Origin of the sequence: Sporosarcina sp. E16_3, assembly GCF_017347125.1 — a bacterium.
Taxonomy (GTDB): Bacteria; Bacillota; Bacilli; order Bacillales_A; family Planococcaceae; genus Sporosarcina.
On sequence record NZ_JADPRX010000001.1, the window covers coordinates 1 to 461,373 of the forward strand.

Annotated in this window: 448 protein-coding genes, 1 other RNA gene, 11 pseudogenes, 2 riboswitches and 2 other annotated features; of the genes and pseudogenes, 175 read left to right on the forward strand and 285 right to left on the reverse strand. The window is 40.6% G+C overall.

Translation table 11 applies throughout. The annotated features are described in order from the left end of the window. Window positions 1–128: 128 nt before the first annotated feature. Window positions 129–848, forward strand: coding sequence for an alpha/beta fold hydrolase (locus I2483_RS00005; RefSeq protein WP_207173076.1), 720 nt, complete (start codon window positions 129–131; stop codon window positions 846–848). 466 nt (window positions 849–1,314) lie between these two features. Here I2483_RS00005 and I2483_RS00010 read toward each other — a convergent pair whose 3' ends face one another. After that, window positions 1,315–2,529 (reverse strand): ISL3 family transposase, encoded by a 1,215-nt coding sequence (locus I2483_RS00010; RefSeq protein ID WP_207173077.1) that lies wholly within the window; start codon window positions 2,527–2,529, stop codon window positions 1,315–1,317. Window positions 2,530–2,818: 289 nt separating this feature from the next. Here I2483_RS00010 and I2483_RS19560 point away from each other — a divergent pair, with 289 nt between their 5' ends. Then, window positions 2,819–3,586: a LysM peptidoglycan-binding and 3D domain-containing protein gene (locus tag I2483_RS19560; RefSeq protein ID WP_207173679.1), complete on the forward strand. Its 768-nt coding sequence runs from the start codon at window positions 2,819–2,821 to the stop codon at window positions 3,584–3,586. A 53-nt stretch (window positions 3,587–3,639) separates the two neighbouring features. On the opposite strand, the gene nspC is transcribed toward I2483_RS19560, so the two are convergent. The 7 genes and pseudogenes from nspC to I2483_RS19290 all read right to left on the reverse strand — a co-directional run. After that, a complete protein-coding gene (nspC, locus tag I2483_RS00020; protein WP_186670783.1) occupies window positions 3,640–4,776 on the reverse strand; it encodes a carboxynorspermidine decarboxylase in 1,137 nt (378 codons plus the stop codon). Window positions 4,777–4,789: 13 nt separating this feature from the next. Continuing rightward, window positions 4,790–5,989, reverse strand: a complete 1,200-nt coding sequence (locus I2483_RS00025) for a saccharopine dehydrogenase family protein (protein WP_186670782.1) — start codon at window positions 5,987–5,989, stop codon at window positions 4,790–4,792. Window positions 5,990–6,204: 215 nt separating this feature from the next. After that, window positions 6,205–7,050 carry an agmatinase gene (gene speB / locus I2483_RS00030; RefSeq protein ID WP_207173078.1) on the reverse strand — a complete coding sequence of 282 codons (846 nt, stop codon included), beginning with the start codon at window positions 7,048–7,050 and terminating at the stop codon, window positions 6,205–6,207. Continuing rightward, entirely contained in the window at window positions 7,040–7,891 is an 852-nt protein-coding gene (gene speE / locus I2483_RS00035) for a polyamine aminopropyltransferase (protein WP_186670780.1), read from the reverse strand. The genes speB and speE overlap by 11 nt, the downstream gene beginning before the upstream one ends. Then, complete coding sequence (locus tag I2483_RS00040; protein ID WP_255550229.1) at window positions 7,888–9,315, reverse strand: aminotransferase class I/II-fold pyridoxal phosphate-dependent enzyme; 1,428 nt, start codon at window positions 9,313–9,315, stop codon at window positions 7,888–7,890. Before I2483_RS00040 ends, speE begins: the two co-directional genes overlap by 4 nt. Before the next feature lie 44 nt (window positions 9,316–9,359). Next, window positions 9,360–10,190: an adenosylmethionine decarboxylase gene (gene speD, locus I2483_RS00045; RefSeq protein ID WP_255549994.1), complete on the reverse strand. Its 831-nt coding sequence runs from the start codon at window positions 10,188–10,190 to the stop codon at window positions 9,360–9,362. Between the two features lie 295 nt (window positions 10,191–10,485). Then, window positions 10,486–10,677, reverse strand: a pseudogene (locus tag I2483_RS19290) (RNA-guided endonuclease InsQ/TnpB family protein); the annotation flags it as partial. 519 nt (window positions 10,678–11,196) lie between these two features. Here I2483_RS19290 and I2483_RS00050 point away from each other — a divergent pair. The 16 genes from I2483_RS00050 (at window position 11,197) to hslO (ending at window position 25,070) form a co-directional block, all read left to right on the forward strand. Next, window positions 11,197–11,334 (forward strand): hypothetical protein, encoded by a 138-nt coding sequence (locus I2483_RS00050; RefSeq protein WP_207173080.1) that lies wholly within the window; start codon window positions 11,197–11,199, stop codon window positions 11,332–11,334. A 216-nt stretch (window positions 11,335–11,550) separates the two neighbouring features. Further along, window positions 11,551–12,540, forward strand: coding sequence for an SEC-C metal-binding domain-containing protein (locus I2483_RS00055; RefSeq protein ID WP_207173081.1), 990 nt, complete (start codon window positions 11,551–11,553; stop codon window positions 12,538–12,540). Window positions 12,541–13,126: 586 nt separating this feature from the next. Continuing rightward, on the forward strand, window positions 13,127–13,594 hold the full coding sequence (locus tag I2483_RS00060; protein WP_207173082.1) for a GNAT family N-acetyltransferase: 468 nt from the start codon (window positions 13,127–13,129) through the stop codon (window positions 13,592–13,594). Window positions 13,595–13,615: 21 nt separating this feature from the next. Then, window positions 13,616–14,311, forward strand: a complete 696-nt coding sequence (locus tag I2483_RS00065; RefSeq protein WP_207173083.1) for a copper homeostasis protein CutC — start codon at window positions 13,616–13,618, stop codon at window positions 14,309–14,311. Between the two features lie 14 nt (window positions 14,312–14,325). Then, window positions 14,326–14,832: a GNAT family N-acetyltransferase gene (locus I2483_RS00070; protein ID WP_207173084.1), complete on the forward strand. Its 507-nt coding sequence runs from the start codon at window positions 14,326–14,328 to the stop codon at window positions 14,830–14,832. 82 nt (window positions 14,833–14,914) lie between these two features. Continuing rightward, window positions 14,915–15,463, forward strand: a complete 549-nt coding sequence (locus I2483_RS00075) for a TVP38/TMEM64 family protein (protein WP_207173085.1) — start codon at window positions 14,915–14,917, stop codon at window positions 15,461–15,463. Window positions 15,464–16,026: 563 nt separating this feature from the next. Further along, on the forward strand, window positions 16,027–17,829 hold the full coding sequence (gene glmS, locus I2483_RS00080) for a glutamine--fructose-6-phosphate transaminase (isomerizing) (RefSeq protein ID WP_207173086.1): 1,803 nt from the start codon (window positions 16,027–16,029) through the stop codon (window positions 17,827–17,829). Window positions 17,830–18,141: 312 nt separating this feature from the next. Next, a complete protein-coding gene (locus I2483_RS00085; RefSeq protein WP_207173087.1) occupies window positions 18,142–18,774 on the forward strand; it encodes an FMN-binding negative transcriptional regulator in 633 nt (210 codons plus the stop codon). Between the two features lie 259 nt (window positions 18,775–19,033). Next, window positions 19,034–19,381, forward strand: a complete 348-nt coding sequence (locus I2483_RS00090) for an ArsR/SmtB family transcription factor (RefSeq protein ID WP_207173088.1) — start codon at window positions 19,034–19,036, stop codon at window positions 19,379–19,381. A gap of 15 nt (window positions 19,382–19,396) precedes the next feature. Next, the gene (locus I2483_RS00095; RefSeq protein ID WP_207173089.1) at window positions 19,397–20,695 is read left to right on the forward strand and encodes an arsenic transporter; all 1,299 of its coding nucleotides are present in this window, start codon (window positions 19,397–19,399) and stop codon (window positions 20,693–20,695) included. A gap of 18 nt (window positions 20,696–20,713) precedes the next feature. Then, a complete protein-coding gene (gene arsC / locus I2483_RS00100; protein ID WP_207173090.1) occupies window positions 20,714–21,133 on the forward strand; it encodes an arsenate reductase (thioredoxin) in 420 nt (139 codons plus the stop codon). Window positions 21,134–21,478: 345 nt separating this feature from the next. Continuing rightward, window positions 21,479–21,958: an RrF2 family transcriptional regulator gene (locus tag I2483_RS00105; protein ID WP_207173091.1), complete on the forward strand. Its 480-nt coding sequence runs from the start codon at window positions 21,479–21,481 to the stop codon at window positions 21,956–21,958. Window positions 21,959–21,989: 31 nt separating this feature from the next. After that, window positions 21,990–22,937 carry an LLM class oxidoreductase gene (locus I2483_RS00110; protein ID WP_207173092.1) on the forward strand — a complete coding sequence of 316 codons (948 nt, stop codon included), beginning with the start codon at window positions 21,990–21,992 and terminating at the stop codon, window positions 22,935–22,937. A 16-nt stretch (window positions 22,938–22,953) separates the two neighbouring features. Beyond that, window positions 22,954–23,175: a DUF896 domain-containing protein gene (locus I2483_RS00115; RefSeq protein ID WP_207173093.1), complete on the forward strand. Its 222-nt coding sequence runs from the start codon at window positions 22,954–22,956 to the stop codon at window positions 23,173–23,175. After that, the gene (locus I2483_RS00120) at window positions 23,172–24,164 is read left to right on the forward strand and encodes an MsnO8 family LLM class oxidoreductase (RefSeq protein WP_207173094.1); all 993 of its coding nucleotides are present in this window, start codon (window positions 23,172–23,174) and stop codon (window positions 24,162–24,164) included. Before I2483_RS00115 ends, I2483_RS00120 begins: the two co-directional genes overlap by 4 nt. Window positions 24,165–24,191: 27 nt before the next feature. Beyond that, window positions 24,192–25,070 carry an Hsp33 family molecular chaperone HslO gene (gene hslO, locus I2483_RS00125; protein ID WP_346267677.1) on the forward strand — a complete coding sequence of 293 codons (879 nt, stop codon included), beginning with the start codon at window positions 24,192–24,194 and terminating at the stop codon, window positions 25,068–25,070. 128 nt (window positions 25,071–25,198) lie between these two features. Here hslO and I2483_RS00130 read toward each other — a convergent pair whose 3' ends face one another. From I2483_RS00130 to I2483_RS00140, 3 genes are all read right to left on the reverse strand, one after another. Further along, window positions 25,199–26,458, reverse strand: coding sequence for a TolB-like translocation protein (locus I2483_RS00130; RefSeq protein ID WP_207173095.1), 1,260 nt, complete (start codon window positions 26,456–26,458; stop codon window positions 25,199–25,201). A gap of 111 nt (window positions 26,459–26,569) precedes the next feature. After that, window positions 26,570–26,842: a DUF2277 domain-containing protein gene (locus I2483_RS00135; RefSeq protein ID WP_207173096.1), complete on the reverse strand. Its 273-nt coding sequence runs from the start codon at window positions 26,840–26,842 to the stop codon at window positions 26,570–26,572. A gap of 312 nt (window positions 26,843–27,154) precedes the next feature. Beyond that, window positions 27,155–27,709, reverse strand: coding sequence for a helix-turn-helix domain-containing protein (locus I2483_RS00140; RefSeq protein WP_207173097.1), 555 nt, complete (start codon window positions 27,707–27,709; stop codon window positions 27,155–27,157). Window positions 27,710–27,823: 114 nt separating this feature from the next. Here I2483_RS00140 and I2483_RS00145 point away from each other — a divergent pair, with 114 nt between their 5' ends. After that, window positions 27,824–28,408, forward strand: a complete 585-nt coding sequence (locus I2483_RS00145; RefSeq protein ID WP_207173098.1) for a LysE family transporter — start codon at window positions 27,824–27,826, stop codon at window positions 28,406–28,408. 441 nt (window positions 28,409–28,849) lie between these two features. Here I2483_RS00145 and glnA read toward each other — a convergent pair whose 3' ends face one another. Next, a complete protein-coding gene (gene glnA / locus I2483_RS00150) occupies window positions 28,850–30,184 on the reverse strand; it encodes a type I glutamate--ammonia ligase (protein WP_207173099.1) in 1,335 nt (444 codons plus the stop codon). Between the two features lie 915 nt (window positions 30,185–31,099). Between glnA and I2483_RS00155 the strand changes: the two genes are divergently transcribed. Beyond that, the gene (locus I2483_RS00155; RefSeq protein ID WP_207173100.1) at window positions 31,100–31,303 is read left to right on the forward strand and encodes a hypothetical protein; all 204 of its coding nucleotides are present in this window, start codon (window positions 31,100–31,102) and stop codon (window positions 31,301–31,303) included. A 535-nt stretch (window positions 31,304–31,838) separates the two neighbouring features. Here I2483_RS00155 and I2483_RS00160 read toward each other — a convergent pair. Further along, window positions 31,839–32,516 (reverse strand): ABC transporter ATP-binding protein, encoded by a 678-nt coding sequence (locus I2483_RS00160; protein ID WP_207173101.1) that lies wholly within the window; start codon window positions 32,514–32,516, stop codon window positions 31,839–31,841. Between the two features lies 1 nt (window position 32,517). Beyond that, window positions 32,518–33,552 (reverse strand): ABC transporter permease, encoded by a 1,035-nt coding sequence (locus I2483_RS00165; protein ID WP_207173102.1) that lies wholly within the window; start codon window positions 33,550–33,552, stop codon window positions 32,518–32,520. A 240-nt stretch (window positions 33,553–33,792) separates the two neighbouring features. On the opposite strand from I2483_RS00165, the gene I2483_RS00170 reads away from it, so the two are divergent. From I2483_RS00170 to cyoE, 22 genes are all read left to right on the forward strand, one after another. Next, window positions 33,793–34,209 (forward strand): HEAT repeat domain-containing protein, encoded by a 417-nt coding sequence (locus I2483_RS00170; protein WP_207173689.1) that lies wholly within the window; start codon window positions 33,793–33,795, stop codon window positions 34,207–34,209. Between the two features lie 129 nt (window positions 34,210–34,338). Beyond that, entirely contained in the window at window positions 34,339–34,980 is a 642-nt protein-coding gene (locus I2483_RS00175; protein ID WP_207173103.1) for a GGDEF domain-containing protein, read from the forward strand. Window positions 34,981–35,205: 225 nt separating this feature from the next. Further along, complete coding sequence (locus I2483_RS00180; protein WP_207173104.1) at window positions 35,206–36,381, forward strand: acyl-CoA dehydrogenase family protein; 1,176 nt, start codon at window positions 35,206–35,208, stop codon at window positions 36,379–36,381. A 36-nt stretch (window positions 36,382–36,417) separates the two neighbouring features. Next, window positions 36,418–37,272: a transporter substrate-binding domain-containing protein gene (locus I2483_RS00185; RefSeq protein ID WP_207173105.1), complete on the forward strand. Its 855-nt coding sequence runs from the start codon at window positions 36,418–36,420 to the stop codon at window positions 37,270–37,272. A 94-nt stretch (window positions 37,273–37,366) separates the two neighbouring features. Beyond that, window positions 37,367–38,074, forward strand: a complete 708-nt coding sequence (locus I2483_RS00190; RefSeq protein WP_207173106.1) for an amino acid ABC transporter permease — start codon at window positions 37,367–37,369, stop codon at window positions 38,072–38,074. Window positions 38,075–38,086: 12 nt separating this feature from the next. Next, window positions 38,087–38,800: an amino acid ABC transporter permease gene (locus tag I2483_RS00195; protein WP_207173107.1), complete on the forward strand. Its 714-nt coding sequence runs from the start codon at window positions 38,087–38,089 to the stop codon at window positions 38,798–38,800. A 24-nt stretch (window positions 38,801–38,824) separates the two neighbouring features. Continuing rightward, window positions 38,825–39,580 carry an amino acid ABC transporter ATP-binding protein gene (locus I2483_RS00200; RefSeq protein ID WP_207173108.1) on the forward strand — a complete coding sequence of 252 codons (756 nt, stop codon included), beginning with the start codon at window positions 38,825–38,827 and terminating at the stop codon, window positions 39,578–39,580. Window positions 39,581–39,954: 374 nt separating this feature from the next. Further along, the gene (cysC, locus tag I2483_RS00205; protein ID WP_207173109.1) at window positions 39,955–40,557 is read left to right on the forward strand and encodes an adenylyl-sulfate kinase; all 603 of its coding nucleotides are present in this window, start codon (window positions 39,955–39,957) and stop codon (window positions 40,555–40,557) included. Between the two features lie 351 nt (window positions 40,558–40,908). Beyond that, a complete protein-coding gene (locus tag I2483_RS00210) occupies window positions 40,909–41,634 on the forward strand; it encodes a phosphoadenylyl-sulfate reductase (RefSeq protein WP_207173110.1) in 726 nt (241 codons plus the stop codon). After that, window positions 41,635–42,783: a sulfate adenylyltransferase gene (gene sat, locus I2483_RS00215; protein ID WP_207173111.1), complete on the forward strand. Its 1,149-nt coding sequence runs from the start codon at window positions 41,635–41,637 to the stop codon at window positions 42,781–42,783. It begins immediately after the preceding gene. A 44-nt stretch (window positions 42,784–42,827) separates the two neighbouring features. Further along, entirely contained in the window at window positions 42,828–43,610 is a 783-nt protein-coding gene (gene cobA / locus I2483_RS00220) for a uroporphyrinogen-III C-methyltransferase (protein ID WP_186670744.1), read from the forward strand. Window positions 43,611–43,630: 20 nt separating this feature from the next. Beyond that, window positions 43,631–44,386, forward strand: a complete 756-nt coding sequence (locus tag I2483_RS00225; protein WP_207173112.1) for a CbiX/SirB N-terminal domain-containing protein — start codon at window positions 43,631–43,633, stop codon at window positions 44,384–44,386. 35 nt (window positions 44,387–44,421) lie between these two features. Continuing rightward, window positions 44,422–44,568: a YezD family protein gene (locus I2483_RS00230; RefSeq protein ID WP_082786557.1), complete on the forward strand. Its 147-nt coding sequence runs from the start codon at window positions 44,422–44,424 to the stop codon at window positions 44,566–44,568. A 205-nt stretch (window positions 44,569–44,773) separates the two neighbouring features. Further along, the gene (locus I2483_RS00235; protein WP_207173113.1) at window positions 44,774–46,600 is read left to right on the forward strand and encodes an assimilatory sulfite reductase (NADPH) flavoprotein subunit; all 1,827 of its coding nucleotides are present in this window, start codon (window positions 44,774–44,776) and stop codon (window positions 46,598–46,600) included. Between the two features lie 25 nt (window positions 46,601–46,625). Continuing rightward, window positions 46,626–48,350, forward strand: a complete 1,725-nt coding sequence (cysI, locus tag I2483_RS00240) for an assimilatory sulfite reductase (NADPH) hemoprotein subunit (protein ID WP_207173114.1) — start codon at window positions 46,626–46,628, stop codon at window positions 48,348–48,350. Between the two features lie 232 nt (window positions 48,351–48,582). Next, window positions 48,583–49,206, forward strand: a complete 624-nt coding sequence (locus I2483_RS00245) for an NAD(P)-binding protein (protein ID WP_207173115.1) — start codon at window positions 48,583–48,585, stop codon at window positions 49,204–49,206. A gap of 23 nt (window positions 49,207–49,229) precedes the next feature. Next, complete coding sequence (gene cysK, locus I2483_RS00250; RefSeq protein WP_207173116.1) at window positions 49,230–50,159, forward strand: cysteine synthase A; 930 nt, start codon at window positions 49,230–49,232, stop codon at window positions 50,157–50,159. Between the two features lie 98 nt (window positions 50,160–50,257). Further along, window positions 50,258–51,100: an ABC transporter ATP-binding protein gene (locus I2483_RS00255; RefSeq protein WP_207173117.1), complete on the forward strand. Its 843-nt coding sequence runs from the start codon at window positions 50,258–50,260 to the stop codon at window positions 51,098–51,100. Beyond that, a complete protein-coding gene (locus I2483_RS00260; protein WP_186670737.1) occupies window positions 51,033–51,785 on the forward strand; it encodes an ABC transporter permease in 753 nt (250 codons plus the stop codon). Before I2483_RS00255 ends, I2483_RS00260 begins: the two co-directional genes overlap by 68 nt. Window positions 51,786–51,821: 36 nt before the next feature. Beyond that, window positions 51,822–52,826: an ABC transporter substrate-binding protein gene (locus tag I2483_RS00265; protein ID WP_207173118.1), complete on the forward strand. Its 1,005-nt coding sequence runs from the start codon at window positions 51,822–51,824 to the stop codon at window positions 52,824–52,826. Window positions 52,827–52,937: 111 nt separating this feature from the next. Continuing rightward, on the forward strand, window positions 52,938–53,942 hold the full coding sequence (locus I2483_RS00270) for an aliphatic sulfonate ABC transporter substrate-binding protein (RefSeq protein ID WP_207173119.1): 1,005 nt from the start codon (window positions 52,938–52,940) through the stop codon (window positions 53,940–53,942). 207 nt (window positions 53,943–54,149) lie between these two features. Continuing rightward, on the forward strand, window positions 54,150–55,091 hold the full coding sequence (gene cyoE, locus I2483_RS00275; protein ID WP_255549997.1) for a heme o synthase: 942 nt from the start codon (window positions 54,150–54,152) through the stop codon (window positions 55,089–55,091). Between the two features lie 362 nt (window positions 55,092–55,453). On the opposite strand, the gene I2483_RS00280 is transcribed toward cyoE, so the two are convergent. From I2483_RS00280 to selD, 4 genes are all read right to left on the reverse strand, one after another. Continuing rightward, window positions 55,454–56,479 carry a hypothetical protein gene (locus I2483_RS00280; protein WP_207173120.1) on the reverse strand — a complete coding sequence of 342 codons (1,026 nt, stop codon included), beginning with the start codon at window positions 56,477–56,479 and terminating at the stop codon, window positions 55,454–55,456. A 175-nt stretch (window positions 56,480–56,654) separates the two neighbouring features. Then, complete coding sequence (locus I2483_RS00285; RefSeq protein WP_207173121.1) at window positions 56,655–58,142, reverse strand: catalase; 1,488 nt, start codon at window positions 58,140–58,142, stop codon at window positions 56,655–56,657. Between the two features lie 409 nt (window positions 58,143–58,551). Then, window positions 58,552–59,601, reverse strand: coding sequence for a tRNA 2-selenouridine(34) synthase MnmH (mnmH, locus tag I2483_RS00290; RefSeq protein WP_207173122.1), 1,050 nt, complete (start codon window positions 59,599–59,601; stop codon window positions 58,552–58,554). A gap of 33 nt (window positions 59,602–59,634) precedes the next feature. Beyond that, entirely contained in the window at window positions 59,635–60,684 is a 1,050-nt protein-coding gene (gene selD / locus I2483_RS00295) for a selenide, water dikinase SelD (protein WP_207173123.1), read from the reverse strand. Between the two features lie 202 nt (window positions 60,685–60,886). Between selD and dacB the strand changes: the two are divergent. Next, window positions 60,887–62,305, forward strand: a pseudogene (dacB, locus tag I2483_RS00305) (D-alanyl-D-alanine carboxypeptidase/D-alanyl-D-alanine endopeptidase). A 203-nt stretch (window positions 62,306–62,508) separates the two neighbouring features. Then, window positions 62,509–63,375: a mechanosensitive ion channel family protein gene (locus I2483_RS00310; RefSeq protein ID WP_207173126.1), complete on the forward strand. Its 867-nt coding sequence runs from the start codon at window positions 62,509–62,511 to the stop codon at window positions 63,373–63,375. Between the two features lie 148 nt (window positions 63,376–63,523). On the opposite strand, the gene ilvA is transcribed toward I2483_RS00310, so the two are convergent. Beyond that, on the reverse strand, window positions 63,524–64,792 hold the full coding sequence (ilvA, locus tag I2483_RS00315) for a threonine ammonia-lyase IlvA (protein ID WP_207173127.1): 1,269 nt from the start codon (window positions 64,790–64,792) through the stop codon (window positions 63,524–63,526). A gap of 340 nt (window positions 64,793–65,132) precedes the next feature. Here ilvA and I2483_RS00320 point away from each other — a divergent pair, with 340 nt between their 5' ends. Both I2483_RS00320 and I2483_RS00325 read left to right on the forward strand, forming a co-directional pair. Beyond that, a complete protein-coding gene (locus tag I2483_RS00320) occupies window positions 65,133–65,939 on the forward strand; it encodes a glucose 1-dehydrogenase (protein ID WP_207173128.1) in 807 nt (268 codons plus the stop codon). Between the two features lie 63 nt (window positions 65,940–66,002). After that, window positions 66,003–66,758: an SDR family oxidoreductase gene (locus I2483_RS00325; protein ID WP_207173692.1), complete on the forward strand. Its 756-nt coding sequence runs from the start codon at window positions 66,003–66,005 to the stop codon at window positions 66,756–66,758. 55 nt (window positions 66,759–66,813) lie between these two features. On the opposite strand, the gene I2483_RS00330 is transcribed toward I2483_RS00325, so the two are convergent. Further along, a complete protein-coding gene (locus tag I2483_RS00330; protein ID WP_207173129.1) occupies window positions 66,814–67,236 on the reverse strand; it encodes a MarR family winged helix-turn-helix transcriptional regulator in 423 nt (140 codons plus the stop codon). Window positions 67,237–67,379: 143 nt separating this feature from the next. Here I2483_RS00330 and I2483_RS00335 point away from each other — a divergent pair, with 143 nt between their 5' ends. The 3 genes from I2483_RS00335 to I2483_RS00345 all read left to right on the forward strand — a co-directional run bounded on the left by I2483_RS00335 (window position 67,380) and on the right by I2483_RS00345 (window position 71,074). Beyond that, a complete protein-coding gene (locus tag I2483_RS00335; protein ID WP_207173130.1) occupies window positions 67,380–68,150 on the forward strand; it encodes a DUF2161 domain-containing phosphodiesterase in 771 nt (256 codons plus the stop codon). 84 nt (window positions 68,151–68,234) lie between these two features. Next, window positions 68,235–69,062, forward strand: coding sequence for a GNAT family N-acetyltransferase (locus tag I2483_RS00340; RefSeq protein WP_207173131.1), 828 nt, complete (start codon window positions 68,235–68,237; stop codon window positions 69,060–69,062). Between the two features lie 308 nt (window positions 69,063–69,370). Further along, a complete protein-coding gene (locus I2483_RS00345) occupies window positions 69,371–71,074 on the forward strand; it encodes a methyl-accepting chemotaxis protein (RefSeq protein ID WP_207173132.1) in 1,704 nt (567 codons plus the stop codon). Between the two features lie 134 nt (window positions 71,075–71,208). Here I2483_RS00345 and I2483_RS00350 read toward each other — a convergent pair whose 3' ends face one another. Continuing rightward, window positions 71,209–72,162 (reverse strand): urea transporter, encoded by a 954-nt coding sequence (locus I2483_RS00350; protein WP_255549998.1) that lies wholly within the window; start codon window positions 72,160–72,162, stop codon window positions 71,209–71,211. Between the two features lie 277 nt (window positions 72,163–72,439). Between I2483_RS00350 and I2483_RS00355 the strand changes: the two genes are divergently transcribed. The 3 genes from I2483_RS00355 (at window position 72,440) to I2483_RS00365 (ending at window position 74,997) form a co-directional block, all read left to right on the forward strand. Then, entirely contained in the window at window positions 72,440–73,246 is an 807-nt protein-coding gene (locus I2483_RS00355) for a transporter substrate-binding domain-containing protein (RefSeq protein WP_255550230.1), read from the forward strand. Between the two features lie 21 nt (window positions 73,247–73,267). Further along, window positions 73,268–73,942 (forward strand): ABC transporter permease subunit, encoded by a 675-nt coding sequence (locus I2483_RS00360; RefSeq protein ID WP_207173135.1) that lies wholly within the window; start codon window positions 73,268–73,270, stop codon window positions 73,940–73,942. Between the two features lie 86 nt (window positions 73,943–74,028). Then, window positions 74,029–74,997 carry a proline dehydrogenase family protein gene (locus I2483_RS00365; protein WP_207173136.1) on the forward strand — a complete coding sequence of 323 codons (969 nt, stop codon included), beginning with the start codon at window positions 74,029–74,031 and terminating at the stop codon, window positions 74,995–74,997. 56 nt (window positions 74,998–75,053) lie between these two features. Here the strand turns inward: I2483_RS00365 and I2483_RS00370 are convergent, their stop codons facing one another. From I2483_RS00370 to I2483_RS00380, 3 genes are all read right to left on the reverse strand, one after another. Then, window positions 75,054–76,070, reverse strand: a complete 1,017-nt coding sequence (locus tag I2483_RS00370; protein WP_207173137.1) for a DUF1646 family protein — start codon at window positions 76,068–76,070, stop codon at window positions 75,054–75,056. Window positions 76,071–76,449: 379 nt separating this feature from the next. Then, window positions 76,450–76,779 carry a hypothetical protein gene (locus I2483_RS00375; RefSeq protein WP_207173138.1) on the reverse strand — a complete coding sequence of 110 codons (330 nt, stop codon included), beginning with the start codon at window positions 76,777–76,779 and terminating at the stop codon, window positions 76,450–76,452. Between the two features lie 201 nt (window positions 76,780–76,980). Further along, entirely contained in the window at window positions 76,981–78,471 is a 1,491-nt protein-coding gene (locus tag I2483_RS00380) for a peptide MFS transporter (protein WP_207173139.1), read from the reverse strand. 268 nt (window positions 78,472–78,739) lie between these two features. Here I2483_RS00380 and I2483_RS00385 point away from each other — a divergent pair. After that, window positions 78,740–79,087 (forward strand): annotated as a pseudogene (locus I2483_RS00385) (DUF1259 domain-containing protein). A 20-nt stretch (window positions 79,088–79,107) separates the two neighbouring features. Further along, window positions 79,108–79,347 (forward strand): hypothetical protein, encoded by a 240-nt coding sequence (locus tag I2483_RS00390; protein WP_207173140.1) that lies wholly within the window; start codon window positions 79,108–79,110, stop codon window positions 79,345–79,347. 64 nt (window positions 79,348–79,411) lie between these two features. On the opposite strand, the gene I2483_RS00395 is transcribed toward I2483_RS00390, so the two are convergent. After that, entirely contained in the window at window positions 79,412–80,494 is a 1,083-nt protein-coding gene (locus tag I2483_RS00395) for a CdaR family transcriptional regulator (RefSeq protein WP_207173141.1), read from the reverse strand. A gap of 124 nt (window positions 80,495–80,618) precedes the next feature. On the opposite strand from I2483_RS00395, the gene I2483_RS00400 reads away from it, so the two are divergent. The 3 genes and pseudogenes from I2483_RS00400 (at window position 80,619) to I2483_RS00410 (ending at window position 84,952) form a co-directional block, all read left to right on the forward strand. After that, window positions 80,619–81,752 carry a glycerate kinase gene (locus I2483_RS00400; RefSeq protein WP_207173142.1) on the forward strand — a complete coding sequence of 378 codons (1,134 nt, stop codon included), beginning with the start codon at window positions 80,619–80,621 and terminating at the stop codon, window positions 81,750–81,752. A 13-nt stretch (window positions 81,753–81,765) separates the two neighbouring features. After that, window positions 81,766–83,112 (forward strand): GntP family permease, encoded by a 1,347-nt coding sequence (locus I2483_RS00405; protein ID WP_207173143.1) that lies wholly within the window; start codon window positions 81,766–81,768, stop codon window positions 83,110–83,112. A 246-nt stretch (window positions 83,113–83,358) separates the two neighbouring features. Further along, a pseudogene (locus tag I2483_RS00410) lies at window positions 83,359–84,952 on the forward strand (long-chain-fatty-acid--CoA ligase). A gap of 61 nt (window positions 84,953–85,013) precedes the next feature. Here I2483_RS00410 and I2483_RS00415 read toward each other — a convergent pair. Together I2483_RS00415 and I2483_RS00420 are read right to left on the reverse strand one after the other, a co-directional pair. Further along, entirely contained in the window at window positions 85,014–85,871 is an 858-nt protein-coding gene (locus I2483_RS00415) for an ABC transporter permease (RefSeq protein ID WP_255549999.1), read from the reverse strand. Continuing rightward, window positions 85,852–86,781, reverse strand: coding sequence for an ABC transporter ATP-binding protein (locus tag I2483_RS00420; protein WP_207173144.1), 930 nt, complete (start codon window positions 86,779–86,781; stop codon window positions 85,852–85,854). Before I2483_RS00420 ends, I2483_RS00415 begins: the two co-directional genes overlap by 20 nt. Before the next feature lie 344 nt (window positions 86,782–87,125). Here I2483_RS00420 and I2483_RS00425 point away from each other — a divergent pair, with 344 nt between their 5' ends. The 13 genes from I2483_RS00425 (at window position 87,126) to I2483_RS00485 (ending at window position 98,573) form a co-directional block, all read left to right on the forward strand. Next, a complete protein-coding gene (locus I2483_RS00425; RefSeq protein ID WP_207173145.1) occupies window positions 87,126–89,006 on the forward strand; it encodes an ABC-F family ATP-binding cassette domain-containing protein in 1,881 nt (626 codons plus the stop codon). An 18-nt stretch (window positions 89,007–89,024) separates the two neighbouring features. Continuing rightward, the gene (locus tag I2483_RS00430) at window positions 89,025–90,155 is read left to right on the forward strand and encodes a conserved virulence factor C family protein (RefSeq protein WP_207173146.1); all 1,131 of its coding nucleotides are present in this window, start codon (window positions 89,025–89,027) and stop codon (window positions 90,153–90,155) included. Window positions 90,156–90,252: 97 nt separating this feature from the next. Then, entirely contained in the window at window positions 90,253–90,678 is a 426-nt protein-coding gene (locus I2483_RS00435; protein WP_207173147.1) for a hypothetical protein, read from the forward strand. A gap of 162 nt (window positions 90,679–90,840) precedes the next feature. Next, window positions 90,841–92,040, forward strand: a complete 1,200-nt coding sequence (locus tag I2483_RS00440; protein WP_207173148.1) for a Bcr/CflA family multidrug efflux MFS transporter — start codon at window positions 90,841–90,843, stop codon at window positions 92,038–92,040. A gap of 127 nt (window positions 92,041–92,167) precedes the next feature. Beyond that, complete coding sequence (locus tag I2483_RS00445; protein ID WP_207173149.1) at window positions 92,168–92,608, forward strand: hypothetical protein; 441 nt, start codon at window positions 92,168–92,170, stop codon at window positions 92,606–92,608. Between the two features lie 193 nt (window positions 92,609–92,801). Next, window positions 92,802–93,611 carry an N-acetylmuramoyl-L-alanine amidase family protein gene (locus I2483_RS00450; protein WP_207173150.1) on the forward strand — a complete coding sequence of 270 codons (810 nt, stop codon included), beginning with the start codon at window positions 92,802–92,804 and terminating at the stop codon, window positions 93,609–93,611. Between the two features lie 339 nt (window positions 93,612–93,950). After that, window positions 93,951–94,424 carry a helix-turn-helix transcriptional regulator gene (locus tag I2483_RS00455; RefSeq protein WP_207173151.1) on the forward strand — a complete coding sequence of 158 codons (474 nt, stop codon included), beginning with the start codon at window positions 93,951–93,953 and terminating at the stop codon, window positions 94,422–94,424. Continuing rightward, entirely contained in the window at window positions 94,414–94,806 is a 393-nt protein-coding gene (locus I2483_RS00460; RefSeq protein ID WP_207173152.1) for a hypothetical protein, read from the forward strand. Before I2483_RS00455 ends, I2483_RS00460 begins: the two co-directional genes overlap by 11 nt. A 238-nt stretch (window positions 94,807–95,044) precedes the next feature. Continuing rightward, complete coding sequence (locus I2483_RS00465; RefSeq protein ID WP_207173153.1) at window positions 95,045–95,347, forward strand: hypothetical protein; 303 nt, start codon at window positions 95,045–95,047, stop codon at window positions 95,345–95,347. Between the two features lie 441 nt (window positions 95,348–95,788). Next, window positions 95,789–96,223 (forward strand): BrxA/BrxB family bacilliredoxin, encoded by a 435-nt coding sequence (locus I2483_RS00470; protein WP_186670698.1) that lies wholly within the window; start codon window positions 95,789–95,791, stop codon window positions 96,221–96,223. Further along, window positions 96,223–97,002: a class I SAM-dependent methyltransferase gene (locus I2483_RS00475; RefSeq protein ID WP_207173154.1), complete on the forward strand. Its 780-nt coding sequence runs from the start codon at window positions 96,223–96,225 to the stop codon at window positions 97,000–97,002. Before I2483_RS00470 ends, I2483_RS00475 begins: the two co-directional genes overlap by 1 nt. Before the next feature lie 268 nt (window positions 97,003–97,270). Beyond that, the gene (locus I2483_RS00480; protein WP_207173155.1) at window positions 97,271–97,870 is read left to right on the forward strand and encodes a YpjP family protein; all 600 of its coding nucleotides are present in this window, start codon (window positions 97,271–97,273) and stop codon (window positions 97,868–97,870) included. Window positions 97,871–98,132: 262 nt separating this feature from the next. After that, window positions 98,133–98,573: a BrxA/BrxB family bacilliredoxin gene (locus I2483_RS00485; protein WP_186670695.1), complete on the forward strand. Its 441-nt coding sequence runs from the start codon at window positions 98,133–98,135 to the stop codon at window positions 98,571–98,573. A 175-nt stretch (window positions 98,574–98,748) separates the two neighbouring features. On the opposite strand, the gene prli42 is transcribed toward I2483_RS00485, so the two are convergent. Beyond that, window positions 98,749–98,844, reverse strand: coding sequence for a stressosome-associated protein Prli42 (prli42, locus tag I2483_RS00490; RefSeq protein WP_207150210.1), 96 nt, complete (start codon window positions 98,842–98,844; stop codon window positions 98,749–98,751). 110 nt (window positions 98,845–98,954) lie between these two features. On the opposite strand from prli42, the gene mce reads away from it, so the two are divergent. The 6 genes from mce (at window position 98,955) to rnz (ending at window position 104,969) form a co-directional block, all read left to right on the forward strand. Next, window positions 98,955–99,365, forward strand: coding sequence for a methylmalonyl-CoA epimerase (gene mce / locus I2483_RS00495; RefSeq protein ID WP_207173156.1), 411 nt, complete (start codon window positions 98,955–98,957; stop codon window positions 99,363–99,365). 4 nt (window positions 99,366–99,369) lie between these two features. Next, window positions 99,370–100,917: an acyl-CoA carboxylase subunit beta gene (locus I2483_RS00500; protein WP_207173157.1), complete on the forward strand. Its 1,548-nt coding sequence runs from the start codon at window positions 99,370–99,372 to the stop codon at window positions 100,915–100,917. An 18-nt stretch (window positions 100,918–100,935) separates the two neighbouring features. Next, window positions 100,936–102,057 (forward strand): M20/M25/M40 family metallo-hydrolase, encoded by a 1,122-nt coding sequence (locus I2483_RS00505; protein WP_207173158.1) that lies wholly within the window; start codon window positions 100,936–100,938, stop codon window positions 102,055–102,057. Window positions 102,058–102,072: 15 nt separating this feature from the next. Further along, a complete protein-coding gene (locus tag I2483_RS00510) occupies window positions 102,073–102,549 on the forward strand; it encodes a chemotaxis protein CheW (RefSeq protein WP_207173159.1) in 477 nt (158 codons plus the stop codon). A gap of 280 nt (window positions 102,550–102,829) precedes the next feature. After that, a complete protein-coding gene (locus I2483_RS00515; RefSeq protein ID WP_346267673.1) occupies window positions 102,830–104,014 on the forward strand; it encodes a DNA polymerase IV in 1,185 nt (394 codons plus the stop codon). A gap of 16 nt (window positions 104,015–104,030) precedes the next feature. Next, on the forward strand, window positions 104,031–104,969 hold the full coding sequence (gene rnz / locus I2483_RS00520) for a ribonuclease Z (RefSeq protein ID WP_207173160.1): 939 nt from the start codon (window positions 104,031–104,033) through the stop codon (window positions 104,967–104,969). 138 nt (window positions 104,970–105,107) lie between these two features. Here rnz and I2483_RS00525 read toward each other — a convergent pair whose 3' ends face one another. Then, entirely contained in the window at window positions 105,108–105,641 is a 534-nt protein-coding gene (locus tag I2483_RS00525; RefSeq protein ID WP_255550000.1) for a YbaK/EbsC family protein, read from the reverse strand. Window positions 105,642–105,774: 133 nt separating this feature from the next. Here I2483_RS00525 and I2483_RS00530 point away from each other — a divergent pair, with 133 nt between their 5' ends. Beyond that, a complete protein-coding gene (locus I2483_RS00530; RefSeq protein WP_255550231.1) occupies window positions 105,775–106,848 on the forward strand; it encodes an alpha/beta fold hydrolase in 1,074 nt (357 codons plus the stop codon). A 165-nt stretch (window positions 106,849–107,013) separates the two neighbouring features. Here I2483_RS00530 and namA read toward each other — a convergent pair whose 3' ends face one another. After that, complete coding sequence (namA, locus tag I2483_RS00535; protein WP_207173162.1) at window positions 107,014–108,033, reverse strand: NADPH dehydrogenase NamA; 1,020 nt, start codon at window positions 108,031–108,033, stop codon at window positions 107,014–107,016. Window positions 108,034–108,401: 368 nt separating this feature from the next. Here namA and I2483_RS00540 point away from each other — a divergent pair, with 368 nt between their 5' ends. The 13 genes and pseudogenes from I2483_RS00540 to I2483_RS00600 all read left to right on the forward strand — a co-directional run bounded on the left by I2483_RS00540 (window position 108,402) and on the right by I2483_RS00600 (window position 120,531). Beyond that, the gene (locus tag I2483_RS00540) at window positions 108,402–108,848 is read left to right on the forward strand and encodes a GatB/YqeY domain-containing protein (protein ID WP_207173163.1); all 447 of its coding nucleotides are present in this window, start codon (window positions 108,402–108,404) and stop codon (window positions 108,846–108,848) included. Between the two features lie 213 nt (window positions 108,849–109,061). Continuing rightward, window positions 109,062–109,330 (forward strand) — a binding site (T-box leader). A 52-nt stretch (window positions 109,331–109,382) separates the two neighbouring features. Next, complete coding sequence (gene metG, locus I2483_RS00545; RefSeq protein WP_207173164.1) at window positions 109,383–111,014, forward strand: methionine--tRNA ligase; 1,632 nt, start codon at window positions 109,383–109,385, stop codon at window positions 111,012–111,014. A gap of 284 nt (window positions 111,015–111,298) precedes the next feature. Continuing rightward, window positions 111,299–111,478 (forward strand): annotated as a pseudogene (locus I2483_RS00550) (HAD hydrolase family protein); the annotation flags it as partial. A gap of 9 nt (window positions 111,479–111,487) precedes the next feature. Then, window positions 111,488–111,949 (forward strand): DinB family protein, encoded by a 462-nt coding sequence (locus I2483_RS00555; protein WP_255550232.1) that lies wholly within the window; start codon window positions 111,488–111,490, stop codon window positions 111,947–111,949. Window positions 111,950–112,482: 533 nt separating this feature from the next. Continuing rightward, window positions 112,483–112,770: a metal-sensitive transcriptional regulator gene (locus I2483_RS00560; protein ID WP_207173166.1), complete on the forward strand. Its 288-nt coding sequence runs from the start codon at window positions 112,483–112,485 to the stop codon at window positions 112,768–112,770. A 76-nt stretch (window positions 112,771–112,846) separates the two neighbouring features. Then, window positions 112,847–113,047: a copper chaperone CopZ gene (copZ, locus tag I2483_RS00565; RefSeq protein WP_207173167.1), complete on the forward strand. Its 201-nt coding sequence runs from the start codon at window positions 112,847–112,849 to the stop codon at window positions 113,045–113,047. Window positions 113,048–113,167: 120 nt separating this feature from the next. Further along, window positions 113,168–115,579 (forward strand): heavy metal translocating P-type ATPase, encoded by a 2,412-nt coding sequence (locus tag I2483_RS00570; protein WP_207173168.1) that lies wholly within the window; start codon window positions 113,168–113,170, stop codon window positions 115,577–115,579. 129 nt (window positions 115,580–115,708) lie between these two features. Next, entirely contained in the window at window positions 115,709–116,740 is a 1,032-nt protein-coding gene (locus tag I2483_RS00575; protein WP_207173169.1) for a S66 family peptidase, read from the forward strand. A 359-nt stretch (window positions 116,741–117,099) separates the two neighbouring features. After that, entirely contained in the window at window positions 117,100–117,756 is a 657-nt protein-coding gene (locus tag I2483_RS00580) for an HAD-IA family hydrolase (protein WP_207173697.1), read from the forward strand. Next, window positions 117,746–118,363, forward strand: a pseudogene (locus tag I2483_RS00585) (NUDIX hydrolase). Before I2483_RS00580 ends, I2483_RS00585 begins: the two are co-directional and overlap by 11 nt. 360 nt (window positions 118,364–118,723) lie before the next feature. Continuing rightward, complete coding sequence (locus I2483_RS00590) at window positions 118,724–119,233, forward strand: GrpB family protein (protein ID WP_207173170.1); 510 nt, start codon at window positions 118,724–118,726, stop codon at window positions 119,231–119,233. A 51-nt stretch (window positions 119,234–119,284) separates the two neighbouring features. After that, the gene (locus I2483_RS00595) at window positions 119,285–119,728 is read left to right on the forward strand and encodes a hypothetical protein (protein WP_207173171.1); all 444 of its coding nucleotides are present in this window, start codon (window positions 119,285–119,287) and stop codon (window positions 119,726–119,728) included. A 269-nt stretch (window positions 119,729–119,997) separates the two neighbouring features. Continuing rightward, window positions 119,998–120,531, forward strand: a complete 534-nt coding sequence (locus I2483_RS00600; RefSeq protein ID WP_207173172.1) for a hypothetical protein — start codon at window positions 119,998–120,000, stop codon at window positions 120,529–120,531. Window positions 120,532–120,603: 72 nt separating this feature from the next. On the opposite strand, the gene proC is transcribed toward I2483_RS00600, so the two are convergent. From proC to I2483_RS00615, 3 genes are all read right to left on the reverse strand, one after another. After that, window positions 120,604–121,413: a pyrroline-5-carboxylate reductase gene (proC, locus tag I2483_RS00605; RefSeq protein WP_207173173.1), complete on the reverse strand. Its 810-nt coding sequence runs from the start codon at window positions 121,411–121,413 to the stop codon at window positions 120,604–120,606. A gap of 88 nt (window positions 121,414–121,501) precedes the next feature. After that, window positions 121,502–121,715: a binding site (T-box leader), on the reverse strand. Window positions 121,716–121,787: 72 nt separating this feature from the next. Continuing rightward, window positions 121,788–122,909 (reverse strand): Lar family restriction alleviation protein, encoded by a 1,122-nt coding sequence (locus I2483_RS00610; protein WP_207173174.1) that lies wholly within the window; start codon window positions 122,907–122,909, stop codon window positions 121,788–121,790. A 20-nt stretch (window positions 122,910–122,929) separates the two neighbouring features. Next, a complete protein-coding gene (locus I2483_RS00615) occupies window positions 122,930–124,078 on the reverse strand; it encodes an SPFH domain-containing protein (RefSeq protein ID WP_207173175.1) in 1,149 nt (382 codons plus the stop codon). A gap of 173 nt (window positions 124,079–124,251) precedes the next feature. Between I2483_RS00615 and I2483_RS00620 the strand changes: the two genes are divergently transcribed. The 6 genes from I2483_RS00620 to I2483_RS00645 all read left to right on the forward strand — a co-directional run bounded on the left by I2483_RS00620 (window position 124,252) and on the right by I2483_RS00645 (window position 131,475). Continuing rightward, window positions 124,252–125,196 carry an MBL fold metallo-hydrolase gene (locus I2483_RS00620; protein WP_207173176.1) on the forward strand — a complete coding sequence of 315 codons (945 nt, stop codon included), beginning with the start codon at window positions 124,252–124,254 and terminating at the stop codon, window positions 125,194–125,196. Further along, the gene (locus I2483_RS00625) at window positions 125,183–125,935 is read left to right on the forward strand and encodes an SDR family NAD(P)-dependent oxidoreductase (RefSeq protein ID WP_207173177.1); all 753 of its coding nucleotides are present in this window, start codon (window positions 125,183–125,185) and stop codon (window positions 125,933–125,935) included. Before I2483_RS00620 ends, I2483_RS00625 begins: the two co-directional genes overlap by 14 nt. A 356-nt stretch (window positions 125,936–126,291) precedes the next feature. Beyond that, window positions 126,292–127,023 (forward strand): helix-turn-helix transcriptional regulator, encoded by a 732-nt coding sequence (locus tag I2483_RS00630; protein ID WP_207173178.1) that lies wholly within the window; start codon window positions 126,292–126,294, stop codon window positions 127,021–127,023. A gap of 183 nt (window positions 127,024–127,206) precedes the next feature. Continuing rightward, window positions 127,207–127,533 (forward strand): ArsR/SmtB family transcription factor, encoded by a 327-nt coding sequence (locus I2483_RS00635; protein WP_207173179.1) that lies wholly within the window; start codon window positions 127,207–127,209, stop codon window positions 127,531–127,533. Next, on the forward strand, window positions 127,530–127,946 hold the full coding sequence (locus I2483_RS00640; RefSeq protein ID WP_207173180.1) for an SRPBCC family protein: 417 nt from the start codon (window positions 127,530–127,532) through the stop codon (window positions 127,944–127,946). Before I2483_RS00635 ends, I2483_RS00640 begins: the two co-directional genes overlap by 4 nt. Window positions 127,947–128,304: 358 nt before the next feature. After that, window positions 128,305–131,475 (forward strand): ATP-binding cassette domain-containing protein, encoded by a 3,171-nt coding sequence (locus tag I2483_RS00645; RefSeq protein ID WP_207173181.1) that lies wholly within the window; start codon window positions 128,305–128,307, stop codon window positions 131,473–131,475. A gap of 164 nt (window positions 131,476–131,639) precedes the next feature. On the opposite strand, the gene I2483_RS00650 is transcribed toward I2483_RS00645, so the two are convergent. Beyond that, entirely contained in the window at window positions 131,640–132,788 is a 1,149-nt protein-coding gene (locus tag I2483_RS00650; RefSeq protein WP_207173182.1) for a tyrosine-type recombinase/integrase, read from the reverse strand. Window positions 132,789–133,490: 702 nt separating this feature from the next. Between I2483_RS00650 and I2483_RS00655 the strand changes: the two genes are divergently transcribed. The 3 genes from I2483_RS00655 (at window position 133,491) to I2483_RS00665 (ending at window position 136,012) form a co-directional block, all read left to right on the forward strand. Next, on the forward strand, window positions 133,491–134,474 hold the full coding sequence (locus tag I2483_RS00655; protein ID WP_207173183.1) for a helix-turn-helix domain-containing protein: 984 nt from the start codon (window positions 133,491–133,493) through the stop codon (window positions 134,472–134,474). 518 nt (window positions 134,475–134,992) lie between these two features. Next, window positions 134,993–135,226, forward strand: a complete 234-nt coding sequence (locus tag I2483_RS00660; protein WP_207173184.1) for a GNAT family N-acetyltransferase — start codon at window positions 134,993–134,995, stop codon at window positions 135,224–135,226. A gap of 609 nt (window positions 135,227–135,835) precedes the next feature. Further along, window positions 135,836–136,012 (forward strand): hypothetical protein, encoded by a 177-nt coding sequence (locus I2483_RS00665; RefSeq protein WP_207173185.1) that lies wholly within the window; start codon window positions 135,836–135,838, stop codon window positions 136,010–136,012. Window positions 136,013–136,047: 35 nt separating this feature from the next. On the opposite strand, the gene I2483_RS00670 is transcribed toward I2483_RS00665, so the two are convergent. Together I2483_RS00670 and I2483_RS00675 are read right to left on the reverse strand one after the other, a co-directional pair. Beyond that, on the reverse strand, window positions 136,048–136,233 hold the full coding sequence (locus I2483_RS00670) for a hypothetical protein (RefSeq protein WP_207173186.1): 186 nt from the start codon (window positions 136,231–136,233) through the stop codon (window positions 136,048–136,050). Window positions 136,234–136,300: 67 nt separating this feature from the next. After that, window positions 136,301–137,230, reverse strand: a complete 930-nt coding sequence (locus I2483_RS00675) for a hypothetical protein (RefSeq protein ID WP_207173187.1) — start codon at window positions 137,228–137,230, stop codon at window positions 136,301–136,303. A 248-nt stretch (window positions 137,231–137,478) separates the two neighbouring features. On the opposite strand from I2483_RS00675, the pseudogene I2483_RS00680 reads away from it, so the two are divergent. After that, a pseudogene (locus I2483_RS00680) lies at window positions 137,479–137,915 on the forward strand (GNAT family N-acetyltransferase). Between the two features lie 31 nt (window positions 137,916–137,946). Continuing rightward, on the forward strand, window positions 137,947–138,435 hold the full coding sequence (locus I2483_RS00685; protein WP_207173188.1) for a methylated-DNA--[protein]-cysteine S-methyltransferase: 489 nt from the start codon (window positions 137,947–137,949) through the stop codon (window positions 138,433–138,435). Between the two features lie 149 nt (window positions 138,436–138,584). Here I2483_RS00685 and I2483_RS00690 read toward each other — a convergent pair whose 3' ends face one another. Continuing rightward, on the reverse strand, window positions 138,585–139,034 hold the full coding sequence (locus I2483_RS00690; protein WP_207173189.1) for a DUF4362 domain-containing protein: 450 nt from the start codon (window positions 139,032–139,034) through the stop codon (window positions 138,585–138,587). Between the two features lie 189 nt (window positions 139,035–139,223). Here I2483_RS00690 and I2483_RS00695 point away from each other — a divergent pair, with 189 nt between their 5' ends. From I2483_RS00695 to I2483_RS00715, 5 genes are all read left to right on the forward strand, one after another. Next, the gene (locus I2483_RS00695; protein ID WP_207173190.1) at window positions 139,224–140,978 is read left to right on the forward strand and encodes an ABC transporter transmembrane domain-containing protein; all 1,755 of its coding nucleotides are present in this window, start codon (window positions 139,224–139,226) and stop codon (window positions 140,976–140,978) included. Then, window positions 140,978–142,765 carry an ABC transporter ATP-binding protein gene (locus tag I2483_RS00700; protein ID WP_207173191.1) on the forward strand — a complete coding sequence of 596 codons (1,788 nt, stop codon included), beginning with the start codon at window positions 140,978–140,980 and terminating at the stop codon, window positions 142,763–142,765. Before I2483_RS00695 ends, I2483_RS00700 begins: the two co-directional genes overlap by 1 nt. A 163-nt stretch (window positions 142,766–142,928) precedes the next feature. Beyond that, entirely contained in the window at window positions 142,929–143,639 is a 711-nt protein-coding gene (locus tag I2483_RS00705; protein WP_207173192.1) for a cytochrome c biogenesis CcdA family protein, read from the forward strand. A gap of 20 nt (window positions 143,640–143,659) precedes the next feature. Further along, entirely contained in the window at window positions 143,660–143,968 is a 309-nt protein-coding gene (locus I2483_RS00710; RefSeq protein ID WP_207173193.1) for a thioredoxin family protein, read from the forward strand. Continuing rightward, window positions 143,965–144,489, forward strand: coding sequence for a CcdC family protein (locus tag I2483_RS00715; RefSeq protein ID WP_218624816.1), 525 nt, complete (start codon window positions 143,965–143,967; stop codon window positions 144,487–144,489). The genes I2483_RS00710 and I2483_RS00715 overlap by 4 nt, the downstream gene beginning before the upstream one ends. 15 nt (window positions 144,490–144,504) lie before the next feature. Here I2483_RS00715 and I2483_RS00720 read toward each other — a convergent pair whose 3' ends face one another. Then, window positions 144,505–144,912 carry a DUF2621 domain-containing protein gene (locus I2483_RS00720; RefSeq protein WP_207173699.1) on the reverse strand — a complete coding sequence of 136 codons (408 nt, stop codon included), beginning with the start codon at window positions 144,910–144,912 and terminating at the stop codon, window positions 144,505–144,507. A gap of 526 nt (window positions 144,913–145,438) precedes the next feature. On the opposite strand from I2483_RS00720, the gene I2483_RS00725 reads away from it, so the two are divergent. After that, complete coding sequence (locus tag I2483_RS00725) at window positions 145,439–146,032, forward strand: SCO family protein (RefSeq protein ID WP_207173194.1); 594 nt, start codon at window positions 145,439–145,441, stop codon at window positions 146,030–146,032. Between the two features lie 37 nt (window positions 146,033–146,069). Next, window positions 146,070–146,744, forward strand: coding sequence for a lytic transglycosylase domain-containing protein (locus I2483_RS00730; RefSeq protein ID WP_207173195.1), 675 nt, complete (start codon window positions 146,070–146,072; stop codon window positions 146,742–146,744). A 218-nt stretch (window positions 146,745–146,962) separates the two neighbouring features. Here I2483_RS00730 and I2483_RS00735 read toward each other — a convergent pair whose 3' ends face one another. Together I2483_RS00735 and I2483_RS00740 are read right to left on the reverse strand one after the other, a co-directional pair. Beyond that, window positions 146,963–147,217, reverse strand: a complete 255-nt coding sequence (locus I2483_RS00735; protein ID WP_207173196.1) for a GlsB/YeaQ/YmgE family stress response membrane protein — start codon at window positions 147,215–147,217, stop codon at window positions 146,963–146,965. Between the two features lie 113 nt (window positions 147,218–147,330). Continuing rightward, window positions 147,331–147,876, reverse strand: a complete 546-nt coding sequence (locus I2483_RS00740; protein ID WP_207173197.1) for a cysteine hydrolase family protein — start codon at window positions 147,874–147,876, stop codon at window positions 147,331–147,333. Between the two features lie 186 nt (window positions 147,877–148,062). On the opposite strand from I2483_RS00740, the gene I2483_RS00745 reads away from it, so the two are divergent. The 8 genes from I2483_RS00745 to I2483_RS00780 all read left to right on the forward strand — a co-directional run bounded on the left by I2483_RS00745 (window position 148,063) and on the right by I2483_RS00780 (window position 158,529). Continuing rightward, entirely contained in the window at window positions 148,063–149,235 is a 1,173-nt protein-coding gene (locus I2483_RS00745; RefSeq protein ID WP_207173198.1) for a type III PLP-dependent enzyme domain-containing protein, read from the forward strand. Next, window positions 149,232–150,545: a D-arabinono-1,4-lactone oxidase gene (locus I2483_RS00750; protein ID WP_255550001.1), complete on the forward strand. Its 1,314-nt coding sequence runs from the start codon at window positions 149,232–149,234 to the stop codon at window positions 150,543–150,545. Before I2483_RS00745 ends, I2483_RS00750 begins: the two co-directional genes overlap by 4 nt. Before the next feature lie 165 nt (window positions 150,546–150,710). Then, window positions 150,711–153,425 (forward strand): aconitate hydratase AcnA, encoded by a 2,715-nt coding sequence (gene acnA, locus I2483_RS00755; RefSeq protein ID WP_207173200.1) that lies wholly within the window; start codon window positions 150,711–150,713, stop codon window positions 153,423–153,425. Between the two features lie 122 nt (window positions 153,426–153,547). Then, the gene (locus I2483_RS00760) at window positions 153,548–153,973 is read left to right on the forward strand and encodes a YbgC/FadM family acyl-CoA thioesterase (RefSeq protein WP_186670637.1); all 426 of its coding nucleotides are present in this window, start codon (window positions 153,548–153,550) and stop codon (window positions 153,971–153,973) included. After that, the gene (locus tag I2483_RS00765) at window positions 153,973–154,284 is read left to right on the forward strand and encodes a hypothetical protein (RefSeq protein ID WP_207173201.1); all 312 of its coding nucleotides are present in this window, start codon (window positions 153,973–153,975) and stop codon (window positions 154,282–154,284) included. The genes I2483_RS00760 and I2483_RS00765 overlap by 1 nt, the downstream gene beginning before the upstream one ends. 117 nt (window positions 154,285–154,401) lie before the next feature. Next, window positions 154,402–155,619, forward strand: a complete 1,218-nt coding sequence (locus tag I2483_RS00770; RefSeq protein ID WP_207173202.1) for an ATP-grasp domain-containing protein — start codon at window positions 154,402–154,404, stop codon at window positions 155,617–155,619. 102 nt (window positions 155,620–155,721) lie between these two features. Beyond that, entirely contained in the window at window positions 155,722–156,135 is a 414-nt protein-coding gene (locus I2483_RS00775) for a CotY/CotZ family spore coat protein (protein WP_207173203.1), read from the forward strand. A gap of 228 nt (window positions 156,136–156,363) precedes the next feature. Then, entirely contained in the window at window positions 156,364–158,529 is a 2,166-nt protein-coding gene (locus I2483_RS00780) for a YheC/YheD family protein (RefSeq protein WP_207173204.1), read from the forward strand. A 163-nt stretch (window positions 158,530–158,692) separates the two neighbouring features. Here the strand turns inward: I2483_RS00780 and I2483_RS00785 are convergent, their stop codons facing one another. Next, window positions 158,693–159,916 (reverse strand): ATP-grasp domain-containing protein, encoded by a 1,224-nt coding sequence (locus tag I2483_RS00785; RefSeq protein WP_255550004.1) that lies wholly within the window; start codon window positions 159,914–159,916, stop codon window positions 158,693–158,695. Between the two features lie 266 nt (window positions 159,917–160,182). Between I2483_RS00785 and I2483_RS00790 the strand changes: the two genes are divergently transcribed. The 4 genes from I2483_RS00790 to I2483_RS00805 all read left to right on the forward strand — a co-directional run bounded on the left by I2483_RS00790 (window position 160,183) and on the right by I2483_RS00805 (window position 165,118). Beyond that, window positions 160,183–161,562: a Mur ligase family protein gene (locus tag I2483_RS00790; protein WP_207173206.1), complete on the forward strand. Its 1,380-nt coding sequence runs from the start codon at window positions 160,183–160,185 to the stop codon at window positions 161,560–161,562. 210 nt (window positions 161,563–161,772) lie between these two features. After that, window positions 161,773–162,222, forward strand: a complete 450-nt coding sequence (locus tag I2483_RS00795) for a hypothetical protein (protein WP_207173207.1) — start codon at window positions 161,773–161,775, stop codon at window positions 162,220–162,222. 30 nt (window positions 162,223–162,252) lie between these two features. After that, window positions 162,253–163,566, forward strand: a complete 1,314-nt coding sequence (locus tag I2483_RS19585; protein ID WP_207173208.1) for a YheC/YheD family protein — start codon at window positions 162,253–162,255, stop codon at window positions 163,564–163,566. A gap of 163 nt (window positions 163,567–163,729) precedes the next feature. Then, a complete protein-coding gene (locus I2483_RS00805; RefSeq protein WP_207173209.1) occupies window positions 163,730–165,118 on the forward strand; it encodes a Mur ligase family protein in 1,389 nt (462 codons plus the stop codon). Between the two features lie 64 nt (window positions 165,119–165,182). Here I2483_RS00805 and I2483_RS00810 read toward each other — a convergent pair whose 3' ends face one another. The 3 genes from I2483_RS00810 to plsY all read right to left on the reverse strand — a co-directional run bounded on the left by I2483_RS00810 (window position 165,183) and on the right by plsY (window position 167,683). Beyond that, window positions 165,183–166,532 carry an NlpC/P60 family protein gene (locus I2483_RS00810; protein ID WP_207173210.1) on the reverse strand — a complete coding sequence of 450 codons (1,350 nt, stop codon included), beginning with the start codon at window positions 166,530–166,532 and terminating at the stop codon, window positions 165,183–165,185. A 217-nt stretch (window positions 166,533–166,749) separates the two neighbouring features. Then, on the reverse strand, window positions 166,750–167,043 hold the full coding sequence (locus tag I2483_RS00815; RefSeq protein ID WP_186670638.1) for a HesB/YadR/YfhF family protein: 294 nt from the start codon (window positions 167,041–167,043) through the stop codon (window positions 166,750–166,752). A 37-nt stretch (window positions 167,044–167,080) separates the two neighbouring features. Beyond that, window positions 167,081–167,683, reverse strand: coding sequence for a glycerol-3-phosphate 1-O-acyltransferase PlsY (gene plsY / locus I2483_RS00820; protein WP_186670346.1), 603 nt, complete (start codon window positions 167,681–167,683; stop codon window positions 167,081–167,083). A 300-nt stretch (window positions 167,684–167,983) separates the two neighbouring features. Between plsY and parE the strand changes: the two genes are divergently transcribed. The 5 genes from parE (at window position 167,984) to I2483_RS00845 (ending at window position 176,368) form a co-directional block, all read left to right on the forward strand. Then, the gene (gene parE / locus I2483_RS00825; RefSeq protein ID WP_186670348.1) at window positions 167,984–169,960 is read left to right on the forward strand and encodes a DNA topoisomerase IV subunit B; all 1,977 of its coding nucleotides are present in this window, start codon (window positions 167,984–167,986) and stop codon (window positions 169,958–169,960) included. After that, complete coding sequence (gene parC / locus I2483_RS00830; protein ID WP_207173211.1) at window positions 169,957–172,386, forward strand: DNA topoisomerase IV subunit A; 2,430 nt, start codon at window positions 169,957–169,959, stop codon at window positions 172,384–172,386. Before parE ends, parC begins: the two co-directional genes overlap by 4 nt. 267 nt (window positions 172,387–172,653) lie before the next feature. Beyond that, window positions 172,654–173,874 carry an MFS transporter gene (locus I2483_RS00835; protein WP_186670352.1) on the forward strand — a complete coding sequence of 407 codons (1,221 nt, stop codon included), beginning with the start codon at window positions 172,654–172,656 and terminating at the stop codon, window positions 173,872–173,874. Window positions 173,875–174,247: 373 nt separating this feature from the next. Next, window positions 174,248–175,660, forward strand: a complete 1,413-nt coding sequence (locus tag I2483_RS00840) for an MDR family MFS transporter (protein WP_207173212.1) — start codon at window positions 174,248–174,250, stop codon at window positions 175,658–175,660. A gap of 498 nt (window positions 175,661–176,158) precedes the next feature. Beyond that, window positions 176,159–176,368, forward strand: coding sequence for a hypothetical protein (locus I2483_RS00845; RefSeq protein ID WP_207150150.1), 210 nt, complete (start codon window positions 176,159–176,161; stop codon window positions 176,366–176,368). Between the two features lie 429 nt (window positions 176,369–176,797). Here I2483_RS00845 and I2483_RS00850 read toward each other — a convergent pair whose 3' ends face one another. From I2483_RS00850 to I2483_RS00905, 12 genes are all read right to left on the reverse strand, one after another. After that, window positions 176,798–177,169, reverse strand: coding sequence for an rRNA methyltransferase (locus tag I2483_RS00850; RefSeq protein WP_186670358.1), 372 nt, complete (start codon window positions 177,167–177,169; stop codon window positions 176,798–176,800). A gap of 31 nt (window positions 177,170–177,200) precedes the next feature. After that, window positions 177,201–177,989, reverse strand: a complete 789-nt coding sequence (locus I2483_RS00855) for an LAGLIDADG family homing endonuclease (protein ID WP_207173213.1) — start codon at window positions 177,987–177,989, stop codon at window positions 177,201–177,203. A 989-nt stretch (window positions 177,990–178,978) separates the two neighbouring features. Beyond that, entirely contained in the window at window positions 178,979–179,545 is a 567-nt protein-coding gene (locus I2483_RS00860) for a GNAT family N-acetyltransferase (protein ID WP_207173214.1), read from the reverse strand. 126 nt (window positions 179,546–179,671) lie between these two features. Then, on the reverse strand, window positions 179,672–180,220 hold the full coding sequence (locus I2483_RS00865) for a DOMON domain-containing protein (RefSeq protein WP_207173215.1): 549 nt from the start codon (window positions 180,218–180,220) through the stop codon (window positions 179,672–179,674). A gap of 62 nt (window positions 180,221–180,282) precedes the next feature. Further along, a complete protein-coding gene (locus tag I2483_RS19590) occupies window positions 180,283–180,840 on the reverse strand; it encodes a VOC family protein (RefSeq protein ID WP_207173216.1) in 558 nt (185 codons plus the stop codon). A gap of 179 nt (window positions 180,841–181,019) precedes the next feature. Continuing rightward, the gene (locus I2483_RS00875) at window positions 181,020–181,307 is read right to left on the reverse strand and encodes a hypothetical protein (protein ID WP_207173217.1); all 288 of its coding nucleotides are present in this window, start codon (window positions 181,305–181,307) and stop codon (window positions 181,020–181,022) included. Window positions 181,308–181,453: 146 nt separating this feature from the next. Then, a complete protein-coding gene (gene fni, locus I2483_RS00880; protein WP_207173218.1) occupies window positions 181,454–182,494 on the reverse strand; it encodes a type 2 isopentenyl-diphosphate Delta-isomerase in 1,041 nt (346 codons plus the stop codon). 55 nt (window positions 182,495–182,549) lie between these two features. After that, on the reverse strand, window positions 182,550–183,881 hold the full coding sequence (locus tag I2483_RS00885; protein WP_255550008.1) for a plasmid pRiA4b ORF-3 family protein: 1,332 nt from the start codon (window positions 183,879–183,881) through the stop codon (window positions 182,550–182,552). Between the two features lie 613 nt (window positions 183,882–184,494). Then, on the reverse strand, window positions 184,495–184,908 hold the full coding sequence (locus I2483_RS00890; RefSeq protein WP_207173220.1) for a hypothetical protein: 414 nt from the start codon (window positions 184,906–184,908) through the stop codon (window positions 184,495–184,497). Between the two features lie 146 nt (window positions 184,909–185,054). Then, complete coding sequence (locus I2483_RS00895; protein WP_186670382.1) at window positions 185,055–185,312, reverse strand: hypothetical protein; 258 nt, start codon at window positions 185,310–185,312, stop codon at window positions 185,055–185,057. Beyond that, complete coding sequence (locus I2483_RS00900; protein WP_207173221.1) at window positions 185,273–185,494, reverse strand: ATP-binding cassette domain-containing protein; 222 nt, start codon at window positions 185,492–185,494, stop codon at window positions 185,273–185,275. Before I2483_RS00900 ends, I2483_RS00895 begins: the two co-directional genes overlap by 40 nt. A 32-nt stretch (window positions 185,495–185,526) precedes the next feature. Further along, on the reverse strand, window positions 185,527–185,724 hold the full coding sequence (locus tag I2483_RS00905) for a sigma factor-like helix-turn-helix DNA-binding protein (RefSeq protein WP_255550249.1): 198 nt from the start codon (window positions 185,722–185,724) through the stop codon (window positions 185,527–185,529). A 463-nt stretch (window positions 185,725–186,187) separates the two neighbouring features. Here I2483_RS00905 and I2483_RS00910 point away from each other — a divergent pair, with 463 nt between their 5' ends. Further along, entirely contained in the window at window positions 186,188–186,625 is a 438-nt protein-coding gene (locus tag I2483_RS00910; protein WP_207173222.1) for a hypothetical protein, read from the forward strand. A 101-nt stretch (window positions 186,626–186,726) separates the two neighbouring features. On the opposite strand, the pseudogene I2483_RS00915 reads toward I2483_RS00910, so the two are convergent. The 3 genes and pseudogenes from I2483_RS00915 to I2483_RS00925 form a co-directional block, all read right to left on the reverse strand. Beyond that, a pseudogene (locus I2483_RS00915) lies at window positions 186,727–186,875 on the reverse strand (IS1595 family transposase); the annotation flags it as partial. Between the two features lie 46 nt (window positions 186,876–186,921). After that, window positions 186,922–187,356 (reverse strand): GNAT family N-acetyltransferase, encoded by a 435-nt coding sequence (locus I2483_RS00920; RefSeq protein ID WP_207173223.1) that lies wholly within the window; start codon window positions 187,354–187,356, stop codon window positions 186,922–186,924. Window positions 187,357–187,957: 601 nt separating this feature from the next. Beyond that, the gene (locus I2483_RS00925) at window positions 187,958–188,671 is read right to left on the reverse strand and encodes an HAD family hydrolase (RefSeq protein WP_207173224.1); all 714 of its coding nucleotides are present in this window, start codon (window positions 188,669–188,671) and stop codon (window positions 187,958–187,960) included. Between the two features lie 135 nt (window positions 188,672–188,806). Here I2483_RS00925 and I2483_RS00930 point away from each other — a divergent pair, with 135 nt between their 5' ends. The 4 genes from I2483_RS00930 to I2483_RS00945 all read left to right on the forward strand — a co-directional run bounded on the left by I2483_RS00930 (window position 188,807) and on the right by I2483_RS00945 (window position 193,745). Beyond that, window positions 188,807–191,134, forward strand: a complete 2,328-nt coding sequence (locus tag I2483_RS00930) for a TOTE conflict system archaeo-eukaryotic primase domain-containing protein (RefSeq protein ID WP_207173225.1) — start codon at window positions 188,807–188,809, stop codon at window positions 191,132–191,134. Between the two features lie 209 nt (window positions 191,135–191,343). Beyond that, window positions 191,344–192,615 (forward strand): glycoside hydrolase family 18 protein, encoded by a 1,272-nt coding sequence (locus I2483_RS00935; RefSeq protein ID WP_207173226.1) that lies wholly within the window; start codon window positions 191,344–191,346, stop codon window positions 192,613–192,615. 91 nt (window positions 192,616–192,706) lie between these two features. Further along, window positions 192,707–193,102: a YuzC family spore coat inner layer protein gene (locus tag I2483_RS19305; RefSeq protein ID WP_255550011.1), complete on the forward strand. Its 396-nt coding sequence runs from the start codon at window positions 192,707–192,709 to the stop codon at window positions 193,100–193,102. Between the two features lie 256 nt (window positions 193,103–193,358). Beyond that, window positions 193,359–193,745, forward strand: coding sequence for a hypothetical protein (locus tag I2483_RS00945; RefSeq protein ID WP_346267674.1), 387 nt, complete (start codon window positions 193,359–193,361; stop codon window positions 193,743–193,745). 141 nt (window positions 193,746–193,886) lie between these two features. On the opposite strand, the gene I2483_RS00950 is transcribed toward I2483_RS00945, so the two are convergent. Genes I2483_RS00950 through I2483_RS00975 form a run of 6 tightly spaced genes read right to left on the reverse strand, consistent with a single transcriptional unit; the run spans window position 193,887 to window position 200,269 of the window. Continuing rightward, window positions 193,887–195,464 carry an FAD-dependent oxidoreductase gene (locus I2483_RS00950; RefSeq protein WP_481886306.1) on the reverse strand — a complete coding sequence of 526 codons (1,578 nt, stop codon included), beginning with the start codon at window positions 195,462–195,464 and terminating at the stop codon, window positions 193,887–193,889. Then, the gene (locus tag I2483_RS00955; RefSeq protein WP_207173227.1) at window positions 195,461–195,949 is read right to left on the reverse strand and encodes a (2Fe-2S)-binding protein; all 489 of its coding nucleotides are present in this window, start codon (window positions 195,947–195,949) and stop codon (window positions 195,461–195,463) included. Before I2483_RS00955 ends, I2483_RS00950 begins: the two co-directional genes overlap by 4 nt. Further along, window positions 195,946–196,782 carry an FAD binding domain-containing protein gene (locus tag I2483_RS00960; RefSeq protein ID WP_207173228.1) on the reverse strand — a complete coding sequence of 279 codons (837 nt, stop codon included), beginning with the start codon at window positions 196,780–196,782 and terminating at the stop codon, window positions 195,946–195,948. Before I2483_RS00960 ends, I2483_RS00955 begins: the two co-directional genes overlap by 4 nt. After that, window positions 196,779–199,124, reverse strand: a complete 2,346-nt coding sequence (locus I2483_RS00965; RefSeq protein WP_207173229.1) for a xanthine dehydrogenase family protein molybdopterin-binding subunit — start codon at window positions 199,122–199,124, stop codon at window positions 196,779–196,781. The genes I2483_RS00960 and I2483_RS00965 overlap by 4 nt, the downstream gene beginning before the upstream one ends. Before the next feature lie 24 nt (window positions 199,125–199,148). Then, complete coding sequence (locus I2483_RS00970) at window positions 199,149–199,340, reverse strand: capping complex subunit for YIEGIA (RefSeq protein WP_207173744.1); 192 nt, start codon at window positions 199,338–199,340, stop codon at window positions 199,149–199,151. 53 nt (window positions 199,341–199,393) lie between these two features. After that, window positions 199,394–200,269: a YIEGIA family protein gene (locus tag I2483_RS00975; RefSeq protein ID WP_207173230.1), complete on the reverse strand. Its 876-nt coding sequence runs from the start codon at window positions 200,267–200,269 to the stop codon at window positions 199,394–199,396. A 141-nt stretch (window positions 200,270–200,410) separates the two neighbouring features. On the opposite strand from I2483_RS00975, the gene I2483_RS00980 reads away from it, so the two are divergent. Both I2483_RS00980 and I2483_RS00985 read left to right on the forward strand, forming a co-directional pair. Continuing rightward, window positions 200,411–201,409 (forward strand): XdhC family protein, encoded by a 999-nt coding sequence (locus I2483_RS00980; protein WP_207173231.1) that lies wholly within the window; start codon window positions 200,411–200,413, stop codon window positions 201,407–201,409. Beyond that, window positions 201,406–202,020, forward strand: a complete 615-nt coding sequence (locus tag I2483_RS00985) for a nucleotidyltransferase family protein (protein WP_207173232.1) — start codon at window positions 201,406–201,408, stop codon at window positions 202,018–202,020. Before I2483_RS00980 ends, I2483_RS00985 begins: the two co-directional genes overlap by 4 nt. Before the next feature lie 14 nt (window positions 202,021–202,034). On the opposite strand, the gene I2483_RS00990 is transcribed toward I2483_RS00985, so the two are convergent. From I2483_RS00990 to I2483_RS01010, 5 genes are all read right to left on the reverse strand, one after another. Further along, a complete protein-coding gene (locus I2483_RS00990; protein ID WP_207173233.1) occupies window positions 202,035–202,835 on the reverse strand; it encodes a DUF4097 family beta strand repeat-containing protein in 801 nt (266 codons plus the stop codon). A gap of 210 nt (window positions 202,836–203,045) precedes the next feature. Then, window positions 203,046–203,747, reverse strand: a complete 702-nt coding sequence (locus I2483_RS00995; RefSeq protein ID WP_207173234.1) for a YwaF family protein — start codon at window positions 203,745–203,747, stop codon at window positions 203,046–203,048. Between the two features lie 321 nt (window positions 203,748–204,068). Beyond that, the gene (locus I2483_RS01000; protein WP_207173235.1) at window positions 204,069–204,512 is read right to left on the reverse strand and encodes a hypothetical protein; all 444 of its coding nucleotides are present in this window, start codon (window positions 204,510–204,512) and stop codon (window positions 204,069–204,071) included. Between the two features lie 228 nt (window positions 204,513–204,740). After that, the gene (locus tag I2483_RS01005) at window positions 204,741–206,051 is read right to left on the reverse strand and encodes a DUF4179 domain-containing protein (RefSeq protein ID WP_207173236.1); all 1,311 of its coding nucleotides are present in this window, start codon (window positions 206,049–206,051) and stop codon (window positions 204,741–204,743) included. After that, window positions 206,052–206,549, reverse strand: coding sequence for a sigma factor-like helix-turn-helix DNA-binding protein (locus I2483_RS01010; RefSeq protein ID WP_255550017.1), 498 nt, complete (start codon window positions 206,547–206,549; stop codon window positions 206,052–206,054). Window positions 206,550–206,888: 339 nt separating this feature from the next. Between I2483_RS01010 and I2483_RS01015 the strand changes: the two genes are divergently transcribed. Continuing rightward, window positions 206,889–207,254: a hypothetical protein gene (locus I2483_RS01015; RefSeq protein WP_207173237.1), complete on the forward strand. Its 366-nt coding sequence runs from the start codon at window positions 206,889–206,891 to the stop codon at window positions 207,252–207,254. An 81-nt stretch (window positions 207,255–207,335) separates the two neighbouring features. On the opposite strand, the gene yfkAB is transcribed toward I2483_RS01015, so the two are convergent. The 5 genes from yfkAB to I2483_RS01040 all read right to left on the reverse strand — a co-directional run bounded on the left by yfkAB (window position 207,336) and on the right by I2483_RS01040 (window position 214,191). After that, the gene (gene yfkAB / locus I2483_RS01020) at window positions 207,336–208,466 is read right to left on the reverse strand and encodes a radical SAM/CxCxxxxC motif protein YfkAB (RefSeq protein WP_207173238.1); all 1,131 of its coding nucleotides are present in this window, start codon (window positions 208,464–208,466) and stop codon (window positions 207,336–207,338) included. Between the two features lie 381 nt (window positions 208,467–208,847). Then, a complete protein-coding gene (locus tag I2483_RS01025) occupies window positions 208,848–210,710 on the reverse strand; it encodes an ABC transporter ATP-binding protein (RefSeq protein ID WP_207173239.1) in 1,863 nt (620 codons plus the stop codon). Then, a complete protein-coding gene (locus tag I2483_RS01030) occupies window positions 210,707–212,431 on the reverse strand; it encodes an ABC transporter ATP-binding protein (protein ID WP_207173240.1) in 1,725 nt (574 codons plus the stop codon). Before I2483_RS01030 ends, I2483_RS01025 begins: the two co-directional genes overlap by 4 nt. Before the next feature lie 45 nt (window positions 212,432–212,476). Continuing rightward, window positions 212,477–213,520, reverse strand: coding sequence for a sensor histidine kinase (locus I2483_RS01035; protein ID WP_207173241.1), 1,044 nt, complete (start codon window positions 213,518–213,520; stop codon window positions 212,477–212,479). Beyond that, window positions 213,517–214,191, reverse strand: coding sequence for a response regulator transcription factor (locus I2483_RS01040; RefSeq protein ID WP_207173242.1), 675 nt, complete (start codon window positions 214,189–214,191; stop codon window positions 213,517–213,519). The genes I2483_RS01035 and I2483_RS01040 overlap by 4 nt, the downstream gene beginning before the upstream one ends. 455 nt (window positions 214,192–214,646) lie before the next feature. On the opposite strand from I2483_RS01040, the gene I2483_RS01045 reads away from it, so the two are divergent. Further along, window positions 214,647–214,946: a DUF3243 domain-containing protein gene (locus I2483_RS01045; protein WP_186670642.1), complete on the forward strand. Its 300-nt coding sequence runs from the start codon at window positions 214,647–214,649 to the stop codon at window positions 214,944–214,946. A gap of 236 nt (window positions 214,947–215,182) precedes the next feature. Here the strand turns inward: I2483_RS01045 and I2483_RS01050 are convergent, their stop codons facing one another. From I2483_RS01050 to I2483_RS01070, 5 genes are all read right to left on the reverse strand, one after another. Further along, a complete protein-coding gene (locus tag I2483_RS01050) occupies window positions 215,183–215,428 on the reverse strand; it encodes a hypothetical protein (RefSeq protein WP_186670443.1) in 246 nt (81 codons plus the stop codon). Window positions 215,429–215,814: 386 nt separating this feature from the next. Next, complete coding sequence (locus I2483_RS01055) at window positions 215,815–216,225, reverse strand: MarR family winged helix-turn-helix transcriptional regulator (RefSeq protein ID WP_207173243.1); 411 nt, start codon at window positions 216,223–216,225, stop codon at window positions 215,815–215,817. Between the two features lie 147 nt (window positions 216,226–216,372). After that, window positions 216,373–216,756 (reverse strand): sporulation protein, encoded by a 384-nt coding sequence (locus I2483_RS01060; protein WP_207173244.1) that lies wholly within the window; start codon window positions 216,754–216,756, stop codon window positions 216,373–216,375. A gap of 3 nt (window positions 216,757–216,759) precedes the next feature. Beyond that, a complete protein-coding gene (locus tag I2483_RS01065) occupies window positions 216,760–217,962 on the reverse strand; it encodes an AI-2E family transporter (protein WP_207173245.1) in 1,203 nt (400 codons plus the stop codon). 32 nt (window positions 217,963–217,994) lie between these two features. Further along, entirely contained in the window at window positions 217,995–218,954 is a 960-nt protein-coding gene (locus tag I2483_RS01070; protein ID WP_207173246.1) for an LCP family protein, read from the reverse strand. A 256-nt stretch (window positions 218,955–219,210) separates the two neighbouring features. On the opposite strand from I2483_RS01070, the gene I2483_RS01075 reads away from it, so the two are divergent. Both I2483_RS01075 and msrA (I2483_RS01080) read left to right on the forward strand, forming a co-directional pair. After that, window positions 219,211–219,309, forward strand: coding sequence for a YjcZ family sporulation protein (locus I2483_RS01075; protein ID WP_186670458.1), 99 nt, complete (start codon window positions 219,211–219,213; stop codon window positions 219,307–219,309). Between the two features lie 163 nt (window positions 219,310–219,472). Continuing rightward, window positions 219,473–220,000 carry a peptide-methionine (S)-S-oxide reductase MsrA gene (gene msrA / locus I2483_RS01080; RefSeq protein ID WP_207173247.1) on the forward strand — a complete coding sequence of 176 codons (528 nt, stop codon included), beginning with the start codon at window positions 219,473–219,475 and terminating at the stop codon, window positions 219,998–220,000. An 834-nt stretch (window positions 220,001–220,834) separates the two neighbouring features. On the opposite strand, the gene I2483_RS01085 is transcribed toward msrA (I2483_RS01080), so the two are convergent. Continuing rightward, the gene (locus tag I2483_RS01085; RefSeq protein ID WP_207173248.1) at window positions 220,835–222,034 is read right to left on the reverse strand and encodes an MFS transporter; all 1,200 of its coding nucleotides are present in this window, start codon (window positions 222,032–222,034) and stop codon (window positions 220,835–220,837) included. A 519-nt stretch (window positions 222,035–222,553) separates the two neighbouring features. Beyond that, window positions 222,554–222,796, reverse strand: a complete 243-nt coding sequence (locus I2483_RS01090) for a hypothetical protein (RefSeq protein WP_207173249.1) — start codon at window positions 222,794–222,796, stop codon at window positions 222,554–222,556. A gap of 291 nt (window positions 222,797–223,087) precedes the next feature. On the opposite strand from I2483_RS01090, the gene I2483_RS01095 reads away from it, so the two are divergent. Further along, on the forward strand, window positions 223,088–223,333 hold the full coding sequence (locus I2483_RS01095; RefSeq protein ID WP_207173250.1) for a hypothetical protein: 246 nt from the start codon (window positions 223,088–223,090) through the stop codon (window positions 223,331–223,333). Here I2483_RS01095 and I2483_RS01100 read toward each other — a convergent pair. Together I2483_RS01100 and I2483_RS01105 are read right to left on the reverse strand one after the other, a co-directional pair. Continuing rightward, window positions 223,330–223,512 (reverse strand): hypothetical protein, encoded by a 183-nt coding sequence (locus tag I2483_RS01100; protein ID WP_207173251.1) that lies wholly within the window; start codon window positions 223,510–223,512, stop codon window positions 223,330–223,332. The two genes, I2483_RS01095 and I2483_RS01100, sit on opposite strands and share 4 nt — an antisense overlap. Window positions 223,513–224,028: 516 nt before the next feature. Further along, window positions 224,029–224,232, reverse strand: coding sequence for a hypothetical protein (locus tag I2483_RS01105; protein ID WP_207173252.1), 204 nt, complete (start codon window positions 224,230–224,232; stop codon window positions 224,029–224,031). Window positions 224,233–224,555: 323 nt separating this feature from the next. On the opposite strand from I2483_RS01105, the gene I2483_RS01110 reads away from it, so the two are divergent. Next, entirely contained in the window at window positions 224,556–224,990 is a 435-nt protein-coding gene (locus tag I2483_RS01110; RefSeq protein ID WP_218624821.1) for a ferritin-like domain-containing protein, read from the forward strand. 534 nt (window positions 224,991–225,524) lie between these two features. Continuing rightward, on the forward strand, window positions 225,525–225,749 hold the full coding sequence (locus I2483_RS01115; RefSeq protein ID WP_207173253.1) for a hypothetical protein: 225 nt from the start codon (window positions 225,525–225,527) through the stop codon (window positions 225,747–225,749). Between the two features lie 760 nt (window positions 225,750–226,509). Here the strand turns inward: I2483_RS01115 and I2483_RS01120 are convergent. Next, complete coding sequence (locus I2483_RS01120; protein WP_207173254.1) at window positions 226,510–226,884, reverse strand: hypothetical protein; 375 nt, start codon at window positions 226,882–226,884, stop codon at window positions 226,510–226,512. A 607-nt stretch (window positions 226,885–227,491) separates the two neighbouring features. Here I2483_RS01120 and I2483_RS01125 point away from each other — a divergent pair. After that, a complete protein-coding gene (locus I2483_RS01125; RefSeq protein WP_207173255.1) occupies window positions 227,492–229,108 on the forward strand; it encodes an ABC-F family ATP-binding cassette domain-containing protein in 1,617 nt (538 codons plus the stop codon). Window positions 229,109–229,240: 132 nt separating this feature from the next. Next, window positions 229,241–229,909 (forward strand): hypothetical protein, encoded by a 669-nt coding sequence (locus I2483_RS01130; protein WP_207173256.1) that lies wholly within the window; start codon window positions 229,241–229,243, stop codon window positions 229,907–229,909. Between the two features lie 132 nt (window positions 229,910–230,041). Here the strand turns inward: I2483_RS01130 and I2483_RS01135 are convergent, their stop codons facing one another. Next, entirely contained in the window at window positions 230,042–230,338 is a 297-nt protein-coding gene (locus tag I2483_RS01135; protein WP_186670497.1) for a DUF1033 family protein, read from the reverse strand. Window positions 230,339–230,539: 201 nt separating this feature from the next. On the opposite strand from I2483_RS01135, the gene I2483_RS01140 reads away from it, so the two are divergent. Together I2483_RS01140 and I2483_RS01145 are read left to right on the forward strand one after the other, a co-directional pair. Next, a complete protein-coding gene (locus tag I2483_RS01140) occupies window positions 230,540–231,196 on the forward strand; it encodes a 5-bromo-4-chloroindolyl phosphate hydrolysis family protein (protein WP_207173257.1) in 657 nt (218 codons plus the stop codon). After that, window positions 231,189–232,373, forward strand: coding sequence for a toxic anion resistance protein (locus tag I2483_RS01145; RefSeq protein WP_207173258.1), 1,185 nt, complete (start codon window positions 231,189–231,191; stop codon window positions 232,371–232,373). Before I2483_RS01140 ends, I2483_RS01145 begins: the two co-directional genes overlap by 8 nt. Window positions 232,374–232,430: 57 nt before the next feature. Here the strand turns inward: I2483_RS01145 and I2483_RS01150 are convergent, their stop codons facing one another. From I2483_RS01150 to I2483_RS01175, 6 genes are all read right to left on the reverse strand, one after another. After that, entirely contained in the window at window positions 232,431–234,338 is a 1,908-nt protein-coding gene (locus tag I2483_RS01150; RefSeq protein ID WP_207173259.1) for a hypothetical protein, read from the reverse strand. 10 nt (window positions 234,339–234,348) lie between these two features. Next, the gene (locus I2483_RS01155; protein WP_207173260.1) at window positions 234,349–235,212 is read right to left on the reverse strand and encodes an ATP-binding protein; all 864 of its coding nucleotides are present in this window, start codon (window positions 235,210–235,212) and stop codon (window positions 234,349–234,351) included. Window positions 235,213–235,450: 238 nt separating this feature from the next. Beyond that, the gene (locus tag I2483_RS01160) at window positions 235,451–235,648 is read right to left on the reverse strand and encodes a DUF6501 family protein (RefSeq protein ID WP_186670502.1); all 198 of its coding nucleotides are present in this window, start codon (window positions 235,646–235,648) and stop codon (window positions 235,451–235,453) included. 117 nt (window positions 235,649–235,765) lie between these two features. Then, the gene (gene odhB / locus I2483_RS01165; RefSeq protein ID WP_207173261.1) at window positions 235,766–236,989 is read right to left on the reverse strand and encodes a 2-oxoglutarate dehydrogenase complex dihydrolipoyllysine-residue succinyltransferase; all 1,224 of its coding nucleotides are present in this window, start codon (window positions 236,987–236,989) and stop codon (window positions 235,766–235,768) included. 78 nt (window positions 236,990–237,067) lie between these two features. Further along, on the reverse strand, window positions 237,068–239,878 hold the full coding sequence (locus tag I2483_RS01170) for a 2-oxoglutarate dehydrogenase E1 component (protein WP_207173262.1): 2,811 nt from the start codon (window positions 239,876–239,878) through the stop codon (window positions 237,068–237,070). Window positions 239,879–240,078: 200 nt separating this feature from the next. After that, complete coding sequence (locus I2483_RS01175) at window positions 240,079–241,155, reverse strand: undecaprenyldiphospho-muramoylpentapeptide beta-N-acetylglucosaminyltransferase (RefSeq protein WP_207173263.1); 1,077 nt, start codon at window positions 241,153–241,155, stop codon at window positions 240,079–240,081. 117 nt (window positions 241,156–241,272) lie between these two features. Here I2483_RS01175 and I2483_RS01180 point away from each other — a divergent pair, with 117 nt between their 5' ends. Then, on the forward strand, window positions 241,273–242,619 hold the full coding sequence (locus tag I2483_RS01180) for an MATE family efflux transporter (RefSeq protein WP_207173264.1): 1,347 nt from the start codon (window positions 241,273–241,275) through the stop codon (window positions 242,617–242,619). Window positions 242,620–242,668: 49 nt separating this feature from the next. Here the strand turns inward: I2483_RS01180 and I2483_RS01185 are convergent, their stop codons facing one another. The 16 genes from I2483_RS01185 to I2483_RS01260 all read right to left on the reverse strand — a co-directional run bounded on the left by I2483_RS01185 (window position 242,669) and on the right by I2483_RS01260 (window position 258,290). After that, on the reverse strand, window positions 242,669–243,748 hold the full coding sequence (locus I2483_RS01185) for a Ger(x)C family spore germination protein (RefSeq protein ID WP_207173265.1): 1,080 nt from the start codon (window positions 243,746–243,748) through the stop codon (window positions 242,669–242,671). Continuing rightward, entirely contained in the window at window positions 243,745–244,764 is a 1,020-nt protein-coding gene (locus I2483_RS01190) for a GerAB/ArcD/ProY family transporter (protein WP_207173266.1), read from the reverse strand. The genes I2483_RS01185 and I2483_RS01190 overlap by 4 nt, the downstream gene beginning before the upstream one ends. Further along, window positions 244,761–246,182 (reverse strand): spore germination protein, encoded by a 1,422-nt coding sequence (locus tag I2483_RS01195; RefSeq protein ID WP_207173708.1) that lies wholly within the window; start codon window positions 246,180–246,182, stop codon window positions 244,761–244,763. Before I2483_RS01195 ends, I2483_RS01190 begins: the two co-directional genes overlap by 4 nt. 193 nt (window positions 246,183–246,375) lie before the next feature. Next, window positions 246,376–247,203, reverse strand: coding sequence for a CAP domain-containing protein (locus tag I2483_RS01200; protein WP_255550059.1), 828 nt, complete (start codon window positions 247,201–247,203; stop codon window positions 246,376–246,378). A gap of 146 nt (window positions 247,204–247,349) precedes the next feature. Further along, complete coding sequence (locus I2483_RS01205; RefSeq protein ID WP_207173267.1) at window positions 247,350–248,273, reverse strand: CobW family GTP-binding protein; 924 nt, start codon at window positions 248,271–248,273, stop codon at window positions 247,350–247,352. Window positions 248,274–248,347: 74 nt separating this feature from the next. Beyond that, window positions 248,348–249,847, reverse strand: a complete 1,500-nt coding sequence (locus tag I2483_RS01210; protein ID WP_207173268.1) for a lmo1851 family serine protease — start codon at window positions 249,845–249,847, stop codon at window positions 248,348–248,350. Window positions 249,848–249,966: 119 nt separating this feature from the next. Beyond that, window positions 249,967–250,671, reverse strand: a complete 705-nt coding sequence (gene deoD / locus I2483_RS01215; protein ID WP_186670647.1) for a purine-nucleoside phosphorylase — start codon at window positions 250,669–250,671, stop codon at window positions 249,967–249,969. 81 nt (window positions 250,672–250,752) lie between these two features. After that, the gene (locus I2483_RS01220) at window positions 250,753–250,974 is read right to left on the reverse strand and encodes a YozE family protein (RefSeq protein ID WP_207173269.1); all 222 of its coding nucleotides are present in this window, start codon (window positions 250,972–250,974) and stop codon (window positions 250,753–250,755) included. 30 nt (window positions 250,975–251,004) lie between these two features. Continuing rightward, the gene (msrB, locus tag I2483_RS01225; RefSeq protein ID WP_207173270.1) at window positions 251,005–251,424 is read right to left on the reverse strand and encodes a peptide-methionine (R)-S-oxide reductase MsrB; all 420 of its coding nucleotides are present in this window, start codon (window positions 251,422–251,424) and stop codon (window positions 251,005–251,007) included. Further along, window positions 251,421–251,951, reverse strand: coding sequence for a peptide-methionine (S)-S-oxide reductase MsrA (msrA, locus tag I2483_RS01230; protein ID WP_207173271.1), 531 nt, complete (start codon window positions 251,949–251,951; stop codon window positions 251,421–251,423). Before msrA (I2483_RS01230) ends, msrB begins: the two co-directional genes overlap by 4 nt. Window positions 251,952–251,963: 12 nt before the next feature. Further along, the gene (locus I2483_RS01235; protein ID WP_207173272.1) at window positions 251,964–252,539 is read right to left on the reverse strand and encodes a DUF2140 family protein; all 576 of its coding nucleotides are present in this window, start codon (window positions 252,537–252,539) and stop codon (window positions 251,964–251,966) included. An 11-nt stretch (window positions 252,540–252,550) separates the two neighbouring features. Further along, a complete protein-coding gene (locus tag I2483_RS01240) occupies window positions 252,551–253,366 on the reverse strand; it encodes a GDSL-type esterase/lipase family protein (protein ID WP_207173273.1) in 816 nt (271 codons plus the stop codon). A gap of 38 nt (window positions 253,367–253,404) precedes the next feature. Next, window positions 253,405–254,244: a DegV family protein gene (locus I2483_RS01245; protein ID WP_207173274.1), complete on the reverse strand. Its 840-nt coding sequence runs from the start codon at window positions 254,242–254,244 to the stop codon at window positions 253,405–253,407. Window positions 254,245–254,340: 96 nt separating this feature from the next. After that, window positions 254,341–254,820 carry a dihydrofolate reductase gene (locus I2483_RS01250; protein ID WP_207173275.1) on the reverse strand — a complete coding sequence of 160 codons (480 nt, stop codon included), beginning with the start codon at window positions 254,818–254,820 and terminating at the stop codon, window positions 254,341–254,343. 16 nt (window positions 254,821–254,836) lie between these two features. Then, window positions 254,837–255,778: a thymidylate synthase gene (locus I2483_RS01255; RefSeq protein ID WP_207173276.1), complete on the reverse strand. Its 942-nt coding sequence runs from the start codon at window positions 255,776–255,778 to the stop codon at window positions 254,837–254,839. A 277-nt stretch (window positions 255,779–256,055) separates the two neighbouring features. Beyond that, window positions 256,056–258,290, reverse strand: coding sequence for a PepSY1/2 domain-containing protein (locus I2483_RS01260; RefSeq protein ID WP_207173277.1), 2,235 nt, complete (start codon window positions 258,288–258,290; stop codon window positions 256,056–256,058). Between the two features lie 571 nt (window positions 258,291–258,861). On the opposite strand from I2483_RS01260, the gene I2483_RS01265 reads away from it, so the two are divergent. Beyond that, window positions 258,862–259,692, forward strand: a complete 831-nt coding sequence (locus I2483_RS01265) for a squalene/phytoene synthase family protein (RefSeq protein ID WP_255550061.1) — start codon at window positions 258,862–258,864, stop codon at window positions 259,690–259,692. A gap of 170 nt (window positions 259,693–259,862) precedes the next feature. Here I2483_RS01265 and I2483_RS01270 read toward each other — a convergent pair whose 3' ends face one another. The 4 genes from I2483_RS01270 to I2483_RS01285 all read right to left on the reverse strand — a co-directional run bounded on the left by I2483_RS01270 (window position 259,863) and on the right by I2483_RS01285 (window position 264,123). Then, window positions 259,863–261,044, reverse strand: a complete 1,182-nt coding sequence (locus I2483_RS01270; RefSeq protein ID WP_207173278.1) for a NupC/NupG family nucleoside CNT transporter — start codon at window positions 261,042–261,044, stop codon at window positions 259,863–259,865. 137 nt (window positions 261,045–261,181) lie between these two features. Beyond that, a complete protein-coding gene (locus tag I2483_RS01275) occupies window positions 261,182–262,105 on the reverse strand; it encodes a pseudouridine-5'-phosphate glycosidase (protein WP_186670530.1) in 924 nt (307 codons plus the stop codon). A gap of 1 nt (window position 262,106) precedes the next feature. Continuing rightward, on the reverse strand, window positions 262,107–263,045 hold the full coding sequence (locus I2483_RS01280; protein WP_207173279.1) for a carbohydrate kinase family protein: 939 nt from the start codon (window positions 263,043–263,045) through the stop codon (window positions 262,107–262,109). A gap of 208 nt (window positions 263,046–263,253) precedes the next feature. Then, window positions 263,254–264,123 (reverse strand): EamA family transporter, encoded by an 870-nt coding sequence (locus I2483_RS01285; protein ID WP_207173711.1) that lies wholly within the window; start codon window positions 264,121–264,123, stop codon window positions 263,254–263,256. Window positions 264,124–264,409: 286 nt separating this feature from the next. Between I2483_RS01285 and I2483_RS01290 the strand changes: the two genes are divergently transcribed. Beyond that, complete coding sequence (locus I2483_RS01290; RefSeq protein WP_207173280.1) at window positions 264,410–265,504, forward strand: PfkB family carbohydrate kinase; 1,095 nt, start codon at window positions 264,410–264,412, stop codon at window positions 265,502–265,504. A 185-nt stretch (window positions 265,505–265,689) separates the two neighbouring features. On the opposite strand, the gene meaB is transcribed toward I2483_RS01290, so the two are convergent. From meaB to I2483_RS01345, 11 genes are all read right to left on the reverse strand, one after another. Further along, window positions 265,690–266,724 (reverse strand): methylmalonyl Co-A mutase-associated GTPase MeaB, encoded by a 1,035-nt coding sequence (gene meaB, locus I2483_RS01295; protein WP_207173712.1) that lies wholly within the window; start codon window positions 266,722–266,724, stop codon window positions 265,690–265,692. Between the two features lie 41 nt (window positions 266,725–266,765). After that, complete coding sequence (gene scpA / locus I2483_RS01300; protein ID WP_207173281.1) at window positions 266,766–268,925, reverse strand: methylmalonyl-CoA mutase; 2,160 nt, start codon at window positions 268,923–268,925, stop codon at window positions 266,766–266,768. Then, the gene (locus tag I2483_RS01305; RefSeq protein ID WP_207173282.1) at window positions 268,912–270,594 is read right to left on the reverse strand and encodes a methylmalonyl-CoA mutase family protein; all 1,683 of its coding nucleotides are present in this window, start codon (window positions 270,592–270,594) and stop codon (window positions 268,912–268,914) included. The genes scpA and I2483_RS01305 overlap by 14 nt, the downstream gene beginning before the upstream one ends. A 121-nt stretch (window positions 270,595–270,715) precedes the next feature. Continuing rightward, on the reverse strand, window positions 270,716–272,023 hold the full coding sequence (locus I2483_RS01310) for a dihydrolipoamide acetyltransferase family protein (RefSeq protein WP_207173283.1): 1,308 nt from the start codon (window positions 272,021–272,023) through the stop codon (window positions 270,716–270,718). A 32-nt stretch (window positions 272,024–272,055) separates the two neighbouring features. Beyond that, window positions 272,056–273,039: an alpha-ketoacid dehydrogenase subunit beta gene (locus I2483_RS01315; RefSeq protein ID WP_207173284.1), complete on the reverse strand. Its 984-nt coding sequence runs from the start codon at window positions 273,037–273,039 to the stop codon at window positions 272,056–272,058. After that, a complete protein-coding gene (locus I2483_RS01320; protein WP_207173285.1) occupies window positions 273,039–274,046 on the reverse strand; it encodes a thiamine pyrophosphate-dependent dehydrogenase E1 component subunit alpha in 1,008 nt (335 codons plus the stop codon). Before I2483_RS01320 ends, I2483_RS01315 begins: the two co-directional genes overlap by 1 nt. A 60-nt stretch (window positions 274,047–274,106) precedes the next feature. After that, window positions 274,107–275,534, reverse strand: a complete 1,428-nt coding sequence (gene lpdA, locus I2483_RS01325; RefSeq protein WP_207173286.1) for a dihydrolipoyl dehydrogenase — start codon at window positions 275,532–275,534, stop codon at window positions 274,107–274,109. 28 nt (window positions 275,535–275,562) lie between these two features. Then, the gene (buk, locus tag I2483_RS01330) at window positions 275,563–276,645 is read right to left on the reverse strand and encodes a butyrate kinase (RefSeq protein WP_481886307.1); all 1,083 of its coding nucleotides are present in this window, start codon (window positions 276,643–276,645) and stop codon (window positions 275,563–275,565) included. Between the two features lie 94 nt (window positions 276,646–276,739). Next, window positions 276,740–277,834, reverse strand: a complete 1,095-nt coding sequence (locus tag I2483_RS01335) for a Leu/Phe/Val dehydrogenase (protein WP_186670540.1) — start codon at window positions 277,832–277,834, stop codon at window positions 276,740–276,742. 39 nt (window positions 277,835–277,873) lie between these two features. Continuing rightward, complete coding sequence (gene yqiS / locus I2483_RS01340; RefSeq protein ID WP_207173713.1) at window positions 277,874–278,776, reverse strand: phosphate butyryltransferase; 903 nt, start codon at window positions 278,774–278,776, stop codon at window positions 277,874–277,876. 31 nt (window positions 278,777–278,807) lie between these two features. Next, window positions 278,808–280,850, reverse strand: a complete 2,043-nt coding sequence (locus I2483_RS01345; protein ID WP_207173289.1) for a sigma 54-interacting transcriptional regulator — start codon at window positions 280,848–280,850, stop codon at window positions 278,808–278,810. A gap of 127 nt (window positions 280,851–280,977) precedes the next feature. Between I2483_RS01345 and I2483_RS01350 the strand changes: the two genes are divergently transcribed. After that, window positions 280,978–281,214, forward strand: coding sequence for a DUF2627 domain-containing protein (locus I2483_RS01350; RefSeq protein ID WP_207173291.1), 237 nt, complete (start codon window positions 280,978–280,980; stop codon window positions 281,212–281,214). 95 nt (window positions 281,215–281,309) lie between these two features. Here I2483_RS01350 and I2483_RS01355 read toward each other — a convergent pair whose 3' ends face one another. From I2483_RS01355 to I2483_RS01475, 25 genes are all read right to left on the reverse strand, one after another. Continuing rightward, window positions 281,310–282,017, reverse strand: a complete 708-nt coding sequence (locus tag I2483_RS01355) for a glycerophosphodiester phosphodiesterase (protein ID WP_207173293.1) — start codon at window positions 282,015–282,017, stop codon at window positions 281,310–281,312. Further along, a complete protein-coding gene (locus I2483_RS01360; protein WP_207173295.1) occupies window positions 282,010–283,572 on the reverse strand; it encodes a FapA family protein in 1,563 nt (520 codons plus the stop codon). The genes I2483_RS01355 and I2483_RS01360 overlap by 8 nt, the downstream gene beginning before the upstream one ends. Before the next feature lie 1,235 nt (window positions 283,573–284,807). Next, entirely contained in the window at window positions 284,808–285,599 is a 792-nt protein-coding gene (gene spo0A, locus I2483_RS01365; protein WP_207173297.1) for a sporulation transcription factor Spo0A, read from the reverse strand. 253 nt (window positions 285,600–285,852) lie between these two features. Next, window positions 285,853–286,821: a SpoIVB peptidase S55 domain-containing protein gene (locus tag I2483_RS01370; protein WP_207173300.1), complete on the reverse strand. Its 969-nt coding sequence runs from the start codon at window positions 286,819–286,821 to the stop codon at window positions 285,853–285,855. 163 nt (window positions 286,822–286,984) lie between these two features. Beyond that, window positions 286,985–288,682, reverse strand: a complete 1,698-nt coding sequence (gene recN / locus I2483_RS01375; protein WP_207173304.1) for a DNA repair protein RecN — start codon at window positions 288,680–288,682, stop codon at window positions 286,985–286,987. Between the two features lie 15 nt (window positions 288,683–288,697). Then, window positions 288,698–289,147 (reverse strand): transcriptional regulator AhrC/ArgR, encoded by a 450-nt coding sequence (gene ahrC, locus I2483_RS01380; RefSeq protein WP_186670548.1) that lies wholly within the window; start codon window positions 289,145–289,147, stop codon window positions 288,698–288,700. Between the two features lie 91 nt (window positions 289,148–289,238). Next, a complete protein-coding gene (locus I2483_RS01385; protein ID WP_207173306.1) occupies window positions 289,239–290,060 on the reverse strand; it encodes a TlyA family RNA methyltransferase in 822 nt (273 codons plus the stop codon). Further along, entirely contained in the window at window positions 290,057–291,958 is a 1,902-nt protein-coding gene (gene dxs / locus I2483_RS01390) for a 1-deoxy-D-xylulose-5-phosphate synthase (protein ID WP_207173715.1), read from the reverse strand. Before dxs ends, I2483_RS01385 begins: the two co-directional genes overlap by 4 nt. A gap of 96 nt (window positions 291,959–292,054) precedes the next feature. Further along, a complete protein-coding gene (locus tag I2483_RS01395; RefSeq protein WP_207173308.1) occupies window positions 292,055–292,939 on the reverse strand; it encodes a polyprenyl synthetase family protein in 885 nt (294 codons plus the stop codon). Next, window positions 292,932–293,174 (reverse strand): exodeoxyribonuclease VII small subunit, encoded by a 243-nt coding sequence (locus I2483_RS01400; RefSeq protein WP_186670551.1) that lies wholly within the window; start codon window positions 293,172–293,174, stop codon window positions 292,932–292,934. The genes I2483_RS01395 and I2483_RS01400 overlap by 8 nt, the downstream gene beginning before the upstream one ends. Then, a complete protein-coding gene (gene xseA, locus I2483_RS01405; protein ID WP_207173310.1) occupies window positions 293,175–294,530 on the reverse strand; it encodes an exodeoxyribonuclease VII large subunit in 1,356 nt (451 codons plus the stop codon). It lies immediately after the preceding gene. A 72-nt stretch (window positions 294,531–294,602) separates the two neighbouring features. After that, entirely contained in the window at window positions 294,603–295,478 is an 876-nt protein-coding gene (gene folD, locus I2483_RS01410; protein ID WP_207173313.1) for a bifunctional methylenetetrahydrofolate dehydrogenase/methenyltetrahydrofolate cyclohydrolase FolD, read from the reverse strand. A 25-nt stretch (window positions 295,479–295,503) separates the two neighbouring features. Further along, on the reverse strand, window positions 295,504–295,884 hold the full coding sequence (gene nusB, locus I2483_RS01415) for a transcription antitermination factor NusB (RefSeq protein ID WP_207173315.1): 381 nt from the start codon (window positions 295,882–295,884) through the stop codon (window positions 295,504–295,506). Between the two features lie 114 nt (window positions 295,885–295,998). Beyond that, window positions 295,999–296,400 carry an Asp23/Gls24 family envelope stress response protein gene (locus tag I2483_RS01420; RefSeq protein ID WP_207173317.1) on the reverse strand — a complete coding sequence of 134 codons (402 nt, stop codon included), beginning with the start codon at window positions 296,398–296,400 and terminating at the stop codon, window positions 295,999–296,001. A gap of 17 nt (window positions 296,401–296,417) precedes the next feature. Continuing rightward, window positions 296,418–297,764 carry an acetyl-CoA carboxylase biotin carboxylase subunit gene (gene accC, locus I2483_RS01425; protein ID WP_207173319.1) on the reverse strand — a complete coding sequence of 449 codons (1,347 nt, stop codon included), beginning with the start codon at window positions 297,762–297,764 and terminating at the stop codon, window positions 296,418–296,420. Window positions 297,765–297,778: 14 nt separating this feature from the next. Then, complete coding sequence (gene accB, locus I2483_RS01430) at window positions 297,779–298,288, reverse strand: acetyl-CoA carboxylase biotin carboxyl carrier protein (RefSeq protein ID WP_207173321.1); 510 nt, start codon at window positions 298,286–298,288, stop codon at window positions 297,779–297,781. Between the two features lie 375 nt (window positions 298,289–298,663). Then, entirely contained in the window at window positions 298,664–299,212 is a 549-nt protein-coding gene (locus I2483_RS01435; protein WP_207173323.1) for a SpoIIIAH-like family protein, read from the reverse strand. Beyond that, complete coding sequence (locus I2483_RS01440; RefSeq protein WP_207173325.1) at window positions 299,199–299,669, reverse strand: hypothetical protein; 471 nt, start codon at window positions 299,667–299,669, stop codon at window positions 299,199–299,201. Before I2483_RS01440 ends, I2483_RS01435 begins: the two co-directional genes overlap by 14 nt. 197 nt (window positions 299,670–299,866) lie before the next feature. After that, complete coding sequence (locus I2483_RS01445) at window positions 299,867–300,766, reverse strand: stage III sporulation protein AE (protein ID WP_207173327.1); 900 nt, start codon at window positions 300,764–300,766, stop codon at window positions 299,867–299,869. A 15-nt stretch (window positions 300,767–300,781) separates the two neighbouring features. Further along, entirely contained in the window at window positions 300,782–301,180 is a 399-nt protein-coding gene (locus I2483_RS01450; RefSeq protein WP_207173329.1) for a hypothetical protein, read from the reverse strand. Continuing rightward, window positions 301,159–301,368 (reverse strand): SpoIIIAC/SpoIIIAD family protein, encoded by a 210-nt coding sequence (locus tag I2483_RS01455; RefSeq protein WP_149579799.1) that lies wholly within the window; start codon window positions 301,366–301,368, stop codon window positions 301,159–301,161. Before I2483_RS01455 ends, I2483_RS01450 begins: the two co-directional genes overlap by 22 nt. A 368-nt stretch (window positions 301,369–301,736) precedes the next feature. After that, on the reverse strand, window positions 301,737–302,294 hold the full coding sequence (gene efp / locus I2483_RS01460; RefSeq protein WP_186670562.1) for an elongation factor P: 558 nt from the start codon (window positions 302,292–302,294) through the stop codon (window positions 301,737–301,739). A gap of 25 nt (window positions 302,295–302,319) precedes the next feature. Beyond that, entirely contained in the window at window positions 302,320–303,429 is a 1,110-nt protein-coding gene (locus I2483_RS01465; protein ID WP_207173331.1) for a M24 family metallopeptidase, read from the reverse strand. Next, a complete protein-coding gene (aroQ, locus tag I2483_RS01470; protein WP_207173333.1) occupies window positions 303,383–303,823 on the reverse strand; it encodes a type II 3-dehydroquinate dehydratase in 441 nt (146 codons plus the stop codon). Before aroQ ends, I2483_RS01465 begins: the two co-directional genes overlap by 47 nt. Before the next feature lie 62 nt (window positions 303,824–303,885). Next, window positions 303,886–304,314, reverse strand: coding sequence for a hypothetical protein (locus tag I2483_RS01475; RefSeq protein ID WP_207173335.1), 429 nt, complete (start codon window positions 304,312–304,314; stop codon window positions 303,886–303,888). Window positions 304,315–304,443: 129 nt separating this feature from the next. On the opposite strand from I2483_RS01475, the gene I2483_RS01480 reads away from it, so the two are divergent. Continuing rightward, on the forward strand, window positions 304,444–305,418 hold the full coding sequence (locus I2483_RS01480; protein WP_207173337.1) for a DUF1385 domain-containing protein: 975 nt from the start codon (window positions 304,444–304,446) through the stop codon (window positions 305,416–305,418). Window positions 305,419–305,719: 301 nt separating this feature from the next. Here the strand turns inward: I2483_RS01480 and I2483_RS01485 are convergent. The 5 genes and pseudogenes from I2483_RS01485 to I2483_RS01505 form a co-directional block, all read right to left on the reverse strand. Beyond that, window positions 305,720–307,459 (reverse strand): annotated as a pseudogene (locus I2483_RS01485) (vitamin B12-dependent ribonucleotide reductase); the annotation flags it as partial. Window positions 307,460–307,903: 444 nt separating this feature from the next. Next, complete coding sequence (locus tag I2483_RS01490) at window positions 307,904–308,560, reverse strand: LAGLIDADG family homing endonuclease (RefSeq protein WP_207173340.1); 657 nt, start codon at window positions 308,558–308,560, stop codon at window positions 307,904–307,906. Between the two features lie 21 nt (window positions 308,561–308,581). Beyond that, window positions 308,582–308,776 (reverse strand): helix-turn-helix domain-containing protein, encoded by a 195-nt coding sequence (locus I2483_RS01495; protein WP_207173342.1) that lies wholly within the window; start codon window positions 308,774–308,776, stop codon window positions 308,582–308,584. A 219-nt stretch (window positions 308,777–308,995) separates the two neighbouring features. Beyond that, window positions 308,996–309,787, reverse strand: a pseudogene (locus I2483_RS01500) (ribonucleotide reductase N-terminal alpha domain-containing protein); the annotation flags it as partial. A 182-nt stretch (window positions 309,788–309,969) separates the two neighbouring features. Next, a complete protein-coding gene (locus I2483_RS01505) occupies window positions 309,970–310,806 on the reverse strand; it encodes a lipoate--protein ligase family protein (protein ID WP_207173346.1) in 837 nt (278 codons plus the stop codon). A 368-nt stretch (window positions 310,807–311,174) separates the two neighbouring features. Between I2483_RS01505 and I2483_RS01510 the strand changes: the two genes are divergently transcribed. Continuing rightward, complete coding sequence (locus I2483_RS01510) at window positions 311,175–311,492, forward strand: rhodanese-like domain-containing protein (RefSeq protein ID WP_207173718.1); 318 nt, start codon at window positions 311,175–311,177, stop codon at window positions 311,490–311,492. Between the two features lie 121 nt (window positions 311,493–311,613). Here I2483_RS01510 and I2483_RS01515 read toward each other — a convergent pair whose 3' ends face one another. From I2483_RS01515 to comGA, 12 genes are all read right to left on the reverse strand, one after another. Continuing rightward, window positions 311,614–312,024 (reverse strand): hypothetical protein, encoded by a 411-nt coding sequence (locus I2483_RS01515; protein ID WP_207173348.1) that lies wholly within the window; start codon window positions 312,022–312,024, stop codon window positions 311,614–311,616. A gap of 132 nt (window positions 312,025–312,156) precedes the next feature. Next, window positions 312,157–313,617, reverse strand: a complete 1,461-nt coding sequence (gene gcvPB / locus I2483_RS01520) for an aminomethyl-transferring glycine dehydrogenase subunit GcvPB (RefSeq protein ID WP_207149718.1) — start codon at window positions 313,615–313,617, stop codon at window positions 312,157–312,159. Continuing rightward, window positions 313,610–314,956, reverse strand: a complete 1,347-nt coding sequence (gene gcvPA / locus I2483_RS01525) for an aminomethyl-transferring glycine dehydrogenase subunit GcvPA (RefSeq protein WP_186670575.1) — start codon at window positions 314,954–314,956, stop codon at window positions 313,610–313,612. The genes gcvPB and gcvPA overlap by 8 nt, the downstream gene beginning before the upstream one ends. Window positions 314,957–314,989: 33 nt before the next feature. Beyond that, window positions 314,990–316,087 (reverse strand): glycine cleavage system aminomethyltransferase GcvT, encoded by a 1,098-nt coding sequence (gene gcvT / locus I2483_RS01530; RefSeq protein ID WP_207173350.1) that lies wholly within the window; start codon window positions 316,085–316,087, stop codon window positions 314,990–314,992. A gap of 136 nt (window positions 316,088–316,223) precedes the next feature. Next, window positions 316,224–316,315: riboswitch (glycine riboswitch) on the reverse strand. Window positions 316,316–316,547: 232 nt separating this feature from the next. Further along, window positions 316,548–317,063 carry a shikimate kinase gene (locus I2483_RS01535; protein WP_207173352.1) on the reverse strand — a complete coding sequence of 172 codons (516 nt, stop codon included), beginning with the start codon at window positions 317,061–317,063 and terminating at the stop codon, window positions 316,548–316,550. A gap of 29 nt (window positions 317,064–317,092) precedes the next feature. After that, on the reverse strand, window positions 317,093–317,272 hold the full coding sequence (locus I2483_RS01540) for a hypothetical protein (protein ID WP_207173354.1): 180 nt from the start codon (window positions 317,270–317,272) through the stop codon (window positions 317,093–317,095). Then, window positions 317,253–317,702: a ComGF family competence protein gene (locus I2483_RS01545; RefSeq protein WP_207173356.1), complete on the reverse strand. Its 450-nt coding sequence runs from the start codon at window positions 317,700–317,702 to the stop codon at window positions 317,253–317,255. The genes I2483_RS01540 and I2483_RS01545 overlap by 20 nt, the downstream gene beginning before the upstream one ends. Next, entirely contained in the window at window positions 317,687–317,986 is a 300-nt protein-coding gene (locus tag I2483_RS01550; protein WP_207173358.1) for a hypothetical protein, read from the reverse strand. Before I2483_RS01550 ends, I2483_RS01545 begins: the two co-directional genes overlap by 16 nt. Continuing rightward, complete coding sequence (locus I2483_RS01555; RefSeq protein WP_207173360.1) at window positions 317,979–318,428, reverse strand: prepilin-type N-terminal cleavage/methylation domain-containing protein; 450 nt, start codon at window positions 318,426–318,428, stop codon at window positions 317,979–317,981. The genes I2483_RS01550 and I2483_RS01555 overlap by 8 nt, the downstream gene beginning before the upstream one ends. A gap of 3 nt (window positions 318,429–318,431) precedes the next feature. Next, a complete protein-coding gene (gene comGC / locus I2483_RS01560) occupies window positions 318,432–318,761 on the reverse strand; it encodes a competence type IV pilus major pilin ComGC (protein WP_207173361.1) in 330 nt (109 codons plus the stop codon). A 13-nt stretch (window positions 318,762–318,774) separates the two neighbouring features. Beyond that, entirely contained in the window at window positions 318,775–319,830 is a 1,056-nt protein-coding gene (gene comGB / locus I2483_RS01565; protein ID WP_207173363.1) for a competence type IV pilus assembly protein ComGB, read from the reverse strand. After that, window positions 319,823–320,827, reverse strand: a complete 1,005-nt coding sequence (comGA, locus tag I2483_RS01570) for a competence type IV pilus ATPase ComGA (protein ID WP_207173365.1) — start codon at window positions 320,825–320,827, stop codon at window positions 319,823–319,825. The genes comGB and comGA overlap by 8 nt, the downstream gene beginning before the upstream one ends. 324 nt (window positions 320,828–321,151) lie before the next feature. On the opposite strand from comGA, the gene I2483_RS01575 reads away from it, so the two are divergent. Then, window positions 321,152–321,394 carry a DUF2626 domain-containing protein gene (locus tag I2483_RS01575; RefSeq protein WP_067210178.1) on the forward strand — a complete coding sequence of 81 codons (243 nt, stop codon included), beginning with the start codon at window positions 321,152–321,154 and terminating at the stop codon, window positions 321,392–321,394. 67 nt (window positions 321,395–321,461) lie between these two features. On the opposite strand, the gene I2483_RS01580 is transcribed toward I2483_RS01575, so the two are convergent. Further along, window positions 321,462–322,100 carry an MBL fold metallo-hydrolase gene (locus I2483_RS01580; protein WP_207173367.1) on the reverse strand — a complete coding sequence of 213 codons (639 nt, stop codon included), beginning with the start codon at window positions 322,098–322,100 and terminating at the stop codon, window positions 321,462–321,464. Window positions 322,101–322,310: 210 nt separating this feature from the next. Here I2483_RS01580 and I2483_RS01585 point away from each other — a divergent pair, with 210 nt between their 5' ends. After that, the gene (locus I2483_RS01585; RefSeq protein ID WP_186670586.1) at window positions 322,311–322,490 is read left to right on the forward strand and encodes a DUF2759 family protein; all 180 of its coding nucleotides are present in this window, start codon (window positions 322,311–322,313) and stop codon (window positions 322,488–322,490) included. A 54-nt stretch (window positions 322,491–322,544) separates the two neighbouring features. Here the strand turns inward: I2483_RS01585 and I2483_RS01590 are convergent, their stop codons facing one another. From I2483_RS01590 to rpmG, 5 genes are all read right to left on the reverse strand, one after another. After that, on the reverse strand, window positions 322,545–323,642 hold the full coding sequence (locus I2483_RS01590) for a YqgU-like beta propeller domain-containing protein (RefSeq protein WP_207173369.1): 1,098 nt from the start codon (window positions 323,640–323,642) through the stop codon (window positions 322,545–322,547). Window positions 323,643–323,709: 67 nt separating this feature from the next. Beyond that, on the reverse strand, window positions 323,710–325,608 hold the full coding sequence (locus I2483_RS01595; RefSeq protein ID WP_207173371.1) for an LTA synthase family protein: 1,899 nt from the start codon (window positions 325,606–325,608) through the stop codon (window positions 323,710–323,712). Between the two features lie 141 nt (window positions 325,609–325,749). Further along, the gene (locus tag I2483_RS01600) at window positions 325,750–325,938 is read right to left on the reverse strand and encodes a YqgQ family protein (protein ID WP_186670589.1); all 189 of its coding nucleotides are present in this window, start codon (window positions 325,936–325,938) and stop codon (window positions 325,750–325,752) included. Next, complete coding sequence (locus I2483_RS01605; protein ID WP_207173373.1) at window positions 325,935–326,498, reverse strand: 5-formyltetrahydrofolate cyclo-ligase; 564 nt, start codon at window positions 326,496–326,498, stop codon at window positions 325,935–325,937. Before I2483_RS01605 ends, I2483_RS01600 begins: the two co-directional genes overlap by 4 nt. A 61-nt stretch (window positions 326,499–326,559) precedes the next feature. Next, window positions 326,560–326,709: a 50S ribosomal protein L33 gene (gene rpmG, locus I2483_RS01610; protein WP_067210194.1), complete on the reverse strand. Its 150-nt coding sequence runs from the start codon at window positions 326,707–326,709 to the stop codon at window positions 326,560–326,562. Window positions 326,710–326,879: 170 nt separating this feature from the next. Between rpmG and I2483_RS01615 the strand changes: the two genes are divergently transcribed. Further along, entirely contained in the window at window positions 326,880–327,242 is a 363-nt protein-coding gene (locus tag I2483_RS01615; RefSeq protein ID WP_207173374.1) for a hypothetical protein, read from the forward strand. Further along, entirely contained in the window at window positions 327,239–327,730 is a 492-nt protein-coding gene (locus I2483_RS01620; RefSeq protein WP_207173376.1) for a hypothetical protein, read from the forward strand. The genes I2483_RS01615 and I2483_RS01620 overlap by 4 nt, the downstream gene beginning before the upstream one ends. A gap of 26 nt (window positions 327,731–327,756) precedes the next feature. Here I2483_RS01620 and I2483_RS01625 read toward each other — a convergent pair whose 3' ends face one another. The 4 genes from I2483_RS01625 to I2483_RS01640 all read right to left on the reverse strand — a co-directional run bounded on the left by I2483_RS01625 (window position 327,757) and on the right by I2483_RS01640 (window position 332,856). Continuing rightward, window positions 327,757–329,904: a peptidoglycan D,D-transpeptidase FtsI family protein gene (locus I2483_RS01625; RefSeq protein ID WP_207173378.1), complete on the reverse strand. Its 2,148-nt coding sequence runs from the start codon at window positions 329,902–329,904 to the stop codon at window positions 327,757–327,759. Between the two features lie 112 nt (window positions 329,905–330,016). Further along, window positions 330,017–330,619 carry a superoxide dismutase gene (locus I2483_RS01630; protein ID WP_207173380.1) on the reverse strand — a complete coding sequence of 201 codons (603 nt, stop codon included), beginning with the start codon at window positions 330,617–330,619 and terminating at the stop codon, window positions 330,017–330,019. A 98-nt stretch (window positions 330,620–330,717) separates the two neighbouring features. Then, a complete protein-coding gene (locus tag I2483_RS01635) occupies window positions 330,718–331,200 on the reverse strand; it encodes a DUF456 domain-containing protein (RefSeq protein WP_207173382.1) in 483 nt (160 codons plus the stop codon). A 24-nt stretch (window positions 331,201–331,224) separates the two neighbouring features. Further along, window positions 331,225–332,856, reverse strand: a complete 1,632-nt coding sequence (locus tag I2483_RS01640) for a Na/Pi cotransporter family protein (protein WP_207173384.1) — start codon at window positions 332,854–332,856, stop codon at window positions 331,225–331,227. 198 nt (window positions 332,857–333,054) lie between these two features. Between I2483_RS01640 and I2483_RS01645 the strand changes: the two genes are divergently transcribed. The 6 genes and pseudogenes from I2483_RS01645 to I2483_RS01670 all read left to right on the forward strand — a co-directional run bounded on the left by I2483_RS01645 (window position 333,055) and on the right by I2483_RS01670 (window position 337,969). Continuing rightward, the gene (locus tag I2483_RS01645) at window positions 333,055–333,558 is read left to right on the forward strand and encodes a DUF1189 family protein (RefSeq protein WP_207173386.1); all 504 of its coding nucleotides are present in this window, start codon (window positions 333,055–333,057) and stop codon (window positions 333,556–333,558) included. Between the two features lie 45 nt (window positions 333,559–333,603). Continuing rightward, window positions 333,604–333,945, forward strand: coding sequence for a hypothetical protein (locus I2483_RS01650; RefSeq protein WP_207173388.1), 342 nt, complete (start codon window positions 333,604–333,606; stop codon window positions 333,943–333,945). Between the two features lie 82 nt (window positions 333,946–334,027). Beyond that, window positions 334,028–335,152 (forward strand): flavodoxin-dependent (E)-4-hydroxy-3-methylbut-2-enyl-diphosphate synthase, encoded by a 1,125-nt coding sequence (ispG, locus tag I2483_RS01655; protein ID WP_275955952.1) that lies wholly within the window; start codon window positions 334,028–334,030, stop codon window positions 335,150–335,152. Beyond that, the gene (locus tag I2483_RS01660; protein ID WP_207173389.1) at window positions 335,149–335,736 is read left to right on the forward strand and encodes a hypothetical protein; all 588 of its coding nucleotides are present in this window, start codon (window positions 335,149–335,151) and stop codon (window positions 335,734–335,736) included. The genes ispG and I2483_RS01660 overlap by 4 nt, the downstream gene beginning before the upstream one ends. A gap of 132 nt (window positions 335,737–335,868) precedes the next feature. Further along, window positions 335,869–336,294: a ferritin family protein gene (locus tag I2483_RS01665; protein WP_207173391.1), complete on the forward strand. Its 426-nt coding sequence runs from the start codon at window positions 335,869–335,871 to the stop codon at window positions 336,292–336,294. Between the two features lie 325 nt (window positions 336,295–336,619). Beyond that, window positions 336,620–337,969: pseudogene (locus I2483_RS01670) on the forward strand (IS3 family transposase). A gap of 55 nt (window positions 337,970–338,024) precedes the next feature. Here I2483_RS01670 and I2483_RS01675 read toward each other — a convergent pair. Genes I2483_RS01675 through I2483_RS01685 form a run of 3 tightly spaced genes read right to left on the reverse strand, consistent with a single transcriptional unit; the run spans window position 338,025 to window position 340,065 of the window. Beyond that, window positions 338,025–338,435 (reverse strand): Fur family transcriptional regulator, encoded by a 411-nt coding sequence (locus I2483_RS01675; protein WP_207173393.1) that lies wholly within the window; start codon window positions 338,433–338,435, stop codon window positions 338,025–338,027. Continuing rightward, a complete protein-coding gene (locus tag I2483_RS01680) occupies window positions 338,432–339,298 on the reverse strand; it encodes a metal ABC transporter permease (RefSeq protein ID WP_207173395.1) in 867 nt (288 codons plus the stop codon). The genes I2483_RS01675 and I2483_RS01680 overlap by 4 nt, the downstream gene beginning before the upstream one ends. After that, window positions 339,295–340,065, reverse strand: a complete 771-nt coding sequence (locus I2483_RS01685; RefSeq protein WP_186670602.1) for a metal ABC transporter ATP-binding protein — start codon at window positions 340,063–340,065, stop codon at window positions 339,295–339,297. Before I2483_RS01685 ends, I2483_RS01680 begins: the two co-directional genes overlap by 4 nt. A gap of 102 nt (window positions 340,066–340,167) precedes the next feature. Between I2483_RS01685 and I2483_RS01690 the strand changes: the two genes are divergently transcribed. Beyond that, window positions 340,168–340,416, forward strand: coding sequence for a hypothetical protein (locus I2483_RS01690; protein WP_186670603.1), 249 nt, complete (start codon window positions 340,168–340,170; stop codon window positions 340,414–340,416). Window positions 340,417–340,479: 63 nt separating this feature from the next. Here I2483_RS01690 and I2483_RS01695 read toward each other — a convergent pair whose 3' ends face one another. Together I2483_RS01695 and I2483_RS01700 are read right to left on the reverse strand one after the other, a co-directional pair. Beyond that, complete coding sequence (locus tag I2483_RS01695) at window positions 340,480–341,385, reverse strand: deoxyribonuclease IV (RefSeq protein WP_207173397.1); 906 nt, start codon at window positions 341,383–341,385, stop codon at window positions 340,480–340,482. Continuing rightward, window positions 341,382–342,677 carry a DEAD/DEAH box helicase gene (locus I2483_RS01700; RefSeq protein WP_186670605.1) on the reverse strand — a complete coding sequence of 432 codons (1,296 nt, stop codon included), beginning with the start codon at window positions 342,675–342,677 and terminating at the stop codon, window positions 341,382–341,384. The genes I2483_RS01695 and I2483_RS01700 overlap by 4 nt, the downstream gene beginning before the upstream one ends. A 112-nt stretch (window positions 342,678–342,789) precedes the next feature. Here I2483_RS01700 and vrrA point away from each other — a divergent pair, with 112 nt between their 5' ends. Then, window positions 342,790–343,311: a VrrA/YqfQ family protein gene (gene vrrA, locus I2483_RS01705; RefSeq protein WP_207173399.1), complete on the forward strand. Its 522-nt coding sequence runs from the start codon at window positions 342,790–342,792 to the stop codon at window positions 343,309–343,311. 64 nt (window positions 343,312–343,375) lie between these two features. Continuing rightward, a complete protein-coding gene (locus I2483_RS01710) occupies window positions 343,376–344,353 on the forward strand; it encodes a 4-hydroxy-3-methylbut-2-enyl diphosphate reductase (RefSeq protein WP_207173401.1) in 978 nt (325 codons plus the stop codon). 45 nt (window positions 344,354–344,398) lie between these two features. On the opposite strand, the gene I2483_RS01715 is transcribed toward I2483_RS01710, so the two are convergent. The 9 genes from I2483_RS01715 to ccpN all read right to left on the reverse strand — a co-directional run bounded on the left by I2483_RS01715 (window position 344,399) and on the right by ccpN (window position 353,648). Continuing rightward, complete coding sequence (locus I2483_RS01715; RefSeq protein WP_207173403.1) at window positions 344,399–345,517, reverse strand: Nif3-like dinuclear metal center hexameric protein; 1,119 nt, start codon at window positions 345,515–345,517, stop codon at window positions 344,399–344,401. Continuing rightward, window positions 345,514–346,212, reverse strand: coding sequence for a tRNA (adenine(22)-N(1))-methyltransferase (locus I2483_RS01720; protein WP_207173405.1), 699 nt, complete (start codon window positions 346,210–346,212; stop codon window positions 345,514–345,516). Before I2483_RS01720 ends, I2483_RS01715 begins: the two co-directional genes overlap by 4 nt. Window positions 346,213–346,517: 305 nt before the next feature. Next, window positions 346,518–346,883 carry a cytochrome c550 gene (gene cccA, locus I2483_RS01725; RefSeq protein WP_186670610.1) on the reverse strand — a complete coding sequence of 122 codons (366 nt, stop codon included), beginning with the start codon at window positions 346,881–346,883 and terminating at the stop codon, window positions 346,518–346,520. A gap of 172 nt (window positions 346,884–347,055) precedes the next feature. Then, entirely contained in the window at window positions 347,056–348,195 is a 1,140-nt protein-coding gene (locus I2483_RS01730) for an acyl-CoA dehydrogenase family protein (RefSeq protein WP_207173724.1), read from the reverse strand. A 92-nt stretch (window positions 348,196–348,287) separates the two neighbouring features. Next, entirely contained in the window at window positions 348,288–348,839 is a 552-nt protein-coding gene (locus tag I2483_RS01735; RefSeq protein WP_207173406.1) for a hypothetical protein, read from the reverse strand. Window positions 348,840–348,948: 109 nt separating this feature from the next. Further along, entirely contained in the window at window positions 348,949–350,067 is a 1,119-nt protein-coding gene (gene rpoD / locus I2483_RS01740) for an RNA polymerase sigma factor RpoD (RefSeq protein ID WP_207149805.1), read from the reverse strand. Window positions 350,068–350,101: 34 nt separating this feature from the next. After that, window positions 350,102–351,922, reverse strand: a complete 1,821-nt coding sequence (gene dnaG / locus I2483_RS01745) for a DNA primase (protein WP_207173408.1) — start codon at window positions 351,920–351,922, stop codon at window positions 350,102–350,104. A gap of 270 nt (window positions 351,923–352,192) precedes the next feature. Continuing rightward, window positions 352,193–353,008 carry a pyruvate, water dikinase regulatory protein gene (locus I2483_RS01750; protein WP_207173410.1) on the reverse strand — a complete coding sequence of 272 codons (816 nt, stop codon included), beginning with the start codon at window positions 353,006–353,008 and terminating at the stop codon, window positions 352,193–352,195. A gap of 10 nt (window positions 353,009–353,018) precedes the next feature. After that, entirely contained in the window at window positions 353,019–353,648 is a 630-nt protein-coding gene (gene ccpN, locus I2483_RS01755; protein WP_218624824.1) for a transcriptional regulator CcpN, read from the reverse strand. Window positions 353,649–354,147: 499 nt separating this feature from the next. On the opposite strand from ccpN, the gene I2483_RS01760 reads away from it, so the two are divergent. Then, window positions 354,148–355,527, forward strand: a complete 1,380-nt coding sequence (locus tag I2483_RS01760) for a glycine--tRNA ligase (RefSeq protein WP_207173726.1) — start codon at window positions 354,148–354,150, stop codon at window positions 355,525–355,527. 92 nt (window positions 355,528–355,619) lie between these two features. Here the strand turns inward: I2483_RS01760 and I2483_RS01765 are convergent, their stop codons facing one another. From I2483_RS01765 to I2483_RS01775, 3 genes are all read right to left on the reverse strand, one after another. After that, window positions 355,620–355,898 (reverse strand): spore coat protein, encoded by a 279-nt coding sequence (locus tag I2483_RS01765; protein ID WP_218624825.1) that lies wholly within the window; start codon window positions 355,896–355,898, stop codon window positions 355,620–355,622. A gap of 102 nt (window positions 355,899–356,000) precedes the next feature. Beyond that, window positions 356,001–358,529 carry a bifunctional lysylphosphatidylglycerol flippase/synthetase MprF gene (gene mprF / locus I2483_RS01770; protein WP_207173412.1) on the reverse strand — a complete coding sequence of 843 codons (2,529 nt, stop codon included), beginning with the start codon at window positions 358,527–358,529 and terminating at the stop codon, window positions 356,001–356,003. Window positions 358,530–358,923: 394 nt separating this feature from the next. Beyond that, complete coding sequence (locus I2483_RS01775; RefSeq protein WP_207173414.1) at window positions 358,924–359,553, reverse strand: HD domain-containing protein; 630 nt, start codon at window positions 359,551–359,553, stop codon at window positions 358,924–358,926. A 146-nt stretch (window positions 359,554–359,699) separates the two neighbouring features. Here I2483_RS01775 and I2483_RS01780 point away from each other — a divergent pair, with 146 nt between their 5' ends. Beyond that, window positions 359,700–359,909, forward strand: coding sequence for a cold-shock protein (locus I2483_RS01780; RefSeq protein WP_067210265.1), 210 nt, complete (start codon window positions 359,700–359,702; stop codon window positions 359,907–359,909). 220 nt (window positions 359,910–360,129) lie between these two features. On the opposite strand, the gene I2483_RS01785 is transcribed toward I2483_RS01780, so the two are convergent. Further along, entirely contained in the window at window positions 360,130–360,318 is a 189-nt protein-coding gene (locus I2483_RS01785) for a zinc-finger domain-containing protein (RefSeq protein WP_207173416.1), read from the reverse strand. Window positions 360,319–360,407: 89 nt separating this feature from the next. Here I2483_RS01785 and I2483_RS01790 point away from each other — a divergent pair, with 89 nt between their 5' ends. Next, window positions 360,408–360,797, forward strand: coding sequence for a ribonuclease HI family protein (locus I2483_RS01790; RefSeq protein WP_207173418.1), 390 nt, complete (start codon window positions 360,408–360,410; stop codon window positions 360,795–360,797). A gap of 29 nt (window positions 360,798–360,826) precedes the next feature. Here I2483_RS01790 and I2483_RS01795 read toward each other — a convergent pair whose 3' ends face one another. From I2483_RS01795 to I2483_RS01805, 3 genes are read right to left on the reverse strand one after another with little or no spacing between them, the layout of a single operon-like run. Further along, complete coding sequence (locus I2483_RS01795; protein WP_207173420.1) at window positions 360,827–361,417, reverse strand: metallophosphoesterase family protein; 591 nt, start codon at window positions 361,415–361,417, stop codon at window positions 360,827–360,829. 36 nt (window positions 361,418–361,453) lie between these two features. After that, window positions 361,454–362,275: a sulfurtransferase gene (locus I2483_RS01800; RefSeq protein WP_207173422.1), complete on the reverse strand. Its 822-nt coding sequence runs from the start codon at window positions 362,273–362,275 to the stop codon at window positions 361,454–361,456. Next, window positions 362,276–365,866 carry a dynamin family protein gene (locus I2483_RS01805; protein WP_207173424.1) on the reverse strand — a complete coding sequence of 1,197 codons (3,591 nt, stop codon included), beginning with the start codon at window positions 365,864–365,866 and terminating at the stop codon, window positions 362,276–362,278. Window positions 365,867–366,030: 164 nt separating this feature from the next. Between I2483_RS01805 and I2483_RS01810 the strand changes: the two genes are divergently transcribed. Continuing rightward, the gene (locus tag I2483_RS01810) at window positions 366,031–366,486 is read left to right on the forward strand and encodes a chemotaxis protein CheX (protein WP_207173426.1); all 456 of its coding nucleotides are present in this window, start codon (window positions 366,031–366,033) and stop codon (window positions 366,484–366,486) included. A 62-nt stretch (window positions 366,487–366,548) separates the two neighbouring features. On the opposite strand, the gene I2483_RS01815 is transcribed toward I2483_RS01810, so the two are convergent. Then, the gene (locus I2483_RS01815) at window positions 366,549–368,048 is read right to left on the reverse strand and encodes a carboxypeptidase M32 (RefSeq protein WP_255550100.1); all 1,500 of its coding nucleotides are present in this window, start codon (window positions 368,046–368,048) and stop codon (window positions 366,549–366,551) included. A 255-nt stretch (window positions 368,049–368,303) separates the two neighbouring features. Here I2483_RS01815 and I2483_RS01820 point away from each other — a divergent pair, with 255 nt between their 5' ends. After that, window positions 368,304–369,005, forward strand: a complete 702-nt coding sequence (locus I2483_RS01820) for a DUF421 domain-containing protein (protein WP_207173427.1) — start codon at window positions 368,304–368,306, stop codon at window positions 369,003–369,005. Between the two features lie 215 nt (window positions 369,006–369,220). Here I2483_RS01820 and I2483_RS01825 read toward each other — a convergent pair whose 3' ends face one another. The 7 genes from I2483_RS01825 to I2483_RS01855 all read right to left on the reverse strand — a co-directional run bounded on the left by I2483_RS01825 (window position 369,221) and on the right by I2483_RS01855 (window position 377,230). After that, window positions 369,221–371,131 carry an ATP-dependent DNA helicase gene (locus I2483_RS01825; RefSeq protein ID WP_207173428.1) on the reverse strand — a complete coding sequence of 637 codons (1,911 nt, stop codon included), beginning with the start codon at window positions 371,129–371,131 and terminating at the stop codon, window positions 369,221–369,223. 63 nt (window positions 371,132–371,194) lie between these two features. After that, a complete protein-coding gene (locus tag I2483_RS01830; protein WP_207173430.1) occupies window positions 371,195–372,322 on the reverse strand; it encodes a THUMP domain-containing class I SAM-dependent RNA methyltransferase in 1,128 nt (375 codons plus the stop codon). A 170-nt stretch (window positions 372,323–372,492) separates the two neighbouring features. Beyond that, window positions 372,493–372,877: RNase P RNA component class B (gene rnpB / locus I2483_RS01835), an RNA gene on the reverse strand. Window positions 372,878–372,925: 48 nt separating this feature from the next. Beyond that, a complete protein-coding gene (gene gpsB / locus I2483_RS01840) occupies window positions 372,926–373,222 on the reverse strand; it encodes a cell division regulator GpsB (protein ID WP_207173432.1) in 297 nt (98 codons plus the stop codon). Between the two features lie 81 nt (window positions 373,223–373,303). Next, window positions 373,304–374,590: a ribonuclease H-like domain-containing protein gene (locus tag I2483_RS01845; RefSeq protein ID WP_207173434.1), complete on the reverse strand. Its 1,287-nt coding sequence runs from the start codon at window positions 374,588–374,590 to the stop codon at window positions 373,304–373,306. Further along, on the reverse strand, window positions 374,580–376,862 hold the full coding sequence (locus tag I2483_RS01850; protein ID WP_207173436.1) for a DEAD/DEAH box helicase: 2,283 nt from the start codon (window positions 376,860–376,862) through the stop codon (window positions 374,580–374,582). The genes I2483_RS01845 and I2483_RS01850 overlap by 11 nt, the downstream gene beginning before the upstream one ends. Continuing rightward, a complete protein-coding gene (locus I2483_RS01855; RefSeq protein ID WP_207173438.1) occupies window positions 376,859–377,230 on the reverse strand; it encodes a YppE family protein in 372 nt (123 codons plus the stop codon). The genes I2483_RS01850 and I2483_RS01855 overlap by 4 nt, the downstream gene beginning before the upstream one ends. Window positions 377,231–377,511: 281 nt before the next feature. On the opposite strand from I2483_RS01855, the gene I2483_RS01860 reads away from it, so the two are divergent. The 3 genes from I2483_RS01860 (at window position 377,512) to I2483_RS01870 (ending at window position 381,790) form a co-directional block, all read left to right on the forward strand. Continuing rightward, entirely contained in the window at window positions 377,512–378,360 is an 849-nt protein-coding gene (locus I2483_RS01860) for a DegV family protein (protein WP_207173440.1), read from the forward strand. A 173-nt stretch (window positions 378,361–378,533) separates the two neighbouring features. After that, a complete protein-coding gene (gene recU / locus I2483_RS01865) occupies window positions 378,534–379,169 on the forward strand; it encodes a Holliday junction resolvase RecU (RefSeq protein ID WP_207173442.1) in 636 nt (211 codons plus the stop codon). Beyond that, entirely contained in the window at window positions 379,166–381,790 is a 2,625-nt protein-coding gene (locus tag I2483_RS01870) for a penicillin-binding protein 1A (protein WP_207173444.1), read from the forward strand. The genes recU and I2483_RS01870 overlap by 4 nt, the downstream gene beginning before the upstream one ends. A gap of 280 nt (window positions 381,791–382,070) precedes the next feature. Here I2483_RS01870 and I2483_RS01875 read toward each other — a convergent pair whose 3' ends face one another. The 7 genes from I2483_RS01875 to dinG all read right to left on the reverse strand — a co-directional run bounded on the left by I2483_RS01875 (window position 382,071) and on the right by dinG (window position 389,744). Continuing rightward, window positions 382,071–382,418, reverse strand: coding sequence for a YpoC family protein (locus tag I2483_RS01875; RefSeq protein ID WP_207173446.1), 348 nt, complete (start codon window positions 382,416–382,418; stop codon window positions 382,071–382,073). Further along, the gene (gene nth, locus I2483_RS01880; RefSeq protein WP_207173448.1) at window positions 382,408–383,061 is read right to left on the reverse strand and encodes an endonuclease III; all 654 of its coding nucleotides are present in this window, start codon (window positions 383,059–383,061) and stop codon (window positions 382,408–382,410) included. The genes I2483_RS01875 and nth overlap by 11 nt, the downstream gene beginning before the upstream one ends. A gap of 10 nt (window positions 383,062–383,071) precedes the next feature. After that, window positions 383,072–383,785 (reverse strand): DnaD domain-containing protein, encoded by a 714-nt coding sequence (locus tag I2483_RS01885; RefSeq protein ID WP_207173450.1) that lies wholly within the window; start codon window positions 383,783–383,785, stop codon window positions 383,072–383,074. A gap of 28 nt (window positions 383,786–383,813) precedes the next feature. Further along, window positions 383,814–385,109, reverse strand: coding sequence for an asparagine--tRNA ligase (gene asnS / locus I2483_RS01890; protein WP_207173452.1), 1,296 nt, complete (start codon window positions 385,107–385,109; stop codon window positions 383,814–383,816). A gap of 100 nt (window positions 385,110–385,209) precedes the next feature. Next, the gene (locus tag I2483_RS01895; RefSeq protein WP_255550107.1) at window positions 385,210–386,403 is read right to left on the reverse strand and encodes a pyridoxal phosphate-dependent aminotransferase; all 1,194 of its coding nucleotides are present in this window, start codon (window positions 386,401–386,403) and stop codon (window positions 385,210–385,212) included. A 13-nt stretch (window positions 386,404–386,416) separates the two neighbouring features. Further along, window positions 386,417–386,896 (reverse strand): cell wall elongation regulator TseB-like domain-containing protein, encoded by a 480-nt coding sequence (locus I2483_RS01900; RefSeq protein WP_207173454.1) that lies wholly within the window; start codon window positions 386,894–386,896, stop codon window positions 386,417–386,419. Between the two features lie 70 nt (window positions 386,897–386,966). Further along, a complete protein-coding gene (gene dinG, locus I2483_RS01905; RefSeq protein WP_207173456.1) occupies window positions 386,967–389,744 on the reverse strand; it encodes an ATP-dependent DNA helicase DinG in 2,778 nt (925 codons plus the stop codon). Window positions 389,745–389,837: 93 nt separating this feature from the next. Between dinG and I2483_RS01910 the strand changes: the two genes are divergently transcribed. Then, window positions 389,838–389,978, forward strand: coding sequence for a hypothetical protein (locus I2483_RS01910; protein WP_207173458.1), 141 nt, complete (start codon window positions 389,838–389,840; stop codon window positions 389,976–389,978). 136 nt (window positions 389,979–390,114) lie between these two features. On the opposite strand, the gene panD is transcribed toward I2483_RS01910, so the two are convergent. From panD to I2483_RS01950, 8 genes are all read right to left on the reverse strand, one after another. Continuing rightward, window positions 390,115–390,495, reverse strand: a complete 381-nt coding sequence (gene panD / locus I2483_RS01915) for an aspartate 1-decarboxylase (protein WP_207173460.1) — start codon at window positions 390,493–390,495, stop codon at window positions 390,115–390,117. Then, the gene (panC, locus tag I2483_RS01920) at window positions 390,483–391,361 is read right to left on the reverse strand and encodes a pantoate--beta-alanine ligase (RefSeq protein WP_346267675.1); all 879 of its coding nucleotides are present in this window, start codon (window positions 391,359–391,361) and stop codon (window positions 390,483–390,485) included. Before panC ends, panD begins: the two co-directional genes overlap by 13 nt. Next, window positions 391,351–392,196 (reverse strand): 3-methyl-2-oxobutanoate hydroxymethyltransferase, encoded by an 846-nt coding sequence (panB, locus tag I2483_RS01925; protein ID WP_207173462.1) that lies wholly within the window; start codon window positions 392,194–392,196, stop codon window positions 391,351–391,353. The genes panC and panB overlap by 11 nt, the downstream gene beginning before the upstream one ends. A 234-nt stretch (window positions 392,197–392,430) precedes the next feature. Continuing rightward, a complete protein-coding gene (locus tag I2483_RS01930) occupies window positions 392,431–393,414 on the reverse strand; it encodes a biotin--[acetyl-CoA-carboxylase] ligase (RefSeq protein ID WP_207173465.1) in 984 nt (327 codons plus the stop codon). Then, window positions 393,392–394,582, reverse strand: coding sequence for a CCA tRNA nucleotidyltransferase (locus I2483_RS01935; RefSeq protein WP_207173467.1), 1,191 nt, complete (start codon window positions 394,580–394,582; stop codon window positions 393,392–393,394). Before I2483_RS01935 ends, I2483_RS01930 begins: the two co-directional genes overlap by 23 nt. After that, window positions 394,579–395,712: an N-acetyl-alpha-D-glucosaminyl L-malate synthase BshA gene (gene bshA, locus I2483_RS01940; protein WP_207173469.1), complete on the reverse strand. Its 1,134-nt coding sequence runs from the start codon at window positions 395,710–395,712 to the stop codon at window positions 394,579–394,581. The genes I2483_RS01935 and bshA overlap by 4 nt, the downstream gene beginning before the upstream one ends. Before the next feature lie 41 nt (window positions 395,713–395,753). Next, window positions 395,754–396,554 carry a 4-hydroxy-tetrahydrodipicolinate reductase gene (dapB, locus tag I2483_RS01945; RefSeq protein WP_207173471.1) on the reverse strand — a complete coding sequence of 267 codons (801 nt, stop codon included), beginning with the start codon at window positions 396,552–396,554 and terminating at the stop codon, window positions 395,754–395,756. Beyond that, the gene (locus I2483_RS01950) at window positions 396,551–396,889 is read right to left on the reverse strand and encodes a nucleotide pyrophosphohydrolase (RefSeq protein WP_207173473.1); all 339 of its coding nucleotides are present in this window, start codon (window positions 396,887–396,889) and stop codon (window positions 396,551–396,553) included. Before I2483_RS01950 ends, dapB begins: the two co-directional genes overlap by 4 nt. Window positions 396,890–396,995: 106 nt before the next feature. Between I2483_RS01950 and I2483_RS01955 the strand changes: the two genes are divergently transcribed. Next, complete coding sequence (locus I2483_RS01955) at window positions 396,996–397,868, forward strand: YitT family protein (RefSeq protein WP_207173475.1); 873 nt, start codon at window positions 396,996–396,998, stop codon at window positions 397,866–397,868. 369 nt (window positions 397,869–398,237) lie between these two features. Here the strand turns inward: I2483_RS01955 and I2483_RS01960 are convergent, their stop codons facing one another. The 36 genes from I2483_RS01960 to prsW form a co-directional block, all read right to left on the reverse strand. Beyond that, on the reverse strand, window positions 398,238–398,906 hold the full coding sequence (locus I2483_RS01960) for a zinc metallopeptidase (RefSeq protein WP_207173476.1): 669 nt from the start codon (window positions 398,904–398,906) through the stop codon (window positions 398,238–398,240). Between the two features lie 71 nt (window positions 398,907–398,977). Next, a complete protein-coding gene (gene lhaT, locus I2483_RS01965; RefSeq protein WP_207173478.1) occupies window positions 398,978–399,577 on the reverse strand; it encodes a lipoprotein heptaprenylglyceryl N-acetyltransferase LhaT in 600 nt (199 codons plus the stop codon). A 69-nt stretch (window positions 399,578–399,646) separates the two neighbouring features. Beyond that, window positions 399,647–400,411: a menaquinol-cytochrome c reductase cytochrome b/c subunit gene (locus tag I2483_RS01970; RefSeq protein WP_207173480.1), complete on the reverse strand. Its 765-nt coding sequence runs from the start codon at window positions 400,409–400,411 to the stop codon at window positions 399,647–399,649. A 41-nt stretch (window positions 400,412–400,452) separates the two neighbouring features. Further along, on the reverse strand, window positions 400,453–401,127 hold the full coding sequence (qcrB, locus tag I2483_RS01975) for a menaquinol-cytochrome c reductase cytochrome b subunit (RefSeq protein WP_186671094.1): 675 nt from the start codon (window positions 401,125–401,127) through the stop codon (window positions 400,453–400,455). Between the two features lie 23 nt (window positions 401,128–401,150). Next, window positions 401,151–401,654 (reverse strand): QcrA and Rieske domain-containing protein, encoded by a 504-nt coding sequence (locus I2483_RS01980; protein ID WP_186671093.1) that lies wholly within the window; start codon window positions 401,652–401,654, stop codon window positions 401,151–401,153. Between the two features lie 147 nt (window positions 401,655–401,801). Beyond that, on the reverse strand, window positions 401,802–402,251 hold the full coding sequence (locus I2483_RS01985) for a YpiF family protein (protein ID WP_207173482.1): 450 nt from the start codon (window positions 402,249–402,251) through the stop codon (window positions 401,802–401,804). A gap of 57 nt (window positions 402,252–402,308) precedes the next feature. Further along, window positions 402,309–402,860 carry a ReoY family proteolytic degradation factor gene (locus tag I2483_RS01990; RefSeq protein WP_207173484.1) on the reverse strand — a complete coding sequence of 184 codons (552 nt, stop codon included), beginning with the start codon at window positions 402,858–402,860 and terminating at the stop codon, window positions 402,309–402,311. A 1-nt stretch (window position 402,861) separates the two neighbouring features. Further along, window positions 402,862–404,127, reverse strand: coding sequence for a tetratricopeptide repeat protein (locus I2483_RS01995; protein WP_207173486.1), 1,266 nt, complete (start codon window positions 404,125–404,127; stop codon window positions 402,862–402,864). Between the two features lie 38 nt (window positions 404,128–404,165). Next, a complete protein-coding gene (gene aroA, locus I2483_RS02000; RefSeq protein WP_207173488.1) occupies window positions 404,166–405,473 on the reverse strand; it encodes a 3-phosphoshikimate 1-carboxyvinyltransferase in 1,308 nt (435 codons plus the stop codon). 17 nt (window positions 405,474–405,490) lie between these two features. Further along, entirely contained in the window at window positions 405,491–406,591 is a 1,101-nt protein-coding gene (locus I2483_RS02005; RefSeq protein ID WP_207173490.1) for a prephenate dehydrogenase, read from the reverse strand. Further along, a complete protein-coding gene (gene hisC / locus I2483_RS02010; RefSeq protein ID WP_207173492.1) occupies window positions 406,588–407,688 on the reverse strand; it encodes a histidinol-phosphate transaminase in 1,101 nt (366 codons plus the stop codon). The genes I2483_RS02005 and hisC overlap by 4 nt, the downstream gene beginning before the upstream one ends. Before the next feature lie 28 nt (window positions 407,689–407,716). Next, complete coding sequence (gene aroH, locus I2483_RS02015) at window positions 407,717–408,079, reverse strand: chorismate mutase (protein WP_207173736.1); 363 nt, start codon at window positions 408,077–408,079, stop codon at window positions 407,717–407,719. Continuing rightward, window positions 408,079–409,185 carry a 3-dehydroquinate synthase gene (aroB, locus tag I2483_RS02020; protein ID WP_207173494.1) on the reverse strand — a complete coding sequence of 369 codons (1,107 nt, stop codon included), beginning with the start codon at window positions 409,183–409,185 and terminating at the stop codon, window positions 408,079–408,081. Before aroB ends, aroH begins: the two co-directional genes overlap by 1 nt. A 1-nt stretch (window position 409,186) precedes the next feature. Then, window positions 409,187–410,368 carry a chorismate synthase gene (aroC, locus tag I2483_RS02025; protein ID WP_207173496.1) on the reverse strand — a complete coding sequence of 394 codons (1,182 nt, stop codon included), beginning with the start codon at window positions 410,366–410,368 and terminating at the stop codon, window positions 409,187–409,189. 114 nt (window positions 410,369–410,482) lie between these two features. After that, window positions 410,483–411,253 (reverse strand): CheR family methyltransferase, encoded by a 771-nt coding sequence (locus I2483_RS02030; RefSeq protein WP_207173498.1) that lies wholly within the window; start codon window positions 411,251–411,253, stop codon window positions 410,483–410,485. Window positions 411,254–411,356: 103 nt separating this feature from the next. Continuing rightward, window positions 411,357–411,803, reverse strand: coding sequence for a nucleoside-diphosphate kinase (gene ndk / locus I2483_RS02035; protein ID WP_186671083.1), 447 nt, complete (start codon window positions 411,801–411,803; stop codon window positions 411,357–411,359). An 85-nt stretch (window positions 411,804–411,888) separates the two neighbouring features. Then, window positions 411,889–412,869: a polyprenyl synthetase family protein gene (locus I2483_RS02040; protein WP_207173500.1), complete on the reverse strand. Its 981-nt coding sequence runs from the start codon at window positions 412,867–412,869 to the stop codon at window positions 411,889–411,891. Between the two features lie 24 nt (window positions 412,870–412,893). Then, a complete protein-coding gene (locus I2483_RS02045) occupies window positions 412,894–413,592 on the reverse strand; it encodes a demethylmenaquinone methyltransferase (RefSeq protein ID WP_186671081.1) in 699 nt (232 codons plus the stop codon). A gap of 18 nt (window positions 413,593–413,610) precedes the next feature. After that, window positions 413,611–414,345, reverse strand: a complete 735-nt coding sequence (locus I2483_RS02050) for a heptaprenyl diphosphate synthase component 1 (RefSeq protein WP_207173502.1) — start codon at window positions 414,343–414,345, stop codon at window positions 413,611–413,613. A 50-nt stretch (window positions 414,346–414,395) separates the two neighbouring features. Then, window positions 414,396–414,617 (reverse strand): trp RNA-binding attenuation protein MtrB, encoded by a 222-nt coding sequence (gene mtrB / locus I2483_RS02055; RefSeq protein ID WP_067210381.1) that lies wholly within the window; start codon window positions 414,615–414,617, stop codon window positions 414,396–414,398. Between the two features lie 68 nt (window positions 414,618–414,685). Further along, window positions 414,686–415,255, reverse strand: a complete 570-nt coding sequence (gene folE, locus I2483_RS02060) for a GTP cyclohydrolase I FolE (RefSeq protein ID WP_207173737.1) — start codon at window positions 415,253–415,255, stop codon at window positions 414,686–414,688. Window positions 415,256–415,440: 185 nt separating this feature from the next. Further along, window positions 415,441–415,713 carry an HU family DNA-binding protein gene (locus I2483_RS02065; RefSeq protein ID WP_067210384.1) on the reverse strand — a complete coding sequence of 91 codons (273 nt, stop codon included), beginning with the start codon at window positions 415,711–415,713 and terminating at the stop codon, window positions 415,441–415,443. 162 nt (window positions 415,714–415,875) lie between these two features. Next, on the reverse strand, window positions 415,876–417,354 hold the full coding sequence (gene spoIVA / locus I2483_RS02070; protein ID WP_207173504.1) for a stage IV sporulation protein A: 1,479 nt from the start codon (window positions 417,352–417,354) through the stop codon (window positions 415,876–415,878). 77 nt (window positions 417,355–417,431) lie between these two features. Continuing rightward, entirely contained in the window at window positions 417,432–418,154 is a 723-nt protein-coding gene (locus I2483_RS02075) for a hypothetical protein (protein WP_346267676.1), read from the reverse strand. Beyond that, window positions 418,154–418,348: a DUF2768 domain-containing protein gene (locus tag I2483_RS02080; protein WP_255485644.1), complete on the reverse strand. Its 195-nt coding sequence runs from the start codon at window positions 418,346–418,348 to the stop codon at window positions 418,154–418,156. The genes I2483_RS02075 and I2483_RS02080 overlap by 1 nt, the downstream gene beginning before the upstream one ends. A 199-nt stretch (window positions 418,349–418,547) precedes the next feature. Further along, complete coding sequence (locus I2483_RS02085; protein WP_207173506.1) at window positions 418,548–419,570, reverse strand: NAD(P)H-dependent glycerol-3-phosphate dehydrogenase; 1,023 nt, start codon at window positions 419,568–419,570, stop codon at window positions 418,548–418,550. 33 nt (window positions 419,571–419,603) lie between these two features. Continuing rightward, complete coding sequence (der, locus tag I2483_RS02090; protein WP_186671077.1) at window positions 419,604–420,914, reverse strand: ribosome biogenesis GTPase Der; 1,311 nt, start codon at window positions 420,912–420,914, stop codon at window positions 419,604–419,606. A 312-nt stretch (window positions 420,915–421,226) separates the two neighbouring features. After that, entirely contained in the window at window positions 421,227–421,448 is a 222-nt protein-coding gene (locus tag I2483_RS02095; RefSeq protein ID WP_207173508.1) for a transcriptional regulator, read from the reverse strand. A gap of 116 nt (window positions 421,449–421,564) precedes the next feature. After that, the gene (locus tag I2483_RS02100; protein ID WP_207173510.1) at window positions 421,565–422,254 is read right to left on the reverse strand and encodes a peptidoglycan recognition protein family protein; all 690 of its coding nucleotides are present in this window, start codon (window positions 422,252–422,254) and stop codon (window positions 421,565–421,567) included. Window positions 422,255–422,548: 294 nt separating this feature from the next. Next, window positions 422,549–423,697 carry a 30S ribosomal protein S1 gene (gene rpsA / locus I2483_RS02105; protein ID WP_207173511.1) on the reverse strand — a complete coding sequence of 383 codons (1,149 nt, stop codon included), beginning with the start codon at window positions 423,695–423,697 and terminating at the stop codon, window positions 422,549–422,551. Window positions 423,698–423,775: 78 nt separating this feature from the next. Next, window positions 423,776–424,360, reverse strand: a complete 585-nt coding sequence (locus I2483_RS02110; protein ID WP_207173513.1) for a lysophospholipid acyltransferase family protein — start codon at window positions 424,358–424,360, stop codon at window positions 423,776–423,778. After that, complete coding sequence (gene cmk, locus I2483_RS02115; protein WP_207173515.1) at window positions 424,357–425,034, reverse strand: (d)CMP kinase; 678 nt, start codon at window positions 425,032–425,034, stop codon at window positions 424,357–424,359. The genes I2483_RS02110 and cmk overlap by 4 nt, the downstream gene beginning before the upstream one ends. 278 nt (window positions 425,035–425,312) lie before the next feature. Then, the gene (locus I2483_RS02120) at window positions 425,313–425,960 is read right to left on the reverse strand and encodes a flagellar brake protein (RefSeq protein ID WP_207173518.1); all 648 of its coding nucleotides are present in this window, start codon (window positions 425,958–425,960) and stop codon (window positions 425,313–425,315) included. A 125-nt stretch (window positions 425,961–426,085) separates the two neighbouring features. Beyond that, window positions 426,086–427,372 carry a PepSY1/2 domain-containing protein gene (locus I2483_RS02125; protein ID WP_207173519.1) on the reverse strand — a complete coding sequence of 429 codons (1,287 nt, stop codon included), beginning with the start codon at window positions 427,370–427,372 and terminating at the stop codon, window positions 426,086–426,088. Between the two features lie 93 nt (window positions 427,373–427,465). Next, a complete protein-coding gene (gene sleB, locus I2483_RS02130) occupies window positions 427,466–428,257 on the reverse strand; it encodes a spore cortex-lytic enzyme (protein WP_207173520.1) in 792 nt (263 codons plus the stop codon). A gap of 75 nt (window positions 428,258–428,332) precedes the next feature. Then, on the reverse strand, window positions 428,333–429,016 hold the full coding sequence (gene prsW / locus I2483_RS02135) for a glutamic-type intramembrane protease PrsW (protein ID WP_207173522.1): 684 nt from the start codon (window positions 429,014–429,016) through the stop codon (window positions 428,333–428,335). A gap of 60 nt (window positions 429,017–429,076) precedes the next feature. Between prsW and I2483_RS02140 the strand changes: the two genes are divergently transcribed. After that, entirely contained in the window at window positions 429,077–430,015 is a 939-nt protein-coding gene (locus I2483_RS02140; protein ID WP_207173524.1) for an asparaginase, read from the forward strand. Between the two features lie 260 nt (window positions 430,016–430,275). Here the strand turns inward: I2483_RS02140 and I2483_RS02145 are convergent, their stop codons facing one another. The 6 genes from I2483_RS02145 to I2483_RS02170 all read right to left on the reverse strand — a co-directional run bounded on the left by I2483_RS02145 (window position 430,276) and on the right by I2483_RS02170 (window position 436,091). Next, window positions 430,276–430,497, reverse strand: a complete 222-nt coding sequence (locus I2483_RS02145) for a hypothetical protein (protein WP_207173526.1) — start codon at window positions 430,495–430,497, stop codon at window positions 430,276–430,278. 317 nt (window positions 430,498–430,814) lie between these two features. Next, window positions 430,815–431,789, reverse strand: coding sequence for a YpdA family putative bacillithiol disulfide reductase (locus tag I2483_RS02150; protein ID WP_207173528.1), 975 nt, complete (start codon window positions 431,787–431,789; stop codon window positions 430,815–430,817). Window position 431,790: 1 nt separating this feature from the next. Then, on the reverse strand, window positions 431,791–432,594 hold the full coding sequence (locus tag I2483_RS02155) for a metallophosphoesterase (protein WP_207173530.1): 804 nt from the start codon (window positions 432,592–432,594) through the stop codon (window positions 431,791–431,793). 224 nt (window positions 432,595–432,818) lie between these two features. Beyond that, a complete protein-coding gene (locus tag I2483_RS02160) occupies window positions 432,819–433,475 on the reverse strand; it encodes a LysM peptidoglycan-binding domain-containing protein (RefSeq protein WP_207173532.1) in 657 nt (218 codons plus the stop codon). 139 nt (window positions 433,476–433,614) lie between these two features. Next, on the reverse strand, window positions 433,615–435,051 hold the full coding sequence (locus tag I2483_RS02165) for a RecQ family ATP-dependent DNA helicase (protein ID WP_207173534.1): 1,437 nt from the start codon (window positions 435,049–435,051) through the stop codon (window positions 433,615–433,617). Then, entirely contained in the window at window positions 435,051–436,091 is a 1,041-nt protein-coding gene (locus I2483_RS02170) for a YpbB family protein (RefSeq protein WP_207173536.1), read from the reverse strand. Before I2483_RS02170 ends, I2483_RS02165 begins: the two co-directional genes overlap by 1 nt. A gap of 109 nt (window positions 436,092–436,200) precedes the next feature. On the opposite strand from I2483_RS02170, the gene I2483_RS02175 reads away from it, so the two are divergent. Next, complete coding sequence (locus I2483_RS02175) at window positions 436,201–436,452, forward strand: ferredoxin (protein WP_067210431.1); 252 nt, start codon at window positions 436,201–436,203, stop codon at window positions 436,450–436,452. 66 nt (window positions 436,453–436,518) lie between these two features. Here the strand turns inward: I2483_RS02175 and I2483_RS02180 are convergent, their stop codons facing one another. From I2483_RS02180 to I2483_RS02235, 12 genes are all read right to left on the reverse strand, one after another. After that, complete coding sequence (locus I2483_RS02180; protein ID WP_207173539.1) at window positions 436,519–437,100, reverse strand: ECF transporter S component; 582 nt, start codon at window positions 437,098–437,100, stop codon at window positions 436,519–436,521. 209 nt (window positions 437,101–437,309) lie between these two features. Then, a riboswitch (FMN riboswitch) is annotated at window positions 437,310–437,441 on the reverse strand. Window positions 437,442–438,248: 807 nt separating this feature from the next. After that, on the reverse strand, window positions 438,249–439,478 hold the full coding sequence (locus I2483_RS02185) for a hypothetical protein (RefSeq protein ID WP_207173541.1): 1,230 nt from the start codon (window positions 439,476–439,478) through the stop codon (window positions 438,249–438,251). Next, window positions 439,444–440,007 (reverse strand): RNA polymerase sigma factor SigX, encoded by a 564-nt coding sequence (gene sigX / locus I2483_RS02190; protein ID WP_207173543.1) that lies wholly within the window; start codon window positions 440,005–440,007, stop codon window positions 439,444–439,446. The genes I2483_RS02185 and sigX overlap by 35 nt, the downstream gene beginning before the upstream one ends. Window positions 440,008–440,052: 45 nt before the next feature. Then, entirely contained in the window at window positions 440,053–441,837 is a 1,785-nt protein-coding gene (locus I2483_RS02195; RefSeq protein ID WP_207173545.1) for an ATP-binding protein, read from the reverse strand. Next, window positions 441,830–442,549 (reverse strand): response regulator transcription factor, encoded by a 720-nt coding sequence (locus I2483_RS02200; RefSeq protein ID WP_207173547.1) that lies wholly within the window; start codon window positions 442,547–442,549, stop codon window positions 441,830–441,832. The genes I2483_RS02195 and I2483_RS02200 overlap by 8 nt, the downstream gene beginning before the upstream one ends. 475 nt (window positions 442,550–443,024) lie before the next feature. Continuing rightward, a complete protein-coding gene (gene ccsB, locus I2483_RS02205; protein ID WP_207173549.1) occupies window positions 443,025–444,209 on the reverse strand; it encodes a c-type cytochrome biogenesis protein CcsB in 1,185 nt (394 codons plus the stop codon). After that, window positions 444,209–445,858: a cytochrome c biogenesis protein ResB gene (gene resB / locus I2483_RS02210; RefSeq protein ID WP_207173551.1), complete on the reverse strand. Its 1,650-nt coding sequence runs from the start codon at window positions 445,856–445,858 to the stop codon at window positions 444,209–444,211. The genes ccsB and resB overlap by 1 nt, the downstream gene beginning before the upstream one ends. 16 nt (window positions 445,859–445,874) lie before the next feature. Then, a complete protein-coding gene (resA, locus tag I2483_RS02215) occupies window positions 445,875–446,405 on the reverse strand; it encodes a thiol-disulfide oxidoreductase ResA (RefSeq protein ID WP_207173553.1) in 531 nt (176 codons plus the stop codon). Between the two features lie 94 nt (window positions 446,406–446,499). Beyond that, window positions 446,500–447,231, reverse strand: a complete 732-nt coding sequence (locus tag I2483_RS02220; protein ID WP_207173555.1) for a pseudouridine synthase — start codon at window positions 447,229–447,231, stop codon at window positions 446,500–446,502. A 321-nt stretch (window positions 447,232–447,552) separates the two neighbouring features. Further along, window positions 447,553–448,554: a D-alanyl-D-alanine carboxypeptidase family protein gene (locus I2483_RS02225; protein ID WP_207173557.1), complete on the reverse strand. Its 1,002-nt coding sequence runs from the start codon at window positions 448,552–448,554 to the stop codon at window positions 447,553–447,555. Further along, window positions 448,551–449,162, reverse strand: a complete 612-nt coding sequence (gene scpB / locus I2483_RS02230) for an SMC-Scp complex subunit ScpB (RefSeq protein WP_255550178.1) — start codon at window positions 449,160–449,162, stop codon at window positions 448,551–448,553. The genes I2483_RS02225 and scpB overlap by 4 nt, the downstream gene beginning before the upstream one ends. Window position 449,163: 1 nt before the next feature. Continuing rightward, on the reverse strand, window positions 449,164–449,913 hold the full coding sequence (locus I2483_RS02235; protein WP_186671048.1) for a segregation/condensation protein A: 750 nt from the start codon (window positions 449,911–449,913) through the stop codon (window positions 449,164–449,166). 46 nt (window positions 449,914–449,959) lie between these two features. Here I2483_RS02235 and I2483_RS02240 point away from each other — a divergent pair, with 46 nt between their 5' ends. Next, window positions 449,960–450,472 (forward strand): DUF309 domain-containing protein, encoded by a 513-nt coding sequence (locus tag I2483_RS02240; RefSeq protein ID WP_207173561.1) that lies wholly within the window; start codon window positions 449,960–449,962, stop codon window positions 450,470–450,472. On the opposite strand, the gene I2483_RS02245 is transcribed toward I2483_RS02240, so the two are convergent. From I2483_RS02245 to I2483_RS02300, 12 genes are all read right to left on the reverse strand, one after another. After that, a complete protein-coding gene (locus I2483_RS02245; protein WP_186671046.1) occupies window positions 450,473–450,835 on the reverse strand; it encodes a GNAT family N-acetyltransferase in 363 nt (120 codons plus the stop codon). A 289-nt stretch (window positions 450,836–451,124) separates the two neighbouring features. Beyond that, the gene (gene lysA, locus I2483_RS02250; RefSeq protein ID WP_207173563.1) at window positions 451,125–452,453 is read right to left on the reverse strand and encodes a diaminopimelate decarboxylase; all 1,329 of its coding nucleotides are present in this window, start codon (window positions 452,451–452,453) and stop codon (window positions 451,125–451,127) included. A gap of 66 nt (window positions 452,454–452,519) precedes the next feature. Further along, entirely contained in the window at window positions 452,520–453,971 is a 1,452-nt protein-coding gene (locus I2483_RS02255; protein ID WP_186671044.1) for a spore germination protein, read from the reverse strand. 4 nt (window positions 453,972–453,975) lie between these two features. After that, on the reverse strand, window positions 453,976–454,764 hold the full coding sequence (locus I2483_RS02260) for a SigF/SigG family RNA polymerase sporulation sigma factor (protein ID WP_186671043.1): 789 nt from the start codon (window positions 454,762–454,764) through the stop codon (window positions 453,976–453,978). A gap of 3 nt (window positions 454,765–454,767) precedes the next feature. Then, entirely contained in the window at window positions 454,768–455,214 is a 447-nt protein-coding gene (spoIIAB, locus tag I2483_RS02265) for an anti-sigma F factor (protein ID WP_186671042.1), read from the reverse strand. Next, on the reverse strand, window positions 455,204–455,557 hold the full coding sequence (locus tag I2483_RS02270; protein WP_186671041.1) for an anti-sigma factor antagonist: 354 nt from the start codon (window positions 455,555–455,557) through the stop codon (window positions 455,204–455,206). Before I2483_RS02270 ends, spoIIAB begins: the two co-directional genes overlap by 11 nt. 323 nt (window positions 455,558–455,880) lie before the next feature. Continuing rightward, entirely contained in the window at window positions 455,881–457,188 is a 1,308-nt protein-coding gene (locus I2483_RS02275) for a pyrimidine-nucleoside phosphorylase (RefSeq protein WP_207173565.1), read from the reverse strand. Window positions 457,189–457,193: 5 nt separating this feature from the next. Continuing rightward, window positions 457,194–458,387: a phosphopentomutase gene (gene deoB / locus I2483_RS02280; protein WP_207173567.1), complete on the reverse strand. Its 1,194-nt coding sequence runs from the start codon at window positions 458,385–458,387 to the stop codon at window positions 457,194–457,196. Window positions 458,388–458,425: 38 nt separating this feature from the next. Continuing rightward, window positions 458,426–459,325 (reverse strand): site-specific tyrosine recombinase XerD, encoded by a 900-nt coding sequence (xerD, locus tag I2483_RS02285; RefSeq protein WP_207173571.1) that lies wholly within the window; start codon window positions 459,323–459,325, stop codon window positions 458,426–458,428. A gap of 123 nt (window positions 459,326–459,448) precedes the next feature. Beyond that, on the reverse strand, window positions 459,449–459,907 hold the full coding sequence (fur, locus tag I2483_RS02290) for a ferric iron uptake transcriptional regulator (protein ID WP_186671038.1): 459 nt from the start codon (window positions 459,905–459,907) through the stop codon (window positions 459,449–459,451). 94 nt (window positions 459,908–460,001) lie between these two features. After that, complete coding sequence (locus I2483_RS02295) at window positions 460,002–460,517, reverse strand: hypothetical protein (RefSeq protein WP_186671037.1); 516 nt, start codon at window positions 460,515–460,517, stop codon at window positions 460,002–460,004. Window positions 460,518–460,691: 174 nt separating this feature from the next. Continuing rightward, entirely contained in the window at window positions 460,692–461,237 is a 546-nt protein-coding gene (locus tag I2483_RS02300; RefSeq protein ID WP_207173572.1) for an NUDIX domain-containing protein, read from the reverse strand. Window positions 461,238–461,373 lie beyond the last annotated feature (136 nt).

Sequence of the window (461,373 nt, forward strand, 5' to 3'; positions counted from 1 at the left end):
TCGCTAGATGGAGCGCGGAATGCTTGGAAACTGGCACGTTCCGTGCGGAGCAGGGGAAAAGCTGGAGATAACATCAAATGCTTACCTATTGCTACGATTATATGTTAAAAGTGAGGTAGTGAAAAAGTATGGAAAGTAGTTTAATCGGTAATAAAGAGACAACTATTGAATTTATCGATAGTGAATCGGGAGCTACAAATAATAGATTACCTTTTGTTATAATTCCTGGACTTTCTGAATCAGCCGAGGATTATATACCGTTAATGAAATTGCTTTCTAGTCGATGCATTGCAATCTCATTGCGGGGAAGAGGTAAAAGTGATGCTCCGAAAATGGGATATTCTCTAGAAGATCATATTAGTGATATTAAATCAGTAATAAAACATCTAAAGTTAGATGAATTTATTCTAATGGGTTTCTCAAGAGGCGTATCTTATGCACTTGGTTATGCTTTTACCAATCTAAATTCAGTAAAAGGTATAGTTTTAGGAGATTATCCCGCGCACCATACACAACTGCCACCTGAATGGGTAGATTATTTTTTAGCTTCGCCTCCCTGGAGAGGAAAGTCTGTGTCGGAAAGAATGAAACCACATGCGATAGATGGTATCCAAAGGGACTCCAAGCAGGTATCATTTTGGGATAAATTAAATCTTATACAAAGTCCTATCCTTATTATTCAAGGTGGGAAAGAAGGTTCTGCATTATCTGTTGAAGATAGTGTCCAATATTTAGAGAAAATTTCAAAGGCTGACCTAATTGTATTTGAAGAATCTAACCATAATATTTTTGAGCCTGATCTTGATAAGTTTGTAAATGTAGTTGAAGAATTCATAGAGAATTTATAAAATCATTCGTGTTTAGTGATGCTTACTATTATTAAAAAGAAGTTCTAATTAAATCAACTATCGAGTTAATTTGACCACTGAATTAGCCACGGTTTTAACACGATAATTTCACCTTACAAGAATTATTGTAGGTTAAAGACCGCAAATTCATATGCGAATTAGCGGTCTATTTCGTGCTTTATTTTGTATTTTGTACCACTTAACTGAACGGTTTACCATTTTTTTGCTAAAGGTGTTTCTTTTCGATATATATATGTTCAATGTATGAATACCTATACAAACTTAGCAAAGGCGCCTTAAAAGGGGTAGCCGAAGCACTAAGACTGGCGGCGAAGCTGCTTGGCTTAGGGCGAGAGGCATCCCCTAGCGTCGCAGCGAATTCAATGGCGTTCTTTATTTCAGTAAATATAGTTATTAGTTTGGTTCTAAGTCAAATGTTGGGGTGATGTGATTTGCACGTCACCCTTTATCCTAAATGAACCCCGATTTCTTTATACTTAATGTTCAATAATATCTTTGCTTTAAAGTGATCGATGCGCCTAAAACCATACGCGTTACGCTTCATCACTTTTGTTTTGTTATTGATTCCTTCTAAGAAACCATTTGAATACTTGAAGATAAAACTATTTAATATCTCAACTTGCCAATTCTTAAACGTTCTAATCGCCTTTAAAAATGCGGGAATATTAGCTTTTTCTACCTTACGGTAAAAGGCTTCTAATCGTCTTTTCACTTCTGCCACATCTTCTGTTGTTTTGGCCCAGTCAAACCATTCACAATAAGCCTCTTTCAATTCATGCGCCTTCTCCAACTCTTCAGACATCCCTAGATATCGATCTAAATACCATCGGTTTTTCTCTGTTAATTTCTCACTTCGCTTATACAACACATGGCGCATTCGTTTGCATTTCTTGCGGTCATACGCATGCCATTCTTTTTGTACTTTCCGCCGTACTTCATCAATTGCCCAGTAAATATAACGACAATAATGGAAGCGATCCGCGATAATCATAGGACGTCCTAATGCCTGTTTTACCGCTGCTTTAAAGCTTGGGTTCATGTGTATCACGACTATTTCAACATCTGCCCCATGCTGGTAGAGATATTCTTTAATCGTATCTTTTCTACGATTTGGTAAGATATCTATGGGTTCATGCGTTTCAGCGTTTGCGATAATCAGTTGATACATTCCAGCGTCCGTGTCGCCTTTATATTCGTCAATGGCAATGACTTTTGGTAACCGAACACCGCTTGCAATATGGTCTTTCGCTACCTCTTTGAAACGACGAATCACGGTCGAACTAGATGTACCTAGTACTTCACCTGCTTCTTTAAAGGTTTTCGCTTTAACTGAACGAATACGTACCACTTGATTCCATTCTTTTGTGTAGCGCTGATATTTTTCCACGAAAGGGGATTTCTCTGAAAATCGTTTTCCGCATGGGCAAGCATAACGACGACGTTTATAGAAGAGAACGGTTAAGCGCTCGAACCATTTCAAATGCTTAATCTTTTGCATACGATAGTCATGGACTTTGGTTGTCATTTCACCACAGTTTGGGCATTTATGCGGTTTTTTCGGGAGTGAAACATGAAGTGCAGTTCGTTCCCCAACTTCCTCTATCTTTTCAATCACTACTTCTTTTAATCCTGGAATATTCATGTTAAAATTCATATGCATGTATCACCTTTCTTTTACTTGTTTCTCGACAATTCAAGTATAAAAGAATCGGTGATTACGTGCATTTTTTTCGCTTAAATTGTATGGATACCCCAACAAATATTATAGAACCATAATAAAGAGACCATATTGTAAAAACAAATAGTAATTGTTTTACAATATGGTCTCTTTATTTAATTAGAATGTTTGTTTTTCAGAGATTCGGGGCAATACTTGTGGAAACAAACTATCGATTGCTGTTTAGGATAAGCTATCGTATTTGATATGAAGGAGGAGACTTTTGTTGAAAATGAAGATTTTTCTGTTAGCCGTACTTTTTGCGTTTTCCACTTATTCAATAACTGATGCAGCGATTCTTTCAGATGCCCAAGTGAGTGATGAAGAACTGACCTATTTACAAACCCTTTCAAATGAAGTTGACATGATTTTGGCTGAACCAGAAGAAAGTAATATACCAGATCAGAAAATAGTAGACCAGAAAATAATAGTTCAGAAAAAAGTAGATCAGAAATTAGTTGCGCCAGTGGAATCAGCACAGAAGCCGAAAAGCTATACAGTGGCCGCAGGCGATAATTTATATCGAATTGCACTTAATCATAATATTTCTTTAGATTCTCTCACGAGTTTGAACGACCTGACGGGAGAGCTGATCCATCCTGGTGATGTATTAATCGTCAGTGGACATGCAGCAGACTCAGTAACTCCCAAGTCTGAGAACGATACAATTGCAGCTGCATTTGTTCCAACGCCACCACCTGCAAGCGATGGGAAAGAGATGCTAGTTACAGCAACAGCCTACACAGCGTACTGTACGGGATGTTCAGGAACTACCGCTTACGGCATTGACTTACGTGCTAATCCAAATCAGAAAGTGATTGCAGTGGATCCGAAATTGATTCCGCTTGGTACAAAAGTTTGGGTGGAAGGTTATGGAGAAGCGATTGCCGGAGATATAGGAGGAGCCATTAAAGGACATAAAATCGATGTCTTCATTCCTTCTTATAATAATGCCATGGAGTGGGGAGTCAAAAAAGTTAAACTTAAAGTACTCAACTAATAAAGAAAGCCTGTACAAAAAACAGTGTTTTTTGCACGGGCTCTTCATTCAGATTAAGATAAACGACTTCTAAAATCGTCATAGCCAAATTGTTTAATCACTTTAACACCATCATTAACAGTATTCAAAACGATAGAAGGTAAGTTAACGCCATTAAATGTATTGTTTTTCACCATCGAGTAGTGCCCCATATCACAAAAGACAAGTTTATCGCCAGGCTTTAATGGCTCATCAAACGAATAATCGCCAATTACGTCGCCGGCTAGACAAGTCGGTCCACCAAATCGATAGGTGTAAGCCTTTTCGTTCGGCATTCCTGCGCCAATGATTTCAGGTCGATAAGGCATCTCTAGTACATCAGGCATATGACATGCTGCTGAGGTGTCTAAAATAGCAATCGGCATACCGTTGTGGAGGGTGTCCAAAACAGTCGCAACAAGATAGCCAGTATTCAATGCGACAGCCTCACCAGGCTCTAAATACACTTGAACACCGTATTTATTCTTCATAAACATGATCGAACGAATAAGTGTCTCGATATCATAGTCAGGTCTTGTGATATGATGCCCACCACCGAAGTTAATCCACTTCATATTTTTGATGTATTCCCCGAACTTTTCATCGACAACTTGCACGGTACGCTCCAGCGTATCAGAGTTTTGTTCGCACATTGTGTGGAAGTGTAAGCCATCTATACCTTCAAGCTGGTCCGCTTCAAAATTCTCAAGCGTAACACCAAATCTTGAATGTGAAAAACAAGGATTGTACATATCGACTTCGATTTCAGAGTACTCAGGATTAATGCGAAGTCCAACTTCTATTTGCTTTGGATTGCTTTTAATTTTTTCTTTGAATTGATTATATTGTTGAAACGAATTAAAGACGATATGGTCTGAATAAGAAAGAATCTCATCAAACTCAGTTTCAGAAAAGGCGGGGGCATAGGTATGAACCTCCTTGCCCATTTCTTCATAGCCCAGTCTCGCTTCGTGTACGGAACTGGACGTTACGCCATTCAAGTATTCACCGATTAACGGATAAACAGAGAACATCGAAAATCCTTTTTGAGCAAGGAGAATCTTACAGCCCGTCCGCTCAATAACAGACTTCATTTTCTCCAAGTTTTTAATAAGCAATCCTTCATCCACTACATAACAGGGAGAGGGGAGTGCATTTAAGTCAATATTCAATTTCAAGCCCTCCTCAGTCAATTAATTCAGGATTGAAGCTTTCCTGCCATGGTAGACCGTATTTGTTGAGTGCTTCCATGAACGGATCTGGATTGAACTCTTCGATATTGTGTACGCCAGGATTCTTCCATTTACCAGTCATCACAAGCATAGCACCGATCATTGCAGGTACACCCGTTGTATAAGAAATTGCTTGTGAACCAACTTCTTTGTAGCATTCTTGATGGTCACAAATATTGTAAATATAATACGTTTTCTCTTCGCCGTCTTTAATACCTTGGAAAATACAGCCGATATTCGTTTTCCCTATTGTTCTTGGTCCTAGTGAAGCTGGATCTGGTAGAACTGCTTTTAAAAATTGTAGGGGAGCGATTTCTTTTCCTTCGAATAGTATTGGTTCAATAGAAGTCATGCCAACGTTTTCAAGCACTTTTAAGTGGTTCAAATAGTTCTCCGAGAATGTCATCCAGAAGCGAATCTTTTTGATTCCTGTAATATTGAGTGCAAGTGATTCCAATTCCTCATGGTGTAATAAGTAAACGTCTTTTGGACCGATTTCAGGAAGATTATAGACACGTTTAATTGATAATGGTTCAGTTTCGATGAACTCACCATTTTCAAAGTAGCTTCCATTAGCCGTGATTTCGCGGATGTTTATTTCAGGATTAAAGTTAGTAGCGAACGGATAGCCATGATCGCCAGCGTTTGCATCCACAATGTCAATCGTATGAATTTCATCAAAATGATGTTTTAGTGCATGCGCAGAGAAGACACCTGTAACGCCCGGATCAAAGCCGCTTCCTAGTAGGGCAGTGATGCCTGCTTTTTCAAAACGTTCTCTGTAGGCCCATTGCCAGCTGTATTCAAACTTAGCTTCGTCAAGGGGTTCGTAGTTTGCTGTATCGACATAGTCAACGCCAGTAGCAAGACATGCATCCATAATCGTTAAATCTTGGTATGGCAATGCGACGTTTATAACGATATCCGGTTGGAATTTGTTAATTAGTTCAACCAGTTCTTCCACATTATCAGCATCTACTTGAGCCGTTTGGATTTTAGTGCGACCGCCATCTAACTTTTCTTTTAAAGCATCACATTTGGATACTGTACGGCTAGCGATACAAATTTCTTCGAAGACGTCAGGAACCTGACAACATTTATGAACAACTACTCCTGCAACTCCACCAGCACCAATAATTAAAGCTTTTCCCATAATGAACACCCGCCTATAATATAGTTTTTTTAGTAATATAAGTTGAAATAAAGAATTCCATTGAATCCGCTTTGGCGCTTGGGGATGCCTTCCGCCATAAGCCGGACAGCTTCGCCGTCAGTCTTATGGCTTCGGCTACCCCTATAAGGCGCCTTCGCTTAGTTTGTACCAGAATCGAAACACCACACCTAGGTGCACAGATACTGACACGGAATTCAAATGGCTAATAACAATTCACGAAGTACTTTGCATGCAACGGCTGTCGAAACACCGCTTTGATCATAAATAGGAGACAACTCATTTACGTCACAAGCTACAATGTTGAGGCCACTAACTGCTAACATGGCATTCAGCAATTCCATGAAGCTGACACCGCCGGCTTCAGGTGTACCTGTTCCAGGAAATACAGAAGGGTCCAGTACATCCAAATCAATGGTTAAATAAACTGGTTTATCTTTAAGCTTTTCAACGATTTCTTCTAATCCGTCGAAGTTAAACTTGTTCGTAAACACATGGTCTTTACCCCATTGGAATTCACTGCGGTCTCCAGAGCGAATACCGAATTGGAAGATCTTGTCGTCTCCGAGCAAGTCCCATACTCTGTGAATAACAGTGGCATGAGAAAGGGTTTCCCCAAGATAGTCCTCACGTAAATCTGCATGTGCGTCAAATTGTATGACGTGGAGATCTGGATGTTTTTTGGCAACAGCACGCATTGCGCCGAGTGTCACCAGATGTTCCCCTCCAATCATGCAGGGGATCTTGCCGTCTTCCAAAATTTGAGTTGTAAAATCTTCAATCTGTCCTAATGCTCTTGCCGTGTTCCCAAAACTTAATTCTAAATCGCCACCATCAAATACAGCGATATCCTCCAAGTCTTTATCCTGATAGGGGCTATACGTCTCAATTCCAAACGATTCACCGCGCATTGCTTTGCTAGCGAAGCGTGTACCAGGACGAAAAGAAGTTGTAGAGTCAAAGGGAGCACCGAAAATAACGATTTTCGATTCTTCGTACTCATTGTCACAACCAATAAACGTTTCAATATTTCTATTCAACATCTTTTAATTGCTCCTTTACATAGTTTGGAAGTGCAAATGAACCAACATGAATGTCTGTATTGTAATACCTTGTTTTCAACTCAAGGTCATTCCATGCTGCTGCATCCAAATCTTGAATAGGGTCAAATTTCTTCGACGCAAAACCAAACAACCAGTGACCGGATGGGTAAGTGGGCATATGAAATTGATAAACTTTACAAACCGGGAAGAAGCCTACAATTTTTTGATGTGCTTTCCTCATACCAAGCGCATCTTCAGCGTAAAAGGGACTTTCATGTTGATTCACAAGAATTCCATCTTCTTTCAGCGCTTTATAGCAGTTGCCGTAAAATTCTTTTGTGAAAAGCCCTTCACCTGGACCGAATGGATCTGTCGAGTCCACAATGATCAAATCATAGTCATTTTCGATTCTACGAACAAATTTCAGCCCGTCTTCAAAGTACAGATTAACCCTGGGATCATCTAGTTTTGAAGCTGTCTGGGGTAAATATTCCCTGCAGACATCGACAACCATTTTGTCAATTTCAACCATGTCGATTTGTTCTATAGTTGGATAAGCAGTCAATTCACGGATTGTTCCACCATCACCAGCCCCAATAACTAACACTTTTTTTATGTTTGGATTGGTAGCCATTGCTACATGCGTAATCATCTCGTGATAAATAAATTCATCTTTCTCAGTGCACATTACAAGTCCATCAAGAGTAAGAACACGACCAAATTCCGACGTTTGTAAAATATCGATTTTTTGAAAATCACTTTTACCCGTGTAAAGATGTTCTTCCACTTCCAATGAAAAACGGACATTAGGCGAATGATTTTCTGTATACCATAAATTCATTCCACCAACTCCTTCAGCACATTAATATTTGCAATATCGCTGTCCTCAGTACCTGTTAAGAAACAGCCCTTATCCTTGGAGTATTGAATGAAATCCAAGATTTCCTTAGTAATTCGTTCACCAGGTGCAAGAATTGGGATGCCTGGGGGGTAACACATAACGAATTCGCTGGAAATATAACCTGCGCTCTCCGAAATGGGCAACTTTTGCTTAGGTGCATAAAAGGCTTCTTGCGGCGTGAAAGCAACTTGCGGACGAATGTATTCATGGATGAAAACGCTATTTTTATCCTTAGAGTAGCGTCGTTTGATTTCGGCAAGTGCTGCAACTAATCGTTCCAGATCTAGATGTCTGTCACCGACAGAAATGTAGGCCAAGATATTACCGATATCACCAAATTCAATTTGAATATCATACTCATCTCGAAGAATGTCATAGACTTCAATTCCAGCTAAGCCAACATCACGGGTATCTACCGAAAGTTTTGTGACATCAAAGTCAAAAATCGTATCTCCATTAATCAATTCTCTCGAATAGGCGTAATAGCCACCAATTTTATTGATTTCAGTTCTTGTATAATGTGCCATTTCGGCGACTTTTTTAAAAATCTCCTTACCATTTAGTGCTAAACTTCTTCTCGATATATCTAAAGAGGAAAGCAGTAAATAGGAGCCACTTGTCGTTTGAGTCAAATTAATAATCTGCCTCGTATAACCTTCGCTGACATCATTGTTTATCAACAAAAAAGAGCTTTGTGTCAATGAACCGCCGGATTTATGCATACTAACGGATGCCATATCAGCACCCACTGACATAGCAGAAGCGGGAAGATTATCACCAAAGTAAAAATGTGTACCATGTGCTTCGTCGACAAGGACGAGCATATCGTGTTGATGTGCAAGATCGGTAAGAGCCTGCAGGTTTGAACAAATTCCATAATAGGTAGGATTGTTGATGAGAATGGCTTTAGCATCCGTATTTTCCAAAATGGCTTGTTCTACATCCTTTACAGCCATCCCTAAAGCAATACCAAGTTCACTGTGCACGCCTGGATTGACATAGACGGGAACAGCACCGCTTAAAATGAGAGCGTTAATCGCACTTCGATGTACATTGCGAGGCATAATGATTTTATCCCCAGCTTTGCACGCTGTCATGATCATTGCCTGTACCGCAGATGTGGTCCCATTGACCATGAAAAAGGCATGCTTGGCATTAAATGCTTGAGCTGCTAATTCTTCTGCCTCTTTTATAACCGAAACAGGGTGGCAGAGATTATCAAGTGGTTTCATGGAATTGACATCCATGGATAGGCATTGTTCACCTAAAAATGCGGCTAATTCAGGATTTCCTCTCCCACGTTTATGGCCAGGAACGTCAAAAGGGACGACGCGCATTGATTTGTATTGATTAAGCGCCTCCATAATGGGGGCTTTCTGTTGCAGAAGATGTGTCACGTAATCACCCCTCATTCATCTATATTAGAACCATTAAAAATTTCAGTCATCTCTTTGCGCAACATGGTTGTGATTTCGAGCCTTTCATTAAGAGGCAGCTCGGAGACCTCCGTATTGAACAAATAGTTCTGCAGGTTTATGTCTTTAATCAGAAGTTTTGTATGAAAAATATTGGATTGGTGTACATTGATATCTTTCCAATCGTATTTCAGCAATGTATCACTGTTGATATAATCACGAATGGACTCAATCGAATGATCTATATAAAGTTTTTCACCTTCCATATTGCGTGTAAATCCACGTACTCGATAATCAGTCGTGATAATGTCTGAATCGAAACTTCCGATCAAATAATCAAGTGCATTCAACGGGGAAATTGTGCCACACGTTGAAACATCAATATCGACTCGAAAAGTAGCGATAGAGTTATCAGGATGATATTCCGGATATGTGTGGACGGTAACGTGACTTTTATCCAAGTGTCCTACGACCGTTTTACGAGTTCCCAAAATAGTACGTTCACCTTGATTACATGATTCATCAATCAAAGCGACAGGAAAAGCTTCCTCCGAAATAAGAATCGTAACACTTGCACCTTGTGGATCGTAATCCTGTTTACTGACATTCAAGACGTGTGCCCCGATAATTTCTGTCACTTCATACAGAATACTGGTTAATCTATCAGAATTATATTGCTCATCGATATAAGCAATATATTCACTTTGCTCCCGCTCACTTTTCGCATAGCAAACATCATAGATGTTGAAGCTAAGGGTCTTTGTGAGGTTGTTAAAGCCATAAAGCTTCAGCTTATTTTCCAACCCTACCATCACGCCTTTCATGTAAAACAAATCTTATTATAAAGTATAACATTCCTTAGTCAATGAATGCTCCCCCACCTAAAAGGCTAACGCATTTTTGAGGAAGGGGTATCTGTCGTGTCGATGAATTCTCTTAATATCTAAGCGAACCTGAACGATTAACGAGCAGTGGGGCTGTCACATTGGCGGTCTACTAACGCTCATACCCTCTATCCCATAGGTCTTGCCGTTGGGACTTCTTTTATATAACAATTAATTTTGGGTTCCAAACATTCACTGTTTTAATATTGAGATCAGTTTCTTTTGTTAACCTATACAATGCTTTCTTCAAAATATTTGCTGCACCATTCACATCAGCGTTGATTAACAAATTTCGACCTGAGCAATACAGACCACTTTTAATACGCTTACCAGAGAACGGTTTCTTCGTATCATTTTCGCCATAAGTGGGAATATCGTCGCCATCAAGATAACTAGCTTTTGAGGTGTAGTATTCCTCGGTTAATATAGGTATTCATTTCTTCAACATATGCAGATAAATTAATCAGTAGATATTCACTTGAATTGCATTAGTGTTGGAGTAAGAAATAGTGGAGCTGCTTTAAGAATTGATTAATTACTCGCAAAAAAATGCCCTAATTAGTAGCAAGGAAACGACAACTAAATCAGTTACCTATACTAGTAAAAGGAGCTTCATGAAAAGTGTAAACTAAAGTTTAATCTTTCGTCAATAGTTTTTATATTTAGTGTTAGTGTGCAGTGAAAAGCACAGGCGATAAAATTAGTAGAAGTAGTGTGGATTAAAACGAAAATTTATTATTTTTATGTCGTAAATTCTTTATTAAACTATTACTTATTGATCAAATCATTTTCAGGGTAAAATAGGTTGGATCCAAAACGCACACGAATTATTTCCTGGGAAACTAATGCGGGAGTATTCGGAAGAGTGCGACATATTGATACGGTGTATCCATTCCGTTTTTTGTACATACGCTATTGAGTGAGTAGGAAACGGAGGTAATAGTTCATGATAGATGTTGTGAATTTACAGGCGATTGTTGAGGATCATCGAAGACAAATAAAGCCTAAGAGAATGACGAGCGGTGAGAAGCGAGTTCTATCACTGCAAAAAGAGGACAGACGACTAAACGGGCAAAAGCCCTGAAGGTCGTTTTTTTCACTATTTTAAAATGGCGGATGTAGTATAGATTTATATGTTCAGAACTGGTTCTAATCAGGGATTGATTTCTAAAATAGTACCGTAAATACTCACGTTGTTGACGAGTAAACCAAACTAGCAAACTAGAAATGGGCACTTATTATTTTTGCATAGGCATGTTACACTTAAATGTATTCTTAATTAATAAAAGGACGTGTTAATGTGGTTGGACGTAATGATCCATGTCTCTGTGGCAGTGGAAAAAAGTATAAAAAATGTTGTGAATCGAAAGCGACATTTTCAATAGAAGAAGTGCAATCGGAAGAACTAGAAAGAATTTTGCAAGCTTTTTACGAAGAGTACCCTGAAAAACGTGACCTAAATGAATTCTTGGGCTTGGTAAAAAAATGGAGTGAGCCCCTTAAGAAGTATTTAGTCGAGGAAATGATTGAAGCGATTGTCATGGATGAATTCTTTTTCCATCACAAACCGGACATTTGGAAGAACTATATGAAGAAGCAGCAAAAGAAAATCATCCGTCCATCTGTAGTGAATGTGTTAGAAACATGGTCTGATCCACGTGTTTTCATTGGAGAAGTAGTAGCTGTTGACGAGACTTATATGTCGGTTAAAAATATCTTGAAAGATGAAACGATACATTTACGACGCGAAAGTGAAAAGCCTGTTCCAGTAGGAGTCCATGTGTATTGCTTCATTTTACCGGACGGCTCATCGAAAGATAATCACTATTTAGCGGTTTCAAGCTTGATTTTCTTCCCAACCGACCATACAAAAGCATTCGTGAAATTCGTGAGGCAATTTGAATCACAAGAAGAACATTCTGTTTCCATATTTTTGAAAGAGAATGGAATTGCATTTTGGAAGTTGCTTGGTGAGGATGGCTATGACGGCGGAGAATTTACCAACTTTGAAGCGGGTGTCCTCCAAAAAGCAATCGAGTTTTTAGAGGAAAATGATCGAGAATCTGATCAGCTAATAGAAATTATAGAAGATTATTTGGTGGAACAGCAGCCGAATGCACGAAAAGAAGTAGCGATTGCGGCTGGAGCGATTCGATTTGGCCAGGAAAATGCCTTATTTGAACCACTAACGATAACTGTAAAAGAGATTGCCGAATGGTTTGAAATCTCTACCTCTTCATTGAATAAATATTATAATGATTTAAATGCGTATTATACTAGCAAGGACTGATCCATAACTTTAGTAAAGAACATCTCACTCATTGGGGAAAAATGGGGTGGGGTGTTTTTTATTTGTTATAGTTCATAAGTTTAGCGATAACTCCGATAATTGCTGATATAATAAAATAAACTCTTTTGAATAATCATTGTAGGGTGCTTGCATGATGCATAAACAAGGTTTTATTCAATTGACGGCAGAATCTATTTAATAGATGGATGTGATTTTGTTATATTTAAACGGATTAGAACACATGCTTGGTTAGGAGCGGAAGCTGTTGTTGCTGAACAAAAAGGTCATGAAGTACTTGCGTAACGACTTCTGGTCGAGTAAGGGGATACCTTATGGAGATTGAAGTTCCTGATGATAATGGGGTGTACGGTTTAATTGAACTAGATATGCAAGTCAGTTCAATGGGAATGCTTTATTATTATTCGAATTGAATACATAGAACCATCTAAATATAATGGGCAAATGACTATAAGTGGAAATTCAGCGAAGGCGCCTAACAGGGGTAGCCGAAGCGGAATTGAAGGGAATCTTTATCATAACTTATTATCAAATAAAATTAACACTATTTTGGAAAGGGATAGAATATATGAAACTACATTTTTATAATCATCAGTTTGATAAGCTTATTGAAAACTACATATTAACCGACGAACAGCTACGATTTACGGGAACGCCCAAAGACGCTATTGACCTTTCGAATGCAGAACCAGATCGATATTCGATTTTAGCAGTAGAAAACGAGCAATTGGTAACGTTCTTTAGCTTACATAAAGGAGAAGGAGTCAAGTCTTTTTCCCCTAATGACAATGCTATATTAATTAGAAGTTTTTCTACCGATTTTCATCAGCAAGGTAAAGGCTATGGGAAGAATGCATTGATGCTTACACCGGAATTTGTAAGAAGTCATTTTAGTGGCATCGATGAAATCGTACTTGCTGTAAATGTTAAAAATGAGATAGCCCAAGCTTTGTATAAAAACTGTGGCTATATTGATAAAGGCGTTCGAGAGATGGGGAGGAGTGGCGAACTCATTGTGATGAGTTACCAACTGTAGGGATAGGGGGAGTTAATCATAATGATGTTAGAAATTATAGCTACAAGTTTGGCAGATGCAATTGCTGCAGAACGAAGTGGTGCCAATCGATTGGAACTTTGTACAGCTTTGTCTGAAGGTGGGCTTACGCCAAGTATGGGATTGGTGGAAGCAGTAGTTGAGGGAGTAAATATTCCTGTTCATGTAATCGTTCGGCCCCATAGTCGAACTTTTCACTATGATGACAATGACTTAGCTGTAATGATAGCTGATATTCGCCATATTAAACGTGCAGGAGCTTCGGGAGTCGTTATTGGAGTACTAACAGAGGAGCGCAAAGTAAATAAGAAAGCTCTATCACGTTTATTGGAGGAAGCTGGGGAGATGAAAGTTACTTTCCACCGTGCATTTGATGAGATTGAAGATCAGTTGGAAGCGTTAGAAGTCATTGCTAGTTTCCCACAGATTCAGCGGATTTTGACTTCGGGAGGCCAAGCACCGGCACCAGAAGCTGCCGAACAGCTTAAAAAATTGGTGGACAAGTCTAAAAATACATCTGTTCGAATTTTAGCAGGGAATGGTATGAACCTTGAAACACTGTCTTCATTGGTTTCTGCAACTGGACTAGAAGAAGTTCATTTTGGGTCGGCTGTTCGTGTTAATCGAAGTTTCATGTATCCGATTGATCCAACGGTTATTATGGCGATAAAAAGCGAACTGAAGAAATTGAGCGAATAGAGGGGGAAATATTTATGGAAATAAGATTGCTCAAACCATCAGATGCAAAAAGGTACTGGGATTTAAGGTTGGAGGCGTTAAAGCTTAATCCAGAGGCTTTTGCAACAAACTATGAAGAAGCTGTAAGAAGAGAAAACCCAGTACAGAGCGTTGCAAAGAATTTATCGAATAAAGGAAACTTTACATATGGGGCATTTAACAATGGAGAACTTATGGGAGTAGTTACATTACTTCAAGAAACACAGTTAAATCTTAGACACAAGGCAAATATATTGGCAATGTACGTAAATCCTGACATACGTGGTTTAGGTGTAGGGAAAGAACTACTTACTGAAGCGATTAACAAAGCAAAAACAATTGAAACGATAGAAAAACTTAATTTAACTGTAGTTACTACTAATGAAAAAGCAAAAAAACTATATACAAAATTAGGATTTAAAGTCATTGGATTGGAAGAGAAAGCACTTAAAATTAGTGGGAAATATTATAACGAGGAATTCTTATCACTAATGATAAAATAAGTTAAGTTCTTACTGAAGAAACGAGTTTAGTTGGATGTGTAAAATAAACGGTTATTACAACTTATGAAACTCGGTGGTGCATATGGTAGAAGAGGTTTTGCAATGGTTTGAAAATAGCGGTCTACTCGCTGTTTTGATAAGTATCATTTTAAATATTAGTATTAGTGTCTTGGGTTTTATACCAAGCGTATTTGTAACGGCAGCAAATATTAGTTTCTTTGGATTTTGGTATGGTTTAATTCTTTCTATTATAGGAGAGGCTTTGGGAGCGATGGTTAGCTTTTACCTATATCGAAAAGGTATAAACAAAGTCAGGTATAAGGTCACTATTAACAATAAGTATTTGATTAGATTACATAGAACAAAGGGAATGGAAGCTTTTTTACTAATTTTAGCATCCAGGGTATTCCCGTTTATGCCGTCAGGTTTAGTTACTTTGGCGAGTGCGAGTAGCAATGTTGGCATGATGAATTTTTCGATAGCCAGTACACTTGGGAAAATACCTGCACTTGTTATTGAAGCATACTCTGCTTTGCAAGTTCTCAACTGGAGTGGGCAAGGCAAAGTGATCTTAGGAATTTCATCCCTTATCATTATTGGCGTATTAGTAAGAAGGAGTTCCTTTAAATAAAGAACAGATTCTCTTCACTAAAAGTAATCAGCCGTTTCGTACAACGGGCTGATTTTTTTGTTTTTTGAAAAAACATCACAGTTTAACTAGCAATCCGCATACTTTAGTTAGTAGGATTAGATTTTAAATCATTTCGATACTACCAGAGAATCAATTACCAATCTAGTCTTATACTCGTTATTTATTGACAAGAAAACAGCAACTTCTGTAAGATAATAAAGTTGATTCATAGCCACTTCTAAATAGAGAGGCTATTGGTCACCGCGTGTAAAAGGAGTGAAAACCACACGTTAAACATAAATCGGAAAACAGTTTAAGCGCCAGTGCTGAAGAAATCAGACGTCACTAATTTTCAGCAGACGAGGTGGAGGAGTATCGAATTTTCGGCGGAAGCCTCCCGATCGCAATTGCCCGGTTGTAATTTTGCTAGTAAATCATTTGAGCAATCGAATGGACAAAGGAGCAAAAAGGCAAATACTTCAAGTGATATGCAAGTACACTTCGCTAATACAGCTGTGGTGTAGTTAAATGTTGCTTATTTTGCAAACATCGGAGGAATAAATATGTGTGGAATAGTAGGTTATATTGGTGAGTTAGATGCTAAAGAAATTCTGGTAAAGGGACTTGAAAAGTTAGAATATCGAGGCTATGATTCAGCAGGAATCGCACTTGCTAATGAAGTAGGGCTTACTGTTGTGAAAGAAAAAGGCCGTGTTGCGGACCTTCGTTCAGCAGTAGATTGGACTATCCACTCTTCTACTGGAATTGGCCATACGCGCTGGGCGACACATGGAGTTCCGAACCAAACGAATGCACACCCTCATCAGAGTGTATCCAATCGTTTTTCACTTGTGCATAATGGCGTAATAGAGAACTATTTACAACTACAAAAAGAACATTTACGTGATGTTCAGATGAGTTCTGACACGGATACAGAAGTTATCGTGCAGCTTGTTGAAAAGTTCGTAAAAGGCGGCATGAAAACTGAAATTGCTTTCCGTCATACTTTATCTCTTCTTCAAGGATCTTATGCGATTGCTATGTTAGATGCAGATGAAACGGACACAATCTTCATTGCAAAAAATAAAAGTCCACTTCTTGTAGGAATTGGCGAACACTTCAATGTCGTTGCTTCTGATGCTATGGCAATGTTGCAAGTCACAGATCAATATGTAGAACTGCATGATAAAGAAGTTGTCATTCTCCGCAAGGAAGCAATTGAGATTAGTACATTGGATGGCGTAAATATTGAACGTACCCCTTATAGGGCTGAGTTAGATATGAGCGATATCGAGAAGGGCACATATCCTCACTTTATGTTGAAAGAAATCGAGGAACAACCAAGTGTTGTTCGTAAGATTATTCAAAAGTATGAAAATAGGTATGGTGAGCTAACGATAAACGGTGATGTCTTAACTGCAATAAATGAAGCAGACCGTCTTTATATTATTGCAGCAGGAACAAGTTATCACGCCGGTCTTATCGGCAAGCATTATTTTGAGAACATAGCAGGTATTCCAGTAGAAGTTCATATCTCAAGCGAATTCGGCTATAACATGCCACTTTTATCAGATAAACCATTATTCATTTTCATTACACAATCAGGCGAAACTGCTGACAGCCGTCAAGTACTGGTGAAAATAAAAGCGTTAGGGCATACTGCTATTGCAATTACCAATGTTCCCGGCTCAACTATGTCTCGAGAGGCAGATTACACATTACCGCTATACGCTGGGCCAGAAATTGCAGTAGCCTCAACGAAAGCCTATACGGCACAAATAGCGGTTCTTGCCATCTCAGCCTATGTTACAGCTAAAGAACGTGGCATACTCGTAGATTTTGATTTAAAGAAAGAGCTTGCCATTGCTGCAAATGCAATCCAAATACTTGTGGATTCAAAAGTAGTGACGGAAAAAGTCGCACTAGACTTCTTGGGAAACTCACGTAATGCATTCTTCATCGGGCGCAATGTGGACTACTTCGTCAGTTTAGAAGGAGCACTAAAGTTAAAGGAAATCTCTTATATTCAAGCAGAAGGCTTCGCCGCTGGGGAATTAAAACACGGTACTATAGCGTTGATTGAAGAATTAACGCCTGTCTTTGCACTTGTTACACAAAAAGCTGTAAGCCTAAATATTCGTGGAAATGTAAAAGAAGTCGTCGCGAGAGGAGCTAATTCTTGCATTATTTCAATGGAAGGATTAGAAGAGGAGGGTGATTGTTTAGTCTTGCCGAAAGTGCATGCATTACTCACCCCACTTGCAGCTGTGATTCCAATGCAGTTAATCAGCTATTATGCCGCTCTTTACAGAGGCTGTGACGTTGATAAACCAAGAAATTTAGCGAAATCGGTTACGGTGGAATAACGGAATTAAATAATGAACACAATTTTGTGAAGAGACATTAAATATGTATATCAAAATGGATTCACCTTTTTTACCGTAAAAAGTATATTTTCTAACAAACTTTATTTCAAAGCTACAGTTTGTCTGGTTTAAAATGAAAGTAGAATGTTAAAAAAAGATGCAACTATTTACCCCTTTAGATATAATTGTCTAAAGGGCTTTTTCGTATTTAAGAGAGAAATATCATCTAACCTAGAAAAATACAACAATGAATTTTAGCCTTAATTAATCGTACAATATCTACTAATTTAGTAATCAAAAAGGAGCTAAATCATGTATATTCCCAAGTATTTTAAAGTCACAGTCGTAGATGAAATTAAAGAATTTGTTCAAGACAATTCATTTGGAACTATTGTTACAACAAAACATAGTAAACCAATTGCTAGTCATTTACCTTTGGCGTTAAATAAAAAGGGAGATGATTATTATATTACTGGACACATGGCTTATGGGAATCCACAATGGAGAACATTCGAAAGTTGTGATGATGTACTAGTTATGTTCCAGGGACCACATGCTTATATTTCTTCTTCTTGGTACGGTCATGAAAATGTTCCAACATGGAATTATCAAGCAGTGCATGTATATGGCACAGCTAGCATTCTAGATAAGGAGGAGTTAAAACAAGACCTTATCATGATGCTACAAAAATACGAGAAACATCGTGAGAATTCGGTTTTATGGGACAAGCTTTCTCCTCAGTTAGTGGAAAGAGAACTAAAAGGGATTGTTGGATTTAAGATTAAAGTACATGAAATTCAAGCTGCCTATAAATTAAGTCAGAATCGTAATGAGGAAGATTACCTTAACATCGTTGACAAACTGTATAAGGAAGAAAATCCGAGTTCCCAACAAATGGCGAATGTCATGAAGAAGAGAGTGAAGAATGACGGGGATTCTGATTAATGTGTCGAGAACTCCGATAACGGTGTGAAAATGTTCTTTTACTAAGCGTTGAATAATGCCACTTGAAAAACAGAATGGCATTATTCAACGCTTATCTAGCAAGTTCTGCAAAATACAAACAACAAACCGGAATAATATCTTTTGGTGATGTCCTCACTAATTATTTTCAAAGTATAGCCCAATTTAATTAAGTAAAGGAGAATAATCCACTTGTGCATATAAGCATATTCTTATATGATGATTTCGGGAGGGATAGTAGATGAATGAAACAGTAACTATTGATATTCAGAGAGCATCACAACTCTTAAAATTACTCGGAGATCCAACTCGTTTGACAATGATGCGGCTACTTAAGACGCATGAATGCTGTGTGTGTGAATTTGTTGAAATCTTTAGGATGAGTCAGCCGGCAATCAGCCAGCACTTACGTAAGCTTAAGGATATAAAGGTAGTGAAAGAAGAACGTAAAGGACAATGGATTTTTTTCTCTATTAACAAAAATCATGAAGACTATTCGTTTATTCAAAGCATTCTTGAACAGCTTCCCGAACAAAATGAGTCTATAGCCAGACTGGAAGCGCAAGGGCTTAGAGTTTGCTGCAAGTAGGAAGGGGAAAGAGCGTTGGTTTCAGTAATAACGGCATCATTGATATTCATCAGTACACTTATTTTTGTTATTTGGCAGCCTAGAAATTTATCAATTGGATGGTCCGCGTGTATTGGGGCAATAATTGCTTTGTTAGTAGGAGTAGTTACTTTTCAAGACGTTATTGATGTAACTGGGATTGTATGGAATGCTACACTGGCTTTCATTGCCATCATAATCATTTCATTAATCTTAGATGAGATTGGATTCTTCGAGTGGTCGGCTCTGCATATGGCTAGATTAGCCAAAGGCAGCGGGATTCGCATGTTTATTTATGTCAGTCTGCTAGGTGCAGTCGTTGCTGCTTTGTTCGCAAACGATGGGGCTGCCCTTATACTAACGCCAATTGTACTTGCAATGGTACGAAATTTGAATTTTAATGAAAAAATGATTTTCCCATTCATCATTGCCAGTGGTTTTATTGCAGACACCACTTCGTTACCATTAGTTGTGAGTAACTTAGTCAATATTGTTTCGGCAGACTTTTTCGGTATTGGCTTTGTCGAATATGCATCCCGAATGATTGTACCCAATTTATTTGCTTTAATTACTAGTATTTTAGTGTTGCTGCTATTCTTCCGTAAAAGTATCCCTAAAAATTATAAAGTAGCAGAACTAAAACAACCGAAGGATGCTATCAAAGATATTAAGATGTTTCGACTGGCTTGGGTGATATTAAGCATGTTACTTATCGGGTATTTCTCAAGTGGATTTACAGGGCTTCCTGTTTCGATTATAGCTGGAATTACGGCAATATTCTTTATGATAATGGCACAAAGAAGTCCTGCTGTTCACACGAAACAAGTACTGAAAGGCGCACCTTGGGCAATCGTGTTCTTCTCGGTTGGGATGTACGTCGTCGTCTACGGATTGCGTAATGTCGGTCTGACTGGTGTATTGGCCGATGTCATTCAAATGGCTGCCAACCAAGGACTATTTGTAGCGACGATTTCGATGGGCTTTATTGCAGCGATCTTATCATCCATTATGAATAATATGCCTACCGTCATGATTAACGCGTTAGCCATATCAGAAACGACGGCAACGGAGTCGATTCGCGAGGCTTTGATATATGCGAATATCATCGGATCCGATTTAGGTCCAAAAATCACACCAATCGGTTCTTTGGCCACTTTATTGTGGTTGCATGTACTGTCTCAAAAAGGAGTGAAAATCTCTTGGGGTAGCTATTTTAAAATCGGTATACTCCTAACTGTTCCTACACTCCTAATAACATTAATCGGACTGTATCTATGGCTGTCGTTCATCCAGTAAAAAAAGGAGGTTTTCGTTATGTCAAAAAAAACACTTTACTTCCTATGTACGGGTAATTCATGCCGTAGCCAAATGGCTGAAGGTTGGGGTAAAAAAGTTCTTGGTGAAGAATGGCAAGTTCTTAGTGCTGGAATTGAAGCTCATGGAGTAAACCAAAATGCTGTGAAAGCCATGAATGAGGTTGGAATCGATATTTCAAATCAAACCTCGGATATCATTGATCCGCAGATCTTACATAATGCAGATTTTGTCGTCACTCTTTGTGGGGATGCTGCTGACAAGTGTCCAATGACACCATCTCATGTCAAGCGAAATCATTGGGGATTTGATGATCCTGCTAAAGCAAAAGGAACTGATGAAGAAAAATGGGTATTCTTCCAGCGTGTTCGTGATGAAATTGGTATTCGTATTCAGCATTTTGCTGAAACTGGGAAATAACAAACAAATCAAAGTCGAGAGTATCTTTCCTTAGACTTTGATCCTATATATGTTGAACAAATGATTGACGTATATAAACTGAGCGAAGGCGCCTTACAAGGGGAAATAGTCAAAGACAGGAATTTCACTATGGTCATGAAGAACAATCATCTCGTTTTTCAATGGTTCATGTGTCCACTCAATATCATAAATTACCAAAACTCATGGATTGTAATTTAATTCATGAGTTTTATTATTTGACCTTGATCTAGCAGTAGTTTAATATTTCTAATATGGATAATGCTTATCTGTATTAGTCTCATTGATGAACGTTCAAAAAATACAAAAGATACAGAGGTGATTTTCATGCAAATGAAAACAGGGGTTGAGCAATCTGTATACGCCATTCTTTTACTGAATATGTTACCGGATAAAGCGGTATTGCCTGGAGAAGCCATCAGTCAACAATTAGGGACTTCACCGACTTATTTTCAAAAGTTGTTAAGAAAGTTAGTTAGTGCAGACCTGATTACTTCCGTTGCAGGGGTGAAGGGCGGCTTTAAATTAAAGAAAAAACCGGAAGAGATTCGGATATACGATGTTTATCTTGCAGTAGAAGGCCAACAATCACTTTATTCCCCGAGTGGTATTCTCGATGACATGCTTGAATTGAAAAAAGAAGATAGATGCTGCTTGTTAACGGATTTAATGAATGAGGCTGAATCAACTTGGAGAACGATATTGAAGCGAGAAACAATTGCCTCTTTAGATGAAGAAACAGCTAATCGTTTTCCTGGAAAAGTAGAAGATTTAAAAGAATGGATAAACGGAAAAATGGTCTTATAAGAGAATACATGTAAGTAGGTGAACAACTATTATGAATGATTTCCAATCTCATCAAGGCTTTGCACGAACATTTAAAGAGAATAAATTAACGCTGGGACTAACATTTCCTTTGGAGTCGTATACAGGAAGTTTTCCAACGATGGATTTAGATGAGCAAATGATACTGGCGAAAAAGGCGGAAGGTCTAGGATTTGCCTCTTTATTTGTCAGAGATTCTCCCCTTTACGATTCGGATTTTGGTGATGTTGGAGCTCTATACGATCCGTGGGTGTTTCTTTCTTACGTTGCAGCACATACGGATCGAATTGCTCTTGGTACTTCAAGCATTGTGACGACATTGCGCCACCCACTTCACGTAGCAAAATCAGCTGCCTCGCTAGATAAAATATCGAATCAGCGGCTGTTATTAGGTGTTGCCACTGGTGATAGGCCCATTGAATTCCCGGTATTTAAAGTGGATGTTAACGAAAAAGAAGCGTTATTTAGAGAATCTATAGTGGTAATGAAAAAAGTCTGGAAAGAAGCATTCCCGCAAATACAGACAGAGCGAGTTGACATGCTTCAAGGTGATATCGTTCCCAAACCAATTTTATCTGCTATTCCAATTTTGGGAACGGGGTATTCTGGCCAGACAATTGAGTGGCTAGCGGAGCATACAGATGGTTGGTTATTTTATTCTCAAGGTGTCAATGAACAGCGCGAACTTGTGAAAAAATGGCGGCAAGCAGCTGGCGGATTCAAACCATTTGCTCAAGCTTTGGCAATTGATTTATCAGAGAATCCAAATGAAGCACCCAAACCAATAAAGGGTGGGTTTAGATCGGGTTATCGATTTTTAATTGATTATTTACATGCTTACGAGGATGCCGGAGTTAATCATGTAATGTTTGGGCTGAAGAATGGAACACGCCCTGCAGCAGAAGTGATTCAAGAATTGGGCGAATATGTGCTTCCTCATTTTACTGCAAATAAATTATGAAAGAAGTGGAATATAGATGATTAAAGGTCTAGATCGTATTAATGAATTAGCAAAAAAGCAGAGGGAAGAGGGGTTGACCAATGCCGAAATGGTAGAACAAACCGTCTTGCAACAAGATTACTTACGCGAAATTCGCGGACAGGTTCTTAATACCGTCTCAGGAATAACCGTTCTGGATCCACTTGGCAATGATGTGACACCTGACAAAGTACAAGAGGAAAGGAAGTTAACTACATGAGGTTAAGTGTACTGGATCAAGCACCCGTTACGAAAGGAAATAGTGCGCCGGATGCTTTAAAAAAAGCAGAAGAACTGGCCGTTTTGGCAGATGAATTGGGCTACCATCGCATGTGGATGGCTGAACATCATGGAACAAACGTTTTTGCAAGCTCGGCTCCTGAGGTGACAGCGGCTCATTTAGCGGCTAAAACGCAACAAATTCGTATTGGTACTGGCGGCACAATGATGATGCATTATTCTCCGCTAAAACTAGCTGAAGTATTTAAAACACTGAGCGCATTCTCACCAGGTCGAATTGATTTTGGTGTGGGTCGAGCTCCGGGAGGGGATAATGATTCCATCTATGCTTTATCCGAAGGACGCCCTCCGATGTTGAACAATATGTATGAAAAATTTGAACTAGCTCTGCAATTGATCAACGATGATGTACCAGAAGATAACCTATACAATAAAACGATCGCCACGCCATCCCATATTGTTTTGCCCGAAGCTTGGTTATTGGGTTCGAGTGGCAATAGTGCCATTCAAGCAGGGCGTATGGGCGTTGGCTATTCTTTTGCACAGTTTTTTAATGGTCAGCTATCCAAATCGACTTTAGATACGTATAAGAAGAATTTTCAACCGTCAGCGTTTATGGAGAAACCGGAAATCAATGTTTCCTATATGGTGACAACAGCTGAAACAGCAGAAGAAGCTGAGTTTGAGGCTGCACCTCAAGATATTTGGCGTTTACTGTTTATGAAAGGCAAAGTCGGGCAAGTTTTGACACCTCAAGAAGCCGGTGATTATCCACTGACGGAAATGGATCGTATGATGATCAAAGAGAGTCGTAAAATTCACTTTGTGGGATCTTCGAAAGAAATTGCAGCGCGATTACAAGAAGAGCAAGAACGATATGGATTTGATGAAGCGATGATTTGTAGCATTCCTCATTCGCAAGAGAAACGTTTGAATGGCTATCGCTTATTGGCAAAAGAGCTTTTTTAACTGTGAATGAAGAAAGGAATGTATGAAGTGAAGGATTATTTAGTAAAGGCAACTGCTTACAATAACCAAGTACGTGCTTATGCGGTGAGAACAACAGAAAGTGTTGGCGAAGCTCAACGTCGCCATAAGACATGGCCAACTGCTTCCGCTGCACTTGGACGTTCTATGACAGCCAGCGTGATACTCGGTGCAATGCTCAAAGGTGAGGAGAAAATAACGGTCAAAATAAATGGCGGTGGTCCACTTGGAACCATTCTGGTAGATGCAAATACCAAAGGGGAAGTCAGGGGCTATGTCACAAATCCTCAAACTCATTTTGAGTTAAATGAACAAGGTAAATTAGATGTGAAAAGAGCAGTTGGAACGGATGGAATGCTAACTGTATCAAAAGATATCGGATTACTGCAGCCCTTTGTTGGGCATGTCCCCCTTGTATCGGGTGAGCTAGATGAGGACTTTACTTCCTATATTGTTCTTTCAGAGCAAGTAGCTTCCTCAGTAGGAGTGGGTGTTTTGGTAAATCCTGATCATACAATCCAAGCAGCAGGGGGGTTCATCATTCAACTTATGCCTGGTACAGATGAGGAGACAGTCAATGCCATAGAGGAACGTTTGAAAGGAATGACTCCTATTTCTTCGATGGTTGAGCAAGGTATGACGCCGGAACAGATACTAGAACACCTACTGGGTACTGGAAATGTGAAATTTTTAGAAGAAATTCCTGTTCATTTCCAGTGTCAATGCTCCGTGGAGAGAATTTCCAATGCCATCTTCAGTTTAGGAAGTGACGAGATACAAGATATGATTCAGACGGACGGGCAAGCTGAAGCACACTGCCATCTTTGTAATGAACACTATCATTTCTCTAAAGAGGATTTACTATTATTATTGGAAGCTGCGGTTTAAAGGGCTTCTTGAAACAAATTGCTAGAGCTACTACATTTCACTTTTCCAGATAAGTTGTTGCATACACAAATAAGCCACTCCACTAAAGAGATGGCTTATTTATATTCTCTTTCACATACTACGCTCAATCACCGTGATGGAAAAAAGTCATACGACTCTAGCCCTATATCATGGACCCACACTTTTGCATGGTCACCATTTGGATCAGCCACCCATAAATCACCTTTTAAAGTTACTAAATCACTTTGTCTTGTCCAAGTGATTTTATTTATGGAAGGTAAAAAAATGGGTGTAAAATCCCCTTGGCCTTTTGGAGGCTTCGTTATTTGTATTTGTTTTGGATCGGTTAGTGATAATAGATACAATACCGGTTTAGGGCGCTTGTTAGCCTCATCGGACCATTCGGTTTCCGGTACTCTGGAAACGATTAATGAAGCATTATCTACCCATGAAAAACCCATTTCAGCATAGTTTTTTGGTGTAAGCGTTACTGTTTGATCGGCAGGGAGTTCGGTTACTTTTAGATCCTTATTTTTAAAACCAAAGACAATCCTTCCGCCCCCTGCAATATAACCGAGCAAGTTTTTGGTGTAAGCCCATTTCGGCTTGGATTCCTGGTTGAGCTCATCAATCACTTCAAAGTTTTTGCCGTCTACAGAAATCACGCAAAGCATATCGCTGTCCATCGACCATGAAGCAGTAGGGGATACGACAAAAGCTATCCATTGTTTGTTTGGAGAATACGTAAACGAACCCGCGCCGATCGAGATGATTTTCACGTCATCTTTTCCTAGCTCTTTGGGTATTACAAATAATTTTTTGGCGTTATTTGTTAAGGTATTTCTGTTTTGATAGCTCTCAATCGAAATGGTGTAAAGAATTGGATGGGTCCAGCCATCTGGGCGGGGAGTAGCACTTGATGACGCGATAAAACCTTTCCCATCTGGCTGCCATGCATAATCGTCAACACCTAAAGCAATATTATAGAAGTGTTCCAAATCAGCTATATTCAATACACCTACAGCACTAAAGGCAACAATGTTCTCTGTTGGAGACCATTTTGGATTAGAGCCGTCATAAAAAATTTTGCGATGCTTTTTTGTTGTGACATCATAAATCCATAATTCATTTGAAGTTCTTTTTGTATCGATTATATTGCCAGCCACTTCTTTTTGATAAAGAAGCATTTTTCCGTCGAAAGACCATTGAGGAGGATAATTATACGTCGCTTTTTCTTTAGTCAGTTTAACTTCTTTGTCATCGACCTTGAGCCATAAATAGCCGTCGCGAATAAAAGCAATTTTCACATCGGATGTGTTCGTTTGCGCATGGATAAGGGACGGAGCCATTAAACATAAGACCATCAGGAGTTGTACGATCTTTTTCATAACTTCACCTCATGTCTTGTATGTTGTCCTGGAAACGTAAACTTAATCATTTCTAATTTTCACAGTTACTAATGGGCTATTCCGGCCATAAATCTTAACCTTTCATGAAATCTATTCAATTCCAAATCTCTTTACAGTTCTAGCACGAGCACGTTCTGCTTCAATTTCTCTATCACGAGGCTCGGCATTCGTTACTAGTGTGTTTAGTAGATTTTGCGTAGCCATAGCCACGTCCTCAATAGCCCGATTAATAGCATCCTCGTTTGCTTTCGATGGTTTGTTGAAACCAGAAACCTTGCGAACATATTGAAGTGACGCTGCATAAATTTCATCGTCGGTAGCTGGAGGGGCAAAGTTAAATAGTGTTTTAATGTTTCGGCACATATCGTTCACCTCTTTTGTTTGTCTTATTTTCTAGATTGTATCATATTCCTCTGAAACCTCTTATAGACTAGATAGATTCGAAGAGTAAAACTGGAAAAAAGTGATTTTATGTTAATTCTAAGCCATCGAGACAATTTCGATGGCTTGTTTTTAGATGACTACATTTCGAAGGAAAACGATTTTTTGAATAATTACAAGTAGGGTAATGGGTGTAGGAGAGGTATTTGATAAAAAGCTTTCCAAATAAACTTCTCCCCCTGGAAATAAAAAATACGGTTTGTTGAATCAATTACTACCTAAGAACGGATTTTTTTAAGTAGGGTAATATAAAACCATACTTAAGCGAGTTAATGTTTCCCCCGAATTATGATAGCTATGAGGTCTGTCAGCTTTGAATCGGATGGAATCACCACTTTTCACGGTGTGTTCATCATTATTTACACGGACAGTGAGTTCCCCATCAAAAATTGTTAATAGCTCCTCAGTGCCCTCCAAGTGCGAATCAGCGCTAAGGAACCCTCCTTTTTCTATCTCTACTGAATACACTTCAAAGCGTTTGTCATCTCCGAAGGGAAAATGGGGATAGACCCGATATTTTCCGTTGTCTTCAGATAATGGTTGAATGTCACTTCCCAACACGATTTTTGTGTCTGGCTGCGGATTATTGACTAGGGCAGTAAAGGAAATCTTTAAGCCATTTGCTATTTTCCAGATTGTTGTAATGGTTGGGGCCGATTCACCTCTTTCAATTTGTCCGACCATCGTTTTGCTGACGCCTGTCAATTCTGCTACCTTTTCCAAACTTAATTTCTTAGTTTCCCGTAAAGCTTTTAGGTTTTTGGCAATGATTAGATGAATTTCTTGCATAAAGACACCCCAATTTCATCTGTACAATATAACGCCTGAATTGTACAATAAAAAGAATGCGTTATACCGCCCGTTTTGGACAGTATAACATATACGTTGAAGGAGAGGTCTAATATGTCAGTAGTATCATTCTTGTTATATGTTTTTGTCACAAGTTTTACGCCAGGCCCCAATAATATCATGGCCATGTTATTTGCGAATAAATATGGGTTTAAGAAGACACTCCGGTTTTGTTTTGGAGTAGGTGCAGGCTTCTTTGTTATTATGTTATTAGCTAGTTATTTTAATCTATTGCTTCATAACTTCATTCCGAAAATTGAACTTCCCATGATGATCCTGGGAGCGGGCTATATGTTGTATCTAGCTGTAAAAATAGTAACCAGTAAAAATAGTGAGAACGACGATGAAACAGGCAAGTATAATAGTTTTTTGGCGGGCATGCTTTTGCAATTTGTAAATCCAAAAGGTGTTCTATATGGAATAACGGTAATGGGAACGTTCATCCTGCCGTACCATACATCCAATGTTAGCTTACTATTTTTTTCATTATTTTTGGCTGTTGTTGGTTTTATGAGTACTAGCAGTTGGAGTCTGTTTGGTTCAATGTTTCAAACGTTTTTATCAAAATATAGAAATCAGTTTAATATAGTGATGGCCTTGCTGTTAGTGTATAGTGCAGTTTCGATTTTTATGGGGTGAACTATTCACAGAGAAAATTGCTCCTTAACATCTGGGAATAGCAGAGGGGAAAGTAAAAGTTGGGGATATCTTTATTGCTTAATTTTCGGGTGACTTTCCAAATATAGGGAAGGTCCTAATTTACAGGTAAGTGTATGGATAAGGACTTTGAATTTTATATGGAAGGATTTGAAGATACCAAGAACCGGGGGAGAAAATTCATTGGATCGGTGCTCTAAAAGGCAAGGCTTATAAATGCGGTGAACTTGGGTGAACGCTACTGTGAAATATCCCAGAGTCAATACTTCATAGAACCCTTGGAACCACCTAATGGTGATTCCAAGGGACCAAAAGTATGTTATTTGGTTTCGAAACCTTGCTTCGTTCATGTTAATTGTGCCAGTGTATACCGAAGGCTGTGTGGGAGGTTGAGAGTTAATTGCTCCCTTTTACTCGATTATATCAGTACCTCTTCATATACTGTTCAACTTCCCATGGGTGAACGTTAATTCGGTAATTCTCCCATTCCAATTTTTTCTCTGCCATAAAGTTCGTGAAAATGTGCTTGCCGAGGGCTTCTTGGATAATTTCATCTTTATCAAGTGAAATGAGAGCGTGGTCAAGGTCCGTAGGTAAAGTACCGATACCTAATTCCTTAAGATCGGAAGGATTCATTTCGTAAATATTACGGTCAACTGGCATTGGTGGTTCGAGTTCACGTTTAATGCCGTCTAAACCTGCTTTTAAGATTACAGCCATTGCGAGATAGGGATTTGCGGCCGAGTCAACTGAACGAACTTCGATTCGAGTACTTATGCCTCGAGATGCTGGGATTCGGATAAGTGGGCTGCGGTTTTGGGCAGACCAGGCAATGTAGCATGGCGCTTCGTAGCCAGGAACAAGACGTTTATAGGAGTTAACTGTAGGATTTGTCACTGCTGTAAAACCAGGTACATGTTCAAGAACGCCAGCCATGAACTGATAAGCTGTTGTGCTCAATTGTAATTTACCATTTTCGTCAACGAAAGCATTTTCGCCATCTTTGAATAGTGAAACATTGCAATGCATACCTGACCCGCTGACACCGAAAAGAGGTTTTGGCATGAAGGTAGCATGCAGGCCGTGTTTACGTGCGATTGTTTTAACCACAAGTTTGAATGTTTGGATGTTGTCACAGGCGGTGAGTACATCCGCATATTTAAAGTCGATTTCGTGTTGTCCTGGTGCGCACTCATGGTGGGATGCTTCAACTTCGAATCCCATTTCCTCTAGTTCCAAGACGATATCACGTCGACAGTTTTCTCCAAGGTCCATTGGGGCGAGGTCGAAATAGCCGCCGTTGTCGTTTAATTCCATTGTCGGTTGCATGTTCTCATCGAGCTTGAATAAAAAGAATTCTGGTTCTGGTCCAAGATTGAAGTCCGTAAATCCAAGCTCCTTCATTTCTGTCAATACACGTTTTAAATTGCCACGAGGATCACCTGTAAACGGCGAACCATTGGCAAGAGAAATATCACAGATAAGGCGTGCAACTCTTCCTTTTCCTGAGGGCCACGGGAATACCATCCATGTGTTAAGATCTGGTATGAGGTACATATCGGATTCCTCGATACGTACAAATCCTTCGATTGAAGATCCGTCAAACATCATCTTATTGTCTAGTGCTTTTTCGAGCTGGCTGATGGGAATTTCCACGTTTTTGATCATTCCTAAAATATCGGTGAACTGAAGTCGAACGAAATTCACATTTTCTTCTCCTACAAATTTGCGAATGTCTTCTTTTGTATAATTCCTCATCATGCCACTCTCCTTAAGTATCGTTAATTACGGATTACTCCATAACATTTTTCTATAATAAAGCAAAAAGTTACCATTAACAAGATTTTTTTTAACTAACTCTTCATTTGTTCTAACTCAAAAACCAGAATACTTAATAAGTATTTTTCGATTATAAGATGATTTTGAGTAATTTCACCTTAGGTTTGTTGACGTAAGAACTCCAAAACCGCTTCTCCATCCAAAGGTCTGCAATAACGATACCCTTAAATACAATCGACATTCATTTGAAGCTGGATTTCATGCTCCGCTTCTTCTTCAACGCCTTCAGCGACGATAGTAAAGCCAAGCCTAAGTAAACATAAAATAGGTGGTCGCTAGTTTACGCTTACTTTCGAATGTATGACACAAGATAAGCTCATTACGACAACTCATATAAATGAGATATATTAAACCTTATCATTAGCTTCAAATCTGGCACTAAATCCTTCTGTTATCCACTTACATAACGCATCGTTATCAGTGGTGTTTAAAGGAGATGACGCCGCTACAATACCGTCGTCATCTCCTAGTAAGGTTAACTATATTTGTTGAAAGTATTCTCCAGTTCGGGGAGGCATCCCCAAGCGTCGAGCATTGTAAGTGAGGCCCTTTCGTTCAATTTATATAATGGTTCTTCTTATAAGTGTCCGTATTACAGGGAGCAGTTCAATAGGGATGATTTATGTGTTTTAATCATTATAATTGAACGCATTATGGTCTAGTGGAAGATCCTACCCTGATAGCAGGGAAATTCGGCATATGGATTGACTGATAAACTAGAAAGAGCATAGGTTTTTTAAAATTAATTTCAGAAACCCCCCAGTAGTCGCCGAATTTCGGTTATACTAAAGAGAAGCAAAATTAATCATTATTCGTTAGTAAGGAGGATTTTAAATGACTGAAAACAATGAAGCAAATGAACAAGAAACGGCAAAGAAAAAAATAAGCTTAAAAGAAGTGATACAAAAACAGTTAGAAGCAAAGAAAAACCAAACTTCTGATAACAATGCAAAAGGCAATCCAGCACAATCTGCTAAAAAAATGCAAAGCCAACAAGCAAAACAAGTTAGCAGTGCTCGTAGAAAAATGGGTTCATAATGAAAAGGCACAAACCAATTATCCTATTGGTTTGTGTTTTTTTACGGAGAAATTGGATTCTATATGAGGGGTATGTTTATACTTGGGCAAACAAAGGCTTATTTGGGTATCCATCTTGTACAGTTTGAAAAAGAGGATTTACAGTTAATGCAGGGGATAATCCATTGTTTTATCTGTTCTATCAATTAGAACTCTAAGTTCAAAAGTTGGCTAAATTGAAGTAGAAACAAGCCCTTTTCGAATGATATACTAGCAATATTGGAGATGATGGGCTTTGTGTAATCAGACTGAAAAAGATATATTACTTCTAGAAGCGGAGCAATTCATACATAGATGTTATGCAGAACTTGGGATGACAACTGAGCAACAATAGGAGATGAAAATAAAAAAACAGCCATTTTAAGGAATGGCTGTTTCGGGTTAAAGTTATTCAGCTATAGTAATACAAACTATATGTTCATAGAATACACATCGTAAAAAGATGCTTAAAGTGATTCTATATCTATTATTTTACCAGTGCTAAGATGGTCTATTCTCAAGATAACACCAATCCATCTTTCATTGTGATAATATGATCTGCATACGTAAGCATTTCTTCATCGTGTGTCACCATTAACGTTGTAATATTCAACGTTTTTGTCAATTCACGAATCAATGTCATGACGTCTTTTGATCTCTTTGAGTCAAGGCTTGCTGTCGGCTCATCTGCGAACAACATTTTCGGTTTGTGGATGATTGCGCGAGCAATTGCCACACGTTGCTTTTCTCCTCCTGATAAAGAAGCAGGGTAGGCATCTTTCCGATGATCCATATCCACCAATTTGAGAATCTTTTCAACTTCCACTTGTTGTTCTCGTTTTTTTAACTTGGTTTCAGAAACGTCAAGCATCAGCAATAATTGTTCTTCTACTGTCAGAAAAGGGACAAGATGCGATGATTGAAAGACAAAACCGAACTCACTTGCTCTGATTTTTCTAATCTGATCCTGATTCATGTCAGTCATGTTTTTCCCTTCAAATAGCACTTTTCCGTCCGTTGCACGTTGAAGTCCTGCTGCTATTGTAAGAATCGTACTTTTACCAGAACCAGAAGCGCCTACTAACGCTGTTATTTCACCTTCTCGAAGTGAAATATTAATCCCTTTTAATACTTGTTCATCCACTTCACCGTTCGTAAATGTTTTTGTAACTTCATCAATTGTGAAAATCGTCATATTAAACCTCTCCTTGTTGGATAGCTTGCAATGGTTCTACTTTTTTAATTTGCAGACCGGACAATGTCGCTCCTATAAATCCAATAATTAGGAATACAACCGATAATTGAACAGTTGTATCAAGTGTTAAACTAAATGGCATTCCTTTAGGTGCAATCAATGCAAAGCCCTGGCTCAAAGCGACTGACAGTCCAAGCGCTATCACAGTGATAAAAATCATCTGGTACCACATCATGCCGAACAATCTACTTGTTTTAACTCCTAGTGCTTTTAAGATCCCATATAATCCAATCTTTTGAACGTTCATCATGTAGAAGAATATTGCGAACAACATTCCGCTAATGGCAACCAAAAACCAAATGATCATATTGAGTGACATCTGTTCGGCACTGTAACTTGGAATCGTATTGAGGAATTCTTTATTTGAAAATGATTGTAAACTCGTTACCACTTGTTCTTTTTCTGTACCTGGTACAAAAATCAATTGCATTTCATTGACACGGTAAATTTCTTTATAGTTTTCCATGTTAATAAATGCGACAGGCTCATGGCTGTATTTCTTTTGATCGACAAAACCTTTCACTTTAAATTCGCCACTGAATTGATTATTTGTTAATATATCGCCAAGCTTAATCCCCTCATCTTCCAATGAACGATCTAAGATTACTTCTCCTTTACCGACAGACTCAAACGACTTTGAATCTGTTGAAGTAACGAAAGCGATACTATGCTGCTTATCGTCCATATCGTTTACAAACCCCATCTGAATGGAGAGTGCTGCTGCGTCTTTTTGTTCATTTAATACAGTGGTTTGTACACTTTCATCTATTCTTGAAAGATTGTACGTTTCGTTTGCATCTGCATTCATGTAAAATTGACCATCTGGTAAATCTTTAATTAATGCTGCATTATCTTGAGATAAACCGTTCGCTAACCCAGAGATGATAAATGTTAAAAAGCTGACGAGAAAAATGATTGATCCTAAAATGATAAACTTCGTTTTATTCTTCTTAATTTCTTTCCATGCAATATTCATCTTTGCGCCTCCCGTATTTCTTAATAACTTAACTATAATCTGACAAGGTGAACGGAATATGAACAGATGATTATATTTAAAAAAGTGGCGGATTATATGAAAAAAGGTATGTAGTTCAGCAGATAATGGTACAATACATATTGAAGGGTATTGTATGTAACATGTAGAGTTACCCTTAACTAAACAGGATATTGAAATAGAAGGAGATTGGATCACTTGACTAATGAAATTAAAAATGAAATGCCGCCAAATTACGATGAATTACGGAAGGCAGTTAACCGGGCATCGAATTGGAGACTACGTTTAGATACGATTGATGAATTAGGACAATGGAAACATAAACGGACTATCGATATACTTTTACACAGAATGAACAACGATGCCGTATATAAAGTAGTAGAAGCCGCTCACCGCAATCTTGTGAAATTTGGTGAGGATGTTGAATTACCACCAAGAAATCGATTTGAATTGATTAAAGATGCCAACAAAGTTTTCCTCAGAATTAAGAAAAGTTTGCCAAGAGATCACACGTTCGAAGAATATAAAGAAAAGTTGAAGAACATGAGACTTGATTTGTACGACACGTATGAAGGTGACAAAGGCGAAGAGTTTGAAGCATGGCTTGAAAACGTATGGGAAACGGCAAATAAAAAGTAAAACGCTTCAAAGTTCTTGTGTTATTTAAATAGGATAAAAAACGATTGCAGTTAGTTTGCAATCGTTTTTTTGCGAATAAACCTAAGGTAGTGTATTATGCCCATAAGAATAGGGAAATGAGTGAATTTCATGGAGTATAATGGCAGGATTGTGGCGATTGGTATAGTCGGATTGTTTAACCTTCTACGGTATTTTTACTATCATCAGTATTTGGAACTTCCATTTAGGGCGAACTTTTTTATTTTAACAACAATTTTTTTAGCAATTGCTTATTGGTGCGGAAAACAATTTGATAACGTAAAATATTATTCTGAAAAAGACTATTTAACAGATACCTACAATCGACGAACGATAGAACAGTCGTTTCAAAAAATCGCAAAAATGTATAGAAGAGAAAATCTCAAGTTAGGTGTCATCATGATGGACCTTAACAGATTTAAAGAAATAAATGATACATATGGACATCATAAAGGTGACGAATTGTTAATCCATCTTGCTGTGATCATAAAAAAATTCGTTAAGAAAAATGATATCGTAGCACGATGGGGTGGGGATGAGTTTTTGATTCTAGTACCTGATTGTAAAAATAATTTCGAACGAGTTTATATACAGGGTCTTCAAAAGGTATTAGCGAATGAAAGATTTGACGAATTCCCTTCCGTGGGAGCCTCCGTTGGTTTTGCAATTTATCCTGATGACGGGCAAAATTTTCAAGAGTTAATCCAAATAGCTGATGGAGCGATGTATAGGGAGAAGAAATCTAGATCATGAACTTGGATGTCTTAAATATCGAATAATTTATAACCGTAAGAACGTGTTCAACTAAACGTTCTTACGGATTTTTCTGTTATTTATTTGAAGGGTATCTTGACATTTTATCAATATGGCTTATTATTAATTGAATCCCGATGAAACCAATCGGAGTTGTTAGCATAAGATAATCTATTAATGAAAAACGACTTAAATTCTAGTAAAAGTATAGTTGGAGGGGAACTTGTGATTAACCTATTTGTAAAAACGGAAAGTCAAAAGAGATGGCTTGAAAAGGTAAATGGGGTAGAAACAAAATTTAAAAATACATCTGCTCAAACTGATGAAGAGGCAATTTTTCCGGCAGAAAATATTCAAGATTTAATTGAAATGGGCTATACGAGCAGTACACTCCCACTTGAGTACGGCGGAGAAGGGCTAAAAGTCTATGATATGGTACTCCTTCAAGAAACACTAGCTAGTTTTGACGGCAATACAGCTCTATCTATCGGATGGAATCTTGGGGTTGTCGGAGAACTTTTTGACAAAAGCTTATGGAATGATCAAAATCTCGATTTCTTTGCCAAAGAAGTTCTGAACGGTGCCTTAGTAAATCGCTCTGTGAGTGAAGCACAAACAGGTAGCCCAACTAGGGGTGGACGCCCAGGAACAAATGCGGAGAAACAAGATGGTTCATGGGTATTGTCGGGGCGCAAAACCTTTACAACGGCTTCTCCAGTATTAACCTATTTTCTAACATCTGCCTGGATTGAAGAACAACAACAAGTAGGATTCTTCCTGCTGCACAAAGATTTAGAAGGTCTGACGATTGATCAGACATGGGACGTCATTTCAATGAGGGGAACTGGAAGCCATGATCTAGTTCTCAATCAAGTAAAAGTCGAAGAGTCAAAACTTGTTGAACTACCTGACAAACCAAGTGGTGCTCCGTTTAGTGGCTGGCTTCTTCATATTCCTGCATGTTATCTTGGAATTGCACAAGCTGCGCGTGATTATGCTGTTCATTTTGCAACTACTTATTCTCCTAACAGCCTGAATGGGCCAATTAGTCAATTGCCGAATGTTCAACAATTGCTAGGAGAAATTGATTTGGAATTAATACAGGCGAGGCATCTGATTTACAGTGTGGCGGAGGCTTATGATGATGAATCACGAAGGGGCTATCTTACAAATGAGGTTGCAGTTGTCAAGCATACCATTACGAATTCAGCCATTACGATTGTGGATAAAGCAATGAGAATTGTAGGTGCAAAAAGTCTTCAACGCACTAATCCATTACAGCGCTATTATCGGGATGTCAGGGCAGGTTTGCACAATCCCCCTATGGACGACATGACAATTAAGAAATTGGCATTAACTGCAATTGATGGAGTTAAAACTAAAAACGCTATCCATAGTTAAAATACATGGATTGAGGCGATCAAAGGGGATTTCATGATGAGAAGAAGAAGCGTATTTCAACTTGCGGCGATTGGTTTAGCAGTAACTACTATTTTAGCAGGATGTAACTCAAGTAAAGCGGCTGATGAGAATGAGTCAGACATACGAAAAGTAAAAGTCGCCTATGATCAGGCTTCAAAACCAATGTCCTGGTTGGATGAGAAAGGAAATGCAACTGGATATGATGTTGAAGTGATGAAATTAGTTGATGAATTACTTCCACAATACGAATTCGTGTACGTCGGAACGACAAGCGATGACCTATTGGTAGGTGTCGAACAAGGGAAATACCAGGTAGGGGTTAAAAATGCATTTTGGACACAGGAAAGAACAGAAAAATTTATCTTCCCGAAAGAATTTATCGGCTTAAGCAGTGCGGGTCTTGTACTTAAAAAAGAAAATGAACATATCAAGTCCCTGTCAGACTTCGCTTCTGCTGGCTTTTCGTTAGCACCAATTGCAGCTAATAACGCTCAATATACTGTAATTGATGAATACAATAAAGAAAATTCGGATAATAAAGTGCAGTTGAAAGCTGGAGATGCTTTCACAGTAGACGTTGTCCAGTGGGTGAATGAAGGACGCGTAGATGGAGGCGTTATCATAGAAGGGCCATTTGAAAAGCAAGTGACGGCTAAAGATGGTCCTTATCATAATCTGGTAGACGAGGTTGTTTACAATGAATTCGCGGTCATAAAAACATGGCCTTTGTTCAATAAAAAAGAACAGGAATTTGCGAATGCCTATGATCAAGTAGTTAAAAAATTGAAAGAAGAAAAGAAGACAAGTGAATTGAGCTCACAGTATTACGGCAGAGATTTGTTTGAAGTGTTGGATGCTGTAGAAAGATAACGCTTAGGATATCGAGGCTGTTGGGTGTGCGATATGCTCAACAGCCTTTATCAATCAAATCGTTTCAAATGGAATATGAAAGTGGGGCGAGTACATGGAAAAATATTTTGACGCATCATATATATGGGAGTCCATCCCACTACTAATTCCTTTTTTAAAAATGACATTTATGGTTGCAGGTCTTTCCGTACTATTCGGCACGCTCCTGGGTTTTATCTTAACGGCGGCGAAAATAGGGAAGAGTAAGTTTGCAAGGAAACTAGCGACTGGTTATACAACAATAATAAGGTGTACACCTTCTATCGTACTCCTTTTTTTAGTCTATTATGGACTTCCTGCAATCGGTGATCGTTTCGGTCTGAATTTAAACAATATAGACACAGCCGTATTTGTCATAATCACTTTTACCCTTCAATTTGCGGCAGCTATGTCTGAGGTCATGCGTTCAGCTTTTCAATCAATTGACAATGGACAATTTGAGGCCGCAGTAAGTGTTGGGCTAAGCAATTCACAAGCTTATAGAAGAATTGTATTTCCGCAAGCAATTGTAGTCGCATTACCGAACTTCGGGAACAGCCTGCTGGCTGTACTACAAGAAGGATCGTTAGCCTATACAATCGGCTTAATAGATGTTGTGGGAAAAGCAAATCTAATTATTGCTGGTAACTACAATGCACATGCTTTGGAAATATTTCTTGCATTAGCAATTATATACTGGATACTTTCAATAGCAATTGAACAGTTTTTCTTGAAATTAGAGCAAGTATTTAGTAAAGGGAAACGAGGATTAAAAACTGCGTAAAGAGGTGAGAAGATGTCTGAAGGATTAAATTACAAGTTTTTAATAGATACATTTTTTATCGCGTTATCAGGAGTACCTATAACGCTATTCATCACAATTGTAGCTTTACTCTTTGCGTTACCGTTAGGTTTTTTACTGGCATTAACAAGAATAAATCGAATTCCAGTGTTACACCGTTTTGCACAAGTATATGTTTCTTTTGTCAGAGGGACCCCAATTATCATTCAGATTTTCATCGTCTACAGCAGTGTCCCCTTATTACTAAGTTCGCTATTTACTAAGTTTAATATAGAAATGAATGTGTATGATGTGAATCCAATTTGGTACGCATTCATTGTTTTCTCTTTTAACACAACAGCAGTTCTGATTGAAGTTTTTCGTTCTGCACTAAGCACAGTGAGCAGGGGGCAATTGGAAGCAGCCCAGTCAGTGGGGCTAACTGATGTGCAAGCATATAGAAGAATTATAATTCCGCAGGCTTTGGTCGTTGCAATGCCAAATATTTGTACAGCGACAGTCAACCTGATCAAAGCAACATCTCTCGGGTATGCCATGTCATTACAGGAAATTACGCTGAAAGCAAAAGTGGCGGCGAACGTGGGCTATAATTACGTTGAGGCCTATATCGATATCTTTCTTGTCTATTTACTATTATGCAGTGCAGTCGAATATGCATTTAAACTGTACGAAAAACGTTTGAGTAAATATAAACCATCAGTCGTTTAAGCATGAAAAGGAGGGACACACAGCATGTTAGAAATTAAAGATGTCTATAAGTCATTCGGTAAAACTGAAATATTAAAAGGTGTTGACGTCACAATAGATAAAGGGGATGTTGTTGTTATACTAGGGCCAAGTGGATCCGGTAAGACGACATTACTCAGATGCATCAATTTTTTAGAAAAAGCTGATCAAGGTCGTGCTGTTTTTGGGGATATAGATGTAAATTTGGGAACTGCGACCAAAAAACAAATTCATCAAATTAGACAGAAAATCGCTTTTGTATTTCAAAGCAATAATTTATTCAATAATAAAACAGCTTTAGAGAACGTAACGGAAGGGCTTATTATTGGGAGAAAAGTTCCGAAAGCAGAAGCGGTTGAGATAGGGAAAAAAGCGTTGGATAAAGTGGGTTTGTCAGATAAATACGATGCCTATCCAAGTGAATTATCAGGTGGACAGCAACAAAGGGTAGGCATTGCAAGAGCCGTTGCTTTGAATCCAGACATAATTTTATTTGACGAACCAACTTCTGCACTGGATCCGGAATTAGTAGGAGAAGTGTTAACTGTTATGAAGAATATTGCAAGGGAAGGAACAACCATGTTAGTTGTCACGCATGAAATGGATTTTGCGAAGGATGTGGCAAATAAAGTGATTTTTATGGATGGCGGAGTCATAGTGGAGGAAGGAACACCCCATGAAATATTTGTGAATCCAAAAGAAGAACGAACACAGAAGTTTTTAAAAAGGGTGTTACCGGAAGATTTTACGTATCATATTTAACTGTGGACATGAGTACTTGGTACTAGTTGCGCGCATGACTTAGACACAATGCTACTGACAAATTATAGTTAACCCTTTTATATAGTAGGCAGAGCCTAGCAGGATATACACGAACCTCGTACGACAAGTAAGTAGACTACAGTTTATACAAATTGAATCTTATTTAAATTCAAACTAAACTAATAAGAATTATATTATATTCTGATAAATCGTTGACTTTGAATTTTTGATAATGTAATATTGGTCTCAACTTCATATATGCTAATTAGACAACTAAAGGCATCTTTCTACTCGGTTATTTGGATCGGATAAAAAGGTGTCTTTTTTGTATATAACAATCAACAGCGAAACAAATGATCTTAGGGGGGCAAACAATGACGGAGTCTACAAATATCGTTTGGCATGAATCAGAGGTAACAAAAGAAAATCGTCAAGAAGTAAAGGGCCATAAAAGTGCTATTCTTTGGTTCACAGGCCTATCAGGTTCAGGGAAGTCAACAGTTTCAGTAGCGCTAGAAACGGCGTTACATTCTGAGAGCATTCACACATATCGATTGGATGGGGATAATGTCCGGCATGGTTTAAATAAGAATTTAGGGTTTAGTCCAGATGATCGGACGGAAAATATTCGCAGAATCGGTGAAGTGTCCAAACTTATGGTCGATGCAGGTTTGTTGACATTAACGGCATTCATTTCCCCTTACCTGGAAGATCGAGATCGAGTACGCGAAATTGTCGAAGCTGATGAATTTATCGAAATATACGTCAAAGCCAGTTTAGCAACATGCGAAGAACGAGATCCAAAGGGATTTTATAAAAAAGCAAGATTGGGTGAAATTAAAGGCTTTACAGGGATCGATGCTCCTTATGAAGAACCTATTAATCCAGAAATAATCATTGATACTAATCAGTTAAGCATTGAAGAATCCGTTGAACGCATCGTTTCTTATTTAAAAGAAAATAACTATATCTGTTGAATATATGAATATCTGCCTAATTGAGCAAAGTCTATCCTATGCGGAGCAACGGATTTGAAGGGACATTGTCTAGCAATTTATAAATACTTTTAAACAACTACTAAACAGGTAACATATTAGTTGTTTAGGAATATAATGTCTTTAAACCTACTTGACACATAGGAATAATAAAGTTAGTATAACGCTAATCGCTAGCTGACTGGAAACCCAGAAGCTACTAGAAAATCGAGTACAAATGAAAAATTCGCTGACTAAAAAGTAGAGGCGACTTTAATCACTAATCGATTAAAGTCGTCTTTTTAAAAAGGAAAGAGTAATAGAATCATTATGTTTAGGGGGGAGAGAATTAGCATGGCGAAGTTGACGTACAAATCTTGGTCTGAGACTAGTGAAGTTTTTGCGATTGATGACGAGTCAAAAGGTGCGTTAAACGTATTGCGATGGGCTTACACGGAATACGATGATCTTGTATATGCGTGTAGTTTTGGGGTTGAGGGTATCGTAATGATAGATTTAATCTCGCAAATAAAACCAACTGCTAAAGTTGTCTTTCTCGAAACTGAATTTCATTTTCAAGAAACGCATACGCTAATTGATGAAGTGAAAAAACGTTATCCAAAGCTGGAAATTGAAATGAAAAAGCCTAGCTTAACGGCTGAGGAACAAGCTGACAAGTATGGCGATCGACTGTGGGAAAGACAGCCGGATCGTTGTTGTCATATGAGGAAAGTAATTCCGCTCCGAGAAGCGATGAGCGATACGACCGCTTGGTTATCCGGACTTAGGCGCGAACAATCACCATCAAGGAGTCAGACAAACTTTGTGAACAAGGATGAAACCTTTCAATCGATAAAAATTTGCCCGCTGATTCATTGGACGTGGACAGATATTTGGGATTATGTAAAAAAACATAACTTGCCCTATAATCCACTCCACGACCAAGGCTATCCAAGTATCGGTTGCACACACTGTACATTTAAAGGGGATACAACGACGGGGTCGAGGTCAGGGCGCTGGGCAAATCAAACAAAGACAGAATGTGGCTTGCATCAACCTAAAGAAAATGGGGGAATTTAAATGAGTTTGAGTCAACCGCATGGCGGTACATTAATTAATCGCTGGAATCCTGATTTTCAGTTCGAAGGGATAACTGAAACAGTTGAATTAGATGAAATTGCAAGCAGTGACTTGGATTTGATTGGTACGGGTGCTTATAGCCCGTTAAGTGGATTTCTTACAGAAGTGGACTACAATTCTGTTGTTGCAACAATGAGATTATCTACTGGAGTACCGTGGACAATTCCGATTACATTGCCAACAACAGAGGTGAATGCACGAGGTATTGCTGTTGGGAACTTTGTGAAATTGGAGAGAGATGGAGTTATCTATGGTGTTCTTGAAGTATCGGATATTTTCACACCAGATAAGGAAAAAGAAGCTGAACTGGTTTATCAAACGACAGACCGTGAGCATCCTGGCGTGAAGAAGTTGTTTGAACGTCCGAATGTCTATCTTGGCGGAACGATCACGCTGATTCAGAGAAGACCACTGGATGAGTTTTCGGAGTACCTATATGACCCCATTGAAACAAGGCAAAAGTTCCAAGAGCTCGGTTGGAAAACAGTCGTTGGTTTCCAAACAAGAAACCCGGTTCATAGAGCACATGAGTATATTCAAAAGACTGCATTGGAAATTGTAGATGGATTATTTTTGAATCCACTTGTGGGTGAAACGAAATCGGATGATATTCCAGCAGATGTACGCATGGAAAGCTATGAAGTATTACTAGCAAACTATTATGCGAAAGAGCATGTGTTTTTAGGTGTATTTACAGCGGCAATGCGTTATGCGGGACCAAGAGAAGCTGTTTTTCATGCGATGGTCAGAAAGAATTTTGGTTGTACACACTTTATCGTCGGTCGTGATCATGCGGGTGTTGGTAATTATTACGGGACGTATGATGCTCAGAAAATATTTAGCAACTTTACGCTTGAAGAACTTGGGATTACGTTATTATTTTTCGAGCATAGCTTTTACTGCAATAAATGCGGCAACATGGCAACACCTAAAACATGTCCGCATGATGTCAGCCACCATGTAATCTTGTCGGGCACAAAGGTGAGAGAAATGCTTCGTAACGGAGAACAACTGCCATCGACATTTAGTCGACCCGAAGTGATCGACGTATTAATTGCAGGAATGCAAAAAGAAGAGATCCATTCATAACGATGAATCTATTATAGAACTGCGCGGTGAGAGGAGAGATGAAAATGGGGAAAGTATTTATAGTTGGAGCTGGACCTGGAGATGTTGATTTAATCACCGTTAAAGGGATGAAATGTATTCAACAAGCGGATGTCATCTTGTATGATCGTTTAATTAATAAAGAGCTACTTACCTATGCAAAGCCGGGAGCGGACTTGATTTATTGCGGAAAACTCCCAAACTATCATGCAATGATTCAGGAGACGATTAACCACTTTTTAGTGAAATATGCGAAGCAAGGAAAAATCGTCACACGCTTAAAAGGTGGAGATCCATTCGTTTTTGGAAGAGGTGCTGAAGAGGCAGAAGTTCTTGCGGATAATGGAATTCCCTTTGAGGTGGTTCCAGGAATTACAGCTGGGATTGCAGCTCCTGCTTATGCGGGTATCCCAGTCACACATCGCGATCTCAGTTCGAGTTTTGCGATTGTAACGGGCCATATGCGTGCTGGAAAAAGCGATTCCATCCATTGGGAGAGTCTTGCGGTCGGGATTGATACCTTAGCGATTTATATGGGTGTCGGAAACTTACCTTATATTTGCGAGCAACTGACGAAGCACGGCCGACCTGAGAGCACGCCAGTAGCACTGGTTCATTGGGGAACGACAGAAGCGCAGTATACAATTACAGGTACACTTTCTACAATTGTGGAGATTGCGAGAGAATCCGAAATTAAAAACCCAAGTATGATCATTGTCGGTGAAGTTGTGAAGTTGCGGGAGAAGATTCAGTGGTTCGAACAAACGGGATTGAACCAAAATAGCATTAAAGAAGTATCTGCATACTAACAGCTAAAGGGGGAATCAGCGTGCAGGCTGTCTTATATGTGGGCCACGGTAGTCGGATTAAAGCAGGTGTCGAAGAAGCCATTCAGTTTATCAAGAGTAGTCAATCAATGATCGATGTTCCGATTCAAGAGATTTGTTTTTTAGAACTGGCGGCACCAAGCGTGGATGAAGGGATTACGAAGTGCGTGGAACGCGGTGCTACTAAGATTGCCGTTGTTCCTATACTTTTATTAACTGCGGCGCATGCAAATGAAGATATTCCATTTGAAATCGAAGTGGGAAAAATCATGTATCCCGATATCGAATTTACATACGGCAAAGCATTTGGCATTCATCCAAAAATTGTTGATAGTTTATATGAGCGTGTTGTTGAACGACAAGTAGCGATTGCAGAAGATGCTCAGGTGTTAATCGTAGGTAGGGGGAGTAGTGATCCCGCAGTCAAGCATGATTTAAATGAAATTGCACTGCTTCTTGCTGACAAGTATTCCTTCAACAAAGTAACTGTTTGTTTTCTTTACGGAGCGGAGCCTCATTTCGATGAAGCATTGCTGCAACTACAGCAAGCACCTCAAAAGCAAATTTTCATTATACCGTACTTGTTATTTACAGGTATTTTAATGAATGGTATTGAGAAAAAAATTATGAAACAGTCTACTCCTGGTAAGCATCTAATTCTTTGTGAAAATCTTGGTTATCACAAATATGTTCAGGATGTACTTGTTGAACGGGTGAATGAGTTACTTGAAAAAGAACAAATCAGTCTGCCCTTTTAATGAAGAGACTTTGTCTGAAAGGATGAAAAGGGATTATGGAAAAACGTGAACAAAATCTTGAACTTACCATTGAAAATGTTAAAAAAATGCTGAGTACGATGAATTATGGATCTATCACATTGGTTATTCAAGACAATGTTGTAGTTCAAATAGAGAGAAATGAGAAAATTAGATTAAAATAATTGTTTACTCTTTTGATAAAGTTAATCTTCAATCAGTGGGGGTTTTCTTCATCCCTACTGATTGTTAGTTTAACCATTCGGGCTTTTACGGGCAGTTGATCCCCCACTGATTCTAATCTTGTCCTCGAAAACTTGAAGTGGGGGTCTTACTGCCCGTTAATGCGGGATAACTGTGTAAAATACTATTTTTGTGGGGTGGAAAACTTTGGCGCTTCAAGTGATAAACAGTCCTTTTAATCAGCAACAGGTAGAACTACTTAATCAACTTTTGCCGATACTGACAGAGACGCAACAAATCTGGTTGGGCGGCTACCTGAGTGCAAGTCAATTAGTTACGCAATCAAATGCGTCAGGCAGTGTGGCCGTACTGGAAGAACCAGCAGCGCAAGTAGACGTCAGCTCAAAAGAGGTGACAATTCTCTACGGATCTCAGACTGGCAATGGGCAAGCTTTGGCGGAAAAACTGACGAAGAATTTAAAAGCAGTAGAGTATCAAGTAAGTCTTGCTTCTATGAATGAATTCAAACCGAATGCACTCAAGAAAATCGAGAATTTACTACTTATTGTAAGTACACATGGCGAAGGTGATCCACCAGATAATGCATTGCCATTCCATGAATTTCTTCATAGTAAAAGAGCGCCAAGATTGGAGAATCTGCAATTTTCGGTCCTGTCATTGGGAGATAGTTCTTATGAATTTTTCTGCCAGACAGGTAAACAATTTGATGAACGATTACTTGAGTTAGGTGCAAAACAGCTTAGTCCACGAGTCGATTGCGACTTGGATTATGATGAATCTGCCGCGGAATGGTTTACGAATGTTTTAGCTACATTAAATGAACTACAAGAAAGCAGTTCTACAACTGTTCAACAAACGGTCAACAAGGTAATTGAGGGACAACTGGAGTATTCTCGAACAAATCCATTTAAAGCTGAGATTCTAGAAAACTTTAATTTAAATGGCCGTGGATCAAACAAAGAAACGCGTCATCTTGAGTTATCACTTGAAGGATCGAACCTTGAGTTTGAACCAGGAGACAGTTTGGGCATTTATCCAGAAAATGATTTTGGATTAGTAGATACCTTGATTGAGGAGATGGGCTGGAATGCTAGCCAAGAAGTTAAGGTCAATAAACAGGGTGAGCTTAAGCCATTGCGCGAGGCTTTGATTTCTAATTTTGAAATCACTGTATTGACGAAACCATTGTTACAAAAAGCAGCACAATTTACCGCAAACAATGAATTAAAGGAGCTCTTGGAACCAGAAAGAGAGCAAGAATGCAGGGATTATCTTTATGGTCGAGATCTATTGGATCTAGTGCGTGATTTTACACCATGGGAAGTCTCTCTAAGTGGTTTTGTCGCAATATTACGTAAAATACCGGCGCGACTATATTCAATCGCTAGTAGTTCAAAAGCGAATCCAGATGAGGTACATCTCACGATTGGAACTGTTCGTTATGAGGCACACGGTCGTAATCGGGTAGGTGTCTGTTCAGATGTATGTGCTGTACGTGCGATACCAGGAGATCATTTACCTGTATATGTTCAGCGTAACTCGAACTTTAAATTACCAGCAGATCCTAACACGCCTTTGATCATGATTGGACCTGGTACTGGAATAGCACCGTTCAGATCTTTCTTGGAAGAACGCGAGGAGATTGGCGCTGAAGGGAAAACATGGTTGTTCTTTGGTGATCAACACTTCGTTACTGACTTCCTGTATCAGGTTGAATGGCAGCAATGGCTCAAAGAGGGCGTATTGACGCGAATGGATGTTGCATTTTCCCGTGATACGAAAGATAAAGTCTATGTTCAACACCGAATGATAGAGAACAGTCAAGCTATTTTCAAGTGGTTAGAAGAGGGGGCAGTACTCTACATTTGTGGTGATGAAAAGCATATGGCAACTGACGTCCATGCTACTCTGGAAAAAATCATTGAAGAAGAGGGTGCCATGAGTTCTAAAGAAGCATCTGACTATTTAGCAGACATGCAACAGCAGAAACGTTATCAACGTGATGTCTATTGAAACAACTGTGAGAGGAGCTAGTTAAATGACGAAAAAAATAATTCTACCGCCACAATCAGGAACACCAAGTGATGTTGAGCGGATTAAAAGTGAGAGTAATTATTTACGAGGATCGCTTGTGGAGACGCTTGAATATCCAATCAGTTCGGGGATACCCGACGACGATAATCGATTGATGAAATTCCATGGCAGCTATTTGCAAGATGATCGGGATTTACGTAATGAACGACAACGCCAAAAATTAGAACCGGCATACCAGTTCATGGTTCGAGTTCGTGCTCCGGGCGGCGTTGCAACTTCAGCACAATGGCTGATGATGGACGATGTTGCTAATAAATTTGGCAATGGAACGTTGAAATTGACAACCCGCCAGTCATTCCAAATGCATGGGATTTTAAAGTGGAATATGAAGGAAAACATTCAGGAAATTAACGCAGCGTTGATGGATACACTAGCGGCTTGTGGTGATGTGAACCGGAATGTGATGTGTAACCCAAACCCTTACCAATCGGATATTCATGCTGAGGTTTATGGCTGGGCTCAGAAACTCAGTGATTATCTTTCACCTCGGACCAATGCGTACCATGAAATCTGGCTCGATGGTGAAAAAGTAATCGACAGTCAAGAAACAGAGGAAGAAATCGAACCATTGTATGGCGCACTCTATTTACCAAGGAAATTTAAAATTGGTGTGGCAGTTCCTCCTAATAATGATGTTGACGTCTTTTCACAGGATCTTGGTCTAATTGCCATTTTAGAAGAAGGTAAATTAGTAGGATTCAACATTGCAGTTGGGGGCGGCATGGGGATGACACATGGGGATACAGACACCTATCCTCAGTTGGCACGAGTGATTGGATTCTGTACAACAGATCAGATTATCGAAGTAGCCGAAAAAATCATTACGATTCAACGTGATTACGGAAATCGTTCTGTTCGAAAGTATGCCCGTTTTAAATACACAATTGATGCTCGTGGACTTGATTGGGTCACCAAAGAACTCAATGAGCGATTAGGCTGGGAACTTGGAACCGCGCGTGATTACTTTTTTGAACATAATGGTGATCGTTATGGTTGGGTAGAAGGAAGCGATGGCAATTGGCATTTCACGCTCTTTATCCAAAACGGTCGAATCCAAGACTTGGATGATTATCCAATGATGACAGGGTTGCGCGAAATTGCCAAGATTCACACAGGAGATTTCCGCCTTAGCCCAAACCAAAACCTAATTATCAGCAATGTTACGATTCAAAATAAGAACCAAATTGTCGAACTGATAGAACAGCATGGATTGACCGATGGGCAGCATCATTCCGCATTGCGTCGGAGTTCAATGGCTTGTGTTGCTTTTCCAACTTGCGGGCTAGCAATGGCTGAAGCTGAACGTTATCTGCCTTCCCTACTAGATAAGATGGAACTGATTTTGGATGAAGCGGGATTGCGTGAAAAAGAGATTATCATACGTATTTCAGGTTGCCCGAATGGTTGCTCTCGTCCCTCTTTAGGAGAAATCGCCTTTATCGGTAAAGCCCCCGGAAAATACAATATGTATCTAGGTGCTGGCTTTGTCGGAGATCGGCTGAACAAATTGTACCGAGAAAACATTGGAGAAGAAGAAATTCTAGACCTGCTTAAACCACTATTTTTCCAATATGCGAAGGAAAGACATGAAGGTGAGCATTTCGGTGATTTTGTTATCCGTGCAGGACATGTAAAAGCTGTTCAATCTGGATTGGACTTTCACGATTAATAAGAAAAGCGCAAGCGCCTTGGTAGTCCCGAAAAGCGCTGGAGGGCCTTAAGTTAAAGGCGCTCTTTGCCTTTACCTTAAGGACTGAAGCGACTTGAGGGGCTAGGCGCTGGAGTCTAGACACTGCTCCAAGTGGAAAACTTATACTTTCTTATCTTTTAAAAAAGCTAAGAAGGACCGCTAATTTTATGGTCTTTTTCAGAATAACTAAACAGTGGCAGGTGAAAAAACCATGAAATTCTACCCAATTATGTTGAACGTCGAAGACAAAGCTGTAGTAGTAGTTGGTGGTGGTCTGATCGCCTACAGAAAAATTGTCGGCTTGCTACAAGCAGGTGCTAATGTAACTGTGATTAGTCCAGTGATTCATTCGAAAATAGAACAACTCTTTATCGAGAATAAGATTGCTTGGAAAGCTAAATTGTTCGAACCGAATGATCTTGATTGCGCATTGGTTATTATTGCAGCAACAAATAATGAGATGGTGAATACATTCGTTGCATCGTCTGCTGGTAAGGATCAACTGGTCAATATCGTTGATAATCCAGGGTTAAGCACTTTTCATGTCCCTGCAAAGTTGACCAGAGGGGACTTAACGATAAGTATTGCAACTGGAGGAGCGAGCCCGACACTAGCTAAAAGCATACGTGATGAACTCTCTGAAATTTACGAAGATTCTTATGGAGATTATCTTGAATTTCTAACACTGTCGAGAGAAAAAGTGAAACACTCTATGTTAGATCAAACAATAAAAACCAAATTACTTAAAACAATCACCAGTGACACGTACAGGCAATCTATCAACATGCAACATGCTTTTTTAGAATTGATTGGCGGATACCAAGACAAATCCTGAATGTAGTTGGGAGGACGACCAGCATGGGAGTCGTAAACAATATAGCTGAATTAATAGGGAATACACCGCTTGTTAGATTAAATAGACTTCCAGATCCACAAGGTGCAGCTGTCTATGTGAAACTTGAATATTTTAATCCAAGCGGAAGCGTAAAAGACCGGGCTGCTTACAATATGATTGTCGAAGCAGAAAGAAGCGGGAAATTAGTGGCGGGTGCAACGATTATTGAACCGACATCAGGCAATACAGGAATTGGTTTGGCGATGAATGCTGCAGCAAGAGGTTATGGCGCAATTTTCGTCATGCCGGATAACGCAACGATTGAACGCATTAATTTAATGAAAGCATACGGTGCTAAAGTCGTTCTGACACCAAGTGAAGATAGAATGCCAGGTGCGATTGCAAAAGCGAATGAATTAGCAGCACAAATTGTAGGCAGTTTTATCCCCATGCAATTTGAAAACGCCGCAAATCCTGATATTCATCGGACAACAACGGCTGTTGAAATTAGCGAAGCGATGAAATCGATTGGAAGAACGCTTAATGCTTTCGTTTGTACGTCAGGAACGGGAGGGACGGTAACGGGTACCGGAGAAGCACTTAAAGAACTTAATGATAGAATCTCAGTTCATGTTGTTGAGCCCGCCGGATCACCTGTGCTATCGGGAGGAAAGCCAGGAAAGCATAAGCTTGTCGGAACGAGTCCAGGTTTTATTCCTTCCGTTTTGAATACGAACGTCTACGATGAAATCTTTATGATACAAGATGATGAAGCTTACGAGACAGTACGTGCTGTAGCGGCGAATGAAGGGATTCTCCTAGGCCCTTCAGGAGGCGCGGCCATATATGCCGCGTTAGCCGTTGCTAGGCGATTGACTCCGAATGATACGGTCGTCTGTATTGCACCTGATTCTGGTGAACGCTATTTATCAAGCGATTTGTTCGAATTTTAATACCTATATAAACTTAGCGCAGCAGCGAATTCAGTGGAGTTCATTATCTCAACCATTATAGAATTACTTGTGGGAAATTTCAGGAGAGGGGTATTTGAATGTATTTAACAATAGATGGCATTGTCAAAAGTTTTCCACATAAAGAAAAAGGGCATGTCAAAGTGCTGGATAATATCTCGTTAGACGTGGAAAAAGGACAGTTTGTTTCGATTGTCGGTCCTTCTGGTTGCGGGAAGTCTACATTGCTCTATCTGATTGCTGGTCTTGAGAAGGCTGATCAAGGGGAAATTCGGATTGCTGGTAAAGTAGTGACGGATCCTGGACCAGATCGTGTCGTCGTTTTCCAGCAGGATGGATTGTTTCCGTGGTTAACGGTTCTTGATAATGTCACATATGGCTTACGTTTAAAGGGTTTGCCCAAAAAACAGGCAGAGGACAAAGCGAGAGAAATGTTGAAAATGGTTCATTTAAGCAACTTTATTGATTCCTATCCTCATCAGCTGTCCGGGGGTATGAAACAACGTGTTGCTATCGCACGCGCCCTTGTTATGGAACCCGCAATTTTACTGATGGATGAGCCGTTTGCGGCACTGGATGAGCAAACCAGAATGGTGTTACATAATGAGCTGCTTGAAATATGGCAAAAAACGAAGGTGACAATCTTTTTCGTTACGCATAACATTCGGGAAGCAGTCCTTTTATCCGAAAAGATTGTCGTTTTTGAAACACGCCCTGGAAGAATCAAAGAGATTCATTCTTCAACGACAATGAAAGATGGTATTATGCCAAACGATGTAACGTTTCATTTGGAAAAACAGATATTGGCATCACTGCAAGGTGAAATTGAGAAAGTGTTAAAGGAGGAAATGGGGGATGACTACATTTTTAAGACGAACCCTCTTCATCGGGATTCTAGCGGCGATATGGGAAGTCACATCTAGATTATCAAGTTTGCCCGATTTCATGTTTCCAAGTCTCAGCCAAGTATTGCATACTCTTTACACAGGTATTGTAAGTGGGCAAATAATGACTGCAATCCTAACGAGCATGAGCCGTCTATTAATAGGGTTTACAATTGCGACAGTCCTCGGTCTCTTTTTAGGCTATCTTATATGGCGTTCTAAGTTAGTGGAAGACACACTTGGATTTCTTGTCACAGCATTGCAATCGATTCCGAGTATTGTCTGGTTCCCACTTGCAATCATATGGTTCGGTTTGAACGATTTTTCCATTCTATTTATTGTCACAATCGGCGCCACATGGACAATGACAATCAATGCGACGAGTGGTTTTAAAACTGTGCCAAGGCTTTATCAACAAGTTGCTAAAACATTAGGGTCTAGCGGTTTTCACTTTTTACGAACAGTTATTATGCCAGCATCTGTCCCACAGCTCATAGCCGGATTACGAATCGCCTGGGCATTTTCCTGGCGCGCGTTAATGGCAGGGGAACTTCTTGGTGGCGGTGGTGGGCTTGGATATCTCTTGGAAATGGGCAGATCACTTGGACAAATGGATTTGGTTATCTCGGTAATGATCATCATTGGTGTTATCGGTACAATTATGGATAATCTGGTCTTTTTACGTCTGGAGCGCAGTGTGCAGAAAAAATGGGGAATCAGTTAAGGAATGATAAATAATGACAGATGGGGAGAGAACGGAATGAAACGTAATTTGTTCTTACTTGGGCTTATTTCTTTAGCTTTATTGGCAATTGTTGCTGGCTGTGGAAATACAGAAAAAGGAGCACAAGACAGTAAAGAAGTGAACATTGGTTATTTCCCGAATTTAACACATATCGCTACAATCGTTGCGCTAGAGAAAGGTTATTTCACTGAAGCGTTTGGAGAAGATATAAAAATCAACACAAAAACCGTCAGTAACGGTGGCTTGTTTATGGAGGCAATGGTGACTAAATCAATTGATGTGGGAACAGTAGGGCCTGGTCCATTACTGAACTTCTACGTAAAAGATCCCAGCTACCATATAATTTCAGGTGCTGTAAACGGGGGAGCAGTACTGGTTGCGAGTGAACATAGTAATATTAAAGAACTTGCAGATTTAGACGGGAAGAAAGTTGCGATTCCTGTAATCGGAAGTACCCAAGACGTCATGTTGCGTAAGGCACTGAAAGATGTTGGTCTGAAGCCGACGTCAAATGGCGGCACAGTCGAAATGTTTGCCGCAGCACCAGCTGATACAGCAACGCTCTTTGTCCAAAAGTCAGTGGATGCTGCAGCAACACAAGAACCATGGGGTTATATTTTGGAAACACAGGCGAACGGTCAATTGTTGTTAGACTGGGAATCATTCGCTTGGGGTAAAGAATCGACGAATACAGTGGTTGCGGCAAGTAAGAGGTTTTTGGAAGATGAAGAACTTGTGAATGCTTATCTAACAGCCCATGTAAAAGCAGTAGCGTTTATTGAGCAGAATCCTGAAGAAAGTCAAAATCTTGTTAGTAAGCATATCAAAGAATTAACAGGAAAAGAGATTGACCAAACTGAACTCGAAGCCGCGTTTAAGCGTCTGAAAGTAACAACATCCGTCAATGAAGAAGTGATTCAGGAGATGGCTGATATCAGTAAGGAAGCAGGGTATGTCACTAGTAATGATATTGATGGCTTAATTCAATTGGAACAGTTGAAGTCAATAGAAGCGAAATAATAAACGTAAAGCGCTACTGATTTAGAAGGATTAGAAACATCATTATGATGTTTCTAATTTCATGGCGTGCGTTAAGGGGTTATTTATAGATACAGATGGGGAGAGAAAAGGATGAAACGTAAATTTTTCCTACTTGCGATTATTTCCTTAGTTGTATTGAGTACTTGTTCTGCATGCGCTATAGCAGAACAAGGAGAAAAAGGCAGTAAAGTAGTAAACATTGGTTATTTCCCGAACTTAACGCATATCGCTACAATCGTTGCGCTGGAGAAAGGTTATTTCACTGATGCGTTTGGAAAAGATATTAAAATTAACAAAAAGACCCTCAGTAACGGAGGCTTGTTCATGGAAGCGATGGCCACTAAATCCATTGATGTGGGAACAGTTGGCCCAGGTCCTGTACTGAATTTTTACGTAAAAGAACCAAACTACCATATAATATCAGGTGCTGTGAATGGCGGAGCAGTCCTAGTTGCAAGTGAGCATAGTGCTATTAAACAGCTTGCTGATTTGGACGGGAAGAAAGTTGCGATACCGGGAATTGGGGGTACTCAAGACATTATGTTGCGTAAAGCGCTAAAAGATGTTGGTCTTAAACCTGCAGCAAATGGAGGGACAGTAGAAATGTTTGTCGTGGCACCAGCTGATACAGCAACGCTATTTATTCAAAAGTCTCTAGATGCTGTAGCAATACCGGAACCGTGGGGCTATATTCTGGAAACACAGACGAATGGTAAGTTGTTATTGGACTGGGAATCATTCGCATGGGGGAAGGAATCGACCAATACCGTAGTCGCAGCAAGTAAGATGTTTATGGAAGATGAAAAATTGGTGAATGCCTACTTAACAGGTCATGTAAAAGCAGTTGAGTTTATTGAGCAAAATCCAGAAGAAAGTCAAATTCTTTTTATTAAACACATCAAAGAATTAACTGGAAAAGAGATCGACAAAGATGAACTCGAGGTCGCATTTAAGCGTCTAAAAGTAACTACTTCTGTCAATGAAGAAGTTATTCAGGAAATGGCTGATATTAGTAAGGAAGCAGGATATATCCCTAGCAGCGACATTGAAGGCTTAATTCAATTGGATCAGTTGAAGTCAATAGCAGGAAAATAATGAAATGCTTCTTAATTTAGGAGGATTGGAAACATCAGTATGATGTTTCCAATCCTTTTTTCTTGCAGTTTTGAAAATGTCACAAAGCTTTCCTTTGTCTTACTTGAAGACTAAGAGTAAAATGGAGTTAAGTATGCCAGTAACTGAACGAAATGCGAATCCACCAAATTGGAAAAGCACCTGGCTTTTTTGAGGAGAGACGAATTTATGACTAAAGTAATGGATCCTTCTTGGGAGAAGGTTGATGAAAAAACTGTTTCGAAAGAACAAAATATCACCACGCTATTCGCTGATCTTAAATCTCTATTTAAGGCGATAGTCTTAATCTCTAATGTGCTACCCGTCCTAACAGGATTTTGGTTAGCGCTCTATTTTACGAATGGAACTTTTTTAGCAAACTGGGATGTATTTTTATTAACGATTTCAGGCAGTACACTCGTTATGGCTGGGGCGCTTATCTTGAATAATTGGTACGACGTCGATATCGATACAGTAATGGAGCGGACCAAAAACCGTCCTACAGTTACTGGGAACTTTTCTCTTAAATTTGTCTTTAGATTAGGAATCACATTATCTCTAGGAGGTTTAGTACTTCTAGCTTTTACAACAATTGAAGCGGCTATCTACGCATTTATTGGATGGTTTACGTATGTTATATTGTACACAATGTGGTCAAAACGTCGCTATACGTTGAATACAGTCATTGGCAGTGTGTCAGGTGCTGTGACTCCTTTAATCGGATGGGCTGCAATTGCACCAGGTTATCATATCGTCCCAATCGTACTGACGCTTATCCTGTTCATTTGGCAAATGCCGCATACGTTCGCTATTGCCATGAAGAAAGTGGAAGAATATAGTTTGGCAAAAGTGGCGATGCTTCCAGTCGTTCACGGATTTAATTTTACAAAGCGGCAAATGGTTATCTATGTTGCATGCTTACTACCATTACCATTCTTTTTAGGGTCGCTTGGTACAGTATTTGTAGTTATCGCCACTTTGATGAACCTTGGCTGGTTGACTGCAACTATCGCCGGATTTTTCACTAAAAACGATATGAAGTGGGCACATCTGATGTTCATGTGTTCCGTGAATTATGTGGCTATCTTGTTTACACTGATGATTCTTGTTACTTTGCCCGTTTTTAGTTAAACTTACGAATTGATGCAGCAACTCGTTTCAATTAAATAAGGGAGAGTCCTACCAGTAGATAATTTACTGATAGGACTCTCCTTTTCGAGTATGTAATTAATATTCATTACCCTAAATAATTATTCGTTCAACTTTCTGTGCTTTATTTATACTTATCAGTAGGATTAAATGGGTATTTAACTCGTTTAAGGATAAATATGTATGCATTTTAATGAGTTGTTTAATTTTGCAGATATAAAACTGTACGAAGCAAAACAAAACGGTGAGAATCGAATTTGTGCACTTAATTAAGGGATACTTTACATCTAGAAATCCTCTCGTGTCAGCATAGACACGAGAGGATTTTATAAGTTTTACTCCTATTATTTGCTGAAATACACAGCAACTTCTTTTGTTATTTCTTCAGGTACTTTCAAACATAGCGGTTCTCCATGCAAGAAATTGAAAACGTTCATATCACTTGTTTGAAGTGTTCCCATCGTTAGTCGAGGAACAATTCGCACGTGAACGCGTTCAGATGAATTCTTGCTTACAGGAATAAACAGGCCGAGGTTAAAGCTTGCGATGCCGATAGATTCGAAGTAACGGAAAAAGTGTGTAAGACTTTCTGCGAGATCCTGCCAGTTGTTGTCGTTTAATTCATCCAACGAAGAAACATCTAAAACCCCGATAAAATCGGTATGGCTTTTCGGTGCAAAAGCATGAACCCAGTCGATGGAACCCACCGTCGCGATAAAGCGCTCATCGATTTTACGCTCAGTTTCTATTAATGAATCATAATAGTTATTATCTGTTTCTGTGTGAAACTGTTCGCTGCTTGCCAATGCTATTAATTGATAGTTGGTTGGCATTTCAGAAGCTAATACATGAATATGTGGGTGCAAAATACTACCGCCTGAAGGGGGTAAGTAGTTCCAGTTGATGGATGCGTATGCGGTTTCTCGATCCTGGGTAATAACTTTAGTCAAATAGTTATGCGCGGCAGAAAAGGAATTGGCAATCATGGGTGCTGTGAATTCATCTAATTTGACGTAATGTTGATCACACATGCTGACCACCGCATTATGCTTGCTGTAAGGAAAGAGGTTTGGAAAAACGACAGCTTCGCCTTGAATGATTCTACCATTTTCGATTAAATCATTCGGGAATTTAGGTGTGAAAGTGTGCACGTTTTCGGGGCAGAATGGACATTTAGTGCCCTCTGTTTGTTTTGCCTGCTCGGAATAGTCTGTTGACGTAAATGGCGCACCTGGATCGAAAATAATCCGGGATGTTTCGCCTGTTAGCGGATCCATTCGAATTTCAGTTTTGCGGTCAATCAATTTACCATCTAGCATTGGATCATGAAACGTGAAAAACTCTTCTTTTGCTATAAAAGTAATCGACATTTATAGTTCCCCCTACTGTATATTCTAAATACACTTTCTATTCTACCTTTGATTCACATAAAAGTCAGTAGTATCATAGTGAATGTCTAAAAAGGGTAAGGGGAAGGGATTGTCTATAAAAAAAGGGATGTCCTTCGCATTATTATGCGAGGAACATTCCTTTTTGTTTCACTAATTAATCTTCTGATCCAACTGCTGCTTCCACTTCGTTCCAAGAAACACCTAGTGCGTCTGCTACACCTTGACCATAAGCAGGGTCTGCTTTGTAACAGTGAACAATATGACGAAGCTGAATATGTTTGTCAACGCCGTTCATATTGCGCCCAGTATTTTCGAATAAAACTTGTTGTTGTTCTTTGCTCATTAAGTTGAAAAGTTTACCTGGTTGTTCAAAGTAATTATCGTCATCTTCTCTGAAATTCCATTGGTCAGCGGCACCAAAAATATCAAGAGCAGGTTCTTTAAACTTCGGTTGTTCTTGCCATTCGCCATAGCTGTTTGGCTCATAATGAACCGTGCTACCCATGTTGCCATCAGTTCTCATTGCGCCGTCACGGTGGAAACTATGAACTGGGCATTTCGGTTGGTTGACCGGAATTTGGTGATGGTTCACGCCTAAACGGTAGCGTTGTGCATCTCCATATGAAAAGAGGCGACCTTGTAACATTTTGTCTGGAGAGAAACTGATACCTGGTACAACGTTTGCAGGTGTAAAAGCAGCTTGCTCTACTTCTGCAAAATAGTTTTCAGGATTTCGGTTTAATTCCCATTCTCCTACTTCAATAAGAGGGAAGTCTTTTTTATACCATACTTTTGTCAAATCAAACGGGTTGTAAGGCATATTGTTCGCTTGTTCTTCTGTCATTACTTGTATGAACATTTTCCATTTCGGGAAGTTACCATTTTCGATATTGTCATAGAGATCACGTTGATGGCTTTCACGGTCTTTCCCAACAACTGCCTCGGCTTCTTGGTCAGTCAAGTTGTCAATCCCTTGCTGTGAATGCATGTGGAATTTCACCCAAACGCGTTCGTTTTCAGCATTGATCATACTAAAAGTATGGCTTCCGAAACCATGCATACTTCTGTATGAACTTGGAAGTCCACGATCACTCATAACGATAGTTACTTGGTGAAGAGCTTCAGGTAGAGATGTCCAGAAGTCCCAGTTGTTATTTGCGCTACGCATGTTTGTACGTGGATCGCGTTTAACAGCATGGTTCAAATCCGGGAATTGCATTGGATCTCTAAAGAAAAACACAGGTGTGTTATTACCGACAAGGTCCCAGTTTCCCTCTTCTGTATAAAATCTCATTGAAAATCCGCGGATATCACGTTCTGCGTCAGCTCCGCCACGTTCACCGGCAACTGTTGAGAAACGAACGAACATATCTGTTTTCTTCCCGATTTCAGAGAAGACTTTTGCTTTTGTATATTTTGAAATATCATGTGTTACAGTAAATGAACCATACGCAGCAGAACCTTTTGCATGCATACGACGTTCAGGAATAACCTCGCGATCAAAATGCGCAAGCTTCTCCAAAAGCCAAACATCTTGTAATAGTATTGGCCCTCTAGGCCCAGCAGTCATTGAGTTTTGGTTATCCACAACTGGAGCACCAGCGGCAGTTGTTAATTTTTTATTAGTGTCTTTTTCTGTCATAGATTCTCACTCCCTAGATTGTTTTAATTCCTACATGATAATCATACTAAAAAGGAAACAATATATCTACTAATAACATCTAACTAAAATTTAATCATGTATAAAGGCTGTAGATTATTAAGTTATAAGTAGCATCCGTTTGCACTATTTCTAAATGAAGAGGGAAGAGTCATATCTATGCATTCTCAATTAGAAAGAATATGAATTTCTTAGTAATGAGGGTCATGCCATTTAAAAAATACCATTCTCCTTCTATATTAACTTCTAATAACGGAAAAGTCAGTAAAATGGTGTTGGTATTTTATAAATCAAGTAAACTTTAATGGGGATTCTTTAATACCAAATCCATCTGCAGCAAAAAACTGTCCAAACAATCGACAGACAAGTCGATTGTTTGGACAGTTGGTTTTCATGATAAAGAGGGAGTTTTAATTCGCTCAATCGTTTGAAGAACTTTTTGGAAGGCGTCATCTACATTTATTGCTTCGATGTCTACTTTCTGTAATTCAGTATTTTGATCGCCAGAATGTCTATATCTTGGATCGTAATAGTGCTCAAGTAGCAATTCGACTGCCAATCCAAACTCACCATTTTCCAAATACGTTTCAATCAATTTGGCAACGGGGGTATGTAATCGTTTTTCAATTAATTGAAAGGCCTCTATAAAACGTTCCGGGTTGTTCCACGGTTCATAGTCAGCTAAAACAATTTTGACCCGCTCGGCAAGGGGAAGATGTATGACGATCTGCATCCCACTTTCTTTTTTCTCATAAATAAATTGCGGTAAACTTACTTTTCCGATCCGTCTACTTTCACCTTCTATGAAAACATGCGGCTCCGTTTTAAATCGTTCTAATTCATGGATGAGTAATGAGTCAAATTTCTTTTGATTGCTTGGCTCAAGTCCAATTTGTCCAAAAATAGAGCCTCGATGACCTGCAATGTTCTCGAAATCAATGACAGGATAGCCATTGTCAGCTAAACGCTTCAAAAGTTCAGTTTTTCCTGTTCCTGTATAGCCATTCAATACAATAAAGTTTGGAGAAAAGTCCTCTTTTTCCAATTCATGAACGACCCATTGCCGATAAGAACGGACTCCGCCATTTAATCGAGTAGTATGAATGCCCATCAAATCGAGGACGGTCGCCGCGGTCTTACTTCGCATGCCGCCACGCCAGCAGAATACCGTCATAGGCGTTTCAATATTTTTGAATGCGCGAATAAAATCCGGCAACTTCTTCGCAAAGATTGCAAGTCCTCTTTCTTTAGCAACTTCTTGTCCAACTTGTTTATAAAGTGTTCCAATTTCCGCACGTTCCTCATCATTGAAAACAGGAATGTTTATACTTCCTGGAATCGTCGCTTCTTTAAACTCTTTAGGGGATCGGACATCAATGAATGTATGTGGCCCTTTTTCTTGCAATTCAAATATATCTTCCAACATTAAATCTCGAAACATCCAATTCACCTTCTACCCAAAATTCACACACGATTACTCGACAGTGATACGTCCACTATTTTCTTCTGTTACTTCGCCGATGATCCTAGCGTCAACGCCTTTTTGTTGAAGTTCATCTAACAGTCTATCCGCCTGATCTTCAGGTAATGCGATGAGCAGACCACCCGATGTAACGGCATCACATAGAATCCAACGATCGGATTGGTCCATAGTTTCAGGGTACGAGACTACATCTGCGACGTGAGCGAAATTATTTTTTGTTCCGCCTGGTACTTTTCCAGCATCTGCAAGTTCCTTTGTGCGGGGGAGTGTCGGTACTTGGTTGGCAATGATGCGAATGCCCACGCCACTTGCTTTTGCTATTTCAGATGCATGTCCAAGCAATCCAAAGCCGGTTACGTCTGTTGCGGCATGGACATCGTATGTAGACATTGTTTCTGCTGCTGTTTTATTAAGTGTTGTCATAACTTTCGTAACGTAGACAATTTCATCTTCAGATAATAAACCATTTTTCAATGATGTTGTGTAAATCCCGACACCAATCGGTTTTGTTAATAGGATTTTATCGCCTGGTTGTGCACCGGCATTTGTTCGTACTTTATCGGGATGGACGGTTCCAGTAACTGCAAGACCGAATTTGGGTTCTTGATCATCTATTGAATGCCCACCCACAAGTGTAACGCCTGCTTCTTTTAATTTATCACCAGAACCCCGAAGTATTTCTGAAAGGATTTTTTTATCTAGTGTAGCTATTGGAAAAGCAACAATGTTAAGCGCTGTAATCGGTGTTCCGCCCATTGCGTAAATGTCACTTATTGCATTTGTTGCAGCAATTTGACCGAAGTCGTAAGGATCGTCTACAATTGGTGTGAAAAAGTCGAGCGTCTGCACCATTGCAATTTCATCTGTCAGTTTATAAACACCCGCGTCATCGCTCGTATCGAGGCCAACTAGCAAATTAGGATTGGGATCGGCAAGTGGCAGGTTGCGTAATACCTCCGCCAAATCTGCAGGGCCGATTTTACAGCCACAGCCGCCTTTTGTTGTAAGGGAAGTCAATTTTACTTGTTCAGTTTTCTCCATTATAGTTCCGCCTTTCGATTGCAAGTCTGCTTATAATCTTAACACATTGGTGAAATAGACTTGGCATACCAAGTCCTCATAATCTATTCCTTATGGTAGAATATTTATAGTCTATCCAATTTTAAAGGGGGAATAGGTTTGATACAAAAAAATAGCATTATCATTATTGTCGATTGTAGTGTTTGTTGGGACTCTTTTAACAATGGTTCCCGAACAGTCAACTGCGTCAGCAGCTGCTTCATACGAGAACTTGGGAAATACCATTAATACAATTATGGCTGATAGTAGAATGCAAGCCGCTTCTAGTAGCGTAACCGTGCGCAAAGCTTCAACTGGGGAAGTGGTCTATCAAAAACTGGGTCATCAAGGGATTACACCTGCATCCACGTTGAAAATACTCACAGCAGCGGCAGCACTGGAGACGCTGGGCGAAAATTATCGTTTCAAGACAGAAGTATTAACAAACGGGAAAGTAACAAATGGAACACTAGACGGTAATCTGTAACTTCGCGGGACTGGCGATCCTACGTTGTTGAAAAAAGACTTTGATGAATTTGCTTCGAAATTGTCTATTCTTGGGATTAAACGAATTTCAGGTAATCTGGTAGGGGATGACACTTGGTTCGATACGATTCGTCTATCGCTAGGTATTGATAAAAATGATGAATCGTATTATTATGCTGCTCAGATCTCAGCATTAACTGTATCACCGAATACGGATTACGATGCCGGCACAGTCATTGTAGACGCAAAACCACCTACAAGTGGGAAAGCAGCGAAAGTAACATTAACTCCAGAAACAGGCGTTGTTCGAGTTGTCAATCGTTCTAAAACAGTTCCTAAAGGCACTAAAAACACATTGAAGATTGAACGTCAATACGGAACAAATAACATTATTATTACTGGTAATGCCCCGATTGGGTCCGCTGGCAGGAAGGAGTGGATCACTGTGTCTAATCCTACGGCCTATGCACTTGATATTTTTAAAAAGTCGTTACTAGCTAAAGGTATAAAATTTGTTCCTTCATCTAAACTGTTGCGCGGAAGAACATTAGCAGAATCCGAAATTCTCGTAACTAAAAGTTCCATGCCCTTAAGAAGCTTGATGAGGCCATTTATGAAATTAAGTAATAACTCACACGCTGAAGTATTGGCGAAGGCTATGGGGAAAATGGAGTACGGGGATGGTAGCTGGAATGCCGGGTTACAAGTGATGCTCGACTATGCCGAGTCTGTCGGTTTAGATGTGGATGAATGGTTGTTTGAAGATGCATCTGGTATGTCCCATGCGAATAAAGTGACATCTGCCCAACTCACTGAGTTATTGTATCAAGTGAGAATGGCACCATGGTACGGATCGTTTGCACAAGGACTACCTGTTGCTGGGGCACCGGATCGATTTATCGGAGGTACATTGAGAAACCGCATGAAAACAGGAACCGCTAAAGGCAATGTCATTGCGAAAACGGGAAGTTTGACTAATGTCAGTGCTTTAGCAGGATATGCGCAAATAAGAGATGGGGAAACACTCATTTTCAGTGTCCTAACGCAGGATCATAAATCCAGTACGATTCCTGTCCTAGACCGTATTGCAACTGCTATAACAAATGCAACAAAATAAAAATGAAAAAACAAGTATTAGGTTTATCCAGATGTTTGTTTTTTGCACTAAAAATTGTGTTGTCTGAGGCGGATTTGACTAATCTACATGTTGAATCGCTTCGTGAGGTATGTTCTGAAATAATGAAGGTTATAGAGATTGTATTGTATAATAAACGCAGAGAGTGAAAAATCTAGTAGGTGAGGAAAAGGAACTTGATTATTATGAATATATTTTTAGATTCAATACAACATTTTATTGACAATGATTTTTCTGGTGTTCGAACGTATTTTGTTTCATTGACAGTAACAATCATTGTTACCTATTTACTGATAGTCGTATTCAGGAAAATCATGCAACAACTATTCAAGCGGACAACTCTATTAGAAGAAAAGAAGAAAGAAACAATTGAAAGTGTTGTAAAAAACACATCCAGGTACATATTCGCCATCATTATACTAATCGCAGCGATAAAGCCATTCGTGGGTGATCTGAAAGAAGTCATTGTAGCTGGAGGAATCATCGCCGCTGTTATTGGGTTCGGTGCCCAAAAACTGATTAATGATCTAATAAGCGGTGTTTTTATTATTTTTGAAGGAACCATTAAAAGAGGAGATTTTATAAATGTCAACGGAGAACTGGAAGGTGGAACGGTTGAGGAATTAGGGTTTAGGATTGTTAAGATTCGTTTGATAAACGGGAAACTATTGACCATTTCCAATGGGGAAATTAGAAAAATGGTTAACGGTTCCGTTGAAAAAAGACGGATTTTTGAGAGCCTAATCGTTTCATTCAATCAAGATCCTGGAATCGTTCGCGTGTTGCTGCAAGAAGTGTGCGACGAGCTAAACACAAAACAATTAGCTTTATTGCAAGTGGATAAATTGACCGGAGATTACGTTGAAAAGTATGAAATATATGGCTTACATTCCCTTGATACAAGTCCATTCGGATATAAGTTCTCCATCGTTGCCACCGTTAATGATACGGATTATTTAGTAGCCTCTTTGGAAGCAAAAAAAGTATTGGCTCAAAAACTTTATGATAATAAGGTCAAAATGGCGGAGCAATTGATTAATAAGGGGTACTAATGGAAATAAAAAAAATCTTGCTTAGGGCTTAATCGCCATAAGTAAGATTTTTTCAATATATAGGTTGAAATAAAGTACCTCATTGAACTCGCTACCCCTTATAAGTCGCCTTAGCTAAGTTGTATATAGGTATCCAAAATAGTGGACATTAGATAAGTAAATCAAATAACGTACTATCATTGTTAACTTCTTTAAAGGAGAAACCGCATTGATGCATGCGTTGAATAAGTCCTTCGTAATCTGATATTCTCTTTATTTCAATACCAACTAGGCCAGGACCACTTTCCTTGTTGTTTTTCTTTGTGTATTCAAATGTAGTGATATCGTCGTCAGGTCCAAGTACTTCATCTAAAAACTGACGTAATGCACCTGAACGCTGTGGGAAATTAACAATGAAATAATATAGTAGTCCTTCATAAATCAATGATTTTTCTTTGATTTCCTGCATTCGACCGATATCATTATTCCCACCACTAATGACACATACGACGGACTTACCTTTGATTTCTTCTTTATAAAAATCCAATGCGGCGATAGATAACGCGCCTGCTGGCTCTACGATTATTGCATGTTGGTTATATAATTCCAAGATGGATGTACACACTTTTCCTTCTGGAACTAGAACAATATCTTCAAGGTACTTACGGCAAATTTCAAACGTGTGCTGACCAGCACTTTGCACGGCTGCTCCATCAACAAATTTATCGATTGTATCCAAGGTAGTCACTTCATTATTCTCCAATGCAGCTTTCATACTAGCCGCACCTGCGGGCTCTACACCGATCATACGCGTATGTGGTGACAGGTTCTTAATGTATGTGCTTAAACCAGACATCAGGCCGCCACCGCCAATACTGGCGAAGACAAAATCAACGGGTTCCTCAATATCATTCATGATTTCAACCGCAACAGTTCCTTGTCCGGCAATGACATCGTAATCGTCAAAAGGATGGATGAAGATTCTGTCTTCAGCAGTCGCGCATTTGACCGCTGAAGCAGATGAATCATCAAATGTATCGCCCACTAAAATAATTTCTACAAAGTCCCGTCCAAACATTTTCACTTGATTAATTTTTTGTTTCGGAGTTGTCAGTGGCATGAATATCTTTGCATCAATACCTAGATGCGCACAGGCGAAAGCGACTCCTTGCGCATGATTACCTGCACTGGCACATACGACGCCTTTTTCAAGTGCAGCTGCTTCCATGGTTTTAATTTTATAATATGCACCCCGTAATTTAAAGGAACGAACATGTTGTAAATCTTCCCTTTTTACATAGACTCGACAGTCATATTTTTCCGACAGTCGTTCATTTTTTTGCAGAGGAGTATGTGCGACTACATCTTTTAGTAATTGATTGGCAATCAATATATCCTCGACTTGAATTCCAGTTGGTTCCGTCTTTATTAGATTCATAGTAATCTCAGCACCCTCCATATAAGTAGTTTATTTTTCTATATTAACATGATAGCAGGAGAATAAACACATGAACGTTTGTAATTGTGAGTTAATTAAGGAGGGAATGATGCTGAACTAACTTTTGTAGTCAAAATAAGATTCAATGCCTTTCATGAATTGCGACATGGAGTTGACATCAAAAATTTCTATTTTTGCTTCTTTTATAGGAGCAATTTTATATCAGGGATTTGTCTTCCTTATATCTAACGGCTTACGGAGTTAATGCTTCCACTCAATATACTTTAATGTTAAAGTATATTGAGTAGCAGAAAAAATGAAAATTGAGAGGGGTAATTTCGTGGGAAGAGTACAGGATAAAGTTGCCTTAGTAACTGGTGGGGCATCAGGTATCGGATTATCTACCGCTACACTCCTTGCAAAAGAGGGCGCAAAAGTTGTTGTTGCAGACTTTAATCTGGAAGGTGCGAATCAAGTTGCCCAAAACATCTTAAACGACGGCGGCGAAGCCGTTGCCGTATTTTTAGATGCTGGGAGTGAACAATCCATTAAAGATGCGATTGATTTCACGGTTGAACAGTTTGGTACCATTACAATCCTCTATAACAATGTAGGGACGACAAATCTACAAAAAGATTTAGATATCGTGAATATTGATTTAGATGAGTGGGACCGTTTAATGAATGTGAATGCAAAAAGTGTTTTACTGGGAAGCCGATATGCAATTCCACATATGCAAAAAGCGGGTGGCGGCTCGATTATCAATACTACATCCATGGCTGCCTTTGCGGGGGATTCTGTCCGTTCGGCCTATGGCGCATCGAAGGCAGCAGTCGTTAATTTAACGAAATATATCGCAACGCAATATGGAAAAGACAATATACGTTGTAATGCAGTCGCTCCTGGGTTGATTTTAACACCTGCAGCGAAACAGAATATGTCCCAAGAACTACTTGACATTTTCGGGAAATACAACGCATTACCTTACCACGGAGAAGCGGATGATATAGGAAATACCGTATTGTTTTTAGCTTCTGATGAATCCAAGTTTATCACAGGTCAAACGATTCAAGTTGAGGGGGGTCACTACTTAAGTAACCCGACTATCGCTGACTTTCAAGAGTTAATGTCGCAAGCAAAATCATAAGAATTTAGTAGGTAACCCGAGTGAAATAGTGGGTAATAGACGAAGTAAGAAAGGAAATGATCAATTATGAAGCTTCAGGACAAAGTTGCAATTATTACTGGAGGAGCAGGAGGTATTGGCAAAGGGATGGCAACTTCATTCGTAAAAGAGGGTGCTAAAGTTGTCATTGTAGATTTGAATGGGGAATTAGGGGAACAGGCAATTAAGGAATTGCAAGTTTATCAACCAGAATCAATTTTCATCCAAGCGAATTTAGCTGAGCATGATAAATTGTCGGAAATAGTGAAACAAACCGTCGAGAAATTCGGTAAATTGGATATTTTAGTGAATAATGCACACGCATCGACAAATAAACCATTTGAAGAGATTACGCAAGCAGATCTTGACTTATCGTTTAACACAGGATTTTATCCGACATTCTATCTTATGCAGGCTGCACTGCCTTATTTGAAGGAAACAAAGGGTAAAATCATTAATTTCGCTTCTGGAGCAGGTATAAATGGAGACGCTAACCAGGCTTCATATGCTGCGGCAAAAGAAGCAATTCGAGCGATTACACGTGTTACTGCCAATGAATTTGGTCAATTCGGTATTAATGTAAACTTAATTGCACCACTTGCGGACTCTCCTGGGATTCGGAATTGGGCGAAAGAACAACCTGAAGCTTTCGAAACAATGGTTTCGAAGATTCCGTTAAGACGACTTGGTGACCTGGAAAATGATATTGGTCGAGCAGCTGTATTCTTGGCGAGTGCCGATTCTGATTACATTACTGGACAAACACTAATGGTAGATGGCGGAATTACCAAACTTAGGTAAACCAATTAAATGAACATATCAAAAGAGCATCTTTATTGAGAAGATGCTCTTTTTTTCATATTAACGACTTATTCAACTTTGTGTAAATGGAAAGTAACGATTGTTGTTCAGCTTCTGTTAAATGTGAAAACACTTTCATGCGGAGATCTTGACCGTCCTTTTGTGCTTCAGCAAGTAAGTCTTCGCCTTTTTTCGTGATTTTCCAATAGATTATTCGGCGGTCAGTTTCGTCCTGCCGGCGCGTGATCAGTTCTTTGTTTGATAGTTTAGTGGAAAGATGCGTCAGCGATGCAGGGGTAAAGTTGAGTAGACGCGCAAGTTCGGAAGGCCGACTTTCCCCGTTCATCTGTAATTCATGCAAGGCAACGATGTGTGATACTCCAAGATCATAATCTACTTGCTGCCGCCACCTCACGTGCATTTTATGTGTCACTTGTTCAATTGTATGTAGTAGTTCAAAAATTGTCTGAGTAGACATGATTTACCCATCCTTTTCTCATAATACGTCCCGAAGAACTTTTTAGCATTCCGCACATTACTAGTGTACCATTATTAAGCGGGATTTTGGGGTGGTAGTTACGGTCGATTATGTATACCATAATGAATGAGGTGAAAATTGACATGCAAGACAAAGAATCCAAGCGATATGAAGTCGATTTATATAAACCGGTAAAAGAATATTTTACTCAACAAGGTTATGATGTCCATGGTGAAGTAAATGAGTGTGACGTTGCGGCTGTAAAAGAGCAAGAACTGGTCCTTATTGAATTGAAACTATCGCTATCAATTGATCTATTAATCCAAGCGACAAAAAGACAGCGACTGACAAATGAGGTCTATGTCGCAATTCCTAAACCGAAACTTAATTTTCGTTCGAAAAAGTGGAAAGATAGTTGTCATTTGGTTAGAAGGTTGGAGTTAGGTCTTATCCTCGTTTCATTTACAGAAGACGACGCGCGGGCAGAAATAGTGTTTCATCCCGCGCCCTTTGACCGGAAGAAAAGCATGCAGCGCAGCAAGAAAAAAAGGAATGCTATGCTTACTGAAGTAGAAGGCAGGCTAGGGGATTATAATGTCGGTGGTAGCAGACAGACCCAAATAATGACAGCCTATAAAGAAAACTGCATTCATATAGCCTGTTGCCTTTTGCAATTGGGACCATTATCGCCAAAGTCTCTACGTAAGATGGGGACTGGGGAAAAAACGTTAACAATTTTAAATAAAAACTATTATGGATGGTTTGATAGAATTCAAAGAGGGACATATATGATTAGTGACGCAGGAAAAGGTGAGCTACACGCATTTTCGGATCTCTTTAGCCATTATAGTGAGGTAGTAAGAGAAACTGCCAGCGCTTACTTGGATGTTGATGATGCTGGGGATAATAGTTAAAGGAGTGATCTTGCAATACATGTTAATATTGAACTAGGCAAATACATAACAAAAGCAAGAAGACTTTGAATTGGAGGATTTTATATGTTAGAAGAAAGTCAATTAATTGCGATTAAACAACTTCAAAAAGAATGTGAAAAAGCGGATGGTATTCAATTGAAGTTAAATTGGGAGATGCTCCGTGAAAGAGAAGGACGTCAAATGGATTTCTTTTATGAAGAGAATGGGGAACTTATCGCCTATTTAGCTTTATTTGGTTTTGGATCTACCGTTGAAGTATGTGGAATGGTTAGACCTAGGGATAGAAGGAAAGGGCATTTCACCGAACTTTGGCAACAAGCGCAGGTGCTAATCGAACAGTATGGATTTCAAATAATTTTGTTGAATACACCATCTTTATCCGTCACTGCCAAGGAATGGTTAGTTGGGCAGCCCTATTCCTATGCGTTTTCTGAATATCAGATGCGCTGGGCGGAACAGCCAATTGAAGCAAGCGATGAGGTCCTGATTCGTTTGGCTAAAAAAAGTGATGCGAAACTTGAAGTGAAGCTTGACGTATTGGCATTCGGAATGGACGAAGATGATGCACGTTCCCATCTTGAACGCATAAAAGAAAGAACGGATGAGCAATTTTTGATGATTGAGGCGGATAACGAAGCGGTCGGTAAGGTTCGCATCAACAGGATGGATGGCGAAGCATGGATTTACGGATTCGCCATTTTACCTGAATACCAAGGGAGAGGGTACGGCAGAAAAGTGCTCCGGAATATTGTGAAAAGCGAGCATGATGCTGGCAATCAAATCTGGCTTGAAGTGGAAGCTAAAAATAGTCGAGCACTTGGCCTATATGAATCAGTTGGTTTCAAAAAAATACAAGGCCAGGATTATTATAAAAAGAATAGGGACAACTAAAAAAGTTAACCGGAATGGTCGGAAGCATTGATTCCGGTTAACTTTTTTTGTGCATGTCATTTTTAAAACATGAGTACCAAAAAAATCTTCCAATAAGTGTGCTTTCTATATTTTAACATATATTCTAATTAAGCTTTCCAACTCTAAGAAATACATAAAACAAATTCTTTTACAGAACAAAAAACGTCACAAATAGTAGAAACTTATCTGATTCGACATAAAGTTGACGGATAACCCGTGTCTTTTGGACTTTGTTTCCACTAAAGTATAGAGTATTATAGACTAGGAGAATGGTAGGGGGAAAAATAATGAAAAATACACTAACAGTACAATTGGGAACAATTATTGTTGGTATCATGGTTGCAATGTTAGCGATTACGTCCATCGCGACATATAAAACAGCCTATGATAAATTATATGATGCCGCGGGTGTTGAAGCGTATGGTTGCGCAAGTATTACGACAGGTTTAATTCGACCGGAAGACGTGGAAAAAATGCTCGAAGGTGACCGTGAAACAATGGATGAGGTTGGTCAACAGCTTAACTGGACACTCAATCATAAAGCTATTTTCGAGACTCAATATATCATTGATTTAGATGGTAAAATTCTGGCACTTGATGACCATTTAAGTGCAAAAGGATTTGAACCGGGAGATTCGGTACCAGTCGACGAAAAAGCGCTTGAAATGCTCTTGAATATGAAGCATTCGGCTTACACGGAGCTCTATGAATTTGCAGGTCTGAAACGTCTATCAGGCTATGCGCCTATATTTGAAAATCACGATACAAATGGAGAAATCATTGCAATCAGCGTTATTGATTTCGACGGGACAATTGTGGCTGGAAGAACATGGGATGTCGTTCGGAATGGGATTTTAATCAGCCTAATTCCGATGATCATCGCATCTATCTTTACAATTATGCTAATCAGACGTAAAACTAAGTCGATTTCCGCTTTAATCGCACATGCGAAGGAAATTGCGGATGGCAATCTAGGTATTAAAGATATAGTTGTAACAAGTAAAGATGAAGTCGGTGATCTAGGACATACGTTGAACATGATGACAGCGAACTTGCGTAATACGATTGGTACAGTCAAAACAACATCTGTTCAATTAACGCAAAACTCGCTTGATACAGCTGCTTCATTAAATGAAATGCAAATGGCCATTCAACAAGTGGCACACAATATGAGTGAAACGGCAGCCTCTATCTCCGATGGGACAATCAATGCAGAACATGCATCAAAAATCTTGTCATCACTGGCGAATGATCTTCAGGATTCAAAAGAGAAAGCTGAACTAAGTGTGGGGAACTCGGAGCGGACAATGAAAATTGCAGAAGAAGGTCAGTATAGTGTAAATGACATTAGTAATGATATGGAGAAAATCAGGGTCTCTTCAAATGAAGCAGGCGGTACGATTCGAAATCTGATTGAATCCACAACGAAAATTCAAAATATCACCAGTTCAATTGCAGGTATTGCTGCCCAAACGAATTTACTTGCGCTAAATGCATCGATTGAAGCTGCACGTGCAGGTGAGCATGGTAAAGGATTTGCGGTTGTTGCCGAGGAAGTGCGGAAACTTGCGGAACAGTCCAATAAAGAAGTGCTTGAAGTAGAAAAGCTTGTGCAAGATATTACTGAAAGTATCGGCCGAGTTGTTGCGTCTACAACAGAGAGCACAAAACTTATCGAATCCGGAACGGAAACGGTTCGTTTGACTGCGACTTCCTTGAGTAACATTTCAAGTGCTGTCTCAGAGACTGTTAAGGAAATTAATTTAATTTCAGAATTAACGACAGCTGAAGCGGAAAATTCCAATCGTGTAGTAGAACTCATCAATCACTTGACGCAATCGATTCATTCAATTGAAGATATGACAAACAATATTTCGGCAGCAACGGAACAAACATCAGCTTCAATTGAAGAAGTGGCTACACGATCCAACGAAATGAGTTATATGGCGCAAGATCTCGAAAAAATTGTTGGGCAGTTCAAATTGGAATGATTTTTTGAAAAGCAAAAGCGGCTCTGGACGTCGAAAACTCCTTTCGAAGGTTATCCTAGTCCGAAAATATAATAATTACCTTAAAACAAAACCCGCAAAGCTACTTGCGGGTTTTGTTTTAATTATGAATGCACTTACTGCTTTTCTATAATTTGTGACTCAAACCTGGGTATCGTTTTCCTCATCGCTAAAAACAGCAATGTACTAATGATAAAAGGAGATGTTAATACAGGAAGTCCATTCGGATTTAGTATTAAATCCATACCTGCAGCTATCGGGACCGTCATTGCCGCGGCAAATATACCCATAAGGGGGAAGTAATTATTATTTTTATCGAACATTAGACCCACAGCAATCATTGTTAGCACGGCATTGTAATTATAGAGACCTAGATCTAGCAATTCTACATCTACTCCTAGCGAGTATGCTGTTAGCCAAGACACGAATGTCCCAATGGTCGCATAGACACCAAATCTCCAGCCAGCTACGAAGAGAGCAATTAGAATAAGCGATCCCGCCCATAAAGAGTCAATGATGAATACTTCACCGACACCTTTTATTAAACCGAGTAAGAAATTTGGTTTACCTTCAACGGGCAGATTCCAGTTAGCGGGAGATGATGTGACAAATGACGGGTTTATATGCAAAGCGTCAAACCGGTATGCCGCAAAAAGGCTAATCCACGTGACAATAATAAATGGAAAAGTGAGCAAGGGAATATTCCGTTTGGCTAAAAATTCCGATAAGAAAACCATGAGCAATGCAGCCGCTACTGCGGCAAATAGTGCAATGAGCCAGTTCCAATCATTTTGTAAAAATAACATTACTGCAATACCGGAAAGAATGGAGTTAAATCCGTAGATTCCTTGGCTAACTGCGATTTTGTCACCACCACAATATTTTCCTGTCAACGTACCGACCATAGAAGACAGAAGCGCCATTAAACCAAGAAAGGGAGAGTGTAATATTATCCCTAGTAGGATGAGCCCACCTGAGATTGCATTGTTCATCAACATTACCTGAGAAAACCCTTTGAGTGAATTACGGATCAGATTTTTAGTGCTATCAAACTTGAAAAAGCCCCGCAATTGGGAACATCTCCTTTCACTCTATGAATATGAATGTAATTGTTTATAAATATACCACAATCCCACAACTATTTTTTCATTATTCCCACTAAATAAACGACCAATTCTAAACTATCTGCATACAAAAATCGGAACCATAAGGCTTACATCTTTTCTTGGAATGTATTATAATTTTCAGTGGACAATTAGTTGTAAAAATACTATTTTCAAAAGGAGAATTTCAATGACAAAAGAAAAACATCTTAGTAAAATCATCCTGTCTTTATTACTACTTTCAATGATGGTCGTTTTAGCTGCTTGTGGTGCTGATAGCAACACAAAAAAAGACGACGGATCTAAAACTTCCACTTGGGAGAGCATTCAAGAAAAAGGTGAAATCGTTGTTGCAACATCAGGTACTCTTTATCCAGCATCATATCATGACAGTGAAAGCGAAGAACTGACGGGTTATGAAGTTGAAATTATGAACGAGCTAGGAAAGCGTCTGAACCTAGAAATCAAATACGTTGAAATGGGTTTAGACGGAATGCTTACTTCTTTAAACAGTGGGCAAGCTGATCTAGCAGTGAATGATATTGAAATTACAGAGGAACGGGAAAAGAAGTTCACTTTTTCTGAGCCTTATAAATATTCATTTGGGACAGCTATCGTTCGGAAATCGGATCATTCAGGTATTGAATCACTTGAAGATTTGAAAGGGAAAAAAGCGGCTGGGGCTGCAACTTCCGTTTATATGCAAGTTGGGCGAGACCACGGTGCAGAAGAGGTGATATATGATAATGTCACGAATGACGTGTATTTGCGTGACGTTTCAATAGGACGTACGGACGTCATCTTGAATGATTACTACTTACAGAAATTAGCGCTTGCTGCATTTCCAGAGTTCGAAATCATGATTCATCCGGATATCAAGTATCATCCGAATGTCCAAGCTATCATCATGAAAAAGGACAATGACGAACTACTAAAGCAAGTCAACACTGTACTAGCCGACATGCATGCGGATGGAACAATTTCCGAATTGTCAAAGAATTTCTTTGGTGGGGAAGATGTATCAGTTGAACAAGTCTATGATTTCGAATAAAACGAAAAGGCGGCTTTTACTGTGAGTGGAATTGAATGGCAACACATTTTCGATTTACAGCTTGCCATCGAATCATTTCCGTATATTTTGCAAGGGATTGGCTATACCATATTCATTTCTTTTGGCGGTATGCTGTTCGGGCTGATACTTGGCTTTTTCCTAGCATTAGGTAGAACGTCTAAATTAGTACTATTCAGGTGGCCAACACGTATCTTTATATCCTATATGCGGGGTACGCCGATGCTTGTATTCCTATTTTTACTGTATTTTGGCTTACCGAACATTGGAATTCAATTCTCAGCCGTCACAGCTGCTTTAATAGGCTTCAGCCTTCACTCTTCGGCTTATATGGCCGAGATTATCCGGTCGTCGCTTAACTCGATTGATAAGGGGCAATGGGAAGCTGCCACTGCTTTAGGGATGTCCTACTGGCAGTCATTGTTTTTTGTGATTTTACCACAAGCAACACGAATTGCTATTCCACCGTTGTCGAACGTTTTGCTAGACCTGATCAAAGCCTCTTCATTGGCTGCGATGATTACTGTGCCCGATTTGTTTCAACGCGCAAAAATCGTTGGGGGCAGGGAGTTCGACTATATGACTGTTTATATTTTGGTGGGCCTAATCTATTGGGGCATTTGTCTACTTGTAGAAGTGTGGCAAAATCATTTGGAAAAACGTTCTACGTACAACTAATAATTCTGTATCCAGCTATCATTTCTGCAAAGCATAGCCATGTGATATAATTAAAAAATAAAAAACAATATTGAGGAGCAACTAACATGTTAAAAGACTTCTTTATCGGATTATCCCAAAACCAGCTTTTAAATAGCGCAGCAAAAAAATACGGTTTGAAAATGGGTGCCCAAAACGTTGTAGCAGGAACTAATGTAGCTGAAACAATCCAAAGTATCAAAGAACTTAATGCCCATGGGATCTCTTGTACAGTAGATAATCTTGGAGAGTTTGTCTTTGAAAAAGAGGAAGCAGTAGCGGCAAAAAAACAAATTCTTGAAGTAATCGAAGCCATTCATGAACATGGAGTGGATGCTCACATTTCATTAAAACCATCTCAATTGGGGTTAGATATAGATATTGATTTCTGTTTGGAAAACCTAAAAGAAATCGTTGCTAAAGCGAAGAGTTACGAGATTTTCATCAATTTCGATATGGAAGACCATGCTCGTTTGCAACCTTCATTTGATCTTCTTGATGAGTTATCTGTGGACTATGACAATATTGGAACGGTTATTCAAGCTTATTTCTTCCGCGCTGTAGAAGATATTCAAAAGTATAAAAATTTCCGTTTGCGTATTGTGAAAGGTGCTTATAAAGAGACTGAAGCAAACGCTTATCAAGATAAAAAAGAAATTGATGAAAACTATATTCAGTTGATTGAATGGCATTTATTAAATGGTAAATTCACATCAATCGCAACACATGATCATCATGTCATTAACCATGTAAAACAATTTGTTAAAGACAATGACATTCCGAATGATAAATTCGAGTTCCAAATGCTATACGGTTTCAGAAAGGATATGCAATTGCAATTGGCTAGCGAAAGGTATAATTTCTGTACATACGTTCCTTTCGGAAATGACTGGTACGGCTATTTCATGCGTCGCCTTGCTGAAAGACCACAAAACTTGAATCTTGTTGTTAAACAAGTGTTCAATAAAAAAACAAATACAATTCTTGGATTGGCTGTCGGAGCTTTCGCTCTTGGAAGAGTTACCAAGAAGAAATAAATAAAATTGAAAAGGATGTAAAATGGGGAACTCCTCATTTTACATCCTTTTTCAATTTACCCGACAGTTACGATCACTACGAAGTAAATAACCATTGCAATCAAGCCAATCGGAACACCAAAACGAGCCCATTCGCTGCTTTTAATATGTAGTTTTCCAGCAGCGATGATATTTGGGATATTTCCCGGTATTAACATGCCACCACTAATTAATAGTCCAAGTAAAAGAGCTTTAATTGTTGAATCATTCATAACGGGGCTGATTTCTGCCGCAGCTAATGTAGCGTTATCGAGCACTGCTGAAATCATATTAATCCAATATAATACAAGAGGATTTAAATCTAAGAGGTATCTTTCGATAAATGGTTCGAAACCTGCACCAAGCAGCGTCAGTGCCATTACGAACAAATACACTTTAATCCCACGAATAATGATATCCATATACGATTCAGTTCCTTGATTAACTTTCAAGCTACTTAACTTATTCGAAGGCTTAATAATAATTGCCGCCAGTATTCCAAAAGCAATGACGCCCGGAATGATATCAGGACCAAGTAAACGTAACAAATAGAAAAAGTCAGCATCCAATTTACTAGTTGCAATTGTTGACAGGGGTTCCCCTATTGGTGTTAGAACAGCACCAAGCCCAATTGAATAACAAGCGATTATGACAAGGCGGATTTCCGATTTACGGTCAAGACGCAAAACGCCTACAATTGCGACCAGTACAATTGCGGCAATAATTGCTGTTATAACACTCGAAAGGATTCCTAAAACGATAACGATAAGTGCTAAGAATAAGCGGAATGGAATTGCTTTGCGCATGCCTCGTATGCTTTTTTCAAAAGGTTTCTGAAGCCATCGGAACAATAATCCTGCAATAAATACGGCTAGGGTTATATGTATTGGATCCTCCAGCGCTTTAACAATCAAAGCTGAGTCAAGTACTTGACTGACAAGTACCGCGGAAATCCCCATAATGAATAAAAAAACTTCCAAGTTCCTTTCAACTATTTTTACTGTGAACGGCAAAAATAATACCAGTATTAAAATAATTGATAAGCCAAGTAACATAATTAGCCTCCTTTTCATTCTAATCTAAAAGTAGAGTCAAGTTCATCTTATCATTGAAACGGAAATAGAAAAACAGTTTATCTGTTAAATAAATCAGAAGGAATAGTAGTGTCGTCTACTCTGAAATCAAAAAGCATGAACGGTATGAGGTAACGGATTCTCTATTCTGATGAGCAAGTGAAAAACAGTAGAAATCAAATTTTTTCAGATGTTTAATACACAAAAAAACCGCTTGGGTTATCTAAGCGGTTTGGTTTCTTACTACACTCAATTGAATAAAAATTTCATCTCCAAAAACTTCGTGTATTGCGCAATTAGCTCCGCTTTTTTCATTAGCAATTAGAATAGTTAAAATAATGACCCACTCAATTTAGCTCGTTTATTTATATTTTGCATCGTCCTCCTTTTCTAACCGTTTAACAATTCTTTCTAATAACTTATTGAGTGTCTCTACATCAGTATTCTGCGAGTTATTCTGTACTTGTTCCTTTTTTAAGTCGTCAATTTGACTCTGTAATTTATCAAGTTCTTGTTGCTGCTGAATGTCAGAAATCCTACTTTCTTCGATTGAAATAGCGCCACCAAGAGTTTGGAGGGCATCCCCAAATGTAGAGATTGCTGAACCCCATAATGCAATTTTAGCACCAGTATCCGATGAACTATCATTTTTTTGTGATCCGCCATTGAATAATGAGTCGTATCTACTCAAAATCATCGCCCCTCAACCATATTAACTAACGAATATTTTCATTCTATTAGATAGTTTATGTTCATACTATTGAACAGGGAACTTACTGCTAAATAGCCATTGTTTAATTGACCGCATGTTGTTGTTTTCTAGATTAAAAACGTATGATGAAAAAAACAGCCCCGTATACTCACGGGACTGCTTGTTATATTTCAAGCGTGTTTAGCGTACGCCTTTCATAAACCGCTGGATAACCGGTGACACTGCAAATAAGAGGATACTTATGATAATCGCAGTCCCGCCAATGATTCCGAAATACATCATTTCGGATTCTGGTGTGTATAATTTTACAAGCTGTGCGTTAAGCGCTTGCGCAGCTGCGTTCGACAGGAACCATAGACTCATCGTCTGTGCAGAGAACGCTGCAGGCGCGAGTTTCGTCGTTGCAGACAATCCGACTGGTGATAAACACAGTTCGCCTAAGACGACCATAAAGATACTTAGAATCAACCACATCGGGTTCACAAGTGTATCTGTCCCGCCAAAGTAACCGGGAAGTAAGATGACAATGAATGATAAACCGGCAAACAGAAGACCTAGGGAGAACTTCTGAGGAATATTCGGTTGCCGATCACCAAGTTTCATCCATAGCCATGCAAAAACCGGTGCCATTGTAATGATGAACAATGGGTTAAATGATTGGAAAAAGGCAGGTGAAATTTGATAGCCTAAAATATTAAGATTTGTTCGTGTATCTGCATAGACAGCAAGAATTGTTGAGCCTTGCTCAGCAATTGCCCAAAATACGACAGCTGACAGGAAGAGCGGAATGAACGCAATAATTCGTGACCGTTCCACATCATTCGTTTTTGGACTTCTATACATAACAACAAAATAAACCGTTGGAATAAGGAAGCCGAGGATCCCGACAATTACAATGAATGATTCAAAAGTCAACCAGCCACGAGGGATGGCAATCGCAACTAGAATCCCAATTGTTACAGCGGCAATTGTGAAAATTGAGAATACTTTTTTCTTCTCTGTCGGTTGCAATGGATTTTGAACTTGTGTACCTGCAAGACCAAGATTTTTCTTTTTTGTTAAGACGAAAACTAATAATCCGAAAAACATCCCGACTGCAGCAACTCCGAATCCTAAATGGAAACTTGTTTTCATTAAACTGCCGACGATTAGTGGAGAGATGAATGCACCCAAGTTAATACCCATATAGAAGATGCTGAATCCTGCATCACGACGGTTGTCGTTTTCAGGGTAAATGTCACCAACGACACTTGAAACGTTTGGTTTAAGTAATCCTGTCCCAATTACGATTAGAATCATCGAAACAAAGAACAGTGAGATGTTACCGGGAATCGCAAGTGCAATATGACCAAGCATAATGAATATTCCACCATAAAATATTGCTTTCGATGTACCGAAAACTCGGTCAGCCAACCAACCGCCAATAATTCCCGACATGTAGACCAAGGAACCGTAAATTGACACGATGGACAAAGCGACTGTTTTATCTAATCCAAGTCCACCATTCGATACCTCGTAGTACATATAGTACACAAGGATTGCTCTCATACCGTAATACGAGAAACGTTCCCAGAATTCTGTGAAGAATAATGTGAACAAACCTTTAGGGTGCCCGAAGAATCCTTTTTGCGGGACACTCTCCACGATCTGTTTCTTAGTTATCTGTGACATCATGCTACCTCCTTCATATTTTACTATAATACAATCAATCGTTTTCAATTGTCAAAAATAATTATTGGAAACGCTTTTATTTCTAATAACGCCTTTATTTAGACGTTTCTATATACTGGAAACCTTCTAATAATAATAAATAGATATTTTATAATAACGAATTAATTATTTAATAAAAGTTTAAAATTTTAGCACACATGTATAACTGTTGTTTTTCATAGAGTGAAGGGATGATAGAAACTAAATCCGAAGGGAATTCTGTAATTAAGTGGAGAAAGGAGTTTGTTCGGTAACCTTTCGTAGAAATATAATGGTGACTGTTTAAGGACGTCCAAGTACACCAGTCGTCCTAGCGAGCGACTTGTTTGAATCACCGGATGAAAAGGGTGTCGCATTAAATATGGCTGAAATTGCAATTTTGGAAAGTGAGATTCCAGTATTCCTGCACTCCATTACTCAGCAAGGGATGATTGTCAGTGTATTACATAACCAGTGGCTTAATATACAACCAACAATCATGTACATTGATATCCAATCCGTTGATCCCACACTTGATTTCGCAAGCAAATTAGCTTATTCATTTACTTTATTGAGCAGTTATCCGGTTGCAGACTAATTATTCGAGGAGGAGAAACGTTGGAAATCTATGATGTCGTTTTAATTCCGCTTATCATTGGAATCGTATCTTTGTTGAAGATGTATGGAATGCCGAGGAAGTTATTGCCGGTCATGGCTCTTATCTTCGGTGTTGTAGGGGGCATAATATACATTTATCCTGAAGATATTAAAGCGGGTATACTCGTCGGTTTGATGATGGGTTTATCTGCAAGCGGATTGTATTCTGGTGGGAGAACGGTGATTGAGAAAACGGAATAGAGATAACGTGAAAATCCCCTTAGGAAATGAAGACTTAAGGGGGGGGGTGCATATGTATATATAGTTATTTTTCATCTAATAAAAGAGCAATTTTCAATAACACTGCTTCGTGAAAATTTGAAGGGTTATAGCCACTTATTTCTTCTATCTTCCGTAGCCGGTACGTCAATGTATGACGGTGAATTTCTAAGGTTGAGGCCGCTATCGTGTTGTTCTGATTGCTAGAGAAGTAGACGGATAGTGAATGCTTCAATTGTTCATTCAACCCATTCAAAACCCTATTGGAAAACCGGGTCGTTTCAGTAGATGAAGTGTTCCTTTTCAGTAGAGCCAACAATTCGACGTCCTCAAAGTAGATAAGATGTTGTGTTGGTTGTGCAAATTGTAGTGCATTTTTAGCGGTGGTATAGGAATAGTGAATTTCATCCAAAGATCTGGCGGAATAGCCAATGCCGATTCTCACAAAGGAGTCTTTCTTCAAAGTAGGTAGTAATGTAGAAAGCTTCTTTTTTAAATTAGCTTCCGTCATTCCGCTTATTAAAATGAATACTTCATTTAGCTGTGAATGACCAATTAGAACGGTGTTTTTTTCAAATTGATCTTCCAACTTTTCAATGATTCTTTGTGAGGAAGGTAGGAAATTTTCAAATTCAATTAATAGCGTTGAGAACGGACTAATTGTGCTGAATTCCAAGAGGGAAAGCCTTTCCTTAACAATCAGAGAAAGTGGTTCGCCACTCACTAATTCTTCGAAAATCAGCTCCTTCAGCTTTCGTTTCCATTCTGCACGTGAGGAGATGAGTGATTGGTGAACCATCATTTCAGTTGTTAATTGTACAAGTGTTGCAATCTCTCGGAGGTCTGTAGGATTACCGGTTATCCCAATGACACCAACTAATTGCTGCTGGAAATGAATGGGCATATTCACACCTGGTTTTGTGCCATGCCATTCCGCTATGTTTTCTTCCGTTATCCACAAAACTTCCTCCGTTTTCGCTACATATGCCGCGCCTTCATGTATTTTATTGATTCGTATTTCTTCTCCAGAAGCTAAAATCATTCCATTTGTATCCATGACATTCAAATTATGGTTTAATCGAATCATGGTTTGCTCAACAATTTCATCAGCAAGTTGTTTTGTTAACATATTCTATCCCCCTTGTATAAATTCTCTGAAAGTATTCTGAATGATTCTATACACTTAGTATAATGTTTTTTTGGAATTTTTCCACTATACTCTATGTAAGCGCTTTAGTTGAGGAGAGATATTTATGATAGTTGTCGTAGCACCAGATTCATTTAAAGGTAGTTTGACAGCCGTTCAAGCGGCGCAATCGATGGCAGCAGGCATTCGTGATGCTGACCCCTCTATCGAGATAGTAATGCTTCCTGCGGCTGATGGCGGGGAGGGGACAATGGATAGCTTAGTTAGAGCTACTGGTGGGGAGACCGTATCTGTCATTGTACAAGACCCGCTCGGCAGAAAAGTTGAGGCAAGTTATGGCATTTTAGGGGATGGAGAAGTATGTGTTATTGAAATCGCAGAAGCCTCTGGGTTAATGCTTTTACAGGAAAATGAACGAAATCCACTAGTTACATCGACATATGGCACCGGTAAGTTAATTGTTCATGCCCTTGACGCGGGTTTGCGTAATTTTATTATCGGACTTGGTGGCAGCGCAACGAACGACGGCGGTGTAGGCATGTTGCAGGCTTTGGGAATGAGCTTTGTTGATGAAAATGGAGTGGAATTAGCGAGGGGTGGGGGCGCACTTGGAGACCTCCATACAATTGACATGCTTCACTTTGATAAACGAATTTCAGAAAGCAACTTCCTCATCGCTTGTGATGTGGAAAATCCATACGTTGGGACTGATGGCGCTTCCGCTGTTTTTGGTCCTCAAAAAGGGGCTTCCCCAGATGTGGTAGATATCCTCGACAGGAATTTAACAAAGTTAGCCAATGTAGTAGAACAACTAACTGGTATTTCTCTCCATGGAAAAAAAGGCTCTGGTGCGGCTGGAGGCGCAGGGGGTGCTTTTCAAGCTTTCTTTCCCGGCGAAATGAAACAAGGTATTCACGTCGTGTTAGATGCAATTTCGTTTGATGAATATGTAACGGATGCCGATCTAGTTATTACAGGTGAAGGCAAAACGGATAGTCAGACGTTATCGGGAAAAACACCATTTGGCGTTGCTAAAGTAGCGCAGAAAAAAGGAAAGCCTGTCATTCTTATTTCAGGTGCTTTGGATGAAGAAAGCAGAGATCTATTGACACCGATGTATAGAGAACTTCATGCGATTGCGGACGGTACAGTTTCATCAAAAGAGTCTATTGAACATGCAAGTCATTATTTAAGAGCAAAAACGAAGAAGGTAATGGAAGATTACTTGACTAGAAAATAAAAGGGGTGTAGGGATGTTATTTGCGGTTATTACTCTTGGTGTTGTCCTCATTGTTTTATTGACAGCGGTTTTCAAAGTTCATCCATTCTTGTCTTTGTTACTTGGCGCATTCTTTGTCGGAATCGCTTCTGGCATGCCGTTATTAACAGTCGTTGAAAGCGTTAATGACGGGTTTGGCGGATTAATGAAATCAATTGGAATTGTCATTGTTGCCGGAACAATCATTGGTGTTATTTTAGAGAAATCTGGCGCGGCATATCGTATGGCGGAAGTCGTTTTACGGTTGATCGGTGAAAAGCGCCCTCAACTGGCTATGTCACTTATCGGGTTTATTGTATCAATTCCAGTTTTCTGTGATTCAGGATTCATTATATTATCAAGTTTAAAAAAAGCACTTGCGAAACGGGCGAAAGTTGGGATTGCATCAATGTCAGTTGCACTTGCAACCGGTTTGTATGCAACACATACATTAGTGCCACCAACACCGGGACCAATTGCTGCAGCGGGTAATATCGGTGCGGAAAATTATTTAGGGACCATTATTCTAATCGGACTTTTAGTTGCGATTCCAGCGGTTATCGTTGGTTATTTATGGGCAGTTAAATTCGCCTCTAAAATAGAAGTGCCAGAAGATACAGAGGAAGGCGGGCTGAATTACGAAGAGATTGTTAAGTCATTCGGAGAAATGCCTTCTACTTTTAAGTCGTTCCTTCCGATTGTCCTGCCTATTCTTTTGATTGGAACCGGATCAATAGCAGCTCTTACTGGTGAAGATACAGGTATGATCAACTTTCTACGATTTTTAGGAGCACCATCTGTTGCGCTGTTATTCGGGGTATTAGCAGCATTTCTTTTACTCCATAAATTTAATGAAGAAACGTTATCAGGCTGGATTGGTGAAGCACTGAAACAAGCAGCTCCTATACTACTCATTACGGGAGCGGGAGGAGCATTCGGGAAAGTTATTTCAAATTCAGGTGTTGCAGATCTAATCGCAAACATGAATATGGACGCGTTAGCTGGTGGTGCATTGTTCTTGCTAATTCCTTTTATCATCGCAGCGGCATTGAAAACAGCCCAAGGTTCTTCAACTGCTTCACTTGTCATCACGTCAACATTAATTGCACCACTGTTGCCTTCATTAGGAATTGAAGGAGCTATTCCACTGGCGCTTGTTGTAATGGCGATAGGGGCCGGAGCAATGACTGTCAGCCATGTAAACGACAGTTTCTTCTGGGTTGTCACCGAATTCAGTGGTATGACAGTGACAGATGCGTATAAGGCGCAAACGATGGCAACACTGTTACAAGGCGTAACAACAATTGTAGTTACGATGTTACTATGGATTGTTCTTGTATAACTATATAGGTTGAATTTTTGAATTTCGTATGTGAACTCAGGTAAGCATCGCCTAAGCGCTTTTCAATGGAATCATTATCTAGTAAGGTGAAAAAAGTCTGTTTTGATAGCCTGCATCAGGCAATCAAGACAGACTTTTTTTGCATGTTTAATTACATAAAAACTTATTATTCATAAAAGTGTATACTTTGTGGTGACAGAAGATTCCGGACGGTATATACTATATTAAAATGATGAGGTGATTTGGATGAATACACCATTGGTATTGCCGCAATTCCTCGATCGGGCAGTTGCTTTATATGGGGGGGAAAGATGCTGTACATTGTGAAGGTCGTGTTTTTACATACGCTCAACTGAATGAAAGAGTCAATCAGCTGTCTCGTGGTCTGCGTGATTTAGGCATTCAAAAAGAAGACCATGTCGCCTATTTAGCAGGGAATTCGCTAGAAATGCTGGAAGGATTCTATGGTGTTTTTCAAGTAGGTGCCGTCATGGTACCGCTAAATATTCGATTGAAGCCTGAAGACTATGTATTTATCTTGAATCATAGTGAATCTAAGGTGCTTTTTGTAGATCAAGATCTTTATGAATTAATTAAACCTGTGATAGATCAATTTAAAACAGTTAAACATATTATTGTTCATTATAAAGATACTGAAACACTAGAAACGGGCTATGACGACTGGCTGGCTAGTTATTCGTCTGCTTCATTTGATCGCGCTGAACTGGGTGAAAATGATGTGTGCAGCTTGCTTTATACGAGTGGAACAACGGGAGATCCAAAAGGGGTCATGTTGACGCATCGTAATAATTATCTACATGCGCTTAGTACGATGCATCATTTGAGGGTCACTGACTCGGATGTCTATTTGCATGTGCTCCCAATGTTCCATGTCAATGGCTGGGGCTCTCCTTTTTACTACACTGCAAATGGTGCTACACATATTTGCTCAAGAAAATCGACACCTGAATCCATTTTTAAAGCATTACAAGAACATAAAGTATCCATTTTGCATATGGCACCAACCGTATTAAATGCATTGCTAATTTATCATGATCAGCATCATCCGGTCATCAATCAAGACATTCGCGTGGTGATTGCAGGATCTGCACCGCCTCCTGCTTTCATCACACGCGTCGAAGAAGAGTTAGGCTGGGAATTCATCCAAGTATATGGCATGACGGAATCAGCACCACTTAGCCTAATTTCGACGATTCGCTCGCATTTGACTGATTTGTCAAAACAACAACAGACCGAATTGAAAGCGAAAGCAGGTTACTCGATGATTGGGAGCGATGTTCGAATCCTCAGTGAATTCGGAGAAGAAGTAGCGCGTGATGGAGTACAAGTCGGGGAAGTGGCAGTGCGTAGTCATGGTGTTATGAAAGGCTACTGGAAGAATGACCAAGCCACGGAACAAGCGTTGCAAAACGGCTGGCTTCTGACAGGAGACATGGGGACCATTGATGAAAATGGCTACATCAATATCGTTGACCGCAAGAAAGATGTAATAATTAGTGGCGGAGAGAATATATCATCGATTGAAGTAGAAGGTGTCCTATATGGACATCCTGCGGTACTGGAAGCTGCTGTCATTGCGGTTCCACATGAGAAGTGGGGAGAGACACCGCACGCATATATTGTATTACGCGAACATAAAACCGCAACAGAACAGGAAATCATTACATTCTGCAAAGAAAAGTTAGCCCACTTCAAAGCCGTGACAGGCATCACTATTGTCGATGAACTACCAAAAACAGCATCCGGTAAAATTCAAAAAGTCCAAATCCGAGATGCTTACTGGGAAGCAAAAGGAATAACGGGGCGCTTGGTGAATTAATGAATGTCATAAAAGCTTGCGCGTGCACAAGAGGAATCCCCCTCTTTATGCACGCGCAAGCTTATTTACTTTTCCTTCTCATAACAAGCAGGGATAATCCGAAAAACAGCAAAGTTGTACCAATGAGGTACATAATACTAAATAACTGAGTAGTTTTTTTACCGTTGATGTCGTACAACATGCCCATATCGATTTCGAATGCTTGTTTCATAGCGACTGGAGCTGTAGAAAAGGCCTCTCGAAGTGGCGCCTCCATTATTAATTGCCGAAACAGCGCAGCTGAATGGGAAACAGGGAAAAGCTTGACAACTGCTTGGATGTAATCAGGCAGGCCTCCAATAGGAATATAGATGCCAGCTAAAAAACCAAGAAGTGTTCCAATGACCGTGCTTGCTGCGGCAAATGCATTTGACGATTTGAAAAAGGAAACCAAAAGAAGCACCATCGATCCGCTTGCCAATACGGATAAGATAATTACGCCGCCTGCCGCTATCATTTTTCCGAACGACAGTACCACTTCTCCAGAAACGAAGAGAAACACATTTGATGCAATGAGTGTGATCATACACATGATGAATCCTACAACCAACGCACTGATGATATAGCCACCCACCAACCTCGTTCTTGAAATAGGAGAAGAGTAAAAATCCATGTATGTTTTATTTGCGCGATCTTCAACCAGGATGCCAAATGAGCCGAGTGTTGTCGTCATTGAGGTTACCGCTAGGATTCCAGCGATGAACCACGTAGTGAGGACTGCCTTTTTTGCGGGGAAATCCGGAAGGCCTTTGGCGGTCATATCACCTAAGAATAAAACGTACAGTGCGATTAAAATAATGACGGCTAGAAGCGAGAAGAAGACAGTGGCTTTATCCCGAAAGTACAATAAGATATTCCGTTTAGCGAACGCTATCATCATGATTCACAGCCTTTCCATTGATGGCAATAAAGACATCATCCAAACTGGATTTCTTCACTTCAAAAGAAGAGATGAAAGAAGTGAATTTCTCTAAAATCGGTATCGCATCCCTCGTATGGCTAAGTCGGAAGTGAAAAAGCGACTTTTCTTCATTGAAATTCAATCCATCCAACTTGAGCAAGCTACGCAGTTCGTCTGCTTGATCCGTAGAAATCGTCAGTAAATCCGTTGAATAGTTATTTTTCAACTGTTCGGGCGTTCCTTTTGCAACGATGCTGCCTTCTTTCATAACAACTACATAATCCGAATTGGCTGCTTCTTCAATGTAATGTGTCGTTAGAAAAACAGTCATGCCTGTTTCTTTTTGAAGTTGCAGTATGGTTGCCCATATGTTTTTTCGACTTTCCGGATCAAGACCTGTTGTCGGTTCATCCAATATTAAAATGTTCGGTTTATGAATAAGGGCGCGCGCAATATCAACTCGCCGTCGTTGTCCACCCGACAATTTCCCATAAGGTCGATTCGAAATAGATTGTATATCCACAACATCCATAACCCGAGTAATCGCAACGTTACGCTCTTGTCGTGTCATCCCATAAAAAGATCCCCTAATCGCTAAATTCTCTTTGACAGTCAATAAAGGATCAAGCAGGCTCTCTTGAAATACAACGCCAATTTCCCGGCGAATGGCTTGGTCCTGTTTTCCAACAGTGTAGCCATTAACAACCACAGCCCCTTGGTCTTGCTTTAGGAGTGTCAATAAAATTGAAATGGTCGTCGACTTACCAGCACCATTTGTTCCTAAAAAAGAGAATAACGCTCCTTCGTCTACGTAAAAACTAATATCGTTTACAGCCTTCAATTTTCCAAAAGATTTCGATAATCGCTCTACTTCAATGATCTTTTTCATTGGATCCCCCCCACTTTTAGCACTAAATGATAATTGAATTATATCATTTATCTGTCAGTTTAGTGGCGCTATATTTGTTGAAATCTTGAATACTGTATATAAACTAGCGTAGGCGCCTCACAGGGGTAGCCGAAGGGGTAAGACTGGCGTAAGGATGGCAGTGTAAGTTCGCGACGTCGTGTCGCAACGACTGCATGACCTGCATCCCGTAGGCCCAACCGTTATGGAGTGGAATCATTCCTTCAACTCACTCTATAAATGTATAAGCAGTGCTTAGTCATTTATTAATCCACTAAAATCGGCTATGATAGGACAAGGTACATATTAGAAATGGAAGTGTTGTCATGAGTCAATTAATTATAGAAAACCTCACAAAGACTGTTGGGGAGAAAACATTGTTTAAAGATATAGCGTTTACGGTCATTAGCGGAGAAAAAGTCGGTCTGCTCGGTATCAATGGAACAGGCAAATCGACGTTACTGTCAATCATTGCAGGAGTCGAACAAGCAGATTCGATTTCGGCCGAACATCCGAATAGATACCGCATCGTTTATTTACCACAAGAGCCAGAAATTGACCCGGAACTTACAGTGATGGAAACGGTGTTCAAGAGCGATGCACCAATTATCAAGGTCAACTTGGAGTATGAGTACGCACTTCAAGCACTTTCGGCAGATCCTGAATCTACACTAAACCAAGAACAATATTCTAAGTTCCAAATCGAGATGGACGATCTATCTGGTTGGGATATAAACTCAAAAGCACGTACGATTTTATCGAAACTAGGTATTGAAACCTTCGATAAGAAGATGGGCGAGCTTTCTGGCGGACAGAAAAAACGGGTAACACTTGCAAAAGTACTGATTGAACCTGCTGATCTCTTGCTGCTTGATGAACCGACTAACCATCTCGACGTCGATTCAATTATGTGGCTGTCAGATTACTTGAAAAATGAACAAGGAGCAGTCATCTTTGTTACCCATGACCGCTACTTCTTGGACGAGTTATCTACTAATATCTATGAACTTGCAGATAAAACTTTATATGCACATACAGGTAACTACGGGAATTATCTTGAATCGAAAGCCATCCGCGCGGAGATGGCTGCATCGACGGACGATAAACTTCGAAATCGTTACCGTTCAGAACTGAAATGGATTAGACGAGGTGCGAAAGCTAGATCAACGAAGCAAAAAGCACGGATTGACCGCTTCGATGACCTATCGGAGAAAGTCAAAAAAGAAGACAATGGTGGAGAAATGGAAGTAGCGCTTAAGTCGACACGTCTTGGTAAAAAAGTGATTGAAGCGGTCGGCATCTCGAAGTCGTTCGGCGGAAGAAAAATCATTGATAATTTCTCAAGTATCCTACAATCAGGTGATCGTATCGCGGTTGTCGGGCCTAACGGGGCAGGGAAAACGACATTATTAAATATGTTTTCTGGAGAAAGTGAGCCGGACAGCGGAATCATTGACAAAGGAACGACAGTAAAAATTGCTCATTTCCAACAACACACGCCAATAATGGATGAGAAAAAACGAATTATCGAATATATTCGTGATACGTCGAATGATATCGAAGGTGCTGATGGGGCACGAATTTCAGCTTCACAGATGTTAGAGCGGTTTTTATTTCCTACAAAAGCACACGGTACGCCTATCGGTAAATTATCAGGTGGCGAGCGAAAACGACTTTATTTATTGAAACTGCTAATGGAACAACCAAACGTCATGTTGTTGGATGAACCAACTAATGACCTCGACCTTGAGACGCTTTCTGTTCTGGAAACGTTCATCGATACATTCCCTGGCGTTGTCATCACAATCTCACATGACCGGTTCTTCTTGGATCGTACGTCAACAAAACTATGGGTAATGGATGGATCAGGGGATATCGACACATGGTTTGGTATTTACTCTGATTTCCTTGAAACTTATGTGCCTAAAGAAAAAGTGGTACACGAGCTAATCGTTGAGGTAGAAAAGCCGGCCCAACAGGAACAAAAAAAGAAAATGTCGTACGCCGAAAAGAAAGAGTACGAAACAATTGAATCGGATATCGAAAATGTCGAGAAGTTGATCGAATCGACAGAGGCGGAAATGGCATCCACCGGCTCCGATTACGATAAACTCAGAGAACTGACAGCTACACTTGATGAACTGAACGGCAAATACGACACACTCATTGAACGTTGGTCTTTTTTGCAAGAATTGAATAAATCCTAACGAAAGGGGCAAATACACTTGAAAATTGTAACGATTGAACCAACGCCAAGTCCCAACTCCATGAAAATCGTGCTCGACACGGAGTTACCAAATGGGACGAGTCATAATTATAAAAAAAGTGATGCGGAAACAGCATCATTTCCAGCTTCAGCATTATTGAACATTAATGGTGTAAAAGGCATCTATCACGTCATGAACTTCATGGCGGTCGAACGAATTAGTAATGTCACATGGGAATCGATTCTTGCAGACGTTGAAGCCGTTTTCAATGAGGAACAAAGTGAGCAGACGGAAGCAACAGTAGAGATTGACGACAGCTACGGGGAAGTATACGTACACGTTCAGACCTACAAAGATATCCCTCTTCAAGTGAAAGTGTTCGATAGTGAATCCGAAGAACGATTTGGACTAAGTGAACGCTTTGTGCAAGCGATGGAAAAGGTTCATGGACGTGAAGTGGAAAACTATATTTTGCTGCGTAAATGGGCAGATTATGGAATCCGTTACGGAGAAAAAGCCGAAATCGGTGAAACTGTCAGTCAGGAAATAGAGGCGGCGTATTCAGAAGAACGCTTGCTAGCTATTATACAGCAGGCAAATGAAGGACATAGTGAAGGCGTGCAACGTGGACGGAAAATTTCATTGGAGGAGTTCTCGGTCGACCAATGGGAAACTAGATTCCAGCTACTTGATCAAATTCCTGACCCTGACATGTCGGATGCACCACTCCTTGAACGGGCACTGGACGATGAGAAGATGTCAATTAGACGTCTAGCAACGGTCTATCTTGGTATGATTGAAGACGACGCGGTCATTCCGTATGTTGAAAAAGCACTTAAAGATAAAAGTTGGGCAGTGCGTCGGACGGCGGGAGACTGCATGAGCGACCTTGGTTTCGAAGGGTTCGAACAGGCAGCAATCGAAACATTGAATGATAAAAATAAACTGGTTCGCTGGCGTGCGGCTATGTTTTTATACGAAACTGGAACTGACAAGGCTTTGCCTGCTTTGAAAGAGGCTGAAAACGATCAAGAGTTTGAGGTTAAACTCCAAATCCGTATGGCAATTGCCCGAATTGCTGAAGGCGAAGATGCTAAAGGTTCTGTGTGGAAACAAATGACAGAGGCGCGTACGGCTTCAAAAGAGTAATGTGATGACTACATTTTTCAATATGTTAAACGTTAGTGGATGTGAAAACTTGCATTCTGCTAACGTTTTTTCTAAATGATTAATGGGAGGAAGACATATGAAACTGTTGAAGAACCTTTTCTTTATCGTATTAATTATTGGTGGAGCTGGGTATGGAATCTATTATGTCGGAACCAATATTGCATCTGACAAAATAATGAACGTTGTAACTGCTGAATTAGAAAATAGCGGACAGATAAATGATATTGAGAAAATGGTAGCCGATGACCCTTCATTAATGCGTTTCATTAATGAAGGTGCAAATATTGAAGAAAGTAATCTTCCCTTTACGACAAAAGAGCAGGCAACCAGATTATTAATCAAAAGAATTGGGTTCAGTGAACTCCAAGCGATTCAATCTAACGCCCAAAAGGGTATGACGAATGACGAAATAATGGAGCTATTAAAAGATATTGAAGGAAAACTAACAGAGGAAGAGATTCTAGCATTAAAGGTTATCGCTTATAAAGAATTCCTTAAATAATGCTGATTCCATTCATTAAGTAGTGGGGTTGATTTGAAGCCAAATTATCCCACTATTATGTATGCCATTTTGGTGATATAGTAGACTACTTGTGATTCTTTTTTGGGATTTCATCACAATACATACGCACTATTTTCAATCATAGAAAGGTCGTTAGTGAACATGGGACCACTTAAAGGAAATAAACGAATACGGTTTGCATTACTTCTTGGAACATTAGCAGCGATGGGTCCGTTAACAATTGATATGTATTTACCTTCATTCCCTACAATCGTAAGTGCTTTTGGCACCACTGCCACCTATGTACAGGTCAGTTTAACTGCCTGCTTACTAGGTATCGGGTTAGGTCAACTAATTCTTGGCCCAATGAGTGATGTCCACGGACGGAAAAAGCCGTTGCTCATAGCACTTATTTCCTATTTCGTCGCATCAATTTTATGTGTATTTTCCCCGAATATCGGGTTCTTCATTGCAGCACGTTTTTTACAAGGCTTTGCCGCGGCTGCGGGTATCGTTATTTCAAGGGCTGTCGTCCGAGATTTATATAGCGGACGAGAATTGACGAAGTTTTTCGCTTTACTAATGCTGATTAATAACTTGGCGCCAATCCTCGCACCAGTTCTTGGAGGAGGCATCCTCGCGTTTACTGAGTGGACTGGTGTATTTGCTGTTTTAAGCGCAATCGGCTTTTTGCTATTTGTCATTGTCCTATGGAGAATGGATGAAACATTGCCCGAACAAATGCGCGTTCCAAGTAACCTATCTCATACATTAAAAAACTTTCTGTCACTGCTGAAAAACAAACAGTTCATGGGGTATGCACTTGCACAAGGTTTCATCATGGCCGGCATTTTTGCTTATGTCGCCGGGACACCCTTCGTTTATCAAAATATATATGGAGTCTCACCACAGAAATTCAGCTTATTATTTGGTATGAATGGATTTGGACTAATTATCGGCACCCAGGTAGTAGGACGCTTAACAGGAGTTGTCTCAGAAAAACGTTTTTTGGAATCAGGTTTGTTCATCTCTATCACTTCAGGTACATTGCTACTGATTGCTGTGTTACTGAATGGACCACTTATTACAATCGTTGTACCTATCTTCTTTTTTGTCGCTTCGATTGGTATAATTTCGACATCCTCCTTTTCACTCGCGATGGAAAAGCAAGGGCATATTGCGGGTAGTGCATCGGCATTACTTGGATTACTGCCATTCATTTTAGGCGCAATCACGGCACCACTTGTCGGAATAGCAGGGGAAGAAACAGCAATTCCAATGGGAGCTATTATCTTCGCTTCAAGTTTAATTGCAGTCCTTGCGTATTTTGGACTTTCAAGAGTCAAAGTCGAACAAAACTAACAGACAGCCGCCAGCTCAAATGAGAGTAGGCGGCTGTTTTCTATTATGCGGTGATTGTACACACCGTCACAAATTGCCTGAATATAATGGCAATACCGGTCGAATAGAGGCGTTAGGAGAGAGAGCAGTGAAAGAAGTCATCATCGCGTTAGTCAGTTCTTCAATTACAATCATTATCACAAGTTTTTTTAATTATCATTTTCAGCTTATGAAAGAGATTCGAAACGAAGCGGTTAAATATAAAACAGAAATCTTGAAAAATGTTTATACCCCTTTATTAAAATTACTCGGAGAGGCTATTGTGCCAGGTGACGGATATGACGGGATTACAAAAGAGTCTTTTTTTGAAATTGAAGACATTATTAAAAGAAACTATGAGTTAGTAGATCCTGATTTAGATACGATTATTTGGTCCATTAAAAAGGAAATCAGATGGGAACACTACGAAGATAGTTTAACGTTATTTGATAAAGATAAGCGTTTATTGCAACATGTCGAACTAAATTTCAATTTTTATAGGAAACAATTAGGTTTGCCGTTTAACAAAAATAAACTCAAAAAGTCTTGAAAATTAACTAAATCGGACATATTGGAACGTTAAGTTTTGACATGTCCTATACATATTTATTCTAAAACGGACAAGTGCCGCCATCACAAAACACATAATGAATAGTATAAATAGAAAAGTACTTTTAGATTGCCGTGGGAATTTAAAAAAGACAAATACTTTTTAATAGGACACAAAAAGGAGGTGTCACAAAATGGTTAAAATCGTAATCGATGCTGGGCACGGATTCAATACACCTGGTAAACGTTCTCCGGATGACGAGCGGGAGTGGTCGTTTAACAATAAAGTAGCCAAATACGCTATTGCTAAACTAAAGACATACAAAAACGTGGAAATTCTACGTGTGGATGACCCAACAGGTAAGACGGATGTTCCACTTACTACACGCACAACTCTAGCGAACGAGTGGCAAGCCGATGTATATGCTTCTATCCATCATAATACCCTAGCGGATAAATGGGGCAGCCATAGCGGTATTGAAACATATACAATGGACAACCCAACGGCGAACCAAAAATCAATTGAAATTGCTGGCGCTATTCATCCGAGGATTGTAATGGCTATGGGGATAAGTGATCGAGGGATGAAGCGTGCCAACTTCCACGTTCTTCGGGAATCTGCTATGCCGGCATTCTTAAGCGAGGGAGGCTTTATGGATTCAACAGTTGACATTCTAAAGTTACGGGATAATCACTATTTGCAAGCCCAAGGTGAGGCAATCGCAGAAGGATTGGCTATCTACTTTAAATTGCAGCTGCAAACTTCTTCGGTAGGCAGTCCGATACTATCACCAAAGGAAGGGGCGAATAAATTGTATAAACCATCATCGCAATCACTTATCAATTCGACAAGCGCCGTTTTAAAACGACTTGAAAAGATGCCAGATGGCCCGTTATCTCCAACTTGGCATGACAAGCTATTGAAGGGAACATTGACGGATTCGGATGCAATTGGGCTCTTGTATGTAGCGATTGAACGTGGCCTTTTGGTAGATGAGAAGTAAGTACTTGTCATTTGTTCGTAAGAAGGTGAAATGAAAAAGGTTAGCTGCAACTAGAACCATAGTGAAAACGAAACAAGCCATCTTTTCATGATTGAGAAGATGGCTTGTTTTAATTAACACCTGATTACTGCGATGGTAAAAATGTTAAGGATTCAAGATAGAATACTAATTGAATTAGCGAATGTACAAAGAACCGATTTAGTGGCTTTTATTATAAATTCAAAGTAGTAGTCTGACAAAACCTTAAATAATGGAAAAGTAAATCTTGATACCTATTCCCTATTAGTGTAATATTACACTAATAGGTGTCGTAAGTAACCTTTGGGAAGGAAGTAACATATGAATAAAGAGCAAATGATTGAACTTATTTCCAGTAAAATTAGACTTATTCGGTTAGAAAAAAATTATTCGCAAGAAAAAATGGCAGACATTATGGGTATATCCAAAAAAACACTTATCCAAATTGAAAAAGGAAGAACGTTATCGGGCTGGACAAATGTAATTGCGGTCTGTGCGTTATTCAGAGATAGTGAAATTTTGCGGTCAGTTTTAGGGGATGAACCTTTAGAAATCATTGAAACTATTGCACACAATGGAATAGATAGACCAAGAGATAGGTCGATGGGGGGAAGAGTTTGGTGGCAAGAAATTGATAATCAAGGGAGTTTTCGATTGCAACAAAATGTAATTAGCCAACATTATCGAATTTTAGACGACAAAAATTATAGATGGTATAGCTCGTTTGAAGAGCAAGAAGCCTTAACTCGTTTAAGTGAGTTATTCAAAGGGGAGTCACCTGACGATGGCGAATAGTAAATTTGTTTGGTTGGATCTTATGAAAGTACTATGGTTGATTGTGTCTTTAATTCCAGCTCCGTTCCTTTTCCATTACTATGAATATGGACAGCATATGAAACATGAAGAAGCTACTTTTCTACTCGCGAGTTCTATATTGTACGTGGTAGTATCAGGTCTTTTATCAGGAGCAGTAAAACTGCGTTTCATTTTTTGTGTGAATATAATAACTGGCGTATTATCAGTGTTTTTGGCTACTAATTTTATTGTGGATGAGGGTGGCTGGTTTAAACCTGTTGGCAGAGATGGCGCGGTTATATTTGTTACGTTCGTTTTTTTCACAGGACAATTATTGGTAAGGTTGTTTTTGAGGGCATTTTTCGTGAAAAATAATGCTTGAAATATACCTATATATCAACAAATGACGTAACATAAGCACAATTGTTTACGTAGTTTGAATTTAAAATGTGGTTTTCTTTTATGAAAAGAATAGTTAAAAGTGTTCTTATCTTTTCAGCTTATATAGCTTACGACAAGAATCATACTGTTGGAAAAATAGAAATCTATTTGGAACAAAAGGAAGTTCGTTACGATTTTTAAATAGCAGAATAATGATTTCAAAAGAGGGGATTGAGGATATGAAGGTGATGATTTATAGTTCTTTTGTAATCATAGGTCTTATATTGGCAACCATTTTAGGCACGCTTGGTCAAGATATATCTTATACTTTAAATGAACGTTTCCCTGCAATTGAGTTAACAACAGCTATAACTATCGTAACTTTCATTAGTATTGGATTATATATAATTATCCCTATTTCATTATTTATTTTCAATAAAACTGAGAAAGTATTCCTTATTGTGAGTGTTACTGCATGTGTCTTAATAGGCCTCCCGATTTCTATATGGTCATTTTTTGTTTGGGGGATGTGGATGGGTTAATTTAACAAAATATTTTGCATTAACGGTCATGATTGTTGAAAATCATTAGCCTAATTCCTTGTTCAAGATACGGAGGAGTTAGGCTTTTTATCTTTCAAAATCCATATTGAACACCTTATCAAATAGGACTAAGCCACAGATAGCGGGCAAGGGTCGGATAATCAAGTATTAGCAATAACAACGCAAGGTATGGACAATTTAAAAAACAAATAACTGCATGTATTAAGCGATTAATAGTAGAATGTCCATCCGGTCGTTTTTTTTGTTCACTCAAAAATAAGCAGTGATTGAATGGAATAACTCAAATAAACCATAACAACTAACACAAAACTAACATTTAAAGTGAAGAACCGTGAAAAGATATGAAAGACAAGGTAGAATGGAACTCGTGGAACTTGATTTACTAAGCGATTTTGAACACATATGAAAAGGGGCGAATACATGAATGCTTACGACGAGTACATGAAGGGCATTGTGAAACCGATGCGTGAAGAGCTTGCACAAAATGGATTTACGGAACTAACGACGGCTGAGGACGTTGAAGCAACAATGAAATCACTTGAGGGGACAGCGCTTGTCGTTATCAACTCGGTTTGTGGATGTGCAGCGGGTCTTGCACGTCCAGCAGTTAGAGAAGCATTACAGGAAGCTGAACATAAACCAAATCACTTGTTCACAGTATTTGCAGGACAAGATAAAGAAGCGACAGCTATGATGCGGGATTATTTCCCGGAAGTACCGCCTAGCTCACCTTCTATCGCACTTTGGAAAGATGGGGCACTCGCGTACTTTATTCCAAGAGAACAAATCGAGAATTTTGAGATGGGGCAAATTAAAGACCATCTATCGGAAGTACTCGATCAAGTTTGTAAATAATGAGTACAGTCATCACGACCGCTGGCAGGCCTGATGATCAATCGCTACAACTTGCGTTAGAAGCGTCTGAAATCCTAGGCTATCCGATTGTCGAACGCAAAAAACAAGCGGTTTCCCGAATACAAAACACAAACGGTTCGGATGTTATTGTTGCGGGGAAAAATCGATATGATTTATATCGTATCGGAATGGAAGAACCGTTTTTCTTTCATCCTAATTCTGCAGCATTCAGATTGAAACGGTTATTGAAGGGTGAAACAGATCCGCTAATCGAGATAACTCAATTGAAAAAAGATGATTCGTTTCTCGATTGTACACTTGGGCTTGGCTCTGACAGTATCATCGCTTCTTTCGTAACAGGTGAAGGCGGCAAAGTGTTGGGCGTAGAAGCAGATCCCGCAGTCGCGTTCATAACTGGACGGGGTCTGCGCTCGTTTCCATCTGAGTCAGAGCAACTTGCTCAGGCTATGACTCGGATCGAAGTCATCCAGTCTGAAGCAGTTGAGTTTTTGAGCCAACAAGCGGATTCAGCGTGGGATATTGTCTATATCGATCCGATGTTTCATGCACCTATTTCGGAATCGACCAATTTCACGCCACTGCGTCAAGCTGGCGTGCATAGTACGCTGACAGATGAATGGATAAAACAAGCCCAACGTGTATGTAAGCGGCGGGTTGTTGTGAAAGATCGGTTTGATTCACCCGTATTCGAGCAATTTGATATGGAACGAAAAATCAGACCCAATACGAAGTTCCATTTCGCTTGTATCGAAAAATGAAAAACGCCGTCCTCCTCAAAAATGAGGGCGACGGCGTTTATTGATATTAGTGGGTGAAATTCAATGAGCTAAGATACACGAGCAATGCCAGCATTCCGATACCGATAAACAGATTCACATCCATCAGTGATACCCTCCTTCAAAAAAACATACAATTATCTTCATTTTTATTGTACAATGAAAATAAGAAAGAAGAAACCTTTTCAATACTTTTTCGTCAAATAAACTATAAGTAAACAAAAATTTAATCAATTGCGGGTGAGATGTTATGAAAAAGTGGTTACAAAAGACGCTCATTGTTGCCGTAGCACTCTTGACATTCGGTGCCATTTCACCGAATCATGAAATTTGGACAAACTTACAAGACAAAGACGTTTCGAAACATTCTGCAAGTCCTTTGCAAAGTGACAATTATCCAATTGAATTAGCAGATGCGTACTATGACGATAGTTTAGAAGATAATTCGGACTCCGTAGAAGATTTATTTATCACGTCTGCGAAGAAGCTATCGTACATGAAATTTGGAACAAAAGTTGGTCCAGTAATCGCTGATGAATTTGACAGCATTATTTTCCCGAAAATTGAGGAAGCTATTCAAATGACGCTTGCTAGTTCTGATGATCTACATAAGCGCCGTCTTGCTATCAGCGAAAAGCCTGCCGGGGATTATTCAGAGAAAATTTTTAATGTATATGATCTTGAAGACAGAAAAGACCTTATCCGTTTCCATGTTCGTACTGAAAAAAGGCCGAAAGACGGCTACTACTATAACTTCCACTATCATATTGCCGCAGATGAATTTACAGCTCATCATTCAATCGGTGACATCTATTGGGCAAAAGACACACCTCCTAAGTGGTTATCTTAATCATGGACGGGGGTGTTTTTTTATTAATATTGCGTAAGAACAGACAATTTATAGAATAAGCATGCAGTGAAAAGTCAGCCGACGAACCAAAATCCAATCACTTCATTGCCTTTCCTTTTAAATAATTAGGCTTTAGTATTTTAACGAAAGAAACAGTAAAAGGCTTCGTTTCAAGTTATTATGTATTTCGAAATCGAATTTTTGCAGGAAACTCGCTGTCCTGCTATGATAAAGAAGTAAATAGAGAGGGGTTTGATTATACATGAATATGAATTTTGATCTTTATATGAATGATATCCTTAAAACAGCACGTGCGGAGATGGAAGCTGGTGGATATGAGCAGCTGACAACGCCTGAGCTTGTGGAAGATGCTTTTAAACGCCCGGGCACGACACTTGTTATGGTGAATTCAGTTTGTGGTTGTGCAGGCGGTATTGCACGTCCAGCGGCTGCACATGCAGTACATTATGACAAACGTCCGGATCACTTAGTAACTGTATTTGCAGGACAAGACAAAGAAGCAACAGCACAAGCACGTATGCTATTCGGAGAAGATCACTTGCCTTCTTCACCATCATTCGTACTGATGAAAGATGGCAAGATGGTAGCTGAAGTTGGACGTTATGAAATCGAAGGACATGATCCAATGTCCGTTGTAACAAACCTACAAAGCCAGTTCGAGGACTATTGCGAAGAACTGTAAGAAAAGTGTAGTGCGCCTGCAAGTGGACACAGCCTAAGTTCGCCACGTCGTGTGGCAACGGCTACGTAACTCACATCCTGTGAGTCTCCAAATGTCTGGCGCACGGAAGCTAGACATAATAAGTGAAAAACAGTCCGTACGTGCTAGTTGCACATACGGACTGTTTTTTGTTTTTTTACATAATCATACTAAGGCCAAACATAACACTTGATGCAAGCATTGCGCCAACCATTACTAAAACGATAACTTTTTGTACTTTAGGGTTGCTCATTAGTCAAAACTCCTTAAGCTTAATAGTTCTATTTTAACAGAATTTATGAATATCACAACATATAGTCGTTTTAATGAGGTAAAATGTACAATAGGGGGAGGGGAATTGGTATGCAAAAAGTAGACCATGTTGGAATTGCTGTGAATAGTATCGATGTATCACTAGACTATTACATACATACGCTCGGGCTTACGCTTTTAGCAGTTGAAGAAGTCGTCAGTCAGAACGTGCGCGTCGCATTCATTGACGCCGGGAATATTAAGCTTGAATTATTGGAACCACTGGGGGAAGATGGGCCAATTGCCAAATTTATCAATAAACGCGGCGAAGGTGTTCATCATATCGCATTTGGCGTGACGGATATTCGTTCAAGAATGGCTGAACTGCGAGAAAAAGGCGTACAATTACTTCAAGAAGAACCCAAACTGGGTGCTGGAGGGGCCGAAGTTGCGTTCCTTCATCCTAAATCATCATTCGGTGTTTTGTATGAGCTATGTGATAAAAGCGGTAAAGGGGACTGACAAAATGGATATCTATGATAAAATTAATGAATTGTATGATAAAAAAAGAGTGATTGAACTTGGTGGCGGAGACGAGCGAATTGCTAAACAGCATGAAAAAGGAAAATTGACAGCAAGAGAACGAATTGACCTGCTCCTAGATCCGAATTCATTTGTTGAATTAAACCCGTTCGTTGTCCACCGTACGCGTGATTTCGGTATGGACAAGCAAGTAGGTCCTGGTGACGGCGTGGTGACAGGGTACGGAAAAATTAACGGAAGGCCGATTTATTTATTCTCACAAGATTTCACTGTTTTCGGAGGTGCACTTGGGGAGATGCATGCGATGAAAATCGCCAATGTCATGGATCTAGCAGCTAAAAATGGCGCACCATTCATCGGATTGAATGATTCGGGTGGAGCACGGATTCAAGAAGGTGTCGTTTCACTTGACGGGTATGGTGAAATTTTCTATCGTAACGCTATCTACTCCGGTGTTATTCCGCAAATATCGGTCATTCTTGGGCCTTGTGCAGGCGGCGCAGTTTATTCGCCAGCCATCACAGATTTTGTATTTATGACAGATGAAACGAGCCAGATGTTTATTACAGGACCGAAAGTAATTGAGACGGTTACTGGAGAGAAAATATCGTCAGAAGATCTTGGCGGTTCTAAAGTACATAACTCGATTAGCGGGAATGCCCATTTCAGAGGTAAAGATGAGAAGACAGTTCTAGAAAATGTTAGAAAATTACTTGCATATTTACCGCAAAACAATACGGAAAAACCGCCAATCGTGGCTTATAATGAAGCAGATGATTACCGCGGAAACTTGGCAGATGTCGTGCCGTATGAAACAATTCGCCCATATGACATTCGGCGTGTTATCGAACAAGTCGTCGACACGGACTCTTTCATGGAAGTTCAAGCTGAATTTGCAAGAAATGCTGTCGTCGGATTGGCCCGTATGAAAGGTGAACCGGTCGGCCTCGTTTGTAACCAGCCGAAAGTTATGGCTGGGGGGCTCGATATTGATTCATCCGATAAAATTGCACGTTTCATCCGATTCTGTGACTCTTTCAATATTCCAATCATTACGTTTGAAGATGTGACTGGGTTCTTCCCAGGCATTAAACAAGAGCATGGTGGTATAATTCGCCACGGTGCAAAAATTTTGTATGCTTATTCGGAAGCAACTGTGCCAAAAATAACGGTTATTCTTCGAAAGGCATTTGGCGGTGCTTATGTTGCACTGAACTCCAAATCAATCGGAGCGGATATTGTCTATGCTTGGCCAAATGCTGAAATTGCAGTTATGGGTGCGCAAGGCGCTGCAAATATCATCTTTGCCAGAGAAATTGCCAATAGCGAAGATCCGGAAGCAATGCGTGCAGAAAAAATCGAGGAGTACCGAGAGAAATTCTCAAATCCTTACGTTGCGGCATCACACGGCATGGTCGATGACGTTATTGATCCGCGTGAAACACGTATTAAACTATTGCAAGCACTTGACATGATGCGCAACAAACAAGAAACTAGACCGAAGAAGAAACACGGTAATATGCCGTTATAATTAAGGGGATGCTTTATAATGAATAAACAAAGACTGCTCGAAGAATTTTTTGAACTTGTACAAATTGATTCTGAAACGAAAAACGAACGCGCCATTGCCGATGTTTTAACACTAAAAATGGAAGCTCTAGGTTTTGACGTTGAGGAAGATGATTCTGACGATCGGACTGGACATGGTGCAGGTAACTTAATTGCGACGCTCAAAGGGACTGCTGAAGGCATCGACGCCATCTATTTCACGTGTCATATGGACACTGTTGTTCCAGGTCAAAGTATTAAACCTGAATTGCGTGAAGACGGTTATGTCTATTCTGATGGTACGACAATTCTTGGCGCAGATGATAAAGCGGGAATTGCTGCCCTATTTGAAATGGTACGTACGTTGAAAGAAAGCGGTAAGCCACATGGCGACATTCAGTTTATTATTACAGCTGGCGAAGAAAGTGGCCTAGTCGGCGCGAAAGAGATGGATGCGTCATTGATTACAGCGAAATACGGCTATGCTGTCGACAGTGACCAAAAAGTAGGCGGCATTGTAACTTCTGCACCGTTCCAAGCGAAATTATGGACGACAATCCATGGCAAAACAGCACATGCTGGCGTTGCACCTGAAAAAGGAGTTTCTGCCATCAATATCGCGGCGAAATCGATTGCTGCAATGTCACTGGGTCGCATTGACTCAGAAACAACTGCTAATATCGGACGCTTTGAAGGTGGACAAGCAACGAATATTGTCTGTGATGAAGTGCGTATTTTAGCGGAAGCAAGATCTATCAATCAAGAAAAGCTCAATGAACAAACCGAACATATGATTCGTACATTTGAGCGGACTGCTGAACTAATGGGCGGAACAGCTGAAACAGAAGTTCAGCTTATGTATCCCGGATTTAGTTTTGAAGAAGATGCAGAAGTCGTGCAAACGGCGTTGACAGCCATCAACAATATCGGACTGACGCCAGAGCTAATGACGAGCGGCGGTGGAAGCGACGGTAATGTATTCAACGGCGCAGGTATCCCAACAGTTACATTAGCTGTCGGTTACGAAGAAATTCACACGAAAAATGAACGGATGCCGGTTGAAGAGTTGAACAAGCTGACAGAACTTTTGCTTGAAATCGTCCATGTAACAGCGAATAAGTAAAAGGAGGGGGATAGAATGAGTGATTTAAAAGCAGTTATTGTCCAGTGTGGTAACGAGGAATACGCGATTGCTGTTGATGCCGTCGTGTCAATCGAGCGTCTCGAACAAGTAAACCCGATTCCACATCTACCCGACTATATGCTTGGACTTATGCGGATTCGTGGAGAACTCGTTCCGATTCTGGATTTTGAACAGATTCTTTATGGTAAAACTGCAAAAGGATTTGAAGATGCACGTGTTGTGGTAGTTCAGACTGGAAGCTTGTTCATGGGACTCCTTGTACTGGATGCGAAAGAAATTCTTGATATACCAGAAAGTGCATTAACGTCTTCAGGACTTATGGCGTACTCAAGAACACCGTATTTCACAACAATCGCAAATTTGGAAAACAGAATGATTACAGTTGTTGACCCTGAGATTTTATCCCAAACGCTTGCTGGGATGGATAAAATCGGCGAGTACGTCGAAGCACAACTAGCACAAGAAAAGTAATGCGTAGGCCGGGCAGTGTCATCTGTCCGGTTTTTGCATGTTAGGTAAGACAGTATAAGTTTTTTTGATCTGTAACGTTGTCTATGCTTCAGGCGCCAGCCGCTCGGAGGCCCACAGGATGTGGGTCATGTAGCTGTTGCCGCAGGACGCGGCGTACTTAGGCTAGGTTCCTTGAAAGCAATCCAGCTATGTGGCAAAGAGCGCCACGTCGCTGGATCGACTTATGCCTGTCGCGTCTAGCGGGCGCCTTACGCTTTTCATCAAAGGAGGGGATTATGTCGTGACAACGGATGGTGAATCGCAAGTAAAGGTCATTCTTCATCTTGATATGAATAGTTTTTTCGCATCCGTTGAACAAGCCCATGACCCTTCCTTGAAAGGTATCCCAATGGCGGTTGCCGGTAATCCAAAAGCACGGAAAGGCATCCTTGTGACGTGTTCCTACGAAGCGAGAGCGCTTGGCATTTACACGACGATGACCGTCGGCGAGGCGAAGCGATTATGTCCCGGTCTTTTAATTGTCCCGCCCGACTTCGAAAAGTATCGGATTGCTTCGTCTGCGGTTTTCGATTTGTTACGAACCTTCACAGACCTTGTGGAACCGGTGTCAATTGATGAGGCGTATATCGATATTACGGCAATTGGCGGATTGACCAATGCTGTGAATATTGCATCCGCTATGCAACAACGCCTTTTACAGGAGCTCGACCTACCTTGTTCAATTGGTATTGCGCCGAATAAGTTTCTTGCAAAGACTGCCTCCGATATGAAAAAGCCAATGGGTATCACGATTTTACGGAAGAGGGAAATCGAGTCAATCTTGTGGCCGCTTCCGGTTATTGAAATGCATGGAATTGGGAAGAGTACAGAGAAAAAGATGAATGAGTTAGGCCTTTACACAATCGGGGATTTGGCAACAACAGATGAAATTACCATTAAATCTTCTTTTGGGAAACACGGCATCAGTCTACACCAACGTGCAAATGGTATTGACTACCGTCTTGTAGACCCTGAAGCTGCCGATGAACGAAAAAGTTTCGGCAGCTCAACTACATTAACTGTAGATGAAACTGATTTGGATGAATGCCTGAGGGTTTTCAAATGGCTGGCGTCCAAAGTAGCTAACCGTCTTGATAATAGACAATTAGCCGGTACAGTCGTTATGATCCAGATACGTACAGCCGACTGGCGTAATCATTCGCGTAGCCGAACAGTCCTTAATCCTCTTTATAAAGAACAAGACATTTACAAAGAAGCTGCAGATTTGTTTACAAGGCATTGGGATGGCGAACCGATTCGACTTCTTGGTATTACTGTTTCAAATGTGGTTATGATGAATGAACTACATGAACAGCTATCCATTTATAACTTTGAAAAACATGCGAAAGAAGAGACAATGGATACTTTGCTTTCGCAGTTAGAACGAAAATTCGGTCCCGGAACAGTGAAGCGGGGCATGAAATGAAAGGTGGATATCCGTTATGGAACTACAATTTTTAGGGACAGGTGCGGGTATGCCCTCCAAAATGCGTAATACTTCAGCCGTCATTTTGAATTTGTCGGCCGAAGGGGTAGGGTACTGGTTATTCGATTGTGGAGAAGCGACGCAACACCAGCTATTACATACATCGCTAAAACCACGAAAAATCGGCAAGATATTTATCACACATCTGCACGGCGATCATATTTTCGGATTGCCGGGATTGATAGGCTCGCGTTCATTCCTCGGTGGTGAGGAACGACTTGATATTTACGGGCCTTCCGGATTGGATGAATGGCTGAAGACAACGTTGCGCGTGACCAACACACATTTAAACTATGAACTAATTGTTCATGAAATTGGAGAAGGCGTTGTTTTTGAAGATGCCGATTATCGTGTAACCGCTAAAAGATTACAGCATATTATCCCGTGTTTAGGTTATCGGATTGAGCAAAAGCCGCTTCCGGGAAAATTACTCATCGCCAAGGCGAAAGAAGCTGGTGTACCAAATGGTCCGCTACTGAAACAGTTGAAGAGCGGAGAAGATGTGGTATTAGAGGACGGGCGAGTTATTGTCAGTTCGGACGTCACTGGGGAACCGCAAGAAGGATTTACGGTTGCCATTCTAGGGGATACCAATTATTGTTCCGCTGCAGTTGAACTGGCGCAAGACGTGGATATTCTCGTTCACGAGGCTACGTTCGATATAGATACGGGAAATCTGGCGAAAGAATATGGCCATTCAACAATCGGTGATGCAGCACGGGTAGCGCAAGAAGCCGGAGCGAAAACGCTTATTGCCAATCATATTAGTGCGCGTTTCATGCCCAGCGACGTGGCGCAATTGCAGAAACAAGGGGAAGCCATTTTCCCTGCACTTCATATCGCGGACGATTTCTCACGTTTCGAATGGAAAAACGGCGAAGTTATTCGAGACTAAATGGACAATAGTAGTTATTAAGGTTGTTTCCGTCCGTTATAACTACTTGAATAGCGCAATGCTTTCGTCAAAAATAGGTAAGTAATAACCCGATTCTACCCACTGCTGGGGAATCGGGTTTAGTTTATTTATTAAACATTAGTTCACAGAAACAACTTGTCCTTTTGTCATATTCTCCAATTCATCAGGTGTTAATTGAAACACGGCTTTTGGGTGTCCAGCAGCAGCCCAGATTGTGTCATACCGGAAAAGGTCTTCGTCAATTAAGGTTAGTATGGGGTTTTTATGCCCTAATGGAGGAACACCGCCAATAACAAATCCAGTGGATTCGCGGACAAAATCAGCATCGGCTTTACCTAGTTTGTCATTTAGTATTTGAGCAACTAGTTTCTCATCAATACGATTGACCCCACTTGCAACGACCAATAGCGGCTGGTTCGTGCTTTTTAGTTTGAAAATAATTGATTTAGCAATCTGTGCGACCCCACACCCCAAGGCATTCGCCGCTTCTTGAGCAGTGCGAGCACTGTCCGTCAATTTGACCACCTCGTTTGGATGTCCTAATTCCAGTAGTTTCTCTTGGACTTGCTGAACACTTATCATTACGTTCCGCATTGATCCCAACCCTTTCAAACGTTTCGATTCATCTCGAATAATTAGTTTTTTGTTCAATAGACACTATTCTACACGATGATAAACTTTTCCTCTATTTTTCTTAGTTTCGTGAGTGTTACTGTTTATAGGATAGGCTAAAAGTGTATAGTTAGGGTATGTAATTAATGGAAAGAGTGATTGCTTTATCGTGATGCTTACTAAACAAAAACGTTTCCGGTACTTATTGCTTTTCTTATGCCTACCCATCCTTGCGTTTATTTTTCCTTCTTGGACTCCTCGAATTAGAGATGAAAGCAGAGCACTGCTGCCAAATAGTGTCTCTACGCTTGAACAAATTGAACTCGGCGGTATTAAACAGTCGGTCCTTATTCGCGGAAATGATCAGCGTAATCCTATTTTATTATTCCTTCATGGCGGACCTGGCTACTCTCAAATCGCTTATGCACGACAATATCAAAGGGATTTGGAAAAGGATTTCATCGTCGTCAATTGGGATCAACGGGGTTCTGGAAAATCTTATCATTGGAATCTAACACATGGAGATTTACACATCGGCAATCTAGTTGAAGACACACTCGAACTAACAAAGTACCTGGAACATAAATTTAACCAATCCAAAATTTTTATAGTCGGGCATTCTTGGGGAAGTATGTTAGCAACATGGACAGTTCAACAATATCCAGAACATTTCTATGCGTATATAGGAATAGGACAAGTTGCAGATGCTCCTTTTGGTGAACATTTGTCGTATCAATTTGCACTTGATGAAGCAATAAAACGAAACAATGCTGAAGCGATAAAAGAGCTTGAAAGCATTGGACCACCCCCATATAAGCATTATAGTAAAGTTACAAGGCTAGAGCAGAAGTGGATTACTGATTTTGGAGGCGCCGAACGCAACAGTCATACGCAGAAAGAACTGATTAAAGGGATATTTCTGGCACCTGAATATACCTGGACTGATGGAATACGCATGGCATTCGGTAGCCGGTTGTCGAAAAATGCAATACTGCCTCAAATTCAGTATTCGAACTTCTTTAAAACTGTTCCGACTTTAAGCATTCCTGTTTACCTCTGCATGGGAAGGTATGATTATATAACGCCATCTGAAGATGCTTACAATTACTATGAAAAGTTAGACGCACCTGAAAAACTGTTTATATGGTTTGAGGAATCTGCACACTTCCCACATTTCGAAGAGATGGAGAAATTCCATACGCTAATGATCACCATTAAAGAGCAGACTCTAGGAGCGTCACACTAAAAAACGCAGTAGCGCCAACCCCTATTAGCGTTGGCACTACTGCGTTTTTGTTGTCTAGGAAATTATAAATCCTCGTACTGTGGATAAGTTGTAATGTGAAGATTTTCCGTCAGACTCCTCGAGTTGCTTCAGTCTAGGCTGAATAGGCGCTTGCGCTTTTGTACTTTAAAACATCCAGCCTCGCTCATACTGTTTCGGTGACTGAATCTCAACACGAAGGTCTTTTGCCGCTGTATATGCCCAGTACGGGTCGCGCAGTAGCTCCCGTGCCAGCAAAATCATATCGGCACGGCCATTTTTCAAGATTTCTTCTGCTTGGATACCAGTAGTGATCAAGCCAACGGCACCTGTTGCTATATCGGCACCTTCTTTAATTGTTTCCGAAAATTTCACTTGATAGCCAGGGAATGCATCAATTGCGGCTGGTACGACCGCCCCAGAACTGACATCAATTAGATCGATGCCTTGCTCTTTCATCCACTTCGCCATTTCGACGTATGCAACCGACGTCATGCCCCCGTCAGTGTAATCATGCGCGGATATTCGGACGAAAAGGGGACCTTCCCAAACGGAACGTACTGCGTCGATAATTTCACGTAACAAGCGATAGCGGTTTTCTGCAGTGCCACCGTAATCATCCGTCCGTTTATTTGATAATGGAGACAGGAATTCATTAATAAGATAGCCATGTGCACCATGAAGTTCAATTACATCGAACCCGGCTTTCTTCGCACGGATTGCACCATCCTTGAATGCTTGCACGGTCGTTTTTATATCGTCTTTAGTCATTTCAACAGGCGATTTATACTTGTCATTGAATGCAATTGAGGAAGGTGCATAAATATCGCCATCAACTGTCGCTTTGCGTCCGGCATGTGCGAGCTGAATCCCCGTTTTAGCACCATGCTGTTGCATAAGACGGACCACTTCTGTTAAGCCTTCAATATGATCATCGCTCCAGATGCCAAGATCTTGTGCAGAAATACGCCCCGCAGGTTGTACGGCTGTCGCCTCAACGATAATCAAGCCAACTTGACCGACTGCACGTGTGGCATAATGTATTTTATGCCAATCTTCAATCATTCCATCTTCGTTATGGCTCGAATACATACACATCGGCGACATAACGATACGGTTTTTAAATTTAACATTGCGTATTGAAAATGGTTCAAATAACTTTGCCATATTCTTAACCCCCTTAATGATTAACACGATTAGTATAACAAAGGCGTGAGCATAAGGCAGGGGTCTCGACTTGAAAAAGGTGCCTGGCACTAACACAGTTTGGAATTGTATTTGTAGCAGTCTACTTAAAAATATATGGTTTTAGTAAAATAAAAAAGCAATCGATGTATAATTTTTATTTTAATTATATGATTCATCTGACACATTAAAGAAATTCAAGTATGGAAAATTAGGCTGCAAAGAATTGAGAATCGTTTGTTTTGAATGGATACAGGCACAATTCACTATCTTTTTCAAAAGTAATGAATGTAGGATATAATTAAATACAGGAATAGGTAGAATATGAATTAGAAGAGGGAGTTTTTAAAATGACGCTTAAACAACAACTAAAGGATTCAATGAAAGAAGCCATGAAAGCGAAAAACAAAGAAGAGTTAACAAGTATTCGCTTAGTTTTAAGTACGATTCAAAAAAAAGAAATTGATAAAAATGATGGTAAAGAGCTTAGCGATGAGGAAATTATGCAGATTGTCCAAACGGAAATTAAGCAAACTCAGGAGTCTCTGATGTACGCGAAACAATCTAATAAGGATGAGATGATAATTAATCTTGAAAATCGAATTCAGTTTCTTACATTATATCTACCTGCGCAGCTTAGCGAAGATGAAGTTAAAACAATTATAAAAAATATTATCGAAACGAATGGTTTTTCCGGTAAGCAAGATATGGGCAAAGTGATGGGACTTGCAATGTCTGAACTAAAAGGCAAAACCGATGGAAGTTTAATCAGCAAAGTTGTAAAAATGTTGTTGTAGTATAAAAAATCAATAATTAATCGCTACAAGACGGGTATAGAAGAACAAATAATAATTAGGTCTTAAATAAATTAGACGTTGTGAATGAAATCATCCTATGTAGTATATCGCTGACGTTGTGCTACACGTATGGTTAACTTGAACAACGAAATACGTTTATTTATTATTTGCATTTATTTACGTACTTCTCTATAATCAATTCAAACCTTATACTAAACGGCGATGACGAGGAAAAGTAATGAGACGATGTTATATAGAGAGCTTCTGTTGGTGGAAATGAAGCAAACTAGTCTGATGAACATGATCTCCGAGCTTTGCACTGAAAATCTGCGGATGAGTAGGCTGCAACAAGATTTGGCACTTGTTACAAATGTCAAAGTATACTCGCATGATTTGTAGCGACGTACTTACTAAGACAAGTGGTGTGAGCCATTTGTGAACTAAGGTGGTACCACGAGTGAAACATCAACCTCGTCCTTATCGGATACGATAAGTGGCGGGGTTTTTTGTATGCCCTAAAAAGGAGGAATTCGATTGAGCATTTTTATTGGTGGTGCGTGGCCATATGCCAATGGGTCATTGCATTTAGGTCATATCGCAGCTTTGTTACCAGGAGATATTTTAGCGAGGTATTACCGACTAAAAGGGGAAGCCGTCTTATATGTGTCAGGAAGCGATTGTAATGGTACACCGATTTCGATTAGGGCCAATCAAGAAGGGCTAGCGATTCAAGATATCGCAGACCGCTATCATCAAGAATTTATAGAAATCTTTACAAAACTTGGATTTAGTTTTGATTTGTATTCCAGAACTGATAGTCAACAACATCATGAAGTCGTTCAGCGGATTTTCTTGCAGCTGCTTGAGAATGGATACATTTATAAAAAAGAAATTGAACAAACGTACTGTGAATTTGACCAACAATTTTTACCGGATCGGTATGTGGAGGGGGTTTGTCCAAACTGTGGGCATCCATCTCGTGGGGATCAATGTGATAGTTGTTCAACCATCCTTGATCCACTTGATTTAATTGACCGGAAGTGCAAAATTTGTGGCAATGAACCAACCACAAAAGCAACCGAACATTTCTATTTTTCATTAAGTTCATTTCAACAAGAGCTAGAAGAGCAAGTGAAGAAGGTTCGAGCAAACAAAGCATGGAGAGAAAATGCCATCCATTTATCAGAGAGGTATTTGACAGAAGGTTTACATGATCGTGCGGTGTCCAGAGATTTACCAAATGGAGTTAGTGTCCCAGTACAAGGTTATGAGGATAAAAAAGTGTACGTTTGGATTGAAGCAGTCTCAGGTTATTACTCGGCCAGTCAACAATGGGCGAATGACACTAATCAAAGTGATGAAGCTTTTTGGAATGAAAAGACCATATCTTACTATGTGCATGGAAAAGACAATATTCCCTTCCATTCAATTATTTGGCCAGCTATTTTATCAGGTATTCGAAAGGATGCTTTTCCAACGCATATCGTTTCGAACGAGTACTTAACACTAGAGAAGAAGAAACTATCGACGAGCAAAAACTGGGCTGTATGGGTTCCCTCCATTTTGGAAAGCTATAATCCCGACTCGATTCGATACTTTCTAACTGCAAATGCACCTGAAAGTAGAGACGCAGATTTTTCGTGGCGTGAATTCATTTTTAGTCATAATTCTGAGCTTCTTGGTGCTTACGGCAACCTCGTAAATCGGACGTTAAAGTTTATAGATAAGTCATTTGAAGGAGCTATTTCAGGAAACATTCATGTCGATATTGTAGAAATGATTCAATCTAGATACGGTGAAATTGGTCACTTGATTGAACAGGGTCATTTTAAACAAGCGATTGAAACGATTTTTGAAACCATTCGTTTCGGAAATAAATACTTTGATACAAAACAACCTTGGAAAGAATTTCATGAGAACAGGGAAGAGTGCGGGGACATCTTACTAACATGTGTGCATATGATCGCAAATTGTGCTCAGTTATTATCGCCATTCCTACCTTTTTCGAGTGATAAAGTGAAAGAGATGTTACATTTAGCGCCATTTACTTGGGCACCCATAGAAGAATTAGCTTATCAAACCTTTCAAGTAAGCCCTTTATTTGAACGAATCGATTTAAATCAAATTGAGATTGAATTAGAGGAGCTAAAATTGAATGCGATATAAGCAAAGGTTCGAGAGAACAACAATAACTAAACCACTATCCAACGTTGAAAGCTTCTAACATGGAGGCTTACTCCCTAGGAACGTTGATGGGGAAAATAAAATGGTGGATAAGGCTAAGCGTTTCGTCAGAAAGTCTTAACTATTAAACTATTTCACAAAATATGCATTGGACTAAACTCCCTCAAAAAAACAATTACTGCCATATTAAATGATTCTTAAATGCGCAATATTGTGATAATATCTATATATCTATGAAAGGTGGAGTTTATGATGAAAAAAATTCATTGGAGAAATCAGAGGCTATTGCGTTTGGTAATGGAGAGAATGAAATAAATACGTTGGAATTAGTAGGGCTTGGTTTGGCTATTGGGAATGAATAAATATAAACAATTGCAGATTTCGTAACTAACAAGTCAAGTGAAGACGGAATTGAGTATGCGTTGAAAAAGTATGGAGTGATTTAATTGATAAATATGTTTCAGTATAATTGGCAAATCAGAGAAGACTGGTTTAAGTGGTGTGAAACCATTTCATACGAAGAACTCACTAAAAAACGTATGGGGGGTATGCAAAGTATAATACACAATCTATTTCATGTAATTGACTGCGAACAAATATGGGTTAATCAAATGCAAGGAACACCTGTCATCATTAAAGATATAAATAGAATATCAAGCCTTAACGATGTAAGGACATTTTCTAATCTAACCAAACCAGCAACAGAGGGCTTTATTAAATCACATACATCTGAAGCTCAGGATAGGATTTTGCTGGTCAAGAATAGAAATGGTACCACTAAATCATTCTCATATGATAAAATAATTGCCCATATAACATCACATGAAATTCATCATATTGGACAATTATCTGTTTGGTCTAGAGATATAGGATTGAAACCTGTATCTTCTGATCTATTATTTAGAGATTTAATTTAGAAACCACTTACTTCACTTTTAGAGATGGTTTTTATATATCCTATTGAAAAAACCGATTCCACAATATTAAAATGTGGAATCAGTTTTTCGTTTATTTAGTAACATAACATAAATGGATTTAAATATTCGGCACTACTTATTTAGGATTAACTAGGCGGCGTATCTCACCTGTTTAACGAACAAATCTAGCGATTAAGCGGTGTTGGAAGTACAATCCATTTTTAAGGACCGACTAGATATCTATATTCTTTATCAAGCATATGAATGCAGCCAAACAATTACTAGATTCACTAAAACTTGATTGAAATCGATGAACTGGAGTTGACGGCGTTCCAGCAACTCTACATTGAGCTAGTGGAAAGTAAAGTCGCAAGAATCACGGAGCGATTTACAGTGAACACGGAAAAAAGAGAATATTCATTCATGTTCTTGCGTCGTTTTGGAGTAGATCACCTAAAAAGCGAACTCATTGACCCACTCCAAGTAAAATGCTAGTATAGGGGTACGGGGTATATGTTTAAGGAGGCGAGATCATGGAGGAATCAACAAAAACAACAGTCCAACCAAATAAACAACAGCTTCTTAACCGATTAAAACGTGTAGAAGGACAAGTAAGAGGCGTTCATCAAATGGTCGAGAATGATCGCTATTGTGTCGATATTTTGCATCAGATTAGCGCGATTCAATCGGCCATGAACAAGGTTTCTTTAGCCCTGTTAGAAGATCATACACATCACTGTGTAGTGAATGCCATTAAAGGTCAGAATGGTGATGCGGCTATTAAAGAATTGATGGCCGTTATGAAAACAATGACGAAGTAAAAAACACACCTCGCTTGACATACCTAACAGGGGTATAGTAAGTTTAGTGGAGTAACTATAACAGGAGGTTTTTAATATGAAAGAGACTTTAATAGTAGAAGGCATGTCATGTAATCATTGTGTTAATTCAATCGAAACGAGCGTTGGAGAACTTACTGGTGTTTCAACAGTCAAAGTAGATCTTGGCAATAAAGAAGTTTTAGTAGAATTTGATAATGCAACCACATTTGCGCAAATCAAAGAAACGATTGAAGAGCAAGGCTACGACCTAGCTTAACGAATAGACTTTCTGCTTACACCACGTGGGGGTATATAGCAGTAGAAACGATTATACTTTTAGGTATGATCCTTCTTTTTGAAAAATTTATACCCCTGCCGAGTATCGGAGGAGAGACAAATGGCTACAGCAGAAAAAACGTTACGAATTACTGGGATGACTTGTGCAGCATGTGCAAATCGCATTGAAAAAGGGCTCTCAAAAATAGAGGGTGTTGAGAAAGTCCATGTTAACTTTGCTTTGGAACGCTCAACAATCGTCTACGATACAGGTAAAACGAATGTCAATGAGTTTAGGGCAAGAGTCGAAAAACTCGGTTACAGTGTCGTTCAAGAAAAAGTAGCTTTTGACATTTCGGGTATGACCTGTGCGGCATGTGCGAAGAAAATTGAAAAACGAATTGGTAAGATGGATGGTGTTTCCAACGCTAGTGTTAACTTTGCGCTAGAAACAATTGCAGTCGAATATGATAGTAAACAAGTTGAAACAACTGAGATGATTACGGCCGTTAAGAAAATGGGCTATGAATTAATTCCAAAACAAGATAGCAAAGACAAAATGGATCACAAGGAACAGGAAATCAAAAAGCAAGAGAAAAAGTTCATCCTTTCACTGATTTTGACGATTCCATTACTATGGACCATGGTGGCGCATTTTGAGTTTTTATCATTTATTTATATGCCCCATATTCTAATGAATCCGTGGCTTCAGCTTGCATTTGCGACGCCTGTTCAATTTATTATTGGCGCTCAGTTTTATAAAGGTGCGTATAATTCACTACGTAATAAAAGTGCCAACATGGATGTATTGGTTGCACTGGGTACAAGCGCGGCATACTTCTATAGCCTTTATTTATCGATTGAATGGATGAATACTGGAAAAGTTGGAAGCCCTGAGCTGTATTTTGAAGCGTCAGCTGTCATCATTACATTAATCGTCCTTGGAAAGTTATTTGAAGTTCGTGCAAAAGGGAAAACGAGTCAGGCGATTCAAAAGTTGCTAGGTTTACAAGCGAAAACTGCGAGAGTTCTAAGAGACGGCGTTGAAATTGAACTACCGATTGAAGAAGTTATTGCGGGCGATACAATTCTTGTGAAGCCAGGTGAAAAGATTCCCGTGGATGGGGTAATTATTGAAGGACGTTCGGCCATCGACGAATCGATGATTACAGGAGAAAGTATTCCAGTTGATAAAGTTGCGGGCAATAATGTCATTGGCGCGACTATCAATAAGAACGGTTCATTGCAAATCAAAGCGATAAAAGTTGGGAAAGATACAGCATTAGCACAAATTGTAAAAGTGGTGGAGGAAGCACAAGGTTCAAAAGCTGAAATCCAACGTTTAGCTGACAGAATTTCAGGTATCTTTGTACCCGTTGTTGTCGTTATTGCCGTAGTAACGTTCCTAATTTGGTTTTTCATTGTAACACCAGGCGATTTCCGTTCGGCATTGATACCAACGATTTCTATTCTTGTTATTGCTTGTCCATGTGCGCTAGGTCTGGCAACACCGACATCGATTATGGCGGGTACAGGAAGAGCAGCTGAATTGGGTTTACTTTTTAAAGGCGGAGAACATTTGGAAAATACCCGCTCAATTGACACAGTGGTGTTGGATAAAACAGGAACAGTGACAAAAGGTCAACCTGCGTTAACAGACATTACAGTGACAGCGGGCTTTACAGAAGATGAAGTGCTGCAACTAGTTGCAACAGCTGAAAATCAATCCGAACATCCTTTGGCACAAGCCATTGTCTTGGGCGTCAAAGAAAAAGGGTTATCATTGCTTGACGTGACTGATTTTGAAGCACTACCAGGCTATGGAATACGGGCTATTGTTAATGGTAAAGAAGTGTTAGTCGGTACAAGAAAATTGATGAACGATTATAAGATTACTATCTTGGGTTTGAATGCTACTATGGAAAAGCTTGAAAGTGAAGGAAAAACAGCGATGCTGATTGCAGTGGATCATAAATTTGCAGGTGTCGTGGCAGTCGCGGATACAGTCAAGGATACGTCGAAAGTTGCAATTGCCAGACTGAAGGCATTGGGCCTGGAAGTGATCATGCTAACAGGCGATAACCAACGAACTGCGGAAGCAATTGCTCGTCAAGTTGAGCTTTACTATGTCATTGCAGAAGTATTACCCGAACAGAAAAGTGCAGAGATTAAAAAATTGCAAGACCAAGGTAGAAAGGTAGCAATGGTTGGGGATGGTATCAATGATGCGCCGGCACTTGCAATGGCAAATATAGGAATGGCTGTCGGAACAGGTACAGACATTGCGATTGAGGCAGCAGATATTACACTGATGCGTGGAGACCTAAATAGTGTAGCTGATGCCATTATTATGAGTCACAAAACGATGCGCAATATTAAGCAAAACCTATTCTTCGCATTCTTCTACAACACAATCGGAATTCCAATTGCGGCAATTGGTTTATTAGCCCCTTGGGTTGCCGGTGCAGCGATGGCTTTCAGTTCGGTGTCCGTTGTATTGAATGCATTGCGTTTGCAAAAAGTTAAATTGTAAATGGAAGGAAGCCATGCGGGAATTCTGCATGGCTTTCGTTTTAATAGTAGGGGTAATTTCATTGATTGGGGCTGACAATGACTCAAACTTCGCATAGACTGATAATAACAGGGGAAGGTGGGGATTAGTTTGCTAATAAAACCAAAGAAATTGCAACCAGGGGATAAAGTTGCCACAGTAAGTCCTTCTTATGGAGGAGCAGGAAATCCGGGACTTAGATGGCGTTATGACCAAGGAGTAAAGAGACTAGAAACTATTTTTGGCCTTGAGGTCATTCCGATGCCGAATAGTTTGAAAGGATCAGAGTACCTTTATAAGCATCCACAGGCTCGTGCAGAGGATCTGATGACGGCATTTAAGGATAAGAGCGTTAAAGGAATATTTGCGAATCTTGGCGGGGAAGATAGTATTCGTTTACTGCCTTATATTGATTTTGACGTAATACGTAAAAATCCAAAAATATTCATGGGCTATTCCGATGTGACGATTACTCATTTGTTTTGCCATAAAGCTGGGCTCTCTTCATTTTATGGTCCAGCAATTTTAACGGATTTCGCTGAAAACGTCGAGATGGATTCCTATACAGTTGATATGTTGAAACGGATACTTTTTTCTGATGAAGTTATTGGTAAAATTAAACCTGCTGAAAAATGGACAAGTGAACGTTTAGAGTGGCATGAAAGGAATAAGAATAAACGGCGTACAATGCAGAAAAACGCTGGATATGAAGTGCTTCAAGGCTCAGGTGTTGTACAAGGAAGATTAATTGGTGGGTGTATCGAAGTCCTGGAGTTTGCAAAAGGTACAGAGATTTGGCCAGAACAGAAGCATTGGAAGGACTGCATTCTATTCTTCGAAACATCGGAGGAAAAGCCGGAACCTACTTTTGTTAAAAATTGGCTACGTAATTATGCTGCGCAAGGTATTCTGCAAAAGGCAAATGGTATAATTATTGGTAAACCACAGGACGAAAAATATTATAAATCCTATAAGGAGGTCATTCAACAGGTCATGCGGGAATATGGCTTGGAAGATTTACCGATTCTTTATAATTTGAATTTCGGCCACACAGAACCAAAGTTTGTTTTGCCCTATGGGGCGATGGCAAGGATTAATTGTGATAAGGGGACTTTCGCGATATTAGAGAGTGGGGTGGAGTGAGGTAAGTGGTACTATCATTGTTGGATAAAAGAGTTGCCAATCAATTTAATTTGATTGGTAACTCTTTTTTCATTTAAAGAGATCGTTCACTGTATTAATTCCAACAATTCATTCAATTAGGGTACAATAGTAAATATGAGTTTGATTTTACGAGGAGGATTAGTATAGGTACAGAGTATCTAATCTGGATTGGTAGTCTAGCCTTATTTATTTTGGGCTGGTATCAGTAGTAGTAAGTGTGTTTATGATTATATTTCGTGAAGATAAAAGAGGAATCCACGATATTATAGGTGGGACGTTTGTTGCCACCGCTAATCATGGCAAATAGTGGTGTGAAAATCGAATTGAAGGACGTGTTGATTATCAAAGCGATTATTTTTGATTTTGATGGGACATTAGCGAATACCTTACCCATTTGTTATTATGCTTTTCAGTGTGTCTTCAATGAGTTTGATAGTAAAAATCTTTCCATAGAAGAAATAAAGGCAATGTTTGGCCCGTCAGAAACTGGGATTATTCGAGAGAACCTATCTAATAGTAACAAGGACGCAGCCATTGAATTGTACTATGCAAAGTATTCTGAACGCCATAACCAATTAGTTACACCCAATAAGGAAATTGATGATCTAATAAAGCACTTAAAAGATGAAGGACTGAAAATAGGTATCTTTACTGGAAAGGCAAAAAGAAGTTTAGATATATCTTTGAAAGCTTTACAGATAGAAGAGCTGTTTGACGTCATCATAACAGGGGATGATGTGAACAAACCAAAACCGCATCCAGAAGGGTTATTGAAAGCTTTATCCCTTTTAGGTATCGAAAATAGCGAGGCACTATTTATTGGAGATAGCGATGCAGACATTGATGCTGGAGTTCGAGCGAATGTACATACGGTGGGAGTCCAATGGTTGCCTGATTATCATTCAATGGAATTTACGATTGAACCTGATGCTATCTTTAAAAGTGTAACTGAATTCATTGATTCTATAAAAATTGGTGTTACTTATGAGTACTAAATGGTTGGAATGGGCAAAGAGGATACAAGCATTATCTCAATCGGGATTAACCTTTTCAAAAGACATTTATGTCATTGAGCGTTATGAAGAGTTACATATGATCAGTGCAGAAATCATGGCAGAGCACACGGAGTTAGAAATGAAAAAAAAAAAGGATTTATTCATGAATGAAACGGGTTATCAAACCCCTAAAGTGGACGTTCGTGGTGTCGTTTTTAAAGACGATACGATGTTAATGGTAAGAGAGAATATGGAAGATAGATGGTCATTACCTGGCGGATTTTGCGATATAGGTTTGTCTCCATCTGAAAATATTGTTAAGGAAATAAAAGAAGAATCTGGCTATGATGTGGTTCCTACGAAGTTGCTTGCTTTGTTTGATTAAAATAAACATCCACATCCACCACAACCCTATCATTATTATAAAATTTTTATTCAGTGTGAAATCGTTGGTGGAGTTCCAACTACTGGAATCGAAACGAGTGGGATACAGTTTTTCACTGAACATAATATACCAGACCTTTCTGCTGACAGAGTGATAGAGTCGCAAATAAAAACGCTTTTTGAGTTTTCAAGAGACCCTGATAAAAAGACGCTATTTGATTAACTAGGGGGATGGCAGGCTTGAAAATCAATAAAAAAAGAGTTAGTAAACTTATTGAGATAACTTTTTTCACTGTTAGTGGAGTCTATTTGCTAGTAGCGGGGATAGGATTAATCATCATGATATTGTTCACTATTTCTTATTTTTCGCAATGAAGATGTGATTTATGCGGCCATTGGTCTAATACTTTTTAGGAGAAAGAAGGAAATAACCACCTTTCGCTAACGGGGACTATAATTGAATAAAAGAGCAGATAAGCCCCCAGTTATAATAATTCTTATACTGTTCATTAAAATAAACCTCATCGTTTAATTAAGCCATAAGAAAAAATGATTTATTGAGCTACGGAAAGTGGGGTTTTAAATGAGAATAGTTGAAGTTAAACCTTATGATGAACAATGGGTTTCAAACTTTGATAAAGAGTCCCATAAATTACATGGGGTTTTTGGTTCTGAAATTATAGAAGTGCACCATATCGGAAGCACTTCTGTAAACGGACTGCAGGCAAAGCCCATCATAGATGTCATGCCGGTAGTAAGGGACATTAATCGAATTGATAAATTTAACACGGCAATGCTTGCCATTGGCTATGAACCAAAGGGAGAGAATGGAATAGCCGAACGTCGATACTTCCAAAAAGGGGGAGATAACCGAACTCATCATGTTCATATTTATGAATGGGGGAATTCTGAAATTGAACGTCATCTTGCATTTCGGGATTACTTACGGGTACACTCAGATGTTGCACTAGAATATGGTAGTTTAAAAGAGAAGTTATCTCAACGTTTTCCCTATGATATTGAATCATACATCAATGGAAAAGAACAACTAGCATTGGAGATTAATAGGAAAGTAATGGCTTGGTATAGTTGATTATTTCACTCTGATAATAATGATGCAGCATAAAGGATAGGTGTGAATATAATGAATTCCTCAGTTTGCAATAAAATCAGAAAGCTTTTAGCCTTCACTTTATTCATTATCATAGTGGGTTCTCTATCATATCTTGCTGTCTACAAGCTTTCATTTTTGCCAAATGGTTATGATATTATTTTACAGCAAAAAGATAGTATAACCGTAAAATCATTTAATATAATTGCGGGAGAAAAAGATACCGTTACTTTATCATTTTCTGAAAATACTTTGTGGAAGATTGAAGAAATAAACTATGAAGTAAAGAGGCAAAAAGATTTTTTGTGGTTTCTGTTTACAGCAAGTAGCTTTTCGATTTTCATGCTTGTTTTAAAATTGCGCAAGGGAGAGAAGTTTTGGAGTGCAGCCTGGGGAAGTCGTATTGTTTTCGCTACACTGTTTCCGTTATTTATCCTCATGAACTCTTTGATTAGAATAAAGGATTTCATTTCCTAATAGTTCAGTTCAATATGCTGACCCCAAAATTTCCCCCTACCGTTTGATAATATGGTATGGCAATTGCTGTCGTAAAATTATTATAAAAAGCGGAAAAATTATCTACCAATAAGAGATTTGCTTTTAAAGAATTAGTAGAGGGGTGACTGACATGTGAGAAAAAGAAGTCTATCTTATTTGAGGGAAGTCAGAGATCAAATCAAATTAAAAGAGGCAAAGGGTTTTGTTTCAGTTGAATTGGATCATCACATAAGGGGGGCGAAGAACGAATGGAGCGAGCAATAAAAGCAGAAGAAAAAGCTGTTGTACCGATGGGAAGCCCGATAACACTTGGTCAACAACCTAACAATCTTCCTCGCCCAAAGGTGGATTGGTGGTCAAAATACGTTTGGAAACTACTTTGGATTGTGGGTTTATTTGCAATAATAATCATCAGTTACCAGTTGGAGCAGAGTATAAGGCAACATGTAGCTACAACTTTTAATATGCTACCTTATTTTTGGTTCCATTCCATTGTACCTGCTGTATTTGGGGCTTATATTGCTCTACTTTTCGTAAAAGCATGGTCAGTTAAATTGGATCTTGCCATAATTCTATGCGTGACCATTCCATGTCTACTTATCGCTTTCTATGGTCCAGTAATATTCACTATTGTCCTGAATACTACATCAACTCCAGATTCTAATAACGTACTTATTCCATTATGGATGCATGAAGTAAATTCCATTGGGATCCCTTCAGTAGTGGCTGGATTAACTCTGATTGTTGGTCTATTCGGAGGGACTAAACAGGCAAAGAAATAATCCCTGAAAAAGGACTGCGGTACTGATACAATTTGGAATTGTATCAGTACCGGACACTTTAAATGAACAGCTTCAAGACTGGGCTCCTAGCTCACGTGACCGCGCCTCCGCTTTTCCAATACAATCTGCAATCGTTTCTTTGAACTTTCCGTTCTCCAACGCTTCCAATCCCGCTTGCGTCGTACCGCCTGGGCTCGTCACGTTGTTCCGCAGTTCCGCAGGCTCAGTACCTGTTTCTTTCAACATTGCCGCTGCCCCTTCAAGCGTTTGGATGATAAGCGCGCGTGCTATGTCTTTTGAAAGTCCTTTGCCGATCGCTGCTTCCTCAAGTGCTTCTGCTAAATAATAGACATATGCTGGACCGCTGCCGGAAAGAGCAGTGACTGCATGCAAGTCATCTTCTTCCACTTCTTTCACCATGCCAATTGATTCTAGTAGACCGAGGATATGTTTTTTTAGCTCTTCGCTAATCGCTTGATTCCACGCGATACCACTGGCAGACTTGCCGATTGTAGCGGAGGTATTTGGCATGGAGCGTGCGATAGGTCTTGCACCAAGGCCATTTTCGATTGTCTGAATGGAAACGCCTGCAATAACCGACAAAACTGCTGTTTTATCGTCCAAATAGGGTAGTGTATCCGCCATTGCCTGATGGATATCCTTCGGTTTCGTCGCAAGAACGACGAGATCTGCATTTTTCAGCGCCTCTTTATCCTTGCAGACAATTGATACACCATATTTATTGTGTAAAGAAAGTAGTCTTTCATCATCTGATCTATTCATAACAAAAACATTTTTGGGTACAACTGCACCTTGTTCCACAATTCCTGCAATAACAGCTTCTGCCATAGAACCGGCACCTATAAATACAATCGTTTCCATTCAAATTACCCCTCTCATTGCACTAATAACGGCGTACGCGCGCGCGCTCAAATCTGGACAATAAAAAAATGCGCTTTCGTCCCTACTAAATAAGGACGAAAACGCATGTTTCCGCGGTACCACCTAAATTTACCGGCATAAAACCGGTACATCTCATTCTTTCTTAACGCGAAAGGCACGCCTGTGTTTCCACAGCAGCTCGGAAGGAGGTTCGAAGCGGGAGAGGGGATGTGGCTTTCAGCCGATGACCACATTTTCTGTTCTCCATTACCGCAACTACTAGTCTTCGTCAACGCCAATATGTACTTGAATTAGACCGATTATTGCACGTCGTCTAAAAAAAGTCAACTATCTAATTTATTAGCGATTCATTGTCAGGTCATTTCCAAGATAAAGTAAATCGCAATTATAATCGCAATAACTATCCCTACTGCAATTGATACTTTCACGGCACTCACAGGAGAATTCCCACTTACTTTTCCAGTTTGTCCATTGACGAGAAAGCGATAGACCTTATTGTTGAATTGGAACGATGAAATCCATAAAGGCAATAGAATATGTTTGTAGGTTATGTTGTCATAATCGGTGGAGACACTCACAATATTTACAACATCGCCATGAACTTTGCCGTGTATACCACTTGTAATGCCATCGTTTATAACAACTTTTGCATCATTCCATCCTTCCTTCAATGGAATAGAATACTTCTCTGCCAAAAATCCAGATAAATAGTCCGTTTTATAATCAACAAGTCCATTTAGATGAAAAGGTTCAACTTTATCAATCAATCCACTGGCCACATTACGTGAAGCTTTCACCAATACATCATCAAATAATTTGCTGTAACTACCATGTTCTGTACGCCACCTGATTTTTCTTACTTGTTCTGTTACTTGTTTGGGTTTGCCATCTTCAATTACAGTCCGTGTTTTTGTAACATAATAATACGTACCAATTTGTACGACGTAGGATGAATTTGTCTGAGAGTCGAATGTCCAGTAAGGAATATAAGCACCAGCCAAATGGTCTAATTTATACGATTTGATCAGCTTGGAAGGTGCAAAGTATTTCTTTTTCATCCACACCTTGAATTTTTCGACCGCCTCGTCTTTCGTAATTTGAAAGGGGAGGACCAAAGCTGGTTTGATGCCTGCGTGGCTATCTGTTATCGCAATATGCGACGACCCGCAAAATGAGCAAAAGTCTGCTACTTTGTCTTGATTTAAAAGGGTTTCTGCACCACAGTTTTCACATTTGAAAACACGTTTTTCATCATCCCAACTGTGGTCTTCTGTTTCTAACGCCCGTAAGAAATCATGTTCAATCGTGTTTACCCGTGATGTCGTGATTTCCTTTTCACTTCCGCAAAATGGGCACTTAAGCGTTCCACTTGAAGGATCAAAAACTGTATTACCGCCGCAGGAAGAGCATTTATTCACTTCCGTTTGTTCAACGAGTATCATTTCTGTATGCTCATTATTTTCTAAACCGTTCACCTAAAACACCTCTTTACCCATCACTGTTGCAAATTGTCGCCACAGTCCCCACAAAACTTCGTTTTAGGGGCGTTTACCTTGCCACATTTCGCACATGTTTTTTCGTTCACTTGTTGTGCACCACATTCCCCGCAGAATTTTGCATCTCCATTTATTGCCGCCTGACAGCTGATACATGGCACTTTTTGCTGTTGTACAGATTTCCCACAGTCCCCGCAAAACTTGGCATTCGTATTAATGAGTGCCTGACAATGCGGACAAGCCATTTTTTCTGATTGAGGGGCTAAAGGCGAATTTGTTGGTTGCTGGTTGCCTTGAAAGGCATTTGCCATGACACTACCAATTGCAGCCCCTGCCCCAATTCCTGCACCTGCACCCGCCAATCCACCACCTTCATTTCTAGCAGCTTCTCGAATTGCCTCAGCGGCTTGGTATTGCTGATACTGGTTCATGTCTCCGATAACACCCATCGATGTTCTTTTATCTATCACTTTTTCCACTTCTTCAGGAAGAGATAAGTTTTCAATATATAGGGAAGTGATGTCAAATCCGAACGAACTGAATCGCTTTTTCATCTTTTCTTTCCCTAGTTCACTGAGTTCATCATAGTGCATCGCCAGATCCAAAGCCGGAATTTTCGACTCGGCAAAAAGATCTGTCAGTCCTGATAGCACCATTTTTTTCAACTGTTCCTCAATATTACTCGTATCATAGGATGCATTAGTTCCGAACAGCTGCTTTAAGAAAACAGTTGGCTCGGACACACGGTATGAATAAATGCCATAACCACGTAAACGGATCATACCAAACTCTGGATCCCGCATCATGATTGGATTCGAAGTGCCCCATTTTTGATTGACGAACTGTTTCGTATTCACAAAATAGACTTCCGCTTTAAAAGGTGATTCAAATCCGTGCTTCCATGACTTCAACTTCGTCAAAACCGGCATGTTTTGTGTGTATAATAGATGACGCCCTGGACCAAAGACATCCGTAATTTCACCTTCATTTACAAAAATCGCTACTTGTGATTCTCGAACCGTTAATTCTGCACCCATTTTGATTTCATTGTTTTGAACGGGAAATCGATAGACCATCGTATTCGTGCCACTATCAGTCCATTCAATTACCTCGATAAATTGACTTTTGAAAAATCCAAATAACCCCATACTTAAGCCCTCCTAGTAGTTCTATATCATGCTAATTAAATTTGAGAATAGATACTCCCATTATACCATTTTTAAACTTCATGGTAGAGAATTCATTCAAAAGATGACGCTTTCCAATAAAAAAGGTACAATGTACTGAATACTCATTCATATTTATAAAGGGGATTTTTCATATGATACAGAAGATTGTTATTCCAACACCATTCGCAGTCGGCGATGTAAATGCATTTCTGATAAAAGGAGATACACTGTCACTCGTCGATGCGGGGCCGAAAACCCCTGAAGCATATGAAGCATTGAAACAAGGCATAAAGAGCGCCGGTTATTCATTTAACGATATCGAACAAGTCATTTTGACGCACCATCATCCCGATCACGCTGGCTGGATTGACGCGTTTGATAACGCTAAAATTCTTGGACATAAGTATAACGATTTATGGCTCAAGCGGGATGAAGAATTTTTCAACTACCATGACGCGTTTTATCTCGATTGTCTGATCGAAGAAGGAGTTCCTGAAAAGTACCTTGGTTGGGTTAAGAAGATGAAACGATCTGTCGCTTTTATGGGCGAACGTCCATTGGATGGAGTGCTGTCAGAGGGTGATGCGCTTCCCGGGCACCCTGGCTGGACTGTTATGGAAACACCTGGTCACGCGCAAAGTCACATCGTATTATGGGACGAAGAGAATAGAACGATGATTGGCGGAGACTTAGTACTTGAAAAAGTGTCTTCAAACCCACTTATTGAACCGCCACTTGATCCTGCGCAGGGACGCCCGCGTTCTTTGCTGCAATACAACGAATCGTTGAAACGTATTCTGACATTGCCGGTAGACATTATTTATACCGGGCATGGCAATGAAGTACGGATTGCTCACGAACTTATTGAAAGTCGGCTGGTGAAACAGCGCGAACGGGCAATGAAAGTACGTGCAATGATGGACGAAAACCCTCGGACAATTTTCGAATTGACACGTGAACTGTTCCCGGCTGTCTATGAAAAAGAGCTTGGTCTTACGCTTTCGGAAACGATTGGGCAAACAGATTACCTTGTCGACGAAGGGCTGATCCGTGAAAAGCGGGATGAAGGCGGCGTCTGGCATTATGAGCAAGCCTAAATCGATTCTCATAACAGGCGCAACTAGCGGGGTTGGATATGCACTGTCGAAACGGCTGTTGGCAGAAGGACACGAGGTGTGGGCGACAGGCAGGGCACTTACTGTTTTAGAGGAGTTGCAACGTGAAGGCGCGCATACGATACCTGCAGATTTATCGAAAAGTGAAGACGTTAAGCAGATGATGGCAAAGATTGGTACACCCGATGTCATCATTTTTTCAGCTGGGGTTGGATCGTTCGATTTCGCACACGAAACGTCTGACGAAGCGATTCAAAGTATGATGGCTGTCAACGTAATCGCACCCATGCAACTCACTAAATTTCTATTGCCCAGCATGATGAAGCGGGGCAGTGGCCATCTGATTTATCTCGGTTCTCAAGCTGGAAAAGTGGCAACACCAAAAGCGTCTGTCTACGCCGCGTCAAAGCATGCGATTATCGGCTATACAAATGCGCTTCGAATGGAAGCAGCTCCATTCGATATTCATGTGACGACGATTAACCCCGGTCCGATTGACACGCCCTTTTTGGATCTCGCGGATGAAACAGGAACTTATCGTACATCACTTGGCAGGCACTTATTGGCTGTGGAAACCGTGGTCGATACTGTGGTTAAAACAGTTGGGAAACCAGTTCGCGATGTGAATTTACCTTGGTATATGGGAATCACGAGTAGAATGCACGCGGTAGCGCCGACGCTTGTTGAACGGGTGGGGCGGAAGTACTTTATGAGGAAATAAAAGAAATCATAATTTATGAAAGCCGGCTTAATTGCCGGTTTTTTTTTCGCGTGGGAAAAGAACTGTAATAGAAAATGATTGAGGTTTAAGATTATTTTGAATAGTATATATATTGCTGAAACATAAAACCTCGCTAGTGCATATACAAATACATTACTCGCTAATTGTATATTCTTCTGCGAATATTACATTCCCGTATGAGGTTTTATTTAGAATCATTTAAGAACTGGTGTTAATTTGATTGCTTAAGGAAGGGAAAGTCTATAAAAGAAGGAGAAACATCGCGACCGAATATACTATTGATATATGCACTAACGAGGTGTATGATTATTTAAAATAGTAGGAGTTGTTCGATTATGAAGCTACCTTCGTTTCAACAAGCTGTTGGATTTAGTGTTGGTGATGCCCTATCCTTGTTTTTATTAAGAACTATTCTGGAACAAGATAATTATTCAAGAGCACTCTATGAACACTTCAATTTAGTTTTCCCAGGACGTTCCGTATCCTATGAGTATGTCGCACGCACTGCTAACACTTTAGAAAATGACGGCTTTCTTCTATCACGAACAGAAGGTCGCAAAAAAGTATTTCAAATTACCGAAAAGGGCAAAGCTCGTCTTCAGGAATACGAAACTATTTATGCGCTTCGATTTAACGAAGTTTCGGCTGTTATAGATCGTTTCTATTACTTTTTAACTAAAAATGGTCCGCTACCACAAGGGGAGATTGAGCCACTACATGAAGACTTTAGATCGTTTATATCAAAGTTATTATCCGTAAAAGATGTTGTTCGTTTTATAGCCCTGCGACTTAGCTTGAATCGCCAATCTTTTTATATGGCCGAAGTTCAGGAACAATTGAATAGTTTGTTTGGTTGGTCTCCATCTAATGGTTATTTGTACAATATAGCGCATGAAATGGAAGAATCTAATTTATTGGTTGGTTTCTGGCCAGATGAAAGAAGGACTGTGCGCAAATTATACAAAACGGATGTGAGTGAGCAATTCTACATAATCGTATCAGCTTCATTGACTGAACGGATCACCCAAGTTCGCAGATACTTGCACTACGTTTTAAAAATGGTATGAATTACACCAGTTCTGGTGAGTATTCATTTAATTACAATGATTACTTGCGATGGAATAAGGAACTTGACACGTCACCATTTGGTGTCCTATAATAAATGAGACAACAAAAGGTGTCCTATTAGGTTATCATGAAGTTTAATCGGTGACCTCACAGGTAATATTATTGAAAAGGCGGGGGTGATTTTGAACGAAAAAAGTCAAGTAAGGGATGTTTATGACGCTGTTGCCGATCCAACAAGGCGAAAATTACTTCGAATGTTGGCAGATGTTGAAGAATTGCCCCTGCATGAGCTAACGGTTCATTTTCAAATGGGTCGTACAGCAGTTTCTAAACATTTGGCTATCCTTAAAGATGCTGATCTAGTAATCGCTCGAAAAGTCGGTAGGGAAACAAGATATCGTCTAAATCCCACTCCGTTGAAAGAAATTCAAGATTGGGTATCTTTTTACGAAGGTTTTTGGAAAGAAAGAATTGCTAAATTACATCTTATATTGGAGGAAAAAAAATGAAATCAGATGTATCATTAGATTATCAATTTACGAGTTCAATCGAGCAGGTGTGGAACGCTTTAACAGATTCGGATACGCTTGCGAAATGGATATGGAATAACGATTTTAAACCAGTCGTTGGACATAAATTTCAGTTTCGTGCAGAGCCTAACGAATGGTGGGATGGCATTGTAGACAGTGAGGTGCTTGAAGTGGACGAGCCTCATAAATTATCTTACACTTGGGTAAGTGCCGGAGAAAGCACAACTGTTACATGGACTTTGAAAAAAGGTTCAGAGGGAACAGTCCAACTACATTTCGATCAAACTGGATTTAGTGAAGAAACGAAAGCTCGCGTGGGTGCTATCGAGGGAGCTAAATATGCTTGGACACAAATGGGTGAGCAGCTCGAAAAAGTGTTAGCAGAACTGTGAAATTGATTTCTTCATCCTCGATAATGCCTGCTTTTCAGGCCAAACCTTTTGATTGGATACTTGAATAGATAAATCAAACAGAAATTGATAATTATTACTATAAATTCGGCACCTAACAAATAGGGTTTTTTCCAATACCGCTTTGTTCGTTATTATTGCTAGGTATACCACCTAGTTAGTTCTAAATAAGTAGTGTCGAATATGTAGTAATCATTTATGCAAATAAACCACTCTTCAACAATAGGGCGCTTTTCCGGAACATGGAAAGCGTCATTTTTAATGGAAGAAAGAATCGAGTTAAATTTAAAGTTTTACTAACATGGCTATACTAAATTTAGAGATTGGAGAGGAGTTCACTATGAAGATAAATCAATTAATTGCGAACAATATTAACAAATTAGATGCAGCACTACCAGTGGATAAATCGTTAGGAATTGCTGGTTTGTCTGGGTCTGGTAAAACAACTTTTTGTCAAACAATTGGTGAAGAATCCAAGAAGCGTCTCGTTTCCTTATTGCCAAAGGCTGAATATCAGTATTTATTTCCCGGTATTATGGAAACCAATTTCAGTGCCATCAAGATGGAAGAAATGCCTTTAGTCCTTTTTCTCGGAAAGTCAGCGATTTCTTCCAATCCACGTTCTACAATAGGCACACATACAGGCGTATTTAAAGACATTCGTGTTACTCTTGCTGAAAAATTCAATCTGTCTCCAGAAGTTTTTTCATTTAATAATGAGTTAGGCTGGTGTCCGGGTTGTAAAGGTCGCGGAACTACTAAAAATGTCGAATGTAAAAAGTGTGAGGGCAGGCGCTATAATCCAGAAGTTGAGCAAAAAAGAATAGAATTATTGGGTCAACCACATAGTATTTCTGATATCAACAACTTAAGCATTGAATCGATTCTTTCCCTTGGAGAAGAATTACATATTAGTGAAGCGAAACAACATATCCTTAAAAATATTATCAATATGAATATTGGTTACTTAACTATAAATCGCATTATGGGCACTCTGTCAGGTGGAGAATTAACACGACTTTACTTGGCCGAATTCATGGCAACAAGTGAAAATACCGTTATTATTATTGATGAAATATCGGTCGGGCTCGATCACCAAACACTAGTAAAAATTTTAGAACAGATTAAACAATTGGGCTATAGGAATCAAATTTGGCTCATTGATCATTCTGACACGGTGCTTGACACAACGGATGAGCAATTGTTCTTTGGGCCAGGTAGTGGTAAATACGGCGGGAGAATTGTTGAAGAATCCCCACGTCCAAAACCAGTCACTTCGGAAAGAAATCTAGCAATGCCAACAGAATACTATCAGTTTCATGATCTTTACTGTCGTAATATTCAAATGGTTGAAATTCAGATTCCCCAAAATAGACTTGTAACCTTTACGGGTGAGTCTGGATGTGGTAAATCTACACTTGTCAATGAGTGTATAGCCAAGGATTTTCTGAAGCGATATCCTAAAGATAAACTGGTAATGGTGGGGCAAAATCGAAACCAATCAATTACCAGTCGGTCAACAGTTGCGACTTTTCTTGATATTAAAAGGAAACTCACAAAGTATAGCGAAGAAATCGAGGATATTTTTCAGCGCTCGATTGAAGATATTATTGATGAACTGCCGAATGATGATATCGCTTATAAACGCTTGAGCTTATTGATCAAACTTGGACTTGGTTATTTGACATTGGAAAGAAAAACACAGTCCTTATCAAATGGTGAATTTCAATGTGTCCATTTAGTTTCCGAGCTGTTTGCCAACTCAAGAAACCCACATACGCTTTTTATTTTTGACGAGCCTTCAAAAGGTTTATCACAAAACATTTTAAATCAATTCATTGATAGTATTAGGGGCATTCTGCGCGATGAATCTGTCTCAATAATCATGATTGAACATAATTCTTATATGATGGAAAGCTCTGATTTTATCGTCGACTTTGGGAAAAGGCAGCATGCACCTGTTCAACACCTTGATGTTGTCAGTCATGATGATTATTATCGAGAGCAAAACAGTACGGATAGAGTTGCTCCGTTGCAAATTTCTTCAACTATTCATCAACAAAATGGAATTAACTATTTAAAAGAAAATCAGATTGCCTATTTTAAAAATGCAGAAAACGTCTATAAGGGCGGCATCCTAAAAAGCCTATCATCAATGGCACGTTTGATTTATGGTGAATACGAATCCGAAACAATTGCACCCGTCATCGCTATTGATCTGGAACGTCACTTGTATAGTCAATATAGTTTTCTCTATGAAATGGGTGGTTTGATCAACCATATAGTGGCAGCCCATACGACCAATAAAAATACGCATAGCTTCGATTTCTATAATCAAGACAATCATTGTCCTAGCTGCTCGGGCCGCCGTGTGATTGAAAAGTTTGATATAGATGTTGTGATTCAAGACAAAAATGCTCCATTTTGGGATGGCCTATTGCATCCAGATGTGATGGAGGTATTAAAACATTATCAATACTCAAGATTGGAATTCATATTTGATGAAATTAAGAATGAGCTCGGCCATGATATGAGTAAAAGTTATAATGAGATGACAGAAGAAGAAAAGCATACCTTTTTATACGGGTATTTGGAAAAGTCATTTTATGATAAAGCAGCCAAGGCGCAGAGAACATGGCAAGGCTTTAATAGCATAATTGGGATGTATATGTCTATTTCGAAATCGATTATAAAAGAGGATATGAAAGCATCCAAAGAGATGATTACATGTCCAATTTGCGAAGGGTCTGTGTTAAACCATCATAAAAAGCTCAAGTTTGGCGAGACGGATATTCGTGAGATAATAAACCAGCCGCTTGATCAAGCATTGAAAACAGTTGGAGCGCTCCCGGAACTGGTAAAATTGAAATCTATTGTCGGCGGAGGTATGATGTTGACGGAAGATGTCTCCTTACTGCCTAGGGAAACACAAGTTGCACTGAAAGTATTTGAATTGGAAATGGCAAGCTTTGCTGGTTATGAAGTGGTATTACAAAATGCCTTACCATTCTGGGATAGAATTAGCAGCAATATTAAATCCATCAGCACGAACAACCAGGTTACAATCTGTGATTTTGATAAGATTAATGAGACGAGAGAAACGATCATTGATAAGTATTTCACCAATGGAAAATACAAAAAGCTTACCTATGTCTATGAAGCGTTTGGATATAAAAAAATTGTTACCCAAATTAATAAAATCAAAAAAAGTCATCCATGTCCATTCTGTAAAGGAAAGAAAGTCATTACAGAAGATAATCTCCATGATGGCGTATTTAAATTAACGATTCCATGTGTGAGTTGTAATGAAAGTGGCATCACTGATGAAGGACTTCAGGAAGTTGTCGAAGGTGTAGCGGTTGAAACATGGCTCACTGGTATAGTAAGTGATGTTGTTGATAAAAACCTATATACTGAGGCTGTTGCTGATATTCCAATTTTCAATCGTATTCGTGAGTTAAATAAACGAGATTTGATGGCGGTTTATCAATGCCTGGAGCAAAATAATTAAATTAGAATTATTGAAATAAGTGATATTTAAGTAAAGAGCAAGCTGTCATTTAGTTAAAAAAACTCATTAGCAATAATAGCTTAACAGTCAAATAAAAAGCGTCACAAAGTACAGCCCCTTAAGTCGGAATTTCAACGACTTAAGGGGCTGTACTTGTTCACACTCTAAATATACTCCCCAAACCCTTCCGATTTCCACGAATGAATGGCATGTCGTTCCTTCTCGAAGACCTTCTCCAAGTAAATCATCGTCGTTTCAATCTTCTCATGCCCCAGCGAACGCATAATATCATAAATATCTACCCCATTTAGCTTTGAGATAATCGCAAAAGCATGGCGGAATACGTGAGGTGTGATTTTCAGTGTTTGATCCGATAACTGTAGCTGTTCTAGGCTGATAATTTCCTTTTTCACGTATTGCGATAAATACGAGGGGGAATACGCTCGACCTGTATTCGTTGTAAAGAGCGGATCATCTAATTGTGCTTGCTCGATTGGTAGTAGGCCCCTTGCCTGGCGAAAACCGCGAATGCTGTGTACCACTTTCTCTTTCAACGGAACATGCCGTCTCTTATTACCTTTCCCTAAAACATCCAAATAATAGCCGCCTTGAATCGCATCCAACTTCAAATCTTTCACCTGCAAGGTACAAAACTCTTCATTCCGGATCCCTGTGGTTGTGAGGACATGGATAATGGTAAACATGACCGGCTGCTGCATGTCCCGAAATGTATCTAGTAGTGTAACGACATCAACTGGCCCCAAATCACGGTTAGGACGGTCATCTTTTCGAACAGACGCAATGCGTAGTCCCTGGTGAATAGGTTCTTGGGTATAGCCCACCTTGTGTAGAAATGCAAAAAAAGCTTTGAGTATCGTTGTTTTCCGTTCCAGTGTGGCGGGGGAATATGAACCCTTACTTACCACATAAGGACTTTCAGTTGCTAACCACTCCTGATACCTCCTTAAATGACGCGATTGAAGGGATTTAAACAGAGAACCTTCTATTATATTGGCAACATCTACATCTATTTCTGTGCTATACGTAAGAAGCTGTTCGATGAAGAGTAGGAGCTCGCGCTCATACTCGCGGACCGTCCTCTCCGTGCGGTCGTTTTTTTGGTTCAAGTGGCGACGTTCGTAAAGAAACCATTTCATCATCTCTGGATCCGTAAAATCATGAAAAGCCGTTTGTCCCTGTTTTTCAGCTTCATCTAACTGGTTTTGAAGCAAAGGTAAAGTTGTTAAATCCTGTAATTCCTTTTTCAATATAGTCATTTGTAATTGTTTTTTTTCACTCAATGAAAATACCATATATAACTCTCCTTTTTACAATCCACAAATAGCGCATTATGTACTATTGAAATACAATCCATACTTTTAACCCTATACTAGACCGCGATAGACGAACTAGTTCAAATAGAGAGGTAATCCAATCTGTTTCGCAATTCCAATCTTTAAAATTATATTTACAACTGTTTATTTTTCAAAACTAGATTTAGTGGTTTCTAACATGATTTATCCGAATCCAAATACTATGTATAATCTTCTTTGCAAATACAATCATTTTTATGGCAAATAAGTTCTTTATCTATTAGTAAATCCATTTTACCACAAATTCAACCTAACATAAAAAAATAGACCCTTTGTTTATGTTATCTATTATTAATATAAATGAGGAATGTATTCTGATATACTATGATGTTGCTATTGTTATTTACACACGTTATACTAGTAATGTTAGCCATAGATATAATGTGAATTACTCTATTATTTACTTCTTCGTTTTAATCATACATACTTAACAATTTTTATAATAGTTAGAGGATAAGAGGCTCATTGAACTTGAATTACAATCCATTTCAATTCAACTTACTGTATAAAAACGTCATTTATTAGACTTATTTAATCAAAAAAGCACTATTTATTTATATTTTTATTCATAAAAAATTACTAAAAACGTATGAAATACCCAAGATTTATGCGTTATCCATTCGACAGACAGGGGAGATTGACTTGAAAAATTGGTACACCAGACAAGAGGTAGCGGACATACTTGGCATTTCGAAGGCTACTGTGTATCACTACGCTAAACAAAAAAAAATCATCAAAATAGCAAATCCACACCGTCTAATACGTGAAGTTAGGTACAAACAAGAAGAGGTAGACTCACTTGCGATCGAACGCCAACGCCACCAGCCGCTCGGTTTAAGGCCATCTACACTCGCTAAGCAATTAGGGGTCACACCGCAACGTATTTACGCCTTAATTCGGGAGACTACTTTACCTGTGGATGAATTGCCTGTCGGAGATGAGCGCACCATCTACTCCATTCCGGATGAAACTGCCGACTGGATCCGACAAGAAATCGAACGTACTGCATCTGCACGCGGGACAAGGGTTGAGTATTATGATGCTAAATTTGACATCGTACTTTACCAGCTGTTTCGTACACAACAGGGGCAAGAGATGCGTGTATTACGCAACGACAACCAGGAGTGGGGCTTCTATTTGCAATCACGGACATGGATTCCTTTTACGAACGGCATCCATGCCTATCAGTATGAAGCGGCTTATCCAATACATCAGCCGAATAGGAGAGTAAGGGGCTATACAGACTTCTTACTACCGAAAGATATGCAAGAGTCCTTTGATTTCCTTGATTTCGTTTACCAAGTGTGGGGGATTGAAAACATCCGCATTCGTGAGCACGACACACACATTGATCTGTCGATAAAAAGCGGTGAAATCGCGGTACCTATACCGGTTCCAGACATCCTTACAGAGAGTATTATCAAGCAATTTCTAGTATTGGGTGATGTTGTGATCGAAGAAGCTGAATGGACGCTAATTAGTGGATACCGACGCACGACATTTGATTTGCCATCAAATTTACTGGATGAATTACAGGTGATTTCTAAAGAAAAGGACCTGTCAATGAGTGAATACGTGGAAGATGCACTGCGAGAGAAGATTGCAAGAGAAAAGATAATGGAATAATGAATGCCCGATCAACCCAAAACCGAGCTGTATGTCAGCTCGGTTTTGGGTTGATTTTGATTATACAGAGGCACACAATTATAAATTCCTCTATGTTTAACACGCATAATATAATTATGTAAACCAATACCTGCTTTATTGATTATTACTCCCTTATCTCCAGCCTATTTTAAAACAGTAGAACCGATAAGAAGGATATATCTAGCAAACTCTCGAAAGAGAATGTATAAAAATGTAGTAAATAAGTAGGCAATTGTTTCTTCGGACAGCATTTGAGTATGGCACACTTGTGGCATGAATCATGATCGAGATGAAAATGGAATACTCCAATACTATAATTAAGGAGATATTTGAATGCTTACTTAATTAAAGATGCTACATCTACACGATGCCGAACCGTTATTTAGGTTCATCAATCAAGAGCAAGTTTGTGAGGGGGTTGCCCATCATTGATCATACGTAGTCTCCGACAGATACAAGTGCATTTATACAAGCAACAATCTTATCTTTGAGGTGCAATGGAGTTCATCAACGAAAAATTAATCAACGAGGAGTCGGTTATTTTTATGGTCTTCGATGGCGGTGATGCGAATGGTTTTGTTCAACTCTATCCATCGTTTTCATCCGTTAGTATGAAGCGGGCATGGGTGTTGAGTGGCCTGTATGTGAAATTAAATGGTCGTGCTAAAGGATTTGGCGAGGAATTATTACGAGCAGCTATTGCTTTTGTGGTGGAAACCGATGCAAAATAGAGCCATATCTTATCGATCCTGATAATGCGGCTTGGATTCCTCTAATCTTTGATTTTGCGTTAGAATTTCTTCTTTTTCATAACGAATTAACAACTTCACTGGATACACCATTTACGCCTTTACAAAGGCAACTATTCCTGCAAGGCAAAAAAAGTCGGTGGGGTTGATTGAGGTAGTGCATAAATATTGGCAACAAGCAATCGAACATGTCATTTTAGATGAAGTGATGTGGCTCATGGCCGTTGTAGAAGAAGACTGAAAGAATCCATCACAGCGCGTTCTTTTTGACGGTTTAATCAATTTTTTGTTTGATTCTTCAAGCTTCAGGCTAGGTATACTGATTCTATCGAAGTAACTAAATAAATCTAAATTCAATAATATTATTATGTAAACTAAATGTTACTTTTTAATTATATTTAGCCTGTTTTTTGGAGCTCCTTGCAGGGGATTTGAAGTAGACAACAAAAAAAGTGGTTGATTTCTACGGGAATTCCATTGAAACCAACCACTTTTTTTGTCTATATGAATAACAAACAACAAACAGACGGTATTGAATATACTACAATACACACATACTGATTAGATGGCTCAGAAAGTGAGGTAATGTATATGAAAATCGTCGAGATATATGAACGGTATTTAAAGGGGGAGAAATTTAAAAGCATTAGTGAAATAAATCTTGGGAATTTACCGGTTAAACAACCCGCTGATTTAGTAGGACAGTCGCCGATTATGCAAAAATTAGCTGAAAAACATTCAAAATATTTAAGGATATATAAAAAATAAACCCCGCTATAAACAAAAGCGGGGTAGTTCATATTTCATTTATTTAATATTTTTCTTACCAATGGGTCAGTATTACTTACGTGAATGGGTTTTACCATTTGGCCAGTAATAATCAGAGGATTGGCCCTTTCAGTACTTTCTTTAGCACTGAATTGATTTAATTTTTTTGCGGCACGTTCTTTAACATCTTTAGAATTGATTGGAGTTTTGACTTTCACCATTCATACCACTCCTTTCTATCATAATACATGAAGTACATTTGATTGGTCAAGATAGACTCACGTTCCATTAATTATCTGTATGTGTCAATACCACCATATACTCGATATTCTCAATATTTTTACTCACAATTTTATGCAAAAGTTCGAAAAGGTATTTATCGAAAATATCAAAAGGATAGGTATAGCTGTTTATTACAGTGACATATTCATCGCCGTTGTAACAAAAATAGAAAACAAGGTAGTTTTTCTTGAATAAATTACCCTCATTGATTTTATTGTAAATAACGGATTCTCCTGTTTCCTTAGATTCTTCGATGAAATCATTTAGTACTTCAGGAGGAGATTGACTAAACACTTCATATGAAAATGTGGCATTGAGCGGGCTTTTTTTGTATCCTATTTGAATTTCTGAAAGGAAATACTCTAGTACTTCTCTATAATCTATAGCCGAATCATGTAAAAATTCTAAAGTTCTTCCTGAAGCATCATCGCCAGTTAGATAAGCCATCAGTTGGGCTTTAGTCCCGCTGATTTCTATCGTTTCAATTGCAGCTTTTTCAATTTCATCTACCTCAAATTCCATATTTAAAAACTTGAATCTTTTTAAACGTTTGAAGGCAACAGGAATGATTAAAAATAAAAGCATCCAAATAAACAGTAAAAAGAGTCCACGAAAGATAATTTTATTGAAATCAGATTCTATAAATGGTTTCACTAAAATAGTGAATATGGTTTCTTTTTCAGGACTAATACCAATCAAAGGGTCTTTACCTAGTGCTTCAACAGAATTCATGGAAGACTCTATTTTCTTTGGCTGTAAAATGAAAGCCTTTGGATTTTCTTTAATAGTAGCTATTCCGATTAGTATTGATGCAGTTATCATCCAAGTTAAGATGAGCGCTATTCCTGCAGTGTATGCATAGGGAATAACGAAATGAATCCATTGGAAAAAAGAGATACTTTCCCTATTTTTGTTAGAATGCTGTATTTTGCTCACCTCCATTTTTCCTCTTAGTTTGATTTTATCGAAGTACTACTAATCTAACAATAGAAAGCTTGGTTTTATAATCAAATACTATAATTACACCATCTTTTTAACAGTGAGGATTGAAAAGAGGCTAAAGCACATCATTGTAGAAGGAGGCCATGAGCTAATGGATAGATGAATTTATTAACAATACAGAATTTGAGTGTGGTACAGTTGATTAATTCAATAATGCAATAAACACATGGGGGGAAGCGCACATGAGAATACAAAAAGCAACAGTAAATGATCTTGATTCATTATCAGAGCTGTTTGACTTGTATAGAATATTTTATCACCAAGGGTCAAATATTAACGGTGCAAAAGAGTTTATTAAAGACAGATTAAGCAACGCGGAGTCCGTAATTTTTATTGCTTTTGATGCAAATAATCCGATTGGCTTTGTTCAACTATATCCTTCCTTTTCATCTGTAAGCATGAAGCGTACATGGGTGTTAAATGATTTGTATGTAAGGGAAAGTGTTCGCGGCAAAGGTTTTGGCGAAAAATTAATTAAAAAAGCCTTTCTTTTGCGGGGGAAACAGGTGCAAAAGGAGTACTACTTGAAACTAATATAGAAAATGTAACAGCACAAAGACTTTATGAAAAAGTCGGCTTCATAAAAGAAACAAACCAGTTTTACTTCTTTTCAATTTAAGAAGCTACCCTTTCCCTTTGGAGGTTCACACATGAATAGTCTACATAAATTAGAATACAAATCACCGATTGGAGTAATTGAAATAATTGGTACAGGCGGGGCTATTAGTTCAATAATGTTCTCTGAGAGGGATGTGGTATGGGATTGTGTGCAGGATGAATCCCCAACGATTTTGAAGGATTGCCTTCAGCAACTTGACCAATATTTTAAAGGTGAGCGTCACGAATTTACACTTCCTTATAACTTTGAAGGAACAGACTTTCAAAAAAAAGTTTGGTACGCATTGACAAAAGTACCCTGTGCCGAAACGGTATCCTATAAAGATATTGCTGATTCAATTGGGAATGAAAAAGCCGTCAGGGCAGTAGGCACTGCAAATGGAAAAAACAAGCTTAGTATCGTGATTCCTTGTCATCGAATTATCGGTTCGAATGGGAAATTAACAGGTTATGCAGGTGGTTTGTGGCGAAAGGAATGGCTACTTCAGCATGAGCTGACCTATTATAAGGACATGTCCTAAGTCGAAGCTGACAATTTAATAGCTAAACAGTTGCATTGATTCTAGATGAAAAAAGAATTGATCCATCCGCGGCTTCCAAGCACGGGAATGGATCAATTCTTTTAACGTTTGGCTTTGATGTCAGGACAATCAATCTTGATTCTCCCGATTTAATGCTTGTGTTCCTTCACAAGCTCTTTCTCCACACTTAAAATCGTAAAGCTTTCGATTGGTGAATCGCATCCTTTAAGCGTGTACACAAACAATTGTTGACCTTCCTCTTCTAGGAGATCTGTACACGCCATGTTGATTTTAACAGGATCGTTTCCTCTATTTTTATTTTTTGAACGGTCTATTTCTAAGTTGATTGTTGTGCCTTCGGAAGAAAGATTATATAATGTCGGGTCACCTTCGAGCGTGTAATTCGCAATACGAACTGTAGCCGCTTCCTTCATCTCCATACTCTCTAAGAACGTTTCAAACACTGGGTAATTATAGATAGGCCCATGCATATTGACGACATCACCATTTAGAACTGCTTTTTCACTGTCATACGAACAGGCTGAGCTAACTGTCATAGCTATTAGTATAAGTAAATATAAAAATATTTTGTTCCCCATAGTTTTCCCCTCCTTACGATCAGTTAGCGTTTCCCCTCAATTATATGAAGTAGTCACGCACAATATCCCATTCTAATAACCGAAACTATTTCCGGATTCGAACTATTTGAATCTCGTAGCTTTTATATTGTTCAGACTTTTGCTAAACTAATCAAAGGTCTAATTTTAAAGAAAAGTAGGGGGAGTAGCGTGAAGGTTTTAGTACAGCTCAGCTGGTTTTTTAAACAGCAGAAGAAGCAGTATCTTTTTGGGATTGCGATGCTTGTTTTCGTATCCTTATTACAATTGCTGCCGCCGAAGATCATTGGAATTATCGTGGATGACATTGCAGTGGGTTCTTTAACAGCTGAAGGGCTCACAAAATGGCTGGTTATCTTAGCTGTAGCAGGTATCCTCATGTACATTGCACGCTATTACTGGCGCGTAATGATTTTTGGTTCAGCCGTTTTGTTATCCAAAATAATGCGTGAAAAGTTGTTTAATCATTTTACAAGAATGTCACCATCTTTTTATCAAAAGAGACGTGTAGGCGATTTAATGGCCCATGCCACAAATGATATAGGTGCTGTACAGCAAACGGCGGGTATGGGGATTTTGACGCTTGTCGATTCCATCTCAACAGGCGGATTCGTCATTTTGACGATGGCCATCACGATCAATTGGAAATTGACTTTGATTGCACTCATTCCACTGCCATTCATGATTTTCCTAACAAGCTATTATGGAAAATTATTGCGTAAGCGATTCCGGTTTGCCCAAGAAGCTTTCTCCAATTTGAATGACAAAACGCAGGAAAGTATATCTGGCATTAAGGTCATCAAAACGTTTGGTCAGAAAAATGAAGATATTGAAGATTTTACAAGCTTATCTACAGATGTCGTTAGTAAAAATATGCGTGTCGCAAAAGTGGATGCATTATTCGATCCGACAATTACAGGGATATTCGCGATTTCATACATTTTGTCTTTCTATTTCGGAACGAAGTTTATTATTGCTGGTGACATGTCAATTGGTGACATGATAGCGTTCAGTACGTACCTCGGACTTCTTGTCTGGCCGATGCTTGCATTCGGCTTCCTATTTAATATTGTAGAGCGAGGAAATGCATCTTATAGCCGAATAACGGAATTGTTATCAGTCGCACCAGAAATTAAAGACGTAGCGGGTGCAATTGATAGAAGACCAGAAGGCGATTTACATTTCAATATAGATGAGTTCAAATTCCCAGGTGATGAGCGTGCTGCATTGCGCGACGTTTACTTCACTTTAAAACAAGGAGAAACATTGGGTGTTGTCGGCAAAACAGGGTCGGGTAAAACGGCCATTTTAAAACTATTGCTGAGAGAATTTGAAGGATACAAAGGAAGCATCGTCTATGGAGACAAACCAATCAATCAATACAAGCAGCAGCGTTTAAGGGAGTCGATTGGTTATGTGCCGCAAGACCACTTCTTATTCTCGACAACAATGGCTGAAAATATAGCCTTTACAAACCCCAGAATTGGAACAGAGAAAATTCATGAAGCCGCACGACTTGCGCATATCCATGACGACATTTTAGGATTTACGGAAGGATATAGCACCATTGTTGGAGAACGTGGTGTATCGTTGTCTGGTGGTCAGAAACAGCGCATTTCCATAGCTCGTGCATTAATCATGGCGCCTGAATTACTGCTTTTGGATGATTCCTTATCTGCCGTCGACGCCAAAACGGAAGAAGCGATTTTACAATCACTCAAACAAACACGGACAGGCGAGACGACAATTATTACCTCGCACCGATTAAGTGCTCTCCAACATGCGCATAAAATCATCGTTCTGCATGAAGGAACGATTGTCGAAGCTGGAACGCATGAAGAACTACTCGAAATGAATGGAAGATATAAAGAAATGTATGACCTGCAGCAACTTGAAGTGCTTGTCGAACAAGGAGGCGAGGAATAATGTCAGCAGAAAAACAACCGAAATTAACAGCGAAAGATCAATGGGTTGTCTTGAAAAGATTGTTGCATTATATCATCCCTCATAAAAAGAGTGTAATTATAGCGCTTGTCCTACTTGTTTTGACGGTCGCTGGCAGTATCGTAGGACCTTTGATCATTCAACGATTCATTGATAACCATCTCACTACAATGAGTTTTCAAAAGAGTGCCATCACGAATATCGCAATTGTCTATATAGGTATTCAAGTATTCATGGTCTTCGTCTCTTACTTCCAGCTGATACGTTTCCAAGATATTGCACTAAATATTATTCAGCAAATGCGCATCGATGTGTTTTCAAAGGTGCAAGGGCTTGGTATGCGTTATTTTGATAAAACACCTGCTGGAAGTATCGTGTCACGTGTGACAAATGATACGGAAGCAATAAAAGAAATGTTCGTCAGTGTCATTGTCACGTTTTTACAAGCTATATTTGTAATTATTGGCGTTTACATTGCACTATTTTCACTTGATGCAAAGTTGGCGTTTATTTCCTTGTTATTATTGCCGTTGTTTTTAGCTGTTATCGTCGTATACAGGCGCTATAGCGCAGATTTCTATCAAGACATTCGTGAGCGATTAAGTCAGCTCAACGCTAAAATAGCTGAATCATTATCCGGAATGGGAATGATCCAAGCATTTAGACAAGAAGACCGTTTAGAAGCGGAATTTGATGATATTAATGAAAAACATTTCCGTGCTGGAATGCGTAACATTAAATTTGACAGTATCCTGCTAGGTCCGGCTATCGATTTACTGTATGCTGGAGCAATCGTTTTTGTACTCGGATACTTCGGGTTTTTATCCCTTGCCAGTCCCGTTGAAGTGGGGATACTATATGTATTTACAACTTTAATTGGCCGCTTATTCCAACCTGTTCAACAAGTAATGCAGCGACTATCTATTTTCCAACAAGCAATGGTTGCCGCATCCCGTGTGTTTAAGTTAATGGATGATCCCGATATGGAACCAGAGCAGCTAGATAGTAATCAAGCTGAGATACTAAGCGGTAAAATCGAATTCCGAGATGTATCGTTTTCCTATGATGGGCAAGCTGATGTTCTGAAAAACATTTCATTCACTGCGAATGCAGGCGAAACTGTTGCCCTGGTCGGTCATACTGGCAGCGGAAAAAGCTCCATCATCAACTTGTTAATGCGTTTCTATGAATATGAGCGCGGTGGTATTTATATCGATGGTGTTTCGCTGAAAGAATACCCGAAAGAAGAACTGCGGAAGAAGACAGGACTTGTCTTGCAAGACCCGTTTCTATTCTACGGTGACATTGAGAGCAACATTCGTTTGCACAATAAGGGAATGACGTCTGGAGAAGTGCGTGCGGCAGCTGAGTTTGTCCAAGCAAATGAATTCATTGAAGAACTACCAGACAAATACGCGCAAAAAGTTACAGAACGCGGCTCCACATTCTCAAGCGGTCAGCGGCAGCTAGTTGCATTTGCACGAACAATCGCGACAAATCCTAAAATCCTTGTTCTCGATGAAGCAACTGCCAATATCGACACTGAAACAGAAGTCGCAATCCAATCGAGCCTTGAGAAAATGAGAAAAGGGCGCACAACAATCGCAATTGCTCACAGGCTAAGCACAATTCAAGACGCGGAACTGATTCTCGTCCTGCACAAAGGCGAAATCGTCGAACGTGGAACACACCAGGAATTGCTGGTGCAAAAAGGGCTCTACCATAAGATGTATCTACTTCAAAACAATATTTTGGACGATGTTATCTGATAAATGGTCGGCTTGCACATCCCTCTAGGGAACGGGCAAGCCGTTTTTTTGCTTACATGACTATGTCACGCCGAAATGTCATAAACTGTTCACAGACATATTAGACGTAATTTGGCGCTTCTTTTGATACGATTGAGGAAGAAAAACTGAAGGGGAGAGAATAATGGCAACAGACTTAAATCTATTTCTCGCTTTCGGTGCCGGTTTCTTAAGTTTCATCTCACCGTGTACATTACCGTTGTACCCAGCATTCATTTCGTATATTACGGGCATGTCACTGGATGAGTTAAAATCGGACTCGAAACGCATGAGCAGAAGCGGTATACTACATACACTGTTCTTTTTAATCGGATTTTCAGTTATTTTTGTCGTACTTGGTTTCGCTACGTCGTTTGTGGGGACATTTTTCATTGAAAACCAAGTAATACTCAGACAAGGCGGCGCAATCTTTATGGTGTTATTCGGCCTTATGATTGCAGGTGTATACACACCAAAGTTTCTTATGGGCGAAAAGAAACTACAGTTTAAAAACCGTCCTTCAGGTTATTTTGGGAGCGCATTAATTGGGCTTGCTTTCGCAGCTGGTTGGACTCCTTGTTCAGGACCAATAATTGGGGTAATCATGGGACTATCTGCAACAAACCCAGGATCAGGAGTTCTTTATATGCTGATGTATGTGTTCGGTTTTGCGATTCCATTCTTTGTTCTGTCGTTCTTTATAACGCGTCTTGGCTGGATTCGGAAAAATAGTGGCCTAATTATGAAAATTGGGGGCGGCGTTATGATTGCTTTCGGAATCTTGCTGTTCTTTGATGGATTGACCTATTTAACAAGTTTGCTCAGCCCGATTTTTGGAGATTTCCAAGGTTTTTGAGTTGAAAGGGAGGGATTCCGATGCAGCAAATTGGGTCATTCGGTGACTGGATCGAAAACGTTGAAAGAGAAAGAGCGTTACTCCTTTTTGTGAAAACCGATAACTGTTCAGTCTGTGAGGGACTATACCCTCAAGTGAAAGCACTGCAAGCAGATTTTTCAATCCTTTTTTTAAAAGTAAATGTGGCGGAAGTGCCAGAAATAGCGGGGCAACTTTCGTTGTTTACAGCGCCAGTCGTCCTCCTATTCAATGATGGAAAAGAATATGCGCGATTTGCACGTTTTATCCCGATTGAAGAATTGAAGTATCGTTTGGGGGAAATAATTTGAATGAACTAATTGAAACAATTTTCACCAAGGTACCCCCGGTTTACCTCATTATCGGTTCAACCGTACTTGCGTTAGTTATGGGGACAATCGCGCTGATTGTTAGGACGAAAGCGGCGAAGAGGCCTGTGACACCACTGAAGATCATCTTGCCACCGCTCTTTATGTCGACTGGTGCGCTGATGTTCCTATTTGAAGAATTTCGAGTGCCGCTGCCTCAGGTACTAGAAGCGCTACTTGTAGGGATACTGTTTTCAATTATCTTGATAAAAACGACGAATTTCGAACGAAAAGATAGCGATATCTATATGAAACGGTCGAAAGCATTCCTGTACATTTTACTTGGTCTACTTATTGTTCGGCTCGCAGGGAAACTACTTCTCAGCAATACAATTGATGTAGGGGAACTGGGCGGTATGTTCTGGATTCTTGCATTTGGCATGATTGTCCCTTGGCGGATTGGCATGCTAATCAAGTACAATAAAATAAAAGAAGTTAGACAAGTAAAAGGTGTCCGCATTTAATTGCGGACACCTTTTTTAAAATAAATGTTCATACGGAGTAAGATCAATCTTCATTTCCGCCATTTTCTTGCGCAAAAATTTATGATCCCGTTTAGGCGTTGCTTGTATATATCCACGGATAATAAGGTCTGAATCAATTTTCCCCGCATGTTCCTCGAGTGCGATTTCACCTATCTTACCCGCGATTTTTTGCTTCGCTACTGGGCGGAATAATTCCGGTACTGGGACGACTAGCTCATTCAACAGTAGTTTAGCTTCGTCATTCCAAAGGTGGAGAGAGCTCTCCACATAATGTTCTTCCCAGTCGAGTGTCGATTTCCCGTCTGCTTTTGGAAACACTTTTAAAAATTTCCGGAACATGAAATAGCCGCCAATAGCGAAAAGTCCAATAAGGACAACGCACCAGAAAATGATGAACCACATAAATAGATCTTGTTGCAACAGTCTTCACCTCTTCCATTCTATTCACCATTATAAGAGCATTAGTAAAAAAATACACGGACAATGTATTCCTTATCTCAAGTTATCACTATATAGGAGGTAAAAGGAGGGGACGGGATGAAACAATGGATGAGTTTAGTACAAGAATTTGGGTTTCCAATCTTTGTATCATTTGATCCCGCCTTAACGGGCAGTAAGCTCCCCACTTCAAGTCTTTAAGGACTGAAGAAGAATTAGTGGGGGGAATCAACTGGCCGTAAAAGCCCGAATGGTTAAACTAACAATCAGTGGGGGATGAATACCCCCCTCTGATTGTTAGTTTAACTTTATCTCTTGCACCGACTCGAAACGAAACTTGTCGACATACACGATGTCCTTGTTTCTTTAAAGATGAAGTGAACTTCACAAATAAGTCACGGATTCGACATGGAAGCAATCAGCTCCTCGCTTGTTTGAAGCCATTACTTCCGCTATGATGAACGTATCAATTGATAGTGGAGGAAACCAAATGAGAGAAAAACTTTTACTGCCTTATGTATTGCTTGTAGTGCTAATTCTAAGTGCGTGTTCTGGGGGCGGGTTCAAAGCCGAGCATAATTATAAAATTGAACCGTTTGAATTTACAAACCAACACAATGAAAAGGTTTCATTGGATGATTTGAAAGGGAGCGTATGGCTGGCACAATTTGTTTTCACAGTTTGTACGAGTGCCTGCCCACCGATGATGAGTAACATGGCAGATTTAGATAAAAAACTTATTGATGAAGGCGTTGAAGATTACAAAATCGTATCATTCAGTATTGATCCTGCTGTCGACACACCTGAAATAATGCAAGAATACCTTGACTTGTATGATGTCGGGGATCAGAAAAACTGGGAAATGCTGACTGGCTACACACAAAAGAAAATTACTGACTTTGCAGCGAAGTCATTCAAGACGCTTGTTGCTGATATACCCGATTCGGATCAGGTAATGCATGCAACTTACTTTTCACTTGTCAATCAAAAAGGGGAAGTCGTCAAAACCTATAATGGTATGACGGATGTACCATTTGATGAAATTGTCAAGGATATGAAAGTGCTTAGTAAAGAGGGCTTGTAACTAACAAAAGCAATACTTGATCTAACGGGGTGGAAAGATGAAAAAACAACAACGTAAAGGGTTATCTATAAAGGTGAGAGCAATGCTTATCATCCTGCTTATCCCCATTGCGGTTACAGTCTTCACATTAACAGCTATCATCTGGACAGGTTTGAAAAATCCAGAACTCATTCGGAAATCTGCAAGTGCATTACTAGACATAGGGGAACGTCACACTGCTACGTCAATCCCGGAAGAGTTCATCCCAGTCTATAAAGAGGCCGCGGAGGCGTATGGCATCCCATGGACACTACTTGCAGCACATCACCGTATTGAAACACGGTTTTCAACGATGGATCCGCTTCTCTCACCAGTTGGTGCAGAAGGACATATGCAGTTCATGCCTTGCACGTTTGTCGGCTGGACTTATCCGGGATGTAGCGGTCTTGGAAAAGGAGATATTCCTGAAAAAGACAAGACAAATCCCGCTATCATCAAAGAATACGGCGGATACGGCGTTGATGGTAATGGTGATGGCATAGCCGATCCATATGATATCGAAGATGCCATTTACAGTGCCGCCAACTACCTTTCAATAAGCGGCGCCGCAGATGGAGATTTAGAAAAGGCGATTTTCAATTATAACCACAGCGAAAAATACGTACAGGACGTATTGCGATTTTTTAATGAATTCGAAGTCCAACGACTCGAAATGGAAGCAGCTAACATGTAAAAAAATGGACCTCCAGTAAAATGGGGTCCATTTTTTATTGCTTAGTAAATTATTAAGTTCTTGGCCTGTGGATCACTTATGATAGGCGATATTCCACTTCTAGACTTCAACGCCTAGAGGCTCGGTCATAAGCTGGTCCGGCTATGCGGCAAAGTGCGCTGCTTCGCCAGGCCTTCTTATGTCTGCCGCATCTGACCAGGCGTTTCCGCTTTTGTTCTTTACGAAGCTTTACGCATTGATTTCATAATAAAGCTCACAATGAACACGAGTATAATCGCTCCAATGAAAGCAGGGAAGATGTAGAAATCGGAAATTTTTGGACCCCACTTCCCAAGTAGCATTCCACCAATCCATGCACCAATGATACCAGCGATAATATTACCGATAATGCCACCTGGGATATCTTTACCCAAAATCATACCTGCAAGCCAACCGATAATCCCGCCAATAATTAAGAACCAAATGAAACTCATACTGTCCATCTCCTTTTTAGTAATTTAAAATTTCCTCTATAGTGTTTGCTATTACCTTTATTACATCCCTTCAAACATCTAAAAGGAAAAGATTACCGGGAATTTCAAGGGAGTTAGCGGACAACAGTAACACCTAACGTGTTTTCAAAATGACGAAGTGCCCATTCATGACCTGCGAGATCAAAGCTTGCGACACCTTTCTCGTGGACGACAATGTCAAATCCGCGGTTGTATGCATCGACGGCTGTATGCAAGATACAAATATCCGTACAGACACCAACCAAATGCAATTCGGTAATCCCGCGTGCTCGAAGATGCAATTCCAAATCTGTTCCCGCAAATGCACTAAAACGTGTTTTGTCCATCCAATGGATTTCTTCTTTGCGCTCATCATACAATTGTTGAAGGGAACCATATAGATTCCTGCCGGCTGTCCCACGTATATTATGTGGCGGGAATTGTTTTGTTTCAGGATGGTACAAATCGTCTGCATCATGCACATCAACTGGCATTACAACGAAATGGTTATCATCCAAAAATTCCCCCGTTAACTTGGTGATATAATTTTCCAAGTCAATTCCTGGTTGTCCGCATGTAAGTGCACCATTTTCAGCTACAAAATCCTCTGTATAATCAATAACCAACAATGCTTTCTTCATCTATGCCACCCCTTTATATGTCAACCATTCCATCATGCCATAATCTAGTGACTATTTCATTCACTTCTGTTGTTAACCATTTGATTACTCTAAAAAAAATGAATAGAAAAGTAATTTTGCGTGTAAATGAATATCAGAATATACTTAAATTAATACTAGCTGAACTACCTGAAGGGGGATGATTTCTTGGGTGAAGCGGAAGTGGCCTACGCCCACCTTACACGTCCGTTCGCTTGCATTGACCTTGAAGCGCTTGACCGAAATATCGCATTTGTCAACAAGTCCTCTGGAATGAAAGGAGTCCGAATCGCTACAAAATCTGTGCGATCGGTAGAACTGCTGCAATACATTGCTCAAAGATTGGATTATCCTGCCGGCTGGATGACATTCGATCTAAGGGAAACACTTTTCCTACTTAAAAAAGGATTTAATGACCTATTACTTGGCTATCCACAAGTTGAAGAACAAGCGCTTATGCAGCTCATTCCCTATATTCGTGAAGGTCGTACGGTCGTCTTTATGGTTGACCATATCGAACAGTGGGAGTGGTTAGAATCCATAGCTAAGTTAAATGACGTCATTCTTGAAATTTGTATTGATATAAACGTCTCAACAGATTTCAAAATACTGTATTTTGGTACAAACCGTTCTTCCTTAAAATCAATTACAGATGTGGAAAATTTATTGGAGGCAGGCAGTTTATTCACACATACTAAAATCATTGGTCTCATGGGCTATGAAGCACAGATTGCGGGTGTCACGGATATCCCGGTAGTTCGTTGGCAATCAGCGCTTATCAAACAATTGAAGCGGATGTCCCGTAAAAATGTAGGCAATTTCCGTAAAAGCGCAGTCAATCTCATTCGGGAAAAATCGTCCAGTTTTCGATTCGTAAATGGCGGCGGCTCCGGCAGCATCGATTTCACATCGGGGGAAGAGGAAGTGACGGAACTGACAATCGGATCTGCCTTTTACTTTCCGGCATTATTCTCGAGGTATCAAAACTTGGCGCTTGAACCAGCAGCGACATTCGCCCTTCGTGTCACGAGAATGCCCGAACAAGGTATTATCGTTTGTCATGGGGGTGGTTATATTGCATCTGGAGCAATAGGAACCGACAAAAATCCAGTGCCTATCTGGCCGCAGAAGCTCTCCTATCTGAAAAATGAAGGGGCGGGTGAAGTCCAAACGCCATTGCGAGATAAAGAGGGAACTCTTCAAGTCGGAGATACTGTCTATTTTAGGCATGCCAAAGCGGGTGAGCTCTGCGAACGTTTTTCTGAACTGCACGCAAGACGCGGATTTGAATATGTTGATGCTTATAAAACATATAGAGGCGAGGAAGGATGTTTTCTATGAATGCTCCGAAAAAGAGAATGAAATGGGCGAACTGGTCCGGGAATGTCAAAGCGACACCGGATTGTTATCACTTTCCGAAAAGTGCCAGCGATATACAAGACGTCGTAAATAGTTGCAGAATTCGTGGTGTATCCCTACGCGTAACAGGAGCAGCCCACTCGTTCAGTCCCATTGCTAAGCCGGAAAGTGACGCAATGTCAGTTGACAATTTACGTGGACTTATCTCCTACGATTCTGAAGCGATGGAAGCGAGACTTTGGGGCGGAACGTATTTACATGAGGCAGCATCCATACTTGCTGCCATTGGCATGGGTTTCGAAAATATGGGGGATATTCAGGAGCAGACAATTGCCGGGGCAGTGAGTACAGGAACGCACGGCACAGGAATCGCTCTCGGTTCGCTATCCAGCCAAGTTGTCGCTTGGACAAAGGTTGATGGAAAAGGGGATATACAGCATCATCGTCGCAGCCAAGACGATTTATCGAAAGCACTTAGCCTTTCGCTTGGCATGCTCGGTGTCCTTCTCGACGTGACTATTAAGACTATCCCACTTTACAGCCTGCAGATGATGAGTTATCGAAGTACGGTAGGTGAGGCCCTCGCTGAATGGTCCTCCGGAATTTACGATAATAGACATATTGAATGGTTCTATTTCCCCGGTACAGATACGGTCCAAGTAAAAAAGACGAATATCACGCCAATCCACAAACAAACTTTGCAATCGAAAACAGTCGAATTCATGAAAAATGGGTTAATTGAAAACGCTGGTTTTAAAGTCATTTCTGAACTGTGCCGCGTCAAACCCAGCATGTCACGAATGTTGACAACTATTTCTGCGAAAAGTGTTCCAAACGGTTCAAAAAGGGGTATGTATTATGAAGTGTTCCCTTCACCGCGACTCGTCAAATTCACAGAGACGGAATATGCGATTCCCTTGCATACATTTGAAACATGTATCGAAGAAGTCCATGACTTTTTGCGTGCACATCCGTTTTACGTCCATTTTCCAATCGAATGCAGGGTCACTGCTGGTGAAAATGCTTTTCTCAGTCCCACGCAAGGTGAGGAAACGGTGTTCCTTGCGTTCCATATGTATAAGGGAATGGACGCTGAACCGTACTTTAAATGGGTACACAAGCTAATGGAGAAATACAACGGGCGGCCACATTTTGGAAAAGTAAATGATTTGACGAATGAAAAAATGCGAAAACTTTATCCAAATCTCCAACGTTTCATGGAAATTCGACAGCAGTACGATCCTAACCGCGTTTTCATGACAAATTACTTGCAATCTATTTTTCGTATATAAGAGTTCTATGCAAGGATGGGTTAGAGTCATAACATTAACTTATGATAGACTATAAAGTTAATGTATTTTACTTATGTGGGTTGGTATTATATGATGGAGTAGAGAAAAGATGCTTATTTATAGCCTTTTCAGCAGTATTCAACAGATAGAAGGAGGAATTCAATAATGGCAAAAAGCAATTTGCACAACAGCCGTACATCATTCGATCTGAACGGTAAGACATATAACTATTATCGTCTTGCTGCACTCGAAGAAGCCGGTATCGCTAAAGTTTCCAATCTACCTTACTCGATTAAAGTGCTACTTGAATCCGTCCTACGTCAACATGACGGCTATGTAATCAAAGACAATCATGTCGAAAACTTGGCAAAATGGGGGAAAGATGCAGACGCGGATGCAGAAGTACCATTCAAACCGTCACGCGTTATTCTTCAAGACTTCACAGGTGTACCTGTTGTTGTTGACCTTGCATCACTTCGTTCAGCAATGGCAGCAATGGGCGGCGACCCTAACAAGATCAATCCTGAAATTCCAGTTGACCTTGTTATTGACCACTCAGTACAAGTTGACCGTTACGGAACGGCAGAAGCACTTAACCTAAACATGGAACTCGAATTCGAGCGTAACGCGGAACGTTACCAATTCCTAAGCTGGGCACAAAAAGCATATGACAATTACCGTGCGGTACCACCTGCAACAGGAATCGTCCACCAAGTTAACCTTGAGTACTTGGCAAACGTTGTCCATGCAGTTCCAAACGAAGACGGCACATTCGAAACATACCCGGATACACTTGTTGGAACAGACTCTCACACGACAATGATCAACGGTATCGGTGTTCTTGGATGGGGCGTCGGCGGTATCGAAGCTGAAGCAGGTATGCTTGGACAACCTTCATACTTCCCAATTCCAGAAGTTATCGGTGTAAAACTTGTTGGCCAACTTCCAAACGGAACGACAGCTACTGACCTTGCGCTTAAAGTAACACAAACACTTCGTGCACATGGCGTTGTAGGTAAATTCGTTGAGTTCTTCGGACCTGGCGTTGCACATTTACCACTTGCAGACCGTGCTACAATTGCGAACATGGCACCTGAATACGGCGCGACGTGCGGATTCTTCCCAGTAGATGAAGAAGCACTTGACTATATGCGTCTAACAGGCCGTGAAGATAGCGACATCGCTGTTGTGAAACAATATCTAGTTGAGAACGATATGTTCTTCACTGTAGAGAACGAAGAACCGACTTACACTGATGTTGTCGAAATCGACCTTACTGGTATTGTAGCAAACCTTGCTGGACCGAAACGTCCACAAGATTTGATTCCTCTTACAGAAATGCAAAGTTCATTCAAAGAAGCAGTTGTTGCACCTGAAGGGAACCAAGGTTTCGGTTTCTCTCCAAAAGAGCTTGCAAAAACAGCTACAATCGAATTTGAAGATGGACGTTCTGTCGACATCAAAACGGGTGACCTTGCAATCGCTGCCATCACTTCATGTACAAATACATCTAACCCATACGTTATGTTAGGTGCTGGACTTGTTGCGAAAAAAGCGATTGAAAAAGGACTTACACCACCTGCATACGTGAAAACATCACTCGCACCAGGTTCAAAAGTCGTTACAGGCTACCTGGAAGATTCAGGTCTTAATGTGTTCTTAGATCAAATTGGATTCAACACAGTTGGATACGGTTGTACAACATGTATCGGTAACTCTGGACCGCTTCTTCCTGAAATTGAAAAAGCGATCATGGGCAACGATATGCTAATGTCTTCTGTTCTTTCTGGTAACCGTAACTTTGAAGGACGTATTCACCCACTTGTGAAAGCAAACTACTTGGCTTCACCGCCACTTGTTGTTGCATATGCACTTGCTGGAACAGTCGATATCGACTTCGAAAAAGATCCAATTGGTAAAGGCAAAGACGGCGTTGATGTCTTCTTCAGAGATATTTGGCCAACTACGGAAGAAATTCAAGCAGTTGTAAAATCAACAGTTACTCCTGAGTTATTCCGTAAAGAATATGCACGTGTATTCACGGAGAACGAAGCATGGAATGCAATCGAAACTACAGATGATTCATTGTATGATTTCGATGAAAACTCAACATATATCCAAAATCCGCCGTTCTTCGAAGGTCTTGCAAAAGAACCGGCAGACATCCAAGCACTTTCTGGGCTTCGTGTCATTGGTAAATTTGGCGATTCAATCACAACGGACCATATTTCACCTGCAGGCGCAATTGGTAAAGATACGCCAGCTGGTAAATACTTGATCGACAATGGCGTAAGCCCTCGTTTCTTTAACTCATACGGTTCACGCCGTGGTAACCATGAAGTAATGATGCGTGGTACATTCGCTAACATCCGTATTCGTAACCAGATTGCGAAAGGTACAGAAGGTGGATTCACAACTTACTGGCCAACAAAAGAAATCATGCCAATCTATGATGCTGCAATGAAGTATCAAGAAGAAGGCACGGGTCTTGCAATCATCACTGGTAAAGACTACGGAATGGGTTCTTCACGTGACTGGGCGGCGAAAGGTACTTCACTTCTAGGTATCAGAACTGTTATCGCTGAAAGCTACGAGCGTATTCACCGTTCAAACCTTGTTATGATGGGCGTACTGCCACTTCAATTCATGAAAGGCGATAGTGCTGAAACACTTGGCCTTACTGGTGAAGAGGCAATCAACGTTAATATCGCGGAAGGCGTTAAACCACGCGATATTCTGAAAGTAACAGCAACAGCAAAAGACGGTTCTGTCAAAGAATTCGACGTACTAGCACGCTTTGACTCAGAAGTTGAAGTGGACTACTACCGTCACGGCGGAATCCTGCAAATGGTTCTTCGTGATAAAATGAAAACGAACTAATTTTAATAAGTAGGAAGGTGTCCGATTTAATCGGGCACCTTTTTGCTTTCCTAAAAACGGTTGTAACCTTTGTACTGCTTTTTCAGCATAGCTTTTGTATAATAGGTGGTGAGGTGATGGCAGTGTTTATAAGTGAAAAAGAAATTGAAATCAGATACGCAGAGACAGATCAGATGGGTGTCGTCTATCACGCCAATTATTTAGTGTGGATGGAAATCGGACGCACGAAGCTGATTGAGGACCTCGGCTATACATACGCGCAATTGGAGGCAGATGGCTTCTTGTCGCCAGTAATCGATTTATCTATCCAATACAAGGCATCGATGAAATACGGCCAGAAGGCGACTGTACGGACGTGGGTAGAGTCACACGGAAGGCTGCGCACGACATATGGTTATGAAATCGTTCATGAAGACGGCACAATCTCAGCAACTGCAAAATCGGAACATGTCGTCGTAAAAAAAGGGTCATTCCGTCCCGTTTCGCTAAAGAAAATTGCGCCTGATTGGGATGCTAAATATACAGAAGTTAAGCGGTGTAAAGATTAATGGCATTTGGTATTAAACGCGTCGAACTGCAAGCTTGGAAAAAAGAAGTCAGTGAAGGGCAAATGGCATTTTTAACGCATTACTGGCTCGATGAACGCTTTCCAGGATGCAATACAGTAACCAAAGCAGGTTGCGCGGATATCGACAAACTTGTCGAATGGGGCAAGCAATATGGATTGAAGCGGGAGTGGATCGATATGAGGGACGATTATCCTCATTTTGATTTGTTTGGTGAGCATGAACTAGATATATTAAAAAGTGAAGGTCTAACCGACCAGTTGGAACGATTTGGTCTAATCAAAAAAGCGTAAGGGAGATCCTTATGCTTTTTTGATTAATCCAATTGTCTCAGCCTGAACCCAACAGACCAACACCGCATAATAATGAAGGGAGACCAATGTATTTACTTTCGGAAGGTGAAGTGGAAAATGGAGTCTATCCTATTTATTGAAACAACTATATCTGGATCAGGTAGAGAGGCAATAAAAGCTGCTTCTGGGCTAGGTTATACCACAATATTGTTAACTGAAAGGATGAACATTGCAAAGCAAAGAAATGAATTTGAAGATGTTTCTCAGATGATCCATTTAGAAAAATTGTCAGAAGATCTAATTCGAAGCGAGATTAGCCAGCTTCAACAGCAAGGGAACATCGTCAAGGCGATTGTCAGTTTTGTGGATCCATTTGTATCAATCGCTGCACAACTTTCAAATGAATTTTGTGGCACTTCACTATCCATTGAAGCTTTAAAGATAATGGAAGATAAAACGGCTACAAGAAATGCATTGAAAGAAAATGCATCCTCTCCTAAATTTGACATATATGAGCCTGCAAATGATATTGAGCATACGATTCAGAAAGACTATACGTTTCCAATGGTCGTGAAATCTGCCATTTCAAAAGCCTCAAAGGATGTCTATTACGTCGAGAATAAATTTGAAATGGAACAAGTGATAAAGAAAATTATCAAGCTCTATCCAAGTCAAAAAATTGTGCTAGATGAATATTTAGACGGGCCACAATATTTAGTTGAAGTGCTAGTGCATAATGGAAATATTAATATTGTTGCCATTATTAAACAAGAAATTACAAAAGGCATAAAATTTATAGTAACCGGTTATGCAATAGAGCTAGATTTTGAAAGTGAATTGTATAAGGAACTAGTTCTTGCAGTTGAATCGATTTTAAAAGATCTAAGGGTCACGTTTGCTGCTTGTCACCTTGAATTTAGATATATATGTGGGAATTGGAAGTTAATTGAGATCAATCCAAGAGTTTCCGGTGGGGCAATGAATCGAATGATCGAAGAAGCATTTGGCATTAATCTGGTGGAACAAACGATTAAACTATATCTTGGTTTTGAACCTAATCTGATAAGGAAATACGAGAAACCTATTTACACGCATTACATAACAATCAGATCTTGTGGGTACCTGTTAAAAGTTATAGGTGAAAATAAGGCTGCTGCTCAACCCGAAGTAAAAGAAGTTTTTATAAAGCCTCGTTTAGGAGTGATCATGATGCCCCCACTATCAATGGGTCACCGTTACGCATATGTAATCGCGTCCGGAAATACCCCAAAAGAAGCAAAGGCAAACGCAGTGGAAGCGGCAAGTAATATAAAGTTCTATTTGGAGCCGTTGTAGGAATAGTAGCTAAAACCCAGTCCAATGTATATCTCTCACCATACAATAAAATTATAGTATATATGAATTTTGACCTTCAAAGAGGGAGGGGAACAAGTCGAGGTGGATAAACAGAATTGTATTTGTCATTCGATGAAAACATTACTGAAGGAACAAAAGATAATATCGGGTGTTGACATGGAATTTCAATTTATCTGTTTGAAAAAAAAGATGGATACCATTCCTTTTAGGCTTTATTCTACAAATAATAGTAAACCATTTATGGCTTTTTATAAATGTATAGCAACTCCATTTTTTAGATTAAAGAAACTATATGAGGAAACATGCTGTGCGGAATTATCACTACTTGAAGCGATTGATATGGAAGGAAATCCGGCCGACCCCTTTAATGACTTTTATGCCCTCCGAAAGACGAATACCTGTATTATCGTTAATTTAAGTTGTTTTTGTGTAATTGACCCCCTACCTCCAGAGTTTGTAAACCGTCCACTTCCTATTATCGAGCCAAAATGTTAACTATATCCAACATAACCTCAGGAGGATGCCACAAATTTTGAAAGAAGTTAAGAGAGCAAGCTTAATTCAAAATCAGGACACAAATATGCTGAGGTGTATTTGATTTCATCATCCCTTCGCCCTAGGTTTCCTAGGGTATTTTTAATAATATACTCTTGTCAGTATCAAATGCATTGTTTCTTGAATGTACTATAGTAGACCATAGAAAATAAAAAAGGAGGTTATTCATTGACATTGATAGGTATGTTACATCATCGAAAAGACCCCAAAACTGTAATAAAGGCTTATGCCTATGCAGTGGTGGCTAAAGCGGAAGGCGCTAGATTTTTCTATTTCTCCCCCGGAGAAGTGAATTTTGTGAACCGGTCAATAAGAGGACAAGTTTATGAAAATGGCCAATGGATAGAGCGAGTTATGAGCTTTCCAGACGTTATTTATAACGCAGGGAGTCCAGAAAAACTGGCGAAATCTAAAGAAATTATTCAAAAGCTGAAAAACGAGATCCCGTTCACCACTCATTCTATCGGGAATAAATGGAATGTTAATGAGAGGCTAAAGGAAGCAAAAGAATTCTCAAACTATCTAATTCCGACAGAGATTGTAAAAGACACTGAACATTTCTTTAAATTTATAGCTGCATTTGAAAAAGTAGTATTTAAACCAATTGATGGTAGAAAGGGTAAAGGTATCTTTTTCATTTCAAAAAACGTAACCGGTTTTCAAGTTAGAAAGGACTCAGCTAGTACTGATTATTCAAGGCTACAACTGAACGATTTGATAAAGTCGAAGCTCTCAACAGGAACATTTATTATTCAACCTTATATACAATCAGTGACTAAATCTGGGCAAGTGTTTGACTTCAGACTTCATGTTCAAAAAAATGGTGAAGGTAAATGGGTGATCACCACAATCTATCCACGAATTGCTCCAACTGGATCAATAATCGCAAACATTAACAATGGTGGATTCACTAATTATTTAAATCCATTTTTACAACAAGAATTTAAGGATGAAGCATTCAATATTAGACGAACTTTAGAGTATTTTTCCTTATCGTTAGCTAACCATTTGGATGAGCTTCAAATGTGTCAATTCGAGGAGGTCATTGATGAAATTGGAGTAGATATCGGATTGGACGAGAATAATAAAATCTGGATATATGAGGTGAATTGGAAACCAGGTTGCCCTCCTGCGTTTTATTTGGAGTTGGATGTAGTAATTAATTCAATTCAATATGCCATCTACCTGGCTAACAACCAAAAAGTAATATCTGAAAAAATAAAAACAGTAAAGAAAAAACACATTGAAAAACGAGAGGGAACTCCTATTATCGGCATAACTGGTAGTGCTGGTAAAACGACGACTAAAGCATTCCTTGCATCTATCTTGGCTAAAAAATGGAATGTTTTCGAGTCGAAGGATTACTGGAATACTACTGAGCATACGAAAAAACATGCTGCAGAAATACAACCCTCCCATCAAGCAGTTGTATTAGAGTATGGTATGGCTTACCCAGGTGTCATTACGGAACATTGCAGTATTATCAAGCCGAATATTAGCATTGTGACAAATATAGGAATGGCACATGTGGGGAATTTTGATGGAGATATAAGAAATATAGCTCATGCAAAATCTGAATTAATTCATGGTATGGATCAGGAAGGAATCCTAGTAATAAACAAGGATGATCCAAATTCAATGTATTTAGAGACTGAAAATTTCAAAGGAAAGATTGTCACAATTGGAGTGAAATCGGCCGCTGACTACAGAGCCTACGATGTTAACTATGTAGACAACGGAATGAACTTTAAGATGATGCTTCAAGGTCAAGAAATTTTGTTCTTCATACCTATTTTAGGGGAACATCATGTTTATAATGCACTAAACGCAATTGCTGTCGCAGATCAATTAGGCATTACACCATTAGAAATTAAATTGGGGCTGCTCTTTAGAAAACCACCAAGAAGATTGACGGTTTATAATTGCCGTGACAATATAACACTTCTTGATGATACTGTACACTCCCATCCAGAAGGAGTGAGGGCGGCAATCGATGTCCTTTCCAATATAGGAAAACACCGTAAAATAGCGATTATTGGCCAAATGAGAGAGTTAGGTGATTTACGAGAACAGGAATATCGAAAAGTTGGAGATTATATTTATGAGCAAGAAATCGATATTTTAATCACATATGGTTTTCGGACAGATGAAATTGGAACACAAGCAAAAGTTAAAGGATTGTCCGCTGAAAACGTTTATCATTTCACCAATAAAGATAAATTACATGAATTGTTATCAAGGATTATTGAAGAAGATGACACGATTTTGGTCAAAGGGGCTAGTAAAACAAATATGTTTGAAACAGTGAAATTTATAGATCAAACTTTTAGTTAACTAATCAAAACAACGGATAATTGCCACTGACCAACAGTGGTAATTATCCGTTGTTTTATTTAAGAGATTAAGATAAGTCCTTTAAGAAATATAATGAGCCCCGGTACAATTCCGGGGTCCATGGTAATGGCTACGACAAAATCTTTTCTGATCTTCATAGTAATTAGGTTTCCTTTGTTAGATGAAACCTAATTTCGTTTGCAGCATTTTGTGCAAACATTTTCGCTTCGTCCATACTGGCCCCTGTCGCAATTACATAGGCATATCTATGACCCATCGACAGTGGAGGAATTAAATTGGTTCCTTTCCTAGGCTTCACGTAAACTTCAATCACCCCAGGGGATTTCCTAGCCCTTCTCTTCCCGGTGATTTTTTCTAACGTCCCCTTTTTCGAAACGATGAGATACTGGGTAAATGCGTAATTCATACAATTTGGTTCTATACAAGGGCTTTCCCCTAAGTATAATTTAAGCGTTTCTTTTACTAAATTAAAACCAAATGCAGCTTGAATCATTTTATTCATGGCACCACCAGATATTCTCGGGTTAATTTCAATTAGTTTCCAACCATTGGATGAAAGTCGTAATTCAAGGTGAAGAGCACCGTTCTTGATTCCAAGTTGTGAGATGACAGAATGTAGGACATCTTCAACCCCTGCTTTTATATCAGATGGAACATCCGCAAGCACCGCATAGCCCGTAATAATAAATCTTTTCCCCTGAGTGATCTCTTGTTTAACAACTCCAGCAATCTGAACTTTATTGTTATATACGAGAGCCTCGACTAAATATTGGTCACCTTCAATATATTCTTCAATAATAATGGCTTCATCTGGGTCCTTTTCCTGTAATCTTAATGTATGTTTCTCTAACTCCGTTTTATCTCCTGCTTGCAGCACATCTTTCGACCCCGATGATTTTGGGGACTTAACTATTACCGGAAAATCCAGCTTCGCGTTTATTGTTTCGAAAGGTAGCGTTTCATTTGGTTTGATAACATAGAATTTAGGGGTATAAGGCTGATTCTTAAGAAAAACCCTTGTTTTCTCTTTATTCTCCATTATTTCAATGGCTTTAGATGAAGTGTAATTATTACAAAATTCATCACAAAGTGTTGCTGCTATATGAACATTTGAATCGATAAAACTAACAATGGTCTTGATTTCCTTCCCTTTTAATTTTAGTTGATTTACTTCTTTTTTCATATCGGAAATATTATTCGTATCTATAAATACCATTTCATGAATTTCTGTGTACTCTTCCCTCTGCTGCAATTGCTTTTCATTATTTGTGAAAACAACCGTAAAGTACCCCATTTGTTCTGCGGCTTTTATTGCATCTCTACTTGATCCGGATTTATTTGTACCTATAAAGATAATCGTTTTCAAATTGTCCACCCCCTAAAATAAACTTCATTTATGACAACTCCTATATGTATATGAAATAATCCGCCTTCTGTATGGATATGTATCATGGAAGAATGTAAATAATGGTATTTTTCAACTGTTAGATTTATTGACAATTCATATTTTTGTATTTTTTCGGTTCCAGCAGTTTACTTATTACTATAAATGGATAAAGGAAGGTTAAATGTACAAGCAAAATTTAGTTTAGTCACATATGATGTCAAAAGGGAAAGGAGTGAAATAACACAATGAAACCACTCTCAGTTAGGCAGATAAGAACAACACTTGTCGGCGAATTGATTCAAGGATCTGACAATCTGATTGTTCATTATGGTGCTTATAGACTAAAACAAGTGAAGGAGAAAAATACAATTCTTTTTTCAAAGCAGAAAATTGTTGATTGGGGAGGTCTAAAAAAGTTTTTCCCATTGGTACTGGTAACACATCAAAATTATAGCCAAAATGAACAATTAGAAAATTTAACTGTAATAAAAGTAACTGATACGGAAGAAGCATATTGGAAGTTTGTTACTTACTACCGTGGCCTGTTTCAAATTCCTGTTGTAGCCATCACAGGGACTTCCGGAAAAACAACTACAAAAGACATGATCAGGCACATTCTTTCGGCAGATAAAAGAATTGCATTTACAAACAGTAGTAATAATTCACGAACCGCTCATTTGCATTACCTTCTTAACATTGATGAAGACACTGAAGCGGCAGTTTTTGAGTCAGCCGTTGGTGCACCTGGGGATGTACTAAATGCAGGGAAATATTTCAAACCTACAATTGGGATTATTACGAACATAGGAGCACATCATTTAAATTATTGTAGAACGTTGGAAGGGTACATTCATGCGAAAGGTGAAATGTGTGCAGCACTGGGACAGAAAGGTGTGTTGATTATTAATGCAGATGATCATAATAGTAGAAAACTCGACTTAGAAAGTTATAATGGCCGGATCATAAAAGTTGGAATCAATTCTTCGAGCGACTTTAAAGCCACCGATATTAAGTTCTGTAAAGACGGAATGCAATTTAATGTCCAACATATGCAGAAATGTTACCCAATGACTGTACAGGGAGTTGGTGAGCATCAAGTTTATAATGCGCTTGCCGCTGTTGCAGCTGTTCATGAATTGGGAATTAATATTTCAGAAGTCGCCAATCGATTAAAAACGTTCCGAAATTTAGATAAACATCTTCAGATGTATGAAGGAATGAATGGTTCTACCGTTCTCGATGACACATGGAGTATGACAACAACTTCATTGGAAGCAGCCCTAAAAGTATTAAATGAGATTGGACAAGGTAAAAAAAGAGTGGCTATTTTAGGTACCATAACTGATTTGGGATCTTGGGGTTTCATTATTCACGAACAGGCAGGTGAACTCATAAGTCAGATAGGAGTGGATGTTCTCATTACTATTGGTGAGCATTCACGCATAATGGCTGACCACGTAGTTAGAAGTGGCCATAATGCACAGGTACATACCTTTAATAATAGTATCCTCGTTTATGATCTTTTAAAAAAGATCGTCGACGAAAATACAATTATCCTTATTAAAGGAGATATGTACAGCCGACCAATTATCGAATTGGCAGTTAAATTACGGAAGAAGAAGTAGCCTCCCGTTAAAACAAGAGTGTTTTAAAGGGAGTTTTTTGTATCTACTGAAATCTACAATATTTTTAATTCGAAAATGGATCTAATTCACCGAATTAAAGTATAAGTTAATAATTATTTCACATAAATGGATTATACATGGACAAACACCGAGCCATTTCCCAATTTTCATTAATATAATATAGTATTCTAATAGAAAGGGGGAAAATGAATGGGTATCCTTTGCCCTTGTGGCGTCTCTGTTAATGCATGTTCGAAAAACAATAATGTTGAATTTATTAGCAAATGTAAAATGAGAAGAGGTAACATTACTTATTTGGCTAATGTTTGTGTCACAACTCTCAACAAATCGACTCTTTCCTTGGAGTTCGTAGACACGAAAAGGCCGTGTTCAAACAACTTCTTATTTACTGCAAATGCAATTACTTCTATTGTCTGTAAGAAAGATGGGCAAAACTGTGTGGTTACTGTTGAAGGTACTGGTCTAGTGAACGGAAGACAGTATTCATTTAAAGCTGTGTTTAGAGATCAAGTTGCTCCAGCAGCGAATGATATTGTACAAAGTTTTGTAATAAAAGGTTTCTTTGACCAAAATGGTGCTGTATGTGTACCACAAGGTTCTATCGTTGCATTAGGCTGTCAAGAATTGTCATGGCATTAGGGGGTTGAATAGGTAAGGGAGGTGCGAACTGTGAAGGCCAGTAGCGGTCGATTAAGTCAGTATTTACTTCTAAATTCTGAGGAAAACCTATCTAATTATCTAGTAGAAACAGAACTATTTTCGGAGGCATCATTATATGATTGTCTAAAAAAATACAAGACGATTGTCATTAAGCCAGTTTTTGGTCCTGGTGAGACTTATATTTACACTGAAAATAACATGTTTAGGATCGTTTCAATGATGGATTCAATTACATGTCCTGATAAAGAAGCGGTATATCAGCATTTAGTGCATAAAGAAATAAATCAGAAATATTATGTAATTAAGCCGATAAAAATGAATCGAAGGTATTCTCAGAACAATTGTCATTTTTTTGTTACTGTTCACCGAAAGTCAACTTTACTTGATTGGCATTTGATAGTTACTACAGAAAAAAATAATTCAATAAGAGGAAGAGGTATATATAGGTATTTCCGACAAAAGATAGTGAACTTATCTTTGTTAGTCGCGAAAAAGCTTGGGGAATCTTTTCCAACATGTAATACGATTGTGATTGAAATCGTATATGACATGAAAGAGGGGATCTGGATCCACGATACAATGTTGCACTTATCCAGCAGTAAATGGAGCCAACACCTTGTATTTATCACAAATCGTCCACTTGAGTCCTATGTTCCACATACTGATTTATGCACTAAAGTTTCTTTTAAAAGTTTTCTTAGTAGATATAATGAAGTAATCATTAAACCATGTTACGGACAAGAAGGTTTAGGAATTGTACAAATTACCTCTAATTATGATCATTCATATGAAATTCACTCAGGAATAAGGAAGTTTAGGCTAGCGAACCTTGAAGAAACCTATCATTTTATCAAAGAAAATTATCTTTATAAAAAAGATTATGTTATTCAAGAAAGATTACCGTTAGCAACGATAAATGACTGTCCAATCGATTGTAGGGTCATTGTGCAAAAGATTGATTCGACTTGGAGATCTACTGGAAAGATCGTTAAGGTTGCAGGTGAGGGTTTCTTCATTACAAATGCAGCACAGGATCTATTATCATTAGAGACCGCTATTCAAAACTCAAACATGTCACATATTAATATCAATTTACTTGAAGATGAAATTGATGAGATTTGCACCTCTGCTGCCAAACAGATGGAAGAAAACAGATCAGGGATAAAGATAATCGGCTTTGACATTGGCATTACTGACCTGGGCGATATATGGATTATTGAAGGAAATCACACCCCTGACCTCTCTATGTTCTATATGCTGGAAGACAAAAGTATTTACATGAATATATTGAAAAGCAAAAGAAATATGACGACCGATTCATAGGTCATAATAAAGCGTAACTACAATCAATGGCTGTTTATTTTATCCCAAACACGATGTAAACGGCCATTAAGATTGGAGAATTGCAAATTACTAATTACGATTTAATACCCGTACATTAGAAATTTGCATTTCATACTTTAGTTTGGAGAAAGGAGGAATAATATTGAAATCTTTACTAGTAGGAGACATTCGAAAATTACTTCAGGGTCAATTAATTAGTGGTTCGGAAGATTGGAAGGTAAGTGATGCCATTTATTATAAACGTCACGATCTTATCGAGAAGCATACTCTTATGTTTGTTAGCAGAAGCGATTCTGTAAACTGGAATGAAATTAATCATAAAGGCCCTTCTCTAGTGATTTCAGATAAGCCAACATCAGAACTGAAAATGGCTCTGCCAAATACGACTGTAATAAAAGTGGCTAGTCTTGTCCAATCATACTGGAAATTTATCAAGTATTATCGCGGTCTTTTTACAATCCCTGTCGTTACGATAACGGGAACTTGCGGTAAAACAACAACGAAAGATATGATAAAACATATTTTAAGTAAGGATCATAATGTCCAAGCTTCAATTAGCAGTAAAAATGAACCGAGAAGGTCATTACCTTATTTGGTGGGAATTGATGAAAAAACAGATATTGCGGTTTTTGAACATGGACTGGGGAATACGGGTAATATTAAACATCAGTGCATGATTTATCAGCCTACGATTGGAATCATTACAAATATCGGTGTTCATCATTTAGATGGATGTAAAAACCTCCAAGGATATATTAGTGCTAAAGCGGAAATAGTGGATGGAATAAAGAAAGATGGCACGTTAATCTTAAATGCAGATGACGAAAACACAAAAAAGGTTCCTATACTTTCATTCAAAGGAAAGATCATCTATTTTGGAGTTGATATGCGGTCAGACTTTAGAGCATCCAATATCAAATTTGCTAATCTTGGAATGGATTTTCTACTCCACTATAATAAAATAACGTATGAAGCTTTTATACCCGGATACGGCGAACACCAGGTGTATAACGCACTTGCTGCGCTAGCGGCTGTAAACGAGATGGGGATGGATTTAAAGGAAGCAATTTCTCGTCTAGCAACTTATGAAAACATGACTAGACATTTGGAGTTTTCACATGGGGTAGGTGGGAGTACAATTATAGATGATACTTGGACAAATAACCCGACTTCTGTAGAAGCTGCATTAAAGGTCCTTGATTCAATTGGAAAGGGCAAAAATGTCATTCTTGTTTTGGGTGATATAAATAGATTGGGAAACTTCGAAAAAAAGTATCATTGTGAAATTGGCAGTATGGTTGCTAAAAGAAATATTCACACCTTAATTACGATTGGAAGTAAGGCAGAAGAAATAGCAAGACAAGCCCTTCGAGACGGAAGTAAGGCAAATATCCATATATTCAATGAGGTCAAAGGGCTTAAAGATATTTTAGCCCCCGTACTTGACAGTGATGCGATTATTCTTATAAAAGGACCAATGTCAAGTCGATCCATGATTGAGTTTGCGAACAGTTTAAAAGCGAAGAAGTGAAAATATAAAAAGAAGCATTCGACCACAATTGTGATGAATGCTTCGCTGTTATCTTATAAAACAATTAAAGTCCACGACGTGCTGAAACATAGTTTTTCTTAGCCCAATCGGAGTTCAGACTTTCTTTCAAAATAGAACCCGAAGTAGAAAGAGAAACAAATTGATTTCCTCCTATGTAAATACCAGTTTGTTTAATGTTGGTCCCTTTATTATCCGTTGAAAAGAGAATAAGATCACCCTTTTGCAGGTTGGCTTTCTGAACGGCAATGCCAATTTTCGCCTGTTGGCTTGCCAATTTACTTTTCAAATCAATGCCTTGATTTTTATATACATAATACGTAAAGCCAGCACTTGTAAATGTTAACGACTTCTCATCATAAACGTATCCAAATTTGACTTTACTCGTCAGACTTGTCGCAAAAACTACGAGTTTATCAGCTGAAGTAGCACTTACAGTAGGAGGCACGACAACCGGTGCACTCTTTTCTGTGAAAACACGTTTTGCTGTTAAAAAACGCTGATCGTAATAGTCAACGAAGAGAACCCTAGTTAGAATTCCATTTGAATTAGGAATAACAATTCTGTGATCACCTGCGTAAATCCCAACAAAACCCGGTGTACTTGATCCAATTGCATTGCTAAAGAATATCAAGTCGCCTTTCTTTAAGTTTGCTCGTGAGACTGTTGCCCCTTGATTCATTTGTTCTTTAATAGTAGTTGAACCTATAGAAACGCCATTTTTTTTATAAACATAGTTTACAAAGCCGGTACCTGTAAACTTCATCGCTTTTTCATCATTAACATTGCCCATTGTAACTTTATTCATTAAATTGTAAGACAGTTCAACAATGTTATCCCCTTTTGTTGCTGGATTTGAAGGGAGTAAACTTGGTAGGACCCGTCTAGCTGATACGTAATTGTCTTTATAATATGGCTTGCTGTCTAAATCCGAAATCACAATATTTTGTTTTGAGTCGGCCATATGAATTACTTTATTGTCGCCAATATACATAGCGACATGATCTGGGACGTTGCTTGTATTTTTACTATTAAAGAAAAGTAGATCACCTTTTTGTAATTGATTCCTTGCTACGTAAGTTCCTTGTTGCATCATATAATCTTCATTATACGTAGCAAGATCTACTCCGTTCTCTCCGAAAATATACATAAGGAAAGTCGCACATGAAAATTTGTAAGGGGAAGTAGGTTTGTACTCTGAATTACTGTAAGTAGCCTTCCCGATTAAACTCCTACCAGTTTGAATTAATTGATCAGCCTTTGCTTCCACGGCCAATTGATTATTCTGAGTAATTGTAGTTGCTGCTAAGACCCTACCTTGATCTGGGGAAGGTACCCCAAAGAAACTTAAACTTACAATGACTAGTAATGTAGCTATAACCAAACGTTTTTTCATAAGTTACCTCCTGAAATCTATTATTTTTAGAGCTTGCAATTGATACTAACATATAAAAGTAGCGGGACTTCTAGGGAAATATTTCCACAGCGTGCACTTGTATATCCCCACCCCTTGCGACCAATGGGTTACATAAGGAACATTACAATTTGATTACAAGGAAATCCTGATGCGATGCGAATGTTCAAAAAAAAAAAAGCGTGAGGCAAATTCACCTTCACGCTTTTTCGTATGAATAACTAAGTTCAGCTAGTTTTGGATCTACATTAACATGTAAATTATGATCAAGGAAATACCATTTATCTCGGCTCTCAACATAATAACGAACGCTGTCATGCTCCGTTTCAATGGCTACTTCATCCGGTTGCTCTTTCGTTACACCAAGTGAAAAGCCAGCCTGTATCGAACTAGACCCGCCATATCTTGCAAAAAAGCGGATAGCGTCACCAGGTACAGCTTCCATCTCCTCTTTAAACCACAAAAGCGCTTCTTTCGACAAAATAATCTCTATTGGAAACACCAGCCTTTCCGTTGCTACTTCCATTGTATTATAACCACTTCACTTTTGGCTCGGTTCCTGCTTTGATACGACCTATATTTGCCCGGTGACGATAGAAGATAAAGGCACCAAATAGACCAATCATCACCATCAGATAAATATCGCCTGTTCGGAAGTAAAAATAGATACTATATAAAAATCCAACTACAGATACAATCATTGACGATAAGCTCACCATTTTTGTCACTTTTAAAGCGATGAAAAATGTAAGAAGCACAATGATGAAAACTGGCCATTCATAAGCAAGCAACACACCTCCCGATGTCGCAACAGCTTTGCCACCTTTGAAATGAGCGAAGACGGGATACATATGCCCAACTACGGCAAGTATTCCAGGGATAAGCGGATGAACAGTAACACTGTCGAAAATAGGTAAGAGTGGTAACAGGGCAGCTGCCGTTCCTTTTAAAATATCAAGAATGGTGACAGTAAGTCCCGCTGTTTTTCCAAGTACACGGAAGGTATTCGTGCCGCCTAGATTGCCACTACCATGTTGTCGGATGTCCGTCTTGTAAAAAAGTTTCCCAACCCAGAGTGCAGATGGGATTGAGCCAATTAAATAAGCAATCAGTAAAAGTATGATAAGTTCCATTGACGTACCCCTTTTTTAATTTGTCTATGTATAGACCTAGTTTAGCAGAACCGCGAAGTTGCGACAATGGGCTTCAAGTAGAGAATGGGTGAATCAAGTTAAACAGTTAGCACTTGATTTCTAATTTTTGAACCACTAACAGCTGATTTCCGACACCAACAATTTCCTGTCTTCGTTGCAATAAAAGGCCATCTTCTATACAATTAATTGAGCAAGCTTCCGAAAACGTTGATTTGACAAGCTTTAAAGGAAGCGGTACGATCATATAATAGAGAACATTTGTTTGATGGAGGTTGCACTTTGACGAAAAACGTAGATAATTATACGTATAATGATGATTCGATACAAATACTTGAAGGCCTCGATGCGGTACGAAAAAGACCTGGTATGTACATTGGGTCAACGGATTCCCGCGGACTTCACCACCTCGTCTATGAGATTGTTGATAATGCGGTAGATGAGGCGCTAGCGGGTTTTGGTAATGAAGTGGACGTTACACTTCATACAGACGGTAGCGTCAGTGTGCGGGACTACGGGCGGGGTATGCCTACGGGAATTCACCAGTCTGGTAAACCAACAGCGGAAGTTATCCTGACTGTTCTTCATGCGGGCGGCAAGTTCGGACAAGGCGGATACAAAACAAGTGGCGGACTTCACGGAGTTGGCGCATCTGTTGTAAACGCACTATCAGAAAAACTGGAAGTAACGATTTTTCGTGACGGCAAAAAATTCTGCCAACGCTTCGAAAATGGTGGTAAGCCAGCTACGACACTTGAACAAATTGGAACAACACGTGAAAAAGGGACGCTCATTCATTTTAAACCGGATGCGACGATCTTCTCGACGTTAAAATATCATTATGAAACGATTAGTGAACGGTTAAGGGAGTCTGCTTTCCTGTTAAAAGGCTTAAAAATCGAGCTAAAAGAAGAAGGAACGGACAAGCATGAAATCTTTCAATACGAAACGGGCATTGAAGCCTTTATCTCTTATCTGAATGAAGAGAAGGACGTCTTACATGAAGTAGCTTACTTGGAGGGCGAATCAGAAGGAATAGAAGTTGAGTTTGCTTTTCAATTCAGTGACGGTTACTCAGAAACGATTTTATCATTCGTGAATAACGTCAGGACAAAAGACGGCGGAACACATGAAACTGGCGCTAAAACCGGTATGACGCGTGTGTTTAATGAATATGCAAGAAAAGCCGGTTTATTGAAAGAGAAAGATAAAAACCTTGAAGGTGCGGACATCCGTGAAGGGATTTCGGCAATCGTATCGGTCCGTATTCCTGAAGAGATTCTGCAATTTGAGGGACAAACCAAAGGCAAACTTGGGACAAGCGAAGCTAGGGGCGTAACCGATTCAATCGTATCCCAAAAGCTTTTGTATTTCCTTGAAGAGAATGCGGATTTAAGTGCCTCACTCGTTAGAAAAGCAATTCGGGCACATCAGGCACGTGAGGCGGCTCGAAAAGCACGTGAAGATGCACGTTCAGGTAAAAAAAGAAAAAGATCCGACACACTACTATCTGGTAAACTAACGCCTGCACAATCTAGAAACGCTGCGAAAAACGAACTATACCTTGTCGAAGGTGACTCTGCCGGCGGCTCTGCAAAACAAGGGCGAGACCGTGTGTTCCAGGCAATTCTTCCACTACGAGGGAAAGTACTCAATACTGAAAAAGCAAAACTCGAGGATATCATGAAGAATGAAGAAATCAATATGATTATTCATGCAATCGGGGGCGGGGTAGGCTCTGACTTCCAAGTCGCAGACATCGCTTACGATAAAGTAATCATCATGACGGATGCGGATACGGACGGAGCACATATTCAAGTGTTGTTGTTGACGTTCTTCTACCGTTACATGAAACCGCTAATTGAAGCAGGAAAAGTATATATCGCATTGCCGCCTCTTTACAAAGTGTTTAAAGGGACAGGGAAGAGCGAAAAATTTGCATATGCATGGACTGAAGGCACCGAACTTAATAAAGCGATAGAGAAAGTCGGCAAAGGGTATATGCTTCAACGCTACAAAGGGCTTGGAGAAATGAATGCAGACCAGTTATGGGAAACGACTATGGATCCTGAAACGCGCACTTTGATCCGTGTAACGATTGAAGACAGCGCTATAGTTGAACGTCGAGTTACGACACTGATGGGTGATAAGGTAGAGCCAAGACGACGTTGGATTGAAGAGAACGTCGATTTCGGTACGCAGGAAGTGCATAATATTTTGGACAACGAATTTTTGCACGTTGAGGGGGATTTTAAATGACACAATCGGAAAGCTACCAAGACCTTCCCCTGGAAGAAGTGATAGGTGACCGGTTTGGACGATATAGTAAGTACATCATCCAGGACCGGGCATTGCCTGACGCACGCGATGGCTTAAAACCCGTTCAGCGGCGTATTTTGTATGCGATGTTCCACGAAGGTAATACACATGAGAAAGCATTCCGTAAATCCGCAAAAACAGTCGGTAATGTCATCGGGAATTATCATCCACATGGTGACACATCCGTCTACGAAGCCATGGTACGGATGAGCCAAGATTGGAAACTGCGTCATATGCTAGTTGAAATGCAAGGAAATAACGGTTCTGTCGATGGAGACTCGGCTGCTGCAATGCGGTATACAGAAGCACGTCTTTCCACAATAGCAGGACAAATGCTACGCGACCTGGGTAAAAATACAGTCGATTTCATACCAAACTTCGATGATACTGAACCTGAACCAACTGTTTTACCCGCAAGGTATCCAAACTTGCTCGTCAACGGATCGACAGGTATTTCTGCAGGCTATGCGACCGATATCCCACCACATGCGCTTCATGAAGTACTTGACGCGGTCCTAATGCGGATGGACAAACCGGACGCTACGGTCGATGAATTGATGACAGTTATAAAAGGACCTGATTTTCCGACTGGCGGTACTATCCAAGGTACAAGCGGTATTAAAACAGCCTACGAGACCGGAAAAGGACGTTTCATCATCAGGTCGAAGTCGTTCATCGAGCCCTTAAAAGGTGGTAAATCGCAAATCGTTGTGACGGAAATCCCTTATGATGTTAACAAAGCGAATATGGTGAGGAAGATGGATGAGCTTCGTCATGACCGAAAACTAGATGGTATCGCAGACGTCAGAGACGAATCGGATCGTACAGGTCTTCGTGTTGTCATCGAACTAAAAAAAGACGTCGACGGTAATGCTATTTTACAATACCTACTTAAAAATACAGACTTGCAAGTGACATATAACTTCAACATGATTGCCATCTCCGGACGCAGGCCGACATTAATGTCGCTACCAATGCTGCTTGATGCGTATATTGGCCATCAGAAAGAAGTCGTCACACGTAGATCCCAATACGATATCCAAAAAGCGCAAGACCGGCTCCATATCGTCGAAGGACTTATGAAAGCTTTATCGATTTTGGATGAAGTGATCAAAGCGATTCGTGCATCAAAAGACAAACGTGATGCTAAAAATAACATCATCTCGAAATTCAAATTCTCCGAAATACAAGCTGAAGCAATCGTTTCACTACAGCTTTATAGACTGACGAATACGGATATTACTGAACTACAGCAAGAAGATGCTGAACTTCGGAAACTAATTGAACAGCTTGATGCCATTTTGAAAAGCGATAAAAAGCTTTCTGCAGTTATTAAAAAAGAGCTTCTTGACATCCGTAAACAATTTGCAGAACCAAGACGCTCTGTTATCGAGGAAAAAATCGAAGAAATTAAAGTCGATCTTGATATCCTTGTACCAAGTGAAGAAGTGATTGTATCAGTTACAAAAGATGGTTATGTGAAACGCACAAGCGTCCGCTCACACAGCGCATCAAATGGCATGGGTCAGGAAATGAAAGAATCCGATTATACGCTGTTAGAAGCACCAATGAATACACAGCATCACTTATTGCTGTTCACGTCTGCGGGGAACTACCTCTATCAGCCGATTCATGAACTGCCAGATATCAGGTGGAAAGATCTTGGGCAACATATCTCAAGCATCATTCCACTTGGACAGAATGAAACGATTGTGGCGGCAATCGGTCTTGAGAACTTCGATGAAGATGCGTTAATCGTCACAGCATCGAAAAATGGCTTAATCAAACAATCAAAACTGGCCGATTTTAAAGTCCAACGCTATTCAAGATTGTTTAAAGCGATGGGTGTAAAAAAGGACGATGCAATGATTGACGCTAGGCTTGTCAAAGGGGACGAAGACGTTATCCTCTTCACGCAGATGGCCTATGCGCTTCGCTTCCCACTTTCTGAGTTGTCAGTGACGGGCATAAGGACTGCCGGTGTACGGGGCATTAACTTAAAGGACGATGACCAACTCGTTGCAATGGCAATTCATGCAGATGACGGAGCTTCCGTTTTAATCGCGACACAGCGAGGTAGCGTGAAAAGAATGGGCTTAAAAGAGCTCGAAAGTGCTTCCAGGGCGCAACGAGGTAACGTGGTACTGAAGGAGCTTAAGTCAAATCCATATCGTGTTATCGGGGCGTTACTGGTGAAAAATGATGAAATTATTGTTTTAGCCACAGAAAAGGGAAGTAAAATCCCTATCTTGGCAGGATCATTGCGACCAGTTGACCGTTCTTCAAACGGTAGTAGCTTAGCCGATGAGAAAAAAGATGGTAGCATAACACATATCTATAAGGATCCGAAAGCTGAAATAGAATAAATAACTTTAAAAGTCATGGGAGTATCCTCCCATGACTTTTAATTTCTTATAACCTATAATAGTTCGATAAGCGAAGTATCTTGTATGTTCAAAGAGAACTTGTACTAGATTGGATGAATGATTGATTCCATTGAATAACGTTTCGGCTCCCCCTGTAAGGCGCCTGCGCTAGTTTATATTCAATACTTCAACCTGTATAGAATACTGCAAATCCTATAAAAGTATGGACTTTTTGAGTAATTATTACTAATAGAACGGGGATAGGGTATGTGGAAAAATAGGAACATTTGGATCATTTTAACTGGGGAAATGATTGCCGGCTTAGGATTATGGACGGGAATAATCGGAAATCTTGAGTTTATGCAAGAAAAGATCCCATCCGATTTCGTTAAAGCATTAATAATGTCAGCAGGGCTTCTTGCTGGAATCATTGCGGGACCGCTAGCTGGTAAAATCATTGATCAATCAAGGAAAAAAACCGTACTCCTAATATCAGGGGCAGGGCGTATGCTCAGTGTTATCTTTATGCTAATTGCAATATCAACAGGTTCTATTTGGTGGATGGTTGCATTCATGGTTAGCATTCAACTCTCTGCAACATTCTACTTTCCCGCACTGCAGGCTACCATTCCGCTTGTCGTCAAGGATGATGATTTATTGGCGATGAATGGGTGGCATATGAATGTCGCAACGATCTCACGTGTGCTTGGTACGGCTTTAGCGGGCATTATGCTCGTCTACTGGTCGCTTATGTCGCTCTACTGGATATCAATGATAGCTTACGGTGCACTATTACTATTTACAATGATGTTGCGCATCGATGAGGGAGAGACAAGAGAGGCCAAAGTGAAATCTGTGGGTAACAAGGGTGGATTCATGGAAGTTTTTCCTGTCTTGAAAGCATATCCGGCTGTCGGCATGACACTCATTATGACGCTTATTCCATTGCTATTCATCGGATCATTCAACCTAATTGTCATTAATATTAGTGAAATCCAAGATTCCGCTTCGATTAAAGGACTTATTTATACATTTGAAGGGCTAGCATTCATGGTCGGAACAGTGGCCGTGAAATATATTGCAAAGAATTGGCGAACAACGACGATTTTATTTTCTTTCGCAAGTATGGTTGCAGTAGCAGAATTCATGCTCTATTTTGCTGAAAGTACAGCTATTACGTTAAGTGCTTTTGCAGTTTTAGGTTTTTCACTAGGCTGTTTTTTCCCAACAGCAATGGTCATTTTTCAGAAACAGATGCCGAAAGAGTACCATGGCCGATTCTTCTCGTTCCGCAATATGTTAGAACGGGTCATGTTCCAGGTCGTTTTACTGACAGCAGGTGCATTTCTCGATATTATCGGATTGCAGTCGATGGTTATCATTTTCGGATTGATCAGTTTAAGCATGACAGCAGTTTTCTTTGTTCAGATGAAAAAAAGAAATATCATATTGGAACAACCCAAACAAGCCGCCGCAAAAAGTATTTAACTTTTTGCGGTTTTTTCTATACATAATATAAAAAACCGAACTTTCCAAGTTGGAAGTTCGCCCGCATATAATCAATGGATTTTAATGTATCTAGCAATAATTTTTCAAGTAAATCTTCACTTATTACTGCACATATCATATTTGTAGTTAAAAGATAATCGTCATTTTCAAAGTCATTGTATTTCGCCATTTGCCAACGCTTTCTTAATCAAAGCCGGATTTACTGGCATACTCGTTTAGCTGTTATAACTTCTCTTAACTCTGATTAGGATATGAAAAACTGGATAAATAGTTGATTCATTCATGCTTTCATCTGTTTCCCATTAGCATTTTGTGGTAAAGTGAGGAAGTGATTTTTTTAGGGAGGAACAAAATGAAAAACGATCTATATGAACAGCGTATTAAAATAATCAGTGCTTTTTTAATTGCAACATTTATCGGGCTATTTAATGAAACGGCTTTGAATATGGCTTTTGTGCAATTAATTGCTGATTTCAACTCAGATGCACCAACCATTCAATGGTTAACAACTGGCTATTTACTGACACTTGGTGTGTTAGTGCCGATATCAGCCATTTTAATGCAACGTTTTACGACTAGACAGTTATTTGTAGTATCGTTAGTATTCTCGATTGTCGGAACGATCATTGCAGCCATTTCACCAACGTTTATCATTTTATTGCTGGGACGAATTATTCAAGCAGCTGGTACGGCCATTATTTTACCAGTGATGATGCAGGTCGTTTTACTCGTTTATCCAATTAACAAACGGGGAGCCGCGATGGGGAAGATTGGGCTTGTTATCATTTTTGCACCGGCAATTGGGCCAACCATTGCTGGTTTAGTCATTGATCAGTTATCATGGCACTTTATTTTCTGGTTAAGCCTACCGTTTTTAGTATTTTCCCTGTTGTTTGGTTTGCGGTTTGTCCAAAATGTGGGCGAAGTGAAAATTGTGAAATTTGATATCTTGTCGATTATTCTTTCGTCAATTGGTTTTGGTGGTATCGTTTACGGCTTTAGTATTTCAGGAAAACTGGGCACATTTATGTCTACAGAAGTACTCGTATCGATTGGTATCGGTTTACTTTCCTTAGTACTATTTGGATTCCGACAAACTCAGATGGAACAACCGATGCTGAATCTACGCGTATTTACATTCCGCATGTTCAGCATGGGGGTCACCATCATTATGATTTGTATGATGATGATTTTATCGACGATGGTATTACTACCGATTTATTTACAAAATATTTTATTATTAACACCTGTCATTGCTGGTGTTGCATTATTGCCAGGTGGCGTGATTAATGCCTTTGTGTCCGTTTTAGCAGGAAATATGTTTGACCGCTTCGGGCCACGTTTTATGGTACCTGGAGGGCTACTTATGAGCATTGTTGCGCTGTTTGCTCTACGTACAATTGACGGTACAACATCTATCTACTTTATCATCGCATTCCATATTATTATGTTTATCGGAATTACATTGACGATGATGCCTGCACAAACAAATGGGCTCAATCAGCTTCCTAGACAGTTGTATCCGGATGGCACAGCTATCATGAATACATTGCAGCAAGTGGCCGGTGCGATTGGTACAGCAGTAGCCATTACAATTATGTCGATTAGTACGGCGAATTATGTGAATGTAAATGGCAATACAGTAGCAGCACAGTTAGAAGGCTCGATTCAAGGCGTTCAAAATTCAATAACATTTGGGTTAATCATCGCGATCATCGGATTTTTGTTGTCGTTATTATTAACTAATGTAAGACAAGGGAAATGAGCTCAAAAAACGTGTTAAAAGTACTAAAAATGTCTTTTAAGACGTTTTTTTTATAATGAAACCCAACATTAATTACATGTAGCATAGGACTGTGCTAGAAGGTCTAGGGAGATAATAATAGTGATGGCGGTTTTATTAGCTTATTTTTTTCATATTACTTTAAAAGGTGTGAGAATGGTGTTATTTATCGTTCTAGCAGTCGTCATTGTACAAGATATGCCTATATGGAATAAAGGCGTTCTAAACAAGGTTTAAGGGGTACAGAGTGTATCGTGTATCCTGTTGTTTGCGGAAGGGAGGTCATACAAGTTTGCTATCATCCTAAATGTTTGTGAGTATGGATGTATTTTTGCTTTATCAACACGCCTGATACCTTCCTTCTGTTTAATTGAGTGCCAGCTTATGTTATAATGAGGAACTTAGGATATTTTAGACTTTTCCTGCAAATTGAACGGATGCTAAAAAGCCTCCGCCACCAAAATATGGAGGTGTAAGAGAATGAGTAAACGATGGACGATAGATAAAATTAAAGAATTTGTTGAGAAAAATTCGGAAAGTAAGTTGTTAACAACGGAATATAATGGTTTTTCTCAAAAGTTACTATTTAAATGTGCATGTGGTAGCAACTTTGAAAAAACATTTACGAAATTTAATACGAATAACCAACGTAAATGTGACGTATGCCAACCGCCAAAAGAGGCACGATAACGAATAGCGAATAAACGAAGTGCCGATTTCTTAAAAAGAGAAGTTAGCACTTCGTTTATTTTATTGTGAGAAAATAAGTGGCTTACTTGGTAGGGTACGCTTTAGAAATGGGTGCTATTTCTTTTTTGATTACTTATCATCAACGTTATTTAACATAATCTTTTTCTAAGAAGATGAAAACGATTGAAAGTTAATTGGATTAGTTAATGTTATTAGACGTTGGAAGAAATAAGTGACCACAAATGGATCTAATAGGATTTTATAAAGTTAAATTAGCCAAGAAAGTCTAATTAGTTTTGATTTTCTTGGCATTGTACATATTTTGATTTTATCTCACTGTTTCAAGTATACTTATTTAGTGAAACGTAGCTTCCGATAATATATATTATGGTCGGGGCGTTCTGTGGAATAGAGTATTTGAACGACCTATTACTCTATCCTGTGTTTATAACTACTAATTTTGCTGTTTTCAATATCGATAAACCCCACACTATATTCAATGACATCATTGATAAATAAGTTATGCTCTTTAGCAAATTCCTTCGTACTTTCTAATAACTCCTTGTCATAAGTCGTTTTATATTGAATCCGATCTTTAGGTCTAGACTCTTTATTAAATGAAATAATGCCTTGCATTAAAACTGTTTGTAATCCACTCTCAATTAGATAGTTGACATGTGTATTATTTTCATTAGCCATTATTTTTAAAGACTCTAGAATTGATTCACTAATATTTGTTCTAAATTTAATTCTTGAAACATCAGTCGTATGAATTAAACTTCCATCTACAAGCTTCCACATAATTAAAGCACTCCTATCTAACTTTCCAGTTTTACTGATAATCTATCCGTTGTGACATTCGTTGTCTTTTGTGAAAGATAAAATTATCAGTTGCTGCATTATTATATATAACTTCCGCGAGTTTTGGAAGCTCATGTTTACCTTTTACCCAAATACGATAAATAGGATTTCCAGCCGGACTTACTGTTATTGTGATTTCTGAACGTAATTGCCATGATTGAAATACGGACAAAAGCCCAGCTGCAAAATCCTGACTGTCTGATGTGACATTCATAACGTAACCTGTTTTTTGCACCCAACCATCCCCATCAATAACACCTCTTACAAATGACGCTAAATACGCTTCAGGCACACTGGGAAAAGGAACTGTTAATGATTTATTGGCGATTACCCCCATAATTTCAAGATCCTTTTTAATCTCTTTAGAATTAATGATTAAAGTCGGTGTGATTTTTGTTGGCCCTGTAGCTGCTAGCACATAATCTGCCTCCATGTACTTGGCAATCAATCGAAGGATACGTTCATCTTTTTGGGAGAAATAGATGCTATGGATTTGTTTATTCACATGTCCATCTGTCACGAATAAACCTAACACCCATGCCATTTCATGTGTCCACACCTTAAAGTAGTCTTCATTCACTTTATGCTTTCGGGGTTGGCCAGAGTATTGTTCTCGATTCATTAAAACCCCATGCTTATACATCACACCCCGAATTGCCCGATCAGATAGCCCGACAATTGGCCCCATTTCTTTAAAAGACATTCCACTTTTGTACAATTTAATAATGATATCGTCCGTCATACCTGTATTTCTCGGCATAGCCTTCACTTCCCTTCTATTGACTTGATAGATGAGCCCCTTCTTATAATTGAACGATTTTTCGTTGATTAAATTAGTTATATGTATTTATTGATTCCAAACCCGTAACAAAATATGCTCATTTACAGGGATAAGAACTAATGTTCTATTCGGACTATATATACCCAAATTTTGAGTTTTTAAACAAAAGAATCTAAGATATTTTTTTTACTTGGACAATGTAGCGTGATTTAGTTTTAAATATCGTTTTGTTTCCGAAATAAATTGCAATCATGGTTTCTCACCACTCGATTCTATATCTATATACAAGAACGTATGTTCAACCCTCGTAAATTCGGCACTTAAATTTATATAACCCCATATATTCCATTACCGAAATCACGTGTGCTATTGATTTTTCCGCAATGAATAGTCGTACAAACCAATATTTCCGCCTGCAGTAGGATTGCTATGCTATAAGGAAACATTTCATCCGTTTTATCACCACATAATATACAGGCACACCTCTAACCCGATGTATTTGCCCAAGCCATGTTATATACATACCGCCTTGTAATCTACAATAATTTAGTTCCCATTTGAATAAAGGTCTGCCTATTCTATATAAATAACAAAGAAACAACAGCTTCCGCCGCCGCCTTATCATGAATTTGTATACCTGCAGGCCTTGTAGAACGTCCAATTCCACGTAATAGGCCCCAACAGCCTTTTTGGAGGTTGCCTGCCTATATGAGCTTGTACGTGGGTCTGTAACGAAGATTTATCGTTATTTGAGCACCTAGTGAGTTAAAACCTTCAAAACTTCCATTTCCTCAACAATTAACTTACTTTCGATCTCATTAAGCAATTGTTTTTTCTACCGCCGTTAGGTCGCTTTGCGTTTTTGATTTGCGTTCTTTTAATTCGCTGCTTTAACAAACGCTTACCGCATTGTACGACATTCCTTATTAAGCTTCATCTCTTCCGCCGCCATTTGTATTTCCTCATTATTACTTAGTATCTATGTAGTCAATATTGAGATCTGCTTTTATGATTGAGTACATATATAAATCATCGAATTTACCACAAGTAAATTCATAATGTCTCAGTAATCCCTCTCTTCTAAAGCCTTGCTTTTCTACTAGCTTTTGTGACGGGAGATTAGCAGGTTCAATCAAAGCCTCAATTCTTTCTAACTGAAAGTGTTGATAGCCATGCTTAACAACGGCTTCCAATGCTTCACTCGCAATCCCTTTACCCCAGTAATCTTTGCTTAATTCATATCCGACTTCAGCTCGATGATGTTTGGTTAGCATATTAAGAAAGCCACAACTTCCTATAACCTTTCCAGAATCCTTTAGTGTAATCCCCCATCTAATTCCTGTACCTTCTTCGTATATAGATTTATACCACCTTATTTCATCCCAAACATCTACTACTGTTTGGCAAGGTGCTATCCCCATAGGTTTCACAACATCTTTATCAGATAGATATTTAAACACATCATTATCATCATCTGCTGTTACTTCTCTTAAGATCAGTCTTCTTGTTTCAATTATAGGAAATTCTTTTCTCATTAAATTAACCTCTTCTCTATTAAGAATAATAATAGTTGATTCGAAATTTAATCCCCTTGTTATAAATACGATAGGTGGTCCAGGGATATCTAATGGATTTAGGCCTTCTATTTGCATACAACAGTATCATTTTAACGAATTACCTTTTGAATAATCTTGCATCAATCCGTTCGAAATCTTCAAAGCTTCGGTCCTATTAGCAGCAGGAGCTGTTATCATTTGACCATTTTCAGATGTCCAACCACGATTAGATAGGTCCGTCTCATCCTTTTGAAATATGGCGATGGTAACTTCACTAAAGTTACTGTTCGTATAAAGTACCCCATAACCATATGTGCCTGGACGTCCATTTTCGATATAACCATATACGATGGGGCCTCCACCGTTATCTAGAAACTTAATTTCTAACCCTCTTTGGACTTCTGGTACTGGTATCTTCTCGCCATCTATATCAATGGTTCCTTTGAAGGTTTTGGAACCTGTGAGACTATGCTGCAGCTTCCCACCAATACGTATAGTTATGGGCTTCGTAAAATGATTATTTTCGGTGCCTAGCTGATACTTTACCCCTTCTAAATTAACCGTATATTGTTTCGGCAAAGTTTTGAAACTAAGGATTACACCGAACGTAACGGCAATTAGCAATGGAATCATGAAAAATTTGTTCTTCAACAAATAGCACCTCTCCTTTGTCAATCACCGTTCATTAAATAACATTTATCCGCTCCAGATTACACCTATATTCTCTTAACATCTAAATTCCCTTTCGGATCACCCATAAAATTAAGCCCATCCCTGTTTACTTTTTCATTGTCACGTTCGTGTACATCAATTTCATTTAGCTGATTGCTTGCATGTATCGAGTCATTCACGGTTAAACTCATTTCACTGATGTTAAAAATACTTTTAATAGAAAAAGGTTTTGAACTTTCTTCTGATACCGAATGTCTGGCGATAAATTCTACGATATTGCCTGCAGGGTCATAGAAATACAGAGCATGAGCATCTAGATTTTCAAAATAAACTTCATCTTCATTATCTTCGACAGCTAGTTTTACTCTTTCTTTTGTCCATAATTTTGCTTCTTTAAATTTGTTGGCTGGAATGTTAAAGGCAAAGTGATAAAAGGGATGATCTACTGCTTCACTTTCTATAAACTCTAACTCACTATTACCAGTCGCAATTCGAAACCTACTCCTATCCTCAACTAGTAAAGAGAATCCCAAAATGTCGATATAGAAATTTTTCATTTGTAGTACATTTTGTGTGTATAAAATAACTTGTTTAATTTCCACTGGATCTCAAAACCTCCTCTAAAATGAATACTTAAATTTGGGTAAACTGTTTTCTGAAAAAGTTTAGACAAGCCCATCTGTCGTTCCACTCTTCATTCTATTACTTTCAAGTTCGCTGAGATTAATATCCGTATTATGTTGAAGGTACTTGACTATACTTTCGACTTTTAATAAGTCAGTCACTTTGTTTCGCTCCTCGGTGAATTTAGATCAATTACTTTTTCATAAATGTTAATTGGCACTTTAATTTCCTGCGTTACTCCTCTTAAACCATCATAAATAACATGTTTTACACTAAATTTATCAATTGTTATTTCAATTAATTGGTTTTCCGAACTTTTCCTTAAACTAATGAGTTGTTTTCCATCCTCATCCTCTTTAATTTTAATATCATGTCCGGCTTCAAAATAGCTTTCTAGTATTTTGTATTTTTTTCGTTTAAAAAATCCCTGTATTTTACGTAACATCATTCATCCCCCTAACACTATTACAACTTCCTTTACGTTTTGTATTTGAATAAAGTTTCATTTTCAAACAATGAAAAAGTCGTCTTTACATCATGTAAAGACGACTCCAATTCATTAGTTGGATTGAGTTATGGTTATTTAAATGCTTAACGTACGTGAGTATGGTAACTGACACGATCCGTCTTTTTCAACTCTTGGAGTGATGCCACACCTATTCCGAACATAGCCATGCGAAGTTCCAATTCCCTTGTTTCCATCACTTCCAGGACATCTTCGGTAGACTGCGTGGCTTCCTTCAAAATTGACCTGCCGAACCCAACTATATCGGCGCCAAGTGCAATCGCTTTTGCTGCCTCCACGCCAGTATGCATTCCGCCACTTGCGATTATCGGTTGATTCCCAATTTTATCTCTCACAGAAGTAATGCATTCGACTGTCGGGATACCCCAATCACTAAACGCTTCAGCTGCTTTTCTCTTCACTGCAGATGTGGAACGGAACTTTTCGACCTGACTCCATGATGTGCCGCCTGCCCCCGCAACGTCGATGAAGGCGATGCCTACATCGCATAATCGCTTAGCAGTGGCCCCATCTATTCCCCATCCAACTTCCTTCACACCTATCGGAACTCCAAGCTCACTGCAAAGTCGCTCTATTTTCTCCAATAAATCTTTGAAATCCGTATTACCTTCCGGTTGAATCACTTCCTGAATACTGTTCAAATGAAGAACGAGTGCATTCGCCTCTGTTATGTCCATAATTCGGAGACATTCATCTACGCGGAAACCATAGTTGAGTTGAACGGCCCCTAAATTTGCAATTATCGGGATGCTAGGAGCATATTTTCTAACTTGAAAGGAGGACCTATGTTCCGCACTTTCAATCAGTGCGCGCGTCGAGCCCAAAGCCAATCCCCAGCCTCTTTCCTCTGCAGCTTCGGCAAGGTTTCGATTGATAGTTTCTGCAAAAGCCGCTCCGCCTGTCATGGAACTGATTAAGAAAGGTGTTTTGCAATCATGTCCTAAAAACGTAGTATCAATTGATAGTTCATTGAAATTGATTTCAGGTAACGCATTATGGATGAATTTGACCTTTTCGAAGCCGGTTGTGATAGTGTCACCCGTTACGTGTTCATTCAAAGTGATTTGAATATGCTCTGATTTCCTTTGGTTAATTGCTTCAGTCATTTAGAAACACTCGCCTTTCCCCTTGAGATTAATGATAACTCATTAGTCTCTTTATTTAATAGCAATCATCATCGTCAGTGTATTGCTCTGGCGCCTCTCCCTTTGCCTCTTGCACATAAGGATTAAGTATTTGTTTAGCATTCTCGTTTATGCCATCCACTTCTATTGCAAATGTCCATTCGTCACCATAATCGTAAATATACAGAAACTTTTGCTTGTTGGAAAGACCAATAGCTCCAATTTGTATTTTCGAAGCATCCGCGTGACCAAAGTCATCATTAGGAGATGCGATACAATCATGTGACCATTTTTCACCATCCATGAAAAAAGAATACAGATGGTCATCGTCAAATTCAAATGCTTTGATAATGATTTGATGTAAATCATCCATTGTATGCTTAGCTGATAAAGTAAGTTTTCTCCATATTCCCTTTGTTAGTGAAACCTTAAAAGTGTAACTACCATCAATGAAATTCTTTCGGTTTCTAGGCAAAGTACGTATCAATTCATCTTGGGGAAATAAATCTGTAAACGGCTGGAAAAATGGCTGTGCGCTTTGATCCTCTTCTACATTCAATACTAATCGATCAAAGTCTTCGTCGGATAAAACCCCGCCAAATATGTCTTCTAATTCCGAACCGGGTATAGCATTGAACTCTCCATTTTCCCTACGGAACGCGATATTCCATGCACTTACATTTCGCGAAACAAGTAAAATAGGCATCATATGAACACCGAACTGCGTAACCTCAATCTTATTGGCGTAATATACACTTTTGCTATCACGTTTTTCTTTACGTTCAAAGTCCTCTTCACAAATCCATAAACCGAGCCACTCAAAATAGAGATGGAAGTAATACCAATCATATGTACAGCTCGCGAGCATCTGCCCAACATCGGTTTTTGGGTTCTTCATTACCCAATTGCGTCCGGGCTCTTCCCGACCTAATGCAGAAAATACTTCAGATAGTCTTATAGCTATGCAATTATGTTGTTTATCCTGAAGTTTCGCCCAATTCACATCGGCCCAAAACGTTTCGAGTAAAAAGAAGTATTTTTCTACATCTGTTAATTCCCTATACAAATTCATTCTTTCTGTTTCCTTCAGTTGGAGCGGCCCCGATTTAACCGACACCTTCTCCAGCAATCGTCCACTTAAAGCTAAGTGATAGATGAAATGGATGAAGGGATAATAGTCCTGTTCAGTGTACGGCGTCCAGTCCTCCGCCATCACAGTCATACGTTCATTAATCGCTGGAAGATGCTTTCGTGATATGTACTCTTTTGTTTTTGTCAGCTGAACTACATGTCCGCTAATATAGCTAACAAACTCATCCAAATCAGCTACTAAGTTTGTCGGAATTTCTTCATTATTCATAGCGTTCATTTTTATAACCCCTCTTCCCATTGGATTAGATAGGATTTGTATTGTGCCAATGGATAATCTCTCCGACGATTTCCAATCCTTTTGTTTAATTATACAATTTACCCTCTCAAAGTTGTTCTTTCTATTTAAATTTCAAATTACTTTTTAGAATCATCATTATTTTACGGACAGCGGCATATAACCTGTGTAATCATTTTGAATCCAGATGGGCGTCAATTTTTCATGCCATTTCATCCTCTTTCAGTCAACCTCATTTTACCATTAGTAAATCATATTTCTACAAAACTATTCTTTTAAATCCTACGATTAGATTATTCAAGCAGAAAAGGAAGCCTAATGATGCATGAGGCTTCCTTTTCTCATCTTTTTTCATGCATGGCTCCAGTTACAATACAATATCCCTCTTTTTCTCCCTTTTCCAAAGATAAATGATGCTGAAATGAAGGCAACTTCATATTTGAACACTCCTATACTTTAATTAATCATCCCCAGAACTATTCGTTGCGATTCTTGTTCCTAAATCGTCCCTCTTGAATGACATAAGACTATACTAATACGGGGGTTATATTAGGGTGGAAATAGATAAGGTGCGAGTTGTGTTTGGACATATGCACTAGCGAGGTCTGATATATATAGAAAATATATACACGAAATATGCTTTCGCCGCATTTCCACTCAGTCCGGTTTCCGTTATTGTCGCTTCCGCAACTTTTTTCAAATCAATGCGCGCATAGTTACCATCAATGTCGCTCGCCATGCCCAAGTACATTTCTTTCAATTTCAGTTGTTCGATGAACCGCCAGTCACTGTCCTTATAAAGCTCACGATCTTCATAATTTAATCCATCGAGGAAATCATAGACACTTATGAATTCCTGCCCTGTAATTTTTTCTAATTTTACAAGGTCAACTTGAAAATCCTTCTCGAATTGATGCAACGACTGGTCCGTAATTTCCCTACCGTACTTTTCAACTAACTGGTTCGTGACCTTCAGCTCCTCTTTGAAGTATGAATTATTCACAATCACGAAAATGTTGAATGCTGTAAATAGAAGGAGAAGCCTGATAAGTACCGGTGACGACTACGCTTTTTTGCATTCATTCCCTACGATTCGCGGATCCATCACACATCCACCTGTATCTCGTCTCAGTATTCATATAAAAACACATCTTCTTACTGTGCAGATAAGTGTAGCCAGTTTGCCTCTACTTTCCCTTTATGGATGAAATGAATGACCATCAATCCCTGATCCTGCTTTTCTGATAATAAAACATATTGTTTCCGGAACGATTCCATTTGTTGATAGGGAATCGTCGTTTCAAAGACATGACCATCTAATGTTGCGCAAATGTTTTCGACTGAATCTTTATAAAGTAACTGCTGATTTTTGATCATAATGATTTCATTGGCAATCGTTTCGACATCTGACACGATGAACGTTCTTTAGGATCAAGTCCAGCTGTCGGTTCGTCCAAAATAAGGATCATCGGGTCATTTAACAGTGACTGGACAACCCTAACACGTTGAATCACCACTCTGGAAAACTTCTCCATCTTTTTATTCGTGACCTCACTCAATGCCACTTGCTCCAACAACTCATCAATCTTCGCCAAAGCTTCTTTTTTCCCAATGCCTTTTAACGCAGCTAAATTGTGCGTTCATCCGGCATTGGGCTATGAAATTTTTCTTTATTCATGATGAACCTTCTCCATTCCTTTTCAAATCCTTTTCGAATTCGTTTCAAAGCCGCATAGTATTTCGTTTTCACCGTCGACAGCGAAATTGTTTCGATGGATGCGATTTCTTGAAACGTATAGTCCCCTAATAGTTTGAGCCGGATCAAAGTCGTAATCTTCGATGGACTGGACGAGCCGGTTAGATGTCAGCTTGTACACCCAAGTCCGGAACGCCGCCTTTTGATTATCGTAATTGTGAATCGACATCAGTACACTGATAAATAGTTCCTGCGTGAGATCAAGCGATAACTCCGTATTGAGCGTTTACTTGTAAATAAAGGCTTATATTACTTGTTATATTTCAAAGCAATTTCATTCCCCGCTGTGTCGCTGCCATTTCTCTTTATTCTGTTAATACACCGCTTTTCATTTTCCATAGTCCACCATATGCTTCCTCAGTGTTCATTTCTATCCATCAGTATATGGTTTGAAGTTTGTTTGACATTTTGTTAATAAAGTAAATACTCACACCACTGCTCATAAGTGATGTGGCGAAAGTTCAAGTATTAGCATTTTATGGTAAAATAGTAACGTAACGATACAAATTATGTATTAGGTGGTGAATAGATTATGAAAAATATTTCTTGGTTAAAGGGTCATATTTGCGGTGTTTTATTTTCATTCATTACTGCATTGTTATTTATGCTTATAGTACAAACCTTGGCTGGTGAAATAATTTTATTCTGGGGTGAAAGTTGGTTGTATTTCTCAGTAATAATTCCTTTTGCAATTACCTTTGCAGTATTAGGGGGATATTTTCACAATAGAAACGAAGTCTCCAACAAAAAACTTTGGCTCATAAGTCTTTTAAGTGCATTTCTTGTAACTTTATATAGTGGAACGATAGGTGCAATTTTTGGCGAAACTATCGTTAGAGGTGGTATGAAAACGATAAACGTTGAAGGCACATTGATTTGGGGTACAATCTATGCTTTTATTTTACTTCCACTTACCACTCCATTCGCAAGATTTCTGATAGGCATTTTCCATAAAATTATCAGAAGATAGACAACTGATTTATTAAGATCAAATTGACTTCTAATAGGGGGGGTTATGCACTTATTATTGTTTCGCCAGTTGTATGGCGTGATTTCATTTCCCTTCATTTACTCACGAAAGAAGGTTTCGTCACTTTCAACGATACCTTGTAGTCGATTAAAGCCCTGGCTTCCTAATACGTTCACGAATGTATGCTCCAGTAAATTGTCGTAGACATATAGATTTGCAGGCGATAGGCTATTTTCGGAAGTGTATAGCCTACTGCCTTCCTTTAGTGAGCCGACCATCCTTGAGTCAAATTTCTGTCATAATGACTTTTTAAAAACATAACTCACTTTGTCATACTCCATTTTATCTTCATAAAAACGATGTGTGTTTGTTCGTTGCAAGCCTGATGACAGCGCAACACTTTCATAGCCGTTGTCTTTTGCCCATTTATGGACATAGGTAAGTAGCTTCTCCCCATAACCGCTAGACCGTTTCGTGGTATCCGTCACCAAGTCACAAATCCAAATGAACCTGCCATAATAAAGTGTGATCATTGGCTTAAAGCCGATTACTGCAACGATTTCTCCTTCACTTTGTAAAGCGAACAGTTGGTAACGATCTTTCTCTTGTGCCTCACAGACTAATTCCAAGTATGTAACTTCATCCAGATGTGTTCGCAACTGCTTCATAATCGGGTACGCTTCAACAATTTCGTCACGTGATTGAAGCTCTTTAATCGTTAATTCATTCATCACTGCAACCCCTTTTTTCATAAATATACCATACGCTTTCATTACGATAGAATTAAATTGTTTTCCGAGCTTTTTCAAAAATACCCATTTACAAAAGCTTGCCCGAATCAAACACTTGAAGATGAAGCCTTTAAACGTATTATAAGAATAAGAATAGATTAGAAATACCGTTTGGTGTGTTAACACCAAACGGTCAATGTAGTATGCAGGTTCCCTTCAAGGGAATTAGCATCAGGTATAAAATAATCCATCCTATTGAGCCGTTAACTCAAGGATGGGTTATTTTTGTTTTTGGTAAAATGAAAGTATCACTATAATTAATGCTCCAAATGTAAGCCTATCTATCTCTGCAGTTTTTGCATACCTTAATGATTTCTCTCGCATCCGTTTTATGATTGTACAATAACTTAATTCTATTTCGATCACACATCGGACAGTCTCCTCTTCCTTTTGAAGGGAGCTTTTTCAATGCTTTTCCTCGGTTTCTTTTCGCCATGACCATCCACCCCCAGAGTGAAAATTCATCTTTCTCTTTATCTAATGATGGTCTGGGGAAATCATATGGGTATTTCAATAAATTATTTATGAAAAACTTTTTTGACTAATAGCTGTTACGTCTAGGGAGTCCGGTAATAGCCAAATCCAGTCCTTTTTTATTAAGGCTTTCTACGACTGTAGGTATTTCCATTAAATCATGCACGATGAAATCTAAATCTACATCTTTCCACTGAGAATCCTTTTTCCAAACCGCTAACATCCCTACATCTTGAGATGCTTTCACATCATTAACTGGATGATCCCCGACAAAAAGGCTTTCATTTGCGGATACATTAAGTTGCTTTAATGCCTTCTTGAATATTCGAGAATCCGGTTTTTTAATACCTTCCGTCTCAGATATTAAAATCGTTTCAAAGTAGTCTTTAATACCAAGCGCCATTATATTCTCCATCTGAAACTGCTCTTTCCCATTACTAATAATCCCTAGGATAATCGATTGATTTACGAGTGTTGTCAACATTTTATGAAGGTTAGGAAATGGAACGCAATGCTCTTTAAAATGGTTCACATAATCCTGAAGTAATTGTTCCCAGGTCAGCACCGTTATATTAAATTCTGCAACCATTCGTTGATGAACTTTATCTATCCAGACGTATCCTCGGCAATCTAACTCAATAAACCTTGAAATATACTTCTCTTTTTGGATATGTCCCACGCTTTCATTTAAACGTCCATACTGGAAATTAATAAATCTTTCTACAGATGCATCACGATCTAACAAAGTTCCATCAAAATCAAATAGCACCGTTTTAACCATTTCTGCACCCCAACTCCCTTATAGTTCGTTGCATAAATTCTGGTTTCATTCATCAATCTAGTTATACAATACTTGAAGATTCAGTGTTTAGAATGTAAAGTGGGTTTATAATGGATTAAATAAGGAGTGTTCACTATGGACCTTCAATTACAAAAAGCGTTAGCTGAATGTGATCATTTACGCAAAGAGAATGAGTATCTAAAGCAATTCATTCAGCAACAATTACCTGTGAAACTAATAGACGAAAATGTCCTTGATATACATAAAAAAGTTACAAATAAATCTGAACCGCTTGATAAAATTAATCTGTTTCGGAATTTATTCAAAGGTAGATTAGACCTTTATGCGAAACGATGGGAATCTAGAAGTGGTAGATCCGGTTATGCGCCCGCATGTTCAAATGAATGGAAGCCAACTATATGCAAAAAACCGGAAATAAAATGTAGTCAGTGCCAGCATCGCAAACTAACTCCTCTTTCAGATCAAGTTTTCTATGATCATTTAAGTGGGAAACAAACGATTGGTCTTTATCCCCTTTTGCAAAATGAAAACTGTTGGTTGTTAGCAATTGATTTTGATAAGAAAAATTGGAATCAAGATGTCCTTGCCTTCGTAGAGGTATGTAGAGCAATGAATGTTCCATTTAGTATTGAGCGTTCCCGTTCAGGTAATGGTGCCCATGTATGGATTTTCTTCCGAGAAGAACTATCTGCATCTCTTGCGCGGAAACTTGGCATGGTCCTACTCGAAAAAACATTGGCCTCTCGATTTGAGATAGGCCTTGATTCTTATGACCATCTCTTCCCTAGTCAAGATACACTGCCAAAAGCAGGTTTTGGAAACTTAATTGCACTGCCCTTACAACATCCTGCTCGAACAAAAAACAATAGCGTTTTTGTTGATGAAACGCTTCAAGCTTATCAAGATCAATGGCTCTATTTATCATCTGTAATAAAAATGAGTAAAAGCGACGTTGAACGATTGATTAGATCAATCCTAACAGATGCTCTAGTCGACAATCATCTTCAACAAACCCTTCCTAAAAAGGTAACTGCCTCTTTAAAGAACGGTATTCATTTTCCAACAGACAGCCTTCCCTCATCACTGCTTTCGAAATTCACTGAACTGGCGTCTTTTAGCAACCCAGAGTTTTATAAAGCCCAAGCTAACCGTATGTCTACATACGGTCTTCCCAAAGTAATTGATTGTACTTCACAAGATTCCCTTCAATTTATACTTCCAAGAGGATGTCTAAGCGGCGTTAAAGAGACGTTAGAAACGTACGATGTCCAATTTGAACTTATAGATCACCGTTTTGAAGGAAATCAAATCGATGTAACTTTTCATGGTACCCTTACTTCACAACAACAAGAAGCCCTGCAGAATCTACTTAGTAACGATAATGGAATCCTTTCTGCAGCGACTGGTTTTGGAAAAACAGTAACTGGTGCCGCCTTAATAGCAGAGCGGATAATTAACACGTTAATCATCGTGCATCGCACACAACTTATGCAACAATGGATTGACCAATTATCTGTTTTTTTAAATGTCCCAAAAGAAAAAATTGGTCAAATTGGTGGTGGAAAACAGACTGCTACAGGGAGAATTGACGTGGCTACAATTCAATCACTAAACTCCAAAGGTCAAATTAATTCCGCTGTTACACAATATGGTCAGATTATTATTGATGAATGTCATCACCTTGCCGCCTATAGTTTTGAACAAGTTATGAGAAGTGTTCGTGCAAAACACGTATATGGTTTGACTGCAACACCTATTCGGAAAGATGGTCTACATCCAATTATTGCTATGCAATGCGGACCGATTGTTTATAAGACAAACGCGAAAGTACAGGCGAAAATCCGTCCATTTTCCCACCGATTAATTCCTAGATTCACTGAGTTCCAGACAGGATCAATGACAATTCAGGATATCTATACGGAATTATCCAATGACGATAATCGAAATCAATTGTTGTTTAATGACGTTCTTCTCGCATTGGAGGAAGGTCGAACTCCATTAATTTTGACAGAAAGAATTAAACACGTGGAAGTCTTGCAACAGTTATTTAAAGGGTTTGCCAAAAATATAATTGTTCTTTCGGGAAGTGTGAAGAAAAAAGAGCGAGAACAATCATTAACAAGGTTAAATGAAATTACGAATGAGGATGAAATGCTAATAATTGCAACAGGTAAATACATTGGTGAAGGATTCGATTATTCACGACTCGATACTCTGTTTTTAGCCATGCCCGTTTCCTGGAAAGGTGTTTTACAGCAATATGTCGGTCGTTTACACCGAAATCATCCAGGCAAGCAAGAAGTTAGAGTTTACGATTACGTTGATCAACAAGTTGACCTATTAATGAAAATGAATGAAAAACGCCTAAAAGGATTCGATTCAATGGGGTATACAACAGCTAATGAGGCTATCGCTGATTTAGAACAAATGAGGCTATTTTAGATCAGAATGCTTTCTGATCGATTTTTATCAAATTTCATTTTTGTCGCATATACTTTTTCGCTTACATACAAAAAGACCAATCTTCGACATATTTTAATTTGTCGAAGTTTGGTCTTTTTGTATAACCTGAGAGGTAATCACACAATCAATAATATCCCCCGTCCATTTTGAATATCATAAAAGAGATGAATATACGAGGAGAGACCTATATGCAAATTCATGTAGTACATCCAGGGGAAACATTATGGTTGATTGCACAACGCTTCGGCGTCACAGTCAACCAAATTGTGACTGCTAACCAATTGGAAAGTCCAAGTAAACTAGTAAGTGGGTTGGCTCTAGTCGTTCCAACACCTCCCCAGACCCATAGGGTACAACCTGGTGAAAATTTAACAAAAATTGCACATCGTTATGGTACAACAATCAAAGAAATTAGTGAGACGAATCAAATTCAAGATCCCAATCTGATAATATCTGGGACTATTTTAACCATCCCCGCCCGTAAACCAGTTATTGATGTGAATGCCTACACAATTAATACAGGAGAAACAGGTGCTAGGGAAATTCAAGAAGTAGGCCAGTATTTAACCTATTGGATGCCTTTTGTCTATTCGGTACGTGAAGACGGTGGACTAACTTCCCTTGACGATACCGCCATGCTTCAATCTGCTACTGCCGAAAGAGTAGTTCCAGTAATGGCCATTACAAATTTCAGTGCCACTGCTGCCGGATCTAGTCTTGCACATACAATCCTTGCAAGTACCGATATCCAGGATGTTTTATTAACCAATATTTTAAAAGTCATGAAAGAAAAAGGCTATCAGGGATTAAATATCGATTTTGAAAATGTGTTTCCGGCCGACCGTGAAAACTATAACCAATTTTTGCAACGTGCAGTGGACCGCTTGCATCCGGAAGGTTATTCCGTCTCATCAGCCCTTGCCCCCAAAATAAACGGTGACCAAAAAGGTTTATTATACGAAGCACATGATTACGCAGCACACGGAAAAATCGTTGATTTCGTTGTATTGATGACCTATGAATGGGGTTATCGATTAGGTCCTCCGCAGGCAATTTCACCGCTAAATGAAATAAAAAAAGTGCTAGATTACGCGGTTACCGTTATCCCAAGAAACAAAATCTTGTTTGGTTTTCAAATCTACGCGCGCGACTGGTTGCTTCCCCACGTGCAAGGACAAGAGGCGGAAACATTCAGCCAGCAGGAAGCAATCCGCCGGGCTATTCAGTATGGGGCTACCATTCAATATGACCCTGTAGCGCAGTCCCCATTTTATCGATACACCGATGCAGAGGGGCGTAACCATGAAGTCTGGTTCGAGGATGCCCGTAGTGCACAGGCTAAGTTTGATGTGGTAAAAGACTATCATTTACGCGGAATCAGTTACTGGGTTCTTGGTTATCCATTCCCACAGAATTGGTTGTTACTGGAAGACAACTTTACTATCCGGAAAAGACGCTAGAATTACATTATCGATACGTCAAATAACCTTAACCGCACAGAGTCACTGAACATAGAATAGGATACCCGATACTTGGAATGGAGGCACTATTATGGACTATAACCCTTATCCACACTGGGCTTATCCTTATTCTAATCTACGGTGGCTGTACAACGAGCAGTTACAACCACAGACCATTTTAAGACCACCAAGTCCTTTTCCAACTATAAATACGCAAGTATTGAATACTTCGGCACTAAGATTTCAAGAGTTATTGAAACAGGCGGATTTGTTAGCAGGCAAGATTGCTAACTCTAAAGAATTTGCACATGAGTTAATGGAAGCAGCACAACTATCAAATACAAAAAAGGTAGAGGAATTAATTGTATCAACAGGCGTTACATTAAAAATCAAAACATATTTTAGTCCATCTGGAATTCGGATTGAATTAAACAACGCTGAAAATGAAGGTGGTTGTTGTAATTTACTCATAAAATTACAGTGGTAGGATACGGAATTTCCTTCGAATTCTGGACTAAAATCACGTGAACTAGCTATAAGTTGGAACAACCCATCTCAACGAGCCTTCAACTCAGGGATGGGTTATTTTTATGTCATATTAAAATGTCTAAGCCGTTCCTGCAATCCTAGATTAATGCGATTCAACACCATCTAACCGAATAATAAAGTGGGGATTTATTCTAAAAAAATTTTAGTTGGACAGACTGTAGAAAAGCAGTAATTTTAGCGAAGGAGAAATCAATGTGAAAAAGCAAAGCGAACAACAAGGGCAAAGCTACAAAGAACAACAAATGAAACTGCAACAACAGCAACTGAGGGAAAACCAATCGCAAATGGAACAACAATTTGACACTAAAAAGAAACTAGCAATGCAAGCCATGCAACAAGCTGTACAAACACTCCAACAAATGGCTTCTATGGCAGATCTGCAATCATTGCAACAAGCGCATCAACAACTTCAACAAGCGATTCAGCAGGTGAATTATATGCAAGGGATCTCGATTACACAATCCACGACTGCCGAGCAATTGCAATTGGAGCAAGTGCAGCAACAAATTGAGCAAGCAGCACAAAGCCTTCAACTTATACAATCCCTAAACAGTGGCAATCAAAGCTTTAAAAAAGGCTAAGCGAAAACGTCCACGACTTCCCAAGAGAAAGTCGTGGACGTTTATTCATTTGTAGAAATGTCACCCATTTTCAACAGGGCATGACAGTTAACGATAAATCCTGGAGTACAGTAGAAAACCACTACCACAGGAAGTTTACCATCAATAACCTGAATCTTCGGATGTAAGGTTATCAATCATTTTATAATCATATTTTTGTAACGGTTTTTCCGCTGGACCTTCAATCACTTCGCCTGTATATGAAAATCTGGAACCATGACACGGGCAATCCCAGGTACAATCGCCATTGTTCCATTCGACTTCGCATCCGATGTGAGTGCAAGTTGTATCTACGATATGCAATTTACCTTTATCGTCTTTGTAGGCACCTTTTCTATGTCCGTCCAAAGTAATAACTGCGCCTTCCCCCTTAGATAAGTCTTCAGGGGTCGTTTTTGGTGTATCAAGCTTTCCTTTAATTAATTGCCCAACAACGTTAGCGTTCTCCACTAGGAAGTTTTTCAAACTCGGATGTGCATAGAACCTAGAAGGTGTGTATAATTTTCGAAAAATGTTCTCTTTGCCTAAAATAATATCCCGGAACAACAATGCAGCTGCAGTTCCATTGGACATTCCCCATTTTCGAAAACCTGTAGCAATCAAGATATTCGGTTGTCCGGATGTTAATTCACCAATATAAGGCAATTTGTCTAGCGTTGTTAAATCCTGGGCCGACCATCGATAGACAACTTTTTCGAGTCCAAAAACTTCCTCACCAAAGGTCTCCAATGCCTTGTAATGTTCCATTGTCTCTATTCCTTGACCGGTTTTATGATTTTCACCAACAATGAGCACTATTTCTTCTCCGTTAACCGTTACAGATCGAAGTGAACGTGTTGGCTTATCGGCACTGATGTAGATTCCGCCTGGATATTTCTTATTCGCTTTGACAGCCAGGGCATAGGATCGATCAGCGTGCATTCTTGTCGAATATAGCCCAAGTCCTTCATAAAACGGAAAATGGGAACAAGAAAGAACGTGATTGGCTGTGATGCTTGGCCCCCCCTCACCTGTAAGTACGACTGGTTGTTCTCCAGTTTCAATATTCACTGCAGTTGTGTTCTCAAAGATAAGTCCACCTTTTTCTGTGATAAGTTGAATCAGGTGAACTAGATATTTGGTTGGGTGAAACTGTGCTTGATTTTTCATAACAAGCGCTTTTTTTATATCGATGTCGAAAGGAATACTATCAACCAATCCTCCCTCAATCCCAATCTTTTCATAGGCTTCCGCTTCTTTCTCAACCTTGCGCGCGTATTTGTCCGAAGTGGCGTATATGTACGCATCCTGCGTGCTAAAATCGCAATCAATCGTATGTTGGTCCACAGTTTCTTTGATGAAATTTAGTGCTTGGATATTTGCTTCATAATATAAGCGTGCATTGCTTCTTCCAATATTATGAATGAACTCATCGTATATTAAATCATGTTGTGCAGTGATTTTGGCAGTTGTGTGGCCTGTTGTTCCGTTCAACACTTTTCCTCCTTCTATAACAGCGACCTTCAAGCCTTCATTAACTAAAAGATAAGCGGCCGTAATCCCTGTAATACCTGCCCCTACGATTACGACATCAACATGTATATCCTCCGCTAAACCCGGAAACTCCGGGAATTTAATATCCGTTCTCCAATAGGACTCGGTATGGGGCGGCAACTTTCCATTTTCATTATTTTGGGTCACAATATATCCTCCATTTCTATATTTAACAGGCTATTTACGGCGTTTTTTATCTCCTGATACCCTGTGCATCTGCAAAGGTTGGATTGCAACCATTCTTCAACAACCTCATCCCCAGCGTTTGGGTGATTGGTTATAAGGGCGTGACAATTGACGATAAATCCTGGGGTGCAATAGCCACATTGAATCGCCCAATTATCAACAAAGGCCTTTTGAACGGGCGAATCCAAAAGTCCCTCTATTGTTGTGATTGGTTGATTCACCACTTCAATGGCCAACGAAAGGCAAGATTGTGTAGGCTCCCCGTTCACAAGCACCGTGCAGGCCCCGCAGTCCCCATCTTCACACGCGCGTTTTGCACCCGTTAAACCGAGTTTCTCCCTTAATGTATATAATAGGGTGTCGGCAGACCGTACAACCGCCTCCTGCGTCTCCCCATTGACATGTAATTGAATCACTGCTTTAGACGTTCCATTTTTTGTAATCATGTTACCATCTCCAATTCACTCAGCGTATCCAATAAAACATTTTTCAACACAAAGGAACGATACTTTCTCGATGCTTGAATGTCATCCACAATTTTTGATGGCAGATGGGCAAGAACTTTCTCAACTCTTTCGTATACAGGAAGAGAGGAATCATTTACTATCGTCTCAATCTCTGAGGACCGAAAAGGATAGTCACAAACTCCGCTAAACGCGACCCGAATCCGGTTATCCTTTACGATTGCTGCAACGGAAACGACTGGATAACCTACCTTAGAGATTTTTGTTCTTTTCAGGCTCACATAAGGCAAGTCAATATAAGATGTGTCTATTATAATTTGAAGAAGGACGTTCCCAGAATTAAGTTTTATTTCTTTGTTAAAAACAGCGTCCAAAGAAACAATCTCTTCTTCACTTCCATTCGCTATTTTCACTTTAGCATCTACTAACAAAAGGGGTAAAACACTTTCCTTATAGATCAATTCGCTCTTCATATTCCCGCCAATTGTGATTTTATTTCTCGATGTATGATCCGCTATTTTCTTCACAGTCTGCCCCAATAAAGGAAATAGTTTCGAATCCGTAATCTTATTTAATGACACCGCCGCCCCAATCACTAATTGATTGCCGTGTAATTTCAATACATTGCATTCAGGTATTCCTTTAATATCGATAACTGCATCTGCACGTAGTTTATTTACCCGTGCAAAGGTAATAATCTCTGTACCGCCAGAAAAATACATGGCATTCTTCCCTTGTTCGCGAAACATGTTAAACGTCTCAACAGCTTCCGCCGCGGAGGAGGGTTTACAGTACTCAAAATCAAACGCAATCATTGGTTGTTCACCTTCTTTGTCTCCCATATGAATTCAGGAGTAAGCGGCAAATAGTTTAATTCCACTCCAGCTGCAACGGAAAGACTATTCGCTAGGCAGGCAGGGGCTCCAATCACACCATACTCTCCGATTCCGCGAGCACCATAGGGACCATCAGCTGCTGGTGATTCGATAAATTCAACAAGATATTCCGCTGGTTGTTCCCCGTAGCGCAACATTGGATAATTTCGAAGCCCCGCGTTTCGAACGACACCTTGTTCATCAAAGATAAACTTTTCACTAGTCGCATAACTTAAGCCCATATGCATGCCGCCTCGCATTTGTTGTGTTGCCGTCATCGGATTAATTATGGTTCCACCGTCAAGCACCGTAACGCCTTTTAAAATCGTATACGTAAAATCACGTGTATCCAATTCGACTTCCACTGCCTGTACACCAACGGACCACCAAGGACCCGGTTTTCCAAAGCCCGTTTGTTGATCCAACGGTGTTAAATGCCGTTGAATATGTCTCCCTACCCCGACAATTTGCCCTTCGATAGAATGTCCACTTGGATAGGTATAGCCTAACGAAATATCTTTTATTTCAACTCCGAACGTTGGATCTGATTTCAAATAAACTCGACCGCCACCGACATCTAAGTCTTCTGCGGAACATTGTATGACGATAGAGGCAGTTTTCTTTAATTGGGCTAGCGCGTTTTCAGCTGCTGAAATTACCGCACGTCCCGCTAAAAAGGTTGAACTGCTGGCGACGGTTCGCCATTGATGGGGGTCATATTGTGTATTCACTTCCATCGTTACGTGGATTTTATTCATTTCCATTCCTAACTTTTCTGCAAGAATTTGGGCAAGAATCGTTTTTGTTCCTTGTCCTAGCTCAATTGCAGCACAGTTTAAATTCACACTACCATCCGCTTCAAAGGTTAAAATAGCCCCGGCCTGGGCGTTCGTTGCCGTTGTTGATGTTTTCCAAAACAAGCTGATTCCTTTCGCTCGTACTTTATTTTTACCGCTATCGATTCTTTGGCCCTCATCCCACCGAATAAGTTCTTTTGCTCGGTTCACACATTTCTCCACGTCACCGATATTGTTAGCCGTCAATACGGTTTGAGTTGGCGTAGTGTCACCTGGTTTTATCCCATTGATGATCCGTAACTGAATGGGGTCTATGTTTAATTGTTTAGCAAGTTGGTCCATCGTTCTCTCCACCGCAAAAGTAAGTTCCGGATGACCATAGCCTCTAAAAGAAGTGGCAAAGGGATGATTCGTATACATACAATACGAGTCGCACCAGACATTCGGTATCGTATAGGGACCTGTACAATCCAACGCCGCCGCTCTCGTTATTCCCGCCGCTTGATCTGAATAAGCACCTGAATCGATAAGATACGTATATTTTCCAGCAACCAATTTCCCTTCTTTAGTGACCCCAAGTTGAACCGTTGCATCAAGGCCAATACGGCAAGGTGCCGTAGTCATATCTTCTTCCCGGTCAAACTCCAATTTCACTAATTTACCACCCACTGCTTTCGAGGCTAAATAAGCGAGGGGCTCTAACTGAACAGTCCCTTTTCCTCCAAACGCGCCGCCAACCATCGGAATATGAACTAAAATATTGCCGACTTCAATATTGAAAAATTGATTGAGTACTTTTTTTATCGTATATGGAGATTGACTACAGGAATGGACAATGACCTTTCCTGCCGGATTAATTTCCACCCGTACACTTCTTGTTTCGAGTGCGACATGATCCGAAAGGTTGAATGAATAGCTTGCCGTAATCGTTTCTTCACTAGTAGCCCATGCAGCCTCGAAATCGCCTTTACGAATTTTAATATGACTTCCTATATTCGTTCCAGCCTTAGGATAGACATCACTTATAATTTTCGTATAGTGTTCGGCATTGTCATGAACAAGAGGGGCTTCACTTTGAAAAGCTTGTTGTACGGAGTTCACTACGGGTAGAAGTTCGTATTCGACTTTCACTTTCTCGGTTGCTAATTTTGCCTGATGTTCGTGATCCGCAACAACAATTGCGACGGGTTCACCGTAATAACGTACTTTTTCGAATGCCAATGGGGGACGGTCCGCTAGAATAGGACCAATATGGAATGGAAACATTTCGCCCGTTACAATTGCACGCACTCCGGGCATTTTCCATGCTTCAGTTGTGTCAATGGATGTAATCATGGCATGTGCTTGTGTGCTTTTCACAAGTTTCGCGTGCATTAGACCCGGCACCGAATAATCTCCAATATATCTAACTTTACCCGTTGATTTTTCTACCGCATCAATTCGTTGTTCAGGTTTTCCAACAGTTGTCCATATTTTATTCGTCATACATAAACGCCTCCCGGACGGTATTTAACGTGCAACGATTATGAGTGTATCCGTGTCAATTTCATGGGCCGAAGCATCCATAATCTTCTCAAGCGTCATGCTGATTTTCTGTAATTCTTTTTGATCTTTCACTATGAAAACAGGTGCTCCACCGCCTGTTATTGCTTCCGGTTTCATCGTGATAACAGCAACAATTTCTGCATGCTGACTTTCCAATCCACTCAACTCCTTATTTGTCTAGACTCCAGCGGTCAATCTCACGGATCATACTACTTTCCTTTATCCGCTTCTTCAGGCATTCGGATTGCACTATCCAATATCGGGACTTTTTCCAATACTGCCTTGATTTGATGGAAATCTTTTTCCCGCGGCAAAAAGAACAATGCGATTCGACCGTCCGCCATATCCCTTTTCGTAAGTGGAACCAATGCCGGTTCACCGGAATCAAGATAACTTCCAAGCACAGTGGCTACATGGTGTAACATCGCTTGCCGCTGCCCGAGGTAGGACAAAGTGACAATGCTATTTTGATTTTTTGGGGTGACAATTGCACCAACTGCCTTTTCGATGATGATTTTTCTCGTATCTTCCAGTCCGACGTTTTTAATTAAAATATCTCCTACAAAAAGCGTCGGTCCTTCGAAACGAATATCCGCTTCTGTTACATCAGCAATTGCATTTAACAACTTTCCTGACATATTAAACTTCACAACAACTAGCATGACAATCCCGCCAATAATTCCCAACCAAAAGAAAAATACGGCACATAACGTAGTTACTAGTGCCGTGAACATCACTAAATAATTTCGACTTTCAAATGCTTGTGCCATCCCTTCAATGAACGGTGCTCCACGCTTCACAAGTTCGAACGTATCAATATTCTCAAGTGAGTCCCTTTCCATTTTCCTAACCTCTCGGAACTGGGTAGCCGCAAGCCCAAGAAACGTCACAGCAGTCCAATCGGATTCAAGAACTGCCGGAATTGCAACCGCCCCAATGAAAGCTGCAATGAAGCCAAAGGATAGGTGAATGATTCGTCCTGTCGGATACGTTGGGTATTGTCGAAAATCAGTACGTAACAAAAGTGTACGTGCCAAGAAGCCAAATACAATTCCGATTACGACTGGAAGTAAATAATTTTCCAAATACCACGCCTCCCAAAAGTTATATACATCTCTCGTATTCTAACCAACAAGACGACGGATTATAATATGGAGTCGATTTTCGATAATGAATAGAAAACTAGCTAGATGGCGACAGTGGATGGAAAGAATTGAGGTGGGGATTTGCAATCGATTCAGCAAATGATTGAAACTGTATTGAGTGACGACCAACCCGCAGTACTTGCAATGGTTTTCCAAGTGAAGGGCTCTGCTTATAGAAAGGAAGGGACTTGGATGCTGATTCAAGAGGATGGTGCACGAACAGGTGTCATCAGTGGTGGTTGCCTTGAAAGTGATTTGCATAGTCGTGCAATAGAATTGTTTAATACAGGCAAGGTTGATATTGTCCACTACGATTTAAGTGCTGAAGATGACCTTGGCTGGGGGCGTGGTGCGGGATGCAATGGAGTTGTTTCAGTAGTTGTGCGCGATATCGATAATGATTTCCGACACTTTTTAACCTTAATACACAAACGGTTGCTGGCCAAAGAACACGTTTTATTTATCCAATCCATCAGTAATTTGGCCTACTATGCATATTTAAACGAAGATGAAGATTGCTTGGACAACTGGCAAAGTGAAATACCATTCGAATTGGATGCGGTCACTCCGTTTCAAAACAATGCAGGACAAAAAAGCATTGGCGACGAAATGGTATATTTCCAACTTATATGGCCACGACCTGCCCTTTATATAATCGGTGCGGGCGTTGATGCGCGGCCACTTGCACGACTTGCCGAAAACGTTGGATACGCAGTACATTTGCTCGATTGGCGGGCATCGCTTTGTAATGAATTCAACTTCCCTATGGCGGTATCTTTCCAAATTGGTAATGTCGAAAGGTTAATCAATAACATAGAATTTAGCTCGCTGGATTCGGTCGTCATCATGACACATGATTTTCAATTAGATGTGAAACTAGTGCAACGGCTCCGTGATAGTCAATTGTTGTACCTCGGCATTTTGGGATCAAAAAAAAGAACAGAACGCCTACTAGACAGGGATATTCCGAATGAGGTTCATTCGCCTGTAGGACTTTCCATTGGTGCTGATGGCCCTGAGGAAATTGCAGTTAGTATTGTAGCGGAACTTATCGCGGTGAGACGGAGGAAAGTGATATGAAAATCGTTGGTATTTATCTTGCAGCCGGGAACAGTAGTCGAATGGGTAGCCATAAATTGGCGCTACCTGTCGGGACAATGACAGTAGGGAGTTTGGCGCTTGAAACGGCTTTAAAGTCCCAGCTCGATGAAATTTTTGTCATTACAAAAGATACGGACGATGCAGATTGGCTGCCTGTAGAAATGAAGTCAGACGCAAGATGTTCAATCATCAAATGTTCCACCGCTCATGAAGGTCAGTCCGAATCATTGCGCTGTGGCATTCAACAGGCGCAAGCCCATCACGCGGATGCCGTCATTATCATGCTAGCGGACCAACCTTTCATCACCGTCCAAATGATTGAAGAAATGATCTTGTGCATGAGGAAAAATCCGACAAGTAAATTTGTTGCTTCATCCCATAAGCAGACAATCATGCCGCCTGTATTATTTTCGTCTTCCATGTACAACGAACTGTTGGAGTTACGTGGAGACAAAGGAGCAAAAGCAATCTTACAAGGTGATTTTCTCCAAAAGGGTAAACTGTTACCCTGCGCTGATAAGAGGCTAGTTTTCGATGTCGACACGGAAGCTGATTACGAAGCACTCCAATCAATAGAAAAAACGAAATGATAGAATGTATCCTATCATTTCGTTATCGTTATTCTCCCATTATCCGTTCTTAATTTAATCAAATGCTCTCCGTTGCCGAACCTCGTATGTTTGTTTTCATATCCAAAAACATTAATTTTTCCGTTGTCAGTTTTCACGTCAATTGTGGCATTTGTCGGTTCTGTTTCAGTTTGAATCTCGATTCTACCGTTATCTGTCGTTAATTCAATCGGTCGCTCTAAGTTGTTTGTTACAAGGGAAATTCTCCCGTTATCTGTTCTTCCGACAATCGTACCATCAACATGATCGAGTATAATTGCTCCGTTATCCGTTTTAACATTGACAGTTGTAGCATCAATGGTTTTTAACTCAATTGTGCCATTGTCTGTCTCAAGTGCCAACTCTTTCGTTTGAATATTCTCCACTTTGATCCGCCCGTTATCGCTTTCCGCTTGAATTCGATCATACTGTTTTTCAGGTACTTTCACGATTAGCTTTAAGTTTAATGAGGAAAAACCAAAATTAATGAAACTTCGCCGCTTTTCTTTGAACTGAATGGATAGTGTATTTTCTTTTACAACAGCCTTGAAAATGAATTTCGACCTTTTCTTTGTCTTACCAGAATACGACACTGTCGTTACCGCATCTTTGGTTGGCACAATTTCCACCGCTGCATTGGTTGTCAAAATTTCAATATTCGTAAACGGTTGATCATCAATCACTATTTTCTTGGCGTTATTTTGAAATCGATCCCCGGTATTGAACATCAATGTAATTCCACCACCAACAAGCAATACTAATGCTACGATAATGAACACTTTATTTCTAAAAAACATTTCGTGTCAAGCCCCCTTATTTATGATTTTAAGTTTTTTGTGTATCCGAAGTTCTATGCATTATTCTTAGTCGATATGAATTCATCGCCGTTTCCCCAAGTTGGTCCGGTAAATGTTGCAATCAATTCACTGCTTACAATTTAGTATAACGGATATGAATTTAATTCAAATGGACCTGAGAAGTGATTGCATCTCAGTCTAAAGATGTAGTTAACGTGAGCCAACACGAAAACGCCATTTTCTAACAAGTAGCCACAAACAAAGGAATATGAAAAATGCTACACCTTCGAGCGATAAAATGTACCACGGATAAGGCCCTAAGTAGTCAAGCAAACTTCCATTGAATGGTTTTTCCCTTAAGAACATATAATTGCCTTGGAATAACACATTAACTGCAAATATTAGTGGCAACATCAAGTTTAAAATGATCATTGTTTTGAGAACACCTTTAAAAGTTGGCCTGTATCCTTTCATCCACGTAAAATAGAGAGCCGTTATTATAATTCCGACATGCGTATAGAAAAAGTGAAAGTACCTAAAATGCGGAAATCCAACATCTAAAACAGGAGTCGCCATCGCTTGAAGCGCCCCTCCGATACCCGCAAAAAAGATGAAATCGATTAGATGCTTGTTCCCAGTCCAAAGGAGAACAATCGCAACAAGTAAACTAATGCTGCATAATTCTAGCGGCAACGAATCACTCAGTCCCCATCTTCCAGTTACTATCATCCAAACATGATACAAGACTTCCATTACCAATAATGTCAATGCAAAAAGACGTTCATGCTTCGGTAATACCGACCATCGCTTTCTTGAAATAAATAACAATAAGATTGCCAGGCACAACACGCCTATTGCCGCCATATGCTCCATTGAAAATAGTAAGAAGGTAGGTTCATTATAGGCCGCCATCCTCGTCCCCCATTTCTGTAAATCCTATTATCTTGATATATAAACAAAATCCACTTTACAGACCTTAATATCCATTTTATACGTCTTTGCCACTTCATGATAGGCTATCTTTATGCAAAATACGTTCATAAAGAAAATCCCCAATACTAAAATGATGACCGACAAGAAAACCATTGAATTAATTGAAGTTATAAGTTGAATGATAGGTGTAGCCTTCATGTATCCAAAAACTTCTCCGGATCCTTCAATATGTGTTGCTGAATCATATGTATAACTTTCAAAATTTGGGCCGTTCATATTGTTGTATGCAATTACCCGTATCTACATTTCATACACGATTAATTGTTCATTGCCGAATATTTCATCGAACGAAACGGGTTTGCCATTGATAAAAAGGTTTATCGCATCATATTTTTCTACTGTATTAATTTTATATAGCACTTGATATTTTAATGTCGTGTTTGAGTAGTCAGAATCATATTCTTGATTAATGAACACGTTCAATGTGTCTTGTTGAGCATTTACATTAAAGTCACTAAAATAAACAGCATCGTTTCCTTGAGTAACGAAAACCCCATTTATAAATACATAGATTCCTTTTTTACCATCAAGGTAAAGATAGTTACCATTCTTCACTTCAGCATACTGAATAAATTCCTGTACACGATCATTTGCATTGGCTATGCTTATTTCCGAAAATGAAAAATGCGGATCACACCCGGTTAATAGTAAAATTAGAATAATCAACGATAATCGTTTTTTCATATCAACGCTCCTTGTAATAGTGTTTTATTCCCGTCCATATAGCTAACTCTACTAAAAGTATCCTTTATCATTAATACGTTACTAACAACCTATTCATTTCATTATTTGAAAATTAAAAACGACGCCTCTATGAGATTTCATTTACTCATAAGAGACATCGTTTTCATTAGGTTTTAAAACCTGATAAATTAATAGCCTATATTCAATTGGTGGATAGGGTGCGAAAACTTATTCATCCAATGGAATATCAATTTCCACCTTGCCATCCAGATACAGCGGATAGCTATTGATATTCAGACGAATTGGATTTACTGCATTATCAAAATCAAATGTATAGACTGCGGTTACATTGGGTTCTTCTTTGCTAAAACGTGTTGAGATTGTATTGCCACTAAAGTCCTGGCCCTCTTGGTCCACTATTCCATACAATAGTTGCCCGCCGCCAGTGCCAGATGGATAAGTGACTTCCAATGTATTGCTCGATGGTACTTGAACATCGATATCAAGTTCACTCGGCATATATAGCACTTTCTGTTGCTCAAAATCGACCTTAAGATAATCAGAGCCTTTTGGAAGAGCTTCAATCCAGTCCATTACTAACGTTAGTTTTTTCGGTTGCCTGAAGTAATTACTCTGTATAAATATGCCCACTTCACCGTCACGCAATATGCCGAACCCCATTCCGCCATCTCTTGGTTTCCCCCATTCTTCACCATTCTCATCAATCAACCGGACCGATGTGAATTTTAGTAATTGCATCGTGTTTTGTTCATCAGCTGCTAATATTATTTCTGCACGTAACGGCGAAATTTTTAACTGTTTAATGTTAATTGTTTGATCATCTACGATAACGGATTGGTTCAATTCATATACTTTTGGTGGTTCAATGGGCTTGGTGAGTGTGAATGGCACGACGAACTTTGTCTTTGCTGCATCACTCAAGTGCAAATTAAATTCAAATGTCATATTGTCATATGATAATTCATCATCAGCCATAATTTCAACTTTGTCTGCACGTACAGACGATCCACCCACTAGAGAGCTAATGTAGGAACTTGCGACACCCAATGGGATGCCTTGTTGAGACAACTCTAAAGAAGTTATATTCACTTCGGAATTTTCAAAAGGGGATTCAATATTATAGAATATAGTCATGCCCGAATAATCAGCTACGACGCTCTGTAAAGTTAAGGTATAATCGCCCTGCCTTACCACAATTCCAAGTTCTTCATAGTAATTATTTTCGACAATGTCACTGATTCCTTTATCATAAGCAATCTTGTTTACGATAGAAGAAAATCCTGGAATTTTAGCAACAGCTTCTGCAAACACAGGGGAAACGCGAATCGATGTCACGAACAGCAGCAGTACAATAGCAGCTACACTAGCGACTGAATACAGACGGCGCTTTCTCTTTTTGGTCAGCCGGTGCTGATGCACGGCATTTAAACGTGCTTGATGTAATGCTTCTTTTGGGATTTCAATTGCTTCTAATTCCTCCGTCAACTTCTGCCAGTCCTGCTCGTTCAAGTTGGTCATTTATAGATCCTCCTTTTGAATGAGTACGCGTAATCTTTTTAACGTCGTGTGTAGCCTTGATTTCACAGTACCTTCGGGAATTTGCTTTAGCTGTGCAATATCCCCGTTCTTCATATCCTGGAAGTATTTTAAGTAAACCAATTCCTGTTGCTCAATTGGCAAACTGGCAATTATATCTGCCATTTCGAATGGTTGATAATCTGTAGATGCAATTTCTACATTATGATTGTAGACAAATTTCGCTTGCTTCTTTTTCATATCTAAACAAATATTGATGATAATTCGGACAAGCCATGTTGCTATGTACGTTGGTTCTTTGACGGTATGCATCTTTTTTAAAGCTCGATACGTCAGCTCTTGTATAGCTTCAACAGCATCATGCTCATTTTTCAAATACGCATAAGCCGTACGATAGAGCGTATCTTCATGTCGCGTCAACAACTCCACCATCGCCCGTTCATCACCCGCAATGGCCCGTTTCTCCAATTCCATCCCCATACACTCACCCCCTGTTACTTATTAGACTGTTCAACATGACAAATCGTTCATTTTATTTTTTTAATAAAAAACGAGTTCAACTAAATTTAGTGAACTCGCTGATTAACTCCTATTGAACTAATTACTAAGTTAGCATTATCATACACTTCAAAAGAAAACTATTCACCAATTCACATAGTGGAACATAGATAAAGGAATAAGGAGCTTTAGTGGCGAAAACAATCAAAAGGAGACATATGAAAATAATCTATCTGATAAGGGATGATTTAACTGAAGCTTACATATAAAAATAATCAAATATGGGCTATCACTGGGTTTATATGGTCGATAGTTGCTGTTATGAACGTAGGTTTACTATTTTTTCTTTTGAATGGCATCACAGGTGCATTTGGTTTAGTGATGAGCCCTATACTCCTATTGAACATTTTATTGTCTACTGTGCTTGCCGTGTATTACTTCAAATTACATACAATTGTTTATCTTAGGTTAACAGACAACTCGCTTTCTATTCATAAAGGGTTAGTTTACCCAAGAAAAAAAGTAGATCTATCGGAAATTGAACAAGGACGTCTTAGCGCTAGCAAACTTATTTTGCTATTAAAAAATGAAAAAGAAATCGATATAAATTTGAGTCTATTAACTATAAAGGATTACGAAAAACTGCATGCCATGATGCTTCATTTCTTTCCAATCCAACGTCATTAGTGAACTTACAAAACTTAAAACGAAAAAACGACACCGCCATGAGAACTTAATTGCTCATAGCGGTGTCGTTTTAAATTTGTTTTACAGTGATATATTCGCTTTCTTTTTCGTAAAGTCCATCTCAGGATAATACGCATCTTTAACCAATAGATTAGGCCCTAAGCAGTTAACCGCGGGACAATGGCAACCGATTGTTTTTGCAAGTGGTCGCTCAAGCCAGCGGTCGAGCATTACAGGTAGCGATTCCGTTTGAATATTGCCCATTGGTGGTGTATCACCAAAATCTGTGACAATCACATCGCCAGTGAAAATATTGACGTTCAAACGGGATCTGCCATCTGGGTCATTACGTACTGATACGTTTTTGCTGCTGTAAATTCGTTTTAACAGCGCTAAATCCTCATCGTTATCACTGCATGCATAAAATGGCAGTGTACCAAACAGCATCCAGACATCTTCATCACGGTGATCTAGCAGCTCATGAATCGCTTTTCGCGTTTCATCTAAAGAGAGTACTTCAAGCTGAGAAGCGAAGTCACTTGGGTACATAGGGTGAATTTCATGCCTCGCACATTTCATTTCCTCTACGACTTGTCGATGAATATGTTCAAGATGAGGCAACGTCCGTTTATTTAACATCGTCTCCGCTGAAACCATGACGCCCGCTTCGGCTAATGCCCGGCTGTTATCAATCATCCGCTGGAATTGCTCAGCGCGGCGTTCTCGGGGAGGTTTGCGTTCCATATTTGCGAATCCACCATCCACAAAGTCGTCAACTGTGCCCCAGTTATGTGAAATATGTAAGACGTCCAGATAGGGTGCAATCGCCATATAACGGTAGAGTGGCATTGTTAAGTTTGAATTCATCTGTGTACGGACACCGCGTTCATGCGCATACTTCAATAACGGTAAAACATAGTTCTCTACCGACTTTTTAGAGAACATTGGCTCTCCGCCTGTGATACTTATTGTTCGTAAATGAGGAATCTCATCTAGGCGAGAAAGTAGTAATGCTACTTGTAATGCGTCCGGATCTTTATGTTGTAACATATAGCCGACTGCGCAATGTTCACAGCGCATATTGCATAAATACGTTGTCGTGAATTCAATGCTAGACAATGTCAGTTTGCCATGCTCCTGTACATCCAAATAGGCTTCCCATGGATCGTAAGCAGGTGACATTTTTTTGAGTGTTGCTAAATCAGTTTTCATTTTTTATTAACTCCTATACGTATAATAAGCTACTAAAAAAGTATGCACTTCAAAGGGACCTTTCGCAAGAGCATATAAATACCCCATCCCAGAAATAAATTCGTCGATGGGGTATTTATATGTCGTCTAGTCTCCAGCGCCTTGCCCCTGGGCCCACACGATGTGGGTCATGCAGTCATTGCCGCAGGACGCGGCAATGACTGCCTTCCTTTATTTCCAGTGCCTGTCGGGGCAGTACAGGCGCTTCCGCTTTTGTCTCATCCAGACTCCAGCGCCTTGCCCCTTGAGTCACTTCAGTCTTGCTGATAAAGGCAAAGGACGCCTTTATCTTCAAGCCTTCCAGTGCTTGTCGGGGCAGTACAGGCGCTTCCGCTTTTGTAATTACACTGCAGGTTTATTAGAAAACTGGCTGTTGTACAGATCTGCGTAAAAGCCATTCTCCTCCAGCAGTTCGTTGTGTGTCCCTTGTTCAATTACCTTCCCTTGATCCATCACGATGATTAAATCAGCATCTCGTATCGTTGAAAGACGGTGAGCAATGACGAAGCTAGTTCGACCTTCCATTAAACGATTCATTGCCTGTTGAATGAGGAGTTCCGTCCGAGTATCTACACTCGACGTCGCTTCATCCAAAATCATAACAGGAGGATTTGCCAGAACGGCGCGGGCTATCGTAATGAGTTGCTTTTGCCCTTGCGAAATATTAGATGCTTCCTCATTTAAGACAGTGTCATAGCCCTCCGGCAATGTGCGAATGAAGTGGTCGGCATGAGCCATTTTCGATGCAGCGAAAATCTCATCGTCCGTTGCGCCTTCTTTTCCAAAAGCGATGTTTTCTTTAATCGACCCATTAAATAGCCACGTATCTTGGAGAACCATTCCAAAAGTCGTTCGTAGATCTTCACGTGACATATCCCGTGTATCTAGTCCGTCAATTGCAATCGTCCCGCCGTTCAGTTCGTAGAAACGCATTAGTAAATTAATCAATGTCGTTTTCCCGGCACCAGTTGGTCCCACAATAGCGACTGTTTGACCTGGATGCACGTCGATGTTCATATCTTCAATTAACAAATCGTCCCCGTAACCAAAGTCGACATGTTCAAAGGTAACTGTACCTTCTGCACGCGTTAAACTCACTGTCGTCATTTCTTTAATTTCTTCTTCCTCATCAAGAAGTTCAAAGACACGCTCTGCCGCCGCGACAGTCGACTGAATGATATTCGCGATATTAGCGGTTTGCATAATCGGCTGCGTGAATTGACGTGTATACGTAATGAACGCTTGAATATCCCCGATTGAAATGGCGCGCTGTGTCACTAAAATACCACCAACAACACAGATGACGACATAGCTGAGGTTCCCAATCAAAGACATCATTGGCATGATAATCCCCGAAATGAATTGGGCTTTACGACCCGCATCATATAATTGTTCATTCACCTCATCAAATTCAGCTACGGACTTTCTCTCATGGCCAAATGCTTTAACGACTTGGTGGCCTGTATACATCTCTTCAACATGGCTATTCAATTGACCAAGCGTACGTTGTTGATCGGCGAAATGTTTTTGTGACCTTTTTAAAATCGGTCGAATGCCTAACAGAGATAGGGGTAAACTGACGAGCGCAATAAGTGTTAACACAGAGCTAATCGTTAACATCATGATAAGAATCCCGACAATTGTAACAACTGATGTGATAAACTGCGTCAAACTCTGCTGCAGCGTGCTTCCAATTGTATCAATATCATTCGTTACCCGGCTAAGTGTTTCACCAACAGGACGGCCATCGTAATATTTAAGCGGTAGTTTCTCAAGCTTCCCGTTGACGTCTTCCCGTAAATCATACACCGTTTTTTGTGCAACACTCGACATGATGTATTGTTGGATGTAGCTAAATACGCTACTTACCACATACAACCCAGCTAATAAGAGGAGTAGTTTACCGATTGCCCCAAAATCAATTGCTGCTCCGGGCACACCTGTGGCCTTGCCGTAAGCCCCTTCAAATAATTCGGTAATTGCATTACCCATTATTTTAGGTCCTACAATCATAAAGACCGTACTTAAAATTGCCGCAAAAAATACAGCAATTAGTGCATTACGACGGGGTTTTAAATAACCAATAAGGCGACGTAAAGTGCCATTAAAATCCTTGGCCTTTTTCCCTGCCATCATCATCATATTTCCTCCGCCTGGTCCCATTGGGGCTCCGCCTTGAGGTCGAGACTGTTTTTGTTCACTCATGCGATGTCCACCTCCGAAATCTGTGATTCGACGATTTCACGATATACCTGATTATGCTCAAGAAGTTCTTCGTGCGTACCGATTCCAGCAATTCCACCATCGTCTATGACAATGATTTGATCTGCATCGACTACAGTACTAACACGTTGTGCGACGATAACGACGGTCGCTTGCTCCGTTTCATCTTTTAAAGCCGCACGTAGATTGGCATCGGTTTTGTAATCAAGCGCAGAGAAACTGTCATCGAAAATGTATATATCCGGTTTGCGAATTAACGCTCGTGCAATGGACAATCGTTGTTTTTGACCTCCCGACACATTCGATCCACCTTGAGAAATAACAGCATTGTAGCCGTCATCCATCCTCGAAATGAACTCTTCTGCTTGCGCAATACGAGCAGCATGTTCGATTTCGGCTTGCGTTGCATCTTGTTTGCCGAAACGAATGTTTTCAGCAATCGTTCCGGAAAAGAGCAGCGCTTTTTGTGGGACGAAGCCGATTTTCGATCGTACTTCTTCTTGTGATGATTCGCGAATATCAACACCATTGACGCGAATCGTACCCGAAGTCACGTCATAAAACCGTGGAATCAAGTTAATGAGCGTTGTTTTTCCCGCGCCTGTTCCGCCAATAATTGCGGTCATTTCACCCGATTTCGCAGTAAAACTTATATCCGATAATGCAGGTGCCTCGGCACCTGGATAGCTGAATGATACACGATCAAACTCCAGCGTTCCGGGCTCTTTGTCCGCTTTTCTAGTTCCTTCATCCAGAAACGTTGGTTTCATCGCAAGTACTTCGTTAATACGTTTTGCTGAAACAGCAGCACGAGGAATCATAACAAACATCATAGATGCCATAACAAGTGCGAACATGATAAGCATAATGTATTGAATAAACGCCATCAAATCCCCGATTTGCATGGCACCATTATCAATTCGAAGTCCACCAAACCAAATTACCCCTACAACGGTTAGATTCATAACAAGCATCATGACTGGCATTAAAAACGCCATCATTTTGTTAACCTTAATTGACACATCAGTCAAATCCTTATTCGCCTTTTTTAAGCGAACCTGCTCTTGTTTTTTCCGATTAAACGCACGAATTACACGTATGCCTGTTAGGTTCTCGCGTAAAACAAGGTTTAGTCGATCCAATCGCGTTTGCACTGTTTGGAACAGTGGAACCCCTTTATAAAGAATAAGCAACACTGAACCGATTAATATAGGCATCGCTGCAACGATGATTAACGATAATTTTGCATCCTTTGAAACAGCCATAATAATACCGCCGACCAACATAATCGGAGCACTAACGACCATTCGAAGCATCATAATGACCACTTGCTGGACTTGCGTAATATCATTTGTCGTTCTTGTAATCAATGAAGCCGTACCAATTTCATCAAAATCTTGAAGGGAAAAGTTCTCCACATGATCGAATACTTTCCGACGAATATCCCGTCCGAATCCCATTGCCGCTTTAGAGGAATAGTAACTCGCAACGACAGATGCAGCCGCCCCAAGTGCAGCAACCAACAGCATGATTCCTCCGATTTTCCAAATATACGGGATGTCACCAATGACGACCCCTTTGTCGATAATATCCGCCATTAACGTAGGCAAAAACAAATCCGACATCGATTGAATGAAAACAAGCCCTAATATCGATAGTACAATCCATTTATAGACGGATAAATTTTTTAACAGTTTTAACATTCCACAGATTCTCCTTGTCCTTTAGACTTTCTGACTGTCACTCTTTTACATTGGAAAAGTGACCGTAAACAGGGTTCCTTCATTCAATTTACTTTGTACTTGAATGGAACCTTCATGCATGTCGATGATTTTCTTCGTAATGGACAAGCCTAAACCACTCCCACCCAGCATACGATTACGTGATTTATCCACTTTATAAAAACGCTCAAATATATGCTGTTGATCCTCCTCAGCTATGCCCATTCCTGTATCTGCAATGGTAACAACGGCTTCCTGACCACGCCGATAAAGAGCGATTTTCAGGCTATCACCACTAGGCGTGAACTTGATACAATTGTTTATGAGATTAATCCATACTTGACTCATCAGCTCTTCGTCAGCGGTGATTACCACTTCATCTAATGAGATATCTAGCTCCAACGATTTCGCAAGCCACTGAGGTTCAAAGGATAGAATGATTTCACGAATTTGTTTATCCAATCGGTACGCTACCTTCTCAAAAGGGTGATGCTGAGACTCTATGGATGTTAACTTCAATAAATTATCGCTCAGATTGGCTAATCGTCTGCTTTCAGTTTCGATAATCTCAAGATAACGCTCCCGTTCTATGGGCGTTAAATCGCTTTGCTTCAATACAGTAGCAAAACCACTAATTGAGGCCAGTGGCGATTGGATTTCATGGGATACATTGGAGATAAACTCTTGACGCATTTGCTCTATTTGATTCAACTCTACCGCCATCTCATTAATGCTATCAACAATTTTCCCGAAAGGATGATTCTTTTTATGTTTGAATTGATTCGCCAACTTGACATTATAATCGCCCTTGGAAATTCTTCGCATCGCATCAATCATCATTGTGAAAAAATCCATTCGCCGCGGGGAAGCAAATCTCGAAAAAATCCAGCTAGTGACAACGAACAGAAATATCATTGCAAATAATGTAATCAGCCCTCTAGAGAAGTCACTAGTATGCAAATCCCATTTATTATGAATGAACGAAGTTCCTAAGTATGCTAGCGACCAGTAGCTGATAGTAACGATTATCCACGCAAATATGGCTGTTCCAACACGCAGTACCTTCCTCAACCTCCCACCTCTAGGCGATAACCTAACCCGCGAATAGTGCTGATTTTAAAAGAATCACTGTTAACGGAAAAACGCTCGCGCAATCGATTAATATGCACATCAACCGTTCGATCTGTACCTTCATAATCATAACCCCATATATCCTCAATCAACTGCTCTCGCGAAAAGGTTTTACCAGGATAGCTCGCTAACTTAAACAGCAATTCAAATTCTTTCAGCGGTATTTCTACGTTAAGATTTCCCAAGGACACTTCATATGTTTTGCGGTTCATGATCAGTTCGCCCACCTGGACCGTCTGTGAAATTGCAATTCGATAGCGTTTAAGTAACGCTTTCACCCTTGCAGTAAGTTCAGCCGGCTCAAACGGTTTCACAAGATAATCGTCCGTACCTAACTCAAACCCCTTGACCTTCTGGGCCGTATCCCCTTTGGCTGTCAACATCAGCAAAGGGATATCATACTGCTTTCTAATTTCTCGGCACAGCTCCCATCCATCCATGTTTGGCATCATAATATCCAGTAGTACTAGGTCTGCCTTAAATGACTGTAGAGTTGCCAAAGCTTCAATACCATCGCATGCTTCCACTATTTCAAAGCCTTCTGGACGTAAGAAAAGTCCGATCAACTCCCGCATATGCGGATCATCATCTACAATTAAAACCTTCGCCAAATTTGAATACCTTCTTTCTTTTCTCATCGATTAGTTCATTTTAGTAGACGCATGTAAACTCAGTATAAACACCGTTTATAAATGAAGGTATTAATTAATTAGCACCTAGTAATATCAACGTTTAGGGCATCTTCACATTATACAGCTTTGCATAGGAAGGTATATTAAACACGATGTTTGAGGGGACTTTTAAAAAAACGGGGACTGTCGCACAACCAATAACAAAAAAACGGCCATCAACTCGATTGAGGATGGCTAAATAGTGGAACTAAACAAATAATTGCAATCACTCGCTGCTTCTTTTTGTTCCAACACATGTAGTGTACGTTAATATTACAAGGAAATAGGTACATTCGCTTTTCACTTCGATACAATAGCATTAATTTCCTGTATACAATATTGAGTTTAAGTAAACAATATGAGTTCAAACAAAAAAGGGAGTGTTTTTAGTGGATATGAATGATAAGGTACAAAAAGAATTATCTAAAATTGATGTCGAGAAAAAGGACGAGATTTTAGAGAACTTTAATCGATTCAAAAAGTATCTTTCCGAGAAGGTTGAGTTGGGGGAAAATATGGGCTTGAGTGAAGAAAAACTTGCTAAAACTACAGAATTAGTTGCAAACTATCTCGCCAAACACGAAGATCCTCGCAATAGGGAGGAGAAATTATTAATGGAGCTTTGGACTTCCGGTTCCAAAGAAGCGCAACACACACTAGCACATATGTTACTGGAAATGGTACGGAAAGCTTAGTAAAAACGAGTTGGACATGTTTATATTAAATAGATGACTGTAATTAATCAAAAAAGTGACCTATCCGCTAATCTGTGGATGGGTCACTTTTGCATTGTTTTACTTATTTATCGCAACAAGTATATTTAACCGCTAACCAATGCCTTCTGCTAACAGTTCCTACTTCCGAGCCTATAGTGGACTTTCACCCCCCAGCGATTCCCCATGCCGGGCACACTACTAAAAAAGGGTATCGATTACTTGTCACTCTTCTCGACAGTATTTTTAGCGCTTGAATACAATCCCGAAGCTGATAACCCTAGCATTCCCCCCACTAATATCCCCTGCCTCCAATCAAATTCAGTCACGTAAACCACGCCTATAACAATACCAATTACTAAAGCTATAAACGGCAACACCTTTTTACTTACGCCGGCCCTTTTAAACAACTCCACAATCCCCAAAATAAGTGGAATAATAACTACATCATAAATCTCAAACATTTTATCACCTCTTTCCCTTCTACTATTTTATGAACTACTCGTCCTTTCAGTGACGATATACTTTCTGCATTTTTTATAAAATGAATACCCAGCTGATTACGAATTCTCCATCCCACACAAATAAAAGTGAATCCAATTGTGTTACCGCCAGCAACTTCTTTGAAGTATATACATAATTACCACCAATTCGCGCACATAAGCGCATTAGTTGCACTTTACAAGTAATGAACATAACCAACCTACTCCCCCCCAAAAAACACTATGCAAATTACTTGCAGTCTACAAATTATTTACTACAACTATTTGTACACCGCAATTTATCGACATTTTAATCATTTGCAATATGCAAACTTTTATAACAATAACCCATTGGTACTGATTAACTCTTAGTTCCCAAGCAGCTTTTCCTCCAATACATGCATGGAGCGAAGGACTGTTTCACGTTCAAAGTCATTCATAGAAGCCAAGGCATTCTGCATTTTAGCTGCAATGGTCCCGTTGATGGCCACCACCATGTCGTTTCCCTGTCCAGTTAACGATAGTAGATATATTCGACGATCCCCTTCATACGGCGTTCTGGAAACCAACCCTTTCTTTTCTAGCGTCCCAATCTGTCTGGAAAACGTCGTGATGTCCATTCCGGCAGCCTCAGCCACCGTTTGCATTGATGGTTTATTCATTAATGAAATCTCATAAAGAATTGAACTTTGAACGATAGAAATCACATCGCAACTCGACTTATGAATGCCATGCATGCTTTTTGATAACGAGTGAAAAATAGGAATAATTTTTTCCATTAATGAATTCCCCCCACCAACTCTTTCTGCAATTATACAGCAAGAAAAACGTAAGTAGCTATACTAATAGAAAATTCAAACCGGTGATGGGTAAGTGTTTCCAATCAAGATGCAAAAACGCGTCCATAAAGTTGGACGCGTTCGATATCATGCATATGTAATTTCGCCTTCATCTTGGATATCGATTCCGTTTTTGAGATGAACCGTGGTCTTTAAAATGAGCGTTTGCGTTTGGGCTTCCGATTCGCTCTCCCATCGCTCGTCAGGTACCATTTCAAACGGAATCATCCATGTTTCTTTGGATTTGATGTCACTCATTATTTCAATAGATTGTTTTGCAATGATCACTTCATCCGTGTTCGACCGCTTCAACAACTCAATCTCAATATAATCTACGAGTTCATCACTGTTATCCCCTTCAATGTAAACCGTGCCGGAAAGCGTTTCACCAAAAGCGACATTCGGTCCATCGACGTTTGTATTAACGGTCATTGCTCCATATTCAATCGTTGATAAAAACTGCCTAACCATGTTCTATTCCCCCAATCTTTGACCATCCGTATCTTCATAATATAAGCCTTCAGCTGCTACATGTTTATTATACCGTATTTTGAACAATTTAAATAAATGTGTAACCACAACTTTCATGAGTGCATATCCCGGGATTCCAAGAACGACACCAGGCACACCGAACAACGATCCCGCTGTCAGTAAAACGAAAATGATTGTGACCGGATGTGTATGCAATGATTTCCCCATAATTTGAGGTGAAATAAACTTCCCCTCAACAAGCTGAACAATTGTCCAAACGATTGCTAACTTGATAAGCATGAAGGGCGATGTCACAATGGCGATAATGACCGCCGGAGTAATTGCGATAAGCGGTCCAAGATATGGAACTACGCTTGTAAACATTGCAATGACACCGAGTAGTAACGCGTATTTCATTCCTATGATAAGAAACCCAATTGAAATCATGACACCGATGCAGATGGCCACAAGAATTTGTCCCTGGATATAAGAACTAATCTGGTGGTCCGCATCACGAAGAATCGTTTTAGCATCATCCCTCATGTGCGGAGGCAACATTTGAATAAAGAAGCGCGGCAATTTCTCTCCATCTTTCAATAAATAGAAGAGAATAAATGGAACAGTAATAATTGCAAGTAGAAAACCAGTTAAAGCAGAAATGAAAGAGCTAAGACCACTTGCGATTCCACCGACCGCATCCGTGAAATACTTTCCGAGATCCCCTTGCCCAGATTCAAGGATGTTTTTCACATTTATATCCAAACCTTCATAATAAGAAGAAAAAATGGATGTTTTCAAAAATGAATCGATTTGTAGCACCAGTTGGTTGAAATATGTCGGGAATTCTTCGACAAGATTATTAAACTGGATTTTCAAGAATGGGAAAACCATGAATACTAGCAAGGTGATAAGACCCATAGCCCCAATGAATATAATTAAAATACCCCAAATTCGTGGTATTTTGATTTTTTCTAATATACGTAAGATGGGTCTTAGTAAATAATAAGCAATTGTCGCAAGAATGACTGGCAATACTACCGTCGAGAAAAAGACAGTAATTGGATAAAAAATGAAAGATATCCGATTAAAAATGAGTATGATTAAGCCGATCAATAATAGTGAAACAAGAACGAACAACGTGCTACGCCCACCTAAAAAACGAATTATATTCGAGATGGGTCTATTTCTTTTTTCATCAACTTCCATCGGCATCCTACCCTCTCGTCAAGTTTGTGCTCTTAATCCAACTGCATACTAAGAAATTTGGAAATCGCCTCTTTATTTTTTGCGGTATCCACTTCAATAACAGATCCAGCGTGTGGATACGAATTGAATGAATAAGATCCCTCTATCGGAACAGTCATCGTTTCAACCTCGGCGCCTTTCTTCACGAGAAGGGTGATTGCACGCGAAATTTCGTCTTTTGAAGTCAAGTCCGTGTTAATGAACCCTGATAGCGCACCTGCAAGTTTTGGTATATTAGCAATCATTCCTGGTCGCATCGCTTCGTCTTTCATCGCCGAGATTACTTCTTGCTGTCGTGCAACACGGCCAAAATCACCTTCTGCATCCGCACGAAAACGCGCATAGCCAAGTAATTCCTTGCCGTTCAACTGTTTTTTTCCTGGCATAAGTGTAACACCGATTTTTTCTGACATCTCTTTTTTGACATCGATCTCTACTCCGCCTGGAAAGGCGATATCAACAATCGATTCAAAATTAGCAAAATCAACAACTGCATAGTGATGGATAGGAACACCAAACATTCCTGTTATTGTGTCTTTCGTAGTCTGCAATTTGCCAAGATAATAGGCGGTATTTAACTTATACGACTTGTATGCTGGAATTTCCGCATAAATATCACGCATAAATGAAATGACCCGTATCTTCCCAGCACCCTTATCCCAAGACAGCACCATCATTGTATCTGTCCGTGATCTTCCACTGCCATCATCGTCCACACCGAGCAGTAAGTAATTTTCTATGGATGTATACTTCGGATCTGTGGCGTCCCCTTTAAACGGACCCGGATCAATCCCATTGTCTTTTGCCAGCGATTTCCCCGCATTGTATTCAACATATGAATAAAGTCCAGCCCCGATAAAACAAAGTGTAACTATTAAAAAGATGACCCTGCCGATGCGAAGTTTTTTCTTTCTTCTTCTTTTCGGTACTGGCCCTTCATAATGCTCTTCCATTATTGATTCCTCCAAAAAATGATATCTCAATTAGGACGAACAGGAAGCCACTTGGTTGCGTCTAATTATTTCAATTATAACACGTTGGGCAATTGAGGTTAACCTTAACTATCTGTCCCCCGATTCACGGCCTGCTAATGTAGTTATATCCATTATTATTTTTTCTACAATAGTCGTTTTACAATACTTCCCCACTCACCTCATTACATTCCTGCATATGTTACATAGATGTTGGTGCAGAAAGGTGGTGTAAAATATGGGACGTGAACATTGTGGCGGAGAAGGTAATTCGTTTGCTTTGATTGTTGTGCTTTTTATACTATTGATAATCATTGGCGCAAGCTTTATCTGTTAATAAATACTAATTCATTCTCAACCGCTCATTTGCATCTCTAAACTGTAAGAGCGCTTAATAGGCGCTCTTTTTGCTATTGGTTTAAACATAAGCAAACAACTATTTTCCACTATTCTAATTATGATACAATTCACTTATATGCTAAGAAAGGGCGTTGTTAACGATGACTGAAAAAATAGTTGAAAAAGCAACATTTGCTGGTGGTTGTTTTTGGTGTATGGTGAAACCTTTTAAAGAGTGGGACGGCATCCAGGACGTCGAATCCGGTTATATGGGCGGACATGTTGAAAATCCTACATATGAAGATGTCAAAAAGGGCGACTCCGGTCATTTGGAGGTCGTCGAAATCACATATGATCCTTCCATTTTCCCCTACGATAAATTGTTGGATGTATTTTGGCAGCAAATCGACCCGACCGATGCAGATGGACAATTCCAGGACCGCGGCCATTCGTATTCTACAGCCATCTTCTATTATACAGAGGAGCAGCGTCAAATTGCCGAAACATCTAAAGATAAACTTGGTGCAAGCGGTACATTCACTAATCCAATTGTGACACCAATCCGTCCCACTGAAACATTTTACCGTGCTGAAGAATATCATCAGGATTATCATGAAAAGGAACAAGAGCATTACAAAGAAGACCGCGCACTTTCTGGCCGTGATGAATTTATCAAAAGTCATTGGTGATAGAGTGAAGTATATTACGTCTATTGATTAACCATATTCTTGCATAAAGTGCAGGTATGATAGGCTTAAAAAACGCCATTTTCACTGGATTATTTCCGGTCCGCTTTCGACGAAATATTCATGACATCTATACCGAGGAGCCAGCGTGGCTAGAAATGACTTCGTCATTCCTAGCCACACCCTTTACGGTCATCCTGTTGCGTATAGTTACCTGTCGCATTCCTACAACGTTCAAGTGAAAAATACTGTTGCTTTAAGATGACTATTTATTAATGTTGTAAGTGCCCCACGAGACAATATCAGGCACCCTAATACTTTGTACAACTTGTTCCTTGCTAACTTTTAGCAAAGATCATGCAATGGATTATAAGAAAGTGATTCTTCCTTAAATAAAAATGACAACACTACGGAGAAGACTTCAGCCGCCAAAATTGTATCTTTGGCGACTATTTTCCAGATAAGAAGCTTCGATATTCTCTCGTACCGAAAAGCTTTAGCACTTGTGTACTTATAACTTCAGAAAGCGACGGATGATCAACAACTTTACGATTACCGAAAAAATGTATATGGATGTGATGAAGTCATATCCATATAAATCAAGTTATCCAGTAATCGTATAGGGGTCATTCAATCCAAATTAACTGTCCACGGACGCCATGAGTTTTATTTAGTTATTTACTGGTTATTTTGATTAACCATCACATGTGGTTAAAATACCATAAAGTATTTATTTATTACTAAAGTGTGAAAATAGTTATGCTCTAAAGATTCTTGATTTGAATAAACCCCACAGAGAAAATAGTTCTCTGTGGGGTTTTTAATATAATTTATTCATTAATCTTCACGCACCTTTTTATCCCCAATCATAAACGTCAGGATGAACATCATTACATACAGCGACATGATAATGCTAAACGTATAATGATGGTTCGCCGTCCCATCGTAAAAAACCGCAATCACAAGTGGCAATAATCCCCCAATGATGAAGCCGCCTGTTTGCATCATTGCAGTCCAAGAACTTGCTTCCTCGGCAGTCTTTGTCTCGTCAAGTGGCAGGAGAAGTGCAATGGGGAATAAACCGCCTAGCGGAATGCCCATGATGAATGCGCCTGCCCACATAAGTGGATGGATCCCCGTCCAGAACAGCACGACTGCGAGCATACCAGCAATGAGCATTAGCAATAGCCAAAATTTTCGTGCTGGAAAACGCTCCATCAGCAACGGTAGGAGTATGTTTAAAAATATTTGGACCGTCGCCATGATACTAAGGAGCGTTCCAGCCTGCAACAATGTCATTCCCGCGGAAATCGCAATGGGTGCAAGCCATGTAATAATTGAAAAGAAAGCAGATGACTGCAAACCAAAGAATAGTAAGAACAGCCATGCCTTCCGTGTTTTCCACGGGGATTTCATCTTTTTCTGTTCACCCTTCAGGGCAACGGAACTGAGTTGTCTTACTTCTATGTTCCCTTTCATTGCTAAAAACCATGCAACTAGACCGAGAAGTGCCAGCACGGACCAGATACTAAGTGCAAACAAGTATGATCCTGTTCTATCAAAAAATACAGCGGTCAGTCCTGCACTAGCTGCAGACCCGACCCCCATCCCGAATGAATAGATTCCGATAACGGATGCAGCACGGTCTGGAAAATACTGTTTAATCATCGCAGAAAGAAGTGGCCCAATTACTGCGATAGCGATACCTATAAGGAATGCTGTTCCGATTAGAATTAGAAAACTGGAAATGAATCCCCGTAAAGCCGTCATTAGTCCTATTAGAATTAGCATCGCGTAGATTGTACGCTTCAATCCAAATTTCCTGTTCAATACTGGAGCCATTGTGGCAAAAACACCCATACAAATGACAGGAACCGCCGTCAATAGACTCACCTGTGCATTAGAAAGCGTCAACTGCTCACGGATTGTTTCAAGCATGGGGCCTATCGATGTGATGGCTGGCCTCATATTAATGGATATCGCAAAAATCGCGAAAATAATGAAAAACGCATTTTGTTTAGTTACTTTTTTAGACATTTACTCGTTCCTTCTTCCTGTAAATCAATTAATTTAAAAATTAGTTTTCACTATGTCTAGTATTTTTTTGTAATAGAAAGTTTCAGATTACATGAGTATTCAGCACGTCTCAGATATCTCAACATAGTTAACGGAGCATGTATCTAGCATACCACTCCGAAACAATTTCGTACTAAAATGACAACGATTTTTCAAACGGCTTTCTTAAATGTATTATTACACCATACTCTATACTTGTCTCCTCATTAACCGGAAGGATTATTCATTTTCTTAACCGTAAGAAATAGATCCTCTCTAGGATAAACCACAAAGGTCAAAATCATTTTCAATACTATCCCCATTAATAATAAACTAATAGATTTCTTTTAAAAAAGTATTATCATCACGATTGTTATGTATTATCATTATAGTGACTTCTGGTATTAGTGTCCTAGAATTTCCCGCCAATTCTTGCATTTTCACCAAAACCCCTCCCCATATATTATTAAGCTGGTTGTGAGGGGGGATCCATTCTTCTTTTCATTGTTCAAAACTACTCTTCTCAAGCTTATATGCTGAAATTTTATAATCAATATATGCACCAATGAATCCAAATGGTATTCCGCCTGCCGATGTTGAAAGTAAGGTAATAAAGAGATTAAATTTCTCCACTTTCTGGTACAAAAGACAGAAGACTAAGACGGTTCCAATTGCCGTGAATATTACTGTGAAATAATAAGTTATATGGATATCTTCTTCCTCTTTTGTCGATTTTCCACTCATACTACACCCTCATTTCTTGGAACAACAATAATAATATACTTTCATTATTTACTTATTTTTATTGTTTCAATCAATTTAGGTATGATATCCGTATTATCCTCTCTCGATGATGCTTGAATGGATGTCCTGGAACACTTTAGGTTATATACATCTACCTATTTCCTTTATTGGATTCAGATATTGCTTTCTCGCTGAATGTTCATACTGGGTATTACTCACAAAGAAATACCTGATTTCCCCGCATAATTAATGCTGTTCTTAAACATTACAGAATTAGGAGAAGTAATAAATATGTTTGGTGAAACGAATATTATTGTTGAATACAAAGCTGTTATTTTTAAGGTTCTTGCAATAAAAATAGGTACTGTTTTCCGCCTGATAATTCGACTCACAGACAGAAATCCCTTTTTTCACATGACCATTACCCGATTCGGAAAAGCGACCTATCCAATAAAATCTGGACGGGTCGTTGTTGCTTTGGTTCTATTACTTCCTTCACTGATCCAGAATGACTTTAAGAGCAAGTACATTATCTAATGACAATTTGCCCTCCTTAACGCCTGCTTTCCACTTATCGACACTTTAATGGCATTCGTTAAGAACTGCTCATAAGCCGCTTTAAGCGTAACTGAACTCGGGTTGAACATATGTGGTTTAACGATATGTTCCGTCTGATTTACGATAGCTTGATGTTGCGACTTCGTGCAGTTGTTCATTTAGTTCCTCCTTATTTTTGGGTAAAAAAAAGAACGCCCTGGCATGGACGTTCCTGTTAATCGCTTTAAGCATACAGTTATTTGTTTTTTATAAAGTCCATACCTTGCGTGGTTATTGCTAACACTAGATTATCTGACCCTTGCCCGCTATCTGTGGCATAGTCCTTTTCAATAAGGTATTCAATAGCTAGTTTGCTATTTACGTCAGCATTTACCATTGCTTTGGGTAATGTATAACTCCCCCCATTATTAGCAAAATGTTAATCGTAAAGACTTTGTAACAATATATCCGATAGTTTATTTCTTTCTTCATTAGTCATGTGTAATCGCTGCTCCTTTCTTAACTATTATCTATACTACATAAAGAGGGGGTAGGGTTCGCCTTTAATGCTCAGATTCCGCTTCGATAGCCACCTGATAATGCACAGGCACATCCTCGATCGTTATGTGTTCCATTTCGATAAGCGACTTCTATATGTCACTCGGTGCCTTCTCGACTACTTTGTTAGTGGGTAATTATTTGTTTGTAGCAAGGAGGATTACATTCCGCTTCTTGGTGAATGCAAACGCAAAGTGAGTCGTCTCTGATAATTGGTGCTTCGTGTCAATCTCTATGTCGATAAGAAGGATATCATTGTCACGTGGTAGTTCGTCCAATCGATGGAAATGGTTCATACTGCAGATGATATTACCCATGCCAATGACTTTGCCACTGTACATCCAACTGCATTAAACCTCGATTTCTTTCTCCTCCACATTGACAACCACTTCCACAATATCCCCACTAGCAAACGCTCCTTTCTTTGGCAGCGTATTAAAAATAGTAAGTTGCTGCACCACGGTTATCACTCCTTCGCAAACTTCTGTGCGTACCGCAACCGCTAATGAATATACGGATCATCATCATGACCAGCGGACATCTACCAATTCCCAATGTATATCTCAACGACTTACAATACCTCAAACGAAGCTTGATTTTTTTCCCGTATAATTTTTCTTGAACTAGTGAACCATAAGATTAAAATGATTAAGGAGTTTTAATTATGAAAACTAGTGTGATCAAAGAATTAAATACCTTTCTTGGAGGTAACTATATGGCCATACAAGCCTATGAAAAATACATTCATCACATCAATGATTCGAATATTAAACAGACTCTCCAAAAAATCCAGCAAGACCATAAACAACATGCAATGTTGATTGCAGAGAGAATACAAAATCTTGGTGGTGTACCTGTTGATGATGTAGGTTTTAAGGGTACTATTGCTGAATTTGTAAACAATCTCAAGGGCATGTCCAACGATCCCACCTTTATTTTGAAAGATGCCCTAAAGGGAGAAGATAAAGGCATAGAAATATCCAAGGAACTTGTAAAAGGCGACTTAGACCCCGAAAGCTTAGAACTTGTTAATGATATTTTGAATCACGACCAAAAACATGTTGACTTATTAGAAGAACTTCTTCTTCAAAACGGATAGTATAGGATTCTCAATTCGGTATTTATTTGCATAAGTTACGCATAATGCGTCTACTGCGAATTACTTCTACGTTTATCGAATGTCCAGTTCGCTACCACTCGCTATATCACAAGATGACTGTGAAAAAGACCACTGATTAATTGTAATTCAGTGGTCTTTTTTTTCGAAATGTGCAGTATATATTTAATTTTAAACAAATCCACACTCCTTAACATGGTATAATTGTCCAAAATGAGAGGAGGATCAAAAATGACCGGTAATGCAATCTTGGCATTTCTTCCAATCTTAACTATGTTTTTTTACTTAGTCCCAGTTGTATTTGTAATTTGGTTCCTGGTTAAATCCCTTAAAATACAGCAGGAAAAAAACGATATACTAAGAACGATTGCTGACAAGCTAAATAAGTAGACGGGGAAACCCGTCTTTTTTTATGTCACAGTATGTTCGTATTACGCACTGATTTTCATTTCTTTGAAGCCAGACAGGCACTTGAAAACTCCATAATTAATATGATGTATTGAAGGAGTGATGACTATGCCATGGCATCAAAAAATCGGATATCTAATTGGTCAGCCTGTTGGAGTTTCATTAACAAATGGTCAAGGAACTTCAGGGATTTTGTGCGGAACATCTAACGGTAAACTTCTTGTAGTTGAATACTTATATCAAGCACAATTCGCCTTAAAAAAATACGATTTTCATTTGATTCAAGATATAAATGGATTTCCACCTTGTCAGAACCAAGGACCACTATATTGATGTCATCGTCCCTCTTAAAAAGAGGGATTTTTTTACTCACGTCTTTTTTTAATGATTTCACTTACTTCACAAGATTCGTCTACTGCTCACTTACTAACTCTGCCAAGAAAATACCCCGATAATCACTATTAGGATAACTCGTGACCACCACGGAACCCGTGCGCCAAAAACAGAAAAATTGCAAGCGGACATTCTTTGTCGACGATTCCCTCGTTGTCCTCTGGATGGCCAGGGGGACTTATAATTAAATCATATTCAATATTTTTTCTTTCGTAATCTTATAAGCATCAAAATTTCCTTTTGGCTTAGCGCTTCTATTTTTTCGTAAATATATTGTTTCATCTATAATACCTTCAGGTAGTAATAATCCTCAACATCTTTCCCGCTCACATTGACAACCACTCCTAAACAAATCGCTTGGCATATCGCCTTTTGTTCGAACTGCGACTCAACTATTATTAAAATATTTGAAACTTATTGATTTTACATATGTATTCTAGATATACTTAATTTTAGAAAGCTGGTGTACTACCATGTTTAAATCAGAAGTAACTAACAAAGTTCTAGATATTATCCTCTTTCTTGTATTTATGTCAATAGTTTTATCCAAAAATAACGTAGACACACAGACTAAAACGTTGGTAATCTTTATAGTGTCAGCAAGAATTTTATATGATTTATACAAAATTATGAAAATCAAGAAACCAAAAGCTGATTAAATTTAATCGGCTTTTTCATTGCCCTTTGGCCGTGCTGTAAACTAAGGTAAATCGATTTTCACATCAATCGCCTTTCCCCATTTAATCTCATCTAATTCTTCTTTTGTCCTCTCCTCTAAATAAGGAGAATCCCAAGCAGGATTACTGGATTCCAAGCGGCCAAATATTTGTTCACCTAATTCTTCTTCATCGTATGAACGGAAATAAATCCTTTCATCTTCGTGGTAAACTTCATCAATTTCTGCCTTTCCCCACTTGCCCATATAATAAGAGAAGTCATCTCCGCCTAATTCGCTATCGACCATTGGAACGATTTTCAAACTCGGATTTTGTTGAATTAACTTAATTAACTCACTAATACGTTCTTGTTGAATTTCAATTTCCGTCATTTTCATCTCCCTTTCTTTACTTCGCATTTTGGGTCCACTACCCCTTACTAAGCCTGCAAATCAAATACCCCGACGATCACTATTGAGCTAACTCGTGGCCACCACGGAACCCGTACGCCCATAAAGAAAAATAGCAAACGGACAATATTTGTCGTCGATGCGCTACTAAATCAATAGAAAGTATATGAAGTTTAGTATAAAAAGACCATGCTCTCTCACGGAAAACGTTGGTCATAAACCATTCATGCACTTACCTCAGAAAGACTCAAAACTCCCGTCAGCGAAAAGTCTGTTTCAAATCCAATTAAACGCATTGGTAAGAAAGTAGATCCCTACCATGATTTAAGACATCCGCACGCAACCATAATGTTGAGTAAAGATATTCCACTACAAACTATCGTAGATCGTTTAGGGAATACTCTTTGATAATTTTAAGTATGTATGACCACTCATTTAAAAATCTTGAAATCAAATTAGCGAAATCCTAAAGTGATGCATTCATCTTTTAAATTGGTGGAATATTTGGATGATATTTTTAACTAACTCCCTCAAAAGCCATGTAGTATAAGCATTGTTGCTACTATGAATAATTCCGTGCTATAATGGGAGCATTGTGAATTTAGGAGGATTTTGAATGATAGCAGTCAGTAATGTAAGTCTTCAATTCGGCGACCGCAAGCTATTTGAAGATGTGAATATACAGTTTAATCCGGGTCATTGTTATGGTCTAATTGGTGCAAACGGTGCGGGAAAATCGACATTCCTTAAAATATTGTCAGGTGAACTTGAACCACAATCAGGAAATGTCATCATGAACAAAGACGAACGTCTTGCTATTTTGAAACAGAACCATTTCGAATACGAAGAAAGTGTCGTACTTGACACAGTTATTATGGGCCACAAACGCCTATATGACATTATGATGGAGAAAAACGCCATCTATGCTAAAGAGGATTTCTCAGATGAGGACGGCATGCGCGCAGCTGAACTTGAAGGTGAATTTGGCGACTTGAACGGTTGGGAAGCTGAATCTGAATCTGCAATCCTTTTACAAGGACTTGGTCTTGCAGATGAATATCATCAACTGAAGATGTCTGAACTAAACGGTTCCGATAAAGTGAAAGTGCTTCTTGCACAAGCTTTGTTTGGCAAGCCTGACGTTCTTCTTCTGGATGAGCCTACAAACTCACTTGATTTGAAAGCAATACAGTGGCTTGAAGAATTCCTTATGAACTTCGAAAACACTCTTATTGTTGTATCCCATGACCGTCACTTCTTAAACAAGGTATGTACGCAAATTGCAGATGTCGACTTTTCCAAAATCCAGATTTACCCAGGTAACTATGATTTCTGGTACGAGTCAAGCCAACTTGCACTAAGAATGTCACAAGACCAAAACAAGAAAAAAGAAGAAAAAATTAAAGAGCTTCAAGCATTCGTTGCCCGCTTTAGTGCCAATGCTTCGAAATCTAAGCAAGCTACTTCACGTAAGAAAACGTTGGAAAAAATCGAATTGGATGATATTAAACCATCTTCAAGACGTTATCCTTTCGTCAACTTCCAAATGGGCCGTGAAATTGGAAATGATGTTCTAAGTATCCAAGAAGTTAACAAAACACAAGATGGCAGAGTAATGCTTAAAGATGCTTCATTTACAATTGATAAAGAAGACAAAGTCATTCTTCTTGGAGATCCACTTGCAAAAACAGCACTCCTTCAACTTCTTGCTGGAGAGTCTGAGCCTGATTCTGGAGCTATCAAATGGGGAGTTACGACAACACATGCATACCTCCCTATCGATAACAGTAAGTACTTCCAAGGATCGGAAAACTCACTTGTCGAATGGTTACGTCAATATTCACCGGACGACCAAACTGAGACATTCCTGCGCGGTTTCCTAGGGCGTATGTTGTTTTCTGGAGACGAAGTGAACAAAAAGCCATCTGTATTATCCGGTGGAGAAAAAGTTCGCTGTATGCTTTCAAAAATGATGCTGACAAGTTCAAACGTTCTTCTTCTGGATGAACCGATGAACCACTTGGATCTTGAATCCATTCAAGCACTTAACAACGGACTGATTGCATTCAAAGGCGCAATGATTTTCACTTCACATGACCAACAATTCATCCAAACGGTTGCGAACCGAATCATCGAAATCCATGATGATGGTACAATCTTCGATAAATTGATGAATTATGATGAGTACCTGGAGTGGAAAGAACAACAAGAAAAACAAAACAAAAAGAAATAATGTTAAGCCGTTTCCCTTCATTGGGAAACGGCTATTTTTATCGCTAAATGATGTTAAAGTTCCGATTGGAATTAATTCACTTTTGCATGATATCCATCGAATTGGGTATAACCAATAGAAAGGAGTGTTTTCATGAGGAAAATAAATCTTTTCGTCTTTCTGTTAGTAGCGGTTCTTGTCTTTTCAGGATGTTCAAAAAAACAGCCGACAACCCTTGATAATTCAGGGTCAACCAATGGCACAATTGGTGAAGATGTTGTCAAAGAAAGTGAAAGCGAGAAAGATGGGGAGATTTCTTTAACCGATCTTTTTCTACCGGATGGTTCAAAGGCACATTATCTAGGTGAAGGAAATGAATTTGCAGAACTAGATGTTGAAGTGACACGGCCGTTTGAAAATTATGTTGTCGTCCATGAGAATAATGGCGGTTCCCTGGTTCGCCATATTTATAAAATCGAACCTGACAAAATTAGTATCTTGGATCAGAAAACTGTCGAATTAGTGAAAGACTTTCCTTCACAGGAAGAACTGGATGCATTGATTCCAACTGGCGTTTATCTCAAGAAACCCCTAAAAATAGGAACAACATTTGATACGTGGTCGATTGTTGAAATGGACACAACCGTCGAGACACCGTACAAGAAGTTTGATCATGCTATTGTTATCGAAATGAAGACCGATGACTTCGTCAACCGTAAGTATTTCGTTGAAGGGTTTGGTGAAGTCAAACGGGAATCAATTATGCAGACAGATGATGGTGAATTTGTTGTTACCTCTTCATTGCAAACAGTCGACAAATAGCGTGAAAAAAGAAGCGTCCCTAGTAAGGACGCCTCTTTAAATTGTGCAATAAATTCACATCTTCCAAAAGGTACCGACAAAGACGATTACCTTTTGGAAGATGCGAATGCGTGTTTATTTCCAATGATTATTTTAGCAGAAAGCATTGGGCTTCCCATCCTTCATTAAGATAACACCATGATACAGTTGGAGATCTTCATCACAGCCTTCACAGAAGTTTATTTCGTCTTCAGACCAAAAGACAAAAAAACATTCTTTTTTCATAGCTTCACGTTTATGCTTGTCTCGTAATTCACTAGTCAATTTATTAAAGTGCACCTCAGCAAGTGCTCTATCCTCGAATGAATGGCGTGAACGGATTGTTTCTTCCCACTCTTCAAACATCCACCATGGCTCATAATCTGCTTTCATATAAATCACTTCATACATTTTCCAAACCTCCTATGTAACTCTTAGCTGAATGTCCTTCATTTTAACAAACTCCCTCCTGATGTCCAATTTATTGCTTTCCTTTAGAATTCAAATGGTAGGTGCAGATTGCATTTATCGGGTATAATTGAACTACTGACATGAAACTTTATTCATTTTGAAACGTATAAAGTATAAGGTCAAAGGAGGTATGATTAGATCATGAAGGAAGTCAAACAATTTTTCATTAGACATTTCATTACAGCTCCAATCAGTTTTGGATCCTGGCTCTTCTTTGTTATGGGTGCAGGTATGAATATTTTTGCGGCTACTGGCCTTTTGGTAGCTATCTATTTAGGCGGAACGTTTACTCTAAAGCAGATTCAACTTTCATCCAACTTAAAAAAACTCGGGATGTCCCGTGCTGAATACAGTCATATTAAAGGTCAAATTACTGGTGCGAAAATGAAAATCAAACAACTGAATGGTCTTTATGGACAAGTTAGGTCAATTCAGGCATTTAGGCAACTTCATGAAATGAGTAGCTTATCTAGAAGGATTCTTAATCTCGTTCGATCGAATCCTAAAAAGTTTTACGATGCTGAGAAATTTTTCTATGCCCATCTTGATTCTGCGGTCGAATTGACTTCGAAATATGCGCTGCTTATCAACCAGCCATTGAAGGATAAGGAACTTCGCATCGCATTACAAAATACGCGTGAAACGCTTGGTGATGTTAACAAGCAATTGGAGCAAGATCTACGAAGCGTTTTGGCATCTGATATGAACCAGCTCCAAATGGAAATTGACTTTGTTGATGTATCCATAAATAATAAAAAGCCGCTACTTGAAATGAAAGGAGATTCACACAATGACTGAAAATAACCCTATTAAAACAATTGATGATTTACTCGATAGTCCTTTTGATTTTCAAAAACCCCTTCTTCCAAAGGAAATGCAAACAGAAAAAAAAGAGGTTGAAACGAGCATTAAACTAATTGATCGTCTTTCTCCTGAGGAGAGAGAAAAGGCAAAAGTGCTTGCACAGCAAATTCCTGTCGGCAACTATGAAGCGATTATTACGTACGGAGCAAATGCTCAAAGCGAGCTTTCAAGGTTCTCCACTCAAATGCTCGATCATGTTCAAGGCAAAGATATTGGTCCTGTTGGAGATGTATTGAAAGATCTGATGAATAAGCTATCTGAAATAGATCCTGACGATTTATCGGACAAGAAGAAGTCTGGTCTAAGCAGGTTATTTAATAAAGCAACGCGGTCTGTTCAAGAAATGATGACGAAATATCAGAAACTTAGTACTCAAATTGATCGGATTGGTATTCAACTTGAGCATTCAAAACGTGGACTTTTAGAGGATGTTAGAATGCTCGATAATTTATATGATCAAAATAAAACCTATTTCCAAGCGTTGAATATCTACATAGCTGCTGCAGAATTAAAGCAGGATGAACTCGCCAACGAAATCATTCCTGAAATGCGCAGAAAAGCTGAATTATCGAATGATCAAATGGCATTCCAAGAAGTGAATGACATGGCACAATTCCTAGACAGATTAGAAAAAAGGTTGTATGATTTGCAATTATCACGTCAAATTACTATTCAAAGTGCACCTCAAATCCGGATGATTCAACAGACTAACCAAACACTTGCGGAAAAAATCCAGTCTTCTATTATGACATCAATTCCATTATGGAAAAATCAAATTGCAATTACCTTGACGTTAAACCGTCAAATGAAAGCAGTAGAGTCCCAGAAACTTGTTACGAAAACGACAAATGACTTGCTTTTGAAAAACTCGGAAATGCTGAAAATTAATTCAATTGAAACAGCAAAAGAAAATGAACGCGGGATCATCGAAATTGATACGTTGAAAAAGACGCAAGAAAACTTGATTCAAACTATTGAAGAGACACTGATTATCCAAGCAGACGGTCGTGCAAAACGTAAAGCTGCTGAAATAGAAATCGGACGAATGGAAGATGAATTGAAACAGCGCCTTCTTGCTGTCCATGAAAAAACACAAAACCGCCCTATCTAAGGGCGGTTTTGTATTTTTATTCCGTAATTATTCGGGTTTACCCGCGATTCCCGAAATTCACGCAGTTCTAATTACAATCGCGAGCAATTTCCTCAGTATTCGCAAGGTCTGATCTGTAAAGCTATCCACTGAGTTCGATGAAACGGTTTTATTGCCAAACATCATTGAAAAAAGTGCTTTTTGATCAACTGTCGGTTCTTCCGTCGAAAGGAATAAATGAATGATGGAGATTCCTTTCTTTTCGGTTTCCATTACTGCTTCTGCCGTGTCGAGGATACCGTTCCTATCATAGCCAAACGCCGATGGTTCTCCGTCTGAGAAGACCAGCAAAAACTTGTGCTTCTCTTGTCTCGCCCCCAGTTGATCGGCCATCCATCTAATCGCGAATCCATCGCGGTTATCTTCGTTAGCGTCAAACGATAAAATTGATAAACCGTTATCTTTATTGCGATCTGTAAACGTATGCATAAGCTCAAATACGTTTGGTTGCACTTCTTTTGTAGCGTTATTTGCATCCTCAAAATAGGACGAAATTTCATGACTGACGCCAAGTTGACGGAGTACATCATGAAACAATAAAACGGCCTGTTTTGTTTCGTCCAATTTGTCGAGCATCGAAGCAGAACCATCAACTAGTAGACCAAATACTGCATCTAGATTAACAGAAGGTGCATTCTTCCTGTAAAATGGTTTCGGTCGTTCATCCACAACCATCGTCGTTAATTTCGTCGACAGTCGTCCCTTCATAAGGCGCTCGCGTTTCGAATCCTGTTTCAAATCAATCCGTTTCTTCATCTCCTCTACGAAGGAACGGACATACGGCTTTTGCTCTTCTCGCCAAACAGTCAATTGTTGACGATTTTCAACCTCGTCTACGACTTCTATACGTTGTTCCTCGTACACGACGTTGACATGCTCTTTCCCAAACATCTTACCAGCCTTCATCTTTCGATCACGCTTGTCCGTTTTGTCAGTCGTGTCCTCCGTCCAGCGGTCGCTGTCATTCCCCTCTGAATCACCTGAGCCCGTCTCTTCGATTTCAGCGTCTTCATTGCCCGGAGTTGCATCATTAGCGTCACTCTTACCAGAGCGGCCGTGTTCGAGTTCAAATTCAAGGTGGACGCCTGATTCACTCTCGCTTTCACGATGCCAGGACCGAAACACTTCTTCGATTGTCTCTTTTGGACCATCCTCGCCTTCTTCGGCGTCAGACATCCCTTTATGATAATGAAATACCGTATTTTCTTCGGTAATGGAATCCACAACTGAAAAATACTGATGGACAAGGTCTTTATTAATTGACCTTTCTAAAATCCAAGTAATTCTATTCGCAATAAATGTATTATCCTCTGTACTTTTTGAATCGTAGGCGTGCTGCAGAACGGATTGAATGAGACCATAATCGATGGAGTGGGCACCCCAGTCGATAGATGTTTCTGCAAAAGTCCCTTCGTGTAGCGATATGAACAGCTGATTCATTAGTGCATCGGCAAGGTGATTTTTCTGCATATTCGAAGATAGCACACCTCGGTGGAAGTGAACATACGCTTCCCTCCTAGTCTCAAATGCATGTGCGGTTCCTGGCCTTTCTTTTGCAATTAAATCGATGAGACGAAATTCTTCTAGCATCATCAATAGTTCTGATGCAAATTTCCGAAGTGAGTGTGGGCCATTTTTTTGTGTGAACTCAATCCATGAGTTCACACTAAAATGTTTCCAATAACCTGCAGTTAACAAATAAATATCAGAAAGCCTTCCCGCATGAATCACTTCATCTGTCCTGTGACGCCAAAAAACACTCATTGAGATAATCCCTTCTTGAGGTCGGAATTCAAGAAGCTTTCGTTCCGTTAATTCAATGAAAGGTGCGTCTGCTAACGCTCGCCCTAATCGTTCATACAATAAAAGCGTCTTGGCATCGACCGTTTCATCATTAAATTGAATGAATCGATTCATCTTCACCATAGTGATCGCCTCATTTCACCCAAGTATCGACTAATTCCATGACAAGTCTGCGTTCAATTGTATCATCCAGCTTCTCCGCGATAGCATACTGGACTGCACGTTTCACGGGGATATGTTCGGCCAGCCCCATAGCGTCGAGCAGGCTTCTTACAGATGCAGCCTCATCGGATAATAATCCGTTCATTACTTGTTTCTTCAAATCGTTACTGATATTAAGGAATGTCTCAACAAGCTGTTTCGAGGCAGATGGACACGTATCCTTCATAACTAATTCTAATTGTTCTCCAGTTAGGTAGGGAACTGTGAACGAAACAAAACGATTTTTTAACGCTTCATTCATCGGCGATGTTCCGACGTAGCCTTCGTTTATGGCCGAAATGACCGTGAAGTCTTCATGCGCATAAATCACTTCGCCTGTAAATGGATTTGTCAGCATACGACGATGGTCCAAAACACTATGAAGGATGGGCAACGTTTCAGGTCTAGCCATATTGATTTCATCGATGTATAAAATATGTCCCTTTTTCATAGCTTGGACTACGGGTCCTTCGACAAATTCAATAATGGTTTCTCCGTCTTTGCTGAATATCGTTTTAAAACCAAGCAAGGCTTCAGCATCCAAATCAACTGAACAGTTTATGCTTTGCATCGGCTGATTAAAGTAATGTGAAATGGTTTGGGCTAACTTCGTTTTTCCTGAACCCGAAGGCCCTTTCAATAACACTGGTTTTTTCAATACCACACTAATGAGTACGTCATCCCATAAATGAGGGCTTGGAGAAACGTAGCCACCTTCTTGGATTAATCGTACCGCTGCGGTGTCATGCGTTTTCTTTGTGCGAAGCTGCTGTTCATTTTCTACTAACGAGTTCATAAACTTGCCTCCTTATAAAAAAACCCGCACACCAACGAGTGGGTAGCGGGCTTTTAGTTTTTGTTTAACTAAATATCAAATCTCGTATTTTGGAGAATTTCCAACTTAGCAATTTCACGTCTAGACTCCGGGCGCCAAATGCTCGGGTCATAAGCCAGCCCAGCTATGCGGCAAAAACCGCCGCTTCGCCGGTCCACCTTATGCCTGTCGCATCTGGGCGGGCACCCTAGGCTTTTGTTTACTCAAAATACGTTTTATAATAGCCCCCGACTTTACCGGAATTATCGAGAATGAAAATGAATTCATCTGTTTCGTTTTTCACTTCATACTCTTTACCTGGTGTCAGAACATTGTTCACTACATATTTTTCAGCGTCTGCATGCTTGCAGACGACAGTACGGATTGCAGGTGCGGTCATCCAATCTTTGAATGTCATTGTTAATCACGCCTTTTCTGTGGGGTGGATAAGGAAAAATCGACCCGCTAACAATAACGGGCCGATTACCTAACTATTTTTGTCTAGACTTCGGGCGCCAGCCCTCCGCTTTTCGTATTACGATCCTAGAAGAAGATCTTCCGGATTTTCAATCAATTCTTTTACCATTTTCAAGAAGCCAACTGAATCCTTACCATCGATAACACGGTGGTCATAAGAAAGAGCGACATACATCATTGGACGAATTTCAACATTGTTACCAATCGCGACTGGACGCTTTTGGATTGTGTGCATGCCAAGGATTCCGACTTGTGTACCATTCATAATTGGTGTTGACATTAGTGAGCCGAATACGCCACCGTTTGTAATTGTGAATGAACCGCCTGTCATATCTGCGATTGTCAATTTGTTATCGCGTGCTTTTTTAGCGAGTTCCACGATAGTTCCTTCAATTTCAGCAAAGTTTTTACGATCAGCGTCGACTACGTTTGGTACAACTAGTCCGCCATCTGTTGATATTGCAACACCGATATCGTAGAAGTTTTTAAGAATAATTTCATCGCCGTCAATTTCAGCGTTAACATAAGGATATTTCTTAAGTGCAGCGACAACTGCTTTCGTGAAGAATGACATAAATCCTAGACGAACATCGTTTTGCTCGAAGAATTGGTCTTTCTTACGTGAACGAAGTGCCATAACGTTTGTCATGTCGATTTCGTTGAATGTTGTAAGCATTGCTGTTGATTGTTTAACTTCAAGAAGACGTTTTGCGATTGTTTGACGACGACGTGTCATCTTCTCGCGCGTAACACGTCCATCCTCTACTACTGCCGCTGCCGCTTTTGGTGCAGCAGCTGCTGGTTGTACTTTAGGAGCCGTTCCGTGTGCTTCAACATCTTGAACACGAACACGACCCATTGGATCAACCGGTGATACTGCCGCAAGGTCAATCCCTTTTTCACGTGCTAGTTTACGTGCTGCTGGGCTTGCAATTGTACGGTCTGATCCGCTTGCATCTTCAGTAGCTGCTGGAGCAACTGGTGCTGCTTCCACTTTTTGAACTGCTTCTGTTACTGGTGCAGATGGAGTTGCAGCTGGTGCGCCTGAACCTGAACCAACGATTGCGATGACTTGACCAACTTGGACTGTATCGCCTTCCGCTGCAAGATGTTCTTGGACAATTCCTGCTTCTTCTGAGATGATTTCAACGTTTACTTTGTCTGTTTCAAGTTCAACGATGAATTCGCCTTTCTCAACGCTTTCACCTGGTTGTTTCAACCATTGTGCAACCGTTCCTTCTGTAATTGATTCTGCAAGTTCTGGTACTATGATCTCTGCCACAATAAATTCCTCCTCAAGTCTACCGTTAGTACGGTGTAAACAATCAATATTTCATATGTTGATTAAACTAAATAAAAATTACTTCTTCAATGCCTCATCTAGGATGCGGTTTTGTTCAATCTTGTGAGATTCCCCGTCGCCTTCTGATGGGCTTGCACGATGAATTCGTCCAACATAAGATACTTTCTTACCATCCGCAACTTCGCGGATATAAGAATTTGCAAAATGCCATGACCCCATGTTTTTCGGTTCTTCTTGTACCCAAACAAGTTCTTTGGCATTCGGATAGCGTGATATGATATCGCTCACTTTGTCAGCTGGGAACGGATAGAGCTGTTCGACACGAACGATATGCAAATGATCGAAGTCTTTGCCATCTTTCACGCGTTCTGCAAGATCAATCGCCACTTTACCGCTTGCGAATAAGATTTTCTCTACTTTATCCGTTTTTTTGCCTGTTCCTGGTTGCTCAAGCACCGTTTGGAAATGGCCTTCTGTCAAGTCGTTGACATCTGCACCGACAAGCGGGTGACGAAGAAGCGATTTAGGTGACACAATAACAAGCGGACGCATCGATTTGTCACCGAGCATTTTTGCTTGTCTGCGAAGAATATGGAAATAGTTAGCCGCACTAGAAAGGTTTGCGACCGTCCAGTTATTTTCCGCACAAAGTTGCAGATAACGTTCAAGTCTTGCGCTTGAGTGTTCAGGTCCTTGCCCTTCATACGCATGAGGTAATAGCAAGACCAGTCCTGATTGCTGACCCCATTTAGAGTAGCTTGAAGAAACGAACTGATCGAACATTACTTGTGCCATATTCGAAAAGTCTCCATATTGCGCTTCCCAAATTGACAACACTTTTTGGTCTTCTAAGTTATAGCCGAATTCATAACCAACAATTGCCGCTTCTGTCAAAGGACTGTTATACGCGACGAATGATGCTTTTGAACCGCTAATATGGTGAAGTGGAACAAGTTCGTCACCCGTCTTTTCATCGTGAAGGACTACGTGACGGTGTGCAAACGTTCCACGTTGGACGTCCTGACCTGTCATACGGATTGGATTACCATCTTGAAGGATTGCACCAAATGCTAGCGTTTCAGCATGTGCCCAATCGATTTTCCCTTTTCCGTTGAATGGGTCTTGGCGACGTTTCAGGATTTTTTCAAGCTTCCCAAATACATTGAAGTTTTCAGGATATATCAGTAGCTCTTCATTGATGCGGCGAAGATTCGCTTCATCCGTACCAGTTTCAAGGTCTCTTGGATACCCTGCAAGTACTTCTTCAGGCGTAGCATTTGAAATCAATGCTTTTTCTGACGTATGTTCTTTTACTTTGTCGTATGCTGCCTGCATCGTTGCAAAAACTGAAGCGTCCAGTTTCGTTACATCCTCTTCTGTCAAAATGTTGGCAGATGCAAGTTCAGATCCGTATAGTGCACGAACTGTTGGATGCTCATGAATTGAGTGGTACATAACTGGATTCGTCACAAGTGGTTCATCCATTTCGTTGTGTCCATAACGACGGTAGCCAAGAAGATCAATCAGAATATCTTTGCTGAACTTTTGACGGTATTCGAATGCGAATGATGCAGCTGCAATCACTGATTCAGGGCTATCTGCATTGACGTGCAATACTGGAACTTCATAGCCTTTTGCAGGATCCGATGAATAATGTGTTGATCTAGAATCGTAATATTCAGTTGTGAATCCAATCATATTATTCGCGATAACATGAATAGAACCGCCCGTTTTGAATCCACGAACACGACTATAGTTGAACGATTCTGGAACAATTCCTTGTCCAGGGAATGCTGCATCTCCATGGATAAGTACTGCATAAGCAGCATCCGTATCTAGTACAGGTATTCCCGGGTTATCCGTATTTTCCTGTGCAGCCCTTGTTTGACCTGTAACAACAGGATTGACGACTTCCAAGTGGGATGGATTATAAGCAAGGAAACGCTGCATGCCAGTTTTCCCTTTGTATAAGGCACCCATATGGTATTTCACATCGCCGAACCAACCGCGCGTTGTTTCAAGTGAACCGTCTGTTGGAAGGAATGGTTCTTCAGGAACACCCGCAAATTGTGCAAACATTGTTTCATAAGGTTTATTCAAAATATGTGTCAGTACGTTTAGGCGACCACGGTGAGCCATCCCAATTAATACTTTTTTCGTTTTTTGTTCTTCAGATAGACGAACAAGTTCGTCTAGGAAGATAACTAGTGTATCCAGCCCTTCAATAGAGAACCGTTTCGCTCCGACAAAAGTCCGGTGAATGAATTTCTCAAACCCTTCAATTTTCGTCAAACGTTCAAGAAGTGCTTTTTTCTCGTCTACAGATAATGTAGACGTAACATTTCCGTTTTCGATTTTGGACTGAATCCAGTTTCTTTCATCTTCGTCTATGACATGATCGAACTCATAGGCGATTTTACCTGTATACAATGACTTCAAATAATTTACTGCTTCAAGCCCATTTTCTACACTTGCTGGAACATTTTTAAAGAATAAAGAAGCTGGCATTGCTTGCAAATCACTTTCTATAAGTCCATAAGTGGAAAGCTCAAGGCGTGTTGAATCTTTTGGACGATCGCTAAGCGGATAGATATCTGCAGCAAGATGTCCGTATGTACGGATGGCAGTCTGCAACTGATAGGCGGACAATACTTTACCGAAATCGCCAGGAGCTACTGCCCCAATCGCTTTGTCCTGTTCTGTGTTACTCATTGTAGGCGCACCAAAACGACTGAACATCTCGGCAAGTTCAGCATCTACAGATTCAGGTGACGTTTTGAACAGTTCGTACATTTCCATTATATACCCAAGGTTCGGACCCGAAAAAGCAGCATAAGGGGAACGATGGGCGTCAGCATTGTTCGACATGTAAAATGACCTCCACATTTGCCTAAAGGCATATTGTGTTTATATTTTTAATCCTCGTTAATTTTACCACGCAAACACTTTAACTGAAAGGGTTTAGCGTTAACTCTTTAACTTTATTACCGTCAACTAGAATACACTGGATTCACATTACTTGCAACCATTCGTTAACCCTCCGAAAAAATGTAAACTGTCTTTTCCAGTTATTTTCGGTGTGACAGGATCATTTCAACCATTTCTTCCGGTATTTTGGGGGTTGCTACTTTTTTCATATTCCCAATCAAACTGTCTTTCTCATCTACAAATGAAGCGAATTCTTCGGACAATGGGCGTAGTCCCACTTCCTCCTCTTTCAATACATGTGCGAGTCCGAGCGATTTAAAGTGAGAGGCATTCAGGATCTGATCCCCTCTGCTCTTTGCGGCAGAAAGTGGTATAAGCAGCATCGGTTTACGTAATGCCAGTAGTTCAAAGATTGCATTTGACCCTGCTCTTGAAACCGCAAAATCGGATGCCGCTAGCAAATGTGGCAGGCCTTCCGTTACGTATTCAAATTGTGTATAGCCCGGTGTACCTTCGAGCGTTTGATCAAGATTCCCTTTCCCGCAAAGATGGATAATATCAAAGGTACGCAAAATTGCAGGTAAATCTTTTCGGACGGCATCGTTGAGTATGGACGACCCCTGACTACCACCCATGATAATTTGCACTGGTTTCTCACCTGACAAGCCCGCAATGCGCAAGCCTTCTTTTCGTACCCCCTTAAACAACTCGGGTCTGATTATCGCACCGGAGCAAGTCGCCTTACCTGCGGGTACATAATTAAGTGTCTGTTCGAACACCGTAAAGATATGATTTGAAAAAGGTAAAGCCATTTTATTCGCAAGCCCTGGTGTTACGTCCGATTCATGAATAACGACACGTACTTTCGCCATTTTCGCTGCCAATACGACAGGTACTGATACGAAACCGCCTTTGGAGAAAATAATTTCGGGTTTAACTTTCCTGATGACCGCTAGCGCTTGAAGAACACCCGCACCTACACGGAATGGATCAGTAAAGTTTTTCATGGAGAAATAGCGTCTTAGTTTTCCACTTTGAATGGCATGATAAATTACTTCGGGGTGACCATCACGGATTAATTCATTTTCGATTCCGTTATGCGACCCAATGTAATGAATTTCGTATCCTTTTTCACTGAATACAGGGATAAGGGCTTCATTCACAGATACGTGCCCTGCTGTGCCGCCCCCTGTCAATAATATAACTGGCCTTTTCATAGCCATTCACCTCTTCTACATTTAGATATATAGTGTAACTTTACTTAACTTCATTGCTATTATAGCAAACGAAGCATGGTACAATGGTGTTTAATTGTAGATTAAAGGGTGATTTATTTGGAAACTGCAGTTCCACTGAAGAAAAAGCCGTTGAGATTGGCAACCATCGTCTTGCCAATCCTAGTTACACAAGTTGCTCTGTATATGATGACGTTCTTCGATATTCTTATGACAGGGCGATATGATACATACCATCTTGCGGGTGTTACGATTGGATCTTCTTTCTGGCTCCCCGTCTATACAGGGCTTGCTGGTATTTTAATAGGACTTACACCAATCATTGCTCAATACATCGGAGCACGCCTCCACGCGGAAGTCCGGCCTTCCGTCCAACAAGGCCTTTACGTATCGGTAGCTCTGGCCGCAATCGTCTTTGCCATTATTCTATTCGCAGTTCCACCTATACTAGAAGCAATGTCGCTGGAGGCTGAAGTACGCATTGTCGCAGCGGACTATTTGACAGGAATGAGCCTCGGCTTACTCCCCCTCTTTGCTTATACAGTGCTACGGTCATTTTTCGATGCGCTTGGAGCGACACGAGTTTCGATGTTCATCATTTTATTATCTGCTCCGATTAACATCTTCATAAATTATTTGCTTATTTACGGGAATTGGGGCTTTCCTGAACTTGGCGGTGCTGGGGCCGGATATGCATCCGCTATAACGTATTGGCTTGTGTTCTTCATTGCTTGTTCCGTCGCATGGAAGCGTAAGCCTTTTAAGGACTACGCACTTTTCAATGGATGGGAAAAGATTTCATTTAAAAAATGGAAAGTGATTTTATTCATTGGGGTGCCAATCGGAATTTCAATATTTGTAGAAACAAGTATCTTTTCCGCCGTCACATTGATGATGAGCAACTATTCGACAGCAGTTATTTCTGCACACCAGATTGCACTTAACTTCACTTCGCTGTTGTATATGTTGCCGTTGAGTATTTCGATGGGTGCGACAATACTTGTCGGCCAAGCTGTCGGCGCAGGACAGATGCGCGATGCTAAACAGTACAGTTATCTCAGTGTTGGACTTGCCATTGCTTTTAGCTCTGTATCAATTGTGATTCTTCTCGTTTTCAGGGCGACAATTGCTTCCCTTTATACAACAGACGAACAGATTATCGGATTGGCAACACAGTTCTTCATCTATGCTGCACTGTTCCAATTATCGGACGCCATCCAGGCTCCTGTCCAAGGTTCATTACGGGGCTATAAGGACGTTAATATGACGTTCATCATGGCGATTGTCTCCTATTGGATCCTCGGTTTACCTATTGGTTATATGGTGGCGACGTTTACTGAACTTGGTCCATATGGATACTGGGTTGGTCTCATTGCGGGATTGACAGTTGGTGCGATTACACTTTCGGGACGGTTGATCTATATTCAGAAAAAGAAATTTGTGTAAACGCGAAAACCCGCAATGCAGCAATATGCATTTGCGGGTTTTTACTAGTCTAATTCAAAATATCGGTTCGTAAAACCTCGGCTTTCACCTTAACGCTAATTGGCAGTGTGGCAAATGTGTCGGTCCAATCCCCTTTTCCCCATAGTGCGGGATGGAATGCCCGTACCGGTCGCCCGAACCCTACCGCATCGCTTTTTGCTTCTTGCAGTTTCTTTACAACTCCGTTAAATTCCTTCGTCAGTTCCTTTGAAAGAAACTCCTCCACTTCTTTAATTACTTTCTTATTATCCAAGCTGTCGTGCGGAAATTCTTCGACGCTAAGCTTAAGTTTATACAATGCCTCTATCTTATCATTAGAAACTTTCCACTGTTTATGATTATCAACCACTTCGACTGTAAGTGGACTTTCTTCCCCTCCACTTTTCCACATATAGGAAAGGCGAGCGTATCTACCTTGTTCTTTTTTTAACAAATTGAGTAGTATCGACTCTTTTTTATCAAGCGTTTCCCCAGTAAATTCCCTCTTATTAAATAACGCAGTACCGGCAATTTCGGGTATACCGCTTTCTTTCCCGATTTTAATATAAGGCAGCGACAGGGATATATCTTCTGCAAAAAGATATGTACTCACTTGTTGAATGTCGATATCCGGTATAAATGTATACCGGATCGCCGTATCCAAAAGGCTTGAATAATAAGTTGCAATATCATCCCCTAACTCAGCCGACGGTTTGAAATAAGAGGTCAGTTCACCTTGGACAATGGCCATATGAGCACCAAGTCTATTGCGGGGATCCCTATACAACATATCAATGTACTCATATAAATCAGATTTCGCAGTGTCTTCCTCTATAAGAAGAACTTGAAGGGATGCGATGTCAAGCCCTTCCATCGTTCTATGATTCGCATCGTTTCGTGCTTCGCGAAGCGTTTTACCACTGCCTAAGGACGTTGAATAACTTATAGAACCATCTTCAAATGTTGGAAATGCAAATTGTGCCTTAACATCTCCTAGTTTCCCTCCTACTCCGATTAAGGAAACAATTGTTACATCCTTGTATTGCTTTTCGTCCCAACAACCACTTAATAGAAATGAACAGATTAGTAGGATACATGCATTTCTCTTCATTTCATTTTCCTCCGGTTCATAAGTATAACCACTGTTGGAACAACAATTGCGAAAAACAAATGGAAATAGACAAGTGATTTTTGAATTATAGCTACATGCTCTTTTGAGTGTAAGAAAAGCGGTAATAAGACGAGCAGGATATGAAAAATAATTGTATTCCTTTTCTTGTGCCCTTTCGCATGAAGCTGATGGACATACATCGTTGTAAAGGCAAAAAGGGATATCGTGATAATACTCCACATCATCCAAAGATAAATAAAGAATAAATCAATCCGTTCTACAATCGTAACGGTCTGTGATTTTAAAATATACATGATTGGCTCTGGTATCATTTTTATTTCCTCTAATGAGAAATAAAGGAGGGTGAACAAGACCGAACTGAAAAAAAAGACTAACCAAAACATTTGGTAGATGAGAAGTGGTACCCCTTTGATTTTTTGTTTGATGTCTACATGCTTCCTGAAAAACAAAAACAGTTCTATGCCAATAAACGTAAATTGCGAAGCGAGAATCCCTTTCAACAATTTTGAACTATCTACCTCACCGATAGGGAACAAATTCGTCCATACGAATTCTGGCCATGCGAGTAACAGAATAACGTAAAATATCGGTATTAACGGGACGAGAATTACACTTAAATTTATGACAGTTTCAGGTCGACTCAAGTTTGCATATAGTGATACGCCTACCATTATTGAAATGACGATAATTTGGGGCGTTTCAGGAAATGCCCATACCGCAAGCGTATAGTCAATATAAGAAATGAAGGACACGATGATAAGGAGCCAGTAGCCTTTATAGAGCCAAGATACAATCGGTCCCGGCACAAAGTATTCATAGTTTTTTTCATATAACAGCAACAAAATATAATGAAAAATTCCTACTCCGATGAAAATTGGCCAAGCGTCACGCCCCGTCACATTAATGAATGGGGTTTGGAAGGAAAGTGAAACAGTACCTGTCTGTGCAATAAACATGATTAAAAAAAACTGGATTCTTGACAATTTAAACGTCAACGGTTCCCACCTTCTTTATCTTCACCATGCGTAAACGTTTTTTGTTGTTTTTTTAGACGGACGTACGGAGACCTGAAGAACACATCTTTAAATCTCGATGGATCAAAAGGAACGATCGGCGAAAAATAGGGCTGTTTCAATGACGACACATTCATAAGGTGAATGAAAAGGATAAGTGTCCCAATTGCTATTCCAAAAAAGCCGAACAATGAAGCAGCAATCATAAATGGAAAACGAATAAGTCGAATTGTCATATTCATTTCCCAGGATGGAACGACAAAGCTCGAAATTGCCGTCATCGCTACGACAATCACCATGAAATTCGATACGAGACCGGCACTAACGATTGCATTACCAATAACGAGACCACCTACAATTCCTACCGTTTGGCCAATTGGGGTGGGTAGGCGGATAGCTGACTCCCGTATGAGCTCAATAAACAATTCCAGAAGTAGCGCTTCAAATATAGGTCGATACGGAATATCGTTCACCGCTAGCTTCACTTGTTTACCTAATTCAAGCGGAATGATTTCGGAATGAAAACCGATGACCGCTATATAGAATGCTGGTAAAAAAATAGCCGTCATAAAACTTAACATCCGGAGAAGCCTATAAAATGAACCAACAAGAACACGCGCGTTATAATCATCCGGAGACTCATAAAACGAAAAAAAGTTTACCGGGGCGATAAGCGCCGTTGGAGAACTATTAGTGAATAGTGCGATTTTCCCTTCTAGTAAATTCGCAACAACACGATCGGGTCGTTCCGTATTGAGGAACTGTGGAAACGGCGACCATACGGAGTCTTCCAAATAATCCTCTACTTGACCTATACTTATTACTTTGTTCGATTTAATGCTTTCTAGTCGTTTTTTGACATCAGCGACAACGTCTTCATCCGCTATCGATTCTATATATACATAATTAATATGCGTTTTGGTATCATTTCCAATCCTTAGTGACTGAACGACGAGATCAGGAATTGCAAGCCGTTTTCGAATGAGGGACATATTCGCATCAAATCCTTCGACGAACCCATCATGCGAGCCACGGATAACATGTTCATTGTCAGGTTCGTTAGGACTTCGCATTGCAAATTTCGGCATCGTGATTTGCAATAACAAATTTGTTTCGGGAAAAATAACAGCTACGAAACCTGAACTAACACTTTCAGTAAGAGTAGAAACGGAAAATGCGTGTACGGACGAGATAGCAGTTTCTCCCCAATCGACCAGTCCGTCAGATGCCCTTTTCCTAATTAGTTCGAGCTGCAGGTTCACCTGTGCTCCTTCGGTCATTACAGTGTAGTAACAGATGACAGCTGTACGGTCCTGCCATTTCGTTTCTTCGACGAACAGATCGGAGGAATTATGAAATAATTTTTTTATGTATAAAATCAAACTATCAGTCGAAACCATGTCATCCACTATACCCACCTCCTATGAAGAGTTTGAGCATGCCGGAAAAATTTTAAACATTCACTTGGAGAGGTTTGTTGTGTAAGAACTTAGTTCTAGCATCTATAGCAACATTTTGCGTACAAAGGTATAGTAAAAAAACTATCCTCCAAACCGAATTATTGTCGGTTCGAAGAATAGTTTTTGACTGCTATTATTTTTGAATAAACTGCTGTGTCCAGTAGTTGCCGTTTTTGTCATAGCCGATGCCGATGTGAGTGAATCCAGGTGTTAAGATATTTTGTCTATGCCCTGGTGAATTCATCCATCCTTTTACAACTTCTTCAGCCGAACGTTGGCCCATAGCAATATTTTCCGCTGCCGATTTATACGTTATACCATTTGATTTCATTTGATCGAATGGTGATCCGTATGTCGGGCTTGTATGCGAAAAGTATCCTTTTGATGCCATATCTGTTGATTTTTGTCGTGCAGAGTTCATCAACTTCGCATCTGTTAGTAATGGTTTAAGACCTGCTTTTTGTCTTTCAACATTTGTAAGGTCAAGTACAGCTTTTTCAATCGCAGAAACAGACGCATCTGATGTTGTTTCCGCTGGTTTTTCTGGTGTTGGCTTAACCGGTGGAGTTACTTCCGGTGTTGGTGCTGGCTTAGCCGGTGGAGTTGCTTCCGGTTTTGGTGTTGGTACCGGTTTAGTCGGAGCTGGTTTTTCTATCGGCTTAACTATAACTGGCTTATTCACCGGTTTCTTGATTGGCTTGACTATAACTGGCTTAATTACCTGTTTGTCAATAACGCCTGTATTTTTTGCATAAGACTTCGCTAAACTATAAAGTTGCTCAAAATTAATATTTTTTCCAAGCAAGACATTGTACATGTCGGGTTGTTTGTCCCCCCCTATGTAGCTTTGAATGTACTTGTGCACCTGTACATTATTGTCCAATTGTGAAGCTTCTACATTATTGTTGTTCGGCAGTAAGAGCGCCGAGCCGAGCATGAGTACTGCAATCGATTTTTTCATCTCATTACTCCTCCCTTCGCAATCTATCATAACGCGTGGGAGATTTAGAATATCGGGGTTTTTTACCAGTAAACCCAGTTCTTAAACAAATACCCTAGCAAAGGTTCTGAAATTCTATGAAAATGGGTAAGTCTGGTTAACTATCTTTAATTTTCATCTGAAAAGGGGTTGACGACCTCATAATTTATCGATTCGATGCCTTCACCAATGATAACTAGGCAGGCTTCCATCTTGACGTATTCAGGCAACCAATTGACCATTCCATATGCATATTGAAACATAAATGGATTTTTATAGCCGCTAATGGGCACATAACCTTTCATCCGATACACTGTATCAGGAAGTGATTTCACCCAATTCTCAAAATCTTCTTTTGAAACACTATCAGTAAATGTAAGAAGTTTTGAAGAAAGAGGAAGGCCTTTTCCTGATATGATTTGTTTATCAGTCCCTTTTTTCGACGAACTAAGGGTTTTCTCAATGAAGGAGAACGCAACTTTTGCGCCCACCGTTTGTATAATTGGAGCAGATTCATTGAAACTAGCTAGTTCAAATGTCACTTTCGCTACTTCTTCTTCAGTTAGGAGATCAACTTTATTTGCTAGTAGTAAATGAGCATGACGAATTTGCTCCATGAATAAAGCACGTACTTGCGGAGATAGCTTATCACGTTCCAGCCAGCGCTTCGAATCGGCAACTGTTATAATCCCTTTTATGTTAAGTCGGTCTGCGAATAAAGGAGAGTAGATAGCGTCCAGTGCTTCCACGGGGTGTGCAGCACCCGTTGTTTCAATTAAGATGACATCGATATCATCGTTCTCCTCAAGCAGCCCCTGAAGCTGTGCCTCTGTTTTCTCTGAACCTGTACAACAGATACATCCGTCTAGCAGTTCTTTAAGCGGAACTCCACCTTCTCCTTCTACAGCATCTGAATCGAAAGGCAATGCTCCAAATTCATTCATCAATACAGCAGGTTTTTTTCCTTGTTCTTTCAATTGTGCAATTGTATGAAGTAATAGTGACGTTTTTCCGCTTCCTAGAAAACCACTAAATAAGTAAACATCAATCATATGTACGCCTCATTTCATTTTTTCGATAAATTCAAAAAAAGCGTCCGGCCGGATTAGGACTGGACGCTTTTTAGTTATTTCCCTACTTTTTCAAGTAAAACTTCTTTTGCTTTCAACAGCTGTGGATCGTCTTCTTGAATTTTCGTCCGAAGTTTTTCCATCAGACCGTACGTTGTTTCTCCTAACAGAATACCATTGGTGTCTAGCGCTAGATCCTTTTGCAACATTTTGACAGCCTGAGTTGTTTTTTCATCAAATAAGCCATCAATTTCACCTGGTTCATAACCGACTGCTTCAAGCATTTCTTCTGCAGCTTTAATGGAAGGTGAAAGCATACCCACTTTCATTTCGATTGCTGGATCAAGAAACGGAAGCATTGCATAAGATGGATACGGCACTTCGATATCCGGTTTAATTCCTTCTTTATGAACCCAATTGCCATTAGGCGTAAGCCATTTAGCTGTAGTTAGTTTTAAATTTGAGCCGTCCGGAAGATTTTTAGGTGATTGAACGGTTCCTTTACCGAATGTCTTCACACCGATAAGTGGAACATTGGCAGATTCTTTTAACGCGCCTGCCAGTATTTCTGAGGCAGAAGCACTACCATCATCAATAACCATTGTAACCGGAACTCCAATTTTTCTTTTTCCAGAGGCTGTATATATTTCTGGTTGCAATTCCTTTTCTTTATATTGGAAAATATTCTTTCCATTTTCCAAAAACAGATCAGAAATTTTGATGGCTATGTCAAGTCTACCGCCTGGATTTTGGCGTACATCGACAACTAACCCTTTCATACCTTTCGCTTCCATCTCATCAAGGGCAATTAGCAACTCATCGTACGTTCCTTCAGAGAAGCTTGTAAGGTGAATATGTGCAATTCCATCATCAAGCATCTCAGCGTAGACTGTTTCAATCGGAATAACGTCACGTTTGATTTTTACGTCTACCGGCTCGACTGCTACACCTCGTTTGATGCTTAAAGTCACAGTTGTCCCTTTTTCGCCTCTGATTAAAAGAACCGCTTCTGATGATGACATTCCCTGGATACTTTCACCATCGACCGCAATAATTGTATCGTTCGGTAATATCCCTGCTCGTTCTGCGGGTGAATTTTTTATAGGAGAAACGACGTTGATGTATCCGTTTTTCTCTTGAATCTCAGCACCAATTCCTTCGAAACTAGACGAAATACTCTCGTTTAATTGTCGGGCTTCCTTCTGATTCAAATAATCGGAATAAGGGTCTCCGAGTGCATCAATCATCCCATTGATGGCACCATCGATAACTGCTGTTTCATCGATATCTTCAAAGTAATTCCCTTCCATTTCATCATAGGCATTATATAATTTTTCAAATTCTTTCCGGTCCTTTAGCGGTTGCTTTTGTGGGCTTACAACTTCGACAACTTTATCATCACCTGTTGTTAACACGAAAAACGTTATGGCAGCACTGGCCAGTACAAGTCCGAATACAAGCATGACAAAAGAGAACGGTTTTAATTTAATATATCGTCTTGCTGGCGGTTGACGATTTGGCTCAATTTCTGTTTCGTGGCCATTATTCTCTTCCATCCCATTCCCCACTCTCTACTATTTATTGCAAGATTCCACTGTGTCTAGCTACACCGGCTAGACATCTGTACAATCCTAAAAAAAAGGACCGCTTTATAGCGGGCGGTCCTACTGCTCGATTATTCTTGGATTGCTGCTTCGAGTGCCACTTCAATCATGTCGTTAAACGTTGTTTGGCGCTCTTCTGATGATGTCGCCTCACCCGTTAGTAGGTGATCGCTCACAGTAAGTATTGCCAGTGCTTGGCGGCCAAATTTCGCAGCAAGCGTATACAATGCCGCCGCTTCCATTTCAACTGCTAGGACACCATACTGAGCCCATTTTTCATGTTGTGCATATTCATTATAGAAAACGTCTTCTGTAAACACATTTCCGACTTTCAAATCAAGCCCTTTTTTAAGTCCCGCATTATACGATTTCAAAAGAAGATCGAAGTCTGCAGTTGGTGCGTAGCTGATACCACTGAATATGATTTCGTTCATTTTAGAATCTGTAGAAGCACTTTGTGCAAGAATAACATCCCGTACATGAACGTCTTTCTGGATCGCACCACAAGTACCTACACGGATTAATTTCTGAACGTCGTATTCTTGCATCAATTCTGTTACATATATAGAAATGGATGGAACACCCATACCTGTACCTTGAACAGAAATGCGTTTCCCTTTGTATGTTCCTGTATAGCCGAACATATTCCGAACTTCATTGTATTGTATTACATCTTCTAAAAATGTTTCGGCAATGTATTTTGCACGTAGTGGATCTCCCGGAAGCAAAATCGTATCCGCGATGTCACCTTTTTTTGCATTGATATGTATACTCATAATAAATAGCCCCGCTTTCAAATTTTCTTTTTCAATCATACATTCAACCTATCCATTATGCAATGAAGATGCAGGAGCTACTTATAAAAATCGCTCTTCATATAACAGAAATAACTCGTCGAAAATGACAGATGCCATTTTTGAATCAGCCTTTTCTTCGACATAACGCGATAAAGTGTCGAAATTTTTCTCTTCTTTTGGAAAACTAGAATCCTTAAACATATATTCCGCAAACGTTGATTTTAAATCATCTATCGTCCCACCGCGGAAGGATAGGGCGAATCGATAAAAAGATCGATCCATCCATTCATCTCCCTTCTCAGTTTTCATCATTTAAAATAGTTTCAAGTACTCTCTGAAACCTTCTTTTTCAAGTTGGTCTACAGCTACAAAACGAAGTGCCGCGGAATTAATGCAATAACGCAATCCGTTTTCACCAGGTCCATCTGGAAATACATGGCCAAGATGCGAATCAGCAGTTTTACTGCGCACTTCTACACGTTTCATACCATGGGTCCTATCTGTTTTCTCTACAACTTCCACCGATTCAATCGGTTTCGTAAAGCTTGGCCACCCACAGCCCGCATCATATTTATCTTTTGAACTAAACAGTGGCTTGCCTGAAATAATATCGACATAAATCCCATCTTCATAATGGCTATCGAATTCATTTCGAAACGGTGGTTCAGTCCCATTTTCCTGTGTGACGTAGTACTGTATTTCGGTTAATTTTTTTTTCAATTCTTCTGTCATGAATCTTCACCCCAGTTATCAGATTTGAACCTTTCGCGGCCTGAGCCAGTTGCATATCGATTATAATGTGTTGGGTTTTTCATGTAATAATCTTGATGCCCTTCTTCAGCTACGTAAAATGGTTTCGCAGGTAGAATATCAGTTGCGATGGCTTTGTCAAACTTCCCTGAAGCATCTAGTTCAGTCTTTGTTAGCTCAGCGAGTTGTAGTTGCTCGGGTGTATGATAAAAAATGGCTGTCTGATAGGATTCACCCCGGTCAAAAAATTGGCCGCCTGAATCGGTTGGGTCAATCTGTCTCCAAAAGATATCGATCAGTTCGCGATACGAAATGACTTCATCATCAAACGTAATTTGAATTGCTTCACGGTGGCCGGTCGCATTCGTACAGACCAGTTCATAAGATGGGTTTACTACCTCCCCGCCAGTATAGCCAGAAATGACTGAATGGACACCGTCATATCGGTCGAACGGTTTCACCATGCACCAAAAACAACCTCCTGCAAATGTGGCCAATGATTTCGCCATTGTAAAACCTCCCTATTCTTTCGGAATAATAATTTCCAAGATAATCTCATCATCCGCCAAATTGAATGTCTTCGCTCTCACTTTTAAATTACCGGAAACAGATATTTCCGACAGGTCGATGAAAAATTCCTCCTCCTTGGGACGAACAATCAGCCAAGGAGGAAATTTCACTGAGTCCTTCAATATTTTCAAGACGGTTGAAGGCTGGATGTTTAATAGCCCGATTTCCATTGATGATTGCTTTAAAATCAAATTACCATCTTCTCGTACGACCGGGTCAAAATGCATAATGACTGGGTATGTAAATGAGAACACTGTCAGTTCCGAAAATAATGCCACATCGCCATCGACTTTAATCGTTAACGGGAGTGGCCCGCCTTTCGTCATTTTCCGAACATACGTATTGGCAATCGATTCGAGGTTTTCTTTTGTCACACTGACTGTTAAGACATTATTCGATGCGTCCACTACTTCCATATCAGGAAGTGGGATCGAGTCAGGGGTACTACTGATGAAAAAAATTATGGCTGAAAGTGCTGCTGCTACAAGCCCTGCAAGTAAAAAAAAACCTATTTTCCATCGATTCACGCGATCAGCTCCTACATTTCCAATTCCCCGTCCGATAATTTTTGCAAGCCGCATTCTTCCAGCTTTTCAAGGTAACGTTCCGCCATCGCGTCATACCCTTTTGCATTCGGATGAAAGAAATCGGTGTGGTACACCATGTTCGTATTTGAATCGAACAGGTCTAAAACGGGGACAAAGCATGACTTTCCGTCCATCATGGCACGAACTTCAATTGCTTCATTCCAGTCAGTAATAATATCTTCAAATTCATTCGTTTCATCCGTCACAATTGAAAACGGATTATAAAGACCTGCTACAATAATGATCGCATCGCCATTCAAATCTCGGATGATACTGAATAATTCATCGAGCCTATTTTCAAACTTACCTAGTTCACTATAAAATTGTTCCGTCTTCAAATTGAATAGGTTGGACTTAACGACTTTCATAATATCATTCCCGCCAATTGTCAAAAAGATTAGATCTGCCGTTTTCAAAGACGATTGAACTTCAGGTTCTTTCAGTTTATCGATGAGTTGGTCGCTTCTTCGACCCCGCTTTGCCAAATTAGAAGCATCAACATCCTTAACCCCTTTCCATTCATCCATTTTGTCAGTTACACGGCCAAAATAACCTTCTTTTTTCAGTTCATCTCCGACACCTTGCGTAAGTGAATCCCCTAAACCAATTACATTGATATTTTTTGGAATGAAATACCCTGGGATAGTCCACTCAGTAAATGCGATTTCTTGTCGACCAGTAAATGCGCCTGTTTTTTCGATTTGCGTTTGTTGACAGCCAGACAAAAATAATGAGAAGGCGATCACAATCAGAAATACTCTTCTCATACGTAGAGTTCCCCTTTTCTTCAATAAAGAATCATTCATTAATCCGCATAATACATGAAGCCTATCGCTCCTTCTCCAGTATGTGTACTGATGATTGGAGCCGTAAATGTAAGCTTCACGTCTTTGATGCCCGATTCTTGTATCATTTTCTTCAATGGTTCTCCCATTTTCAACCCATTAGCGTGTGAAATACCGACCCCACGAATAAACTTTCCAGCAGTCTCTTCTTTGAAAACTTTGAATAGATGGGCTACGACTTGTTTGTGACTGCGCGCTTTTGCGACAGGTGTATAAACGCCCCCCTGCAAAGTCGCAATCGGTTTTATATTCAACAAGGAACCAATCATTGCTTTCCCTTTTCCGATTCGGCCGCCTTTCACAAGGTTATCGAGTGAATCGACAACAACGAAAAGCGATGTATTATTACGGATTGTGTTCAGCCGTTCAACAATCTCAGAAACTGACTTCCCAAGCTCAGCCAACTCCGCAGCCTCCATTACTTGAAACATTAAAGCATGTGAGATGAACATTGAATCGATGACAGTTACTTTGGAATCTGTCATTTCAGCTGCCGCCTGGGCAGATTTCACAGTACCGCTCATGCCGCCAGTCATATGTATGGAGATGATTTCACTTCCATCCTCCCCCAGTTTGTCATACAACTCCTTGAAAACACCTGCCGCTGGTTGCGAGCTTTTCGGCAGTTGTGCAGAACTTCTCATCTTTTCCAGAAATTCTTCAGGTTGTATATCTACACCGTCGATAAACGTTTTACCATCTATTTGAATCGTAAGTGGAACAACATGTAGACCATACTTTAGAATATCCTCCACTTTTAAATCAGCTGTTGAATCCGTGACGATATGGACTTTTTTCATAATGCGCACTCCCCTCGAGTAGTAGCAGTTGTCAATATAAGTAAGTAATGTATAAGTCGAAGTAGAAAGTTCCTTCACTTTTACATAGGTACTTTTTTATTCCTTTTCATAAACAAGAAATGAATACGGAATTTCATCTTCTGTAATGTAATCTGGCGAAGTCGTTATGAGCTTCCATTCAGGACCATATGATGGGAAAAAGGTATCCCCTTCGTACTCTTTTTGAATGTACGTAATGTAGAGGCGATCCGCTATTCCCAGGGCTGCAAGGAATATTTCCGCACCACCGATAATCATCACTTCTTCTGCATACTCCCCCGCCCTTGCAATCGCATCAGTTAGATTGTGTACGACAACAGCGCCTTCAGCTGTATACGCTTCATTTCGTGTAACGATGATGCTGAGCCTACCAGGTAAAGGTCTACCGATTGACTCAAACGTTTTACGCCCCATTACCATTGCTTTTCCCATCGACATCTTTTTGAAGTAAGCAAGGTCAGCTGGAATATGCCAGGGCAAATCGTTATTCAAACCTATGACCCGGTTCGGATCATGTGCTACAAGTAGTGAAATCATTGAAATCCACCTTTCTTTAGACAGCAATTGGTCCTTTGATTTTTGGATGTGGTTCATAATTCTCAAGTTCAATGTCTTGCGTTTCTAATTCGAAAATCGTTTTGCCTTCGATATTCAATTTTAATGTCGGTAACGTTCGCGGTTCCCGAGTCAACTGCTCATTTACTTGATTAACATGATTCGAGTAAATATGCGCATCCCCAAGCGTATGGACGAATTCGCCTACACCAAGATCGCATTCATGCGCAATTAAATGAACTAGAAGTGCATAAGATGCAATATTAAATGGTACGCCAAGGAAGATGTCCGCACTTCGCTGGTAAAGCTGGCATGATAGCTTCCCATCTGCTACATAAAATTGGAATAATGCATGACACGGCGGCAATGCCATATCTTCCACTTCAGAAGGATTCCATGCGGTAACAATATGCCTACGGGAATCCGGATTATTTTTAATGCCTTCAATTAAATTGGCAATTTGATCAATCGTTTGTTCTCCATTTGACCATGATCGCCACTGTTTACCATATACTGGTCCAAGGTCGGCGTATTTGGCAGCAAATTCTTCATCTTCCACTACACGCTTTTTGAATGCGTCCATTTCAATTTTATAGACAGCCGCAAACTCCATGTCTTTTGAAGCGCGACGTCCGAAGTCCGTCATATCTGGACCACTGTATTCGAAACTCGTCACCCATTGTTCAAAAGCCCATTCATCCCAGATTGGATTTCGATTTTCAATAAGCGTTTTGACATTCGTATCGCCTTTTAAGAACCATAACAATTCAGATGAAATAAGACGGAAAGCCGTTTTTTTCGTTGTCATGAGGGGAAATCCCTCATTTAAATTGAAGCGCATCTGATATCCAAAGACACTGATTGTCCCTGTCCCTGTGCGGTCTTCTTTCTTTTCACCTGTTTCAAGAACGTGTTTACATAATTCTAAATACTGTTTCATTAAAAAGCCCCCTTGCATTAGTGTTCAGTATATCAAATATGATCTAGCTATCATAATAAAAAAGCACTCTGGCATGGTTATTTAGGATAACCATGCCAGAGGTGTGCTTGTGAACCTCGATAATGAGATGTCTGTTGTTTTTTTCTTTTGTTCATCATAATGATATACTATTTACTAAATTAAACTTCTTGGACAAACTAAACCCCCTTTACCGTTTGAAAACTCAAGCGGTAAAGGGGGTTTAGTAATTACATTACGGGATCTAGCTATCTATACCTTAATAATAACCCAAGCCCCTGCCTTTTTCAGTCATGTTATGAGCAAGGCGAATAATTGAAACTGCCAATTCCGCGTACGTCGCTTCTCTATCAGGATTAAATTGATTTTGTTCAGCCTTTAATAAACCTAATGAATTTGCCAAGGCAACATGACCAATGTATTCTTTTTGTACTTTATTTGCATCCGCAAAGCCAAGTTTGTAGATACTACTATCTTTAGCTGCCAGTTCAAGGCCAAGGACGCGTATATACCAAGATGCCAATTCTTCTCTTTTAATGGGGGAATCGAAATCAAAGGTCTGACTATCCGGTTTAATAATATCCATTTCAACTGCACGTTCAATCGATTGATATAACGGGTGTTTCGGGTCTATATTCTTAAAAGTTTGGTTCTTGTTTTCATTTCCAAAATAATAACCGCCGTCATAAATATAAGTGAGTGAATTCATGATGATTTTAATGGCTTCCCCTTTTGATACAGGGGCATCTCCATTAAAGTTTTTAGCATCTTTTATGTCTAAGACTTTAGCATTAATCAGATAATTCAGTTCCTCTTCTGCCCAAGGATGTGAAATAATAGATGAATTTCCCTCGCCAAATAAGCTATTCCATTCTCCTGTGTTGGCATTTAAATAACTAAACGGATCCTTGTTAAATACAGGTAAATATACTAAATCATAATGATTTTTGTCTTCACTTTTCTCTTGTTTCATATAAGTAAGTTTTAAACTAAGTGCCTTTTTCAAGAGAGCCTTTGCTTCATCCTCAGAAATCACTTTATCTATTGATGGCCATTGTTCAATATCTTGATAATTAACATTCATGCTATTTAAAGAGCCATCAACAGCTATGCCAACATTAATTTGATCTCCCATCACAATAACACCATTCTCGATTCTTGGGAAATTGAATTGATAGGTACCTTGGTTCTCCTCAAAATAGGGTTCTTCAATAGGCATAGCATAGTTGTGTAGATAGGATGGAACCCATTCCTTCACATATTTTACTGCTTGTGCAAGAGCTTCTTTCCTAGAAAGAGCATTCTCTTTCTTGGGTTTCTCCCCAATTTCCGCTAAAATTTGGCTGGTAATATCATTGTATTGGATAATCTCACCTGTATTTTTATTTATCTCCATATTTGTTCCATGTCCGCTACTTCCAAAGTTATACATGTATTGAATACTAATTATTGCCTGTCCATTATAGTTTTCAACTTCATCAATAGATTGAATGCTTAATTTAACTTTATCAGAATTAATTTCAAGGAATTTCTCTGCAATTTTCTTTGCATCTTCCAAAGTAATTCCATCCTTTTTTGGCGGCAGTGGATTAGCTACAATCTTTTCAATCTTTGTTTTCTTAGGGAAATCTGCTGAGTAACCGTTTGCAGTTAGCCATTTACCTGAAGGGGCATGTACTCCACGGAATTTTGTTGTTGGTTGGTAAACGAGTTGAACACTGCGGTCACCCGTTTGATAATCATGATTAATTTGATATTGCAAATCGACTGAAATATTTTCTTTTACTTTCCCTAAAATTTCATTTTTATCTTTTAGTTGTTTCAAGTCATCAAAAGTAGACGAGTCCAACTTTGCAGATCCCTTATAAAAATTAACAACTTCGCCATTTCCTAGAACAGATACTTCTATTCTTTGATCAGAAATGGGCACTTGATTTTTAGTACTTGAAAAGGAGAATGAATAACGAATTGGTTCTGTTAATATTTGCCTCGGATAGTAGTTGAAGGGATCTGTCTCTAACTGATATTCCACTCCATCAACTAATTTCTTAACAAAATCAACTGCTATCTTTCTAGCCTCTTCCTTTGAGGTCTTCGCTGGAAATAACGCTTCTGATTCATTGGATGGTTGATAGTAAAATTGCTCAATTTCTAGATCCTCTCCAACAAATACAACATTACCGTATAACCGCTTACCATTAATTGTCTTAGTGAACATTAGATCATAACGTAACTCATCATCATCAGGATAAAAGTGACTACCACCCATTTGAAAATCACTATGCGTTAAGAAATCAAATCGATTAGGAAACAACTCATTAAATTTCTTAATTAAATCAGCTTTTGCGAAAATCATTTCTGTGGAAGCGACTTGAATTTGTACTTTTCCAGGCTGCCCATTCGCCGTGGTTGAAGCACTTGCAGCAGACGTAAACATTCCAATAGATAAAGCAGAAGAGCTTAATAAAATACCAATTCTCTTTAAATTAACCAAAGTATTCCTCCTAAAGTTAGTAATGTCAAAATTGTACACTAAATTCCATCACCTGTTAATAAAAGATTTCTTTATCCACTATTTATTAAAATATCCTTCTCCACCTCTTTTTAACTTCACCGAAGTTTTAGGAATCAATGACTAGTTTTCCAGGAACGTCCAAACATATCCGTAAACGTTGCCCGCTGCGCATAAAGCTTGTATTGAACTATTCCACTCCCCCCTTTTCTATTACTATTTTTAAACAATTCAATTGATTTTATGATTGACATCTAGCTAAAATACCTATTTTTTCCTTTCCATCTCGAATTAGTCGTTCCAGTGACTTCCGTTTTCCACCCGAATATGATTAAATAAGAGTATAATCTTTATTTTCAGCTTTTGTGAGTAATAGGTGTAGATTTCAGAAGTTCTAAGTTCAATATTTCTTTTTTCTTTATAACAGTGTTTTTTTCCGTCTATAACTATTTACCCTTCCAGAAGACTGAATCTTCAACACACAACAAATGCCTGTGCAAGGCGATAAGACAAGTCAAAATAGACTACCATATGCTGAAGGGGGAAAATCTCATTGAGTATTGAAACCACATTGCAAAAAGAAGCCATGCATGTACTAAAGTTGACAAGTAGAACATTTTACATTCCAATTAAACTGCTTAATCCAATGTTAAGAAAGACGGTGGGCTCTGCCTATTTATGTATGCGCGCGATTGATGAAATTGAAGATCACGAAGACTTACTATCTGAAACAAAGCAGCATCTGTTACGTTCGACTAGTAAGCTATTACAAACGAAGTTTGATAACATTGCCTATCAACAACTTCTTAAGCCATATGAAAATATTTTACCTGAAGTGACGTTAAGACTCGGTGATTGGCTATCCGTATGTCCAGAAAATATTATTGACAAGGTTAAAGAGTCAACAAGTATTATGGCAGATGGCATGGCCCGTTGGGTAGAAAAGGATTGGGTAGTAAAAACAAAGGAAGATCTAGATGAGTATACTTATTATGTAGCGGGCTTAGTAGGTATTATGCTATCTGATATATGGGAATTGTATGACGGGACAGTAACGGATCGCGACTTGGCAATTGGCTATGGTCGAGGTTTGCAAGCGGTTAATATGCTACGAAATCAGGATGAAGATGCTGATCGCGGTGTACGTTTTATTCCTGATGGATGGGACCGAAATGATATGTTTGCGTACGCAACAATGAATTTAAATAAAGCGGATGAATATTTAAAATCGATTGATACTAAAAATATTCAATTGTTCTGTAAAATCCCACTTGCCTTGGCAAAGAGGACACTCACAACATTAAAAAATGGCAATGAAAAAATGTCACGTGCCGAAGTAGAAATCACGGTGAATGAAATTATTAACGAGAAAAAACACAGTTAGATTGTTTCAGATCACTGAAACAATCTATGTTTTTTAATGACTTTCAAAAAGACGACAGTACATTCAATTTGAATGTACTGTCGTCTTTTTGATTAACTATCAGGGGCCATAACTGTATTGGTGTAATCATACTGTTAAGGATTAATCTACAAGGTGTTTTTGATATAAACTTACATAGCAATACCAATTATAGTTGCTGAAATTACAGAGGCTAGTGTTGCACCTAACAACAGTTTTAAAGCAAATTTCGAAACATAATGACCTTGTTTTTCACTAATTGACTTAATTGAACCTGCAATAATACCAACAGTTCCGAAATTAGCAAAGCTAACCAAATAAACCGATACAATTGCTTCGGTTTTATCTGAAAGTTTTGTTGACATTTCACCAAAACTTAACATTGCAACAAATTCATTAGTAACAAGTTTTGTAGCCATAATTCCACCGGCTAGTACAGCTTCTGCCCATGGGACACCCATTAAGAAAGCGATCGGTGCAAAGATATAGCCAATAACTGTTTGGAATGAAATTTGAAATACGCCTTGAAAAATCACATTAACCAATTCCATCAAAGCAATAAATCCTAAAAGCATAGCAGCGACAGTAACAACAAGTTTAAAACCATCCATTATGCTATCTCCAACCATTTGGAAGAAAGGAACTCTCTTATTTTCATCAATTTGAATTAAATCCTCATCATTATCTAAATCATAGGGATTAATAATATTAGCAATTATGAGTGCACTAAAAATATTCAAAACTACAGCTGTTACAACATATTTCGGCTCTAGCATCGTCATATAAGCGCCTACCATTGCCATACTCACTGCACTCATTGCCGAGGTACAGATTGTGTAAAGTCTTTTTTGAGATAATAGCGGGATTTGTTTAATAATTGTCAAAAAAACTTCTGGTTGTCCAAGTAGAGCAGTAGAAACTGCAAAATAGCTTTCAAGTTTACCCATACCAGTTATTTTACTTAAAATTAAACCTAAGTACTTAATAATGAATGGTAACAATTTGATGTAATTTAGTATTCCTATTAGGACCGATAAGAAAACAAGCGGTAATAGCGCTACAAATATAAACGATATTTCACCTTCATTCACGAGATTACCAAATACAAATTTAATTCCTGCATCAGCAATAGCCATAAGTTTTTCAAAAAACTTGCCAACATTGGTAATGGCAATAAGACCTATACTAGTATTCATCATGAAGTATACTAAAACGATTTGCATAGCTAACATAATCAGAATACGTTTATATTTTATCTTCTTTCTATCATTACTAAATATAAACGCTATAAAAAAAGCAAGTAAAATCCCAGATATTAAGAACAAAAACTTCATGTAAATACTCCCCTTTAATGTTAGCGCTTTCAATTACCTGATAATATTAGTTCCTTTTCATATTTTTGTAAATACGAAAAGGAACTATATGGAGTGAACTAATATTATTGGAACTTAGCTTGCCTTAAGTATTAATTTTATTGTTCGTTAGTTTTACTGTTTAAATTAACTGCAATTTGCGCTCCTACTTTAGCATTGTGTTTTACTAATTCAATATTTACATCTAGGCTTTTACCATCTGTTAATTCTTTAATTTTCCCGAGCAAGAATGGTGTCGTATCTTTACCAATAATATTATTTTCTGCTGCTTCCTTAATTGCTTGGTCAATAATTCCATTGATATATGCTTCATCCATGGCGAATTCTTTAGGGATTGGGTTAGCAACTACTACCCCACCTTTAAGATTTAATTCCCATTTAGTTTTCAACACATCTGCAATTACATCAATTGAATCAGTAGAGAAGTTTAATTTATATTCACTATTTCTTGTATAGAATGCTGGTAGGCACTCTGTTTCGTAGCCAAGCACAGGAACCCCTTTTGTTTCAAGGTATTCTAAAGTAAGCGCTAGATCTAAGATTGATTTAGCTCCTGCACAAACTACAGCTACGTCAGTTTGAGCTAATTCTTCAAGGTCAGCCGAAATATCCATTGTAGTTTCTGCACCTTTATGAACTCCACCAATACCGCCTGTTACAAAGATTTTGATATCTACTAATTCTGCGCAGATCATTGTTGTTGCAACAGTCGTTGCACCAAGTTTTTTCGTAGCAATAATTTGTGGTAAGTCGCGTCTTGACACTTTAGCAACATCTGAACTCTTACCAAATAACTCCAGCTCTTCATCTGTTAAACCAATTTTGATTTTCCCATCAATAATAGCAATTGTTGCCGGGACAGCTCCGTTTTCACGAACAATTTGTTCAACCTCGCGTGCCATTTTCACGTTTTGAGGATAAGGCATACCGTGAGAAATAATTGTAGACTCTAATGCCACAATTGCTTTCCCTTCCTCTTTTGCCTGTTGTACTTCTTTTGATAAAACAATATAATTTTTCATATTAAATTTCCTCCATATCTATTTTAAATTGATTTTGTGATAATTCTTGTCTAACTGTATGCTTTGACAAAATTGTTTTCCGGGCATTGACCAATCCGGATTTAATAATGTAATCAAAGTCTTTCTTTTGTAACCAGGAATAGATAACTGCCGAACAAAATGAATCACCTGCACCTGTAACATCTACAACAGTTGATTCTTCGATAGCTGGGAAATAACGAATCTCGCCACCTTCACTACCTGTAAATACACCTTTTGATCCGTTAGTTACAATTACATTTTTAACTCCTAGCTCTAACCATTTATCAACTGCACTTTCCCAATCCTTATCATCATTAATTTTAATATTCATAAAAGTTTCCGTTTCATCTTTATTGACAATTAGCCAACTTACCGAACTTAATGTTTTGGGAAGTCGGTTCATTTTTGGAGACGAAACAGGGATGATAACTAATGGAATATTATGCGTAGTTGTGAATGAACAAAGAAATTCAATCGATTCAACAGGGCAATTCAAATCAACTACAATACATTTAGCACTTCTAAGAATAGTACTGTTTTTTTTCAATAACTCAGGGGTAATCTCTTCAAAAATATCCATATCTGCAAATGCAACTGATAAATCGCCATTCCTATCTAACACTGCTGTATAGGAACCAGTTGATGAATTTTCAAATTGGGTAACATGCTCTAAATTCATAAAAGGAGACGATATGTCATAAATCTCTTTCCATTCTAAATCGTTACCACTTGCTGAAATTAATGCAACTTGCTCACCCAGTCTACCTAGATTTTCAGCTATATTTCTTGCTACTCCTCCAATCGTTCGAGAAGATATTACTGGGTTAGACGTTTCATTAGTAAGTTCAAATTTTGCATAGAGTTTTCTGTCTACATTAGCCCCTCCCACGCAAATAATAGGTGGGTTTTCTTTAATCATCCCTAAAATTAAATCCTCATTTTCATTAGCGATTTTATTACACCTCCTTTATTTCCTCGGAAACAAAAGTTTACTCAATGAACATATGTTTAGTATACGACTTATTTAAAGATTGTCAACATAAAAATACCCCACCCTTTTTGTCATATTGGATGAGGTCTTTTCTATAGCGATTACATTTCAAATGCTTAAAATCTTCATTTTCAATCTATAATTTTTTATTAAAGACTGTTGGTAAAATTATACCCATAATAATGATTACTATACCCACTATTTGTAACGGTGTAACGATCTCGCTTAATAATAATACTGATACCATCACCGCAATTGGCAGTTCAAATGCACTCAATATTGATGACATACCCAATCCAACTTTAGGAACTGCAATAGTAAATAAATAAACCGGGATGATCATACCGAATAATCCTAATGCCAAACCATATACCCAGAGTCCCTCACTAAACAGAGTTCCATTCCAAATGATCTCTGGGGACTGAAAAACAGCTGTCGTTATAAATGCAAAGAAGGAAACCAATAGTAACCTGTTAGAGGTGTTCATACTCTTAATCGGCTTGCTATTAACAAATAAAAATAAAGAAAAACAAAGTGCTGCAGTTAATCCCCATAACCAACCTTGTATAGGTATCTGTGTTAAATCTACATCGATCAAACCTGCGGCAGGTATTGTTCCTGCAAACAAAACGAATAACGAAATAAATTCGATTCGACTTGGTACTTGCCGTTTAGCTATACAAGAAATCAACATACCTATCCATGTAAATTGAAACAGAAGTACTACCGCTAAAGAAGCGGGTAAATAGATTAAAGAACGCCCATAAAAAATATTCGTCAATCCTGTTAATCCTCCCGCCAAAATAAGAATTCTAACCCCATTAAAACTTATTTTGGCTCTATTTGTTAGAAGGAAAATACATACTGCTATACAAAATCCTATAAAAAATTGGCTTGTAATTGCTTCTGAGACCGAAAAACCACTTTGTATTGCGAGCTTAATAATAGTTGATACTAAACCATAACTACTAGCTGCTAAAACTACCAACAAAGGGTATAACCACATTTTCATTGTTTTATTCCCTCCAATGTTTTTGTATATTTATGGATGAAGTGCATTTACCAAACGATAATAATGGTGTATGATTGTTGTATTAGGTTGCCTTTATATTGGACTTGGACAAGACTACCAATTCCTAAATAAAGGATTTTTTTATACCCGAAACATTAATTTCCGGGTTATTAACGGAATTCTTAACATCCATAAATTCTTTTTTAGTTATTTCAAATAAGTATTACAAACAATAGTTTTCATTGTAAACTATTGTTTAACCAAAAGCGAGGTTGTTCCAATGAATAAAGAACATCAAATTTTACATCATATTAGAATAAACCCATTCATTTCGCAGCAAGAACTATCAAATAAGGTTGGTTTATCACGTTCGGCCGTAGCTAACTATATTGCTTCCCTGACAAAACGCGGCGAAATCAAAGGGCGTGCCTATATTCTTCAAGAAGAATCTTCAATCGTGTGTATCGGGGGAGCAAATACAGATCGAAAAGCACGATCGAATCAAGAAGTGCATTTGTATTCATCCAATCCTGTAGTAACAACTGAAGTTTGTGGTGGTGTTGCACGAAACTTTGCCGAAAATTTAAGTCGGCTTGGGTATAACACTTCTCTTATGACTTGTGTGGGAGACGACAAGGAAGGTAACTGGATACTGAGGGAAACGAAAAACCAAGGAGTAGATGTCAGTCAAGTATGGGTTTTACAGACAGAAAGGACAGGAACTTATACCACTTTATTGGATGTTAATGGTGAAATGATTGTCTCCATGGCCGATATGAACATCTACGAAAAAATAACTATTCCTATGATTGAAGAGAAATGGTCTTATATAGTTGCCTCACAAGCCGTTTTTTTGGACACAAATATCTCTAAGGATTGCATAAATTATTTAATTAATCGTTGCAAAGATGAAAGTATTCCATTATACATTGATCCAATTTCTTCGGCCAAGGCGCAAAAACTTCCCTTTCATCTTGAAGGAGTAGAATTATTGCTACTTAATCAAGAAGAAGCAGAAATGCTAGCTGATACGAAAATCTCTTCTTTTGAGGATTGCCAAACTGTCTGTGAAAAAATTAGAACACGCGGCGTTCAAAAAGTTATTATTAGGCTTCATGATCAAGGAGTTTATTATTCTTCTCCACAAGAATCTGGACATTTATCTCCATTCAAGACTGAAGTTGTTGATGTCACAGGGGCTAGTGATGCGTTTTCTTCATGCGCAATATATGGGCTCATGAACGAAGAATCGCTGTTGCGAGCTTGTCAATTGGGACTTGCTGGTTCTGCACTTACCCAACAAACTGAGGATTCTGTTTCATCACTTTTAAAACCCGAAAAAATTCATGAGATAGTGGATGAATTTTTGCGATAATCCACTATTCTGCTTTTACCAAGAGTTGAAAATTTTAATAAGAGGTTCAACATTATTACGATAAATCATTCTCGGGCCAACAAAAAAAGATCAGACATTTGCGTAGATGTCTGATCTTCATTTTAGTTGGCATTGTATTTTCATTTAACAATAGATATTGAGCGACTTCCCCGTGCCTCAGAGTTTTATCCAAACAGGCGATCCACTGCACTCGTCACCGTTAGACTTCCTTCGACTAACGCTTTCTCAAGTTCCGCAACTTCTTCTTTCTTACCAGGCTCAGCAAAAAAAGTGTCAATAAGTCGATCATTAATCATGGAACGAAACCAATCTTTCGTCTGTGACTGCCTGCGTTCGTCCCAAAATCCTCCACCATCCATTGTTTCTTTGAATGATACTATCATTTCCCAAACTTCTTCGAGCCCAGTATTTTTGATTGATGAAACAGGTAGTGCAGTCGAAGTCCAACCGGGTGATGCAGGCTGTAGGAAGTGAAGAAGCTGGCGATATTCTCGTACTGTCTTCTTCGCTAGCCTCAAATTGTCACCGTCAGCTTTGTGAACAACAACACCATCTGCCAGCTCCATAATCCCTTTTTTCATCCCTTGTAATTCATCTCCGGCACCAGTTAGCACGAGCAACATGAAATAATCGACCATTCCGCGGACAACCGTTTCACTTTGCCCAACTCCTACCGTTTCAATCAAAATAACATCATAACCAGCTGCTTCACAAAGCAACATCGTTTCGCGCGATTTTTTGTGAACACCGCCAAGTGTTCCTGACGACGGTGAAGGGCGAATGAACGCGTTCGGATGCCTCGCAAGTTCTTCCATCCGCGTTTTATCGCCTAGGATACTGCCACCCGTTACAGTAGAACTTGGATCTATAGCGAGCACCGCCACTTTGTGGCCTGCATTCGCTAGCATTAGGCCAAATGCTTCGATGAACGTACTTTTTCCTGCACCTGGAACACCTGTGATGCCAATCCGAATGCTATTGCCCGTTTTCGGCAACAGATTGAGCAAAAGCTGTTGACCGGCAACTTTATCATCAAGAATGATGCTTTCAAGAAGTGTAATTCCCTTTGCAAGATGAAGTCGAGATCCACTCGCTATCTTTTCCGTCAACTCTTCAACCGGGATTTCGCGACCCTTTTTCACAAATCGTTTCCGCGCAGTTGCTGCCAGACCATCATGTGAGGACGTAATCCCACCCATCACATTCAACGCACTGTCATCAGTTAAACGGTTGTTGTCTTTCAATCCGCCACTTCCTCGTAACCAAGCCTGCGATAGATTTCTTCAATAACTTTTTGCGCGGCAACTGGAATGACGGTTCCAGGACCGAAAATTGCCGCCGCCCCATTTTCACGCAGAAATGCGTAATCTTGTGCAGGTATAACCCCACCGACAACAATCAGAATATCTTCTCGACCAATTTTGGCGAGCTCTTCACGCAACGTCGGTACAAGTGTCTTATGCCCTGCTGCAAGTGAACTTACTCCGATAACGTGGACATCATTTTCAGCGGCTTGTAGAGCCGTTTCTTCGGGCGTTTGGAATAATGGTCCAATGTCAACATCAAAACCAAGATCCGCAAATGAGGAAGCGATCACTTTCGCACCGCGATCATGGCCGTCTTGTCCCATTTTTGCGATAAGGATACGTGGACGACGGCCTTCATTCCCTAGGAAATCTTCCGCCATCATTTTCACTTCGTCAATTTCTTCTGTGTTCGAGAAATTCGAACTGTATACGCCACTCACGGAACGAATCACCGCCTTATGTCTACCAGACACACTTTCAATCGCATCTGAAATTTCACCGATTGTTGCACGTGCACGTGCTGCATTAACGGCACACGCCAGTAGATTACCGTCGCCACTGCGTGCAATTTCGGTCAACTCAGCAAGGATAGTCGTCACTTCTGCTTCGTCTCGGTCTGCTTTCATCTGATTGATGCGATCGATTTGTTTCTGGCGTACCAGCGTATTGTCGATGTCCAAAATATCGATTGGATCTTCAGTATCTAGACGGTATTTATTCACGCCGATAATTGATTCTGCACGTGAGTCAATTTGAGCCTGGCGTTTTGCTGCCGCTTCTTCGATTTTCATTTTCGGCAGGCCAGTTTCAATCGCTTTCGCCATGCCGCCAAGTTCTTCGATTTCTGTTATTAATTCCCAAGCTTTATCCATCAACTCATCAGTCAATTTTTCAACGTAGTATGAACCGCCCCATGGATCAATCACTTTTGTCATCATCGTCTCTTCTTGCAAGAACAATTGCGTATTCCTCGCAATCCGTGCAGAGAAATCTGTCGGTAATGCAATTGCTTCGTCAAGCGCATTTGTATGGAGTGATTGCGTATGCCCCATCGCTGCAGCGTTGGCTTCAATTAATGTTCGCGTTATATTGTTGAACGGATCTTGTTCCGTCAAACTCCAGCCTGACGTTTGCGAATGTGTACGAAGCGCAAGTGACTTCGGATTTTTCGGTTCAAACGTCTGCATCATTTGCGCCCACATTTTCCTTGCAGCGCGCATTTTTGCAACTTCCATGAAGTAATTCATGCCAACCGCCCAGAAAAACGATAGTCTAGGTGCGAATGAATCGATATCAATGCCCGCTTTCAAACCTGTCCGTACATATTCAAGACCATCCGCAAGTGTATAGGCAAGCTCGATATCTGCCGTCGCGCCCGCTTCTTGCATATGATAGCCAGAAATAGAAATTGAGTTAAATTTAGACATTTTAGTGGACGTATAATCAAAAATATCCGCAATGATCTTCATCGACATTTCAGGAGGGAAAATATACGTATTTCTTACCATATATTCTTTCAATATATCATTTTGGATTGTACCTGCAAGCTTTTCAGGTGACACACCCTGTTCTTCTGCCGCAACGATATAAAACGCCATAATCGGAAGAACTGCACCATTCATTGTCATAGAAACAGACATCTGATCGAGTGGAATACCGTCAAACAGGATTTTCATATCTTCTACTGAATCAATAGCAACGCCTGCTTTTCCGACATCCCCAGTCACACGTGGATGATCAGAGTCATAGCCGCGGTGAGTTGCAAGATCGAATGCGACCGATAATCCTTTTTGCCCCATTGCCAAATTTCGGCGATAAAATGCATTACTTTCCTCAGCTGTTGAAAATCCGGCATATTGACGGACTGTCCACGGTCTAGAAACGAACATAGTAGGATAGGGACCCCTTGTATTTGGCGCGATACCAGGTAAATCAGTCAAATGATCAAGTTTCTCCGTGTCTTTATCTGTATAAATCGTTTTAACGTCGATACCTTCATTTGTTCTAAAAAGTTTTCCTGACTGGTTTGCTGTTTCTATCGAATTTCCAGCAATCTGCTGCACGTCTACTTTGTTGAAATCAGGCTTGTTCATTAGTCTGGCCCCCTTTCAATTTATCGTTAATAGCTATCAGTTTTCCAACTTTATCTTGACCCGCGAAAATGAAGCCATTTAAACCAGCATTAAGCCATTTTTCCGACAGCTCTGAATCGTACTTACCTGCTGCATCTATGATAAGTTCTTCAGAAAGTCCTGCCAATAATTGTTCCATTACAGTTTCAGTTAGGGTAGATGTTGCACAGACAATTACATAATTAGGATTTTCATCCGCAAGCCATGAAACAGCTTGTTGTGCATTATCAAATGTAGGACTCCATTCAGCACGCATACCGCCTGTCGCTAAAAATCCGCTGACGAAATCAGCACGTGGTTTAAAATCTTTCAACTCTCCGAACGTCAACAATGCAATTCGTGTCGTGCTATCTTTTTGCAGTGCAGCTAATTTTTCGAAAGGTTCTGCAAGACGTCCTTCAATCTGAACGCCTTCCCAATCAGTAAAGTTTGTATCTGTCAATTCAGCGTAAACATTTGTACCAATCAACGACTGTTTACCTTTCGAAACGTCGCCCCTGCGTTGTTCAAGCAATTTCCCGAACTGGCCACTGGTAATGAATGCATCATAGCCGCCTATAGACTGGATTTCCAAAAAGAGTGTCCAGGCTTTATCAACAAGTTCAGACGTCAACGTTTCCATGAAATAAGAACCGCCTGCAGGGTCGATAACTTTATCAGCATGAGTTTCTTCTTTAATAACGAGTTGAATATTACGTGCCATACGTACAGAACTGCTTGTCGGTCCAGTAATAATATTGTGTGGGTGAACTGTAATGACGTCAGCGCCGCCAAGAACCGCGGCAAATGTCTCATTTCCAGCCCGCAATACGTTAACATATGGATCTAGTTTCGAGTAAGAACGCAACGATGTCGTTGCAATGATTGGAGCATAGGGTGCTTCAGCTACCCCATATGCAGAACTAAATGCTTGCCAAAGAACACGAAACGCACGGAACTTTGAAATTTCCATAAAGAAATGCGTATCAACTGCAAATCGAACAAAAAAGTCATCGGCAAAATCACTAAAATTGTCCGCTTTTGATGCTTGATTTGCTGCATCTGCGAGGACTAATGCAAGTTCAGTCACTGTGTCCGCGCCTTTGTGATGTGCATCCCACATATCTGCGCTGGCTGTCCGGACGTTTGTATATCCGGCTGGTATGATCCAGTCGGATACACAAATCGCACCGTTTACCGAGGACCGGTCCGCTTCTGGAACAAGGGAAAATACTTTAAGAAATGAATTACCATGCTTCATATTTATAATGAAAATCGGATATTGCTTCATAAGTTGGGCGATTTCAGCGAGAGAAGACTCATCCCAGTGAAGTTGTTTTGTACCATCGCAAACAATCGCTTCATTGCCACGTTCAATCGAATTCTTTAATTCAACGACGAACTGTTGTCCATCGGTAGCGTATGGTTGCTGTGCAACAATCCAGCCTGTCTCTTTTTTTGCCGCACGAATTGGCTGTTCACGATTTGCAAGGCTTTCCTGCGTATATAATGGCTGAAGGTCAATCCCTTCGATCGTTTTCGTGATAAGCGAATCAAATGGCCTGCCTTTCAAAGACTGGACAGCAGCTTCTTTCCATTGTTCGAAACCAGCTTTTTGGAATGTTGTTGTTTGCATATTATGTATAGTCATATTTTGCGCTTCCCTCCTCAAAATAATCAATCTATTACTAGTTTACCCGACTAACACATTTGTTGAAAGATAAAATAAACCCCAGTGCTATATTTTAAGGCACTGGGGTTTACAATTTTTGTTAGTAGATAGATGTATTTTCTGCGGTTATATTTTCAAGAATCGCTTTTACGCGCGCAAGGAATTGACCGCAGACGAGACCGTCAAGAACACGGTGATCGAGTGATAGACATAAGTTCACCATATCACGCACACCTATCATGCCGCCCGCCATCACAACAGGACGTTTAACGATTGATTCAACTTGCAGTATTGCCGCTTGCGGGTGATTAATGATGCCCATTGACTGTACAGAACCGAAAGAACCGGTATTATTCACAGTGAATGTACCGCCTTGCATTTCCGATGATTTCAGTTTACCTGAACGCACTTTACCCGCAAGTTCCTGAATATCACGGCCAATGCCTTTTATTGTTTTTTCATCAGCATTGTTGATGACGGGAACGTAAAGGGAATCTTCCGTCGCCACTGCGATGGAAATATTGATGTCTTTTTTCTGAATGATTTTGTCGCCGGCCCACATCGAGTTCATCATAGGGAATTCTTTCAATGCTTGAGATACTGCTTTCACGAAGAATGCAAAGTAAGTCAGATTGAAGCCTTCCTTCTTTTTGAAATCATTTTTCAAAGAATCGCGGTATTGAACAAGACTTGTAACATCAACTTCAATCATCATCCATGCATGTGGCGCTTCGTGTTTCGAACGCAGCATATTGCTGGCGATTGCACGTCGCACGCCTGTAACAGGGATTTCGATATCACCTACTGCAACCGGTACATTAACTGGCTCCGTCGCTTTCGGTGCTGGTACAGATGGTGCCTGTGTAATCGGTGCCGAAGCTGCCGTTTCCACAACTGGCGCTACAGAAGCTACTGCTGCTGTCGGAATGTTGCCACTCTCGATGATAGCGAGCAAATCTTTACGCGTGATGCGCCCTTCTTTTCCTGAACCTTCCACAAGTGACAAATCAATGCCATTATCCTGTGATAGACGAAGTACTGCAGGAGAATAGCGTCCTGCTGCTGCTCCTTTTTCGCGATTCAAAGATGAAGTCGGTTTCCCAGAACCAGCTGCAGGTTCTGCTTTAGCTGGTACCGCTTCTACGGCCACTTCCGCAGTTCCACCACCTTCAGTTTCAATCGTACAAACAAGTGCTCCAACTGCAAGCGTCTCTCCCTCTTGTGCGATCAATTCCTTGATGACACCTGCAAATGAAGAAGGTACTTCAGCTGTTACTTTATCAGTAGTTACTTCTGCAAGTGAATCATATTTGTTAACTGTATCGCCCGGTTTGACAAGCCATTTCTCGATTGTGCCTTCTGTCACACTTTCACCGAGTTGTGGCATTAAAATATTTTCAATAGCCAATTGATTGACCCCCATCCCGATTAAAATTCTGCTTAAAATTCAGCAAGCTCACGCGCTGCCTTTTCAACTTTGTCTGGATTGACCATGAAGAATTTCTCCATTGTCGGTGCATATGGCATTGCCGGAATATCTGGTCCAGCAAGACGTTTAATCGGCGCATCAAGTTCAAACAGGCAGTTTTCAGCAATAATTGCTGCAACTTCACCCATAATGCTTCCTTCTTTGTTATCTTCAGTAACTAACAGGACTTTCCCTGTTTTTGAAGCTGCTTCGATGATACCTTCTTGGTCAAGTGGATAAACTGTACGAAGATCAAGGATATGCGTAGAAATTCCATCTTCTGCAAGACGTTCAGCTGCTTGCAACGCAAAGTGGACACATAGTCCGTAGGTGATGATTGTAATATCATCGCCTTCGCGTTTGACATCCGCCTTTCCAATTGGTAATACGTAGTCGTCTAAAGGCACTTCGCCTTTAATCAAACGATAAGCGCGTTTATGTTCAAAGAACAATACTGGATCTTCATCGCGAATTGCCGCTTTAAGAAGTCCTTTTGCATCATATGGCGTTGACGGGATCACGATTTTCAATCCAGGTGTGCTTGCGAACATCGCCTCAACAGATTGTGAGTGATAAAGCGCTCCGTGGATACCGCCTCCGAATGGCGCACGAATAACAATCGGACACGACCAGTCGTTATTTGAACGGTAACGGATTTTTGCTGCTTCCGAAACAATTTGGTTCACAGCCGGCATGATGAAATCAGCAAACTGCATTTCAGCAATCGGGCGTAAGCCGTACATTGCTGCACCGATACCAACACCTGCAATTGCAGATTCCGCAAGCGGTGCATCGAGTGCACGGTATTCTCCGAATTGATCGTAAAGACCTGCCGTCGCTTTAAAAACGCCGCCTTTACGTCCAACATCTTCTCCGAGAACGAAAACGCGATCGTCCCGTTCCATCTCTTCTTTCATCGCAAGTGTGATTGCATCGATATAAGACATAACTGCCATTATTCGTTCCCCCCATCTTCAGCATACACATGGAGCATCGCAGATTCAGGTTCAGCGTACGCAGCGTTTTCCGCATAATCGGTCGCTTCGTTCACTTCTATCATGATGCGTTCTTCCATTTCTTTTTCGAGTACTTCCGTTAGTACACCAACTTCTTTCAAATAAGCGGCAAACATAGGAATCGGATCCAATTTCTTCTCATTAGCAAGCTCTTCAGCATCACGGTATTGGCGTTGATCATCGTCTGAAGAGTGAGCCGTCAATCGGTAACAGATGGTCTCTACAAGACTTGGACCTTCTCCACGACGTGCACGATCTGCTGCTTCTTTGACCACTTTGTAGACTTCAAGCGGATCCGTTCCATCAACTGTAACACCTGGCATTCCGTAACCGATTGCACGGTCCGATACGTTAACACAGGCAAGTTGCATTTCAACTGGAACTGAAATTGCATATTTATTATTTTCAACCATGATAACAGTCGGCAATTTATGGACGCCTGCAAAGTTCATACCTTCGTGGAAATCTCCTTGGTTGGATGAACCTTCACCAAGTGTAACGAAAGTGATGAAATCTTCCTTCTTCATCTTAGCTGCAAGAGCTACACCAACTGCGTGTGGTAATTGCGTCGTAACAGGAGATGAACCTGTCAAGATACGATTTTTGCGCTGACCAAAGTGACCAGGCATCTGACGACCACCCGAGTTCGGATCTTCTGCTTTTGCAAATGCGGACAACATCAAATCTTGTGGAGTCATTCCGAAATGCAGAACAACGCCCATATCCCGGTAATAGGGTGCAATCCAGTCTTTATCTTTATCAAGAGCGAAAGCTGCTCCAACTTGTGCTGCTTCCTGCCCCTGACATGAAATAACGAATGGAATCTTTCCGGCACGGTTAAGGAGCCACATACGCTCATCAATACGGCGGGCCATCAACATTGTTTCATAAATTTGTAGTGCATCTTCATGTGTTAAACCAAGTTCCTCATGACGCGTTTTTGCCATTTCTAAAATCCCCCTTCTATGGTTCGCAGTCTTTTATCTTAGACTAATTGACACTGTTTTTCACATATGGATTGCTTTTCCATCGACAGCCAAAGCGGCCTCGCCCATTACTTCAGAGAGCGATGGATGTGGATGAATCGTGCTTGCTACTTCCCATGGCGTCGCATCAAGAACCATCGCAAGTCCTGCTTCTGAGATTAAATCGGTCACGTGTGCACCTATCATATGAACGCCAAGAATATCGTCTGTCTTTTTATCAGCAATGATTTTGACAAAACCATCTGAATTACCATTGACAAGTGCTTTTCCGATTGCCATAAACGGGAATTTCCCGACTTTGACGTCAAAGCCCTGTTCTAACGCTTGTTTCTCCGTAATGCCGACGCTTGAAGCTTCAGGACTAGAATAAATACAGCGAGATATTTTTGTATAATCAATCGCTTCGTTTTTCAGACCTGCAATATGTTCAATAGCCGCAATTCCTTCGTGTGAGGCAACATGCGCCAGTTGCAGCCCGCCAATAACATCACCAATTGCATAGATATGATGTTCTTTTGTTTGGAATGTTGGTCTTGTTTTAATAAAGCCATTGACGACTTCAATTTCTGTATTATCAAGGCCAATTCCCTCGACATTAGCTTGACGACCGACAGAAACAAGCATTTTTTCAGCTGTGAATGCCGTCGTTTCGCCATTCATTTCCGCAGAAATTGTGACAGATCCTTCTTTTTTAACGAGGGTTTCTGGGAGTACTTTTGCACTTGTCGCAAACGTGATCCCTTTTTTCGTCAACAACTTTTTCATTTCTTTCGAGATGTCATCGTCCTCAGTCGGAATGATTCGGTCTGCATATTCAAGAACCGTGACTTCCACACCGAAATCATTGAGCATAGAAGCCCATTCAATGCCAATGACTCCGCCACCAACGATGATAATCGACTTAGGAAGTGCTTCCATAGAAAGTGCCCCATCCGAAGACATGATTTGATTTTCATCGATGTCTAGACCTGGTAATGTACGTGGTCTAGATCCTGTCGCGATAATCAAGTTTTTCAGGATGAGCATTTCATTTTCGTCGCCGTTATTCATTTCGACCGAAATAGTACCGGGCATTGGTGAGAAGATTGATGGCCCAAGCATTCTGCCAAGTCCATCGAATACATCGATTTTCCCTTTTTTCATTAATGCTGTCACGCCGGCATGCAGCTGTTTAACAATACCGTCTTTTCGTGCTTGTACACGGCTAAAATCAAGGGATACGTCTTTTGCATTAACGCCAAAATCTGCCGCCTGGTTTTTCGCCATATCGAATACTTCAGCACTTTTCAATAATGCTTTACTCGGGATACATCCTTTATGAAGGCATGTACCGCCAAGTTTTCCTTTTTCAACAAGTGCCGTTTTCAGTCCCAATTGAGCGGCGCGAATCGCAGCGACATAACCACCCGTTCCGCCCCCTAAAATAACTACATCATATTCCCTTGCCATTATAGATGGCCTCCCTCACAACGACCCGTCAAGACGGGTAGATTTTAGCTATTTCTTCACCAGTTAGAACGCGAAGTGCGCCTTCTGCAAGTGCTTGTAGTTCGTCTTCTCCAGCATACACAACTATATCCGATATCCAGTCAATCCTGGATGTAATATCCTTCACAAATCCTTTGCCATAAGCTAGACCACCCGTAATGATAATCGCATCTACTTGACCGTGAAGGACAGCAGCTGCACTGCCAATTTCCTTAGCAACTTGATAGGCCATTGCCTCGTAAACTAGTTTTGCGTTTTCATCGCCATCTTCAATTCGTTGTTCCACGCGAACAGCATCGTTCGTCCCGAGATAACCAACGAGACCGCCTTGACCGACAAGTTTTTTCATTACTTCGTGGCGGAAGTACTCACCGGAAAAACATAGTTCGACGAGTTCCCCTGCAGGAACAGTTCCCGCACGTTCAGGGCTGAATGGCCCATCTCCGTGAAGTCCATTGTTTACATCAATTACTTTGCCGAATTCGTGCACACCGACAGTTATACCCCCGCCCATATGGGTGACAATCAACCGGAGGGTGTCGTATTTTTTACCGACTTGTTTTGCGTAGCGTCTTGCAACCGCTTTTTGGTTAAGTGCATGGAATATGGATTTTCGATTAATGGACGAAAATCCAGAAATCCGCGCGATTGGTGCAAGTTCATCGACGACGACGGGATCGACGATGAAAGCGGGAAGGTTTAGGCTGGATGCGATTTCATGCGCAATTATGCCCCCGAGGTTCGATGCATGTTGACCTGAATAACCTGTTTTCAAGTCTTGAATCATCGCTTCGTTAACAGAATACGTACCACCTTCGATTGGGCGTAGAAGCCCGCCTCGACCGCAAATGGCAGACAATGTAGAAATGATGATGCCTTCTTTTTCAAGTGATTGAAGAATTGCCTTTTTACGAAAGCTGTATTGATCGATAATGGAAGGGTACTGTGCAATTTCTTCTGAACTGTGCCTCAACGTACTTTCCATCAGTTGACTTTCGCCTTCAAAGACACCTATTTTTGTTGATGTAGATCCTGGGTTAATAACTAGGATCCTATGGTGATTTTCATACACAATAGGTCCTCCTTCCATATCAATGCAACTTCTTTCTTTTCTAAATGTTTAGCTACAGCGACCAGACGTAACAGACCGCTGTAGCCTACCTTAATTAGCGTCTTGAAAGTACGCTTTTTTCGTTTTGTAAGAAAGTACTTCTTGTATTCGCAACACGTGCAATGCGCTCTTCCGCCATGCGGTCAGCTGCAACATACGTTGGAATATTATCGCGTTTTGAGATAGCGAAAATCTTCCCGATTACGTCATAAATACCTTCGACACGTTTAAGTGCACGTTCACGGTTATAACCATCAAGTTCATCTGCAACGTTGATTACGCCACCTGAGTTGATAACGTAATCGGGTGCATAAACAATTCCCATTTCGTGAATTAAATCGCCGTGACGTGGTTCTTTCAATTGATTGTTAGCAGATCCTGCAATAACTTTTGCTTTCAATTGTGGAATCGTCTCATCATTTATAATTGCCCCTAGTGCACATGGTGCAAATATGTCTGCTTCTTGTGAGTAGATTTCATTGATGCCAACTGCTGTTGCGCCGAATGCATCAACTGCACGTTGAACAGCTTCTTCGTTGATATCCGTGATGATTAGTTTTGCACCTTCTTCATGCAAGTACTCACAAAGTGCATAAGCAACATTTCCGACACCTTGTACTGCTACTGTTTTACCCGCTAGCGAGTCATCGCCAAATGCTTCTTTTGCTGCAGCTTTCATGCCGTAGTAAATGCCATAAGCAGTAACAGGCGAAGGATTACCAGATGAACCTGATCCAGCAGAAGTACCTGTCACATAATCTGTTTCAAGATTGATTAAGTCCATATCCGCTTCAGTTGTTCCTACATCTTCTGCAGTGATATAACGACCGTTCAAACCTTCAATATAACGACCGAAAGCTCGGAACATTTCATCGTTTTTGTCTGTTTTTGGATTTCCTATAATAACTGTTTTTCCGCCACCAAGATTCAATCCAGCAGCCGCGTTTTTGTAGGTCATACCGCGCGCAAGACGAAGTGCGTCTTCAATTGCTTCTTCTTCACTTGCATACGTCCACATACGTGTTCCGCCTAGTGCCGGTCCGAGTGTTGTATCATGAATAGCGATGATAGCTTTTAGTCCTGATGCTTTATCCTGACAAATAACGAGTTGTTCATAATCCTGATGTTCCATATATTTAAAAATTTCCATTGTAAATTCCTCCTAAGGGTATCGTTCATTTTTATTGTTTTATTTTATCGAAAGAATTGCTAGTGCTAGTGAATACAGCTTACTTTCGGCACTATCCGCCCTTGATGTAAGAACGATTGGTGCTTTGGCGCCCTGGATAATCGCACCGACTTTCGCGTTGGCGAAGTACATTAGTGATTTGTAGAGAATATTGCCTGCCTCGATATTCGGAACGACAAGAATATCAGCTTTACCAGCTGTTTCCCCCGTAATCCCTTTTTGCGTTGCAGCCTTCACTGATACCGCATTATCAAGTGCAAGTGGCCCATCAATGATGCAACCGGTGATTTGACCGCGTCGATTCATGACAACTAATGAGGCGGCGTCTGTCGTTGGTGTCATCGCCGGATTCACTGTTTCGACAGCAGCCAGTGGAGCGACGATTGGTATAGGGACACCACAAGCATGCGCAGTAGCAACTGCATTACGAATGATTTGCGCTTTTGCCTCTAGGTCAGGTGCGATGTTCATTGCTGCATCTGTTACGAAAAGTAAACGATCATAACCGGCAACTTCAAACGCCGCGACATGCGACAGTATTTTCCCTGTCCGCAAACCGTACTCGCTATTCAACACAGCCTTGAGGATGGTTGACGTTGCTATGTTCCCTTTCATCAGCACATGTGCATGCCCACTTGAAACCGCTTTCACCGAAAGCGTCGCTGCTTGTTTATCATCTTCAGCGTGATGAATGCTGATTTTTTCATTAACCAGTAACCACGGATAATTTGATTGAATCAACTCGCCGATATGCCTTTCATCAGCGAAAAGCATGAATGAAGCAATGCCTTTTTCACTAGCAATACTAACCGCTTCAAGTACTTCTCGATCAGCGGCTGATGCGACAGCAACAACGGGACCTTTCTTCGATGCCGCCTGACTGATAAGTGAGTCGAGTGTAATCATTGTCTCTCCTCCTTTGACTACATGTCGATCAAATTAGACTGAATTTCTCCAGTTTATAATAAAGTGATCGCAGTGAAATACCAAGCCTATTGGCGGTTAATGATTTGTTGCCATTATTTTCACGAAGGGCCGTTTCAAGAATGGTTTTTTCGTATTCATCCATAATCGAAGTAAGAGTGCTTTTTTCCGGAAGAATCTGTTCCTCTTCCGTGTTTTCCCTAGATGACAGGGATTTAACCACGTCTTTCAAATCGATAACGGCATCTCCCGGCTCCATATAAATCATGGCGCGACTTAGTACGTTTTCGAGTTCTCGTACATTTCCTGGCCAATCATATTGCCCCAGCCGCTCCTGTGCTTCATCAGTGATTTTCTCAATATTCATCCCAAACTCCTGATTCAATTTCACTAGCAGGTGTCCAATAATTGATGGAATATCTTTTTTGCGAGACCGTAGCGGTGCAATTTGAATAGAGAGTCGGTTTAACACATAATAGAGTTCTTCAATAAACGTTCCCTCATGCATTGCCTTTTCCAAATTTTTCGTAGACGCTGCAATTATACGGACCGACAAATGAACGGGATAAGTCCCACCATTTTTGAAGATTGTTCCGCTTTTTAAATAGTTAAGCAGTCTCGCTTGAACTACAAGTGGCAAATCAACCACTTCATCAAGGAATAGCGTGCCCTTTTCAGACGCTTGGAAAAGTCCTGGCGTGCTATCATTCCCATCTTGAGAAACACCTGATTCTTGTCCGAATAACTCCGCTTCCAATTTAGATGGATGAATTGCCGAACAATTCACACGGATAAACTTATTGAACCGCCGGTCAGAGCTACTATGAATGGCATGTGCAAACAATTCTTTTCCTGTTCCCGCTTCACCTCGAAGAAGGATTGCGATGTCAGACTTGGCAGCTAACCTAGCCTGCTCTATTGAAATTTCAAGATCAGACGAACCGCCAAAGATATCATCGAATGTATAAGTAGATTCAAGTTCCCTAATAATTGTCCGTGCCTGGTCAAGTTCTTTCATCAAGTTGCGCATTTCAGTGATGTCATGAATGACACCAACACTGCCCTTCACTTGATGATCGACAATGATTGGTGCCACATTGACAATTACTTCTCGGTTATTTTCGCCGATACGCATATTGACACCACGAACCGGCTTTCTCGACTTGAGTACCCTCATATGGATACTTTCACCTTCGATAATATCTGCATTTGCAGGCTTGCCGATTATTTCATCTTCCGTAAGACCCGTAATCCTCGTGTAAGCTGGATTGACGAGGATCCCATTTCCATTATCGTCAACGACCGAAATGGCATCGTCACTCGAATGAATGATTGCTTCCAGCATAGTTTTCACTTTTTTCAGATCTGTGATTTCCTCCGCTAGCGCAACTACTTCCGTAATATCTTTAAATACCGCGAAAGCACCCACTTTTTTCCCGGCTGAATCGAAGAGTGGATAGCGGGAAGTAACTATTTTCAAGCCATTGCCAAGGATCTGTTCCTCATTCAGTTCCGCCTTACCTAAATTGAATACCCTTGGGAGCTCTGTCGTTGGAATTACGTCCGTAATCATCTGGCCAACAGCCTCTTCAATCGGGAAACCAATCATCTTAGAAGCACTTTTATTGAAGAAATCAACAGTTCCTTCTTCGTCGATTCCAACCATGCCTTCTTCAATTGAATCAAAGATCATTCGCTGCTTATGCATTTCTGTATGAATGCGCTTAATATATGTATCGTTCTCCTCAAGCAGCCTTACAAGGAGGTTTGCGACAGAACCAGGTATAAGTACGGTATGGGCAGGCCTCGCTTTTAATAGCGCCGAGAATACAGACTTGTCACCGGTTACATCGAAAATCATATCCAAATCGTCGGTCAGATAATTTGTCCAATCCATTCCATATGCAATACCCTGTTTTTTTGCACGAATTATTCCCGGTGCATGTTCATCAGTATCAATGATTGCGTTTACATTCATGAATTCTAAATTTTGGAGAAGGTCCAGTATTATCGATCCGCCTGTCCCCGCCCCGACAATGAGAACGTTTTGCAAGGATGTTCATTCTCCTTTTTTGAACCATGCAATCTATTGCAATTACAATTTCATCATACATGAAAGCGCTGTTCTTGACAATTAAATTTGAGTAGGTAAAATTAGATTCGGTAAGGAGTTGTTGTATATGGCACGTCTAGCAGCATTTATGGTCTTGCTAATCCCCGGACTTTTTGCGGCCGGCGGTATAAAATTAATGCGAGATTCGATATTTGGCGTATTATTTAAACCATTTCCGTTCATTTGGCTTCAATTCGTTGTAGGCTTTTTATTGTTCGCGGGCGGCCTGTGGTTTTTCGCAGGATTTTTATTGCGACGCGATCGACGAAAAGGACGCGTACAAGAACGGTTTAAACAACAGTAACAGCGTAAGCTTTACGACATGTTATCATAGGCCTACAATCTATTTGGAAGACCAGTAAAAGGACCAAGACATGTTCAACGTCTTGGTCCTTTTACTTATTGACTGAATCGATCTGGATAGTCCGTTATCCAACCGTCTATATAAGGGGGCGGATTAAGAGTGATTGGTTCTTTTCCAGTCATTCCATAAACCCGAATCTTTTTTCCTGATTGAAGCACATTCGTCAAAAAGGGCTCTTTTAACAATCGTTTGTGAAAATGGAATCCATCTGCACATGAATACCGATTAAGATTAGTCCAATCCACGCTCTTCTTTCCGATAAGAAAGGCTGTTTCCATTCGCTCGCTTTCCTCCTTGACCAGTTCAAGCAAGCGATAATCAAATGAGGAAATGTGAACATTCTCCATTACAGAAATAATATCAACAATCATTTTGATCAATTCGGGGCGATCCGAAACAGTTTCTTTCAATTCAACATTGAGAGCTAAATTGTTCTTTTCGCAAAATGACACCGCCTCTATCAATGTCGGAATACAGTGCCCGCAGAATAACCGTCTGTATCTTCTTCCCACACGAATTCTTGTGAGTTCTGTACTCGTCATAGATGAAATCATTTTCCGAATACCAGCAAGCCTTAGGAGCCCTGGGTCATGGATGACGAACGGCACTCCATCTTCTGTCAATTGCACATCTAATTCGATGCCGCCAGCACCTTGATCGACGGCCTTCTCAAATGCTTTCATTGTATTTTCAAAGCGGATACCTGATGAGCCCCGATGTGCAAAAACGGTCGGATTAGACATTCAAGACACCATCAATGATTTCAAAAATGCCTTTTGTCCCACTATGAAGCGTAGACGACTTGGATCCAATTAGAATGATTGTACCCGGATACGCTTCTTTTGTCACTTCAATCTGAGCGGGAACTGATTGCTTAATTTTACGCAACCCAAGTTGAATTTCTTTATCAAGTTCAACTATAGCATCTCTGTTCGATTCAATCGTTGCCAATATTTTTTCATATGCTTCCGCTTGTGACCCCTTCATAAGACTTCCACTATTCCTAAATGGGAGAGCATGTTGCTCAAGCTTTTCGATGATTCCTTGGCGTTCTTTCAAACTTTTAGCCATTTCTTGAACTTCCATATACATTACTTCCTTGTCAATCCCCTTCGCATTAAGGATTGTCTTTCGTTCGTGACTATTACCTGCAAATGCACATTCAATTTTATAAAGCGCCTTAATTTCCCCGCCAATAATTTTACCCTGATTTTTATCGATAAATACAGATTCTGCGATAACTTCTGTGCCAAGTAAATATAAGCCGACATGTACTTCTTTCCCATACAGTTTGCAATTATTCGCGTGTTTAACAAAAATATTCCCTTGTGCTTCGACAATCGTCAATCCGCCCCCGAAAATCCCACCTTTTATGTAGATGTCTCCCTCAGATGACTGAATTTCCTTCGCATTTGTGATACCTTCATTTCCTTCTACAGAAATATCCCCAGTCGCATTAACCGAGTATCCTGCAAGGACTGTTCCATATACAGCAACTGATCCGTCAAATTTAATCGAGCCCGTTTCAGGTCCGACATTACCACTGATAATTAATTGCTTCCCAACACTAATGACACCATCAATGCTTTCCAAGGCCCCACCGTGTGACGCCTTTAGCACTACTCTGTCCGCTTCTTGTTCGTCAGCCACTGACTTCGTGTCAAAGTAAATTTTCGCATCTTCGCCACGCCGTGCAGCGAGATCGTTACCTAAAACATCCTTACCGTCGATGCCCTCTTGTGGCGATGTTTTTTCGCCAAGCCAATCGCCTTGCTTGATGGGCGTAACGAAATTCATTTCAAAATAATCAGCAGAGCCGTCTTCACGGATCATCGGTCTTCTTTCTGGTATTTCTATATATGATACGACCGCATCTTCACCTTTTTGCGGCTTTCTTCCTAAAGCCGCTATAATCGATTCACCCGGTTTAAACGGCTCATCTTGCAAAATTGTCCTGCCGTAAATCACCCCGGTATCATCAAGCACTTTTTCAGCCTGATTTAGGATTGATTGTTTATTTTCTTCAAATTCCTTGGTTGACACATTTATGTAAAGTTGAGCGGTCATTTTATCAGCAGCGATAGCAACTTCTATAGTTGGAATCCAATTGCCTATTATATGTTCTGCTTCTACTTCTGTAAGCGCTTTCCTTAAAACTGGGAATGAAATGATTTTTAAACGCGGATGTTCACGCGTTATTGCATCGAACGATTTAAGTGGAAAACCATTCTTCTTGGTGCGCAATATCACTTTTTCCTCTCGTACTAAAAGATCGAAAAACTCATTTTGAACTAACACTGACGCTTCATCCTTTCTCTCTTACACATTATAGAGCATCCCAAACCGATTTGTCAGATTAATTAACTTTCAGTTAAAAAAAGCCTACCACACGAAAATAGATTCGAAGAGTAGGCGTAGCTATTATCACAACTAGGTCTTTTTCAATCAGCTCGCCATATGCTCAATACAAATTTTATCCGCTTTCATTGCGATGAATTCTGAACATGTTTTACCTATTTTAGAATTAGACTTTATAAAAGTTGTTATATCAACTTCAATTTCTTCTATACCTACTCAAAAAGCAGAAAGTTTATTGTACTATTTATAAAATTAGTTGGTCTATTCAAACTCGATTTTATCATCAATATATACGAATAGATAGCCTCCAATTGGAAATAAAAAAGTAGGCTTAGTCTTCTCGCCTGTATTGAGTGATCTACCACACCAACCAAATGAACACAATCCGTTTTCAGCAGATTAATAACCGGTCACAAAGGCGCTCTTAAATCTCTTTAGACAAATATCCTCTTTGTATAGAAGAACTTCCTTTGAATGAGCCTTAGCGTAGTTCTTCTATATCCTGTCTTTAGTTATTTGGCTCCTTTTCTTACCTTTTTAATTCCTCAGTCATCTTTAACATTTCTTCTGCTGTCATTTTCCCCATATGATATACATCCTTCATTTAAAAGCTCACAGAATCCACTTTAAGATACTTCGAATAAAAGTTGAATTAGCATAATAATATTAATACAGAAAGAACACACAGAGTCCTCGTATGACTCCGTGCGCCTATTTCTGTTCATTTATATAATTGATCGACAAATAAAAGTTCAACCTTCAATATATACGTTGTATATAGTTACTTTTTCATCTGCGCTTTCAGTTAGGAATCACATTTCACGATTCTAACTTAATGAATATAATGTATGTGTCAGCTTTTCGTCTTCATCAACCGAATTCAATAACTATCCATCTCTTCCTGTGTAATCAATCCATTCAGCAACACCTTTAGTCAGGAAGAGGGGATTCTCTTTGTAATTGATGATTTATAGTGGGAGATGAATTACACTTTAACTCTTTTGCTGTTTGCTAACTAAAATAGATATACTTCTTTCTGGACTTAAAAAAACCAACTAATCTAAAAATTAGTCGGCTTGTTGAGTCGGAGTTTATAGGAATAGATATTGAAGTTTAGTATAAATCCTGAAAATAGGTTGGCTTAGTAGCTCATGAAAACCCTTTCATACCAATAATCAGCTCGCCATATGCTCAAGACGAATCTTATCTGCGATCATTGCGATGAATTCTGAATTTGTTGGTTTGCTTTTCAAATGGTGCACTGTGTAGCCAAACATTTTTGAAATGACGTCGTAATTGCCACGGTTCCATGCGACTTCAATTGCGTGGCGAATTGCACGCTCGACACGGGATGCTGTCGTATTGTATTTTTTTGCGATCTCGGGATAAAGTACTTTCGTCACTGAACCAAGCAAATCGACGTCCGTGTAAACCATTTGAATCGCTTCACGAATGAAGGCATAACCTTTTATATGAGCAGGTACACCAATCTCTTTAATAATTGCTGTAATTGTAGTATCCAGCACTTTTTGGCTTACTGTTCCTGGCGCATACTCTCCGCTAGCTTGAGCTATCGGAACGATTGGTTTTCTTGTTCCTGCTACTTGGAATATCTGGTTTGCAAGTCGGTCGAATTCAAACGGTTTAAGCATGAAATAGGAAGCCCCTAGACTCGCAGCTTGTGTCATTACATCTTCCTGCCCAAATGCCGTCAACATAATTATATGCACATCGGCAGTTTGTGCATTTCCACTCAACGTTTCCAAAACCGCAATTCCGTCAAGATGTGGCATGATGATATCAAGTAATAAGACATCCGGCTTTTTTTCTTCTAACATCGACAGACATACTTTCCCGTTATGCGCCGTCCAAATGACTTCGATTTCAGGATGCCTTTCAAAGTATGTTATCATTGTCCTCACAAGTTCCTTGTTATCATCAGCAATCGCGACTTTCAGTTTATCCATTCCCGTTTCCCCCTTGTACGTTTATGACGACTTCTTTCCCTAAACATTAGCAACATTCTCTTAACTACACAAGGGAAATTTCGACGAATAGTGTAGTAACCCTCTTTTATTTAACAAAAATGAAACTTCTGACATATGGTTTCCCTAAACTTCGACCAATTCCATTCTTTTATAAGCGTTTGTCGAATCGTTCTCGATAAGCTTAACACGACAGGACAAAAGGGCCAACTCATTGTTCGAGTTGGCCCTTTTATTAATTTTCCCCGCTACGCATTTTCTCCAGAAAAAGGGCAGCACCTTTTTTGGGATCATCGACAAACATATGCGTTACTGCACCTGCAAATTGTCCATTTTGGATAACAGGGCTTCCACTCATCCCTTGTAATATACCCCCCGTCGCTTCGAGCAATTTGGGATCTGTTAATACGAAATGGAACTGGTCATGTTCTACTTCTGTAATTCGAATGGAAAATGATTCAACTTCTGTTCCTTTAATCGTTGTGTAAATTACAGCAGCGCCTACTTTTACTTCTGCTGGCTGCATAATCGTTAAAGGTTCGGCTAACACTTCCTTAGAATCACTGTTCCACGATCCAAAAATGCCATAAAGACCATTTATTCGAATCGTCCCTAAAAAATCATCGTCATCGACAATCGTTGAAATTTTATAACCTGGAATTCCGGGTACACTTTTTTTAATTTGATCGATTTCCGAAAGATAAATCGCTCCTGTTCTGAACGAAGGTGGTGATTTCAATGCACTGTCGATGATCTGATGACCGAGTGCACCGTATGTCCCTTTGTCCGGGTCGACATACGTCAAGGTCCCTGTCCCTTCTGTTCGATCTTTCAGGAATGGAAGGAGACGTTTCATCGCCTCGCCGTCTGCTAGAACCTGACTATTTCCCCCGTCTCGGATGACCTGCAATACGATTTCTTTCTTGTCACGCATCGAGGTTGATACTTTTTCGTACTCGTGAAGTGTACTGACTGCTACATTGTCTAATTGTCCGATTAGATCACCTGCCTTCAACCAGTTATCTTTACTGATCATGACATCATTAGTGATGTAGACGCCCGACAAATCCATCTTAATACCAATCGACTGCCCCATCGGTATCAGCGTTCCGTCTTTTGCAAATGCTGCATCTGTAGAGAATGGCACGACAAGTAAAAGCACAGAAAACGAAACGGCCAACTTAAACTGTCTACTCCATCCCATATTTCACCTCCCTTAATAAGATACTGTTGGTATGTCCGTTCAGAGGAATGTTATGAAAGGGTAAATAAAGCAAAAGTGGAACGAACATTAATTTCATTGCAATTTGTGACAATAAGTAAAAAAATAAAAAAAACGTGCATACTGTAGTATGCACGTTAAGTGATTATCTAAACGATTTCTTACGTTCTGCGGCCAATGTCAACAACTCTTCCGCATGCTTTAATGTTAATGGCGTAGTTTCAGCTCCAGACAACATCCTAGACAATTCTTCAGTCCTATCTGATTCGATGACATCATGAATTTCCGTCATCGTCCTGTCACTTATTACATTTTTTTTAATGAGGTAATGATGATCGGCCATTGCGGCAACTTGCGGTAAATGAGAAATACAAAGCACTTGGGAATCTGTTGCGATTATTGCTATTTTTTCCGCAATTGCTTGTGCAACCCTTCCGCTCACACCCGTATCCACTTCGTCAAAAATAAGTGAAGTAACACCTTGATGTTTAGAGAATATTGTCTTTATTGCTAACATTATGCGGGAAATTTCACCGCCCGAAGCTACTTTTACAAGTGGTTTCAACGGTTCCCCAACGTTCGTCGAGATCAAGAAGTTCACATCATCATATCCGTTTGAATCGAAAGTACCCGCTGCTTTTCGAGTTATATCCACTTTAAATGAGGCTTTACCCATATGAAGTTGCTCCAGCTGTTCCATAATTGCATCTTCTAATTGAATAGACGACTTTTGGCGAATAATTGATAACTCTTCTGCTTCGATTTCTAAGTCCTGAAGAAGCTGCGCAAGTTTTTCCTGCTCAGCAAAAAGACGTTCATCCCTGCTTACTAAATTTTCAAGTTCCTCTGTGATTTTATCGCGATGCATAAGAATGTCTTCAATTGTTTTGCCGTACTTCCTTTTCAGGGAAATGTGGAGGGCTAGGCGCTCTTCAACTACTTCGAGTCTTGTAGGATCAAACTCCATATCATCAAGTATACTTTTGAGCTCGTGTGCAGTATCTTGCAAGGTATAGAAACTCGTTGCAATCGTTTCAGCATGCAGCTTCAAGGTTTTATCGACCGAAGCTGCATCCTCCATATCACTCATCGCTGAACCTACCCAGTCAAGCGCATGTGTATCCCCACTGATTGACACATATGCAGTATTTAATCGCTCAAATAATCGATTGAAGTTTTGAAGTTTTTGTTTTTCTGCTTCGAGTTGGTCCTCTTCACCAATGACAAGTGCGGCCGCATTTATTTCTTTCAGCTGGAATGAATACAAATCAATACGTTGTGCAACTTGCTGCTCATTATCATCTGCCTTTTCAAGCTTCCGTTTCAATTTTCGGTAACTCTCATACAGTTCGGAATAATTTTCAGTAGCATGTCCCAGTTTCTCACCCGCAAAATGATCGAGTAAATGAATATGACTTCTTTCATGCATTAATTCTTGGTTTTCATGTTGACCATGTATGTCAATCAACTGAGAACCAATTTCTCTCAAGATTGCAATTGTCACGAGCTTCCCATTGACACGGCAAACCGTTTTACCATTCGAATTCAAATCGCGTCGCAAAATAACGACGCCATCCTGTGCATCAATACCGAATTCAGCTAATTGAGCAATAATCGGATGCGCTTCTTCTTCAATAGTGAAAAGCCCTTCCAGTTCGGCTTTTGTTGCTCCATGACGGATAAATTCCTGTGATCCTCTTCCACCTGCCAGCAGTTGGACAGCATCGATAATAATCGATTTCCCTGCGCCTGTTTCTCCAGTTAATACGGTTAGGCCTTCGTCAAATGTTATTTCAAGGTGTTCAATGATTGCAAAGTTTTTTATGGAGATTTCACGTAACAATTGCTTTCACCTCTTTCAGAGCATCGCCAACAGTTTTTCTTTTACTACTACAGTCAGTGATTCATCACGACAAATAATCAGACTTGTATCGTCGCCACAAATGGTTCCAAGTATTTCATCCCATCCGAGATGATCCATTAAAGAACCGACTGCTTGTGCATTTCCAGGAAGCGTTTTCAAAACAATAAAATGACCTGCTGCATCAATACTGACAAAGGCATCAGTCAGCATACGGTGAAGTTTTTGTTCTGTGTTGTACTTATGTACGGGTGGTAAGCTGTATTTATAACTACCATCAGACAAAGGGACCTTAATAAGATGCATTTCTTTTATATCACGTGAAACGGTCGCTTGCGTCACGTCTACACCTGCTTCTTTTAAGCTATCTACGAGTTGGTCTTGTGTTTCTATTTCAAAATTCGATATAATATCCCGAATACGAATTTGCCTATGCCCTTTATTCAAACTAATCACTCCCATACCATAATAATATCTTACTTCATACTCTACCACCCATTATTTCATCCAACAAGAATAGCACGCAAATTAATGCGTGCTATTGCAGTTCCTTGTACGCCTCTTCGACAAGGTTGTCGAATGAAACATCGTCAAATAATGTCAAAGCATCGTCTTCAGAAGTCAGGTGGAATAGAAACTCAATATTCCCTTCCCCACCAGTGACCGGAGAATATGAAATCCCGCGAAGACTGAATCCTTCTTTTATGGATGCATCAGCGATTTTTCTTAAAACTTCAAGGTGAATGGACTTTTCCCTAACAACACCTTTTTTTCCTACCTTTCCTTTTCCAGCCTCAAATTGCGGCTTCACAAGGACCATGACATCGCCGCCGTCCGCAATAATGCGCTTTAACGCAGGCAGGATAAGCGTCAATGAGATGAAGGATACATCGATTGTTGCAAATTGCGGTATACCTTCGGTGAAAAGTTCTGGTGTCGCGTGTCTAAAGTTTGTTCTTTCCATTACAGTTACGCGTGGATCCTGACGTATTTTCCATGCCAGCTGATTGTACCCAACATCAAGCGCGTAGCAATGTGACGCGCCATTTTGCAGTGCACAATCTGTGAAACCACCCGTTGATGAACCGATATCCAGTACAATTTTGCCGTTAACGTCAGCATCAAACTGCTCAAGTGCTTTTTCAAGCTTCAGGCCACCTCGACTGACATATTTCAGTTTCGACCCTTTAACCACAAGCGGTGCATCTACAAATATTTTTTCACCTGGTTTATCTAGCCTTGTTTCAGCGGTAAAGATGATGCCCGCCATAATGGAGCGCTTTGCTTGTTCCCTTGTTTCAAAGAGACCACGCGCGACCAGGAGGACATCTACTCGCTCTTTCGGTATTCGATTTGTCATACTTGTTCCCTTTCCACTGCTTGCATTTTAATAAATGATTCCATATTCTCGACTAGATGACCTGCAGTCATACCGATTTCTGCAAGCAGTTCATCAACATTTCCATGTTCAATGAAATGATCCGGAATGCCCATCCGTCTAATCGGCACGGCAGTCCTAAGTGTATCATGTGCATACTCAAGTACAGCACTGCCGAAACCGCCGGCGAGAACTGCCTCTTCAACTGTAATAATCGGCATTCCAGTTGCGAAAATCATGTCTAACATTGCAGTATCAAGTGGTTTGATGAATCTTGCATTGACAACTTTCACCTGAATCCCTTTAGTAAATAATAGGTTGGCAGCTTCAAGTGCCATCGGGATTGTCGTTCCGAACGTCAAAATGACACCATCATGACCTTCACGTAGCACTTCCCATGAACCGATTGGGATTGGACGTAATGTTTCATCCATAGGTACACCAAGTCCATTTCCTCTCGGATAACGCATCACTATTGGACCTTCATCATAATCTATCGCCGTTTTCACCATATGCTGACCTTCATTTTCATCTTTCGGCATCATAATAACCATATTCGGCATATGTCTTAAGAAGGCAATATCGAAGACACCTTGATGCGTTTCACCGTCTGCCCCTACTAGGCCAGCACGGTCAATACCGATAAAGACATTTAAGTTTTGTCTGGAAACATCATGAAGCATCTGATCGTAAGCCCGTTGCATAAATGTCGAATAGATTGCTAAGAACGGTTTCATCCCTTGCGTTGCAAGACCTGCTGCCATCGTCGTTGCATGCTGCTCAGCAATACCAACATCAAAGAAACGATCCGGGAATTCCGCTGCAAATGATTCCAGTTTCGAACCAACAGGCATTGCCGGCGTTATTGCAACGATGCGTCTATCTTCACGTGCAATTTTTTGAACCGTACCCGCTACAAGTCCACTCCATGATGGGGCTAAAGAGGAAGACTTGACAAAATCCCCTGTTTCGATTTTATAAGGCCCTGTTCCATGCCATGTACCGATTTTATCGTCCTCGGCAGGGCTATATCCCTTGCCTTTTTTCGTAATAACATGAAGTAAGACAGGCCCATCCATCTTTTTGGCGTATTGAATATTACGTTCAAGATCATTGAAATCATGCCCATCAATCGGCCCAAGATAGGTAAAGCCCAACTCTTCGAAAAAAACGCCCGAAACGAGAAGATATTTCAAACTATCTTTCACGCGCTCCGCGGCGGTAGCGAGTTTGCCACCAATAGCTGGGATTTTCTTCAAAATATATTCAAGTTCATCTTTTGCACTATTATATTTACCCGCAGTTCTTAGTTTTCCGAGGACCGCATGAAGTGCACCGACATTTGGAGCAATTGACATTTCATTGTCATTCAAAATAACAATCATGTTCGTCTTTGCGTGACCGATATGATTAAGTGCTTCAAGTGCCATACCGCCTGTCAGCGCACCGTCTCCGATGACTGGTATTACATAATTCGAATCGCCCTTGACATCTCGTGCAGCTGCCATCCCCATAGCTGCAGACAGTGAAGTGGAACTGTGACCTGTTTCCCATACATCATGATCACTTTCAATACGTTTCGGGAATCCACATAAACCTTTGAATTGCCTAAGCGTATCGAAATCACCTGCACGTCCTGTTAAAATTTTATGGACATATGCTTGGTGGCCGACATCCCAAATGATTTTATCATCAGGACTATTGAAATGTCTATGCAAGGCGAGTGTCAGTTCAACTACACCGAGATTAGGCCCTATATGGCCACCTGTAACAGATAACTTCTCAATAAGGAATTTCCGAATTTCTTCTGCTAATTCCACCATCTGATCCCTATCGAGTTTTTTAATAAAAGATGGATTCGTAATTTCTGTAATTTCCATCATGATCACACACCTTCACATAATAGTTGCCACGGATAATACTGAACTGCCTACATTATATCAATAAGGACGACCAGGGCAACAATTTGTTGCACTTTACGACTTTCGTTCTACGATGTAATCCGCAAATAATCCAAGGAATGGATGCTCTGATTCCAAAAACGTAAGGGAATCTCTTGCGGATTGGTGATGGGCTGCTAGACGTGCCCTTGCACCTTCTAGACCCAATAGTGATGGGTACGTCGACTTCTCACTTATTGCATCGCTCCCTACAGACTTTCCAAGTTCTTCCGTTGTAGACGTGATATCTAGAATATCGTCCTGTATTTGAAACGCGAGTCCAATATGGTACGCAAAGTCTTTTAACTTCGCAGACCTATCTTCATCTAAACCTGCTAGGATTGCACCGGCCCCGATACAAAATGACAAGAGAGCCCCTGTTTTATTCACATGTATCGTTTCGAGTTCTAATAGAGACAACCTTTGCGTCTCACCTTCAATATCAAGCATTTGGCCGCCGACCATCCCAGTTGCCCCAGAAGCCTCCGACAGTAAACGGATGATTCGTAGAGTGTCTTGTGGGGATGTATCTACCAAATGAGTTAAACTTCCGAATGCCAGTGTCTGTAGCGCATCACCTGCAAGTACAGCAACACCTTCTCCGTAAACGATGTGGTTCGTCGGTTTACCTCGCCTAAAATCGTCATCATCCATACAAGGCAAATCGTCGTGAATAAGTGAATACGTATGTAGCAATTCAGCAGCGCAAGCTACCGTCAAGGCATCTTCTGATTCGGCACCAAGATCTTCGAGCGTGGCTAGAACAAGGAGTGGCCGGATCCTTTTACCGCCGGCATTGATTGAATAGGCCATCGAGGATTTCAATGTTTCAGATACATTTGTGTTCACAAGCAGGCTATTTAGTTTCGTATCGATAATAGGTAGTTTTTCTGTGATAAATCGTTGCAATTCATTATGCATTCGACTCGGAACCTTTTGTCGGATCAAACTCAGTTTTGTTGCCATCTTTGTCGATAATGGAAATGAGCTGTTTTTCAGCATCCTGTAATTTCCCGTGGCAATAAGCGGATAGTTCCATCCCTTTTTTGTAAAGTGTGATCGCATCCTCCAGTGGTACGTCGCCTGTTTCAAGCTTCTGGACGACTTCCTCTAAGTTAAGCATTGCTTCTTCAAAGCGGATTGGCTCTTTTCCCAATTAAATTTCCTCCCCTTCGTTCATTGTAATTGTTTGGACCGTTGCTTCCGCGGTTCCGTCTTGCAAACGTATTTGAATGTTTCCACCAACCTCTAGTGATTTGGCAGAATTGGCAACTTCGTTGTTCTGATAAACAATCGAATACCCACGTTCCATAATAGTCAGTGGGTTAAGTGCTTTCAGCATACGTACAGATGCATGGAAACGATCACTCTGGATGCGGACATCTTGATGAACTCCCCGTGTTAGACGATCCGTCAGTGCCGCAACATTCCTGTGTCCTTCTTTGATTCGCTGTTCAGGTGAGAAAGTGGACAGCATACTACTCAATCGTTGGTGCTGGGATAAACGGTATCCCGTAATATCTTGTCCACTTCGAAAGAGTCTGCCTTCAAGTCCAATCAATCTTTCAGTGAATGGGCGATAAAGACGCTCTGGAAATTGAAGTGGGTAGGATGTTTGTAGACTTGTTAGACGTTTGCGTTCATTTTTTATTTGATTGGAAAGGGATTTATAAATGGCACGTTTTCGGTCCAATAGCCTTTCAAACAACTCATCACGAGCTGGAACGGCCATTTCAGCAGCAGCAGTAGGCGTAGGCGCTCTTCTGTCAGAGACAAAATCGGCAATTGTCGTGTCGGTTTCATGCCCGACAGCGCTAATAACCGGAATTCGGCATGAAAAGATTGCCCGTGCGACCGATTCTTCATTGAACGCCCACAGGTCTTCGATGGAACCTCCGCCACGTCCAACGATGAGCACATCGATGGAGCCATATGTATCTGCCTGTTCGATTGATTTAACGATGGAAGGTGCTGCTTGCGCTCCCTGTACAATCGCAGGAAATAAAATGATTTCCGCAAGTGGGTAACGCCTTTCAATTGTTGAGCAAATATCTTGGATTGCGGCACCTGATTGCGCCGTAACTACACCAATTTTAGTTGGAAACGAAGGCAACGGTCTTTTAAAGCGTGTATCGAATAGACCTTCTTTCCCTAGACTTTCCTTCAATTGTTCAAATGCAAGATACAGCGCACCGATACCATCAGGTTGCATTGATTGGACATATAATTGATAGTTTCCGCTCGTTTCAAAAACGGTTACATCACCTGTAATCAGTACGTTCATGCCGTTTTCAGGCTTAAATTTGAGACTGGATGCGCTTGAACGGAACATCGCTGACTGGATCCTACTTTTTTCATCTTTCAAGGTGAAATAAATATGTCCGCTCGGATGACTTTTAACGTTCGACAGTTCGCCTTTGACAAACACATTGCGCAAATGGGGATCCGCATCGAACTTCCGTTTAATGTATTTTGTTAATGCTTGTACAGACAAGTGTGGGTTCCCGGCCAACAGTCCCGCCTCCCGATTCTTGACGTATAGAAACGCTGTCTTTTCTAAGAAAAACAGCGTCCGTCCAATTTTTTATAGTATTTGTGAACATTTGCCTTCTGCAGAAGCTTTTTCTGCACTATGAAGTGTATTTTTCAGTAACATCGTAATCGTCATTGGACCTACCCCACCTGGAACCGGTGTAATAGCTGAAGCTTTCGTTTTTGCCGATTCGAAATCAACGTCCCCGCATAATTTACCATTCTCATCGCGGTTCATGCCAACATCTATCACGACAGCACCTTCTTTAATGTGCTTATCTGTAATAAACTTTGTCTTGCCAATTGCGACAATTAGAATATCAGCCTGTTTTGTAAATGAGGCTAAATCCTTCGTTTTAGAGTGGCAGTACGTGACTGTAGCATCACGCTGCAATAGCAATTGGCCCATCGGTTTTCCGACAATGTTACTGCGACCAACGATAACAGCATGCTTACCGCTTATTTCAGTACCTGTCCGTTCGAGAAGTTTGATGATACCGTATGGTGTGCATGATAGGAATGCTTTTTGACCAATAATCATTTTCCCAACGTTTTCCGGATGGAATCCATCTACGTCTTTTGTCGGATCAATTGCACGGATGACAAGATTTTCGTCGATATGGTCAGGTAATGGAAGCTGAACCAGAATACCATGAATTGAATCATCATTATTCAACCGTGTAACATGATCGAGTAACTCTTTTTCGGATACCGTGACTGGAAGTTCAATCAGTTCAGATTTCATGCCCACTTCCGAACTTGATTTCTGCTTGTTCCTAACATATGTACGGGAAGCCTGATTCTCACCTACAAGGACGACTGCAAGCCCCGGTTGACAACCATGCACTTTCAACGCAGTTACTCTTTCCTTGATTTCGTCTCTGATTTCTTGTCCAATTGCTTTTCCATCAATCAGTTTTCCAGTCATCCTGATACCCCCAAAATGGTTTATATTATTTTTCTTCAAACTTCGATAGTACACCGTTCACAAAACGGCCAGATTTTTCATCGCCGAATGTTTTACATAGCTCGATTGCCTCATTCAAGACCACTCTGTGTGGTACTTCTTCATTGAACAGCAATTCATAAACTGCAATTCTCAAAACGGTCCGTTCAATTTTCGGAAGACGATCCAATGACCAGTGTTCTAGCTTACCTGTGAGGACCTCATCTATTGCTTCTTTATTTTGCACAGTTCCCCGCACAAGCTGTTCATAGAAGCGGTTTGCCGGTTCTTCAATAATGTAGTTAATAGCTTCATCTAAACTCAATTCTGTATTATCAAGTTGAAAAAGGGTTTGTACTGCTTTTTCACGTGCTTCTTTTCGCTTCATCTTCTTATTCTCCTCCACTACCGTATCTCTAGGGCATTATCATAGCATAAACAGGTTGCCGGATACAGTAAGACAAGTTGAAAAGCATCATCCGGCTGGACGATGCTTTTCAGATCATACCGTTTCCGCTCCAGCCTCAAACTGGATCCCTGTAATATGGACATTGACTTCTTTCGTTTCAAGGGAAGTCATGTGGAAAATTGCATGACGAACTTGCTTTTGGATATCCGCGGCAATAGCAGGTACAGAGTAGCCATATTCGACAACGCAATAGACGTCAATCGCCAAGCCATCTTCAGACCATTCCGTTTTGACCCCTTTACCATAGTTCATTTTACCAAATTTTTCCGCGACTCCTGTAGCAAAGTTTCCTCTAGTATTCGCGACGCCTTTAACTTCCGTCGTTGCAATTCCGATAATCACTTCAAGAACTTCGGGAGCAAGCTGGACTAGTCCAAGCTCACCATCCCCCGCCGGAGCCATTCCGACGAATGTAGGAATTGTTTTGTCAGTCATTCCAAGTCCCCTCCCTATCAGCTCATAATCGAATATTTTTCAAGAAATTTCGTATCGAAATCGCCTGATTTGAAGACTTCGTTGTCCATAAGTCTTAAGTGGAACGGGATGGTTGTTTCGACACCCTCGATGATAAATTCATCAAGTGCCCGTTTCATCCTAGCTACTGCTTCATCCCTTGTATCCGCATGTACAATGAGTTTCGCAACCATTGAATCGTAATACGGCGGGATTGAATAGCCCGTATACATGGCCGAATCTACACGAACGCCAAACCCGCCTGGAGGCATATACATGGTTACTTTCCCCGGTGAAGGCATAAAGTTTTTCGATGGGTTTTCTGCGTTGATGCGACATTCGATTGACCAGCCATTGATTTTAATATCTTCTTGGCGATAAGCTAGTTTTTCACCCGACGCGATTTTCAGTTGCTGTTGTACCAAGTCAATACCTGTAATCATTTCTGTAATCGTGTGCTCTACTTGGATTCGCGTATTCATTTCCATGAAGTAGAACTTTTGATTAATATGATCGAAAATGAATTCAACCGTTCCAGCACCCTCATAATTGACGGCTTCTGCCGCTTTGACCGCTGCATCGCCTACTGCCAATCTTAGTTCTGGTGTTAGGGCCGGTGATGGTCCTTCTTCAACAAGCTTTTGCATCCTGCGTTGAATCGAACAGTCACGTTCTCCGAGATGAATTGTATTACCATGTTTGTCAGCAAGTATTTGAACCTCTATATGACGGAACACTTCAATAAACTTCTCAAGGTAAACGCCAGGATTGCCAAAAGCAGCTGCAGCCTCTTTTTGGGTGATTTTGATGCCATTGATTAACTCAGCAGCATCCCTCGCAACACGAATCCCTTTACCCCCACCGCCTGCTGTGGCTTTGATGATAACTGGAAAACCAATTTCTTCAGCGATTCGAAGACCATCTTGTTCATCAGCAACGATTCCAGTAGAACCTGGAACAATTGGCACACCTGCTTCTCGCATTGTTTCGCGTGCTACGTCTTTCGTACCCATCCGAGAAATATTGTCAGAAGTAGGTCCGATAAATTCGATATTGACCTCTTCACACAGTTCGGCAAAACTTGCATTTTCTGCTAGGAAACCATATCCCGGATGAATTCCGTCGCAACCAGTTAATTTTGCAACACTGATGATATTTGAAAAGTTTAGGTAGCTGTCTTTAGATAATTTTGGACCGACACAATAAGCTTCATCTGCTAATTCGACGTGAAGAGCTTCCTGATCAGCTTCTGAATAAACCGCAACCGTTTTAATACCAAGTTCTTTACAAGCCCTGATGATACGTACGGCAATTTCACCACGGTTAGCTATTAAAACTTTTTTCATTTTTTCATTCCTCCTTAATTAGCTCTTACAAGGAAGAGAGGCTGTCCGTATTCAACGAGCTGTCCATCTTTCACGAGAATCTCGACGATTTCCCCTGAAACTTCCGCTTCAATTTCATTGAATAGCTTCATCGCTTCTACGATGCATACGATAGCTTCTGGCTTCACACTGTCACCTTTTTGTACATATGCTGGAATATCCGGGGAAGATGCTGAATAGAACGTTCCAACCATCGGTGATGTAATTTTGTGCAGCGATGGATCTTCCACTTTTACTTCAGCAACAGGTGCCACTGGTGTTACCTGCTGAGGTGTATCGATTTCTACTGTTCGCTGAACTTGCACAGCAGAAATCCCCTGCTGAACAGGTTGTTCTTGTTCGACAACTGTTGAAGCTACTGCAGCTTGTGCACCACTACCTTTTTTTAATACGAGTTTTGCACCATCTGATTCATAAGTAAATTTTTCAATTGAAGATTGATCAATTAGTTTAATAATTTCACGGATTTCTTGAATTTTTAGCATGATCGATTCTCCTGACTCCATTATAATTAGGTTCTTTAACTATTTTAGCTGTTTTCGTCCCATATTGAAATAGATAATGGTTATTTACATTAAAGTTTGCTGTAAAAGAACAAAAGCATAAGCGCTTGTTCAGCCCCGACAAGCGCTGGAGGCCTGTAGATAAAGGCGCTCTTTGCCTTTACCCACAGGCCTCCAGCGACAGAGGAAGGCAGCTTAGGATCGCGACATCCTGTCGCAATAGCTGCATGACCCACGTCGTGTGGGCCCAGGGGCTAGACGTAAAATCTTTAAGTTACAACTTATCCACAGTACGAGATTTTATAATTTCCTATGCAATAAAAAAAAGACCCTATTTAGGGCCTTCATTTTCCGTACTCATTCCGCGTCACCAGTGAAAGTAATATCCACTGCTTTTGCATCTTTCCAACTTGTCATGACGTAATGAGTAATTTCTTCCGCCATTTTAGCTGAATGGCCTTCCTGGGAAAGGACAGTAATTTTCACTTCTCCGTCTTCATTGTAGACAAATGCTTCAGGATATCCCATCGCTATAATTTGTAATTCCATCAGTGCCTCAGCTGATGCACGTTTATTCAGCTGACCCATTTCTTCGTACACTTCGTTTTTTTGTTCGGCTGTTAAATCAGACGATAATATTTTAGACATCAGTTGCTCCCCGGTTTTACTTCGTTCATCACGTACCGTCATTCGCATTTCTTCGAATACAACGGCCTCAGCGAAGACTGGTGCTGTTTTTTCTGTATCACTCATTTTTTCGACCAGTTGTACAGCACTATCTGAGTCTTTAAAAATGTTGATTCCATCGAACGGCATTGGTGATTTTTCCTTGATGTAATAGATGGAGATAACTGCAACTAGGCTAAGCAATGTTAAAAACCATACTGTTCTTTTATTCGTTCTCATTAGTGTTCCCCCTATTATTCATTTTTGCGATGACAATTCGATGTTCGGGCAGCTGGAGGACGGTTGACAAGATCTTCGATAATTTGCTCTGAATTTTCAAGTCTTCCGCGCCTTCCGCAACGACAAGTACGCCTTGTAGCTCACTTCCCTTATTAGCCGATGCAGTGGACGTTGAAAAGTAATTGGATAACTGATTAGTGGTCTCCCTATTTTCATAATGGAAATATAACGAGATTTCCCCAATCCCTTCAATTTTCATCAGCGCCTCTTGTAGTGCTGCAAATTCCCCGCTCTCCTCCCTCTTTCCCTTCTCCCCCCCGATGACACCAAGACTAGAATTGATGAAAATGATGACCAGGATAACAATCGTTCCGAGGAGGATCGTATGGGTTTTCCTTGTTGGTTTGTGCATATAATCACCATTTCCGCTCATTGTGCCGCTTGTACGACCTGTCATCAATGAATCATTTTATGCAGTTTCATAGAAGGCTATGACCAAAAATCTTGAAGAATGATTGAATCATCCAAATGCCCATCGCGAGTTTAATAATTGGCAGGAAATTTTCTTCTGTTTCATTTGGAAATAACAACATAATTGTTGAAGCAAAAAGGGTGATAAGCAGAACACCTGCTAAAAAGACTCCATTCCCCGCCTCATTTCATCGTAGTAATCAACTTCACAAGGATTATTGAAAAAAGCGCAGTATAGATAAACGCAAAAGCGATTAAAAAGGAAACCGCACATAACACAAATAATGTTCTTCCGATATCATCCAAAATCCCAGTGATATCTTCATTCGCAAATGGTTCGATGAGTGCTGCAGTCCATCTGTAGAAAAAAGCGGTAAGCAGTGTTTTAAACGATGGAATGAGTGCAACAGTCCAAATTGCCGATATAAGCCAACCTCCTGCGAAAACACTCGCCCCCGACGAATAGCGGCCAATCGTCCCCATGCTTTCAGTCATAAATGAACCAATTAGAGGTACATTTTGACGTATTAACTCTTTAATAGGTTCGCTCGCTAGCCCAGTGAGCGCCCAAGACATCGTGCCTCCCACAGTTATAAAAATGGAATATGCCGCAACAACGGCTGAAACCGTCCCGAGAAGGGTCGTCCGAATTAAATCCGCCATTTTTGTAAACGGTACGGCTGGAAGTATCCTAGATACAAGATCCAAGATTAGTGCTGCAGATAAAAGTGGTATGAGTACTTTTTCCGTGAGAACAATTGCACCATTTGCAAATAACAACATAGCCGGCTGAAAGTTCAACATACTGAATGCTCCGCCCGCAGCAACCATGCTGGCGGTCAATATCGGATAAATAGAAATAAACATCATCGATATCGAGTTTGCAATATCACGGATGAGAGTCAGATGTTCAAATGCCGGTTGCAGCACGACCGTTACAACAATAAAAATCAAAATCATCCTCGTCCACTTTGCAAATGAAGGGAATAAAAAATCCACCAACAATGCCATGAACGTAGCAATAATAATGATGACAAAGCTTGACAATACGGTTCCGAGTATCGATTCTATAAAAGAAATCATGGATGCCCCGCCTGTTCATTTTGTAATGAGTTTTGAGAGAATTTCGATTAATGCGGACGTCTGCTGCATCCACAAAGTCAGTATGGTAATTTTTACAGCGAAATGAGCTACTGCGGCAAGCGAGCCGTATCCTGCCTCTTCGATATGTTTTGCAATGAGCTCAGAGACATAAAACAGAATGGCACTACCAATCAATAATTTTGCAAATGGATCCGGTAATGGTTCAAACAAGGCAACAAAATATTTCCCAAATGGAAAGACGATTGTAACTAGCAGGTGGAATAGAAAATAGAAAAAAATAGATGCATACAAAAGTGGCTGCAATTTAGGTACAGCAAATGAAATGAGGAGGAGAATAAGGAAAACTACAATTAATTGAATTAATGTTAACATCAGACTGACATCGACAGCCACTGGAAAAACTCCGTGATTTCAGTGAAGAAAATCTTCAGGAAGCGGAGCATTTCAGCAGTGATATATATATAGGCGATGAAAAAAAGAAAAAAGGAAAACTCTTTCCTATCAGTCTGCTCGAAAAAGATATGCAGAAAACCGATGACTAATCCGATACCGGCAACGCGTAGCAAATCATTTAGTTCCATCCGGTATTCCCCCCATTGCACTATCCTATGTGCAAGGATCAGCTCATATGCAAAAAACACCCTGCATTCCGATTGGGAACGCAAGGTGTTTTTGGATTTTGTCTAGGCTACACCGGCTAGACGCTCGGATCATAAGTCAGTCCAGCTAGGAATGATTGAACTACATCCTTCCCGGGTAAAGAACACCGCTTGGGCCTGCATGATGCAGGTCATGCAGTCTTTGCGACACGATGTCGCCAACTTAGACTGCCTTCTTTTATCTGACTTATGCCTGTCGCGTCTAAGCGGCCGTTAAAGCTTAGGCCTACAGGATTGTAGGTCATTCAGTTGTTGCCACATGACGTGGCGGCCTTAAACTGCGTTCCTCTTTATGCGCGAGAAACGTATTCAGATTCCACTGTGTTGATGATAAGTTTATCGCCAATGTTGATGAAGAATGGCACTTGTACAACAACACCAGTTTCCATTTTAGCTGGCTTAGATCCACCGCTCGCTGTATCGCCTTTAATACCCGGCTCCGTTTCTGCAACTTCAAGAACGACTGTTACAGGCAGTTCAACGCCAAGTACTTCCTCTTTAAACATGATAACGTGAACTTCCATATTTTCTTTTAGGAACTTCAATTCGTCTTCAATCTGCTTCTCTGGAAGTTCAATCTGTTCGTACGATTCGTTATCCATAAAGACATGATCGTCTCCATTTGCATACAAATATTGCATGCGACGGTTATCAATTTGCGCTTTCGCCACTTTTTCTCCAGCGCGGAACGTTTTTTCATTGACGTTTCCTGAACGTAGGTTACGCAGTTTCGAGCGAACGAACGCCGCGCCTTTACCTGGTTTAACGTGTTGGAAATCCATTACGCGCCAAATATCCCCGTCAAATTCAATTGTTAATCCTGTTTTAAAGTCGTTTACTGAAATCAAGATGATTCCTCCAATTAATAGTAGATTATAAGATAAGTAGTTCTTTTGTAGAATGTGTCAAACGCTCATTACCGTTTTGCGTCATAATGATGTCATCTTCGATTCGGACGCCGCCAATTCCAGGCAGATAGATACCTGGCTCAACTGTAACAACCATATTCGGCTCAAGTACCGTCGAAGAACGGAAAGATAATCCCGGTCCTTCATGCACTTCAAGACCTATACCGTGTCCCGTTGAATGACCAAATGCTTCACCATAGCCTTTAGACTTTATATAGTCGCGCGCAATTGCATCAGCTTCTATTCCAGTCATACCCGGTTTGATCTCTTTTAAAGCAAGTTCTTGTGCTGCAAGAGTCACTGCGTAAATTTCTTTCAGTTTGTCAGAAGGTTCACCGACTGCGACCGTACGCGTGATATCTGAAATATAGCCTTCATACAATGCGCCAAAGTCGAGCGTGACAAAATCTCCCGATTCGATGACTTTGTCAGTTGCAACTCCGTGCGGAAGTGCACCGCGTAAGCCAGACGCCACGATAATTGAGAATGAAGATGACGTTGCCCCTTGTTTACGCATCGCAAACTCCAGTTCATTCGACACTTCGAGTTCCGTCACGCCTGGTTTGATGAATGTACAAATATGCGTGAATGCATCATCTGCAATTTTAGCCGCTTTTTTCAAAATAGCTAACTCATCTTCCGTTTTTACCATACGCAGTTTTTCAACGAGGCCCGAAACAGGTTTAAGCTCCGCTTCGACTTTTCCATTATATAGTTCGTAAAGACCGAATGACAGATCATCTTTTTCGAAACCGATTGTCCGAAGCTTCATTTTTTTTGCTTGCTCGGCCACTTCTTCGATGATGGTTGCCGTATGCTGAACGATCCGGAAGCCATTGATTTCTCTTTCCGCCTGTTCAGTATAACGGAAATCTGTAATGAACACTGCGTCGTCAGACGAGATAAGAGCAAGCCCTGCTGTCCCCGTGAAGCCAGTCATATAACGACGGTTGTACGAGTTCGTAACGAGTAGTGCGTCAATGCCATGTTCTGTTAACAGTTCACGTAGTTTTGTCAATTTCACAGTTTCATACCCCTTTTCCCCGGAGAAGGAAAGCGTGGAAGGCGAGTTCATATCCGGCAGTGCCGAATCCAGCTAACTGGCCGATACAGACTGGCGCAATAACGGATGTTTCTCTGAACGGTTCACGGCTATGTATGTTCGAAATATGGATTTCGATGACAGGTACATTAATAGACGCGACAGCATCACGCAAAGCAATACTATAATGTGTAAACGCGCCTGGATTGAAGACAATACCATCCAGGCCAACGTCATCTGCTTCATGGATTTTGTCGATTAAGGCACCCTCCCAATTAGATTGGAAGAATGATAGTTCAACACCATGTAACAACGCAATCTTGTCTAATTTGCGTTCAACGTCTTCCAATGTTTCTGCACCATAAATACCCGGCTCTCTCTTTCCGAGCCGATTAAGATTGGGTCCGTTCAGAATTAGTAACTTCATCGCCACACCATTCCCCTCACCGTTGTCTATCCCATTTTATCATATCGTTCTTTTGTAGCAACTCATTTTACACTTTCACCCGAAAGTTTCTTCATAAAAACGGCCGTTCCGGTAATAAACCTGAAAACCATTGCCATTAAAGCGAAATATGGTAGTGATATGGATTTCATTGCAGCTAAGGGCGTTTTCGGTGAACCAATCGTCCATTCAACCGCAAAAACAACGATAACTCCGATAATTAAGGCTGTAATAGATGGCGGAATTGACGTTGTGAATGAAACCGCAAAATAAACAATAGCGTATAACAATACTAGCGCCATAAAAAGCAAGGCCCATTTAATTGTGAAATGGGCGGACGGAAACAAATGCCACTTTTTTGCCCAGCCAACAGGCGACCAATTTATGAAATTAAATAACTGCAGAAATTTAAGCGCAATTGTCGTAAAAAAAGCGCCTACTAGCGCGGTCCATAGTAATGTTTTATTAATCATGAAAATCCCTCCTGTACAAAGTGTCGGGAGGTTCAGAACATTTTAAACATCATTGTGGAGTGTATGGCCGTTTTTTAGTATAATGAATTATAGGATTTGGTTGATATAAAAGAAAGCGTGGGTAAATGTATGGGAAAAGAACAACAACCTCCTGCTTACGGGGGTCAAGCACTTGTCGAAGGGGTTATGTTCGGCGGTAAAAATCATACTGTGGCGGCAATTAGACGGAAGGACGATACAATCGATTACTTCCATCTACCAAAAGAAAAGAATAGTGTCCGGATGAAACTGAAAAAAATCCCATTCGTTCGGGGTATAGTTGCATTAATCGAATCTGCTGGCGTCGGATCGCGGCATTTAACATTTTCGAGTGAGCGGTACGATGTAATGCCTGGTGAAGAAATAGAGAAAGAAGAAGAGACTTCAAAATTGGCGATGGTTCTTGGTGTCGCCGCGGTTGGAGTGTTATCTTTGCTTTTCGGGAAATTTGTTTTCACGCTTATCCCCGTTTTTCTTGCACAAGCTTTACAATTTGTTGCGCCAGGAAAAACTGCCCAAATTTTACTTGAAAGTTTGTTCAAACTTATTTTGTTACTGACGTATGTCTCGCTCATTTCGATGACTCCCCTTATTAAACGAGTATTCCAATATCACGGGGCTGAGCATAAAGTAATCAACGCATATGAGAATAACTTACCGATGACAGTCGAAAATGTTCAAGCGCAATCGAGACTTCATTTCCGTTGCGGTAGTAGTTTCATGCTATTTACTGTGATTGTCGGGATGTTTGTTTACTTCCTCGTGCCGACCGATCCATTTTGGTTGCGCATTGTGAACCGCATTCTTCTTATTCCGGTTGTGCTTGGTATTTCTTTCGAGGTTTTACAATTAACAAACTCGCTTCGTAACGTTCCAGTACTAAAATATCTTGGGTATCCTGGATTGTGGCTCCAGTTGTTGACGACAAAAGAACCGGATGACAAGCAAGTGGAAGTCGCAATTGCTTCATTCGAAAGGTTACTTGAGATTGAAGAGCATGGCGCTGTAGCTATGGAAGTTGTAACGAAAAGTGATTCTGAAACAGAAACTGTTCCTGTAACTTAAGAAAAGCGAAAGGCGCCTTCTAGACGCGACAGGCATAAGCGGCTGGCGCCTGGAGCTAGACAACATGAAAAGCACAAGGCGCCTGTTATAAATGAACGCAGCCCATATTCGCCACTTCCTGTGGCAACAGCTGCATGACCTACATCCTGTAGGCACGCGACAGGCAAGAGACGGTTTACGTAGAGCGCGTTCTTCAGCCCTCACAGTAAAACGACTTATAACTCGAGGAGTTGGCGCCTGAAGCTAGACAACAAAAAAAGCGGAAGCTGCCGATTATGGCTGCTTCCGCTTTTTCATTTGATTAAAGACCGCATTTCAATTGTGCATTACAGTTTGTGCATGTGTTACAGCCGCCCATTTCTTCGACGGTGCCTGTTCTACATACAGGGCATGTATCCCCAACTTCGGATCCTATCGTGACATTTGTCGAACGTAAATCCTGAATTGTATTAACGAGAACAACTTTACGATTTTCGACGACTTCTTCAACATAACCCGAATCCATGTCATTTTCTTCAGCTTTTAGTGTCAGCACTTGTGAATCACGGCTACCGTCTACATAGACTGTACCGCCTTTTGCTCCACCTTTATAGAGACGCTCATAGACGCTTTCTACTTGCTTAACTGTATAGCCTTTCGGTGCATTGACCGTTTTCGAAATCGAACTGTCAATCCAGCGTTGAATGATGCACTGAACATCTGCATGCGCTTCAGGTGCCAGCGCCATCGATGAGATGAACCAGTGCGGCAAGTTTTCCGGATCTGCATCAGGATTGCTCTCCAAATATTCTTCTACAATTTCAGCTTTCACTTCGATGAATTTACCAAGGCGTCCACTGCGGTAATAAGAAAAGGAGAAATATGGTTCCAACCCGGTACTTACGCCAACCATTGTTCCAGTGGATCCCGTTGGAGCAACAGTTAAAAGATGAGAGTTTCTGATACCATGTTCCAAAATGGACAAACGGATATCTTCCGGCATTTTTTTCATGAAACCTGTATTGATGAATGCAGTACGCAGAGCTTTTGTTTCTTCGTCTGTCTTGCCAATGAGGAACGGGAAACTTCCCTTCTCTTTCGCAAGTTCAATTGATTCACGGTAAGCTGACGTTGCAATTGTTTCGAATACTTTTTCGACAAGGTCGTTGCCTTCAGGAGAACCGTATTCTTTTTCACAATAAATCAAGAGATCAGCAAGACCCATGACACCGAGTCCAACACGACGTTCGCCGAGTGCTTGTACTTTATTTTCTGCAAGGAAATATGGCGTTGCATCGATAACGTTGTCTTGCATACGAACACCGACACGAACGATTTCCTGTAATTTTTCATGGTTTACTGTTTTCGTTTCTTTATCTGCCACTTCAGCTAGGTTTACAGCAGCTAAATTACAAACTGAATAAGGAGCAAGAGGTTGTTCTCCACACGGGTTTGTCGCTACGACTTGCTGGCCGTAAGCTTTGGCGTTCGTTTCGTTATTGGCATTGTCGATGAAGAAAATACCTGGTTCTGCAGCGTACGTTGCACAAATGTTGATTAGATCCCAAAGTGCACGCGCCTTGATTGTCCGATAAACACGTACTGCGAATCCTTGGCGTTCCCATTCACGGACATCGCCGACTTTATGCCATTCTTCATTGTACGTCACCATTTCTTCTGGCGAATACTTCTCGACAGCTGGGAAACGGAGGTCATAATCTGCGTTCTGTTCGACGGCTTTCATGAAATCATCCGTCAATGTGACGGAAATATTTGCACCTGTGAGGAATTCCGCATTATGTACGGAATATGTCCCGCCGTCGCGCAATTTCGTGTCAGCGTCTTTCATGATTGCCTCATTGAATCCACCCAAACCAGGAATCGTTCGATAGTTGATAATCCCTTGGTACATCGATTCTTCCTGGGCTGTTAGCGGTTTGAATTTCAGTTTTTCATTTGCGAGCTTTTTGATCATCTCATCTTCGGTATGTTCCATAAGATAACGTAGAATTCTTGGATTCTGCATTTTCGAGATGATGAATTCGCAAATATCAGGGTGCCACCTAAATACCGTCCTTTTCAGGATATTTCTCTGCAAATAGTAGCAGACGGAGTAGACTATATCATCACCCTCAGTGTTATCTGGTAGGGGCCGGGCGCTTCGGAAAGAACTGTATCTTCCCTACTCTACTTCCATTCATTTCGAATGTTTTCGATAGTCGTTGAACCTTCACCTAACACGGTGCTTGGCTGCGGATTGTCCAATGCCATCAATTTTTAAGCATTCACGTTCACCGTTTCCAGTCGCGTTGTAGCTTAATGGCCTCTAAGGAGTTCTTCGCAATTCACCCGATTTTCTAGTCGTCCATTATCTGAACGACGCGGACTAGCATTGTTGTTTAATCCGCCAACATAATCATTTGCGCTCCACGCTGAATGTTACTCTCCCTATTTGGAAGGGTTGGGTCATTTCTGCCCAACTCTCATGCTTTCACATAAGATCAGACTATCTCATCAAAGATAAAAACCTAATAAATTTACGATTTAACTTTATATCTCCATGTTGATAAAGAAGGTTACAAATTGCTCTCAAATCTTTTATGCTACTGACGTAGATATCGTAGCAGCCTTTCTTTTTGGTAATTGATCTAACATTCTGCGCAAAACCTTCGGATTGTAAAAAGGTTAGGATGTCTTTAAATAATACAAGATTCCCTGTAAACCCCATACGACCTTTTTGATATCCATTGCGTTGGTATACCCTAATATGCCCGTCTGCATCAAAGAAACCTCGTAAAAAAGCCCATTGAAGCTCGTTATCATTAAAATTGATAAACTGTTCTTTTCCGGTTTTATTAGGGGTGATACCCAGTTTAATTAGATCATTAGCCATTTTTGTAGAATTAATAGCCAAAGAATATTTATTTTGTTCGTTGGGTGCACTTTTCAGACGAAACTTAATCGCTTCAGTCATATTAAGTTCCCGTGCAATATCTTCCAACAGTTGCAAATCTTCTGCAGCCAGGCATAAAACAATTCTTTTGGACTTTCCTCTATCAACTATCGTTCCATCGCCTAAAATATAACCTACAATGTAAGCTTGGTTAGGTGTATTAATTACCTCAAAATAATCTTCATCATATTGATAAATTTTATTTTTCAATTTCCCAGCTTCTCCTGGAGTTCAAGGTTTGAAAAATTGAAGCTCTTGATTCCACCGTAAGATAGTACCTCTAGAGAGTCCAAGTTTTTTTGCTATTGCGACCTGACTTAAGCCTTCTTCATGGAGTTTAGTAATCGTAATGATTAGTTCTTCTTTGTCCTGCGCCCCATAACGGCGTTGCCGCCCGCTATGGTTTACTCCTTCCGTAGTCCCCAATCTATCCACCTTCCAATCATATGAACATATTGGTAACGTTAGGAAGTTTTAATAGTCGTTGAACGTTGATCTTTGTTTCCAAAGACCCTTCGCTGCTGATTGCCCAATCCTTATTTTTTTCAAACCCTCACGCTCACCGTCGCCAGTCACGTTGTGGTAAATAAGGCTCTAAGGGTGTTCCAGCAATTCGCAGAATTTTAATCCCGCCGTGTAAAGTTAACGGGATCCACCTTGTTCGACAAGATGTGTCAATTTCGCTATATCATCGAGCCATGATACCGACCCAGATGATTTACCGTTAACGCCTCGTGCAAGTGTGTTACGTGGTCGTAGTGTGGAACCGTTTGTCCCAACACCGCCGCCCCGGCTCATGATTTCCATCACTTGTTTGCGGTGATCAGAAATCCCTTCACGGGAGTCAGCTACGAAAGGCATCACATAACAATTGAAGAATGTCACTTCAGTATCCGAGCCCGCTCCGTACAAAACACGTCCTGCTGGGATGAAATTCAGTTTTGACAACTGATCGTAGAACTGATCGAACGATTCCTGACGTCTTTCTTCTGTCGTTTCAACCGAAGCAAGTCCAGTCGCATTACGTCTTGCAATCTGCTCATAAAACACTTCAAGCGGCTTTTCGAGGACTTCAATCGGTCTTGTGACGATGCCTCTTTCCTGCTCTTCAGGATTATCAATTGCAGAACGGTAATCTTTCTCAATCCAAATATCTGCTTTGCCGTTTTTTTCATCAAGCGCGGTGATAAAACCAAGTCCACGTGCTGGGAATTTCGGATCTTCCTTCACTGTCAGGACGACAAAATCACCAACTTTCAGTGTTTTCTTTTCAGTATCCTTAAACGAATATCTGTCAATCATGACCAGTCGGGATACCCCTTTGTGTTCGATATGCATGTCCTCTGTAATTGGATGTACTTGCGGAAACTTCGCGATATCCGCATTCAATTGTTCTTTGTCGAGAATGGGTTCCTGATTCTTTAAAACGATGACCATTAACGCATCCCTCCTTTTGGGATTTTAATAACGCAACACCATATATAGTGTTACTCTTACTCATTAATCTACTACATATTGAAATCAGCTTCAATAAATTTGTTTTAACACAAAATTCAAAGTGCACTATTTCCGCCATTTAAACGTGCTTTTTTTGAAAAACAGCTCCAAAGTTGTAGGTGTTATTTCTTAAAGGTCCATTCGTCATTCGCATACTTCTTGCGTTCGATTTCCAAGACATAGTGGAGCTGTTGCTCGGTTAATTCCATAGGTTCCAGTTCCATATCTAGCGCTAGTTCAAATCCTTTCGAAAACGCGTCGGCACATTCGCTAACCGTCACCGGCCGATCAACCAATCTATCAATGGCTACCGCTTTCTCAGGCAAGCTTGTACGCATTTGTTCACGTTGCAATTCTGATTTGAATGTAAAAAGGGAAACAAGCTTATCCACATCCAGACTTAAAAGTATCGCACCGTGCTGCAAAATGACACCTTTCTGCCTTGTCTGCGCACTGCCAGCCACTTTCTTACCTTCAACGACAAGTTCGTACCAACTAGGCGCATCAAAACACACCGCACTTTTTGGTTTTTTCAAATCTTCGTTCTGTTGCACCGTTTTAGGTACTGAAAACATTGCATCCAACCCCAGATTACGGAACCCTTCGAGCACACCACCCGAAATGACGCGGTAGGCTTCCGTAACCGTTTCGGGCATATTTGGATAACTTTCACTAACAATTACGCTATATGTAAGTTCGTGCTCATGGAGAACGCCTCTTCCCCCAGTAGGACGTCTGACGAAACCGAGCCCATTTTTTCTTACTTCATCCAAATTTATTTCTTTTTCGACACTTTGAAAATAACCAATCGATAATGTCGCAGGCTCCCATTCATAAAATCGAAGCACTGGACCGATTTCACCTTTACTATGCCATTCCAGTAAAGCCTCATCTAACGCCATGTTGAACGATGCGCGACATTTTCCTGAATTAATGAAATGCCAAACCTTTTTCCCCATCCGAATTCCCCCTTCACAACGACTATCATTTTATCATTCCCATCAACACTTAAGCTATCTATTTTCATCTTTTAGGGTCAGTATAATGACAACTGAGTCTTTTATTCGCTCCGTACTCTATTCGTGACAAGGCACCTCGATTACACCATAGGCCAAGAGTGCAACATATAAAAGGGATGATTAACCAGCAAAAGGTTAATCCCTAAATAATGACTTCTTTTTAATCGACATCAAAAAGGTGCTTGCCCATTGAACATGTGCCGTTCAATCTTTATAATGAATAGGTAGAGAGAAAGGGGAAAGTTGTTTTGAATTATTATTTTTTAGGAGCCGTCGCTCTCGCCGTAATCATTTATTTTGTTGTGACGATGCTACGCCTTCGTAAAGCCGTAACAAACTTGACGCAGGAGCAATTTATCGAAGGCTATCGGAAAGCACAGCTAATCGACGTACGTGAGGCAAAAGATTTTGATGCCGGCCATATTTTAGGAGCGCGTAATATCCCTTATTCTCAGTTCCGTCAGCGGTTTAAAGAAATCCGTTCGGACAAGCCCGTTTATTTGTACGATCAAAACGGCGGAAAAAGTGCACGCGGAGCATTATTCTTAAGGAAAAAAGACTATCAGCAACTGTTTCACCTGCAAGGCGGTTTCCGTCAATGGACTGGTAAAGTGAAAAGTAAATAAATTACCGCTTTGAAATAACATCATTAATGCCGATAACGTAGGAAATTAGATAATAAAAGGAGAAGCCCAGGCGGCTTCTCCTTTTGTATTTCAATTTATATTTTCATTCCGCACTGCATGTTTAATTTTTCTCTTTCCACCAACTATTTTCGCTTTGAAAAAAATGTAAAATGGTTACTAAAAGCAATGCAACAATCGGAAAGATAATCAATAATCTGATAGCTATTGCCGATGAGTTTTCAGTCAAAGCAAGTACAAGAATAAAGTTAGTATAAACGAAAAGGAGTATAAAAAAGAGCCCACTTGTCAAAATCACTTCACTTACTTTTTCAAAATCATTCCTACTGACTAGTAAATAGAACAGAAACGGCACCAGACATAATAAGGCAAGCAATGAATAATTCGGATTAGTAAGGCCACCAACTAATAAAAAATCCCCAAATATAAGACGCAAGATAACGGCTGCTCCATAGACTGTAAGAAAAATACCAACTATGCACAGTATGAATAAAGAACTTCTTGAACGTTTCACATTTTCCGCTCCCTTCCATTAATCATATGTAGTCAAGGAGGGCAAAATCACTTTAATTTCTCGAAAAAGACAAACACAAAGAGCCTACTTCCATTGGGATGTAGGCTCTTTGTAATTATTACTGCATTTTACTTATGCTTTTGTATAACGAAGTACAGGAAAACGTGCCGCCTTCGTTTCATCAAGACGATTGATGACTGTTGTATGCGGTGCATTTTGTACGATTTCAGGGTTTTCTTCTACTTCTTTTGCAATTTGGATAAGTGCGTCACAGAAAGCATCGAGTGTTTCTTTCGATTCTGTTTCTGTAGGCTCAATCATCATGCCTTCCTCAACGTTAAGCGGGAAGTAAATTGTAGGCGGGTGATAGCCAAAGTCAAGCAGTCGCTTCGCCATATCCAGCGTACGTACGCCAAGTTTCTTCTGACGGCGACCAGACAGAACAAATTCATGTTTACAATGACGGTTATACGGCAAATCGAAATGTGGCTCCAATCTGCGCATCATGTAGTTCGCATTCAATACAGCATATTCCGTAACAGCTTTCAAGCCGTCTGGCCCCATTGAACGAATATACGTGTATGCACGCAGATAGATACCGAAGTTACCGTAGAACGGTTTAACACGGCCAATCGACTGTGGCAGATTGTATTCAAATGTGTAAACTTCATCTTTTTTCACAAGGACTGGTTTCGGAAGGAATGGAATAAGATCCTTCTTCACGCCTACTGGGCCCGAACCTGGTCCACCGCCGCCGTGTGGTCCTGTGAATGTTTTATGCAAGTTCAAGTGAACTGCATCGAAGCCCATATCACCAGGACGTGCTTTAGACATAACTGCGTTCAAGTTTGCGCCATCATAATAAAGTTTTCCGCCAGCAGCGTGAACGATTTCAGCCATTTCAAGAATTTCTTCTTCGAAAAGACCAAGTGTATTTGGATTCGTCAGCATAAGTGCCGCCGTGTCATCCCCCACATGTCGTTTCAGATCCTCAAGATCAACAAGTCCGTCTTCACCTGATTTTACTGTAATCGTATCGAAACCAGCAACTGTAGCTGAAGCCGGGTTTGTACCGTGCGCAGAATCGGGAACAAGTACTTTCGTACGTTTAAAGTCACCGTTTGCTTCATGAAAAGCCCTAATCATCATCAAAGCTGTCCACTCGCCGTGCGCTCCTGCTGCCGGCTGAAGTGTTACTTCGTCCATTCCTGTAATTTCCACAAGATGCTCTTGCAGGTCATATAAAACCTCTAGTGCACCTTGAACAGTTGACTCATCTTGCAGTGGGTGAATATTCGCGAATCCAGGATAACGCGCAACAGATTCGTTGATTTTCGGATTATATTTCATCGTACATGATCCAAGTGGATAAAATCCTGAATCGATACCATGGTTACGATTAGAAAGTGCTGTGTAATGACGCATAATATCGAGTTCAGAAACTTCCGGAAGTTCGGCAACTTCCTCGCGTACAAACCCCTTTGGCAATAGATCAGAAAGGTCAAGTTCAGGTACATCCAGCTCAGGAAGACTGTAGCCTATACGTCCTTCTCTCGTAATTTCAAAAATTAACGCCTGGTTATCTTTATGCATGAAGGGCCTCCATTTCCTGCACAAGTGCATCGATTTCTTCTTTCGTACGCTGTTCTGTTACAGCGATTAGTGCATGGTTAGCAAATTCAGGATACGTCAGACCTAGGTCATAACCACCGATTATCCCTTTTGTAAATAGTTTTGTATTTACATCTTTTACAGACCGTTTGCAATCAACGACAATTTCATTGAAATGTGAGCCACTAAATTTAACGTCGAAACCAGCTTTTTCAAAAGTTTCTTTCGCATAGCGCGTTTTCACAATGTTTTGGTAAGCAATTTCTTGTGCGCCAATTTTACCAAGCGCCGTCATCGCTACTGAAGCAGCTAATGCATTCAACGCTTGGTTTGAACAGATATTAGACGTCGCCTTATCACGACGAATATGTTGTTCACGTGCTTGAAGCGTCAATACGTATCCACGACGACCTTCATCATCAGTTGTTTCTCCAACAAGACGACCCGGAACTTTACGCATCAACTTTTTCGTTACTGCGAAATAACCACAATGTGGTCCGCCAAATGATTCAGGAATACCGAACGGTTGTGCATCACCGACTGTAATATCGGCACCAAGCTTACCTGGAGGTGTTAAAATGCCAAGCGCTAGTGGATTTGATGAAACAACGAACAATCCACCTTTAGCGTGTGCAATTTCCCCGATTTTTTGAACGTCTTCAATTTGACCAAAGAAATTTGGATATTGCACAAGTACTGCAGCTGTATCCTCGTCCATCATTTCTTCCAACATCGCCAAATCAGTAACGCCATCTTTTTGCGGAATTGTGACAACTTCGATGTACTGTCCAGACGCATAAGAAAGGACTACATCACGGGATTCAGGGTTAACTGTTTCAGAAACAAGAAGTTTCTTACGGCGTGTATGTCCTGATGCAAGTGTTCCCGCTTCAGCAAGAGCTGTCCCGCCGTCGTACATTGATGAGTTTGCAAGGTCCATACCAGTCAGTTCACAGATCATTGTCTGGAATTCAAAGATAGCTTGCAATTCACCTTGTGAGATTTCCGGTTGGTAAGGCGTGTAAGCCGTATAGAACTCAGATCGTGAAATGACATGGTCGACGATGATCGGTTTGTAATGATCATAGACACCTGCGCCAAGGAATGATGCATATGTACGCGCATCCGCATTTTTCGCTGCAAGTTTTGAAAGTTCTTTTGTCAATGAAGACTCGGATTTCGCTTTTTTAATATTGTATTCGCCTCTAAATCTAACCTTTTCAGGAATATCTTCAAAAAGTTCATCTACGGAAGTAATCCCGATTGTTTTCATCATTTCATCGCGATCGGTTTCGGTCATTGGAATATAACGATGCTGCATGTCTTCTTAACCCCTTTTCATAATGGTATATGATTAGCGTTTATAAAATGGTGTAGCGATAATTACTGCTTTCAAACGCTTAGCACGAATTTCGACTTCAATTTCAGTTCCTTCAGCGGTATGTTCACTGTTCAGAAGCGCAAAACCGATGTTCTTTTTAAGTGTCGGTGATTGTGTACCTGTAGTTACTTCACCGATTTGTACTTCACCAAGGAATACTTTATAACCCGTACGCGGAATTCCTTTGTCAATCATTTCCACGCCGACAAGTTTACGAGGTGCACCATTTTCTTTTTGGGAAGCTAGAACTTCTTTACCGAAGAAATCCTCTTCTTTATTCAGCTTTACAACGAAGCCAAGTCCCGTTTCAAGCGGTGAAATATCTTTTGATAGTTCTTGTCCGTATAGTGGTAAACCTGCCTCAAAACGAAGCGTATCACGTGCACCAAGACCTGCTGGTACAACTCCTTCACTTGCGCCCGCTTTCAGAATAACGTCCCATAATGCAACAATTGCTTCTGGTGAACCATAAATTTCGAATCCATCTTCTCCTGTATATCCAGTACGCGAAACGAGTACTTGGTGTCCAGAAATGTCAACATTTTCTTTGAAACGGAAAAATTTGATATCCGCTAGAGGCTCGTCCGTCAATGTTTGAAGTACTTCTTGTGCGATTGGCCCTTGCAAAGCAAGTAGAGCGTAAGAAGATGATGCGTCTTCAATTTTGACATCGTCCGTAGCATGACTATTCATCCACTCAAGATCTTTGTCGATATTTGACGCATTGACAACCAAGAGGTAGTTATTATCTCCACGTTTGTAGATTAAAAGATCATCCACAGTCCCGCCGTTGTCATAACACATAGCCGTGTATTGAGCTTGACCTTCTTTAAGTTTCGAAACATCGTTTGTAACCATTTTTTGCAAATAAGATAATGCACCTTCTCCAGTGACAAGCACTTCACCCATATGTGAAACATCAAAAAGGCCTGCTTTTGTCCGTACAGCTTCGTGTTCAGCTTTAATGCTCGAAAACTGAACAGGTAGCTCCCAACCACCAAAATCAATCGTTTTACCACCGTATTCCGCGTAACTGTCAAAAAGGACAGTGCGTTTCAAAGACTCTGACAAGTTCTATTCCCCCTTAAAAGTTTGATAAAAAAGGACAGAGGTCCCCTAATTAGGAAACCTCTGTCCTTGTACCTGAAAGTTTGACCTTACGGCTTTCCTCGTTGGTGGCCAGCCTAACCGGCGCTCTCCAGAGATGCGTCATGTATGAGTCTTGTTACCTGAGAGATTCATAACATAAGTTACTTGCTCCTTCGGCGACGCCATTGCGTGCTCTCCCCATACAATCATTCGCGTTATTCAATTGAAATGAAAATGATTAAAATTCGGACAACTAATGCCCTTTCGCCTTATATCTTAACATTTCATCTTTGAAAGCGCAATACTTTTTAATTGGTAGTCGTTTTGGCGAACGTAAACAAGTGTTCCTTGATAATTGTTCGTCTTTTGGGGCATTAATTAAATTTTCATCCAACTTAAATGAGTGGAAAAACAATAATCAGAAGTTGATTTTTGTTTTCATTTATATTTCCCCTTTAAGCCTGCCTATTTGGAATGCGATATAATCCACAATGTCACGCAAAGATCGATTTTCCGTTTCGACTTTAAAATGTGCACCATGTAGATATTGTGGTTTCCGATTATTAAACAACTGTTCAAGATCGGAACGTGTCGACCTTTGTACAATTGGACGGTTTCGGTCCGTGGAAATCCGTCGCCATATGTCGCGAAACGGGGCATTAAGAAAGAAGACAAGGCCTGTTTCCCGCATAATCTCTCTATTTTCTTTACGCATCGCTACACCACCACCTGTCGCAATGATACAAAATTCATCACGGAACGTGCGAAGGAACTCTGTTTCCATTTCACGAAAACGTTCTTCACCATATATTTCAAATATTTGAGGGATCGTCAAACCCGTCATCCTCACGATTTCAGTATCCATATCATAATATGGCATTTTCGTCGCAAAACTGAGCCGTTTACCGATCGCACTCTTACCGCACCCCATATAACCAATCAAATACACTTTCTTCATGTCATCACCCATTTGGCAGAACGAATAGTTTATCCGTTCCGTTTCATTGTTCTCACCGTTTCGTTTTCATAATACGTTTCAAGCGAGTCGTAAGTTCGTTGTATACTATCATGCCACGAAACAAGGGAGAAAAGAAAGAGACTAACGAAAAATAATAAAATAATCGCGACCGCAAGCATGACGCCACGTTCATTTCGGATAAAGCCCAACCGCAAACCCCCTAACTTTCACGGAATTATCCAGCATCGTAACATGGGCAGTTATGGTCATCCCGTCGAATGTATGTGCGACTGCCTTTACCCCCGTAACTAATGGGATATGCCCGTTTTCATCTGTTCGTTTTCGAATGACAGTGCCACTTAACTCAATATCAATGAGTCCCCGACCGTTCCTAAGCCGAATTGTTTTGCCGCTGTTAAGCAATCGGATTTCACTGACATCAGAAAGAAGGTATTGTAAATCAGCTGAGAATAATTCCCACTCAGTAGAAGAGTGATCTGCATATCGTTGTTCAATCGGACCTTTCCAAAAGAAAAACAAAAGGAATAGATGAATGAAAACCGTCATGATGAGTAGTTGAAAGATACTTTCTAGAAATGTATAGCCAAGTTCATTAGGCATCTTCATGAATGGACGCATTTATTAAACTCCTTATCGATTACCCCATATGACACACAAACGGATTTTCCGTTGATGGTCCATTCATAATCCACTCCTTCGACTTGACTGATACCTCCCCTCAAACCATATGCACTAAAGTAGATGGCCCCTCGATGTGCAGTTTCCGCCGCATACATATGTGCCTTCTTCATCTGTAACTTTGATTCCACTAATGAGGCAAAAGGAAGTAGTGTCCCAAAAATCACAATCACAATCGTCAATGTAAGGATTGCTTCTGGCCATGAATACCCTTCTTCATTCATAGATAATCATCCTTCCGCGCTGAAATTGAAACCTTATTTCGATACGACCCGAACTCGTTAAGAATGCCATTGTACCGGACTTCAGAATATCTCCATTTCCATGGAATTCAATTGCTTTCAATTGGCTGGTGGCCGACAAACGTATTCCTTTCGGTAAAAGATTTCTTGCAATTTCAACTCTCCCTTCCCCATTCAATAGGTATGATGTAATGTATTCAGTTCCCGAATCCTTGAATTGCAAGCTCGTAGCCACATGGTTGGCCATCGAATAAGCTTGTAAATTATAGACAGTCGCCATAAACGCTTGAAGCGCGTCATCCTCAGATTCCGCTTGTATCCATTTATCACCGATAGGCAAAATGATTGCTGTCATGATTGACAAAACTGCTAATACTAAAATCATTTCAAGGAACGTAAATCCACTTTCCCTAGTTTTATTCACCGTCTACTTCAAACTGGCGGATCCACCCGCCTTATCCACTTTTCCATCCGAGTCAATTAACAATTGCGTACCATCAGGACACTGCGCATTTTCGGGCAGGTATTCCTTTTCAGTCAATTCAGAAAGAGAAGTCGGCAGTTGTTTTTCATCCATTTTATACGCTTCAATTTGACCTTGAACCATCTTCACATAAGCGTCGCAGCCCTTTTCATCAATTGACTTTGAATGCTTTGTGACATTCGGGATTGCAATAAGAATTAGGACCGAGATAATTAATAGTACAATCATCATTTCGATTAAGGTAAAACCCCTGTCACCGTTAATATATTTCATCAAATTCCTCCTCTTATAATTTATCCATCATTCCGTAAACCGGTAGAAGCAAAGCAAGATATGCAGCCAAGATACAGATTGCAATGATACTAAACAAAGCTGGCTGCAACATCGCCAAAGCCTTCGCTAACTTCTCATCAATCGTTTCACTAAGATGTTCACTGTAAATCTGTAGCTCTTTTGGAAGATGACCACTGTCCTCACCATGCTTGGCAAATGCAGCTAGTTGTTCCATCAATCCTTCTGTTCTTCCTAACGCTGTGTGGAAGGAATCTCCGAAAACCACTTGGGCTTTGACGTTTTTCGCGATTTCACTTAACACTACATCCAGGTTTTGATCAATTAATACGTCAAGGGCGTTTTGCAAAGAAAGACCCGATTGAAGCAAGCCCCCAATTTCACTAGAAAAGTCGCGAGTTTTAATAAGCGAAAAGAATGTTCCCGCAACAGGGATTGACATTAATACATGAATTTTCGTTTTCGGGGCAAACTTTTTGTAGATATAAATACAAACTACAGTTAGTAACGCAAAGACCACTGCCACACCTATGATGAAATCAGGGATTTTCGTCACAAGTGAAGGTAATGTTGAAACAAACCCACCGTCTTCAGTTTTCCTTGAAATCGCCAACGCCTCCATATTAGGTAAAAAGAACCTTCGGAAAGCCATAAGCAGTGCCGCAATTAGTATAAAAAGCACAATAGGATAGATAAGAAGATTTCTTAACTTCTTCCTTTTTTCTTCCACTTTCCTCATTCGAACGGCCATGCCACCCAAAGCCTGTGCGACTCGTCCATCTACCTCAGCAATTGCTATAGGCAGAAGTGTTCCGGATGAAAATCCAAAACTAGCAAGAATATAAGTGACGCCGAACCCTTCCTTAAAATCATTATTCATTGTTTCCAGCACAGGGTTATAATCTTTCACGTGATGAGGCATTAACAGCGTAACCGCGTCATGAAATGTATAACCCTCAGTTAATAAAACAGATAGTCTTTCCAAAAACACTGGTCGATTTTGGAGAATTTCTTTTTTACGAAATAACAATTTCTTTTTCGACTTATTCATCTTGCATCACAATTGGCCGGTTATATTTCCGCATAAGCGACTCCACTTTTAGTTCTTCGGGAACAACTACCCTTTCGCTTTTCATAATGGAATCAGTCATTCGATCGAGCATGTCTTCTTGGATGATTTCAAATACGGCCCCTCTTTTTCCGGAAGCATTGCGAATGAGGCGCTGCGCTGAAATACATACAACGGTTTGTCTTAGTTCTTCTGCCGAAATCCCAAAATCCATCATCCTATAAAAACAACCTGCAGGATCCTTAGAGTGGACAGATGTCAGCACTAAATGCCCAGTTAATGCGGCCTGGATTGCAATCTTTGCCGTTTCGCTGTCCCGAATTTCTCCAATCATGATGACATCGGGTGAATGGCGCAATATCGCTTTTAGACCTGCTGAGTATGTCATACCGGACCGTTCGTTCACTTGAATCTGAAGCAGATGTGAATGATTATTTTCAACAGGATCTTCCAACGTGATCACATGCCGTTCTAGATGATTGACGCAATGAGCCGTTAAAGAGTAGATAGTGGTGGTTTTTCCACATCCGGTCGGACCGGTCAGAATAATTAACCCTTGCGGCTCTGATACAGCCCTGCGTAATTTATCGGCCCACTCTTTTTCAATACATAATTCATCAATTGAAACGATTTGGTCATGCCTTTGCAGTCGTATAACAACACTTTCTTTCATTATCGAAGGGATTGTTGAAACTCGGAAAGAATAATTCTCACCTTGTATCTGTTTATGAAAAGAACCACTTTGGGGTTTACGCTTATCGCTAATGTCGAGTGAGGATAGAAATTTGTAAAATGAAATCATACGGCCCGCTAACTGTGGGGGGAGAATACCAGACCGGTCTAGTCTTGAATCTTTTTTGAACGACACATCATATCCCTCTTTCATAGGAACTAGATGAATGTCAGTCGCTTCGTACTTAATTGCTTTCTCTAGAAGTTGAAAACTTTTCTGCTCTACGACGTTATCATTCTTAATCATTGAACACCCCTCTTTCTTTTTTAGACGGATGATCTGTATCCGTCTTTCAAGTCGGATAAATCGCAATTCATCCTTGGGCAAAGTATACGACTTGCAAACACGCATTGGAATACTTTCCCTCAAATTCGAATTGTGTCTCTGCAGAAATAGGATGATAGTTGAATTTTGCCCTACTTTTCGACAGCAAATATCATTTTTCGTGACAATCACCCTTATACACGTGTTTGTCACAATGAAAGGACGATTGGAGTTTACATCTACTGTCGTTATCCCTTATAATGAATGGGAGCTTATTGTAATGTTTTATTAAGGAGGGACGCACACATGGATAACATGTTCAAGTTGATGGGCTTCTGGACAGGCATATTCGCAGTAATGTTTTATATGGGAGACATGCTGCCAGCCGCACTTCTTTTTGTTGCGAACACTGGGTTCTTCCTGCTACTTGGATATTTGAACCTGACAGAGCGGATGTACATGTACTTATTCGGAGCATATCTGATGATATTTATGGTCGGATTCAGCTACTACACAACGTTTATACACGTACCAGGCGCTGGCCACTAAAAGAAAAGTACATACAAAAAAACAGCCTTTTATTGGCTGTTTTTTTGTTTTCTTTTTTCTTAATTGTTCAAAATCCATTCAAAAAGGGATTCGAATCTTTTTCCTCTTCCGGAGTTGTCGAAGGTCCATGGCCAGGGTAGATGATAAAATCATCATCTAGAGAAAGCAACTTATCATGGATAGACGTCAGTAGAATTCCTGTATTCCCACCCGGCAAATCTGTCCTTCCGACACCCTGTTGGAAAAGTGTATCGCCTACAATGGCAAAACGAGATGGTCCAAAGATATAAGATACACTTCCCGGAGAATGACCCGGCGTATGCCTTACTTCAAACTCGAACGGGCCTACATTCATCATTCCCTCACCCCTGATAACCTTGTCGGCTTTTCTAATGCGGACGTCTGGTAATCCTGGATACTTGGCAGAGCCGTTTAATCTTGAATCTGACAGCCATTCTTGCTCCTCTTCATGGATATAGACTGGAATGGTATAACGGTCCCTTATACTGTCGACAGCCCCAATATGATCGAAATGCGCATGTGTTAATAAAATCGCGACAGGTGTCAACTCTTTGCTTTTGACTTTAATAATAATACGTCCACTTTCTTCACCCGGATCCATGATTAGACAATTACCTGATTCGTCACTGATGATGTAACAGTTTGTCTGGATTGGTCCGAGCGGATATGTATTGACTTTCAACATTGTCCGCACCTCCTTTAACTTATATTACGCAATACTAATTACGATTTCAAACAATCGTCACTACTATCCCTCGACAAAATTGATTGTAAACAGTACAATAGAAGAGGAATATAGCTAAATCGGACTTGCACAAGGTGTGCTGACTTCTGCATTGTTCACACAACGTGAGCGGTTATAGCAGAAGTTCCTATTGAAAGGAGTGTCTTCCCTATGAACTTATTGATGATCATTTTTGGACTCATCGCAATTTTAGCGGTGGTCGGTACAGTCCAAGCATTCAAAGAACGTAACGCTTTAAGTGTTGTGTTTAATCTTGGAGCTGCAGTCGTTTTTGGAGGCTTTACAATAGCGACTATCGTTTTCCAAGGGTTTCCACCAACCTTACATTAAGACAATAAAAACATCCTCTGCGTCTATTTCGCAGAGGATGTTTTTATTGTTATTTCATTCAGGAAAAATGAGCCACTGTGTCTCTTCCGCTGTTCCTACATCTATCAGGTTTTCCGCCGTGTAGCCCGTTAAACATTTCCGGCCCGACGGTGAACAACGAAGAACCCCTGCTATGACATCATCAGCCACAACCTCTTGACGTCCTTCTATTACGCGGCTAAGTCGATATGGCGTTTGTAGTTCATCGAGTTGGCCACCCTTGTTAGGAGCAAGCAGGAATACAGTCTCATTTGAACCCCATTCAATCTCAGGAATAACCCACTCCGAATAATTACTGATGACTGGCATCGTCCATTCCGAACGCACTACACCGTCCTTACTCTTAATGGTGTAGTGCGCCTCTTTGTCCTCATTTATTCGTACAACAAGCAAGGTATCTTCATGCGTATCAAAATAAACAACACCGCTTATATCTAGCTGTCCCCACTTTTCTGTCAGAGGTTCATATGTATATATCTCCCCACCATCAAGTACATGGCCTTCGACATATCCTATAGCAATTTTATCCTCACCTAGCCATTTTGGGAAAGGATCTTCAATCGCCAGCAGGTCCAAACTATCTATTTTTCCGTTATATAAAAATAAATCAAACGTCCAATCTTGATGAAAAGCCGTGAGAAGAATAAGAGAAGGGTCGGTATCGTTCCATTCAATCGCCAATTCTGTGGAAGTAACAATAACTTCATCTTGTACTATACCATCCATAGTCACGACTTTAACCGTTGCAGATGTAGTATTGTCACTAGTATGTAGTAATAGATACTTTTTTAAAGGATGAATGAGGACATCGATGATAATAGAGTCATCTTCATATAATGTGTCCGTTTGACCTGTTTCAAAATCAAAACTATTCACTTTATAAAGCCCGTCTTCCTTTTCAACGTAGATAACTTTTGACTCGGTTAACCAATCCGCAACGAAATGAAACTTCGCAGGATCAGCAACTAAGGATTTACTAATTTCATCTTCAATTAAATCATTATTTTCAGGCTGTTCAATGACTGTTGGGCCATCGATAATCTCATCCATATTTTCTGAACAACCTGATATTAACAGGACTGCTGCACAAAAAATGAACATTCTTTTTCTCACCGCGCCTCCCCCCTTTCTATATTTAAACTAAAAAAAGGCTGCACGGAAAGTTCCGTGCAGAACCTTATCATTCTTTACTTTTACTGTTTGATTTCGGTGATTTGTCCTGTTCTTCCTTGAATCTAAGCAAATCTCCATTGATGATCATATCGGAATAATTTAGCTCTGTGGTTGCGCGTTCGATAAACGGCTCACATTCAGCTATATCAGTTTCTTCACCAGTTTCACTATCATAACAGACCTCTTGCGCGTAAACATTTTTATCAGTTACAAAACGGCCATCACGGAAAATAGTAAATGGTTCATGATCCAGTGAGAAGATATCCGAGCCAAGATACATATCCTCTTTCGTTTCAAGACCCATTAAATGCAAAATGGTGGGTTTCAAGTCGATTTGTCCCGCCACTTCATCAATCGTCTTCCCTTTCCCATAACCAGGAATGTGAATGTACAATGGAACCTTCTGTAATTTCGCGTTATCGAAAGGTGTAATTTCTTTGTCTAAATACATGCCCATCGCCTTGTTATGATTCTCAGAAATACCATAATGGTCTCCGTACATAACAATGATGGAATTATCATACAAACCGCTTGCCTTCAAGTCTTCGAAAAGAACTTTAACCGCCTCGTCCATATAGCGTACTGTTTGGAAATATTTGTTCAACGTATTTGAATTTGATGTATATTCAGGAATAAGCTTATCTTCTTCATCCAAATCAAATGGATGATGGTTAGTCAATGTAATCAATCTTGAGTAAAAAGGCTGTGGCATTTCTTTCATCAACTCTACCGATTGGTCAAAGAATGGAATATCTTTCATGCCCCAGTTGACCGCTTCTCCTTCACCGACAGTGTAACTTTCAATATCGTAAAACTTGTTGATACCAAGAGCACCATACATGATATCGCGGTTCCAGAAACTTCGATTATTTGCATGCATTACATTTGTGAAATAGCCATTCTCACCTAGCTGAGAAGCCATCGATTGGTAAGTGTTTCCACTATGCGTGAAAAATACAGCACTACCATTTCTCGGGTACAGCGAGTTTTCAAGAATGAATTCTGAATCCGACGTCTTTCCCAGACCTGTATTATGATAAAAATCAGAGAAATAGAATGTATCCGGATCCTTTGTTAATTCATTCAAAAATGGTGTAATGACATGTCCATCCATTTCCTCGTTAATAACGAACGACTGTAAGGATTCAAGTGAAATCGCAATGATATTACGCCCTTTCGCAACTCCGTACATCTTAGCATCGGGAGCAGCGTAATTCGCATTAATATAGTTACCTACTTCTACTAGTTCACTCCCATCCGCAAGCGCACGCTGTGCATGAGATTTGGATTGAATGAACAAATCATAAATATGGTAATTATAGGTTCCGATATTTTTCACAAGAAGTTCTCTATCAAAACTGCGTGTTAATAGTTGTGGTCTTTCCATTTCTGCTAGACCAAGGTTTACCATAATAACCGCAGCAGTCATAACGAAGTAAAGTTTACGTCCGATTTTATTTTGTTGCCCCATTCGTTCATTTTTAGGAATAAACCGGATTGCCAGGTAGATAATGAGCACATCTGTGAAAAAGAATATGTCCGTCACATGCAAATTGGCGGTAACTGAGGACGATAGATCTCCGAAGTTACTCGTTTGGAACAAGACTGGCACGGTAATAAAGTCATTGAAAAATCTATAGAACACTGCATTACTAAACATAATAATTGAAGTAATCATACTTACTGTCAGTAAATAAAAATTACGTCTTTTCGTACTCTTGATGAATAGCGCAATACCATAAACGAATAAAAGGAAACTTAGAGGATTCAAAAAGAGAATGAATTCCTGCATTATATTATCGATTTTCATATTGAAACTTGTAAGATAACCGAAATACGTTGTCAACCACGTCGCCACTATTGCTACTACGAGTACGGAATGTTTTGACCATACTATTTTTTTCATTCCATCTCTTCCTTTCGAAAATAGATTCACTTTAAAAAAACGTTCGAACTAAATCTTACTACATAATAGACGGTGTAGCTGAAGATAAGTTTCACTAATTACCAAAACAAGTCCAAATGAACGATAGCATTGGGTCTAACCTCATAGTTTTGCTGCTTCACTACGCAAGATTAGTACTGCTTTTAAATAGTCTTCCTTCATTAGCAGACCGTTGTCATAAAGATCTTTCACTTCTGATTGCACCATATCGATGTCATCTTTTCGATTTCCCGTATAGACATAAATTCCGAAACGCTTCAGCAATTGGAGGACACCGAAATAGTCTTTCATATACAGGTAATCTCTTTTTCTTCTGTAACTATTTTACTGACTGGAATATCGTAACCTTCAACAGGTATACTATGTCTGGTTTGGACTGCAAATGCTATCGACAATGTAGCACCATTGTAATCCGACATATAGCGGTCATAATAACCTCCACCAAAACCAATTCTGTATCCTTCGTTCGAAAAGACTACCCCTGGTACGATTTGCAAATCAATTGCGTTTTTTTCAACCGATTGCGTTTCAACGGTTATCGGTTCAAAAAGGCCCATATAGACCGTTTCTAAACTATCATATGATGTAATGAGTCGAAAATCCATCTTACGGGTTGCATGGATGCATTTAGGTACAGCAATTCGTTTTCCAGCTGCCCAAGCCGCTTCAATAAGCGGGCGTGTGTCCACTTCGGGATAACGAGAAATCGTTATCCCGATTGTATCCGCACTCCGAAATTCATCTGATGCAAGTACCCGGTTTGTAATTTCCATAGACTTTTTTAGGTGTTCAGTTCGATTTATATTATTCAATATGCCTAGCACTTGATTCCTCAAAATCTCTTTACTCATTTAGTATCCCCCCGTTCTGAAATGAAAAAACCAAAACCGGTGAAGGTTTTGGCCTGAGCGATTATTTCGTTTCACGGTGCAAAGTTTGTTTCTTTTCACGTGAGCAATATTTTTTCATTTCAATCCGTTCTGGATTGTTACGTTTGTTTTTCTTTGAAATATAGTTGCGCTCACCGCATTCTGTGCAAGCAAGTGTAACATTTACGCGCATTGTTGGTCCCTCCCACTCATCAAGAATGTAAAGTTTTATATGAGCATAATTTATACGACCTATCAAGTATACCACATCGACGGCAGATGTCCACTAGAAAAATCGAAATTTCCACAACAGCTTTCTTATGGTAAAATAGTAGCAAAATGATTCACTAAAGGGGTGGTAAAATGGACATCACAATAATACTGCTTATTATTGGACTAATATGTATAATAGCTTCATTTTTCCTCGGTAATTCTTCATCCAGTTATGCAGATGAATTGGAACAGGTTTCAATTAGTGTTCATCAGGAAACGAATGGGTTAAAGAAAAGATTGAAAGCAATTGAGGAAGAGTTAATGATTGGTGTCGGTCCGTTAGCTACAGGCCGCAAAACGCAAACTACAGCAAAACCTGTTCACGTAATCATTGTCAATCAAATTCTGTCACTGCATTCCCAAGGTTATTCTATCAGCGATATCGCTGTACGTTCCTCATTATCAAACGAAGATGTAATCACAGTGTTACAATCGAAAGGCGTGATTGCATGATCCGTGATATTTTACGCGCAGTCGGGATTGGTTGCTTCCTTGCCGCGGGAATCCTTTATTTCACCATTGATAATAAGGTTCCTTCAGACATAGACTCGCAACAACTGCAGGCTACTGTTAAGAAACTCCAAAGTGAACTTGCCAAAACGAAAGAACTATTAGCTACTGCACAGACTACATCTTCAGTTAAAGAAAATGCTCCAAAAGCAGATGCAAAGAAAGCCGGTGAAAAGGAAGAAGACGTAACCGAAAGTAACTCTTCCTCCGACGCAATCCTTAAAACCATTTTAGTGATTGAAGACGGTTCGAATTCGACAGTTGTCTCAGCAAACCTAGAGAGATTGAGTATTATCGACAATGCAGCCATCTTCGATTCATATCTTGAAGAGAATAACTTAACTGGAAAAATACAGATTGGTGAACACCAAGTCAATTCTTCAATGGATTTCAAAACAATCGCCAAAGAAATCACTACAGTAAAAAAGTAGGAAAACCATTTGGTTTTCCTACTTTTTTATTTAGACTCTATTTTAGGTGCCTGTATAATTGGCTGTTTGCCCGCTGTGGAGGTTTCCTCTTTAGCCCTTTTTGCTTTCAGTATAAAATATTCATCCACAGCTTGTTTCACAATTTCATTCTGTGCATATGGATAGATACGCTGATTTGTAGAGATATTCGGTATGACAACTGCATATGCAATTTCCGGGTTTTCATAAGGTGCAAAACCGACATGTGATAGATTGATTGTCGGCTTCCCAGAGCTAAATGCCTGCGCTGTTCCCGTTTTCCCAGCTCCGTCGTAGTCTTTTCCAGCAAAGATATTCGGAGCCGTCCCTCTAGCCCCGTAATAAACGTAGTGCATACCGCGCTTTACTTGAGCAACTTCTGCATCTGTATTCTGAATTTTGTTTAAGACCTTGACCTCCGTTTCTTGGATAAGAGGACCAAGAATTTCACCATCCTCAGATGGTTCACGTATTTCTTTTAATACTTTCGGAGCTATGCGATAACCACCATTTGCAATTGTTGAGACGTATTGAGCAAGTTGAAGTGTTGTATAAGTATCGAACTGTCCGATGGATAAATCCATTAAAATCCCTATTGAATTACTATCGCCAATCAGACCGCCTGACTCGCCCGGTAAGTCAATGCCGGTTTTTGTTCCAAGTCCAAAAGAAGCAAAAGATTGTCTGAACGTATAGAATGCATTTTCTATATTACGTGCCGAGTCTTTAGAGCTATTGTTAGAATTCGTCAAAGCCATTGCAATACGGAACATATATACGTTTGAAGACCTGCCGATTGCTTCAATATCACTTACAGCAACCCTAGAGTTTTGATTAAACAGTGATCTTTTTGTAATACCGCCGATTCTAATTGGTTCATCTATCTTCGTTTCACCGATACGTACTACATTTTTCTGATACCCCGTAAGAAGCGTCGCCATCTTAACCGTTGATCCCGCTTCATGAAGTGCAGTAAACGTACCAAATGCGTAGTCCCATATTTCGAGCTTTCCTGTTTCTGGATTTTTAACAACTTGCTTGCCTACAAGCGAAAGAACTTCACCGTTATTCGGATTCATCATGACTAAGAAAGCCCTGTCCAATTCACCGGCATTTGGTCCTCTTTTCAATTCCAACAGTTTATCCGACACAACTTTTTCAAGTGTCTGTTGCAGTTCGCTATCAATCGTCAGAATTAGATCCTTGCCAGGTTCGCCTTCTCGAATTGTTTTCGTTTCGACAACACGTCCGCTACGATCTTTAATATTCTTAACGATTGTTTTTTGTCCTTTTAACAATTCTTCATAATATTGCTCAATGTAACTTTTTCCGACGCGATCATTTCTTGAATAGTCCCTTGCCAAGTAATAATTCTTGCGCGAGTCAGGAATACCTTCAATAGGGCTCGTAGTTGTCCCTAGAATCGTATTGTCTGATTTCCTTACTCGTTCCCAATCTGTCGTTGTATCCACGCCTGGCAACTCTCCTAGACGTTCAGATACAGTTGCGAATTCCTCATCCGTCACATTTCCACTTTTGACGATTTGCGGGGAGTACGCATAGCCCGACATCATTTCCCTGTAAATCGCGAGTACTTCAAGCTCCTCTTCCGTGAATGAATTAATTTCCTCGTTCGTAATTCGTTCTCTCGTTAGCTTATTTATTTCACGTTGCAACTCAATTCGCGAAAGCGAGCTATCCTTTTCAAGGGCCTCTTGTTCCTCTTGAGAAACCTTTTTCAATGCAGCTTCAGAATTCTTTAAAATCCAAAAGTCTCTCTTATCCCCAATGGTAATCCTTTTCGTTTCTTGTTCAATCAAGACCGCAAGTTGCTCAGCCACTTTTAACATATCTGCTGAACTCGTCGACGTCATTTTCGTATATGTAATGGCGTTTTTCGGATCATTATCAACAAGAACACGTCCCATGCGGTCAAATATTCTCCCTCTTGGCACGCTAGTGTTGACTGGAATTTCTTCCGTTCTTTCCAACGCACGAGAATAATCTTCACCTTTGACGATTTGTAAATACCCAAGTCGGAATATTAGCAATGAAAATAGGACAAAGATTGAAAAGAATAGGAAGTTCATCCGGAATGCGATATGTTTCCGTTGGCGTATTTTAGCTTGATCCGCCTTACGCATCTGTTTTTTCATAATGTCCCCCCTACTTCGTTAATCATTTTGAATTATAACATTGAAAATAACAAAAGCACACACCTTGACGAACAAGATGTGTGCTAGGTTCCCTCTAAATGAAGATAAAAACTTATTTACCGAAACGTTTTGCAACTTCGTCCCAATTAACAACATTCCAGAATGCTGCAATATAATCAGGGCGACGGTTTTGATAGTTTAGATAGTAAGCATGCTCCCAAACGTCAAGCCCTAGTAGAGGCGTTTTGCCTTCCATGATTGGCGAGTCCTGGTTTGGAGTAGACATAATTTCAAGTTCTCCGCCACTCAGCACAAGCCAAGCCCATCCTGATCCAAAACGAGTTGCGCCCGCTTTTGCGAATTCTTCTTTGAATGCATCAAAGCTACCGAACTTGTTGTCGATTGCTGTAGCTAGTGCGCCTGACGGATTGCCGCCACCATCTGCTGATAGAAGTTCCCAGAATAGTGAGTGGTTTGCGTGACCGCCTCCGTTGTTACGGACAGCCATACGCTTGCCTTCAGGTACGGAATCTAGGTTCGCAATAAGATCTTCGATAGATTTGTTTAGAAGTTCTTCATTTCCTTCAAGAGCGATATTCAGGTTCGTCACATATGCATTATGGTGTTTAGTGTGATGAATACTCATCGTTTCTTTGTCAAAGTGTGGTTCAAGTGCATCATAAGCGTAAGGTAGTTCTGGTAATTTGTAAGTCATTTGTCCATTCCTCCTCAAAAGATTCATAAATATGCTACCTTGCAACATTATCAAAATTATGAATAACGTTCAAATAAAATGGACTATTTTGGAACGTTTCATTTGATAAAGAAAATAAAGACAGTAATCATCACAGCCATGACAAGGCCTTTTGTGACAACTGACGTCAGAAATCCGACAAGAGAACCGACACCTGTCTTTATGGATTGCTTCACGCCTGACCGGGATACGGCAAGTTCCGCGATAACAGCGCCCAAAAATGGTCCCATTAAAATACCGGCAACTGGAATAACGAAAGGACCGATAAGAAGTCCAATTGTGCTCCCCCACATGCCCGCCTTAGAACCTCCAAATTTTTTCACGCCGACGAGATTCGACAGTGTGTCTGCACCGAACAACAAGATAACGAACAACACCTGAATAATCCAAAACCAAACAGTCATCCCATCAAATGTATTGATGAATCCATATAGAAGGAAACCTCCTATGATGAAGAAAGCTGATGGAATGATTGGATAGATGAGTCCCGCAAATGCAATAATGAACATGACAATTGCAATAATCCAACCTAGAAACTCCATGAAACCATCCCCCTATATGAATCTTTATGCCCGATTGCCAAGAATTGCTTCTGCAATATTCACTGCATGGTCACCTACACGCTCCAGGTTCGAAACGATATCAACAAACACCATGCCTGATTGCGCGGTACAACGTCCTTCATTAAGTCTTAAAATATGGTTCTTTCTGAATTTCCGCTCCATTTTATCAATGAGAACTTCTTTTTCAGCAACTGTTCTTGCCATCTCCATATCATTGTGATTGAGTGATTCAACAGCTTTCTGAACAGTTTCAATCGTTAGCGTGAACATTTCCGTCAGATCATTCATCGCGTCGTCCGTCAATTTCACACGGTTGACATCGCGGAAATCAATGAGTTCGACGATATTTTCAAAATGGTCACCAATCCGTTCAATATCACGGACTGTATCCATAAGCATAAAGTGACGTGTGGATTCTACCGGCGAAATACTGACTGTAGTGATTTCAACAAGATAGTCCGTAATTTTACGGTCTAGGTTATTGATAGCATCTTCAATTTGATAAGCGGTCTCTGCATGTTTTTTATTGCCTGTTTTCAAGTATTCGAAAGACTCCTGTAAACCACGGACACCGAATTCACCCATCCGAATAATTTCTTCTTTTGCTTGTCCGATTGCAACGGCAGGTGATTGCTCGATAAAGTGCCTGTCTAGATGCTTCGGTTTGTATTCGATTGTAACATCTTCACCCGGAATCATTTTCGTAACCAACCAAGCCCAAGCTCCTATTAACGGAAACTGGATGATTGTATTGGCAATATTGAACGACCCATGTGCAAACGCAATTTGCATTTTACTTTCAAGGACCAACACACCCGATAACCACTCGACATATGCAGTGAACGGTATAAGAAGTAGCATGAAGATGACCGTTCCAACAACATTAAATAATACGTGTGCTGCGGCAGCACGCTTCGCCGCTACCGATGCACCAATTGAAGCAAGAATAGCCGTAATAGTTGTCCCAATATTGTCTCCAAACAGAATTGGCAATGCTCCATTCATATCTATAAGATTTTCGGCATAAAGGCCCTGCAAAATACCAACTGTTGCACTCGAACTTTGAACAATCAATGTAAATACTGTGCCGACAACTACTCCGAGCATCGGTTGATCGCTCATCGATAGCATCATATCAGTGAATACATCTAATTCCCGAAGCGGCTTCATCCCGCCACTCATTAATTCAAGCCCTAAGAAAAGTCCACCAAATCCAAAAATGACTTCACCCAAGTTTTTCACCTGGCTTTTCTTAACAAAGAAAATGAGGAATGCTCCAATAGCCATAATTGGCAGTGCATACGCTCCGACATCAAGGCCGATTATGAACGCAGTTACTGTCGTCCCTATATTGGCCCCCATTATGACGCCAATGGCTTGTCGTAGTGTCATGAAACCAGCACTCACAAGTCCTACAGTAATAACAGTGGTCCCAGAACTCGATTGAATTAAGACTGTAACGATAATTCCGACCAATACACCCATGAACGGATTCGTCGTGAATCGGTCAAGGATTGCGCGAAGCCTGTCCCCCGCCGCTTTTTGAAGGCCATCTCCCATATACTTTATAGCGAACAAGAAAATTCCGAGTCCACCAAAAAACTGGAACAGCATTTCCTGCCAGTTTACCTCCATTTTGCAGTCAACCTCCATTATGCTTTATGTATCGCATCTCATTATGAGGATAGCCACCCCCAATTGTAAATAGCAGGAGTCGAATCTTTACATTCCCTTAACAATTGATTTACGAAATGTCATCATTCTGTCGAAAATAGTTGCGCGCACAATTGCTTAGTTAAATGATAGACTAGTTTAGATGGAGGAGGTTTTAAAGTGAAGTTCCACCAACTAGTCAAAGCAGCAATCCATGAACCGAAAAAATTGGCAGCCTTTCGCCTATTACCCATTGGCAAAGTGTTTCGCTATGTTTTCATTTTCGTTGCGTTGTTCACATTGCTATCATTCACCCGTTATTTAGTAGGAGATGCAACCCTTTTCGAATCTTCGCCAGAACTGCTCGAACATGGAGAAACAATTGGGGGACTGATTTATCCGATTGCATTTCTTCTGCAACTCGTTATCAGTACATCTTACATCTTCATTCGAATCAGTATTTTTGGATACGTGGGAATCTTGTTGTTAAAACTTATGAAAAGACGTGGAGAATACCGGCATATGTGGAGAACTTCCGCTATTGCGATTACTATCCCTATTCTTCTGACCATCGGGCTTGATTTCTTTCCGGCAATGAAAAACGCTAGTACAGGCATCACATCCCTTGTCCACTTCGCTTATATTGCGGCTGCAGCTAAGTACTATCCAAAAATACCTCGATGAATACTTCCCCTTTTCGTGCATATAGTGGCGAAAGGGGGAATTTCCATGAGAATACTACTACTCGCAGCCTTATTATTCGTAACCATTCATTTCATCCGACTCGATTTAATGGAAGGCACAATCCCGCTTGCTTCTTATGCTCAAGCACAGCCAACATGTAAAGAAGAACAACAAGTGAAGACTATACCTGTTACTACAGTTGATGGAGATACTATCGAAACACTGTTCGCATTATATCCCGATCCCGAGTCTAGCTTTATTGATAGGTTGTCTTCTTTCTACGCCTTGAACCCACATCTTCAAAATCAAAAGATTATCGGAGGCGAGAAAATCGTACTCCCGCTTCCCCTTTTACAAACGGAAAAATGCATAGAGTCTAATCGATAAGGGTTGTCCCTTGTCTTTTTACTATGAAGATTGCTAAAATAGTTATAGTTATGAGGCTAAGGCCGACTAAGGAGCGAAATAAATGAATGCTATGATAAACAGAAAAAACACACGTCCTGTACGAGTTGGTAACCTAACAATTGGAGGAAGCAACGAGCTTTTCATCCAAAGTATGACAACGACTAAGACACATGATGTCGAAGCGACAGTCGCAGAAATCTTGCGCCTAGAAGAAGCCGGATGCCAAATTGTCCGTGTTGCGTGTCCAGATGAGCGCGCGGCCTATTCCATCGGTGAAATCAAAAAACGTATCAATATCCCTCTTGTTGTCGATATCCATTTCGACTATAAATTGGCGTTGATTGCTATTGAACAAGGGGCAGACAAAATTCGAATTAACCCTGGTAATATAGGAAGACAGGCGAAAGTCGAAGCTGTCGTCAATGCAGCGAAAGCAAAAGGTATTCCGATTCGAATTGGTGTCAACGCTGGTTCACTTGAGAAAAAGATTCTTGAAAAATACGGTTACCCAACTGCTGACGGAATGGTAGAAAGTGCCCTGCATCACATTAAAATATTGGAAGACCTCGATTTTCACGACATCATCGTGTCATTAAAAGCTTCCGATGTAAATTTAGCAGTCGAAGCGTATCAAAAAGCCGCGGCAGCATTCGATTATCCCTTGCACCTCGGCATTACAGAGTCTGGAACATTGTTTTCAGGGTCTATTAAGAGCTCGGCGGGTCTAGGCACCCTTCTGTCAGCTGGCATCGGTAACACGATGCGCGTATCGCTGAGTGCTGATCCTGTCCAAGAAATTAAAGTGGCACGCGAGTTATTGAAAATATTCGCCCTCTCTTCGAACGCAGCTACACTTATATCATGTCCAACATGTGGACGGATTGAAATTGACCTTATTACGATTGCGAACGAAATCGAAGAATATATTTCACATATAAAAGCACCAATAAAAGTTGCGGTGCTCGGTTGCGCGGTCAATGGTCCAGGCGAAGCACGCGAAGCGGATATTGGAATCGCGGGTGCGCGCGGCGAAGGTCTTCTCTTCATGAAAGGGAAAACGGTGCGCAAAGTACCAGAAGCAACGATGGTCGAAGAATTAAAAATCGAAATTGACAAACTTGCGGAAGAATATTTCGAAAAGAAAAGACAGGAAGAACTTCTCCTGCAAGGTGGGACAGCGGAATGAGAAACCTCCGCTTCGGCATCGACATTGACGGTACAGTGACATGCCCCACTTCTTTATTACCTCATATCAATGAGCAATACGGTTGCAATCTTGTCCTTGATGATATTAAAGAATATGACTTGACAAAAGCATTTAAGGTTGATGAAAATGCCTTCTACGAATGGTATAGAAGTGCGGAGGCGCATATTTACAAAACCTCAGCTGCACAACAATATGCCAAAGAAACTTTAACCAGCTGGCAGGCGCAGTTTGAACTGTATTACATTTCTGCCCGCGGCCATCACGTCTATGACTCCACACTAGACTGGTTCAAACAACAGGAAATCCCGTATGATCATATCGAACTTGTCGGAAGTCATTATAAAATTGAAACAGCGAAAAAGTTCGGTGTTCATGCCTTTTTTGAAGACAAACATGACAACGCGGTTGAAATCCATGAAGAACTCAACATTCCGGTTATACTTTTTGACACACCGTATAACCGGAAGCCAATTCCTAATGGCGTCATCCGTGTCTACGATTGGCAAGAAGCGAATAATAGGATCAAGAAGTTATTTCCTATAGAAGAACCTTCAATTAATTAAAAACAGTGTGAAACTCCTATGATAGAGTTTCACACTGTTTTTTATTTCCCCTATAATCCCCATCATACATGTCACGGACAAGGTTCATTTTAGTATTCCCCCCATACATTGATACAAAGGAGTGATTATTAAGTGCATCCGAATGCTAGACCACTCTTATCAAACACGGAACTAGTTAACGATCTTTCAAAAACTATAAACGGTGAGTACACTGCAATTTACTGTTACGAACTATTAGCTAGTCAAGCTCCAAACCCCGAAATAAAAAACCGAATCCTTGAAATAAGAAATGATGAAATAAGACATTATCAGATGTTTACACATCTCTATACATCGTTAACAGGAAAACAACCATCCCCACAGATAACAAAACAATGCCCTACAGATTTCAGAAGTGGCGTACTTGCTGCGTTTATCGACGAACAGGAAACCGTAGATTTTTATCACGAAATGGCTAGAAAAACCAACAATCCATTAATTAGAGAACCTTTTTTACAAGCCTCAGCAGATGAACAAAATCATGCAGTTTGGTATTTATATTTTATGAATCGTTATTAATCAACAGCATTCAGTAGCTTCCTCGAAATTCACGCATTGTCTACTCTTCAAATAGGCTAGAAGGACAAAAGTGCAAGCGCCTGTTCAGCCCCGACAAGTAGGAGGGATGCAGTTCAATCCCTCCCGGAAGACCTGCCGGAAAAGGCGCTCTTTGCCTTTACCTAAGCGACTCGAGGGGCTAAGCGCTGGAGTTCTAGACGTGAAATCTCTATGTTGCAGCTTATCTACTGTACGTGATTTTATAGTTTCCTAAGCTAAAATAAAAACCCGCAAATGATCTGCCCCGTAAATGTTAGACACCAACTAACATTTACGGGGTGTTTTTATGTCTAAATATACAGTGGAAGTTAAATTACAAGCGGTGGCACGCTATTTAACTGGAAACGAAAGCTATAAAACTATTGCAGAAAGCATTGGTGCGGATAAATCTCTAGTCATTAATTGGGTGAAATTATTTGAAGCACAAGGCGAAAGAGGTTTTAAGAAAGACTATACAAGCTACTCATCAGGGTTTAAACTAGACGTATTCAATTTTATGAACGAAACAGGTGCGTCTCTTCGAGAAACGGCAAGCACACCCTAGTAGCGTTTATAGGTGGGAGCAGTTGCTTAAGTCAAAAGGATTGGACGCGCTAGAACCAATGAAGAAGGGGCGTCCATCCATGAAAAAAGAAACAAAGAAAATCGACTCACTAAAATCAATCTCAGCTGAAGATCCAGTAGAAGCCTTACATGCGAAAATCGAGCGTCTAGAAATGGAGAACGCTTATCTAAAAAAGTTGAACGCTTTAGTTCAAATGCAGGAAAAATTACAAACAAAATCAAAGCGCAAGTAATTTTTGAACTAAAGGAACAATATGAGGTCGTGGATTTAGTTGAAGTCGCTGACATTCCACGCAGCACTTATTACTACTGGGAAAAACGATTAAATCAAATTGATAAATATGAGGCAGTTAAAGAAGCGATCAAAATCATTTATCACGAACATAAGGGGCGTTATGGTTACCGTCGTATCACGAAAGAACTGAAGAAATACGGGTTTACACATGACCCGAAGACCATCAATCGCTTGATGAATGAAATCGGCTTAAAATGTAGGGTCCGTATGAAGAAGGATCGCTCTTATAAAGGAAACGTCGGGAAAAGCGCTCCCAACGTATTACAACGTGATTTTAAGGCAGACAAAATGAATCAAAAATGGGTTACAGACGTGACCGAATTCCATCTCTTTGGAGAAAAACGTTATCTGTCACCTGTTCTTGATTTGTGTAATGGAGAAATTATCGCAAATAAAGTCATGAATCGGCCGGGCTATCAGCTTGTGGGTGATATGTTAGACGAAGCTGTTCAGCGCCTTCAACCAGGCGATAAAGTCATTCTTCAGTCCGATCAAGGCTGGCATTATCAGATGAGAAAATATCAAAAAAAATTACAAAAGCATCGGATAACACAAAGTATGTCCCGTAAGGGCAACTGCTTAGATAATGCAGTCATCGAAAATTTCTTTGGCTTATTAAAATCAGAACTGTTTTATTTACAAGAGTTTGAGAGCATGGCGCATTTTGAAAAAGAATTAGAAGAATACCTTGAGTATTACAATCACAAACGAATGAAGGCGAAATTAAAAGACCTGAGCCCGGTAGAATACCGAACTCAGATCTTAGAAGCTGCCTAAAATATTTGTCTAACTTTATTGGGTCAGATCACAAAGGGTTCATTGGCGGGTTTTCTTATACGCAATCAGGACATTTTCCGTAGATTTCGAATTTATGTCCTTCCACTTCATAGTCCGGTAAATTGACAGTAATCATCTCCATTGGACAATGCGGAATGTTGCGCGTCTTACCACACGCCGTACAGATGAAATGATGGTGGTGAACGCCAGGATCACATTGCATTCGAAAATGCCGTTCCCCGTTCAAATCGGTTTCTTCAAGAATACCCAGTTCTGAAAAGGTTGATAGGTTCCGATAGATCGTATCGAAACTGATTCCCGGATTATCGTCTGTCATGAAATTCTTCACTTCAAGAGCAGTTACATAACGGTCTTTATTCGAAAAGAACTGTAAAATCGTATCTCTATTTTTGGTCCGTTTAAATTGGTTTTCCTGGAGAATCCGCCATGCCTCATCAAGTGTCAAACCAACTCCCCCTTCACCATACGAGCATTACGTCCGCCCTGCATTTTCTTCCAAGCGAGCACCACTAACAAAATAACAATCGACGTGACGACGATCGTTCCACCCGGTGCAATATCAAGATAATAGGCTGAAACAAGTCCAATGATAACCGCTAACTCGCCGAAAATAATGGAATAGATCATCGCACTCTTAAAACTTTTCGCAAGTTGGATAGCTGCCGCCACGGGGATCGTCATAAGTGACGACACAAGTAAAATACCAACAATCCGCATAGAAGCTCCAATAACAAGCGCTACGATGATCATGAACACCATCTGGATATAGCGCGAATTAATACCGGAAACTTTTGCATACTCCGCGTCAAATGACAAGGCAAATAGTTCTTTATAAAGAAATCGGATATAGGTGATAACAATGATCGCAATAACGATAACAATGAAAAGGTCCTGCCTGCTAACCGCTGAAACAGAACCGAATAAATAACCAATCAGATCAGAGCCGAAGCCTTTTGATAACGAGATGAAAATAGCACCTAGGCCGATACCTGCCGACAAAATTACCGGAATTGCAAGTTCCTCATAATGACGGTATGCACCCCGCAATTTTTCGATCAGCAGTGACCCACCTACAGCTGATGCGATCCCGAGGTAAACTGGGTTCAGCGCCGCAAAGAACAGTACTTGTTGGCTCAAATAAAGGCTTCCAGCGATTCCCGCAAGTGCAACATGACTGAGCGCATCCGCGATAAGGGAGAGACGTCTGACGACGATAAACAACCCAAGTAAAGGAGCGATAACACCAATGATTAAGCCTGAAAGAAATGCATTTTGCAGAAACTCATACGATAAAATATCATTAATCATCGTTCCACCTCATCCGTTTGCTGGTGGACGCGCCGAACGGGGTGTCCATACCATCTAGAAACGTCATCATCTTCCATCTTTTTATAATCGGATTGTTTTCCGTGAAAATGAATCGTTCGGTTCAAACAAGCCACATGGGTTGCAAGATCAGTAACGAGGTCAATTTCATGTGTAACAAGCAAGATTGCGATACCATGCTCACGATTTAATGTATTCAGCATAGAATAAAACGACGCTACATTTTGCTGATCAATACCAACTGTCGGTTCATCCATAATAAGAAGATCTGGTTCTCCTGCAAGCGCCCTTGCTATGAACACACGCTGTTGTTGACCGCCGGATAGCTCGCCCATATTTCGTTTCGCGTAACTGTCCATACCGACGATACTAAGTGCTTCTAGCGTTCGCTGCTCATCTTTTTTCGAAAAGCTTTTGAACATTCCTACTTTCCGAGTTAAACCGCTACGTACAACTTCAAGAACGGTTGCTGGGAAACCTGAGTTAAACGAATTGGATTTCTGTGAAACATAGCCAATCCGTTCCCTGTGCTTAAATGATTCTATATCCGAACCAAAAAGTTTTACCGAGCCACTGGTTGGTTGTAAGAGACCGAGAATAATATTGATGAGTGTTGATTTACCAGAACCATTCGGCCCTATCAAGGCCCAAAATTCACCCTCTCCTACCTCGAGAGAAATATGATCAAGGGCGATTGACTGTTCATAATTGAAACTGACGTCGTCCAATTGAATAAGATTAGTTGTCATTTTACTATCCTTTCCTTAAAACAGGAATCATTCCGATTCACTCGTCAAATTATAAACCATGACACGAGTGGATACAACCATTTAAGAAAGAGGGAATTATCAGTGGATTATGCGCAACTACTAAATGAGGTCAAAACGAGAAGCGATGATGAAGTGAAAATCATTGCAAAGCAATACGGAATTGACTTTTCCAAAACAGAAATAAGAGCACTTCGGCCATTGCTTGATGAAATTTCTTTCCATTGGCTCTTCACTGGGATTCCAGAAACCTTTATCGCTAAAATCCGTGGAGCTATTGGTGATAATAAAACTGAAGTCCTATTTAAAAAGTATTTAGACTCCACCAAGTGACAAGTATGTCTAAATGAAGAAAACCCACCTGCATAAATATACTTTGCAGGTGGGTTTTGCTATTTAAATTCTTAAAACATCAATCTTCTCCGGTTGAAACGTTTTTGCTTTAAACATTTCTATCTCAAATTGATAAGGTGCCGATTTCTTCTTTGGATCCAAACCTACAAAAGGTGTTTCAAGGATTTTAGGAATGGATTGGAACCCTTCATGATGAACGATATAAGAAAGTGGTTCAAATCCAATATGACCGAAACCTATATTTTCATGACGGTCTTTCTTTGCACCGCGCTCATTCTTACTATCATTGACATGAATAACAGATATTCTGTCCATACCCACAATTTTATCGAACTCGTTTAGCACACCTTCAAAGTCACCGACGATATCATAGCCTGCGTCATGAACGTGACAGGTATCAAAACAAACCGATAAACGTTCGTTATGTGTGACACCGTCGATAATCGCAGCAATTTCATCGAAGTTTCGACCGCATTCAGTCCCTTTCCCTGCCATCGTTTCAAGGGCAATGCGAACCGGATAGTCCTGGGAAAGTACTTCGTTTAGTCCTTCGATAATTTTCGCGATTCCTAGATCAACACCCGCACCGACGTGCGCGCCTGGGTGAAGGACAATCTGATCAACGCCAAGTGCAGCTGTGCGTTCGATTTCACTTTGTAGAAAGTCGACACCAAGTCTGAATGTCTCCGGCTTTAACGTATTTGCAATGTTGATAATATACGGAGCATGGACGACAATATTTGATTGTCCATTGTCCTCCATACTCAGATGGCCTGCTGCTATATTCAGTTCCTCAACTGGCTTCCTCCGTGTGTTCTGGGGTGCGCCGGTATAAATCATGAAAGTAGTTGCTCCGTAACTTGCAGCTTCCGCACTTGAGCCTAGTAGCATTTTGCTACCGCTCATCGAAACGTGGGAGCCAAGCAATAATGGCTTATCATTTGTCATTTTTTACGTTTCAGTCTCCTTTCTCTCTTTTTAAAGCTCTCTACCTTCTGAGCCATTTTCTTTTTGTATCCTGGTTTTACTTTTGACGGTTTCGCAACGAATGAAATTGCTTTACGGTCAATATCATCCACTTCTTTTACTCGATTTTTTCTTGAATGGCGCTCTTTTACTTCAACCCACTCACCATTTTTTACTTCTTCATGAACAAACGGAATACCCATTTTTTCAATTCTAACCACTTTATCGTCTTCAGACGGTTCATACAGTGTAATTGCCGTTCCCTTAAGCCCAGCACGTGCAGTACGTCCCACGCGGTGTATGAAGAACTCCAGATCCTCAGGCAATTCGAAGTTAATAACGTGACTGACACCCGGAATATCAATTCCACGTGCTGCTAGATCTGTCGCTACGATATATTGGAATTCTAGATCACGGATTTGCTTCATCATCCGTGTTCGTTCACGCGGTGTTAAATCGCCGTGAATTCTTCCGACTTTAATGCCGCTTTCTGAAAGGAAAGTTGCAAGTCCTTCAGCGTTTTGTCTTGTATTCATAAAGATGATTGCTAAATAAGGATTGATTCCTTCCATTACTTGCAATAACTTTTTCTTTTTACTCATACTGCGAACAGGAACAAGGGAGTAGTGCATCCCTTCCGTCAATGGTTTACGTTCACCAATTTTCACATGAACAGGTGATTCCATGTATTTATTTAGGAACGGTTTTAGCTTTTCCGGAATCGTTGCTGAAAATACGTACATTTCAAGTTTAGCCGGCATTTTTGCTGCAAACTTATCGATATCTTCGATAAAGCCCATGTCGAATGCAAGATCCGCTTCATCTATAACCAAAATTTTAGCGGTATGAATAACAAGTGCTCCATTTTCGGACATATCGCTAATTCGTCCTGGTGTTCCAACGATAATATGTGGATTCGATTTTAATTTCCCGATAGACCGTTGTTTGTCCGTACCCCCTATGAGCAGTGAACTGCGCACATCTGTGCCTTCTGTCATCTTCGCAAGTTCATTGTACAGTTGCGTCGCCAACTCTCTTGTCGGAGCTGTGATAACCGCTTGCAGTTCATCAACAGCTACATCAGTACGTTGTAAAATCGGTATAAGGAAACTGTGAGATTTACCCGTTCCTGTATGTGCTTGTCCGATTGCATTCGTCCCTTTCAGGATGAGCGGTATAATTTCCTTTTGGATCGGTGTCGGATTTTCAAAGCCGAGCCTCCCGATTGCTTCCCGTAAAAACGGTTTAAATTGATAGTCTGTAAATTTAGACATTCGTAACCCTCCTAATGTACACCTATTATAACACGATTTCGTTCCGCCGTATGCGATTTTCGCATAGTATACTATGTGAAAGTCCATTCTGATTAATTGAAAGGAGATAATTATGAGGTATGAATCCTTTTATCCATTCGCGCGACAACAATCACAACCAACTTCCATGGGACAAACGAGCTTCGGACCCCCTTCTCAAATGAGGCAGCAAACACCCAGACAACCGTTCATGAATGACCCAATGGGCAATCCATTCGGGGGTCAAACGGGCAATCCACCCGGGGGGCCAATGGGCAATCCATTCGGGAGTCCGATGGGCAACCCAGCTGGGGGGCCGATGGCTGGTCAAGGGGAGCAACAAGTTCCATCAAAAATGGAATCGTATATGCAAACGGCGAACCAATTCTTAAATACAGCCCAGCAATTCGCACCTGTGGTCCAACAATTTGCGCCAATGGTTCAAAACTTACCCGCAATGTGGCGATTGTACAAAGGCTTTCAATCACTCCCAGTAGCCGGTGCCGCTAGTTTACCTGTAAGCGGAGGAGCAGCAGCCGCACAGTCAGTTGCAAATGTTGCAAATGTTGCATCCGGCCTGTCAGCCCCCCGCATCTTCCAGCCGCCCATTCGATAATTTTGAATCCCCCGTCCAACTCCGTTATAATGGTTGATAGATCCTATTAGAGGAGTGAAACGGCATGAAAGTATTAAAGATTACCCCTAGAGGTTATTGCTATGGGGTTGTCGATGCAATGATCATCGCTAGAAATGCGGCACTCGACAAAACATTGCCGAGACCCATTTATATATTGGGAATGATTGTCCATAACAAACATGTAACAGATGCGTTTGAAGAAGATGGCATCATCACAATTGATGGCGAAAATCGTCTAGAAATTCTTGAAAAAGTTGAAACGGGCACAGTTATCTTCACTGCACATGGTGTTTCACCTGAGGTGCGGGAACTTGCGAAAAGAAAAGGCCTTGTGTCGATTGACGCAACATGTCCCGATGTAACTGTAACCCACGACTTGATTGGGGAAAAGACTGCAGAAGGCTACGACATCATTTACATTGGGAAAAAACATCATCCAGAGCCTGAGGGTGCAATCGGCGTCGCTCCTCACGCTGTACATTTGATCGAAACGATTGAGGATGTCGAAAACCTCACTATACAGAATGCTAAACTGCTCGTCACAAACCAAACGACAATGAGCCAATGGGATGTTGTTCACATTATGGACGCACTTAAAGTAAAATATCCGCATATCGAAGTGCATAAGGAAATTTGTCTTGCTACTCAAGTAAGGCAAGAAGCCGTCGCACAACATGCAGGAGAATCAGACCTTCTTATCGTCGTAGGCGATCCGAAGAGTAACAACTCGAACCGTCTGACACAAGTATCTGTCGAAATCGCCAACACTCCATCGTACCGGATATCGGATGTTTCAGAACTTGACGTCAAGTGGTTGGAAGGGATTGAAACTGTGTCTGTCACAGCGGGTGCTTCGACACCGACATTGATTGTACGTGAAGTGATTGCATTCCTTGAGAAGTTCAATCCAGAAGATCCTTCTACACATCATCCAGAGAGGAAATTCCTTTTGGAAAAAATCTTACCAAAAATTAAAAATCCTACACCTGTGGAACGAATCGAACCGTACACAACAACTTAAATGAACCAGCCTCTACTTACGGAGGCTGGTTTTTTTTATTGGACATCAATTAAAAGTAAACGGTTCCGTGTTGATTTCCGATTCGATAAACGACACATTATAGCCGGCCTGCGAGCAAGCTGCCTGCATATAGTCCGCAACACCTTGAATCATCACCTTCTCAATGTTGTGGCCCGGGTCGATGACAGCAAGTCCCATCGCTTGCGCATCATGGGCAACATGGTAATACAAATCTCCAGTTACCAGAACATCCGCTCCACTTCGTTTAGCAGCCCCTATATATTTATTACCATCTCCGCCCAACACCGCAACTTTTCGAATCTCCTTGTTTGGATCACCGACAAATCGAAGTGCTGGAACATCGAAAGCTTTTTTTACAATTTCCACAAATTGTCCAAGAGTCGTCTTTTCCCGAAGTTTCCCAATACGGCCAAGACCATAGTCGTTTGACTGTTGATCAAGAGCAACTAAATCAAACGCCGGCTCTTCGTATGGATGGGCTTCTAGCATCGCTTTTAGCACCTTACTACGCATAGGTGCGGGAAGAACCACTTCAATTCTCTCCTCTTTGACTTTCTCCCCTTTACCAACTTCACCAATAAACGGCTTAGCTCCCTCGACAGGCGTGAAACGTCCGATACCTGATGAGCTAAAACTGCATCCGACGTAATCGCCAATTGCACCAGCACCCGCTTTTTCCAACGCTTGTCTAATTTCATCCGCATGTGTAGTAGGGCTGAAAACGACCAGTTTATTAAGCAGCTCAGAATAAGTTAACTCAACTATTTCCGTGTCAACTAAACCAATTTTTTCAGCGAGCATATCATTCACTCCGCCCGGTGCAACGTCAAGGTTCGTATGTGCTGCATAGACAGCAATATCATTTTTTATGCACTTTTCAATCATGCTACCTTGCGGCGTGTCCGTTAATAGACTTTTTAACGGTCTGAAAAGCGGAGGATGGTGCGCGATGATAAGGGTGGCACCTTTCCGGATTGCCTCATCAATCACTTCTTCGTTGACATCCAATGTAACCAACACATTTTCTACTGTCCGGTTTAATTGTCCGATGTGTAGACCGACTGGATCGCCATCCATTGCAAAACGTTTTGGAGACCACTTTTCAAATAGCATAATAATTTCATGACCATTCACTTTTTTCAAGTTGTCAACACCTTTCCAATTAATTCAATATGACGTGTCAACTGTACTTTTTTCGTTTTTATTGCAGCAGTTTCAGTTGTTTTTGTGAGGGAATCAAGTACACGATTCCATTCCAACAATTCACTTTCCCACTTCTCAATGAATACATCGGTTTTTGATGTAAGCAAGAAAGGACCCGCCATCAATTCTAGTTCACCATAAGCTGCCTGCCCTTTTTCCATCACGATAATTTCATATATTTTGCCGTCTTCTTTCAGAATGTGTTCATTTATTATTTTCCACCCGTTAGAAACAGCCCATTCACGAATTGCTCTTGAATAGATATTCGGTTGTGTAATGATTCGCTTCACTTTAGAAAGACGGTCTTTGCCGCTTTCCAAAATAGTGGCGATAAGCGGTCCGCCCATCCCCGCGATCGTTACCGTATCAACAGCATCATTCTCTTCAATAGCGAATAAACCATCTGCCAATCGCACGGTAATTGCCTCCGAAAAACCCTCACGTCGCACATTTTTAACCGCAGATTCAAATGGCCCTCTGGCTACTTCTCCCGCGACTGCCTTCTCCACTCTATTTGTATGGAGGAGGAAACATGGTAAATAAGCATGGTCACTGCCGATATCTGCAACAACTGCACCCTCGTCAACAAATGAAGCAACTGCCTTCAATCTGTTTGATAATCGTTCTGAGTTCAAATAATCGCCGCCTTTCAATACGTTAATTGTAGTAGATTTCGTCGCATTTTGCACTTTGTACAAAGAACAAAAGCGCAGGGCGCCGTTTAGCCCCCCAAACGCTGGAAGGCTTGTTGAAAAAAGGCGCACTTTGCCTTTTCAGCAAGACAGTAGCGACTCAAGGGACTGATGCCCGTAGTCTAGATGAAAAATCTCTTAGTGGAAAACTTATAAATAGGACAGGACTTTATAATTTCCCGTGAAATAGAAAAAGCCGTCAGTCCACAGAAATGCTCTGCTAACCGACAGCTCTTCCTAATTAAGGATTATTTAAGTGATAAAATATAATCTGCCATAGCATCAAGCTCGGCATCATCTGTAATGCCCATAGGTGGCATTGCGCCTTTACCGTCTTTTATAACGCTTTTAATTTCGTCCTTAGATAGAGCAGTCCCAACTAATGCTGGTCCCATTCCGCCTGTAAGATCTCCACCATGACAGCCTATACATTTCCCTTGAGCAACTGCTTCAGCATCAAATTCCGCAGAACTTGGAGCTTCTTCAGTTTTCCCCTCTTCGCCTTGTCCAGCGATTTCATTTTTCTGTTCAAGTCCATAAAGAGACATGAAGAAAATAAGACCGATTCCAAGCGCAAAAATAAGGATATAAGGAACTATTGGATTTTTACCCATTGAATTACCCTCCTTTATCAGGATCTATTCTGTAATGAATACAGTACACAACTATTATTGTACTGTATTCAATAGGAAACTGAAAGAGTTATCGATGATCTTTTCGGTGTTTGTGACAATTTCGACAAACATTTTATTGTTATCAAGTTGCAGGCACCTTCCGCTTTTATTGTTAACAGCCAATTAATCTGGCAATGACCATTCTTTGAACCTCTGAAGTACCTTCACCAATTTCAAGAAGCTTAGCATCACGCATATAGCGTTCGACTTCATATTCTTTCATATAGCCATAACCGCCATGAATCTGAATTGCTTCACTTGCTACTTCCATAGCAATTTCAGATGCATATAGTTTACACATGGAAGCTTCTTTCGAGAATGGACGCCCTTGATCCTTCAGCCACGCTGCTTTATGGACCATAGTTCGTGCCAACTCAATTTTCATCGCCATATCTGCCAGCTTGAATTGTGTTATTTGGAATTCAGAAAGCGTTTTACCGAATTGCTTACGTTCTTTAGAGTAGCGGAGTGCCCGGTCAAATGCCGCTTGAGCGATCCCTACTGCCATAGCACCGATTCCGATACGTCCACCGTCTAATGTGACGAGGAACTGTCGGAAACCGTTACCTTGAGTTCCTAACAGGTTCTCTTTTGGTACGCGGACGTTGTCAAGCACGAGTTCCGTCGTATTAGAAGCATTAAGGCCCATTTTTTCATAGTTGTCCATAACCGTGAAGCCTTCTGCATTAGTCGGTACGATAATTGCACTGATTTCTTTCTTACCGCCTTCATTCCCAGTGATAGCGGTAATTGCAAGGTGCTTGGCGTAGCTCGCATTCGTTATAAACACTTTAGAACCGCTGATGACATAATCGTCCCCGTCTTCTTTTGCTGTCGTTTGCGTCCCACCCGCATCCGAGCCCGCATTCGATTCTGTCAATCCAAATGCGCCAAATGATTCCCCTGTACAAATAGGCGTCAAATACGTATGTTTCTGTTCTTCAGTACCAAATAGGTTAAGCGGTGCTCCACCCAATGAAATATGCGCAGAATATGTAATTCCCGTTGACGCACATGCACGGCTCAGTTCTTCCGTAACAATTGCAAAACTTATTGTGTCGGCCCCTCCGCCCCCATATTCCTCGGAAAACGGTAAACCCATCATTCCCATTTCGGAGAGCTGTTTAAACACCTCTACTGGAAACTTTTTTGTCCGGTCGCGCTCGATTGCACCTGGTGCAACAACTTCATCCGCGAATTCCCGAATCATTTTTTTAATCATCTGCTGTTCATCTGTCAAATCGAAATTCAACATCTTCATCCCCTTTGTTGTGAACGCTTACAATTTCAATTATAACGAATTGTCTATCGTTTTCACAACTATTATTAAAAGAATAGGAGAATTCAGAACGAAACAAGCAAGAATACAATGATTAATAGTAGGCCAGCTGCTCCAGAGAGTGTGAAATACTGCAATTTAAGCATACGTCCTGCAAATAACCAAAGTACACAGTTCAATATAAGTAATCCGATTAGTAACATCGTATACCCTTCGAAAAAGACAACCCATAGCTTCAAAGACATTAACAGCAACATCAAGGAGGCTAGTATGTATAAAATAGGTGCGATTCCCATTTGAATTGTTGATTTACGCATCGTCAACAAGAGAAATGAGAACGAAACAACAGCCGTCAAAGTTAGAGTCCATCCTGGGTATTCGATAAACACAAACATGCCTCCACTAACAATTATTGCTAGTATGGACAGCATAGCAATCGCCCGATTCAATTTCTTTTTTTCCTTGACAAAAATGGCATCTGTGGCGTTTACTTCCTTCACATCCTGCCCCTGAGCATAAAGAGTGATTAGGAAATCACAATAATGTTCCGGCAACAGCTTATTCTGCTTCCAATATTTTATCTCCGAAATAATCATTCGTTTACGCTGTGGATTCATAGTATAAATCGCTCCTTGAAAAGTGTAAGGGAATCTAAGAACACTAATTAGCCGTTCTATTTCTTAACAGTGAAAAAAGCATCGGCACAAATTATGCCGATGCCTTTTTTTATTCAAGAAAATCTTTTAGTCGTTTACTTCTTGATGGGTGACGCAGTTTGCGTAATGCTTTCGCCTCAATTTGACGAATTCGTTCACGGGTAACGCCAAACACTTTACCTACTTCTTCAAGTGTTCTTGTACGGCCATCATCAAGACCAAAACGTAGACGAAGTACGTTTTCTTCTCTATCTGTCAACGTATCAAGGACATCTTCCAATTGTTCTTTCAATAACTCATATGCCGCATGATCAGACGGTGATTGGGCCTCTGAGTCTTCTATGAAGTCACCTAGGTGAGAATCGTCTTCTTCCCCAATTGGCGTTTCAAGTGATACAGGTTCTTGTGCAATTTTAAGAATTTCACGTACTTTCTCGGCAGTTAGATCCATTTCTTCTCCAATTTCTTCAGGGGATGGCTCACGTCCAAGATCCTGTAGTAATTGACGCTGAACACGAATCAATTTATTGATGGTTTCAACCATATGAACCGGAATCCGGATTGTACGGGCTTGGTCCGCGATTGCACGGGTGATTGCCTGGCGTATCCACCACGTTGCATACGTACTGAACTTGAAGCCTTTCGTATGATCGAATTTCTCAACTGCTTTAATAAGCCCCATGTTCCCTTCCTGAATTAAGTCAAGGAACAGCATGCCACGTCCAACATACCGTTTTGCAATACTTACGACTAGGCGCAAGTTGGCTTCTGCAAGCCGCTTTTTCGCCTCTTCATCTCCATCCAAAATGCGAATTGCAAGTTCAACTTCCTCCGCACCTGTCAGTAAATCAACACGCCCAATTTCTTTCAAGTACATTCTCACAGGATCGTTGATTTTAACACCTGGCGGAACACTGAGGTCATTTAAATCGAACTTTTCTTCCGCGACTACTTTCCCCTCATCGCCGGCCTCTTCATCGGCTTTTCGGTCCATTTCAATTCCCTGTACTTCAATCAAATCAAGGAATTCTTCGAACTGTTCAGGTTCCATTTCAAATACAGATAACTTTTCAGTTACCTCATCGAGCGTAAGTTCTCCTGTTTTCTTTCCGGCCTCCAACAGGTTTGCCTTCACTTCTTCAACAGTCATTTCAATTTCCATATCTTCTGCTTGCTCTTTTTTACTCATCTTACCCGTTCCTCCTAAGTACACCGGAAAACGACTACAACGTCGTCAATGATTTCCGGAGCTGTATAATTTCCCTGGCCAGCTCCAGCGCCCGGGTATGATCATTTATTTTTTCTGCTTCTTTCGATTCATGAATCTTTGCATGGATTGTCAAACTAACTTTATATTTTTCAAGGTGACTGATACAATCAGCAATTTCTTCCGCTGCGTGTTCAGGATCTCTTTCCACCATTGCAGATTCTAAGACGATTTTCCTGAGTTCTCGGTCTTCCAACGATTCCGCAAACCTATGGAAATCAGGTATCCCATGTTGTTCATAAAACCCGGCGAGCCGAATGAAGATGGCAACATAGTCTTCTCGAACAAATAAGTTTTGCTTGTCCAATCGTATCCGATCAAACAATTCCCCATCACTTAGCAGGTGGAAGAGTAACAATCGCTCTGCACGCTCTGTACCCGTCTTCTTTCTGATTGGAACTGTAGGTTGGGGACGCATAGTTTCCCCATACTTTGGTTTTGGTTCTGCTTTTGCTTTCTTCGCTTGATGTCCGGCCATTTTTATAAACTGCTGATTAATGGCTTCGATTGACACACCCGTCACGGTTGAAAGCTGGCGAAAATAAAGATCCCGTTCTACTGGCGATGTACGCTTCGCTAATTCTTCCAATACTTCATGGATATATTGCAGCATATCATTTTCATAAGATAGGTTCTTTGACCGCTTTGCATATGCCATTATGAATGACATGAATGAATGGGGATTACCGATAACCTTTTCCCGAAATGCATCACCGCCATACTCTGTGATGTAATCGTCCGGGTCCATTTTTCCAGGTAACAGCGCGATTTTAACATCCAACCCTTTTTGAGTGGCCAAGTCTGCGAATCGTTTTGCCGCTTCCCATCCTGCATCATCTCCGTCACAGCAAATGATAAGTTCTTTAGCAATTCTTTTTAATTTCAGCAGATGACTATCTGATAATGATGTGCCCATTACGGCAACACTATTCGTCACACCCGCACGATCTGCTGATATCGTGTCCATGAATCCTTCAAACAGTATTACTTTACCCGTTTTCCGGACGTTAAGACGTGCATTGTGAAAATTGTACAGAATATGACTTTTTTCGAATATCGGAGTTTCGGGACTATTTAGGTATTTGGCTTCCTGTTTTGAACCGGAAAGTATTCGTCCAGAGAATGCTACAACATTTCCATTACCGTCATGAAGCGGAAACATGATACGTGCTCGAAATCTGTCAAAATAGCCTGTTCCATCGTCTTTCATGATACAAAGCCCAGCACGTTCCATGTCCTTCATATCGAAATTCTTTCGCTTTAGGAGACTCGATAGCGCTTCATTATCATTTAGCGACCACCCGATTCCATATTTTTCGATACTCTCCCTCGTAAACCCTCTTTTTTCAAGATATTCGAGTGCCTCTTCACCTTCTACAGTGTTCAAGAGTAGATGACTATAAAAATTTGCAGCAAGAGCATGCGCTTCAATCATAGATTTAAATTCATTGTGCGGCTTTGCTCCGGCCCCTTCACTCACCGCAGTATCGATTTCAATACCCGTTCGTTCAGCAAGCTTTACAACAGCTTCGGTAAAGGGGCTATTTTCAATATCCATAATGAAAGTAATCGCATTTCCACTTGCACCGCATCCGAAACAATGAAAGAGTTGTTTGTCTTCTGTTACAGAGAAAGAAGGTGAGCTCTCATCGTGAAATGGGCAAAGCCCGAACCAGTTCTTCCCTCTTTTTGTTAGTTGCACATATTCTCCAATTAGATCTACAATATCAGTCTTTGATCGGACGGCTTCTATAGTCTCTTCTGGTATTCTCGTCATCCTATCACCAACCACTCTATCTAGATTGAATTCGAGATAGTATTCAAAAATCCTTCATTTTCGACAAAATATTTTCGATTATACTCGGAATCTTTCATACTACACTAATAGGAAATCTTTATCTCTATATAAACCTCATATTATACAAAAACTTTTTCTTCATCCGTAAAAGAAGAACCAACCTGTATTAGCGGTCGGTCCTTCTGCATCACCGTGTCCTGGTTTTAAATACCCGTACAACTCAGGAACAACAGTATCCTCACTTCTCGCTTACGAATGACGATTCGTAATTTCAGTTAGTATAACATTCGCCGTTTCCTCTACAGCCCGGTTTGTAACATCAATAACATTGCAACCGATTTTCGAGACGACATTATTAAAATGCGTAATTTCGGCTTCAATCCGTTCAACTCGCGCATAATTCGCATCATCTTTTAAACCAAGTGCGATGAGACGTTCCCTACGGATAAAGTTTAACTTTTCCGGTGAGATGACGAGTCCGTAACATTTGGCTGGGTCAATCATATATAGTTCCTCTGGTGGCTCCACTTCGGGTACTAGTGGAACATTTGCCACTTTGTAGCGTTTATGGGCGAGGTATTGCGATAATGGTGTTTTCGATGTTCTTGAAACGCCAACTAGAACAATATCGGCTCTTAAAATACCTCGTGGATCCCTACCATCGTCATATTTAACGGCAAATTCAATTGCTTCAATTTTTTTGAAATAATCTTCATCTAATTTGCGCACAAGTCCAGGTTCTTCCAATGGCTTTTCACCAAGTTCCATACCAATTCGTTCGATGATAGGACCTAGAAGATCGATGCACTGAATTTCTTTCATTTGACATTCTTGTTTTAGTTTTTGACACATTTCGCTTTTCACAAGCGTATAGATGATGATTGCATTTTGCTGTTTCGCTAAATAGACAATTTCATCAAGTTGCGATTCGTCTTCTACATGTGAAAACCTTTTAATCAATACGGTTTCTAGCCCTTGTCTGAATTGACTTGCTGCTGCTTTTGCAACAAGGTCGGCTGTTTCTCCGACTGAGTCAGAAACAATGAACAAAGTTAACTTCCTCATAGTATCCCCCTCATAATTCGTGATCATCCGCAAGTGATAGGAAGGCTGCGGTAATATTAGTTTTGGTCACTCTTCCAACAACTTCAAGTCCCACTCCATTGTCAATGACAACTGGTAGCGAATCGATTTGTTGGTCTATCATTTTTTTCGCTGCATGAAGAAGCGTATCTTGCTTTTCACAATACGTAATATTTGGCATTCTCGTCATAATCACATGGACCGGAATTTTTTCCAATTCATTGTTCCCAAGACTTGTCCTTAGTAGGTCTTTTCTTGAAAGGACTCCAGTAAGAAATGAAGATTGATCAACTACGAATAATGTCCCAACGTCTTCCAAGAACATCTGACAAATTGCATCATATACCGAAATGTTTTCTTCCACAACAACCGGAATCGACTGGAAGTCACGTACTCTCATGCCGGTCATACTGTCAGCAACCGATTGGGCAGGTCTTTTTCCCGAATAAAAATAGCCTACTCGAGGTCTTGCATCCAAAAATCCAGCCATAGTTAAAATAGCTAAGTCAGGACGGATTGTAGCCCTCGCTAGCTTAAGCCGCTCCGCGATCTGTTCGCCAGTGATTGGGCCATCTGCTTTAACGATTTCAAAGATCTCCGTCTGACGCTTATTCAGTTCCATATATGTCACCGCCCTAAGCGTTCAATTGTTTATCCTTGATTATTATATACGAAGACGCGCGCTATTGCGAAGAAAGCGGAACCATGCTAAACTAAGGGAGAATTGAATAGGCGAAGATAGGTCTATGAGTAATGTCAAATTGAAGCGAGCGGGGATAGTGAAAGCCCGTACCGACATGAAACGGCAACCTGGAGCTAATGTACTGTGAAAGAGGGCTGTTCGTACAGCCAATTAGGGTGGAACCGCGGGTAATCATGCACTCGTCCCTGGACATATGTCCAGGGATGGGTGCTTTTTAATTTGTTTCAGCATAAGGCCCCGCTGAACCAAATTAAAGCCTCCGGCGGATGTCACAGATTTTGAGGGGAATGGAAAGGCAACCTAAGTTCGCCGCATCCTGCGGCAAAGGTTGCATACCCGCGTCCTGCGGGCACAAGCTCAATTCAAAATCTGGACACAAATCCGCCAAGGCGTATTTGATTAATAATTGGAGGAATTTATTATGTCAATGGAACAAGTCGTTAACTTAGCAAAGCAAAGAGGTTTCGTTTTCCCAGGCTCTGATATTTACGGAGGTCTAGCAAATACGTGGGATTATGGCCCGCTTGGTATCGAATTAAAGAACAATATTAAAAAAGCTTGGTGGCAGAAATTCATTCAGGAATCGCCGTATAACGTTGGTCTTGACGCAGCTATCCTTATGAATCCGAAAGTTTGGGAAGCTTCAGGTCATATCGGAAACTTCAACGATCCGATGATTGACTGTAAAAAATGTAACACACGTCATCGTGCAGACAAACTTATCGAAGATGCACTCGATGCAAAAGGTATCGAAATGGTTGTCGATGGTCTATCTTTCGATAAAATGTCAGAACTTATCAATGAACATAACGTTGTCTGCCCTACTTGTAGTGCTATGGATTATACAGATATTCGCCAGTTTAACTTGATGTTTAAAACATCTCAGGGTGTTACTGATTCATCAGCGAATGAAATTTTCCTTCGCCCAGAAACAGCACAAGGTATCTTCGTAAACTTCAAAAACGTACAACGTTCGATGAGAAAGAAAATGCCTTTTGGTATCGGGCAAATCGGAAAAAGCTTCCGTAATGAAATTACACCTGGAAACTTCACATTCCGCACGCGTGAGTTCGAACAGATGGAACTTGAATTCTTCTGTAAACCTGGCGAAGACATGGAATGGTACGCTTACTGGCGTGAATTTTCAAAGCAATGGTTATTGAACCTTGGTTTGACAGAAGGCAATATGCGCTTACGTGAACACGATGAAGACGAACTTTCTCATTACTCGAAAGGGACTGTTGACATCGAGTATAAATTCCCATTCGGCTGGGGCGAACTTTGGGGCATTGCGAACCGCACGGATTTCGACTTGAACCGTCATATGGAGCATTCCGGTGAAGATTTCCACTACCTAGATCCTATAACAAATGAAAAGTTTGTCCCTTATTGTATCGAACCTTCACTCGGTGCAGACCGCGTGACACTAGCTTTCCTTTGTGATGCGTTTGCTGAAGAAGAACTGGAAGGCGACGACAAACGTACTGTTCTTCGTTTCCACCCAGCACTTGCGCCGGTAAAAGCTGCAATTCTGCCACTATCTAAGAAACTCGCAGAGGGTGCGGATGAAGTCTACGCGGAACTGCGTAAACATTTCAACGTCCAATATGATGACGCGCAGTCTATCGGCAGACGCTACCGCCGTCAAGATGAAATCGGAACACCATTCTGTATTACGTATGACTTTGATTCTGAAGAAGACCGTCAAGTGACAGTTCGTCACCGCGATTCAATGGAACAAACACGTATGCCAATTTCAGAAGTGAAAGAGTATATTGCAAAACAGCTTGAATTTTAAACTAAACTTCAAGAACTTAACTTAATAGATAAAACATAAAACCAGCCAAACAACAAGTTAACATGTTGTTTGGCTGGTTTTTCCGTTTAAAGTTATCGCTGTTCCCCACCATAATGATGGCCCATATTCCCGTGCTCATTGTGTCCATGATGTCCCATATTGTCGTATCCTGGATACCCCATACCTCCGTGTCCTGGATAGCCCGGGTATCCCATGTTCCAATAGTAGCCGGGGTAACCATAATAACCAGGATAGCCGTGATGAACGTGATAGCCTGGATAGCCGTAACTGGGATGTCCAGGATGCCCACCATGGCCTGGGTAACCTTGATGTCCTCCGTAACCACCGTTAAACCCTCTCGAGTTTGTCAATTTAATCGCCCCTTTACATACGTACTATCTACGATATGTAAAGAAATTGCATGGGCTTAGGCTTCTACCTATTTCCTCTAAATATAACCCAACAACCGTAAATTAAGTTCTCTTTTTACCAATCAACAACGTAATTTGTGCCATTGTAAACGGCAAGGAAGACTTTTTACGGTAGGCGACATATTTTGACGCCCAAAAATCAGCGTACTTCACCTTGAAATTTTTTAGTCCTTTGAAATGATAAAAATATTGGCCATGCAAAAAGATTTGGGCAGCAATTTTTTCGCTTAAAAAGGAATACTTTGATTGACCAACGTTTGATAACGGTGACATTCCTATATTAAATACTTTATATCCTTCTCCTTTTGCCCATTCGAATAAGGAAAGGAATATGAAATCCATCGTTCCAGATGGAGCACCCGGATTGAAGCGCATAAGATCTACGGAAATTCGTTCATTATTATCATACATTGACATTAAACTTGCGAAGCCGATAATGCCCTCTTCATCCCTTAAAATAGCGATTCGTGAAGTATTCAGGTATTGCTCGTCGAAAAAGCCAAGGGAAAATCCTTTCTCTGCTCTTCCTTGTAGCCATTTCGTAGATACTTCTTCTAATTCGTTCATCATCTTGGACGAAAAAGGTGGAGTTACTAATTCAACTGAAAAATTCTCCCTATCAAATTTGTTTTTAACAGCCCTATATCCCTTCATCTTCTTTCCTGAAAATGTGAAACTGTCCAAATTGACATGCGCTTCCTCACCGAGCTTAAAGAAGCCAAATCCATGTTCATGTAGGGCTGGTAGTATTTTATTGTTGACCTCATAAAAGACCGGCGTATAACCGTATTGATCTGCCGTTTCCAAAAACTCTTCGATTGCAGATGAAAAGTTACTTTCTAATCCAACTGGATTGCCGAGCACCACAATTTTATCGGCGTACGCTTGATAAGAAAATAAAACGGTATTGTCTTGATTCCAAAATACATATTTGTCATGTAAAAAGATAAGATGGGAAAACTCGGTCCCCGTATAGCGTTCAAGATGATCTTTAATTTTCTGTTCTTGATGCATAGATGGTTCCATTTCCATCATCTTTGGCTTACGAATCATATGTCCAATGAACAAAATGACTAAAGCTATAAGTATTCCAATAATCGCACTGTAAAACAAATCCCGGTAATCCGTTATTATATAGTCGCGCAATGTAGCCGGAATCTGAAGTTTTGAGGACGGTAAGTTTAAATAGCCGATGAATACATACATAGCAGTAATGATTGTCACGATGGCTATGTCAAACAGGGCTATCCCCCACGTTAAAACATAACTTTCACGGTGAAACTGGCTTTTTGACACAATTAGCAAACCCATTACAATGAGTAAAAAGATGGCCTCTTCAAAATCAAACCCTTTAAAAACTGAGAATAGAGCCGCACTAATTAAAACAATTATGGCTAGATGATATGTCCTTTTAACTTTGTATTTAATCCCTCTGCACAGCCCTAAGAGAATAAAACCGGCTGCGACAGTCAACTGGTGGGAAACATTCATAATTGGTAAAGATAAGAATTCTTGAGCGATTTTCAAGCGATTCAAGATACCTGGAACGGATGCGGAAAGCAGTAACACAATTCCGGATAGAAATACCATAATCGTTAACAGTGTATGACTAACTTTTTGAAGCACATTATTCGGTAAATCATCCCACGAAAGATTCCACCGGACCCAATATTCTTGTATGAATAAGAGAGAGGAGAATAAAAACGGCAGAACAAAGTAACCCATTCGATATAAAATAAGTAGGAAAAGAACTTTTTCATCAGCAATACCTACGCTTTGTGTGCCCCACAGAAAAACAAGGTCAAATGAACCAATTCCACCCGGAATCATACTCACAATTCCTGCGCAAGACGCAATTAAAAAGATTGGAATTAATGTAGAAAGCTCAATTGGTATATTTAACATTATGGTTAAAAACCAAATCACTAGAAAAACTGCCATCCACTCAACTACAGATGTTGCAATTAGCTGTATAGCAACTTTCCCATTCAACATAGAGGCCTTTACTTTTTTATAACGGATCATATAAAGACCGATAAAAGTCGGAACATATAAACCGACGATAATTATTGCGATAAATAACCATTTTGTTTCCCTAAGAAGCGGGAAGTCCCAAAAAAAGATGGGAACAATCCATGCTAATAGTGAAATTCCCGTTAAGTAGAAGAGCGTGACCGAGGCGATATTTTTTAACAGCCCCTCCTTCTCCTCTTTATGTTTCGAATAGAAATAACTGCGGAGCATCAAACCGACAAGGCCACCAAATCCAATAAGATTTGAGTACGTATTGGCAATAAAAGAATGCCTTATTAATTTCCATTTTCCCACTTTAATTCCAAGTAATTTCACCAAAACGATATCATAGAAAAACATGGGTGTGACGGCGCAAAAGGAAACTATAAGTATTAGTGCTAGTTCCCACGGATGCAATTGACTCACTTCATTCTGAAGCATACCTACGTCCACGCCACGAGCTGTTTGCTGTATTTCATATATAGCTAAAATTAATAACAATAGTGGAATTATTACTTTGATAACTTTGAATAGCTGATCCTTGTTGATTTTGAACATCAACACCCCCATATAAAATAATATCCATAAAAGTATATGATTCCCATTTGAGGCTATAAAAACACATCTATAAACAAATACTATCTCTATGATACTATGAATAAAATGAAAGGCACAAATGTCAATATGACCAGTAAACTGGACGTGTAAAATAAATATACCTTGAACACTCTCCAATTCCCTGTCCATCCGATGACCAACAACTTTTTTGAAATCATTAAAGATGCCCTTCGTGGTCGGTATTTTGGATTGAGAGAAAGTATTTGCAAGTGGCGCAATTGGACTGACGAAATTTTGGAGACCATTAGAATAAAATTAATGATACATTATGCCGACTGAAGTCATTCAAAAACCCCTTGTCTATTATGAACAAGGGGTTTCATTTCCATTACCATTAAGAACCAATTTCATGATCTAACTGCTTCAAAAAACCTTCCATATAATCATGTCGCTGCTCTGCCAGTCGCTTTCCTTCTTCTGTCACCATCAACTCTTTTAACAGCAACAACTTTTCATAAAAATGCGTAACTGATGCCGTTTCCTTGCCTCGGTACTCTGTTTCAGACATATTATCACGAACCATCTCGTCTGTATCGTACAGCTTCCTTCCCCTTGCACCACCGAACGCAAACGTCCGCGCAATGCCAATAGCACCGATCGCATCCAGTCGGTCTGCATCGCGGACAATGGCTCCATCGATGGACGTGATATCCTTGGCATTCCCGCCACTGAATGACACGCTTTCAATACACGCAAATACTTTCTGAGCTAATTCACCATTAACACCAATTGCCTGTAAGATTTCCAATACGGTTGGATTGTCATGTGATTTATATTTAGCATCCTCGATATCATGTAACAAAACAGCAAGACGGACGACTTCCTCGCTTGCTGTAGGCTCTTTAGCCAAGATTTCCTCCGCATTTTTCATGACGCGTTCGATATGGGCGAAATCATGACTTGCGTCAAATTTATTGTAAATCCCTACGACTATCTTCTTGCATTTCTCAATAATCTCTATCATATAATCACTCCTATTAATAAGTTTTTTTCGCGAAAATAACGTCTGAATATTTAGGCATATCATTGACGCACAATGTCGATTAATGTATAGTTAATGCATCCATGCACCTAATGGATGGGACTTCGAATCGCCGAGGAGGAATGTACATGTACCAGGGAAAAGTCAAATGGTTCAGTAATGATAAAGGCTATGGTTTCATCGAAGCGGATGACGGGGAAGATGTGTTCGTCCACTTTACCGGTATCCTATCAGAAGGCTTTAAAACGCTTGATGAAGGACAATCCGTATCCTTCGAAATCATCGAAGGGAATCGCGGTCCTCAGGCAGCGAATGTCTTAAAACTTGGAGATGAATGATAAAGAACGAAAGCGCAAGCGCCTGCTCAGATGCGACAGGCATAAGAAGGGCTAGGCGATGCGGCGTTCTTTGCCGCACGGCGGGACCGACTTATGACCCGAGCCTCTAGGCGCTGGAGTCTAGACGTCAAATCTCTAAGTGGTAATTTGCCCACAGTACAAGATTTTATAATTTCCTAGATAAATTAAAAATCCCGCTGACGCAATTTCCAGCGGGATATTATTTTGTGGTTTTATTCATTTCCCGACCTAGAAACTGGAGCCGTTCCCCAATTGTACACGTTGTGATACAAAACTTATGTGATCCCGACTTCCCTCTGTCTTTTGACAACTGGGTTTTAAGGAAACAGCCATCGCAATAGGTATCCAGGATTCCGTCGATTTCTTTCATAATGATCGTTTTATTCATAACGACTACCCCCAAAAGACACGATTCATTAATTCTAATACGCTTTGGACATAGGTGCAACAAATCAAGTAAATCGAGGTGCTAAATAAATGATTGAGTTGTATGTAGACGGCGCAAGTGCAGGTAATCCCGGTAAAAGCGGTATCGGCATTTTCATAAAAGGTGAAGGTCATGTGATAAAATTATCCGAAAAAATTGAACCGACCGATAATCATTCTGCCGAATTTCAAGCGCTTTTACGTGGAATGGAAGAAACGTCTAAACTGACGACCGGCATGGTATCTGCTCGTTCAGATTCCCAAATCGTCGTTATGGCCGTTGAAAAGCAATTCGTGAAAAATGAATCTCATAAAGAATGCCTAAGAAAAATTCTCGAGATTGCAAACACGTTTGACTTCTTTTTCATTAAATGGATTCCCGATGCAGAAAACCGTGCAGCAGATGCACTTGCACGAGAAGCTATTCATAAAAAAGACTGAACAGGCGATTGTCTGTTCAGTCTTTTTCGTTAGGCTTTCATAAAAGTAACGGTATTTTCCAATACATCATACAGCACCCATTCTCGATCAATGACGACCGCCCCGACATTCACGAGGACCTTGTTACCACTTACATCATATGGAATTCCAAATTCAATTTCTTCATTCACTTCATTTCGGGACAGTTTAGATGTATGACTATGTCCATAAAACACTGGAGATTCATTCACGTCCGCATGAATTAGCGCCCACGGTTCACCGCCCCACTCCCACTGATGACCATGGATTATTTTAGCGGTGGCAATGTCTACCGTTTCCGGCATCGAGTCCAGTTTTTCCCGGAGCGGATTGTCTGTTTCGGTAATCATCAAAATCCGGTCTTCCTGGTTACCACTAACCGATAAAAATGTTAATAGCTCAATAAACCCCTTGGGAATAATCATAACGTCATCAAGCTTCGTAAACTTCTGTTTGGTAATATCCCTCTTACTAATAATGCATTCAAACAGATCGCCAGTTCCGACACAGACTGCCTCCGGCGCTTTCTCCGAGATATCCGCGAGTACTTTTTCTAAATCCTCTATAGAGGAATGTATGTCTCCAAGCAGTGCATAATGCATGTGTAACCCTCCATAGAATTGTTCAGATTGGGCCCGTCAATCTACCTCGACTTTGGCCCCTGGCTGTGAAATCCAGTCACTATAGCTTCCGACATATAGACGGGCAAACTCATAACCATTGTGTTTGAGCAAAGCATATAAAGGCGCCGCCGTCACGCCGCTTCCACAATAAACCGTTACCTCTTCTATAGGTTTAACAACATTGTGCAATTGCTCTTTTACAGCACCATCCAAATTGAAGACACTTTCTTTTTTCAGTTGTTCCCAGTCAAAGCTCAGCGCCCCTGGAATCCGTCCGGCAATGGGGTCGATTGGTTCATTTTCTCCCCGGTAGCGTACTGCTGATCGGGCATCTAGCAGGACACTCGCTGTTTTTCCGGCTACTGTTTCTTCAACGAATTGCCTAGGGGCATAGATAGTTTCATCCCACTGAGGGGCAACTAATGTCCGCGGTGGCTCCGGTATACAATTATCTACAGGGAAACCCGCTTCTTTCATTCCCTCGAATCCTTCAAGTGCGATAAATGAATTGTTAAATCCAGCATATTGCAATAGCCACCACGCACGAGTTGCAAACGGGCTCCCACCGTCATCATAAACGATTATATGGTCATCAATTGATAGTCCACTCGTTCTAAAAAGCTCTGTTAATGCCGCCTTCTCTGGCATCGGGTGTCTCCCTTCCGATTTCGTCATGGCGGACAAATCACGTTCAAGATCCCAGTAAACTGCACCTGTTACATGGCTTTCTGTGTATTTCTGCTTGCCTTCATTCGCATCCTGCAATGAAAAACGTGTATCTATCCATTTGGATTTAGCATGTTCAATATCTTTTATAGAAACAAAAACGGTAGCCAATCAAACCCACTCCTCTGTTTGTAGTTTCTCATACACAGTACGCCATTCACTTAGTTGTTCCGTTCCTTGAAGATGTGTTCGCTCAGAGGCAATCTGATTCAAACTCTCCTTCAGCAAGTGCTGTCTTAGCCCCTCCGCTTCACTTTCAATCCAACGGTCCGCCCACTTTTCAAGCAATTCTTTTTCACGACCAAGATAAATCGACGCATCCGCTTTCAACAATTCTTCCAATCGAACTTTCAATACATCGCGCTCTCCCTTTTCGAAGAAGGCCTTCTGATTTTTGAACAATCTGTTGACACTTCCATAATTGTTCGAATCAGTGTAAGGAGTTCCGAAAGACAACATGTCAGCATCTTGCGGTTCATACGGTGAAGGTGCAATGGAGCTATCCTTGTCAGTTAATCCTGAAGTTTCTATACGTTGCCGATTAGTCAACTGCTTTTTCATGAAATTCAACATCCGTAAGTTCGTCACTTTAAGCTCTTGCGTCAAATCAAATCCAATCATTTGCACGGTTTCAGCGAGTGCACCTTTCAATGCCCGGTCTGCAGAATTGTTAACGAAAACAGATGGACTGTACGCCTCTTTGAAGAAATCACCGAAACGTAAAAATACACGTTGCAAAATGTAGTAGACAAGTTCGCTTAATTCATCATGAGTTGCTTTTGTTAGCACTTGCGTAAATTTGTGTGAGAAATGTTGGCGCACTTCCCCTTCAAGTTTGTTCAATTCGTCCAATCTTTCCGCCTTACGTGTTCGATTCGTTTCTGTCCGGCTAATAAGTGAGGATAGTCGTTCAATTGTTTTTACCGCCTCTTCTTCAAGTGCCAGAACAGCAAGTCCTTTTAGATCATGTTCAAGGAAATGATGGAATTCTTCTTCAAAAGGCGCCATAAACGGATCCATCCGATTATCCACTTTTGCCTCAAGTGCCTTTAAACTTGAAATCCCATGGACTCTAGGATTACGGATACCAAATTTCCGAAGTTCATCCCCGACGAATGTTTTAACTGCTTCCGCCTCTTCCGCGTCAGATGCAAGGTCAATTGCATTGACAACAAAAAACATCTTATCTAGCTCGAATGCATCCTTTACTCGACCAAGCTGGACAAGGAACTCCCTGTCTGCCCTCGCAAACGCATGATTATAATACGTGATGAAAAGAATCGCATCCGCATTTCTGATATATTCAAACGCAACATCAGTATGCCGCGCATTAATGGAGTCGGCTCCTGGTGTATCCACGAGGGTGATTCCTTTTCTAGTCAATTCGCAATCATAATAGAAGTCGATTGATTCGACGAAACAGCTTCGGTCTTCTTCTGCAACAAATTTAACGAATTCTTCCTGCCCGACCTTAATAATTGTGCCAAGCGCTTCACGATAAAGAGGATAGCCTCTTTTGAATGCAGCAATAAATGCTTTATGAATATGGAGACTTTCATCCGTCAATTCTGCATTTAGTGCATCATTTGCTTGTTGGAAAGCATCCGCCAATGATGTTGCGGCGATACCAAGCGCTTCAAAGGAACGGAAAACATCTTCCGTCATCCGTTCTTCCGTTTTCAATAAAATATCGGCCGTTTTATCTTCTTTTCCTACAGAAACCGGACGTATCCGATTGATGGCTGCGGTAGTTGGATTTGGAGAAACTGGCAAGACATTTTCTCCAATTAATGCATTGGAAAAAGATGATTTTCCAGCGCTGAACGCACCGAATAACGCAACAGTGAATTCTTGTCCATCCAGTCGGTCAGCTTTTTTTCGAAGGTAGTCCGCTGTTTCCAGAAAACCCGGAATCGCTTCAACCGAATTTGCGATATGAATTGCGTGCTTAACTACTGATTCCGAATTTGAAGTAATTACTTCTCGCTTAACTTGTTCATTTTCTGCCGTGTGATTTGGATTATTCTCCGGGGTAAATACTTCTTCCGCTTCATTGAACTCAACTAATTGTAGCGTTTTCTGTACTTTCCACTGTTGAAGAAGTGCATTGGCTTCCACAGTCGAGCCAACAATTTCATGTTCGAGATTCGCCAATTGGATTTCCACTTCACCGACCTGCTGAATTGCATGCAACTTCTCATCCAATCGGTATACTTTTTGTTCAAGAATACCCGTATTGTCATTCCCCGCTGCTAATGCGATTTGAGTCATCGTGTGTTTCCAATCCTCGGTCATTCGCCTAAATGCTGCTTGAATCGTTGTTCTCATGCGTTCAGAATAGTTAAGAACAGTGTCGCCAGTTATAGTATCAGATACATTAAATTCTTTTTCTATATCAGAAAATGGGATCGTTAGGTTGATTTCATCAATCATCAGTGATCGCTCATCCGTTAAGATCCCCGTTTCTTTCAGCGATTTTTTCATAAGCGTCTTTAGATGGACCTCAATTTGCGCATGCACAAGTTTCCCCATATTGTCAGCAAGCGCTTCTTTCCGCCGTGCCTTTTCTTCCGCCGTCTTTTTCGCACCAAACAGAATACCAACTTTAAATCTGGACGACAGTGATTCCAAGTAGTTTTTCAGTAGTTCACGTGTTTCATATGGTGTAATTGCCGCACCATGCAATAGGTCATTTCGTTCCTTTTCAAATGTGGAAGAGAACGTATCCCCCGATAGTAGTTTTAGCATTTTTCGCGATTCTAAAGCCTCTTCTTCAAGCTCATCTTTCTTAGTCCATTCATCTTCTGAAACAATTTCGGAGAACGTGTTTTTCCGTTCCGCAATTTCATCAGACAAGAATTGGCTATGCTCATCTTTCAGTTTTACTAACGTCATCTCGGCGTTGTCAACGAATCGTTCTTGCCAGTTTTCCATTGATCCATCAACAATTGCTTTTACGTCACTAAAATTATTATGCGGGTGCGTTAAATCCTTCAATGACGTATAAAAAATCCCTTTCGGTACGACACCCCACATTTTAAATGAATCCTCAACCGACTTTTTGAAATCCACAAACGACAACTCGCTGTCGCGGTGTTTATCAATTTGGTTGATAATCAAATAAACGTTATCGTTGTAACGCATCAATTCTTTCGTGAAACGGAAATTCAACTCCGACTGTACATGATTGTAATCCATCGTGTAAAAGACGAGATCCGCGAGATGCAGTGCGGATTCTGTCGATAAACGGTGCGCATCATCCGTTGAATCAACACCGGGCGTATCCATAACAGTAATCCCTTCCGGTAAATTCGATTCTGTATGGCCGATTTCAACGAGCGAAACGGCCGCACCGTCCTTACTGAACGACTTGACGGCGGCTGGAAATCCATGCCCGCCGTATTTTACTGCTGTACCATCTGTATGATGGATGATTGCAAAATCTGTTTCAGTTTTCCGTACTTTAACAATGTTGGCGCTCGTCGGTATCGGACTTGACGGCAGTAAGTCTTGGCCTGTTAACGCATTAATCATCGACGATTTACCCGCCGAAAAATGACCCGCAAATCCAATGGTATATTCTTTGTCAATAAGCTTTTTGGCGAATAATGCCGTTTTCTTAAACCGATCTTCATCATCATTCGTTTTAAAAAGCAGTCCGTATGTAGCAGCTTGTTGTAATAGGTTATCTAATTCTGGCATTTATCTTTCGATCCCTTCATCAATTACTCTATTTATCATACCATTTATCAGCGTTCAAATTATCAACAATTTTTTCTTTGCATATTTTGTCGCTTTTTGTTTATTCTACTTTTCGTAATGATATAATTGACCTATCGTTATATTTCAGAAAGGCGGAAGCTTAAATGAGCACATCGAAGAATGTACAAATGATTTTAAATGGGACAATTTCTTCACTAATAACTGTTATTCCAGTCAAATTGGACGTTCTTGCTCCGTCGATTACAATTCAGCCGTATGAACAAAAAGAGATAAGCGTCTTAATTGGACTTGTCGGTGACATAAAAGGAAGACTTATTATCGATGCATCTTTAGACGCCATCAATACGATTGGGCAAGGAATGTTTGGTATGTCAATCGAAGGTGAAATGATTGAATCATTCACAGGGGAACTCGGCAATATGGTCGCTGGAAACTTATGTACGATACTGGAAAAAGACGGTCTTATCCTCGATATTTCTCCACCCACTGTTATGACAGGAACAACGAAATTTTACGGCTTCAAACAGGCATATAAGTTGCCTGTCATGATTGACGGCGGCGGAATGTTGACTGTCCTGCTAACGATTGATGAAAATTAAAATCCACTAAAAACAGTCCCATCCCCGGATTCTTTGGGTCATCACGGGACTGTTCTCACTTTTTACAAGTTATATAACTTCGTATATTTTTCAGACAAGTAATCCGCTAAATATTTGGCGTTCAAGCCTTCGCCTGTCGTATCACTAATAATTTCAAGCGGCTGTTTCATCTTGCCATATTTATGAACATGTTCCGTTAACCAGTCAAGAATAGGTCTGAAATCGCCATTCCCACAAAGCTCATCGAAATTAGGTAGGTCTTTCAACATCGCTACTTTCAATTGGGCCGCGTACATATAGCCAAGTGCGTATGACGGGAAATAACCGAAGGATCCACCAGCCCAGTGAACGTCTTGTAGAACACCTTCACCGTTATTTTCTGGACGGACACCGAGGTACTCCTCATATTTATCATTCCAAATTTGGGGCAGGTCTTTCGCTTCGTAATCGCCGTTAAAAATCCCTTTTTCAATTTCATAACGAATCATAATGTGAAGCGGATACGTCAGTTCATCTGCTTCAATACGTATAAGAGATGGTTTTGACACATTGATTGCACGCAGGAAATCTTCAAGCACTACGCCGTTAAATTGTTCAGGTGACTGGCTCTTTAATAATTCAAAGTTATACGTCCAAAAGCTTTCATTATGTCCGACAAACTGTTCATAGAACAATGACTGCGATTCATGTATCCCCATTGAAGTACCATCTGCAACCGGTAACCCTTCAAGTTCTAGATCAATATTCTGCTCGTAAAGTGCATGGCCACATTCGTGAATTGTTCCAAAAACGGCAGAACGAAAATCGTTTTCATCGTATTTTGTCGTAATTCGTACATCGCCTATATTGATACCCGTTGCAAATGGATGAACAGTTTCATCCAAACGGCCTGCATCGAAATCATAACCAAGTTGCTTCAATATAGCATGGCTAAATTCTTTTTGGTTTTCTTTCGGAAATTGTTTGAATAAAAATGAAGTGTCAGGATGGTTGCCTGATTCAGAAATTTTCTTCACGAGCGGCACGATTGTTTCTTTTAATTGGCCGAATACCTCATCAATGATATCTGTTGTCATTCCCGGTTCGTATTGATCGAGCAATGTATTATAAGGATTGCCATCTTTCTCGCCCCAATAGCCAATGAATTTCTTCGTCGTTGAAATAATTTTTTCAAGATACGGAAGGAACGTGTCAAAATCAGCTTGTTCTTTTGCGTCTTCCCATGCGGATTCCGATTGAGAAGTCAGCACGACAAATTCGCGGTATTCCTCCGCCGGAATTTTTTTGCTTAGGTCGTATTCCTTTTTCACTTCTTCAACTGTTTTTAACAAAATTGGGTTAAGTGTTTCTTTCCTATTGCCAAGTTCTTCGAGATAGCCCCCCATTTCCTCTGAGACACTCAATTTAAATAGCTCTGTCGACAGAGTACCAACCGCTTCCGATCTTGCCGGAATTCCTTTTTTTGGTGCGCCTGTACGCATATCCCAATACATAATTGAAACAGCTTCTGAATATGCACTCATTTTTTTTAGCAAAGCTACGAACTTTTCTTCTGTAGTCAAATCTATTCCTCCTCATTAACGATATCGGTCTTTACTTTAACATAATTCGGGCAACTCATATAGTTTCCTAAAAGTAGTTCATTTTTTTTGGTGATTAAAATGTATCGAAATAATAAAGTTAGTTAATGTAGAAGCCCATAATACATATGCATGACTCAATCTATTTTTGTACGCCTCATTCTGACTCATAATAATTATCTTTTGGGAAATAATAATTACGATAAGAATTAGACTAGAAATGGGGTATGGATATAGATGGATTTTTTTCATGGGCAGGAATCACTTACAACTATCCAGTGGGTTCTACGTGCAATTATTTCTTATTTCTTTTTACTGTTCGCAGCCAAACTTATGGGACGTCGATCCATTGCCCAGTTACGACTGCTCGATTTCACAATGGCTTTAATTTTAGGTAATATTCTTGCACACCCATTATCTGACGAACAACTAGGCATGAAAGGGTCCTTACTTACGACAGCGGTTTTGGTTATTTTATATTCAATTGGTGTATATGTCAGCTTGAAAGTGAGCCTGGTTAGAAAATGGATTGAACCATCTCCTTTTCCTCTGATAAAAAACGGTGAAATTATGTATAAAGGATTAGGTAAGGCAAGAATTACTGTCGATCACCTATTGTCAGAAGCAAGAAAAGAAAAAATCGAAGAGGTCCATAAAATCTCTCTAGCCCTCTGGGAGCCGGATGGTACCATTTCATTTTTCTTATCTCCCCAACTACAGCCAGTAACACCCAAAGACTTACACTTAAAAACAGAACGATTTTCTATACCTAGCATTATTATTAAAGAAGGCAAAATTGACTTGGACGGATTACAAAAATCTGCTAAAGACACTACATGGCTGAAAAACAAATTAGAGATAATGAATGTGGACGTTCGTGATATTTTATTGGCTACGATTGATACTAACGATGATTTCATTATGTATTTGTATAATTAAAATGTAACTCAGCTTTGGCATGTATAGAAGAATTTTAAACACTAGGGAACATTCTCATGAAGCTTAACAACGTTCACAAGAATTAAGCAACCCTTTCTTCAATGCTCAATCATTTCCACAAGAAATTCATAACCACGGTGAAACTAAATGGAAGTATTTCCAAAAAGATATATGAAAAGGCTCTCCAAATACCAGGAGAGCCTTAAACATTATAGTTAAACCGTCATTTTCATTTTGACAGGGAAAATACCTTCGATTTCAGCTTTCATTTCCTGTTCTTTACCTTCAAGCAATAAATGTACTGTTCCAGAATCGGCAGACGTCCGTATGAGTCGGCCGGCACCTTGGCGCAGTCTTAGCAGCATAAACGGTAAGTCTACTTCACGGAATGGATCCTTGGCATGCTGGCGTCTAGCGTCGAACAACGGATCCGATGGTGGTAATGGCAAATCGTAAATAATGACACGCGTCAATGCATCTTGAGGAATGTCGAGGCCTTCCCATAAATGATAAGAGCATAAAACAGGTACTTTTTTCTGTTGGAAATCACGTACGATTGAAGATAATTCTCGTTCACCTTCGAAAGCGATACGGTCTTGCCACTCTACAGGAACGCGCTCTTTGAAATGATTCATCGCTCGTTCTGACTTAAAGAGAATCAGCGTTTGCTCACCGTCTTCTAAAAGTTCAAGCGCTCGTTTCGCTTTACCGCCTGCTTCTACATCCGTCGCAAAGACTTCCATCACTTCATCATAATCAAACGGTGATTCCACTGAGAATGACAGGTAATCTTGGATACCAAGACCGTCTGCCAAATAAGTAAACGTTTCACCAACTGATAATGTAGCGGATGAAAAGACGATTGGCGTGTTGGATGAAAACAGTTTCTCTCTTAATATGTCTGTCACTAGACGTGGCATAATAACCAGTGTGGATTCGCCTTCGCGCCCTTCAAGCCAGTCTACTGCATCATTTTGAGAGGTAAAGAGGTCCATTGAGTAAATGTATTGATCCAGATATTCCTCGACCATTCTCAAATCATATGCCGGAATGATATAGAGTTCACCCTCAAATACAAATTCTTCAAGAAGCGCATTTGAGATTTTGACAACTTCTTTCCCAATTTCCAGAAGTTCAGGTGTCTTTTCAATCGCTTTCCGCTCATTTTCCGTTTTATCAGCAAGCGCATCGAGCAATTTGAAAAATGCTTCATGCGAATCAATTAAGCGCTCCATCAGTTGAAGTGTCGACTCTCTTATTCCATCGACCATAATTCGTTCAAGCAGATTTAGCAACGTACTGTTTTGTACCTCATACGTCAAAGCACGCTGAGCCGAATACTCAAGAAGATGGCCTTCGTCAAAGACAATCATTGATGGTTCTGGTAATAAAGGTAACTGTCCTTGTCTTTTACGTGATTCTTTCGTCCAAATATGCTCCATATAAAAATCGTGAGAACAAATAACGAGTTCGACCGATTCGCGGTAATGATTTCGGTGAATTGTCTGGCCACATCGATTTCGAACATCGCACGCAGCACATTGCTGGATGGGATGGAAGTTCACTGTTTTCCACTCTTCATCGCTTAAGTTTGGATAATCCGAGCGTTCCCCGTAAGGAACAATCGATTGCAATGAAGCAGCTCCATAAACGAATTCAGGAAGTTCATCTGCCACGACATCTACATAGTCTTCGTCAATCGTATTACCTGCCTCTTCCAAACGTTTCAAGCATAAATATTGGTCACGTGATTTTGCAAGGCGCACATCGATATCAAGACCGAGCGCTTCACTAATTTTCCGGATATCCCCGTCTTCTTTTACAAGTTGGTCGATGAGCGTCTCATCCGCACACGAAATGAGAGCCGGTTTTCCAGTATAGCGAGCATAGGCGATTGCAGGGAGTAGATAAGCAATTGTTTTACCTGTCCCTACACCTGCTTCCGCGAAAAGGACCTTCTTTTCTTTCAGCGCTTGTTCAATTTGGAACGCCATATAGATTTGTTCATCACGGCATTCAAATCCTTTTTCAGTCAATTCATCGTATAACGTATCCCCTATCCAGTCGTTCAGTGACTCATAGAACGATTTATCTTTTGATAATGGGAATGGCATCTTGCTACTCATCGTTTACCCCTTCCTTATTACATGCAAAAGGAAGAGGAGTTTCCCTCTTCCGCATTCTATCAATTATTGACGTTGGCCCCAGAACTGATACAAATCCGTTCTAATAAAACCATTAAATAATTTTCTCTTTTTAGTTGCTCTATGTCCGTACATTTTTTCATAATTTTCCAATGAAGATAACATATAAACAGACCATGAAGGATAGTTTTTCATTATACGGCCAAGTTCTTGCGTAATTTCTTCAGCATCTTCCACTTCACCAAGACGTTCACCGTATGGCGGATTCCCGACCATAACTCCGTTCAAGCTATCTAGCGTCAAGTCCCGTACATCACAGGTTTGAAACTTGATTAAATCCATGAATCCAGCTCCAGCCGCATTCTCTTGTGCCACTTTGATCATTCGGGGATCGTAATCAAATCCTGAAATATCAAGCGGTTGGTCGTATTTTGCGAGGTCTTCCGCTTCTTCACGAACTTGATCCCAAATACTTTTGTTGATCCAAGGCCACTCTTCACTTAAGAATTCCCGATTGTATCCGGGTGCAATGTTTTGCCCGATCATCGCAGCTTCAATTGCAATTGTCCCCGAACCACAAAACGGATCAACGAAAGGACGATTTGGATTCCAACGTGACACTTTCACAAGTGCTGCTGCAAGCGTCTCTTTCAACGGTGCATCCCCTTGCGCCATCCGGTATCCACGCTTATGTAGCCCCGTTCCGCTTGAATCGATTGTCAATGTTACTTTATCTTTTAAAATCGATACTTCTAATTTGAATAAAGGACCTGATTCATCAAAAAAACCAGTTCTCTTATAAGCAATCTTCAAGCGTTCAACAATCGCTTTTTTAACAATTGCCTGGCAATCAGGTACGCTGTACAAAGTAGATTTCACTGATTTACCCGCAACTGGAAACTCTGCGTCAACTGGCAAAAAACGCTCCCACGGAATCGCTTTTGTCTGTTCAAATAAATCATCGAACGTCGTAGCTTCGAATTCACCTGCAACAATACGAACACGGTCCGCTACTCGGAGCCATAGATTCGTTTTTGCAATCGCCAATTCATCGCCCTGAAAATAAATCTTCCCATTTTCCGAAGTCGTTTTATAACCAAGTGCTTTTACTTCATCTGCCACAAGCGATTCAAGCCCCATTGCAGATGTTGCTACTAGTTTAAATTCAGTCATGCATTTCCAACTCCAATTCTATACCATCAATCATTTCTATGAATTCATCAAGGGTTAACTTGTTATAGCATTGCCAATAAAACCATATTTTTTTCACACGTTAATTTTCAAAAAGAAAAGCTCCCCATCTTATTGGAGAGCAATCAATTTAAGAATAATACCATAGGAAATTCGATAAGCCATGTTTTGTTCCCGTGTACTCAAACGGCTTGCGCCTCGTACTAAGGGTGGTAATCATCTATCTACAGGTATACACCTGTCTCTTCCTACAGTTCATTTCCCTCGGAAGAGTGCCCCTACCATAGTTTGGGTTTCTCACTCGTGGGGTTTACCGCGTTCCATCTGACCCGTTTCCGAGCCAGCTACGTCACTGTGGCACTGTTCAGGGAACCTCATCCATATCCGAAGACTTAGGATTTATTCCCGCCGTCAACGCGTTATACGCGAAGCCACGGCTTATTCTTTCGCCGAGCACGAACACTACGGTCATCTCAGATCCGTGTGAGCATGGACTTTCCTCTACAACATAGGATGTTGCAGCGATTACCTAAATTCCACTATGATATTTTCAGTATACCGTACTTATGTTTCATTTACAATATATTATTCTTGATCGAAGAGTTTACTTCCGAAAACATGCTTTTCTAGATTTGAAATACGCTTCAAAATATCAAAGTTCGTCGTTCCAGCACTTCCTGCCGCAGGGCGTTTTTGTGCAGATTCAAGTCCTCTTTGCATGCGTTCATTTTCAGTACGCAATTCCGTAATCGTCTTTTTAAAAGCTTCATAGTCATGAATAATATCATCAAGAAAGAGATCTACTTCTTCCTGATTATAGCCGCGTAGGCCAGTTTTGAATTCCTTTTCAAGAATCGTTTTAGTATCTAGTTTAGTGTCCATTAAAAATCGCCCTTCCGTCTCTGTTTACATACGTTTGATTATAACATATGTTGTCCGACCTTGTCTTACTAAAGCCGACTTTTAGCCGTTTTTTGTCGGTTTGCGCGCTTGCCTGGGAAATAATTTTCTGGTTATTCTTATTTCCCTTTTCAAGAAATCATTTCGCGAACGTATCCGAAAACTTGCTGTTAAGTAAGAATCCACCTTCAAGAGCCTAATCGCTTCTTCTGTAGAGCCTAGTGCCTTGTTTAACTCTTTCAGCTTATGCTCGTAAAGCTTCGCTAATTCCTCTAATGCGATAATTTGCTCACGTCCGGTAAGACCTGTTGCCGCTATCTTAAATGAAGAGACCGCGTCCTCGTAAGCCTGTTCCTTTTTCAAGATGAACCCGAAGTGAAAATGTGTCGCCGGATGATTAATCCCATACTCTGCTATTACACTTTCAAAGATTTGTTTACTACGGTCATGCGACTTCAGATCAGCAAACCACTTCCCTATATTCGTATGGGTTACGGCCGATTCTCGGACATCACTCTTCAATAGTAGATCAGTTGACCGTATATAAAGCGCGACCAAAGAAAGGATATCCCATTCATTATGGAGGAGAACCTTCATCAGAAGCTCCGCACGACCATTCTTCACAGCATCTTGGTAGATGATTGGCGCCATATGCCCCGGGATATCTCCTTCCCGGAAGAAACCGAGTTGTTCCTCCTCAATTGCAGGAAGTCTAAACGTTGCCATCTCACCTTTCCATATGCGTCTAGAACCGTGTAACAAATCGATTTGGGTATGCTTAATAAGCGGCGGCAATTCTTTACGGTTCATCGTCCACCGCGTTTCCACCATTGGGATATCAAAACTTTTTCCATTATACGTAACAAGTGTCGAAGGCTTTTCCCATAATCCCGTTGCATAAAGGAAGGCGGCTTCGTGATCAGGACCCGGAAGGACATACTGTGTCATTTTAAAAGATGATGTCGTCTGTTCAATGAACCCCATAAGGAATATCAGTGTGCCTGCACCTTTTAAACCTGTCGTTTCTGTATCAAAGAAAACAAGCGGTTTTGAAAAATCTGGTGACAGTGGATGCACTTCACCAGACTTCTTCCATTTATCGATTGTTGACTTCAAACCCGAAAGAACAATGTTTCCATGTTGATAGTTAGTATCGTATTCAACAATCCGTTTATAGACGATACCGTGTTTATTCACGGTTTTTGTCAAACCGGCATCCAGCCATTGTTGTTCATAGACAGGTACTTTTGCTACGGGTTTTACAGCTTCAGGCACATTTTCAGCTACCACTTTTGTAGTTGTTTTTTTCAGTAACTTCTTCATTTGCATCAATTTCTGTTCATAAGACATTGCGTTCTCCCCCTGCTAGAGTCTGAAGAAGGGATCCAACATCTTTCTTCATGCCCATACCAGCCTCTTGCGCACCTATGCAAACAGGACAACCCGATTCACAACGACAAGCAGTCACATGATCGGCCGCTTTCTGCAACAGCTCGTCCCACCGTTCAAAGATTTTTTCACTCAGACCTATCCCACCTGGGTAACTGTCATAGATGAAAATAGTCGGGTTGCTAGTATGAACAGCTTTAACTTGCGGTATAACATGGATATCCGTTTTATCGCAGCGGACGAATAACGGGATAAATGATTGGATTGCATAGGCTGCACCCGTCATCGCATCTGTCAGCCCGGCACCCGTCCATCCTTCAGGTATATCGAATGTGTACCACGTAGAAGAGGTATGCAATTCTTCCGCAGGTAATGAAATCGGACCTGAGCCAATATTGTCATGTGTATCGAACCTGATTTTCTTGAATATCGTCGGGATTGCCAGTACAGCGATATCTCCATAAGCGGCTTTGTTATCTCCGAACTGTGCAACGCTATCTTCGTTCATCACTTTTAGTTCCACTGCAAGATTGGCATCTGTAAAGTAATCGACATCAACTTCTGTGACATAGGCTTTCTTTTCATCCCAATCCAATTGCTCGACCTGGAACTGGGTTCCTTGATGAATATAAATTGCTTCTTCATGGAGGAGCGTCATTGCACTGAAACGATCCATCTCCCCTATGACCTTTGTTTCTTTGGGATAGGTTTTATCAATAATGATGACATTTTCCTGTGATGCAGAGCGAAGACTTACTTCACTTGCCGGAAAACTGTCTGTCATCCAATGCCATTTGTCTGTGGTCTTAATCAATACCCCTTCACTTTCAAGGAATGCGAGTAATTCTTGTACGTCGAATTCACCATATGCATCCGTTGAAGAAAATGGCAACTCAAAAGAAGCACATTTAAGATGATCCATTAAGATAAACATATTATCCGGATGAATCCGTGCTTCTTCCGGTGATTGGCCAAGAAGATAGTCAGGATGTTCGATAATATATTGATCGAGAGCCAAGGACTGGGCGACGTAAATAATGAGCGCCTCATCTTGTCGCCTTCCCGCACGACCGGCCTGCTGAAATGCACTCGCAATATTTCCCGGGTACCCCGTCATAATACACGCCTGTAGTTGCCCGATATCAATGCCAAGTTCGAGTGCATTCGTACTAACAACCGTACGGATAGCGCCATCTCGAAGTCCTTTTTCAATCTTCCGACGTTCAGATGGCAAATAGCCTCCCCTATACCCCATAACCGTTTCATCGAACAGTTTCTTCTTCGTCAATGCTTTCATATAGGTGACGAGCATCTCAACTCGTACCCGGCTTTTCGCAAAAATAATCGTTTGGATACCTTCCCGGTATAAAAGCGCAGCGATATCCCGCACTTCAAGTACGGCACTTCTTCGGATACCAAATGTCGGGTGGACGACCGGTGGATTATAGAAGACAAAATGTTTCTTTCCAGCGGGTGCTCCATTATTGACGATTACTTGCATGTTCGCATTTATCAGCGACTCTGCCAGTTCTTGCGGATTTGCAATTGTGGCAGATGTGCAGATGAACACTGGATCACTGCCATAATAGTTGCAGATGCGTTTCAACCTTCGCAGCACATGTGCAACATGGCTGCCGAAAACACCTTTGTAGGTATGCAATTCATCGATGATGATGTATTTTAAGTTCTCAAATAACGACACCCATTTTGTATGATGCGGCAAAATACCTGAATGCAGCATATCGGGATTTGTCAATACGATATGACCCGACTTCCTAACCTTAGAACGTAATCCAGGCGCAGTATCCCCGTCATATGTATAACTGAGGATGGTTTCCCCACTCGCTTCAATCAACTCATGGAGGTCCGCTAGCTGATCTTGGGCAAGCGCTTTTGTTGGAAACAAATAAATGGCTCTTGATGTATCATCTTCAAGGATGCTTTGCATAACGGGTAGATGATAGCAAAGGGATTTCCCTGAAGCCGTCGGCGTAACGGCAGTAAAAGAATTTCCGGTCGATGCCAGGTCGAACGCTTCTCTTTGGTGGCTATATAATTTATTGATCCCTTTTGACGCCAGTGTTTTAATAATCGAGGGATGGAGTTTTTTCGGAAATTCTGCGTAGATCGCTTCTTTCCCTGCAATCGTTTTAGTATGGATAACATTGTCGGAAAAAGAAGGGTCAGTACGCAGTTTAGCTAACACTTCGTGAACCGCCATCTTCTTTTTCATTGTTCTTCGCCTTCTTGTTCAAGACGTAGTGCGTCCATAATTGTTTTCAACGTATATTCGGCTGAATTTATCGATAGAACGAAACGTTTTTTGCCTGTCTTTTGATAAAATGACTGAACGATGAATTGTTTCATCGAGTCAGTCAGCGTTTCAATTTGAATTGGATGAACATATTTTGGCTTGACCACCTTGATGAATTCCGACACTTCCTCAGTCCATTCATCGAGCAACGTATGGTATTGATCTGCATATGGTTTTACTTCTATGAAAAAATCGGGCTCCCGATCAAGTTCTCTCATCTGCGCATGGCGCTCGAAACATTCCTTACATACAGCAAGTAGCGTTTCTGTCTTTTGTTGTAGGTTCATAATGATACACCCTTTCCGGACGTTTCTTTTATTTTAGCAGATATGATTGAGTTGTACCAAATTCATAGGAACGTATATTCCTCGCCATGACTAATCCTACATTTAAAGTCATTGATATAAATGTTGACTTGTAATTATGTTCAAATTATGTCCCCTGAATTAATTTCCCGTCTTTATATGACAACTAATACTAGTGCTCCTTTCACCCGTAGTGTACATTAGCGATAATAGATAGCTTGTGTTAACGCTAAAATTTGCACCATCAAGGGAGAATTCTGTTAATGACTACGAAAATCGCATGGATTACTGATACGGCTGCACAGCTAGACGAATCTTTTATACGAAAACATGACGTCCATATTTTACCGTTGAGTGTCGTATTTGATGATGGAGTCTTTAAAGAAACAGTCGATATGACACAAGAAGAGTTTTATAACAAACTACGCGTAGCAAAAACTCACCCCAAAACCTCCCAACCTGCTATTGGCGAAATGGTCAACCTTTATGAAGAACTACAGGAACAAGGATATGATTGTGCAATTTCCGTGCATGTGTCTAGCGGCTTATCCGGTACGTTTGACAGCTCGCAGACGGCCGCACAAATGGTAGACTTCAAGGTTTATCCTATTGATTCTAAAATCGGCTCCTATCCGATGATCAAAATGATTGAAATTGGCAATGAACTACTTAACAAGGGGCGTGACGTTGAGGAGGTTGTTGCAGCCATCAACAAAACAACAAAAACCTCCAAGTTAGCCTTCATACCTGCAAATCTGAATCAGCTCCATAAAAGCGGCCGTGTCTCTGGAACACAAGCATTTTTAAGTAATTTGCTAAATATTAAAGTCATCATCTCGTTTGATGATGGAAAACCCGTGATGACAGAAAAAGTTCGTGCCAATAAACGAGCTAAAAAAAATGTGACAGATTTGCTACGCAGCGACATGAATAAAGGCACCGTTCCAGAAATCGCAGTGATCCATTGTAACAATTTAAGAGATGCTGAAAGCTGGAAAGAAGAGCTATTGCAGGAATTTCCCAACTTAAAAGCACAAGTTCTCCCCCTCAGCGTCTGCGTAGGCGTACATGCAGGAGAAGGAACTACTGGTTTAAGCTGGGTTAGGTATTGAATGTAGGAACTAGATTGTGTTTACACTAAAAAATAAGCTGACTGCCTTGTAGTAAGTGGTAATCAGCTTATTTTTGATTGAATTTGTTCAATATCTGGACATTGAATTGCAACTTTCCCATACCTAATCCGTCCAATGCTTATGGTATGATAGTGAGATGCGAGGTGGTACCTATGACAATACGCTATCCGAACGGTAAAAAATATGTACCCGTTCAGAAGATTAGCTTGCAAAAAAAAGTCAATCTTTCTTTCAGTAACCGAGGCAAGTCGTTGGAAGATGAATTGAATGAAACGAATGAGTTCTATTTAAGTCGCGGAATTGCTGTCATCCATAAGAAACCCGTTCCAATCCAAGTCGTAAACGTGAATTATCCGGCGAGAAGCGCCGCAGTCATTACAGAAGCCTATTTTCGGACGCCGTCTACAACTGACTTTAACGGGGTATGGCAAGGGAAATATATTGATTTCGAAGCAAAAGAAACAAAGAGTGCGACCTCTTTTCCGTTACAAAATATTCATGAGCATCAGGTGCATCATATGCAATCTGTGTCAAAGCAAGGTGGAATCGTTTTTTTCATCATCAAATTCACTTCGCTTGACCGCTATTTTATAGTCCCATATGATAGTTTCGAGAAATATTGGGAGAGAATGAAAACAGGCGGAAGAAAATCGATCACACTTATAGAGTTTGAGGCCATATCCTTGGAGATTCTACCACGGTTCAATCCAAGGCTCGATTATTTAAAAGCGGTGTCCATCATTACAACGACATCAAACAATGCAACTGAAAGGCAGGAAGATGTATGAGCGATAATATAAATTCAAGAGCTGGACGCCGAAAAACAATAGAGGCCGAACGCAACAAGAAAAAGAGTAAAAAGACGAATAAGGGAAAAGGCATCATTAAGAAGATCGTTCTGGCAATTGTTGCCATCGGAGTAGCCATACTAATTGGCGGCGCGGGCTTGTTTGCTTTTTATGCAAGTTCTGCACCTGATCTCGATGAAAACCTATTGAAAGACCCCTTATCATCTGATTTTCTTGATATCAACGGTGATGTCTTCATGAAATCGGGCGCTGAAAAAAGGGAATTCGTTCCCTACTCCGAAATTCCGGACCCGCTGCAAGATGCAATACTAGCAACTGAGGACGTCCGTTTCTATTCCCACCACGGGATGGATTTTTGGAGGCTTGGCGGTGCAGTCATCGCGAACTTTAGAAGTGGTTTCGGTTCTCAAGGAGCGAGTACACTTACCCAACAGGTCATTAAGAACTCATTCTTGTCTGAAGAGAAAACGTTAAAAAGGAAGGCGCAAGAAGCATGGCTTGCTTTCCAGCTTGAACGAAAATATGAAAAAGAAGAAATTTTTGAAATGTACTTCAATAAGATCCTTATGTCCGGAAATAACTATGGATTTGGAACAGCTTCCAAATACTTTTATGGTAAAAATCTGAATGAACTTGAATTACACGAAGTCGCTATGTTAGCAGGACTTCCGCAAAGTCCAAACGGTTACAATCCTTATAAAAATCCGGCACGTGCTAAAAAACGACGTAATATCGTTCTTGGGCTCATGTACCAGCATAAAAAAATCACTAAAGTCGAAATGGAAGCAGCAAAAGCCATGCCAGTCACAGGAACATTACTCGCTGACGATAAAAGACAGGTTAGCAACACAAAATACCCGGCTTACGTCGATCTAGTGCTCTCCGAATTGGAAGATGCCGGTATGTCACACCTGCTGTCTGAAGGCGTAAAAATTCAAACGAATTTGGATCCCACAGCTCAACAATCTGTAGAGGATGCACTAAACACCAACGATTTATATGAATCCGAAAAAATGCAAGCCGGAATGACAGTCCTTGATACTAAAACCGGTGCAATCGTTGCAGTCGGTGGAGGGCGTAATTACTCTGGAACTGACTGGAATTTTGCGACAGACGAAAAACGTCAACCCGGTTCTGTGATTAAACCGGTACTCTCCTACGGCCCTGCCATCGAGAACTTTAGTTGGTCAACCGGAAATACGGTTGTAGATGAGCCGTACAACTATAAAGGAACAAACAAAGCCATTCGAAACGTTGATGGCAAATACCAAGGGACAATGACAATTCGAGAAGCATTATATAAATCTCGAAACATTCCTGCAGTAAAAGTTTTTGAAGAAGTCGGAACTGTGAAAGCAGGTTCTTTTGCGAAAGGACTCGGACTTCCGTATGATAAATTGAATTCCTCCAATGCACTTGGCGGCGGAGAATATGATTTTTCTACACTTCAGATGGCGGGAGCCTACTCAGCATTTGGTAACGGCGGGATTTACACAAAACCCCATGCTATTAAGGAAATAATTTTTAGAGATGGAAAACCACGTAACATGACACCGGATCCTGAAACGGTCATGAAAGATTCTACAGCCTATATGGTTACGGACATTTTACGTGATGTATTAACAGCAGGAACAGGAACAAAAGCAGCTATTTCAGGTCTGGATATTGCCGGTAAAACTGGGACAACAAACTATCCTTCTGAAATAATAACCAAGAACGGTTTGAATAATTCAGACGTTCCCGATTCATGGTTTACAGGCTATACGACAGATTATACAATTGCCGTATGGGGTGGTTATAAGAATTATGCAACACCAATCACCACATTCGACAAAGGCAGATACGTCCCACAAAATCTATTTCGCATGGTGATGAGTGATATTTCCGCTGGAAAAAATACTTCACAGTTCCAAAAACCTAGCTCTGTAGAGGAAGCAACGATTGAATACGGTTCAAATCCACTTGTCTTAGCAAGTCGGACGACACCTAGTAATCGAAAGCGAACAGAACTATTCGTCAGAGGAACTACACCCGTAGAAGTTGCTGAAGAAGAAATTATCATACTTGAATCACCAATTGATTTAGCCGCCCAATATAATGCAGAAACGGGTTCTATTGATTTAAACTGGTCCCATAATGCTCCAGTCTCCGAAGCTATCGTGGGCAATGTTGAGTTCACCGTATTAGTGGGCGCTGATGGCGGTGATATGCAAGAAATGACAACAACATCTGACATGTCAGTTACTTTTTCGGGAGCTGAAACAGGTCGGACATATACGTTCTCCGTCATTGCCAAACTTGACGACCTGGTAAGCAGTCCAGCGACTACGACCGTTCAGATTGATGAAGTTATTGAAGAAGTCCCAGTTCCTGAAGAAGAAACTGATTCTGAAAACCCAGATGGCGAAGACTGGAACAATGGCAATAACGGTAATAATGGTAACGACTGGAATAACGGTGATAATGGGAATAATGGTAATGGCGGTAACGATGGTACTACGAATCCCGATGATGGTACCGGCACCACGGTTCCGCCAGAACCAGGTACCGGTACTGGAACAGATGGGACCACTACTGATGACGATACCGGTGCCCCGTAACTATTTTATTCATAAAGTTAATCTTCAATCAGAGGGGGGCTTCATCCTCCACTGATTGTTTAAAGAACTTAGGCTAAGAGCGCCACGACCTGTGGCAAAGCCTAAGTAACCAACGTCCTGTTTGGCCCTAACCATTTGGGCTTTTACGGGTCAGTTGATCCCCCCACTTATTCTTCTTGTGTGCTTGTAGACTTGAAGTGGGAGTCTTACTGCCCGTTAATGCGGAATAAACTAAAAAGCAGAAACCCAAATGCCTAATTGCATCTGGATTTCTGCTTTTTTATTTCTTTTGTATCGACAACCTGGCAACTTTCTTTTTTGTTTCTGTAAAGAGTGCATCTAGTTGGATATGAGCGTAATGGCTCGATATCTTATCTTTCACAAAATCAAAACGTTCTTCGCCATTCAATGGAAGCAATATATAAACAACCTTTCCTTTACGGTCATCTAACTCTTTCCCACCGTGCTCAAGTAATTCACTATAGTTGTCTATCGCTACATTCATCAACTTAACTGCTTGTTCATCTTTATTGTCATAAAAAGTTTCAATCTGGTCGCGTACTGTTTCCCATTTGTTAAAATAAGGTGCCAGTAGCTCCTTATTGATACGGTTCACTTCACTTAGCATTTGCTTTCATCCTTTTCTTCCCTTCCCTGCATAATGGCAGGAGTGGACAGATAGTACATCCAGGGTTTTGCGCTTTACAATGGTATCTCCCGAAAAAAATGATTTGATGATGCGTATCTGTCCATTTTTCTATTGGTGTCCAGCGCATGATTTTTTCTTCAACAGCTAACACTGAGTCTTTCCACCTATTCATACCAAGTCGCTTCGCAACACGTTCTAGATGTGTATCGATAGCAATGGCGGGTATACCAAATGCATTCGATACGACAACGTTAGCCGTTTTACGGCCGACGCCTGGCAACGTCATCATAACATCTCGGTTAGCAGGTACTTCCCCGTCAAAATTGTCAATAAGCATTTGACTTAGGGCTTGAATATTTTTCGCCTTATTGCGGAATAACCCAATCGATCTGATATCCGTCTGTAGTTCCGCGACATCAACCGCTAGATAATCTTCAGGTGTTTTATATTTTTTAAACAGCTCCGCCGTCACCCGATTAACGAGAACATCCGTACATTGGGCAGATAATAGCGTTGCTATTGTCAATTCAAAAGGATTGTCGTGCACTAGTTCACAATGTGCATCCGGGAACATTTCGCCGAATTGTTCAAGGCAAAATTCCCATTGTTTTTTTGTCAGCATGTACTCCCACCTAATCCCGTTCTTCCAGCCAGTTATAGAAAGGTACACGTTTTACCGACACAGTTTTTTCTGGTTGCTGTGACGGACGTGTTCCTACGGTCCGGAATGACTTTGTTTGACGTTCAACATCAGACAATGTCTTAACATTTTTCTTTTTCCACTCAAAAAGAATCCGATCGATATACCGAAGACTTAACTTTTGTGCGATGACCGCTTCTTTTAATGCTGCGCGAATAATTTCGACTGTATGTCCATCGTCATCAAGCCACATCGTAATTGATTCGCATTCCATTGGTGACAGAAAACGTCCAAATTCTTGTTCGAACAGCGAAAAAATTTCTCCTTCCGCGTTCTTATTCGTCTCTTCCTCAACTTCATTCGCTGCGAACGCAATATGGTCGACTAATCGATCCCACAATGATTGCAATGAAAAAGTTTCATGTAAAACTCCTTTTTGATCTTCACTTTGACCAATCCGAAGTAAACCGTGCTGCATTAAACGTTGCAAAACCATGGACACTTCATTTTCTGTTAAATCCATACGACTTGCAAACTCGCTTGGGGTTGGAAAATGATTGCCCTCGGATTTGTATGCTGTCATATGTAGAATCAGCATTGCATCCAGATCTTTGATCCCAAGACTTTTATAATTGTGAAAAAAAAGCTGGGAAATGTTAACATTCCCCTGCTCAATCCAAATTCGGAGCCGTTCTTCGTGTTGCATGTCCGAACTCCTCTCTTCTATTTAGGTATTAAGGGTACAATCTATTCAAAAGACGCGGGAACGGAATCGTTTCACGCACATGTTCTACCCCTGAAATCCAAGCAACGGTACGTTCAAGTCCAAGTCCAAATCCTGAATGCGGTACTGCCCCGTATTTACTAAGATCCAGATACCATTCATAAGCAGACTCATCAAGATTATGCTCTTTGATTCGTTGTTTCATCAGCTCATAGTCATGAACTCGCTCAGATCCACCGATGATTTCTCCGTAGCCTTCAGGTGCTATCAAATCTGCACAAAGAACAACATCGTCACGTTCAGGATGCGGTTGCATGTAGAACGGTTTGATGCCGATTGGATAATGTGTGATGAATACTGGCATATCATAACTTTCAGCAATTGCAGTTTCGTGTGGTGCTCCGAAATCTTCTCCCCATTTAATGTCATCAAAGCCGTTGTCATTCAGGAATTTAATAGCATCGTCGTATGAAATACGTGGGAATGGCGCTTGAATTTTTTCAAGCTTAGACAAATCGCGATCAAGTCTTTCGAGTTCAATTGGACAATTTTGCAGTACTGATTGAATAACATGCGTCACAAACTGTTCCTGAATGACCAAACTTTCTTCAAACTCGACGAAAGCCATTTCCGGTTCAATCATCCAAAACTCAATCAAGTGACGGCGTGTTTTTGATTTTTCCGCACGGAACGTCGGCCCGAATGAAAACACTTTTCCAAGTGCCATAGCCGCAGCTTCCATATAAAGCTGACCGGATTGCGAGAGAAATGCGTCCTCATCAAAATATTTCGTTTTGAACAGTTCAGATGTCCCTTCTGGTGAAGAACCTGTTAAAATGGGAGGATCTACTTTTACAAAGCCGTTCATATGGAAAAATTCATACGTTGCGCGAATTACTTCGTCGCGGATTTTCATAACAGCATGCTGTTTACGAGACCGGAGCCACAGATGACGGTGGTCCATCAAAAACTCTGTTCCGTGTTCTTTTGGTGTGATTGGATAATCGACTGCTTCATGAATGACCTCAATGTCTTTCACTTGCAGTTCATAACCGAATGTCGAACGCTCATCTACAGTTACTTCTGCAGTAATATAAAGCGAGCTTTCTTGTGTCATTGATTTTGCTTTTGCGAATATATCTTCGCCAACCACTTCTTTAACTACGACGCCCTGGACGAATCCTGAACCATCACGCAGTTGTAGGAAAGCAATTTTTCCGCTTGAGCGTTTATTGGCAAGCCATCCACCGATACGAACTGTTTCACCTGCGTGGTTTGGCATTTCATGTATCATGATTGTTTTCATAATAACCTCCGAAAGTTAAACTTCTCTATTTTTTGAAAGACATGAAAGTATAAGTTTTACGATATGGACAATTTCTAGCTTCAGCCGCCCTCCGCTTTTCTTATTCTTTCCAACTTGCTTCTACAAATGCATGAATACGTCGAATTGCTTCTACAAGTAATTCGATTGATGTTGCATAAGACAACCGAATCGTATCTGGAGAACCAAAACCAGATCCAGGGATAACAGCGACATTTGCTGTCGTTAATAATGCTGCAGCGAAGTCATCCACATTTGCAAACCCTGTGTTTTTAGCTGCTTCTGATACATCTGGAAGAAGATAGAAAGCGCCTTGTGGCTTAATTACGTTAAATCCAGGTATAGCCGATAGTTGCGGATAGACCTGTTCCAAACGAGACTCGAAAGCTTTACGCATCGTTTCAACCGCATCTTGTGGCCCGTTATAAGCTTCAATTGTCGCATACTGGGAAGTTGTCGTTGGATTTGATGTCGAGTGACTTGCAAGATCTGTCATCGCGTTAACAACGTCCGCATCACCCGCAACATAACCAATACGCCAGCCAGTCATTGAATGTGATTTGGATACGCCATTAATAAGTAATGTCCGCTTTTTTGCATCAGCTGAAAGTTGCGCAATGGAAACATGTTTTTCTCCGCCATAAACAAGTTTTTCGTAAATCTCATCCGAAATAATCCAGATGTCCTTTTCTTTACAAACGTCCGCAATTTGCTTCAATTCATCTTTTGAGTAAATCATGCCTGTCGGGTTCCCGGGCGAGTTGATGATGACTGCTTTTGTTTTAGGTGTAACCGCGTCACGGATTTGCTGGGCAGTCACTTTAAATTGTGCTGCCGCGGTCCCTTCGATATGTACGGGAACTCCGCCTGCTAACTTCACTTGTTCTGGATAGCTGACCCAGTAAGGCGATGGAATGATAACTTCATCATCCGGATTAAGCATAACTTGGAACAAAGTATATAGTACATGCTTTGCACCAATCCCAATCATGATTTCTTTTCTAGAATAGTCTAATCCCTGGTCTTTTTGTAGCTTTTGAATGATGGCATCTTTTAGAGCTGGCAGACCACCTGCAGGCGTATATTTCGTCTTGCCTTCTTTCATTGATGTATACGCTGCTTCAATAATGTTAGCAGGCGTATTATAATCAGGCTCTCCCGCGCCAAGACCAATTACATCTATACCTGATTCTTTCATTTCTTTCGCTTTTGCCGTTATGGCAAGCGTCGTTGACGGTGAAAGAGTATTCACCCTGGATGCTAATGATTTCGTCAATTGTATCGCTCCCTTAGAGATTCAATATTCGTTTCCACCATTGACCGTTCTCGAAAAACACATAAACGTAATTTAGTTTTCCGTTATCACTTTTAAATGCGACTTCCCAAACCGGTCCCTCTTCTTCTAGCCCAAGCTTGACATGAAGAATTTTTTCTACATCCAGTTCCTTTTTGACGTTTGCAACGGCCTTTTCTGCCGAAATCCCATCCGTCAACTTCACTTCTTTAAAGCCATCTTTTGAGTTTTCATCAACGAAGACCGCTTTTTCATTTCCTTTTCCGTCCACACCGAATACCGTTACAGTCGGAACTGTACCATTGAAGACATCAGCAGAACTTACCGATGCAAGCTGTCCCGACTGAATCGCGGATTCGATTGCTACCTTTTTAGCAGCCGAAAAAGGTTTATTGGCATTAACTAAAACTGCGACGGTGATGACTGAAGTTAACATTAAAAGGAAGACGACGATGAATTTAATCCAATTCAGCATAAAGCTTCACGTCCTGTACGTCGTAAAAATGTTTTTTCCGAATCATTATGATTCGCGTCCTTTAAGATACCTATTCATTATAGCAATTTTCGAGTTCATTAACCATAAGTTCGAGTGACACTTTTTTCACGGGCACATTCGGAAATGCCTCCAAGAAGCGCTGGCCATACGACTTTGTTTCAATCCGCCTATCCAAAATAATGAAAAAACCCTTATCTGAAGATGAACGAATGAGTCTGCCGAAACCTTGACGTAATCGCATAACCGCTTCTGGTAAGGCATGCTCGGTGAATGGATTGAGCCCCGAAGCCGTCAACTTAGCCGCTTTCGCCTTGTAAACCGGCTCTTCTGGGGATGAAAACGGCAACCTAACGACGATAACTGCAGCCAACGCATCTCCTGGCACGTCAACACCTTCCCAGAAACTGTTCGTTCCAAATAAAACGGAATTCGTAAATTGCCTGAAAGACTTCAATAATCGAATCCGACTTCCCGAGCTAATTCCTTGAGCAAACAACGTATAATCCTCTAATTGCTGACTTTCTGATATTAGCTCATAGGTTTTTCTAAGCATATCTTGCGAAGTGAACAAGACAAAGAGCCTTCCGCCCGTGGCCATGACTGTCTGAACGACTGCGTCTGTGACGGCTTCGATATAATCAGATTGACTGACTTGCTGAATGTCAGGCATATCGTTAACAATAAATACTTCCGCACCTTCATAGAAATGGGCAGGCGCATCAAATGTTAAGAGCGGAATTGAATCAGCGATACCAAGCTGTCTTGCAATGAAACGCTCATTCTCCGGAATCGCAAGTGTTCCAGACGTCCATACAATGCCCGTTTGTTCGTCCTTCAGCCTATCAATGAACGCACGAATCAGCCCAGATCCATCCAGTGAACGTTTAATAACAGTTAGGCTACCCGGAATACTACGCATATCTTTTTCCATCCAAACTGTGAAGTCCTCCGAATTATCATCTACAAAGACTTCAATCCATTCTCCCGCTTTGATGGTCATTTCACGGACCCAAAAATCCCATTCCGAAAGAATTGCCAGTTCATTCCCGGTCATATTGTCAACGTGAATGGCTAAACCACTTGTGAACGATTCAGCTTGACGAATGTAGTCTGACATCGCTTCAGCAACTTGTGAAAAATCGGTTCTTCCATAGTTCAGTTCAGCTAACGAATAAATGATTCTGTTTCCCTGTTGCTTCTTGCGCTTTGCAGGGTTAAATGTAGTCAAAGTAGCTACCGCATAATCGAACAATGTCAAAAACTTCACGAATGCAGAATCTAGCTGAGCTCTACTACGAGATCGATCTGTTCCGAATTGGATATTAAGCTGATCAACCTGATACAACAGTTGTCCGGTCGCATCAGATGCAATTTGTCCCATGACATACTTCCAATTGGTGTAGGAAAATACAGTTTCATTCATAAATGTTGCCGCTTGAACAAATTGATGGGCCTCATCGACAACAAGTCCAGCGAGTGAGCTGAAAATCTTTTGCTCTCTATTCTTATCAGAAAGAAGCATGGAATGGTTTGTAATGATTAAATTTGAATGTCCGCATCTTTCAAGCAATCGATAATGATAATCAGCAACTTGCTCATCATGTGTTAGCACATTGGACCGCTTTCGAATTCGGTCGACAAATAGCTGGCCTCCACCCGACACATTTAGTTCCTCCAAATCACCTGACACGGTTTCTGTTAGCCAGACTAGGGTTTGCATAATGGCAAACGTTTCATCGTACGACTCATCAGCAATGCGTAGCAGTTCCTCGAATTTACCAAGTGAAATGTATTGTTCTCTACCTTTCAATACGGTCGCCGTCACATTATATCCAAGTATTATTCTTGCTTTACCGAGTTCTTCGTCCATGATTTTATCAGCAAGATGATTGGTGTATGTACTGATAACCACAGGCTTTCCAATCGAAATTGAATGGATAGCTGCTGGCAAGAGATAAGCCATGGTTTTTCCGATTCCAGTCGGCACTTCTGCAATAATTTCTGATTGTCCAGACAATGCATGCCACACTGTATCCATAAATCCGAATTGCGATTCCCTTTGTTCGAAATCAGGATAGGCTTTTTTCAATTGAGCTGTTTTCTCCTGATTGTCAATCGGATACACTGGATCACCAAAGTGATTATCCTTCGCAATCGACATATTTCGATAGGGGATTCCGCGGAAAAATGAATAATCCGAGCTTATTTTTTTCGTCCGCGCCAATTTTAGTGCTTCGTAGAAAAGTGTCGAAAGATCTGATTTCAACCGAAACGATCTACGGTGCAGAAGATTCAGCGTATCCTCTGGTAATGTATGCAATTTAGTCATGCAAATAAGAAACAGCTTTGCAGTCGCCTCTGCATCATCATCAGCGCGATGAGCAGATCCCAGCGGTATCCCAAGCTCTTCAGTAATGTCTTGTAACCTGTAACTAGGAGCGGATGGGATTAAGACTTTAGACAGTTCAACCGTGTCGATTTTCTTCCCTGTCCACTTACCAACACCGCATCTTGCAAACTCGCTTTGGAGGAAAGACAAATCGAAATCAGTATTATGTGCTATAAATATCGTCCCTTCCAAAAGGAGAGCAACTTCTGCTGCGATTTCATCAAAAAACGGTGCGTCTTTCACGTCTTCGTCGGAAATAGACGTCAATTGACGTATGAAAGCCGGAATTTTTTGTCCTGGATTAACAAAGCGGACATACTTCTCCCCAATTATCCCATCTTTAATAAACACAATCGCGATTTGAATCATCCGATCCCCTTTAGTCGGTGAATGGCCGGTTGTTTCAAGATCGACGACTGCATACGTTTTGTTGTGCATTCGATCATCAACTTCCTGTTTAACATACTACTGCAAATTGTATCACATTCCGGCTTTCGAGTCGGTACAAAGCCCATACAGATTGATAAAAATATGAAAAGTGCAAGACGCCGTTTAGCCCCGACAAGCGCTGGAAGTCTTGAAGATAAAGGCGTACTCTGCCTTTTCAGCAAGACTGAAGCGACAGAGGAAGGCAGCTTAGGATCGCGACATCCTGTCGCAACAGCTGCATGACCCACGTCGTGTGGGCCCAGGGGCTGGCGTCTGGAGTCTAGACATCTAGACATGTAGTAAAACTTATATCTTCTTACTCATTATATAAAAAGCTCATTCGGAATCATGCGTACCGATTCAAAATGAGCCCCTTAAATTAGATAGTCATGCCTTGCTTTTCACGAATAATTTCTTTCACACCGTTATTTTCATCCATGATAAGAACGGTTGGTTCATGCTTACGCGCTTCTTCATCCGTCATATAGACGTAAGAGAGGATGATAACGATATCGCCACGCTGAACAAGTCGTGCCGCCGCTCCGTTGACACAGATAACACCGCTTCCGCGTTCCCCTGCAATGATATACGTTTCAAAACGTGAACCGTTGTTGTTGTTAACTACATGCACTTTCTCATTCGGCAACATGCCTGCTGCGTCGAGGAGATCAGTGTCAATCGTAATACTCCCGACATAGTTTAAATCAGCCTCTGTTACAGTTGCTCTGTGTAATTTACTGTTCATCATCATTCTGAACATGTTAACCATCCTTTTGTTGACATAATTGTATTATCTATTAACCTTGTTTTCCCGAATTTCACAGCACATGCAAGGATCGCCTCGTCTGACGAACCATCCCATTCTGTAAGTGCTGGATAGGACAGTAGTGAAACATAATCCATTATGCCCGAACTATTTTCTGTAATGAAAGCCGCAATCTCCTGTTCAATTTCGTCTACAGAGACACCTTTATTGAACAACAAAGCACCCTTTTTTAGTGCTTGCTGGATAACTGGCGCCTCCGCACGCTCCATCTCGGTTAGATTAACATTTCTAGAACTTTTCGCAAGGCCATCTTGATCGCGAACAATCGGAACCCGTTCAATTGACGTTCTCAAGTTATAATCACGAACAAACGTCTCAATAATTGCCAGTTGCTGCGCGTCTTTCATACCAAAATATGAACGGTCTGGGTCAACAATATTAAATAGTTTTAAGACAACTTTCAAAACACCATCAAAATGACCGGGACGAGATGCTCCGCAAAGCACTTTTGACTGTGGCCCAGGCAAGATGCGAACGCCACCGTCTAGCGGGTACATTTCTTCCGGCGTCGGCATGAACAAAATGTCGACCCCAGCCTCTTTTGCTAGACTTGCATCACGTTTTGCATCACGCGGATATGCTTCAAAATCTTCCCCAGGACCAAACTGTGCTGGATTGACAAAAATACTCATAACAACGATATCATTATGCTCTCTTGCCTGCTTTACAAGCGTCATATGGCCTTCATGTAAAAAACCCATCGTTGGCACGAAACCTACTTTACGGCCTTCGCGCTTGTTGCGGTCAAGCATTCCTTGTAGGGCCTCAATCGAGTGAACAACCGTCATTTCAATTGTCATTCTTATCCCCTCCGTATAACGCTACCAATTCTTCTTCTTTCATTGTAAAACGATGGCGTTCTGCTGGGAATGAACCATCTTTCACTGACGCCACATACTTTTTCAAACCATCATGGATAACTGTTCCGACATCAGCAAAAGCCTCAACAAATTTCGGAACGTGATGACTGCCATACTTCACAGTGTCATGATAAACCAGTACTTGACCGTCTGTTCCAGCTCCTGCACCAATGCCAATGACTGGTATCGAAACTGCGGCAGAAACTTGTTCTCCGAGCTGATAAGGAATACATTCCAATACGACCATAAATGCTCCTGCCGCCTCACATGCACGCGCATCATTAATCAGTTGCTGGGCCGCTTCCGCCGTCTTCCCTTGTACTTTATAACCGCCTGCAACGGATGCCGACTGAGGCAATAGACCAAGATGTGCCACGATTGGAATTCCTGTTCCGGTTAGGAGACGAATCGTATCAACCACATTCCCAGCGCCCTCAAGTTTTAGTGCGTTAGCACCTGTTTGTTGAAAAATACGGACCGCATCGGTTAGCGTTCTGTCTGCGCTGCCATGATAAGAACCGAATGGCATGTCAACAACAACAAACGTCTCCTTTGCCCCTCTTCTAGTTGCGCTACCATGATGGATCATGTCATCCGTTGTAACCGCGATTGTCGAATCGTAGCCGAGAACGACCATGCCGAGTGAGTCACCCACGAGGATAATATCGACTCCCGCCTCTTCCGCTAGTTTTGCAGACGGGAAATCGTACGCCGTTAGCATGACAATCTTTTCGTTCGCCTTTTTCATTTTGATAAAATCAACTGTGCTTTTCATCTAATTATTCCCCTCTCTTTGAGAAGAAACCGGATATAAAAACCCTTCTGCGCCAAAAAATGGACAAAAGGGTTGTATCATCTTGTGATGGTTTCCTCCGTCCCTGTCTTTTCGTAAAGATCAAGGCAGATCATATTGAATTTTAAGTTTCCAAAAGTTTCTAACAGGTGCAGTTCACACTAGATACCGCCCTTCGAAACTACTATAACAAATTGAAAGTTACATGTATAGGGATCAATTTGAAAGTTCGATGTCTGCCGAATAAATCCCCCGGATGGTCCCATCATCAAGCTTAAGTTCAAGTACACCCTCTTCAGAGATACCGAGCGCTGTCCCCACAATCGTTTCATTGAGCATAACCGCACGAATCCGCTTCCCAGTCGTATTGGAATAACTTTCCCATAGCATTTTGATTGGCCCAAAGCCATGTTTTACATAGAGATAAGTATATATTTCGAGAAATCCAAGCGTTTTTGCAATCAATTGCGCACGATCAACGGGCTCCCCCGTTAACATTTTAAGTGATGTAGCTATGCCATGCAGTTCCTCCGGAAAATCCGATTCGTCCTGGTTAACGTTCATGCCAATTCCTAGAATGACCGCCTTTACTTGATCAGGGTCTGCTTGAAGCTCAGTTAAAATCCCTGTCACTTTTTTGCCTTTAACTAGGATATCATTTGGCCATTTAATATCTGGATCGATTCCTGTCATCTCCTGAATGGCGCGTGTTACGGCGACCGCTGCAACTAACGTCATCTGTGGGGCTTGTTGCGGTGTTAGTGTCGGCCTTGTGATAACGCTCATCCAAATCCCTTTACCCGCCGTAGAGCTCCATGGACGCGCCATACGGCCTCTTCCAGCAGTTTGTTCTTCCGCAATAACAACAGTTCCATCTGCCGCGCCGTTCTGTTCTTCATCATGTGCGATGAACTGCGTCGATTTACACGTCTCAAAATAATGAATGTGTCGCCCATAGTTTTTGGTCGTTAAATATTTTTGTACATTCGCTTCGTTAACCCGGTCCGGTGATTCGATTAAATAATACCCTTTTTTCCGAATCGTCCCAATCACGTAGCCATTCTTTTCGAGCTCTTTTACATATTTCCAAATGGCAGTCCTTGATAACCCAAATTTATCAGCAATTTCTTGTCCGGAGACTGGTTCACCATCTGCTTCGAACAGTCTTTTCAACAATTCATTTTTCACGATTGAATTCATATAGAAACCATTCCTTTATGTCGTTTGGATCATTTTTACATGTCCCGTGCAATACGGCTTTTTCAATTTCCCCTATCCATTCACCGATCCATCTTCCGCCCTTTTGACCCGTCCACTCCATCATTTTTTTACCATCCGCTGAAAGATCTGCTACGGACTGAATCGGTAGTGACTGTTTCATCTGTTTAATTTCCGTGAACGAAATCGCTTCGCCATTACTGTGAATTGTTTGGAACAACTTTTCTGTTGTAATCAAAGTAGCCAAATCGTAGTGGTAATAGTCATCAAGCGTAAATTGACGATTTATTCGATTCGCGTATGCTTCTTTTACGGATGATAGAAATGTTCTTTCGACGTTTGACAATTTATACGCCCTTGCAACATCCGACGGTGAAAAGTTGCCTGCAATCATAAAACAAGCCCAACCTTCAACTGCCGATTCGAATGGCACAGTCCGATTGAGTTTTTCGTTATCTATTGGGAAAAGAGGCAGATGTAAATTTAATCCTGTATTTTGGATGCCGTGAAAAGCTTTCGCAGGATTATCTCCTGCAAACAATTTATCCATTTCAGCTTTTAGTCGTTCTACGGATATGAAACGAATTTGCTCAGCATTATCACAAATCGCCTTAAATGTCTGTTCCTCTATATCAAAGCCTAGGACAGCCGTAAAACGGATAGCTCTGAACATTCTGAGCGCGTCTTCGTTAAACCGATCTGCTGCGTTCCCTACAGCTCTAATGATTCGATCAGCCATATCTGCCTTACCACCGAACAAATCGATTAGCTCACCATCTTTTGTCATCGCAAGCGCATTTATCGTGAAATCACGCCGCCGCAAATCTTCCTGTAGAGATTTGACGAAACGCACTTCATCCGGTCGGCGGTGATCTGTATACGTGCCCTCCGTCCGGTAAGTAGTCACTTCAATCGGTTCACCATTCATCAGCACAAGGACCGTGCCATGTGCTGTACCAATATCCACAGTTGTCGAAAATACTGCTTTTACTTCTTTAGGTTCCGCAGAAGTGGCAATGTCAATATCCGTCGCCGTTTTACCTAATAGGTAATCCCGTACCGCCCCTCCGACAAATACAGCTTCATATCCAGCATTTTCAAGTGTACGGATGACTTCGCGGCTTTGCACAGTTCCGAATGATGATGTCATTTATTGCCCGCCACTTCGTAATAAAGTTTTTCATACTGATTAACGATTGTTGATGAATGGAACTTGTCTGCCGCTGTTGCCAGGCCATTTTCTCTGAATGTAGCATGTAAGCCATCATCTTTCAGTAATAGCAACGCTTTTTCCGTTGCTGCATTTGTGTCACCAACTTGAACAAGAAAACCGTTGTAACCATCTTCAATTACTTCCGGAATTCCACCGACATCTGTCGCAACTGAAGGTAATCCGCAAGCGAGCGCTTCAAGCAGAACAAGGCCGAACGCCTCTTTTTCCGACAAATGAAACATGACATCGCTGATGGCTAGCAGTTCTGGTAAGTCATCCCGTTTCCCCGTAAAAATAACATGCTGTTCTAAGCCTAATTCAATAACAAGTTCTTCCATCTCCATTTTTTCAGGCCCATCCCCGACAAGAAGTAGTTTTGCATCGACTTCTTTCAATACGCACCTGAAACTTTCAATAATATCGGGAATTCGTTTTATTTTCCTAAAATTTGAAATATGAACAATCACTTTTTCATTCGGATCAATTCCAAAATCACTTTTCAGTGTTCCAGGATCGACCGGACGGTATTTTTTTTCATCGATGAAATTATAAAGAGTTACAATGTCTTTTTTCGGTTCAATCAATTCCAACGTCTCTAATCGAAGTGATTCGGACACAGCTGTCGTAATCGCAGATTTATCGATTCCATAACGCACTGTGTTGCGCAGTCCTGGATCATGCCCGAGAATCGTAACGTCCGTTCCATGCAATGTCGTGATAACGCCAATCGTGGAATTCGCCATATCTTTACCAAGTGCAGCAGACACCGCGTGCGGTACAGCATAATGGACATGAAGTAGGTCGAGTTTCTCTGTTTCGATTACTTCCGCAATCCGGTTGGCGAGCGCAATATCATAGGGTGGGTATTTAAACACCGAGTAACCATCGATTTTTACTTCATGGAATTGTATGTTTGGGTGTGCATCAAGAAACCTGAACGGCTTACTCGATGTGATGTAATGCATTTCATGGCCCTTATCTGCCATCATTTTTCCAAGCTCGGTTGCTACAACCCCCGACCCCCCTAGAGAGGGATAGCAGATTACACCGACTTTCAACTTTTCCAATAAGAATGCCCCTTTCGACTTACAGTATTATTTCTTCACTATTAGTCGATAATATTTTCAAGCCCGTAAACCAAATCTAGACGTTCCATAACATTGTGGATCGCCATAAGAATCCCTGGGGCAAATGATTTCCGATCGAAAGAATCATGGCGAATACTTAATAATTCACCTTCGCCGCCAAGCAGCACTTGCTGATGTGCAAGCAGACCTGGTAATCGGATGCTATGTATTTTCATACCTTCGAAATCTGCACCACGTGCTCCAACTTGATGTTCTTTTTCATCTGGATGCCCTTGAATATGTGAGTCCCTAACCTCGCTAATCATTTCAGCTGTTTTTACTGCTGTTCCTGATGGAGCATCGACTTTGTTGTCATGATGCATTTCAAGTATTTCTATATCACCTAAGTAACGCGCTGCAATGGCAGAAAATTTCATCATCAATACCGCTCCGATTGAGAAGTTTGGCGCAATGATTCCACCAATCTGATTTTTAGCTGCCAATTCCGTCAATAGGGCAATATTGTCCTTAGAAAGCCCCGATGTCCCTACGACAGGTCGGATTCCAAGTGTAATAGCATCATGTACATTTTTGAAAACGGCATCTGGATCGGTAACATCAAGAAGCACATCTGGCTTGTTGGCAGCTGCCAACTTTTCTAAGGATGTATAAATCGGGATCCCACTCGGATCGTCATTCACTTCAGTTCCATGTAAATACTGCCCTTCATACTTATAATCGAGAACAGCAACCAGTTCCATATTTGGAGCTTTCAAAATTGCAGTTAACGCCGCACTCCCCAATCGGCCGCGTGCTCCTGCAATTGCAACATTTATCGTCATATCGTTTCCTCCTTTTTTGTCCAGCGATCAGCATCCCGTTCCTTGAATTTACCAAGAACAGTTGATAGTGCTTTTTCCAAACTAATCCCCTGTGAATTGGCGAAACAAATAAGAACAAACAGCAAATCTCCCGTTTCTTCTTCTAGAGATTTTATCGCTTCACTCGATTTTTTCTTTTTCATGCCGTATACATGCTGTACTTCTCTTGACAATTCTCCAAGCTCTTCAGTCAACCTGGCGATTAGTTCCATTGGAGGGAAGTAACCTTCTTTAAAACTATTTATGTACAAATCTACTTCGTGTTGTAGCTTTTCCATCGTCTGCGATTGCTCCATATGTGTCAACTCCCTTTACCATCGTATAAATTAATAACACTATTGTCAAAATAAATATTATAGCTGATAATAGTTCTATTGCTTGAAAAAGAAAGGTGTGCGCTACATGCTCGACGGGATCAAATTCAAAAATATTTTTTTCATCATTCTTGGTTCTGCAATTTTCAGTTTCGGTCTCGTCCATTTTAATATACAAAACGAACTTGCCGAAGGTGGTTTTACAGGAATTACGTTGATTCTACTGTTCGCTTTCAAATGGGATCCAGCAATTATGAACCTTATTTTAAACATTCCAATGTTTATTATCGGTTGGAAGTTATTAGGTAAAAAAGTATTCGTCTATACAGTCATTGGAACAGTGGCAGTATCTGTCTTCCTAAAAATCTTTATGATTAATCAGATTGACATCCATCTGAAAGACGATATGTTCCTTGTTGCTTTGTTTGCGGGTGTGTTTATCGGCATCGGGCTCGGTATCATTTTTAGATACGGCGGAACAACTGGTGGTGTAGATATTATCGCACGTCTGGCCCATAAATACATCGGTTGGAGTATGGGAAAGACAATGTTTCTATTCGACGCGCTTGTCATTCTCGTTTCATGGGCTGTCTATCTTGACCACCGCTCGATGATGTACACGCTTGTTGCGCTATTTGTCGGTGCTCGTGTCATCGACTTCGTTCAAGAAGGTGCATACGCAGCCAGGGGTGCTTTCATTATCTCTGAAGCGCAAGACGCAATTGCTAAGAAAATTACACAAGAAATGGACCGCGGCGTCACTGTCTTCAGAGGATACGGTCATTTCACTAAATCTGATCGCGAAATTCTCTATTGTGTCGTCGGAAGAAATGAAATTGTCCGTTTGAAAAACATCATCACATCAGTCGATCCGCACGCCTTCGTTTCACTCACCGATGTCCACGACGTTATGGGTGAAGGCTTTACGCTAGATGAACAAAAACGGCCGCTTGAACGGTGATTGAAAATAAATCAACAATGCCGGCACTGTTGATTACTTACTCTCAAAATATAGAACCCTTTGAACCCCCTAGGCGCTAGGGGATGCCGCCAGTCTTACTGCTTCGGCTACCCCTTGTAAGGCGTCTTCGCTTAGTTCACTTATTCAACTTTATAGGCTTAAACTTTACACACCGATTATCATAATCCACTCCAAACACTCTCTAGACAAGCAAAATACACTGAGCCTGTTACTGACACCACAAACCGGGTAGCATGAGCCACAATAAAGCACTTTTCAGAGGCGTATAGGAACACAATAGTCCAACATGTACTTACTAACTAAAAAAACCGTCACTCAAATTCTGAGGACGGATTTTTTATATTCTGCTTAATCTCTGCCTCTAAAAATCAGGATAAGACGAACCAGCTCAAGTACTGCAACAGCAGTTGCTGCGACGTATGTCATCGCCGCTGCGCTCAATACTTTTTTCGCGCTTTTTTCTTCTTCATTGCGAATAATACCTAGTGTAACAATCTGATTCATCGCACGGGTAGATGCGTTAAATTCAACCGGCAATGTAACTACTTGAAACAGAACTCCGACTGCTAGCAGCGCGATACCGATTCCAAGCAAGGAATTCATGCTTGAGAAAATGATACCAATCATAATGAAAACCCAGGATGCATTGGAAGTAATACTCGCGACTGGTGCTAAACGGTGACGGAAACGCAGAAATGAATAGGCTTCCTTATCCTGTATAGCATGACCGACTTCGTGTGCTGCAATTGCTGTTCCTGCGACGGATGCCTCACGGAAATTATGTGTAGATAATGCAATAATTTTCGTTAGTGGATTATAGTGATCAGTCAGAAACCCTTGGCTTTCAACCACTTGCACATTTTGTAATCCATTTTGATCAAGGATAAGACGCGCGACCTCCGCGCCTGTCATTCCAGATGTAGAACGCACTTTAGAATACTTTTTGTATGTGCTTTTCACTTTGAATTGAGCGTAAAGTGGCAATAGTATAATTGCTCCTAAGTAAATCCAGAACATAGTCAACTTCCTCTCTTTTCTCTATATGACTTATTCTATAACGGTCTCACTTCATCCGCAACTATTTACTATTACCATATAACAGTTTGCGATCTCTTCTTCCCTACCCAATAAGCAAGTAAAATGCAGGCGATGGATAACCAAAATGTAAAGTAACCGATATGATCCATATGTTTCATCAAATCCTGATAAATTGGCATCTGTCCGTAAACGTAATCGATGACATCATTATGGAGTGTCCAAACTGCCGCAATTACAATATGGATGAGTGAAAACCTATACAACGGGCTGTACAATACTGCCTGAAGTGCCATCGCAAAATGTGAGCCGATAAGCATCCAGCCCATCCAGCCGATTGAACCTGTCTCGACAAGCGTTAGGAGATTCATAACGACAGCCCATAGACCGTATTTAACAAGCGTTATAAGCGCTAGCGCTTCGATTAACTTAAAGTTCCTACCGATTAGCCAGCCAATGATGGCAAGCGTGAAAAACAGGCTAGCCGTCGGACTGTCCGGCACAAAAATCCAATACTTTGGCTCCGTTATTTTAAGTTGCCACATATACCAATCATAGCCAAACACCGTGCCGCTTAAGTTAATAAATAACAGAATCCAAAGAAATGATTTATGTGATAGGACGAGCCAAATCTTCTGTATAAATAAACCCATGGGCACCTCTCCAAAGTAACGTAATATGTATACAAAAAAAGAGTCAGTTTCCTGACTCTTTTTTTGTTACTAGTTTTTCAAGCCTTCAATAAACTCGGCAAGTATTTGTAAATCTTCATCTGAACCTTCCCATGTTCCGGGAGGCATGTCACCTTGTCCATCGTGAGCAATTGTTACGATTTGTTCAGCTGTCAAACCAGTGTTAACTAATGGCTTACCTAGTCCACCCTGGAATGCATCGCCGTGACAACCAATACAGCTCGCCCCAGCGTAGATTTGATAACCTTCAGATTCAGTATCGAATTCAACTTCTTCAACAATCGCGCCTTGTATTTTCTGTTTAGCCCAGTCATGGTTCACATATGATTCCCATGTTAGGTAGAATAAAGCTGCGAATGAAAGTAGCATGAATGCAGTCGGAAGCGGACGTTTAATTGCGCGGCGCTCCTTCGTAGTATCCATAAATGGCACAAGCATGAGTGCACCGAATGCAAGACCCGGCATGATAATAGCACCAATAATATTAAACGGCCCTGAAGCGAACTGATACTTTAACAATTGATACATTGATAGGAAATACCAGTCTGGAACCGGCATATACATCGTATCCGTCGGGTCCGCCTGACGTTCAAGCGGGGACGGATGAGCAACTGTTAATATTAAATATCCAATAAGGAAAACGGCACCAATCAGCCATTCTTTCAAGAGGAAGTTAGGCCAGAAGGCTTCCGTTTTACCCGGATATTCTGAGTAATCTTTCGGGACGTTCGGCATCTTGTTATTAGCCTTAATGCGCGAATCTCCGACAAATTTCATCCCTTTTCCGCGTTGCATAATGTCCCCTCCTTTTTAAAATCGTTGGACGCTAGTAATTCTTATAGCGGTCCTGAAATACCTTGTCTTCTGATCATGATAAAGTGTGCTGCAAGCAACCCAAGCAAAGCAGCTGGTAAGAAGAATACATGAATCGCGAAGAATCGTGTTAATGTTTGTGCACCTAGAATCGTTGAGTCCCCCGCAAGGAGTACTTTAATTGATTCACCGATGAACGGGACTGAAGCTGCAATTTCAATTCCTACTTTCGTAGCAAACAATGCTTTCATATCCCATGGCAATAGATAACCTGTGAAACCAAGGCCGAGCATGACGCCGAAGATCATTACCCCGACAACCCAGTTAAGTTCACGTGGTTTCTTATAAGAGCCTGTAAAGAATACACGCAGCGTATGTAGGAACATCATAACGATAACAAGTGATGCTCCCCAGTGGTGCATCCCACGCACAATTTCACCGAATGCTACTTCATTTTGAAGGTAATAAACGGATTTCCATGCATTTTCAATGTCCGGTGTGTAATACATTGTAAGGAACATACCAGATAGAATCTGGATGACAGTGATAAAGAATGTCAGTCCTCCGAAACAATAAATGAATGCAGAAAAGTGATGTGCAGGGTTTACGTGCTCAGGTACTTCGTGGTCTGCGATATCGCGCCAAATCGGGGTGATATCCAACCGTTCGTCAACCCAATCATAAATTTTATTTAGCACTTCGGTCGTACCCCCTTACATTTTTAAACTAATGTGTTCGGTTTTGTTTTTCCAAGATACACGAATCCGCCTTCGACCTTAACGTCAAATTCGTCAAGTGGTCCGAGCGGTGGCGTTCCTTTTACGTTGTCACCATTTTTCATATAACGTCCTGCGTGGCATGGACAGAAAAATTGGTCTGGATGCGATTCATCGCCGCCCCAGTTCACCGTACAACCAAGGTGTTTACAAACAGGAGAAAGCGCGATGACCGTATCGCCTTCTCTATAAACCCAAGCAGTGTTTGACACGTCAGATTTATACCAGGCATCCTTACGATCTTTGATAGTGAAATCGACACGAACCGGCATTTCCGTTAGTTCGTCGAATTTTTGCGGAGTCGGGATGAAGTCTCCTTCATCTTTCTTCTGCAAGACAGGGTCGATTGCAAAACGGACCATCGGCATCAACATACCTGAAGCCATGAATCCACCAACACCCATAAGTGTATAACTCATGAATTGGCGTCTTGACACTTTCTTGCTCATTATTTTCCCTCCTCTTACTTAAAGGTCAGTCCAACGGACATTCTTTTGCTAATTGTAATACTAGGACATATCTATGATATATCAATACTAAAGGAAATTCAATCCTGCTTTCTGTATGGATGTAAGTTTGTGAACAAATATCGAATTTTACTGCCCCGACCATTTTTTCGTGAAGCGTGGTAAAACCTGTCGAAGCTGATCTTCAATGATTGTTTTTCTTAATTGTGGATCCATACTTTCAAGCGGAATTGATGGCAACCAGATTACTTCACCATCTACTTTGAGGCTTGTCCACGCAACATCAGTCGTCAAGAAAAATACGTGTTTAAATGGTGCAACCGCAAGGTCCCGAGACAGTGTTGCTGCCATTTCTGTCAGATTCATTGACTGCGTATAAGCAAATGGTGGCATTAGCATCATACGCCCTTTGAATTGCGTTTCGATGAATGTTGTTAGATGCATCAGAAACTCCGAAGATGACGCGCTGTTTTTCATTCCTTCCGTCACTGTATCCACTTTAAGCAGAGGCACAATAAGTGTATCTATATATTCTTTCTGTTGCAAATATGTATCCATATCTTGTGCAGTCCAGTTCATTACACAATTACCTCCTTGAAAAATCAGTAAAGAACTCCACCAGATTAGGCGGAGTCATTAGTTCTTCGATACCTTCATGTCATTTAACAGCGCAGATAGTGCAATGAACCGCTCCTTATCGTTTGTATCGAGGGCCTCATCAACCCTTTTCATAAGCATATCAACGGTCATTAAAGCAGCACTTTCTTCCAGCAATTGTTCTGCAATTTCCCGATCGCCTTCACTCACCTGTAAATAATCCGGAAGAAAAGGGTTTTCCTCCCGAACACTCGCATATTCCGGGCAAGTGTGGCTGTTCGAAAAATTAAGTTGTATATACATCTTATCATCTGGATGAAGTCTTAAATCATGAAACGATTTCTCGGCATCTGCGGTCATTAAGTTCCCTTTATAAAAGCGAAACGGAATGCTCTCCGAACCTGTTGTTGACATTACCATCGCCCTTGGACAGTAATGTGCTTCATCCGTAAAGTGAACGTTTTGAAGTAGTTGTTCATGGCTAAGAAGGTAATTTAAAATCCAAACACATTCACGGCGCTTCAATTTGTAGCGCTTTAAGAACCATCGCACAAAGTCCTTTTTAGCAGCGACAGGAATCATGGCCGTCATGTCACACCTCCACGTCATTTTGTGCTTCTAGAAAAGCTCTCCAATTCTCATCATCTGGAACAAGCGCAACCAATTCCTTGACTATTTTGAGGGCTTCATCACGTTTTCCTTCTTCAAGCAGGAATTTGGCAAAGTTTCCAAGAAAATCGTGGTCATCCTTCATCCCAATATATGCGTTACCATAGGATGTGTATGCATCGTCATATTGTTCTTCACGTTCGTACGCATAGGCCATAAACGCATCTAATAAAGGAATGTCGACTTGATTTTCTTTTGAGTACGTAAGTAGATCGAGCAATTCAGGGCTCTGTTCTCTCTCATTGTACAGCGACGCAAGCGTAATAAGTGCTTCAATGTATTCGGGATCAAGTGCCAATGCTTCTTTCAAATGTTCTTCCGCTTTTTCTGGAATCCCTAACTTCAATGCTGATTTCCCAGCTGTCAATTGCAGTTCCTTATCAAATTCGTCCCTGCGTATTCCGTCTTTGAACATATCGTAAGCTCTTTGGTCATCACCTAACACTGACAAAGACTGTCCTGCCAGCATATAAGCAGAAAAATAGTCTGGATCCATTTCAATTAAATCGTCTAGCAAAATAACCGCTTTTTCTGCATTACCACTTTGGAAGTAGGCAAATGCCGCCCCGAAAAGTGTATCTGGCAAGGCGTTATCCTGTAACATTTCTTCGTAGTAAGGTATTGCTTCTTCGTAAGCAGCACCGGCGCTATATGTTTCCGCTAGCCTTGATACAATACGAATTCCGCCGATTTCTTCCGTTTCATCATTCAAATCAAGATACATTCGTGTAGCCTCTCCGTACTTCCCAGAATCAAGGAGCAATTCCGCATACGCAAACCGAATGACGGGCTCATCGGGTACAAGTTCATGAGCTTCCTTAATCTTCGAAAGAGCTGCTTCCGCCATTCCGGACATCTGATAATAATCTGCTAACGCTAAAAGGGCTTGAACATATTCCTCGTCGTCCGGCCCCACATCCGTGAGAAGAAGAAGCGCTTCGTCCTCTTCCCCGAGCTCAAGTAATGTACCGGCGCGATCAATTTTCAACTGGGCTTCATCCGGCAAATGAAGGCGCAACGTTTCAAAAAGGCGATCAGCCTCCCCCATAAATCCATAACTCGCAAATAAATCTGCCGCTTCATAGAGCAAATCGAAATCGGTCGACCCCGTTAACTGATCAATAACACCGGTGAGTACTTCTACATCACCTTCTAAAATAGTTCGTTCAATTTCTTCTAACTGTCCCATATTTTCACCTGAACTTTCAAAATGTATACATCAAGCTGTTATCCTTTTGCATTTATCGAAACAGCGAGCTTTTCCAGGTCTGTGAAAAATCCTGGATATGAAATAGCTATGCATGACGGATCTTCGATTTGGATTGGAGCTGACGCGACAAGTGCTGCAATTGCAGCCATCATACCCAATCTATGATCGCCGTACGAAACAAGTGTCCCACCCGAGAGTTCCGTAGGTCCATGAATGATCATCCCATCGTCCGTCGCTTCGATATTTGCACCCAACTTTTTCAACTCTGATGTTACCGCAGCAATTCTATCTGTCTCTTTGACCCGTAGTTCTCCGGCGTCTTTAATAACCGTCGTTCCTTCGGCCTGTGTTGCAAGCAAAGCGATAACAGGCAGCTCATCGATGAGCCTCGGTATTAAGTCCCCGCTGATTTCGGTACCACGCAATCCTTCGTAGGATACTTTTACAGTACCATACGGTTCGCCGGCTCCGTTAACTTCTTCAACGATTTCAACACAAGCACCCATATTCATAAGCACATCCAATATCCCTGTCCTTGTCGGATTAAGCCCAACATTCGTAAACGTAACAGAACTCCCCTTAATCATTGCAGCTGCAGCCATGAAAAACGCCGCTGATGAAATATCACCTGGCACTAACACATCTTTGCCCCGGAGCACATTCCCGCCCTTGACACTAACTTTAGTTCCGTCCACCTGAACCTCTGCTCCAAATTGCTGCATCATACGTTCAGTATGGTCGCGCGAAACTGTCTCCTCACTAATAACAGTTGTCCCTTCCGCATTCAAACCAGCAAATAGAATAGCCGATTTAACTTGAGCACTGGCAACAGGCATGTCGTATTCAATTGCAGAGAGCGGTCCACCAGTAATGGTGAGCGGCAGTAGATTGCCATCTGGTTCTCCTACCACAGAAGCCCCCATGGACGACAAGGGCAGTGTAACTCTATTCATTGGACGCTTTGACAGTGATTCATCTCCCGTCAAAACGGACTTGATAGTTGAGCCTGCAAGTATTCCAAGCATTAGACGAGCTGTTGTCCCTGAATTACCTGCATAAAGATCTTCAGACGGTGTTTGCCACCCCTGCATTCCAGGGCTATCTACTGTGACATTAGTGCCGTCTCTTTCAATTGATACGCCAAGTTGTCGAAAGATATCAATTGTTCGCAGGCAATCTTCTCCGTCTAAAAATCCGGTAATTTGCGTTTTACCTTCAGCGATGGAACCAAGCATCACAGCCCGGTGCGATATCGATTTGTCGCCTGGAACTACCACATTACCCTTCAATTCTGGTTTATTGAACTCCACTAGTTTCGTCTCCACCAAGAAAAGCCCCCCATTCAAACTATGTACATGCTAAAATTCATTGTTTTGGAAAGAGCGAATTTTGCCCGTTCCCGGTCATCAGTCGTTTGAAAGCTGATAACAAGAATTCCAAAGACATCTGTCCGCGTCTCAACGATTCGGATATTTGTTAAACTGATTCGTTCATCCGCGAGTATTTTTGTGATTTCCGAAATGATACCAGGGTGATCCGGGATATCAATATGCAAATCGAATGTCATATAGAATGCACCCTGAGATGTAATCGGTAAGTCGTCTCGAAACTGTTTCGCTTCCGCAAAATAATCATATATTTCATCGGGATCATTCGATTTTAGCATATTTCGAACATTTTCCATCTCTTCAAGCCACCCGTCAAGCTGCTTTAACAACTCTTCCCTGTTTTGCGTCGTAATATCACGCCACATGATAGGATCTGCAGATGCAATTCGGGTCAAGTCACGAAATCCGCCTGCCGCAAGTTTTTTAACAAACGGCTGCTCTTCTTGCTGTGCTGACAGCCTTCCAACGAGCGAAGAAGCAACGAGATGCGGAAAATGGCTAACGATTGCCGTCATCCGATCATGTTCTTCAGAATCGAGCACGACAATTTTGCATTTCGTCGGACCGAGTAGAATGCGAAGCTGCTCGACCTTTGCGCTGTCTGTTTGTGAATCTGGTGTTAATATATAATACGCATTTTCAAATAGATGCTCTTTAGCCGCAGTTACCCCACTTTTATGAGAGCCTGCCATTGGATGGCCACCGATAAACGTAATTCCACGTTCGAGCAATTGTCTTGCAGCATCCATGATTGGACCTTTTGTACTGCCCGTATCTGTCATAATGACGTCGGCTCTTAATTTCCAGTTGACCGCTTGATGCATCATTGCAACCGTTGTATTGACCGGCGTGGCAAAGATGATGACATCCGCATGTTCACATGCATTCTCAATGGACGTGGCAATTGTATCGATGATTCCCCTGCGGAATGCTTGTTCCAACGTACTGAAGGATCGGTCGTACCCTGTAACTTGCAGACTAGGGTTACGTTTCAAGGCAAGCCCGAGCGAACCACCGATCAGGCCAAGTCCAATTATCGCGATATTCGGTTTCATACGGGTGAACCCTCGGATTGCAACAACGTATCAAATGCCTTAAAGAAGTTGCTGGTCTGAGCTCCCGACCCAATCGTCACTCTTATATAACCCGGGGTACCAAGTGCATTGCCACTTCTAACGATGAATCCTTGCCTCAATAACTTTTCTGAAGCGTCATCTGCATCACCTGGCACTGCAATTAAAACAAAATTCGTTTCAGAATCAAAAACATGCAGTTTGTTGTCAGAAGCATACTGTTTAAACCTTTGCCTTTGTTCCTGATTCAGGTTACGGCATTGTTCGACGAATGCTTCGTCCTTGAGCGCTTTTTCCGCAACTGCTAAACCAAGCGAGTTATTGTTGAATGGACTCCGCACTTTATTCAGATTAGAAATAATTTTCGGGTGACCAACTGCATAGCCCACTCTGAATGCTGCCAATCCATATGCTTTTGAAAACGTCCGCAAAATAATGATATTCGGGAATTCTTCCAGCAATGAAATCGAGTCAATATGCTCAGAATCAGTAATGTATTCGAAATACGCTTCATCAAGAACGACAAGGATATTTTCTGAAACTTGTTCAAGAAAACCTTTTAAAGCGTCGCTAGGAATCAAATTACCGGTCGGATTATTCGGATTGCACAGCCAAACAACGGCCGTCTCGCCATTGATAGCACCCAAGAATCCTTCCAAATCATGATGACCCTTCTTCAATGCTACTTCTCGAATTTCGGCCCCTTCAATTCTCGCATTATGGGCATATTGCGGGAATGTAGGTGTCGCCATAACCGTATTCACACCTTTACCAAGGAGCGCCCTTGAAATGATCATAATGATCTCGTCTGAGCCGTTTCCGAATAACAATGAAGTTTCGTTAACTTGGTGTTTCAACGCAAGTTTCTTCCGTAATCCCCCCGCATAGCCGTCCGGATACATTTCATGCTGGATTGCTGATGATGTCAAAAAATCTTTAACGGATGGTGCACAGCCATACGGATTTTCATTTGAAGCAAGTTTTACAACTTCATCCAGACCGTATATTCCTTTTGCTTCCTCAATCGATCTGCCTGGTTTATATGGTTGTATACTATCAAGCGCTTTTTTCCAGTTCATAAAATTCCCTCCGGTCAATAGATATGGGTTATTTTTGTAAATCCGGTCGTAACTTAACTGCGTTTTTTTGATAAATATGTTTAACATAACGTTGCGGAATATCAGTATTCACATGCATAAGTGCTCTGATGCATAACGGCATTGCCCCCGACACGTCCATCTCATGCGTACACATAACCGGAACGTACATCCATCCATCAATCGATCGAACTGCTTTTGCAGGAAAGGTCGATTTGATGTCTGTCGTCGTAGAGATAAGTACCGAAATGATATCCCCAGGTAAAACACTATTCTCTTTCGCCATTTCTTCGACCAATGCTTGCGTCGCTTCAAGAACGGCTTGTTCTTCGTCATTCTCGACTGTCGTTGCTCCCCTTAGTCCTCTTACCATCATTTCGTCCCATCCCCTTTCGTTCTTTGTCTCAATTGATCAAATGCTTGTTCACATTGTGCTTTCGACAGTTCTTTTACATAGGGTTTTCCGATACCGTCAAGCAAAACAAAGTTCAACTTACCGAAAGAGACTTTTTTATCTTTTTCCATATAATTCATAAATACATCAAATCCATTTTCATGAACCGGTTGGAATGTATAACCATGGGTATGTGCAAATTGGATGAAGTGATTAGTAAATACCTCATCCATCGTGCCATGGCTTTCGCTTAAAATAAGACTATATGCCATGCCGATCATAACCGACTCTCCGTGGCTTAAACCACCGAATCCACATACACCTTCTACAGCATGGCCGAATGTATGACCGAAGTTTAGATACTTTCGAGTTGAATGCTCAAATTCATCTTGTGAGACAATTTTCGCTTTCACTTCGATTCCCCGTAACAGCTCGTGTGATAACCATTCAATGCTTGGCTTAGAAAAAGAAGGGGTAGACAATAACTCATGCGTCCATTCTACATCTGAAATAAGCGCGTGTTTCAACAATTCCGCCATGCCCGATCTGATTTCTCGAGGTGGAAGTGATTCCAAAAGCCCTGTGTTGAATATAACTCCGATAGGCTGATGAAAGGAGCCTACCATATTTTTCCCTTCCGGCATATTGATTGCCGTTTTGCCCCCCACTGCACTGTCATGCGCCAAGATTGTTGTAGGGCATTGCAAGTACCTAATACCCCTCATAAATGTCGCAGCGACGAAACCAGTAAGATCACCGCATGCGCCTCCGCCAAAGGCAATAAGGAGGGAATCCCTTGTGAATTTTTCATTCAACAAAAAAGATAGGCAATCGACATACACAGTGGATGTTTTACAGCTTTCCCCGGCAGGGACTGTTTTTACACTAATTTCACAGTTTACGGACTCCAATGCCTTTTGCAGCAGTGGCAAATAGATAGCTGAAACCCGTTCATCCGCAATAATTGCAATTCGGTCGACAGTACCGAGGAGTTCAGCATATTCTGTGGCAAATAGTTTGTACGTATCTTGACCTATATGAACGTTATAGTGATGATCCCGGACAGCAACCGTAAGTTTCCCCATATTAAAACCCCTTTATATACCGTCTATATTCTTCAATATCCTTTTTGAGGACGTCCATCGAGTCTGAGCGGAATTCTTCCATGATGGCCTTTGCCATTTCAGTTGCAATGACGTGTTCTGCTACAACAGAAGCTGCGGGTACCGCACAAGGGTCCGAGCGTTCGATAGTTGCAACAAACGGTTCTTTCGTATTAATATCGACACTTTCAAGCGGTTTGTACAAGGTAGGGATAGGTTTCATAACGCCCCTGACAACAATCGGCATCCCCGTCGTCATTCCACCTTCAAGGCCACCCAAGCGGTTTGATTTACGGAAATAGCCTTGTTCTTCACTCCAAGCGATTTCGTCATGCACTTTACTGCCTGGCATTTTCGCCATCTCAAATCCGAGTCCAATCTCAACGCCTTTAAACGCATTGATGCTCATCATCGCTCCTGCAAGTTTACCGTCCATCTTCCGATCAAATTGAACATAGCTCCCGATTCCAGGTGGACATCCTTCAATGATCACTTCTACGACGCCCCCAACCGTGTCTCCACGACCTTTCGCGTCATCAATTGCTTGCACCATCAGTATCGAAGCCTCAGGGTCTGCACAGTAGACAGGGTCGTTCTCGATGATGTTGCGGAGCTCTTCCGTCCCTTTTCCTGCATATGTATCTGGATTTGTTGTGAATCCTCCAATTTCTGTTACATGTGCGACAGTTTCGATACCGAGTTCGCGAAGGAACTGTTTTGCGACCGCACCAATTGCCACTCGCATCGTTGTCTCACGGGCTGACGACCGTTCTAAGACGTTGCGCAGATCCCGATGACCATATTTCATACCGCCTACAAGATCTGCATGGCCTGGTCTTGGACGCGTTATTTGTCGTTTCACATCTTCTGGCAACACATCGTCTGCAAGAGGCTCTACTCCCATAATCGATGTCCAATGTTTCCAATCATCGTTAACAACCGTCAACGTAACTGGTGAACCAAGTGTTTTACCATGGCGGACACCTGACGAAATGACAACCTGATCTTTTTCTATTTGCATACGTCTTCCGCGCCCATGTCCACCTTGACGTCTCGAAAGTTCCCCATTTATCATTTCAGTAGTCAATTCCATTTGGGCAGGCAGCCCCTCAATAATTGCTGTTAATTGGGGACCGTGTGATTCACCAGCTGTGAAATACCTCATTCCATTTCCTCCTCCGACGAATGGATTACCATTCGTTTTATAGCACTCTACCAAAGTAATATGCTTTTGACTATATGTTTATATTAAAAATATCCGGAATGTTATCCGGATATTTTAAATTTTCCTATAAAAGAACGTGTCTTCTGATTCTAATCCGTATTTTGAAGGATTGAAAATCTGTTCTGTACTTCCTACAAAAAGAATTCCGCCCTGTTTCAACGACTTGGAAAAATTCGTGTAAATCTGATCTTTTGCTTCTTCTGTAAAATAAATCATTACATTGCGGCAGACAATTAAATCGAATCCCGTATCGTATCTGTCTTCCAACAAGTTTTGCTGCTTAAATGTCACGGTCCGTTTGATGTCATCTTTTACCTGATAAAAATGGCCTTCATTGACAAAGTGCTGTTTCACGATTGTGGGAGGCACTTCCTTCAAAGCTCTTTCAGGATATAAACCGACTTTCGCCCGTTCAATGACGCCTAAATCGAGATCTGTCGCCAAAATTGATATATCGCGCAGTGGCACATGAGATAATAAAACGAGTGCGATCGAGTATGGCTCTTCACCCGTGGAACAGGCAGCACTCCAAATCTTCAGTTTTTTATTTTGGGCAAGAAGCTTCGGAAAAATCTTCTTTTCCAGTACGTCCCATCGCTGGGCATTGCGGTAGAATTCAGATACGTTGATGGTCATTCGATCAAGGAATTCCTCAAGTAGCGCTTTGTCATTATGTATAGCTTCATAATAATCTATAAAATTACGGTATCCTCTTTTTTCATATAGGGAAGTGAGTCTTCTTTTCATCTGTGCTTCTTTATAAAGTGACAGATCGATACCCGTCTTTTTTTTGATTTTTCCAATAAATACAGCATAATCAGGCAATCTTAGTTCCCCCGTTCATATATTCTTACTATTATAACGGATTGGAGCCCATTTCGAAAGAACAAAAACAGCCGTGCGAAATTCGCACGGCTGTTTAAGGTAATTAATTGATCCAGTTGTTCATTGATTTGTCATAAGTTACAAGTTCTTCTTCATTGAAGAAAAGACCGATTTCACGAACAGCTGATTCTGGAGCATCTGAACCGTGAATGATGTTTTTGCCAACAGTAACTGCGAAGTCACCGCGGATTGTTCCAGGTGCAGATTCTTTCGGGTTCGTTGCGCCTGTCATTAAACGACCAACTGAGATGACGTTTTCGCCTTCCCAAACCATCGCGAACACAGGACCTGATGTGATGAAATCAACAAGCTCGCCGAAGAATGGACGCTCTTTATGTTCGCCGTAGTGTTGCTCAGCAAGTTCTTGTGAAATTGTCATAAGCTTAGCGCCTACAAGTTGGAAACCTTTGCTTTCAAAACGACCCACGATTTCACCGATTAGATTACGTTGAACGCCGTCTGGTTTAACCATTAAAAATGTTCTTTCCATATTTAACACTCCTTTTTATATATGTATCAGGATTTCTCCTTTTCGATCGTACCACCCGATGCCTGATTTTTCAACTGTTAATGCGTTAATACTTCCGTCTGCCAATAAAAGCAGAAATTTGCATGAATGCCTTTTTAGCATTTGCATCACCATCAGGCAGCGCACTTATTTCATCCCTTGCTTTTTGCAAATACAAATCGCTTACAGCTTGTGCCATCTGAATAGCCTCTGTACTGCGAATATAGGTCAACATTTCTTCACGGTCTGATTCCGTTAAAGTCCCGTCAAACGACCGCTTCATATAAGGTTGGAAATTCACATCGTCTTTTATGTATAGGATGGGTAATGTCAGATGACCATTCAACAGATCACTGCCTGCCGGTTTTCCAAGTTCTTCATCCGTCGATGTAATGTCAAGAATGTCATCAACAATTTGAAAAGCCATTCCCGCAAAATAACCGAAGCGGCGCAATTTCCTTACATTTGCGGGATCCGCTCCTGAAACAAGAGCGCCGAGCTCACAACTGGATGACAGGAGAAGTGCCGTCTTTCGTTTGATGCGGCGCAAATAATCCCGAATCGTCTGATCAGTTTTTCGCTGATGATCAATTTGGATGACTTCACCTTTACAAATTTCGAGCATAGTCTCTGCAAGCAGCTGATGAACAGCAGGTATTTCAATCTCACCTATCGATGTAAGTGCACGTGAAAAGATGAAGTCCCCTGTATACATCGCAATTCGGTTATCCCAGCGCGCCCTTACCGTTTCAAGGCCACGACGCATATCTGAATCATCAATAACATCGTCATGAACAAGAGATGCCATGTGGACAAGCTCAAGTGAGACAGCAACCTTAGCCACATCCTCCAACGAATAGTTGCCAAACTTGGAAGACAGGATTACAAAAATAGGTCGAATTCTTTTTCCACCCGCACGAAGCAGGTGAAGTGATGCTTGCCGAATGATGGGGGAAGATGAATTGAGGGATCGTTCAAGTTCCTTTTCTATATAAACGAGATCCTTTCGGAAATCACCATAAAGCGACAATAACTTCAATTTCTCCAAAACGATTACCTTCCCCTGCTGTCTTTATTGTTTATATCCCACATGGCCAGCCGCGGCGCCACCACTGTATGACTTAAAGGACACTCCAGTGAAGCCTGCTTCCGTAAATAGCTGAGCAAGTTGTTTCATACCTGGAAAATCATCTGCCGATTCTTGAAGCCAGGAATATTCTTTGTAACTCTTCGCAAATATTTTCCCAAGAATGGGCATAATGAATTTGAAATAAAATCGGAACAACTGTCTGTAGCCCGGAAGTTCGGATTGAGAAGTTTCTAGACAGGCAATCATTCCACCCGGCTTTAAGACGCGGTTCATTTCTTTCAAAACCGCTAAATAATCCGGTACGTTACGCAACCCGAAACCAATTGTAACAAAATCGAACGTATTGTCAGGGAACGGTAATTCCATCGCATTCCCTTGTACTAGCGTAATAGTTGGATATGCTGCAACTTTTGGTCTCCCGGCTTCTAGCATACCTTCGCTGAAGTCGAGTCCTGTCACATGCCCAGTAGCGCCTGTAGCCTCCGCAATGGCAATTGTCCAATCTGCTGTGCCGCAACAGACGTCCAGCGCACGAGCGCCTTCACGGACGTTCATGCGTGACATGATGTCATCACGCCATTTCTTGTGTTGGTTGAAACTGATTACGGAATTCATCTTATCGTAATCAACGGATATTTTTTCAAAAACGGTGTGAACTTTTTGTTCTTTTGATATTGACAAGAGTTATACCTCTTTTCTTCAATTCAGTTTACCAATTAACGGTGTCACCAGGTTACGGATTTTCCGCTGCAAAAAAGGCTGAAGATAATCAGCTGAATCAAGCGCTTTCTGCATTTCAGCATGAAGCTGAACAATCGCATGATCCGTATCAGCAGTATTCATTGTGTGGGGCGAGCGCTTATCCGAAACAGAATTGCAATCAGCATTCCCCTCGTCAAACCAAAGAAGGGACAATGCTGCACTGGCAAGCGGAACATATTGTGCAAATCCGAATGTATATAAAAAGTCAGTTATGCATCCTGCTTCGATTATTCTAACTGTTTCAATCAACTTTTCTGGACCATCCGGTAATTGGTCGTGAAAAATTGTCTTCGTCTCGTTGATTTGTCCGATTGTTTCAGACAAAGAACGGATGAAACCAAATTCAGGCAGGGATGCGAGTAGCCTATAATGGATTCCGCTGAAATAATCCCCAGACAAAACAGTAAGTTGCTGTTGCTTTGATGTAGCATCATACACATTAATCGAATCATGCGCGTCAAAAGCAGCATGAACAGCACCAACCGCTATTGACGCAGTATTTAAACGATTGTTCCATCTTTCCCCGTTCAACATTGGCAACAGAAGAATAAACGCTTTTACAGCATCGATTGTTATTCGACCAACATCCCGATCTACAATCGGTTCACGAATTGCATTCTCTACTTCACTTATATAATTTTCGATATGCAGTTTAATTTTTTGGGTTTCCATCGTCGAATCTCCATTCAAAGACGTCTACGGAAAAGTGTGTCAAATGCGAATTAGTCTTTCCCTTCGCTTGACAAGACACCGTATGCAGTATGAACGTCAGCTTTGCCACGTATTTTCATTGCTGACGTATGATCCGTAAATTGTGCGATCATCACTTCACCACGGTCTAATTTCTCCGTATGATGAAACTTCGTATCGTTCCCTCGTGTCAGACCGATTACGTTCACGCCGTCTTCTTTCGCTTTTATAACGATATAGTCGGTTTGTGTCATTTTCACCTCTCCTGTCTATTCTTGTATGGTCTTATCATATCATAGAAAAGGCGTTACTCGCAAAGGCTTCAAGACATCTTAATAAGTGATAGGATCTCAGCCCGTTTCACATCGTCCTGTTCGTAAATACCACGCGCAACCGTAGTGACTGTCTTCGCACCTGGTTTCTTGATGCCTCGCATTGTCATACACAGATGTTCCGCTTCAATTACTACGTATACACCAATTGGATTTAGCATTTCCATCATCGCTTCCGCAACTGTGGATGTGATACGTTCTTGAAGTTGTGGTCTTCTGGCAGTCGTTTCGACAGCTCTCGCCAATTTACTTAGACCAGCAACAACTCCGTCGCGCGGTATGTATGCAATATGTGCATTCCCAAAAAACGGCACAAGATGATGTTCACACATCGAGTAGAACGGTATGTCTTTCACAAGTACAACTTCATCGTGATTTTCATGGAACACTGTTTTAAAATAATCCTTAGGATCTTTATTTAAACCTTCAAATACCTCGGCATACATCTTTGCGACACGTTTCGGAGTATCTATCAGCCCTTCACGCTCGGGATCTTCACCAACTGCTTCAAGGATCATTGAAACTGCCTTTTCTATTTTCTCATAATCGACAACATTCATCATTCGAAACCTCCCAATCGGAAATAAAGCTATTCCAACAAAAATAGTAGCATACTCGCCCATTTCCGTACAGTTCATTCACTCTACTTGCAGTGGCAGTAACTGGCATCGCTAATGGAAAGAAGTCCGCCCCAAGTATCTAATGAATTAGATACGACGGACGGACTTCTATGTAAAATTAAGGATTATTTTACCGCGTCTTTAAGCGCTTTACCTGCTTTGAAAGCTGGTACCTTGCTTGCAGCGATATCGATTTCTTCCCCAGATTGTGGGTTACGTCCTTTGCGAGCTGCACGCTCACGAACTTCAAAGTTACCGAAACCAATCAATTGTACTTTCTCACCACTTGCAAGAGTAGATTGGATCGTATCGAATACAGCTTCGACAGCTTTTGTAGCATCTTTCTTAGTCAGTTCTGCTGCTTCAGCTACAGAGGTAATCAATTCTGTTTTATTCACACCATTCACCTCCTCTCAAAGGGCATTAGCTAGCTTCTAATACTGTAAAAAGAGTATCACAAGAAAATCCCTGACGCAACAATATTATCGCGTAATCGCTAATATCATGCACTTTTAGCTAAAAAAACAGAAAAAGATCCGCTTTTGACGGATCTTTTTCCTTTATACGATAAATGTAATCATGCCTTTATTTCCGTCGTTTACCATCTGTTCAATCGTCTCCCGCAGACGTTTCCTTGCTTTCATCGGAACGGAGGCTGTTTTGAAACGGATGCTTTCTTTCATGACTTCATGAAGCGGCGTTCCGAAAAGCTGCGTTTCCCATAAAGCCTCTCTATCATGTAAATAGGCATTCTTCAATTCTTTTAATAGATGATGGCTATGAAATTCGGAGCCAATTAATGGAGAAAATTCGGCTTCCATATCAACCCGAATAATGTGAAGCGACGGTGCTGTTGCTTTCATGCGAACGCCGAAAAAGTTGTTCTGTTTGATAAGTTCCGGTGCGGAAGGATTGAAATCCTCAATCGTCGGAAGAGCAACACCGTAGCCCTGTTTCCTAGCCGTATCGATTGCTTCCGAGTACATGTCATAGGACTTTTTCGCTTTGGCCGCTTCCTGAACAAACAACAACCAATCTTTTTTCGAGCCGATTTCCTGTCCCATAATTCCTTCACAAATTTCACGGAAAGCCTGTTCATCCATAGAGATTTTCACGATTGCTTTCCCTTTACCAGCATCTACCTCAATGACTTCTGCATGCTTAACATATTTTTCGTCTTTTAAACTTTCTGCTAACTCCTGTATTTTGCGGATTTTTGATACGCCCAAAAATCCTTCATTAATCACTCTGTCGATGTTGGCATTCAGTTCATGTTCACTTCCGAGCACTTCCATCCAATCCGGTTTTTGAATCTCAATATCCGAAATCGGAAATTCGTATAATGCTTCTTTTAAAATAAGTTGAATTTCCTGTGCGTTTAACTGATCAGCACTTATCGCAATGACAGGAACCCCGTATTTTTCATGCAGCTCTTGTTTTAATGCGACTGTTCTATCATTGGCAGGCATTTTAGAATTCAGAACAATCACAAAGGGCTTGCCAATATCTTTCAACTTAGCAACAATTTCCTCTTCAGCAACTTGGGCTGCTGCTCGCGGAATATTGTTTACCGTTCCATCCGTTGTAACAAGAATACCAATCGTAGAGTGATCACGAATCACCTTATCCGTACCAATTCGCGCCGCTTCTTCAAACGGTATCGGCTCATTGTGCCATGGTGTGTGAACCAGTTTCGGACCATTCTCATCTTCGTAGCCTTTTACACCGTCTATCACATAGCCAACGCAATCAGCAAGCCTGATTTGAAACTTCAACTCACCATCCCCTACAGATACCGAAGTTCCTTGTGCCGGCACAAATTTCGGTTCTGACGTCATGATAACTGACCCTGGTGAACTTTGAGGAAGCTCATCCTGCGCACGAATTCGATCCGATGCTTCCGTCATATTTGGAATTACGACTTCTTCCATAACTCTTTTCACAAACGTAGATTTCCCTACACGGACAGGACCGACAACACCGATATAAATATCACCGTCTGTGCGTCTAGCCAAATTTTCATATAATTCCTCTTTCATTCTATCGTCCTCCTTTAGATGCGCATATTAGTTTATGTAAAATAAAAACGTTTCATGCACGTGGCATGAAACGTTTTTCATTTTGATTTATTCATGAATATTGGTTCGTTGTCTTTATTCACCGTATAAGGTAATGAATAGGCCGGTAAAATGGGATAGTTATCCGTTAACAGGAAACGAATATCCTCACCTGGTTTAACGGTCTGGGTCTTTTCTTGCAACATCCGGTTTAAGTCAATCGAATAATCAATGTAAAAAATGCCATCCCCGCCGATAACAATCGGTAAGACTGCATCTGAGTAGGGACTAGGGACCGTCAGCGGCTCTTTAAAGCCCATTGCTTCGAAATCAACTGCGTAGACATGATCACCCACGGAGTGCTTGAATGGAGCTCTACCATTGACGTTTTTCCTTAGGTTCAAATCACGAATATGTTCCGCGGTGCGTAAGTCTACAAGCTTTACCGTTGGATTTGTTTCAACGTCTATCAACACATATTGATAGATTCCACCCGTTTCATATGCATTCGAAGGTATTTTTTCCGTGTAAGCTGGGACAACTTTAGAGAAATCAATTGGATATTTGATGTAAATATCTGTTTCAAGGTCACGTGTTTTGATGGGCAATAATCCTCCCGAATTTTGCTGATAAGCATTAACCGCTTTTTGCATTGATTCCAGCTGATCAGCATACGGAATTTCCTGTTCAGTTGTTTTCTCGGACGGGTACATACATCCGGATAGAACAAAAACCAAGGAAGATATGAGGAGTAGTCCGATTTTCTTTACTGACATAGTCATCACGCTCCCCCTTTCGGCCCATTGAATACGAGATAGATCATCGCTAAAAATGAGAAGATTAGTAAAGAATAGGCAACTATAGCAAATAGTAATTTCAACACTTTATTTCGAAGCTTATGTCGGCTCGCATAAATAAGACCCATGGAAATAACCATGAATCCCATTGCATAGAACGACAGCCACATTTTATCCATCGAGGACAAAGGAAGTCCTCCTTTCGTATAATCAATAATCAAAATGAGGATAAAAAGGACCAAAGAGGACCAGGAAGCACAGCCCCAAGCCCGCGCTTGCACACAATGAGTGAACCTATAATACGTGAAGAGCGGGGGGAAGCTAACAACGTAATCTGAAGTCAATTTTCACCATTTTTTTGAATTACAAAGTTAAAAGTCAACGGTTGCCGAAGAGATCTTCGACTTCCTGTTTCTTCATACGGTTCATAAGTTGGTCCACGGCTTGTTTTGGCGGTATGCCTTCAAACAGTATGGAGTACAGTGCCTCCGTGAGCGGCATAGAGACTCCATGCTGGGCTGCAAGCTGATGTGCCGCTTTAGCTGTCCGGACACCTTCGATGACCATACCCATGCCTGATACGACCTCGTCTAGACTATTCCCTTTTCCAAGCATATTGCCCGCTTTCCAATTGCGTGAATGGACACTCGTACAAGTGACTATCAAATCTCCTAGACCTGTCAAACCTGAAAATGTAAGTGGATTCGCACCCATTTTCACGCCAAGCCTTGAAATCTCCGCTAATCCACGCGTAATAAGCGCGGCTTTGGCGTTATCGCCGTATCCTAGTCCATCAGAAATACCGGCTGCCAACGCAATTACATTTTTAAGCGCAGCCCCGATTTCCACTCCAACTATATCCGGATTTGTATAGACACGGAAATAATTGTTCATAAATAGATCCTGAATTTTTTCTGCCGCTCCCAAATCGAATGATGCAGCCGTTACTGTGGTCGGATGACGTAGAACAACTTCTTCAGCATGACTTGGTCCTGATAGAACGACAATAGCCGTCGATTTCGAGGAATCTAGCTCTTCCGAAATCATTTCGGAGATCCGCTTCAACGAATCCGGTTCAATACCTTTTGAAACATGGACAATCAATTTAGGGCTTATTGCCATTGCATTCAGTTCGGAACAGACATCACGAATTGCTTTTGTGGGAACGGCGATGATGACAGTATCACTGTGCATTGCCGCCGCTTCCAAATCTGATGTTGCTTTCAAATTAGTTGGTAAAGAAATACCTGGTAAATATGAATTATTTGTATGATTTTCGTTAATTTCAGCGGACTGGTCAGAACGCCTCGCCCAAAGTAAGCAATCATGACCATTTTCAGCCAGGACAAAAGCAATCGCCGTTCCCCAGCTTCCGGCTCCGATAACAGTTACTTTTTCCATGTCATACAGACACCCTTTCTCCCGTTACGTCGATCAGCTTCTTGCGCGTGTAATAATCCTGATTGGAGTTCCTTCGAAGCCAAATGACTCCCGAAGACGGTTTTGTAAAAAACGTTCATAAGAGAAGTGCATGATTTCTACATCGTTCACAAAAACGACGAAAGTCGGCGGCTTAACAGCTACTTGTGTAGCATAATAAATACGCAATCTACGGCCTTTATTATTAGGTGCCGGGTTCCTTGCTACAGCATCTTCAATCACTTCGTTCAAGACACTCGACTGAATACGAAGTGCATGGTTGTCATTAACTATTTTAACTTTTTCAAACAAAGTATTAACACGCTGTTTCGTTTTTGCCGAAACAAAAGAAATCGGTGCGTAGTCGAGGAATAGGAAATTATCACGGATGTCCGCAATAAATTTATTCATCGTTTTATCATCTTTTTCGACAGCATCCCACTTATTGACAACAAACATAACGCCTTTTCCAGCGTCTTCTGCGTAGCCAGCGATTCGCTTGTCCATCTCACGTATGCCTTCTTCCCCATTGATAACAATGAGAACGACATCTGAGCGATCAATCGCTTTTAGTGCACGAAGAACAGCATATTTCTCCACGTTTTCATACACTTTTCCTTTTTTACGCATACCAGCAGTATCAATAATTTTATACTTCTGTCCCTCATATTCATAAGCCGTATCGATAGCATCTATTGTTGTTCCCGGTATGTCACTAACGATGACCCGTTCCTCACCTAAAAATGCATTGACAAGTGATGACTTTCCAACGTTCGGTCTCCCAATTAACGAAAACCGGATGACATCTTCTTCGATTTCTTCATCGCCAGGTTCTGGGAAGTCGTTTGCTACTGCATCAAGCAAATCTCCTAGACCTAGTCCATGTGCACCAGAAATCGGATAAGGTTCTCCGAATCCAAGGGAATAGAAATCATAAATCATGTCCCTCATGTCTGGATTATCAACTTTGTTTACAGCAAGTACGATAGGTTTTTTCGTTTTGTACAATATCTTGGCAACTTGCTCATCAGCATCAGTTACCCCTTCGCGGCCATTCACGAGGAAAATGATAACGTCTGCTTCGTCTATTGCAATCTCCGCTTGTAATCGGATTTGCTCAAGAAAAGGCTCGTCTCCAATATCGATTCCTCCTGTATCAATTAGGTTGAACTCATGTGCGAGCCAATCTGCGGAGCTGTAAATACGGTCTCGTGTTACACCCGCAACGTCTTCTACGATTGAAATTCGTTCACCAACGATTCGGTTAAATATTGTCGATTTCCCGACGTTCGGCCTACCGACGATCGCTACAGTTGGTTTATTCATAATCTAACATCCTTCCAGCTTATCTTCTGCATATTATACACAATAATCATTAACGCGTCTAAACAGCCACATTTATAACTGTAAACACTGTCTTTGTCACACTACGACAGTATATCATTATCTCCAGGCAAACGGACAAAAAAACGCATCGTGCCTTTTACTGACGCCATTTGTGTCCTTCAAATTGTGGCAGTAAAAGGCACTACACACTGGGTACCAAAGTTCACACAGAACAATCTCTAGGCGCGGAAAAGCACATAGAAATCCCCCTAGATCCGCTTCAACTACCCCAGTATGGCGCCTACACTTAATTTATATCACCGTATTTCCTTTCATTTTAATTGGAACAAGTGCCAGCACATTGTCTATTTTAAAAGCACGATTGGATTTACGAAGAAAACAGTATGCACAAAACGATACCTCGCCTACTTGCAGCACCCTAATTCGGCGCTTACTAATTTGACCGTCCTTCGCCATGTAAATCATATTCAATGACTCATTGTACTTCATGGATTTGACCAATTGATTACGCACACTCATTCCCTCCCTTACCACCAGCATACGGAGCGAATGTTCTGTTTATGACAAATAAAAAAGACGACTGTCCCTGATGGATTTGCCGCCTTTTGGTTTCTTCTACCTTAATTACCTCACTTGCGCTGATCAATAATGACTTTTAGTGCGAGTGCATCATCAAGTGACAACTTGCCATCCTTATAGTCTGTTAACCATTTGTCGGAAATCAATCCTTCTTTAATGGCAGCTGACAGGTAAAGTTCGTAAGCAACTTTAAGTGTCGCTGAGCTTGGTTTAAACATTCGTATCTCCTCCTTTGGTGGCGTTGAGGTATTTAATTCTTCCAAGCGTTTAGCAATGGCATTTCGAACGGTCGTCGTACGCCCCTCATCTATGATACGATGCGGGCATTTTTTACCACTCCAGTCCCGATGCCATTTCACACGATCAATACTCCAGTCGTATCGCTTAAGCAAGTGTGCTATATAGTCGATTGCATTTGTTTCTGCATCCGCATACTTTTGACCACCCAATTCCGAGTAACAGATTTCAATTCCAATGGATTTCCGATTACCCGCGCCTTCACCATCTCCCGCGTGCCAACCATTACGCGTAAACGGAATGGCTTGTACCACATGTTTATCATCTATTGCCACATGGTACGAGGTCGCGGCTGTGTTCCGCGTCATGAAAGCAATTTCGTTGATAGCCGTCGCATCATTGGCCGTATTGTGGATGGTGATGTATTCCGGCGACATTGAGTACGTCGCTTTCAGTGGATAGAGAGACGTTGGAATGTAGTTGTTGATTATTGTATATGGCATATTATTCACCTTCCTTCTTTACTAAAGCCCCGTCGCCGGAATAAAGGTCACTTACTAATTACCGATTTATCATGACGACAAGAAAACACCTTGCTTACTATTATATGGAGCTATCTAGACAACCCCTATGACAATTCCTACGTTATTAATTATCCGTGGGTCGGAAATGTCATCATTTCTTATGCAAAAAAAAGATGACGATACCCATAAAGGGCATCATCATCCATTCAAATCCTCGTTCATACTGTTCACAAACTAGTCACACTAGGTAAGCTAAACAACATTTCATGCTACTCACTCTTTAGTTGAAAAGTTCTTCAATTGATCTCCGATGACATCGCTCATTGAAAAACCTGATGCTTCTTCTGGCATTTCATAATTTCCGTATGAGTTATTGTCTTCTTTTTGAATAAGATCTTTAATGCTTAAAGATAAACGCTTATCATCCGTATTGACTTCTAGTACTTTGACATTAATTTTTTGACCTTCTTTCAACACTTCATGCGGAGTGCCGATGTGTTGGTGAGAAATACGCGAAATATGGACAAGGCCTTCTACGCCAGGTAACACTTCTACAAATGCACCATATGAGACGAGACGTTTCACTGTCCCTTCAAACGTCGATCCTTTAGGGGCCTTCTCCTCTATCCCTTCCCATGGACCAGCCAATGTATCCTTGATGGATAGTGAAATTCGTTCTGAATCACGGTCGATTGAGAGGATTTTCACCTTCACTTTGTCGCCCTCTTTTAGAACATCTGAAACTTTCTCAATGTGATCATGAGAAAGTTGGGAAATATGAACAAGTCCATCAATGCCGCCGATATCAACAAAAGCACCAAATGTTGCAAGACGTTGAACAGTCCCCTCCAGTACTATGCCTTCTTTAAGTTTATCCAAAACTTCACCTTTTTGTGATGCTTTTTCTTCTTGGATAACTGCGCGATGAGAAAGAATTAATCGATTTTTTTCCTTATCCATTTCAACAATTTTAAATGTCATTATACGGCCTTTATATTCTTCAAAAGTTTCAACGAAATAATCTTCGACGAGTGATGCAGGAATGAAACCGCGTACGCCAAGGTCAACAACTAGTCCACCTTTAACAACATCTTTTACTTCCGTTTCGATTGTTTCTTTATTGTTGAATTTCTCTTCAAGAGAACCCCATGCATCTTCCGCATCGACTTTACGTTTTGATAGTACATAATTATCTTCTTCCACTTTCGTGATAATCAGTTCAAGTTCGTCGCCTTCTGCAACTGCATCCTCAGCTTTTTCAATGTGAAGGCTCGATAGTTCGCTGATTGGAATAACACCATCAAACGGTGCTCCCGCAATTTCAACTGTCACAGACTTTTCCTCGATTTTAGTCACTTTCCCAGTAACACGGTCACCTTCATTGTAGATGTTCGCTGTTTCTAAGTTCATGTCTTCAGTCATTATGTAGTCCTCCTTCATAAAGAATCCTACTTCTATATTATGCGAATCTATTCAAAATAACAAAAAATTACCCTTATCTTATTTATTTTGTTCGATAAGTTTTTGAATTTCACTCATGATGACTTCTGTCACGTCTTCAGCTGAAGTCCGATTTTCACGATACGTTGTCAGATCGAGCGGTTTACCATAGACAACTTTCAATCTTCTAAACGCTTTGTAAGGCCCTATAATTGCACAAGGCACTACGACCGCATCGCCCCCCTTAAGCGCGAAGAAGCCAGCGCCTGCAAGCCCTTTTCCTAGTTCACCCGTCTTACTTCTCGTCCCTTCCGGAAACATCCCGACAACTTTCCCCGACTTGAGTATTTTCAATGTATTCCGGAATGCTTCCCTGTCACTCATACCTCGTTTCACAGGATATGCATTCACTTGCGGAAGAATGCTTTTTAGCAACGGCATTTTGAATAACTCTTCCTTAGCCATGAAGTGAACAGGTCTAGGACAAGTACTGCCAACAACCGGAGGGTCGACATTGTCGATGTGATTCGTACAAAGCAGAACGCCCCCCTCTTTCGGGAAGTTCTCCGCACCAATTACTTTAATGCGATATAACGGATAAAAGATTGCACTGCAGAGAATTTTACCTAGTGGATATAAGTTCATAAGTTCATCCTCTTTTCTGCGAGTTCACTAATTTTTTCCGCCACATCTGTAATTGACATCGAAGTCGTATCGATTAGAACGGCATCTTCCGCTTGTCTTAGTGGAGACACTTCTCTTTCACTATCCGCTCGATCACGTTCAGCAATTTCAGCTTTCAATTGTTCAAGAGTCGTTGTGAAGCCACGTTTTTCATTTTCTATATGACGTCTCATTGCTCTTTCCTCAACAGAGGCTGTCATGAAAATCTTTAATTCTGCATCCGGTAAGACATCTGTCCCGATATCGCGGCCATCCATTACAACACCCCTACCGACGGCTAGCTGTCGCTGTTTATCAACCATCAACTGGCGGACACCCATATGTGTGGCAACGGAGGATACATTTGCAGTTACTAATTGTGAACGGATGTCTTCTGTTACGTCTTTACCATCTACAATGACGGCTTGGCCGTTTATTGACGGCATAAGAACAATCTCCGTCTCTTCCAATAACTTTTCAAGTTCTTTTCCATCACTAGTATTTATGTTGCGAACTAACGCCTTATGCGTAAGTGCACGGTACATAGCACCTGTGTCGATATACGTATAACCCAATTTTTCAGCTGTGATTTTAGCAATTGTACTTTTTCCAGCCGCAGCCGGACCATCAATTGCGATTTTTATTTCTAATGCCATTTCATCTACCCCCGTAATCAATTAGACAATATTGTATCACAAGAAAAGCGTAAGCGCCTTGGTAGACCCGAAAAGCGCTGTAGGCCCTTAAGATAAAGGCGATCATTGCCCTTAACTTAAGGACTTAAGTTAAAGGAACGCAGTCTAATAGCGCGACATCCTGTCGCAAAAACTGCATGACCTACTTCGTGTAGGCCAAAACGTAAGCGGATTGGTTAGCTTGCTGGAAATCGAATAATATAAAAGGGAAAAGTCCCAATCACGCAGACTTTCCCCTACTAAATTCTATTTTTATTTCTCATTTGCAACTGCTGTTCAAAACAGAATCGGATAACATATTGACGCTCAATCTGATTGATTGTCTCAAATTGTAGTGAGGCAATTAGTCTGCCATCTTTTTCCCAAACCCTTATGACCCGCGCACCGGCTTTGACATATTTAATTTCATTATTCATGAAAGGTAACACGATAGTCAGCGACAACAACTCGTCTTCTTTGAATGTATCGGGATTAAGGAGTGTAAGCGCGACTCCCCCCGCACTAAGGTCTGCCGCCACAAACTGGGTGAAACGTCCATCTTTTTCAACAGCAATATCGATAGCTGATTCTACCCGTACAAATTCACGTCGTTGAATCTTGATAAGCTGTTCATCGCCAGGATAGGATAATTTAATCATCGGAATTCCCTTATTAAGCCGACCGCCCACTTCAGTCCGGAAAGCATAGGACATTTTCATATTGTCTATGAATGTAACATGCAACTGTGTGCCATCCATAAAAAATGCTGTCCGTCCCGTCTCGATATGGGTTGGATAGTCGATCATTATAAATCCGTCTCCTACATCAACCACTTTACTTTTAAACTTTTCGCTATCTTTTGTAAAGTCTTTATCGATAACAATAATCGTCCCAATCGAAAGTAGCATATAAAAACACCCGCCATCCCTATGTCATATGGTCCAGCTTCAGGCCCTATCGGTGCGTGTCGCTATTCATTCATACCATTATGTCATGACGGGATGGAAATTCCAACGACTATTTTTACTTTAATTCACTGTAATTTCTCGGTTTTTATCACTTCCGAGGTCTCCGTATCGACGATTACAGCATATGTGCCTATTTGCCCATCCTCATTTATCGTGACCGTCAAATAATGTGCCAATCTTTGTTCTAACCGATCATTTTCAACATACGCATACTCTTCTTTGACAATTTCGACGCCCGAGTGGAAAAATGTTTTCCAATCCTTTTTCGTTATCGGCTGTCGCGCAGTCTTTTCTTTCCTAATATACTCGGATGCATCCAGACCGACGATGCCTGCATTATCTTTTGCAATTTTTAAATGGATTACATCTGAAAATACTTTCGCCCCATATTCCGGTTCTACTCTGACATAAACCATATGCCACGCCGTATTATTTTCCCTTGCTTCCTCGTAAACAAGGTCCTTATAGCCAGCATCTTTTAAAAACGTTTCCGCTTTCTTTTTAAGATCTTCGAACGGTAGGCTTTCCTTACCAAACGGCCTTTCTGTTAGGAATGAAAGGACATGACCCCCTTTTTCCGTGATGTCAATATAACCGACTGACTCCGCTTCAGCAAAACGGATGTGATAAAACGGATAAGGAGAGCCTGGTTGGCTCATTTCTACTCCAATTGTTTCATTAGACAGATGTGGGAAAAGTTTTTTGAACTCAGCTATAGCCTCTTCACGTGTCACTGCAGGATCCGCCATGTTTTTCAAATCTTTTTTCTTCATTGAATCCGACTCACTTGCTGTCAGCGGGAAATCACTCTCCGCATACTGCTTTACAGTGGTACCCATACCAGTCCAGTCATGGCCCGAATCGGCAACATCCAATCTCTTTTTCCAGCCATCAATCGATAAATTTCCACTGACCATGCCCGCAGTAGCAACTTGCCACTCATCTGCCATTGAACGAAGGTTCTTAGATGCTAACTCCATAACTCGGTGATATTCAACGTTATCGGCTGCACGGTCGGCCTCCTTGGCATAATTACCAAGTCGTCCAAGATAATTCATCCAGGATGTTGAAAAACTTGGATCCAATGGTAATGAAGATACAGAGTTTTTAATATCGGATGACAGACGCCAAATGTCATCGCGCGCTTTTGAGGAGCCATCCGCCTCGTTAAACAATAAAGTCTTTTTTACCGCTGTATCCAATTCTTCTAGTTTCTTTGATGCATCTGTCATTTTATTGGCGTATTGTCCACTAAGTGCGATAGAAAGTTGTTCATTTTCAGCGGCTTTACCGTAGGAAAAAATAGAAAGCGTCGCTATTGAGTAAACTAATACAAAGATTATTTTTTTCATATTTTGGCAAAATATCGCCAGAAACTTTCATTGTTTCCGGAAACTTTCGCCTCCCCTCCTTTATAACAAGTTTTCGATGCTTTCCCGTGTTAATTAATTGGCGAAAATATGCAATCCTATTTTTTTAATTTGAGGTCGTGACCAAATCCATTTGCTCGTCGCTGTAATTGGATTAAAGTAGTAAATTGCATTTTCCGAAGGATCCCATCCATTAATAGCATCGAGAACAGCCTCTTTCGCCCGTTCGTTCGGTGTCAGCCAAATTTGCCCATCAGCAACAGCGGTAAAAGCAAGCGGTTGGAAAATGACCCCGCCAACTGTATCCGGGAAATCGGGATGCTCTATCCGGTTCAAAATGACCGCCGCTACAGCAACTTGCCCTTCGTATGGTTCTCCTCGCGCCTCCCCATAGACGGCGTTCGCCATTAACTTGAGGTCTTGGTCCGAATACTTGGCGGGCAATTGGACATTTTCTTTTTTACCCGCTCCTTTGCTTACTTGTGATGCAAGTGGTTTACTTCCGTAATAGGTGAACTTATTCCCTTTGTTCAAATTATCCTTTACGAATTTCTCATCATACTGTGACGCATCCACCAATTTTTTTCGAGTCTTCAATCCTGCAATTCCGTCTACCGGAAGTCCATACTTCTCTTGGAAGTTGCGCAATGCCCAATAGGTTCCATAGCCGAATGTCCCATCAATCGTCCCTGTATAATAACCTATATACTGAAGCCTTGACTGCAGCTCGATTACATCTTCTCCAAATGCGCCTCGTGCGACGTTTTGGGAGCTGAATGCTTTTATTTGGACAGGTGATGTTGCATATGCACATCCAAGGAGCAAGATGATTGTTACCATGCGGATGACCAGTTTTCTCACTTTCATTCCTCCTTTTTCTATAGTTTGTCCAAAATCATTAATATTATTAACAAAATAAAAAATGATCCAGCAAAAGCTGAATCATTTTGTGTTTGTTCGCGCTTTGCGTCTGAATTGCTGCATCGCGAACGTATGGGCATATTTAACTCGAGTTAAGCCGAACCACCAGAGGAACAGCATGAAAGGTATAATCAGATAAAGCCAAAGATTGTCTACAGTGAGGATGCCATTATAAATGAAGTGAAGACTATACGGGGCAAGGAATGCTAGAAACAAATACATATTGATGTTTGATTCTACAGCAAATTTCGCTCGACCAAAATAATAGCCCATAACTACACCGAATAGCGCATGACTTGAAACAGGCAGTAAAGCCCGTAGAAATGCGGTATCTGCTCCAAATGTAAGTAGGTAAATAATGTTTTCAACCGTCGCAAAACCTAAAGATACGCTGGCACCATATAGGATTCCATCATATGCATCTTCAAATTCAACATGCCTATAAATGGCAAGCAAAAGGATAAGCCATTTAAAAAACTCCTCAAGTCCGCTCGTAAAAATAACATTTCGAATGAAATAGTTGGAGAAGATGTTTTCTTCTTCAAATACGTGTTGAATGAACATTATCGGAAAAGTCATGATAGCGCCGTATATGAATGTATGGAATAATGTAAGTGATGGTTCTTTCGCAATCTGTTTTCTTAAATAAAAATAGCTAAAGAGCGCCAATCCCGGCGCAATCGCTACAGTAAACAATATGATCATCGGTCGGCCCCCATTACGCTTTATTATACCATGATTTCCCTTAAATAGGAGGAGCTAAATATGAAGAAAAACATTCTGCTTGTGCATACAGGCGGTACGATATCAATGGAACTGGATACAAAAACCGGCGGCGTTATGTTAAGCGCGGCAAATCCCCTCGCATTGGAAATCGACAACATTCAGCAATTCGCCAACATAACAGAAGTGGAAGCTTTCAATTTACCTTCTCCACATATTACACCTGAACGAATGCTGGAACTCGAAGAACTGATTTCCAGTCTTATGAAGAATAATTCCTATGATGGCATCGTCATTACTCATGGCACAGACACGCTTGAAGAGACCGCGTATTTCCTGGAACTCTCAACGAATTTCAATATCCCCATTGTTTTAACGGGTGCAATGCGTTCTTCCAATGAAATCGGATCGGATGGCGTCTATAACCTTATGTCCGCCGTCAGGGTTGCCTCAGCAAACGCCGCAAATGGTAAAGGGGTACTCGTCGTACTTAATGATGAAATCCATACAGCGACCAACGTGACGAAAACACATAGCAGCAGCGTATCTACCTTCCAAAGTCCGCAATACGGACCCATTGGCATCGTAACAAAGTCAGCTATTCATTTCCATCATGCACCATTGTTACGAACTTATCTACCTGTCGAATCCATCAACAAAAAAGTGGCCATGTTCAAAATCTATGCCGGAATGGAATCCGACTTGCTTGTTGCAATATCTACTCTTGGCTATGACGGAGTTGTACTTGAAGGACTTGGCCAAGGGAACGTGCCACCTGATTTGGTCGTTGGAATCCGGCGTCTACTTTCTGAAGGTCTTCCAGTCATCCTAGTTTCCAGATGCTTCAACGGGATTGCGCAGGATATTTATGCGTACGAGGGCGGAGGGAAAATGCTGAAAGATATGGGCGTGAGGTTTGAGCACGGCCTTAGCGGCCAAAAAGCACGCTTAAAATTATTGCTTGAACTATGTTCGGTATGAAGTTTTAATCAATCGACAAAGAAGAAAAAAATGTGGATATGCAATATGTCACAATTCGCGTTAGTAATAGGTTTGTTCGTTCAATTTCATATCCTAAATACACTACCGAACAAAATTATGTAAATCAAAAAAGATGCAGCCATTTTTTTCTGGCTACATCTTTTCACATAGATAAAGCAATCATTAGTTGCACGGAAAAATATGCATCGTTCAAGTTACTGTCACCACACACCGATTACCAAATTCCACTCTATATTCTTTTAATGTATCTGATAAATGAAGAATTTCCCTCCGAAATAATCTTCGTGTGTTAAAACTGATTCAAATGGTTTTCCTTCGCATATTCCAACCTTTTTAAATTCACCGTCCGCTTCCATTAACTTGCAATCATCAAGCTTAATGAATTGAATCCTATGCCAATCTAGTATCATTCCATAATCATTTTCACGGACTATATGACCCGTCACCGGGTGCGCCAACATTTTTATACCTCTTCCTCCTCGTAAAACACGCCGTTCGAATCGGTGTTTGTGAGTATTTTTTAATCTCTCTACCATTTTACCTATTTAACGCAACAAATTTCAACATAATTTATATGGTAAATTCATCCCTATGTTTTCAATAATTTTAATGCTAACAACAAAAGCGCAAGCGCCTATTCAGCCCCGAAGAGCGCCGGGGTCTAGGCGTAAAATCTTTACGTTCCGATTTATCTACAGCACAAGATTTTATTATTTCCTAGACTACAAAATAGGCTACTCTCCCTCCTGGTTGAATCAAGTGGAAAAGTAGCCTTTTTTTATTTTACGGTATTTTGTTTTGATGCAACCTCACGGGCAATTAGTTCACCATGAAATTTACCATTTTCGATAAAAATCTCATTTGCATTATTCCCTGCAGCAATAACGCCTGCAATAAAGAGCCCTTCGACATTCGTTTCCATTGTTTCTTCGTTGAAGGAGGGACGACCACTTTCTTCTTCAATCGAAATACCAATCTTTTTTAAAAAGGTATGGTCGGGGTGATAGCCAATCATCGCAAAGACATAATCATTTTCAATATCAAATAACTCCCCTGCTATTTCAATCGTGACGGAAGCGTCAGTAATTTTTACGACATCCGCATTAAAATGCATGGCTATTTCACCACTGCGAACGAGGCTATCGAATCCAGGTAAAATCCACGGCTTAACACTTGGCGAATAATCGGAACCGCGGTAAACAACTGAAACCAACGCCCCAGCACGTTCCAATTCGAGGGCAGCATCAATTGAAGAGTTTTTCCCTCCAATAACAACGACCTTCTTTCTGAAGTAAGGATGTGCCTCTTCAAAATAGTGGAAGACATTTGGAAGATTCTCCCCTTCAATACCGAGTCGATTTGGATTGTCGTAGTAGCCAGTCGCGATTACTACATTGGTTGCTAAATACTCGTCTTTATCGGTCAAAACATGGAATCCTGTACTTCCTTTCGTAACATTCTCTACCTTTTCAAAACTATTGATGGGGATTTCTTTCAATTCCACAACTTTCCGGTAATACACAAGCGCGTCATTTCGCTTCGGTTTGTCTATAGCTGTGATGAATGGAATATCCCCAATTGACAACTTCATGCTTGAACTGAAAAACGTCTGATGCGTTGGATAATGATAAATCGAATTGACGATATTGCCTTTTTCGATAACAAGAACATCAAGTCCTTGTTTTTGCAATTCTATTGCCGCTGACAGGCCACACGGACCTCCCCCTACAACAATTGCATCTTTTTGTATCATTTTAGTTAAAACACTCCTTTACTACGCTTTCTCCATAATTTACGACGATAACATGGCATTCAGGTGCTGCACCAAGCCTCAGCGGCAACGTAGACGTGCCATACCCATTGCTGATTAGCTTTGCCCTCCCCTTTTTCAATCGGAACGTTCCTTTATCCTGCAGACCGTATTTTCCGATTCGAATTTGTCCGCCATGTGTATGCCCTGCAAGCATCAATCGAGGCTCATATAACTGCTCCACTTTCCTGAATAGCGAAGGCGTATGTGTGACCAAAATAACATTGTCATACTGATTTACAAAACGGAGAGTAGAGTCAATATCGACATTACGACTTGATGGATCGTCTGTACCAGCAATACCCCAACACGGGTGCCCTGGAACTTCGACACTTTCGTTGTCAAGGATTTTCCCGCCATAACGGGTAATAAGCTCTCTCATTTCTTCTTCGCCAACTTCACGGTCATTATTACCCCAAACATAAAACAGCGGTCCCAATTGCGCTAACTTACGGATATTTTCAGCTATCCGCATTAGCGGTACGCCTCTTTCGGCAAGATCCCCACCTATGATAACAATATCGATTTCATGGGCAGATTGAACTTTCGCTAACAATTTATCATCGATTTTACGCCGGTGGATATCTGAAATGAAAAACACCGACAATTTTTTGTCAACCCGACATCCAGGCGGGACATCCATGTTATGGTAAACTACATTCCTTCTTCTAGCGCTCATAAACATGTATATTAAAAATCCAATCATCAGTGAAACCGATGATCCTATTATTTTATTAACCGTAATCATACCCACCTTTCATACGAAAAGCGCAAAGCGACGTTTCAGATGCGACAGGCATAAGGCGGACCGGCGAAGCGGCGTTCTTTCGCCGCGTAGCTGGGCTGACTTATGACCCGAGCGTCTGGCGCTTGGAGCTTGACATTATTGCGTTTAGTAAAGCCTACACTTTCCTATCGTCATAAGAAAAAGGCAAAGAATCTATACTTCGCCTTTTTTCACACTGCTATTCCTCAAGGAATGACAAGCCTTTGTCCAACCCTGATTTCATTTGATGATAAACCGTTAGCACTTTTAATTTTGTCGACGCCTTCGCCATTACCGTAGTATTTCAATGAAATACGATAAAGGTTTTCATTACTGCCAACCGTATGCGTTTTTGCTACTGGCTTAGGCTCCGGTTTTACTTCCGGTTTCTTCTCCGGCTTAGGTTCTACTTTTACTTCTGGTTTCTTTTCGGGTGTCGGATTGACATTCACTACAGGTTTAGATACTGGTTTCTCCTCAACTTTTGTTTCAGTTTTCCCAGCACTTTTTTCGTCCCCTAAATTAGTCGCTATTTTTTCATCATCTTTATCAGCAACAGCACTGTTCTTATCAGGTTTCTCACTGTTCATTTCAAAGAGCGTGCCGGTGTCTCCACCTTTTGCTGACGTACGATCACCCGGAGTATAAAAATCAGTAATAATATACACTAAAATGAGTACTGGAATAAGCGTGAATAGTCCAAGAATAACATTAATCATCGTATGGCTGGATTTCTTTTTAGGTTTACGACCTTTCCTATGCAATTCGCTACGCGATGGAAGCTTTCTAACATCATGACCCTCGTCTAGACCAATTTCCTTCCTGTGCTCTTCAAAGTCAGTCTTATAATCATCATTTTTCATCGCTACATTCTCCTATCACATCGTGCTATTCTTTCATTATGACGAATTTTGTCGCAAAAATCAAATACACCTTGGTGTATCTTCGCCAGGGTTAGCAGGTGTACTTCTGCTGAATTAAGTTTAATCGACAAAGGACCCGTTATCCAAGAAGCCCCGTAAGTCTTTCCTCCCAATCCATCATTCGTTTATCCGAAACGTTTGGTTTTTGTGCATCAAGCAGTAGACCATCCGCTGTTCCGCAAACCGAACAGCAAAACTTCGGTTTCATTCCACATGCCTCCCCAAAAAAACCTAAAATCTCTTCTCGGATACATTTTTCCGAATGAACTAATCGAAGCATCATCTGTAGTTGTGCCTCTTTTTCACGTATTAACTCATTCATACGAATAATGACATCTTCAATCGACATTCGTTCGATGTAGTAGTCTATGACACGTTTTCCTGTTTCGCTAATTCTTGCCAGCTCTGCAGCTTCAGCAGGCGAATAGTTCTCCGCAAGAAGACTTTCATAGTGTTTGATTTCCCATTCTTGAGGGATATCATCTTGGATGATGAAGCGAGTTCTACCCTCATCATCGGCCGAAAAAAGTAACGTCGCCGCTGATAATTCACCATCACGTCCTGCACGTCCCACTTCCTGAATGTAACTGGCGATGGCTTGGGGTACATGTTCATGAATCACTTGCCTAATATCGTCTTTATGTATACCCATTCCAAACGCATTTGTAGCACATATCCAGCTTATTTCACCCGTGATAAATTGTTCTTGGATGAACGAACGATCTTCCTGCTCTTTCCCTGCGTGATAAGATGCAACGGAGACGCCTTCCCCCTGAAGAAGGGTAGATAGTTCATCCGCACGTTTTCGCGATGCCACATAGATGATTCCGGGACCCGCCGTAGCTACTAAGCGGTTCTTAATCCAATCCGTTTTCATCATGCCATTATCGATTTTGACAATTGAATAAGAAATATTCGGGCGATCCAGCGAATATTGGTGAATTGCAGGCAATTGAAGTTGCAGATATCGGCAAATATCAGCCTTTACTTTATCATCTGCCGTTGCGGTAAGAGCCAAAATTCCCGGTCGATTTAATTCTCCGAAAAATTCTCCCAGCCGTAAATAGTCAGGTCTAAAATCAAATCCCCATTGTGAAATGCAATGAGCTTCATCGACAACGATTAACGACAAATGAATATTACGAAAATGAGCTAACACATTTTTTTGCACTAACATTTCAGGTGATATGAAAATGAATTTATAAAGGCCCAATTCCCCCATTATCCTGATTTTCTCAGAATAGGTAAGAAATGAGTTTAATGCAACCACCCGTTTTTCGCCATTCCTCTTCATGATCGCCACTTGGTCTTCCATCAACGCGACAAGTGGTGAAACGATTAAGACTGTACCTTCAAGTACATAGGCAGGTAATTGGTAGCAAAGCGACTTCCCTATACCTGTAGGTAAAATAGCAATCGTGTCCTTACCCGCAATCACATCTCGGATAACATCTTCTTGACCAACCCTGAATTGATCAAAACCAAATCTCTCTTTTAATAATTTGTGGATAGCCATTAGTTGCCTCCTCCGGTCCGCGCACCTAAGATAAGGCGAAGTTGAAAATAGGATAACATTTCGAATTCAGATTTTAGCAAGCGAAGTCTACGGGTACCGATTTCCTTCACTTTTCCAGCTACCGCATCTGCATCTTCCGCAGAAACAAACTGAGTCAAAGGAAATTCTGCATCATTAATTGACATTTCTACAAAATGATCTTCAATTGTACTCTTTTTCAAGTTGCGCGCCCTCACAATCTCATCAAGAGAAAAGCCGCGATCGAAAAGCTGCTTTGTTTTTACAGAAGAATCCGTCAAGTATGTCGAAACCTTGACACTTTCAGTTATTTTTCGCAAAAAAGGCAAATCGGTAGACGGTATAATGACAGCAAGCATCATATGTAGTATTTCTATAAATAGTAGACGGATGTCGAATGGATTTAGTTTCAAATTATCCGCTAACTGATCCCATGTCCAGCCTGTCAGACCGAAACCACTTAAGCGATGGGTAATAATTTTTTTTTGTCTTTCATCGATTTCACTTCGCGTTATACATAGCCTAAGTTCCTCCCCAATATCTTTAGCAAATAAAGGGTCACTGATTGGCTGATTATGTACTAACATTTTAACAAAGGACTGAATATCACGATCTTTTTGAACGGGCATGAACGACTTTTCCCCCGCTTTGAAATTCGAAACCGTCTGCACAGCGAGTGATAACCTTCCGAAAAAAATCATTTCCCTGCCCCTATAATCCCAGCCGTTAAATCTATAGGGAGGTAACTTTCCTGCTTCCACGCGACCTTGCTCCGTTAGTTTGACGAAGGAATCATCCATAGTTGAGATGAAACCCCAATCTCTTAATTGTTTAGCCGCCTCATCGAATCGTTCTGCTGTCAGTTTCGGTACAATACCAAAGAATTCCTTTAGGCCATAGTATTCGACATCTTGCAGTGTTTGTCCCGATCGTTTGCCACGTAATAGGTGAAGTCCCGCATAGATTGTGCGTTCACCGTCTATTCTGCCTATGATGGTTAATAGTATTAAAGATAGTTTCATTTTGAATTCCTCCGATTAACAAATGTTTTTTGTTGAAAACTCTTGTCAACATCATTAGAATGAAAGGTGAAGTAAATTGTTTGTACGGAGAAAAGAGGAGAGAAAGACTATGCCTAAATATACAATCGTTGATCAGGATACATGTATAGCGTGTGGTGCGTGTGGAGCTGCTGCCCCGGATATATACGATTATGATGACGAAGGAATTGCTTACGTTATCCTCGATGATAACATGGGAACAGCTGAAGTTCCAGAAGAACTGATGGAAGATCTGGAAGACGCTTTCGATGGCTGTCCAACCGATTCAATCAAAACCGCTGATGCACCATTTGATGGCGATGCACTTAAATACGAAGATTAACAAAAAACGCAGAAAGGTCGTCCTGGAAAATACCGGGGCGACCTTTCTTTTAAAGTTATACTATTATTAAGAAGTTAATTGGGTGCGCTGTTGCGCAATCCATTTTTTCATACTCTTGAAAAGCAACATAGAAATAATCATAAGCATAATTCCCTTTATCAAGTTAAAAGGTAGAATCCCTAAAACAATAAAGGTAGTTAACTCACTGCCTGCCATTGCTGGGAAATTCATAAAATACGTATACATCGGTAAAAACAGTAAATAATTCAAGACACTCATCCCAACAGCCATTGAGACTGTTCCAGCAATAAGCCCTACAGCTAGACCATTGGATGTTTTGAATTTATTGTAAATGAAATAGATTGGTAATATGAATAGTACTCCAGTAGCGAAGTTTGCAATTTCGCCAACAGGAACACCTGTCGGGCTGCCTGACATGAACCAATGCATGATATTTTTGAGCAGTTCGACTGCAATACCTGCTACAGGTCCCATCGTCATTATTGCCAAAACCGCTGGAATTTCACTGAAATCAATTTTCAGGAATCCAGGTAGTGCTGGTAATGGGAAGTTAAACTGCATCAAGACAGTTGAAATACTCCCTAATATTGCGATGAGAATCATCTTTCTTAACTTCTTGTTAGTCATTTGTTCCTCTCTCCTTTTGCGATTCACTTCAAAAGAGGAAAGGCCGTTCCATCCTATATATGTCGACAAAAAATCCCAAAAGCAAATAAGCTCGAGGGATTCGAAAGGTATACTCAAATAGAGAGTAGAAAAGAGACGATTTCATTCTCTTTTAACCCACATTTAAATAAGCACCTCTTTTTGTAGACAATACAAAAAGATGGCCGCACCTTCACCTTCTCCCATCCAGACTATACTGTCGGCTCCGGAATTACACCGGTATCAGCTGTTAAGCTCGCGGGCTTGGAAAGTAACTTTCCTTTACCGCCGGTCGGGAATTACACCCTGCCCCGAAGATGAATCAATATTTTGTTACTACTCTATTGTATCCAAAAAAAAACGCTTTGTAAACTAGAGTGTTTACAAAGCGCTACCTATCCACTTTCAGGTCTGTTGATTAACCAAAGTAACCAGGTCACACACTGGGCGCTACGTGTATTATTGCTTTTGGTTTGCTTTGGATTGAACTACCTCTGTACCATTACCGGGATGTTTTGATGTATAGGGAGGCGACTTCGTCGCATCCCTATACAGTTTTCTCGGTAATCGTATGGTGGTTATTCATCCGTCGCACTCCTAATGCATACGTACACGTAGTGCATTAGGGGCTTTTTGGAACGAAAGAATAGCATGCTTCTTACCTGGAGAATAGCCGCCAAAGATGCAATTTTGGCGGCTGATTCTTTCTTTATGGTTTTCTCTTTTTTTATTAAAGAAGTGTCACTTTCTAGTTGGTATCACATGATTACATGCATACTCTTTGCTAGAAGTAAGCAAGGAACGCATTGTACAACGGGCAAGAGTGCCCGAAATTGTATCTTCGGGCACTTACACTCGCTATAAAATGTCATCTCCTCTTTTCTTCCAAAGCAACCGCATTTTTCACTTGAGCATTGTAGATAAGCGACAGGCAACCATTCGCAACAGGATGACTGAAAAAAGAGTGTCTAGAAGTGACGGAGTCACTTCTAGACACTCTTGGACCCTCAGTAAATCTGTCATGAATAGTTAGCCGTAAGCGGGCCGAAAATAGTCCAGTGAAAACGAAGGTTAACAAGCCCTTCTCACCAGTATTTTATGCAAATAAATGGTTAGTCAACAGACGTGATTCACTTCAATAGTAGTGGAAGCGGATTAGATCCAACCGGAACCGGTAAGGGCTGATTGAAGTTAAAACCGTTCCATTCTTCTTGGACGAAACCTTCAAATTGAAGCTGTTCACCAAAACTGGCTGCTGTTAGGAGCATTCCCTCAACCATTTGCATCGCTTTTTCCGGCTCCATTGCGTCCAGATCTAGCGGTTGGGCAAATTTGACGGTTGTCAATTTGTCATCTACCTTTACTTCAAATTCTATAGTGCCTGGAATGACTGGTTGGAAAACATCATTTGGTTTCACTTTCATCTGCTGCAATGCCTCGTTCAGCGATGGCTGCGGCTGTGAAAAATTCGATGAAAGAAACTGCTGTCCATCTTGTTGTTCAAACAGATAGTAATTAAAATGAGTACGACCACTCTTCAAGATCATTGGTTCGCTCGTTTGACCTGCCCCTGAGAACATGGCCGCGGTTCCATCTTCATTCTCAAATCGGACCTCCTGATAGCCGTAAAACGTATCTTGTAAAGTGTCTAGATATACTCCCATCGTACCTGAAGCTACATCATAGCCATGTCCTGTCGGCAGCCGATGGATAATTGCATGTTCATCCGCGGTTATGTCGCCTTTATAAGGATGATACTCTTGAAAACCAAGTGCACTTTCGTCGAGACGATCCGCATACTTTTTATACAAATCATAACTCGTTGGTTTCAAAAAACCAAAATCCTTCTCGATTTGACTATTCGGAATGATAAATGTAACGGGGATGCCTGAAGCTTGATCACCCGCTAGACCTAAATGGAATAGTGTACTATCGATAACATCTTTGGAGTAGACAGCAAAATGGTGTGTCTCCCCTGTTTCAGATGCCATCATAGTAGAAGATCTATCCATTGTGTCCATATCCGTTTTTTCTTTAGCAATCGACTCATTTTCCAATTTTGCGCCTCTAGCTGACGAATCGGCATCCTCACTCATCATTTTGTTCTCGGTACTCTGGTCCTTCATTGATACTTCATTTTGACCAAGCATAGAAGGAACCAACAGGCCAATAACGAGCAAAGCAGCTACAGCGACAAGTGCTGGCATCCACTTCTTGGATTTTTTACGGTGAGGTGTATTCAACCGTTCATCTTGCTTCAACCGTGCCAGTATTTCCGACATTGGACGATCATCTGATACGCCGGGCATATCACCGAGGAGATTTTCAATCTTGTTGTCGTTCCAATTTTTGTGGGTCATTTAGTTTCCCCCCTTCTGTCGGAAGAGCATTCAATTTCTTTTGCAGTGCCTTGATTGCTCTATGTTGTGTCGTTTTAACTTTCCCCTCTGTCCAGCCAAGTATTTCGGCCGTTTCAGCTATGGAAAGATCCTGAAAATAACGCATGATGATGACCATTTTTTGATCCCCCGTGCACGTGTTAAGCGCCTGTAACAGTTCTTGCATCTCTTCACTGAGTGTAACGAGTTCATCAGGAAGGATTCCCGTCGATACGAGCTCACTCTTTTCCCAGTCGAATTTATCGAACAGATGCTTTTTGCGAACTGTATTTTTTCTGAAATGGTCAATCGCGACATTTTTGGCAATTGAAAAAAGCCATGTCTTTTCCGAACTTTTCCCTTCAAAACCGACGTATGCACGTAGTACCCTCACATACACTTCATGCATGAGGTCCTCAGCGTGGTCACGATCTCTTGTCAAATAGATAAGAAACTTGAACACATCTTGGTGGTACTGTTCATAAAGCCGGTGGAAAACGGAGTCGTCCATGAAATCCCCCCGTTCTATCAATTAGTCGTATTTCAAGCTATATAGTTACATCTTTTTTAAAGGCAATATGCAACTGAAAATCGTTCCTTCAGTATCACCTCTTGCTGCAGTGATTTTACCACCGTGTGAATCGATAATACTTTTGGCAATGGCGAGGCCGAGACCTGTTCCGCCCTTTCCTCTAGTTCTCGCTTTATCTGCCTTGTAGAAACGTTCGAAGATATACGGCAAATCCTCTTGTGGAATTCCAACACCTGTATCTGTTACTGTTATTTCAATCATGTCTATCTGTCTTTGTATTCCTAGTTTAACACTTCCCCCATCAGGCGTATGACGGATTGCATTGTCTATTAAATTTGTAAAAACTTGCTCCATACGGTCTTCATCTACATTTGAAATAAGCTCTGTATCTTCCGCGAAGTCAAAAGACAAATCGACATTTGCTTCACGCGCAACTTGCATGAATTTATTAACTATCCGGTCAAGGAAAGGAATCATCGATAGTTCGTCTTTGTAAAGTCGCATATGACCTGATTCCATCCTAGCGAGATTGAGAAGATCCGTTACGAGCCTACCCATTCTTTTCGATTCATCGTGGATGATTTGCACCATTTCATCGCGCTCTTCATCACTTGTTATAACGCCGTCAATAATTGCTTCACTGTAACCCTGAAGCATAGAAATTGGCGTCCGAAGTTCATGGGAAACGTTTGCAATGAAATCGGATCGAAGCTTCTCCAATTTATGCTGATCTGTCATATCACGTAAGACAGCAACCGCCCCGCGAATACTATTTCCGCTATACAACGGGCTGATAGAAATTCCATAAAACTGCCCACCTAACTCCAATTCGTCTTCCACTTCCTCAGCGAACGAAATAACATGTTCCAGCATATGAAAAATCGCAGGAGGGATGTGATGGTTCCCCTTTTGTGACCCAGTTTTTAAATACCAATTCTGCAATAACTGTTCAGCTTGCGGGTTACTAACCAGGATTGTGTAATCTCGATTGAATGTAATGACAGCATCAGTCATCGATGTAAGGATGCTTGAAAGCTGCTCTTTGTCCTGATTAATAAGTTCAACATGGTATTTAAGCTGCCTACCCATCTGATTGAATGCAGTTGCAAGCTGACCAATTTCATCATTTTGCATAACAGGCAATCTTGTATCGAAATTCCCTTTCGATAATTCAAATGCCGCCTGTCTCAATCCACGTAAAGGGGAAGTAATTCTCGTTGACAGGAAAAAGGCGAAAAATGTTGTCAAAATAAAAGCAATAAATGCGGATAAAAATACAATGCGCGTAGTACTTTCTGTCGTTCGATGAACGGCTTCAAGGCTTTGGTAAATGATGACCGAGCTCCCAAGTTGCTGTCCTTTTTCGAGTGGATAGGATAGGACAAGGTATTGTTCCATGACATTCTCTTCATTGATGGAAGGTAAAATCATCTCTTTAACGACTGGAGTATTCTTTTTTTTGTTAGCATAAAACATGGATTCGTAAAGTACTTTACTTTCTATTCTACCCTTGTTCAATCCGTTATTGAATGAATGCGTAACTTCCCCATTGGAATCGACAATCATTGCATTCGTTTCATCGTCAAGAATGTCATCAATAATCAAGTTCATCGAAGATTGACTTTCGTGATCATTAACAATTTTCCCGATTGTCGTTGCTTCCCTACGCAATGAATCCTCAGCCTGTTGCGTATGGAAGTTGTCTAGGAATTCGAGGAGCAAAGCCGTAACAATAAACAAAACAAAAGAAACGAGAAGCAATATGGTTGCCCATAGCTTCCCGACAATTGAATTCCATATTCTATTCATTAGGAATCTCGAACTTGTAACCGACTCCCCAAACAGTAACAATCATTTTTGCTGCTTGTTCAGAAACACGGCTTAGCTTTTCACGTAGTCGTTTGACATGCGTATCTACTGTACGAAGATCGCCGAAAAATTCATAGTGCCACACTTCTTTTAACAGTTGCTCTCTGTCAAATACTTTATCAGGTGATTTCGCAAGGAAATAGAGCAATTCATATTCTTTAGGAGTCAACGCCACTTCTTCTCCTTCAGCTGTGACCCTGTGTGCATCGTGATCTATCGTTAATTGAGGGAAGACGACCAAGTCCTTCGATGTAGATGATGAAGCGGCACCCGGAAACGTCACAGACCTTCTAAGAATTGCTTTAACCCGCAGAACAACTTCACGCGGACTGAAAGGCTTCACTATGTAATCATCAGCACCCGACTCAAAACCAGTTACTCGATCTGACTCCTCGCCTTTTGCCGTCAGCATCATGACAGGCGTCATAATTTTCTTTTCTCTTAGTTCTTCTAATACTTCTAATCCATCTTTTTCAGGCATCATCAAATCGAGTAAAATACAATCATAATGATTCACAAGCGCTTTTTCGAGTGCATCCGCACCATCTACAGCCTCTTCGACTTCATACCCTTCACGAGTAAGATACATATTTAACAGACGACGGATTCTCTCCTCATCGTCTACTACTAACAATGTCACTTTTTCTTCCATAAATGATTACCCCTTTCAACTAGCTACTACCTTCATTGTACAAGTCGTTGTTCAAAAAAGAAACAGAAAAGCCGTAGCGGCGTTCTTAGACGCAACACTCAAATGGCAAACAGGTGTCTAAGCCATAATAAAAGCGGAAACACGACCAATCATGTCTATTATTATTTCCACGTCTTTTGATTAGCCATTTTAGTAAATGAAGTGCATGTTAGAAAGGCCAAAAAATCTCCATTGGTACTTGTACATTTCCGGCTCGCTTTGGACGAAACAATCACGACAACTTTATCAGGGATTAAGCAGCCAAAATTTCATCTCTGGCTGCTTCTTACTAGATAGAAAAGCAGTTATTCACTCGTTCCCAAAAGCTTTAGAACTTAGTGTATCTGTACTTAGGACTGGCGACGGACGATCGGCTACCATACGATTTACAAAAAAACTGCCCAGTAGAAGTTAACTACTAGGCAGTCTTTATGAGTTAAGCGTATGAATGCAAACCAGCGATGATCAAGTTCACAGCAATCAGGTTAAACATGATAATGACGAAACCGATAACCGCAAGCCATGCCGACTTTTCGCCATCCCAACCGCGTGATAAACGCACGTGAAGGAATGCAGCATAGAATAACCATGTGATAAGGGCCCATACTTCTTTTGGATCCCATCCCCAGAACCTTGACCACGCTTCGTGTGCCCAGATCATGGCGAAGATGAGTGCACCCAGTGTGAAGATAGGGAAGCCAATCATAACCGCACGGTATCCAATTTCATCCATCAGTTGCGAATTTGCTTTTTTAGCAAACGGCTGTAATAATGTCGCAACTGGACGACGGAAAATGAGTCTAAGAATCAAGTAGAGAAGAATTCCACTTGCGACTGACCAGACGAATGTCGTCAACGTCTTCGCATTGACGATTGGTGGCATTTCAGCCCACGGCGTCATCGCATCTGGTGTTAGCGATTCGTAGCCAGCCATTCCGAAAAGTGGTGGATAATTGTATTCGATTTTAGCAGGTTGTTCATTTTTATCAATATAAGTGAACTGTGCTTCATAGCCGGATAACTTAAACGCTGATGAAGAAAGTACGAAACCGATAACTAGGATAAGCGTAAAGATAACCGCTTCTAGCCAGAAACGCTGTTTCGTTTTTTTCGTCAAATCAATATTTTTTAATAAATAAATGAGTCCCGCTACAGCACTAATCGCGAGAATTGATTCACCTAGTGCAGCTGTAATTACATGAACTGTCAACCAGTAACTTTTCAGTGCCGGAATTAGTGGTGTAATTTCCCTCGGGAACATACTTGCATAGCCGATAATAATAATCGCGATTGGCAGAGCAAACAAGCCCAGTGATGGTGTTCTATATAAGTAAAACAGAAGAATGAACGCCCCGACAAGCATCATTCCAAATGCTGTCGTAAATTCGAACATATTACTTACTGGAGCATGACCTGATGCCATCCAGCGTGTGATGAAATAGCCGACATGGGTAATGAATCCAATGACCGTAATGGTAATCGCAATTTTTCCCCAACGGTTATTTTTATAAGATGCTTCTGATTTAGCGCCCTTTACCGCACCGCCAAAAAATAGCGTCGCGACGAGGTAAGCGATAAATGAAACAAACAGCAAGTTGGCGCTTAACGATGCAAGTCCCATTATACTTTGTCCACTTCCTTATCCTGCAAGATAGATTCCTTGTCCTGTCTGTCTTCATAAGAAGGTAAATTTGCAACGTCTTTCACTTGATCCAACTCTTTTTTCAAGGAGAACCAGTTTTTATTCGTATGACCAGCAACCAGCAGCTCACCATTAGACCCTTTTTGAATCCAGATCCGTCTATGGTTCCAATAAGCTCCTTGCGAAACACCAATCATAAAGATAATTCCACCTAAAAGTAGAAGATATAATGTTTTATCTTTACGTACCGTAAGCCCGGATATATCGCGGGTTTCAGCACTGACGAATTTCACTTTATAATCATTGACTTCCGTTTCAAGCGTTTGTTTGATGGCGACGAAACTCATCTCGCCCTCCGGTTTGGCCTGCGTCACCATTTTAAAGATGAATGCAGGATTGTTCGGTATTGGAGATTTCGATATCGGCTCTCCATCTTTAACGCCGTCATAATCCGGATAATAATCGCTTAAAATAACGCGTGCGCCACTATCAAGTTCATATTCACGTTCCGGATTAGTAAGATCGACCGTAAACTCTCCAAGTGAGGATTCCGTAGCTTTTTCAGTTAATTGGAATGTCATGGATTTTAATTCATCTAGACGGAAATCCATTTGAAAGACATTATACCCATCAAATTTCAATGGTTTATTGACAATGATAGAGTAATCTTTCACGAAGTCCATTTCATCGGACCCAGGAAGACCGCCTTCAGGTGTCTTGTATAAAGCGACATCCGTCTGATAGTTTTTCGCAATCATGCCAACACGTTCGAGCGCATCACCGAATACTTCATCGGCTTCTTCTTTTGTGTAGTTTTCCATGATGAATTGTTTACTTTCCAAATAATAACCTTCTGCGCCAGGAATAGAGCGCGTTTCCCCTTCGCGGATCCACATCGTTTCATCGACATAAAATCCAGGGATACCGCGCAGTAGTATACCAAATAGAAAAATGATAAGTCCTAAATGATTGACGTACGGGCCCCATCTTGAAAAACGGTTTTTCTCTGCAAGCAATGCTCCGTTTTCAATCTTCACATTGTAACGAAGTTCCTTCAGTTTCTCCTCCGCTTTTACAAGTGCGGCTTCTGGATCTTTTGACGGTCCTTCGCCATAGATTCGTTGTTTTTTCATAAATGAAGGATGGCGTTTCGTACGTTGCTTTTTCAATGATTTATAAAGCGGAATAACTCGGTCAACACTGGCGATGATGATGGACGTTCCAAGCATCCCGACCAAAGTGATGAACCACCAGCTATTATACATGTCATGAAAACCCAGTTTGTAATAAATTGTGCCTGCCAATCCGTAAAGTCGTTCGTAATAAGCTGCAAACTCCGCCTCAGTTGACGCGGCCACATACATTTTTTGCGGAAAAATCGTACCTATCGCGGCCGTCGCGAGAACGGCAACGATAATACTGATTCCGATTTTCACACTCGAAAAGAAATTCCATATTTTATCAATGATTGACCGTTTATACGTCTGCGATCTTCTTGCAGCACCTTCATAGCGCATATCAACAAGTTTACTTTCTTTCGCTTCTTCAGTTTGCGGTCTACCACATCGCTCACAAAGCACTGTGCCAAATGGATTATCATGACCGCACTGGCATTTGATTTTGCTCATTTTGGATTACTCCTTATTAGGGTTGAATGCTTTCCATGAGTGAAATAATCTCTTTTTCAGACATTTCCCTTGTTATAATTTTCTCTATTCTCCCATCCTTATTGATGAGGAAGGTCGTGGGAAGTGGCACTATATTATAGGCTTCCTTAACACTCTTGTCCTTATCAATAACGATAGGAAACGTCAGGCCATACTGTTCTATAAACGTTTCAACCTTCAAATTAGATTCGGCGATATTAACGGCAAGTATATTGACGCCTTTTTCTTCGAATGCTTTATGCTGATTTTCCATATATGGCATTTCTTTTTTACATGGCCCGCACCAGGTTCCCCAGAAGTTCAGGAAAACTCCCTCACCTTTGTAATCAGATAGCCGTTGTTTATTGCCTTCCAAATCGACAAGTTCGAAATCGGGCGCTTTATCTCCTACCGCTAATACCCTTACTTTATCTTTCGATGCAATTGTATAGACAACTGCTGAAACGAGAAGTAACAGGACGATTGTCCTTATAATAAGACGTGTTTTCTTTTGATCCGCCTTAGCCATATGTTTTACCCCCTAACAATAAATAAGTTCTGCCTTTAATTATAACAAATAGCCCTTTGTAAAGACGCACCATAATTGAAGGGATTGTGAACAATCAGCCTATTTTCCCTGTTTCTGCGAGGACACGTAGCTGTTTCACTTCATGTTTCGTTAATTCCCGAGCCTCTCCAGCATTCATTCCGTGAGTCGTTACATTACCAAATGATTCCCTTCGAAGTTTTTGGACTGGACATCCAATTGCATCGAACATGCGGCGTACTTGACGGTTTTTTCCTTCATGTATTGTAATCTCAATAAGTGCAGTTTCACTTTTTTTATCCACTGACTGCATTTTTACATGTGCAGGGGCAGTTTTGCCGTCTTCTAGGTCAATTCCAGTCTCAAGTTTTCGCAGCGCTTCACGACCAGGAATTCCTTTTACTTTCGCAATATACTTTTTCTTAATACCGAATTTCGGATGTGTCATTAAGTAAGAGAAATCGCCATCATTCGTCATGATAATAACGCCGGATGTATCATAGTCAAGACGCCCAACCGGGAAAATCCGTTGTTCGATTTGCGGGAATAAGTCTAATACTGTCTTCCTGCCTTTCTCGTCATCCACTGTCGAAATGATCCCTCTTGGTTTATATAATAAGAAGTAGACGTAAGTCTCTTTAACAAGCTGAACGCCTTCAACTTCTACACGATCTGAACTAGATACTTTTGTTCCAAGCTCTGTTACGACGACACCGTTCACTTTCACTTTTCCTGCAACAATTAGTGTTTCTGATTTTCTGCGTGATGCCACACCTGCTTGTGCCAACACTTTCTGTAATCTTTCCATTAAGTCACCCCATCTTCATTCTGTAAGAAAAGCGAAAGGCGCCCGCTAGACGCGACAGGCATAAGTCAATCCAGCGAAGTGGCGTTTCTTGCCACATAGCTGGATTGCTTATGACCCAAGCGGCTGGCGCCTGAAGTCTAGACACTGTTCTATGTCAAAAAACTTTTACTTTCTTACCTTTGAAAAAATTATGTCACACTTTGTAGCAAATGAAAAGAGGACTGACCTATATAGCGTCAGTCTTCCCCAAACCGTCACAATTGCATTTTCCCAATTAATAAACGCTTGAAGTTTACTGTTTTTTTTGCGATTAACAATGTTTCATTGTTTTATAATGACTTCCGCCGTAATCAGTGGCCTATCGCCAAGTGACACGGTCCAATGCCCCGTACTTGTTTCATGTTTCCCACGGGGGATAATAAGGACATTCGACAATTTCGATTTCTCCCCTTTTTTCAACAACAAGCGGATGGGCCTGACCAGCTCCGCTTCTACACCGGGAAGAATATCATATACCCCTTTTTTAGCGACAGTCACCATTTTGAAAGAGGAAAACACTTTATTCGCCAAGTTTTTATGAGTATTCCAATCGTCACCATCGTTCAAAGTGACAACGATGATGTTTTTGCCGTCTTTCTCGAAATAGGTTGCAAGTGTCCTGCCTGCGGCTTTTGTAAAACCAGTCTTTCCTGCAATCGCAGTCGGTTCGGAATGGAGAAGGCGATGTTTGTTACGCCAGCTATAAGCCTGATCCTTCCCCTGGTAACTAAAATTCTTTGTGGTAGCAATCGTACGAAACTGATCATTCCGCATCGCATAATGTAGCATAAGCGCCGTTTCGTATGCAGTAGACAAATGACGTTCATCATGCAGACCTGACGGATTCGAGAAGACGGTATCATTCAATCCGTACAACAATGCCTTGTCATTCATCAGGTCTACAAAGCCATCCATTGAACCGCCCGCATGTTCTGCTAGCGCACGTGCCGCATCGTTGCCCGACCGTAGCATCAGACCGGTTAAGAGGGCATCTGCCTCAATTTTCATCCCTTGAGGTAAATAAAGAGACGACCCTTCCTCAGATGCAGCTTGTGGCGAAATGATGACATCTTCGGGCGTTGCAACACTTTCAATGAACGTAAACGCCGTCCAAATTTTTGTTAGACTAGCAATCGGTAGTCTAACGTTTTCGTTTTGCCCTTCCAATAATCTGCCCGTGTCAGCGTCAATAACGGCCCATGCTTGACCAGACGCAGCAACTTCTTTCAAACTTCCGCCAACTAGTAACGTGAAAAATAGGACAACGATTATCGCCCGTTTCAAGAAATATTTCCTCCTCCGTCATTTTCCATCGCAAATGCTTCTTGGAACTTTGTCATGAACAAGTCTGTTTCCACCGTTTCGCCTTCTTCTTCCTGCGATAGGGGTGGCAATCCGTTTAGTGATGCTAACCCGAAACGGTCCAGGAACAAGTCTGTTGTGCCAAAGAGAATCGCTCGTCCACTTCCTTCTGATCGGCCTTTTTCCATTATGAGTCCCTTGGCAATCAGCGTGTTAATAGGCCCCTCTGATTTGACGCCTCGAAGATCGTCGATTTCAACACGCGTAACAGGTTGCCTGTATGCGATAATCGCCAATACTTCAAGGGATGCCTGAGTCATCGATTTCGGAGATGGATTTTCCAACAACCGTTTTATATCCTCTGCGAAATCAGCTTTCGTCACTAGGCGATACGCCCCTCCAAACTGCTTCAGCATAATGCCGCTCTCTTTGCGTTCTTCATAACTCATTTGCAGCAAATTAATTGCCTTTCCAACTTCTGATTCTTTGCACTCAGTTAGAGAGGTTAACTGTTTAATCGTTAACCCTTCATCCCCTACTATGAATAAAAAACTTTCAATCATCCCGGGCAAACGGTCTTTAAATTTCATTTCACTCATCCTCCCGTCGGTACGCCACTGTCAAATCGTCGAAATTTCCAGCCTGACTGACAATGATGTCCCGCCGTTTCATCAATTCAAGCAAAGATAGAAAAGTTACGACAAGATCGGTTGTCTCGCCCTTTTCGAATAAGGAATAGAAATCACATTTCCCGCCGCCTTTTTCTAGTATTGCCATAATTTCATCCATCTTTTCACTGATAGAAACTTCTGTCCTAGATATACTTGCTGTCATAGGTGCCTTCAAACGTTTCCTGTTAAGCATCTTTTGAAATGCACCAATTAAGTCGAAGACGTTCAAACTTTCATCCGACTCACTTGCCACAATTTCACCAAACTCCGTAAGATCTTCGGGTGGTTTGGTAAAATGACCGGATCGCTCATCTGCAGATTCTTTCAGACTAATTGCTGCCTCTTTGTATTTTTTGTATTCAATCAAGCGCGCAACTAACTCGTCACGTGGATCATCATCCATGTCAAAATCAAAGTCGTCATCAAAATCTTCACCTTCATGGACTGGCAAAAGCATTTTGCTCTTAATTTCAATCAGCGTCGCAGCGAGGACAAGGTATTCACTTAGCTCATCTAATTGCAATACGCGCATCGCTTGGAGGTGTTCTATGTACTGCGCTGTCAGTTCCGCCATCGGGATATCATATATATCAATTTCAAGTCGGTTGATTAAATGCAATAATAGATCTAGTGGCCCTTCAAAAGCCTCTAATTTTACTTGATATGTCATTCCGTGACACCTACCTATCTTTCAGACTATGGAAAGGGCTGATTACATGCACCCGTATCATCATCCGCTATTCGTAAATTTTATAGTTTATTTCAATAGTAATGAAGATTACTTTGAATGCCACGAAGTACTGGAGGAGTATTGGAAGTCTATTCCCGACAGTAATAAAGATCACCCGCTAACGGCCTATATCCTCCTTGCTACAGGAATGTATCATTGGCGCAGAGGCAATAAGCCAGGAGCATCCCGTACACTCAACAAGGCAATGAAAAAATTCCCGACTTTCATTGCCAATTATCCTGTATACACGGAAGAAATTGATTTTGACAAGTTAGTTTACGATGTTACAAAAGCAGTCAACCGGTTGGAACAAGATCTGCCATTCGAATCGTTCCCACTTACTATCCTATCAGCTAGCATTACTGGCCTGGCTAGTAAGTTAGAACAATCTATGACACTTCTACCATTCGGCAGCGATGCTGTCATTCATAAACATATGCTCAGAGACCGCAGTGATATTCTTCGGGAACGCGAAGAAAAGAAGAAGGGCAGACATTAATTAGTCTGAACCTTCTTCTTTAGGCTTACATTTCTGTATGAATAAATCAGTTTCTTCAGTTCCAATACAGACTTTATCAGGGAAGAGCGCTTGTAGCTTCAACACCATTTCTTGACCAATTCCTTCACCACGGAAAGATGGATTGACAGAAAGGTGCTGTAATGTATAGTCCTCTTCCCTCAATTCGATGCCAATTAAACCGATGAAGTCCTCATCTTTTTTCAAAAGATATAACTGCCAACTATCATCTGTTTCATATCGGTGAATCCATTCCTGCAATTTCTTGACGGTTTTATCGCCAGGCATATAAGAGAGTAGCCCCATCGCGATTTTTTCATATATTTTCTTATAACGCAAAAGCATCAATTGAATCCCTTCTTTTCTGAAAATACTTTGGTCATCGGAAAAAACTAACTACGTTCCCCAATGATAAGCAGTTTCCTTTATCGCGCAGTAACGGGCAGTAAAAGCCCGACCAATCGGAACATAATTCCTGTGGCCGCAACTAACAATCAGTGATATTTAAACTACCCACTGATTGAAATTTTACTTTATCGCGGATCAATGATTGGCATGACGAACTTCCAGTATACCGCTCCCCACATAATTGCTGCAACTACAATAAAGATGAAAAGGAGGATGTTGCGTTTTCTCAAATCCTCTCCCCCCGTCTAACTAGTTGCAACGGAATGTCTAATCTGACAATGTCTTCATAGGTTTCCCTGCGTACAACAAGCTGATGTTCTCCATTTTCACAGAACACGACGGCCGGTTTTGGAAGACGGTTATAATTACTTGCCATTGAATAGCCATAAGCACCAGTACAGAAAACAGCGATGATGTCCCCTTCGGTCGGGTCAGCAAGCTGAGCCTCTTCAATAAGCTTATCCCCGGACTCACAACATTTCCCGGCTATCGTCACTTTATCGACGTGAGGCTCGTCCATCCGGTTTGCCGAAACGGCAGTATATTTTGCACCGTACAACGCCGGCCGAATATTATCAGACATTCCGCCGTCAACTGCGACATATTTCCGAATACCAGGCACTTCTTTTGAGCTACCAACAGTATACAGTGTTGTCCCTGCATCTCCAACAAGCGATCTGCCGGGCTCAATCCAAATTTCGGGCAAAGGGTAGTTCAAACTGCGTGTCATTGAAAGAACAACAGTCGCCATTTCTTCAACGTATACAGACGGTTCAAGGGGTTTGTCTTCTTCGGTATAACGAATACCGAATCCGCCACCCAAGTTTAGGACAGTGCAGATGAATTGGTGATTATCGCGCCAAGCAACCATCTTATTCATTAGTGCCTCCGCTGCTAAACGAAATGCATCTGTTTCGAATATTTGAGAGCCGATATGGCAATGCATGCCCAACAAATTTATGTAGGGATGATTATACAACTGAAGAAAAGCTTCATCCGTTTGACCATTTTTTAAATCGAATCCAAACTTGGAGTCTTCCTGACCTGTCGTAATATAATCATGTGTAGAGGCTTCCACTCCTGGTGTTACTCGGATAAGCACGTTCATAGATTCTTTACGAGTTTCAGCAATTTCCTTAACCAGTTCGATTTCAGAAAAATTGTCAATAACGATACATCCTATTTTTTCATCGAATGCAAATTGTAACTCAGTGTAGCTTTTATTGTTGCCGTGAAAATGAATTCGATCGCGCGGAAAATCCGCAGAAACTGCAGTAAACAATTCCCCCCCAGAAACGACATCCAGAGAAAGTCCTTGCTGTTCAGCAATTTCGTAGATAGCAATGGACGAAAATGCCTTACTCGCATAAGCGACCTGCGCATGGATACCCATCGTTTCAAAAGTTTTCTTAAAGGCGCTTGCCCGTTCACGGAACAAGGCAACATCATAGACGTTAAGTGGTGTTCCATAAGTATGTGCAAGATCAACCGTATCCGTACCGCCAATTGTCAGATGGCCACGTTCGTTGACTGATTGTGTTCCGTAAAAATGCATGTTGCCTTCCCCTCTCGAATTAGATAACTAAAATTTTATCATATAAAGAAGGGTAGAGGCAATGATCTAAGAAATACGATCTCTATCTGGAGAGTCTGTTATGAATGGTCTAGGAGCATCGGCAGTCATTGGAAACCTAATAATGACACGTAACATTGCCTTTGGAAAGAACGGTACAGCGGGCCATAAATACGGTACGCCCATTGGCCTCAATGCACATAAATAGTAGAAAAGTACAGCGACTGATAAGAAAAAGCCGGGTGCTCCGAGTAATGCGGTAGACAACAGAATACACACTCTGAAAATTTTTGTCGTAAGGCTTAATTCGTAAGAGGGTATTGAGAATGTGAATATGGCACTTACTGCCACATACAAAACAACTTCAGGGGTGAAAAGACCAACGTCTATTGCTACTTGTCCAATAACAATCGCTGCAACAAGCCCCATAGCGGTCGACATCGGTGTCGGCGTATGAATAGCTGCCATACGAAGTATCTCGATTCCGCCATCTGCGATAAGAAGTTGAACAAGTAATGGGATTTCCCCGATGTCTTTTGGTCCGATATAACTGAGGAAATCGGGTAAGTAGTGTTGTTTCGTTGCAATTAGGTACCAAAATGGTAAAAGAACAAGACTCATGACAGCCGCAAATAAACGCATAATCCTGACAAACGTTCCAATAAGCGGTGCCTGACGGTATTCTTCCGCATGTTGCAGATGATGAAATAATGGGGCCGGTACAAGTATAACTGAGGGGGATGTATCCACGATGATTGCGATATGCCCTTCCAATAAATGTGCCGCACATATATCAGGACGCTCCGTGAAACGAACGAACGGCATTGGATGAAAGCGCTGTTTGAACAAAAATTCTTCAAGCGACTTATCCGTCATTGTCAGTCCGTCGTGGTGAATTTCATCAAGCCTTTCACGGATATAAGCAAGATGTTCTTCACTTGCCGCCCCTTGCATATAAGTGATTGAGACATCTGTTTTTCCATTCATCGTCACTTTATGCATTTCAAATCGTAAATCCTCAGTACGAAGCCGCCTTCTGATAAGCGCGGTATTTTGGATAAGATTCTCCGTAAATCCATCTCTCGATCCTCTGACGACTTTTTCATTGTCAGGTTCTGCAGGTTGCCTACCAGGATAAGATCGAATGTCAATCGTAAACACATAGCCCTCAGGCGTGATAAAGGCAGCTTGTCCGCTTAATATCGAGGTAAGTAATTCGTTTCGATCTCCCACAGTTGAAACAGCGTGATACGGGAAAAAGGAGAGGAATCGTTCCCCTCCATCCTCCTGGTCGCCATCCTCCCTTCCTTTAGCCCCTTGCATTTCTGTCAATAAAGTCGTGATTGTATCACCGTCTATGAGTCCATTAATATAAAGCAACAGAACAGGCATATCCCAAAGATGCAATGATCTGGCAGTAGCATCGAACGTTTTATCTTTACCGAAACAGGTATAGAACCACTCTTCCCCTTCATTCACCGATTGGAATAGCTTTTCCATTAGTTCAATCCGTCCTCACATTTAGTATAATTTCTTCCGAATCAACGCCCATCCATAATTTCAATTGGGCTAAGATTTTCTTTTCAAGCCGTGATACCTGAACTTGCGATATGCCAATTCTTTCAGCAATATCACTTTGCGTGCAATCCAGGTAGTAGCGCATATAAATGATCGTTTGATCTCGTTTATTTAATTTAGAAATGACATCACGCAGCGGGATATGATCAAACACTCTTTCAGATCTGTCATCTCGCAACTGATCCATCAGCGTTAAGCTATCCCCTTCACTTTCATATAACTGTTCATGAAGTGACGCGGGGTCGCGTAAAGCATCAGAGGCGAGAACGACATCGTCAACGGACACTTCAAGAACTGCTGCAACCTCCGAAATTGATGGCGATTTACCATGCAATTTAATATAATCATCCGTTGCATGACGGATTTTGAAACTAAGTTCACGGATGGACCTGCTCACTTTCACCATTCCATCATCCCTTAGAAAACGCTGGATTTCTCCGACAATCATAGGTACCGCATACGTAGAGAATTTCACTTCATACGATAAATCAAATTTATCAATTGATTTCATAAGTCCGATACAACCAATTTGAAATAAATCCTCTGGGTCGGCGCCACGGGAAGCAAACCGCTGGACAATGGACCAGACAAGCCGCGTATTTCCCTCCACCATCATCCTTCTCGCTTCTTTATCACCTTCTTGTGAAACTTTAATGAGTTCCCTCATCTTTTCTTGGGTCAACAATGCCGGTTTTATTTCAACGGATGCGTCCATGGGTCACCTCATTCTGCTTGCTTCCGGGACCGGAGAAAACGTTTTCTCGAACTTGACGATTGTTCCATTTCCTAATACAGATTCGACTGACAAACTGTCGGCAAAGCTCTCCATTATCGTAAATCCCATACCCGATCGCTCCATGAAGGGGCGAGTGGTAAACATCGGTTCCATCGCCTGTTCTACGTCAAAAATACCCATACCTTCATCGCGAACCGTCATCGTAACTTTGTTTTCTTCAATTACGGCGTGAACAGTGACAAGGCTTTTCCCATCACATTCATAGCCATGAATGATGGCATTCGTCACAGCTTCCGATACAATGGTCTTAAATTCTGAAATCTCTTCGATAGTCGGGTCCAGCGGCGTTATAAAACAAGTCATTGCCATCCTTGCCAGCGCTTCGTTTTCCTCAATTGCGACGAATGATAACGTCATTTCATTGTTCATGTAATACCCCTCCGATTTCCCCGATCGCTAGATCGACCGTGCAATGCCTTATATTTGGTCCAAGACCGGAAAATGTAAATATCTTCTCCATTGTCGTGGACGGATTCAAAATGAGCGTTTCCCCTTCCACAGGTGCTAAATCGCGCATCCTTCCAAGAATGAGCCCGATTCCTGCGCTATCCATGAATCCAAGTCTCGACAAATCCCAAATAATCGCCCGAACTTGTCCGCTATAAATAGATGAAGAAATGTGGGACCGGATTCGATTTGCCTCATGATTGTCCAATTCCCCTTGCAGTGTTGCAATTAAAATCCCATTATCTATAATTTCGATGTCAGCCATGCTGAACCCCCTCCTTCCTGCGAAATATTCCACATTTGGAGGGCGAAACCCTTTCTCCTGACAGAACTAGTCACAGTCAGCGCAAAGTTCTTATGTTTCGACATTGCCCACTACTAATGAAAGTATGTACGTCTTCCAAACGATTTACACATCCGATAAAAAAGAAATATTTTTGGAGTGTTATGGTCGATTGAGGTGCGGTTATGATTGGTCAGGACGGGATTTGCTAGGTCGGACTGCGGTCAGGTTCAATTCCTTAATTTCAAAAAGCTACCCTATCAACCAAATTTGGTTGATAGGGTAGCTTTGAGTTTCAACTACTATTAGCCCGTAATCATGTCGCCAATGAGGCGAGGGCTTGCCACTGCTTCTTTTCCAATGGTTATATGTTTTTGGATCAGTGACATGGATTGTTCTACATTTTCCGTATTCGAATGAATAATAGCAAGTGGCTCTCCCGCTTGCACGGCATCCCCGATTTTTTTAGTAAGCACAATACCTACTGCAAGATCGATTACATCATCTTTTGTCGCTCTACCCGCACCAAGAAGCATCGCGGCAACACCAATATCATCCGCCTCCATATTCGTTACATAACCCGAAGATAGCGCAGGTACTTCAATCTGAAATTTGGCTGTCGGTAATAGGGATGTATCATGAATGATTGCACCATCTCCACCTTGCGCTTCAATCAATTTACCAAACAATTCAAGTGCCGAACCGTCAGCAATAACTGCTTTCAGCATGTCCCTAGCTTCCTCATCAGAAGGAGCTTTTCCTCCCGCAACAATCATCTTGCTACCAAGAACTAGACAAAGTTCCGTCAAGTCTTCGGGACCATTCCCTTTTAGCGTTTCAACCGCTTCAATCACTTCAAGTGAGTTACCAATTGCGAACCCAAGCGGCTGGCTCATATCAGAAATGATTGCCATCGTATTTCTGCCGACTTGTTTACCAATCGCCACCATCGAATGAGCCAGTGCTCTTGCGTCTGCCTCTGTTTTCATGAATGCACCATCACCCGTTTTCACATCGAGAACAATCGCATCTGCACCCGCAGCAATCTTCTTACTCATGATTGAGCTGGCAATAAGCGGGATGCTGTCAACAGTAGCTGTCACATCGCGCAAAGAGTAGAGTTTTTTATCAGCCGGTGTCAAGTTGCCACTCTGTCCAATGACCGCTAATTTTAAATCATTTACTTGTTTGACGAACTGCTCTTCGGTCAATTCGACGTGGAACCCTTCTATCGCCTCGAGCTTGTCGAGTGTCCCGCCTGTATGACCAAGACCCCTACCACTCATTTTCGCGACAGGAACGCCGCAGGCCGCGACGAGTGGTACCAGGATTAATGTCGTCGTATCGCCAACACCGCCTGTAGAATGTTTATCGACTTTAATCCCTTCGATTGCAGATAAATCAATCTGATCGCCAGATTCAACCATCGCCATCGTCAAGTATCCCTGTTCTTCAGCAGTCATTCCTTTAAAATAGATCGCCATAAGAAACGCACTTGCTTGATAATCTGGGATGGAATCATCTGTATAGCCGTTCACAAAAAAGGTGATTTCTTCTTTTGTAAGAACTTCGCCATTTCGTTTTTTCTCAATTACATCTACCATTCTGAACATCTTCATCACACCTTTTCATCTAATAAACGCAAGAAACTCTTACCGAACTCGGGCATTTTCACATCAAAATTTTCCGCAATCGTAGCGCCAATATCTGAAAATGTCTCGTTCAGTGGCATTTCCCCACCCTTTTTAAATGATGGCGAATAAACCACGAGTGGGACATATTCACGGGTATGATCAGTACCTGGATAAGTTGGATCATTGCCGTGATCCGCTGTAATAATCAGTAGATCGTCATCACGCAGCGATTCTAAGATTTCTGGCAGCCTTACATCAAATTCTTGTAGTGCATTGCCGTAACCAAGCGGATCTCTTCGATGCCCAAATAACGCATCAAAATCAACGAGATTCGTGAAACTAAGACCCTTGAAGTCTTTTTTCATAACATCCAGAAATTTGTCGACGCCATCCATATTGCTCACGGTACGAACGGATTCTGTAATGCCTTCACCGTTAAAAATATCGGCAATTTTGCCAATCGCCATTACATCATAATCCGCGGACACCAATTCATTCATAACTGTACGATTAAATGGTTTAAGTGCGTAATCATGTCGGTTCGTAGTTCGTGTAAAGTTACCTGGTTCTCCAACAAATGGACGTGCAATGACGCGACCAACTAAAAACTCCGGTTCCAATGTCAACTCACGTGCGATTTCACAAATCCTGTATTGTTCTTCAATTGGGATGATCCCTTCATGTGCAGCGATTTGCAGCACAGGATCCGCAGACGTATAGACAATAATTGCTCCAGTCTTCATATGTTCCTCGCCATATTCATCAATGACTGCAGTGCCACTAGCCGGTTTATTGCCAATCACTTTACGTCCTATTCGTCGTTCAAGTTCTGCAATCAATTCCTGCGGGAAACCATTTGGATATACTTTAAATGGCTTGTCAATGTTAAGGCCCATGATTTCCCAATGTCCCGTCATCGTATCTTTCCCGACAGATGCTTCCTGCATTTTACCGTAATAAGCGAGTGGTTCATCTGCAACGGCGATACCGCTAATTTCACTAATGTTGGAAAGACCAAGTTTGCCCATGTTTGGCATATGTAGGCCTCCCATTGCTTCACCGATATGTCCTAGCGTATTTGCACCTGCATCACCAAAACTAGGAGCATCCGGTGATTCCCCGATCCCTACAGAATCGAGCACGATCAGATGGACACGTTTAAATTGTTTTTTCTCCATAAGTTATTCCTCCTAAAAATAAGCGTTTCTGTACAATTCTATGCCCTTGGATGAAATTTCACATAGACTTCTTTCAACCTTGAACGACTGACATGTGTATAAATTTGTGTTGTGGAAATATCCGCATGACCAAGCATTTCCTGAACCGCCCGCAGATCCGCTCCATTTTCGATGAGATGCGTAGCGAACGTATGGCGCAATATATGTGGCGTCAACTCTTTCTGTATACCCGCTTTTAGGGCGTGTCCATTCAACAACTTCCAACAGCCTTGCCTTGTTAGCCTAGTTCCCCTCATATTGACAAATAAGGCCTCGGCACCTTTTTGTTTTTCGATGAAAATGGGCCGTGCTTCTTCGATATAACGCTTACAGGCCGTAATTGATTTCCCACCAAGTGGAATAATCCGTTCTTTCCCGCCTTTGCCAAATACACGGACGAAACCCATCGAGAGATGAATATCATCCATATTAAGTCCAATCAATTCACTTACACGCATACCCGTCCCGTACAAAACTTCAAGCAGCGCAGTATCTCTTACACCCTGTGACTTTGAACAATCTGGCGCCTCGATTAGTCTATCTACTTCGTCCATAGATAAAACACGTGGTAATTTCTGTTCAAGTTTTGGAAGCTCTAAATGGACTGTCGGATCCTGAGACGTGACCTTTTCCCGAAGAAGGAATTGATGAAATGAACGGATTGATGAAATATGTCTAGAAACGGTCCTAGCCGATTTCCCGCCTTCTTTCAATTGATGTAAATGCCCCACTACAGCGGGACGATCGACATCATCCATTGATTTATATCCTGCTTGTTCCATAAAGTCTAGGTATTCATTAAGGTCGCGCTTATAAGAAATAATTGTATTTCCTGACAACTGCCGCTCCACTTTTAGGAAGTGCATATAATCTTCAAGCGCAAAACGGATGTCTTTCATAACCAGCGGGAAACAGAAAAACAGTTTCCATCTGCCTTTAATTTAAACAAATCCCTTCCCCCCTTCGGTTAGTACAGGTTTAAGTGAAACGACAAAAGGGACAGCATTATGCCATCCCTTTTCTCACTTTTCACTTTCATCCACATCGGATTTACATCTTTTGCAAATACCATGAAAAGTTAACCAATGGTCTTTAATAGCGAATTCAAAGCGACTTTCAACAATCTTTTCGACATCTCCGAGTAGATCATCCTGAATTTCATCCACTGTTCCACATTCGATACAAATAAGATGATGATGGAAATGGGCAGCACCTTCCTGCCGCAGATCATATCTCGATACACCGTCACCAAAATTGATTTTATCGACTACTTTAAGATCGGTTAGCAATTCCAACGTACGATACACGGTAGCAAGCCCGATTTCCGGTGCTTTCTCTTTGACTAGCAAAAATACATCTTCAGCACTCAGATGATCTTCCTCATGCTCAAGGAGGACCAAAACCGTCGCTTCGCGCTGAGGTGTCAGCTTGTAACTGGCCCCATGCAATTGTTTTTTTATCCGATCGATTCGGCTCTCCATACGACGCCCCCCTCAAACTGTCTCCATTATAACAAATGGGCTTTCCTTATGACAACAGAAAGGGAGCAGACAGTTAATTAAAGAAGAACCTATTCTACCTAAAAATGAATTGAAAGACGATAATTTCGATAGCAAGTATAGCAATTGACATGCCAATTATCGTCGGTAATGCACGTTTATTGGGGCCTTTCCCCATCGTTGAACGCATAAAGTAAGGTGGACTTAAAATCGCACAATACACTAGAAATAGAAAACAAATAAGGAACTGAAACGGAAACCACCAAATTGAATAGGCCATTATTTTCGTGCCCGAAGCTAGTAAATAGGAAGATGACAAGCCGAAAAGAACACATTTCACTGCACCGAAAAATAATACGGTGAATCGTGTTTTTCTAAACGCCGCCAGTACGAATGCAACGACGAAAAATAGGGCCGCCATGCCTACAGGTTTAATATAACCTGCCTCGTGCCCTAGAACGACCCGAGCATCATAAAAAGCAACCACCCTTTCTACCGCAGTCGCAGGCATCTCACGAAATAAAAGCGCTCCCCCAATAAAGCCAATTGCAAGAATGACAAATAAGTGGATGAACGATAAAGAACGGACCATAGCTACACCTCCGCATAGTTAATCCCGCATTAACGGGCATTAGGTCACTCAGACATTGCCACAAGACGTGGCGTAAGTAGTCTGAGTTCCGCCTCAATCGATGGGGAATGAAGCTCCTCTCCACCGGTTGAAGACTCACCTTATTCAACATATGCTTGTCCGTTCAAAATTAGGTCACTTTGTTAAAAGGTTTTTGGCATAAAGAACAGCGAACGCAGTTTTAGCATCGTAAATTTTTCCTGACACAACCATTTCTTGCGCTTCTTCAAGAGTCACTTCTAGTAGTCCAATGAATTCATCCTCATCTCCCGCAGCAGGGTTTTCGATTTTATAAAGATCCTGCGCTAAATACATATGAATGACTTCATCTGCAAAACCAGGAGACGTTGCAAAGGACTGGATGTAAGTAAATTCTTTCGCCCCGTACCCCGTTTCTTCTTCAAGTTCGCGGACCGCCGTCACTGCCGGTTCTTCTCCCAGATCAATTTTCCCCGCTGGAATTTCAATTAGTGTACGTTCCAGCGCTTTTCTATATTGTTCAACGAGCACAATTTTTCCATCAGCAGTAATCGGAATGATGGAAACTGCCCCTGGATGTTTGATCAATTCACGTGTCGCTTTCTTACCATCCGGAAGTTCCACCTCCTCAACACGCAATGTGATAATTTTCCCTTTATAAAGTGTTTCACCTGAAATTGTCTTTTCTTCATATTTATTCATCGTTTCCGACTCCTTTTTATGGATAATAGTGTGACGTCATTGTACCATGAAGAAAAGCGCAAGCGCCTTGGTAGACCCGAAAAGCGCTGGCCGACTAAATTCGCCACGTCCTGTGGCGACGTCGGCACTAGTACGT

Bases quoted from the DNA above. Each gene is read 5' to 3' on its own strand.
- I2483_RS01150 (WP_207173259.1), bottom strand. From the start codon at position 234,338: ATGGTGAAGATGAATCGATTCATTCAATTTAATGATGAAACGGTCGAT.
- I2483_RS01140 (WP_207173257.1), top strand. From the start codon at position 230,540: ATGAAGGAAGTCAAACAATTTTTCATTAGACATTTCATTACAGCTCCA.
- I2483_RS01660 (WP_207173389.1), top strand. From the start codon at position 335,149: ATGAGAAACCTCCGCTTCGGCATCGACATTGACGGTACAGTGACATGC.
- fur (WP_186671038.1), bottom strand. From the start codon at position 459,907: ATGGAGAGCCGAATCGATCGGATAAAAAAACAATTGCATGGGGCCAGT.
- I2483_RS02080 (WP_255485644.1), bottom strand. From the start codon at position 418,348: ATGGATAAAATGTGGCTGTCGTTCTATGCAATGGGATTCATGGTTATT.
- I2483_RS00500 (WP_207173157.1), top strand. From the start codon at position 99,370: ATGGATATCTATGATAAAATTAATGAATTGTATGATAAAAAAAGAGTG.
- I2483_RS00400 (WP_207173142.1), top strand. From the start codon at position 80,619: ATGATAGTTGTCGTAGCACCAGATTCATTTAAAGGTAGTTTGACAGCC.
- I2483_RS01850 (WP_207173436.1), bottom strand. From the start codon at position 376,862: ATGAAAAAGAAGATGGCGGTTCACGAAGTGTTAGCTAAACTGCGTACT.
- I2483_RS00395 (WP_207173141.1), bottom strand. From the start codon at position 80,494: ATGTTAACAAAACAACTTGCTGATGAAATTGTTGAGCAAACCATGATT.
- I2483_RS00380 (WP_207173139.1), bottom strand. From the start codon at position 78,471: ATGTCACAGATAACTAAGAAACAGATCGTGGAGAGTGTCCCGCAAAAA.
- I2483_RS00480 (WP_207173155.1), top strand. From the start codon at position 97,271: ATGAAAAAGTGGTTACAAAAGACGCTCATTGTTGCCGTAGCACTCTTG.
- I2483_RS00060 (WP_207173082.1), top strand. From the start codon at position 13,127: ATGAAACTACATTTTTATAATCATCAGTTTGATAAGCTTATTGAAAAC.
- recU (WP_207173442.1), top strand. From the start codon at position 378,534: ATGACAATACGCTATCCGAACGGTAAAAAATATGTACCCGTTCAGAAG.
- I2483_RS01110 (WP_218624821.1), top strand. From the start codon at position 224,556: ATGAAAACTAGTGTGATCAAAGAATTAAATACCTTTCTTGGAGGTAAC.
- I2483_RS02185 (WP_207173541.1), bottom strand. From the start codon at position 439,478: ATGACCCACAAAAATTGGAACGACAACAAGATTGAAAATCTCCTCGGT.
- I2483_RS00965 (WP_207173229.1), bottom strand. From the start codon at position 199,124: ATGACGAATAAAATATGGACAACTGTTGGAAAACCTGAACAACGAATT.
- I2483_RS01710 (WP_207173401.1), top strand. From the start codon at position 343,376: ATGAAAGTATTAAAGATTACCCCTAGAGGTTATTGCTATGGGGTTGTC.
- I2483_RS01995 (WP_207173486.1), bottom strand. From the start codon at position 404,127: ATGGGACAGTTAGAAGAAATTGAACGAACTATTTTAGAAGGTGATGTA.
- I2483_RS00340 (WP_207173131.1), top strand. From the start codon at position 68,235: ATGTTAGAAGAAAGTCAATTAATTGCGATTAAACAACTTCAAAAAGAA.
- I2483_RS01115 (WP_207173253.1), top strand. From the start codon at position 225,525: ATGCCATGGCATCAAAAAATCGGATATCTAATTGGTCAGCCTGTTGGA.
- msrA (WP_207173271.1), bottom strand. From the start codon at position 251,951: ATGGCGAAATCATTGGCCACATTTGCAGGAGGTTGTTTTTGGTGCATG.
- I2483_RS02180 (WP_207173539.1), bottom strand. From the start codon at position 437,100: ATGACTAACAAGAAGTTAAGAAAGATGATTCTCATCGCAATATTAGGG.
- I2483_RS00040 (WP_255550229.1), bottom strand. From the start codon at position 9,315: ATGGAGGCGCTTAATCAATACAAATCAATGCGCGTCGTCCCTTTTGAC.
- I2483_RS00050 (WP_207173080.1), top strand. From the start codon at position 11,197: ATGATAGATGTTGTGAATTTACAGGCGATTGTTGAGGATCATCGAAGA.
- I2483_RS00450 (WP_207173150.1), top strand. From the start codon at position 92,802: ATGGTTAAAATCGTAATCGATGCTGGGCACGGATTCAATACACCTGGT.
- I2483_RS01630 (WP_207173380.1), bottom strand. From the start codon at position 330,619: ATGACTTACAAATTACCAGAACTACCTTACGCTTATGATGCACTTGAA.
- I2483_RS01595 (WP_207173371.1), bottom strand. From the start codon at position 325,608: ATGAAAAAAATAGTATGGTCAAAACATTCCGTACTCGTAGTAGCAATA.
- I2483_RS00735 (WP_207173196.1), bottom strand. From the start codon at position 147,217: ATGAGTTTCATTTGGTTCTTAATTATTGGCGGGATTATCGGTTGGCTT.
- I2483_RS00280 (WP_207173120.1), bottom strand. From the start codon at position 56,479: ATGTCGATTACTTTTATAGCAAAAGAAGAGTTTTTCACGTTTCATGAT.
- I2483_RS00485 (WP_186670695.1), top strand. From the start codon at position 98,133: ATGAATATGAATTTTGATCTTTATATGAATGATATCCTTAAAACAGCA.
- I2483_RS01845 (WP_207173434.1), bottom strand. From the start codon at position 374,590: ATGTCTTATGAACAGAAATTGATGCAAATGAAGAAGTTACTGAAAAAA.
- I2483_RS00285 (WP_207173121.1), bottom strand. From the start codon at position 58,142: ATGACAGAAAAAGACACTAATAAAAAATTAACAACTGCCGCTGGTGCT.
- deoB (WP_207173567.1), bottom strand. From the start codon at position 458,387: ATGGAGAAAAAACAATTTAAACGTGTCCATCTGATCGTGCTCGATTCT.
- I2483_RS00345 (WP_207173132.1), top strand. From the start codon at position 69,371: ATGAAAAATACACTAACAGTACAATTGGGAACAATTATTGTTGGTATC.
- panD (WP_207173460.1), bottom strand. From the start codon at position 390,495: ATGTTCAGAATGATGATGAACAGTAAATTACACAGAGCAACTGTAACA.
- dinG (WP_207173456.1), bottom strand. From the start codon at position 389,744: ATGCACAACAAAACGTATGCAGTCGTCGATCTTGAAACAACCGGCCAT.
- I2483_RS02260 (WP_186671043.1), bottom strand. From the start codon at position 454,764: ATGGACGCATCCGTTGAAATAAAACCGGCATTGTTGACCCAAGAAAAG.
- I2483_RS00560 (WP_207173166.1), top strand. From the start codon at position 112,483: ATGGAGGAATCAACAAAAACAACAGTCCAACCAAATAAACAACAGCTT.
- I2483_RS02275 (WP_207173565.1), bottom strand. From the start codon at position 457,188: ATGTTCAGAATGGTAGATGTAATTGAGAAAAAACGAAATGGCGAAGTT.
- I2483_RS01650 (WP_207173388.1), top strand. From the start codon at position 333,604: ATGAGAATACTACTACTCGCAGCCTTATTATTCGTAACCATTCATTTC.
- I2483_RS02160 (WP_207173532.1), bottom strand. From the start codon at position 433,475: ATGAAAAATGATGATTATAAGACTGACTTTGAAGAGCACAGGAAGGAA.
- I2483_RS00590 (WP_207173170.1), top strand. From the start codon at position 118,724: ATGAGAATAGTTGAAGTTAAACCTTATGATGAACAATGGGTTTCAAAC.
- I2483_RS01155 (WP_207173260.1), bottom strand. From the start codon at position 235,212: ATGAACTCGTTAGTAGAAAATGAACAGCAGCTTCGCACAAAGAAAACG.
- rpsA (WP_207173511.1), bottom strand. From the start codon at position 423,697: ATGACTGAAGACATGAACTTAGAAACAGCGAACATCTACAATGAAGGT.
- resB (WP_207173551.1), bottom strand. From the start codon at position 445,858: ATGAGCAAAATCAAATGCCAGTGCGGTCATGATAATCCATTTGGCACA.
- speD (WP_255549994.1), bottom strand. From the start codon at position 10,190: ATGAAAGGCGTGATGGTAGGGTTGGAAAATAAGCTGAAGCTTTATGGC.
- I2483_RS01510 (WP_207173718.1), top strand. From the start codon at position 311,175: ATGCTACGCCTTCGTAAAGCCGTAACAAACTTGACGCAGGAGCAATTT.
- I2483_RS00790 (WP_207173206.1), top strand. From the start codon at position 160,183: ATGAAACCACTCTCAGTTAGGCAGATAAGAACAACACTTGTCGGCGAA.
- I2483_RS02165 (WP_207173534.1), bottom strand. From the start codon at position 435,051: ATGGCTATCCACAAATTATTAAAAGAGAGATTTGGTTTTGATCAATTC.
- cysI (WP_207173114.1), top strand. From the start codon at position 46,626: ATGACGAAAAAAATAATTCTACCGCCACAATCAGGAACACCAAGTGAT.
- I2483_RS01440 (WP_207173325.1), bottom strand. From the start codon at position 299,669: ATGACAGGTCGTACAAGCGGCACAATGAGCGGAAATGGTGATTATATG.
- I2483_RS00990 (WP_207173233.1), bottom strand. From the start codon at position 202,835: ATGTTTTTTAGAAATAAAGTGTTCATTATCGTAGCATTAGTATTGCTT.
- selD (WP_207173123.1), bottom strand. From the start codon at position 60,684: ATGGAGAAAACTGAACAAGTAAAATTGACTTCCCTTACAACAAAAGGC.
- I2483_RS02245 (WP_186671046.1), bottom strand. From the start codon at position 450,835: ATGCTTTTGCGTTATAAGAAAATATATGAAAAAATCGCGATGGGGCTA.
- deoD (WP_186670647.1), bottom strand. From the start codon at position 250,671: ATGAGTATACATATCAATGCAAAAAAAGGTGACATCGCGGATACGATT.
- cyoE (WP_255549997.1), top strand. From the start codon at position 54,150: ATGACTAAAGTAATGGATCCTTCTTGGGAGAAGGTTGATGAAAAAACT.
- I2483_RS00475 (WP_207173154.1), top strand. From the start codon at position 96,223: ATGAGTACAGTCATCACGACCGCTGGCAGGCCTGATGATCAATCGCTA.
- acnA (WP_207173200.1), top strand. From the start codon at position 150,711: ATGGCAAAAAGCAATTTGCACAACAGCCGTACATCATTCGATCTGAAC.
- I2483_RS00665 (WP_207173185.1), top strand. From the start codon at position 135,836: ATGAAAATCGTCGAGATATATGAACGGTATTTAAAGGGGGAGAAATTT.
- I2483_RS00175 (WP_207173103.1), top strand. From the start codon at position 34,339: ATGGAGTATAATGGCAGGATTGTGGCGATTGGTATAGTCGGATTGTTT.
- panC (WP_346267675.1), bottom strand. From the start codon at position 391,361: ATGACAATTGAAATGACGGTTGTTCACTCGATTGAGGCCCTACAAGGA.
- I2483_RS02295 (WP_186671037.1), bottom strand. From the start codon at position 460,517: ATGGTCCGTTCTTTATCGTTCATCCACTTATTTGTCATTCTTGCAATT.
- I2483_RS00335 (WP_207173130.1), top strand. From the start codon at position 67,380: ATGCAAGACAAAGAATCCAAGCGATATGAAGTCGATTTATATAAACCG.
- meaB (WP_207173712.1), bottom strand. From the start codon at position 266,724: ATGGGTGGGATTACGTCCTCACATGATGGTCTGGCAGCAACTGCGCGG.
- rpmG (WP_067210194.1), bottom strand. From the start codon at position 326,709: ATGCGCGTAAATGTTACACTTGCTTGCACAGAATGCGGTGAGCGCAAC.
- I2483_RS02220 (WP_207173555.1), bottom strand. From the start codon at position 447,231: ATGGAAAGATTACAGAAAGTGTTGGCACAAGCAGGTGTGGCATCACGC.
- I2483_RS01145 (WP_207173258.1), top strand. From the start codon at position 231,189: ATGACTGAAAATAACCCTATTAAAACAATTGATGATTTACTCGATAGT.
- I2483_RS01210 (WP_207173268.1), bottom strand. From the start codon at position 249,847: ATGGAAGAGAATAATGGCCACGAAACAGAAATTGAGCCAAATCGTCAA.
- I2483_RS01900 (WP_207173454.1), bottom strand. From the start codon at position 386,896: ATGCTGAATTGGATTAAATTCATCGTCGTCTTCCTTTTAATGTTAACT.
- mprF (WP_207173412.1), bottom strand. From the start codon at position 358,529: ATGTTCAAAATCAACAAGGATCAGCTATTCAAAGTTATCAAAGTAATA.
- spoIIAB (WP_186671042.1), bottom strand. From the start codon at position 455,214: ATGAACAATGAAATGACGTTATCATTCGTCGCAATTGAGGAAAACGAA.
- I2483_RS01535 (WP_207173352.1), bottom strand. From the start codon at position 317,063: ATGAAGAAAGTGTATTTGATTGGTTATATGGGGTGCGGTAAGAGTGCG.
- I2483_RS01205 (WP_207173267.1), bottom strand. From the start codon at position 248,273: ATGATTGATGTTTACTTATTTAGTGGTTTTCTAGGAAGCGGAAAAACG.
- I2483_RS00365 (WP_207173136.1), top strand. From the start codon at position 74,029: ATGTTAAAAGACTTCTTTATCGGATTATCCCAAAACCAGCTTTTAAAT.
- mce (WP_207173156.1), top strand. From the start codon at position 98,955: ATGCAAAAAGTAGACCATGTTGGAATTGCTGTGAATAGTATCGATGTA.
- I2483_RS01175 (WP_207173263.1), bottom strand. From the start codon at position 241,155: ATGAAAAGGCCAGTTATATTATTGACAGGGGGCGGCACAGCAGGGCAC.
- I2483_RS01790 (WP_207173418.1), top strand. From the start codon at position 360,408: ATGATTGAGTTGTATGTAGACGGCGCAAGTGCAGGTAATCCCGGTAAA.
- I2483_RS01820 (WP_207173427.1), top strand. From the start codon at position 368,304: ATGGATTTTTTTCATGGGCAGGAATCACTTACAACTATCCAGTGGGTT.
- I2483_RS00270 (WP_207173119.1), top strand. From the start codon at position 52,938: ATGAAACGTAAATTTTTCCTACTTGCGATTATTTCCTTAGTTGTATTG.
- I2483_RS00685 (WP_207173188.1), top strand. From the start codon at position 137,947: ATGAATAGTCTACATAAATTAGAATACAAATCACCGATTGGAGTAATT.
- I2483_RS01685 (WP_186670602.1), bottom strand. From the start codon at position 340,065: ATGACAACTAATCTTATTCAATTGGACGACGTCAGTTTCAATTATGAA.
- I2483_RS00120 (WP_207173094.1), top strand. From the start codon at position 23,172: ATGAGGTTAAGTGTACTGGATCAAGCACCCGTTACGAAAGGAAATAGT.
- gcvPA (WP_186670575.1), bottom strand. From the start codon at position 314,956: ATGCAGCATCGTTATATTCCAATGACCGAAACCGATCGCGATGAAATG.
- I2483_RS01455 (WP_149579799.1), bottom strand. From the start codon at position 301,368: ATGGAACTAAATGATTTGCTACGCGTTGCCGGTATCGGATTAGTCATC.
- msrB (WP_207173270.1), bottom strand. From the start codon at position 251,424: ATGACAGAAGAATTGAAAAAAAAATTAACCGAAATACAGTACTACGTC.
- cysK (WP_207173116.1), top strand. From the start codon at position 49,230: ATGGGAGTCGTAAACAATATAGCTGAATTAATAGGGAATACACCGCTT.
- I2483_RS01970 (WP_207173480.1), bottom strand. From the start codon at position 400,411: ATGCAACGCGGAAAAGGGATGAAATTTGTCGGAGATTCGCGCATTAAG.
- I2483_RS00090 (WP_207173088.1), top strand. From the start codon at position 19,034: ATGAATGAAACAGTAACTATTGATATTCAGAGAGCATCACAACTCTTA.
- I2483_RS00650 (WP_207173182.1), bottom strand. From the start codon at position 132,788: ATGGTATTTTCATTGAGTGAAAAAAAACAATTACAAATGACTATATTG.
- folD (WP_207173313.1), bottom strand. From the start codon at position 295,478: ATGACTGGAAAACTGATTGATGGAAAAGCAATTGGACAAGAAATCAGA.
- namA (WP_207173162.1), bottom strand. From the start codon at position 108,033: ATGGCAAAGTTATTTGAACCATTTTCAATACGCAATGTTAAATTTAAA.
- I2483_RS00210 (WP_207173110.1), top strand. From the start codon at position 40,909: ATGGCGAAGTTGACGTACAAATCTTGGTCTGAGACTAGTGAAGTTTTT.
- I2483_RS00415 (WP_255549999.1), bottom strand. From the start codon at position 85,871: ATGATGATAGCGTTCGCTAAACGGAATATCTTATTGTACTTTCGGGAT.
- I2483_RS01220 (WP_207173269.1), bottom strand. From the start codon at position 250,974: ATGGATCGATCTTTTTATCGATTCGCCCTATCCTTCCGCGGTGGGACG.
- I2483_RS00435 (WP_207173147.1), top strand. From the start codon at position 90,253: ATGAAACTGTTGAAGAACCTTTTCTTTATCGTATTAATTATTGGTGGA.
- I2483_RS00440 (WP_207173148.1), top strand. From the start codon at position 90,841: ATGGGACCACTTAAAGGAAATAAACGAATACGGTTTGCATTACTTCTT.
- I2483_RS01680 (WP_207173395.1), bottom strand. From the start codon at position 339,298: ATGATTAATGATATTTTATCGTATGAGTTTCTGCAAAATGCATTTCTT.
- nth (WP_207173448.1), bottom strand. From the start codon at position 383,061: ATGCTGACAAAAAAACAATGGGAATTTTGCCTTGAACAATTCGGCGAA.
- I2483_RS01505 (WP_207173346.1), bottom strand. From the start codon at position 310,806: ATGGGGAAAAAGGTTTGGCATTTCATTAATTCAGGAAAATGTCGCGCA.
- I2483_RS01420 (WP_207173317.1), bottom strand. From the start codon at position 296,400: ATGACTGACAAAACAATTCCTACATTCGTCGGAATGGCTCCGGCGGGG.
- I2483_RS00845 (WP_207150150.1), top strand. From the start codon at position 176,159: ATGAGTAAACGATGGACGATAGATAAAATTAAAGAATTTGTTGAGAAA.
- I2483_RS01735 (WP_207173406.1), bottom strand. From the start codon at position 348,839: ATGAATCCACAGCGTAAACGAATGATTATTTCGGAGATAAAATATTGG.
- cysC (WP_207173109.1), top strand. From the start codon at position 39,955: ATGACGGAGTCTACAAATATCGTTTGGCATGAATCAGAGGTAACAAAA.
- I2483_RS00075 (WP_207173085.1), top strand. From the start codon at position 14,915: ATGGTAGAAGAGGTTTTGCAATGGTTTGAAAATAGCGGTCTACTCGCT.
- I2483_RS00005 (WP_207173076.1), top strand. From the start codon at position 129: ATGGAAAGTAGTTTAATCGGTAATAAAGAGACAACTATTGAATTTATC.
- I2483_RS01320 (WP_207173285.1), bottom strand. From the start codon at position 274,046: ATGGCAAAAACGCGTCATGAGGAACTTGGTTTAACACATGAAGATGCA.
- I2483_RS01185 (WP_207173265.1), bottom strand. From the start codon at position 243,748: ATGAAGAGAAATGCATGTATCCTACTAATCTGTTCATTTCTATTAAGT.
- I2483_RS01120 (WP_207173254.1), bottom strand. From the start codon at position 226,884: ATGCGAAGTAAAGAAAGGGAGATGAAAATGACGGAAATTGAAATTCAA.
- I2483_RS00995 (WP_207173234.1), bottom strand. From the start codon at position 203,747: ATGGCGGCCTATAATGAACCTACCTTCTTACTATTTTCAATGGAGCAT.
- I2483_RS02200 (WP_207173547.1), bottom strand. From the start codon at position 442,549: ATGGAAGAAAAAGTGACATTGTTAGTAGTAGACGATGAGGAGAGAATC.
- ccpN (WP_218624824.1), bottom strand. From the start codon at position 353,648: ATGGAACTGAATAAGCGTCAGACGGAGATCTTTGAAATCGTTAAAGCA.
- I2483_RS01935 (WP_207173467.1), bottom strand. From the start codon at position 394,582: ATGACATCATCATTCGGAACTGTGCAAAGCCGCGAAGTCATCCGTACA.
- I2483_RS01160 (WP_186670502.1), bottom strand. From the start codon at position 235,648: ATGACATTCAAAGATTGGATGACCGCACCTGCAATCCGTACTGTCGTC.
- I2483_RS01195 (WP_207173708.1), bottom strand. From the start codon at position 246,182: ATGGTTTCGACTGATAGTTTGATTTTATACATAAAAAAATTATTTCAT.
- I2483_RS01955 (WP_207173475.1), top strand. From the start codon at position 396,996: ATGCTCGACGGGATCAAATTCAAAAATATTTTTTTCATCATTCTTGGT.
- aroQ (WP_207173333.1), bottom strand. From the start codon at position 303,823: ATGAAGTTACTAATTCTGAACGGACCCAATCTTAATCGGCTCGGAAAG.
- I2483_RS01635 (WP_207173382.1), bottom strand. From the start codon at position 331,200: ATGGAGTTTCTAGGTTGGATTATTGCAATTGTCATGTTCATTATTGCA.
- yfkAB (WP_207173238.1), bottom strand. From the start codon at position 208,466: ATGAAAACTGATTTAGCAACACTCAAAAAAATGTCACCTGCTTACGAT.
- I2483_RS01885 (WP_207173450.1), bottom strand. From the start codon at position 383,785: ATGCAACACGAAGAACGGCTCCGAATTTGGATTGAGCAGGGGAATGTT.
- I2483_RS01445 (WP_207173327.1), bottom strand. From the start codon at position 300,766: ATGATTTCTTTTATAGAATCGATACTCGGAACCGTATTGTCAAGCTTT.
- I2483_RS01575 (WP_067210178.1), top strand. From the start codon at position 321,152: ATGGATAACATGTTCAAGTTGATGGGCTTCTGGACAGGCATATTCGCA.
- I2483_RS00110 (WP_207173092.1), top strand. From the start codon at position 21,990: ATGAATGATTTCCAATCTCATCAAGGCTTTGCACGAACATTTAAAGAG.
- I2483_RS01250 (WP_207173275.1), bottom strand. From the start codon at position 254,820: ATGATTTCACTACTTGTAGCACATGATCCGAACCGGGTCATAGGTTTG.
- cmk (WP_207173515.1), bottom strand. From the start codon at position 425,034: ATGGCATTAGAAATAAAAATCGCAATTGATGGTCCGGCTGCGGCTGGA.
- I2483_RS01600 (WP_186670589.1), bottom strand. From the start codon at position 325,938: ATGAAAGACTATTTCGGTGTCCTCCAATTGCTGAAGCGTTTCGGAATT.
- I2483_RS01830 (WP_207173430.1), bottom strand. From the start codon at position 372,322: ATGACTGAATTTAAACTAGTAGCAACATCTGCAATGGGGCTTGAATCG.
- I2483_RS01170 (WP_207173262.1), bottom strand. From the start codon at position 239,878: ATGTCGAACAATGCTGACGCCCATCGTTCCCCTTATGCTGCTTTTTCG.
- I2483_RS00595 (WP_207173171.1), top strand. From the start codon at position 119,285: ATGAATTCCTCAGTTTGCAATAAAATCAGAAAGCTTTTAGCCTTCACT.
- I2483_RS01870 (WP_207173444.1), top strand. From the start codon at position 379,166: ATGAGCGATAATATAAATTCAAGAGCTGGACGCCGAAAAACAATAGAG.
- I2483_RS00115 (WP_207173093.1), top strand. From the start codon at position 22,954: ATGATTAAAGGTCTAGATCGTATTAATGAATTAGCAAAAAAGCAGAGG.
- I2483_RS01315 (WP_207173284.1), bottom strand. From the start codon at position 273,039: ATGGCAGTTATGTCTTATATCGATGCAATCACACTTGCGATGAAAGAA.
- I2483_RS00420 (WP_207173144.1), bottom strand. From the start codon at position 86,781: ATGAAAAAGATCATTGAAGTAGAGCGATTATCGAAATCTTTTGGAAAA.
- I2483_RS02255 (WP_186671044.1), bottom strand. From the start codon at position 453,971: ATGGAAAAGCTATTCCAATCGGTGAATGAAGGGGAAGAGTGGTTCTAT.
- I2483_RS01465 (WP_207173331.1), bottom strand. From the start codon at position 303,429: ATGAACTCGCCTTCCACGCTTTCCTTCTCCGGGGAAAAGGGGTATGAA.
- I2483_RS01605 (WP_207173373.1), bottom strand. From the start codon at position 326,498: ATGAGTAAAGAGATTTTGAGGAATCAAGTGCTAGGCATATTGAATAAT.
- I2483_RS01855 (WP_207173438.1), bottom strand. From the start codon at position 377,230: ATGAACCTACAACAAAAGACAGAAACGCTACTTGCTGTATGTAAGGAA.
- I2483_RS00540 (WP_207173163.1), top strand. From the start codon at position 108,402: ATGACGCTTAAACAACAACTAAAGGATTCAATGAAAGAAGCCATGAAA.
- I2483_RS00885 (WP_255550008.1), bottom strand. From the start codon at position 183,881: ATGAACGCTATGAATAATGAAGAAATTCCGACAAACTTAGTAGCTGAT.
- comGC (WP_207173361.1), bottom strand. From the start codon at position 318,761: ATGAAATATATTAACGGTGACAGGGGTTTTACCTTAATCGAAATGATG.
- proC (WP_207173173.1), bottom strand. From the start codon at position 121,413: ATGGAAACGATTGTATTTATAGGTGCCGGTTCTATGGCAGAAGCTGTT.
- I2483_RS00510 (WP_207173159.1), top strand. From the start codon at position 102,073: ATGAGTGATTTAAAAGCAGTTATTGTCCAGTGTGGTAACGAGGAATAC.
- I2483_RS02155 (WP_207173530.1), bottom strand. From the start codon at position 432,594: ATGATTACGGTTAATAAAATAATAGGATCATCGGTTTCACTGATGATT.
- dxs (WP_207173715.1), bottom strand. From the start codon at position 291,958: ATGGAAATTACAGAAATTACGAATCCATCTTTTATTAAAAAACTCGAT.
- dnaG (WP_207173408.1), bottom strand. From the start codon at position 351,922: ATGACGAGAATACCAGAAGAGACTATAGAAGCCGTCCGATCAAAGACT.
- I2483_RS00505 (WP_207173158.1), top strand. From the start codon at position 100,936: ATGAATAAACAAAGACTGCTCGAAGAATTTTTTGAACTTGTACAAATT.
- I2483_RS01105 (WP_207173252.1), bottom strand. From the start codon at position 224,232: ATGTACAGTGGCAAAGTCATTGGCATGGGTAATATCATCTGCAGTATG.
- I2483_RS01280 (WP_207173279.1), bottom strand. From the start codon at position 263,045: ATGATTAAAGAAAACCCACCTATTATTTGCGTGGGAGGGGCTAATGTA.
- I2483_RS01240 (WP_207173273.1), bottom strand. From the start codon at position 253,366: ATGAGAAGAGTATTTCTGATTGTGATCGCCTTCTCATTATTTTTGTCT.
- I2483_RS02240 (WP_207173561.1), top strand. From the start codon at position 449,960: ATGCACCCGTATCATCATCCGCTATTCGTAAATTTTATAGTTTATTTC.
- I2483_RS01875 (WP_207173446.1), bottom strand. From the start codon at position 382,418: ATGCTAAGTGAAGTGAACCGTATCAATAAGGAGCTACTGGCACCTTAT.
- I2483_RS02050 (WP_207173502.1), bottom strand. From the start codon at position 414,345: ATGGAAACCCAAAAAATTAAACTGCATATCGAAAATTATATAAGTGAA.
- I2483_RS01785 (WP_207173416.1), bottom strand. From the start codon at position 360,318: ATGAATAAAACGATCATTATGAAAGAAATCGACGGAATCCTGGATACC.
- prsW (WP_207173522.1), bottom strand. From the start codon at position 429,016: ATGATCATATTGTTTACTGTAGCGATTGCGCCGGGATTGGCGCTCTTT.
- I2483_RS00700 (WP_207173191.1), top strand. From the start codon at position 140,978: ATGTCAGCAGAAAAACAACCGAAATTAACAGCGAAAGATCAATGGGTT.
- I2483_RS00960 (WP_207173228.1), bottom strand. From the start codon at position 196,782: ATGATTGCGTTTGATTTTGAGTACTGTAAACCCTCCTCCGCGGCGGAA.
- glnA (WP_207173099.1), bottom strand. From the start codon at position 30,184: ATGAGGAATTATACAAAAGAAGACATTCGCAAATTTGTAGGAGAAGAA.
- I2483_RS01060 (WP_207173244.1), bottom strand. From the start codon at position 216,756: ATGGTTAGGCAGTTTTTATCAACGATTGAATATGGAGCAATGACCGTT.
- I2483_RS01545 (WP_207173356.1), bottom strand. From the start codon at position 317,702: ATGCGTCCATTCATGAAGATGCCTAATGAACTTGGCTATACATTTCTA.
- I2483_RS00720 (WP_207173699.1), bottom strand. From the start codon at position 144,912: ATGTGGTTCATCATTTTCTGGTGCGTTGTCCTTATTGGACTTTTCGCT.
- I2483_RS01480 (WP_207173337.1), top strand. From the start codon at position 304,444: ATGGGAAAAGAACAACAACCTCCTGCTTACGGGGGTCAAGCACTTGTC.
- I2483_RS00370 (WP_207173137.1), bottom strand. From the start codon at position 76,070: ATGTTACTTGGCTTATCAATTATTTTAATACTGGTATTATTTTTGCCG.
- I2483_RS02100 (WP_207173510.1), bottom strand. From the start codon at position 422,254: ATGCCATATACAATAATCAACAACTACATTCCAACGTCTCTCTATCCA.
- I2483_RS01475 (WP_207173335.1), bottom strand. From the start codon at position 304,314: ATGATTAATAAAACATTACTATGGACCGCGCTAGTAGGCGCTTTTTTT.
- I2483_RS00875 (WP_207173217.1), bottom strand. From the start codon at position 181,307: ATGTTACGTAAAATACAGGGATTTTTTAAACGAAAAAAATACAAAATA.
- plsY (WP_186670346.1), bottom strand. From the start codon at position 167,683: ATGGAACTTATCATACTTTTACTGATTGCTTATTTAATTGGCTCAATC.
- asnS (WP_207173452.1), bottom strand. From the start codon at position 385,109: ATGAAAACAATCATGATACATGAAATGCCAAACCACGCAGGTGAAACA.
- mtrB (WP_067210381.1), bottom strand. From the start codon at position 414,617: ATGACACAAACCGACTATATCGTTATAAAAGCGAAAGAAGACGGCGTG.
- I2483_RS00465 (WP_207173153.1), top strand. From the start codon at position 95,045: ATGAAGGTGATGATTTATAGTTCTTTTGTAATCATAGGTCTTATATTG.
- rpoD (WP_207149805.1), bottom strand. From the start codon at position 350,067: ATGAGTAAAAAAGAGCAAGCAGAAGATATGGAAATTGAAATGACTGTT.
- aroC (WP_207173496.1), bottom strand. From the start codon at position 410,368: ATGAGGTATTTCACAGCTGGTGAATCACACGGTCCCCAATTAACAGCA.
- I2483_RS01135 (WP_186670497.1), bottom strand. From the start codon at position 230,338: ATGTATGAAGTGATTTATATGAAAGCAGATTATGAGCCATGGTGGATG.
- I2483_RS00750 (WP_255550001.1), top strand. From the start codon at position 149,232: ATGAATGCTCCGAAAAAGAGAATGAAATGGGCGAACTGGTCCGGGAAT.
- I2483_RS01095 (WP_207173250.1), top strand. From the start codon at position 223,088: ATGTTTGGTGAAACGAATATTATTGTTGAATACAAAGCTGTTATTTTT.
- I2483_RS01335 (WP_186670540.1), bottom strand. From the start codon at position 277,834: ATGGAAATTTTTAAATATATGGAACATCAGGATTATGAACAACTCGTT.
- I2483_RS00065 (WP_207173083.1), top strand. From the start codon at position 13,616: ATGATGTTAGAAATTATAGCTACAAGTTTGGCAGATGCAATTGCTGCA.
- I2483_RS00640 (WP_207173180.1), top strand. From the start codon at position 127,530: ATGAAATCAGATGTATCATTAGATTATCAATTTACGAGTTCAATCGAG.
- I2483_RS01750 (WP_207173410.1), bottom strand. From the start codon at position 353,008: ATGAGGAAGTTAACTTTGTTCATTGTTTCTGACTCAGTCGGAGAAACA.
- I2483_RS01780 (WP_067210265.1), top strand. From the start codon at position 359,700: ATGTACCAGGGAAAAGTCAAATGGTTCAGTAATGATAAAGGCTATGGT.
- vrrA (WP_207173399.1), top strand. From the start codon at position 342,790: ATGAGGTATGAATCCTTTTATCCATTCGCGCGACAACAATCACAACCA.
- gpsB (WP_207173432.1), bottom strand. From the start codon at position 373,222: ATGGACACTAAACTAGATACTAAAACGATTCTTGAAAAGGAATTCAAA.
- accC (WP_207173319.1), bottom strand. From the start codon at position 297,764: ATGAAAAAAGTTTTAATAGCTAACCGTGGTGAAATTGCCGTACGTATC.
- I2483_RS00460 (WP_207173152.1), top strand. From the start codon at position 94,414: ATGGCGAATAGTAAATTTGTTTGGTTGGATCTTATGAAAGTACTATGG.
- I2483_RS00660 (WP_207173184.1), top strand. From the start codon at position 134,993: ATGGAGTTCATCAACGAAAAATTAATCAACGAGGAGTCGGTTATTTTT.
- I2483_RS00165 (WP_207173102.1), bottom strand. From the start codon at position 33,552: ATGAATATTGCATGGAAAGAAATTAAGAAGAATAAAACGAAGTTTATC.
- I2483_RS01270 (WP_207173278.1), bottom strand. From the start codon at position 261,044: ATGAAGTTTTTGTTCTTAATATCTGGGATTTTACTTGCTTTTTTTATA.
- I2483_RS01090 (WP_207173249.1), bottom strand. From the start codon at position 222,796: ATGAGTGGAAAATCGACAAAAGAGGAAGAAGATATCCATATAACTTAT.
- cccA (WP_186670610.1), bottom strand. From the start codon at position 346,883: ATGGGTAAAAATCCAATAGTTCCTTATATCCTTATTTTTGCGCTTGGA.
- I2483_RS00145 (WP_207173098.1), top strand. From the start codon at position 27,824: ATGTCAGTAGTATCATTCTTGTTATATGTTTTTGTCACAAGTTTTACG.
- I2483_RS00255 (WP_207173117.1), top strand. From the start codon at position 50,258: ATGTATTTAACAATAGATGGCATTGTCAAAAGTTTTCCACATAAAGAA.
- I2483_RS00190 (WP_207173106.1), top strand. From the start codon at position 37,367: ATGGAAAAATATTTTGACGCATCATATATATGGGAGTCCATCCCACTA.
- I2483_RS00765 (WP_207173201.1), top strand. From the start codon at position 153,973: ATGGCATTTGGTATTAAACGCGTCGAACTGCAAGCTTGGAAAAAAGAA.
- I2483_RS00615 (WP_207173175.1), bottom strand. From the start codon at position 124,078: ATGGGGTTATTTGGATTTTTCAAAAGTCAATTTATCGAGGTAATTGAA.
- I2483_RS00920 (WP_207173223.1), bottom strand. From the start codon at position 187,356: ATGAATGAATTAACGATTAAAGAGCTTCAATCACGTGACGAAATTGTT.
- ilvA (WP_207173127.1), bottom strand. From the start codon at position 64,792: ATGAATCTAATAAAGACGGAACCAACTGGAATTCAAGTCGAGGATATA.
- hisC (WP_207173492.1), bottom strand. From the start codon at position 407,688: ATGAACTGGAAAAAAGCGCTTGATAGTATACAACCATATAAACCAGGC.
- I2483_RS01805 (WP_207173424.1), bottom strand. From the start codon at position 365,866: ATGCCAGAATTAGATAACCTATTACAACAAGCTGCTACATACGGACTG.
- I2483_RS19560 (WP_207173679.1), top strand. From the start codon at position 2,819: ATGAAGATTTTTCTGTTAGCCGTACTTTTTGCGTTTTCCACTTATTCA.
- I2483_RS00135 (WP_207173096.1), bottom strand. From the start codon at position 26,842: ATGTGCCGAAACATTAAAACACTATTTAACTTTGCCCCTCCAGCTACC.
- I2483_RS00930 (WP_207173225.1), top strand. From the start codon at position 188,807: ATGGACCTTCAATTACAAAAAGCGTTAGCTGAATGTGATCATTTACGC.
- I2483_RS01355 (WP_207173293.1), bottom strand. From the start codon at position 282,017: ATGTCTAATCCGACCGTTTTTGCACATCGGGGCTCATCAGGTATCCGC.
- parC (WP_207173211.1), top strand. From the start codon at position 169,957: ATGACACAATCGGAAAGCTACCAAGACCTTCCCCTGGAAGAAGTGATA.
- lpdA (WP_207173286.1), bottom strand. From the start codon at position 275,534: ATGGCAAGGGAATATGATGTAGTTATTTTAGGGGGCGGAACGGGTGGT.
- accB (WP_207173321.1), bottom strand. From the start codon at position 298,288: ATGCTAAAAATTCAAGAAATCCGTGAAATTATTAAACTAATTGATCAA.
- I2483_RS00405 (WP_207173143.1), top strand. From the start codon at position 81,766: ATGTTATTTGCGGTTATTACTCTTGGTGTTGTCCTCATTGTTTTATTG.
- I2483_RS00690 (WP_207173189.1), bottom strand. From the start codon at position 139,034: ATGGGGAACAAAATATTTTTATATTTACTTATACTAATAGCTATGACA.
- I2483_RS00140 (WP_207173097.1), bottom strand. From the start codon at position 27,709: ATGCAAGAAATTCATCTAATCATTGCCAAAAACCTAAAAGCTTTACGG.
- I2483_RS01100 (WP_207173251.1), bottom strand. From the start codon at position 223,512: ATGAACAACTGCACGAAGTCGCAACATCAAGCTATCGTAAATCAGACG.
- xerD (WP_207173571.1), bottom strand. From the start codon at position 459,325: ATGAAAGACATCCGTTTTGCGCTTGAAGATTATATGCACTTCCTAAAA.
- I2483_RS00840 (WP_207173212.1), top strand. From the start codon at position 174,248: ATGAAAAACGATCTATATGAACAGCGTATTAAAATAATCAGTGCTTTT.
- I2483_RS01030 (WP_207173240.1), bottom strand. From the start codon at position 212,431: ATGTTAAAACTGTTAAAAAATTTATCCGTCTATAAATGGATTGTACTA.
- ccsB (WP_207173549.1), bottom strand. From the start codon at position 444,209: ATGGGACTTGCATCGTTAAGCGCCAACTTGCTGTTTGTTTCATTTATC.
- speE (WP_186670780.1), bottom strand. From the start codon at position 7,891: ATGAATTTATGGTATACAGAAAATCATTCGCCTAATGTCCGTTTTTCA.
- ndk (WP_186671083.1), bottom strand. From the start codon at position 411,803: ATGGAAAGAACATTTTTAATGGTTAAACCAGACGGCGTTCAACGTAAT.
- I2483_RS00265 (WP_207173118.1), top strand. From the start codon at position 51,822: ATGAAACGTAATTTGTTCTTACTTGGGCTTATTTCTTTAGCTTTATTG.
- I2483_RS01585 (WP_186670586.1), top strand. From the start codon at position 322,311: ATGAACTTATTGATGATCATTTTTGGACTCATCGCAATTTTAGCGGTG.
- I2483_RS01245 (WP_207173274.1), bottom strand. From the start codon at position 254,244: ATGAAAAAAGTCCATATCGTCACGGATTCAACAGCTGATTTAAAAGTG.
- I2483_RS01615 (WP_207173374.1), top strand. From the start codon at position 326,880: ATGGACATCACAATAATACTGCTTATTATTGGACTAATATGTATAATA.
- I2483_RS02120 (WP_207173518.1), bottom strand. From the start codon at position 425,960: ATGCTACTTTCGATTGGGACGATTATTGTTATCGATAAAGACTTTACA.
- speB (WP_207173078.1), bottom strand. From the start codon at position 7,050: ATGTTGAATAGAAATATTGAAACGTTTATTGGTTGTGACAATGAGTAC.
- I2483_RS01700 (WP_186670605.1), bottom strand. From the start codon at position 342,677: ATGTCTAAATTTACAGACTATCAATTTAAACCGTTTTTACGGGAAGCA.
- I2483_RS01370 (WP_207173300.1), bottom strand. From the start codon at position 286,821: ATGGGATGGAGTAGACAGTTTAAGTTGGCCGTTTCGTTTTCTGTGCTT.
- comGA (WP_207173365.1), bottom strand. From the start codon at position 320,827: ATGATTAAGAATGATAACGTCGTAGAGCAGAAAAGTTTTCAACTTCTA.
- I2483_RS00330 (WP_207173129.1), bottom strand. From the start codon at position 67,236: ATGTCTACTCAGACAATTTTTGAACTACTACATACAATTGAACAAGTG.
- I2483_RS01255 (WP_207173276.1), bottom strand. From the start codon at position 255,778: ATGAAACAGTATTTAGAATTATGTAAACACGTTCTTGAAACAGGTGAA.
- I2483_RS01285 (WP_207173711.1), bottom strand. From the start codon at position 264,123: ATGTGGTTATACCCTTTGTTGGTAGTTTTAGCAGCTAGTAGTTATGGT.
- aroB (WP_207173494.1), bottom strand. From the start codon at position 409,185: ATGGGGAAACTTACGGTTGCTGTCCGGGATCATCACTATAACGTTCAT.
- I2483_RS01980 (WP_186671093.1), bottom strand. From the start codon at position 401,654: ATGAGCAAGAAAGTGTCAAGACGCCAATTCATGAGTTATACACTTATG.
- I2483_RS00355 (WP_255550230.1), top strand. From the start codon at position 72,440: ATGATGGTCGTTTTAGCTGCTTGTGGTGCTGATAGCAACACAAAAAAA.
- I2483_RS00025 (WP_186670782.1), bottom strand. From the start codon at position 5,989: ATGGGAAAAGCTTTAATTATTGGTGCTGGTGGAGTTGCAGGAGTAGTT.
- I2483_RS01385 (WP_207173306.1), bottom strand. From the start codon at position 290,060: ATGACAAATCGAATACCGAAAGAGCGAGTAGATGTCCTCCTGGTCGCG.
- resA (WP_207173553.1), bottom strand. From the start codon at position 446,405: ATGGCTAAGGCGGATCAAAAGAAAACACGTCTTATTATAAGGACAATC.
- I2483_RS01085 (WP_207173248.1), bottom strand. From the start codon at position 222,034: ATGTCTAAAAAAGTAACTAAACAAAATGCGTTTTTCATTATTTTCGCG.
- I2483_RS01550 (WP_207173358.1), bottom strand. From the start codon at position 317,986: ATGAATGAAGAAGGGTATTCATGGCCAGAAGCAATCCTTACATTGACG.
- I2483_RS00245 (WP_207173115.1), top strand. From the start codon at position 48,583: ATGAAATTCTACCCAATTATGTTGAACGTCGAAGACAAAGCTGTAGTA.
- I2483_RS02270 (WP_186671041.1), bottom strand. From the start codon at position 455,557: ATGGCTGACATCGAAATTATAGATAATGGGATTTTAATTGCAACACTG.
- I2483_RS00850 (WP_186670358.1), bottom strand. From the start codon at position 177,169: ATGTGGAAGCTTGTAGATGGAAGTTTAATTCATACGACTGATGTTTCA.
- I2483_RS00795 (WP_207173207.1), top strand. From the start codon at position 161,773: ATGGGTATCCTTTGCCCTTGTGGCGTCTCTGTTAATGCATGTTCGAAA.
- I2483_RS02150 (WP_207173528.1), bottom strand. From the start codon at position 431,789: ATGATACAAAAAGATGCAATTGTTGTAGGGGGAGGTCCGTGTGGCCTG.
- gcvPB (WP_207149718.1), bottom strand. From the start codon at position 313,617: ATGCATAAAGATAACCAGGCGTTAATTTTTGAAATTACGAGAGAAGGA.
- scpB (WP_255550178.1), bottom strand. From the start codon at position 449,162: ATGAAATTTAAAGACCGTTTGCCCGGGATGATTGAAAGTTTTTTATTC.
- I2483_RS01065 (WP_207173245.1), bottom strand. From the start codon at position 217,962: ATGGAAGTTGATGAAAAAAGAAATAGACCCATCTCGAATATAATTCGT.
- I2483_RS01810 (WP_207173426.1), top strand. From the start codon at position 366,031: ATGAGCACATCGAAGAATGTACAAATGATTTTAAATGGGACAATTTCT.
- I2483_RS01950 (WP_207173473.1), bottom strand. From the start codon at position 396,889: ATGGAGCAATCGCAGACGATGGAAAAGCTACAACACGAAGTAGATTTG.
- I2483_RS01130 (WP_207173256.1), top strand. From the start codon at position 229,241: ATGAGGAAAATAAATCTTTTCGTCTTTCTGTTAGTAGCGGTTCTTGTC.
- I2483_RS00425 (WP_207173145.1), top strand. From the start codon at position 87,126: ATGAGTCAATTAATTATAGAAAACCTCACAAAGACTGTTGGGGAGAAA.
- I2483_RS01350 (WP_207173291.1), top strand. From the start codon at position 280,978: ATGGCACGTCTAGCAGCATTTATGGTCTTGCTAATCCCCGGACTTTTT.
- I2483_RS01075 (WP_186670458.1), top strand. From the start codon at position 219,211: ATGGGACGTGAACATTGTGGCGGAGAAGGTAATTCGTTTGCTTTGATT.
- I2483_RS01015 (WP_207173237.1), top strand. From the start codon at position 206,889: ATGAACGTAGGTTTACTATTTTTTCTTTTGAATGGCATCACAGGTGCA.
- fni (WP_207173218.1), bottom strand. From the start codon at position 182,494: ATGACTGAAGCAATTAACCAAAGGAAATCAGAGCATATTCAAATCACT.
- I2483_RS01960 (WP_207173476.1), bottom strand. From the start codon at position 398,906: ATGTTCTGGATTTACTTAGGAGCAATTATACTATTGCCACTTTACGCT.
- I2483_RS01930 (WP_207173465.1), bottom strand. From the start codon at position 393,414: ATGAATTCAATCGTGAAAAATGAATTGTTGAAAAGACTGTTCGAAGCA.
- glmS (WP_207173086.1), top strand. From the start codon at position 16,027: ATGTGTGGAATAGTAGGTTATATTGGTGAGTTAGATGCTAAAGAAATT.
- I2483_RS01695 (WP_207173397.1), bottom strand. From the start codon at position 341,385: ATGACAAATGATAAGCCATTATTGCTTGGCTCCCACGTTTCGATGAGC.
- I2483_RS00810 (WP_207173210.1), bottom strand. From the start codon at position 166,532: ATGAAAAAACGTTTGGTTATAGCTACATTACTAGTCATTGTAAGTTTA.
- rnz (WP_207173160.1), top strand. From the start codon at position 104,031: ATGGAACTACAATTTTTAGGGACAGGTGCGGGTATGCCCTCCAAAATG.
- comGB (WP_207173363.1), bottom strand. From the start codon at position 319,830: ATGAATAAGTCGAAAAAGAAATTGTTATTTCGTAAAAAAGAAATTCTC.
- nusB (WP_207173315.1), bottom strand. From the start codon at position 295,884: ATGAAGCGAAAAGAAGCACGTGAAAAAGCAGTACAAACCCTTTTTCAA.
- I2483_RS00770 (WP_207173202.1), top strand. From the start codon at position 154,402: ATGGAGTCTATCCTATTTATTGAAACAACTATATCTGGATCAGGTAGA.
- I2483_RS01275 (WP_186670530.1), bottom strand. From the start codon at position 262,105: ATGAAAAATTATATTGTTTTATCAAAAGAAGTACAACAGGCAAAAGAG.
- I2483_RS00130 (WP_207173095.1), bottom strand. From the start codon at position 26,458: ATGAAAAAGATCGTACAACTCCTGATGGTCTTATGTTTAATGGCTCCG.
- I2483_RS01125 (WP_207173255.1), top strand. From the start codon at position 227,492: ATGATAGCAGTCAGTAATGTAAGTCTTCAATTCGGCGACCGCAAGCTA.
- lhaT (WP_207173478.1), bottom strand. From the start codon at position 399,577: ATGGGTTTATTTATACAGAAGATTTGGCTCGTCCTATCACATAAATCA.
- I2483_RS02300 (WP_207173572.1), bottom strand. From the start codon at position 461,237: ATGAATAAATATGAAGAAAAGACAATTTCAGGTGAAACACTTTATAAA.
- msrA (WP_207173247.1), top strand. From the start codon at position 219,473: ATGACTGAAAAAATAGTTGAAAAAGCAACATTTGCTGGTGGTTGTTTT.
- I2483_RS00310 (WP_207173126.1), top strand. From the start codon at position 62,509: ATGAATATATTTTTAGATTCAATACAACATTTTATTGACAATGATTTT.
- I2483_RS01860 (WP_207173440.1), top strand. From the start codon at position 377,512: ATGACTACGAAAATCGCATGGATTACTGATACGGCTGCACAGCTAGAC.
- I2483_RS00200 (WP_207173108.1), top strand. From the start codon at position 38,825: ATGTTAGAAATTAAAGATGTCTATAAGTCATTCGGTAAAACTGAAATA.
- I2483_RS01795 (WP_207173420.1), bottom strand. From the start codon at position 361,417: ATGCATTATGCACTGCTTGGAGACATACATTCCTCTATAGAGGATTTA.
- I2483_RS00230 (WP_082786557.1), top strand. From the start codon at position 44,422: ATGGAAAAACGTGAACAAAATCTTGAACTTACCATTGAAAATGTTAAA.
- I2483_RS01910 (WP_207173458.1), top strand. From the start codon at position 389,838: ATGAAAAGTGCAAGACGCCGTTTAGCCCCGACAAGCGCTGGAAGTCTT.
- I2483_RS01055 (WP_207173243.1), bottom strand. From the start codon at position 216,225: ATGGAAAAAATTATTCCTATTTTTCACTCGTTATCAAAAAGCATGCAT.
- I2483_RS01435 (WP_207173323.1), bottom strand. From the start codon at position 299,212: ATGAGAACGAATAAAAGAACAGTATGGTTTTTAACATTGCTTAGCCTA.
- I2483_RS00085 (WP_207173087.1), top strand. From the start codon at position 18,142: ATGTATATTCCCAAGTATTTTAAAGTCACAGTCGTAGATGAAATTAAA.
- I2483_RS00860 (WP_207173214.1), bottom strand. From the start codon at position 179,545: ATGAGAAAAGAATTTCCTATAATTGAAACAAGAAGACTGATCTTAAGA.
- I2483_RS00260 (WP_186670737.1), top strand. From the start codon at position 51,033: ATGACTACATTTTTAAGACGAACCCTCTTCATCGGGATTCTAGCGGCG.
- I2483_RS02140 (WP_207173524.1), top strand. From the start codon at position 429,077: ATGAAGAAAAACATTCTGCTTGTGCATACAGGCGGTACGATATCAATG.
- I2483_RS02110 (WP_207173513.1), bottom strand. From the start codon at position 424,360: ATGAACTTATATCCACTAGGTAAAATTCTCTGCAGTGCAATCTTTTAT.
- sigX (WP_207173543.1), bottom strand. From the start codon at position 440,007: ATGGACGACTCCGTTTTCCACCGGCTTTATGAACAGTACCACCAAGAT.
- I2483_RS00185 (WP_207173105.1), top strand. From the start codon at position 36,418: ATGAGAAGAAGAAGCGTATTTCAACTTGCGGCGATTGGTTTAGCAGTA.
- I2483_RS02235 (WP_186671048.1), bottom strand. From the start codon at position 449,913: ATGACATATCAAGTAAAATTAGAGGCTTTTGAAGGGCCACTAGATCTA.
- copZ (WP_207173167.1), top strand. From the start codon at position 112,847: ATGAAAGAGACTTTAATAGTAGAAGGCATGTCATGTAATCATTGTGTT.
- I2483_RS00740 (WP_207173197.1), bottom strand. From the start codon at position 147,876: ATGAAGAAAGCATTGTTGGTTATTGATTATACAGAGGATTTTGTAGCT.
- I2483_RS00630 (WP_207173178.1), top strand. From the start codon at position 126,292: ATGAAGCTACCTTCGTTTCAACAAGCTGTTGGATTTAGTGTTGGTGAT.
- I2483_RS00730 (WP_207173195.1), top strand. From the start codon at position 146,070: ATGAAAAAACAACAACGTAAAGGGTTATCTATAAAGGTGAGAGCAATG.
- I2483_RS01050 (WP_186670443.1), bottom strand. From the start codon at position 215,428: ATGTTTGAGATTTATGATGTAGTTATTATTCCACTTATTTTGGGGATT.
- I2483_RS00620 (WP_207173176.1), top strand. From the start codon at position 124,252: ATGATACAGAAGATTGTTATTCCAACACCATTCGCAGTCGGCGATGTA.
- scpA (WP_207173281.1), bottom strand. From the start codon at position 268,925: ATGAACAAGCCTGATTTCAACAAAGTAGACGTGCAGCAGATTGCTGGA.
- I2483_RS00470 (WP_186670698.1), top strand. From the start codon at position 95,789: ATGAATGCTTACGACGAGTACATGAAGGGCATTGTGAAACCGATGCGT.
- I2483_RS00985 (WP_207173232.1), top strand. From the start codon at position 201,406: ATGAAAATCGTTGGTATTTATCTTGCAGCCGGGAACAGTAGTCGAATG.
- I2483_RS00600 (WP_207173172.1), top strand. From the start codon at position 119,998: ATGGAGCGAGCAATAAAAGCAGAAGAAAAAGCTGTTGTACCGATGGGA.
- I2483_RS00855 (WP_207173213.1), bottom strand. From the start codon at position 177,989: ATGCCGAGAAATACAGGTATGACGGACGATATCATTATTAAATTGTAC.
- I2483_RS00160 (WP_207173101.1), bottom strand. From the start codon at position 32,516: ATGACGATTTTCACAATTGATGAAGTTACAAAAACATTTACGAACGGT.
- I2483_RS02125 (WP_207173519.1), bottom strand. From the start codon at position 427,372: ATGAAAAAAATAATCTTTGTATTAGTTTACTCAATAGCGACGCTTTCT.
- I2483_RS01985 (WP_207173482.1), bottom strand. From the start codon at position 402,251: ATGAACTGGACTGCACAAGATATGGATACATATTTGCAACAGAAAGAA.
- I2483_RS00910 (WP_207173222.1), top strand. From the start codon at position 186,188: ATGAAAAATATTTCTTGGTTAAAGGGTCATATTTGCGGTGTTTTATTT.
- cobA (WP_186670744.1), top strand. From the start codon at position 42,828: ATGGGGAAAGTATTTATAGTTGGAGCTGGACCTGGAGATGTTGATTTA.
- I2483_RS00625 (WP_207173177.1), top strand. From the start codon at position 125,183: ATGAGCAAGCCTAAATCGATTCTCATAACAGGCGCAACTAGCGGGGTT.
- I2483_RS01025 (WP_207173239.1), bottom strand. From the start codon at position 210,710: ATGAGTGAACAAAAACAGTCTCGACCTCAAGGCGGAGCCCCAATGGGA.
- aroH (WP_207173736.1), bottom strand. From the start codon at position 408,079: ATGGTAAGAGGACTAAGGGGAGCAACGACAGTCGAGAATGACGAAGAA.
- I2483_RS00705 (WP_207173192.1), top strand. From the start codon at position 142,929: ATGGCAACAGACTTAAATCTATTTCTCGCTTTCGGTGCCGGTTTCTTA.
- I2483_RS01620 (WP_207173376.1), top strand. From the start codon at position 327,239: ATGATCCGTGATATTTTACGCGCAGTCGGGATTGGTTGCTTCCTTGCC.
- I2483_RS00925 (WP_207173224.1), bottom strand. From the start codon at position 188,671: ATGGTTAAAACGGTGCTATTTGATTTTGATGGAACTTTGTTAGATCGT.
- I2483_RS00170 (WP_207173689.1), top strand. From the start codon at position 33,793: ATGCCGCCAAATTACGATGAATTACGGAAGGCAGTTAACCGGGCATCG.
- I2483_RS00530 (WP_255550231.1), top strand. From the start codon at position 105,775: ATGCTTACTAAACAAAAACGTTTCCGGTACTTATTGCTTTTCTTATGC.
- I2483_RS02075 (WP_346267676.1), bottom strand. From the start codon at position 418,154: ATGACTATGTCAGTAAAGAAAATCGGACTACTCCTCATATCTTCCTTG.
- I2483_RS01580 (WP_207173367.1), bottom strand. From the start codon at position 322,100: ATGTTGAAAGTCAATACATATCCGCTCGGACCAATCCAGACAAACTGT.
- I2483_RS00155 (WP_207173100.1), top strand. From the start codon at position 31,100: ATGACTGAAAACAATGAAGCAAATGAACAAGAAACGGCAAAGAAAAAA.
- I2483_RS01625 (WP_207173378.1), bottom strand. From the start codon at position 329,904: ATGAAAAAACAGATGCGTAAGGCGGATCAAGCTAAAATACGCCAACGG.
- folE (WP_207173737.1), bottom strand. From the start codon at position 415,255: ATGAATGTTGTCGATTATGAGAAAATAGAAAAGGCAGTTTCAATGATC.
- I2483_RS02145 (WP_207173526.1), bottom strand. From the start codon at position 430,497: ATGTTGGCGCACCCGGTGACGGGTCATATAGTCCGTGAAAATGATTAT.
- I2483_RS00455 (WP_207173151.1), top strand. From the start codon at position 93,951: ATGAATAAAGAGCAAATGATTGAACTTATTTCCAGTAAAATTAGACTT.
- lysA (WP_207173563.1), bottom strand. From the start codon at position 452,453: ATGCATTTTTACGGAACACAATCAGTCAACGAACGTGGCCATCTGACA.
- I2483_RS00645 (WP_207173181.1), top strand. From the start codon at position 128,305: ATGAAGATAAATCAATTAATTGCGAACAATATTAACAAATTAGATGCA.
- dapB (WP_207173471.1), bottom strand. From the start codon at position 396,554: ATGACGATAAATGTTGCAATTGCAGGAGCACGCGGCCGATTGGGGAGT.
- ispG (WP_275955952.1), top strand. From the start codon at position 334,028: ATGAATGCTATGATAAACAGAAAAAACACACGTCCTGTACGAGTTGGT.
- spoIVA (WP_207173504.1), bottom strand. From the start codon at position 417,354: ATGAAAGAGGAATTATATGAAAATTTGGCTAGACGCACAGACGGTGAT.
- spo0A (WP_207173297.1), bottom strand. From the start codon at position 285,599: ATGGATAAACTGAAAGTCGCGATTGCTGATGATAACAAGGAACTTGTG.
- I2483_RS00195 (WP_207173107.1), top strand. From the start codon at position 38,087: ATGTCTGAAGGATTAAATTACAAGTTTTTAATAGATACATTTTTTATC.
- I2483_RS00010 (WP_207173077.1), bottom strand. From the start codon at position 2,529: ATGCATATGAATTTTAACATGAATATTCCAGGATTAAAAGAAGTAGTG.
- I2483_RS01045 (WP_186670642.1), top strand. From the start codon at position 214,647: ATGAATGATAAGGTACAAAAAGAATTATCTAAAATTGATGTCGAGAAA.
- I2483_RS00835 (WP_186670352.1), top strand. From the start codon at position 172,654: ATGTGGAAAAATAGGAACATTTGGATCATTTTAACTGGGGAAATGATT.
- I2483_RS01070 (WP_207173246.1), bottom strand. From the start codon at position 218,954: ATGGAAGAGCATTATGAAGGGCCAGTACCGAAAAGAAGAAGAAAGAAA.
- I2483_RS01990 (WP_207173484.1), bottom strand. From the start codon at position 402,860: ATGACGGCCATGATTCCTGTCGCTGCTAAAAAGGACTTTGTGCGATGG.
- I2483_RS00555 (WP_255550232.1), top strand. From the start codon at position 111,488: ATGTTTCAGTATAATTGGCAAATCAGAGAAGACTGGTTTAAGTGGTGT.
- I2483_RS00670 (WP_207173186.1), bottom strand. From the start codon at position 136,233: ATGGTGAAAGTCAAAACTCCAATCAATTCTAAAGATGTTAAAGAACGT.
- I2483_RS01640 (WP_207173384.1), bottom strand. From the start codon at position 332,856: ATGGAGGTAAACTGGCAGGAAATGCTGTTCCAGTTTTTTGGTGGACTC.
- I2483_RS02195 (WP_207173545.1), bottom strand. From the start codon at position 441,837: ATGAATAGAATATGGAATTCAATTGTCGGGAAGCTATGGGCAACCATA.
- I2483_RS02005 (WP_207173490.1), bottom strand. From the start codon at position 406,591: ATGAAACCGAATATCGCGATAATTGGACTTGGCCTGATCGGTGGTTCG.
- prli42 (WP_207150210.1), bottom strand. From the start codon at position 98,844: ATGAGCAACCCTAAAGTACAAAAAGTTATCGTTTTAGTAATGGTTGGC.
- I2483_RS01200 (WP_255550059.1), bottom strand. From the start codon at position 247,203: ATGAAAAAATCGATTGCAGTACTCATGCTCGGCTCGGCGCTCTTACTG.
- arsC (WP_207173090.1), top strand. From the start codon at position 20,714: ATGTCAAAAAAAACACTTTACTTCCTATGTACGGGTAATTCATGCCGT.
- I2483_RS00955 (WP_207173227.1), bottom strand. From the start codon at position 195,949: ATGATTACAAAAAATGGAACGTCTAAAGCAGTGATTCAATTACATGTC.
- I2483_RS00935 (WP_207173226.1), top strand. From the start codon at position 191,344: ATGCAAATTCATGTAGTACATCCAGGGGAAACATTATGGTTGATTGCA.
- I2483_RS00070 (WP_207173084.1), top strand. From the start codon at position 14,326: ATGGAAATAAGATTGCTCAAACCATCAGATGCAAAAAGGTACTGGGAT.
- I2483_RS00105 (WP_207173091.1), top strand. From the start codon at position 21,479: ATGCAAATGAAAACAGGGGTTGAGCAATCTGTATACGCCATTCTTTTA.
- I2483_RS02170 (WP_207173536.1), bottom strand. From the start codon at position 436,091: ATGAAACTATCTTTAATACTATTAACCATCATAGGCAGAATAGACGGT.
- der (WP_186671077.1), bottom strand. From the start codon at position 420,914: ATGAATAAACCAACTGTAGCGATCGTCGGTAGGCCGAACGTCGGGAAA.
- I2483_RS01005 (WP_207173236.1), bottom strand. From the start codon at position 206,051: ATGACCAACTTGAACGAGCAGGACTGGCAGAAGTTGACGGAGGAATTA.
- I2483_RS02175 (WP_067210431.1), top strand. From the start codon at position 436,201: ATGCCTAAATATACAATCGTTGATCAGGATACATGTATAGCGTGTGGT.
- I2483_RS00710 (WP_207173193.1), top strand. From the start codon at position 143,660: ATGCAGCAAATTGGGTCATTCGGTGACTGGATCGAAAACGTTGAAAGA.
- I2483_RS19305 (WP_255550011.1), top strand. From the start codon at position 192,707: ATGGACTATAACCCTTATCCACACTGGGCTTATCCTTATTCTAATCTA.
- I2483_RS01825 (WP_207173428.1), bottom strand. From the start codon at position 371,131: ATGAGTAGCAAGATGCCATTCCCATTATCAAAAGATAAATCGTTCTAT.
- I2483_RS02085 (WP_207173506.1), bottom strand. From the start codon at position 419,570: ATGGAAAAAGTAACTGTTATCGGAGCCGGAAGCTGGGGAACGGCGATT.
- I2483_RS01305 (WP_207173282.1), bottom strand. From the start codon at position 270,594: ATGACTATACATAATATGCAAACAACAACATTCCAAAAAGCTGGTTTC.
- panB (WP_207173462.1), bottom strand. From the start codon at position 392,196: ATGAAAAGCACAGTTGATTTTATCAAAATGAAAAAGGCGAACGAAAAG.
- I2483_RS01000 (WP_207173235.1), bottom strand. From the start codon at position 204,512: ATGAAAAAACGATTATCGTTGATTATTCTAATTTTACTATTAACCGGG.
- I2483_RS01775 (WP_207173414.1), bottom strand. From the start codon at position 359,553: ATGATAGAGATTATTGAGAAATGCAAGAAGATAGTCGTAGGGATTTAC.
- mnmH (WP_207173122.1), bottom strand. From the start codon at position 59,601: ATGTTTCGAGATTTAATGTTGGAAGATATATTTGAATTGCAAGAAAAA.
- I2483_RS01010 (WP_255550017.1), bottom strand. From the start codon at position 206,549: ATGGGGATGGAATTGGAGAAACGGGCCATTGCGGGTGATGAACGGGCG.
- I2483_RS01290 (WP_207173280.1), top strand. From the start codon at position 264,410: ATGAATAAAGAACATCAAATTTTACATCATATTAGAATAAACCCATTC.
- sat (WP_207173111.1), top strand. From the start codon at position 41,635: ATGAGTTTGAGTCAACCGCATGGCGGTACATTAATTAATCGCTGGAAT.
- I2483_RS00570 (WP_207173168.1), top strand. From the start codon at position 113,168: ATGGCTACAGCAGAAAAAACGTTACGAATTACTGGGATGACTTGTGCA.
- I2483_RS01395 (WP_207173308.1), bottom strand. From the start codon at position 292,939: ATGCATAATGAATTGCAACGATTTATCACAGAAAAACTACCTATTATC.
- sleB (WP_207173520.1), bottom strand. From the start codon at position 428,257: ATGAAAGTGAGAAAACTGGTCATCCGCATGGTAACAATCATCTTGCTC.
- I2483_RS00725 (WP_207173194.1), top strand. From the start codon at position 145,439: ATGAGAGAAAAACTTTTACTGCCTTATGTATTGCTTGTAGTGCTAATT.